Source organism: Bacteroides salyersiae (assembly GCF_031172035.1).
In the GTDB taxonomy this organism is placed as follows: domain Bacteria; phylum Bacteroidota; class Bacteroidia; order Bacteroidales; family Bacteroidaceae; genus Bacteroides; species Bacteroides salyersiae.
This window is the reverse complement of the sequence record NZ_CP133452.1, coordinates 1,672,471-2,133,843: the sequence shown is the minus strand read 5'-3', so window position 1 is coordinate 2,133,843 and position 461,373 is coordinate 1,672,471. Positions and strand designations below refer to the sequence as shown.

The 461,373-nt window shown below is 40.9% G+C and carries 345 protein-coding genes, 6 tRNA genes and 5 pseudogenes (2 of these 356 cut by a window edge); 180 read left to right on the top strand and 176 right to left on the bottom strand.

The genetic code is table 11. The features are described 5' to 3' along the window. The 7 genes from RB604_RS07880 to RB604_RS07850 all read left to right on the top strand — a co-directional run. Positions 1-472: the end of a 3-phosphoshikimate 1-carboxyvinyltransferase gene (locus RB604_RS07880; RefSeq protein ID WP_007478749.1), read on the top strand. 761 nt of this gene lie to the left of the window's left edge; 472 of the gene's 1,233 nt are visible here — the last part of the coding sequence; the start codon falls outside the window, past its left edge; the stop codon is at positions 470-472. Positions 473-574: 102 nt separating this feature from the next. After that, a complete protein-coding gene (locus tag RB604_RS07875) occupies positions 575-997 on the top strand; it encodes a hypothetical protein (protein WP_005925897.1) in 423 nt (140 codons plus the stop codon). A 58-nt stretch (positions 998-1,055) separates the two neighbouring features. After that, on the top strand, positions 1,056-1,847 hold the full coding sequence (locus RB604_RS07870) for a metal ABC transporter permease (RefSeq protein ID WP_005925900.1): 792 nt from the start codon (positions 1,056-1,058) through the stop codon (positions 1,845-1,847). 50 nt (positions 1,848-1,897) lie between these two features. Further along, on the top strand, positions 1,898-4,954 hold the full coding sequence (gene porW, locus RB604_RS07865) for a type IX secretion system periplasmic lipoprotein PorW/SprE (protein WP_443983716.1): 3,057 nt from the start codon (positions 1,898-1,900) through the stop codon (positions 4,952-4,954). Positions 4,955-5,030: 76 nt separating this feature from the next. Further along, complete coding sequence (gene porX / locus RB604_RS07860; RefSeq protein WP_007478751.1) at positions 5,031-6,605, top strand: T9SS response regulator signal transducer PorX; 1,575 nt, start codon at positions 5,031-5,033, stop codon at positions 6,603-6,605. A 139-nt stretch (positions 6,606-6,744) separates the two neighbouring features. After that, positions 6,745-7,158 carry a tRNA (adenosine(37)-N6)-threonylcarbamoyltransferase complex ATPase subunit type 1 TsaE gene (tsaE, locus tag RB604_RS07855; RefSeq protein ID WP_005925909.1) on the top strand — a complete coding sequence of 138 codons (414 nt, stop codon included), beginning with the start codon at positions 6,745-6,747 and terminating at the stop codon, positions 7,156-7,158. Positions 7,159-7,164: 6 nt separating this feature from the next. Further along, positions 7,165-7,392, top strand: a complete 228-nt coding sequence (locus tag RB604_RS07850) for an immunity 17 family protein (protein ID WP_007478752.1) — start codon at positions 7,165-7,167, stop codon at positions 7,390-7,392. A gap of 429 nt (positions 7,393-7,821) precedes the next feature. Here RB604_RS07850 and RB604_RS07845 read toward each other — a convergent pair whose 3' ends face one another. The 6 genes from RB604_RS07845 to RB604_RS07820 all read right to left on the bottom strand — a co-directional run bounded on the left by RB604_RS07845 (position 7,822) and on the right by RB604_RS07820 (position 14,224). Next, positions 7,822-9,132: a DUF58 domain-containing protein gene (locus tag RB604_RS07845; RefSeq protein ID WP_055293502.1), complete on the bottom strand. Its 1,311-nt coding sequence runs from the start codon at positions 9,130-9,132 to the stop codon at positions 7,822-7,824. Between the two features lie 186 nt (positions 9,133-9,318). Continuing rightward, positions 9,319-10,329 carry an AAA family ATPase gene (locus tag RB604_RS07840; protein ID WP_122281997.1) on the bottom strand — a complete coding sequence of 337 codons (1,011 nt, stop codon included), beginning with the start codon at positions 10,327-10,329 and terminating at the stop codon, positions 9,319-9,321. 64 nt (positions 10,330-10,393) lie between these two features. Continuing rightward, a complete protein-coding gene (locus RB604_RS07835) occupies positions 10,394-11,716 on the bottom strand; it encodes a DUF4350 domain-containing protein (protein ID WP_055293499.1) in 1,323 nt (440 codons plus the stop codon). Further along, positions 11,713-12,333 (bottom strand): DUF4129 domain-containing protein, encoded by a 621-nt coding sequence (locus RB604_RS07830; protein ID WP_007478756.1) that lies wholly within the window; start codon positions 12,331-12,333, stop codon positions 11,713-11,715. Before RB604_RS07830 ends, RB604_RS07835 begins: the two co-directional genes overlap by 4 nt. Before the next feature lie 12 nt (positions 12,334-12,345). Beyond that, entirely contained in the window at positions 12,346-13,281 is a 936-nt protein-coding gene (locus RB604_RS07825) for a hypothetical protein (protein ID WP_005925928.1), read from the bottom strand. Further along, positions 13,262-14,224 carry a stage II sporulation protein M gene (locus RB604_RS07820; protein ID WP_055293497.1) on the bottom strand — a complete coding sequence of 321 codons (963 nt, stop codon included), beginning with the start codon at positions 14,222-14,224 and terminating at the stop codon, positions 13,262-13,264. Before RB604_RS07820 ends, RB604_RS07825 begins: the two co-directional genes overlap by 20 nt. 99 nt (positions 14,225-14,323) lie before the next feature. Between RB604_RS07820 and RB604_RS07815 the strand changes: the two genes are divergently transcribed. Beyond that, positions 14,324-15,055 carry an RDD family protein gene (locus RB604_RS07815; RefSeq protein WP_005925933.1) on the top strand — a complete coding sequence of 244 codons (732 nt, stop codon included), beginning with the start codon at positions 14,324-14,326 and terminating at the stop codon, positions 15,053-15,055. A gap of 344 nt (positions 15,056-15,399) precedes the next feature. Here the strand turns inward: RB604_RS07815 and RB604_RS07810 are convergent, their stop codons facing one another. The 3 genes from RB604_RS07810 to dnaE all read right to left on the bottom strand — a co-directional run bounded on the left by RB604_RS07810 (position 15,400) and on the right by dnaE (position 19,952). Beyond that, positions 15,400-15,735, bottom strand: a complete 336-nt coding sequence (locus RB604_RS07810; protein WP_005925937.1) for a hypothetical protein — start codon at positions 15,733-15,735, stop codon at positions 15,400-15,402. Between the two features lie 32 nt (positions 15,736-15,767). Then, complete coding sequence (trxA, locus tag RB604_RS07805; protein WP_005925940.1) at positions 15,768-16,082, bottom strand: thioredoxin; 315 nt, start codon at positions 16,080-16,082, stop codon at positions 15,768-15,770. Positions 16,083-16,157: 75 nt separating this feature from the next. Beyond that, positions 16,158-19,952: a DNA polymerase III subunit alpha gene (gene dnaE / locus RB604_RS07800; protein WP_005925943.1), complete on the bottom strand. Its 3,795-nt coding sequence runs from the start codon at positions 19,950-19,952 to the stop codon at positions 16,158-16,160. 162 nt (positions 19,953-20,114) lie between these two features. Between dnaE and RB604_RS07795 the strand changes: the two genes are divergently transcribed. The 3 genes from RB604_RS07795 (at position 20,115) to RB604_RS07785 (ending at position 21,867) form a co-directional block, all read left to right on the top strand. Continuing rightward, positions 20,115-20,801, top strand: a complete 687-nt coding sequence (locus RB604_RS07795) for a phosphatidylserine decarboxylase family protein (RefSeq protein WP_025818970.1) — start codon at positions 20,115-20,117, stop codon at positions 20,799-20,801. Between the two features lie 11 nt (positions 20,802-20,812). After that, a complete protein-coding gene (gene pssA, locus RB604_RS07790) occupies positions 20,813-21,520 on the top strand; it encodes a CDP-diacylglycerol--serine O-phosphatidyltransferase (protein ID WP_007478757.1) in 708 nt (235 codons plus the stop codon). Positions 21,521-21,582: 62 nt separating this feature from the next. Next, on the top strand, positions 21,583-21,867 hold the full coding sequence (locus RB604_RS07785) for a DUF4834 family protein (protein WP_005925952.1): 285 nt from the start codon (positions 21,583-21,585) through the stop codon (positions 21,865-21,867). Positions 21,868-21,874: 7 nt separating this feature from the next. On the opposite strand, the gene RB604_RS07780 is transcribed toward RB604_RS07785, so the two are convergent. Next, positions 21,875-22,309, bottom strand: a complete 435-nt coding sequence (locus RB604_RS07780; RefSeq protein WP_007478758.1) for a nucleoside deaminase — start codon at positions 22,307-22,309, stop codon at positions 21,875-21,877. A 12-nt stretch (positions 22,310-22,321) separates the two neighbouring features. After that, complete coding sequence (locus RB604_RS07775; protein ID WP_005925957.1) at positions 22,322-22,555, bottom strand: hypothetical protein; 234 nt, start codon at positions 22,553-22,555, stop codon at positions 22,322-22,324. A gap of 143 nt (positions 22,556-22,698) precedes the next feature. Between RB604_RS07775 and RB604_RS07770 the strand changes: the two genes are divergently transcribed. The 3 genes from RB604_RS07770 to RB604_RS07760 are packed head-to-tail and all read left to right on the top strand — an operon-like array spanning position 22,699 to position 24,178. Further along, positions 22,699-23,064, top strand: coding sequence for a YraN family protein (locus tag RB604_RS07770; protein ID WP_005925960.1), 366 nt, complete (start codon positions 22,699-22,701; stop codon positions 23,062-23,064). A 6-nt stretch (positions 23,065-23,070) separates the two neighbouring features. Next, positions 23,071-23,427 carry an MmcQ/YjbR family DNA-binding protein gene (locus tag RB604_RS07765; RefSeq protein WP_005925963.1) on the top strand — a complete coding sequence of 119 codons (357 nt, stop codon included), beginning with the start codon at positions 23,071-23,073 and terminating at the stop codon, positions 23,425-23,427. Then, on the top strand, positions 23,411-24,178 hold the full coding sequence (locus tag RB604_RS07760; protein WP_005925966.1) for a biotin--[acetyl-CoA-carboxylase] ligase: 768 nt from the start codon (positions 23,411-23,413) through the stop codon (positions 24,176-24,178). The genes RB604_RS07765 and RB604_RS07760 overlap by 17 nt, the downstream gene beginning before the upstream one ends. Before the next feature lie 55 nt (positions 24,179-24,233). Here RB604_RS07760 and RB604_RS07755 read toward each other — a convergent pair whose 3' ends face one another. After that, a complete protein-coding gene (locus RB604_RS07755; RefSeq protein WP_007478759.1) occupies positions 24,234-24,914 on the bottom strand; it encodes a tetratricopeptide repeat protein in 681 nt (226 codons plus the stop codon). 139 nt (positions 24,915-25,053) lie between these two features. On the opposite strand from RB604_RS07755, the gene RB604_RS07750 reads away from it, so the two are divergent. Continuing rightward, positions 25,054-26,382 carry an MATE family efflux transporter gene (locus RB604_RS07750; protein WP_007478760.1) on the top strand — a complete coding sequence of 443 codons (1,329 nt, stop codon included), beginning with the start codon at positions 25,054-25,056 and terminating at the stop codon, positions 26,380-26,382. Between the two features lie 266 nt (positions 26,383-26,648). Here the strand turns inward: RB604_RS07750 and RB604_RS07745 are convergent, their stop codons facing one another. Continuing rightward, a complete protein-coding gene (locus RB604_RS07745; protein ID WP_007478761.1) occupies positions 26,649-27,254 on the bottom strand; it encodes a hypothetical protein in 606 nt (201 codons plus the stop codon). 228 nt (positions 27,255-27,482) lie between these two features. Between RB604_RS07745 and pyrH the strand changes: the two genes are divergently transcribed. From pyrH to RB604_RS07665, 16 genes are all read left to right on the top strand, one after another. Continuing rightward, a complete protein-coding gene (gene pyrH / locus RB604_RS07740; RefSeq protein ID WP_005925979.1) occupies positions 27,483-28,193 on the top strand; it encodes a UMP kinase in 711 nt (236 codons plus the stop codon). An 83-nt stretch (positions 28,194-28,276) separates the two neighbouring features. After that, positions 28,277-28,837 carry a ribosome recycling factor gene (frr, locus tag RB604_RS07735; protein WP_005925982.1) on the top strand — a complete coding sequence of 187 codons (561 nt, stop codon included), beginning with the start codon at positions 28,277-28,279 and terminating at the stop codon, positions 28,835-28,837. Between the two features lie 144 nt (positions 28,838-28,981). After that, complete coding sequence (gene rsgA / locus RB604_RS07730; protein WP_005925985.1) at positions 28,982-29,914, top strand: ribosome small subunit-dependent GTPase A; 933 nt, start codon at positions 28,982-28,984, stop codon at positions 29,912-29,914. 128 nt (positions 29,915-30,042) lie between these two features. Continuing rightward, positions 30,043-31,122 carry an efflux RND transporter periplasmic adaptor subunit gene (locus RB604_RS07725; RefSeq protein ID WP_005925988.1) on the top strand — a complete coding sequence of 360 codons (1,080 nt, stop codon included), beginning with the start codon at positions 30,043-30,045 and terminating at the stop codon, positions 31,120-31,122. Between the two features lie 12 nt (positions 31,123-31,134). Continuing rightward, a complete protein-coding gene (locus RB604_RS07720) occupies positions 31,135-34,167 on the top strand; it encodes an efflux RND transporter permease subunit (protein ID WP_055293495.1) in 3,033 nt (1,010 codons plus the stop codon). After that, positions 34,164-35,483 (top strand): TolC family protein, encoded by a 1,320-nt coding sequence (locus RB604_RS07715; RefSeq protein ID WP_005925994.1) that lies wholly within the window; start codon positions 34,164-34,166, stop codon positions 35,481-35,483. Before RB604_RS07720 ends, RB604_RS07715 begins: the two co-directional genes overlap by 4 nt. A 114-nt stretch (positions 35,484-35,597) precedes the next feature. After that, on the top strand, positions 35,598-36,692 hold the full coding sequence (pelA, locus tag RB604_RS07710; protein WP_005925997.1) for a pectate lyase: 1,095 nt from the start codon (positions 35,598-35,600) through the stop codon (positions 36,690-36,692). Positions 36,693-37,060: 368 nt separating this feature from the next. After that, positions 37,061-37,693, top strand: a complete 633-nt coding sequence (locus tag RB604_RS07705) for a hypothetical protein (protein WP_122281987.1) — start codon at positions 37,061-37,063, stop codon at positions 37,691-37,693. Positions 37,694-37,996: 303 nt separating this feature from the next. Next, on the top strand, positions 37,997-38,548 hold the full coding sequence (locus tag RB604_RS07700; RefSeq protein ID WP_005926005.1) for a hypothetical protein: 552 nt from the start codon (positions 37,997-37,999) through the stop codon (positions 38,546-38,548). A 195-nt stretch (positions 38,549-38,743) separates the two neighbouring features. Further along, positions 38,744-40,084 carry a hypothetical protein gene (locus tag RB604_RS07695; protein ID WP_005926007.1) on the top strand — a complete coding sequence of 447 codons (1,341 nt, stop codon included), beginning with the start codon at positions 38,744-38,746 and terminating at the stop codon, positions 40,082-40,084. Positions 40,085-40,106: 22 nt separating this feature from the next. Beyond that, a complete protein-coding gene (locus RB604_RS07690) occupies positions 40,107-41,069 on the top strand; it encodes a hypothetical protein (protein ID WP_182422688.1) in 963 nt (320 codons plus the stop codon). After that, complete coding sequence (locus tag RB604_RS07685; RefSeq protein ID WP_055293493.1) at positions 41,069-41,593, top strand: hypothetical protein; 525 nt, start codon at positions 41,069-41,071, stop codon at positions 41,591-41,593. The genes RB604_RS07690 and RB604_RS07685 overlap by 1 nt, the downstream gene beginning before the upstream one ends. A gap of 83 nt (positions 41,594-41,676) precedes the next feature. Continuing rightward, positions 41,677-42,657 (top strand): JAB-like toxin 1 domain-containing protein, encoded by a 981-nt coding sequence (locus tag RB604_RS07680; RefSeq protein WP_055293491.1) that lies wholly within the window; start codon positions 41,677-41,679, stop codon positions 42,655-42,657. A gap of 3 nt (positions 42,658-42,660) precedes the next feature. Beyond that, positions 42,661-43,182 (top strand): hypothetical protein, encoded by a 522-nt coding sequence (locus RB604_RS07675; RefSeq protein WP_007478770.1) that lies wholly within the window; start codon positions 42,661-42,663, stop codon positions 43,180-43,182. 107 nt (positions 43,183-43,289) lie between these two features. Further along, positions 43,290-43,838, top strand: coding sequence for a cystinosin/MPDU1 family protein (locus RB604_RS07670; RefSeq protein ID WP_007478771.1), 549 nt, complete (start codon positions 43,290-43,292; stop codon positions 43,836-43,838). A 161-nt stretch (positions 43,839-43,999) separates the two neighbouring features. Next, positions 44,000-45,034, top strand: a complete 1,035-nt coding sequence (locus tag RB604_RS07665; protein WP_055293489.1) for a hypothetical protein — start codon at positions 44,000-44,002, stop codon at positions 45,032-45,034. Positions 45,035-45,118: 84 nt separating this feature from the next. On the opposite strand, the gene RB604_RS07660 is transcribed toward RB604_RS07665, so the two are convergent. The 10 genes and pseudogenes from RB604_RS07660 to RB604_RS07615 form a co-directional block, all read right to left on the bottom strand. Continuing rightward, the gene (locus tag RB604_RS07660; protein WP_007478773.1) at positions 45,119-46,276 is read right to left on the bottom strand and encodes an acyltransferase; all 1,158 of its coding nucleotides are present in this window, start codon (positions 46,274-46,276) and stop codon (positions 45,119-45,121) included. Positions 46,277-46,388: 112 nt separating this feature from the next. Next, a complete protein-coding gene (locus tag RB604_RS07655) occupies positions 46,389-48,041 on the bottom strand; it encodes a fumarate hydratase (protein ID WP_021937118.1) in 1,653 nt (550 codons plus the stop codon). A 198-nt stretch (positions 48,042-48,239) separates the two neighbouring features. After that, entirely contained in the window at positions 48,240-48,809 is a 570-nt protein-coding gene (locus RB604_RS07650) for a hypothetical protein (protein ID WP_005926026.1), read from the bottom strand. 337 nt (positions 48,810-49,146) lie between these two features. Beyond that, positions 49,147-51,645, bottom strand: coding sequence for a beta-galactosidase GalB (gene galB / locus RB604_RS07645; RefSeq protein ID WP_021937116.1), 2,499 nt, complete (start codon positions 51,643-51,645; stop codon positions 49,147-49,149). A gap of 6 nt (positions 51,646-51,651) precedes the next feature. Next, a complete protein-coding gene (locus RB604_RS07640) occupies positions 51,652-53,616 on the bottom strand; it encodes a beta-N-acetylhexosaminidase (RefSeq protein WP_055293650.1) in 1,965 nt (654 codons plus the stop codon). A 43-nt stretch (positions 53,617-53,659) separates the two neighbouring features. Continuing rightward, positions 53,660-53,842 (bottom strand): annotated as a pseudogene (locus tag RB604_RS07635) (hypothetical protein); the annotation flags it as partial. Between the two features lie 177 nt (positions 53,843-54,019). Next, positions 54,020-55,927, bottom strand: a complete 1,908-nt coding sequence (locus tag RB604_RS07630) for a RagB/SusD family nutrient uptake outer membrane protein (RefSeq protein WP_005926039.1) — start codon at positions 55,925-55,927, stop codon at positions 54,020-54,022. Between the two features lie 15 nt (positions 55,928-55,942). Beyond that, positions 55,943-59,230, bottom strand: a complete 3,288-nt coding sequence (locus RB604_RS07625; RefSeq protein ID WP_005926043.1) for a SusC/RagA family TonB-linked outer membrane protein — start codon at positions 59,228-59,230, stop codon at positions 55,943-55,945. 11 nt (positions 59,231-59,241) lie between these two features. Then, positions 59,242-61,797, bottom strand: a complete 2,556-nt coding sequence (locus tag RB604_RS07620) for a LamG-like jellyroll fold domain-containing protein (RefSeq protein ID WP_309009416.1) — start codon at positions 61,795-61,797, stop codon at positions 59,242-59,244. Positions 61,798-61,917: 120 nt separating this feature from the next. Next, entirely contained in the window at positions 61,918-62,973 is a 1,056-nt protein-coding gene (locus RB604_RS07615) for a T9SS type A sorting domain-containing protein (RefSeq protein WP_044093560.1), read from the bottom strand. Positions 62,974-64,016: 1,043 nt separating this feature from the next. On the opposite strand from RB604_RS07615, the gene RB604_RS07610 reads away from it, so the two are divergent. Further along, the gene (locus RB604_RS07610; RefSeq protein WP_229103555.1) at positions 64,017-68,018 is read left to right on the top strand and encodes a hybrid sensor histidine kinase/response regulator transcription factor; all 4,002 of its coding nucleotides are present in this window, start codon (positions 64,017-64,019) and stop codon (positions 68,016-68,018) included. A gap of 156 nt (positions 68,019-68,174) precedes the next feature. Here RB604_RS07610 and RB604_RS07605 read toward each other — a convergent pair whose 3' ends face one another. From RB604_RS07605 to RB604_RS07585, 5 genes are all read right to left on the bottom strand, one after another. Then, positions 68,175-70,166, bottom strand: a complete 1,992-nt coding sequence (locus RB604_RS07605) for a DUF4954 family protein (protein WP_007478778.1) — start codon at positions 70,164-70,166, stop codon at positions 68,175-68,177. 123 nt (positions 70,167-70,289) lie between these two features. Then, on the bottom strand, positions 70,290-71,552 hold the full coding sequence (hflX, locus tag RB604_RS07600; protein WP_007478779.1) for a GTPase HflX: 1,263 nt from the start codon (positions 71,550-71,552) through the stop codon (positions 70,290-70,292). Between the two features lie 39 nt (positions 71,553-71,591). Then, positions 71,592-72,128 carry a hypothetical protein gene (locus tag RB604_RS07595; protein ID WP_005926061.1) on the bottom strand — a complete coding sequence of 179 codons (537 nt, stop codon included), beginning with the start codon at positions 72,126-72,128 and terminating at the stop codon, positions 71,592-71,594. Positions 72,129-72,492: 364 nt separating this feature from the next. Next, on the bottom strand, positions 72,493-74,142 hold the full coding sequence (locus RB604_RS07590) for a RagB/SusD family nutrient uptake outer membrane protein (protein ID WP_005926063.1): 1,650 nt from the start codon (positions 74,140-74,142) through the stop codon (positions 72,493-72,495). Between the two features lie 19 nt (positions 74,143-74,161). Beyond that, a complete protein-coding gene (locus RB604_RS07585; protein WP_240050233.1) occupies positions 74,162-77,386 on the bottom strand; it encodes a SusC/RagA family TonB-linked outer membrane protein in 3,225 nt (1,074 codons plus the stop codon). A gap of 451 nt (positions 77,387-77,837) precedes the next feature. Here RB604_RS07585 and RB604_RS07580 point away from each other — a divergent pair, with 451 nt between their 5' ends. From RB604_RS07580 to RB604_RS07540, 9 genes are all read left to right on the top strand, one after another. Further along, positions 77,838-79,019: a site-specific integrase gene (locus tag RB604_RS07580; RefSeq protein WP_007478783.1), complete on the top strand. Its 1,182-nt coding sequence runs from the start codon at positions 77,838-77,840 to the stop codon at positions 79,017-79,019. A gap of 939 nt (positions 79,020-79,958) precedes the next feature. Beyond that, positions 79,959-82,931, top strand: coding sequence for a SusC/RagA family TonB-linked outer membrane protein (locus tag RB604_RS07575; protein WP_259029937.1), 2,973 nt, complete (start codon positions 79,959-79,961; stop codon positions 82,929-82,931). 24 nt (positions 82,932-82,955) lie between these two features. Continuing rightward, the gene (locus RB604_RS07570) at positions 82,956-84,605 is read left to right on the top strand and encodes a RagB/SusD family nutrient uptake outer membrane protein (RefSeq protein WP_005926100.1); all 1,650 of its coding nucleotides are present in this window, start codon (positions 82,956-82,958) and stop codon (positions 84,603-84,605) included. A 30-nt stretch (positions 84,606-84,635) separates the two neighbouring features. After that, a complete protein-coding gene (locus RB604_RS07565) occupies positions 84,636-85,562 on the top strand; it encodes a hypothetical protein (RefSeq protein ID WP_007478781.1) in 927 nt (308 codons plus the stop codon). 115 nt (positions 85,563-85,677) lie between these two features. After that, positions 85,678-87,516: a C10 family peptidase gene (locus RB604_RS07560; protein WP_055293483.1), complete on the top strand. Its 1,839-nt coding sequence runs from the start codon at positions 85,678-85,680 to the stop codon at positions 87,514-87,516. A gap of 396 nt (positions 87,517-87,912) precedes the next feature. Beyond that, positions 87,913-90,819 (top strand): SusC/RagA family TonB-linked outer membrane protein, encoded by a 2,907-nt coding sequence (locus tag RB604_RS07555; protein ID WP_309009407.1) that lies wholly within the window; start codon positions 87,913-87,915, stop codon positions 90,817-90,819. Positions 90,820-90,832: 13 nt separating this feature from the next. Next, on the top strand, positions 90,833-92,311 hold the full coding sequence (locus RB604_RS07550) for a RagB/SusD family nutrient uptake outer membrane protein (protein ID WP_005926113.1): 1,479 nt from the start codon (positions 90,833-90,835) through the stop codon (positions 92,309-92,311). Between the two features lie 43 nt (positions 92,312-92,354). Then, positions 92,355-93,329 carry a hypothetical protein gene (locus RB604_RS07545; RefSeq protein ID WP_005926116.1) on the top strand — a complete coding sequence of 325 codons (975 nt, stop codon included), beginning with the start codon at positions 92,355-92,357 and terminating at the stop codon, positions 93,327-93,329. A 91-nt stretch (positions 93,330-93,420) separates the two neighbouring features. Continuing rightward, the gene (locus tag RB604_RS07540) at positions 93,421-95,643 is read left to right on the top strand and encodes a M6 family metalloprotease domain-containing protein (RefSeq protein ID WP_055293475.1); all 2,223 of its coding nucleotides are present in this window, start codon (positions 93,421-93,423) and stop codon (positions 95,641-95,643) included. A 312-nt stretch (positions 95,644-95,955) separates the two neighbouring features. Here the strand turns inward: RB604_RS07540 and RB604_RS07535 are convergent, their stop codons facing one another. The 5 genes from RB604_RS07535 to RB604_RS07515 are packed head-to-tail and all read right to left on the bottom strand — an operon-like array spanning position 95,956 to position 99,507. Beyond that, complete coding sequence (locus tag RB604_RS07535) at positions 95,956-96,600, bottom strand: MarC family protein (protein WP_005926121.1); 645 nt, start codon at positions 96,598-96,600, stop codon at positions 95,956-95,958. Positions 96,601-96,658: 58 nt separating this feature from the next. Next, positions 96,659-97,351: a YjjG family noncanonical pyrimidine nucleotidase gene (locus RB604_RS07530; RefSeq protein ID WP_005926124.1), complete on the bottom strand. Its 693-nt coding sequence runs from the start codon at positions 97,349-97,351 to the stop codon at positions 96,659-96,661. Further along, positions 97,351-98,208 carry a Cbp1 family collagen-binding glycoprotein adhesin gene (locus RB604_RS07525; protein ID WP_005926127.1) on the bottom strand — a complete coding sequence of 286 codons (858 nt, stop codon included), beginning with the start codon at positions 98,206-98,208 and terminating at the stop codon, positions 97,351-97,353. Before RB604_RS07525 ends, RB604_RS07530 begins: the two co-directional genes overlap by 1 nt. 33 nt (positions 98,209-98,241) lie before the next feature. Continuing rightward, positions 98,242-98,916 carry a 16S rRNA (cytidine(1402)-2'-O)-methyltransferase gene (rsmI, locus tag RB604_RS07520; protein WP_005926130.1) on the bottom strand — a complete coding sequence of 225 codons (675 nt, stop codon included), beginning with the start codon at positions 98,914-98,916 and terminating at the stop codon, positions 98,242-98,244. Positions 98,917-98,934: 18 nt separating this feature from the next. Continuing rightward, positions 98,935-99,507 (bottom strand): DUF8457 domain-containing protein, encoded by a 573-nt coding sequence (locus RB604_RS07515; protein WP_005926133.1) that lies wholly within the window; start codon positions 99,505-99,507, stop codon positions 98,935-98,937. Positions 99,508-99,620: 113 nt separating this feature from the next. On the opposite strand from RB604_RS07515, the gene RB604_RS07510 reads away from it, so the two are divergent. From RB604_RS07510 to RB604_RS07495, 4 genes and pseudogenes are all read left to right on the top strand, one after another. Next, positions 99,621-100,220 (top strand): thymidine kinase, encoded by a 600-nt coding sequence (locus tag RB604_RS07510; protein WP_007478794.1) that lies wholly within the window; start codon positions 99,621-99,623, stop codon positions 100,218-100,220. Positions 100,221-100,234: 14 nt separating this feature from the next. After that, entirely contained in the window at positions 100,235-101,356 is a 1,122-nt protein-coding gene (locus RB604_RS07505) for an AI-2E family transporter (protein ID WP_007478795.1), read from the top strand. A 111-nt stretch (positions 101,357-101,467) separates the two neighbouring features. After that, positions 101,468-101,540, top strand: a tRNA-Lys gene (locus tag RB604_RS07500). A 242-nt stretch (positions 101,541-101,782) separates the two neighbouring features. Then, positions 101,783-102,825, top strand: a pseudogene (locus RB604_RS07495) (phage integrase SAM-like domain-containing protein). Positions 102,826-103,110: 285 nt separating this feature from the next. On the opposite strand, the gene RB604_RS07490 reads toward RB604_RS07495, so the two are convergent. The 4 genes from RB604_RS07490 to RB604_RS07475 all read right to left on the bottom strand — a co-directional run bounded on the left by RB604_RS07490 (position 103,111) and on the right by RB604_RS07475 (position 105,091). After that, positions 103,111-103,404: a helix-turn-helix domain-containing protein gene (locus RB604_RS07490; protein WP_011202095.1), complete on the bottom strand. Its 294-nt coding sequence runs from the start codon at positions 103,402-103,404 to the stop codon at positions 103,111-103,113. Between the two features lie 53 nt (positions 103,405-103,457). Continuing rightward, complete coding sequence (locus RB604_RS07485; protein ID WP_007478799.1) at positions 103,458-103,751, bottom strand: DUF3876 domain-containing protein; 294 nt, start codon at positions 103,749-103,751, stop codon at positions 103,458-103,460. Continuing rightward, entirely contained in the window at positions 103,738-104,052 is a 315-nt protein-coding gene (locus tag RB604_RS07480; RefSeq protein ID WP_007478800.1) for a helix-turn-helix domain-containing protein, read from the bottom strand. The genes RB604_RS07485 and RB604_RS07480 overlap by 14 nt, the downstream gene beginning before the upstream one ends. 196 nt (positions 104,053-104,248) lie before the next feature. Beyond that, on the bottom strand, positions 104,249-105,091 hold the full coding sequence (locus RB604_RS07475) for a helix-turn-helix domain-containing protein (RefSeq protein ID WP_007478801.1): 843 nt from the start codon (positions 105,089-105,091) through the stop codon (positions 104,249-104,251). 109 nt (positions 105,092-105,200) lie between these two features. Here RB604_RS07475 and RB604_RS07470 point away from each other — a divergent pair, with 109 nt between their 5' ends. From RB604_RS07470 to RB604_RS07380, 20 genes are all read left to right on the top strand, one after another. Continuing rightward, a complete protein-coding gene (locus tag RB604_RS07470) occupies positions 105,201-105,710 on the top strand; it encodes a nitroreductase family protein (RefSeq protein ID WP_055293473.1) in 510 nt (169 codons plus the stop codon). Between the two features lie 13 nt (positions 105,711-105,723). Beyond that, the gene (locus RB604_RS07465) at positions 105,724-106,329 is read left to right on the top strand and encodes a sugar O-acetyltransferase (RefSeq protein WP_007478803.1); all 606 of its coding nucleotides are present in this window, start codon (positions 105,724-105,726) and stop codon (positions 106,327-106,329) included. Further along, positions 106,326-106,976 carry an HAD family hydrolase gene (locus RB604_RS07460; protein ID WP_007478804.1) on the top strand — a complete coding sequence of 217 codons (651 nt, stop codon included), beginning with the start codon at positions 106,326-106,328 and terminating at the stop codon, positions 106,974-106,976. Before RB604_RS07465 ends, RB604_RS07460 begins: the two co-directional genes overlap by 4 nt. 66 nt (positions 106,977-107,042) lie before the next feature. After that, positions 107,043-107,324 (top strand): hypothetical protein, encoded by a 282-nt coding sequence (locus tag RB604_RS07455; RefSeq protein WP_007478805.1) that lies wholly within the window; start codon positions 107,043-107,045, stop codon positions 107,322-107,324. Positions 107,325-107,367: 43 nt separating this feature from the next. Next, positions 107,368-107,712 carry an RteC domain-containing protein gene (locus RB604_RS07450; RefSeq protein ID WP_044093563.1) on the top strand — a complete coding sequence of 115 codons (345 nt, stop codon included), beginning with the start codon at positions 107,368-107,370 and terminating at the stop codon, positions 107,710-107,712. A gap of 129 nt (positions 107,713-107,841) precedes the next feature. After that, entirely contained in the window at positions 107,842-108,174 is a 333-nt protein-coding gene (locus RB604_RS07445; protein ID WP_007478806.1) for a helix-turn-helix domain-containing protein, read from the top strand. A 284-nt stretch (positions 108,175-108,458) separates the two neighbouring features. Then, on the top strand, positions 108,459-109,043 hold the full coding sequence (locus tag RB604_RS07440) for a BfmA/BtgA family mobilization protein (protein ID WP_055293471.1): 585 nt from the start codon (positions 108,459-108,461) through the stop codon (positions 109,041-109,043). A 4-nt stretch (positions 109,044-109,047) separates the two neighbouring features. Then, the gene (locus RB604_RS07435) at positions 109,048-109,983 is read left to right on the top strand and encodes a DUF5712 family protein (RefSeq protein ID WP_007478808.1); all 936 of its coding nucleotides are present in this window, start codon (positions 109,048-109,050) and stop codon (positions 109,981-109,983) included. A gap of 321 nt (positions 109,984-110,304) precedes the next feature. Then, positions 110,305-110,724, top strand: coding sequence for a type IV toxin-antitoxin system AbiEi family antitoxin (locus RB604_RS07430; protein WP_007478809.1), 420 nt, complete (start codon positions 110,305-110,307; stop codon positions 110,722-110,724). Positions 110,725-110,878: 154 nt separating this feature from the next. Further along, the gene (locus tag RB604_RS07425) at positions 110,879-111,898 is read left to right on the top strand and encodes a DNA-methyltransferase (RefSeq protein ID WP_007478811.1); all 1,020 of its coding nucleotides are present in this window, start codon (positions 110,879-110,881) and stop codon (positions 111,896-111,898) included. Next, positions 111,876-113,930: an ATP-binding protein gene (locus RB604_RS07420; protein WP_007478812.1), complete on the top strand. Its 2,055-nt coding sequence runs from the start codon at positions 111,876-111,878 to the stop codon at positions 113,928-113,930. Before RB604_RS07425 ends, RB604_RS07420 begins: the two co-directional genes overlap by 23 nt. Before the next feature lie 12 nt (positions 113,931-113,942). After that, on the top strand, positions 113,943-115,367 hold the full coding sequence (locus RB604_RS07415) for a DNA double-strand break repair nuclease NurA (RefSeq protein ID WP_007478813.1): 1,425 nt from the start codon (positions 113,943-113,945) through the stop codon (positions 115,365-115,367). After that, a complete protein-coding gene (locus tag RB604_RS07410; protein WP_055293469.1) occupies positions 115,364-117,493 on the top strand; it encodes an AAA family ATPase in 2,130 nt (709 codons plus the stop codon). Before RB604_RS07415 ends, RB604_RS07410 begins: the two co-directional genes overlap by 4 nt. Beyond that, positions 117,480-118,427: an HNH endonuclease family protein gene (locus RB604_RS07405; protein ID WP_007478815.1), complete on the top strand. Its 948-nt coding sequence runs from the start codon at positions 117,480-117,482 to the stop codon at positions 118,425-118,427. The genes RB604_RS07410 and RB604_RS07405 overlap by 14 nt, the downstream gene beginning before the upstream one ends. Next, positions 118,424-118,777, top strand: a complete 354-nt coding sequence (locus RB604_RS07400) for a hypothetical protein (protein ID WP_007478816.1) — start codon at positions 118,424-118,426, stop codon at positions 118,775-118,777. The genes RB604_RS07405 and RB604_RS07400 overlap by 4 nt, the downstream gene beginning before the upstream one ends. Next, complete coding sequence (locus RB604_RS21430; RefSeq protein WP_081504135.1) at positions 118,707-119,075, top strand: HNH endonuclease; 369 nt, start codon at positions 118,707-118,709, stop codon at positions 119,073-119,075. Before RB604_RS07400 ends, RB604_RS21430 begins: the two co-directional genes overlap by 71 nt. Next, positions 119,048-120,784 (top strand): hypothetical protein, encoded by a 1,737-nt coding sequence (locus tag RB604_RS07395; protein ID WP_007478817.1) that lies wholly within the window; start codon positions 119,048-119,050, stop codon positions 120,782-120,784. Before RB604_RS21430 ends, RB604_RS07395 begins: the two co-directional genes overlap by 28 nt. A gap of 762 nt (positions 120,785-121,546) precedes the next feature. Beyond that, positions 121,547-122,641, top strand: a complete 1,095-nt coding sequence (locus RB604_RS07390) for a PDDEXK nuclease domain-containing protein (protein WP_007478819.1) — start codon at positions 121,547-121,549, stop codon at positions 122,639-122,641. An 11-nt stretch (positions 122,642-122,652) separates the two neighbouring features. Beyond that, complete coding sequence (locus RB604_RS07385) at positions 122,653-123,393, top strand: toll/interleukin-1 receptor domain-containing protein (protein ID WP_007478820.1); 741 nt, start codon at positions 122,653-122,655, stop codon at positions 123,391-123,393. Positions 123,394-124,363: 970 nt separating this feature from the next. Continuing rightward, positions 124,364-126,937: a glycoside hydrolase family 84 protein gene (locus tag RB604_RS07380; RefSeq protein WP_055293467.1), complete on the top strand. Its 2,574-nt coding sequence runs from the start codon at positions 124,364-124,366 to the stop codon at positions 126,935-126,937. A gap of 113 nt (positions 126,938-127,050) precedes the next feature. On the opposite strand, the gene RB604_RS07375 is transcribed toward RB604_RS07380, so the two are convergent. After that, a complete protein-coding gene (locus tag RB604_RS07375) occupies positions 127,051-127,824 on the bottom strand; it encodes a class I SAM-dependent methyltransferase (RefSeq protein WP_007478822.1) in 774 nt (257 codons plus the stop codon). Between the two features lie 614 nt (positions 127,825-128,438). Between RB604_RS07375 and RB604_RS07370 the strand changes: the two genes are divergently transcribed. The 3 genes from RB604_RS07370 (at position 128,439) to RB604_RS07360 (ending at position 131,216) form a co-directional block, all read left to right on the top strand. After that, positions 128,439-129,371 (top strand): lysophospholipid acyltransferase family protein, encoded by a 933-nt coding sequence (locus RB604_RS07370; RefSeq protein WP_005926325.1) that lies wholly within the window; start codon positions 128,439-128,441, stop codon positions 129,369-129,371. Between the two features lie 5 nt (positions 129,372-129,376). Beyond that, a complete protein-coding gene (locus tag RB604_RS07365) occupies positions 129,377-130,738 on the top strand; it encodes an MATE family efflux transporter (protein WP_055293465.1) in 1,362 nt (453 codons plus the stop codon). Positions 130,739-130,976: 238 nt separating this feature from the next. Beyond that, positions 130,977-131,216, top strand: coding sequence for a hypothetical protein (locus tag RB604_RS07360; protein ID WP_005926331.1), 240 nt, complete (start codon positions 130,977-130,979; stop codon positions 131,214-131,216). 125 nt (positions 131,217-131,341) lie between these two features. Here RB604_RS07360 and RB604_RS07355 read toward each other — a convergent pair whose 3' ends face one another. Then, positions 131,342-132,244 (bottom strand): mechanosensitive ion channel family protein, encoded by a 903-nt coding sequence (locus RB604_RS07355; RefSeq protein WP_005926333.1) that lies wholly within the window; start codon positions 132,242-132,244, stop codon positions 131,342-131,344. A gap of 232 nt (positions 132,245-132,476) precedes the next feature. Between RB604_RS07355 and RB604_RS07350 the strand changes: the two genes are divergently transcribed. Genes RB604_RS07350 through RB604_RS07340 form a run of 3 tightly spaced genes read left to right on the top strand, consistent with a single transcriptional unit; the run spans position 132,477 to position 136,000 of the window. After that, positions 132,477-134,750: a TonB-dependent receptor gene (locus RB604_RS07350; protein ID WP_055293462.1), complete on the top strand. Its 2,274-nt coding sequence runs from the start codon at positions 132,477-132,479 to the stop codon at positions 134,748-134,750. A gap of 11 nt (positions 134,751-134,761) precedes the next feature. After that, positions 134,762-135,355 (top strand): nicotinamide riboside transporter PnuC, encoded by a 594-nt coding sequence (gene pnuC / locus RB604_RS07345; protein ID WP_005926339.1) that lies wholly within the window; start codon positions 134,762-134,764, stop codon positions 135,353-135,355. A gap of 30 nt (positions 135,356-135,385) precedes the next feature. Next, positions 135,386-136,000, top strand: a complete 615-nt coding sequence (locus tag RB604_RS07340; RefSeq protein ID WP_005926342.1) for a thiamine diphosphokinase — start codon at positions 135,386-135,388, stop codon at positions 135,998-136,000. 349 nt (positions 136,001-136,349) lie between these two features. Here the strand turns inward: RB604_RS07340 and thrC are convergent, their stop codons facing one another. From thrC to thrA, 3 genes are all read right to left on the bottom strand, one after another. Next, positions 136,350-137,651 (bottom strand): threonine synthase, encoded by a 1,302-nt coding sequence (gene thrC, locus RB604_RS07335; protein WP_055293458.1) that lies wholly within the window; start codon positions 137,649-137,651, stop codon positions 136,350-136,352. A 125-nt stretch (positions 137,652-137,776) separates the two neighbouring features. Then, positions 137,777-138,988 carry a cofactor-independent phosphoglycerate mutase gene (locus RB604_RS07330; protein ID WP_005926348.1) on the bottom strand — a complete coding sequence of 404 codons (1,212 nt, stop codon included), beginning with the start codon at positions 138,986-138,988 and terminating at the stop codon, positions 137,777-137,779. A 163-nt stretch (positions 138,989-139,151) separates the two neighbouring features. Further along, positions 139,152-141,587, bottom strand: a complete 2,436-nt coding sequence (gene thrA, locus RB604_RS07325; RefSeq protein WP_007478827.1) for a bifunctional aspartate kinase/homoserine dehydrogenase I — start codon at positions 141,585-141,587, stop codon at positions 139,152-139,154. 397 nt (positions 141,588-141,984) lie between these two features. On the opposite strand from thrA, the gene RB604_RS07320 reads away from it, so the two are divergent. The 4 genes from RB604_RS07320 (at position 141,985) to RB604_RS07305 (ending at position 146,740) form a co-directional block, all read left to right on the top strand. Beyond that, entirely contained in the window at positions 141,985-143,022 is a 1,038-nt protein-coding gene (locus RB604_RS07320; protein WP_005926352.1) for an asparaginase, read from the top strand. Positions 143,023-143,145: 123 nt separating this feature from the next. Beyond that, positions 143,146-144,513, top strand: a complete 1,368-nt coding sequence (radA, locus tag RB604_RS07315; RefSeq protein WP_007478828.1) for a DNA repair protein RadA — start codon at positions 143,146-143,148, stop codon at positions 144,511-144,513. A 7-nt stretch (positions 144,514-144,520) separates the two neighbouring features. Continuing rightward, entirely contained in the window at positions 144,521-146,140 is a 1,620-nt protein-coding gene (locus tag RB604_RS07310; RefSeq protein WP_005926356.1) for an NAD(P)/FAD-dependent oxidoreductase, read from the top strand. A gap of 6 nt (positions 146,141-146,146) precedes the next feature. Next, positions 146,147-146,740: a response regulator transcription factor gene (locus RB604_RS07305; RefSeq protein WP_005926358.1), complete on the top strand. Its 594-nt coding sequence runs from the start codon at positions 146,147-146,149 to the stop codon at positions 146,738-146,740. On the opposite strand, the gene RB604_RS07300 is transcribed toward RB604_RS07305, so the two are convergent. After that, a complete protein-coding gene (locus RB604_RS07300) occupies positions 146,737-147,504 on the bottom strand; it encodes a phosphatase PAP2 family protein (RefSeq protein WP_005926360.1) in 768 nt (255 codons plus the stop codon). The two genes, RB604_RS07305 and RB604_RS07300, sit on opposite strands and share 4 nt — an antisense overlap. 752 nt (positions 147,505-148,256) lie before the next feature. Between RB604_RS07300 and RB604_RS07295 the strand changes: the two genes are divergently transcribed. Next, a complete protein-coding gene (locus RB604_RS07295) occupies positions 148,257-150,674 on the top strand; it encodes a TonB-dependent receptor (protein WP_044093801.1) in 2,418 nt (805 codons plus the stop codon). Between the two features lie 183 nt (positions 150,675-150,857). Here RB604_RS07295 and RB604_RS07290 read toward each other — a convergent pair whose 3' ends face one another. The 4 genes from RB604_RS07290 to porT form a co-directional block, all read right to left on the bottom strand. Further along, positions 150,858-151,826, bottom strand: a complete 969-nt coding sequence (locus RB604_RS07290; protein ID WP_044093803.1) for a hypothetical protein — start codon at positions 151,824-151,826, stop codon at positions 150,858-150,860. 44 nt (positions 151,827-151,870) lie between these two features. Continuing rightward, the gene (locus tag RB604_RS07285; protein ID WP_007478833.1) at positions 151,871-153,700 is read right to left on the bottom strand and encodes a peptidase U32 family protein; all 1,830 of its coding nucleotides are present in this window, start codon (positions 153,698-153,700) and stop codon (positions 151,871-151,873) included. Beyond that, positions 153,697-154,614, bottom strand: a complete 918-nt coding sequence (gene metA / locus RB604_RS07280) for a homoserine O-acetyltransferase MetA (protein WP_005926374.1) — start codon at positions 154,612-154,614, stop codon at positions 153,697-153,699. The genes RB604_RS07285 and metA overlap by 4 nt, the downstream gene beginning before the upstream one ends. Before the next feature lie 161 nt (positions 154,615-154,775). Further along, on the bottom strand, positions 154,776-155,477 hold the full coding sequence (gene porT / locus RB604_RS07275) for a type IX secretion/gliding motility protein PorT/SprT (protein ID WP_055293456.1): 702 nt from the start codon (positions 155,475-155,477) through the stop codon (positions 154,776-154,778). 153 nt (positions 155,478-155,630) lie between these two features. Between porT and fdxA the strand changes: the two genes are divergently transcribed. Then, positions 155,631-155,801 carry a 4Fe-4S ferredoxin gene (fdxA, locus tag RB604_RS07270; protein WP_002559159.1) on the top strand — a complete coding sequence of 57 codons (171 nt, stop codon included), beginning with the start codon at positions 155,631-155,633 and terminating at the stop codon, positions 155,799-155,801. A gap of 167 nt (positions 155,802-155,968) precedes the next feature. Next, positions 155,969-158,245 (top strand): CotH kinase family protein, encoded by a 2,277-nt coding sequence (locus tag RB604_RS07265; protein WP_007478854.1) that lies wholly within the window; start codon positions 155,969-155,971, stop codon positions 158,243-158,245. Between the two features lie 179 nt (positions 158,246-158,424). Here the strand turns inward: RB604_RS07265 and RB604_RS07260 are convergent, their stop codons facing one another. The 4 genes from RB604_RS07260 to RB604_RS07245 all read right to left on the bottom strand — a co-directional run bounded on the left by RB604_RS07260 (position 158,425) and on the right by RB604_RS07245 (position 163,290). Beyond that, a complete protein-coding gene (locus RB604_RS07260) occupies positions 158,425-159,618 on the bottom strand; it encodes a pyridoxal phosphate-dependent aminotransferase (protein ID WP_005926383.1) in 1,194 nt (397 codons plus the stop codon). Between the two features lie 82 nt (positions 159,619-159,700). Beyond that, positions 159,701-160,915, bottom strand: coding sequence for a bifunctional 3,4-dihydroxy-2-butanone-4-phosphate synthase/GTP cyclohydrolase II (locus tag RB604_RS07255; RefSeq protein ID WP_007478855.1), 1,215 nt, complete (start codon positions 160,913-160,915; stop codon positions 159,701-159,703). A gap of 7 nt (positions 160,916-160,922) precedes the next feature. Further along, positions 160,923-162,824 carry an LptF/LptG family permease gene (locus tag RB604_RS07250; RefSeq protein WP_007478857.1) on the bottom strand — a complete coding sequence of 634 codons (1,902 nt, stop codon included), beginning with the start codon at positions 162,822-162,824 and terminating at the stop codon, positions 160,923-160,925. Positions 162,825-162,903: 79 nt separating this feature from the next. Next, positions 162,904-163,290: an START-like domain-containing protein gene (locus tag RB604_RS07245; protein ID WP_025819194.1), complete on the bottom strand. Its 387-nt coding sequence runs from the start codon at positions 163,288-163,290 to the stop codon at positions 162,904-162,906. A 225-nt stretch (positions 163,291-163,515) separates the two neighbouring features. Between RB604_RS07245 and RB604_RS07240 the strand changes: the two genes are divergently transcribed. Beyond that, positions 163,516-163,592, top strand: a tRNA-Met gene (locus RB604_RS07240). 742 nt (positions 163,593-164,334) lie between these two features. On the opposite strand, the gene RB604_RS07235 is transcribed toward RB604_RS07240, so the two are convergent. The 13 genes from RB604_RS07235 to RB604_RS07175 form a co-directional block, all read right to left on the bottom strand. After that, positions 164,335-166,251 (bottom strand): hypothetical protein, encoded by a 1,917-nt coding sequence (locus RB604_RS07235; RefSeq protein WP_007478858.1) that lies wholly within the window; start codon positions 166,249-166,251, stop codon positions 164,335-164,337. Positions 166,252-166,286: 35 nt separating this feature from the next. Continuing rightward, the gene (locus RB604_RS07230) at positions 166,287-167,288 is read right to left on the bottom strand and encodes a T9SS type A sorting domain-containing protein (protein ID WP_005926397.1); all 1,002 of its coding nucleotides are present in this window, start codon (positions 167,286-167,288) and stop codon (positions 166,287-166,289) included. Beyond that, complete coding sequence (locus RB604_RS07225) at positions 167,288-169,003, bottom strand: T9SS type A sorting domain-containing protein (RefSeq protein ID WP_229103553.1); 1,716 nt, start codon at positions 169,001-169,003, stop codon at positions 167,288-167,290. The genes RB604_RS07230 and RB604_RS07225 overlap by 1 nt, the downstream gene beginning before the upstream one ends. Before the next feature lie 74 nt (positions 169,004-169,077). After that, the gene (locus tag RB604_RS07220; RefSeq protein WP_005926403.1) at positions 169,078-169,440 is read right to left on the bottom strand and encodes a DUF3244 domain-containing protein; all 363 of its coding nucleotides are present in this window, start codon (positions 169,438-169,440) and stop codon (positions 169,078-169,080) included. 138 nt (positions 169,441-169,578) lie between these two features. Next, the gene (locus RB604_RS07215; protein WP_055293454.1) at positions 169,579-171,273 is read right to left on the bottom strand and encodes a tetratricopeptide repeat protein; all 1,695 of its coding nucleotides are present in this window, start codon (positions 171,271-171,273) and stop codon (positions 169,579-169,581) included. A gap of 256 nt (positions 171,274-171,529) precedes the next feature. Further along, positions 171,530-172,969 carry a HAMP domain-containing sensor histidine kinase gene (locus RB604_RS07210; protein WP_005926412.1) on the bottom strand — a complete coding sequence of 480 codons (1,440 nt, stop codon included), beginning with the start codon at positions 172,967-172,969 and terminating at the stop codon, positions 171,530-171,532. 72 nt (positions 172,970-173,041) lie between these two features. Then, entirely contained in the window at positions 173,042-174,169 is a 1,128-nt protein-coding gene (locus RB604_RS07205) for a hypothetical protein (RefSeq protein WP_005926415.1), read from the bottom strand. A gap of 102 nt (positions 174,170-174,271) precedes the next feature. Next, the gene (locus RB604_RS07200; protein ID WP_373133219.1) at positions 174,272-174,973 is read right to left on the bottom strand and encodes a hypothetical protein; all 702 of its coding nucleotides are present in this window, start codon (positions 174,971-174,973) and stop codon (positions 174,272-174,274) included. Positions 174,974-175,041: 68 nt separating this feature from the next. Continuing rightward, positions 175,042-175,614, bottom strand: a complete 573-nt coding sequence (locus RB604_RS07195; RefSeq protein WP_007478863.1) for a K(+)-transporting ATPase subunit C — start codon at positions 175,612-175,614, stop codon at positions 175,042-175,044. A gap of 11 nt (positions 175,615-175,625) precedes the next feature. Further along, the gene (gene kdpB, locus RB604_RS07190; protein WP_005926424.1) at positions 175,626-177,674 is read right to left on the bottom strand and encodes a potassium-transporting ATPase subunit KdpB; all 2,049 of its coding nucleotides are present in this window, start codon (positions 177,672-177,674) and stop codon (positions 175,626-175,628) included. 24 nt (positions 177,675-177,698) lie between these two features. After that, positions 177,699-179,405, bottom strand: a complete 1,707-nt coding sequence (kdpA, locus tag RB604_RS07185) for a potassium-transporting ATPase subunit KdpA (RefSeq protein ID WP_005926428.1) — start codon at positions 179,403-179,405, stop codon at positions 177,699-177,701. Between the two features lie 24 nt (positions 179,406-179,429). Further along, a complete protein-coding gene (gene kdpF / locus RB604_RS07180; protein ID WP_122282111.1) occupies positions 179,430-179,510 on the bottom strand; it encodes a K(+)-transporting ATPase subunit F in 81 nt (26 codons plus the stop codon). Between the two features lie 397 nt (positions 179,511-179,907). Next, on the bottom strand, positions 179,908-181,254 hold the full coding sequence (locus tag RB604_RS07175) for a sigma-54-dependent transcriptional regulator (RefSeq protein WP_005926430.1): 1,347 nt from the start codon (positions 181,252-181,254) through the stop codon (positions 179,908-179,910). A 275-nt stretch (positions 181,255-181,529) separates the two neighbouring features. Here RB604_RS07175 and RB604_RS07170 point away from each other — a divergent pair, with 275 nt between their 5' ends. The 4 genes and pseudogenes from RB604_RS07170 to RB604_RS07160 all read left to right on the top strand — a co-directional run bounded on the left by RB604_RS07170 (position 181,530) and on the right by RB604_RS07160 (position 185,864). Continuing rightward, a complete protein-coding gene (locus RB604_RS07170) occupies positions 181,530-182,858 on the top strand; it encodes an aspartate kinase (protein WP_021936576.1) in 1,329 nt (442 codons plus the stop codon). Positions 182,859-183,030: 172 nt separating this feature from the next. Next, positions 183,031-184,699: pseudogene (locus RB604_RS07165) on the top strand (FAD-dependent oxidoreductase); the annotation flags it as partial. An 83-nt stretch (positions 184,700-184,782) separates the two neighbouring features. Further along, positions 184,783-185,505: pseudogene (locus tag RB604_RS21425) on the top strand (DsrE/DsrF/DrsH-like family protein); the annotation flags it as partial. An 8-nt stretch (positions 185,506-185,513) separates the two neighbouring features. Next, the gene (locus tag RB604_RS07160) at positions 185,514-185,864 is read left to right on the top strand and encodes a MarR family winged helix-turn-helix transcriptional regulator (RefSeq protein WP_007478866.1); all 351 of its coding nucleotides are present in this window, start codon (positions 185,514-185,516) and stop codon (positions 185,862-185,864) included. 231 nt (positions 185,865-186,095) lie between these two features. Here RB604_RS07160 and RB604_RS07155 read toward each other — a convergent pair whose 3' ends face one another. Then, positions 186,096-187,394 (bottom strand): S28 family serine protease, encoded by a 1,299-nt coding sequence (locus tag RB604_RS07155; RefSeq protein WP_055293644.1) that lies wholly within the window; start codon positions 187,392-187,394, stop codon positions 186,096-186,098. A gap of 178 nt (positions 187,395-187,572) precedes the next feature. Between RB604_RS07155 and RB604_RS07150 the strand changes: the two genes are divergently transcribed. Continuing rightward, on the top strand, positions 187,573-188,205 hold the full coding sequence (locus RB604_RS07150) for a DUF4136 domain-containing protein (RefSeq protein ID WP_021936572.1): 633 nt from the start codon (positions 187,573-187,575) through the stop codon (positions 188,203-188,205). A gap of 20 nt (positions 188,206-188,225) precedes the next feature. Further along, positions 188,226-188,855: a porin family protein gene (locus RB604_RS07145; RefSeq protein ID WP_005926448.1), complete on the top strand. Its 630-nt coding sequence runs from the start codon at positions 188,226-188,228 to the stop codon at positions 188,853-188,855. Between the two features lie 135 nt (positions 188,856-188,990). Here RB604_RS07145 and RB604_RS07140 read toward each other — a convergent pair whose 3' ends face one another. Genes RB604_RS07140 through RB604_RS07130 form a run of 3 tightly spaced genes read right to left on the bottom strand, consistent with a single transcriptional unit; the run spans position 188,991 to position 193,676 of the window. Further along, positions 188,991-191,990 carry a serine hydrolase domain-containing protein gene (locus tag RB604_RS07140; RefSeq protein WP_055293449.1) on the bottom strand — a complete coding sequence of 1,000 codons (3,000 nt, stop codon included), beginning with the start codon at positions 191,988-191,990 and terminating at the stop codon, positions 188,991-188,993. A gap of 48 nt (positions 191,991-192,038) precedes the next feature. Beyond that, positions 192,039-192,875, bottom strand: a complete 837-nt coding sequence (locus tag RB604_RS07135; protein ID WP_007478871.1) for a bifunctional metallophosphatase/5'-nucleotidase — start codon at positions 192,873-192,875, stop codon at positions 192,039-192,041. A 33-nt stretch (positions 192,876-192,908) separates the two neighbouring features. Beyond that, a complete protein-coding gene (locus RB604_RS07130) occupies positions 192,909-193,676 on the bottom strand; it encodes a 5'-nucleotidase C-terminal domain-containing protein (protein ID WP_005926457.1) in 768 nt (255 codons plus the stop codon). Between the two features lie 155 nt (positions 193,677-193,831). Between RB604_RS07130 and rplS the strand changes: the two genes are divergently transcribed. Further along, positions 193,832-194,185, top strand: a complete 354-nt coding sequence (gene rplS, locus RB604_RS07125; protein ID WP_005926460.1) for a 50S ribosomal protein L19 — start codon at positions 193,832-193,834, stop codon at positions 194,183-194,185. Between the two features lie 102 nt (positions 194,186-194,287). Here the strand turns inward: rplS and RB604_RS07120 are convergent, their stop codons facing one another. The 4 genes from RB604_RS07120 to RB604_RS07105 all read right to left on the bottom strand — a co-directional run bounded on the left by RB604_RS07120 (position 194,288) and on the right by RB604_RS07105 (position 198,081). Next, complete coding sequence (locus RB604_RS07120) at positions 194,288-195,127, bottom strand: hypothetical protein (RefSeq protein WP_229103552.1); 840 nt, start codon at positions 195,125-195,127, stop codon at positions 194,288-194,290. Positions 195,128-195,344: 217 nt separating this feature from the next. Beyond that, on the bottom strand, positions 195,345-196,160 hold the full coding sequence (locus RB604_RS07115) for a hypothetical protein (protein WP_055293445.1): 816 nt from the start codon (positions 196,158-196,160) through the stop codon (positions 195,345-195,347). Between the two features lie 27 nt (positions 196,161-196,187). Beyond that, positions 196,188-196,811 carry a hypothetical protein gene (locus tag RB604_RS07110; protein WP_055293443.1) on the bottom strand — a complete coding sequence of 208 codons (624 nt, stop codon included), beginning with the start codon at positions 196,809-196,811 and terminating at the stop codon, positions 196,188-196,190. Between the two features lie 292 nt (positions 196,812-197,103). Beyond that, a complete protein-coding gene (locus RB604_RS07105) occupies positions 197,104-198,081 on the bottom strand; it encodes an ROK family protein (protein ID WP_005926469.1) in 978 nt (325 codons plus the stop codon). Between the two features lie 176 nt (positions 198,082-198,257). On the opposite strand from RB604_RS07105, the gene RB604_RS07100 reads away from it, so the two are divergent. The 6 genes from RB604_RS07100 to RB604_RS07075 all read left to right on the top strand — a co-directional run bounded on the left by RB604_RS07100 (position 198,258) and on the right by RB604_RS07075 (position 205,517). After that, a complete protein-coding gene (locus RB604_RS07100; RefSeq protein WP_005926473.1) occupies positions 198,258-198,974 on the top strand; it encodes an ABC transporter ATP-binding protein in 717 nt (238 codons plus the stop codon). A gap of 183 nt (positions 198,975-199,157) precedes the next feature. After that, the gene (locus RB604_RS07095) at positions 199,158-200,417 is read left to right on the top strand and encodes an ABC transporter permease (RefSeq protein WP_007478881.1); all 1,260 of its coding nucleotides are present in this window, start codon (positions 199,158-199,160) and stop codon (positions 200,415-200,417) included. A gap of 155 nt (positions 200,418-200,572) precedes the next feature. Further along, a complete protein-coding gene (locus tag RB604_RS07090; RefSeq protein WP_005926479.1) occupies positions 200,573-201,817 on the top strand; it encodes an ABC transporter permease in 1,245 nt (414 codons plus the stop codon). 63 nt (positions 201,818-201,880) lie between these two features. After that, positions 201,881-202,981 (top strand): efflux RND transporter periplasmic adaptor subunit, encoded by a 1,101-nt coding sequence (locus tag RB604_RS07085; protein ID WP_007478889.1) that lies wholly within the window; start codon positions 201,881-201,883, stop codon positions 202,979-202,981. Positions 202,982-203,002: 21 nt separating this feature from the next. Then, positions 203,003-204,316, top strand: a complete 1,314-nt coding sequence (locus tag RB604_RS07080; protein ID WP_055293441.1) for a TolC family protein — start codon at positions 203,003-203,005, stop codon at positions 204,314-204,316. Positions 204,317-204,377: 61 nt separating this feature from the next. Then, positions 204,378-205,517: an endonuclease/exonuclease/phosphatase family protein gene (locus RB604_RS07075; protein ID WP_229103547.1), complete on the top strand. Its 1,140-nt coding sequence runs from the start codon at positions 204,378-204,380 to the stop codon at positions 205,515-205,517. A gap of 70 nt (positions 205,518-205,587) precedes the next feature. On the opposite strand, the gene RB604_RS07070 is transcribed toward RB604_RS07075, so the two are convergent. Further along, on the bottom strand, positions 205,588-206,088 hold the full coding sequence (locus RB604_RS07070; RefSeq protein WP_005926491.1) for a DUF3836 domain-containing protein: 501 nt from the start codon (positions 206,086-206,088) through the stop codon (positions 205,588-205,590). A gap of 261 nt (positions 206,089-206,349) precedes the next feature. Here RB604_RS07070 and RB604_RS07065 point away from each other — a divergent pair, with 261 nt between their 5' ends. Genes RB604_RS07065 through RB604_RS07055 form a run of 3 tightly spaced genes read left to right on the top strand, consistent with a single transcriptional unit; the run spans position 206,350 to position 209,778 of the window. Further along, a complete protein-coding gene (locus RB604_RS07065; RefSeq protein WP_007478894.1) occupies positions 206,350-207,777 on the top strand; it encodes an O-antigen translocase in 1,428 nt (475 codons plus the stop codon). A 19-nt stretch (positions 207,778-207,796) separates the two neighbouring features. Next, positions 207,797-208,684, top strand: coding sequence for a glycosyltransferase family 2 protein (locus RB604_RS07060; protein ID WP_005926497.1), 888 nt, complete (start codon positions 207,797-207,799; stop codon positions 208,682-208,684). Then, on the top strand, positions 208,681-209,778 hold the full coding sequence (locus RB604_RS07055; protein WP_005926500.1) for a glycosyltransferase family protein: 1,098 nt from the start codon (positions 208,681-208,683) through the stop codon (positions 209,776-209,778). Before RB604_RS07060 ends, RB604_RS07055 begins: the two co-directional genes overlap by 4 nt. Positions 209,779-209,799: 21 nt before the next feature. On the opposite strand, the gene RB604_RS07050 is transcribed toward RB604_RS07055, so the two are convergent. From RB604_RS07050 to RB604_RS07015, 8 genes are all read right to left on the bottom strand, one after another. Further along, on the bottom strand, positions 209,800-210,900 hold the full coding sequence (locus tag RB604_RS07050; protein ID WP_007478896.1) for a DegT/DnrJ/EryC1/StrS family aminotransferase: 1,101 nt from the start codon (positions 210,898-210,900) through the stop codon (positions 209,800-209,802). Beyond that, positions 210,893-211,873, bottom strand: a complete 981-nt coding sequence (locus RB604_RS07045) for a GNAT family N-acetyltransferase (RefSeq protein ID WP_005926505.1) — start codon at positions 211,871-211,873, stop codon at positions 210,893-210,895. The genes RB604_RS07050 and RB604_RS07045 overlap by 8 nt, the downstream gene beginning before the upstream one ends. Then, positions 211,870-212,256: a sugar 3,4-ketoisomerase gene (locus RB604_RS07040; protein ID WP_005926507.1), complete on the bottom strand. Its 387-nt coding sequence runs from the start codon at positions 212,254-212,256 to the stop codon at positions 211,870-211,872. Before RB604_RS07040 ends, RB604_RS07045 begins: the two co-directional genes overlap by 4 nt. A 260-nt stretch (positions 212,257-212,516) precedes the next feature. Further along, complete coding sequence (locus RB604_RS07035) at positions 212,517-213,605, bottom strand: dermokine domain-containing protein (RefSeq protein WP_005926511.1); 1,089 nt, start codon at positions 213,603-213,605, stop codon at positions 212,517-212,519. Between the two features lie 15 nt (positions 213,606-213,620). Next, positions 213,621-214,295, bottom strand: coding sequence for a proline and serine-rich protein 1 family protein (locus RB604_RS07030; protein WP_007478900.1), 675 nt, complete (start codon positions 214,293-214,295; stop codon positions 213,621-213,623). Further along, entirely contained in the window at positions 214,292-214,621 is a 330-nt protein-coding gene (locus RB604_RS07025; protein ID WP_007478901.1) for a hypothetical protein, read from the bottom strand. The genes RB604_RS07030 and RB604_RS07025 overlap by 4 nt, the downstream gene beginning before the upstream one ends. Positions 214,622-214,667: 46 nt before the next feature. Further along, positions 214,668-214,979, bottom strand: coding sequence for an outer membrane protein assembly factor BamE domain-containing protein (bamE, locus tag RB604_RS07020; protein ID WP_007478902.1), 312 nt, complete (start codon positions 214,977-214,979; stop codon positions 214,668-214,670). A 119-nt stretch (positions 214,980-215,098) separates the two neighbouring features. Next, positions 215,099-215,938, bottom strand: a complete 840-nt coding sequence (locus RB604_RS07015) for a CvfB family protein (RefSeq protein WP_007478903.1) — start codon at positions 215,936-215,938, stop codon at positions 215,099-215,101. 412 nt (positions 215,939-216,350) lie between these two features. On the opposite strand from RB604_RS07015, the gene RB604_RS07010 reads away from it, so the two are divergent. Further along, positions 216,351-217,352: a malate dehydrogenase gene (locus RB604_RS07010; protein ID WP_005926525.1), complete on the top strand. Its 1,002-nt coding sequence runs from the start codon at positions 216,351-216,353 to the stop codon at positions 217,350-217,352. 343 nt (positions 217,353-217,695) lie between these two features. Further along, positions 217,696-219,006 (top strand): MATE family efflux transporter, encoded by a 1,311-nt coding sequence (locus tag RB604_RS07005; RefSeq protein WP_007478904.1) that lies wholly within the window; start codon positions 217,696-217,698, stop codon positions 219,004-219,006. Between the two features lie 142 nt (positions 219,007-219,148). Here RB604_RS07005 and RB604_RS07000 read toward each other — a convergent pair whose 3' ends face one another. Both RB604_RS07000 and RB604_RS06995 read right to left on the bottom strand, forming a co-directional pair. After that, positions 219,149-220,063: a DMT family transporter gene (locus RB604_RS07000; protein WP_055293437.1), complete on the bottom strand. Its 915-nt coding sequence runs from the start codon at positions 220,061-220,063 to the stop codon at positions 219,149-219,151. Between the two features lie 141 nt (positions 220,064-220,204). Then, complete coding sequence (locus tag RB604_RS06995) at positions 220,205-221,440, bottom strand: MFS transporter (RefSeq protein WP_005926538.1); 1,236 nt, start codon at positions 221,438-221,440, stop codon at positions 220,205-220,207. Positions 221,441-221,632: 192 nt separating this feature from the next. Here RB604_RS06995 and gad point away from each other — a divergent pair, with 192 nt between their 5' ends. Next, positions 221,633-223,075: a glutamate decarboxylase gene (gene gad / locus RB604_RS06990; protein ID WP_007478907.1), complete on the top strand. Its 1,443-nt coding sequence runs from the start codon at positions 221,633-221,635 to the stop codon at positions 223,073-223,075. 155 nt (positions 223,076-223,230) lie between these two features. Continuing rightward, the gene (glsA, locus tag RB604_RS06985; protein WP_007478908.1) at positions 223,231-224,193 is read left to right on the top strand and encodes a glutaminase A; all 963 of its coding nucleotides are present in this window, start codon (positions 223,231-223,233) and stop codon (positions 224,191-224,193) included. A gap of 737 nt (positions 224,194-224,930) precedes the next feature. On the opposite strand, the gene RB604_RS06980 is transcribed toward glsA, so the two are convergent. Then, on the bottom strand, positions 224,931-225,692 hold the full coding sequence (locus RB604_RS06980; protein ID WP_005926550.1) for a potassium channel family protein: 762 nt from the start codon (positions 225,690-225,692) through the stop codon (positions 224,931-224,933). 186 nt (positions 225,693-225,878) lie between these two features. Here RB604_RS06980 and gadC point away from each other — a divergent pair, with 186 nt between their 5' ends. From gadC to RB604_RS06955, 5 genes are all read left to right on the top strand, one after another. Continuing rightward, a complete protein-coding gene (gene gadC, locus RB604_RS06975) occupies positions 225,879-227,507 on the top strand; it encodes a glutamine/gamma-aminobutyrate antiporter GadC (protein ID WP_122282110.1) in 1,629 nt (542 codons plus the stop codon). A gap of 187 nt (positions 227,508-227,694) precedes the next feature. Further along, positions 227,695-227,767 (top strand) — tRNA-Phe (locus RB604_RS06970). A gap of 251 nt (positions 227,768-228,018) precedes the next feature. Further along, positions 228,019-229,260 (top strand): site-specific integrase, encoded by a 1,242-nt coding sequence (locus tag RB604_RS06965; RefSeq protein WP_309009172.1) that lies wholly within the window; start codon positions 228,019-228,021, stop codon positions 229,258-229,260. 55 nt (positions 229,261-229,315) lie between these two features. Then, complete coding sequence (locus RB604_RS06960) at positions 229,316-229,516, top strand: hypothetical protein (RefSeq protein WP_005645875.1); 201 nt, start codon at positions 229,316-229,318, stop codon at positions 229,514-229,516. Beyond that, a complete protein-coding gene (locus tag RB604_RS06955; RefSeq protein WP_005645877.1) occupies positions 229,492-230,412 on the top strand; it encodes an SDH family Clp fold serine proteinase in 921 nt (306 codons plus the stop codon). The genes RB604_RS06960 and RB604_RS06955 overlap by 25 nt, the downstream gene beginning before the upstream one ends. Positions 230,413-230,550: 138 nt before the next feature. Here the strand turns inward: RB604_RS06955 and RB604_RS06950 are convergent, their stop codons facing one another. Both RB604_RS06950 and RB604_RS06945 read right to left on the bottom strand, forming a co-directional pair. After that, positions 230,551-230,832 carry a helix-turn-helix domain-containing protein gene (locus tag RB604_RS06950; RefSeq protein WP_025866776.1) on the bottom strand — a complete coding sequence of 94 codons (282 nt, stop codon included), beginning with the start codon at positions 230,830-230,832 and terminating at the stop codon, positions 230,551-230,553. A 4-nt stretch (positions 230,833-230,836) separates the two neighbouring features. Continuing rightward, positions 230,837-231,124 (bottom strand): helix-turn-helix domain-containing protein, encoded by a 288-nt coding sequence (locus RB604_RS06945; protein WP_025866775.1) that lies wholly within the window; start codon positions 231,122-231,124, stop codon positions 230,837-230,839. 337 nt (positions 231,125-231,461) lie between these two features. Between RB604_RS06945 and RB604_RS06940 the strand changes: the two genes are divergently transcribed. The 6 genes from RB604_RS06940 (at position 231,462) to RB604_RS06915 (ending at position 236,446) form a co-directional block, all read left to right on the top strand. Next, positions 231,462-231,770, top strand: coding sequence for a helix-turn-helix domain-containing protein (locus RB604_RS06940; protein WP_117887908.1), 309 nt, complete (start codon positions 231,462-231,464; stop codon positions 231,768-231,770). After that, positions 231,751-232,983 carry a virulence-associated E family protein gene (locus RB604_RS06935; protein WP_118429339.1) on the top strand — a complete coding sequence of 411 codons (1,233 nt, stop codon included), beginning with the start codon at positions 231,751-231,753 and terminating at the stop codon, positions 232,981-232,983. The genes RB604_RS06940 and RB604_RS06935 overlap by 20 nt, the downstream gene beginning before the upstream one ends. A 324-nt stretch (positions 232,984-233,307) precedes the next feature. Next, positions 233,308-234,288: a toprim domain-containing protein gene (locus tag RB604_RS06930; protein ID WP_032586345.1), complete on the top strand. Its 981-nt coding sequence runs from the start codon at positions 233,308-233,310 to the stop codon at positions 234,286-234,288. Positions 234,289-234,443: 155 nt separating this feature from the next. Next, positions 234,444-234,827, top strand: a complete 384-nt coding sequence (locus RB604_RS06925; RefSeq protein ID WP_005645888.1) for a MobC family plasmid mobilization relaxosome protein — start codon at positions 234,444-234,446, stop codon at positions 234,825-234,827. Next, positions 234,793-235,716 (top strand): relaxase/mobilization nuclease domain-containing protein, encoded by a 924-nt coding sequence (locus RB604_RS06920; RefSeq protein WP_025866772.1) that lies wholly within the window; start codon positions 234,793-234,795, stop codon positions 235,714-235,716. The genes RB604_RS06925 and RB604_RS06920 overlap by 35 nt, the downstream gene beginning before the upstream one ends. A 4-nt stretch (positions 235,717-235,720) precedes the next feature. Then, entirely contained in the window at positions 235,721-236,446 is a 726-nt protein-coding gene (locus RB604_RS06915) for a hypothetical protein (RefSeq protein WP_118429340.1), read from the top strand. Between the two features lie 42 nt (positions 236,447-236,488). Here the strand turns inward: RB604_RS06915 and RB604_RS06910 are convergent, their stop codons facing one another. From RB604_RS06910 to RB604_RS06890, 5 genes are all read right to left on the bottom strand, one after another. Next, positions 236,489-236,821, bottom strand: a complete 333-nt coding sequence (locus tag RB604_RS06910; protein ID WP_005646002.1) for a helix-turn-helix domain-containing protein — start codon at positions 236,819-236,821, stop codon at positions 236,489-236,491. 130 nt (positions 236,822-236,951) lie between these two features. Further along, positions 236,952-237,371 carry an RteC domain-containing protein gene (locus RB604_RS06905; RefSeq protein ID WP_025866771.1) on the bottom strand — a complete coding sequence of 140 codons (420 nt, stop codon included), beginning with the start codon at positions 237,369-237,371 and terminating at the stop codon, positions 236,952-236,954. After that, positions 237,325-237,564, bottom strand: coding sequence for a hypothetical protein (locus tag RB604_RS06900; protein WP_025866770.1), 240 nt, complete (start codon positions 237,562-237,564; stop codon positions 237,325-237,327). Before RB604_RS06900 ends, RB604_RS06905 begins: the two co-directional genes overlap by 47 nt. 31 nt (positions 237,565-237,595) lie before the next feature. After that, on the bottom strand, positions 237,596-238,528 hold the full coding sequence (locus tag RB604_RS06895) for a helix-turn-helix transcriptional regulator (protein WP_004315355.1): 933 nt from the start codon (positions 238,526-238,528) through the stop codon (positions 237,596-237,598). Further along, positions 238,525-239,151, bottom strand: a complete 627-nt coding sequence (locus RB604_RS06890; protein ID WP_004315354.1) for a Type 1 glutamine amidotransferase-like domain-containing protein — start codon at positions 239,149-239,151, stop codon at positions 238,525-238,527. The genes RB604_RS06895 and RB604_RS06890 overlap by 4 nt, the downstream gene beginning before the upstream one ends. A 600-nt stretch (positions 239,152-239,751) precedes the next feature. Here RB604_RS06890 and RB604_RS06885 point away from each other — a divergent pair. Both RB604_RS06885 and RB604_RS06880 read left to right on the top strand, forming a co-directional pair. Next, positions 239,752-239,824: transfer RNA gene (locus RB604_RS06885), tRNA-Pro, on the top strand. A gap of 265 nt (positions 239,825-240,089) precedes the next feature. Then, positions 240,090-241,373 (top strand): rhamnogalacturonan acetylesterase, encoded by a 1,284-nt coding sequence (locus RB604_RS06880; RefSeq protein ID WP_044093566.1) that lies wholly within the window; start codon positions 240,090-240,092, stop codon positions 241,371-241,373. A 201-nt stretch (positions 241,374-241,574) separates the two neighbouring features. Here the strand turns inward: RB604_RS06880 and RB604_RS06875 are convergent. From RB604_RS06875 to RB604_RS06865, 3 genes and pseudogenes are all read right to left on the bottom strand, one after another. Beyond that, a pseudogene (locus RB604_RS06875) lies at positions 241,575-242,186 on the bottom strand (iron-containing alcohol dehydrogenase). Positions 242,187-242,194: 8 nt separating this feature from the next. Further along, the gene (locus RB604_RS06870; protein ID WP_007478929.1) at positions 242,195-245,458 is read right to left on the bottom strand and encodes a DUF4450 domain-containing protein; all 3,264 of its coding nucleotides are present in this window, start codon (positions 245,456-245,458) and stop codon (positions 242,195-242,197) included. A gap of 166 nt (positions 245,459-245,624) precedes the next feature. Next, positions 245,625-247,736, bottom strand: coding sequence for a hypothetical protein (locus RB604_RS06865; protein ID WP_005926567.1), 2,112 nt, complete (start codon positions 247,734-247,736; stop codon positions 245,625-245,627). Between the two features lie 225 nt (positions 247,737-247,961). Here RB604_RS06865 and RB604_RS06860 point away from each other — a divergent pair, with 225 nt between their 5' ends. After that, positions 247,962-248,882, top strand: a complete 921-nt coding sequence (locus RB604_RS06860) for an AraC family transcriptional regulator (RefSeq protein WP_005926570.1) — start codon at positions 247,962-247,964, stop codon at positions 248,880-248,882. 286 nt (positions 248,883-249,168) lie between these two features. Here the strand turns inward: RB604_RS06860 and RB604_RS06855 are convergent, their stop codons facing one another. The 23 genes from RB604_RS06855 to RB604_RS06745 form a co-directional block, all read right to left on the bottom strand. Beyond that, a complete protein-coding gene (locus RB604_RS06855; RefSeq protein WP_055293434.1) occupies positions 249,169-252,009 on the bottom strand; it encodes an exo-beta-1,4-galactosidase in 2,841 nt (946 codons plus the stop codon). 206 nt (positions 252,010-252,215) lie between these two features. Next, positions 252,216-255,296 carry a rhamnogalacturonan lyase family protein gene (locus RB604_RS06850; RefSeq protein ID WP_007478931.1) on the bottom strand — a complete coding sequence of 1,027 codons (3,081 nt, stop codon included), beginning with the start codon at positions 255,294-255,296 and terminating at the stop codon, positions 252,216-252,218. A gap of 6 nt (positions 255,297-255,302) precedes the next feature. After that, the gene (locus tag RB604_RS06845; protein WP_007478932.1) at positions 255,303-257,015 is read right to left on the bottom strand and encodes a RagB/SusD family nutrient uptake outer membrane protein; all 1,713 of its coding nucleotides are present in this window, start codon (positions 257,013-257,015) and stop codon (positions 255,303-255,305) included. A 17-nt stretch (positions 257,016-257,032) separates the two neighbouring features. Next, positions 257,033-260,170, bottom strand: coding sequence for a SusC/RagA family TonB-linked outer membrane protein (locus RB604_RS06840; protein WP_007478933.1), 3,138 nt, complete (start codon positions 260,168-260,170; stop codon positions 257,033-257,035). Between the two features lie 17 nt (positions 260,171-260,187). Continuing rightward, positions 260,188-261,807, bottom strand: coding sequence for a fasciclin domain-containing protein (locus tag RB604_RS06835; protein WP_007478934.1), 1,620 nt, complete (start codon positions 261,805-261,807; stop codon positions 260,188-260,190). A 5-nt stretch (positions 261,808-261,812) separates the two neighbouring features. Then, positions 261,813-263,366, bottom strand: coding sequence for a fasciclin domain-containing protein (locus tag RB604_RS06830; RefSeq protein WP_055293432.1), 1,554 nt, complete (start codon positions 263,364-263,366; stop codon positions 261,813-261,815). 19 nt (positions 263,367-263,385) lie between these two features. Continuing rightward, positions 263,386-264,870, bottom strand: coding sequence for a RagB/SusD family nutrient uptake outer membrane protein (locus RB604_RS06825; protein WP_007478936.1), 1,485 nt, complete (start codon positions 264,868-264,870; stop codon positions 263,386-263,388). Between the two features lie 14 nt (positions 264,871-264,884). Continuing rightward, the gene (locus RB604_RS06820) at positions 264,885-268,157 is read right to left on the bottom strand and encodes a SusC/RagA family TonB-linked outer membrane protein (RefSeq protein WP_007478937.1); all 3,273 of its coding nucleotides are present in this window, start codon (positions 268,155-268,157) and stop codon (positions 264,885-264,887) included. A 16-nt stretch (positions 268,158-268,173) separates the two neighbouring features. After that, on the bottom strand, positions 268,174-270,432 hold the full coding sequence (locus tag RB604_RS06815) for a fasciclin domain-containing protein (RefSeq protein WP_007478938.1): 2,259 nt from the start codon (positions 270,430-270,432) through the stop codon (positions 268,174-268,176). Between the two features lie 15 nt (positions 270,433-270,447). Continuing rightward, a complete protein-coding gene (locus RB604_RS06810) occupies positions 270,448-273,366 on the bottom strand; it encodes a LamG-like jellyroll fold domain-containing protein (RefSeq protein WP_007478939.1) in 2,919 nt (972 codons plus the stop codon). 152 nt (positions 273,367-273,518) lie between these two features. Next, complete coding sequence (locus RB604_RS06805; protein ID WP_007478940.1) at positions 273,519-275,516, bottom strand: T9SS type A sorting domain-containing protein; 1,998 nt, start codon at positions 275,514-275,516, stop codon at positions 273,519-273,521. A gap of 474 nt (positions 275,517-275,990) precedes the next feature. Beyond that, the gene (locus tag RB604_RS06800; protein WP_007478941.1) at positions 275,991-276,728 is read right to left on the bottom strand and encodes a hypothetical protein; all 738 of its coding nucleotides are present in this window, start codon (positions 276,726-276,728) and stop codon (positions 275,991-275,993) included. Positions 276,729-276,863: 135 nt separating this feature from the next. Continuing rightward, positions 276,864-277,883 carry an alpha-mannosidase gene (locus tag RB604_RS06795; protein WP_007478942.1) on the bottom strand — a complete coding sequence of 340 codons (1,020 nt, stop codon included), beginning with the start codon at positions 277,881-277,883 and terminating at the stop codon, positions 276,864-276,866. Between the two features lie 330 nt (positions 277,884-278,213). After that, positions 278,214-278,540: a hypothetical protein gene (locus RB604_RS06790; protein WP_007478943.1), complete on the bottom strand. Its 327-nt coding sequence runs from the start codon at positions 278,538-278,540 to the stop codon at positions 278,214-278,216. A gap of 311 nt (positions 278,541-278,851) precedes the next feature. Continuing rightward, positions 278,852-280,150 (bottom strand): glycoside hydrolase family 88/105 protein, encoded by a 1,299-nt coding sequence (locus RB604_RS06785; protein ID WP_007478944.1) that lies wholly within the window; start codon positions 280,148-280,150, stop codon positions 278,852-278,854. 23 nt (positions 280,151-280,173) lie between these two features. Next, on the bottom strand, positions 280,174-280,983 hold the full coding sequence (gene rhaD / locus RB604_RS06780) for a rhamnulose-1-phosphate aldolase (RefSeq protein ID WP_005926621.1): 810 nt from the start codon (positions 280,981-280,983) through the stop codon (positions 280,174-280,176). Between the two features lie 236 nt (positions 280,984-281,219). Continuing rightward, the gene (rhaT, locus tag RB604_RS06775; RefSeq protein WP_005926624.1) at positions 281,220-282,251 is read right to left on the bottom strand and encodes an L-rhamnose/proton symporter RhaT; all 1,032 of its coding nucleotides are present in this window, start codon (positions 282,249-282,251) and stop codon (positions 281,220-281,222) included. A 92-nt stretch (positions 282,252-282,343) separates the two neighbouring features. Continuing rightward, a complete protein-coding gene (locus RB604_RS06770; RefSeq protein ID WP_172680657.1) occupies positions 282,344-283,600 on the bottom strand; it encodes an L-rhamnose isomerase in 1,257 nt (418 codons plus the stop codon). Then, positions 283,594-285,054, bottom strand: a complete 1,461-nt coding sequence (gene rhaB / locus RB604_RS06765; protein WP_025819182.1) for a rhamnulokinase — start codon at positions 285,052-285,054, stop codon at positions 283,594-283,596. The genes RB604_RS06770 and rhaB overlap by 7 nt, the downstream gene beginning before the upstream one ends. Positions 285,055-285,152: 98 nt before the next feature. Further along, positions 285,153-286,682, bottom strand: coding sequence for a glycoside hydrolase family 28 protein (locus tag RB604_RS06760; RefSeq protein WP_007478946.1), 1,530 nt, complete (start codon positions 286,680-286,682; stop codon positions 285,153-285,155). 69 nt (positions 286,683-286,751) lie between these two features. Beyond that, positions 286,752-288,587, bottom strand: a complete 1,836-nt coding sequence (locus tag RB604_RS06755; RefSeq protein WP_007478947.1) for a rhamnogalacturonan lyase family protein — start codon at positions 288,585-288,587, stop codon at positions 286,752-286,754. A gap of 9 nt (positions 288,588-288,596) precedes the next feature. After that, positions 288,597-291,341: an alpha-L-rhamnosidase gene (locus RB604_RS06750; RefSeq protein ID WP_172680652.1), complete on the bottom strand. Its 2,745-nt coding sequence runs from the start codon at positions 291,339-291,341 to the stop codon at positions 288,597-288,599. Positions 291,342-291,374: 33 nt separating this feature from the next. Further along, entirely contained in the window at positions 291,375-293,903 is a 2,529-nt protein-coding gene (locus tag RB604_RS06745) for a glycoside hydrolase family 88 protein (RefSeq protein WP_005926642.1), read from the bottom strand. A 365-nt stretch (positions 293,904-294,268) separates the two neighbouring features. Between RB604_RS06745 and RB604_RS06740 the strand changes: the two genes are divergently transcribed. From RB604_RS06740 to RB604_RS06595, 30 genes are all read left to right on the top strand, one after another. Next, positions 294,269-295,513 carry a hypothetical protein gene (locus RB604_RS06740; protein WP_232305894.1) on the top strand — a complete coding sequence of 415 codons (1,245 nt, stop codon included), beginning with the start codon at positions 294,269-294,271 and terminating at the stop codon, positions 295,511-295,513. Between the two features lie 6 nt (positions 295,514-295,519). Next, a complete protein-coding gene (locus tag RB604_RS06735) occupies positions 295,520-296,518 on the top strand; it encodes an RHS repeat-associated core domain-containing protein (protein WP_005926651.1) in 999 nt (332 codons plus the stop codon). A gap of 6 nt (positions 296,519-296,524) precedes the next feature. Beyond that, on the top strand, positions 296,525-296,956 hold the full coding sequence (locus RB604_RS06730; RefSeq protein WP_005926654.1) for a hypothetical protein: 432 nt from the start codon (positions 296,525-296,527) through the stop codon (positions 296,954-296,956). Positions 296,957-296,969: 13 nt separating this feature from the next. Continuing rightward, entirely contained in the window at positions 296,970-297,200 is a 231-nt protein-coding gene (locus RB604_RS06725; protein WP_224203749.1) for a DUF7336 domain-containing protein, read from the top strand. A 657-nt stretch (positions 297,201-297,857) separates the two neighbouring features. Next, positions 297,858-298,358 (top strand): hypothetical protein, encoded by a 501-nt coding sequence (locus tag RB604_RS06720; RefSeq protein ID WP_055293430.1) that lies wholly within the window; start codon positions 297,858-297,860, stop codon positions 298,356-298,358. A gap of 287 nt (positions 298,359-298,645) precedes the next feature. Beyond that, positions 298,646-299,548 (top strand): hypothetical protein, encoded by a 903-nt coding sequence (locus RB604_RS06715; RefSeq protein WP_229103545.1) that lies wholly within the window; start codon positions 298,646-298,648, stop codon positions 299,546-299,548. Positions 299,549-299,570: 22 nt separating this feature from the next. After that, positions 299,571-299,801: a type 2 periplasmic-binding domain-containing protein gene (locus RB604_RS06710; protein WP_005926666.1), complete on the top strand. Its 231-nt coding sequence runs from the start codon at positions 299,571-299,573 to the stop codon at positions 299,799-299,801. Then, the gene (locus RB604_RS06705) at positions 299,788-300,135 is read left to right on the top strand and encodes a hypothetical protein (protein ID WP_224203746.1); all 348 of its coding nucleotides are present in this window, start codon (positions 299,788-299,790) and stop codon (positions 300,133-300,135) included. The genes RB604_RS06710 and RB604_RS06705 overlap by 14 nt, the downstream gene beginning before the upstream one ends. A 68-nt stretch (positions 300,136-300,203) precedes the next feature. Then, on the top strand, positions 300,204-300,563 hold the full coding sequence (locus tag RB604_RS06700; protein WP_005926670.1) for a DUF6984 family protein: 360 nt from the start codon (positions 300,204-300,206) through the stop codon (positions 300,561-300,563). An 84-nt stretch (positions 300,564-300,647) separates the two neighbouring features. Then, positions 300,648-301,115 (top strand): hypothetical protein, encoded by a 468-nt coding sequence (locus RB604_RS06695; RefSeq protein ID WP_005926673.1) that lies wholly within the window; start codon positions 300,648-300,650, stop codon positions 301,113-301,115. Between the two features lie 79 nt (positions 301,116-301,194). Continuing rightward, the gene (locus RB604_RS06690; protein WP_005926676.1) at positions 301,195-301,659 is read left to right on the top strand and encodes a hypothetical protein; all 465 of its coding nucleotides are present in this window, start codon (positions 301,195-301,197) and stop codon (positions 301,657-301,659) included. A 65-nt stretch (positions 301,660-301,724) separates the two neighbouring features. Then, complete coding sequence (locus tag RB604_RS06685; protein WP_055293428.1) at positions 301,725-301,994, top strand: hypothetical protein; 270 nt, start codon at positions 301,725-301,727, stop codon at positions 301,992-301,994. Between the two features lie 94 nt (positions 301,995-302,088). Continuing rightward, the gene (locus tag RB604_RS06680) at positions 302,089-302,997 is read left to right on the top strand and encodes an Rpn family recombination-promoting nuclease/putative transposase (RefSeq protein ID WP_055293642.1); all 909 of its coding nucleotides are present in this window, start codon (positions 302,089-302,091) and stop codon (positions 302,995-302,997) included. Between the two features lie 652 nt (positions 302,998-303,649). Further along, a complete protein-coding gene (argR, locus tag RB604_RS06675) occupies positions 303,650-304,123 on the top strand; it encodes an arginine repressor (protein ID WP_005926699.1) in 474 nt (157 codons plus the stop codon). Between the two features lie 34 nt (positions 304,124-304,157). Then, positions 304,158-304,712 carry a GNAT family N-acetyltransferase gene (locus RB604_RS06670; protein WP_005926702.1) on the top strand — a complete coding sequence of 185 codons (555 nt, stop codon included), beginning with the start codon at positions 304,158-304,160 and terminating at the stop codon, positions 304,710-304,712. A 117-nt stretch (positions 304,713-304,829) separates the two neighbouring features. After that, on the top strand, positions 304,830-306,026 hold the full coding sequence (locus tag RB604_RS06665) for an argininosuccinate synthase (RefSeq protein WP_007478995.1): 1,197 nt from the start codon (positions 304,830-304,832) through the stop codon (positions 306,024-306,026). Between the two features lie 113 nt (positions 306,027-306,139). Beyond that, positions 306,140-307,108 (top strand): N-acetyl-gamma-glutamyl-phosphate reductase, encoded by a 969-nt coding sequence (gene argC / locus RB604_RS06660; RefSeq protein WP_007478996.1) that lies wholly within the window; start codon positions 306,140-306,142, stop codon positions 307,106-307,108. 117 nt (positions 307,109-307,225) lie between these two features. After that, positions 307,226-308,347 carry an aspartate aminotransferase family protein gene (locus tag RB604_RS06655; RefSeq protein ID WP_007478997.1) on the top strand — a complete coding sequence of 374 codons (1,122 nt, stop codon included), beginning with the start codon at positions 307,226-307,228 and terminating at the stop codon, positions 308,345-308,347. Between the two features lie 306 nt (positions 308,348-308,653). Next, on the top strand, positions 308,654-309,427 hold the full coding sequence (gene proC / locus RB604_RS06650) for a pyrroline-5-carboxylate reductase (RefSeq protein WP_005926714.1): 774 nt from the start codon (positions 308,654-308,656) through the stop codon (positions 309,425-309,427). Between the two features lie 102 nt (positions 309,428-309,529). Continuing rightward, a complete protein-coding gene (locus RB604_RS06645; protein ID WP_005926717.1) occupies positions 309,530-310,084 on the top strand; it encodes a helix-turn-helix domain-containing protein in 555 nt (184 codons plus the stop codon). 8 nt (positions 310,085-310,092) lie between these two features. Then, the gene (locus tag RB604_RS06640; protein WP_005926719.1) at positions 310,093-311,748 is read left to right on the top strand and encodes an AMP-binding protein; all 1,656 of its coding nucleotides are present in this window, start codon (positions 310,093-310,095) and stop codon (positions 311,746-311,748) included. 285 nt (positions 311,749-312,033) lie between these two features. Further along, the gene (locus RB604_RS06635) at positions 312,034-312,234 is read left to right on the top strand and encodes a DUF2007-related protein (protein WP_007478998.1); all 201 of its coding nucleotides are present in this window, start codon (positions 312,034-312,036) and stop codon (positions 312,232-312,234) included. Between the two features lie 1,493 nt (positions 312,235-313,727). Beyond that, entirely contained in the window at positions 313,728-315,737 is a 2,010-nt protein-coding gene (locus RB604_RS06630) for a family 10 glycosylhydrolase (protein ID WP_229104186.1), read from the top strand. 22 nt (positions 315,738-315,759) lie between these two features. Continuing rightward, positions 315,760-316,665, top strand: a complete 906-nt coding sequence (locus RB604_RS06625) for a TolB family protein (protein WP_007479000.1) — start codon at positions 315,760-315,762, stop codon at positions 316,663-316,665. 7 nt (positions 316,666-316,672) lie between these two features. Beyond that, positions 316,673-320,335 (top strand): N-acetylmuramoyl-L-alanine amidase, encoded by a 3,663-nt coding sequence (locus RB604_RS06620; RefSeq protein ID WP_007479001.1) that lies wholly within the window; start codon positions 316,673-316,675, stop codon positions 320,333-320,335. A 115-nt stretch (positions 320,336-320,450) separates the two neighbouring features. Beyond that, a complete protein-coding gene (locus RB604_RS06615) occupies positions 320,451-321,968 on the top strand; it encodes an NHL repeat-containing protein (RefSeq protein ID WP_007479002.1) in 1,518 nt (505 codons plus the stop codon). A gap of 27 nt (positions 321,969-321,995) precedes the next feature. After that, positions 321,996-325,313 carry a SusC/RagA family TonB-linked outer membrane protein gene (locus RB604_RS06610; protein WP_007479003.1) on the top strand — a complete coding sequence of 1,106 codons (3,318 nt, stop codon included), beginning with the start codon at positions 321,996-321,998 and terminating at the stop codon, positions 325,311-325,313. Positions 325,314-325,342: 29 nt separating this feature from the next. Further along, on the top strand, positions 325,343-327,118 hold the full coding sequence (locus RB604_RS06605) for a RagB/SusD family nutrient uptake outer membrane protein (RefSeq protein ID WP_007479004.1): 1,776 nt from the start codon (positions 325,343-325,345) through the stop codon (positions 327,116-327,118). Between the two features lie 8 nt (positions 327,119-327,126). After that, positions 327,127-328,809 carry a DUF4623 domain-containing protein gene (locus RB604_RS06600; protein ID WP_007479005.1) on the top strand — a complete coding sequence of 561 codons (1,683 nt, stop codon included), beginning with the start codon at positions 327,127-327,129 and terminating at the stop codon, positions 328,807-328,809. A 106-nt stretch (positions 328,810-328,915) separates the two neighbouring features. Continuing rightward, complete coding sequence (locus RB604_RS06595; RefSeq protein WP_007479006.1) at positions 328,916-331,429, top strand: family 20 glycosylhydrolase; 2,514 nt, start codon at positions 328,916-328,918, stop codon at positions 331,427-331,429. Between the two features lie 311 nt (positions 331,430-331,740). On the opposite strand, the gene RB604_RS06590 is transcribed toward RB604_RS06595, so the two are convergent. The 13 genes from RB604_RS06590 to prmC form a co-directional block, all read right to left on the bottom strand. Beyond that, the gene (locus RB604_RS06590; RefSeq protein WP_055293425.1) at positions 331,741-336,099 is read right to left on the bottom strand and encodes an exo-alpha-sialidase; all 4,359 of its coding nucleotides are present in this window, start codon (positions 336,097-336,099) and stop codon (positions 331,741-331,743) included. Between the two features lie 155 nt (positions 336,100-336,254). Then, positions 336,255-340,001, bottom strand: a complete 3,747-nt coding sequence (locus RB604_RS06585) for an endo-beta-N-acetylglucosaminidase (RefSeq protein WP_122282109.1) — start codon at positions 339,999-340,001, stop codon at positions 336,255-336,257. Between the two features lie 69 nt (positions 340,002-340,070). Then, a complete protein-coding gene (locus tag RB604_RS06580; protein ID WP_005926731.1) occupies positions 340,071-341,924 on the bottom strand; it encodes an Ig-like domain-containing protein in 1,854 nt (617 codons plus the stop codon). Positions 341,925-341,948: 24 nt separating this feature from the next. Beyond that, positions 341,949-343,688, bottom strand: coding sequence for a SusD/RagB family nutrient-binding outer membrane lipoprotein (locus RB604_RS06575; RefSeq protein WP_007479011.1), 1,740 nt, complete (start codon positions 343,686-343,688; stop codon positions 341,949-341,951). Between the two features lie 13 nt (positions 343,689-343,701). Continuing rightward, positions 343,702-347,172: a SusC/RagA family TonB-linked outer membrane protein gene (locus RB604_RS06570; protein ID WP_005926737.1), complete on the bottom strand. Its 3,471-nt coding sequence runs from the start codon at positions 347,170-347,172 to the stop codon at positions 343,702-343,704. Between the two features lie 522 nt (positions 347,173-347,694). Next, positions 347,695-347,778, bottom strand: a tRNA-Leu gene (locus RB604_RS06565). A 14-nt stretch (positions 347,779-347,792) separates the two neighbouring features. Then, a tRNA-Gly gene (locus RB604_RS06560) sits at positions 347,793-347,865 on the bottom strand. Positions 347,866-348,615: 750 nt separating this feature from the next. Continuing rightward, positions 348,616-349,062 (bottom strand): Rieske (2Fe-2S) protein, encoded by a 447-nt coding sequence (locus RB604_RS06555; RefSeq protein ID WP_007479012.1) that lies wholly within the window; start codon positions 349,060-349,062, stop codon positions 348,616-348,618. Between the two features lie 13 nt (positions 349,063-349,075). Further along, positions 349,076-350,419 (bottom strand): argininosuccinate lyase, encoded by a 1,344-nt coding sequence (gene argH, locus RB604_RS06550; RefSeq protein WP_007479013.1) that lies wholly within the window; start codon positions 350,417-350,419, stop codon positions 349,076-349,078. A 118-nt stretch (positions 350,420-350,537) separates the two neighbouring features. Then, positions 350,538-350,948 (bottom strand): SRPBCC family protein, encoded by a 411-nt coding sequence (locus tag RB604_RS06545; RefSeq protein WP_005926745.1) that lies wholly within the window; start codon positions 350,946-350,948, stop codon positions 350,538-350,540. A 108-nt stretch (positions 350,949-351,056) separates the two neighbouring features. Further along, on the bottom strand, positions 351,057-351,695 hold the full coding sequence (gene pyrE, locus RB604_RS06540; protein ID WP_005926748.1) for an orotate phosphoribosyltransferase: 639 nt from the start codon (positions 351,693-351,695) through the stop codon (positions 351,057-351,059). A gap of 80 nt (positions 351,696-351,775) precedes the next feature. Then, positions 351,776-352,255 carry a regulatory protein RecX gene (locus tag RB604_RS06535; protein WP_007479014.1) on the bottom strand — a complete coding sequence of 160 codons (480 nt, stop codon included), beginning with the start codon at positions 352,253-352,255 and terminating at the stop codon, positions 351,776-351,778. Further along, positions 352,252-353,088, bottom strand: coding sequence for a peptide chain release factor N(5)-glutamine methyltransferase (gene prmC, locus RB604_RS06530; protein WP_007479015.1), 837 nt, complete (start codon positions 353,086-353,088; stop codon positions 352,252-352,254). Before prmC ends, RB604_RS06535 begins: the two co-directional genes overlap by 4 nt. Before the next feature lie 56 nt (positions 353,089-353,144). Here prmC and ribD point away from each other — a divergent pair, with 56 nt between their 5' ends. The 8 genes from ribD (at position 353,145) to murI (ending at position 361,978) form a co-directional block, all read left to right on the top strand. Continuing rightward, on the top strand, positions 353,145-354,200 hold the full coding sequence (gene ribD / locus RB604_RS06525; RefSeq protein WP_055293421.1) for a bifunctional diaminohydroxyphosphoribosylaminopyrimidine deaminase/5-amino-6-(5-phosphoribosylamino)uracil reductase RibD: 1,056 nt from the start codon (positions 353,145-353,147) through the stop codon (positions 354,198-354,200). A 124-nt stretch (positions 354,201-354,324) separates the two neighbouring features. After that, entirely contained in the window at positions 354,325-355,704 is a 1,380-nt protein-coding gene (bamI, locus tag RB604_RS06520; RefSeq protein ID WP_005926758.1) for a BamI family beta-barrel-assembly machinery protein, read from the top strand. Positions 355,705-355,769: 65 nt separating this feature from the next. Then, on the top strand, positions 355,770-356,474 hold the full coding sequence (porG, locus tag RB604_RS06515; protein WP_005926761.1) for a type IX secretion system protein PorG: 705 nt from the start codon (positions 355,770-355,772) through the stop codon (positions 356,472-356,474). A gap of 4 nt (positions 356,475-356,478) precedes the next feature. Next, entirely contained in the window at positions 356,479-357,213 is a 735-nt protein-coding gene (locus RB604_RS06510; RefSeq protein ID WP_005926764.1) for an isoprenyl transferase, read from the top strand. A gap of 25 nt (positions 357,214-357,238) precedes the next feature. Then, positions 357,239-359,887 (top strand): BamA/OMP85 family outer membrane protein, encoded by a 2,649-nt coding sequence (locus RB604_RS06505; protein WP_005926767.1) that lies wholly within the window; start codon positions 357,239-357,241, stop codon positions 359,885-359,887. A 25-nt stretch (positions 359,888-359,912) separates the two neighbouring features. Further along, the gene (locus tag RB604_RS06500) at positions 359,913-360,428 is read left to right on the top strand and encodes an OmpH/Skp family outer membrane protein (protein ID WP_005926770.1); all 516 of its coding nucleotides are present in this window, start codon (positions 359,913-359,915) and stop codon (positions 360,426-360,428) included. Between the two features lie 57 nt (positions 360,429-360,485). Beyond that, positions 360,486-361,001, top strand: a complete 516-nt coding sequence (locus RB604_RS06495; protein ID WP_005926773.1) for an OmpH/Skp family outer membrane protein — start codon at positions 360,486-360,488, stop codon at positions 360,999-361,001. Positions 361,002-361,135: 134 nt separating this feature from the next. Continuing rightward, positions 361,136-361,978: a glutamate racemase gene (gene murI, locus RB604_RS06490; RefSeq protein WP_055293419.1), complete on the top strand. Its 843-nt coding sequence runs from the start codon at positions 361,136-361,138 to the stop codon at positions 361,976-361,978. Between the two features lie 150 nt (positions 361,979-362,128). Here the strand turns inward: murI and RB604_RS06485 are convergent, their stop codons facing one another. Together RB604_RS06485 and RB604_RS06480 are read right to left on the bottom strand one after the other, a co-directional pair. Next, the gene (locus tag RB604_RS06485) at positions 362,129-362,914 is read right to left on the bottom strand and encodes a fimbrillin family protein (RefSeq protein ID WP_007479017.1); all 786 of its coding nucleotides are present in this window, start codon (positions 362,912-362,914) and stop codon (positions 362,129-362,131) included. 26 nt (positions 362,915-362,940) lie between these two features. After that, positions 362,941-364,902: a tetratricopeptide repeat-containing sensor histidine kinase gene (locus RB604_RS06480; protein ID WP_005926782.1), complete on the bottom strand. Its 1,962-nt coding sequence runs from the start codon at positions 364,900-364,902 to the stop codon at positions 362,941-362,943. Between the two features lie 331 nt (positions 364,903-365,233). On the opposite strand from RB604_RS06480, the gene RB604_RS06475 reads away from it, so the two are divergent. Continuing rightward, a complete protein-coding gene (locus tag RB604_RS06475; RefSeq protein ID WP_005926785.1) occupies positions 365,234-365,467 on the top strand; it encodes a DUF2007-related protein in 234 nt (77 codons plus the stop codon). Here RB604_RS06475 and RB604_RS06470 read toward each other — a convergent pair. Continuing rightward, the gene (locus tag RB604_RS06470; protein ID WP_007479018.1) at positions 365,433-366,587 is read right to left on the bottom strand and encodes a pyridoxal phosphate-dependent aminotransferase; all 1,155 of its coding nucleotides are present in this window, start codon (positions 366,585-366,587) and stop codon (positions 365,433-365,435) included. The two genes, RB604_RS06475 and RB604_RS06470, sit on opposite strands and share 35 nt — an antisense overlap. 158 nt (positions 366,588-366,745) lie before the next feature. On the opposite strand from RB604_RS06470, the gene proB reads away from it, so the two are divergent. From proB to RB604_RS06455, 3 genes are read left to right on the top strand one after another with little or no spacing between them, the layout of a single operon-like run. Then, positions 366,746-367,828 carry a glutamate 5-kinase gene (gene proB, locus RB604_RS06465; protein WP_055293417.1) on the top strand — a complete coding sequence of 361 codons (1,083 nt, stop codon included), beginning with the start codon at positions 366,746-366,748 and terminating at the stop codon, positions 367,826-367,828. Between the two features lie 21 nt (positions 367,829-367,849). Then, positions 367,850-369,100, top strand: a complete 1,251-nt coding sequence (locus RB604_RS06460; RefSeq protein WP_007479020.1) for a glutamate-5-semialdehyde dehydrogenase — start codon at positions 367,850-367,852, stop codon at positions 369,098-369,100. A gap of 60 nt (positions 369,101-369,160) precedes the next feature. Further along, the gene (locus tag RB604_RS06455; RefSeq protein ID WP_055293414.1) at positions 369,161-370,117 is read left to right on the top strand and encodes a Rossmann-fold NAD(P)-binding domain-containing protein; all 957 of its coding nucleotides are present in this window, start codon (positions 369,161-369,163) and stop codon (positions 370,115-370,117) included. Positions 370,118-370,235: 118 nt separating this feature from the next. On the opposite strand, the gene RB604_RS06450 is transcribed toward RB604_RS06455, so the two are convergent. The 7 genes from RB604_RS06450 to rpmH form a co-directional block, all read right to left on the bottom strand. Further along, positions 370,236-372,428, bottom strand: a complete 2,193-nt coding sequence (locus tag RB604_RS06450; RefSeq protein WP_007479022.1) for a pectate lyase family protein — start codon at positions 372,426-372,428, stop codon at positions 370,236-370,238. 272 nt (positions 372,429-372,700) lie between these two features. Further along, a complete protein-coding gene (locus tag RB604_RS06445; protein ID WP_025819143.1) occupies positions 372,701-373,093 on the bottom strand; it encodes a rhodanese-like domain-containing protein in 393 nt (130 codons plus the stop codon). A 37-nt stretch (positions 373,094-373,130) separates the two neighbouring features. Then, positions 373,131-374,276, bottom strand: a complete 1,146-nt coding sequence (locus RB604_RS06440; protein WP_007479023.1) for a 1-acyl-sn-glycerol-3-phosphate acyltransferase — start codon at positions 374,274-374,276, stop codon at positions 373,131-373,133. 9 nt (positions 374,277-374,285) lie between these two features. Next, positions 374,286-375,260 (bottom strand): D-alanine--D-alanine ligase, encoded by a 975-nt coding sequence (locus RB604_RS06435; RefSeq protein WP_007479024.1) that lies wholly within the window; start codon positions 375,258-375,260, stop codon positions 374,286-374,288. After that, positions 375,257-376,333: an RluA family pseudouridine synthase gene (locus RB604_RS06430; protein ID WP_005926808.1), complete on the bottom strand. Its 1,077-nt coding sequence runs from the start codon at positions 376,331-376,333 to the stop codon at positions 375,257-375,259. The genes RB604_RS06435 and RB604_RS06430 overlap by 4 nt, the downstream gene beginning before the upstream one ends. Before the next feature lie 34 nt (positions 376,334-376,367). Beyond that, positions 376,368-377,006 (bottom strand): PASTA domain-containing protein, encoded by a 639-nt coding sequence (locus RB604_RS06425; RefSeq protein WP_007479025.1) that lies wholly within the window; start codon positions 377,004-377,006, stop codon positions 376,368-376,370. 389 nt (positions 377,007-377,395) lie between these two features. Beyond that, entirely contained in the window at positions 377,396-377,557 is a 162-nt protein-coding gene (gene rpmH, locus RB604_RS06420) for a 50S ribosomal protein L34 (RefSeq protein ID WP_004292199.1), read from the bottom strand. 191 nt (positions 377,558-377,748) lie between these two features. Here rpmH and efp point away from each other — a divergent pair, with 191 nt between their 5' ends. Both efp and RB604_RS06410 read left to right on the top strand, forming a co-directional pair. After that, positions 377,749-378,315 (top strand): elongation factor P, encoded by a 567-nt coding sequence (gene efp / locus RB604_RS06415; protein WP_002558969.1) that lies wholly within the window; start codon positions 377,749-377,751, stop codon positions 378,313-378,315. Between the two features lie 132 nt (positions 378,316-378,447). After that, complete coding sequence (locus RB604_RS06410; protein WP_025819142.1) at positions 378,448-379,845, top strand: alkaline phosphatase; 1,398 nt, start codon at positions 378,448-378,450, stop codon at positions 379,843-379,845. Positions 379,846-379,935: 90 nt separating this feature from the next. Here the strand turns inward: RB604_RS06410 and RB604_RS06405 are convergent, their stop codons facing one another. From RB604_RS06405 to RB604_RS06395, 3 genes are all read right to left on the bottom strand, one after another. Then, complete coding sequence (locus tag RB604_RS06405; protein WP_005926819.1) at positions 379,936-380,178, bottom strand: winged helix-turn-helix domain-containing protein; 243 nt, start codon at positions 380,176-380,178, stop codon at positions 379,936-379,938. Between the two features lie 254 nt (positions 380,179-380,432). Then, positions 380,433-381,197, bottom strand: a complete 765-nt coding sequence (locus tag RB604_RS06400; protein WP_025819141.1) for a UDP-2,3-diacylglucosamine diphosphatase — start codon at positions 381,195-381,197, stop codon at positions 380,433-380,435. Between the two features lie 89 nt (positions 381,198-381,286). Then, positions 381,287-381,598, bottom strand: coding sequence for a metal-sulfur cluster assembly factor (locus RB604_RS06395; protein WP_005926825.1), 312 nt, complete (start codon positions 381,596-381,598; stop codon positions 381,287-381,289). Positions 381,599-382,072: 474 nt separating this feature from the next. Between RB604_RS06395 and RB604_RS06390 the strand changes: the two genes are divergently transcribed. The 5 genes from RB604_RS06390 to RB604_RS06370 all read left to right on the top strand — a co-directional run bounded on the left by RB604_RS06390 (position 382,073) and on the right by RB604_RS06370 (position 387,466). Then, entirely contained in the window at positions 382,073-382,687 is a 615-nt protein-coding gene (locus tag RB604_RS06390) for a hypothetical protein (protein ID WP_007479026.1), read from the top strand. A 225-nt stretch (positions 382,688-382,912) separates the two neighbouring features. Beyond that, the gene (locus tag RB604_RS06385) at positions 382,913-384,607 is read left to right on the top strand and encodes a tetratricopeptide repeat protein (RefSeq protein WP_007479027.1); all 1,695 of its coding nucleotides are present in this window, start codon (positions 382,913-382,915) and stop codon (positions 384,605-384,607) included. Positions 384,608-384,762: 155 nt separating this feature from the next. Continuing rightward, positions 384,763-385,140 (top strand): DUF3244 domain-containing protein, encoded by a 378-nt coding sequence (locus RB604_RS06380; protein WP_007479028.1) that lies wholly within the window; start codon positions 384,763-384,765, stop codon positions 385,138-385,140. Positions 385,141-385,254: 114 nt separating this feature from the next. Further along, positions 385,255-386,856, top strand: a complete 1,602-nt coding sequence (locus RB604_RS06375) for a hypothetical protein (RefSeq protein WP_007479029.1) — start codon at positions 385,255-385,257, stop codon at positions 386,854-386,856. Positions 386,857-387,022: 166 nt separating this feature from the next. Then, positions 387,023-387,466, top strand: coding sequence for a hypothetical protein (locus RB604_RS06370; protein WP_007479030.1), 444 nt, complete (start codon positions 387,023-387,025; stop codon positions 387,464-387,466). Between the two features lie 73 nt (positions 387,467-387,539). Here RB604_RS06370 and radC read toward each other — a convergent pair whose 3' ends face one another. From radC to RB604_RS06335, 7 genes are all read right to left on the bottom strand, one after another. Beyond that, entirely contained in the window at positions 387,540-388,235 is a 696-nt protein-coding gene (radC, locus tag RB604_RS06365) for a RadC family protein (protein ID WP_007479031.1), read from the bottom strand. 22 nt (positions 388,236-388,257) lie between these two features. Next, the gene (locus tag RB604_RS06360) at positions 388,258-389,247 is read right to left on the bottom strand and encodes a glycosyltransferase family 2 protein (protein ID WP_005926833.1); all 990 of its coding nucleotides are present in this window, start codon (positions 389,245-389,247) and stop codon (positions 388,258-388,260) included. A gap of 106 nt (positions 389,248-389,353) precedes the next feature. Then, the gene (locus RB604_RS06355; protein WP_007479032.1) at positions 389,354-390,550 is read right to left on the bottom strand and encodes an acetate kinase; all 1,197 of its coding nucleotides are present in this window, start codon (positions 390,548-390,550) and stop codon (positions 389,354-389,356) included. A 22-nt stretch (positions 390,551-390,572) separates the two neighbouring features. Continuing rightward, positions 390,573-391,592, bottom strand: a complete 1,020-nt coding sequence (gene pta, locus RB604_RS06350; protein WP_007479033.1) for a phosphate acetyltransferase — start codon at positions 391,590-391,592, stop codon at positions 390,573-390,575. A 133-nt stretch (positions 391,593-391,725) separates the two neighbouring features. Further along, positions 391,726-393,228: a hypothetical protein gene (locus RB604_RS06345; RefSeq protein WP_007479034.1), complete on the bottom strand. Its 1,503-nt coding sequence runs from the start codon at positions 393,226-393,228 to the stop codon at positions 391,726-391,728. Between the two features lie 7 nt (positions 393,229-393,235). Continuing rightward, on the bottom strand, positions 393,236-394,036 hold the full coding sequence (locus tag RB604_RS06340) for a DUF4384 domain-containing protein (protein WP_005926841.1): 801 nt from the start codon (positions 394,034-394,036) through the stop codon (positions 393,236-393,238). A 27-nt stretch (positions 394,037-394,063) separates the two neighbouring features. Next, a complete protein-coding gene (locus tag RB604_RS06335) occupies positions 394,064-394,747 on the bottom strand; it encodes a hypothetical protein (protein ID WP_005926843.1) in 684 nt (227 codons plus the stop codon). A 209-nt stretch (positions 394,748-394,956) separates the two neighbouring features. On the opposite strand from RB604_RS06335, the gene RB604_RS06330 reads away from it, so the two are divergent. The 4 genes from RB604_RS06330 to RB604_RS06315 all read left to right on the top strand — a co-directional run bounded on the left by RB604_RS06330 (position 394,957) and on the right by RB604_RS06315 (position 398,044). Next, positions 394,957-395,295, top strand: a complete 339-nt coding sequence (locus tag RB604_RS06330) for a CidA/LrgA family protein (RefSeq protein WP_005926846.1) — start codon at positions 394,957-394,959, stop codon at positions 395,293-395,295. Continuing rightward, positions 395,292-395,987, top strand: coding sequence for an LrgB family protein (locus RB604_RS06325; RefSeq protein WP_005926849.1), 696 nt, complete (start codon positions 395,292-395,294; stop codon positions 395,985-395,987). The genes RB604_RS06330 and RB604_RS06325 overlap by 4 nt, the downstream gene beginning before the upstream one ends. 56 nt (positions 395,988-396,043) lie before the next feature. Next, entirely contained in the window at positions 396,044-396,961 is a 918-nt protein-coding gene (locus RB604_RS06320) for a DUF2156 domain-containing protein (protein WP_007479035.1), read from the top strand. A 72-nt stretch (positions 396,962-397,033) separates the two neighbouring features. Further along, positions 397,034-398,044, top strand: coding sequence for a GNAT family N-acetyltransferase (locus tag RB604_RS06315; protein WP_005926855.1), 1,011 nt, complete (start codon positions 397,034-397,036; stop codon positions 398,042-398,044). Between the two features lie 105 nt (positions 398,045-398,149). On the opposite strand, the gene RB604_RS06310 is transcribed toward RB604_RS06315, so the two are convergent. The 4 genes from RB604_RS06310 to folP all read right to left on the bottom strand — a co-directional run bounded on the left by RB604_RS06310 (position 398,150) and on the right by folP (position 402,778). Beyond that, on the bottom strand, positions 398,150-399,469 hold the full coding sequence (locus RB604_RS06310; RefSeq protein ID WP_025819139.1) for a TldD/PmbA family protein: 1,320 nt from the start codon (positions 399,467-399,469) through the stop codon (positions 398,150-398,152). Between the two features lie 89 nt (positions 399,470-399,558). Continuing rightward, positions 399,559-401,100 (bottom strand): TldD/PmbA family protein, encoded by a 1,542-nt coding sequence (locus RB604_RS06305; protein ID WP_055293640.1) that lies wholly within the window; start codon positions 401,098-401,100, stop codon positions 399,559-399,561. Positions 401,101-401,114: 14 nt separating this feature from the next. Further along, positions 401,115-401,879, bottom strand: a complete 765-nt coding sequence (gene cdaA, locus RB604_RS06300) for a diadenylate cyclase CdaA (protein WP_025819138.1) — start codon at positions 401,877-401,879, stop codon at positions 401,115-401,117. Between the two features lie 44 nt (positions 401,880-401,923). Continuing rightward, on the bottom strand, positions 401,924-402,778 hold the full coding sequence (gene folP, locus RB604_RS06295; protein ID WP_007479038.1) for a dihydropteroate synthase: 855 nt from the start codon (positions 402,776-402,778) through the stop codon (positions 401,924-401,926). 121 nt (positions 402,779-402,899) lie between these two features. On the opposite strand from folP, the gene RB604_RS06290 reads away from it, so the two are divergent. Next, a complete protein-coding gene (locus tag RB604_RS06290; protein WP_021936056.1) occupies positions 402,900-404,915 on the top strand; it encodes a sensor histidine kinase in 2,016 nt (671 codons plus the stop codon). A gap of 401 nt (positions 404,916-405,316) precedes the next feature. On the opposite strand, the gene RB604_RS06285 is transcribed toward RB604_RS06290, so the two are convergent. The 4 genes from RB604_RS06285 to RB604_RS06270 all read right to left on the bottom strand — a co-directional run bounded on the left by RB604_RS06285 (position 405,317) and on the right by RB604_RS06270 (position 409,057). Continuing rightward, complete coding sequence (locus RB604_RS06285; RefSeq protein ID WP_044093821.1) at positions 405,317-405,901, bottom strand: GNAT family N-acetyltransferase; 585 nt, start codon at positions 405,899-405,901, stop codon at positions 405,317-405,319. Between the two features lie 114 nt (positions 405,902-406,015). Beyond that, positions 406,016-407,308 carry a MobV family relaxase gene (mobV, locus tag RB604_RS06280; RefSeq protein ID WP_007479041.1) on the bottom strand — a complete coding sequence of 431 codons (1,293 nt, stop codon included), beginning with the start codon at positions 407,306-407,308 and terminating at the stop codon, positions 406,016-406,018. Between the two features lie 54 nt (positions 407,309-407,362). Continuing rightward, a complete protein-coding gene (locus RB604_RS06275; RefSeq protein WP_007479042.1) occupies positions 407,363-407,773 on the bottom strand; it encodes a hypothetical protein in 411 nt (136 codons plus the stop codon). 90 nt (positions 407,774-407,863) lie between these two features. Then, positions 407,864-409,057, bottom strand: a complete 1,194-nt coding sequence (locus RB604_RS06270) for a primase-helicase family protein (RefSeq protein ID WP_007479043.1) — start codon at positions 409,055-409,057, stop codon at positions 407,864-407,866. Positions 409,058-409,279: 222 nt separating this feature from the next. On the opposite strand from RB604_RS06270, the gene RB604_RS06265 reads away from it, so the two are divergent. Next, positions 409,280-409,738 carry a GNAT family N-acetyltransferase gene (locus RB604_RS06265; protein WP_007479044.1) on the top strand — a complete coding sequence of 153 codons (459 nt, stop codon included), beginning with the start codon at positions 409,280-409,282 and terminating at the stop codon, positions 409,736-409,738. 71 nt (positions 409,739-409,809) lie between these two features. Here the strand turns inward: RB604_RS06265 and RB604_RS06260 are convergent, their stop codons facing one another. Together RB604_RS06260 and RB604_RS06255 are read right to left on the bottom strand one after the other, a co-directional pair. Next, positions 409,810-410,178 carry a virulence RhuM family protein gene (locus tag RB604_RS06260; RefSeq protein WP_007479045.1) on the bottom strand — a complete coding sequence of 123 codons (369 nt, stop codon included), beginning with the start codon at positions 410,176-410,178 and terminating at the stop codon, positions 409,810-409,812. Further along, a complete protein-coding gene (locus RB604_RS06255) occupies positions 410,175-411,392 on the bottom strand; it encodes a site-specific integrase (RefSeq protein ID WP_007479046.1) in 1,218 nt (405 codons plus the stop codon). The genes RB604_RS06260 and RB604_RS06255 overlap by 4 nt, the downstream gene beginning before the upstream one ends. A 153-nt stretch (positions 411,393-411,545) precedes the next feature. Here RB604_RS06255 and RB604_RS06250 point away from each other — a divergent pair, with 153 nt between their 5' ends. Continuing rightward, positions 411,546-412,844, top strand: a complete 1,299-nt coding sequence (locus RB604_RS06250; RefSeq protein WP_021936053.1) for a UDP-N-acetylmuramoyl-tripeptide--D-alanyl-D-alanine ligase — start codon at positions 411,546-411,548, stop codon at positions 412,842-412,844. Between the two features lie 22 nt (positions 412,845-412,866). On the opposite strand, the gene RB604_RS06245 is transcribed toward RB604_RS06250, so the two are convergent. Beyond that, positions 412,867-413,256, bottom strand: a complete 390-nt coding sequence (locus tag RB604_RS06245; protein WP_005926892.1) for a VanZ family protein — start codon at positions 413,254-413,256, stop codon at positions 412,867-412,869. 101 nt (positions 413,257-413,357) lie between these two features. Here RB604_RS06245 and RB604_RS06240 point away from each other — a divergent pair, with 101 nt between their 5' ends. Both RB604_RS06240 and RB604_RS06235 read left to right on the top strand, forming a co-directional pair. Next, on the top strand, positions 413,358-414,725 hold the full coding sequence (locus RB604_RS06240) for a sodium-dependent transporter (protein ID WP_005926894.1): 1,368 nt from the start codon (positions 413,358-413,360) through the stop codon (positions 414,723-414,725). A gap of 1 nt (position 414,726) precedes the next feature. After that, entirely contained in the window at positions 414,727-415,635 is a 909-nt protein-coding gene (locus RB604_RS06235) for a ComEA family DNA-binding protein (RefSeq protein WP_055293408.1), read from the top strand. Between the two features lie 179 nt (positions 415,636-415,814). Here the strand turns inward: RB604_RS06235 and RB604_RS06230 are convergent, their stop codons facing one another. From RB604_RS06230 to RB604_RS06220, 3 genes are all read right to left on the bottom strand, one after another. Beyond that, positions 415,815-416,471 carry an ABC transporter ATP-binding protein gene (locus RB604_RS06230; protein ID WP_005926899.1) on the bottom strand — a complete coding sequence of 219 codons (657 nt, stop codon included), beginning with the start codon at positions 416,469-416,471 and terminating at the stop codon, positions 415,815-415,817. Positions 416,472-416,611: 140 nt separating this feature from the next. Further along, positions 416,612-417,340 carry a tRNA threonylcarbamoyladenosine dehydratase gene (locus RB604_RS06225; protein WP_005926902.1) on the bottom strand — a complete coding sequence of 243 codons (729 nt, stop codon included), beginning with the start codon at positions 417,338-417,340 and terminating at the stop codon, positions 416,612-416,614. Continuing rightward, positions 417,322-419,454 carry a cation:proton antiporter domain-containing protein gene (locus RB604_RS06220; protein WP_005926905.1) on the bottom strand — a complete coding sequence of 711 codons (2,133 nt, stop codon included), beginning with the start codon at positions 419,452-419,454 and terminating at the stop codon, positions 417,322-417,324. Before RB604_RS06220 ends, RB604_RS06225 begins: the two co-directional genes overlap by 19 nt. A 143-nt stretch (positions 419,455-419,597) precedes the next feature. Here RB604_RS06220 and RB604_RS06215 point away from each other — a divergent pair, with 143 nt between their 5' ends. Then, complete coding sequence (locus tag RB604_RS06215) at positions 419,598-420,608, top strand: aspartate-semialdehyde dehydrogenase (protein ID WP_025819137.1); 1,011 nt, start codon at positions 419,598-419,600, stop codon at positions 420,606-420,608. Between the two features lie 269 nt (positions 420,609-420,877). Here RB604_RS06215 and RB604_RS06210 read toward each other — a convergent pair whose 3' ends face one another. The 12 genes from RB604_RS06210 to RB604_RS06155 all read right to left on the bottom strand — a co-directional run bounded on the left by RB604_RS06210 (position 420,878) and on the right by RB604_RS06155 (position 446,040). Next, positions 420,878-423,340, bottom strand: a complete 2,463-nt coding sequence (locus RB604_RS06210; RefSeq protein ID WP_055293638.1) for a phosphodiester glycosidase family protein — start codon at positions 423,338-423,340, stop codon at positions 420,878-420,880. A gap of 69 nt (positions 423,341-423,409) precedes the next feature. Beyond that, the gene (locus tag RB604_RS06205; protein ID WP_055293636.1) at positions 423,410-425,899 is read right to left on the bottom strand and encodes an Ig-like domain-containing protein; all 2,490 of its coding nucleotides are present in this window, start codon (positions 425,897-425,899) and stop codon (positions 423,410-423,412) included. Positions 425,900-425,909: 10 nt separating this feature from the next. Beyond that, on the bottom strand, positions 425,910-426,764 hold the full coding sequence (locus RB604_RS06200; protein WP_055293406.1) for a TolB-like translocation protein: 855 nt from the start codon (positions 426,762-426,764) through the stop codon (positions 425,910-425,912). A gap of 16 nt (positions 426,765-426,780) precedes the next feature. Continuing rightward, positions 426,781-429,267: a phosphodiester glycosidase family protein gene (locus tag RB604_RS06195; RefSeq protein ID WP_224203721.1), complete on the bottom strand. Its 2,487-nt coding sequence runs from the start codon at positions 429,265-429,267 to the stop codon at positions 426,781-426,783. A 31-nt stretch (positions 429,268-429,298) separates the two neighbouring features. After that, a complete protein-coding gene (locus RB604_RS06190; protein ID WP_055293404.1) occupies positions 429,299-431,743 on the bottom strand; it encodes a phosphodiester glycosidase family protein in 2,445 nt (814 codons plus the stop codon). Between the two features lie 73 nt (positions 431,744-431,816). After that, positions 431,817-434,255, bottom strand: coding sequence for a phosphodiester glycosidase family protein (locus RB604_RS06185; protein ID WP_005926923.1), 2,439 nt, complete (start codon positions 434,253-434,255; stop codon positions 431,817-431,819). A 147-nt stretch (positions 434,256-434,402) separates the two neighbouring features. Beyond that, a complete protein-coding gene (locus tag RB604_RS06180) occupies positions 434,403-435,857 on the bottom strand; it encodes a T9SS type A sorting domain-containing protein (protein WP_005926925.1) in 1,455 nt (484 codons plus the stop codon). A 52-nt stretch (positions 435,858-435,909) separates the two neighbouring features. Next, on the bottom strand, positions 435,910-438,729 hold the full coding sequence (locus tag RB604_RS06175) for a family 10 glycosylhydrolase (RefSeq protein WP_227096841.1): 2,820 nt from the start codon (positions 438,727-438,729) through the stop codon (positions 435,910-435,912). Positions 438,730-438,801: 72 nt separating this feature from the next. Then, positions 438,802-440,460: a PKD domain-containing protein gene (locus RB604_RS06170; protein WP_005926930.1), complete on the bottom strand. Its 1,659-nt coding sequence runs from the start codon at positions 440,458-440,460 to the stop codon at positions 438,802-438,804. A 13-nt stretch (positions 440,461-440,473) separates the two neighbouring features. Beyond that, positions 440,474-441,319 carry a hypothetical protein gene (locus RB604_RS06165; protein ID WP_055293402.1) on the bottom strand — a complete coding sequence of 282 codons (846 nt, stop codon included), beginning with the start codon at positions 441,317-441,319 and terminating at the stop codon, positions 440,474-440,476. Positions 441,320-441,346: 27 nt separating this feature from the next. Beyond that, positions 441,347-443,008, bottom strand: a complete 1,662-nt coding sequence (locus RB604_RS06160) for a SusD/RagB family nutrient-binding outer membrane lipoprotein (RefSeq protein ID WP_005926935.1) — start codon at positions 443,006-443,008, stop codon at positions 441,347-441,349. Positions 443,009-443,022: 14 nt separating this feature from the next. Further along, positions 443,023-446,040 (bottom strand): SusC/RagA family TonB-linked outer membrane protein, encoded by a 3,018-nt coding sequence (locus RB604_RS06155; RefSeq protein ID WP_005926938.1) that lies wholly within the window; start codon positions 446,038-446,040, stop codon positions 443,023-443,025. Positions 446,041-446,950: 910 nt separating this feature from the next. Here RB604_RS06155 and RB604_RS06150 point away from each other — a divergent pair. From RB604_RS06150 to RB604_RS06115, 8 genes are all read left to right on the top strand, one after another. After that, on the top strand, positions 446,951-447,799 hold the full coding sequence (locus RB604_RS06150) for a hypothetical protein (RefSeq protein ID WP_005926944.1): 849 nt from the start codon (positions 446,951-446,953) through the stop codon (positions 447,797-447,799). 1,386 nt (positions 447,800-449,185) lie between these two features. After that, on the top strand, positions 449,186-450,112 hold the full coding sequence (locus RB604_RS06145; protein WP_055293400.1) for a TolB-like translocation protein: 927 nt from the start codon (positions 449,186-449,188) through the stop codon (positions 450,110-450,112). A gap of 3 nt (positions 450,113-450,115) precedes the next feature. Next, the gene (locus tag RB604_RS06140; RefSeq protein WP_055293397.1) at positions 450,116-454,000 is read left to right on the top strand and encodes a T9SS type A sorting domain-containing protein; all 3,885 of its coding nucleotides are present in this window, start codon (positions 450,116-450,118) and stop codon (positions 453,998-454,000) included. Positions 454,001-454,461: 461 nt separating this feature from the next. Next, positions 454,462-455,628 (top strand): exo-beta-N-acetylmuramidase NamZ family protein, encoded by a 1,167-nt coding sequence (locus RB604_RS06135; protein WP_021936046.1) that lies wholly within the window; start codon positions 454,462-454,464, stop codon positions 455,626-455,628. Positions 455,629-455,679: 51 nt separating this feature from the next. Further along, positions 455,680-457,128, top strand: a complete 1,449-nt coding sequence (locus RB604_RS06130) for a sodium:solute symporter (RefSeq protein ID WP_005926958.1) — start codon at positions 455,680-455,682, stop codon at positions 457,126-457,128. Between the two features lie 32 nt (positions 457,129-457,160). Further along, positions 457,161-459,029: an outer membrane protein assembly factor BamB family protein gene (locus RB604_RS06125; protein WP_055293395.1), complete on the top strand. Its 1,869-nt coding sequence runs from the start codon at positions 457,161-457,163 to the stop codon at positions 459,027-459,029. A gap of 28 nt (positions 459,030-459,057) precedes the next feature. Further along, complete coding sequence (locus RB604_RS06120; RefSeq protein WP_005926963.1) at positions 459,058-460,524, top strand: glycosyltransferase family 2 protein; 1,467 nt, start codon at positions 459,058-459,060, stop codon at positions 460,522-460,524. A gap of 8 nt (positions 460,525-460,532) precedes the next feature. Further along, positions 460,533-461,373, top strand: the 5' portion of a protein-coding gene (locus RB604_RS06115; protein WP_055293393.1) for a DUF4922 domain-containing protein. The gene runs 98 nt beyond the window's last position; only the first 841 of its 939 coding nucleotides appear in the window; it begins with the start codon at positions 460,533-460,535; its stop codon lies off the right edge, out of view.

Genomic DNA, 461,373 nt, shown 5'->3' with positions numbered 1-461,373 from the left:
GCGCCTGGGTGTAGAAACCGAATTCATCCACGAAGGAGTTCTCCTGAAGAAAAACGGAACACTCCCGGAACGGTTAGACGAAAACTTCATAGATATCCCCGACTTGGCACAAACATTCGCAGTGACCTGTTGTCTTTTAGGCATCCCCTTCCGCTTCACCGGCCTGCAAAGTCTGAAAATAAAAGAGACAGACCGTATTGCTGCATTGGAAAACGAGTTGTATAAACTCGGCTATATCCTTTGCGACAAACAAGACAGTATACTCTGTTGGGAAGGTGAGCGTTGCGAACCGGAAGCCGAGCCGGTGATAAACACCTACGAAGACCACCGTATGGCAATGGCTTTTGCACCGGCAGCCGTCCGTTTCCCGAAGATGCGCATTGCAGATCCGCAAGTGGTGACCAAATCCTATCCGTCTTACTGGGAGAACTTGAAACAAGCAGGATTCAAAATCAGTATAGAACAACCCTGACAGTTCCAACACCACAAAGGCCAGATAATAATCTGTGTTAATCTATATAACCTGTGGTGAATAAATGAGTACCTTTGTCTCCAATTTAAGGATTTCGAGAATATGTGGATATTATTAATAAGCCTGTTATTGCTTGCCATCGTGGCAATGATTGCTGGATACATCCGCAACAGAAGGCTGCAAAAAAAGATAGACGCCGGAGAGTTGGAAAGCTTTCCCGAAGTGAAAGAAGTAGACGCAGAATGTTGCGGACAGCACGAAGTCTGTGAAAAAGACAGCCTGTTGGCTGCTGTAAGTAAAAAGATAGAATATTACGATGACGAGGAACTGGACCGATTCATCGGCCGGGCACCGGAAGCATATACAGGTGACGAAATAGAAATGTTCCGTGACGTATTTTATACCATGCAGGAGACTGACGTAGCCGGATGGGTGCGGAGTCTGCAATTACGCGGTATCAATCTGCCCGATGATATAAAAGACGAAGTTTTTCTCATTATAGGAGAACGGAGAATACATCCCTGAGATTATAATAAGTAACTCCCTTTCTCCGTTATTAATAATTAGTAAGTTAAGCATCTGGATGGATCTGTTACAATATACCTTTTTTCAACATGCCTTGTTAGGTAGCCTGCTGGCCAGTATAGCCTGCGGAATTATCGGCACTTATATAGTGACGCGCCGGCTGGTATTCATCAGCGGAGGAATTACACATGCCTCCTTCGGCGGCATCGGCTTGGGATTGTTTGCAGGAATATCCCCTATCCTTTCGGCGGCCATATTCTCGGTATTATCGGCTTTCGGAGTAGAATGGCTGAGTAAACGGAAAGACATGCGCGAAGACTCTGCCATTGCCGTATTCTGGACATTAGGGATGGCATTGGGCATCATGTTCAGTTTCCTCGCGCCGGGATTCGCACCGGACTTGTCTGCCTATCTGTTTGGCAATATACTTACCATCACCACAGGAGATTTGCTGATGCTCGGTATACTTGCGACATTACTTATCCTATTCTTTTGCCTGTTCATCCATCCGATTATTTATGTGGCATTCGATCGTGAGTTCGCCCGTTCGCAAGGAATCCCCGTAGCAGCATTCGAATATCTTCTGATGATGTTTATTGCCTTAACCATTGTCTCCTGTCTTCGTATGGTAGGCATCGTGTTGGCCATCTCGTTGCTTACCATCCCGCAAATGACGGCAAACCTGTTCACTTACAGCTTCAAACGCATCATCTGGTTATCCATCGGTATCGGATTTTTAGGATGCTTAGGCGGCTTGTTCGTATCCTACCATTGGAAAGTACCCTCCGGGGCTTCTATCATATTCGTATCCATCTTAATCTATGCCGTATGCAAAGTAATAAAAAGATGAGAGGTAATGTGCCAATGTGCCAATGTGCCAATGTGCCAATTAGCTGCGCTGTGAAAAAAGTTAGCAAAGTAATTGGCGCACGGGTACATAAATTCATTGGCACATTGACTCATTTCCGCATTGGCACATTGGCACATTGGCGCATTGGCACATTATTAATCATCCTATTACTTACGGGATGCTCGACTAAAAAGAATACGAAAGGAAGCCGTTTCTATCATGCGATGACTACCCGCTACAATGTATACTTTAACGGGAATGAAGCCTATAAATCGGGATGTAAAGCTATCGAAAAGGGGAATAAGGATAACTACATGGAGATGTTGCCGCTCTATCCTATCGGTAATAAATCGACGGTCGGTACCGGAAGCGGTGACTTTGAACGTGCCATCGAAAAATCGCAAAAGGCCATCGCCGTGCACTCCATCAAGCGAAAACCTCCCCGGAAGCCGGGAAAACGCTATACACCCGAATACAAACAATGGCTGGCACGCCGTGAATTCAATCCGTTCCTGCACAATGCCTGGATGCTGATGGGAAAAGCACAATTCCAGAAAGGAGACTTTCCGGAAGCAGCCGCTACTTTCTCATACATCGCGCGACTCTACGCCGGACAACCCAAAATCACGGCAAATGCCCGTATTTGGCTTGCCCAATGCTACACACAGATGGGGTGGTATTATGATGCGGAAGATGTTTTGCAAAAAGTGAACAATGACAGCCTTCCGGCTACACTGGCTCCGGCATATTCCAGAACATATGGACACTACTTGCTGGGAAGCCAACGTTACCGGGAAGCCATTCCCCACCTGCTTACTACCATCAAAAACGAAAAGAACAAACGGCAAAAATCCCGCGAGTATTTTCTTTTGGGACAACTATACCAATTGTTGCAAGACCCGGCTAAAGCATATCAGGCCTATGGAAAGGTTATCAAACTCAGCCCTCCCTATGAGATGGAATTGAACGCGCGTATCCGCCAGACGGAATGTTTTTCATATGGAGAACTAAGTAATCCCGCACAAGTAAAGAAGGCCACAGACAAATTGTACCGGATGACACGCAGTGATAAAAACAAGGAGTACCTCGATCAGATTCATTATGCATTAGGAAACATCTATCTTTCGGCCAAAGACACTGCCCAAGCTATCAAAGAATATCATCTGGGAGTAGAAAAGAGTACACGCGGAGGGGTGGAAAAGGGAATACTGCAACTCACCTTAGGCAATCTTTGCTGGCAAATGGGCCGCTATGCCGAAGCACAAACGGCCTATGCTGATGCCACCGGGTTGCTGGACAAGACACATCCGGAATATGAAGAGCTCACAAGACGTTCTGAAGTATTGGATGAGTTGGTGCCTTTCGCTACTGCGGTAGAATTGCAAGACAGTCTGCAACATCTGGCGTCATTGGACAGTGCTGCCCGTATGGTGGTAATCGATACATTGATAGCACGGGTTATTCAGAAAGAAGAGGAAGAAAAAAGATTGGCAAAAGAGGCCGAACGGGACGCCATGCGTGAAGCTGTTGCTGCCGAAAATGCTGCCAATGCTCCACAAAGACCGACTACCACACAACCGACTGTCCCTACCGGAGACAATTCCTGGTATTTCTATAATTCACAATTGGTGACACAGGGTAAAGCAGATTTCCAACGTCTGTGGGGACGCCGCAAATTGGAGGATAACTGGCGAAGACGAAATAAAACCGTGGTTTCTCTGGATGACTTCGACCCTGTCAATTACGATGAACCGACAGCAGAAGGAGACTCGATCGGCAATGGAGGTACTCAAGACGAAAACATATCCGGTGACGGCGAGAGCCTGCAACCTGCTGCTCCGGGTTCGGAACTGGCTGCCGACACAACGGCCATCGACGAAAAGAATCCGTTGTTCTACCTGCAACAAATTCCATTGACGGAAGAAGCGATGGCGGCTTCCAACGAAATATTGTCGGATGGATTGTTTAACATGGGAATGATATACAAAGATAAGCTGGAAGATTTCCCACGTGCAGAACATTCGTTCGGACGGTTAATCCATGATTTTCCCGACTTCGCCCAATTGGATGAAGCATACTACAACCTGTTCCTGATGTTGGGACGAATGGAACGCATGGCGGATGCCAATCTTTACAAACAGCAGTTGATCGAGCGTTTCCCGGACAGCAAATATGCCAAGACACTCTCTGATCCGGACTTCGCCTACAACGCCGTTTATGGAAAGCATTTGGAAGACTCGCTCTATGCCGACACGTACAAAAAGTATCAGGCAGGGGAGTATAACCGGGTAGTGACGAATGCGGAGTTATCCGCAAAGAAATATCCGATGGGGCAACACCGCCCGAAATTCATGTTCCTGCATGCCGTAAGCGCCTTGCAAAGAGGAGACCAGAAACAATTCCTCAGCGAACTGAAAGAGCTGGTGCAGCAATATCCGGAAAACGAAATTACCGATCTTGCCGCACATATCCTGAAAGGAGTACAGGAAGGCCGTCTTCTGTCGGAAGGCAGTGTTTCTTTCGGAAGTATATGGTCACGCAGAAATGCCGACATTGCTTCAGACAGCACACGGACAGCCGGAATGGACAGCATTCCGGAATTCAGCGCGGAACGTAACACACCATTCGTGTTCGTCCTTGCGTACGAAGAAGGAAAGGTAAACGAGAATCAGCTTCTTTATGAAGTGGCCCGTTACAACTTCTCCTCATTCATGGTAAAGAACTTCGACCTCGCCTTCTCCCACGACCGGGGTATCGGCCGGTTAGTCATCAGTTCCTTCGCCAATTATGACGAAGCGCAATATTACCAACGCCAGCTCTACGCTGATCCGCATATGAACGAAAGGCTCAGCGGAATGAGAGCGATCCTTATTTCTCAAGCCAATTATGAACTATTGAACCAGTTCTATAGTTTTGATGATTATGACACCTTCTATCAACGCACTTTCAATCCGTTACCGGCCGGTACAGACGAAGACCTGCCGATAGACGGCAGCACGTTGGATGAACCGTTGCAGAACCTGCCACCGGTAGACGAGAACGCCACGGAAGACGAAGATGAAGGCGAAGAGATAGACGATACCGGCGGCTCTTTCTATGTATACTAAAGCGTATCCCTCACGGGTATCGCCATGAAAGCGCAACCAAATAGTAAATAGTAAACTGTAAATAGTAGATATCAAGATGAAGAAAGACCGATTACTTTGGGTAGATGACGAGATAGACCTTCTCCGCCCGCATATTCTTTTCCTCGAGTCGAAAGGCTACGAGGTTCATACTGTAAGTAACGGACAAGACGCTCTTGACCGTTGCCGTGAAACGGACTATGACCTTATCTTCCTTGACGAGAATATGCCCGGTATCAGCGGGCTCGAGACATTGGCACAGATAAAGGACATCTCTCCTACCGTGCCTGTTATCATGATTACCAAGAGTGAGGAAGAGGATATTATGGATATGGCAATCGGCAGTAAAATAGCCGATTATCTGATTAAGCCTGTCAATCCCAACCAGATACTCTTATCTTTAAAGAAAAACCTGCACCGCCGCGACATTGTGTCGGAAGTGGCGCAAACGGCTTATCAACAGAATTTCGGTAAAATAGGCATGCAGATCAATGACTCCCTGACTGCCGACGACTGGATAGAGCTCTATCGCCGTCTCGTCTATTGGGAACTGGAGTTGGAAGCAAGCGACAGCCCCATGAGCGAAATGCTGTCCATGCAAAAGACAGAGGCCAATACCGCCTTTGCCAAATTCATCAAGAGAAACTACCTTGACTGGATGAAAACAATGGATCCCACACGCAAAGGGAATGTTCCGCAGGAGGCCCCAATGATGAGTCCGGACTTGATGAAACGCAGTATTTTTCCTTTGCTCGACCAAGGGGAGAAAGTCTGTTTCCTTGTGCTCGACAACTTCCGTTATGACCAATGGCGTGTTGTAGCCAGCGAGTTGTCGGAACTTTTCACTTTCGAAGAACAACTCTATTTCAGTATTTTGCCTACGGCCACGCAATATGCACGTAATTCGATATTTTCCGGACTCATGCCCGATCAGATAGCGCGTATGTTTCCTGATTTGTGGGTGGACGAGGACGAAGAAGAAAGCAAGAATTTGAATGAAGCTCCACTGATACGAACCTGCTTCGACAGGTATCGCCGTCAGCATACTTTTTCGTATCATAAAATAAACGATGCATCTGCCGGTGAACGCCTTGTCGCCCAGCTTCCGCAACTGATGCAAAATGATCTGAACGTGGTAGTATTCAACTTTATCGATATGCTGAGCCATACCCGCACGGAAAGTAAGATGATCCGCGAACTCGCTTCTACGGAAGCTGCTTATCGTAGCCTTACCCTGTCATGGTTTCGCCATTCACCGGTACGCGACTTGCTGAAAGAACTTGCAGCCCGAAAAGTACGGGTAGTGGTTACCACCGATCACGGCAGTATCCGCGTAGACAATCCTATCAGAGTACAAGCCAACAACGGAGAAATCAACACAAACCTGCGCTACAAACTATCGCGCAATATGTCGTACAATCCGAAACAAGTATTCGAAATAAGCCGCCCGGCAGATGCCCTGTTGCCATCGCCCAATGTAAGCACGAAGTACATCTTCGCCAGTGGACGTGACTTCCTGGCCTATCCTAACAACTTCAATTATTATGTATCTTACTATACTAACACTTTCCAACATGGAGGTATCTCGATGGAAGAAATGATCATTCCGCTTATCACGATGAAGGGAAAATGAGATGATTCGAGATGGGAGAAGGGAGATTTGAGATGGGAAAATGGAGATGGGAGAATTTAGGGGGGTGTTTAGAGAAAAGGGAAGAAAAACATGATGTAATTAATAGTAAACAGTAAATTGTCCAATAGGAAATAAAATTATGGAAATTAAAATTCAATCATTAGACCAGATACACGAAGCCGCACGGGAGTTTATCTCTGCTATGGGTGACAATACGGTCTTTGCCCTTTACGGAAAAATGGGAGCCGGGAAGACTACCTTTGTAAAGGCACTTTGTGAAGAGTTAGGGGTTTCGGATGTTATCACTTCTCCTACGTTCGCTATCGTCAACGAATACCGTTCCGATGAGGGAGGTGAATTGATTTACCACTTCGATTTTTACCGGATCAAAAAGCTCAGCGAAGTATACGATATGGGATATGAAGACTATTTCTATAGTGGTGCTCTCTGTTTCATAGAATGGCCGGAACTGGTGGAAGAACTCCTTCCGGGTAATGCCGTAAAGGTAACCATTGAAGAATTGGAAGACGGAAGCCGGAAAATCACTCTTTAGTAAACGATGACACCGCACTACTTTATTCTGGGTCTGTTCGCCCTTGCCGGAATCATCTCCCTCCTTGCTTCATTATTAAATTGGGGATGGTTCTTCACTGCACACAATGCACAAGCTGTTGTCAGACGAATAGGTCGTACCCGTGCCCGAATTGTTTACGGTATATTGGGATTGTTATTGATTGGGATGGCCTTCTTTTTCCTCCATTCTCTTGGAATTACGATTAGAATGTAGTATATTTGCCAATGTAATCATAAAGTAGATTCAGTTAAACTGTACATAAAGGAGGAGATCGCAAGATTTCCTCCTTTCTTTTATATATACCCGTGAAAGGGGTTCCAAACAGGATATTTAGTATACTTTAGAACAGTGTTTGCCGGAAATATGCCGGCATGTTACGGTTCGTCACACGGCATGTTACGGTTCGTTTCATTACTTCTTACAACGCTTTGCATTATCGGTTGCAGTAGAAAAGGTACTTTTTGCCGGATGACGTTCTTTTTAGTTAAGAATAAGTAAATCTGCTCTTGACAAAAACAGGAGACAATGACAAACCGACATCGATTACAATCCGGAAAATGATAACATATCAATCACTTATCACTAACCATTAACCACTTGTCACTAACCGCTCGTCACTAATCGTTTAACCGCTGCTAACCATCATATCAACTGTCTCGACTTCATCTCCAAATATTTATTGATAACATCGACAGACAAGTTATCGGGAGTAGTCAGGACGGAATAGATGCCGTGTTGTTTTAGCGTATTTACGATAAGCCGTTTCTCATACGCAAACTTCTCGGCAATGACATGACGATAATACCCCTCAGTGTCCACAGGTTTTCCGGCAACATATTCTTTCAGATCGGCATCTTCAAAGAACACCACCAATAAGCGATGCTGGCGAGACAGTTGTTGCAGATAAGGCAGTTGCCGGTTCATACTGTTGAGGTTACTGAAATTGGTATAGAGTATTAACAAACTGCGTTTCCCTATATGTTTGGCCAAGTGCACGCACAGGGCGGAGAAGTCGGTTTCCCCGAAAGTGGTCTCCTGCGCATAAAGACTTTCGAGCAAAGTCTGCATCTGCCCCGTCTGCTTGGAAGCAGGGACAAAGGTATCGAAATGTTCGTTAAAAGTCACCAGCCCCGCTTTATCATCTTTACGTATAGCCACATACGAAAGAACAAGTGAGGCATTGATGGCATAATCCAACAAGGTCATTCCTTTAAAAGCCTGCTGCATGATACGCCCTTTGTCTATCACATTATATATCTGCTGCGAACGTTCGTCCCGATATACATTGACCATTAGCTGATGCCGCCGTGCACTGGCTTTCCAGTTGATCGTACGATAATCATCTCCTTTCACATAATCCTTTATCTGTTCGAACTCCGTCTGATGACCCACTTTCCGGATTTTCTTTATACCTAATTCCGTGAGGTTATCACTCATAGCAAGCAACTCGTAACGGTGTAACATCAAGTAAGAGGGATATACTTTTATCTTTTGTGGCCCGGCATCTGTAAAACGACGTTCAATCAGTCCGATACGCGTAGTAACAAACACACGGATGTATCCGAAACCATACGTCCCCCGCCGGGTGGGATACAGATGATAGGTAATCGTTTTCCCTTCACCGCTTCCGAGAGACAATTTAAAACAGATATCACGCTGCTGGAATATAACAGGCACCTCATCGATAACCGACAACCAGACAGGGAAAGCATAGCTGCTTTCCACGCGCAAATGTACCTCGTTATCATCTCCATTCGAGAAACGGGAAGAACATTGCCGGAAACTCCTGATTCCCTTCGTGCGATAGAGAAGAAAAAAATCCATCGCAACCGCAAAAATTAAAACAGCCAATGCGATCTGCCCCAACAGGAACAGAGTACCCAACATATACCCGCCGCAAAGCAGCAGGATAATGACAAGGATAAACAGATAAAAACGCCGGGACAAATACATGAATTTATTTACGATTTGACGATTTACGATTAAAATAACTCTTTTTTATACTTTATTATTTATAAGCTTCTCATTCTATGAAGTTTTTGTTCCATCAGTTTCCGTTTCAAGGCTTTTAATCGATATTCAATGACAACTTTTCCTTCTCCCATCTCAATTCTCCCGTCTCCCCTCTCAATTCTCCCCTCATTTCGGTACCTCTACTTTGTCGATGAGCCGTTGCGTCACCTTTACCGGAGAATAGCCTTCCATTTCTGCTTCTGCTGTGAGAATAAGGCGGTGCTGGAGTACATAGGGAGCTACGAACTTAATGTCCTCGGGAGTTACGAAATCGCGTCCCTGCAGAAGGGCATACGCCTTGGAGGACTGCAACATAGCCACAGAAGCACGGGGCGAAGCACCCAGATAAACCGCTTTACTGGTACGGGTTTGCTGCACGATAAGAGCAATATACTGCAACAGTGTGCGATCCACGAACACCTTATCCATCAGCTTGCGGAATGCCAGCAATTCGTCACGGGTAATTACGGGATGAACATCTTCCAGCTTCACCAAAGCAGCATTCGTATGATGGCGTTCAAGAATACTCACCTCCTCTTCCAACGACGGATAATCCATCGTTATCTTCATCAGGAAACGGTCGAGCTGAGCTTCAGGAAGTTTATACGTACCCTCCTGTTCCACCGGGTTCTGAGTGGCAAGAATGGTATAAAGTTCTCCCATCCGGTAAGTTGAGCCATCGATACTGGCCTGCCGTTCCTCCATCACTTCAAAAAGGGCGGACTGTGTTTTTGCCGGAGCACGGTTGATCTCGTCCACCAACACCACATCGGCAAATACAGGACCGCGATGGAAATCAAACTCATTGGTCTTCAAATTAAAAACCGTAGTACCCAACACATCACTCGGCATCAGATCGGGTGTAAACTGTACGCGGCTAAACTCAGCGTCGATCAGACGCGCCGTAAGACGGGCAAGCAATGTTTTCGCCACACCGGGCACACCCTCTATCAGCACATGACCGTTGGCAAGAATCGCTGTAAGGACAAGATCTACCGTGCGTTCCTGTCCCACAATGATCGAAGCGATCCGTGCTTTCAGCGCACCGATCTTTTCGGCAAAAAGAGTTAAATCAGTACGTGGAACTTCATTCTGTACCTCTTCCACAGAAGATGCGGAAGGCGTTGCTTCTGCCATGGGTTCATTCATATCATTCATAAGCTATCTATTATATCGGGTTCAATATTTCATTTATTATCATCTACATCCGGCTTAATATTTCATTCATGCCGTCTATATAATCTTTCATCTCCTGTTCCGAAACGTTCCGCTCCCCCTTGATGACAGGCCGCAAGCCGGCAAAGAGCCTTGCAATCTTCTCTTCTTCCATACCCGTTTTGTTGGCTATTTTCCGGTAAAGGGTTCCTTCATCGACCTCCTCTTCCACATCTACCTGTATATTCCGTCGCAAAGCCTCTGCAAAATAAGTAAACTTCTTACGCACCAAATCCGCATGATTCTTCTTCTGAAAGTATAGCGTCCCTATCAGTTCGGTAAATTCCAGTGTCTTGTTCTCCGGTTGGCGGATAACCGGAATCGGTCTCTGCCGCCTACGAGCAGTAAACGCCATGAAGAGCACGAGTGCAATCATCGTCAGATAAAGCCCCCAGCGAAGAGGTGGCTGCGACAGAAAATAACGGAATGGCGAACGTTGTTCATACTCCGATTTATTATAAGCCTCCGTGCGATACAACGGCAAGTCTTTCGCCGGTGAGAGCAAACGGAAGATATAAGCGGCATTATTTTTATCGAGTACACCATAATTGGTAAACAGCAGAGGAGTAGAGATAAGGACAATCTCTCCTTTCCCTACAGGACGCCGCAGAGCAAGCACTCCCGTAGGCAATTCAACAGGAAGTCGTACCGAATCCTGCGACTCGGGCAATGTATCTTTCAACTGGCTTCGTATCAGACTATCTGCAGCTAACGTTATCGAGTCTTTTCGTGACGCGGCTGCCCGGTCTCTCCTCACCAAGGGTACGGAAAGCGAATCATATTTTGTAAAAAAGGCATCACACAGTTGCGGATAAACCTCGAAGATCGCCGCAGGATAAGCACTCGCAGAATCAGCCAACCAATACAGGCTGTCGCGACGATTGACCGCCCCTACATATTTCTTTAACTCCGAAGCACGAAACCATGCATAAGACATATCATACCCTAATGTATCGGACAGCGAAAAACCGGTAGCCGCCAGTATCACCTTATTCCCCCGTTCTGCCAGACGCATAATCGCATTTCTATCGGTTTTCGTAAACTGAAAGCGCTGGGCAACAGCAAGTATGGCAAGAGGTTCGTCCGTCGTATCATTCTCAAAATTATAGAAAGTCCAATCATTCAAATAATAATCTCCCGGCCAGGAATCCGTCAGCACATCATCGAAAATAGCACATCCGAACGGCTGGTAATCATACCGGCTGAAAGTAGGATTCCACACAAACTTCTTCGGCAGGTTATATTCCACCAGAAACATGACAGCCAGAAAGAGCACCATAGCGAGAATAAACCAACGACTGCCTTTCATACCCCACCTCCTTCTACCATTTCCTTCTGAAAGGCTTGCATCTCACGATAAAGGACAACGGTTGCTTCAAAGTTACCATAGCGAACGCGAAGAAAACGATTGGTCAATTCACGGAAAGGAGTTTTCAGGGTGTCAATCTTTATTTCATAAATATACTCGGTCGGCGTCTTATAAGGTTGCCAGTCTATTTTCCCGGCGTCACTCAAAAACTTCAAGGTCTGAAGATAAAGCAGTCTCACTGCTTCCCGGTAATCATTGCGGAAAACGGCCGCGTCTATCTCTTTCTGAAAATCCACGCCATAGATGGTATCCTCCTCCACGCGGTAGGGCAAAGTTCTTTTCGAACGCATAAACAGTTCCGGACGCTTCTTATAGATAAACCAGACAATCAATAATAGCGCAACGACAAACAACGCAACCAAGATCGTTTCCGTATATTTTTCAGCAAATGTGCTACCGAATATTTTCTGCAACAACTTACCCAACCACAAATTAAGCCACGCAATGAGATCGAACTCAGGCGTGATTAATTCACGGTTATAATCATACTCCGGTTGACCTTGCCAATAGGCAACGGTGAGCGAGTCATAAACGATCGTATCGGCTGGTGCAGTCATCCGATCGTACTATCAAAGATTATCGAAATTATCAATGTCTTCTTCTACAGAAACACTGTCCACCACTTCGGAAGCATGTCCGTATTGATAAGCCAGGCCGATAATGGTGAATATGGTAGAAAGATACATTCCGAAAGCCTGTAGAATCCCCATTAAATAGAGGAAGAAATTATAAACGGGAGAGATGGTAACCGCACTTCCACTATCACTCATAGCGAAAAAGTATTTCACAATAGTAGCCACATACCAAGGCAGCATTGTGATACCTTGCAGGATACCGCCAATCAATCCCATTATCAAAGCAATGAGAAAAACACCGCCCCAAGTCGCAAATCCCAAACGGTACGTCTTTTTGAATGCTTCCCAGATACCGATATTTTCAAACAAATAAATCGGCGAAAACAAAGACAGAGGAATCACACAAGCCACCAGCATCGGAAGAGTGAGAATCAAGGTGAAAGGAGTAAGAGCGGCCAACAACCCCATAACCACACATAGGATAATCATTATCAATATACCGAACAAGGTAAGTTTCAACAACCGGCCCACATTTTTAAACAACAGAGATTTCAAAGAAGAAAGGGTAACTCCTTCCAAGCGCTCTTCACGTTCATTGTAGGTCTTGATCAGTGCATAAACCAGTGAGGTAAGGATAACAGAGCCGATGAGGTAACAAATTATAGTCAATCCGTAATTCACCCAGAACATCGTTCCGAAATCTGCCAAAGGATTGGCAGCGCCGGCCTTAACCCCCATCGTAATACCCATAGAGCCATTCATCAGCCCATTCAGGCTCAATGCCTGAATCAGACACAAGGGCAATATCAGATACGTGGCAAACTTGAACAAAGGTTTCCAGTTCTCCTTTATAAAATCAAATGAAGCGTTCATCTTATCCCCGAAAGAACGCTTTACATACATTGCTACTTTAGCTTTTTGTGACTCCATGTTGTTTTCTATTTGGTAAATAAATATAGTAGAAGATAATAAATGCAAGTGAAAGCAGAATGATACCTAACCGGAGTACCGTTGGAAACTCGGTATGACGCGTAAGGAAACCTTCTATAAAACCCGCCATGATAAATACCGGAACGGTTCCCACAACTATTTTCAATCCCCTCTTGGCTCCCCGCCGGAAAGAAGCGGTGCGCGAATAAGTACCCGGAAACAGCCAGCTATTTCCAAGTGCCAGTCCGGCAGCACCTGCCACAATGATCGCCCATATCTCAAGCGTACCGTGCAGCCAGATGGCCAGCATAGATTCGGCCAACAGTCCCTCTCCGTAAAAGAAAGTCTGAAAAGCCCCTACCATGATTCCATTAGAAAGCAACATATACCCTGTTCCGAAACTGGTCAACAATCCCATCGCAAAGCAATTGAAAGATACCATGATATTATTCAGCGTAATGCCCAAGAACATAGGCATCTCCTCCGAACCGTTATATACCGCCATCGGTTCACCGTTAGCTATATTTTCAAGTGTCATATCCACATAGCCATTGCCCAGAATCAACCGGACAAAGTTCGGATCATTCCAAGCCGAAATGATACCTATCACAACACTGGCAGCGAAAATGAGAAAAGATACCAACAATTCCTTACGGGCATCATGCATCGTTTGCGGCACTTCCTGCGTCCAGAAAGTAATAATCCGAGTCCACTTTTCGCGCTTATTGCGATAAATCACATTGTGCAATGCAAAAGCCAGATTGTTGAGATAAATGGTGATACGGGAAGAAGGATAATGGGTCTGTGCAAAAGCTAAATCGGCGGTAAGTTCCGTATATGCGTCGGCCAGACGGTCGGGATTAAACTTATCAGCTTTCTCCACCACCTTCTCTGTCTCTTTCCATTTTTCAATGTTCCGGCGAATAAACGTAACTTCTTTCATCGTTTAAGGGATTCGAATAGAAGTTTTGTCCGAATCCGAAGCAAAAGTAAGAGATTTATGATATATTTGCAACGGAATCACAAAAATGTTTAAAAAGAAATGGCAGAATCCACTATTATTACAGGACAGTTTGTACGTATCAGCCAGACACCAGCAAGTATAGGCGAACGTATGCTGGCTCTGATTATAGACTATTTCTTCCTGTTCATTTATGTAATAGGATTTAGTGTTACTCTGTCTTATCTTAGGATTCACGCTTATTCCGGCTTTTCATTCTTCTTTCTTTTTGTGATTGTTTACCTGCCGGTACTCTGTTATTCGTTGTTGTGCGAAGTCTTCAATCGCGGGCAAAGTCTGGGAAAACGTCTGCTGAATATCCGGGTGGTGAAAGCTGACGGATCCACGCCGAGTCTTAGTTCTTATCTGCTGCGTTGGCTTCTCTTTCCTATCGATTTGCCGATCACAGGCGGATTGGGAGTTATCGTCATTTTATTGACTAAGAATCATCAGCGTTTGGGTGATCTGGCCGCCGGAACAATGGTCATTAAAGAAAAAAATTATCGTAAAATACAAGTCAGTCTCGACGAATACGACTACCTGACCAAAGGTTACCATCCGGTATATCCTCCGGCAGCCGATTTATCACTGGAACAAGTGAATGTAATTAATAAAACGCTCTCTTCTGGAAGTAAAGACCGTGCCCGGCGTATACGGCAACTGGCCGACAAAGTACGTACACTCCTATCCATAAAGCAGACAGAAGGAAGTGACGAGAAATTTCTACAAACGCTGTTGAGGGATTATCAATATTATGCCTTAGAAGAGATATGATAAAAGAGTAGTAAGTAGTTAAGTAGTAAGTAGTTAAGTAGTCAAGTAGTAAGTAGTTAAGTAGTAAGTAGTGAGTAGTTAAGTAGTCAAGTAGTGAGTAGTTAAGTAGTCAAGTAGTGAGTAGTTAAGTAGTCAAGTAGTAAGTAGTTAAGTAGTCAAGTAGTGAGTAGTTAAGTAGTCAAGTAGTAAGTAGTTAAGTGGTAAGTAGATAAGTAGGTAAGTGGTAAGTAGATAAGTAGGTAAGTAAGAGAAATACATTAAGCAAATCATTTCTACTTGACTACTTAACTACTCACTACTTGACTACTTAACTACTTAGCTACAACAGGAATTCCGGAAACGAGTTATTCTACTTGCCCCAGAGAGTTTCCATATTCCATTTCTCCCTGTACCACAAAAAGAATCTCTTCGGGATCAAACTCTCCCATTTCATCTTTCTTGGCCTCCTTAACAATATAGTCCACCACTTGCTCCAGGTCAATGTTGACATAACCTTCTTCATCAGGTTGGGCATCCAAGATACCACTTTCAGAGTAATACTCGTCAATCAAATCCAAGAAATAGTAAAGTTCATCATCAGTGAACTTTTCCTTCAGTTCCTGCGGCAAATAGTTTTTAATGTACTCAATGGTTTTTTCATCATCGGCATCAGCAAGTAAAAAATCGTCTTCCAGTCCCATAGTTCAATGTTATTAAGTTGAAAGCTTATAAATTATAATAAGTTCTTCACTTTTTCCACAAATACAGGTTTGCCAACCGCACCTACCTGCTTATCTACAATCTCTCCGTTCTTAAAAAAAAGAACAGTCGGAATATTACGGATACCATATTCGGCAGCCATATCGCTATTTTCATCTACATCGCATTTACCGATGATAACCTGTCCTTCAAACTCCGTTGCCAATTCCTCGATGATAGGACCTACCATCTTACAAGGCCCGCACCAAGGGGCCCAAAAGTCAACAACAACCGGCTTTCCTTCTGTGAGGATCTCCTTATAGTTGCTGTCTGTAATTTCTAAAGCCATAATTTTAAAAGTTAATAGTTAGAATTAAGCAGCCCGGAAGTTTTATATACCCTCCGTGCTACGTTGCAAATATAATCAATTTATCCGAAACTCAAGTTCGGGACGTTCCTTTAAATAAGAGATCAATTCTCTCCCTACCGACAATTTTACCGGGCGGGATATCAGATCGACCACCATCTTTTCATCCTTATCGGTTACCTTAAAATAAAGCTCGGTATTTCCCGGATGATCTTTGGTCAATGAAGACAGTTCCGCCACAAGAGCAGAGTTCAAAGCAGACAAAGGAATCAGAATTGTAATCTTCTCCACTAATTTCTCTTTTACATCGGGAAGCAACTCCATCGAGGTGATCTTGACATCCAATTCTTCCGGACGCCATTGCTTAGGCTGGCAACGCGCCTTTATAAACAAGAAAGTACCTTCACCCAGATAACCCTGGAAGGTAACCCAATCGTTTCCGAAGAAAGGAAGTTCTGCCGAGCCGGAATAATCTTCTATCTTGGCAATGCCGTAAGGATTACCGTTCTTGCTGATTCCTCTGCGCACACTGGTCACAATACCTCCCATCGTAATCTCCCTACCGGCCAAAGCAGTCTTATCTTCAAGTTCGGCCATATGCGTATTGCAAACATGATCGAGCACAATGGCATATTCGTCCAACGGATGAGCCGACAGATAGATACCTACCAGTTCCCTCTCTTTATTCAGACGTTCCAAATCTCCCCAACGCTCAGCCGGCAGAATCTCCGGTGTTGCAATATCGATCACATTTTCTCCGCCAAACAACGAATTAACTGCAGCCGCCTTGTCGGCTTGGTAACGGTTACCATAACGCATCAGTGTTTCAAGGAAAACTTCTCCTTTCGAATTGACAGCAAAAAACTGTTCACGTTTCAACTCCGGAAAACTATCAAAACCACCCGACAACGCAAGGCATTCCATATTCTTCTTATTACAAGCATTCAAGTTGACCCGCTGTACAAAATCAAAGATACCCTTATACGGACCATTTGCCCGCCGTTCGTCCATGATACTCTGTACTGCAGCCTCTCCTACTCCTTTTACAGCACCAAGGCCAAAGCGAATGTCACCATGCTTGTTTACCGTAAACTTCAAGTTACTTTCATTCACATCCGGCCCCAATACCTGAATACCCATTGCCTTACATTCATCCATCAGCTTCGTGATATCGGTAATGTTCGACAAGCTTCGACTCATAACGGCAGCCATATACTCCGACGGATAATTTGCTTTCAGATAAGCTGTCTGATAAGCCACCCATGAATAACAAGTAGCATGCGATTTATTAAACGCATACGAAGCAAACTTCTCCCAGTCAGTCCATATTTTTTCCAATACTTTCGGATCGTGCCCATTCTTCCGACCACCTTCAATGAACTTTGGTTTCATGTGGTCCAGCTTATCACGCAATTTCTTACCCATCGCCTTACGCAGAGCATCCGACTCTCCACGGGTAAAATCGGCCAACAAACGGGACAGGAGCATTACCTGTTCCTGATATACAGTAATACCGTATGTATCTTTCAGATATTTCTCCATTATGGGAATATCATACTCGATCGGTTTGCGTCCGTGTTTACGATCGATGAAATCGGGAATGTAATCCATCGGTCCCGGACGATAAAGGGCATTCATGGCAATCAAGTCTTCAAAAGTCGTAGGTTGCAACTCCCTCAGGTATTTTTGCATGCCGGCAGACTCAAACTGGAACGTACCGACCGTACGCCCGTCACTATAGAGCTTGTAAGTAGCCGGGTCTTTAATGGAAATCGTATCGATATCCAGCTTTTCTCCTTTACTCAACCGAATATTTTCAACCGCTTCCTTAATGATGGACAAAGTTTTCAATCCCAAAAAGTCCATCTTAATCAATCCCGTATCTTCAATAACCGATCCCTCATACTGGGTAACAAGCATCTTTTCGCCTGTTTCCTTATCATCGGCCGTACTTACCGGCACCCAGTCGGTTATATCATCCCGGCAGATAATGGTACCACAGGCATGTACACCTGTACCACGCACATTACCTTCGAGCATCAAAGCATATTTCAATGTATCACGCACCAACGGATCAGGCGAAGCCTCAGCCGCCTGCAACTCCGGCACATAATCGATGGCATTCCGCAAATTCAGCTTTTTATCAGGTATTTTATCAGGCACCAATTTCGCCAGTCTGTCCGATTCAGAAAGAGGCAGTTTCTGTACACGCGCCACATCTTTGATAGCCAATTTCGTTGCCATCGTACCATATGTAATAATATGAGCCACCTTCTCATGACCATATTTTTCTGTTACCCAACGAAGCACTTCACCGCGTCCGTCATCATCAAAGTCAATATCGATATCAGGCAATGAAATACGATCCGGGTTCAGGAAACGCTCAAACAGCAAGTCATACTGAATCGGGTCGATTTTCGTAATCTGCAAACAATATGCAACAGCCGATCCTGCTGCCGATCCACGTCCCGGCCCGATGGAAACACCCATGTTCCGGCCTGCAGCGATAAAGTCCTGCACAATCAGGAAGTATCCCGGAAAACCCATCGTCTTCATGATATGCAATTCAAAAACAAGCCGTTCCTTTACTTCCGGACTCAAAGGGTCTCCATAAAATTTCTTCGCACCGTCAAAGGTCAGCTTTTTCAGATAATCCGCTTCGAGCTTGATACGATATAATTTATCATAACCACCCAAACGCTTTATCTTATCGTTTGCCGCCTCTTCGCTCAACACTACGTTTCCATTCTCATCTTGTGTAAATTCGTCGAAAAGATCTTTCTCCGTATACTTTTTGCGGTATTCTTCTTCCGTTCCGAAATCTTCGGGAATAGCAAAAGTAGGCATAATGGGCGCATGGTCGATGGAGTAGTACTCTACTTTATCAAGAATTTCGAGTGTATTGCTCAATGCTTCCGGAACATCAGCAAAGAGTTCGTTCATCTCCTCACGAGTCTTCATCCATTCCTGTTTGGTATAAAGCATACGTTTCGGATCGTCCAAATCCTTGCCCGTACTTAGGCAGATAAGACGATCATGCGCCTCAGCATGCTCTTCATTCACGAAATGAACGTCGTTCGAACAGATCAGCTTTACATTATATTTTTTTGAATATTCAATAAGGTGCTTATTCACATTTACCTGCAAAGGATATGCCTCGTGGTTCGCGCGGGGCACAGTAGCCTTATGACGCTGAAGTTCCAGATAATAATCTTCTCCGAACAGATTTTTATACCACTGAATGGCTTCCTCTGCTTCATCCAGCAATCCCTGAGTTATTTTCTTGGGTACTTCCCCTCCCAAACAAGCCGAACACACAATCAGGCCTTCGTGATACTTTTCCAATTCGTTGCGATCTGTACGCGGACGCATATAATATCCTTTCGTCCAAGCCTTAGACACTAACTTTATAAGATTATGGTATCCTTTCTCATTTTTGGCAAGAACAATCAAGTGATAGCCACTTTGGTCGGGTTTCCCTTCTTTCTTATCCAACGTACGGCGGGCTACATACATCTCACAACCTATGATGGGCTTGAATAATTTCGCTTCCGCTTCCGCTATTTTAGCCTTACAAGCGGCTATTTCCGCCTCCTTGTCTTCGCACTCCACTTTTCCGGCTTCAATAGCAGCCAGACGTTTCTTCTGGTCCTTTATCTCGCCTTTCGGCCCACTGTTTTTCTTATTGACATAGTTCGTGAATTCCTTGATACCGAACATATTTCCGTGATCGGTAACCGCAATTCCCTTCATCCCGTTCTTCATCGCTTTATCAACCAGCGCACTGACACTGGCCTGGCCATCCAGAAGCGAATACTGGGTATGGACATGTAAATGAACGAAATCCTGCATATTGATAGGTTGATTATTTTGAGCCATAAAAGTACAATCTATAAGGTTACTAACAAAAATAATGCCCAAAAAGTTATCAACATGTGTATTTCTATCGCTATTTACTTGCTGGATTTTCAAATTAAGTATATTTTTGCAGACAATTATCATTCATTAGCGCACATGGGTCGACTTAAGAAATTAAAAAAGATACGTATTCACCGTGAAGGCACACACATATTATGGGGCAGCTTGCTGTTACTACTACTTATCAATGTCGCCCTTTACTATGGAATAGAATGTAAACTGCCTTTTTATCTGGTGGTTCTGACCAGTATCATCGTTTACGGATTGATGGTTAACTTCTTCCGTTGTCCGAAGCGTCTTTTCGGAGAAGAAACGGAAAAGATAGTCGTAGCACCCGCTGATGGCAAGATTGTAGTTATCGAGGAAGTGGACGAACACGAATATTTTCACGACCGTCGTATTATGGTATCTATCTTTATGAGCATCCTGAATGTACATGCCAATTGGTATCCGGTAGACGGGACAGTGAAAAAGGTATCCCACCACAATGGTAAATTCATGAAAGCCTGGCTGCCCAAAGCCAGCACAGAAAACGAGCGCTCTACAGTAGTCATCGAAACCCCGGAAGGTGTGGAGATTCTGACACGTCAGATTGCCGGAGCAATGGCACGCCGCATCGTCACTTATGCCGAAGTAGGCGAAGAGTGTTACATCGACGAGCACATGGGATTCATCAAATTCGGTTCGCGTGTGGATGTATACCTTCCATTGGGTACAGAGATATGTGTTACAATGGGACAATTAACAACCGGTAATCAAACGGTTATCGCCAAACTGAAATAAAAACTGTCACAATGGCAAACATTTTCACTAAATATATCCCCAACACAGTAACCTGCCTAAATCTTTTTTCCGGTTGCATTGCTTGTGTCATGGCTTTTGAAGCACGCTACGAATTGGCTTTTATTTTTATTATACTAAGTGCGGTTTTTGACTTTTTCGATGGCATGCTGGCACGCTTACTGAATGCTCATTCCCCAATCGGTAAAGATTTGGATTCATTGGCTGACGACATCAGTTTTGGCGCAGCACCTGCATTTATCATCTTCTCCCTATTTAAAGAGATGCACTATCCTGCAAATATCGAATTCATAGCTCCTTATATGCCATATGCAGCTTTTCTTATTGCAGTGTTTTCAGGCCTGCGATTAGCTAAATTCAATAATGACACTCGTCAAACTACTTCTTTCATCGGTCTTCCGGTACCTGCCAATGCACTGTTTTGGGGATCATTGATAGTAGGAGCCCATGATTTTCTCATAACTCCGGCTTGTCATCCCGTCTACATTTTGATATTGGTAATACTTTTTTCATGGCTATTGGTGTCGGAGATTCCAATGTTCTCATTAAAATTTAAAAATTTATCCTGGAAAGACAACAAAGTCAGTTTCATCTTTCTGATCATATGTATTCCACTACTTATTTTATTAGGCATTAGCGGATTTGCAGCAGTAATCGTATGGTATATTATACTTTCACTTTTTACAAGAAAAAATAAATAAACAATCCTTTTGGCACGTTTGTTGTACTATCAGTTTCAAACAACGTATAAAACTAATAGCCCATGCATATCTTAGGATTAATATTCATTTTTATCATAGCTATCTTTATTATCGGCGTCTCAGTCATAGGCGGCATCCTACGAGCTATTTTCGGCTTCGGACGACGTTCACGACCAACTCCGCACACTTATGCAACATCCGGTGAGAGGAGACAACAGCAAAGTTCTCAAAGAAGAGAGGAAGAAGAGGAAGTATGCAATACGGAAGAGAACATCCACCCCCGAAAGCATAAGAAGATCTTCACGAAAGACGAAGGAGAATACGTTGACTTTGAAGAAATTAATTAATAATTATTCATCTTTTCGCTGCAAAAAAGGCTTTCATCAATGCAGCACACTCTTCCGCAAGCACCCCTTTGACAACGATCGTTTTGGGGTGCAATGCCTGAGCGGCATACCGTTGATATCCACGCTTCTCGTCTTCCGCTCCAAATACTAATCTTCCAGTTTGTGCCCAAGCTATAGCCCCGGCACACATTACGCAGGGTTCCACAGTTACATAGAGCGTACATTCATTCAGATATTTTCCACCAAGAACATTAGCGGCAGCAGTGATGGCTTGCATCTCGGCATGGGCAGTCACATCATTCAGTGTTTCCGTCAGATTGTGGGCACGCCCGATAATACGCTCCTTACATACGACCACAGCACCTACGGGAACTTCTCCCCTATCAGCCGCTTTCTGCGCTTCAACAAGCGCTTGCTTCATAAAATAAGTATCATCCAGCATATCATTACATTATCAGCGTCTCATATCGTGCTCACCAAAAAGGGTGGGATAATCTTCTTCCATATTCTTATGAATAAACATAAGAATCGTCTCGCGAAGCCAACGTGATTTATTTGTGATCTTATACTTTTCCAAATAACGATCTACAATCATCTGCTCGTCTTCGCTTAATAAAATGCTCATCCTCCGTTCACGCTTTGTAACTTCGTCGTGCATTCTCAGACACTTTTTCCCTCTCCTTTTCATATATTTTGCAAAATTACTTTTCCTTCTGTAAAAACAAAGAATAAAAAAGAGTATTTTTGCATTCCGACAGCTAAATTATGGTTATTAGCCACTAAGTCCCAGCTGCCAGCTACTAAATTCTAACTACTGACTACTCAAAAAATATGGCCGAGCACAACGAATTAGGAAAAGCCGGAGAAACTGCTGCGGTAGCTTATCTGGAAGCCCGTGGTTATGTGATCCGACACCGAAACTGGCGAAAGGGTCATCTCGAATTGGATATTGTGGCAGCTAAGGATAATGAATTGATCGTTGTAGAGGTCAAAACACGAAGTAGCAATGATGTCATGCAACCGGAAGATGCAGTAACCCACCAAAAGATAAAAAACACGGTGAGAGCCGCAGATACCTATATCAAACTTTTCCAAATTGACGCACCGGTACGCTTTGATATCATCACAGCCATAGGCCGGACCGGCAATTTTAAAATAGAGCATATAAAAGAAGCTTTTTATCCACCCTTATTTTAAAAAGACATGAATGTAGAAAGAGCCAGAGAATACTGTTTAAACAAAAAAGGAACGATTGAATGTCTTCCATTCGATGACGTGTCACTCGTAATAAAAGTAATGGGCAAAATGTTTGCTCTTATCGATCTGGAAAGCGCCAATACCATCGCCTTAAAATGTGATCCTGAGTATGCCCTTGAACTGCGTGAACGTTATACCGCCATAGAGGGTGCCTATCACTTCAATAAGAAATACTGGAATAAAGTCTGCTTTGACCTGGATGCAGACGATCGTCTGATAGAGCAGTTAATAGATCACTCATATGAAGAAGTCATAAAAAAATTCACGAAGAAATTACGCGCCGAATATGATGCACTTCCCTAAAACATTCCCTGTCCCTTTGATTCATTTGGAAGAGACAGATTCGACCAATAAATACCTGAATGAACTCTGTAACAAACAATGTGTAGAAGAGCTGACTACCATAACCGCCGATTTCCAAACTTCGGGCAGAGGTCAACGCGGCAACAGTTGGGAATCGGAAGCCGGACAAAACCTGATGTTCAGCTTTGTCCTCTATCCCACTTTTCTGAAAGCCCGCAGACAATTCCTGCTATCGCAAATCATATCATTGGCCATTAAAGAAGAATTGGAAAGATATGTTTCGAACATTTCTATCAAATGGCCGAACGATATATATTGGAAAGACAAGAAAATTTGCGGCATGCTCATTGAAAACGATCTGACAGGTGTACATATCAGCCGCAGCATCACAGGGATCGGGATCAACGTCAATCAGGAAACGTTCTGTAGTGACGCTCCCAATCCCGTATCTCTGAAACAAATCAACGGTCAGTCCTATGACTGTCCCCAGATACTCGCTTCCGTGATGAAACGGATAAAAACTTACTATAATTTGCTGGCAACCGGAAAAGCCGATATCCAATCTCTTATTGCCGACCGCTATGCCTGCTCCCTTTTTCGCAAGGAAGGTTTTCATCGGTACACCGATGCTAACGGAGATTTTATGGCCCGCTTGTTACGAGTAGAACCAGACGGGCGGTTTATCCTTGAGGACCAAACAGGAACTATACGAAATTATCTATTTAAAGAGGTACAATACATACTTCATTAAAACTTCGCATTGCACAAAAACACAATCAGTCTGCCTTTTCAGATACCTTAAGCAGCTATTTCATTTCCGCTTCCATCTTTTTTATCTTCTCCAGCGTTTTCATTACCTCTGCAGAGGGAAACTGTCGGATCACATTCTGTAAATATTCTTTCGCCTTACCGTAGCCATCTGTCATAAGTTTACTTAATCCGTCTTTATAACGGGCATACTGCATCCGGGTAGGCGAACTGATCTTTTTATAATCACGCATCAGTTGCTGCTTTTCCTGCTCCGCCATCAGATAATAATAGTTTCCGACAAATATATTAGCGGCCAAATGATTTACATCCAGCGAAAGTACCTTCTGATAGGTCAGCAAGGCATCTTTTTCTTTTCCACGACACACTTCTGTTTCCGCGCAGGCAGCAAGCCACTTCACGTCATTAGGATTCTTTTGAAGCACTTCTTTACAGAAGAGGTAAGCTTTGTCATAATTCCGCATAGTTTTGTAATGAAAAGCAAGTTCCTGAGCCATTTTAGTACCCACACTGCTAGCCTTATCAACGCTTGTCCAATAAAACATCTCCGACTTATCAGCATTCAACTGAATAGCCTGGCGGAACAAACTGACCGCTTGCTCCCACTGTTCGGCAGTCATGGCCACCGAAACCTTCTGCAGTACATCTTCGGCGGACTGAGCCGAAAGTGCCAACGGAAAAGAAATTAAAAAAGTAAATAGCAAAGTTAAGGTTTTCATCTCATTAATATTTATTTAGTTAAGCGCTCTGCAAAGATAATGATTTTTATTCTCATTTGTTTATTACGAACTATTTAAATAGCGTTATTGTTCAGTTAAATTTCATGATATATATTTTTTAATATAACTTTGCCTTCAAATGGATAAAAAGAGATCGATCAACACCGGAAACAAACGCATCCTCGAGATAGCAATACCCTCTATTATTTCGAATATAACAGTCCCTCTGCTGGGGCTGATCGACGTCACGATCGTAGGGCATTTAGGTTCCGCCGCCTATATCGGAGCAATTGCCATAGGAGGCATGTTATTCAATATTATTTATTGGATTTTCGGTTTTCTGCGTATGGGAACAAGCGGAATGACCTCGCAAGCCTACGGGCAACGCAATTTGGACGAAGTTACCCGCTTATTGTTACGATCTGTCGGCATAGGATTGCTGATTGCGCTTTGCCTGCTACTACTCCAATATCCCATACAAAAAACAGCTTTTACCCTTATCACTACTACCCGTGAAGTAGAGAATCTGGCAACTCTCTATTTTCGTATCTGTATCTGGGGTGCCCCTGCCGTACTCGGACTTTATGGTTTTGCAGGATGGTTTATCGGGATGCAGAATTCACGTTTTCCCATGTATATCGCGATCACACAGAATATCGTGAATATAATAGCCAGCCTCAGCTTTGTCTACCTACTGAATATGAAAGTAGAAGGAGTCGCCTTAGGCACACTCATAGCCCAATACGCCGGATTCCTGATGGCTCTCCTATTATGGATGCGCCATTACAAACCGCTACGTAAACGTATTGCCATAAAAGGCATTTGGCAAAAGCAGGCTATGTCCCGTTTCTTTTCGGTGAACCGTGATATTTTCTTCCGTACCCTTTGTCTGGTAATCGTCACGATGTTTTTCACATCTGCCGGAGCCGCACAAGGTGAGACCGTACTTGCCGTGAACACTTTGTTAATGCAACTATTCACCCTTTTCTCTTATATTATGGACGGTTTTGCCTATGCCGGCGAAGCTCTGGCCGGTAAGTATATCGGTGCCCGTAACCGGACAGCCTTTCATCAGACTGTCCGGCAACTGTTTGGCTGGGGCATCGGACTTTCTCTATGTTTTACCCTGCTTTACGCTATTGGCGGTAGATCCTTTCTCGGATTACTCACCAATGAAGTCGATGTTATCAACGAAGCAGAAAATTATTTTTATTGGGTGCTTGCTATTCCTCTTGCCGGATTTTCCGCTTTTCTTTGGGACGGTATCTTTATCGGCGCCACAGCTACCCGGCAAATGCTTGTTTCTATGTTTATAGCTTCCACCTGCTTTTTTGCCACTTATTATTCCTTCCATAGCCTGATGGGAAATCACGCCTTATGGATGGCCTTTCTCATCTACCTTTTTCTACGCGGAATCATACAGGCTTTCCTTTCAAGAAAAATCCTGAATATCTTTCCCACTACTTAGAAAGTCCGTTTAGATTCTACTTTTTTTTATACAGATCTCTATTTTGCATAGACCTTTGTGGAGTAAGTTGCCCTACCTTCATTCTGTATATTAGATACCGGCATGGATAAACCCGGTCATAGCCCCCCCTTTCACCCAGCTATTCTCCAATGAACTCATATAGATACAATTCTGATCGACGTTCGCTTTCGAACTGGCTGGAGTACGCTCGAAAGAGATGTGTAAATTCTCGATACCGATATTATGACGGATAGTCGTAATATTATTTATCTTATATAGGCTTGTGCATAAGTCTTATCGAGCGTGTAGTACAACGGCGCATCCAATGTAACGACATTCCCTTCTATCTTCTTGATATATCGGTGATAAGACATGTCTACATCACTCGTTTTCCACTTCATCGATTCATCCGTATTCCGTTTGGAGTTCCCACCATGCCACACAGCCTCCAGCCAAGCCGTCGTCGTGGGATACTTCACGCAAATAAGATACCCCACTTTGTAGGCACCCGCATCTGCCACACTGAAACTATAATCACCCGGCATCACTTTTTCCGTAGTAATATTAGTACGAGCACTTACCTTATTGATGGCAGCCTGAATGTGCGCCGTATTATCCGCAGCAACATCCGGCAGCGGACTGATCGTTTCCGTCCGGTCCGGCATATCTATTATCGGTACCGGTTCTCCATTCCTATATCCAGCCTGACTGAAATCAGGCAAAACAAATCCGTCGGCATTTTGAATATAAGTCAGTGCTCCGTCACCGGCCACCTTTAAGAGTTGCGACTGCCAACTGTCCTGGGCTCGGAGAATCCCTGCACATAATGCAGAAACCACTCCCGTTAAAAGCAATTTAATACTATTCTTCATAATAATTATTTTTTTGACCTCCAAAGAAAGGCAATATCCCTTATACCGCTTTGCAGCATTGTCCCAAATGCTATTACAATTATCTCAATCCGAAGCCGGGCAGACAACCCCTCTTTTCCGTAAATTACAAACAGTCCCCGATTACATATTTCTCACATCCTGTAAGCCAAACAATATGATATTCATTTATATTCCTTATATTTGCACAAACTAAATAATATATATCTTATGACAAAATACAAGAGAATCCTATTAAAGCTCAGTGGTGAAAGCTTGATGGGAGAAAAGAAAAGCGGTATCGACGAGAAAAGACTGGCAGAGTATGCAGCCCAAATCAAAGAAATTCATGAACAAGGAGTACAGATAGGAATCGTAATCGGCGGTGGTAACTTCTTTCGTGGATTGACCGGTGCAGGTAAAGGATACGACCGCGTAAAAGGAGACCAGATGGGGATGTTAGCTACCGTAATGAACAGCCTTGCCCTTAGTTCGGCATTGGTGGCAGCCGGTGTGAAAGCCCGTGTACTGACAGCTATCCGTATGGAACCGATAGGCGAATTCTACAGCAAGTGGAAAGCCATTGAATATATGGAAGCCGGAGAAATCGTAATCATGTCTGCCGGAACCGGAAACCCCTTCTTTACTACTGATACCGGTTCTTCTCTCCGTGGCATCGAAATAGAAGCAGACGTCATGCTGAAAGGCACACGGGTGGATGGCATTTATACGGCCGATCCGGAGAAAGACCCGACTGCTACAAAATTCAATGACATCACCTATGATGAAGTGTTGAAGCGCGGCCTGAAAGTAATGGACCTCACAGCCACGTGCATGTGCAAAGAAAACAATCTGCCGATTGTAGTATTCGATATGGACACCGTGGGAAATCTGAAGAAAGTCATCGAAGGAAAAGAAATCGGTACAGTCGTGCATAATTAACAGTATATTTGCAGATAAGCAAAAAATAATCTACTTTTGTTCTATATTCAGTAAAAATAGCAAAACTATAAAAACTAAAAGATATGATAGACGTTAAGACTTGTATCAACGATTCACAAGAGAAAATGGATATGGCCATCATGTACCTGGAAGAGGCATTGGCTCATATTCGTGCCGGAAAAGCAAGTACGAGACTATTGGACGGAATCCGTGTGGATTCTTACGGAAGTATGGTACCAATCAGCAACGTGGCAGCTGTAACTACGCCGGATGCGCGTAGTATCACGATTAAGCCGTGGGACAAAAGCATGTTCCGGGTTATCGAAAAGGCAATCATTGATTCCGACTTGGGTATCATGCCCGAAAACAATGGAGAAATTATCCGCATCGGTATTCCTCCGTTGACTGAAGAACGCCGTAAACAATTGGCAAAACAATGTAAGGCCGAAGGTGAAACAGCCAAAGTCAGTGTACGCAATGCGCGCCGTGACGGTATAGATACACTGAAAAAAGCAGTTAAAGAAGGTCTTGCAGAAGATGAACAAAAGAATGCCGAAGCCAAACTGCAAAAGATTCATGATAAGTATATCAAGCAGATCGACGACATGCTGGCTGAAAAGGATAAGGAGATAATGACAGTGTAAATTTAGTTGAAAGTTGAGAGTTGAAAGTTGAAAGTTACTATTCAGCGTGATTGCATAAGTAATTTTCCACTTTTAAGTGACGGGTAACTCTCAACTATCTAAGAATTCTCAACTTTCAACTCTCAACTTTCAACTAAATAAAATATGCGTGGATTAGTTATAAAGAATACAGGAAGCTGGTATCAAGTCAGGACAGATGACGGACAATTTATCGAGTGTAAGATAAAGGGGAATTTCCGTCTGAAAGGAATACGGAGCACAAATCCTGTGGCAGTAGGCGACCGGGTGCAAATTATACTGAACCAGGAAGGTACTGCATTCATTAACGAAATAGAAGATAGAAAGAATTATATCATCCGCCGGTCTTCGAATCTTTCCAAGCAATCACATATTCTCGCCGCCAACCTTGACCAATGCATGCTGGTGGTGACAATCAATTACCCCGAAACATCCACCATCTTTATCGATCGTTTTTTAGCTTCGGCGGAAGCTTATCGTATACCTGTCAAACTGGTATTCAATAAAGTCGATGCATATGATGAAGATGAACTTCATTATTTAGACAGTCTCATTAACCTTTATACCCATATCGGCTATCCCTGCTTTAAGATTTCCGCTAAAAGCAAACAAGGAATCGATGCCATTCAAAAAGAATTAAAAGGACGGATTACGCTCTTCTCCGGACATTCGGGAGTAGGAAAATCCACACTTATCAATGCCATACTTCCGGGACAAGAAGTCAAAACGGCAGAAATATCTACTTATCACAACAAAGGAATGCATACCACCACTTTCTCCGAAATGTTTCCCGTTGAAGGAGGAGGGTATATCATCGATACTCCGGGCATCAAAGGGTTCGGAACATTCAACATGGAAGAAGAAGAAATCGGACATTACTTCCCCGAAATATTCAAATTTTCTGCCGACTGTAAATACAACAACTGCACCCATCGTCAAGAGCCTGGTTGTGCAGTAAGACAAGCCGTAGAGCAGCACTATATCAGCGAATCACGCTATACCTCCTACCTCAATATGCTCGAAGATAAAGAGGAAGGAAAATACCGAGCAGCCTATTAATTTATTAACTCTTTTTCACGCTACACATATTAAACTTTCCTGCCATACTCCTGTCTAACCTACAAGATTATCAATTGCTATATTTAACAGGTGCACTGCCACATGTACCTATATAACATAAAACATACATGGACAAGAGAATTAAATGGGGTATTATTATTCTTGTAGGTGCCGGATTAATAGGAGGTGGCATCTACTCTCAAATGCCTAAACAAAATGAAGAATTGGCTGCTGCCGATAAAGTATCCAAAGCTCAGAAAGGGAACAAGAGAATTCTAAATGTAAATGCACGGATTATCAAACCGCAACTGCTTACTGATGAAATCCGGATTAGCGGTAGCCTGCTGCCGGATGAAGAGGTAGACCTTTCATTCGAAACATCCGGAAAGATTGTAGAAATAAACTTTGACGAAGGTAGTACCGTTCAGAAAGGACAGTTACTGGCCAAAGTCAACGACCGACAGTTGCAAGCCCAACTTCAACGTCTCGTTTCCCAACTGAAACTGGCGGAAGACCGCGTATTTCGTCAGAATGCACTTCTTGAAAGAGACGCCGTAAGTAAAGAGGCTTACGAACAGGTAAAAACAGAACTGGCTACCCTGAATGCCGACATAGATATCGTAAAAGCCAATATCGCACTGACGGAACTCCGTGCACCGTTTGACGGAGTGATAGGTTTGCGCCAGGTCAGTGTCGGTGCATATGCCTCTCCCAGCACCATTGTAGCAAAACTCACAAAAATTTCCCCTTTGAAAGTAGAATTTTCCGTTCCGGAACGCTATGCCGGAGAAGTGAAAAGAGGAGCGAACCTGATTTTCAACCTGGAAGGAAAACTGGACGGATTCCCGGCTAAAGTATATGCCACAGAGTCTAAAATCAGTGATATGCACACCCTTACCGTACGCGCACTTTATCCGAACAGCAACGGGAGCATACTCCCTGGCCGATACGTCAGTGTCCATCTGAAAAAAGAAGAGATTCCGAATGCCATTGCAGTACCTTCGGAAGCGATCGTACCGGAAATGGGTAAAGATAAAATATATCTTTATAAAGACGGAAAAGCGCAACCAGTGGAAATATTGACCGGTATCCGTACCGAAGCAGAAGTGCAAGTATTGCGGGGATTGCAAGTAGGCGATACAATCATCACTTCGGGAACCTTGCAACTCCGTACAGGATTACCAGTAACTCTTGATAACATCGATTAAACCTGCCGCCTTATGAATATATCCGAATTAAGTATACGCCGGCCGGTATTATCGACGGTATTAACCCTCATTATCCTTCTCTTCGGATTCATCGGATACAGCTATCTCGGCGTCCGTGAATATCCGTCGGTAGATAATCCTATCATTTCGGTTTCCTGTTCCTATCCCGGTGCAAATGCCGATGTTATCGAGAATCAGATTACCGAACCGTTGGAACAGAACATCAACGGTATTCCCGGTATCCGCTCGCTTTCAAGCGTCAGCCAGCAGGGACAATGCCGCATTACCGTAGAGTTCGAATTGTCCGTCGATCTGGAAACCGCAGCCAATGACGTGCGCGACAAAGTATCGCGTGCACAACGTTATCTTCCCCGCGACTGTGATCCTCCTACGGTATCGAAAGCAGATGCCGACGCTACGCCGATCCTGATGGTAGCTCTCCAAAGCGAACGGCGATCGCTGCTGGAACTGAGTGAAATAGCCGACCTCACTGTAAAAGAGCAACTTCAGACAATATCTGATGTGAGCAGTGTATCCATTTGGGGTGAAAAGCGCTACTCCATGCGTCTGTGGCTCGATCCGATCAAGATGTCCGGTTACGGTATCACTCCCGTAGACGTGAAAAATGCAGTCGACAATGAAAACGTGGAACTTCCCTCAGGCAGCATTGAAGGAAATACGATAGAACTGACGATCCGTACTTTAGGTTTGATGCATACGGCAGATGAGTTTAATGATCTGATCATCAAGGAAGACAACAACCAGATTGTGCGTTTCAGCGATATCGGTCGTGCCGAATTAGGCCCGGCAGATATAAAGAGCTACATGAAGATGAACGGCGTTCCGATGGTAGGTGTGGTAGTCATCCCCCAACCGGGAGCTAACCATATTAAAATAGCCGATGCCGTGTACGACCGTATGGAAAGGATGCAAAAAGACCTTCCCGAAGATGTACATTACAATTACGGATTCGACAATACCAAATTTATCCGTGCTTCTATCGATGAGGTCGAACAGACTGTATACGAAGCATTCATATTGGTCATCATCATTATCTTCCTTTTCTTACGTGACTGGCGCGTAACACTCGTGCCTTGCATCGTGATCCCCGTTTCATTGATCGGTGCATTTTTCGTCATGTATCTGGCAGGATTTTCCATCAATGTGCTTTCCATGCTTGCCGTCGTACTATCGGTGGGACTTGTGGTAGACGATGCCATTGTAATGACAGAGAACATCTATGTGCGTATCGAACAAGGAATGGCACCTAAAGAGGCCGGTATCGAGGGAGCAAAAGAAATTTTCTTTGCCGTTATCTCCACCACCATCACACTGGTAGCCGTATTCTTCCCCATCGTATTCATGGATGGTATGACAGGTAAACTCTTCCGTGAGTTCAGCTTGGTTATTTCAGGATCGGTTATCATTTCCTCTTTCGCCGCATTGACTTTCACACCGATGCTTGCCACCAAGCTATTGATAAAACGTGAAAAGCAGAATTGGTTTTACAGGAAAACAGAACCCTTTTTCGAAGGGATAAACCGCATTTACAGCCGTTCACTGGCAGCTTTCCTGAAAAAGCGCTGGTTGGCACTTCCGGTTATCGCCGTTACCATCGGTATCATTGTCTTTTTGTGGGGATACATTCCGGCAGAAATGGCTCCGCTTGAAGACCGCTCACAAATCAGTATAAATACACGCGGAGCAGAAGGAGTAACCTACGAATATATACGGGATTATACAGAAGATATCAATGATTTGGTAGATTCGATCATTCCCGATGCGGAATCTGTGACAGCCCGCGTTTCGAGCGGTAGCGGAAACGTGCGTATCACATTGAAAGACATGAAAGACCGAGATTACTCTCAGATGGACGTAGCCGAGGAGTTATCAAAAGCCGTACAGAAAAAAACAATGGCGCGTTCTTTCGTGCAGCAGTCCTCATCTTTCGGCGGACGTCGCGGTGGCATGCCGATACAATATGTATTGCAAGCCACCAACCTGGAAAAACTGCAAGAGGTACTGCCGAAATTCATGGCAAAGGTTTATGAAAATCCGGTATTCCAAATGGCCGATGTCGATTTGAAATTCAGCAAGCCCGAAGCCCGTATCAATATCAATCGTGATAAAGCCAGTATCATGGGAGTCAGTACCCGTAACATAGCCCAGACACTCCAATACGGTCTGAGCGGACAACGTATGGGATACTTTTACATGAACGGAAAACAATACGAGATTTTAGGTGAGATCAATCGCCAGCAACGCAATAAACCGGCCGATCTGAAAGCCATCTATGTGCGAAGCGACAAAGGGGATATGGTACAGCTCGACAACCTCATAGAACTGACAAACGGTATCGCCCCTCCGAAACTGTATCGTTACAATCGTTTTGCATCGGCCACGGTTTCCGCAGGATTGGCAGAAGGAAAAACTATCGGTCAGGGGCTGGACGAAATGGATAAGATAGCCAAAGAGACATTGGACGACTCTTTCCGTACCGCACTGACCGGAGACTCCAAAGAGTATCGCGAAAGTTCATCAAGTCTGATGTTTGCTTTCATATTGGCTATTTTCCTGATCTATCTGATCCTCGCTGCTCAGTTCGAAAGCTTCAAAGACCCGTTAATCGTAATGCTGACCGTGCCCCTCGCCATTGCCGGTGCACTGATATTTATGTACTTCGGTGGAATAACGATGAATATCTTCAGCCAGATCGGTATTATCATGCTCATCGGATTGGTGGCTAAAAACGGTATCCTTATCGTGGAGTTCGCCAACCAAAAACAGGAAAGCGGTGAAGATAAAATGAACGCCATCAAAGATGCTTCATTACAGCGTCTGCGCCCTATCCTAATGACGAGTGCATCTACCATATTGGGACTGATACCACTTGCCTTTGCCACCAGTGAAGGCTGCAACCAGCGTATCGCCATGGGAACGGCAGTAGTAGGCGGTATGCTGATCTCCACACTGATGACGATGTACATCGTCCCTGCCATATACAGCTATATTTCAACGAACCGTAATAAGTTAAGAGAATCATGAAACGAATCTTAATGCTCGCTATCGTTTGCAGCCTGCTCCTCACCGGACAGGCTCAGAAACAAGTATATACTTTAAAGTCCTGTCTGGAAGAAGGACTACAGAATAACTATTCGTTGCGCATCACCCATAATGAAGAGCAGGTCAGCAAAAACAATGCAACGTTAGGAAATGCCGGCTATCTGCCTACGCTCGATTTCAGTGCCGGATACAAAGGAACTGTAGACAACACCCGAACGAAAGTCCGTGAAAGCGGAGAAACAATCAAAGAAAACGGTGTATTCGATCAAACAATCGATGTAGGGCTTAATCTCAACTGGACTATTTTCGACGGCTTCAACATTCAGGCCAACTACCAAAAGCTCAAGGAACTGGAGCTACAAGGCGAAACAAATACCCGTATAGCCATCGAAGACTTTGTGGCCAGCCTTGCCGCAGAATACTATAACTTTGTCCAGCAAAAAATACGTCTCGCCAATTTGCACTATGCCGTAAAACTGTCTAAAGAACGGCTCCGCATCGTGGAAGAACGCTATCACATCGGTAACTTCTCCCGTCTCGACTATCAGCAAGCCAAAGTAGACTTTAATGCAGACAGTGCCAAATATATGAAACAGCAGGAGTTGCTGCATACCTCCCGTATCAATCTGAATGAGCTGATGGCAAATGCGGATGTAGACCAGCCGCTCTTCATCGAAGACTCCATCATCAAAGTAAACGCCCATCTGAACTTTGAGGAGCTATGGAATGCCACGCTGCAAACCAATGCGTCTTTACTGAAAGCCGATCAGAATACTACCATTGCCCAACTGGACTATAAAAAAGTAAATTCACGTAATTATCCGTACCTGAAACTGAACACCGGTTACGGATATACTTTCAATAAATACGACATAGCTTCCAACAGTCAACGGGGGAACTTGGGATTCAATGGCGGACTGACCATCGGTTTTAATATATTCGACGGAAACCGCCGGCGTGAAAAACGCAATGCCAGCATTGCCGTAAAAAATTCCCGTCTGCAACGTCAAGAACTGGAACAAGCATTACGGGCAGACATCAGTAACCTGTGGCAAGCTTATCGCAATAACCTGCAATTGCTCAATCTGGAACGCCAAAATCTTATAGCCGCCAAAGAAAACCATGAGATAGCTATGGAACGTTATATGCTCGGTGACCTCGCCGGTATCGAAATGCGTGAAGCTCAAAAGAGCCTACTGGATGCCGAAGAACGAATACTCTCTGCTGAATATGATACAAAGCTGTGCGAGATCTCACTTTTACAGATTAGTGGCAAGGTATTGAAATACATGGAATAGGGATTAGGTATAAGTGATCATTTTTTCTCCCACATAAAACAATATTTACCTCTTCTTCCCCCTGTTTTCCCCTATCTTTGCCACATACAATAAGGTAATAAACAACAGCAAACCATGAAGAAAATTTTATTAATTGCCCTGTCATGCTTCTTTCTGACAGGTCTTTCTGCCCAAACGGACACCAATTACAAAGAGAAACACCCATATAAAGACTGGGTAAAGATTGCACCGAAATTTGACGATGCATTTTTTAAAACGCCGGAAGCCATCCGCATTGCCGACAATGTATTACTGTATCAGCAAATTACCGGAGGATGGCCTAAAAACATTTATATGGCGGCCGAACTGACAGACCAGGAACGTAAAGATGCTCTCAAGATGAAAGAGAACGTGAATTTAAGCACAATCGACAACCGTGCTACCATCACAGAAATGAATTATCTGGCCCGTATCTATCTGGCAACTCAAGATGAAAAATACAAAGATGCCTTCCTCCGTGGACTACAATATCTCTTCGAAGCACAATATGAAAATGGAGGTTGGCCACAATTCTATCCACGTCCCAAAGGGTATTACATCCATATCACATACAATGATGACGCCATGATCAATGTGATGAAGCTTTTGAGAGATATAACCAAAGCGAAAGCTCCCTATACTTTCGTTCCCGATGCGGCACGGCAACAAGCACAGGTAGCTTTGGACAAAGGAGTGGAATGCATTTTGAAAACCCAAGTAAAACAAAATGGCAAACTCACCGTATGGTGTGCACAGCACGACCGCGAAACACTTGCTCCTGCCAAAGCACGCGCCTACGAACTTCCTTCGCTAAGCGGACAAGAATCAGACGATATCGTACTCTTCCTTATGTCCTTATCTAAACCGACTCCGGAAATGATTGCTTCCATCGATGCTGCTATCGAATGGTTTAAGGAATCGGAAATAAAAAATATAAAGAAAGAGTATTTCACCAATGCAGATGGCAAGAAAGACTACAGAATGGTACCTTGTACAGATTGTGAACCACTATGGGCCCGTTTCTACGAATTAGAGACCAACCGCCCTTTCTTCTGTGACCGCGATGGAATTAAGAAATATGATATCTCCGAAATCGGTTATGAACGCCGTAATGGTTATAGTTGGTACAACAATGGAGGTCTGAAAGTATTGGCAAAGTACAAAGAGTGGAAGAAGAAATTAGAGAAGTAATCATCCTCCCCAATATATAAATTATTAAATCCCATTATTTGCAGTTAGTACACCTACTGTAAATAATGGGATTTTTATCATAACACATCAGATAGTTTCTACTTATTGAAACCAATGGTTCCATCGGCATGGAACTGTTGGTTTCGTTCGTATGGAACTCTTCGTTTCATCCGTATGGAACCAATGGTTTCTCCGAAAGAAACCTTTCGTTTCATACGGGGAAACAAAATCAAACACAACATCTACAAAAACAGAGCAAGAAGCTTCATCCTATTGATTTTCATTAATCTTTATGTGTTTTTCCAAATTTCCCTCGATGAATTAATAATAAATTCTTAATATTGCAAATGTTACCATCATCAACTGCTATGAACAAATCGTTAACCATACTCCTCATTACTTTATGTAGTTGCTATTCTTATGCTCAATTACCGGTGATTCCGGTACCTGTTCCTAATGCGATGGATACTTATGGAACAAACATTAATTTCCCGTCTTCTCCCGGACCATCTGCTCCCTTTACCCCAAGTAAACAACAAAATAACATATACGACCCCAATGAACTGATACGCCGGAGACAAAGAGTACAGCAAGAGATAGAGGAAGCAACCGCCATGATGAGAGAAATAGAAGAATGTTACAGTATAGCGAGCTCTCTGACAAAAAATGGCTTTCCATCTCAAGCCAATATCCCCGGCACAGAATATTTCCGTTCCGCTTATCAAGAAATTAGCGACATGTTGCATGACTCCATTACTCTAAATCTGGAACGGGCTATTTTCCTGATAGAAAACGCATTCCTGAACAACCAATTAAACTTTAACGATTTTCAAAAAAGTATCAGTGAAAAGGCAGACTATTGTAAATGGAGAATGAGAGAACTAAAACTCAATCCGCATGACAGACTGGCACAAAATATGGCTATCTTCAGCTTGCTCACCGATACCTTGAATGTCCGGCAACCCGGAAACATTAAAGAAAATATCACCGGAAGCTTATAAACATTATGAACATATGCATAAGCTCTATAAGGAAATCGACAACAGTGGCTATGAGGATATGCCTAAAGAAATCTATGCACGTCGGTTACGCCATGTAGAGAAACTTAAAAAAGAAGAAGACGGACATGACTAACCCGCTATAAGAAAAACAGTGAAATAACAATCTTAAACAAAATATGGACTGGATCGGATAAAAAGCAAGGTCACTCGATCATGGATTTTTATGACCAAATAACCAATCTTCCAGAGGGACGTTATCAATTTATAGATGGAAAGTTTGTTTCATATTAAATTACGTATACAATGAAAGCACTATTTTCTAAAAAGAGTATCATAACGCTGTCGATCTTATTGGTAATTGATATAATTATGATTGGTTGTTGGACGTTGTATAGCCAACCTGATGAAAGTATGACTATCATATTATTATTCATTATTCCTATGGTATTTTTAGCCAATTTAATGATTGCCGGTATATTCTATTTTATCAAAATATATTACACTCCTTTTTTCGTGATTAATGCTTTTTTATCTTCTTTTTTAGTGTACCTTTTTTTTGTACAATATATTGAAATTGATAAACGTATTCGTATGGATAGTTGGAAGTTTTTTATTGGTGGAGTTGAATATACCATATCGTGCGACGACATCAATAAAGATGGTAGTTATTATAGCATACAACATAGTCCTGAACCGGGTTTATCAATTGGTGGTGAGAATGAAAGAGGAATAGTTTTCACTCGAAACGATACTGTATATTTCACTGCCATAGATAGTACAACATATTTCATTTGTAACAATTATTTATATGGATACAAAAATATTGATAAAGTAAAAGTGAAAAAGAAGTATTAGTCGGGGGTTATTGAATTATTAATAGCAATATCATTGTAACATAATTCTCCCATTCCGCTTTCTGATAAATAATAAAAGACAAGAAAAAGATACATTATTAAAGCATTTCACTAATTATCAATCATTTTTTCATACTTTTCTTGATCAAGTAACAATAAATTCTTAACATTGCAAATATTACCATTATCAACTGCTATGAACAAATTGTTAACCATACTCCTCATTACTTTATTATGTAGTTGTTATTCTTATGCTCAATTACCGGGTATTCCGGTACCCGTCCCTAATGCGATGGATACTTATGGAATAAACATTAATTTCCCGTCTTCCCCCGGACCATCTGCTCCCTTTACCCCAAGTAAACAGCAAAACAATATATACGACCCCAATGAACTGATACGCCGGAGACAAAGAGCACAGCAAGAGATAGAGGAGGCAACCGCCATGATGAGAGAAATAGAAGAATGTTACAGTATAGCGAGCTCTCTGACAAAAAATGGCTTCCCATCCCAAGCCGGTATCCCCGGCACAGAATATTTCCGTTCTGCTTATCAAGAAATTAGCGACATGTTGCATGATTCCATTCCTCTAAATCTGGAACGGGCTATTTTTCTGATAGAAAACGCATACCTGAACAACCAATTAAACTTTAACGATTTTCAAAAGAGTATCAGTGAAAAGGCAGACTATTGTAAATGGAGAATGAGAGAACTAAAACTCAATCCGCATGACGGACTGGCACAAAATATGGCTATCTTCAGCTTGCTCACCGATACCTTGAATATCCGGCAACCCGGAACAGAAAAGACGGTCACACATTATCCCCTGAAATACAATTTGGACGATTATGACAGCCAAAAGAATTTTACCAGTCATTTTGTAAATACCCTACTGACAACCAATGTAGGGCAATGTCATTCGATGCCTCTTCTTTATTTGATTTTAGCAGAAAGGTTAGGTGCAAAAGCTTACTTGGCTTTGGCTCCTCAACATTCGTTTGTGAAAATACAGGATGATAATGGAGCCTGGTATAATCTGGAGCTTACTTGCCGCTCCATCTTGAGTGACTATCACTATATGAACAGTAGTTATATCAAAAGTGAAGCCATACGCAATAAACTATATATGAACCCACTAAGCAAGAAAGAAACGGTTGCTTCTCTTCTTACCACGCTGGGGCAATATTATCTCATGAAATATGGTTATGATCCGTTTATTTTGGACTGTTTACATACGGCGGAATCCTATTCACCTCATGATATTTATAATAAAATCATGGAAGCCGACTATGAAACCAGATTAACTTTGGAAATAGCCCGTTTGTTGAATGCCCGCCACCCGGAAACATTAAAGAAAATATCACCGGAAGCTTATAAACATTATGAACGTATGCATGAGCTCTATAAGGAAATTGACAACAGCGGCTATGAGGATATGCCTAAAGAAATCTATGCACGTTGGTTACGCCATGTAGAGAAACTTAAAAAAGAAGAAGACGGACATGCCCAACCCACTATAAGAAAAACAGTGAAATAACAATCTTAAACAAAATATGGATATGAAGAAATTTACGGGACTTATCATGTTGGTAATTGCAACCTGTTTGAAATTACAAGCCCAGCACTCCGAAGGAAATCCATTTGCACGTTTGGGGTATAAAGCCGATGTGTATACTTTCGGAGAGAAAGAAGAATTTCACGATCAAGAAACGATTGTAGAAATCGGGGAGGTACTGTTTAATACGAAGACAAACGAGGTAGTCGGCTTTGTAAACGGTGCAGATTCGTTGATAGAACTAAAACCGGAATTGCAGAGTATGTCGATTGATCCTTTATGTGAAAAATATTATTCAATCAGTCCTTATGTGTATTGCATGAATAATCCGGTAAGATTTATCGACCCGACAGGATTAGCACCTATTTATGACCCAAATGGCAATCTAATAGGAACCGACGATGGCGGATTACAAGGCAAAGCCATTATTATGGACAAAGATAATTTTGTTCAAGGAATGACACACGAAGACGCCATGAATTTCAGTTTAGGATTTCAAGGTTTAAAAAATAAAAATGCAAAAGAAAAATTTTTCAATAGCTACAATGGACTAAAAGATCGTCCCGATTATGACGGTTATTTAACAAAAGAAGAAGCAGATACTTGGTGGAAAGAAAAATCTGGTGAACCACTATACGTTGACCAAAGCAAAATTGATTTACCTGGTATTAACACATTATTATTCAACAATGAAGAAGGTGTTTCTATTTATAAAAATTTTATTTGGGGATTAAGCAACACAGGCAAAGTATATGGTACATTAAAAATGACCTTAGTAAACACAACAACAGGAATCGTACATATTGGTGGAGAGAAATACTTAGATAAATATGACTTTGATATGGATGGTAGACCACTTAGAGATTTTGCTACTTGGTACGGCAGACCTGGCGGAAAAAATGATGGAAAATCTTTCTATATTTATGGCTATAAACAAGCAAAAATTCCAGTAAAAAAGAAAAAATAATGAAAACATACATATATATATTTACAGGTATATTATTGTTATTGATAACAATCTGCCCCATTCTGTATCACATTGAAAACAAAGTCTTCAATCCGCTACAAAGTCAAGAATTAAGAAAAATATTCCTTTCTTATGAAAAAATTAAAAAAAGATGCAGTATCGACAATATTAAACTAAGCAGCCATGGTGAACTTTTTGAAATATATTTATTCAATACCCAGAAAGCAATATTAGATATAAATTACCCAAACTACGCCAATGAATGGGAAAAAGAGAAAATTACAAGCGAAACCATTATTTCGAAATGGAAAAAATGTCCCCTTGACACAACAGCTTACAAGCTGTTCAAATTTGCATTCACCACCAACAATTATAATCAAAGTGAGTGCTTAAAATCTTTCAGCACAGAATTATCTGAGCCGAATAATTTCTATAGTTATGTATATTTCAACGATTTAGAATATTATTTTCTACTATATTGCACTCATAAAGAAGAATTATACTATATTAGAGTAAAATTATAGTTCATAGAAATGGTAACCAGAACAAATTAAAACCCCGCCTTTTTTGTAAAAGAAAACAGTAAAATAACAATCTTAAACAAAATATGGATATAAAGAAATTTACGGGATTTATCATACTGGTAATTGCAGCCTGTTTGAAATTACAAGCCCAGCACTCCGAAGGAAATCCATTTGCACGTTTGGGGTATAAAGCCGATGTGCATACTTTCGGGGAGAAAGAAGAATTTCACGATCTGGAAGAAATTGTAGAAATTGGGGAGGTATTGTTTAATACGAAGACAAACAAGGTAGTCGGCTTTGTAGAGGATGCAGATTCGTTGATAGAACTAAAACCGGAATTACAAAGCATGTCGATTGATCCTTTATGTGAAAAATATTATTCAATCAGTCCTTATGTGTATTGCATGAATAATCCGGTAAGATTTATCGACCCAGATGGAACAGATGTTTGGGAACTGAGATATGATGGGACAGTAGAATGGATTGAAGAAAGTGAAAAACATACAATGTACGCACTTAATCAAGATGGTGAAAGAACGGGTGCTTCAATCAGTATCTCTGATAGAACTATTTTTGACCAACTTGCTGAAGGAAGAAACAGGAGTGATTATGATGGCAGCTATGCCATTACAAATTCTCATGAAGTTGGTGATGTCTACATATTTGCTGCCAATAACACAAAAGTGGAATGGGGATTATCAGGTTATCAAGGGAAAAACGGAAGACAATATGTACTCCATACCCAAAATATTAATAACACTGTGCTGCCAAGAGACAATAGTGAAGAAGGACTAACAATCGCCAATCAATATTTTGATATGCATAGCCATCCTGATCATGACGGTACAGAAGGAGGATCAGGCTATATCATAGGAGGAGGAGACAAGAAATTTGTCACAAACAACTATCAAAAGGCCAAAGAACAAGGGACAACACCACCGACTTACTATGTTTACCATAGACAATCTAAAATTATATATCAGTATACTCCTTGGAAATCTAACATTTATATAAAAAAAGTAACCAATAATACAGGATTACGCTTCATAGTACCTAAAAAATAAAATATGAGAACAATACTATCAACAGCCATAATTACATTGATTAGTTTAAGTTGCACTAATAGCACAAAAACAGAACCAATAGTTCAAACTCGCAATTCATCACTTTATGATACATTAAAACATGAAAATATTGTTTTTAGTACACCAATGATATTAGCAATCGACACCTTTAGACAATACATACAAAGTTTAGACAATATTCTCCCCATTGAAAAGAAAGTCCTCTGTTGTTATTTTTATTCAAAAGAAGGAAAAGAGTATGTAGCAATGCAAGCTGATTTATTTTACCCGAAAGAAAACATTAAAGGATACACCTATATTGGAGAATATGCCTTTGTATATTATGGCGAAGAAAATATTGGAAACAAATATATTGACAAAAGCAAATTATTATCTTATCACGATAGTTTGCCCGGATTTTATAGTTATGATGATCAGTCCGCAACCATTTATGATCCTTATGGGATAGTTTTTCAAATTCGAGATTCCATCAATTTTATTGTAATCAGAAAAGGAATGTTATAAATATCAATATCCCCAATAATAGACACGAATAATTAGCCATTCCTCCAAAATCATTTCTCCATAATTATCAAATAGAATGCATAAGAAAGAAGTATAGGATATAAGCAATGGAAACAAAAAAATCGCTAACCCCAATCTATGAATTAGAATTGTCAGATGGCATTTCTTTGAAAATTCATGTAAAGAAAGCAAAAAAAGGTATACTAAGTATTATTTTATTTTTTGCACTTTCAATCTTTTTTATTCCAATAATAGTCTGTATATATTTAGCTACAACCAGTGAAGGTATTCCTTTTGGTTTCATTATCACTTGTACAGTAGGTTTTCTTTCTTCAGGTTATTTATTGAAATTATATTTATGGAATAAATATGGGACAGAAGTCTTTATTATAAAAAAGAAAAATTTAGTACTATATTATGATTACAAACTATTCAAAGATAACTATAAAAAGATTCCTTTTGAGTCAATTCAAGTTTATTTTGAAGACAACGGTATATTGATGAATGCACCTCAGGGAGTTAATGTTCCTAAGGGGAATACGAATGTAAACAATGTGATTTGCTTTGATTTAGATGGTAAAGAAGTAAAATCTGAAGGTGAAATACCTCTTGAAGTAATTATAAAAATCAGCAAACATTTGCATCAAAATCGCTAATAAGTAGTTCATATATAGTATAATATCAGGAAAGTGCTTATAGAAAATGATATAGTTTTATCTCTCCTAAAGATAAACATGAAAGCATTAATTATTTCAGTAAAGATACTGGTTCCAAAGTTAATTTCAGATGTATCAAAACTAAAGAAAAGAAATATAGGATGAAAAGACTGATAAAAGCAATCGGGTTATTGTACGCATTATTAATCGTAACTGCATACCCTGTATATTCCCAGGCCGCCTACTTCAAAGAGCAATTAACACTTGCCAACATGCTTTCCGGCAAAGATTCTTTGAATCTTCAAAAAGCTGTTTATGCTGTCGAAAACGCTTATTACAACGATAACTTGAACGAAGAGGTTTTCAATCGTCAGATAGAATGGTATGCTAATTTCTGCCGAGGAATTATGCAATCCGGCGACATCCGATACGAAGGACAGGGAGACGAACAAGCTGCCAAAGCACAATGTGCTGTTTTCGTATTCATGACGGATTCTATTCCTATGCAAATAGGAGATACAGTGGTAGCACATCTGCCTTTCGAATACAACTTCGATGATTATGCCGGACGTCAAAATTGGAGCAGCATGTTCGTATCGTATATGATGGAAACAAGAAAGGGAAATTGTCATTCCATGCCACTACTATACAAATTAATCATGGATAAGCTCGGTGAAAAGTGCTGGCTTTCATTGGCACCGAATCATATGTACATAAAAGCATGGAACAAACGTGCCGGATGGTACAATATAGAATTAACCTGTGCGGATTTTCCAACCGACGCTTGGCTGACAGCATCCGGATACATACACCTGGATGCAATAAGAAACGGCATATACATGGATACACTTTCCGTACAGCAATCAGTGGCACTATGCTTGACTGATCTGGCGCAAGGATACATGCATAAATATGGAACCGAAGACGGGCATTTCATTGTACAATGTTGTGACACTGCCTTGAAATATTATCCGGATTACATCAATGCGCTATTACTAAAAGCACAGATCATTGCAGAGCAATATAAACGAAGCCCTTCGGTTACTTCCCAAAAACACATGAATGAATTATATGCCAAAATCCATCGTCTGGGATACCGGAAAATGCCGACCGATATGTATCTGAACTGGCTATATTCATTAAATGAATACAGTAACGAATACCGGATAAAGAAAATAATCAGCTATTCAAAGTAACGCTTAGCAGAGAAATACAAAAGGAGCGTATCAACAGTAATCCTTCTGACACACTCCTTAAAAAGAATTGAGAACATTTTTACTCTATCCCACAATATATTTTGCTTTCTTTCCGCAACAACGGTAGATCACCCAAACGATAAGCCATGATACGGCAAAAGCAATCACTGCCGCTACCGGAATCTGAACCGGGACGGGTACACCGAGGGCACGTACCAACTCTACGCTCGGCCCTGTCAGGAAGTAATGCACCATATAGACGCCAAAACCGCAAAGGGTAAGATTAGCCAAAGCTTTCTGTACTTTCTCCGAACGGATTTGTACTTTCTTCGCCAGCATAAACACGGGAATCGTCATCATCACCACGTTGATGGAGCAATAAGTGAAAAAGAGTTCATACATTTCGTCCGTATATTCCGGCAGTGAAGAAATATAACGGAAACCGAAGAAAGTAATCGCATAACCGACAACAAACATCGGAATACCGATAGCCAAAGTTTTACTCAAAGACCAATCTAATTTTCTCAAATAATGCCCCAACAGCAGATACCCATTGAAACCGGCAAAAGCATAGAACATGCCAAACGCATTCCAGGAACATGTGCCCCACAGATACGAAGCAACAAACTGGTGATAATAAGGCAATAATAAGGTGACTCCCCAAGCTGCAAGAAACCAGAGCTTGGCACGATCGGACGCTTTTTCTACCCAAGCCGAGAAGATCGGCAGATAAAGATAAAGCCCTATCAGCAAGTAGATGTACCACATGTGTACGGCTATCGGAGAAAAATTCAGAGGAATCTGCGATATATACTCCAAAGCCACAGAGAAGGACTGACGCATCACTTCTTCACCGGCATAAGGGAAAAAATTAAGTATAACCTGCGGTTCAAAGCCCAATACTCCCGTTATCCACGGAAAAAGATTGTAAAGCACGGACCAGATGAGGAACGGAAAAAATACACGTGGAATACGTTTCTTATAAAACACGGAGGCATCGCCGCGTACGGGCAAGAGTAAAGCTCCCGTAATCATTACAAACAGTGGAACGCAAGGACGCAGGACTGCTCCGTAAACCGCTCCCCAGAATTTTATTTCATCAATATTGGAGGCTGTGCCTGGATAGAAATTGAACGGATCGGTGCAATGGCAACAGACCACGGTAAACATGGCTATCAGTCGCACGACATCCAGCCAGACAATGTGATTTTTTTGTTGTAGCTCAATCGGTGCTTGTTTCATGATATGTATTAGTGTTTTTATTACAAAAAAGGGCATCTGTACTTAATAAGAAGATACAGATGCCCGGAATTATTTCAGTCGTTACAGGTCGTACAACGACGCAATATGAATATTATTTGCCATCACAACTACCACCTGCACAACGCGGCTTAATCTGTTTGAAGAAGTCATTGCCTTTGTCATCTACCAGGATAAATGCCGGGAAATCCTCCACTTCGATCTTCCAGATAGCTTCCATACCTAATTCGGGATACTCCACGCATTCGATGCTCTTAATGTTATTCTGAGCGAGGATAGCAGCCGGACCACCGATAGAACCGAGGTAGAAACCACCGTATTTCTTGCAAGCATCGGTCACCTGCTGGCTACGGTTACCTTTAGCAAGCATAATCATACTTCCACCGTGACTTTGGAACAGGTCTACATACGGGTCCATACGTCCGGCAGTAGTCGGGCCCATAGAACCGCAAGCCATACCGGCAGGAGTCTTTGCCGGACCGGCATAATAAATAGGATGGTCTTTGATATATTGAGGCAGATCTTCACCACGATCCAAACGTTCTTTCAATTTGGCATGAGCGATGTCACGTCCTACGATGATCGTACCGTTCAGCGACAAACGGGTAGCCACCGGGTACTTAGTCAACTCTTTCAGAATCTCCGGCATCGGACGGTTCAAATCGATCTTCACTACGTTGCCTTCACCGGCATTGCGAAGTTCTTCAGGAATCAAACTGCCCGGATTTTCATCGAGTTTCTCAATCCAGATACCATCCTTGTTGATTTTACATTTGATGTTACGGTCGGCAGAGCAAGAAACTCCCAAACCGACGGGACATGATGCACCGTGACGGGGCAGGCGGATGATACGTACGTCGTGTGCCAGATACTTACCGCCGAACTGTGCACCGAGGCCGATCTTATGAGCTTCCTCGAGTACCTGTTTTTCAAGTTCGATATCACGGAAAGCACGTCCGTACTCATTACCTGTAGTAGGCAATTCATCATAATAATGAGTAGAAGCCAATTTCACAGTCAGCAGGTTTTTCTCGGCAGAAGTACCACCGATTACGAATGCGATGTGATAAGGAGGACAGGCTGCCGTACCAAGGGTTTTCATCTTTTCGACTAAGAACGGAACCAGCGTAGCAGGGTTCAAGATAGCCTTTGTTTCCTGATACAGATAAGTTTTATTGGCAGATCCACCACCTTTTGTTACGCAAAGGAATTTGTATTCCATGCCCTCCGTTGCTTCGATATCAATCTGGGCAGGCAGGTTACACTTGGTATTCACTTCATCGTACATATTCAAAGGAGCATTCTGCGAATAACGCAGATTCTCTTCCGTATAAGTTTTGTAAACGCCCAGCGAAAGGGCTTCTTCGTCGGAATATCCGGTCCATACCTGCTGTCCTTTTTCACCATGAATGATGGCCGTACCGGTGTCCTGGCAGAAAGGAAGTACACCTTTGGATGCCACTTCCGCATTGCGCAGAAAAGTAAGTGCCACATATTTGTCATTCTCGCTTGCTTCGGGATCACTCAGGATCTTCGCTACCTGTTCGTTATGCGAACGGCGAAGCATGAACGACACATCACGGAATGCAGCATTTGCCATAGCTGTCAGACCTTCTTTCGCCACTTTCAGAATCGGATTTCCTTCAAACTCGCTTACCGATACATAGTCTTTCGTAAGCAGATAATACTCAGTCTTATCTTCGCCATGCTCGAACATGGGCTGATACTTAAACGGAGGTGTTGCCATATTTTTACTTTTTATTACGTAATGTTAGTTAGTGTGGCAAAGGTAACAATAGTTTTTCGAAGTACAGAAAATGGAGGGCTAAAAAAGATAAACAGAAGATTATAGACATATTAGGACAAAAAAAGAGCGAAAAAAAGAAAAGGCTGAGCAATTACTGAAATCTTGCCAAAAACAGTCCGGTTGATTTTTATGAACAGTTTAAATATCAATATCATATAAATTAAATAATCGTTCCTTGATCTCATTCTTTTTCTGTTCTACATCTTGGCAACTATTCCGATTAACGATAAGATAAGAACTAACTTCCGGAAACTCATAGTCCTGAAAGATAGAATCACCAAACAAATGTTCAGCAACGTATTTATATAACCTAAAGCGTTGATTATTTGCTTTACTTTCAATTTTATCCGACTTCTTATCTATGGTCTGCGCACCATTGATAACAAACGAAGCAAATGGATGGTCAGACAGTATCAAAGGGACAACACTTGCACAAGTCAGAAAGATACGTAATGTTTGTGAATAGTTATATGCTTGAATAAGACGATTGTATTTGTTATCTAATTTACCATCACGTGCTGCATAGAACTTAATAGCAAATAAATCGCCAATAGCTTCCACCCGTATGATATACTTTAAACTTTGATATTTTACTGTTCTTTCCGTACGGAACTTATAAATATATGAAAAATCAAAAGCGTCACCATTGCTTGTCGGAGACGCTTTTTGGATAAAGTGAATATCGTATGGTTCTATACTGTCTAACATCAGGGAACGAGTTTAACTCTTGTAGAGCGGCATGTTTTTACTACTGGTATACCATCCCCTACAACAGTTCTTAAAGGCACAGGCCTATACCCGGACAAAGATTCCCATCCGAGACGCTCTCCTTTACTCTTCTTCTGGCCTTTAGTTTGGACAGAATTTTCTTTTCTTACATTAAATTGGTTTCCCATGTTGATCTTTGTTGTAATAACATTGTGCAAATATAGTGATTTTATTAAACTTATTACAGAACAGCCATTACATTTTGTATATAATTCACGATTTATACATTTCATCATGCTAAAAGTATACCCTCATATTTTTCCTTTCAGCAACAACCTTATTCCGTTTCAACGGTCAGCAGCGCTTTCTTCAATCCTTTTCCGGTTGCTTCCAGAACGATCTTCCCGGCTTTATCCGAAGATTGCACAATGGCTGTCATCATGCCGTTAAACACGTGCATCTGTGGCAAATGAAACTGTTCCAAGCTGGCCGGATTACCATTAGCACCGGCACGATAACTCCCTTCTCCTTTCACCCTGAATTGAATCAAAGTCTGTGCGTCGGGACAAAGATTCCCATCTTTGTCAACCACTTTGACCGTCACAAACGCCAAATCTTTCCCATCTGCCCGAAGCCGGTTTCTATCGGCAACCAATTCAATGTGATGAGGCTTTCCGGCAGTATGCATTTCTGTTTCGGCAACCGCTTTCCCGGTTTTATCGTAGGCAACGACTTTCACCGTTCCCGGCTCATAGCGTGTATCCATCCACATCAGACGGTAACGTTGCTGACGTTTAAACTCGAATATAGAAGTAGAATCGGCACTGTTATGTACCGTAACGCTAAGGTCTTTCGTACGCCTTCCCTGACTCTTCCCATTAATGAAGAGTTCGGCTGACGGATAGTTGGTATACACGAACACCGGAGTGACCTCTCCTTCGCGTCCTTCCCAATTCCAATGGGGCAAAACATGCAAAGTCTCTTGCTCCTTGTTCCAATGGCTGCGATAGAGAAAATACCGGTCTTTAGGCAATCCTGCCAGATCGACTACACCAAACAGAGAAGAATGGCTGGGCCAATCGGTATAGTATGGAGTCGGTTCTCCCAAATAATCGAATCCGGTCCATACGAATTCGCCGATGCAATAAGGTAAATCCTCGTGCTGGATAAAATCATCTTCCGGCAAATTAGACCATGCACAAGATTCTACGTCATAGGAAGAAGACTGATGATCATCGTATTTCTTCATCCACTGACGAGTTACGGGAAATTTGTATACTCCACGGGAACTGACGGTAGAAGCTGTCTCACTTCCTAAAATGATCTGTTGCGGCAATTTATCGTAAGCAAGCTGATATTTGTGAGGGCGATAATTGAATCCGGGAATATCCAACGTAGCAGCCATATTATTCTTTATAACGGCATCCACGCCATCCATCCCCATTGTAACCGGACGCGTAGGGTCTTCCCGATGACAGATATCCCGCAGGAAACGGGTAATCTTTGCTCCCAATTCTCCGGCTCCCCACTGTTCGCTCACTTCATTCCCGATGCACCACATGACGATACTTGGATGATTGCGATACTGATGCAACAGGTTTACCAGATCCTTTTCCGCCCATTCGTCAAACACTTTATGATAACCGTTCATGCATTTTTCTTTTTTCCATTCATCAAACGATTCGGCCATAACCATCATTCCCATTTCATCACAAGCCTTTATCAGTTCCGGAGCCGGCATGTTATGTGAAGTACGAATGGCATTGCACCCCATATCCTTCAAAATACGAATCTGTCGGCGGATAGCCGCATCATTGACAGCAGCACCTAACGGGCCTAAATCATGATGCATACAAGCACCCTTGAAATAAGTCTTCTTTCCATTCAAGAAAAAACCTTTATCGGGGATGAACTCAAGCGAGCGGATACCAAAGGGGGTGGTATGCTCGTCAATCAACTCCTGCCCGTCATAGACTCTCGAAACAGCAGTATACAGGACAGGAGTTTCAGGCGACCATAATTCCGGTGAACGTACCACAAAACTCTGCTCGAACACATTCCCGTCGCCATAAGCCAGTACCTTGTCACCACTCGCAACCACTTTACCCCACTGATCTTTCAGTTCTGTCACAATCCGATAACCGCTTGCTTCGGGTTGTCCCGTTTCCAAAGCCGTATTCAAATGAACTTTAGCATATTCACTTTTCACAACCGGAGTAGTGAGGTAAGTCCCCCAAACCGGTATATGCACCGGTTTATTCACCCGTAAATGCACATTACGATACAAACCCGCTCCCGGATACCAACGGGAAGACTCGGTCTCATTCTCCAGCCGGACAGCTAACAGGTTACTCTCTCCCGGCTTCATATAAGGAGTGGCATCCAGATAGAAAGAGTTATACCCATAAGGCCAATAGCCAATCTCATGCCCGTTCAGGTAAACTTTAGCATGACTCATCGCTCCATCGAATATCAATGTAGCTTTATCGGAGGAAGTAAACGCAGGTGCTTCAAACCGGAGACGATACCACCCAACTCCGACAAAAGGCAATCCGCCCGTACGTCCGGCATGTTCCAATGCCGCCTTTTGCCCATCCTGCACAATGGCTACTTTTTGCTGATCATTATGAATGCTGAAAGGGCCGTAAATAGCCCAGTCGTGAGGTATTGTCACCGATTGCCAACGGGCATCGTCATACCCGGGTTTCATAAAGTCTGTCCCGTCTTCACGGGTAAATTTCCATCCTTTTTCAAACAGGTACTCCGTACGTACCTGCGCCTTCGTACACAAAGTACACAACACTAAAAATAACAGTACACTCAAATTCTTCATCATACAATTCTATTCCTTACAATAATTATAAACTTTCAGATTCTCAACGCGACTCTTAAAATCACCGGCTTTTTGCAACGGAAAAACAAGTGTGCGGAAATACGGCATGGAATCTTTTCCGCAGTTATAATAAAGTTTCCGGGTATTCAACCGGTCAATCAGCTTTCCATCCACTTTAAGTGTTGTCGAATGAGGCGTACCTTCTATCTGTACATTCACTTTCTCACCTTCACGCACTTTGTATCTAAAGGTATCCAAATAGCCGTCACGTGCAAACCCAACCAATCCTTTCACTGGGTCGGCCAGATAAAAGACAGCTTCCGGAGAACGGAAAAGTATGGTGCCCGGAGTCTCTTCCCTGCCGGCCAAATCAAAGTTCACCATATAATCATACCCGATTTCAGTTAAACCATTTTCACTTCCTGCCGGAACATCCGATTTCTGATAAACTAAAGTCCCCGGCTTCCCGGCTCTACCCAACCGATTCACTCCCGGTGCCTCACTTAATGCGGCACGAGCCTCATCAAACACAGCATAAGGCAACGTCGGATTCTTACCCGTCCACATCTTCACTGCCAATGTCTGTAAGGCAGGAAAAGCCCGGTAATGAATATCTTTCACCGTAATACCATTACCCACATGATCATTCCATAGAGCAAACATTCCTCCGAGAATGGACGGATGCTTTTCTTCAAATACACTTTTTCCGATAACGGCAGGAGTCCACTCATTATACAACTTTTCTTCTTCCAGATAATCGTGATAGTAGGATGCTCCCGGCACAATATATACCGACTGGTCATTCATACTAATCAATTGATATCCTTCCGAAATCATCTCTTGAGGATCGGCAAAACCGGGATTCCATAAATTCATAATTACATTTTCCGACTTCACGGGAGTAGTCCCCTTGGCATGGGTCAATGCTCCCCATACGCAAGCCTGTTTCCCATATCCTTCTACCAGATCGATATAGTGATCCGTAAACTCACGAAACTTCTCCACCAATTCCTGCGTTTCATTCGAGTATTCATCCGTACCGATGTGTACGCGCTTTCCGCAGAATACCGGTTCATCACCTTCCAGATACTCTTTAAAAAGAGCATCGATAAAAGGATATGTTTCGGGAGCAAACAAATCCAGATGATCCATACCATATTTTTTACTGCCTATCCTTGGGTTATACTGCGTGAAAGCCAACGAATGAGCCGGAACATCGATTTCCGGGATAATCTCCACCCCTAACTCCATCGCCTGTTTCTGCAAATCAATAAACTCCTTTTTAGTATAAAACCCATCATAGGCAGCCAATCCCGGATACGTTTCCGACTCCAGACGGAATGCCGAATAAGTCTTACTCCAATCATGCTCGAAATACTGCTTGAAACCATTGTCATTCAAATGAATCTGTAATGTATTCATCTTATAGTAGGACATGATCTTTACCAAATCCTGCAAATAAGATATCGGGATAAACTTCCGACCGCAATCGAGCATAAAGCCACGTAAGGAATAATCGGGATAGTCACGAATTTCTCCTTTGGGCAAACAACCGTTTTCATTTTGTTCAGCCATTTGCAACAAGGTACGGGTTCCCCAGTACACACCTTCTGTCTGGGAAGCCGACAAAAATATTTTATCGGATATTTTAATGGAATATCCCTCTCTACCCAGATGCTTATCCGGCTTCAATGCCAATACGATATCACCGTTTTTTGCCTTGCCGGATACAACCTCCGGCTTCCGCTGAAACAACCTGAAACAATCATCGGCCATCAGTTCGGCTATACGGAGTAACTCCGGCTGCTTCGCGTCATACACAATTCTTGTTCTGCTGCCTAAGGTCATGCTTCCCTGGGCGGGCTTCCACTCTTTCAGTTCCGGAACCACAAATGGTTTTCCGGAAAAAGAAGCCATCAGCTTGGCGTTCATCACCAAACACAATAGCAACAGACTCCATTTTCTACAAATCATACTTTCCATTTTTTAAGGGGCTATCAAATACAAACGACTATAATTATTCGGTCAGAATACCGATCTCTCCTACGGTAACCAATTGTTTTCCATTGATTTCTGTCAGTGGCTCCAATTTCAAATAACGTGCAGATTGTTTCTGCCAACGTACAAACCGAGGCAAAGGATTGTGCATGATATTACTAAATTCTCCACTTACATCACATTTCGTCCATTGTTTGCCATCCCATGTTAGTAGTTGTTGTATAGTCAATCTTCTTATCATAACTTATATTCTCATAAAAGAAACGGTGGACAATATACGATTATTTTATCATTATTGCCCACCACCTCCAAGATTTATTTATAAAAACCTATCAAAAAAATCCACCTTATGGCTTCACTCTATCATCTCTATCTATCCTCATTTACTATATCCCGGATTCTGGTCATTAATAGAAATCATATCATTGGTGGTCAATTCCATTTGTGGAATAGGAATCAACTGATTACGTACCAGATAACTATTCCAATCCTCTTCTCCATCACTCGGATACCAATACTCTCTCCACGGAGCAGCATACCCATTTTCAAGGCCATAATGATAACAAGCAGAAGTTATATGGTGATTATTATTACGTTCAAGCAGTTTCTTGCGCCATTCAATACCTCTCCTTCTTGTGTCCGTAAACCCGTCAAACTCTGCTGCCAATTCGAAAAGACGTTCATGGAAAATATATTCCCTCACTGCCTCTTTCGACAAGCCGGCCGATAAATCTTTCGGATAAGTGGATGCCGGTTTCACCGAAGCACGTGCACGCGACAAAACCCTGTTTACCAAAGACACAGCAGTACCAGTATTCCCCAACTCATTCTCAACATCTGCCATCAGTAAAAGGAAATCAGCAAAACGATATACATATAGATTGTTATTAGCATAACGTCCGGAACAATCGTTAGTCATATACTTCCCAAAATAAGGCCAGTCATTGATGTTCCAATCAGACGGTCCTTTCGTCTTGCAATACGCTTCCTGTAACAAAGAATCCAGTTCTTCCACTTTCGGATTCGTCGGATCCTCATATCCGCCATTGATATAATCGATAGAATCTACCAATTCTCTGTGAGTTGTTACTACCGGCACCTTTATAGGAGGTCTTCCCGGCCTGACAATCGAATCTACCCAAACCGTATCATTAAAAGATTTCATCACATACGGATAAGCAGCCTGCCACTCGTCCGACGGCATTTTATTAACATACTTCACCCATTTAGAAATGAAAGTGACTTTCAAGCGTGGATCATCCTGATAAGTGCCATGCGCCCAGTCATAAAAAGATTTATTAGGTTGCGAACGTCCCCAAGTTTCCCCCTGAGAAGAGTTCTGAGGAGAAAATGTCCAATGTAGTGAATTGTATCCTACATTCTCTGTCGTATTTTTAGTAGCATCGATTACGAAGACAAATTCTTTAGAAAAGCTGAGACGTGTACCATTATATAAAGTATTAAAATCCGGTTCAAGGTCAAAATCACTTTTATCCAACACCAAGTCACCATATTCCTTCGCCTTCTTAAAATAAACAGTACTGGCCTGCATTTCCGGCCATGTTTGTTTCAGAATACCCGTAGCCCAATAGTCACCGTTTTCAGCAGCCCAGGCATTACATCCCATTACCCAATAAAGTTTTGCCAGATAAGCATATGCCGAGTATTTATTAGGAGCAGTAGGCTTATTACTTGCCAAAGAAGAAGTTTCATCCAAATCAACAGCAGCCTCTGTCCAATCCTTTATAATTTGGTCGATTGTCTGTTGCCGGGTAGCACGTGATATCGCCAAACTTTCCCGATCAGACGGTTCTAACCGTAAAGGTACTCCTCCATAAAAAGAATAAAGAACATAGTAACATACTCCCCGCATAAACTTAGCCTGGGCCACCATATTGGCTTTCGTACTCCAATCAGCACTTTCACTGTCTTCACATGCCTTTATAAAAATATTACAGTTCGCAATAGCCTGATAAAGCGCACCCCATACAAGATTATTAAATTCATTTTCAGTAGGAATAGCTCCTGCAGTATACTGGCAACGGTTATCGGAGGTATTATAAGAAGTCCAGCACAAGCCGGAAGCCTCGGTATTAATCTCAGGAAGCAATTGTGCAAAGGATCCTTGTACAGCCATCAGACCATAAATTCCGGTCAGAGCCATTTGTGCTGACTGTTCGTCACTGTATACCACTTTAGAATTTGTAGTATACTTCGGATCCTCGTCCAAACAAGACCCGAAAACAGCCAACATTAAAAACAGATAAATTATATTGATTCTTTTCATAATCAAACCAGAATATTAGAATGAAACATTAAGTCCAAAAATAAACGAACGGGTATGAGGCATAGAACTCGTATCGATACCCGGACGCGTTCCGTCAAAAGCGAAGCTGTTTACTTCAGGATCATAACCGGAGTAATTGGTTATTATAAACGCATTTTTCACTGATGCATAAATCCCAATGCTATTAAACCCAATCTTTGAAACCAGATTTTTCGGCAGATTGTATCCCAATGTAATGTCCGAACAACGCAGATAACTTCCATCCTCCACATATCTGTCCATTATGACCTTAGGAGTGACCGCACTTGGTGAAGGCATTTCATTTCCATGATATTCCCCTATCCACGGATTATCGTTTCTCCACATTTTTTCAAAAGAGCTTTTATAAATCATACTGGTGGAGTTAGACGGCAAGATAGAATAACGTGCATTCGTATTTAAAATATCATTCCCCTGTACACCGGTAAATGCCATAGAAAGTGATAAGTCTTTCCATCTGAAATCAGTCTGGAATCCATAAGTAAAGTCCGGATTCGGATCTCCCAGAATGACCCGATCTTTTTCATTAATAGCGCCGTCACCGTTCTGATCTACAAACTTCAAGTTACCGGCCTTTACCGTTCCTATAGATTTTGTCGCATCTATCTGTTTTATATAAGGATCATTCTCCTGAATAATTCCATCCGTCTGATAGCCATAAAACAAACCGGGAGCTTTTCCGGCAATAAATATATTCGCTTCACCGAAGTGATCACCCAAACTGTTTCCCATATAGGCCTTCCAATTTTGTCCGGTTCCCCATTCTTCCTCCGGTAATCCGAAATCCAGAATTTCAGGCCGATTGAAAGCTATATTACCGGAAAGCGACCAAGTAAAGTCCTTCGTACGAATAATATCTCCATGCAACGAAACCTCCAAACCGTTGTTACGCAAACTTCCCTGATTGATTGTCATTGATTTATAACCTGTTGAAGGTGGCAAGTCACGCTGTATCAGCAAATCTTTCGTCTTTTTGGAATATAAATCAACAGTACCTCCGATACGATCCTGAAAAAAGGAAAAGTCAACTCCGACATTATAAGAAACAGTTCGTTCCCATTTCAGTCCATCATTTTCCATTTTGTCTACTACAAGTCCTATCAATTTATCACCACTACCGGTTGCTCCTTGTGCCGGTTTTTCCGCCCCCTGCGGCGTATTTGTAAATTGCGTACCATAGCTTGAGAATGTGCTGTACGGGTCAATAGATTGAGAACCCGTTTCACCGTAACCGGCACGTAACTTTAATTGATTAATCCATGAATGGTCTTTTATGAACTCTTCCTGTTCCAGACGCCATGCAACTGTTGCGGCAGGGAAGTATGCCCATTGGTTACCTTTTTTAAACTTACTGGAACCATCACCACGAATAGATGCCGTCAGTAAATAGCGCCCTTGCAAAAAGCTCAAATTGGCACGTGCCAGAAAAGACAACAGTTGATAATCCCGTTGAGCCGGTTGTTTATATTCCACATTGCCGGCCATATGCATGCCATTTGAACGGAAACTATAATTATTAAAATCATTTCCGACAGTCAGTGTATTTAGCGAACGGTAGGTATCATACGTAATACCGGCCGTAGCATTAATATCTACAATGCCCTTTACCTCGTGATTAAACTGGAACACGTTCTCTACCGAATAGTTGCTACGGTTAAAATCCGACTGAGTAATATAACCGTTCTGTGCAGAACCGGTATAAAGCGTAATGTTGAACCAACGATCACGGTCTTGAATAGAGATATTACCACCGGCACGTAGGTTATAAGATAAAAACTTGAATATTTTCCAATTCAAATCCAATGATCCACGGAACGTTTTCTCAATAGTAGTGTCGTCATAGTCTTCCACCCATGTCCAAACCGTGGCCCGGTCGGCAAGATTCGGAGTCGTCAGTTCCATTTCTTCCTGTGATTTAACATAAGGCGCACTCGACAGAGCCACATTCGAGATAGAACCTGTAGCACCACCAGTCGTATTACCACCGGACATCATATCATTCTGTTTGATAGACCCATTCACAGAAATTGCCATTGTGATATTCTTGGCAAGCGTAGAATTCAAATTCAAGCGAAAGTCACCTTGTTTCAGGCCAGTGCCTTCCACTAATCCTTCAATATCCTTATAAGAAGCCGAAGCAAAATAAGTTGTTTTCTCAGAACCACCATTTAGTGTAACTGAATAATTCTGTGAGAAAGCAGTACTATATATCTCTTTCTGCCAATCTATCGGATTCAACAGCGTCCACTTCTCTTTCAACTTAGAGTTTTCACCATTTTTCCTGTACACACCGCCATCTTGTAAAAAGAACTGGAAAGCATCGTTCCATTCATTTTCGCCTGTTTCCTTATTTATCTTCCATAAGTTCCAATCCCCGTTGTCATCCTTTTTATAACCTCCACCATATACCAAACGATATTGAGCATATTCCTCAAGACTCATCAAATCCAGCAAATTGGCAGCATTAGCAACCGTAAAGTTAGCCGATACTCCCACAGTCGTCTTTCCCGACTTACCTTTCTTGGTAGTAATCAAGATAACCCCGTTCGCACCACGAGAACCATAAATTGCAGTAGCCGAAGCGTCTTTCAACACTTCGATACTTTCAATATCGGCCGGATTCAAAGAGCTCAATGCATTGGTTGCAATGGTAAAAGTACCGTCATTACCGGAATTTGCAAATTCCCCAGTAGAAGCTTGGGGAATATTATCGATAACATACAAAGGCTGGTTATCTCCACGCAATGAATTGGCACCACGAATCGTTACCGACGAAGCAGCACCCGGAGCATCGATAGAAGCTCCGATCGAAAGCCCGGCAATCTTACCTTGCAGCATGTTATCGATAGAAGCTATTTTACCAACTTCCTTTTCATCGGGACGATAGGAAGAAACGGCACCCGTCAAGTCACTTTTCTTCATAGTACCATAGCCTACCACTACCACCTCATCCAACATCTCACTGTCATCTTTCAGAACAACGTCAATAGTGCGTTGCTTACCCACGGTTATTTCCTGCGTAGACATACCGATGAAACTATAAACCAGTACCGATTTTTCGGATGGAACAGATATGCTGTAGTTACCATCCACATCAGTGATAGTGCCATTTGTAGAACCTTTCAGTAGTACATTGGCTCCCGGCATTCCAAAGCCGTCTTCTGCTTTCACTGTTCCTTTCACCATTATCTGTGAAAAAGCCAAAGCAGGAAGAAATAACAAACAAAACAACGCTAAGATGCGTCCCTGTGTTTTTCTTTCCATAATATTAAGATTTAATTAATATGTATTTTTTGTGTGTAATTTCCATTATGGGTACGTACTTGTATCAAATAAGTCCCCTTTGTCAAAGATAACGGAATTACATTTGTAACGGCATTCAGACACTCCTGCATTACAACCTTACCATCTATTGTACAAATCTCACAGAAAGCATTTCCTGCATCCTCTTCTACGGAAAGAGTTAAAGTTATCTGATTACCGGATGGACTGAGATAAAATGAAAATGTTTCAGTTTGACCTTTCTTTTCCATATTCTGTATTCCTACCGGTCCCAAATCCACATTCGTAATCAATGTATCCACATTGGATGCAAGTACATCATTTTGTGCACATATCAAACTCTTATAATCACTGACAGGTTGATCATTCCCCATATCAAAGTACATTGTTCCACGACAATCTTTTTCTATAATAAACTCTTGCTTACGTTTCGTTTGATTCACCCCATTATAATACTTGACAATACCATCACAATCCCATGAATTCAAAGCCGGATCAAAATTACTATCATTCATTCCGTATTTTTCAAACAGATCTTTATAGCCTTCCTCGCCATTATTAACGAGCAATACTCCATAAGACATCAAAATCTTATCTTTAGGAAATCCGTAATTTATAAACCAATTGTAGGCTTCCGGATAATACTCCCAATAATAAGTCTCTTTATTAGGCCCATAGAGTTGGAAGGTAAAGAAATCAACATCATTTATCATTGCTTTATCAAATCCACTATAAGACACTTTATGCAATGAACAAGAAAATGTTTTTGTATCTCTATGACCTGCCATGACTTCGTCAATCAGACGTTTTACGACGTGGTTATAGATAGTCCAATCAGACGAACTGTACATCCATTCCAAATCAACATCCAAACCATCACAATATGTCAATAGCTTTTTTGCATCATTAATCATATTATCCAGATATTCCTCTTTATTCAAAACACCCCATTTCCATTTTTCTCCATCCGGATAAATAATACCCATACGAATTTTCATACCACGATGTCCGGCATAATAATTACGGATAAATTCGATCATACCAATATAGCTCTGAGAATCCTTACCTATATTTTCAGGGTCATCCCCTTTCCAATAGGCATTTAAGAAAATATTATTCCAACTTCCGATATTCCATTGATAACCGTTTTCAGCATCATTCTTCGCCGATCCGGAACGGTCACTTCCCCAAACCATAACCTCATCCAGTTTTCCATCCAGATTATCTCCTAACGTTATTGTGCTATTTGCAAATACCGGTACCACTTTTATTGTCATATCTTTACCACTAAGTTCTACGGTTTTACTGGAAATCTTATCATGTATTACATAATCAACACTTATAAAAATCGGATTGAATCTACGACCTGTTATTTCTCCTTCGGATGGTTTAAAACAAACACTCAAATAATGCCATTTTCCAACTTCCACTTGATTCTTCAGAGTAGCTATAGTTCCGCAAAAATCAACAACAATCTCTTTATTAGTCTCTTGTCCCAATTTAATAATCATACAATTATCTTCGTCCTGATAATTAGAAAATATTCCAGCACCTTCTACCCATTTATCAATATAAATCCAACCCGAGACAGTGGCAACGTTAGGAGTACCACAACCAAATCGTTCAGTTGGATCAAAAGGTGCACGACCATCTTCTGCTACCATCTTAGACCCTATTCCATGAAAATCCATCACTCCCTTATGTCCCTCAAATTCGTCCAAATAAGATACATTTACAGGAACGGCAGAGTTATCCGGGTATTCTGGAAACAAAGATCCGTCTTGCTGTACTTTAGCAGAAAGCAGAATCAAATCATTGGTCATTAGAAACATATCCCGATTAATATTACCCCGGTCTGTAAAACGCATCAGATTCGTATATCCGGTCACGATACGATAGCGCATCACAGCATTATCTTCAACAACCACGCGCTGTAAATTATTAATAATTCCATGATGAGCAAATTGGTAATCAACTAAATTCTCACATTGTTCCTGATCGCATTTCCAATAAGAGACCAATGTATCATAATTAGGATTAAACTTATTCAACGTATTGTTCCAAAAAAAGTCTTTCTGTTCCAATGCTTTCTTCCAAACACGTATTTCATCTATTTGCCCTTTAAAGTTCTTACCAATATAACAAGTATGCACTGCATCCGGTAAAATTGCCGGTAATGTGCCTGTTGTCTCTTTCAGTTCATTATTTACATATAACTTTACTGTACCATTATCGTATACCATGGTCAATTGCGACCAGGTATTCAGTGCAATTTCCGGAGTACAAGTAACAGAAGAAGTCCCGGCTTTTACAATCAGCGACCGGTTTTCTCCCAATTCCATAATCAGATTACTTTGATTATAAAGCTGAGCACCTTTCACCCATTCTACTGGTTTAATCCATATTTGCACGGTAGCTTCCGCCAGTCCGTTCAACTCATTTATAATGGTTGACGTTTGAACAAAACCAGTGCCATCATTATTTATCGCATAATTGGTTGTTTGCGAAAAAGAGTTTAAAAAGAAGCATCCCAAAATGCATGCTAACATAACTTTTTTTAAAACCATACTAATCAATTTAGATCATTAAATACATGATTAACAAAAAAAGAAACGAATCTTGACCCCTGCTATGAAGTTGTAAAGATTCGCTTCTTAAATTTCTCAAAATTACAACACTATTTTTCTACAACTTTCTCCGATCTTAACAATATAAACTCCCTTTTGAGCTACAGGAATTGTTGTTACACTTGAAATAGGAGATTTGAAGGAAACCAATTTTCCTGAAACTGAATAAACCTGAATAGGAGATTTTGCATCTACCACCGTAATTTCACCGTTAGATGCCCAAACAACAGCGTTCTGGTCAGCTATCTTATAGCTTATTCCGGTTGGAGAATCATTCCACTCCACATCTTCTATTTTCCCCGGAACATACTTATTATCAATTGTTTCTATTTTCTCCAGTTTTATATCACTAAATAATACAATCGCATTTTCAATACCACTACCTAACCACATCTTTATTACCAAAGGCAACTCTTTATAGTTAGGATCTGTATTATCTGCAATAGTTATATCCATGGTAGCAGTACTCCAATAGTCATTAAAGTCAGCATAGAAAGGTAGTTCCAATTCGCGATAAGTCCCGTTAGCCAAATCAGTACCATTATCTATTCCATCATAAGCAGAAGTAGCCAAAGTCAATTTCATTGCATTATTCCCTGAATTTGCAATAACCCGATATCCCATAGAAACACGGTAATTTGCTGCCAAAGGAATATCTGTATTTGAAAGCCAGAACATAGTAGCATTAGGCATTGCCTTGCTATTCTTTACAGCTCTGGGGTCAGACATAGTAGAAGCACTACCTTGATAGCAGAACAAATTGCCTAACTCACCACCATCTACAATCTGACATGCTTTATAAAACTCTTCAAACACAGCTTTATCTGCATCAGTTACATTAGCATACAAATCACTTCCCGGTCCTGTCACATCACCACCCACAGCGCATGCCAACCCGATAGAACCATCTAAGGCGTCTCCTAAACGGAAAGGAGCTTTACAGTTCCAGTTCGTAGAAGCCATTTCTTTAATGAATAATCCTGCTGCGCTACCCTGCTGTTGCTTACTAAATGTCCATGCAGCAGGAGCATAATTCTGAGCTGTTGCACCTAACGAAAAAAGACAAACAGTTGAAACCAAAAGTAAACTTCTTTTCATAATAATAAAATTAAAGTTAATAAATAAAACATTGATGTAACATCAATCAAATTATCATATTATATAATAATTCGATTTTTATTGGTGCAAACATAGATGATTAAATACAAATTAATGTTCAAAAACGGCTGTTTGTTATTCCAAAAATGTACCAAACAACGCATGTATAGGAGTTTTGAACGATTTTTGAAAATATATGATTGATTTTGAAAACAGCCCGGTTTAACAACTCATGATATCAAGACAAATGAATATATACACATATAAAGTAAAGGATATACAGTATCCATTACATATATTTGCAATTATTTATGTAGTATGCTTTCTGTTCGTCTCTTTTGTCTTCAAATGCGTGTTAGAATAATAGGACATCAACGCAAAATCACATAAAATATTCGTTTTTTGAAGCATTATTATATTTAACTTGAATTCGATATAAGATTAAAATTATCTTTCTTAGAAATAAAATTTTGCACAATCTTTCTTTTATATTGATTCGTAATATCCCACTATGTTCATCTACTCCAAGCATCACTTTTGTAACAACAAATCCGTTTCTACCGACTTTAGCGGTCTCTTCTCTGGTAATCCTAAACACCTAGTACTTGAAACAACTTCAAACATAATAAACAATTTTAAACACCGGAGACAATAAAGTACACCGTCTATTTATACTTATTTAAATCACAATTAAAATTACAGAAACTTGGTAATAGAGAATGATTACAATAAAATAAAGCGCTATAACAATACCACCATAACATACTCATATTCAATAATTAAACAAGTAAATTTATTACTATTTCAAAAGTATACACTTAAGCTTGTGTTAATAACGTTTCTTTATACAATAACAGTATATACTTTTGCATGATAAAAGTATATATTATTGTATTCATTAATTTTATAGTTAAAGAAATAGATTAACAATGTTAATAACTACCCCCCGTTATCTTTGCTTCAAAAAGACATTATTTTCCCATACCCTTTGTTTATCTGTCACATTTGTTTTAATTTTGTCTACACTAATCAAAAAAACGATTATGAAAAACTATGGAAACGTACTAACCAGTTTATGCCGGTTTGTCGGATGTGTTCTATTGATGCAATGCTCCGTTTCTTCCTTACACGCTTTTCCTGATTATTATTTCAAACAACTATCCCTACAAGAAGGGCTATCACAGACAACGGTCAACTGCGTACTCAAGGATTACAAAGGAATCATCTGGATTGGTACTCAAATGGGATTGAATCGTTTTGATCAGTATGAACTTAAAAATTACTTTTATGATTCATATTCTCCTAATTCATTACCAGACAATGATATCTGCTTTCTAAAAGAAGACTCCCTGCTCAATCTATGGATAGGTACTCAGGAAGGATTGGCAATTTACAACCGGGGAGAAGATAATTTCACTTTGATCTATCATAACAATGCCCCTGTACAAGCAAAGACCGCTTGTCTGCTGACGGACGGAATATTATTTGCAGGAACAGGACTGTGGATATACAGCTATGCCGATCGCCAATTGCACAGTCTCCCCATTATTAATAAAGGCAAAGCAATTAATGACTATTTTAAATATATCAAACCTTGGAAAAAAAATACGTATGTGGTAGGCACCCAATGGAAAGGTGTTTATCTCTACCACACAGACAGCCACCAATTAACCCCTTTCACCTCTTGCAAAAAACAACATATAAGTTCTTATTTTATTGACAAACAAAAAAACTTATGGTTATCACCTTATGGTGAAGGTATGATATGTTATGATGTAAACGGCCAAGAAATCGCCCGCTATTCCACACAAAATTCCGATTTGTGCAATGACATTATACTTGACATGCTCATTTACAAAGACGAACTGTGGATAGCTACCGACGGAGGTGGCATTGCGCGTTTAAATCTCGCAGACCGTACCTTTCGCACCATCGAACAGCAAAGCGGAAACAACAACTCACTGCCCAGCAATTCAATAAAAAGCCTGTATGTGGATCATTCACAAAACCTATGGGCCGGTACCATCCGAAACGGACTGTTGAATATTCGCGAAGTATACATGCACACCTTTCAAGATGTACCTTTAAACAACCTTTATGGTCTGAGTAATAAAATAACCTTATGCTTGTATGAGGAAGACGGTTTTATGTATATCGGGACAGATGGCGGAGGTATCAACCGGCTAAACCAAATTGAAAATATATTTAAGCATTACCCCTCATGCAGCAAAGAGAAAGTAGTATCGATAGCAGGATATAATTCAGAAGAACTGATCGCCTCCTTTTATGGGAAAGGACTCTATTTCTTCAACAAAAGAACAGGCCTCTGCCGTCCGTGCAACTTTATAAGCCCGAATCTCAGAGAGCAAATCAATTCCATGGGAATAGCTATCAACATATATCAATTTTCTCCCGGAAAATATTACATACTGGCAGAACAAGTATATATTTATGACCTGAAAACAGCCCGGCTTACCCCTGTACAGATGACACAAATACGCAAAGATACAGACACTCCAATCAGTAATCTTAAAGTTATTGCCTCAAACGACTCCATCACCTACCTTTATGGAGTTAAAAATATTTTTTGTCTGAACAACCGCACCCAAACACTGTCACCGATTTATTATTCCGATTTCAATATCACTATCAACTGTGTCTGCTGCGATTCGCAAGGAGATTTCTGGATAGCAACCAATCGCGGGTTACTAAGATACAACCGTCACAATAAATCTGCTGAAAAAATCGAGACGTCTCTGTTCAGTGAAGCCAGAACAACCGTTTATGATCCTACAGACCGAATTTGGATCGGTGCCCGAAACATGCTGTTCGCTTATTCCATATCGGATAAACGATTTACCATCTTTGACGAAAACGACGGGGCTTTAGCCAATGAATATATGTATACCAACGTTCCCATATCACAATCGGGAGACATTTACCAATGCGGAGTAAACGGCTTATTGCGTATTTGCAAAAATTACCCGTTTAAAGACGGTAATATTCCCACCATAAAATTAATGGATATAGAACTGAATGGAGCAACCATCACCAATCAAGTCTCAGCAACAGGCAAATTGACCATTCCCTATCATTACACCTCACTTATCATCAAACTGATAAGAAATGAAGAGGATGTATTTCGACGGAGAATATACCGGTTTCACATTTCCGGTTTGGCACGCGATATCGAATCGTATGCTCCTTCTCTGGCTCTCTATTCACTATCTCCCGGTCATTATGAAGTATCCGTTTCGTGCAGTAACAGAGATGGTAGCTGGACAGAAATGACACCTATATTAAATCTGGAAATCCCCACTCCATGGTGGCAAAGTCCTTATCTGAAACTGGCACTGATTATTCTCTTTATCATTATCTGCATAGGTTATGTGACTTATTACAACCGGAAAAAAGAGCGTAAACTGCAATGGGAGCTGAAAGAACACAAGCAAAATATGAATGAAGAAAAAATACGTTTCCTCATCAATATGAGCCATGAGTTGAGAACACCCCTTATGCTTATATATGCACCGCTCAAACGTCTGCTTAATAAAGAGGCAATAACCGACAATAAACTAAAAGAACAACTGGAAAGTATCTGCCGGCAAGTCAGACGTATGAAAAATCTGATTGAAATGGTACTTGATGTACGTCGCATAGAAATGGGGCAGAAAGTATTACATCTTTCCACTTGTACGTTCAACAATTGGTTGGAAGAAATCGCCGGGAGTTTCACAAATGAATATGCCAACAAGAATGTACGTCTCCTATATAATTTTGACAACCGTATTAAAGAATGGACATTTGATACCAGCAAATGTGAAATGATAGTATCCAATCTATTAGCAAATGCATTAAAATTCACTCCGGAAGGAAATTCCGTGACATTAACAACGCAAAAAGAAAAGGGAAACATACGTATTTCCGTCATCGATGAAGGTATCGGACTGGACGAAGAAGACATAAAACAGCTTTTTGTACGCTTCTATCAGGGAAAAGACTCAAAAGAAGGAAGCGGCATCGGGCTATCCTATGTGAAAGTACTGGTGGAACTGCAAGGAGGAAAGATCGAAGCCTATAATAATGAGAAAACAGGGGCCACTTTCTGCTTCGAATTGCCCGAAAGAGAAGATAAAAAAAATCCTTCTGAACAGTCCGTCAATATATCACTCAACGATGTGCTCCGTTTTTCCGACAGAGAAAGACAAGAACAAAAACCATCCCAAGAGGAAGAGAATTTCGACACACGCAACTATTCAATACTAATAGTAGAAGATAATATTGAACTGTCCAACTTTCTCAAAGAGGCCTTGAAGGAGCACTTCCAAAAAGTATATACAGCCAACAACGGAGAAGATGCATTCAACATTGCCACACAAAAATTACCCGATATCATTGTCAGCGATATCATGATGCAACAAGGCGATGGTCTGGAACTATGTCAACAAATAAAAAGGCAAGAAAAAACCTGTTTCATTCCCGTGGTGCTACTCACTGCGCGAACGGACATGGAAAGTACAGCATCCGGCTATAAATCGGGAGCTGATATCTATCTTACCAAACCTTTTGAAGTAGATGAATTAATAGTTATAGTACGCAATTTATTGAAAAATCGTAAGATATTACAAAAACACTATCGTAACTATGTGAGTAGTATATCCTCCTATCCAAATATAGAAGAAGAACCGAGTAATGCGGACGAAAGATTTCTCTTCAAACTAAATAATATTATCATAGAGAATCTAAGCAACAACCAATTGGATGTAGATTTTATAGCAGACAAAATGGGCATGTCGCGAACCACGCTCTACAACAGAGTAAAAGCAGTAAATTATGTGGGTATCAACGACTGCATCAATAATTTCCGTATAGAAAAAGCCCTTCAAATGCTACGTGAAACAGATTGCAATATGCTCGAAATATCAGAAGCGGTAGGGTTTAGCAGCCAACGTTATTTTAGCACATTCTTCAAAAAAATGGTAGGTTGTACCCCATCTAAATACAGAGAAGAGAATCAGAAACAGGAGTTAGAAGCAGGAAGTTAAAAGTTAGGAGTCGGAAGTTAGGAGTTGGGAGTTAGAATAAGAAAATAGCGAAAGGCATCCTCTACTTACTACTTGACTACTGGCTACTAACTACTATATTCCAACTACTATATTCCAGCTCCTAAATTCTGACTCCTAACTCCCAAATTCCAACTCCTACCCCAACTGTCCGATACGATTTATCAGTTCGTCACCCAATGCATTCTTATCATCGATATGCTCCAGTACGGCAGTTACAAATGGATTACTTTCAAAATCTCCACGAACTTGCTCGAAATCAAGTTTCATCTCATCTTGCGACCCGTCAGCTCCAAAACCAGTCATTGATGACATGGAGAATTCCTTACGTGCATCGTTATACACCATACGATCCAGCCCGATAACAGCTTCTTTCCAGGATTTTACAATACAGATAATGTCTTTGGCGGTAATTGTCTCCGGATCAAGACCATAAAACTCCTGAATCTTATTATAAGCCCATGTCCACTCATAGGTATAGTAATTGTTGTGCATCTCGGCAAAGCGGGCATTTATTTCTTTCAAACGATTGATTTCACCACTTTCTATCCCGGCCATCAGCTTTTCTATTTCACTCTTCGGAGCGATCAATCCGGATATGTCAACCCATTCTCCCAAACCTATCTCCGTATCCGGTTTCAGCCGTTGGCGAATTTCCTCGTTACTCTGGAACTTAATACCTTCAAGACGTTTGATGATAGAATTGCCCAAAAATTTATGAATGGCTATCTCATAATAACGAATACCGCTATTCAGGGAAGAATTCTTAATCTTGGCACTCTGATAAGAATAAGTTTCGGAAGTTTCGCCGGATACACGTTTCAAATCCTTTAAAATAAAACGCCCCTTAAACATTTTCTGAATAGTATATGGGCTCAGCAAATTATAATTAATATAATCGAGCTTGTTCGGATCTTTACGTTTATCGCGTTTCGGCCATTTCTGGGCATCACGAATGGTACCCACACTCCGTAAGTTCACTCCCGGTACAAGGAAAGTGGTATTCTGCTGTTCGATCAGATAAGAAAACGGCAGATTGGATGTATCGGCATGGTTCACATGACGTCCCATTACCAATGAAAATGCACCGACACGGGCCGGCCAGAGGATATAAGAATCCGAAGTGGTCTTCGCTCCACGTTCCAATGTACCTTGGTGAATAGGACCGAGTTTATACATGTGGTTACTCTGATTAGACCCGGAACCGGCATTCATAAACGAAAACATACCGGCAATCAGCAAGGTCGACTTATGATGTGTAACCGTATAAGGGCCGGCGAAAATAGCACAAGCCTCTCCGTTTTCTCCCTGACAATTACTGAAAAATAAGGAATCGGAAGCCGAATAATTATGCCCTAACTGACAAGCTTGTCCCACAAAACAACGAGTCAGCAGCGCACCGTCATCCACGTGTGATCCGGAAGAAATAATGAAATCGTCACAGATCACCCCGTGTCCGATATGAACCGGTGCCACCGCATTACTATTGACACTACCATTCGATAAACGGCATGTACCGCAAATATGACAACAATCGCCTATCCGTACATTTTTAATGGAACCGGTATTAAGTATCATCACATGATTACCGATTGTCCCCACAGTGGAAGCATGCTTATTAGAATAATAATCGGTAATCTTCTTCATACGGTCTATCAGCTCCGGACGATGACGATATAAAGCTAAGATATAAGCCTGATGCGCTGAAAGTTTGTCATTAATCAGCACTTCCCGGCCACCCGTTTCATTTAGAACAGCAACTTCTACTCCATTGCCAAAAGTCGTACGACCATCTACCAAAATGATATCCACATTTTCAATAAATGCATTATCCCCAATTTCATAGTTCGCAATGTAGTTCTGAATATTTTCAATGCAGCAGTTATCCCCTACTGTCACATTGTGCAGTGTCACATGACGTAGGCCGGCATGTTTTTTTATTCCACCCGGCAATGTAAAATCCGACTGAAAAACTCCTAACTTTACTTCACCCGAAAAGCGGGTGTGATGAACGTACTCGGTGGTAAAATCTTCTGCTACAAAGACTTTTCCCCAATCATCCGCCAGACACGACTGACTCTTTAACTGAAGAATTTCGTCTTCAGTCAATCCTCGGTAAATTTTTCCCATAATGTAAGTAATATAATGATGTGCCGATACAACAATGTATCCATACGACAATTGGCCGCACTATATTATTTACTAATACACCGCACGGCAATTGGCACATTGGCGTATTGACACATTAAATAATTATTCCTCCTCTTCTTCGTAAGTCTGATAAAGGAAATCATTATAGGGATACTTCTGTACGTGTAACTCTTTTACGCGTTTATAAACTACACTCTTCAGTTCTTCTATATTGATTCGTTCGCGGGCGGAAATGAACAGGCAATTGTCTTCCATTTTTGCCATCCACGTCTTCATCAGTTCTTCGAGTGTTAAGTTTTCTTTTGTTCTGGGGGTAAGGTCGTCTGCCGCTTTCTCCACGTAGGTATAAGCGTCTATTTTATTAAATATAAGTATCATAGGTTTCCCGGCACCACCGATATCGGCCAGGGTTTTATTCACCACCTCTATCTGTTCCTCAAATCCGGGATGGGAAATATCGACAACATGCAGCAACAAATCCGCTTCACGCACCTCATCGAGAGTAGATTTGAAAGAGTCTACGAGGTCCGTCGGCAATTTACGGATAAAACCGACGGTATCGGACAGCAAAAAAGGCAAATTGTCAATTATTACCTTGCGTACGGTAGTATCGAGAGTTGCAAAGAGCTTATTCTCGGCAAACACTTCACTCTTTGCAAGAAGATTCATCATGGTCGACTTTCCGACATTGGTATATCCCACAAGAGCCACACGAATCATTCTGCCACGATTTTTCCGTTGAGTAGATTTCTGTTTGTCAATTTCTGCTAAACGTTCCTTCAACAACGACATACGGTTCAATATGATACGGCGGTCCATCTCGAGCTGAGTTTCACCGGGACCACGAAGTCCCACTGAGCCACCTTTACCACTACCCGATCCGGAACCACCCCCCTGTCGTTCAAGGTGAGTCCACAAACGCTGCAAGCGGGGGAGCATGTACTTATACTGAGCCAGCTCCACTTGCGTTTTCGCATTGGCAGTCTGTGCACGCATCGCAAATATGTCGAGGATAAGCGAAGTACGGTCCAATATCTTGACTTTCAGTTCCGCTTCGATGTTACGTATCTGTTTAGCCGAAAGTTCATCGTCAAAAATGACCATTCCGACTTCCCGTTCGTTTTCTTCTTCATTCAAGATATATTCTTTTATCTCTTCCAACTTTCCTTTTCCCACATAAGTTACAGAATTGGCGGTCGGCAACTTTTGGGTAAACTTTTTCACAACTTCCGCCCCAGCCGTCTCGGCAAGGAATGCCAGTTCATCGAGATACTCGTTCGTTTTACGCTCATCCTGAGCTTGCGTAATAAGACCGACAAGTATCGCTGTTTCGACCTGAGCTTCGGAGATTACAAATTCTTTCATTCTTTATTTCTCGTATATAATATGTGCGCAAATATATAGTTATTTTTGCAGAAAGCCTTGTTCTATAAGCTTATTTAATTCGGAAACAATATTTTTATAGTCCGCCCGCCGTCCGCATTCATGCCATTCAGTGATAGGGTCTTTATCTCGGATATGTGCTTTCAACTCCTCCATAGAGGGAGCTGAGGACAATCGGCTATACTCTTCATAAGTATAAGAAAGGAAAGCGACATTCCGACCTATTCCCCTGTTGTCCAACCAATAGCCATCGTTCAGAAGAGTCGGCAGGCAGAGTTTTCCTCCAATAAAAAGATCACGCGGATGCGGATAAGAGAGAATTTGTGTACGGGAATCGTCCATCAATACCGGAACCAGATGAGAATAATCGCCTTTAGTCTTATAAACAAACACTCTTGGGGAACTGACAGCCGCAGACCCTCCCCGTACAGGTGTCTCTATAATCATTTGATTTCCCATATTCTGCTCCTCTTTCAATTGTGTAGCCGGAGTACGACAAGCACTCAACATCAGTGCAAAAAACATACAACCGGCCGTGATACAAACAATCTGCTTCATGTAGATAACTTTGTGATTTCAAACAAAAATAGAAATAAAACACAAAACCGGCAAGTTTGAATGCTATTTGTTTCAAACTTACCGGTTACCTTTATTTAATTATATTTACACCTATCCGGATCGTTTCTTAATAAACTTCCCACGATAAATCTTATCCTCAGAATGTAATATAAGAATGTAACCTCTTTTAGTCAGAACGTCTACCGGCAAAGCATAAGTCTCGCCATCGTGTATAGGTGGATATCATTGCCATACAAAAAAAGACCATTCTTTCACAAGAACGGCCTTTCAAAAACACTTTATTTATAATGTAAAGGGACGAAACCCTTTAAACATTTCATTGATTATCAATTCAAGCAGTAGATCACAACCCTTCATTCAAGTCGGTTTCTCCAGTAGGTATCGACCACTTCCAGAATGTCTTGTCACATACTCCGTCTTTGTAACCGAATGTTCCGGAAACAGAAGCATCATAGTTACCGCCTTCTGCAAATGATTTTCTGACAACAGCAATTCCCCAACGTTTGCAATCGAGCCAACTATGTCCTTCACCCCAAAGCTCCAAACGTCTATACTTAGCTATTTCCTCAAAAAGCTGCTCTCCTGTCAAGTCACAAGAATACTCCGGATCACGGCCGGATGTTTTATTCAATTCAATCAGATTATCCCGTGCCGGTTGAGGGTTACCGCTATTCAGGAAATAATTGGCTTCTGCTTCAATTAGCAACATTTCCGAAGACCGGATCAACGGAATGGAACCGATTCCCGGCATACCTTCACAGGCATATTTAAGGCTGGTATAAGCATTATAAGGAGTCTCTGTCATATCTGAGAAATTGGTTTTGATGTATTCTTCTGCATTTGCATATGCTTCATCGCCGTCAGCACCGTCAGCAAACATTCCAACCATACTGGAAGTCTGTGTATCCAAAACTTCTTCTACAGTTTTGCCCTCAGGAAGGAATGTTCCTTTGTGTAAGAATAATCCTTTACGAATATCACTGTCTGATATCTCATCGATAAAATCACGAGCTACACAAACATGATAATGTTGGTTGGTAGCATAATAACCGTTTCGAGCGAAAACGACTAAAAAAGCACCGTAATACAGTGTTTCCTGCGCATCATTAAATGTTCCCCAAATCCATTCGCTGTTGTTCTGGTAGAATCCTGCCTTATAGTCTGATACACTCATCAGAGAGCGACCTTCACGAGCTGCCTTGGCATTGTCGAGTGCAGTCTGGTAGTCGCCTTTGGAAAGAGCCACACGGGCTAAAATAGCTTCGGCAACATTCTGATCGGGATAACAGGCAGCCGACGTTCCATAGAAAGAATCACGAGTAATGTCACCGTTAGCTTTAAACAGGGAAATTGCTTGATTCAGATCCGAATAGATTTGCTCGTAGGTCTGAGCCAAAGTCGATAACGGCATATCACCGGTAGATTCATCTATACGCAGAACGATTCCTTCGGATCCTCCGTTATTGCTTTCTTTCCATGAATCGCAATATATCTGGCTTAAGCGAAAGAAAGAATAGGCACGAAAAGTAAGTGCACCGGCTTTAATATAATCTTTTTCGCTTTGTTCGCCTTCGGCAGCATCGATATTTGCTAAAACCGTATTGGCGTTTCCTATGATGCTATAGTAGTAGTACCATGGATAAGCACAGTAACCGGATGTTACATTCTGTGTAAACTTATTATTAAATATAACAGACCATCCCGGCGACATCAACGGATAATTGAAATCACGCCCCGGATATTCTAAATAGTATTGTATGACAGTACCTTCGCCATTATTTGCAAAGTAATCCCAATATGCTCCGTGTTGCATACTCATCAATTTACATAAGCCATTGATTGCTTTTTTGGCATTTTCTGTCGTACTGAGAACAGCTTCATTCGAAGCCTGATCGGTCGGTTCGGTCTGCAGCCAACTGTCAGAGCAACTGCTACCGAAAATTAATATTCCACTTAAAGCGGAAGCAAGTATATATTTAGTCGAAATTTTCATATTTCTGAATTATTTAGGGTTAAAATTTCAAGTTCAATCCGAATGAGACAACACGTGCGGTCACATAAGTCTGGTCTGCACCTCCACTGTAGCTATACTGTGGATTCATACCTTTACGAGCAGCAATTGTAAATGCATTTTCGACTGAAGCATAGACACGTAAACCATCTATATTCAATTTATTAGTAATTTTAGATGGGAAATCATATCCCAAGTTAATATTCTTCATCACGAAATAAGATGCATTCTGTAACCACCGGGAACTTGATATACCAAAATATTGAGAAGCAGTAGACATGGCTGCACGAGGAATTCCGTTCGGATCGATACGATTCGGAGATGTCTCTGTAATACCTTCGGGAGTACCATTCCATGATTGAAGCATGTCTTCATGTAATGCCGATGCACTATTGGCAGACATTCCCATCAAACTGGCATAATTCGTATCATACACTTTCCCGCCTAAAGAGAATGTTCCCAACATAGATAAAGAAATTCCTTTATAAGTCAACGAAGTATTGATACTGCCGTAAGTTTTTGGCAGAGCAGAGCCATGCCATTCACGAAGGCCGTAACTACCCGGATTATAACAATAATATTGACCATTGATTTCAAAAACATTTCCACTACTGATATTATCGTCCGTCACTTTTTCCGGATCGGCTACATATATGGCCATACCATCCATTTGATCGACACCCGCATAAGTGTAAGTAAAGAACTCATAGATACTCTTACCCTCACTCAACTTCTGCACCCCTTTAGTAATGTCTTTATGATCAGGCAGTTTGACTATTTCATTCTTAAGGAAAGTCAGATTGACACCTAAATTCCAACGCCAATTCTTATTATAGATAATATCAGCATCCAATGCCAAATCCACTCCTTTGTTGGATACAGTACCGATATTTTTAGTTATGATAGAACGTCCGGTAGGATCAACCGTAGTGGTTCCCCAAAGATCCGTAGGACCAGCCGACAACGGGTTATAAACATCGAATAACAGATCTTTGGAACGTTTGTCAAAATAATCGATAGAAAAGTTCAAACGATCAAACAGTCTTCCTTCCAACGCAATGTCAATAGAACTGGACTTTTCCCATTTTAATTCAGGATTGGCAAGCTGGCTCTTGATGTATGCTCCCTGGTGTGCATTGGTATCAGCCAGATATAATGCTTGATAAGCATAATAAGCAGCACTTTGGTCATTACCCACTTCACCATAAGAAGCACGAAGCTTTAAGTTATTAATCCAATTGAGTGATTTCATAAAATTCTCCTCCGAAATGATCCAACTGGCACCGATTGACCAAAAGTTACCCCAAGGATCTCTGAAACGGGATGAACCGTCCCTACGAAATGAGAGATCTGCAAAATAACGCATAGCATAACTGTAACGTGCTCTTCCCAAATAACTTTCCGTAGTATAATTATCCTCATATCCGGTCGCGCTTGTAGTTTCTGCAAAATTGGAACCTTGCGTATTCCCCTCAAGCATCATGTTGGTTTTGGAATACTGATTCAACGAGTAAGTCATTTTATATGCTTCGTGTGCCAACAACACATCTACATGATGAAAATCAAAGTCATGTTTCCAATAAAGTTCCTGACTGAATCGATATTCACGCTGGCGGTCATCATAGTTAAACAATCGTCCGTTATTGGCCGCACCGTCTCCTACATTGGTATTATTAAAACGTACCCGGTTTTGATTATATGTATAAATATCTCCCTTGACCGTCGCTTCAAAATCTTTTAAAAATGAAACAGTACCATAAGTCTGTCCACTGATTGTGGTTCTATTTTTACGGTCAAAGTCATTTTTCATTTCATAAATGATGTGACGGTCATTCAAGTAATCATTGGCACCTCCAATGTGCAGATTATATTCTTTACTTCCTTCTTCGTCAGTCATAATACTACCATCGGCATTATGTTTGTATATCGGGTACACCGGTGCCATCATCATAGTTTGATAAAACGGATTAGCATATGCTGCTCCACCTTCGCTGGCCCCCTCCGAATAATTATTCTTACTGACAGCTCCGTTAAGATTGACACCTGCCTTAAACCATTTCACCGGACGGAAATTAGCATTCAGACGAGCGGAGAAACGTTCAAAATCAGAACTGATAGTATATCCCTGCTCTTTCAAATAACCGAATGATGCAAATACGTCATATTTGTCTTTTGCGACATCACTGCTCATATTGTATTCCTGACGGTGTCCGGTGCGTTCCACTTCTTTGCTCCAATCCAAATCGTCATATCCCGGAAGTACATTAGCGATGAAATTACCGTTACTATCAAATAACTTATCATTTGCCGCATCAAATATATTCGATTTGATAATTCCCATCACATTCTTAGTTGCATATTCTCCCGGTGTCATAGAGCCCAACTTGTCAGCCATGTCTATGGCTGCATATTCAGCTTCCCCTTTCCACATAGTTTCCATCCAATCTTTGATACCCAACCGATCATATTGTGGAAGACCACGCATATACATACCCTGTTTGATGCTAACCCGGAAATTAAGGCGTTCCGATTTACCTCTTTTGGTATTAATAAGTATGACACCATTGGCTGCCTTATTTCCATAAAGAGCAGAAGAAGCAGCATCTTTCAATACCGAGATACTTTCGATATCATCACTGTTAACGTCATTGAGACTACCGCTATAAGGAGTTCCATCGATAACAATCAAAGGAGAGTTCTCACCGTTCACAGAACTAAAGCCTCTGATTCGAATAGACATTTTGTCGCTTCCGGGCTCACCATATGTATTATTGATTTGGATACCCGGTGCCGAACCTTCCAATGAACCGGCGGCATTGGTAACAGGACGCATCTCTATATCTTTTGCATCCAGGGCAGATACAGCACCTGTAATAGACTTTTTACTGGCTGTACCATAAGCCACTACTACCACTTCTTCAAGTGACTGTGCATCAGACTTTAGCACAACCTTTACAGTCGGTTTGATCGCCACTTCCTGTGTCTGCATTCCGATGTAAGAAATCTGCAAAGTCTTTGCAGAACTTGGTACGCTCGACAAAGTAAAATTACCATCTACATCAGTTATAGTACCTAAATTGGTACCTTTTACTAATACAGAGGCCCCAACAACTGGTTGCCCATCTTCTTCAGAAATCACAACACCTGTAACCTTCTGAGTCTGGGCAGTTACTAGACCTATACTTACAAAAAGGCAGGTCAATAACAGCATTAATTTTCTTTTCATAAATTCTCTCTTAAAGTTTAACTTTACATTAATTGTTTCTTTACTCTAACAAAATGCAAATATATTAATAAATATGAAACGAGCAATTATTTTTGCGAAAAAAGCTTGTGTTAATAACAAATTGTTATCAAAATGAGCTTGTTTATGCTCAACAGCATATAATCATAGCTTAAAAAACCTAAACAGAGTATCAAATAATAACATGTTGTATTGACGAAAAGTACGATTTTATCGTTCATTTTCTGTTTTTCACTGCAAATTTTGGCAAAAAGCTCTCCATTTTGACTAATGGAAAAGCTTTATAAACAAAAATTCCGCATTTTTTTTAAAAGAAATTCATTAGTTATAATATATGTTTTTACGCTTTTAGCAGATATTAAAACTTATTCAGTTCTTATATAGGCCATATATACGTCTTATTTGTTTATAGTATTAATTCAAAATTAACCTAATGGAAAAAATTATCTACAATTTAGTATTCAACAGAAAAAAAAGCCTGAATAAAAAAGGCATGGCTTTAGTTCAAATAGAAGCCTATTTGAATAGAAAGAAAAAGTACTTTTCGACTAAGGTCTATTTGAAACCGGAACAGTGGGATGCAAAAAGAAGAAGAGTAAGGAATCATCCGAATGCAGATGCAATAAATCGGATGATTTATGAGTATATGGCTGAGATAGAAAAGAAAGAATTGGGGTTATGGCAGCAAAGGAAAACGGTTACATTGGATGCTTTAAAAGAGGCATTGGTAAGCGTGCAAGAGGAGGAGGAGTCTTTTCTAGCTTTTTTCCGTAAGGAAATCATCAATTCCAGATTGAAGGAGAGTACAAAGCAAAATCATCTTTCAACGCTTGAATTACTGAGGGAGTATAAGAAAGATGTTTCATTTACCGAACTGACTTTTGAGTTCATATCTTCTTTTGATCAATACTTGCAAGCCAAAGGATATCATGTGAATACCATAGCCAAACACATGAAGCACCTGAAACGTCATATAAATACAGCAATAAACAAGGAGTATATGGAAATACAAAAATACGCTTTTAGGAAATATAAAATTAAAAGTGTAGAAAATAACCATACTCACCTTTCGCCGGATGAACTTAATAAAATAGAGAAACTTGATTTGGGAGATAGATATACCAGGCTGGAAAAGACTAAAGATGCTTTTTTGTTTTGCTGTTATGCGGGGTTACGTTATTCAGATTTTGTGAATCTGTCTTCCGAAAATATCGTCAAAATTCAAAAAGACACTTGGTTGATATATAAAACAATAAAAACCAGAATAGAAGTGAGACTCCCTCTCTATCTATTATTTAAAGGAAAAGGTCTTGAAATATTGAATAAATATCAGAATAATCTTTCGGATTTTTTTAATCTCAGAGATAATTCGAATGTGAATAAAGAACTGATTATTATATCAAGGCTTGCAGGAATACATAAAAAAATATCTTTTCATACCGCAAGACATACTAATGCCACCTTATTAATATACAATGGAGTGAACATTACTACTGTACAAAAACTATTGGGACATAAGAGCGTAAAAACAACACAAGTATATACGAATGTTATGGATATGACTATTGTCAGAGATCTGGAAAAAGCTAAAAGTACCAAACGTTCTCCGGTGTAAAATCAGGAAATATCCTTTCCGGGTATCGTGCCCACCGTCCGTATGCCCGGTAATCACCATCCGTATGCTCGGTGCTTACGCCCCGTATGCCCGATACTTTGGGGGGGGATTTATACAGAGACTGGAAAGCAGCAGGACCCCTTCACCCTGTATCGCCGATGAACAAAGCAGTGAAGCAAAAAAGGTAAAGCCGGTGAAAGGGGAAAAAATAGACAGAAAAGATATCCTGAAGAATAAAAACATTCATCAGAAAAAAGATGCTACATCTTTTTTTGAAACCTGCACATCTTTCCGTTGCAACCTGTTACATCTTTTTTTGAGAGATACTACGTCTTTTTTTGAAAGGTGCTATGTCTTTTTGAAAAAGATGTTACGTCTTTTCAAGCAGACAGGAGGTACTGATGTATATGGGTTTGGGTTGACGCTGTCACAACTTATTTTTTGCGATTACTAAGATTATTATATATACTATTGATTTTTTCATTTATTTAATTTATACATAATTCTGTTTATAAAAGGTTGTTATTTCAACATCATCAGATGACCTTTCAATCGACAGATAGTTTGACCGGGAAAATATCAGATACATTCGCTATATTCTTACAGGATTTTGAAATATTGATTCAGCGCAATGGTTTCATAAATTACTATAACTAATTATATTAAATACTATAATAATTATTGACTTTACGATGTGTTAATAACTAAATAGTATCAAAGTGGTATTTCTGTATAATATATATATACATTATTAATTATTGATTATAAGATGATTAAATCTCTATTTAGGCGAAAATAAGGTATACATATTGTACAATAATATTCATATATTTTATATATAATACACTGATTTATAATAAAATAATATATGGATTAATAAATACAGCAAAGTACTGATGTTTTTCTATAAACAACTAATTATAAGCAATTTAAAATAAGATTAGTTCTGCAAAGACTTTGCAAATTTCGTTTATTGGTATGCAGACCCAAGAAGTTGCAATAAAGCCGTCCCTGAAAATATTCCTTAAATCCGATTCTCAGATGATTGATGAGGTGATGGTAGTAGCTTATGGTACTGCCAAGAAATCGTCGTTTACCGGTTCTGCATCGACGGTAAAGGCCGATAAACTGGCCGAGCGTTCTGTTTCCAATGTAACGAATGCATTAGCCGGCCAGGTATCCGGAGTACAAACCATTGCCAACAATGGACAACCGGGTAGCGCTGCTACTGTCCGCATTCGCGGTATCGGCTCCATGAGTGCGAGCAACTCTCCTCTATATGTAGTGGACGGTATTCCTTTTGATGGAAGTATTTCTTCTATCAATCCGCAGGATATTGAAAGTATGACCGTATTGAAAGATGCGGCTGCAAATGCCATTTATGGTGCCCGTGGTGCCAACGGAGTTATCTTGATAACTACTAAAAAGGGAGATTCTAAAGAAGCTGTTATCACTGTAGATGCCAAATGGGGTTCTAATCGTCGTGCAGTGCCTACCTATGATGTAATGACAGATCCGGGTATGTATTATGAAACAATGTATCGTGCATTGTATAACTCAAAAGCATACAATGGTTCCAGTATGACAGAAGCTTATGCTTTTGCCGACGCGGCTTTGCTGGATGATAAAAATGGTGGTGTCGGTTATTTGGTATATACAGTTCCTGAAGGAGAAAAACTGATAGGTACAAACTTCAAACTCAATCCTAATGCTACATTGGGATATTCTGACGGCAAATATTATTATAGACCGGATGATTGGTATGATGAAGCATTTGGTAATTCCAATCTTCGTCAGGAGTATAATGTATCTGTTGCAGGTGCTTCCGATAAAATAAACTACTACATGTCAGCGGGTTATCTGGATGACTCCGGTATTGTTCCCGGTTCGGGTTTTACACGCTTCACCGGACGTGCAAAAGCTGATTATCAAGCAAAAAAATGGTTGAAAGTCGGTGCTAATATAGGATATACCTATTATAATATACAATCCCCGAGCGGACAAACTACATGGGGCTCAAGCGGCAACTTGTTCCAGCTTACCAATATGATTGCTCCGATTTATCCTGTATATGTACGTAATCCAGACGGAAACATTCAAGTGGACGAACGCGGATTGACTGTTTATGATTTTGGTTCTTCTACGAACTTTGTCCGCCCCAGTATGTCGGGTAACCCCCTGGGAACAATGGACTTGGATAAGCAAAATGCTTATACAGATGTAATCAACAGTAAATGGTATGCCATTTTAACTCCGATAGAAGGGTTGTCTATTACAGCCAATATCGGTGCTAATGTACGTAACCAGCGCAGCAATGAGTTATCAAATCCATTTTATGGTTCGAGCGTAAGTAGCGGTGGAGCAGTTTATGTAGCTCATTATCGGGAATTTGCAATCAATCAGCAGTATCTTGCAACTTACAAAAAGACTTTTGCAAATTTACATAATTTTGATGTTTTGGCAGGATACGAATCATATAATTTGAAAATACAGGAATTACAAGGTAGCAATACTAAAATTTATAATCCGACTATCGGTGAATTAAGCAATGCAATTGCATCTCCTCCTAAGGTGGCTTCTTTTACGAATGAATATACTACAATGGGATTCTTGGGCCGTATTCAATATGACTATGATGGTAAATACTTCCTTAGTGCGTCTTATCGTCGCGATGCTTCTTCCCGTTTCCATCCGGACAACCGTTGGGGGAACTTCGGAAGTGTAGGTCTTGCATGGCTCATCAGCCAAGAGAACTTCATGTATAATGCAAAATGGGTAGACATGTTAAAGTTTAAGGCAAGTTATGGTATACAGGGTAATGATAATCTTGGAAACTACTATGCGTACGCCGACCAATATTCAGTAACAGACAGTAACGGTGATTTTGCAGTATCGTTCACTTACAAAGGTAATAAAGATATTACATGGGAAACATCGTATGCATTCAATACCGGTGTCGATTTCGAGTTATTCGGTAGCCGCTTAAATGGTACAATTGAATATTTTAATCGTAAAACGGTGGATTTGCTCTATAACCAACCTGTGCCTATTTCCATGGGATACGCTACTATTCCGATGAATGTAGGTTCAATTGTGAACCAAGGTGTAGAGATCGATTTGAACGGAGTACTTTACAAAAATAACAATATAGAATGGCTTGCTAATGTCAATGCAACTCATTATAAAAATAAGATTACCGATCTTGCAGAATCAGCTAAAAATAACGGCGGTATAAAATACAGCAATGCTATTTACCGTATCGGTGGTTCTTTATATAACTCATACTTGCCGGTATATGCAGGCGTTGACCACGATAACGGTAAAGCATTATATTATGTTGATCCTGACAATGGTGATTATAACACTACTGATGATTATTCAAAAGCAAAACAGTCTGACTTAGGCAGTACTTTGGCAAAAGTATACGGTGGTTTCGGTACACAGTTGAATGCTTACGGTGTCGATCTTTCCGTACAGTTCTCTTATCAACTTGGCGGTAAGTTGTATGATGGTACTTATGAAGCTTTGATGCATCGTGGTGACGGTGCAGGAACCAATTTCCATAAAGATGTTTTGGAAGCATGGACTCCGGAAAATCCGAATTCAAACGTTCCACGTCTCTGTGCTTCGGATGACACTAACCAGAAACAGTCATCCCGATTCCTGGTCAGCTCGGATTATTTGAGCTTGAATAGTGTCATGTTAGGATATACATTCCCGAAACGTTTGACAAATACACTCGGTATCTCAAGTTTACGTCTGTATGTTTCCGGCGAAAACCTGGCCGTTATATCCGGTAAAAAAGGATTGGATCCACGTCAATACTGGGGATTAGGTAGTTCTACCACTTCCGGTAGTTTCCGATATTCGGCACTGAGAACAATTTCCGGTGGTATTACTTTGAAATTCTAATGTTAATAACTAAACGATGAAATTATGAAAATGGCAAATAAATATTTAGTCCTGGTCTTAGGAGGTTCGTTGATCGCATCTTGTGCCGATCTTGATACGATTCCTGAAGGCGGAACATTTACAAATGAACAAAAGCAACAAGTAGTTGAGATGATGCCCGAACGATTACAGGCCGATGTAACCGGTATGTTTTCTCAAATATCGGCATCCTATAAGGTCATATTCACCAGTGCCCGTGATGATGATTTCGGTTATCCGGCAGTGTGCCTTTCTCAGGATTTGAATGGTCCGGATATGGTTTCAACCAACTCTGATTATAACTGGTTCTCTACCTGTAGCGAATTTTCTGATCGTAGCGATACATATGCCAATCCGTATTTACGTTGGGCTTTGTTTTACAACCAGATCAAGCAGGCAAATGACATCTTGAAGTCTATTCCTGCTGATACGGATAATACGACATTGCTTCGTTATAAAGCGCAGGCAAAAGCGGTTCGTGCATTCGATTATTTATGTATAGTTCCTTATTTCCAGTTTAAATACAAAGGGAATGAAGACAAGCCTACCGTTCCTCTTGTAACGCATGATATGGAAGGAGATCCGTCAAGCAATCCACGTGCAACAGCAGAAGCTGCTTATAAATTAATCATGGATGATTTGAATGAGGCGATTGACATATTCAAAGACTTAAACTACACCCGTTCTTCTAAAAACGAAGTGGACTTGAATGTGGCTTATGGACTTCGCGCCCGCGCCAATCTGTATATGGAAAATTGGGCCGAAGCAGCATCCGATGCTCAGGAAGCAATGAAGGGATATGCTCCCTATACTCGTGAAGATGTTTCCAAACCGACATTTATAGATCATAAGGCTGCAAACTGGATATGGGGAGCGATCATAGCAGAAAGCAACATTCAACGTCAGCTTACTACCTGGCCGGCTGCTTATAGCTCTTTCGCCGGTAGAGGATATGCAACCGGACAAGGCTGTTATAAGATGATCAATAACTTGTTATTCCGGAAAATCCCACATACAGACGTACGTAAAGGCTGGTGGGTAGACGAAAATTTACATTCGGACAATCTGGCTGATTTGACTTGGGGAGATGCAATTGGCGATGAAATCGCATCATTATCTATCCCGGATGTAAAAGTTCCGTTTGCGCCTTATACCAATGTAAAATTTGCACAATACGGTGGAGTAGGTAATGATAAAAATGCAGGTGACTGGTGTATGATGCGCTATGAAGAGATGTTGCTGATTGCCGCCGAAGGTACGGCTATGGCAGGGGATCTACCGGGAGGTAAGGCTATTTTGGAGAACTTCATAAAAGCTTATCGTGATGAAAATTACGTATGTACTTCTGCAGATGCAACTTCTTTCCAGAATGAAGTTTGGTTCCAACGCCGTGTAGAACTTTGGGGTGAGGGATTCTCGATGGCAGACATCATGCGTCTCGGCAAAAATATCGTACGTGTAAGCAGTGCGGTAACAACCAATTTTCCTGGTAATTTCGCATTTAATATTGCATCCAATGATGGTTGGTTATTGATGCGTATACCTCAAGATGAGACTAATAGTAATGCCGGTATTCCTTTATCAGCAAATAATAATGGCGGTCGTCAACCTCAACCGGGAGACGGTGCCGGCTTGAAAGATGGTGTAACGGACTAATAATAATCGTTTTAAATAAATATGAAGAATATGAATAAATATATTAAATTTGCAGTATTAGGAGTATTGTCATGGGCTCTTGGTGCTTGCTCTGATGATCTTGAGAGAGACCCCTCTCCAACGGTAAGTCCTGATTGTGTCGGTGTTTATTTCTCTGAATCCAATACCTATAATTATGAACTCGATCCGGCTATCACTTCATTAACTCTAACTGTAGGCCGTGATAAAACGGACGGGGCAGTGACTGTACCTGTAAAAGTGATAAACAATTCTAATAATGTTTTCGTAATTCCGGAGTCGGTATCTTTTGCAGCCGGTGAAGCAGAGACAACTATGGTAGTTACGTTCCCGAATGCAGAAATGGGAGTTGAATATAGTTTTGAGTTGACTTTTGATTCCGATTATGTCAACCCGTATAAAGGAGCAAGTCTGGCCAAAACCAGTATACAACGTATCAAATGGGAAAGTATCGGTATGGGTGTTTATGTAGATGGTACTGTTTCCACTTTCTTCGGAGTTAGTCCGATGGCAGTAGGGATCGAGATTGAAAAAGCTGATTTGGGAAGTTCTATGAAATATCGTTTTAATAACGCTTATGCTCCGGCAGAATATTATATTAGTAGAGATCCTGTAATATATGACGGATATCCCTATAATGAAACATTCCTGGGAGAGCGCCAGTTTGTATTGACATCTACTATTGATGGGGTGACGATGCAGGTCGCAAAAACCGGTCTAAACCTGGGGTATGGTGAGATGATAATTGGTACTGTTTATGGAAACTTGTCAAATGACATTAAAACATATCCATTGGGGACGATTGCAAACGATGTGATAACGTTCCCTGCCAACTCTCTCTTTATTCAGGATAATGATGGCGCAGCTCCCGCCAGCAAAAATCCAACGAAATTATATTTAAGCATTGATGTTTATAAAGCGAGTCTTACAGCTGAATAATAGCTGACTTTGACAAATTGAAATCCCCTTGCTCTTCTCAAAAGTAAGGGGATTTTTATTCTGGAGATTAATAGTTGCCGAGTATCGAACCTTTATTATATAAAAATATATATTTATGAGACGTAATCTGTTTTGGCTTTTTCTTTTTTCATCATCGTTGTTATGGGCAGATAATGTAACCGTGTCGAGAGCGGAGCAATTAGCCCGCACATTCTTCGGAAATCAAGAAACAACCCGTTCCGTTGAAACGAAATATGAATACATATGGAATGGTGAAAGCGCGCAAACGCGTGCTGATGCCATACCGGCCTTTCATGTTTTCAATCGTATTCCTCAAGGAGGATTTGTTATTATTGCCGGTGATGATGTGGCAGTTCCTGTATTGGCATACAGCAATACTGGAAAATTTGAGGTTGAAAACATGCCATCTAATTTACAAAACTGGATGACATACTATCGGGAAGAGATTAATTGGAGCAGAGCACAAAATAGGGTTCCGTCTGCATCAATAACAGCACTGTGGAACAGTTTGGAAAATGGATACTTATCAGACAATGCAGAAGATGAAGTGCTGTTGGAAACCGCTCTATGGAACCAAGGCACTCCTTATAACAAAATGTGTCCGCCGATAGATGGGATTATAGCTCCAACGGGTTGTGTAGCAACTGCATTGGCTATCGTCATGAAATATAACCGTTGGCCGGATAAAGGAAATGGCGCTACATTTTCATATACGACACGAACTTATGAAAGAACCGTTTCTGCAAATTATACGGCAACTTACGATTGGGACAATATGCCGGATATTTATGAAGAAGGTGTTTATACTTCGACGCAAGCCAATCAGGTGGCAAGGTTGATGTATCACTGTGGTGTACTTTCCCAGATGGATTATACGCCTAAAGAAAGTGGAGCTTTCACTTTGATAGCCGCCCGGGGAATGGTAGATTATATGAAGTATGATAAAAGTATGACTGTACTGGAAAAGGAATGGTACACAAGTAACGAGTGGGATGCTCTGTTAAAAGCGGAATTAAATACCGGCCGCCCTGTGATTTATGGTGGAAGTAATAGCCAACGTGAGGGGCATCAATTTGTTTTTGATGGTTACAAAGCCGACAGGTATCATGTAAATTGGGGATGGGGCGGTATAGCTAACGGGTATTATTTATTATCAACGCTGGAACCTGACCAACAAGGTATAGGAGGTAATTCCGGCGGAGGATTTTCTATCGGACAAAATGTAATAGTAGGTATAAAAAAAGCAGAAACCGGTTCAAGCTATCGTGATATGTTGGCCTTTTTTAAAGGAAGTTCAGGTGGAGTTACTTATAGCGGATTATCTACGACAGAAACAAAATTCTTACCTAATACTCAGTTTGATGTAATGGCTGCGTTTATAGCGAATTATGGTCTTCGCAATTTTGCCGGTACCATAGCTTTAGCATTGGTTGGCGAGAATGGGGATGTAAAAGAGTTTATATCCAGAGAACATGCCATTTCTAAATTGGAGGCAATGGATGGTAGTAGTGGAAGTATGCCCGGTAGCGGATATTCGCTCACCTGTACCATTACCAAAACCCCGGAAAGCGGTGATCGGATTTGGTTAATGTATCGTGCAAATGATGTTGAAACATGGAGTCAAGTGCAAGGAGGTCGGGATGTAACTACAGAAATTGTAGTAAAAGCAGGAGGAACAGGTCTGAAAAAAACGGAACAGAATAATATATCGAATGTTATCATCACAAATGATAATAACCGGATTTTTATAAAATCTCCTGTAACAATGACAATGTTGATGATCTATGATATGAAAGGACAATTACAAAAGGAAATCGAATGTCCGGAAAACGTAGAGTTCAATTTTTCATGCGAAGATTATGATTCCGGCATATATATACTAAAGGTAATTACTACCGAAGGAGTTAGTTCCGCTAAATTTATTAAGAATTGATTGCTGATTTAAGGAGGATATAAACGAATAACGTTTATAATATCTTACATAAAAGAAAGGGTAATTATCGCATTTCGATAGTTACTCTTTTTATTGTTCTGCTCATTTATAAAGTAAATTAATTAGTAACGGACATATTATTAGTGACTTAAAAGTATATCTTCAATACGACACAAATAAGATAAGTAATTTATAATCTACTATAATACAGGTGGTTATATTAAAAACAAAGTACTGTAATAGTAGAAATGACTAAAACAAAGTTTTACTACAAAATAGTTAACATTTTTATTTTCAGCAAGTTATATTCTTTTCAATATTCTTTTATTAGTTCTTCTTGCTTTTGTATCTATATGTATATCAGTACAATAACATACTGATAGTTCTGCAAAGACTTTGCAAATTTCTTACATCGGAATGCAGACACAGGAAGTGGCGATCAAACCGACTGTAAAGGTGATATTAAAGTCTGATTCACAAGTAATTGACGAAGTAATGGTAGTAGCTTACGGTACTGCCAAAAAATCTTCATTCACAGGTTCTGCCGGTACTGTGAAAAAAGACAAGATCGAAAAGATGCAAGTTTCCAACCTTTCTAAAGCATTAGAAGGCGCTGTAGCTGGCGTACAGACCACTTCATCTTCGGGTCAGCCCGGATCTTCATCTTCAATTTATGTACGTGGAGTAGGCTCCATATCAGCATCCAAGGCCCCGCTTATCGTAGTAGACGGTGTTCCTTATGAAGGCTCTCTAAACTCCATAAATAATCAGGATATCGAGTCCATGACTGTATTGAAAGATGCAGCAGCAAACTCTATGTATGGTGCTCGTGGTGCCAACGGAGTTATCATTGTCACAACAAAAAAAGGTAATTCTGGTAAAACAAAAATATCATTAGAAGCTAAATGGGGTATTAATTCAAGAGCCGTAAAACCATATAACACTATCAGGGATGAAGGTGAGTATTATGAGATGTTTTGGGAAGCTATCAAGCATGAAGCAATGTACGGAACCTTAGGATTAGAGCCACTCCAAGCTGGTATCTACGCATCAAAAACTCTTATAGATCGTTTAGGATACAATAGTTATAATGTAGCCAATGATATGTTAATAGATCCGGTGACAGGACGTTTGAATCCAAGTGCCCAACTACTATATCATGACGACTGGCAGAAAGATCCATTCAAAAATGGCTTACGCCAAGAGTACAATCTATCACTTAGCGGAGGTAATGAGAAAACAACATTCTTTGCTTCATTAAACTATTTGGATGACGAATCATATCTTCGTAATTCCGATTTCAGACGTTATTCAGGACGTATCAACTTAGACCATCAGGCTAACGACTGGTTAAAAACAGGATTTAATGTAGCTTATGGTCAAACATCAACGAATGCAACTATTGCAAGCTCATACGCTTCAAGCATGTTTTCTTTTGCACAAGGTATTGCACCTATTTATCCGATCTGGGAACGTGATGCGCAGGGAAATATCATGACCAACCCAACGACGGGAGAAAACCTGTTAGACTGGGGTGACGGAGATCGTAAAAGACCGTACAATACAGGTACAAACCCGTATAATACGATGATAAACGATATTCGTGAAACAACTGTAGACAATTTAAGCGCACGTGTATATGGCGAGGTTAAATTCCTCAAAGATTTCAAATTCACAGCCAATTTGAGTATTGATAATTTCACTACTAATAAAATTGTATTCCAAACACCGATTGCAGGTGATGCAAAAGATGTAAACGGACGTTCCACAAAAGAATCTCAAAGATATTTTGTACTCAATACCAATCAATTATTGTCTTGGATTCATAGATTTAACAGCCACAATGTAGACGTGTTGCTGGGACATGAAGTTAAAGCAGATAACGTAAATTATCTTGGAGCCAGAAAAGAACAATTTTATATGCCCGGAAATCCGGAGTTAAACAACGGTGCGGATATAAAATCAGCCTCTTCATATAAAAACGATTATCGTCTGGAAGGTTTCTTCGGTCGCGTTCAATATGACTATAATGATAAATATTATCTAAGTGGAAGTTACCGCCGTGATGGTTCTTCTAAATTTCATCCGGACAATCGTTGGGGAAACTTCTGGTCAGCCGGCGCCTCTTGGAGAATGAAAGAAGAGAGTTGGTTGGCAGATGTGGATTTCCTGACAGATCTGAAATTAAAAGCAAGTTATGGTACACAAGGAAATGATAATATCGGTAATAATACGCCTTATATGGATCAATACGAAGTTGTTGCACAAGATGGAAAACCTGGTGGTGTAAAAGTATGGAGAGGAAATAAAGAAATCACTTGGGAAAAGAGTAACATCTTTAATATCGGCGCAGAATTCGGCTTTTTAGATCGCATTACAGGAAGCGTGGAATTCTTCATCAAAAAAACGACCGATTTGCTTTACGGCAAACCGCTTGCTCCATCAGAAGGTTCTCCTAATGTATTATGGGTGAATGATATGGACATGAAAAACACCGGTGTCGAAGTAGAACTGAATGCTAATATTATCAAGTCAAATAATATAAAATGGGACGTTAACTTAAATCTTACTCATTATAAAAATGAAATTACTAAGTTAGCAACCGGCAAGGATCCCAATGGATATGCAACAGGAAATATCTGGAGAAAAAAAGGAGGTACAATCTATGACTGGTACATGTACAAATATGCAGGTGTGGATTCTAACACAGGTGAAGCATTGTACTATCGTGATGTAACAGACAAAGATGGGAATGTAAGCACTACAACAACAGCCAACCCTAATGATGCAACACGTTACGAAACCGGCAAATCGTCCCTACCCGATGTATACGGCGGTCTATCAACTTCTTTAACAGCCTATGGATTTGACTTGAATATCAACACAGCTTTCTCTATCGGAGGTTATGTATATGATAGCGGCTACTCTTCATTGATGGGCGGTGGACAAGAAGGTTCAAACTGGTCAACTGACATCTTTGGAAGATGGACTCCGGAAAATCCACAAGCAACTGTTCCAAGAGTACAATTGAGTACTCAGAATCTTTCGGCTATGTCCGACCGATTCTTGACAAGAGGTGATTATTTCAATATCAAAAATATATCATTAGGATATAGTTTCCCAAAAATGTATACACAAAAATTGGGAATCGAATCATTAAGACTTTTTGCTGTAGCTGATAACGTTTGGCTTTTATCAAAACGTACAGGGCTTGATCCCAGACAGAATCTGGACGGTACTATTGATTACGGAGTTTATGCAGCAATCCGTACTGTATCTTTTGGCTTCAACATTAACTTTTAAATAAATGCAGGATATGAAGATTATAAAATCATTAATAATAGCCTTATTCGCTGCCACAGTTGTATCTTGTGGAGAGGACTACCTAACAACTAATCCGACGGATGTAGCAACCGGAGATGCAATGAATGAACTGGCGAAAAATAATCCGGATAAATTAGTAACCATAGTAGAACCCTTACTAAAAGGATTATATGCAGACTTTCAAACCAAATCGGGTACAGACGGACAATATCAACATTGTGATTATGGTTTTCAAAGTTTCTTTTTGATGAGCGATATCATGAGCGACGATATGGCTCTGCACGTAAACGGATGGTTTAAATTCGATCACTTGTTCGATTATCGCGACGAACCTTATGTGCGCACATTCGGATATTGGAATTTCTTTTATACGATGGTTAATAATGCCAACGCGATAATTGAAAAAATTCCGGATGAAAGCCTTGATGCGGAATTACATGCGATTAAAGGACAAGCGTTGACATTCAGAGCCTTATCATACAGTTATTTGATTCAGATGTATCAACAGACTTACAAAGGTAATGAAAATCAACCGGGTGTACCCTTGATCATCACTACATCCGAAGGGGAAAGCCGTAGAGGTCGTGTCCCTGTGGCAGACGTGTACGATCAAATAGAGAAAGACTATCTGAAAGCCATCAATTTCTTGGATGGATGGGATAGAGGTACAGATAAAGGAAGGATTGATAAAAGTGTGGCACAAGGTCTACTTTCGCGTACATATTTAGTAATGAATGAATGGCAAAAAGCAATTGATATGGCAAAAGCTGCCAGAAGTGGGTATTCTTTGATGAATACAACTGAAATTGCCACCGACGGTTTTAATGAAATTAATAACAAAGAATGGATGTGGGGAATGGATGTAACAACAGCAAATGACAATATTTTGGGATTTGCATCATTCTCTTCATGGATTTGCACTACTGGTATAGGCTACGGTGGCAAAAGTGGTTATTATATAAAGATGGATGCAAAACTGTATAGTAACTTCTCTTCGACAGATGCCCGTCTGGCTCAATTCGTTAGTCCCGAAGACGCAACGGCAGTATATCCTCCTTATACTAACTTGAAATTTAAATATGCTGCCAGTTGGATGGCCGATAATGTATTTATGCGCGTGTCCGAAATGTATCTTACAGAAGCAGAAGCTCTCGCGCACTTGAATAAAGGAACAGAAGCCGCCATTGTATTGAAAGACTTAATGGTAAACCGTGACCCGTCATGGAATAAAGCATCTGTCACAGTAGACGATGTATATACCCAAAGACGCCTGGAACTTTGGGGCGAAGGCTTTGCGCTATATGACCATTTACGCTTGAAAAAAGGAGTGGACCGTACTTATGCAGGATCTAACTATTTTGATGCAGCCAAGTTAAAAATAGAAGCCGGCGATTGGAAATTCTTATACCAGATTCCATTAAGAGAAATTCAAGAGAACGAATCTATCTCAGAAGCCGATCAAAATCCTTAAATAAGGAAAAATGAGAAAATTGTATAATGATAAAAACAAGATTATGAAAAATAAGATATATAATATATTCTTTTCCTTTGCTTGTGTCTCTATTTTGTTTGCTGCATGTAGCGAAGAAAAGAAAGAAGACTATAATCCGGTTTTCGACTCCAGTAAATTGGCAATAGTTGAAACGGGTGAAGCATTAGGTAACTATGGCACAGCACTAAAGCTGAGTATGAAAACAACGAGTAACAATGCACTGGATACCGTCATACAGCAAGGTATAGTACTGGCCACCTCACAAGATCAGTTAGATTTAATTCATGGAGTAGTTTATCCATCGAATTCACGCAAAGTAGGAGAAACAAACGTGGTAACTATAAAAGAACTGGAAGCACAAAAAGAATACTATTATTGTGCATATGCACAGAACCGTGAAGGGGTAGCTTTTGGAGAAGCTAAGAAACTGACAACAGATAAGGCTTGGGATAGAGCCCCGGTTGTATATGAAAACTTTAGTACTACCAGCTTCCTCCAAAATTTGGCATTTATAAATCTCGGTGCCGATGATGGTTTTCAAGCCGGAAACGTAAGTTCTTGGGAGTTGGGATTAGTTAATGACGCATCTTTTGCAATGCTTCTTTGGTCAATAGATGGCAATACTGGCGCTCTCTTAGCTGCTGATGACTTGATAGAATGTACTGCCGATTTTACAGACGGTGTATTTCCGGAATTTACGTTTTTACCCTATTCGTACGGAGCAATGCCGGTTCAAACGAGTGATATCTATTTTGACTCTTTTGAAATTATCGCATCCGAATCACCTATCGAAACAAAAGAGCAGGCCGATGCAGCTAAAATTTATTATAAAGCTACTCTAAATAAAGATACTGTAAACAAAATGCACACTGTGGACTTATCTGATTTCGAGAATAAAGTATGTTATATCTATATCAGGCATAAAGCTGAAAAAACGGGTTATGCTCTTATGATTTCACATGTAGAAGCCAATGCGTTATTCGCACCGATAGAATAACAATAGTAGAGCTATTCAAATTTAATAATAGGGCAGGCAAAGAGGCCTGCCTTATTTTATTTCCCTAAATCGCAAAACACACCTATTTATTATGAAGAATTTCCGTAATATATTAAATTGGGTTCTTATCTGTTTCCTCATCACACAGGTAGGAAATATCTGGGCAATACCTGCTGATCCGACGCCTTTTAAGCTACAACAACCGGACGGAAAAGAATTTCATGCAAAATTGCATGGAGATGAATTCTTACATTTTATAACAACAACAGATGGATATACAATTATAAAATCTCCAGATGGTTTTTACAAATATGCAGTACAAAATCATGATGAAAATATCCTTCCCGGAAAATATACAGCGAAAGATCCGGCTGAACGTAGCAATGATGAAGTTCTCTTCTTAAATTCCGTCAAACGGTATTTACACTCCAGGCAATCAAAGCCCAAGCTCAGCCATTCTCTGGCAAATTCTTTGATAAGAGAGAACAGTTTAAAACGAATTTCTTCAACACAATTTAAAGGAATTATTATTCTGGCTCAATTTACCGACCGCTCATTCTTGCCCAATAATTCAAGAGAATTATTCGATGCGACCATCAATCAACCCAATTATCGAGAAGATGATTTTACCGGTAGCGTAAGAGATTACTTCTATGATACTTCAAGAGGAATATTCGAACCGCAGTTTGATATTGTGGGTCCTGTAACCTTAGACTATAAACAAACAGATGCATTGGGATCAGACAATGGACAGGCTTTAGTTCGTGATGCTTGCATAAAAGCAGACCAATTTGTAGATTTCTCTAATTATGATTTAAATGATGATGGAGAAGTGGATATGATATATGTAATTTTTGCAGGAGGAGGATCTCATGCAGGAAATAATGCTGATTTCATTTGGCCTCATGCTTATGCTTTAAATTACAGTCGTGTAAAATTGGACGGAGTTTATTGTAATCGCTATGCATGCTCTACAGAACTGGCCGGAAGAGAGAATAATAAGATCAGAGACGGTATAGGCACTATCTGTCATGAGTTTAGCCACGTATTAGGGTTACCGGATTTTTACGATACCGACTATGAAGAAAATGGTTCTGCACCGCATCCGGGCGATTGGTCTTTAATGGCAAGCGGAGGATATCTGAATAATGGAAGAACCCCCTGTAGCTACTCTGCTTTCGAACGTTATGCCATTGGTTGGGCATCGCCTGAATTAATAAAAGAATCGGGAAATTATACTTTACCTCCATTGACTACCTCTAATGAAAGTTTCCGCATAAATTCAGCAGTACCCAAAGAGTTTTTTATTCTGGAAAACAGAATTCAGGAGGGATGGGACAAATACTTGCCAGGAAAAGGTATGTTGGTTTTTCGAGTAGATTCAACTAATCCGAATGTATGGATACAGAATACCATTAACAATAACCCCAATCACGTATATTATGAACTTATAAGAGCCAATAATTCATTGGCAGATGGAGGAGGGAACACTTTTCCCGGAACAACTCAGCGTGAATCATTGACAGATGACACAACCCCTTCCTTAAGAAGCTGGACCGGTACTCCTACGGAAACCTCCCTTTTGAATATTAAAGAAGAAAATAATATAATATCTTTCACTGTCAACAAAACCTCATACAATCGATTGGTAGAAACTTTTGAAAGTATCTCCAAACCTAACTGGAATCAAGAAAACGTAAGCGGAATACTGGGCAGTTGGAACTTCTCAAATGCAATAACTTACGCCACTACAGAAACCAATATGGGAAACGGATTACGGGTAGCTTCTATCAAAAGAGGAAAAATAGAAATGGAATTCAATACTCTTGAAGATATAAAATCCGTTAGCCTCATTGCCGGGAAAAAGACAGCCACTTCCCCCCCGCAAACAATTAAAATAGAGATATCCAAAGACAATGGCAGCAATTGGGTAACATATGGATCAACTATTACCCTGACAGAGAATAAAATGAATACCTATATCATAGATGAAGAAATCACGGCACCTGTCAGATTCAGAATTGTAAACATTGGTACTTCAGAAGCTTTGGTAGATGATTTTACAATAACCGAAAAACGAACATCTACAACGATCACTCGCCAACAAGAAGATTCCATAAAATTCTATACTTCAGAAAGAAACCTCTATGTACAGAGTGATAAAGACAAGCAATTGGTTGAAATCTTCAGTATTGAAGGACGACAAATTTTGAGTATACTCTGTGATAAAGGCTGGAACGAGATTCCAATAAAATCTCCCGGAATATATATAATAAAAATAGATAATCATATTTCTAAACTGATATGTAATTAGATATAAAACGCTGTCTCAAAGTAAAAAAGATAAGACAGCCCTTATATTTTGTAAGTCATAGTATAAAAATCTCCCTGTTCTTGCCTTAATTCATTACAATACAAGACTAAAACAGGGAGATTTTCTCTTCTAAAGTTTCAATTTATAAACTTTTCAACTTTCAAATCCCATTTTGAGACAGTCTCTGAAGTTTTAACATGAACACTACCATATCGGAGGAAGTTAATTCCGCAAAAATTGATCACTTTTTAAATACAGCTTGTTTGAGATAAAATAACACATAAGCTACATCCGATTACAAAGTCTGTTTTATCACATCATCCCCTCTTTTAATATTCCTACCAAAATCGGTTTCAGACCGCTGACAAAACACTCTACGGCAATTACCATCAATATCAATCCCATTAAGCGCATCATCACATTATTACCAGTCTCTCCCAAAATCTTAACCAGACGAGTAGAAGCACGAAGAATAAGAAAAGTTATAAAGTAAATTAATGCAATCATCCCAATCAAAGTACTTTTCATCTCAATTGTATGGGCATCCTGCATTAATACAATAGCATTGGCAATCGCTCCCGGACCGCATAACATAGGAATAGCCAAAGGGGTAATTGAAATATCATCGGCATAGGTTTTAATTTCTTCATCTTTCAACTTCATAGGTGTATATCGAGCCTGCAACATATCAAAGCCAATCTTAAAAATAATAACTCCACCTGCTATACGAAACCCATTAGTGGATATTCCGAAGAACTTAAATAAGAATTGCCCGGCAAAGACAAAAACCATCAAAGTAATAAAAGAAACAATAGTAGCACGCTTAACCACGGATTGCCGCTCTTTGTCTGTCATTCCATGCGTCATCGTAAGAAACACAGGCATGGTACCCAATGGATTTGTCAATGTGAAAAAGGAAGTAAAACAAAGTAAAGCAAAAGGCAATATAGTATCCATAGCAGTGATAACTTTATACGTTATTTTTCACCGCAAAAGTACGACTTATTCACAAATACTACAATATTTGCATCAACTCTTTCAAGTCTTTCAAAAGATAAGTAGGTTTAAAAGGAAATTCGGTGCGACCGGACACATTATAAAAAGCATGATGCATCCCTACTCCATTGGCCCCTACCATATCAGCCTCCCAACTATCGCCTATCATCAATGAATCACGCAGTTCAGATTGAGTAGCCGAAAGAGCAAAATAAAACAATTGCGGAGCAGGTTTCAAAAGTCCGATATCATCCGAAAGAATTACTTTTTTAAAATAGTGATCTATTCCCGCAGAATGCATCTTACGGGACTGGAGTTCATGAAAACCGTTCGACAGAATAAAGAGATTATAACGGGAAACTAAATACTCAAGTACTTCTTTCGCGTGAGGCATCAGCCGGCTCTTGGTGGGAATAACGGAAAAGAAACCCTCCGAATATGCTACCGCCAAAGCAGAATCGCCAGCACCTACTGCCTCAAGAGGATACAGAAAGCGTTGGCGATTGAGTTCCTCTTTTGTGATCCGACCATTACCGTATTCTATCCAAAGTTCCGTATTTCGCTGTTGATAAAGCGAATAGAAATGTTCGAAAGAATCAAAGAAAGCACCCAGTCCGTACTTATCATACATTTCTTCAAATGTATCACGCGCATTCGCTGAAAATGCCCATAATGTATCGTCTAAATCAAAAAAGAGATTTTTATATTTCATTATTTAACCTGGATAACCAAATATTTCGACACACTCCAAAACTCTTTTGGATTTGTAATCTTCAAAGTAAGTTGTCCTTTGTCATCTTTCACTAATTCGTAAGAACCAGCCGGATGAGTAGTCAATAACTCTGCACGTTTTGAATACAATTTAATCTCTTTAGTTGTACGAATATCGATCTGAGTGAAATAGTCCTTATTGAAATCAGCATTCTTCAAGACATCTCCACTCTGAAGAATCTTTTGCGACTTCAATTCTGACTTCGTGCCAAATACGAACCAGGCAGCATTAATAGCCTTATCCTGTTCAGCCACGGTTCTGGCTTTTGCTTCATTTTCTGCTGCAAGAGACTCTTTATCAGCAGACAATCCGCTGACGGCAGCATCCAATTCCTGAATACGAATATTCTTAGATGCAAGTTCGGCTTGCAACTCTTCAATACGTTGTTGTTTGGTAACCAGTTCCTGAGTCAGAGATTCCACCGCTTTTTTCAACTGAGCAGAATTGTTCTTACTACTCTTCAACATAGCCTGCAACTTTGCAATCTGAGCTTTGTTCTCTTCCATTTGTTTGGTAATAAACTCAATATCAGAAGCAATTTGCTGTTTGGCTGATGCCGAATTCTCGGTTATTGTGCCACGCTGTAAGTCTACACGACTCTCAGCATCATTAATTTGACGGAAACCTTCTTGAATTTCATTAAATGTTCCCATCATTTCGTCCAACTCAGCATTACGCTGTGACAATTCTATCAATAAGGAGTCATTTTCAGCCTTAAGATCTTTGCTACCACCTTTAAAGCCATCACACGAAGCCAACATGGCTGCGCATACAATTAAAACTGCTAACTTTTTCATACGTTTACGTTTTACGTTTTTAAATGAAGTTATTTAATCGTCTATTCCTGTAATTACAATCACTATTTCTCCACGGGGTTCCGTTTCGGTAAAGTGTTCTATCAATTCACTTAAACTACCACGAATGGTTTCTTCATGAAGTTTAGATATCTCTCTGGATACGCTTGCCAAACGTTCTGCCCCAAAATATTCGGCAAACTGTGTCAAGGTTTTCAGCAAACGATGGGGAGATTCGTAAAACACCATCGTACGCCGTTCTTCTATCAAAGACTTGAGTTTCGTCATGCGCCCCTTCTTTTGAGGAAGAAATCCTTCGAAACAAAATTTCTCATTAGGCAATCCCGAAGCTACCAATGCAGGAACAAAAGCCGTTGCTCCCGGTAAGCATTGCACTTCAATACCATTGCGCACACACTCGCGTACCACCAAAAAGCCAGGATCCGAAATACCCGGTGTACCGGCATCCGAGATCAAAGCAACCGTTTCACCGGCCTTTATTCTATTAACAACGCTCTCCACCGTTTTATGTTCATTAAATTTATGGTGAGATTGCATTGCATTCTTTATTTCAAAGTGTTTCAGCAAAATTCCGGAAGTACGGGTATCTTCTGCCAAAATAAGATCAACCTCTTTCAAAATTCGGATAGCCCGAAAGGTCATATCTTCCAAATTCCCTACCGGTGTGGGCACTACATATAATTTTCCCATACGACTAATGGTATCAGATTAATTAAAATACTTTTTCAGAATCTCCATAAAGTCTGCCATAGCTTCATTTTCTTCATTGACATCTACTTTGGAGCCAAGAAAAGCAACAGCAGTTTCCAAGGAGCTCATCTCCGATATCTGCTCTATCACCCGATTCATCTGTTCATTATCACCATTAAACAATTCGCGTGAGAAACGAAAAGAATCATTCAAGCTAATCGAACGCCGTAAATCCGCGGCAGGCCTAATACGTTCACCCAAAATCGGGGTAGAAGGTATTTGCACCTTTTCATCTATCTGGATATTCACCGGGGATACAGGGTCCATTTCTGGCAAAACTTCTTCTTCAATATCCATCGGCACCTGCTTCTCCAGAATCTGTTCTTCCAACCGAACCGATTCCACTTTTTCTTCAAAAGACTTCTGTTCCGCATCCAGCTCTAACAACAATTGATCCAGCCGGGCACGCATTTGCAAGATACTCCGTTTCAATACCTCACGTAAGGCAGCATTCGGCTCACGCGAAAAAGCATCCATCAAATACTTCAACTCTTGAATATCCAGTTCTATATTGGTCAATAGTGCTTGCATACTATTCTTATTTTCCTTTTTGTAGATGCCACAAATGTAGAAATAAATAATGAAAAAACATCAGAAAGCGAACAAAAGTGTTATTTTTGCAACCAAATATAACACACTAAATCATGGTATTATTTTCAGAAGATCACATACAGGAAACCAGAAGAAGAGGAAGAATTGAAGTTATTTGCGGTTCCATGTTTTCAGGAAAAACAGAAGAACTGATCCGTCGTTTGAAACGTGCCAAATTTGCCCGTCAACGTGTAGAAATATTCAAGCCGGCTATCGATGTCCGTTACTCCGAAGCAGATGTAGTATCGCATGACAGTAACACAATATCCTCCACTCCTATTGATTCATCAGCCAGTATCTTATTATTCACTTCCGAAATAGATGTAGTAGGTATTGATGAAGCACAATTTTTCGACAGTAGTTTAATCGAAGTATGTAATCAACTGGCAAATAATGGTATAAGAGTGATTATAGCCGGCTTAGATATGGATTTTAAAGGTAATCCATTTGGTCCGATGCCGGGTTTATGTGCCATAGCCGATGAAGTATCAAAAGTGCATGCGATTTGTGTGAAGTGTGGGCAACTTGCTTCTTTTTCCCATCGAACAGTAAAAAATGACAAACAAGTGCTATTGGGAGAAACTGCAGAATACGAACCACTATGCCGGGAATGCTATTTACGGGCATTGGAAGAAGATAAAGAAAAAGGATAAAAACATCTATAAATATGGAAAGAAAGAAAATAACATTCGACAGTTTTATACGTGGTACTATTTGTTGTGTCCTTATAATCGGACTATTAATGCTGGTCGAAAGGCTCAGCGGAGTGTTATTACCTTTCTTTTTGGCATGGCTTATCGCCTATATGATTTATCCGTTAGTTAAATTGTTCCAATATAAACTACGTTTCAAAAGTCGGGTACTTTCCATTTTTTGCGCATTAATATCCATTACCATAATAGGAATCACTGCCTTTTATTTCTTAGTACCACCAATGTTAGAAGAGTTCGGGAAAGTAAAAGACCTCTTGGTGCTGTACTTCACTAATGGCATATCCCACAATTCCAATGTGCCCCAAAGTCTTTCAGATTTTATTCATGAAAACATAGACATGAATACACTGAACCGCATCTTAAGTGAAGAGAATATAATTAACACGATAAAAAATACAGTACCTAAACTATGGATGTTATTATCCGAATCTATAAACTTCCTATTCAGCATTTTAGCATCTTTCATCATTTTATTATATGTCTTTTTCATATTACTGGATTACGAAGCAATAGCAGAAGGATGGATTCATTTATTACCCGCCAAATATCGTACTTTCACAACCAATCTCGTTAAAGATGTGCAAAACGGCATGAATACTTATTTTCGTGGACAAGCACTTGTAGCCCTTTGTGTCGGCATATTATTCAGCATCGGCTTTCTCATTATAGACTTTCCAATGGCCATCGGCTTAGGGCTTTTCATCGGTGCTTTGAATATGGTTCCCTATCTTCAGATCATCGGTTTTCTTCCTACTATCTTGTTGGCTATCCTCAAAGCTGCCGATACGGGACAAAACTTCTGGATTATCATTGCTTCTGCTTTAGCCGTCTTTGCCGTCGTCCAAATCATCCAAGATACGATAATCGTTCCTAAAATCATGGGAAAAATAACCGGTCTGAATCCTGCTATCATCCTCCTATCCCTTTCGGTCTGGGGCTCACTTATGGGAGTATTAGGTATGATTATAGCACTTCCATTAACAACACTGATGCTGTCATACTATCAACGTTTCATTATTAATAGAGAAAAGATAAGCGATTCTGAAACAAAATCCACTGATGATCAATACGATTAGAAAGAAAGCATAAAATAATACGATTTTTTTTACTCACTTTACTTGCAAATAAAAAAAAAGTCACTACCTTTGCACCCGCAATCAGGAAATAACTGATTTGCAATAAGGATTGATTCGCTAGCTCAGCAGGTAGAGCACAACACTTTTAATGTTGGGGTCCTGGGTTCGAGCCCCAGGCGGATCACTGAAAACAAAAGAAAAATCAAGCAAATCCCTGATAATCAGACATTATCAGGGATTTCTTTTTTCCGGCAGGTGGCAGAAAACAGCCGTTTCAAGCATATTATTGGTGGATAAATCGTGGGACTAAAATTTAGTTCAAAAAAGTCCCACGAATTCGCATCTTTCTCACTGATTCATAGCATTTTGCATAGACTTACTTTGGAAGAGAATACATAGTTTTGTAACTTTAAAAACGATGTAAAAATGGCTCGAAAATCATTTTCTGTATTGTTCTTCATCAAGAAAGGCAAATTATTAAAGAACGGAGAAGCACCCGTGTGCATGAGAATCACCGTAAACGGCTGCATGGTAGATATTTCTATCAAAAGAAGCTGTCCCGTAAATCTATGGAATCAGGCAAAAGAAAATTCAAAAGGCAAAGACCGTATGTCGGTGGAACTGAACCACTACTTAGAAATCACACGCTCGCACGTACACCAAATTTATAGAGAACTGGAAACTTCCGGCAAGGTTATCACTGTTGATCTTGTGAGAAAGTTGTTTTATGGTGTGGATGAAGATAACAAAACGCTATTGCAGGTATTCAAGGAGCATAACGAACAAAGCCGTAAGCTGATCGGCAAAGACTTCGTTAGTAAGACCGTTCAACGGTATGAAACCACTACCCGATATTTAGAGGAATTTATTAAGAAAGAATATCAGCTATCGGATATTGCTCTGAACAACTTGGAAGCCAACTTCATTTCTAAGTTCGATGCTTTCTTGAAGATTGAAAAAGGTTGTGCGCAGAACTCTGCTATCACCCGACTAAAGAACTTGAAGAAGATTATCCGCATTGCTTTAGAAAACGACTGGATAAAGAAAGATCCCTTTGCTTACTACCGTTTCAAACTGGAAGAAACTGATCCTGAATTTCTGACAATGGACGAGATTAAAATTATTCTCGCCAAAGAGTTCACCATTAAGCGAGTAGAACAGGTACGGGACGTTTTCATTTTTTGCGTTTTTACTGGTTTGGCGTTCAGCGATGTGAAAGACTTATCACCTGAACACTTGGTAAAAGACAATAAAGGGGAACTTTGGATAAGGAAGAACCGCCAAAAGACTAAAATCATGTGTAACATTCCTGTGCTACCTGTGGCAGTTTCAATACTTGAAAAGTATAAAAATGTGGCAGAATGCACTGGGATACTAGCATAACAAAACACTATGCAAGGGTATTGGATCAGAATATTTTCAAGGATATGCAAAAAGTAAATAGCTGTTTATCAGAATTAACTATATAATAAAGGTAATAGGCAATATAGAAAAAGGATTGGGAAGAATGAATTTCATTTTCTCAACCTTTTTCTTTTAAGGTAAGTTTTCCAAAACTTCAATATGAAGCATTGACAAAGGTAAGTTCCGCATTTAGCCTGTTCAAGTCCGAGCCTTCGGTTTGAATAAAAACCTTCCTCTCCATTTCATTCCGAGCGTATTTTTATCCAAAGACTTGCACAGACTAAATACTTCACTGGAAAAGTCAATGATTCAAATTAAATTCCGAAAAACAATGTTTTTGGCTTGACAGGTTACTCTTTCCAACTTTCAAAGTAGTGCTTTTGGAGCAGTTTATCAATATCACTCTGACGGTAGATGATTTTACCTTTTATCTGGATAAAGGGGATTAGACCTGTATCTCGCCATTCTTGCAGGGTTCGCAAACTGACATTCAGTTTCTTGGAAACTTCATGGTTGGAAAGAAAGCGCTCCCCATTCAGATGGGGCTTGTAATGCTTTACAATGGATTTAATACCGTTCAGCATCGAATCAAGCGAAGAAATAAATTCTTTGACTTGCGGAGTATCTTTATTTATTAGTTCCATGATTGAAAGATTGTTTTATTGAAATATTGATTTCAAGATTGCTATATGGCTGGTTAGTTACGCAGATAGTCACCAAGTGATGAAATGCTAAGTACATCTTTTACCGGATCATAATCTATATAGAGCAGTTTGGATGCTGTGGCAATAAAATACTGGCTACCATCTTGTTGTATCTCATAAGTAGCGGGTGAAGCTTGTTTAGTGGTTTCCGATACATATATAATAGAAAGAAGGTACTCTTTATCGCTCCGATAAATGATTATCGTAGGATTCAGATTAACGCTTTCCCATGTGCCGACAATGGAAAACAGGTTAAAAGACGGATAATCTTTTTTAATTCTTTTCATAAGACGTGGTTTGTTTGGGTGATTGATTCTGTATTTCACTGTCCGCAATAATTCTTTCAATATCGGAAGACTTATAATAAATCTTGCTGCCGATTTGAGAATAAGCCAGCCGTCCACTACTTCGGTAATATTGCAGTGTTCGTTTACTAAAACCTAACAACAGGCACACCTCTTGACTATCCAGCCAGTTTTCTACTTTCTGGGTATGAGTATTGCACAAACTTTCTATTCGTTTGGCAAACTCGGTGAACCGTTCGCAGATATACGAAAAAGTTCTTTTTTCAATGGTTACTACTTCCATACTTTTAATTTTTAATGGTTTATAAAACGTGTTGATTCTATTTTCATCGGCAAATGAAAGAAGAATCAAGAGACGTTTTAAAAACTGTCTGGAAGTGGTGAGATTTGACTATTGCTGGCTTCTTATTGAAATAAGAAAACAGATAAATAGTATATATGTTATCGCTGAAATATATTAGATTAAGAATAGATACGCATCATATTGCCTTATTATTTTTTCTGAAACTTGAAGGACTACAGCCTTTGTTTTTTCTAAAGAATTTACTCAAATGGCTTTCATCGGTAAATCCTAGTTCTTCGGCAATCTCATTTATTCTCATTTGACTATGTAACAATCTGCTTTCGACCAATTTTAGTTTATAGCTTAATATGTATTGCTGCATTGTTTCGTTGGTGTGCTTTTTTATATAACGTCCCAAGTAACTTTCAGATATACCAAAATGCTGACTGATTTCTTTTGCTCTAATTTTACCTGTTTGATAGATATTTGCTTGGATATATTGAAGAATATCGAGAGACTTATCATCTGAACATTCATCGACTTGTTGAGGTAAAAACATAGCTATATTTCTTGCCACAACAATAATTATAGTATTTATCAACTGCGTGATAATCTCTTTACTATACAGATTCCGATTTACATACTCCCGAATAATTGCTTCAATCATTGGTTTCACTAATAACTTATCCACCTTATTTCTAAGGATGCAACCCGGTTGATGATTTGCATGTTGTAAAATAAATTCTAATCTCTGGATGTTCTCTGAACCAAATATGGCTGAATGTATATAGATGTCATTAAACTTGATGTTAATGAATTTTGTAGTTGTGTGAATCTCAAAGGAATGAGAATCATTTGGAGTTATCAAGAACAAGTGTCCATCATGATATGGGAACATACTATTGTTAATCCATTGAATACCTGTTCCTGTTAAGATGTAGACTAGTTCAAAAAAAGTATGCTCATGCTCAGTTAATAACGATTCACTATGCTCGTTAAAGCTGAGCTCAAATGGTTGATGAAGATTTTCTTTTTTCATACCTCAAATATAACACATAAAGCGGAATTATACCAATATAGCGAAAATATATACCCATATTTAGAATAAAATAGGTATAACTTTGCCATAAATCAAAATTAGATTACTTATGAACTTTTTAGAACTATCAAAACAACGTTATTCAGCAAGAAACTATTCTTCTGATATGATTGAGCAAGAAAAACTCGACTACATCTTAGAATGTGCCCGTTTTGCTCCTTCTGCTGTAAACTATCAACCTTGGCACTTTTTTGTCGTAAAAAGTAATAAACCCAAACTACTGATTCAACAATCTTATCCACGTGAATGGTTTACCGAAGCTCCACTCTATATTGTAGTTTGTGCTGACAATTCAATATCTTGGGTGAGAAAATCAGACAATAAGAACCATACAGATATTGATGCAGCAATAGCGACTGAACATATTTGTTTAGCCGCAGCAGAACAAGGATTAGGTAGCTGCTGGGTATGTAATTTCGATCCTGATATGCTAAAGGATAATCTTCATTTATCTCCCAATATGTACCCTGTGGCAATTATTTCATTAGGTTATGTAAAACAACCACCTGAAAAATCATCTAAAAGAAAAGATATAACCGAAATAGTTTCAATCTTATAAAAATGTAACAATTATGAAAACAGAAATGGAAAAATGTCTGGCTGGTGAATGGTATGATTGTCATAACCAAGTTTTCTTGGATTTAAAGACCCGAACATATAAGTTATTAATAAAATATAATTCATTACCTTATGAGGATAAAGAAGAAAAACACAGCTTGCTAAAAAAGATACTAGGTAGTATCGGAATGAAAGTTTCGGTTGCCAGTCCATTTATTTGTGATTATGGCTGCAATATACATATAGGGGATAATGTTACTGTAAATACTGGTTGTACCTTTGTGGATTGTAATAAAATCACTATCGGAAGTAATGTTCTTATTGCCCCTAATGTTCAGCTTTATACAGCAACTCACCCTATTGATTTAGATGAACGGCTAGCGCCTTTTGAAACAGAAGATGGAATAAAACGAGTTCGCCGCACTTACGCTTTGCCTATTACAATTGAGGATGGATGCTGGATTGGTGGAGGTGTAATAATCCTTCCCGGAATAACAATTGGGTACGGTAGTGTAATTGGAGCAGGTAGTGTTGTTACAAAAGATATTCCGGCAAATAGTTTAGCCGTTGGAAATCCATGTAAAGTGATACGTCAAATCAATCAAACTAAGAAACTATGATAAAATTGGTCGCTTTTGATTTGGATGGTACAATTGCCGATACAATCCCAATGTGTATCGAAGCCTTTAAGCAGGCAGTATCTCCCTATGCATCAAAAATATTGTCAGAAGATGATATTGTGAAAACATTCGGACTTAATGAAGAGGGAATGATTAAAGAGGTCGTTTCAGAAGATTGGGAAAAAGCTCTGATTGATTTTTATGTGATATACAAAGAAATGCACACAGTCTACATTCAACCATTTGTGGGGATAAGAGAATTGATAACAGAGTTGAAGGAGAACTCAATTATTGTATCTTTAATAACAGGTAAAGGTCAAAGGAGTTGTGATATTACGCTTCGCCATTTTGAAATGGAAGCTCTTTTTGATAGTATTTCAATCGGATCGCCAGATAGAAACACAAAAGCGGAATCAATGACGGAACTAATGTCAAAATATAATATCCAACCAGCAGAAATGGTATATGTTGGAGATGAATTTTCCGATATTACCGCTTGTAGTAAAGTTGGAATACAATGCTTATCTGCTGCATGGATAGCCTCGCTCTCAAAAATGAAGAAATTAGAAAAGGAAAATCAAGGATATGTGTTTAGTTCTATCAAATCACTTCATTCTTTTCTAAAGAAAGAAGCTCATTTAGTTTAGATTCATATTCGTAGATTGATTTTAGTATTTTCTGGCATAATGGATATTTATTGGTAATATAAAAGCATGAAATCAGACGTTAAGTCTTTCTATATAATACTTACCATTAAAATTATGCTTATGAATGTATTGTTAAACATGAGGATGTTCGGACTATTCTCTGAAACCTCACAAGAAGTAACTAATAATGAAATGCAAGAAGCCTATGGCGAATTTGTTGAACAGATTAGAACTATAAGTAATGGAAATAATTATTCAACTACTTATCGAATTCTTGCAGCTACCCGTATCGAGATAGCTTTACTTGAAACAATACCTCTTTACGGGCAGGGGGAAAAATGCGCTTAAAAAGCTGTTCATACAAAAGGTACAGGCTACTATTACCGCAGAAATGGAACTGCTGAATCTAAAAATTCAGTACCCCAGCCAATTTCAAAATAGAATAAGCAGCCTTCCACCTTCACCACTCTATTTGACCGACAATACCAACCTAGTTGAAATCATGGAGTTGATTAGTGGACTATTCCTATCACAAAGAGTAGTAACCCATGCCGGAACAAAATCACCATTAACAGAAATTGGGAGAGCATTTGAACACCTCTTTAATATCAAATTAGGAGATGTTCACAAGAAACACGAAAGCGTCATAAAGCGCAAGCCATCTAAAGCAACTGAATTTTTAGATACACTTCGCAAAGCTATTGCCGAAGAAAGTAAAAAGAAAGGCTATCTATAAATCAGGAACTTACCAACAATTGTTAGGGGAGTAGATATACTACACCCCTAACTTATTTGCATCCATTTACCGTACTTTGCTTCATCAATCGATTGAAAATAATAATGTTGAACTAAAAAATGAAGCAAAATGTATATAGACAATGAAAACTTCGAGAAGTGGATGGAAAAGCTATCCAAAAAACTCACCGTAATCGGACAAGATTTGAAATCTCTTATCAATACTGATACAGTACTAGATGATAATGAGAAGATTCTTGATAATCAGGATTTAGCTTTTCTCCTGAAAGTATCTTTCCGAACTCTTCAACGCTACAGAGTAAATAATCAACTTCCTTATTTCACTATCGGAAGGAAAACCTATTATCGGGCTGTAGATATTCGAGCTTTTGTTCGTGAACGTGCCGATTCTCAAACCTACAAACGGTTTGAAAAAGACAATCAGTTGACAAATCAGCCCTGATAGCAAAACGCAGTAGAGGGAAGAAGCCTGTGTGCGGGCTATTTCTTTGTGTTGTCACCTCGATTTAACAGAAACTGCTTCACCTAGCGATTCAGCCCGTTTCGCTAAATCGAGCAAGAGGGAACTGGACAAGTCCTGTTCTTCCCTCTTGCCCTGCGGGGCAAAGCCTTCGGCTTTAGCGTGTTACAAGAACACGCTGTAATGACACCTGTAATAAGTATTTTCTTTGTAATGCTTATTATCAGGTATTTATCTATTCATATTTCTATAAAAAAGTAATTACCATGCCAAACAGCAGTCGAAAAACGATATTCACTACCATTTCCATAGATAAGGAAACGGCAGCTTTGGTAGAGAAGATATGCAAACGTTATTTACTGAAAAAGAGTGAAGTTGTAAAATTGGCGTTCGGGTATATAGATAAGGCACATATCAACCCATCCGAAGCCCCTGAATCCGTAAAATCGGAACTGGCGAAAATAAATAAGAGACAGGATGATATTATCCGCTTCATCCGTCACTATGAGGAAGAACAACTGAATCCCATGATACGGGCAACAAATTCTATCGCTTTACGTTTTGATGCTATCGGTAAGACTTTAGAAACTCTTATTCTCTCTCAACTGGAAGCCAGTCAGGAGAAACACACAGCCGTACTCAAAAAGTTAAGTGAACAGTTCTGCAATCATGCCGATGTGATTAACAACCAATCCAAACAGATAAATGTACTCTACCAGATACATCAACGGGATTATAAGAAGCTGCTTCAACTTATACAACTCTATTCGGAGTTGTCCGCTTGTGGTGTGATGGATAGCAAAAGGAAGGAGAACTTGAAGACTGAAATCTGTAATCTAATAAATACATAGGATTATGCACATAGATTTTGCTCTACCATCAAACGGAACATATAACAATGCAGGAAGTAGCCGACAGCTAGCTAATTATTTAGAGCATGAAGATTTAGAACGAATGGAGAAAGGTCTTTATACTGATAGCTTTTTCAATCTGACAGAGAATAATATCTACAAATCAAAAGTAATAAAGGATATAGATAGTAATATCGGACAACTCTTAAAAACAGATGCTAAGTTTTATGCTATTCATGTCAGCCCATCGGAAAAGGAACTTCAAGCAATGGGTAATACAGAACATGAACAAGCCGAATCCATGAAGCGGTATATCCGGGAAGTGTTTATTCCTGAATATGCTAAGAACTTCAACAAAGGACTATCCGAAGCAGATATAAAATTTTACGGAAAGATACATTTTAACCGTAGCCACTCCGATAACGAACTGAATATGCACTGCCATTTGATAGTAAGTCGAAAAGATCAATCTAATAAGAAAAAACTATCCCCACTTACCAACCATAAGAATACTAAGAAAGGACCTATTAAAGGCGGCTTTGATAGAAAGAGCTTATTTCAACAGGCAGAACTGGGATTCGGCAGGTTATTCAACTATGATAAACAACTAACCGAATCTTTTGAATATTATAACACGATGAAGAATGGCAGTATCTCCGACCAACTCAATATGCAGGAACGACAGATTGCCAGTGAAAAAGAAAATAAACAAACAGGCTTGCATGCAGATAAGCAGAACGAACAAGTTGAAAACAAGGTTGCATATAAACAAGGTAATAACATTTTAAACAATACTGAAAATAAGCAAAGTTTCAATCTTCCAGATTTGGGATTATCTTCTGCATTAGGTTTGCTTGCTCCTGAGCCTAACAGTAATGATGAACAACAAATACCCGTGAAAAGAAAAAAGAAGAAGTCCAAACAAGGCTTTAAGTGGTAATAATCCCTTTTATACTTGTGAAACAAGGTATATTCCAAGTCTGAAACGGAAATGCCAAGCCCTTTGGGTTTTAGAAGATTTCTTCTTTTTCGCTTACAAAAAGAGTAAATTTTCTAAAAACATTGCATTATGCAATCTTTCCATAGGAGAAGTGTTCAACAAGAATAAAAATGAAAATATATGCGTTGATATTGGGATCTTCATCTTCCTATGTCTTTCAGTCGTTTACTTGGACGTATTCTTGATAAATTCTATATCTTTCATAATAAATAATTTGCGATTACGAACACATTTCGTACATTTGTGCTAATTATTTATGAATTGGAAAAGAGAAAAAAAAACGAGTATATTGATGATTGTCTGCTTAGTATCCGATCTAAAGGCAGGTTTTCATTTACTTTTGATGAGTTAAAAAACGCTTTTGACTCATCAGAACAGGCTATTCGCAAAAAAAAATCTCGCTTAAAAGCAGATAGCAAAATAGTGACTATCCGAAAAAACTTTTATATAGTACTTCCTCCTGAATACGCAGAAAATGGTACCTTTCCTGTCTATCTATATATCGATGAACTGATGAGGTATTTGAAAAAAGACTACTATATAGGCTTATATTCCACAGTTGCTTTATATGCTGCTAAATACCAACATATGGAATATCAAATTATTGTGCAACAGCCTATTCGAGATTTTGTTGTAGGAAATACAAAAATAGGTTTCTTTCTAATATGGAGGAAAAGATGATAGACAAAGAGTTTTTAGATAATATTTTTATTATTTTGAAACAAGACGTTGAATATGATAATAAGAGAGCGTGGGATAATATAAAAGTGAATTTAGTTGAAAAGATACAGCTAATCTATATAAATTCATTTTTCTGAAAGTAAATAGTGACAAGATGGAAGAACAAAAGAAAATAATAAAAATTTTTGAATCAAAATTAGGTTCCCTAATTCAAGGTAATTCCATAGAATTACTTAAGAGCAAGAAATATTTAAACAAGCTAAAAGGAAAAGTGAATTTAATTGTCACATCTCCCCCTTTCCCCCTTAACAATAAGAAGCAATATGGCAATGAAAAGGGAGATGAATACTTGAAGTGGTTTACTGACCTTGCTCCAATTTTTTCAGATTTGCTGGCTGATGACGGTTCTCTTGTTATAGAAATAGGGAATGCGTGGGAACCTGAAAGACCTGTCCAGTCTCTGTTACATTTAGAATGTTTATTTGGATTAGTAAAGCATCCCACTGCAAACTTAAGGTTAATACAAGAATTTATATGCTATAATCCATCTAAACTACCATCGCCAGCTCAATGGGTAACTGTAAATCGTATAAGAACAGTAGATAGCTATACTCATGTGTGGTGGTTGGCGAAAAATGATTATCCCAAAGCGGATAATACTAAAGTATTACGACCATATAGCAAAAGTATGGAACAACTTTTAAAGAAAGGGAAATACAATGCAGGAAAGCGCCCTTCTGAACATAATATTAGCGAATCAGGTTTTTTGAAAAATCATGGAGGAAGCATTTCTCATAATTTTTTTGAAATGGAATCTATTGATGAAAAAAGAAAAGTCAGACTCCCTCATAGCGTTCTGAGTTTCTCAAATACGAACTCAAATGATTACTTTTTGAAAACTTGCAGAGAAAAAAGTATAACACCTCATCCAGCTCGAATGAATGGTGGGTTAATTAATTTTTTCATTAATTTTCTCACTGATGAGGATGATCTCGTATTGGATCCGTTTTCAGGAAGCAATACAACAGGATATTGCGCTGAGAAACTGAAAAGAAAATGGATATCTTTTGAAATAAAAGAAGATTATATTGAACAAGCCATTCTCAGGTTTAGTGAACAAGAATTAAACTCATCATTAAAAGAAGTTAGCAATGGAAGAAAACATAAAAAATAGACTTGAGAAGATAGCGAAAATAGATATTTTTCAAGTAGCAACTTTAGCAGACAATTTTGTAGGCTATCCATTTTATCTAGACTATAGAAAAGCCCATCTACTTACTTGTGATGATTGGAAGTATAAATCAGGAGGTATTCCTCAAGGATGTCTAATGCTTGCGTTTTACAACAATCCCTTTAACACTGTTCAAAGTGAAGAAGCTATATTATTAAGAGCTACAAATCCATGTGTAATCCCCAGTGATAATGACTTAATAACTTCTAAAATTGAATTTTACAAGGAAGATGTTGATATCACTACTACGAAATCAAAAGGGAATGCATTAGATGATTTTACACGCTTCGAATTTAGCTTTTCTGGCATAGAATGTTCCGTTTTAGGAACTTTCTACAAAAATGAAAGTGGTAAAATTGAATTTGGGGCAGATGTGGAGAACTTTTTTTCTTCTCATTATTATAAAGTTTATAAAATAACAGATGAACATCTGGAATTTGTTGTAAATAAGCCCGATGATGCAACACCACTAAATTCAGATGCAACATTTCCTATTGGCAAAGTGAGATATAGTTCGAGTAAAAGTTTTCAATCGGCTATGGCATTTAATGGTGACGCAAAAGTATACGTTCATACAAATGATATTTTAGGTAAAAGAACCGCACTCTTTGGAATGACTCGTACGGGAAAATCAAATACAGTAAAAAAAATCATAGAAGCGACAGAAAAATTATCTCAAAAAGCTCCACTAAAATTAAAATCAACAAATGATAGTTTTGAAGAAAAACTAAAACCTCTCACAAAAGATGATTTACCTAAATATCCTGTTGGACAAATTATATTTGATATAAATGGTGAATATGCAAATAAGAATCTTCAAGATGGAACTGCTATTTTTGAAAAATACAAAGATAAAACACTAAGATATAGCATACTGCGAAAAGAAGAAGCAGACTTTAAAACCATGAAAGTGAATTTTTATCAAGATATAACAACAGGATTCGAGTATTTATTACAATATCTTGATGATGAAAAAGGAGATTATCTTACTGGATTCAAAGTTGTCAGTTTTGAACGTCCAGAAAAAGATGACTATAGTGGTTGGCGAAAATATAATAAGCACAAATCAATATATTTTTGTTGTTTAGATAAAGCAGGGTTTAAAACGAATCAAAAAATAGAACTAAAAATATCTATAAATGAAGAAATTGAAGATATATTAAAAAAAGAAGAAGCTGAAGAAATATTAAGCAAAGTGGTCAAAACTAGCAATGCAACAAATCTTGAAAAATTGAATATCCAAGAAGCATATTATTTCTGGTCATTGATGTGGAAGAATAAAGATGGAGAGGAGTTTAAAAAAAACAAAAAAAATAATAGTGGCAAAGATTGGTTGACAGAAGAAATTAGATCATTATTAATTATGTTATTTCAGAAGAAAGAATCTGGTCAAATTGTAAGTGGCTATTCTAAGTTTAAATCAGCTTTGGAATTACACGATGGCTCTCTTAAATCTTCATTTCAGGATGATATTTGGGAACATCTAAGAACAGGAGGAATCGTAATTGTTGATTTGTCTCAAGGTAATCCCAAAATTCAAAGAATATTCTCTAACGATATTTGTGATTATATATTTAAGAGATCTATGAATCATTTCACCAAGGCGGAGCCTAATAATTTCATACAATTTTATTTTGAAGAGGCACATAATTTGTTCCCCAAAAAAGAAGATAAAGACTTAAGCCAAATATATAATCGTATTGCTAAAGAAGGAGCAAAACTTAATTTAGGCCTTATTTATGCAACTCAGGAAGTTAGTTCCATAAGCTCTAATATATTAAAAAACACCCAAAATTGGTTTATTGCTCATTTAAATAATGAAGATGAAATCAGAGAGCTCCGTAAGTTCTATGATTTTAGTGATTTTGCAGACTCCCTTATTCGTTTCAGTGCAAAAAATGATAAGGGATTTGTGCGTATGAAAACCTATTCAAACCCATTTGTTGTACCTGTTCAGATAGATCTGTTCGAATAAAATTGATTATTTATGTCATATAGTAAATCATCAGGAAAACCTTTTGAATATGCGAGTAAAATCTCGCATCGACATATAATTGCAGATAACGATATTCAGCAATATATACATGAATGCGTAATTCCCTTTGAAGGAAAGGATATGGAATTAAATCCGAGTCTACTCCATGATATTATTTATCCAACTAAAAATAGAATTCAAAATATAATTGCCATAGACGGAGGTTACACTACTATTGCTATAAAAAAGAAATTTCCATCATCTTTAATCTCTTATTTTCAGTTTGGGACCTTATTAATCGAAAGGAAGTATTTAGAGGGTTTGCACGCAACCCCCTTTATATCACCGAAAGATATGGCTGAACTAAAAAAGCTAATGCCTGACAAGCTTGCATTACCAACCAAAAATCTGCTCTTAAAAGGACAGACAAGTCTTAAATATGCTGTAAGAAAGGTCATTTATGATTTCTTTATGAATAAAGATCGAGATGATGAATCTTTGATGAATACTTTATATTGGTTCCTTTTTAGAAAATATGAATTTTCAGAGCTTGTGAATAATCCTAATGATTGCGCCTGTTCCTTTCATAAAGTAGGCACAGAAGACTATCTATACAAATGCACTTCATGTAATAATAAAGCATATCAACTTTCTCGATGTCCAAATTGTGAAGAACTAGAAATCCTCCTTGATGAAGCTGCTTTAGACAAGAACTCTTATGTATGGAAATGTCCTCATTGTGGAGAAAATATATTCTTAACTGATATTTTTAGATTGTTTGAAACTGTTGACAATGAGCTAGGTGCAGGAGGAATTCTGGGATATATTTTATCAGCTACAGAGAACCTTTTATTGGTTCATATGATAAGAATATTAACTCAAATAAAGCATGGCTTTTTAAATGAATTTCTCTTAGTAAAAGATGGACCACTAAGTTTTGTGGGACAAACAGCAAACATGTATAAACCTATGAGACATTTATTGAATTTTTTGCGAAAGAACAACAATGTAAATATTATTGGAATTGAAAAAAGTGGTGCTTTTGTGGATCATGCAAAGGAAATTGCAGATAAGATGAAACCGGGACAGATATTCCTGATGGACAATGATCACATTTACAAATATATCATGCCAGCCGATGGAAATATGGAGTATGCAAGAACATCGTATTATGGAGGTAAGTTTATATATAAATCAAAAGAAGAGAAGCTTTATGTATTGACTTTACCAGTAGAGACTCATCATTACTATTCGCGACCACAATTAGGCGATTTGAAAAATATAGAAGAGATATTATTAAATATTGACTTGCTGAAATGTGATATTTATCAAGATGCAATAATCCCTATAGCACTTGTTAATAAACTAGTATCACTCTCAAATTATCCAGGCTCTAATATTATTCGTCACTTTACCAAACAGAATATTTCAGAATGATAAAAATAGAAAAAGGGAAAGCACCGGAGTTTTTATCCTCAGAGAAAGTTGAAATTGCCCGTGAAAGAATGAGAACATTCTATGCCTCAAATCGGGAACAAAAAAGATATCTATTTCCTTTTAATAAGGAAATAGATATAAAATTAAAAGAAGATTTACACAAAATATTTTACGGAAAATGCGGTTACTGTGAAACAATAATTGAATCTCCAGAAAAAGGTGTAATTGATAGATATAGACCACATAATGGAGTAAGAGATAAAGATGGATACAATCAAGATCTGTATTGGTGGCTTACTTTTGAATGGGACAATTTAATTTATAGTTGCAAGGAGTGTAATCAATATAAAGCAAATTATTTCCCTATTCAGGGTGTCCGAGCATTAAAAGTAAAAGATAATTTGGATCAAGAAAAGAGACTTCTCTTAAACCCGTGTGTGGATGATCCTCAAGAGCATTTCTATTATAATCATGATGGCCATATCCAAATAAAAACACGTGAAGGGGAACAAACCGTAAATCTATTAAGACTTAATGATAGAACCGACTTAATAGAAGGAAGAAAGAAAGCGAGAAAAGAGATAATAACTATTTTAGAAAAAATAAATAAAAATGGAGTACGGTCTATTGATAAAAATGAGATAAGTTATCTACAACGGATACTTGAGTATGACAATGATTCTACTGCTTTTTTCGGATATAAAAAATGGGTACTATTGAATGAATTAGGAGATAATCTTCTTTTAGATTTAGAGTTTAATATCAAAAATCATGATAGGGAATGGCTTAGCGATAGAGATCAAAATAATAAAAAAGTAATAAAGAATGAAGACAAGAGATATTTGGCGAATGACTATTTCCCCATCGAATACATTCATATCAAAAATTTCAAGTCTATTGAAAATTTGAAAATTGAGTTTAAGGAAGATGAATTAAATAATAAATCATGGTTAATTCTGCTTGGTGAAAATGGAGTAGGAAAAAGTTCTATATTACAAGCAATAGCTGTTGGCTTAAATGCAAATGCAAAAATCATAACTTCCACGCTTATTAAAAGTCTTATAAAGAAACGAAAACAAAAAGCAGAGATTGAGATAAAAGAGAGAAATAGCAGTAATATAATTCGCACTATACTTACAAGAAAAGATAATACAATTAAGCAAGAAGGTTCTTTTAATTCTTATTTAATGGGATATGGTTCACTAAGGCTTTCTGTTGAAGAGGTCGATTCTGAATCTATAAAAATACAAGATACAAATAATGTTAGTTATGAAAATCTATTTCAGCCTATAAAACCGCTTAATGATATTACTAAATGGTTAAAATCAATCTATCGGAAAGATCCAGTGTTTTTTGAAAGAGTAGCATATTCAATAAAGCAACTACTACCACATGATTTTTCATGCAATGAATTGACTATAAAAGATAATGACATAATGTTTAAAAAATCAGAAGAACTGTTTTCTGAACTAAGTGATGGTTTTAAAAGCACGATTATCCTTGCAGTTGATATAATGATGAAATTATCTGATGCACAGTCTGATATGGATAAAATGACAGGTATTATTTTAATAGATGAACTCGGAAACCAACTACATCCTAGATGGCAAATGTCCATAGTCAAGCAATTACGTACAGTATTTCCCAATATTAATTTTATTATATCAACTCATCATCCTCTTTGCTTGAGAGGTGCTAAAAGGGATGAAATCCTTCTTCTTAAGAATATTGAAGGTGAAGTTATAGGAATAAGACAATTACCTGATCCATCGACTTTACGCGTGGATCAAATTTTAGCTTCTGAGTTTTTTGGCTTAAGCAGCTTGGTTGATCCTGAGACAGAAGCTTATTTTAATAGATACTACGAATTATTGGCTAAAGATGAAAAAGCCTCTGTGGAAGATCAAGAAGAAATTACTCGCTTAAGAGATAAACTTAGAGATAAACAGCAATTAGGGATATCTTTGCGGGAAGAGTTGATGTATTCCGTTATTGATAAATTGCTAGCTAAAGAAATTGCATATAATAAAAATCCTTTAGATAGAGAAAATTTGAAGAGAGAAGTTATAAATCGAGTGAAAGATATCTGGACGAATTTAAACCTTGATTATTATGATAACGATTAATAGAATAGATTGTCCAGATATCCTTAAACAAGGTAAAAATCCTAAAAGTAAAGGTGAACTTGAAACGATAGACGCTTTAAAATTCTTTAGTGATCAAAATAATCATACATCTACTTACAGAAAAACTGGGACTACAACGGTCGGATATAAAATATATTCGGACGATAGTGTGAGGAAGGTTCTACTTAATATGTTTAATGGGAAATGTGCATATTGTGAAAGTAAAATAACCAGTATATATAATGGTGATATAGAACATTTCAGACCTAAAGGAGAAATAAAAGAGGCAACTCCGACAAAACCTGGATATTATTGGCTGGCAGCAGAATGGGAAAACTTATTGTTTGCTTGCCCTTTTTGCAATCAAACAAATACCCATACGATAGTTGCTAATGGAATATTGAAAGAAACTGTCTTAGGTAAATTGCATCAATTCCCACTTGTTTCTGAACAATATCGATTAAAATACACTCATGGACAAATTTATTTTTCTGACAGGAATGCTTATCAACAAGCTTTTGAATTGGAAGAAACAGAGAGATTGTTACTTAATCCTTGTAAAGATCTAAATATAGAAAATTATTTTAAATATAAGGATAGCGGTGTTATTATTGTCAATAGTGATTTAACAGAGCAGAGAAATATACTTAGAGCAGAAAAATCCATTCAAGTATATGCATTAAATAGGTTAGCTCTTGTTCAAGCTCGCAGAGAAAAAATTATTCAAATAAAAGCTCAAATAAAACGAACCGAAGAGTCTATTATTAATTATAATAGGTATGCAAAGCAATCTGATGAAGAGAAAATTTGGTTTGAAGGTATTATGAGAAAAGAGATAAAAATTCTCAAGAGATATAAGAACACAAATCAAGAATACTCAGGGCTAGCAAAATATATAATTAGAAAATACTTTGAAGAAATATATTTTATATGACTGGAAAAGATTTAATTAAAATATTAGACATAGAGGCTAAACAAGCACTCTATCGGGAAGACGGGAAGTGGTATCATAATCTCACCAAATTTCCGGGTGTTTTGTTTGATAAGGGAGGTTATGTTATTTTCTCAAATAAAGAAGAATATCATGCCAATTCTAATTTGCAAATAAAGCAAGACTTGCATATTAAAAATGGATTAAGTTCTTTGGTTGAATACATCCACTTTAATAATCTGGACAGATTATATATTGAAGAAATTGTTAGTTTAAAAAAAAATTCCAGAAGAAGCAAGACAAATAAGACGAGAAATAGAGGCAATCCTTCGAAATCAAAAATTAGTAGATGAACTTAAAATAAGATACAATAACGTATGTCAAATTTGTGGTACACAAATAAAGATTGGTGAAAATAAATATTATTCAGAAGTTCATCATATTTGGCCTCTTGGCAAGCCTCACAATGGTAGTGACACTTTAGATAATATGGTTTGTGTATGTCCCAATTGCCATACTCTATTAGACTATAAAGCAATTCACTTAAATAAAGAAATATTTAAGGTGCTTAAGCATAATATAGCGGATGCGAATATCAAATATCACAATACTCTTAATGTAAAATGGAATCAAAAAACGCTGAAAAAATAATTGCGAAATTCATTAAAGATCTAGATATATCCTCGGATGATTATATCACTGTTGCTGAACTTAGTACAACACTTGCTGATGGACTAACTAAAACAATAGACACAAATACAGCTTTAATTTCCGACACATTGATAAGAAAAATTAAATCATCACAGATAAATCCAGTTGTAAATAATTCAAGTGCATATTACGATAAAGATTACAGATACAAACCTTCCTTTTGGTTATACCTTTCAAAATCTTCTGGGTTAAAAAAAGCAGAACCATTAGTTGTTTCTTGGTGTTCAGGAAATCATACCACATTAATGATTGACCAAGGCTTTTTAAGTGCATTCAAATTATCACCACGTTTGCTGAAGGACGAAATTTTATGGGATGACTTAAAGAAACCTGAATATGATGTAGTGAGAAACAAGCTTTTATCCCAATATAAATATCCTACTCATTCTAAAACTTATGTGAGGATCAAAAAAGAATATCTAGAAGCTTATTTGGCTTTCAGAAAGAAAACTGCCATACAGATATTTACGATAAAAAGAGATATTCCAATAGATGAAGAAATCTACATTCTGCTTAAAGATAAGAAACACTTTTTAGAGGATTTCAAACAGTTTGAAGTAAAAATTAGTAGATTGGACCACAAAGAGAATATGGCTCGCTTAGAAATAAATGGATTCAAAGTTTTACTAGAAAATAGTGATCATAATAATGAAGAAAAAACAGTTGTAGGACATTATTGGAAAGGAATTGATGGATTAGTAACAGAGTGGCGAGCAAGACATGAAATACCATTTGAATATGTATATGTTTCCGACAAAGTATTGGCAGTATATGAAGCAGATGAAGATTATGAGGTCCATCCCTTGTCTGGAAGTGTCAATTATAAAAATCAATGGGCTGTAACTCATTGCGAACGTGTAGGCAAAAATGCAATTAAAATTGAAATCAAAAAGCTATATGAAGGCAATAGATATACAATAATTGATTATTGGAATCAATTTTCCATACATCCTTCCGAAATTGTGGAGGGTGAAAATATAGCTTTGAAATCAGAACGTTTAGTAAAGAAATATTTTCTATTCGGAAGAATATTAGCAAGTTTATCTAATCAACTATTTGAATTTACTTATTCATCAAAAGACTTAATTGGTTTAGATGAAGAGCATATTGAATATACTGGATGGTCGGAATTTCCTGAATTTAATGCTATTGCCCAACACATCGATTTAAAATCTTTTTCTAGAGAGCAATTTATATCCCGATGTAAAAAGCTATACATTCTGTTCGGAGAAAATTTGAAAGAAAAACCTATACGAAAAATCGTAGACATGATGGGTTTCCCTGTTTCAGAAACCGAAAAATTCAAAAGTATAAAATTACTTGAACTTATTATAGCTTATCTGAAAATAACAGAAGAAAGTGGTTTACATCCTGTACATAACAAAGAAACCCTTGTAGAGAGAGTTTTAGAAAATAAAAATCTTAATGCTCTATTAGAGTTGTCAGCTGTAAATAGTATTAGGCAGTTAGATGCTCATAAAGCTAATGATTCAAAAACAAGACTTGATAGAGCATTAACGGATTTGGGAGTACAGCCTAACGCTATTTCGAATAACTATGCAAATGCCATCTGGCAAGTCTACGACAGCATTGATGAAATGTTTGCAAATTTGAATATATTTCTTTCAAATGCCCCTAACTTTAAATAATTATCATGAAGAATGGAGATGTGATCCCCAATTATTATTCTTATATATTAAAGACCAATGGAAGGGGTTTGTCCGGTGAACAGAGATGTCACTTTTCTAATCGTATTAATAAAATTTATCACAATAATGACAAGTTCATGTATAGGGGTGATAAAAAGAGAAAGCTTTTTTCTATTTATGGATACTCAATAGAGAGAAGATAATAGTTCTCTTGCTGGTGGTAATTAAAATAAAAATCTTTATTTTGTAAATCAGAAGAAAAGGTTTATCTTTGTTCTCAGTATTCTCCATGAGCAAACTACCGCAAAAGCACGTAGCAAATCAGTGGGTTAAATCATGGGATATGCTTGAAGCTAAAAATATAAAGTTTTATATATCAGCATGGTAACTCCGAAAGGAGAATCCCAGGCGGATCACTGAAAACAAAATTAAGCCTCTGATTTTCAGGGGCTTTTTTCTTACCCTACGGCTTTACTCCCCCATTATATTTATCAAACGATATTCCTAAACATTCATTCGTTTAATAATCCATTCACGTAAAAAGGAATACCCCTCAGTAGTAGTAAATAGAAACAGATACAATTTGCGCAATATTAGCAGGTACAGATTTTCGGAACCAAGCATTAGCATAACACTATTCAATTCAAAGGAATACTTTAGAAGTGTTCTATGAACTTTCACCACTACTAAGCTAAAAGAATGTATTTCAAAAACATACTATCATTATATTTAATTGTCTACCTTTGCAAAAAACAAAAGTACATGAAAGATAATCCTATTATTACAATAGATAGTGAATATATAGAGTGGCTAAAAGCCATCAAACAGCAAATTCGTTCTACTAAAATACGAATGATAAAAACAGCTAATACAGAGTTGATACACTTTTATTGGCGGTTAGGACAAATAATCTCTCTAAAACTGAAAGAACAAAATTGGGGTGATAAGGTAATAAACAAGCTTTCAATAGACTTGCGCAATGAGTTTCCTGATATGCAGGGCTTTTCTCGTCAGAACCTATACTACAGTAAGAATTTTTATGAGTTTTATGCAAGACAAATACATATTTCACCCAATAATTCAATTGTCCCCCAAGTTGAGGGACAATTACAAATAGCTGATAATTATAAGATTATCTTTGATATTCCTTGGGGACACCAAAAGGTGATAATTAGCAAAGCTCAAAATATAGAAGAAGCATTGTTTTATGCACATCAAACTCTATCTAACAGTTGGAGCAGAAGCATTTTAGAAAATCAGTTCAAGCAACAATTCTACGAACATTACAGACAAGGACAAACAAACTTCTCGCACACCTTACCAACCCTAACAGCGGATATGGCACAGGAAGTAGTAAAAGACCCATATTGGTTTGATTTTGTGTCTGTATCTCAAAAAGCACGAGAGCGGGATATAGAAAAACAACTTGTAACTCACATCACCCAGTTTCTTCTTGAATTGGGTAAAGGGTTTGCATTTGTAGGGGAGCAATATTGTTTGAACTTGAACAACAAGGAGTATTTCTGCGACCTCTTGTTCTATCATATACCTTTGAGAGCTTACGTCGTTATAGAGCTTAAAAATGGAAACTTTAAACCTGAACACTTGGGACAGCTAAACTTCTATCAAAACCTTATCAACAACACGCTAAGAGGAGAATATGATAATCCGACCATAGGGATGCTACTCTGTCGAGATAAAGATAGGATTGAAGTAGAATATGCATTACAAAATATATCCTCTCCAATTGGGGTTAGCGAGTTTAATGTAAAGGAACTATTACCTGAAAACTTAAAAAGCAAGCTGCCAACAGTTGAAGAAGTTGAGGAGGAATTGAATAAATTAGTAGAAAACTAATATAATATTTCATGGAAAATAAAAAATGGGATGCTTTTATATCTCATGCATCAGAGGATAAAGATAGTATTGTTAGAGAATTAACAACAGAATTACAAAAATTTCATCTAAAAGTTTGGTATGATGAATTTTCCTTAAATGTAGGGGACAGCCTATCTAAATCTATTGATGAAGGATTAATATATTCAAATTTCGGTATTATTATATCTCCTGATTTTTTAAAAAAGAGATGGACTGATTACGAATACAGATCTCTCCTCTCCAAAGAAATCGATGGACAAAAAATTATACTTCCTATTTGGCACAACATTACAAAAGAAGAAATACGAAAATACTCACTCTATCTATCTGATAAATTTGCATTAGACTCATCTAAAGAATCAACTAGACAGCTCACAATAAAACTATTGAAAGTTATTAGACCTGATATTTATCAAGATTTATGCCGCTACATTTCATTTAAAAAGTTAATAGCAAATAGTGAATCAGTCGTTGTAAATAGAAGTGAACTTAAACATCCCAAAGAAAGAAACAGTATACTATCTAAACAATTACTAGTTCGAGCTAAATCTATATTTTATGGAATCGGACAGAATTTATCCATGTCTCTCAATGAAAGTATATATAACTATGAATTGGATATTAGACCTGAAAGAGAGATACAAACATGGGAAATTATGAACAGTTGCTATCTAGAATTTATCCATAAGCACAACATTAGTGATCTAGTAATAAAAAAAAGAAATAACTAAAGTACTGGTGACCTTCTCTATTGGTAAAATACCTTCAACAACTATCTTGTCAGAAGAACAAATAATAGAAATTACAAAACTGTGGAGTAACAATATTTACGAATATTAATTTTAGGTGCAAGGTGCAAGCATATATATATGTATATATAGCTTGCACCTAAGTTGAAATATTAATAATCAAAGACTTGCGTATTTTAAAAAGAATGTATACTTTTGAACCCAAGATATAAGCAGACAGGCACTGGACAGAAGTGGACAGTTTTTTAGGACCAAAACGTGACAGGTACAAAGCTTATAACTCCAAAGATATTGATTTATAGGAGAATATACCGCAGGGTTCATGAACCAAGCGGATCACTGAAATAAAATTAAGCCTCTGAATTTCAGGGGCTTTTTTCTTACCCTACGGCTTTACTCCCCCATTCCGGATTCTCGTCTTCTCTCCATAATACAAAAACGTTCTGTTTCGATTTCAGATTAAAGTACAGTCAAAGAAAAAGTATAAAAAGAAAGTTTTTTATATTGAAAATACAAGACATACGAAGATCCACACAATCAACTAATTATCAATAAATTATAAAAACCTCCATTTCCTCTACGAGAATCGACTCGATTCTCGTAGACAAACACATCGATTCTCGTAGAGTTCCGAGTCGTTTCTCGTAGAAGAGTGAACTAAATATCCATAAGAGACAACAACCAATGCAAGCAAGAAAAACATATCCGGCCGGAATTTGTAATAAAAACAACTCAGATTTTGATTTAAGACAACTTTTAATAGAGTGAAAATCCGATATATTTGCACATCATCTGCTAATCATAGCATAAATTAAGTGCAAATACTAAAAAAACAAAATTATTATCATATCCCGGAACGCTCAATTGTATTATAATTAAGAGACTTTCAGTTATCCACAGAAAGTTAACGGCAATAAAGCTCAAACGAAATTTGATTTTAAATATATACTACATGAAAATGGTAAATCACAAAAACACACTGTATGCAGGAATTGCATGTATATTGATGTGCGGTAATCTATCGGCGCAAGAGACTAATTTCGATCTGTCTTCCCAACGTTCAGAAAAACAAGATGTTTTGGCAGTGCCCGGGGAAAAAGTAGACCACCGGGGAATAATCATTAATCCTACTCCCCAAAAGCTGGTATTTAACGGAAATAGTAAATTGAATATTTCCCAAGGATTCATATTGAAAGACAAACAGAAAAAATTCACAAAAGATCTGGAGTTTGTTACGCTTAATAAGAAAGGTATAAAGTTGTCTATTGATTTTGGAAAGAAAGTAGCGGCAGCACAAAATGTAAAAGAAGTATCGGGAGCTTATGCCTTAACTATCAGCTCTAAAGGTATCTCCATTATCGGTTATGATGAAAGAGGTGCATTTTATGGTATTCAAACCTTACGGCAATTAGCAGAAAGCCCGGCAACCGTAAACGGACAATTGCCCTACCTGGAAATCAACGATTATCCGGACTTGCCTAATCGTGGAGTAGTAGAAGGATTTTATGGCACTCCATGGTCACACGAAGTACGGATGTCTTTAATAGACTTCTACGGAAAATTCAAGATGAACACTTATCTGTACGGTCCAAAAGACGATCCTTATCACAGTTGCCCTAACTGGCGTCTCCCCTATCCGGAGAAAGAAGCCAAAAACATCCGGCAATTGATTGAGGCCTGTAACCGGAACCGCGTAGATTTCGTGTGGGCCATTCACCCGGGACAGGATATCAAATGGAATGAAGAAGATTATAACAACTTAATCAACAAATTCAATGGGATGTACGATCTCGGCGTACGCCACTTTGCTATTTTTTTCGATGACATCTCAGGGGAAGGAACTAACCCGTTGAAACAGACTGAACTATTAAATAGGTTGACCGATGATTTTGTGAAGGTAAAAGGTGATATCACTCCACTCACGGTATGCCCGACTGATTATTCCAAACTTTGGGCAAATCCGACTCCGGAAGGAAGTCTTGCCATTTACGGTAAAACATTGTATCCGGAAATAAAAGTATTCTGGACAGGCGATGTAGTCTGTAGCGACCTGACAAAAGAGACATTGGAATTTGTAAACTCACGAATCAAGCGTCCTGCATATTTCTGGTGGAACTATCCGGTGACAGATTATGTGCGCAACATTCTCCTGCAAGGTCCGGTTTATGGCCTAAACACCTCATTAACAGAAAAAGATGTTTGTGGAGTCATCAGTAACCCAATGGAACATGGCGAGGCTTCCAAACTGGCACTATATGGTGTAGCTGACTACACTTGGAATATGGCAGCCTACAATGCAATCGACAACTGGGAAAGAGGGTTGAGCGAACTAATACCGCAAGCAAGAGAGGACTACCGGAGATTTGCCATCCACTCAAGTGATACGGAAACCGGTTATCGCCGTGACGAATCTTGGGAAACAAAAACATTCCGACTTACTGATTGGACGGAGGAAACCGCACAAGCCTTAGAAGAAGAATTCAAGAAGATAGAAAACGTACCCGCCAATCTGGAAAAAGGATGTACCAACAAGAAGTTACTGAAAGAATTGCGTCCGTGGTTGACAGAATTCGGCAAATTGGGAACGAGAGGAAAGCGGGCTATAGAACTTGCACGTATCTATCGTTCCAACCAGGATGACGCACTCTTCTGGAGTAAATTCGTACAAAACCTAATGACGAAAGAGGAACGTAAGAACTACGATGCTCATAAGTCGGGCACCATGAAATTACAACCTTTTTACGAAAATACGATGGATGACATGGCACATGGATTCCTGAAAAAACTGAGCGGTGAGATTCCGATGGATTACAAAGGTATCGGTTCGTTCGCAAATTCCGGTACAATCCAGACCAAATTGATGCTTGACAGAGACACCACTACTTATTATACTTCCGGTATGGCTCAAAAAGCCGGAGACTGGATTGGTGTCGATTTAAGAACCATCCGTGATGTATCTGAGATATCCATCCTCCAAGGAAGAAATTCAGTGGATGATGTCGATTATTTCGACCACGCTATATTAGAATATTCAGAAGACGGAAAGATTTGGAAGCCTTTGACAGAAGAGTTAAAACAACAATACATTATCCAATGGCAAGGAGAAGCTGTAAAAGCCCGTTATGTCCGGTTGAGAAGATTGGATTCCAAACGCACAAACTATGCTTCCATCCGCTCGTTTGAGGTAAATCCACTTCGCATAGAGGATTTAAGATTCAAGTTGCAAACAGAAAATCCAGAACAGGCACTTTATGCATTTGATAAGAACTTAGGTACATCATTCAAATCCAAGGACCAAGATTGCCTGGAATTCGAAGTAGCAAAAGGCACGAAAGCATATACTCTGCTAATGAATGAACTTCCGATGCCACTGAAATGTAAACAGTTTGATGTAAAAGGGAAACTCGTGTCAGAAACATCAATCGACTCTCCTTATGCCAAGATTGAGTTATCCGGCAAAGATGTAGCAAAAGTCAGCATAGAGGGAGCGGCAGAAATATTCGAGATTATTGCCGAATCAGAATAATTAAAATAGAAAAAACAATAGAAGATAATCAAAAAAGGGGATGTTTAAAAACTCCCCTTTTAACACACCTTCTTCCTCTAAGAAATCAATTTTAAATACTTCTCCAGTATTGGCTATATCTTCTTCCCAATGTAAAACACATACCCATAAAATTCCTTATATTTATAATACAATTGAGTTTCATACCGCTGATTAGCAATAAAATCTTCAGCAACCTTATTACCAGCGTATCTCCTTAAGAATATTTCTTGTGCTTCCACTTGAGGAGCATAAAAATGTTCTATCCAGCAGTTTTCCGGTAAAATAAAATTAGCAACAGGAACATAACCGGCTTTTTGCATCTGACCGGCCTTATTGGGAATAGTATCAATCTCGGGATAGGCATCCATCCAAAAGTCGTTAATTTCCGCAGGACGCCAGTCGGTAAACCATGAAACTTCCGAAACAGCTACGTAACCACCTTTCTTCAAATATTCCCGCCATTCATTCAGTCCACGCTGAAAACCGATATTGTAGATTGCCCCTTCCGACCAGATTAAGTCCAACGTCTCTTTTTCAAATGGCAGATCGTCCATTGACCCGACAATGCCTTTTATCCGATTTTGCAAATGGTGCAACCCTGCATTGCGATTCAAAATATCAATAAAATCGGGAAACAAATCCAGACCAAAAATCTCTCCCGGAACATGCTCACCCAACAGGATGGTTTGCCAGCCGGTACCACAGCCAAGATCGGCAATACGAGAATGCTCATTCAGATTATCAATAAAGCTAAGAGCCTTGAGAGTCACCTCCCGGCTACCGGGTCCCTGCCGTTCGACACTGGCAAAATATTCACAGATTAAATTAAAGTCGAATTCGTGAATTGATTTATTTTCGTTACTCATGATGTTTTAATTTTATAATTAAAAAAATAAAGGACAATACCCACGTAGGGTTATTGCTGATTAATTGATATATAAATATGAAAATAACTCTGACAAGAACATGTCTGAGTCAAATAACGGATAACCTTAAGCAGAAAGCACAAAGGTTATTTACTTCACGGAATCCTTCTTAAATTTAAACATCCAAACTTTTTTAACTGTCACAAAGATAAGAACCTTTTTTATTCCAGCAAAATCTAACGATAAAAGTAGAAAAATTTAGTTCCTTTAAAAAAGACATTCCGGAATTTGGTTGTCACGAAAACAATGCCCAACTTTGCACCGCAAAAATAAAGACAGACATATAATTCCTCATCGGAGGGCATTATCACAAGAGTCATAGTGCCGGATAAGATGAATGGTGGAAAATCATTCGTCTTATCCGGCATCATTTTTTAGAATAAGACAGAACGGTATAGAGTAAACTGAAAATTAAATATTTAAAGAAATGAAAAAGGTAACCAGTAACAGTACAACACCTGCGAAGCCAAGCTTTGCCTTTGTAAAAGCAATGACTGTCAAGTTCATTCCAAGCTTCTATACGTCCTCATGTATAACGATCTAAATAATGTGCTATGACTATCCTATACTTCGTCGCATACTCCTTTTGCTACATGGTATCCCTACTTCCCTTCTGGGTATTATACCGGATATCAGACCTGTTTTATGTTCTGCTTTATCACATTATTAAATATAAAAGAAAAGTAGTCCGTAACAACCTCCGCATCTCTTTTCCCCAAAAAGGAGAAAATGAGATTCTCGCCATAGAAAAGAAATTCTATGCTTTTTTGTGTGACCAGTTTGTCGAAACAATCAAGCTATGCTCCATCACAGAGAAAGGAATAAACAAACGTATGGCTTTTGAAGGATTGCCCGAAATGGTAAGTGAATTAGAAAATGAAAACAAAAATTTCGCTTTCCTCTACATGGGACATTACGGCAATTGGGAATGGCTGTCACTGTTGGCCACTAAAGTACAAGAACATAACTCAAAAATGGTCAATGGCTATATCTATTATCCACTAAAGAATAAGATTTTTGACAGAATCCTTTTGAAACTACGAAATCGGTTAGGTGGAAAAAGCATCGCTATAAAAGATACGATCCGCCGGATCATCGAGTTGGAAGAGAATTCCCGGAAGGCAATAATCGCCTTTGTATCCGACCAGGCACCCCTGTGGAGTGGAAAATATCATTGGAGCTATTTCTTCCAATGGGAAACACCGGTATTCACCGGTGCCGAGCAGATGGGTAAACATGTGGATGCACTTATCTTTTACGCAGAGATGGAACGTACCCGGAGAGGATACTACCGATGCACAATCAGCCGTATGGTAAATGATATACAACAGCATGCCGATTATGAAGTCACCGACTTATTCATGCGCAAATTGGAATGTACTATCAATAAAGCTCCCTCCTACTGGTTGTGGACACACGACAGATGGATACGGACACGGGAAGAGATCATAGTTTGGTATAGACAATTCACACATAAGAAAGAGTAAGATTGATGAAAGAGTTAAATCTGACACAAGGAAGCGTTCCAAAGGTATTGCTCCAATTTGCAGTACCTTTCTTAGTAGCCAATATCCTCCAGGCACTCTATGGAGGAGCAGACCTTTTTGTTGTAGGACAATATGACGATTCGGCAGGAGTAGCAGCCGTAGCGATCGGCAGCCAGGTGATGCAAACCATTACAGGTATCATCCTCGGCATCACAACAGGTACTACCGTACTGATTGCCATAGCAACCGGTGCCAAAGATAACCGGAAAGTGGCTTCAACCATTGGATCCTCCATCTGGCTGTTTTCAATTACCGGTATCATACTGACCCTGCTCATGATACTTCTTCACAATCAGATAGCGGAATGGATGCATACCCCGACAGAAGCGATGTCCGACACTAAAAGTTATATCTTAGTGTGCTCCACCGGAATACTGTTCATTATAGGATACAATGTGGTATGCGGTATCCTGCGTGGATTGGGCGATTCAAAAACGCCCCTTTACTTCATAGCGTTAGCATGTATCATCAACATCGTTCTCGATTTTATATTAGTCGGGTATTTCCATCTCGGAGCCACCGGAGCAGCAATTGCCACCGTGACGGCACAAGGGGTCAGTTTTGCCACCGCACTCTGTTTCCTTCACCGGAAAGGTTTCCATTTCGAATTTACACGCCGCGACATCCGATTGAACGGTGTCCTATCCAAACGAATCCTGGCGTTAGGTGCCCCTATTGCATTACAAGATGCACTGATCAATGTCTCCTTTCTGATAATCACTGTTATTGTGAACCAGATGGGAGTCATCGCATCGGCTTCTTTGGGTGTTGTCGAGAAAATTATTGTTTTTGCCATGTTGCCCCCAATGGCCATATCCTCTGCCGTAGCCACAATGACGGCACAAAATTATGGTGCCGGACTCATACGGAGAATGAACCAATGCCTTCTTTCCGGCATCGGGCTCGCTCTCATTTTCGGAGTTACGGTCTGCCTGTACTCGCAATTCTTGCCGGAAACACTTACGGCCTTTTTCTCCAAAGACCCTGCGGTAATATCGATGGCAGCAGAATATTTGAAAGGATACAGCATCGACTGTGTCATCGTCAGCTTTGTGTTCTGTATCAATTCTTATTTCAGCGGGCAAGGCAACTCACTGTTTCCAATGATACACAGTTTGATAGCGACTTTCCTGTTTCGTATTCCGCTTTCATACTGGTTCAGCCAAATAGACAGTTCCTCACTGTTTATCATGGGATTTGCACCCCCGCTCTCAACAATCGTATCACTCCTGATATGTATATGGTATTTGAGATACACAAAAGATAAAAGATCAACAACTCATCCTTGTTATTCACAACCCAGTTAACAGGGTTGTGAATAACAAACAAGAAAACCAATAAACAGACAGAATATCAATAAATTAACCTGTTGATAACTTTGTTTAAAGAGAGACTTTACCTTGTAATGATTCAATAAGTAAACCGATCGTTACGAAGTCATAAATGATTTTACAAAAAGTCCGCATATACCCAAAAGCTCCGGAAACTGAACTTTCTCCATACCCGACATGTTATAATAGCATAAACAATAAAAACATTGAGGTTATGGAAAAATATCTAATTCACAGTAATGAGCTGCATCTGATTGATAAAGCTAAAATCCATCAAGCAGTAGAAAAGATGGTAGAGTCTCTCGATATGGCAGCCGGGTCTACCTCTTGTTTCGACCTCTACAAAGTGGTGGAGACTTATTTTACAGACTTGGAAAAAAGAAAAAAGATGAACCAACTTCTGGGCATAACAGATGCGACAGAAGAGATAGAAGAAGAGTTCGGCGTGTGTTAACGTCCTAAAACAGAAAATATAAGTTGTCATAAAGAAGGGCTCCCCCCCTTATTTATTTTCAAAAAGATGGAGCCACGGAGGTTATAGCACCTGCCGTGGCTCCGTCTTTTATATATACAACAAATTTAATTTCCCTGATGAACCGTAAGTTGCGGGAACGGGAAGTTGATACCTTTTTCGTTGAAAGTATTATAAATAGCCTTATTCGTATCAAAATAAACACCCCAGTAATCCCCGGTCTTTACCCATACGCGAACAATCACGTTCACACTGCTTGCATCCAATGCATGAAGGGCAATAAAAGGCTCCGGAGTATTCAATACCCGGCTATCGGCTGCCAAGACTTCACGTATCACACGTTCCACTTTGTCATAATCCTCACCGTAATCCACACCGAATACCCATTCCACACGGCGGGTTTCCTGCGTATTATAATTCGTCACCACACCACTGCTCAATGAACCGTTCGGTACATAAACCAGTTTGTTATCTCCTGTAGTCAGAATAGTATGGAATATTTGTATCTCCCTCACAGTACCCGAGAAACTCTGGCTTTCAATCCAATCGCCCACCTTATAGGGTTTAAACAACAAGATGACCAACCCTCCTGCAAAGTTCTGAAGATTACCCGACAAAGCCATACCGATGGCCACACCGGCAGATGCCAACAATGCAGCAAATGAAGTAGTCTCTACTCCCAATGCACCGACAACCGAAATAATCAGAAGAACTGTCAGCAGGATATTGACAAGGCTTTTGACAAATGTCTTGATACTTATATCCACATGTCGCTTATCCATCATCCGGGCGGTCAGCTTGTTCAACATCGAAACAAGGAAACGACCTACTATGAAAACAAGTATCGCCTTTAAGATACTTGCACCGGCATGCACACCGGCATCGAGCAATTGCTGGGTGATAAGAGACAACTTATCAAGGCCATCCGCATTCGCAATAGCCTGATCCAAATTGTCGGCTGCAACCTGTAAAGAGTCGGCAACAGCCTGAGTAACTTGTAATAGTAGCATAATTTAGTTTATTATTTTAAGTAAATAAATCGTGATTTTAATTCAATCTTAACAAGTTGCAAAGTTACTTTGTTCCAAGCAAATATAAAAGTTTTTTTGCTTTCTTCGTCTGAAAGCACTAATTTTGCCGGCGATTTCACGAGATAGGGGGTGCCTTAACATGACGGGCTGAGAACATACCCATAATACCTGAACCGGGTAATGCCGGCGTAGAGAACGAATAAACTGCAAAATGAAAAAGAATTTATCGGCTGCCGTCTTCCTGTTGGCAGCCAGCGCAAATGCCTTTGCACAGACCAGTGCCAAAGACAGTTTGAGAGTAGTCAACCTGCAAGAGGTGCAGGTAGTATCCACCCGTGCCACTTCTAAAACTCCGGTGGCATACAGCAACATTTCCCAAAAAGAGATTCAGAAACAGAACTTCGGGCTCGACCTTCCGTTTCTACTGACGGCTACCCCCTCGGTACTCACCACATCAGACGCCGGTAGCGGAGTAGGCTATACCAGCATCCGTGTACGCGGAACAGATGCCACACGCATCAACATTACCGCCAACGGGATCCCGATGAATGATGCCGAGAGTCATTCCATTTTTTGGGTAAACACACCGGACTTGGCTTCTTCACTCGAAGACATGCAAATACAACGTGGAGCAGGAACTTCAACCAACGGTGCAGGAGCTTTCGGCGCCAGCATCAATCTGCGTACAGCCGGTATCCCCTCCAAAGCCTATGCCGAAGTTTCCGGTTCTTACGGTTCATTCAATACACATAAAGAGACCGTGCGTGTCGGTTCGGGATTGTTGGGCAATCATTGGGCTTTCGATACCCGCATATCGAATATCCAAAGCGACGGATACCGCGACCGCGCCACATCCGACTTAAAATCCTACTTTCTGCAAGGAGGATATTACGGTGAAAACACCACACTGAAATTGATCGCTTTCGGTGGCAAAGAGAAAACCTATCATGCCTGGGACGGTATCAGCCGGGAACAACTGGAAACAGACCGGACGTATAATCCGAATGGAGCCATCAAAGACGACAACCTGAACAAAGGAAACATTATCGGCTTCTATGACGACCAGACTGACAATTACGAGCAGACGAATTATCAATTGATATTCAACCACTTGTTTTCACCGGAATGGCATCTGAACATCGCTTTGCACTACACCGACGGATTCGGATATTATCAAGAATACAAAAACGGACGTACACTGGAAGAGTACGGATTAAAGCCTTTCTATCTTCCGGAAAATACAGAAGCCCAAACAAAAACCAATCTGGTACGTCAGAAACTGGTGGACAGTGGTTTCGGCGGCGGAGTATTCTCGGTCGATTATAAAGATGAAAAATTAAGCGCTTCTTTAGGAGGAGGATTGAATCATTACAGTAATGACCACTACGGTAAGGTAATATGGGTGAAGAACTACACGGAACCATTGAATCCGGACCACGAATACTATCGTAACAATGGCAGCAAAACAGACGGAAACATCTATGCAAAAGCCAATTACCAAATTACAAAAGGGCTGCATGCCTATGCCGACCTGCAATACCGATACATCAGTTACAAGATAGAAGGAGACAATGACAAATGGGATTGGACGGCCGATCCGGGACACCTGCAATGCCTGAACGTAAACGAAGACTTCAGTTTCTTCAACCCAAAAGCCGGTTTGTTCTGGCAATTCAACCCGAACCACAGCGCCTATGCTTCCTTTGCGGTCGCGCAGAAAGAACCTACCCGCAACAACTATACCGACGGGCTCTTCGACGAGCTTCCCCGTCCGGAGAAAATGCTGGATTACGAACTGGGATATACTTTCCGCAACAGCCGTTTCACAGCCGGTGTAAATCTCTATTATATGGATTATACCGACCAACTGGTGCTGAACGGAAAAGTAAACGACATCGGAGAGGCAATGGCGGAAAACGTAAAAGACAGTTACCGTATGGGTATAGAACTCTCTTTGGGCGCCCGCATCACAGACTGGTTACGCTGGGATCTCAACGGAACATGGAGCAAGAACCGGATCAAGAATTATACCGGCTATATGAGCGACTATAACCAGAACTGGAAAGAACTCTATACACAAACGGCCATCTATGCCGGCGACACTCCGATCTCCTTTTCCCCGTCGTTCATGGGGAACAGCCTGATCAGTTTCAACTACAAAGGCTTTGATGCATCTTTGCAATCACAGTATGTCAGCCGCCAGTATCTCGATAACTTCGGTATAGACGAGAATTCTCTCGATCCCTATTTTGTAAACCATCTCAGTCTGGCGTATAGCTTTAAACTGCCATCCGTGAAACAGATCACCGTAGGTGCCACAATCTATAACCTCTTCAACACCCGATATGAGACGAACGGTTATTCGCAAAATGCCGCCGTCTACGAAGGAGGCGACAAGAATCAGAAAGCGGTCATCTCTTACGACCCTCGTTTCTATCCAATGGCGGGAACCAATGTATTGGCGCACATAACCGTCAGATTCTAAAACCTCCCGGTATGGCAATGAATTATCTTGAAATCATCGGTACCATTATCGGACTGCTCTATCTGTGGTTGGAATACCGGGCAAGCATTTATTTATGGATAGCGGGCATCATTATGCCTGCCATCTATATCTTTGTATATTATAAAGCCGGATTATATGCCGATTTCGGCATCAACATCTACTACCTGCTGGCAGCCGTCTACGGGTGGATAATCTGGAAATACGGCAGCAAGAAACAGGAAAAAGCAGAATTGCCGATCACCCGTATCCCATTGAAATATCTTCCGCCATTAACAGCCGTATTCATAATCGCCCTTTTGGGCATTGTCTGGATACTGATAAACTTTACCGACAGCACTGTTCCCTGGCTCGACTCTTTCACCACAGCATTGAGCATTGTCGGCATGTGGATGCTCGCCCGTAAATATGTAGAACAGTGGTGGGCATGGATACTGGTAGATATCGTTTGCTGCGGACTCTATATCTATAAGGAATTGTATTTCACTTCCGGACTTTACGGACTTTATTCGATTATAGCTATCTTTGGCTACTTGAAATGGAAAAAAATGATGCACGGACAATCATCGCCGACAGAGCCATGTTAAATGTGCATCCGGTATTTCCGCAACCAATCAATGAATATGACAACAGAAGCAGTAATTCTTGGTAATGGCGACTATCCCTCGCATCCTTATCCTCTGAACGTATTGCGGCAAGCTCCCTACGTAGTATGCTGTGACGGTGCAGCCGATGAATACATCCGTCACGGCTTTCTCCCGGATGCAATCATCGGAGACGGTGATTCGCTCTCATCCGAAAACCGGGAAAAGCTTGCGACAATCTTTCATCAGATAAAAGACCAGGAAACGAACGACCAGACCAAAGCCGTCCGCTTTCTGAAAGCACAAGGAAAACGGCAAATAGCCATCATCGGCGGCACAGGCAAACGGGAAGATCATACATTGGGGAATATCAGCCTGCTGATGGATTACATGCAGGAAGGACTGCAAGTACGAATGATAACGGATTACGGCGTATTCATCCCATCTTGTGATACACAAAGATTCGACGCCCACCCCGGACAACAAGTTTCCATTTTCAACTTCGGCGCTACCGGATTACAAGGGGAAGGATTGGCCTATCCGCTAAGCGATTTCAACAATTGGTGGCAAGGAACGTTAAACGAGGCAACAGGAGAGGAATTCTGCATTCATGCCACAGGCAAATACCTCGTATTTATTAATTTCTGAATTCCAAAATAAGAAAGAGCTTCAACAGGGACATATCCGTTTTTTATGAACCGTCCTAAATCCTCCTAAGAACGGTGCTTGGGTGTGCCAAGCACGGTGCATATGAACGGTATGAACGGTCTTGCAGGAACATAGGCATCCTGCTTACGATTATCAACCTTCCGATTGTTTTTTCCCAATGGAACTTCACCCTGTATCGCCCATGAATAAAGGGATTCTTCCAAAAAAGTGAAGAGGATGAAAGGGGTAAAAACAAACGGAATAACAGCAGTTTTACAAAATAAAAAAAGATGTAGCACTTTCTGAGGAAAAATACTACATCTTTGAGAGATAATTCCGGTACCGGATATCAAAGAGAAAGCAGGTATTTCTTAAAATCCGCAAACTCTTTTGTCATCGGCAGACTCTTTTTTTCGCCTTTCATAAATGCCTGCAATTTTGCAGGAATCTCTACTTTATCGCCAATAATACCTTCTACCGTATCGAGGAACTTGGCCGGATGAGCTGTTTCGAGAAATACACCGGTTTCTCCGGGCTGCAATCCCTCTTCAAGTGCCCGATAACCGCAAGCGCCATGCGGATCGAGCAGGTAATGCGTATCTTCGTATGTCTTCTTCACCGTTTCGCGTATCTGTTCGTCGGTATAAGCAGCTCCTGTTATCCCGGCCGAGATAGCAGCATGCGAAGCTCCATAAAGATCGAGCACACGGGCAAAGTTACTCGGATCGCCCACATCCATGGCATTGGCAATCGTAGCAACGGACGGGCGCGGGCTATACTGTCCGGTCTGCAAATACTGATAAAAGATATCGTTCTTATTATTGGCAGCGATAAAACGCTTTACGGGCAATCCCATCTTCTTGCCGAACAGCCCGGCAGTGATATTACCGAAGTTTCCACTGGGAACACAAATAACGGCATTGTCCGCTTTTCCGGCCTTCTTCAACTGGGCATAAGCATAGAAGTAATAAAATGCCTGTGGCAGGAAACGGGCTACATTAATGGAATTGGCACTGGTAAGTTGCAGGTGTTCATTCAAATCTTTGTCCATAAAAGCAGATTTCACAAGCGCCTGGCAATCATCAAAAGTACCCTCTACTTCAAGAGCGGTGATATTCTGTCCCAACGTAGTAAATTGCTTTTCCTGTATTTCGCTCACCTTGCCTTTGGGGTAAAGTACATACACATGAATTCCCTCTACACCGAGAAAACCATTCGCTACGGCACTACCGGTATCGCCGGAAGTGGCCACAAGCACATTTACCTGCCGCTTGCCCTCCTTACGGATAAAGTAACCCAACAGACGTGCCATAAAACGGCCGCCTACATCCTTAAACGCGAGTGTAGGGCCATGAAACAGTTCAAGAGAGTAAATGCAATCTTTCACATGCACCAATGGCACATCAAAATTCAACGTATCGTAAACAATCTGTTTCAAGGTTTCTGCCGGGACATCTTCACCAAAGAAAGCATCAGCCACACGATAAGCAATCTCCTGGAAAGAAAGCGTTTCGATCGTATCATAAAATTCCTGTGGCAACGGTTTGATCGTTTCGGGCATAAAAAGCCCCTTATCGGCAGCAAGGCCCTTCACTACGGCTTCTTCAAGTGTAGCGACAGGTACCTGACGGTTAGTGCTGTAATATTTCATAATTTAAACAATGTGCTCAAATGCCAATACATGAATCAGCAGGGCACTCCTTTTAATTAATTGATTAATCCTCTTATTTACCAACGGATACACCCGTACATTCGGCAAAGTATCGCATCGGCACGTTACTCATTCATAAATGTCTTTATGAATTCATCTTCTTTCATCAGCCCGTAGACGCCATTGCAAGCGGCTACCTCATCATACGTCTGCACCTCGTCCGGTTCGATGCCCGGATACCAGATAAGAAACGGAATCGGTTCATTGGTATGTGTACGAAGTTCACAAGGAGTAGGATGGTCGGGAAGCACGGCAATGGCTACCGGTTCGTCCCAGTCCTTTACCGCCTCATAAATCGGCCCTACGGCACGTTTATCCAGATTCTCTATCGTAAGAAGTTTCAAAGGGATATCTCCTTCGTGTCCGGCCTCATCGCTCGCTTCGATATGCAGATAAACAAAATCATCGGTTTTCAATGCTTCCAATGCGGCAGCCACTTTATTTTCATAATTGGTATCATATAGCCCTGTCGCCCCCTCTACTGCAATCCGGCGCAACCCGGCATAGTAACCGATACCGTTTATCAGATCGACGGCAGAGATAACAGCCCCCTTTTTTACTTGCGGGAAAGTATCAGAAAAGGTTTCCATCTGCGGACGATATCCCGGACTCCAAGGCCAGATGCTATTGGCAGGGTCCTTACCTTCGGCTATACGCTTCAAGTTCAACGGATGATTCTTCAGTAAATCCTGTGATCTTAAAATCAGGTCATTGATAAGAGCAGCCGTCTCTTCCGCCTCCGGAACCAACGGTTTTACCATCAACGGCCGGAAAGGTTTCAATGGGACATCATGGGGAGGAGTGCAATCCAATTGCTTGTTTCCTCCTTTGATAACCAGCAGATGCCGGTATTGAACACCGGTGTGGAAACGTACCCGGTCAGAGCCCAAATGCTCCTGCAAATATTGAATCAGGACATCAGCCTCTTCAGTTGAAATATGCCCGGCAGAATGATTCTTTATATGATCTCCCTCCATACAAATAATATTGCAACGCATCGCCATCTCTCCCGGTTGCAAGTCTACCCCGATGCTTGCCGCTTCGAGCGGGCCACGCCCTTCGTACACTTTCGGAAGATCGTATCCGAGTACTGACATGTTTGCCACCTCACTACCGGGATGAAAACCGACGGCAACTGTCTTCAGCCTGCCATTACGCCCCATGCGGGCCAATTTATCCATATAAGGCGTTTTCGCATATTGCAGGAGCGTCTTGTCCCCCAATGATTTTACCGGCCAATCGGCCATTCCATCACCTAATATAATAATATGCTTCATAATAGTTGAAAGTTGAGAGTTGAAAGTTGAAAGTTCTATTCAGTTGAAAGCTTTATTTAGTTGAGAGTTGAAAGTTGAGAGTTATAAGCTAAAACCAGAAAGAGCAAGTATAGCCACCACTGCGCAGCAACTTTCAACTTTCAACTCTCAACTTTCAACTAAATCAAACGTTTGCTATACTCATTATGTCCGCAAAGACCCCGGCAGCAGTTACACCCGCTCCGGCACCGTATCCCTGAATCATCATCGGATATTCTTTGTAACGTTCTGTTGTCAAAAGGATAATATTATTACTTCCCTCCAAACCGTAGAACGGATGATTGGCCCCTACCTCCTGCAGGCCGACAGAGGCTTTCCCGTTTTCCAGTTTGGCAACAAAACGCCAATGCTTATTCTCCTTTTCCAATATCTGCCGACGGGCTTCGAAGTCCGCATCCAGACTCGGTACGCGTTTCCAAAAATCATCCAGTGAACCCTCAAAGAAATCATTCGGCACAAAAAGATTCTTTTCCACATCTTCCTGCTCCAAAGTATATCCCGCTTCACGTGCCAGAATAACAAGTTTACGGATTACATCTTTCCCGCTCAGGTCGATACGCGGATCAGGCTCGGAATACCGTTCCTCCTGCGCCATCTTTATCGTGCGGCTAAACGGAATATCGGCACTGATTTTGTTGAAGATATAATTCAATGTACCGCTTAAGACAGCCTCTATTTTCAGAATCTTATCACCACTATGAATCAAATCATTTATGGTATTGATAATAGGAAGTCCCGCTCCCACATTCGTTTCAAACAAGTATTTTACACCCCGTTGACGGGCTATCTGCTTCAGTTCACGATAATTTTCATACTTGGAAGAGGCGGCTATCTTATTGGCAGCCACCACGGACACATTGTGCAGCAACAGATCTTTATAAAGAGAAGCCACCCCCTCGCTCGCCGTACAATCCACAAAAACGGAATTAAAGATATTCATGCCGATAATCTCGTCACGCAATGATTCGAGAGTACTCTCTGTTCCTTTTTCTTCCAGTTCCTGACGGTAGTTTGCCAAGTCGAAACCGTCACGGCTGAACATGGCTTTCGTAGCATCGGCAATACCCACCACATGAAGTTTCAATCCGTTTTCCACTTTCAGTTTCTCTTGCTGACAACGAATCTGTTCGATCAGGCTACCTCCTACCGTACCGATACCGCAAATAAAAAGATTCAATACTTGATACTCCGACAGGAAGAAGGAATCGTGAATAACGTTCAACGACTTGCGCAGTGATTTGGAATCGACAACAAACGAAATATTCGTTTCCGATGCTCCCTGTGCACAAGCTATTACATTTATACCGTTACGCCCTAACGTACCGAACAGTTTACCGGCTATTCCCGGGGTATGCTTCATATTCTCACCGACAATGGCTACGGTAGCCAAGTTCTTCTCCGCTTGAATAGGAGAAATCTCACCCATCTCTATCTCTTTCACAAACTCCTCGTTCAGCACCTCGCAAGCCAAGTCGGCGTCGGCATTACGCACACCGATAGAAGTACTGTTTTCCGAAGAGGCCTGCGACACAAGAAATACACTGATACCATTCTTTGCCAAAGCTTTGAAGATGCGGTAGTTCACACCGATCACCCCCACCATTCCAAGCCCCTGAACGGTAATCAGGCTGGTGTCATTGATGGAAGAGATACCTTTAATGGCTTTCGTACGCGGATCGGACACTTCTTGCTTGATCACCGTTCCCGTACCTTCCGGATTGAAAGTATTCTTTATTAATATAGGTATATTCTTGTGGCAAACCGGATAGATGGTAGGCGGATAAACTACTTTGGCGCCGAAATTACAGAGTTCGGTTGCCTCCACATAACTCAGTTCGTTGATGGTATAAGCAGTAGAAATAACCCGTGGATCGGCAGTCATAAAGCCATCCACATCAGTCCATATCTCCAGGCTGGCAGCATCGAGGGCTGCAGCAATCACAGCCGCCGTATAATCCGAGCCGCCACGACCAAGATTCGTAACGTCTCCTGTCAGCTTATCCGATGAAATGAATCCCGGCACCAACGATACTTTCGGAATCTCCCGGAATGCCTCTTTCACCAACCGGTGGGTCAGTTCCGTGTCGAGAGTATGTTTGGAATGTTTCCGTTCCGTCTTTATAAAAGTACGCGAATCAAACCATTGGGCTCCTTCAATCAACTCAGCCACAATAATGGAAGACAGCCGTTCACCATAGCTCACAATGGTATCCGATGTTTTCGGGGAAAGGTCTTTAATCAGATAAATTCCCTGGAAGATGTCTTTCAACTCATTAAGCAGTTCCCCTACCCGACGCTGCAAAGAAGCTTGTCTTTCACCCGCCGGGATCACCTCTTTGATCATCTCTACATGACGATAAACAATCTCACGGAATTCTCCCTCATAAGCCGCATCGCCTATGGCAGCCATCTTCGAGGTGTTAATCAACTTATCGGTAATGCCGCCTAATGCGGAAACTACTACAATAACCGGTTCACCGGCCGACTCTACTATTCTCTTTACGCTTAAAATGCTGTTCACGGAACCTACGGATGTTCCGCCGAATTTCATTACTTTCATGCAGATACTTTATATTTAGCAATGCTCCCTTTCACGGAAAGCAATGGTTTATTTACAACTAAAATAATTAAAATTGAATTTGCTTACTTCCTGCAAGCGTGATTCACGTAGAAACACAAATACTATCCCTCAACCCCTAAGGGTCATGGTGCACATGGATGTGACTGTATGCGGATAGTACTTCATCATAGTCATTGTTTCTCGTTACTGTTTGATAAGATGTCGCAAAAGTAACAATAAAAACGTTCAATCTATCACTTTTTACGATTATTTTCTAATAAAAAGATTTTCAGTTATCCGAACCCGTCGAGAGTCAGCCATCAGTTTTCTGACATTTTGTTAGAATATATAAGATATATAATTATCTTTGCAGTAAATAATCGCACAAGAAACGCTTATGACCCCTTCAAATACTTCCGTATTGCTAATTTACACCGGTGGTACGATTGGAATGATAGAAAATACAGAAACCGGAGCGCTTGAAAACTTCAACTTCGAGCAGTTACAAAAACATGTCCCCGAATTACGGAAATCTAACTGCACGATCGACTCTTATCAGTTTGATCCTCCCATGGACTCATCAGACATGGAACCGGAGGCATGGCGCAAACTGGTAAAGATCATTTGTGATAATTACGACAGGTTCAACGGCTTTGTTATCCTTCACGGTACGGACACAATGGCATATACCGCCTCGGCACTGAGCTTTATGCTTGAAGGACTGGACAAACCGGTCATCCTCACCGGCTCGCAACTCCCCATCGGTGTGCTGCGCACAGACGGCAAAGAAAACCTGATGACAAGCATTGAGATAGCATCCGCCCAGGATGCCGACGGAAAACCGCTCGTACCCGAAGTATGCATCTTTTTCGAAAACCATCTGATGCGTGGCAATCGAACCACCAAAATGAATGCAGAAAACTTCAACGCTTTTCGCTCTTTCAACTATCCTGTGCTGGCGGAAGCAGGCATACACATCAAATATAACCATTCGCTGATTCATCACACCCGTGAAAAACAGGAATTAAAACCTCACTACCTGTTGGATACCAATATAGCCGTATTGAAACTCTTTCCCGGTATACACGAAAATGTAGTGGCAGCTACACTCTCCATAGACGGATTGCGTGCGGTGGTGCTGGAAACCTACGGTTCGGGCAATGCCCCCCGTAAACAATGGTTTCTTCGCCTGCTGCGCGAAGCAAGCGCACGGGGCATCGTGATCGTCAATGTCACCCAATGTAGCGCCGGAACAGTGGAAATGGAACGGTACGAAACCGGCTATCACTTATTACAATCCGGCATTGTCAGCGGATATGACAGTACGACGGAATCAGCAGTCACCAAATTAATGTTCCTGTTGGGACACGGCTACACCCCTGAAGAAATCCGCGAAAGGATGAGTCGTCCGATAGCCGGAGAAATCACTTTATAATCCGATAAGATTGTACAGATCGGCACAGATTATGCTTTTTAAGAAAATAATCTGTGCCGATCTGTATAATCTGTGCTGTAATATCCTTATTTTTGCCCATCTTATAAAAGAAGGACAAAGAGAATGGCAAAAGAGAAGACCGTATATGTGTGCAGTAACTGCGGACAAGAATCCCCAAAATGGGTAGGAAAGTGTCCGTCGTGTGGCGAATGGAATACGTATGTAGAAGAAATAATACGTAAAGAACCTGCCAACCGGAGACCGGTATCAGGCATTGAAACGGCTAAAGCCAAACCGGTCACTTTAAGTGAAATAGAAGCGGATGACGAGCCGCGCATCGACATGCACGACGAAGAGTTGAACCGGGTGTTAGGCGGTGGGCTTGTGCCGGGTTCTTTGGTCCTGATAGGCGGCGAACCGGGCATCGGAAAATCGACCCTTGTACTCCAAACCGTACTACGTATGCCCGAAAGACGAGTTCTGTATATTTCCGGTGAAGAAAGTGCCCGGCAATTAAAGTTACGCGCCGACCGCCTGACAAGTGCATCCAGCGATTGCCTTATCGTTTGCGAAACTTCTCTGGAACAGATTTATGTTCATATCAAAAATACCCGTCCCGATTTAGTCATCATCGATTCCGTACAAACCATTTCTACGGAAAACATCGAATCGTCTCCCGGTAGCATCGCCCAAGTGCGTGAGTGCTCGGCCTCCATCCTCCGCTTCGCCAAAGAGACACATACCCCGGTATTACTGATCGGACATATAAACAAAGAAGGCAGTATCGCCGGTCCTAAAGTACTGGAACACATCGTAGACACCGTGCTCCAGTTTGAAGGTGACCAGCATTACATGTACCGCATCCTGCGAAGCATCAAGAACCGTTTTGGAAGTACTGCCGAATTGGGTATTTACGAAATGCGCCAAGACGGACTCCGACAGGTCAGTAACCCGTCGGAACTATTGCTTTCACAAGATCACGAAGGCATGAGTGGCGTAGCCATTGCATCTGCCATCGAAGGGGTACGTCCGTTTCTCATCGAAACCCAGGCACTGGTAAGTTCTGCCGTATACGGCAATCCGCAACGCTCGGCCACAGGTTTCGATATCCGACGGATGAACATGTTGCTGGCAGTACTCGAAAAGCGGGTAGGGTTCAAATTAGCACAGAAAGATGTATTTCTCAATATAGCCGGAGGGTTGAAAGTCAATGATCCGGCCATCGACCTCGCCGTAATTAGCTCCATCCTCTCATCTAATATGGATGCCGCTATCGAGCCGGAAGTTTGCATGGCAGGAGAAATCGGCTTATCCGGAGAAATACGCCCGGTGAACAGAATCGAACAACGCATCGGGGAAGCCGAAAAGTTGGGCTTCAAACGTTTCCTATTGCCCAAATATAATTTGCAGGGAATCGAAACAAAGAAATTAAAAATAGAGTTAGTGCCGGTACGAAAGGTGGAAGAAGCGTTCCGCGCACTATTCGGATAATCATATTATGACAGAAGAGTATCAACTGAGAGTATTGCCGGAAATTGCCGCCAGCGAGCAACGATTGAAAGAATACTTATCAAAGGAAAAAGGTCTTACCTTACAGAGCATTACCGCAACGCGTATTCTGAAACGAAGTATTGATGCGCGGCAGCGTACTGTCTTCATTAATCTGAAAGTACGGGTGTACATCAATGAAATACCGACAGACAACGGGTATGAAGAGACCATATATAATAATGTGGAAGGTAAACCGCAAGTGATTGTAGTAGGTGCGGGTCCCGGAGGATTATTTGCCGCCTTGAAATTGATAGAATTAGGGTTTCGCCCTGTCATCGTAGAACGTGGTAAAAATGTACGTGAACGCAAAAAAGACCTTGCACAGATCAGCAGGGAACATACCGTCGACCCGGAATCGAATTACAGCTTCGGCGAAGGCGGTGCAGGCGCTTATTCAGACGGTAAACTCTATACCAGAAGTAAAAAACGCGGCAATGTAGATAAAATCTTAAATGTATTCTGCCAGCATGGAGCATCTGAGGCCATTCTTGCCGATGCCCACCCGCATATCGGTACGGATAAATTGCCACGGGTAATCGAGAACATGCGGAATACCATTATCGATTGTGGTGGAGAAGTTCATTTTCGTACCCGGATGGATGCCCTGATTATCGAAAATGAAGAAGTCAAAGGAATCGAAACCAATACGGGACGGACATTCCTTGGCCCCGTGATACTGGCAACAGGACATTCGGCACGGGATGTATATCGCTGGTTAGCAGCAAACAACGTAACGATCGAAGCAAAAGGAATTGCCGTTGGCGTTCGTCTGGAACATCCGGCCGAATGGATAGACCAGATACAATACCATTCCAAAAACGGTCGGGGAAAATACCTGCCGGCTGCCGAATATAGTTTTGTCACTCAAGTAGAGGGCCGTGGCGTATACAGTTTCTGCATGTGCCCCGGAGGATTCATCGTTCCTGCTGCCAGTGGACCGGAACAAGTGGTAGTCAACGGAATGTCTCCCTCCAATCGCGGATCACGATGGAGCAACTCGGGGATGGTAGTAGAAATACAACCGGAGGACTTACTTTGCGGACAATGGGGAATGAACAACGGACAACAGGCAACATCCTCCAATGACTCCCGCTTTTCCTCTTCCAATTCCCGGCTTTTGCAAGTTATGCATTTCCAAGAAGAACTGGAACGGCAATGCTGGTTGCAAGGCGGCATGAAACAGACAGCACCGGCGCAACGTATGGCGGACTTTACACGAAAAAAACTCAGTTATGACTTGCCGGAGTCTTCTTATAGTCCGGGATTGGTGTCTTCTCCCCTACACTTCTGGATGCCGGAATTTATCAGCAAACGTCTGTCACAGGCATTTTTACAATTCGGGCGAATGAGCCACGGCTTTTTGACCAATGAGGCGGTTATGATCGGGGTAGAAACCCGGACTTCTTCTCCCGTTCGTATTGTCCGCGACAAGGAGACCCTTCAACATATTACCATACGCGGGCTGTTTCCTTGCGGTGAAGGAGCCGGCTATGCCGGTGGTATCGTTTCGGCAGGGGTGGATGGAGAACGATGTGCCGAAGCAGTAGCAAACTATTTAAATCGATAGCAGATCATGAACCAAAAACCAGAAATTGCCATTATCGAACCGAACACCCTTACTGCTCTCGGTTTGAAAAGCATATTAGAGAAGATCATCCCGATGGCAGTCATTCGTACATTTCACAACTTCGGCGAATTAGTGGATGACACACCCGATATGTACGCCCACTATTTTATAGCTGCTCAGATATATGTAGAGCATAATACTTTCTTCCTGCCCAGAAAGAAAAAGACAATCGTTCTGGCAGGAGAAAGCCAACCGTTCCAGTTATCTGCCGTACGGACACTGAACATTTACCAACCGGAAGAATCATTGGTCAAAGATATTCTGAAACTCCACCAACATGCCCATCACGACGGATATCCGGTGGAAGTCGCACCTCCGGTGCCAACCGTCGAACACGAATTATCCGCACGAGAAATTGAAGTACTTGTCTTGATCACCAAAGGACTCATCAACAAGGAAATAGCCGATAAGTTAAATATCAGCCTGACTACCGTTATCACCCACCGGAAAAACATTACGGAAAAATTAGGTATAAAATCAGTTTCCGGGCTTACCATTTATGCCGTAATGAACGGATACATAGAGGCCGACCGAATTTAAAAACAGACAAAAACCCTTCCACCATATGTTTTTGAAAAGTGATCATAAAAAGGAGAAGCTACCAGATTTACAGTACTCTTCTTATCCAATCCCAATAATTTTCTTTCGTAAGGTAAAAGCCAATACCCAATTCGTGCGCTGAGTATACCTATACCTGCACCGGCCAAAATATCATTGCACCAATGCCGTTCGTTATAGAGCCGTAAAAAAGCAACTCCACAAGCTATAGTATATGCACCTATACCATAAAGCCGAGAAGTATCTTTATATTCCATTCTCACTAACTCGGCTCCCATAAAAACCGTAGCCGTATGTCCTGACGGAAAAGAGTTAAAAGCTGTTCCATCCGGACGTTGTTCATCAACTATCCACTTCACCCCGTTGACCATAATTCCCATAGCAGCATAAGAAGTAGCGGTAATCAGAACACGGTCCACATAACTGTGCCGGGCTTTTGCTCCTAATAAACTCAAGCCGAAATTAGCAATTACCGGTACGTATTGTATATAATCATCTGCATGAAAATAACGTCCGTCACGCCATTCCGCCAATCCATCACGTACTTCTCTATTTAAAGACCTAAACCAGGGAGTGGAAACGCCCACTGCGCCGACAGCGATAAGAGATGCAGGAAGTATTAATTGGGTAGTACGGAAACCATGACTCCGTTTCATGATTTCAAGAGAATCTGCAGAAGCATTTTGTGCCCGGAAATGGAACGGACACAGCAATAATATAAGAAGAAAAAATAATCTGATTTTCATCTTTCATTGTTGTAAATAAGTTGAATACTGAATGTTATCTTAACTGTGCATTTCTGTATCAGAGACGCAACAGGTACACATCCAATTCCAACTTTCACAACAATCCGGAAAGAAAGCAAAAACAAGATCTGCCCCATTGCATTCCTCCGGTCATATAAAAATATTTTGGTCGTTTTTTCTATAAGAGAAATGCAAATGAGTTATTTCTAACTGCGATATGTCACTTAATCTGATTTATACCATAGGCTATATTATTTAAAGGGTGATTAATAAAAAAAGTGTGTTCCCGACAATATCCAGACTATAGTTAGGTACGACCAAGAACCTATGACCGACTGAATATATCGATGGAACACACCCTGTTTCAGGGCGCATTCACAAAGCATATTCTTTCGGTCAGTTAAAATTGGTCGTTTTACTATAGAAAGAATGACAATGTAAACACTCTGTATCTTGTTTTCTTAATTCAAATAAAGCCGCTACTTTTATTTCATGTCTATTTGAAAGACAAAAATAAGAATATCTTTCTTCATAGACAAACTTTATTTTGCATTATCTTATAAACCGGACACAAGAATAAATTCGCCCTAACTCTGGTTATAAATAAACAAACAGAAGTTATATCTCTATATTTAATAAGGAATAAACACAGAATATGTTTAGAATCCGGCTGCATTTTACCATAATCCTAATAAATGAGGATTGTGTAACCGAGAAGTTTGCCGTTCCTTTGCAAGCAAAATAATAATATGATGAAAAGAAACTGCATTCTCATGGCCTTAACCTTTTTAACAACGGGTAATATTTGGGGCGAAGAGATTCCTAAAGACACGATCAAGGTAGTAGACGTAGAAGAAATTCTCATTATTGCTTCACCGAAAGAAAATCGTAAATTACGCGAACTCCCGACAGCCAGCACTCTCTTGTCACAACAGGACATGCAGGCAAACCAAGTGACTAACTTAAAAGGACTGAGTACATTAGTCCCCAATATATTCATTCCTGATTACGGTTCCAAACTGACATCGGCTATTTACATCCGTGGTATCGGTTCGCGCATCAATACACCATCGGTAGGATTATATGTCGATAATGTTCCCTATATAGACAAGTCCGCTTTTGACTTCAATTATTCCGATATCGAACGTATCGACGTGCTTCGCGGACCACAAGGTACCTTATATGGACGTAATACAATGGGAGGCCTCATCAAAGTACATACAAAATCACCTTTCAGCTATCAGGGCACCGATTTACGTTTAAGCGCAGGAACGTACGGAAATTACAATGCATCGGTTACCCATTATCATCGGATGTCGGAACAATTCGCTTTTTCTGCCGGAGGTTTCTATGAACATGCAGACGGATTTTTCAAGAATGCAGCCAAAAACAATCAAAAGACCGACCGTATCAATGCCGGCGGCGGGCGTATCCGTGCCATCTATCTGCCAACAGAGAATCTAAAACTCGATTTTAACGTGAACTATGAGTACAGTGATCAAGGTGGATATCCCTATTTCTATACCGGAAAAGTCAATGAAGAAGAAAAAAAGAACGATCCACGGCAAGATAAAATAGGTCTGATCTCCTATAATGATGAAAGCAGTTATTATCGCAGTCTGCTGAATGCCAGCGCTAATATCGAATATCAAACACAACATTTCACGCTGAGTGCCGTAACCGGTTATCAACATTTAAAAGATCGTATGCTACTCGATCAGGATTTCACGGAGAAAGATATATTTACTCTTAATCAACAGCAGAGACTGAATACCTTATCTGAAGAGATCGTAATGAAGTCGAAGCCCGGAGGAAATTGGCAGTGGGCCAACGGCATATTCGGATTCTACCAATGGCTGAACACGGATGGTCCGGTTGAATTCAAAAAAGATGGAGTAACAGAAGTCATTGAAAATAATGCCAACAACAATTTCCCAAATTCTCCTGCCGCGCCAACCATGAAGCTGACTATCAACAACCCGACATTGAATGTGAGCGGCAATTTCGACACCCCGACATTCAGTGCTGCCATCTATCATCAATCAACTTACAATAATTTCCTGATAGACGGATTATCCATAACGGCAGGGCTACGTCTCGATTATGAAAAAATGTCGATGAACTACAATTCGGCCTCCACTCCGATGGACTTCAATTTTAAATTTTACATGCAGATGCCCCCCCCAAGACCGACTATCGATCTTGAAAGTAAAAACATGATAGCTCCGGCCGGCATCAACGGCAAATTATCAAATGATTATCTGCAATTACTCCCCAAATTTGCTATTCAGTACGAATGGAAAAAGGGGAACAATGTATATGCCACCGTTTCACGCGGTTATCGTTCGGGAGGATATAATGTCCAGATGTTTTCTGATCTGATACAGTCGGAATTGAAAAATTCGATGAAGGCTGCCATGATAGCAAATAAAGATTTTGCATCCATAGCGAATATGATTGAAATGATGATGCCGGAAGAAGACATTGACATAAAAGCCTCTACCACTTACAAACCCGAATATTCATGGAACTACGAGATCGGTTCACATCTCACTTTGTGGGAAGGCCGTTTATGGGCCGACCTTGCTGCATATTACATGGATACCAAAGACCAACAGATTTCCCAGTTTGCCGAGAGTGGCTTAGGACGTATCACCGTCAATGCCGGAAAGAGCCGCAGCTATGGAGCGGAGGCTGCCTTACGCGCCAGCATCACCGATGCATTCAGTATGAATGCATCCTATGGATACACCTATGCCACATTTACCGATTATGTTGTGAAACAAAAAGATAAAGACGGAAACTTACAGGATAAAGAAAATTATAACGGCAACTATGTTCCTTTCGTCCCCAAACATACACTCAATGTAGGAGCACAATATATTTTCCGAATCGCCCCCCGTCACTGGTTCGACCGCATCCAAGTAAATGCTAACTTCAATGCCGCCGGACGCATCTATTGGACAGAAGCGAATAATGTCAGCCAGGCATTTTACGGTACACTGAACGGGCGTGTCAGCTTAGAAAAAGGGAATGGTGCTATTGCCTTCTGGATACGCAACGCGCTGGATAAAGAATATCAGGCATTCTATTTCGAAACAATGGGCAACGGATTTATGCAGAAAGGACGGCCCATGCAATTAGGAGTGGACGTACGCTGTCGATTTTAAGCAAAAATGCAACTATAACAAGCTGATAATCAAAGCATAAAAGAGTATATACTTTTGTCATACAAGAGTATATACTCTTACTATATAAAAGTATACATTCTTACCAGACAAAGGTTTATAGTTTAACTTTACAGTTTCTTTCAACTGCACGACTAAGACACAAGGTATCCATTAACAAGCCAATCATTCATTGATCGCCCCGCAATGAGGACAGATACCTTTATCGTGCAACTTTTCTCCACAATACCCGCAACGATACTTATAACCGCTTCCTTTACGAAGTTTCTTTAAAAATAAAACAACAAAACAAAGCAGAAAGAGATAGCCTATATAAAATTGTGTAGTAAGGATGAAAAAGAAGTAACAGAAAATACAGCAGGAAGTCAATCCGAGCAGATAGAAAACAGCCGCCGCCGGCGTAAGTTGCCGGAACAGATCATCGAGTACTGCCAGAAAAACAATAAGAAACACCCAGATACTCAACAAAAATACCGACAAGACAAACGGTACCTTGAAAGGTGAAAGCGTAGGATTAAAATAAAAATGCTGCCAGGTATCCGGAAAAAACACCTGCATCGATTCATAGATAGTGGCACTAAAAGCCATCAACAGACAAAGGAACAACGGATAAACACTATCGATGTCATTAAAATAGACCATCTGCAACTGCTTACGACGGAAAGCCCGAAACAGATAAGCACCCATAAACAGGGCAAAGACAATGACAAAATACGAAGCATGCGTATCGCTGAATAAATAAATAAACTGCGAAATGCTATCCGTAGGAACAAACGAATGAATCAGATCCTTTTCACGTATCCAACCTTGTGCCTCCTGTGAATGGGCTAGTTTCACCCAAACACTGTCTACGCTATCTGCCGGATGAATAGCAAACTCAGCCACAACTACCCGATCCCCACGGTAAAGACTGATAAAAGAATCTTTAACCGGAAGCCGCTCTAAAACAACAGAATCCGCTTGTACTTCAAAATTTGTATTATAAGTATAATGCCGCTCGGCAAGATAGGTTAACGAATCCTTCACCTGATCGCTCATCCCTTCTTTCTGAAGATCCGGCCGGGGATAGTGACAAGCAGTAAACAGCAGAAGACAAACCACAGAATAGCACAAAACACCCCAGAGCCGTTTCATATCCGGCTCCATCACGCATCGCATCACTCTATGGTAAAACGTTCTCATTGTGCGGCACTCACTTTCATCTGGCAATTTTTACAATCAAATGACAAACGGAACTTCTTTCCATCCGTCCCTACCAAATAATAAGGTTCCTTATAAGGTGAACGCTCGCGCTGGTGAATAGGACACCACCCCATACTGTAGCGCAGACAGTGCTTACAAAACATCAGTACGGCAGCTTCCACCGGTTGCTTTTCGTAAGCCGGTTCCACCTCTTTCACTCCATGATCCTGATAAAAAGAGGCGGCACGGGTATTCATTACATTACCTAAATAAGAAAGTGTTTGCTGCGGAAAAGTATGAGTAGTAGGTTTCCATACAGCCAATTCACGACGATAATTCACTTTACGGGCTATGATCAGCTGTTCAACGAGTTGCCGCCGTAATTCAGAAAGTACGGAAGCCGGAATAAACCAATTCTCCGAGAAGTCAATATCGATCCGTTCCGCTTCAAAAGGAGTGTTTCCCAACTTCGCAAGTTGATTTTTGAGATTATCCGCTTGCGGAGTGCGGGCCGGTTCCCGGTCTCGGGGTAAAGTTAGTGTCACACTGTTGTCATCTTCATCCGTCATAGTAAGTGAAAAGCCGAAATTATTCTCCGCCAACAAGATACATACTGCTATTTTTCTTTCGGATGACTTACGGGCAAGAATTCGTTCAAACTCCTGGTCGAAATTCCGATACAGCATCGTGCGGGGTTTGATACGAGGCATTTCCTGCGGATAAAGTTTATTTCCATCCACACGGTTGATTCGGAATCCCTGCAAACGTCCTTGTTCGTCAAGATAGCAAACACCGTCACCGTTACTAAACGACTTCACACCAGCCACCGTCAAGTAGTTTCCCCGGCTCTCTTTCATCGTCCCCATCTCTTCTCCCAACGATTTCGGAGTGTCAAAAGAGAAAATATCTTTGCTCCTTCCGTGCAGAAAATAATGGGTAAAGCCACGACTGAAACTCTTATCCAACTGCGGTTTAAAATCAAAACGACATTTTCCGGAAGAAGCACGGGTATACTCTTTACGCCGCGCAAAAATAGCATCGAGCTTCTGTCGGTAGGCAGCCGTAACATTCTTGACGTAAGAAACATCTTTCAACCGTCCCTCGATCTTCAAAGAGGAAGCCCCCGCATCCAATAACGCTTCCAACTCCTCACTCTGATTAAGGTCCTTCAGTGAGAGCAGATGTTTGTCTTTCGCTATCATTTTCCCTTCCGCATCTACCAGACTGAACGGCAGGCGACAGAACTGCGCGCATTCTCCACGATTGGCGCTGCGCCCGAAACAGGCCTGACTGACATAACATTGCCCGCTATAACTGACACACAAAGCTCCATGCACAAAAACTTCAAGCGGAATATCGGGACATGCCTCATGTATTTTGCCAATCTCCCGCAACGACAGTTCACGCGCCAATACCACTTGCCGAAAACCCGCATCACGGAGAAATCTCACTTTATCTACAGTCCGGTTATCCATTTGCGTACTTGCATGAAGCGGTATAGGAGGTAATTCCAGTTTCGCAATGGCCATATCCTGCACAATCAATGCATCCACCCCTATTCGATACAATTCCCGGATCATCTCCTCCGTCTCTTTCAGCTCCTCTTCTTTCAGGATGGTATTGACAGTGACATAAATGCGTACATTGTATAAATGTGCATATTCCACCAGAGCCGCAATATCCTCCAACGAATTAACGGCGGCAGCACGGGCTCCAAACTTCGGAGCACCGATGTATACCGCATCTGCCCCATGATTGATCGCTTCGATACCACACTCCAAATTCCTGGCCGGAGCCAGAAGTTCTATTTTACGCTGCTTTATCATTTAATGTCGTCGATATTGTAAGGAGTTTCCTGATAAACAAAATAATTCAGCCAATTGGAAAACAACAGGTTGGCATGACCCCGCCAACGAACAAGCGGCCCTTTTTCCGGATCATTATCAACATAATAATTACGCGGCATTTCAATCGGAAGACCTTTTGCCAAATCCCGTCGATACTCCGTATCGAGCGTTAAGGGAGAGTATTCCGAATGACCGGTAACAAAAAATTCACGCCCGCCACGAGCCATCACCATATAGACCCCCGACTCCTCCGATTCAGAAAGCAACGTTAATTCCGGAACTTTCAGAATATCTTCTTTCCGCACCTCCGTATGGCGGCTATGGGGTACATAAAACACATCATCAAACCCTCTGAAAATAGAATGAAGCGGATCGAGCGTGCGATGCTCGAAAATTCCGAACATCTTTTTATCCAACGCATATTTAGGCACTCCATAATGATGATACAATCCGGCTTGAGCAGCCCAACAGATATATAGCGTCGAAGTGACATGCGTACGCGCCCAATCGAATATCTCCATGATTTCACTCCAATAACTTACTTCTTCAAAATCCATCTGTTCCACAGGAGCACCGGTGATAATCATACCGTCGTATTTCTCACCGCGCATCTTATCGAAATCAGTATAAAAAGCCTTCATATGCTCGACCGGCGTATTTTTGGAAGTGTGGCTTTTTATCTTCATGAATGAAATCTCTACCTGAAGAGGAGTGTTAGACAACAACCGGACCAAATCCGTCTCCGTAGTAATCTTCAACGGCATCAAATTCAGAATCACAATCCTCAACGGACGGATATCCTGTTGGGTAGCACGCGAGTTATCGATCACAAAGATATTTTCCTCTTTCAGCAGTTCTATCGCAGGTAATCTATCAGGTAAATTTAATGGCATGGGGATATTTACTATTTAACGATTTACAAATTATGATTTGCCATCCGGCAAATTCTTTGCAAAAATAACGATTTCGCCACAGAGTAGCACAGGGTTTCACAGAGTTTTATCTCTTTTGAACATATTTCCCCGTGAATTTCAAGATTATGTGTATGATCAGCCTATTCAAAGTAGAAAGTCAATACAATCATACGAGACTTCACCTTGTCCAAAGATTCGGTAAATTTCATCAACGACTTATCGGTAAGATCGTTACGGTTTTTGTCTAACAGATTCGCTAACCCAAAACAAAACTTCAGTTCCGGTATCAGCTTAAAGAAAGGAAGATAAAAGTCACAACCCAACCCCACTTCTATGTAGCAGTCGAAAGGTTTGACCAAGAGTGGACGAGATTTTTTCACACTTAAATCATAAGTAGGGCTTAAACCGACCATTGCATAAGGACGATAATTATTGAATCGCTCCGCACTGAATTTCAAATCGACAGGAAAAGACAGATAGGCGGATTTCACATTCTGCGATTCGGTTTCTCCACTCGTCTGCTCACGAAAAATAACTTTTTTGTCTCCAAAGTGAAGCGTAGGCACCAAGCGGAGAGACATATACTTGTTTAAGTACAATTCTCCCAACACGCCTACCGAAAAACCCGGAGAATACTCGGGCACATCGGCAAACCAGACTTGACCGTCCTCCGTGACATACCCATTATTGACAAACTTGAGATCCTGCATGTGAATACCAGCCAAAAAGCCATAGTGCCAGATCCGCTGATCGATATACGGGCGGTTCTGCACCTTACGCGTCTGGCCGGAAGCACCGGCAACCAGCAGCGAAACAATGAGAAGTAACACAAAGCGTTTCACATCAATAAAAACGATTTTATAGTTAAATTATTGTTTCTCTTATTTAGAAGGGATACAAATTAAAGGAATTTAATCAAGAATAAGTGCAACTAATGAATAAAACATGTATTTTTGTCCAAGAAATTAGTACTAATAATTTAAATATTAAAGAAAATGGCTTACGTAATTAGTGACGATTGTATTGCTTGCGGAACTTGTATCGACGAGTGTCCGGTAGAAGCTATCTCTGAAGGTGATATCTATTCTATCAACCCGGATGTATGTACTGACTGCGGTACTTGCGCAGATGTTTGTCCTTCTGAAGCAATTCACCCGGCTGAATAATACAATCAAGAAAGAAAAATCCAAAAAGGCTGCTTCCATCGATGAGGCAGCCTTTTTTCATTTGTAACCTTTATTACCCTTAAAAAAGAATACTCCGGCTAAGTGTTTTTTCCCCTGTCACTGTTTTACTAACAAAGACCTTTTATTTACTTAATAAAACATACTTTATGAGAAACTTATTTTTATCTCTTTTTTTGATTTCGTCTGTTGTCTGTTCCGCTCAGGACACGGATATCAATAATTTCAAACCGGATAACCAGAAAGTCAAATTCACAGAAACAAATCTCCCGATCGTTTTCATCGATACCCAACACCAAGTGATCGAACGTGAAAACCGCATCACCGCCAAAATGAAAATTATCGATAATGGAGAAGGGCAATTGAACCATATGGATACCCTCTTGTATCCGAATCAAACAGTAGACTATAGCGGCTATATCGACTTGAAATACCGGGGCAACTCTTCTTTTACCAATTCCGACAAAAAACCATATGCCATTCGTGCACTGGACAAACCTCTGGAAGAAGGAGGTAAGAAACAAAAAGTATCCCTATTGGGAATGGGCAAAGACAACGATTGGGCATTGCTGGCTCCTTATGCGGACAAAAGTATGATCAGAGACGTATTTGCGTTTACTCTGGCCAGACCCTTCTTCGAATACGTACCCACAGGAAAATATTGTGAAATGATCATGGACGGCACCTATTACGGTGTCTTTATCCTTTCCGAAAGAGTTAGAAAAGGCAAGAACCGCCTGGACTTACCGGATCCGGGAGACAGTGGCGATGCATTGACAGGAGGTTACCATCTGGAAGTGGACAGAGACGATGAACCGGTTTATTACTCCAAACACTCACCCGTAGATTCAAAAGGTAACCCCATCCGTAATAAAAAAATATCTTTCCAATATAAGAACATGGACCAGGATGAATTTTCCAAAACCCAACTGGATTATATACACGGATACATCGATGCATTCGAAGATAACTTAGCCTCCGCAGATTACAAGAACCCGGAAACAGGATACAGAAAGTACATCGACGTCACCTCTTTCATCGACTATATGCTCTCAACAGAATTCTGCCATAATGTAGACGGTTATCGCCTAAGTACTAATTTATATAAGTATAGAGACAGCAAAGATCCCAGATTCAAAACATCCTTATGGGATATGAATTTAGGTTTCGGCAACGCTGATTATAATAATGGTTGGAGAACAGACACTTGGGCATACAACTTTAATGACATAGCATCCGGTGATAACCAGTTGGTTCCTTTCTGGTGGTATAAGTTGCTTAAAGACGATGCATTTATGAAAGAAGTGAAAGAGCGTTGGGAACTATATCGTGAAACAAGTTACTCGGACAAGAACATAGAACTTACCATTGACTCGTTAACTACCTTATTAAATGCTAAGGGAGCACAAGAACGCAACTCACAGGCTTGGCCAAGATGGGGAAGATACGTATGGCCCAATCAATACGTGGCCCAATCTTATGATGATGAAATTTCTTATTTAAAGAGTTGGATCAAAGAACGGTTGATTTTCATGGACAGGGCCTTACTCGATAAAGAGCCCGAACCGGTAGAGTATACCCAACTGACCGTCACATCAGGATTTAATGAAGATGTCATAGCCGAGCAACGTCCTGCCGTCAACTATTCTACAGCTTCCCTCGATAACCAAGGTTGGATTTATTATACATCAGGAGTACAAGAACAAGGCTCTCTGCCAACCGATAGAAATATCACTTCCAGCACCGGCGTTCAATATCGCCTTGCCGCATATGACAAGCCCAATGCAGCAACTCTGATCAAAGAAAATGCAGCTACCCTGCAATTCGACGGTTCTCACCAAACGGAAGCCCTTTATTTGCTTTCGACCTGTACCGATGGTAGTTCCACAGTAGATGTAACCGTATATTATGCCGATGAAACCAGTTCTACTCCTAAAAGCATAACAATAGGCGACTGGTATAGCGAAGTTTCTACAGGAAAAGCGGTACATGGACTAAGCAGGATCACACGGTCGAACGACCAAATGGACGGACGATACAATTTCTGCCTGTATGAACATAAAATAAATACCGATAAAAATAAAGTAATTGCATCGATAAAGATAGAAAACACAGGAAAGGGACACCCGGCCATATTTGCTGTCACCAAAGAAGGAAAAGAATCCGGCGTAGGTGTAGAAAACGTCAGCAACGAAAAACAGACCAAGGTTTATCCCCGTCTCATTGCAAATGGAGAGGTATTGACCGTTGAGTCTCCTGCCAACTCCACTATCCGGTTAATGACAATGCAAGGCAGTGTTATAATGCAACAGGAAACAACAAACAGTTTTACCCGATTACCGATCAACGGATTATCCCAAGGCATCTATTTGTTGACAGTAGTCAATGCAAGTAACCAACAGACATTTAAGGTTATTGTAAAATAGCCCTTTACAACCCAAAGCCTGCTTTAATTTTACTCAGTATTATTTTGAGAGGACAATTAATTAAAGCAGGCTCTAAATCAACCCTAATAAAAAAACCTGTATCGATACAAATCAAAACGATCTGTCCGATACAGGTTTATTTTTTACATCCGCCATTGCCCGGCAGACACAAACTATCTTTATTTCAGTTTCGCCAATGCTTCCTTAATCCGGCGGATAGCTTCAACAATGTTCTCATCACTGGTAGCATAACTCATACGAATACATTCAGGCGCACCAAAAGAAGCACCACCCACACAAGCCACATGAGCCACTTCCAACAGATACATAGCCAGATCATCCGAATCCGCAATCTTACGGTCGCCTGCTGATTTTCCAAAGAAAGAACTACATTTAGGGAACAAATAGAAAGCGCCTTCAGGAACATTCACCTCAAAGCCTGGGACTTCTTTTGCCAACTTCACAATCAGGTCGCGGCGACGCTCGAACGCCTTACGCATTTCTTCTACCGGAGCTTGAGAACCCGTATAGGCGGCTTCAGCAGCCTTCTGAGAAACAGAGCAAGGCCCCGACGTATATTGTCCCTGCAATTTATTGCAAGCTTTCACAATCCATTCCGGTCCGGCAATAAAACCGATTCTCCATCCGGTCATCGCATAGGCTTTCGACACACCGTTTACGATCACTGTCCGTTCTTTCATTTCCGGGAACTGTGCAATGCTCTGATGTTTACCTATATAATTGATATGCTCATAAATCTCATCTGCAATTACCACTACCTGCGGATATTTCGCCAACACGGCAGCTAAACCGGCTAACTCCTCCTTACTATAAACCGAACCAGTAGGATTCGACGGAGAACAGAGTATCAATGCCTTTGTTTTCGGGGTAATGGCGGCTTCCAACTGTGCGGGAGTAATCTTAAAATCCTGTTCGATCCCGGCAGTTACAATCACCGGAGTACCTTCTGCCAGTTTCACCATTTCCGGATAACTTACCCAATACGGTGCAGGCACGATCACTTCATCACCCGGATTAACCAATACCATGATTGCATTACATACAGATTGCTTCGCACCATTGGCACATGAAATCTGAGCGGCTGTATATTCCAGACCATTCTCTTTTTTCAGTTTCTCTACGATGGCGTTGCGCAATGCCGGATACCCGGGAACGGGAGAATAACGCGAAAAGTTGTCATCGATAGCTTTCTTTGCAGCTTCTTTGATGTGGTCGGGAGTATTAAAGTCGGGTTCTCCCACACTCAGATTAATAACATCAACGCCCTGTGCTTTGAGTTCATTACTCTTCTGCGACATAGCAAGTGTCGCCGATGGCGACAAGCTGTTCAAACGGTCTGATAACTGATTCATTTTGTATCTACTTTATTGTCGTTTAGTGAAATTAGTTGCAAAATAAGCTATAATATTTGATATATGAAAGTAAAAGCGGATTTTACTTGTTAAAATGTAGCGTATGTCCCATTCGTTCTTTCTTGGTCTTTAAGTAACGTTCATTGTAAGAATTAGGGGTAATCTCGATACCTACATTTTCTGTTATTTCCAAACCATATGCTTCCAGACCGATACGCTTCACAGGGTTATTGGTCATCAACTTCATTTTTGCCACTCCTACCTCACGCAAAATCTGCGCACCGACTCCATAATCACGTTCATCGGCATCGAAACCCAGATGCAGATTCGCATCTACCGTATCATATCCTTCTTCCTGAAGTTTGTATGCGGCAATCTTATTCATCAGTCCGATGCCACGTCCTTCCTGGTTCATATATACAATGACCCCCTTTCCGGCAGCCTCGATCATCTCCATCGCCTTATGAAGCTGTTCTCCACACTCACAACGACAAGAGCCGAAAATATCACCCGTCATACATGAAGAATGCACACGTACCAAAATCGGCTCATCTTTATCCCAGCTACCTTTAATCAATGCAATATGCTCCATTCCATTTGATTTCTGACGGAACGGAATCAGACGAAAATGTCCGTATTGGGTAGGCATATCCACCTCTACTCCTTTCTCCACAATCGACTCTAATTGCACACGATAAGCAATCAAGTCCTTAATCGAGATTATTTTAAGCCCAAAACGTTTGGCCACTTCCACCAATTGAGGCAAACGTGCCATAGTCCCGTCTTCATTAATAATTTCGATCAGAGCAGCAGCCGGGTATAGTCCGGCCAGTTTTGCCAAATCCACACTCGCTTCCGTATGACCGGCACGACGGAGTACTCCACGCGAACGGGCACGCAACGGATTCACATGTCCCGGACGCCCGAGATCAGCCGGTTTCGTTTTAGGATCGGCCAAAGCACGGATAGTCGCTGCACGATCGTGCATAGATACTCCGGTAGTACAACCTTCAAGGAGATCGACAGTCACAGTAAACGGTGTCTCATAAATAGAAGTATTTGCAGTAACCTGCATATCCAGTTCCAATTCGGCGCAACGCTCCTCCGTAATAGGAGCACACAACACACCCCGTCCGTGTGTCATCATAAAATTCACTTTCTCAGGAGTTATTTTTTCAGCCGCAATAATAAAATCACCTTCGTTCTCGCGATCTTCATCGTCCACTACAATTACGAAATTCCCTTCTCTGAAATCGGCAATAGCCTCATCGATTGTATTCAGTCTGATCTCTTCCATACTTATTCTATAAATTATGATTCTCTTTTATTATGAATTGAATATCTTCGTTGGTCTTTATAACCTTCTCTATATCCCGTACAAGTCGTATACGGAATATCCAGATACGGAAATAAAAGAACAATCCTATCGGCACAATGGCTCCCGCCAACAGGTTCAACCAATATACATGAAACGGCCGCACATGAGCAGCCACAGGTATAATGGGATAGTTATTCAAAGTTGTCAGCAAAGTAAACGATCTTGAATTCGATAACTCTTCAATCAACGTTTCCAGACGCTCATTGATCGCTTTCACTTCATCATCTTCGCCGGTAGACATCCAAAGTTTAAAATAATTGGGTGCTTTCTTCAGTTGGTGTTTACTTATATATGCGCGACATTCTGTAGTGAGAGCAGTAAGTTCCGCAGAAATCTTCGAATAATCCGGATCATGGATAATAACCTCTTTCTTAAACAAATGGCGCACACCACGGATACCTATCACCCGTTTGATCCAGGAAGTATAAGCATCCGCATTCAGCACCACCGAATCATTATTGGATTTATAAGTAAGAAATGCCCCCAACGGCGCCAGGATGGCAGAACTGAGCCACATCCCCATCCATACAATCCATTTACCGTCTCGTGCCATCTTGTATCCACTATTATCTATCACATAATAAACAATAAACACAAGCACAGATACTATCACAGGCATCCCCAATCCGCCTTTACGGATAATGCCGCCGAGCGGCGCTCCAATAAAAAAGAAAAGCAGACAGGAAAGAGAAATCGTTATCTTCTTGTGCCATTCCGTTCCATGCCGGCGGATCTGATAATCATTTTCTCTCATGTTGTAAATCTTAAAGCCATAATCTCCTTGCAGACTTTCGGCACGGTTTGCAGCAGAAGAGAGAATCTTTTGTTTCTGCATCAGCGTTGCGGCTTCGAAAAGACTGTCTACATTGTAAGATCCGATATCGGCCTGTGTAATCTTTATCGTATCTTCTTTTGACAATCCACCGGGATTGCTATATACCCCGCCAATGGCCTCTTTATAATACTGGCGTCCGATACTGTCTCCCACATGTTCCATCGAGTCGATGGAAACCTGTAACGTCTGCATACTTTTCGTAGTGGCCTGATTGCTCATTATACTCGCATCGGCCATATTAAAGTCCGAATTAAACTCGATAATAGTATGTTTCTCCTTGAAAGATTCCCGCCGATACGGCACATTTTGCGCCTTCACATTCTGGCTCTTCAAATTTTCGAACAGCTCACCGCTATACAGATGCAGATACAAGTGTTGTTTATCCGCCGTCATCTCCATACGTCCGGAATCGGCATAAATAATATGCGCATTTTCCGCCCCGTCTTTAAAATTATAGATCAACACATCGTATAGCATACCGGTCTTACGATCTTTCTTCCGCACTTTAAGGTTATAATCGGGAATTTCCGAATAGAACACCCCTTCCGGTATATCCACCTCCGGAGATTTCTGTTTCATAGAAATCAGCAACGTTCCCAATTTTCCTTGCGCTATGGGACCGATCACGTTCTGAAAATAAAAGGAAATTCCACAAATGATACAGACAAGTATGATGAGAGGACGCATGATTTTAAGCAAAGAAATGCCCGCCGCTTTCATGGCGAGCAATTCATAACGTTCTCCAAAATTTCCAAAAGTAATAAGGGATGCCAACAATACGGCCAGCGGAAGTGACAAAGGCACCAGACTCAATGCCGAATAAAAGAAGAACTGAGCCATCACACTCATCTCCAATCCCTTTCCGACCAGTTCGTCCACATATCTCCACAAAAACTGCATCATGAAGATGAAGAGACAAATGAAGAATGTACCAATAAAGAGCAGTAAAAAACTCTTTACTATAAATATATCTAATCTTTTTATGCGTAGCATCTTATAATACGTTTCGTGCGATTGAGATGCAAAATTAGCACAAAAAAAGGAGTGCAGAAAGTTTTTAGTTGAAAGTTAACTAAAAACCACAAGTTCTTCTCAACTTATTAACCTGAGAGTCCCACAATTCTTTCATGTCGTCTACTTCATCCGGCTCTGCGAAATCAGTAATTTCCAACACAAAATCACCTGTAAGTTCATTATAATTCATTTTAATTTCAAAATAGTCTCTTTCGTTCTCATCGTCCAGCCAACGGAAACGGATAAAAGAATAAGCGCGTATGGCCGTAATTTCGGCATCACGTTGCTCCGTTTTCCCCCAATGAAATTCCACTATTTTATCATTCGACACGACTTTATCTGCAAACCAGTCCTCCAAACCGGTCGGTGTGCTGATTGCTGACCAAAGAATGTTTTTAGAGGTCGCATTCAGAAGATACTCCAAACGTATTTTCTCTCTTTTCATAGCTATATTCACCTTAAATTGTGTGTGCCAAGATAAATACTTTTTTCTAATTACGCAGTATAAATCATGCACTTTATTTTCTTTCTTTTTTTATTTTCCACTCTCAATGTATCTATTTATGATAACTCAAAGAGCCGATCCTTAAATAAAAAACAGAAAAAAACGACAAATGTTTTGGAGAATAAAAAAAAGTATCTATCTTTGCACCCGCAATCGAGAAACGATGGCGGGATAGCTCAGCTGGTTAGAGCGCATGATTCATAATCATGAGGTCCCCGGTTCAATCCCGGGTCCCGCTACCAAAAGAAAATTAGCGTTTGGGAGGCTTCCACTCTTAGGCGCTTTTTTATTCCCCAAAACTGATCGATTTCTGTAGTACTGTAAGAAAGGATCAACGTGAAAAAACGATTAAAGATATTTCAATGATTCAGAATCGCAAGCACTCTCCTTATCCACTTAAATAATATCAATTATTCACACCGTTATTAACAGGGTTATTAACAAGTATACACAAAGTTATTAACAAGATAACCCACCGGTCATTAAAAGATATCAAATACAGAAAGGAAAGTCGAGAAGAGTAACCTCGGATAAAGAATAATCCTCACGACTATTTTCAATGATCAGAAAGCCTGTATCTATCTACAAGATATTATCAACATCGTTATCAACAGGGTTATCAACAGATAATCACCTTAGTCATCAACAGTATAACTCAATGATTTACAATCAATTGATTAATTTATTCACTTAATATATTTAATTGTTTTATAACAGACACCTTTGTTATCGTACAATTGAAGTATATAAATATCCGATACAAGACTTCCCAATTCATTTATATCCTCAATCTACATTATATATTTCTCAGTTTTACTATACACTTTTATAGCGAAAGCATCAGATAATTCAAATATCGAAATTAACCGTGATTTATAAGGTCGGCTATTTTGAAAAAACAGAAAAAGAAGGTATGTCAATTTTTCTATTCTGACACACCTTCCTGGTATTCACTTCAATTCCCCCTTAGAAAATCCATGAAACTTATCTTACAAACTTTGTATCATAAGATCGCCCTTCCGTATCCGAGACCTGTAAACCATACATACCTTTCTCCAATGAACTTATATCAATGATATTATTGTCAACCTTGCCTTCTCTTACTATCATTGAATGATTCAAGTCTAACACTCTATAATCTATTAACGCCCTGTCATCCAAGCTTCTTTTACGGCCTTTCTCTAATTTCAAGGACAAAAGGTCACCATTTACTTGTGAATTTAGAGTGTATGTTGCCGGCACTAATGGAGCAACAATTAATTGTTCACTAACAGTTTCTCCATATTTATTCATGGCACGCAATTTAAAAGTAGTACTATACTCCTTATCCACCGAAGCTATAAAATAGCCATCTCGCACATCCTCAACATAATAAGTAAAAGGAACAGGAGATCCTTCTTCTAATTGTTCAACCAAAATTTTTTCTGTTCCTTCCACATTCTTAAATCCTATTTTCACATCCGCATAGTAATCGTCCGCAACAGTCCTCGTCTGTGGCATTACTTTAGAAAAAGCCATCTCCGGTTTTTGAGGGAGGTAATCTAAAAGAAAATAGCGAGCCAATCTATTTACTTCTACAGGATAACTTGTATAATTAACCCGACAACGTAAATATCCATCACTGGAACGTGCATATTGATCTGCCTTATTCACATCAATAGAAGATGGCATAAATGAAACCTCACTTTCATTCCACGAAGAAGTAGATGGTATAATTTCCCAAGTACCGTCTTTACGTAAAACACTGACCACCCATCCATACAGTATGTCACCATCATCATCTAACGCATAAGAACTATGTTGCCATATATACTTATCCACATCATCTTTATCAACAACTTCCTCATTTCTTAAAGCGACATTATAATTCAAACTTTTTTGAGGATTAGAGAAAGTGCACACTTCATCATACCTTTTAGCCTTATCTGTAGAAGTAGAAGTTACAGTAGGCTCTCCACCACCGCCACCACCAACAGCTGTATAGTGGACCCAATCAATTGCCTTTAAGAAGCCTTTAAACCATCCACCGATATTGCGTATAGAAGTACCACGAGGTAAATCGGGTTGCATCAGCCTCGTTTCATTATCCGTCTCATCCGGTTTAAAAAAGCATAAAGAACGTCCATACTCAAATATAGTAGGAGAATATAAATCATATGGCCCAAAACCGCCAACCGACAAGGTTGCTTTATTTGATGTAGCATAACTATATGCCTTAAAAGGATCAAGCACTTGGTTTCCTAAAACAACCAAATCAAAAGGAAATAAAGAATTTCTATCAAATTCAATTACCTTTGTTGTATTATCTCCCCGAGCACTAAAATAAAATCCCATTATTTTGCAAAGTTCACGCAATGCTACCGTTACAAAATCATACTTGTCTTCTTGGACATCATTTAGTGAAAACGAATATATATCATCACTATTAAAAATTATCTCGCCATCAGGTTTATCAAAAAAGCTCATCCCAACTTTAGCATTTCCAAGCCCTAAATCTTTAAATTTCCACTTTATCGTAGATCGCCAAGCTCTGGAAAGATCGTCACGCGGATCCATTTTGCAAGAATCCGTATGAAGAGTTGTTTTAGCAATTACATTACTTCCCCTCAACTTTCCAAACTTAACTTTCACCTTAATGGGTAAAGCGGTAGGCAACTGCTCTTCAAAAATACGGCAGGCATGTTCAAAAGCATTCTTCCTATCTAAATTTTGTTCCCACTCATTACCCTCATATATTACTTGAATAATTGTTCCGCCAACAACTTCTCGTACTATTGGTTTGGGAATACTCTCCTTACGAAAGAAGTCTCTCCCCAGACTAATCACCTCAGTTCCGTCCTCTTGAGCATAAGAGAATCCCACACATCCCAAAAACAAGAATAATAGTAATAATTTTCTCATGATTTATCCTTTCTTTTATAATGGTTAGTACAGCTCTATTCTTTCATCATCTTAAAGATCGCTTCTCCTTGAGAAGATTTATTTCTATATAAAACAAAATATACACCTTGTATAAGGTTCGAAACATCAATCTCACTCATCGGAACTCCCACATATTTCACAAGCCGTCCTCTGGAATCGTATATAGATAAAGGAAAAATATCACTCATACCATCTTGCACAAACAAAATATTTTCTACCGGATTCGGATAGAATGGCGCATTCTCCATTTTAACAGAGGGAGGGATAGATGTAGCCACTTTCGCAGTGTATAAAGTGTCTTCACACTCAACTGTTCCACTAAAATTATAGGAAAAAAAGCGAAAACAACGATCCCCATCATAAAAAGGCAAAAGACCAATTCCTTTGTCCGCATCAACGTCAGCCGTAAAGAACGAAGACACTGCATGGCCTGTAAAAGACACATCTTGCTCCAAACAATAAATATTTTCCATTCTATCAGAAGTAATCTGTATCGTCATGTATGCGTCATCATATATATTCCATTGGGCATCGTAGTTACTCCAGGTTACATCCAACACTCTAACCTTCGGTAAAGAGGGAAGTAAATTTATATAAAAGTCTCTATCAAGTTGTATTTTTCGTCCTTGATACTCTCCCGAAAAGGTTACTTTCCCTTTAAAATAAACTGAGCTATCATTTTCTATCGTGTATCTTCGATACTTGGGATCAGAATATCCATATCCTGCCAATGAATTTATCACAATCCCATAATCCAATGAAGCTGCATCTTTCACTTTTACGTAATTTCCCTGCTCTACTTCGACCCCAAAACCCCATTCGCAAACATTCGGAATTATGATCTTCCCCCAATTATCTACAACATGAAAAGCACAACTATCATCCAGTAATAAAGCTCCGTACTCATCTAAAGAGATATCACTCGATTTTATTACAGTTCCAGAAAGAGTATAATTATTTTGCGTATAGACACTCAAAGAACAAGTAACAATCAATATAAAAACCAAACATTTCATCACTGACACATTTTTCGGGTTACTGTTTTGCCATTCGTATATGTAAGTGTTACGATGTATATTCCTTTTGACAAACAACTAACAGATTCATAATTATCTGTTCGAAGAACTATTCTCCCCTGTATATCCCTTACTTCTATTTGTGCAATTTCTGAGTTTATAACCTCTTCTTGTATTAAAGTAGAATGATTTAAGAGTTCCATCTGATTTGGAATTTCTACAGTATAATATACTTTTCCCTCATTATTACTTAATTCCATATCAACCCAAGACATTCCTATCATAAAAATACGTTTAAACCTGAGATGAGCAATATAAGGTTCATAATAAAAGTGCGTATTGACTATATCTCCAAATTCTTCAGACTGTTCTACATAAAGATAATCAGCCCCATCATATATCACAGTGATATCAAGATTATAATATCTTGTTCCAGAAATTGGAGTTATAGAATCCACTTTCACAGAGATAAAGGTTGGTTTAGTACTAAGATACACATGAAATACTTTAGACACCTCCTTACCACCAACAATAGCATTCAAGCTTATTTTACCCTTAATATCACCGTTTACATTTTTCCTATATTTAGCTAATTCATCCACTTTATCTATTGCAAACTCAGAAGATTCTCCCTTTTTTATGAGAACATAATCCATCTCGTTATTCAACAATTCATATTTCCACGAATACTTTATTATATTTCCGGAAGGAATCTCCGCACGAAAACTATAACCTCGCGTCGCAGAAGCCATCCCCGTATTATCAATACCATCTGCTACAATTTTCAACCCTTTTTCCGGTTCTTTCCAACCAATTGTCTCAAGAACTTCCTGTGTTTTTCTATCTACTTGCTGATTCTTGTCTCCAATTCTCATATTGTATGACATCAAATCCCCTGTTGTATCAAAATAACTTAGATAATTATAGCCCTGAAATTCCGGTGAAGCATATAATTTAAGATTCTCATTATTAGTAGTTTTATAATAAACATTGTTTCCTGTTACAAATGAAACAAGTTCCTGACTCGTACGTCCATTATTAGGCATTTCATTTAAACACACGTTATTGGAATTTATAACAAAATCATCAAAAGGAGAAAAGCATCTTCTTACAAAAAAAGTAATACCTTTCGTAGAATTATCAATGACAGATGATCCAAATCCTAATGACATCGCAATAGCACGTAACATTGCCGTTGTAAGATTCTTCTTATTTATTGTTTCTCCACTAAAGCTATAATCCCAATCCACATCGTCATTTATTTTAATTATAGCATCCTCTACATTTCTTTTATCATCTGACAAAAAGTTCATAAAATAGCTCTGAGAATACATTTTAGTAGTACCTAACAAAGACGTATATCGTACCTGAGCCTCAAAATCCTCTGCTCCCACCCCCATTTTCTCTTTCTCAAATTTTAGAACAACTTTCTTAGGGATATACAACTTTTCTTCCCACAATTGTGCAGCAACTTTTATACAGCATTGCATTTCTTCGCTCATTCCCGCTTCACATTGTACTTCAATAATCCCTCCAAAATCACTATTAGAACGTTCTGTTCGTAACAAGCAAGGCTTTATGGTTTGCAAAGCTGTTGAAGCAGTATCAAGACGCCCTTTAAAAACCAAAATCGTATCTTGTTGAGCTATCAACAAACCGATGCTCTGTGCCATCAATAGAACGATTAATATCGGCAAATGCTTCTTCATCATCATATTATTATTAAAAGGTAGTACACTAAAATTAAAAAGAACTATTTCAATTCAAACCATCCATAGATATATCCACCTTATGAATTTGAAAGTTCCAATAAATAAACTCCGGGAGTATAAGCATCAATAGGAATACAATATTTCCCAGGAATATCGATCAAAAGGGAATGAGAAAGAAGTATTTGATTCTTGCCGACAATGGTCACTGTAATATCACTACCCACTTCCATAAATTCTAATATGAGAATGTCTTTTTCAAGAGAAGCAATGACAGGTATATAAGGAATAGAACGATGGTCACCTTCATCTCCAAAATCATCGCCTTTCCAATGACCATCTAAATTGATTTTCCCAAACGATGTAATAACAGGATTATTCCTTTGTGCAAAAGCCGTACAGTTAAGACAAATCAATAATAATAGAATAGCACGTGTTTTCATTTCTTCAGTGTTTTTTAATTATGCTACAAAGCTAAGTAATTAATCTGTACCTATCGCAAACACAGAGGTAGACAGGTTATAATACTATAAATCAAAACATTGTGTCCAATAAATACATATTTAGTGGACAATTTCAATTTAGCTTTCTTGCATTTTTTGAAGAAATTCATTTAAAGATTCCTCTTTCTTTAGCCTCAAGCGCTCTTTCAGCCGGGATTTTGCTTTGAAAATAGTACGAATATCCTTACTATCAAAAACGACCATCAACTCTTTAGAGGTAAATCCTAATAATATAAACGCCAAAAGTTCAATATCATGTTTTGTCAATTGATTATGTTCTTCTTTCAATTTAACGAGAAGATCTGCATGTAAGCAATTTGCCAAATTAAATATTTTATCCCATTCTTTAGAAGTCAGCTTTTCGGCTATGACGGTTCCATTCTTCAATATCTTCATAAGTTCGCTCACATCTACTTTACTACGAAGTTCTACATTTTCCTGAGCGAGTCGGTTTATTTGATAGGTCAGGTCTCTGACTTTGGAACCCGTCTCCTTTGTTTTTTCATCGTCCTGTTGTTTATACCTGTTTATTTCATTCAAAAACACAGCAATCTGCCTGTTGTTTTTCTCCAATGATTTTTCGATCTGTTTTATTTGTAATTTCGCTCGCCAATACCTATTATAAAAATAATACGTTACACCCAAAAATAAAATGGATACCACTATAGATCCCAATTGCAATATCCTGTTTTCCAATTTAATCTGTAGCTTTTCTTTTTCTAATCTTTCTCTCTGATATCCTGTTTGAAGACGCATCAGGTCTTCCCTTTTTTTCTCATTTTCAGCAATATATAATAGTGAATCGGACTTTTCTTTCAAAGTTAAAGCTTGTTCATAGTCATGTCTGGTTTTGGCTAACCCCGCCAAACAGGCATAAGCGTCAGAACGGGTAAACAAACTGCGGCTATCCAGACAGCATTTTAAATATTCTTCCGCCAACTCTTTCTGCCCCATCAGTTGATATAAACGCCCCAAAGACATATAGTGCATTGTAAGTCTATCTTCGCGAGGTTCTTCATCAATTATTTTTAGAAAAATTTCTTCGGCTTTAAGATATTCTTTTTGAAAGCTATACATCATTCCCAACATTTTAGAAGCCCCTATTCTCAACAAGACGGGATTATCCGAAAGTAGTTGCAAACTCTTTGTCGCGCACTGATAGACACTATCCATCTCCTGTTTTAGAAAAAAAGAACTTCCCATCGTCTGATAGGTATAAGCAACCCCCAATGTATCTTTTGCCCGATAATAGTAAACAATAGCCAGCCTGCAGGTATTGATAGCCTCATCATAAAGCGATTGTTCACGATTTAAAATCGATATATCTGTAAGCAGTAATCCCATGATTTTGTATTCCTCCGTTTTTTCCAAAATGTGCCGGGCATCCAAAATAGTTTTCATTGCCCGTGACGTTTCCCGCTTTCCTTGAAGCACCCGCCCGTAATAATACAACGCTTTGCCGTACTTTCGTTTATTACCGTTTTTCTTGAAATAATCAACAGCAAAAGTGATGGAAGAATCGACAGACATATCCATATAATTTTTATCACGTGCCTGTGTCAACAACAACACATAATCTGCCCGTTTTTTGTCAGACAAATCATCAGGATCGGATATTCCACTCAACAAATGCCAAGCACTGTCCGGATACATCTCCATACACGATTCTGCCCGTTGAAGAGTCGTCACAATCTCATCCGGCCTGGAGACACACGACCAGAAAGCTACAATAAAAAGAGATAAAAGGGTAATGGTGCTTCCGTTCTGTTTCATTTGTGCATTGCATTAATTATTCCAACACTACAAAAATATAAAAAACGGAACAAACCTCCTCCTTTATCTCCAATTTATCTCAATATATGTATGACAATGATTATAGATTATAAAAGAACAAACAGCATTTTTTCACCAGACAAAAGAAAGTTTATATTCAAAGAAAAGGAGGTTTCCCCTTGATGCCTTGTAGAAACCTGTTAGTGTAGTCCGATACCCGGCACTTAAGGCGAAACGACATAGGAATAGTCCCGAATCATGCCTTTAACCGGATTACAAATCGGCTTCCTTTCCCCAGCTCACTCTGTACAGTCAGAGTTCCGCCATGCGCTTCTACAAAATCTTTAGAAATAGACAGTCCTAATCCACTCCCTTGTACCTTTGTTCCGGGCACACGGAAATAACGGTCGAAAATACTTTGATGATAACGCGGATCGATACCTTTACCAAAATCCTGTACATAAAGTTCCACATAATTTCCATCCTGTTGTGCACCGATAACGACACGGCCATTTTCTTTAGAATAACGGATGGCATTGCTCAGCAAATTGGTAAGCACCCAAGCTATCTTCTCACTATCTACGAACAGTTTACTAATTTTCTCTTCCGGATATTCCACCTCAATCTGTATATTAAATTTATCAGCTTGCACCTGATTTGCCTTGATTGCATATTCTATCAGTTCAATAGGCTTAGTGATTTTAGGCATCATTTGCAATTTTCCGGCTTCCACTTGCGTCATATTCAGCAACTCTCCGGTGATTTCAAGCAGACGCTGGCTATTTTCTTTAATGCTTTTAGATAATTGCCCCTGTTCTTCATTCAAAACTCCCACACGTTTGTCCTCCAACAACTGAAGACTCATCATGATAGCGGAAATAGGAGTTTTCAATTCATGGGAGATCGTAGAAATAAAGGTGGTTTTAGCAGAATCCAATTCTTTGAATTCCGTAATATTCTTCAAAAGAATGACATCCCCCAACCTATGAGGTTCACCTTGCCCAACACCGGTATTATTAATAGGAATATAGGAAGCCTTGAAATAACTTTCTTTATTGTCGGCATATATCTTTAATGGTTCTTCCTTATTTCCGGGAGTTACCAGTTCACGAATCAAACGGCGGAGCAGGTCATTCTTCAATGATAATTCCTCTGCCGACTTACGAATGACATTTTCCCTTTTCAAGTTAAGAACATTCAATGCTTCATTATTGATGAAAAGAATCTCGCGTTCGGTATTCAAACCGATGATCGGTTCATTGATACTATTTACAATAGCTTCCAAGAACTTTTTGGCTGCAAGAATATCGGCCAAAGTGCTGGCCCGGTATTCAGTCAAACGTTCCGCCATGCGATTGAAACTGTCGGCTACTTCACGAAATTCTTCATTTCCTTTCATCTCGAGCCGTTTCTCATAATTATGGTTGGCTATCTCAAGAATTCCCTGTTTAAGTTCTTTTATAGGCCGACTGATGGAGCGAGGAAGCCAAAACAACAAAAAAAGTCCCGTCAGGATGCAAATTCCTCCCGTGACAGAAACCCACAGCAAAGCGCGTTCCAGCCCGGGCATAGCTGCCGGACTATCGGGCTCGGTAGCTGTCAATATCTGCAAATTAACAACAGAAAGCGTCACCAGCAGGATAATCATGCCTGCCAACATTCCAATACCCAAAAGTAATTTCGTTTTTATATTCATAATAAATAATTTAGTAATGTGTCAAATATGCCAATGTGCCAATTAAAGAAATCGGGTACATCTGCACATTATCTATTCCACTGCAAGTATAATCAAATCTACGTTCGCTTGTGCTAAATCAGCCAAAAACTTTTTATAACCGAATACGGTAGAAAAGACTTTCGGTATACGGAGATTCGGGCTCCCCATACAAATTGTGGTAATCTGCTTTTCACGGCAAACATCGACAATACTTTTCAATATGTCTTTCGATTGTACCTGCACAACCTCGCCTCCCAATTCCGCCACCAATTTAAAATGATTCAACAGATATCGTTGGCTTGCTAAATCAATTCGATCCATACTCTCACGCGGAGTCTGCACATAAAGTGCAATGAAAGAGGTATTATAACGGGTAGCGAGCCGCGCCACCTTACGAATGATCCGTCTCGGACTTTTTTCATGGCTACTGATGCAAGCCATAAAACGTTCATGCCGTATCCCGACGCTGGCTACCACCTCATTTTCCACTTTCTTCTCGACACGCAATGCTACCTCTTTTAATGCCAACTCCCGAAGCTGAAGAATGTTCTCGGTTTTAAAGAAATTATTCAAGGCCATCTCTATTTTTTCCGGACGATAGATTTTTCCGGCCTTCAAACGGGTTATCAGCTCTTCGGCAGTAAGGTCGATGTTCACCACTTCATCCGCTTCTTGCAACACACTATCGGGCACCCGTTCTTTCACCTCAATGCCACAAATATCCTGCACTTCTTCATTTACACTTTCAATATGCTGAATGTTAATAGCAGAAATCACATTTATGCCTTCGTCAAGCAGAGTCATTACATCCTGCCAACGTTTTTCATTTAAACTCCCTTCCACATTAGTGTGGGCGAGTTCATCCACAACAACAATCTCCGGGTGGATACGAATGATGGTTTCCAAATCCATCTCTTCCAGTTCTTTACCCTTATAAAAGATTTTCCTCCGGGAAATCACCGGTAGACCTTCCAACATTGCCTCCGTACCGGCACGCCCATGTGTCTCCACATAACCAATCCGCACATCCACACCATTATCAAGCAGTTCACGCGCTTCTTGCAACATTCGATAAGTTTTACCTACCCCGGCAATCATTCCGATGTAAATTTTAAACTTCCCCCGGCGCGACTTCTTTATCAGGTCCAGAAAATGTTGTACACTTTCTTCTCTCTCCATCCTATATCTATTTAAGAATGACATAGCCCGTAACAATAATCACTATTGCTACGAGCCCTACAACTAATTCATGAGATTCTCAAAAAAATGTTGAAATCACAATCAAGGTCTCAACGTTATCCCAAATACCAAATGGGCATCCTCCATGCGGGGATTCCAGATGGCCTGCGCAAAAACAGGTAATGAGAATTTATCCGTAAGCCGAATGGCCGTAGTTCCTTTCAATGCTACATTAGTTACAGCAAAACCATTACAATTATATTGTCGAGCCGCCTTGTAAGGAACAATACCACAAGTTACATTCAAATCTACTGATTTTAAAGAAAACGGATAATTGAATTCGACATAAGAGGAGTAATTCTGCTTTTCCTCACCTTTGTCGTTCAGTTTCTTGTCCATACCAGCAAACATGGTATACCATGCAATAGATAAAGGAAACTTTTCGACCGGTAACGTGTAAGCTAACCCAGCCTCAAAATGGTGAGCCGTTTCATGACTTTTAAAGTTAAAATACTTTCCACGTCCTTGACCTGCCCACCAAAGATCGGCAACCGAGAGAGTAAGACCACTTTCACCAAATGTATAAGCAGCTGTCAGATCAATCTCTTTATTTGCCATCCCTTCGGTGGATGCATACCCGTCAAAATCAGTAGATCCCCAAGCTGTCAGCGAAAATCCCCCGACACTGAATGCCAAGGTCGGTTGAAAACTCGCTCCTGTCTGATACATACCACGCCAAACATAAGAACTGACAAGATCTCCCTGAACTGTAAATTCCTGTGCATTCGCATTTGTTATCCCCATGAAACCAGATACTGTAACAGTTAATAAACTAACAACTAATTCTTTACTAAAAATCTTCATACCTTAAACTATTTTTTTGCTTCTTCCAAAGCTACATTCAACTTTAATACATTTACTTTCTCTGTCCCAAAAAGCCCCAACAAAGGTTTTTCCACGGATTTATCTACAATCGCCCTTACCGCTTCTTCGCTTAAGCCACGTGCCTGGGCCACTCTTTTTACTTGTACGTAGGCACAAGCCGGAGTAATATTGGGGTCCAAACCCGAACCACTGGCCGTCACCATCTCAGCAGGCACCTCACTACGCTTCAAATAGGGATGATGAATCAGGAAAGAATCGATACGTGCCTCTACTTCGGCCAAATACTCAGGATTAGTAGGCCCCTTGTTGCTACCGCCGGAACTGGCAGCGTCATAACCATCGCCGGCACACGAAGGACGGCTCCAAAAATAAATATCTTTTGTAAAAGCCTGCCCTACATTAGCAGCTCCGACAACTTCACCATTTAATGTTACAACTTCCGCATTACCGTTGTTAGGGCCGGCAAATTGTGCAAACAGCCACAAGACAAAAATGTAAAACACAGAAAAAAATATACAGAAGGCAAGAGTTATTTTTAATGATTTCAATAAAGTTTTCATTACTACACGATTTAGAAGAATATACTAACCACCATATCTATTAATTTAATACCCACAAAAGGTACGATCACGCCACCCAAACCATATATAAGCAGGTTACGGCGAAGTAACGCACTGGCGCCTATCGGTTTGTATTGTACTCCTTTCAAAGCCAACGGAATCAAAATCGGAATAATAATCGCATTAAATATGACAGCCGAAAGAATGGCGCTTTCAGGACTGTGCAATCCCATAATATTCAATGCAGCCAATTCAGGGATGGCCACCATAAACAATGCAGGAACAATTGCAAAGTATTTGGCAACATCATTGGCAATGGAGAAAGTAGTCAGCGTACCCCGAGTCATCAACAACTGTTTTCCGATTTCCACGATTTCGATCAATTTAGTAGGATCATTATCAAGGTCAACCATATTTCCAGCCTCTTTTGCTGCCTGTGTACCGCTATTCATTGCCACTCCCACATTGGCTTGTGCCAAAGCAGGAGCATCGTTCGTTCCGTCTCCCATCATTGCTACCAATTTACCGGATTGCTGCTCTTTTTTAATATATTCCATCTTGTCTTCCGGTTTGGCTTCTGCTATAAAATCATCTACTCCGGCTTTCTCTGCAATGTATTTAGCAGTCAAAGGGTTGTCACCTGTCACCATTACAGTCTTCACTCCCATTTTACGCAGACGTTCAAAACGTTCCTGAATACCCGGTTTAATAATATCCTGCAATTCGATGACACCATTCACTTTCTGGTCTACACAAACCACTAACGGCGTACCACCATTACCGGAAATAGATGCAATTACCTCTTCCACTTCTTTCGGAAATTTATTTCCGGCTTTCTCTACCATCTGACGAATCGCATCAAAAGCCCCCTTACGGATCTGAGTCCCATCGGCCAGATTAACACCCGAACATTTGGTCTCGGCTGTAAATTTAATCATATGAGCACCCGTCGTATTCAGATTTCTCATTCGGAGTCCGGATTCGCGCCCCAACTCTACGATGGATTTTCCCTCCGGAGTCTCATCGGATAAGGATGCCAATAAACAAACTTCAATAAAGCTACGCTCATTGATACCGGGAGCTGCGTGAAATCTGGTCGCTTTCCGGTTACCTATGGTAATTGTCCCGGTTTTGTCGAGCAGCAAGGTATCGATATCCCCTGCCGTCTCAACAGCTTTACCCGACTTCGTAATCACATTTGCCCGCAAAGCACGATCCATCCCGGCAATACCGATAGCGGACAATAAACCGCCAATAGTAGTGGGAATCAAACAAACGAACAAAGAAATGATTGCGGCAATGGAAATCGTTGTGCCCGGATGGTCGACATTCGTATAATCGGCAAAAGGGATCAAGGTTATACAGACAATTACGAAAACCAATGTAAAACCTGCCAATAAAATAGTCAATGCAATTTCATTCGGCGTTTTCTGACGGGTAGCACCTTCTACCAATGCAATCATTTTATCTAAAAAGCTCTCTCCGGGTTGTTGTGTAACCAACACTTTAATGTTATCAGAAAGCACTTTCGTACCACCGGTTACAGAACTTTTATCACCTCCGGCCTCTCTGATTACCGGTGCCGATTCTCCAGTGATCGCACTCTCATCGATAGAAGCCAACCCATCGATTATTTCACCATCGGCAGGAATCGTATCCCCTGCCTCACAAATGAAAATATCACCTTTCTTCAATTTCGAACTGCTTACTGTCTGTACTTTATCTCCTACGAGTACCTTTGCGGGAGTCTCTTCACGGGTCTTACGCAAACTATCGGCTTGCGCCTTTCCTCTCGCTTCGGCAATAGCCTCGGCAAAATTGGCAAACAATAAGGTAATGAACAGTATCACAAACACGACAAAATTGTATCCGAAAGTACCGTATTCTGTTGTTCCCAATGAAAGGATCGTGACAGCGAGCATAATGGCAGTCACTATCTCCACGGTAAACATAATCGGATTCTTTATCATCATCCGTGGGTTCAATTTCACGAACGACTGCTTCAAGCTTTCCATAACTTGCTCCTTTTGAAATAAAGAAGCGGATTTATTATTTTTCATACTTTTCTTTCTCCTTTTTACTTTTTATAAGCTAAAATGTTCGGCAATCGTGCTCAATGCGTGTACCGGGAAGAATGACAAAGCAGCCACAATGAAAATAACAGCAAAAGTCATAACACCAAAAGTTGCCGTATCCGTTTTCAAAGTACCTGCACTCTCCGGAATGAATTTCTTTTGAGCCAGTAACCCGGCGATGGCCACCTGACCTACAATCGGAATAAAACGACTCAGAATAAGTACTATACCGCATGAGTAATTCCAAAAATAAGTATTATCTCCCAGCCCTTCGAAACCGGAACCATTGTTGGCCGCAGAAGAAGTATACTCGTAAAGCTGTTCGCTCAATCCATGAAAACTTGGGTTGTTCAACCAGCCGCCTTCACTCGTCACGAACTCCGGATGATGTGCGTACAGGTAGCTGGATAAAGCCGTGCCTACCAAAATCACAAACGGATGAAGCAATGCCACAATGGTCGCTATTTTCATTTCGCGGGCCTCTACTTTCTTTCCTAAAAATTCCGGTGTACGCCCTACCATTAATCCACTGATAAACACTGCTATAATAATAAAAGTGTAATAATTCATCCAACCTACACCGACACCACCAAACCAAGTATTGATCTGCATATTCAACATCTCGATCATACCACTGAGCGGCATGGTAGAATCATGCATACTGTTGACAGAACCATTGGATGTGACCGTAGTCGTTACACTCCAAAGTGCACCGGAAGCCGCACCGATACGTACCTCCTTGCCTTCCATCGCTCCGCCGGCCTGAGAAATTCCCATCTCATCGATACGGGGATTTCCTCCCATTTCCTGACTTACATTAATAAAGACTCCGATTAAATATGCAACCAGCATTACACCAAATATGCTATACGCTAACTTTTTCCGTTTTACGTAGAATCCAAAAGCAAACACCATTGCCATCGGGATAATCAGAATAGACCAACACTCCACTGCATTTGTGAGGAAAGTCGGATTTTCCAAGGGATGTGAAGAGTTGACGCCAAAATAGCCACCCCCATTCGTTCCTAATTGCTTGATAGGTATAATAGCAGCCGCAGGACCTTGTGAAACCATCTGTTCCTGACCTTCCAAAGTAGTAACTTTCATCTTTCCGTCAAATCCCATCGGAGTTCCTTGTAGAATAAGAATGAAACCTACAATTAAAGAAAGTGGCAGTAAAATACGGGTACAACTCACCACAAGAAATTGCCAGAAATTACCGATAGTCTTGGTCGTTTTAGCAGCCATCGCTTTCATCATACCCGCCATGGCCGCCATACCGGTTGCCGCCGTAATAAACTGGAAGAGCATGATAACGAATAGTTGTGTGAAGTACGTCAATCCGCTTTCGCCACTATAGTGCTGCAAATTACAGTTCACCATAAAGCTGATGCAAGTATTGAATGCCTGATCAGGAGTTTGCGGACCGTTTCCATCGGGATTCAACGGTAACCATCCCTGACTGACCAAAAGAACCATCCCCCAGAAAAACCAGAAAGCATTCAAAATCAATAATGCCTTTAAAAACTGTTTCCAGTTCATTTCCTCCTTCGGATCGATGCCGCATACCTTATAAATTAATTTCTCCACGGGAGCCATAAAGTCCGACCACGTCTTCTCTCCCTTATAAACCCTGGCAATGTATTTTCCCAATGGATAGGCCAATACCACCATCAGGACAATTTGCAAAGCCACACCTAATATTTCTGTATTCATTGCTTTAATACGATAAAAAGTAGTTTAAAACTTTTCGGGTCTGATGAGCACATACATCAGATAACCGAAGATTGCGATACCTATTACAAATAGTATTGTATACATAATTCTAATTCTCCTCTTTCTAAATATTCTCAAACCAATCTACGCATTTCCAAAATAGCCAGAAGCAAGCAAAGCCGCTAAACAGGCAGAAAATGAATGATAATGTTATTCCCATGTTTTTACCTTGTTTTTAAATTGTTATTAATTGTTTTTACCAGACTTGCTATATGCCAAATATATGCCAAAAGAGAAGATTATATCACAATCAATTATATATCAATAAATTAGGTTCAACGATAGGCACACACAAAAATAGTGTAACCCTTCCATTTTGAAAAGGATTACACTATTTTGAAAAGCCCCGGCACACTTGTACCATATCGACTTTTCCTAACGGATATATATCGGATTAATTAAAAAGGTATAACAGTATCACACCCTATCAATGCATCATTCATCAAAGTTTATATTCTTCAATTTTACGGTATAATGTGGTAAGCCCGATCTTCAATAAACGGGCAGTTTCGGTTTTATTTCCCTTGGTATACTCCAATACACGGGCAATATGCCGCCGTTCCATCGCTGCCAGTTCGAAACTTCCCGGAGCGGCCGCTTCATCCGACCGTTCATAATGACTGTTTTGTATTTCAAGAGGCAGATCGCATACATCCAAGCATTCTCCGTCACATACTATCAAACTACGTTCAATCACATTCCGTAATTCACGAATATTTCCTTTCCAGCATTGTTGGCTAAGCGCAACAAGAAATTCCGGAGACATTTTCGTCACCGAATAAGAAAGTTTCTCTGAGAATTTACGGACAAATGCCTCCGCCAAGATTTTAATATCGCCACTACGTTCACGCAATGGTGGAAGATGTATCTCAAAAACAGAAAGACGATAGAATAAATCCTCCCTAAAACGTCCGGCTACTATTTCTTCCGGCAGATTACGATTAGTAGCGGCAATAATACGCACATCCACCCGAGTCGGTTTGGTATCTCCTATCTTTATATATTCACCGGTTTCAAGAATACGGAGTAATTTCGCCTGCAATTCAAAAGCCATTTCTCCAATCTCATCCAGAAAAATAGTACCATTATTGGCTTCTTCAAAAAGCCCTTTCTTATCTTTCAATGCCCCGGTAAAAGAACCGGCTCTATGACCGAACATTTCACTCTCCAGCAGTTCCTTACTAAATGAGGAACAATTGACAGCTACAAAATTCTGTTTTCCACGTTTACTATTATAATGAATAGCTTGTGCAAACACCTCCTTACCGGTCCCCGTCTCACCGGTCAATAACACCGGGACATCAGTCACAGATACCTTTTGAGCCAACTGTACAGCCGCTTTCAACGCCTTAGAATCGCCCAAAATAGAATCAAACGAATACATCTGTCCCACCTTCTTTTCCAGTTTCTCAAGACGTACATTCATCCGTGCCTTCTCTACAGCGCGGCTGATTAAAGGGATGATTTTATTATTGTCATCCCCTTTTGTGATATAATCAAAAGCACCGTTTTTAATAGCCTGTACCCCATCCGGAATATTGCCATGGGCTGTGAGAAGAATAACCTCCACATTGGGAGCCGTTTTTTTAATGGCCAACACTAAATCAACGCCGTTTCCATCCGGAAGAAATACATCACACAAAGCCACATCGGGAGAATGAAGTTCCAATTGTTTCAATGCCGATTTACAATCACCGGCCTGACACACCTCATATCCTTCCAGCTCCATCATTCGTGCTAACAAGCTACGAATCTGGGCTTCATCATCGATAATAAGAATTTTACTCATGATTCAAAAGAGCGGTAAAAACAGGATTCGCAAATATACGTCTTTTCATCTTATCACCCAAACCTTTGGCATGCCATTTGATTTTTTATAGCTGAGATGTCACAGCAAAGAAGAGTCTACTAATTGTATAATCCGCTTTATAACAGCATTTTTCGATTATAGTTCGAAAATAAGAAACATCTCTCCCTCCTTTTCATTTTGATAAAAACGAACTGAAATGAAAAGGTGGTTATGAAAATAAAAACAAGAATAACCGTATTAAAAAACAAGAAACAATGAAAGTCTGTAAATTTGGTGGAACCTCTGTCGGTTCTGTAGAAAGAATGAAGAATGTAGCAAATCTGATTAGTGATGATCATCCTAAAATAGTTGTACTCTCCGCCACAGCAGGCACCACAGACCATCTGGAGAAAATAGTTTCGTACATCTTCAACAGAGAAATAGACGAGGCTCACAACGAAATCACTAAGCTTGAATTCTATTTTGTGGATTTTGCCAACAAATTATTAAAAGATGATTGTATAAAGCGACAAGCCATAGATCATATTCTGGATCGCTTTCGCTTACTTTGGAATTTCACCCGCAACTCATTTACAGTTGCCGATGAAAAAGAAATAGTTGCACAAGGCGAACTCATCAGTACAGCATTAATGAGCTTTTATTTGAAAGAACAAAAAAAAAGCAATGTACTCCTTTCCGCTTTCGACTTTATGCGTATAGGCCCCGATGGTGAACCGGATATGGAATACATTGAAAAACATTTGTCGGAACTAATAAAGAAATACAAAGGAATTCCACTATTTATCACCCAAGGGTTCATCTGTAAAAACGCCTACAACGAAACAGATAACCTCAAACGGGGTGGAAGCGACTACACCGCTTCACTCATCGGAGCAGCTATCAATGCTGAAGAAATTCAAATATGGACTGATATAGACGGTATGCACAATAACGACCCGCGTATCGTAAAAAATACCACTCCCATAAAGAAACTGAGTTTTGAAGAAGCTGAACGTCTGGCATACTTCGGAGCAAAAATCCTCCATCCTTTTTGTATTGCACCGGCCCGTCAAAAAGACATTCCGGTACGATTGCTCAGTTCGATAGAACCTCAAGCCGAAGGCACACTTATTTCCAAAAGCCAAGACGATCGTATTATAAAAGCCATTGCCGCAAAGGACTCAATATTCTATCTTAAATTCGAATCCAATCATGCCTTGCGCCCTTATCTGTTCACCAGTAAGGTTTTCGACACATTTGCCAGATACCAGACATCATTGTGTCTGCTCACCTCCTCCAGTACCGATATTTCTATTGCGACGGACAACAACGAAGCATTGCCACGCATCATCCGCGAATTATCGAAATATGCAAACGTCACAGTAGAAGATCATATGTCCATCATCTCCGTCGTAGGTAACATGAAATGGCAATATACCGGATTCGAAGCAAAAATTATGGAAGCATTGAAAGACATCCCGCTACGCATGATCTCTTATGGGAGTACCAACAACGACGTATCCGTTGTTGTGAAAACCAGTGATAAGAAAAAAGCGCTACAAGCTCTCAGCAATTCTTTATTTGAGGATAAAATGCTTGTGTAGTTGGAAGTTGAAAATTGAGAGTTGGAAGTTAAGTGTTGGGAATTGAAAGCCGAGAACCTAAAAATTAGGGATCGAGAGCTGAAAGCTGAAAGTATTTTCCGTAGTTCATGAACTTTTTATATTTATTGAACGTTATTATTTCCAAAGGAAACTATTTACAATTAAAATAAATATGAAAATTATCATCATTGGAGGTGTAGCAGGTGGAGCAACCACTGCCGCCCGAATCAGAAGAATGGACGAAACATCGGAAATCATTCTCCTTGAAAAAGGTAAGTATATTTCTTACGCTAACTGTGGATTACCTTATTATATCGGAGATGTGATAACCGATCGTGAAAAATTATTCGTACAGACTCCCGAAGCTTTTTCCGTACGTTTTCGTGTGGATGTACGTACAGAAAATGAAGTTATCTTTATCGACCGCAAGAAAAAAACAGTGACCGTACGTCTCAACAGTGAGGATACATACGAAGAAAGTTACGACAAATTATTGATCTCTACCGGTGCAATACCGGTCAGACCACCTCTGCCGGGGATCGATTCCGACGGCATCTTTACACTAAGAAATGTCTATGATACGGACCGGATAAAAAAATATATCCATGAACACCCTGTTCGTAAAGCAGTGGTTATCGGGGCCGGATTTATCGGTCTGGAAATGGCAGAAAACTTACATGCGTTGGGAGCTAAGGTCTCGATCGTAGAGATGGCCAATCAGGTAATGACTCCCATCGATTTCTCGATGGCTTCCCTCGTACATCAGCATCTGATGGATAAAGGAGTGAATTTATATCTGGAACAAGCGGTCGCCTCCTTTGAGAGAACAGGAAAAGAACTGAAAGTAATATTCAAAAACGGGCAATCGATTCAGGCGGATATCGTCATACTCTCCATCGGCGTACGTCCGGAAACGACATTGGCACGTGCTGCCGGACTGACAATCGGAGAAGCCGGCGGTATTGCCGTAAATGACTTCCTGCAAACCTCAGATGAAGCGATCTATGCAATCGGCGATGCCATTGAATACCGCCATCCGATCACGGGAAAACCCTGGTTGAACTACCTCGCAGGCCCTGCCAACAGGCAAAGCCGTATCGTTGCCGACAATCTTTTAGGAGCAAAAATCAAATATGAAGGAGCTATCGGTACTTCCATTGCCAAAGTATTCGACCTCACCGTAGCGACCACCGGATTGCCCGGTAAACGCCTGCGACAAGCAGAAATAGCCTACGTCTCATCAACCACTCATTCTTCTTCACATGCCGGTTATTATCCGGATGCTACCCAGATGAGTATCAAAATCACGTTTGATAAAGAAAGCGGTAAACTATACGGTGCACAGATTGTCGGCTACGACGGAGTTGACAAGCGTATCGATGAATTTGCACTTATTATCAAACATCAAGGCACCATCTACGACCTGACGCAAGTGGAACAGGCATATGCACCTCCGTTCTCATCGGCCAAAGATCCGGTAGCCATTGCAGGTTACGTGGCCGAAGATATCATTGCAGAAAAAGTGAAGCTTGTTTATTGGCGCGATCTGCGCGATATCCGGCTGGAACACGAATTTCTATTGGACGTACGGACACCCGATGAATTCTCTTTAGGATCATTGCCAGGCGCAGTCAACATACCATTGGATGAAATACGTGACCGCATTGACGAAATTCCCAAAGACAAACCCGTATACGTGTTCTGTGCCGTCGGCCTAAGAGGATATTTAGCCTACCGTATACTTTCTCAGCATGGATACGATAAAGTGCGTAACCTTTCCGGCGGATTAAAAATTTATAAGGCGGCTACCGCACCCATTGTTCTGAACGAAGAAAATGACATTCAACACACTGATAATAAGGTAACTCCTACTACCGTCACCCCTTCTCCGCAGCCGTCAGCAAACACCGATTCATCAGCACGTGTCATTCGGGTGGATGCCTGTGGTATGCAGTGTCCCGGACCTATCCTGAAAATGAAAAAAACAATGGATACACTCACTCCCGGCGAACGGGTAGAGGTCATTTCCACTGATCCCGGTTTTGCGCGTGATGCGTCTGCATGGTGTAATTCCACTGGGAACAAGCTGATTTCTAAAGAAAGTTCAGGTGGAAAATCGGTGGTGATTATTGAAAAAGAGGAACCGAAAGCCTGTAATCTGGTGACTTCCTGCGAAGGTAAAGGCAAAACTTTTATCATGTTTAGCGATGATCTTGATAAAGCATTAGCTACCTTTGTGCTGGCAAACGGTGCAGCAGCAACCGGGCAAAAGGTAACTATCTTCTTCACCTTTTGGGGACTGAACGTTATAAAACGGCTTAGTAAACCCAAAGTAAAAAAGGATATTTTTGGAAAAATGTTCGGTATGATGTTACCTTCCAGTTCACTAAAGTTGAAATTATCCAAAATGAGTATGGGAGGCATAGGAGGAAAAATGATGCGGTCCATAATGAAGCACAAAGGCATAGACTCACTGGAATCTCTGCGCCGGCAAGCATTGGAGAATGGTGTGGAATTTATTGCTTGTCAAATGTCTATGGACGTAATGGGAGTGAAAAAAGAAGAATTATTGGATGAAATAACCATTGGCGGAGTAGCTACGTATATGGAACGCGCCGACAATGCGAACATTAACCTGTTTATATAAAAAGATAAATGAAAACAATATGCATAATGCGCGATATTTACAAAGCCCTCGCGGGCTTTGAAGCGCAGTTTGAAGAAGTATACGGTTTATCACTTAATGAAGCGATGATACTGTGTGCCCTGCAGGAAGCCCAAAAGGAGATGACATCCACAGATTTGTCTGCCCGTACCGAAATGGGAACTTCCCACACTTCTAAAGTCATCAGAACCGTGGAAGAAAAGGGATTGATAAAAAGAGCCTTAGGGGAAACGGATAAAAGACAAATGTATTTCAGTTTGACCCCGAAAGGGGAGAAACAATTGGAAGCCATTAACCTCGAAAAAGTGGAAGTGCCGGAAATGCTCAAACCTCTTCTATAAATAATTTAAACTGGCTCTGAAAGCATGAGTGTAAACAGTAAAAATAGCACACATTCCATCATTTTTATAAGTCATTGTATATCAATATACTAAGACACGTCTTCTTTTTCTCTACGAGGAACTTACCGTTCCTCGTAGAGTTTCCCTTCGTTTTTCGTAGAGGAACAACGCCTTCCTCGTAGAGGAACACGACAAAGACTCATAAAATACAACAAAACGAACAAAAAACATCTATTCGTCCAGCCACTTTTGTATCTGCGAAATCACATGCATTCTCATGCTCTCCGGTAATGTGCTGATCCGTGCCAAATGGCTTCCACCGGGTTGAACAAACACCGACACATTTTTCTTCCCTTTTAGCCAAGTCACACCGGCGGCTGTCCAAGGATCATTTTGCCCGTAGATAAATATCATCTTCGGATCATTGTCCTTCAGAAAGTTCACTATTTTCCGACCAAGCTTTTTATGAAATTTCATATGCCGTAATTCTTTCGGAAGCATCAACCTCCGCAAATAATGCTTGCTGCTTTTAATAGAAAGATATTCTCTGAACGGTTCGATATCATAACCGTAGTATCCCAATTCACGGGCCGCTTGTACAAAGAAAGAAACATTCGGACTATCGCAAGTAAAATAAGACGGGTCACTGACATCCAACAAATGCCGGAATATCTCTTCGTCCGATGCCGTAGAGGAAGGGATATTACTCACTTCCGTCCCCCATTGCCAGAGTGCAAACGAATACTCCAGCACACAAAAATCATAAATTTCATCTAACGGAGCACGAAAGACATACTTCTTTTCAGTGCAATAGGTTTCGAAACGGGGTAATAACCTGCTTTTTCGTTTCAACACTTCCAACTGGAAATCTTCGACCTTTTTCCGCTCTTCGGCCGTAGAAACCTGCTGCAGAAACGGCTCATGCCTGCCGTCTTCCACGCCATAACAAAGCGGTGCTACATAAGGAACCGAAATATCCACATCGTCCGGAAAAAAAGCACGATACAATAAGGAAGTCTGCCCTCCTTTGCTAATACCCGTGCTTATCCATTTCCCCGGATACATCGTCTTAAATGCAGCAGTCACGGCATGCAGGTCTTTGGCAGAATTTTCGGCAGTCAGATACTTCCAGTCTCTCGGTTCCGGAGTAGACTCCAGAAAAAAGCGATGTTCTACAAATATCATATTTGCATTAAACAAGCGTGATAACTCCTCACGATAGCCCGGACGCATGGCATAAGCGGCTCCATATCCCTCGGTAACGATCACCGTAGGACGGTCGAATCCGACGTGTGCCACAATAACACGTTGATGAAACGAACCTTTTTTCGGATGACGATGATCCAGAGGTTGAGAGAAATAAATAACGTATTTCTCTACAAATTCAGTTGTTTCCAACGGTTTCACACGATCGACAAGAGCCATATTTTCCACTTTTTCCAGTAAACCGGCCTGTGCCGATAAACGGGCGGACAGAAGCAAAAGTGAAAAAGCCCAAAGTACTGCATAGCAGCGAGGTAACTGTTTCATACGTATCCGATTTTTAATTTCGTACAAAGATAACCCCTTTCCGGAGATAATCCGGCCCATACTTTAACATTTTAACATTCACCTCTGCGAACCTTTTATAACAGAAGTTGTTGTTTCTATCAAAAGCCTAAGGTACCAGGGCAGGATTTTTTTATTTAACCTAAACATTATAAAAGATATGAAGAGATTAATTCCTATTTTATTGGCGGTCTTTGCGTTCGCTGCTTGCGAAAAAGACCCCGACATGGACAAATTGGACAATGATTATTTGGTGTATACCAATTACGACAAGAAGGCTAACTTCAAAGAGTTCACCACTTACTACTTGCCGGACAAAATTCTCGTGATCAGCGATAAAGAAGAACCGGAATATCTGGAAGGAGAAGCTGCACAAGAAATTCTCGCCGCTTATAAAAGCAATATGGATCAAAGAGGTTACACAATGGCGGCTTCTAAAGAAGAGGCTCAATTGGGTATACAAGTAAGTTACATCAAAAGCACCTATTTCTTCACCGATTACGGACAACCGGAATGGTGGTGGGGCTATCCCGGATACTGGGGCTCAGGCTACTGGGGCAACTGGGGTGGCGGATGGTATTATCCATACGCAGTGAACTATAGTTATAGCACCAACTCATTCATCACGGAAATTGTAAATCTGGATGCACCGGAAGGACCAAAGGAAAAACTGCCTATCTTATGGACAAGTTACATGACCGGCTTGGTTTATTCCAGCAATATGAACAAAGCACTCGCTGTGAAAGGTGTTAACCAGGCATTTACACAATCACCTTATCTTACTAACAAATAACAACTAACATTAGAAACGTTATGAAGACAATAAAATATATTTCCGTCAGAGTGTTGGCCATCGCAGCCCTCGCTCTCGTCTTTGCCATGCCGGCAAAGGCACAATTATCAGATAATGGATATGCGAATATCGACTGGCAATTTAATGTACCGTTAAGCAATGGATTTGCAGATGATGCAAGTGGCTGGGGTATGAACTTCGAAGGTGGTTATTTCGTAACCCCCAACCTGGGATTAGGCCTCTTCCTAAACTATCACACCAACCATGAATATGTAGGCCGTGAAACCTTTTCGGTAAATGGCGGTAGCATGACCAGTGACCAGCAACACACCATCTTTCAGTTGCCTTTCGGTGCAGCAGCACGTTATCAGTTCAACCGTGGTGGAGCATGGCAACCTTATGCCGGTGTAAAACTCGGTACAGAATATGCCAAAGTCCGCTCTAACTATAACATCTTTGAATCCAGAAACGAAAACTGGGGTTTCTACGTATCACCGGAAGTCGGTTTGAATGTTTACCCATGGGCTTATGGTCCGGGATTGCATCTGGCCCTGTATTATAGCTATAGCACCAACAAAGCCGACAACGTATTGACTTACAATGTGGACAAACTGAACAACTTCGGTTTCCGTATCGGATTGTCGTTCTAAATAGTGATAAATGATTAGTAATTAGTGATAAGTGATTAGTACCCTGCAGCATCATCGCGCAGCCCACTAATCACTTATCACTTTATCACTAATTGCTTATCACTAATCTCTTATCACGAACCACCACTTATTTGTCTACTTCATCGCCTTATAAAGTACTTCCTGTATTCGAGGACGAATATCCAACTCCATTAATTTGCGGTTTGTTGCATCAGGATAGGTACGATTACTTAAAAAAACATAGATCAGTTCATTATCCGGATCGACCCAGGCACAAGTACCTGTAAAACCGGTATGCCCATATACAGAGGCCGGTGCAGATTTTGTACAAGGACTTTTATCAGGAGTTTTCATATCCGGCTTATCAAAACCAAGCCCGCGACGGCTGATTTTAGAGACCTCGGTAGTAAACAACTTACAAGTTTCGCGGCTCAAATAACGATGCCCATCCAATTCTCCTTCATTCAAAAGCATCTGATAAATACGAGCTATTTCACGGGCATTAGAAAATAATCCGGCATTACCGCCGACTCCTCCCTGAAATGCGGCACACTCATCATGAACAAACCCCTGCAGTACACTTTTTCGCAAAAACCGGTCATTGGCCGAGGGAATAATCTCTGACTTCGGAAGACGGCGCAAAGGAAGATACAACGTACGTTCCAATCCCATTGGCGCATAAAACTCTTTCGCTAAATATTCATCCATCGGCATATCCGCCAACCGGTCCACCAAAAAACGCAAAAGGATAAAGCCGATATCACTGTAACGGTATTGTTTGGTTTTCAACGGTATCTCCGATATCTTTTCCTGTAAAACCTGTACGAAAGACTTACTAAGCCATAAGCTGTCACTAATCTGCAAACTGCATTCGGAAGTACGAACTTTGGAAGTCATTCCCTGCAAAAAACGGAAATTAGGATTCGCCCATGTAGTAACCCCCAAGCGCAATGGATGCAGTGCATCCCGCCGTGCAGAAAACAGACGTCCTTTATAACTCTCTTTATCAATAGCTTCGGGATAAAGAACGATTCCGGCAGGTAATCCGGATTGGTGCAAGAGTATTTCACGAATAGTTATGTCCTTTTTATCGGTTCCCTGTAACCACGGTAAATAATCGGAGAGCTTATCCGATAAATTAAAACGTCCCTTATCATAGAGCTTCATCAAAGCTAACAATGTTCCGGTTGTTTTTGAAAGTGAAGCAATGTCATACACATCGGCCGAATGTACCGGCGCACTACCTTTTCCTGCATGAGTACCAAAACAGCGGTCATACAAAATCTGCCCCTCTTTCATCACCACAATCTGACAACCGGGATAAGCTCCTGCTTTTATTCCCATCCGGGCAATGGAATCAATACGATCGAGCATTACAGAAGACATGCCGTATTCTTCCGGTTTAAAATGAGGAGGGGTATGCGGAGTAATCGTCACCCCGGCTCCCGTAGCAAATAATCCGCCAAGACTGGCAGAAAGCCGGCCGTCTGCCGAAGCACGGGCAAAAAGGATATCGGCTACCTGCCGTTGTACATCCTGCCCCGTAGAATGTGCCAATACAACGGCTTGTGCCGTCGAAACAGCACGATATATCTGCAACATCATCTTTCCGGGAGTAAAGAAAAGATAAACCGTCGGAGGAATTTTTTTATCAGTAGCCAATCCGGCAAAAAAGTTCTGAAAAGGAGCCAGCCGTTGTTCGCTTACCGCAACAATAACACGGCGATAACCGGAAAGCGAGTCTCTCAAAACCCTTTCCTGTGCTTCTGTCATCCCTTTACGAAGACGGAAACGCACCAGTGACGTATATTTTCCCAACCTGCCGGCAAGTGCATCCGTCTCTCCGGCATCGCCCACTTCCAGCAGAGCCATAGGCGGCATTTCTTTATCAGCATGAAGCGGCAGGATGTGTTCTTTATTATTCAAAACAGTTATGGCAGCCAGATTCAAGCGGCGGATCAGATCACGCGTCTGAGGTGTGTTGATCCGGGTTCCCAAACCGGAAAGCTGTATATTCGGTTTTCGGCTAAGTCCAAGGGCATATTTATAAGTAAGTACTTTCCGGCATTTACGATCCAATTCCTCACGCGAAAATTCACCACGCTCTACCGCTCCGATCACGGCCGGTACTTCTGCTTTCAAGTTTCTCGGAGCGAGAACCATATCATTCCCTGCCTTCAAAGCCTGCAAACAAAGATCGGCATTACCCGAAACGCCTTTCATTGCAAGCGCATCTGTAAAAATCAACCCTCTAAAGGCTAATTCTTCCGTCAATAAGCCATATACCACATTACGCGAAAGGGATGAAGGCAACCCACTCAAAGGCTCGATAACAGGCACTTGGAGATGCCCTACCATCATACCGCTCAACCCGGCCCGTATCGCTTCTTTAAACGGATACAGTTCCACGCTATCCAAGCGTTCACGCGTAAAAGGCAAGACAGGCAATGCCTTATGAGAATCCACATCCGTATCTCCATGTCCCGGAAAATGCTTACAAACAGAAAGAACACGTCCACTTTCCAAACCACTGGCATAAGCAATCACTTTATCCGACACACGCACAGGGTCCTCACCAAAAGAACGATTATTGATAACCGGATTTTGCGGATTGATATTCACATCCGCCACAGGGGCAAAATTGACCTGTACACCAAGCTCACGGCATTGACGAGCCATTTCACGGCCATACTCATAAATCAACTGATTATCCTGTATACATCCCAATACCATATTGCGCGGAAAAAGCGGAGTACCGCGAAGGCGCATCGACAATCCCCATTCCCCGTCAAAAGTAATCATCAACGGAAGACGTGCCATACGTTGCGCCTGATTGGTGAGGATAGCTTGTGTTTGCATTTTTCCACCGGAAAATAAAAGACCGCCTACTTTATAAGTATCCACCGCTTCGCGCAACAGTGCCTGATTGGCCTTGGTATCTACCGGAGCAATGGTATAAATAAACAGTTGCCCTACCTTCTCTTTCAAGCTGAGCCGGTTCATCACCGAATCCACCCATTGCCGGCAATGCGGATCTTGTTCTGCTTTATAAAGAAGAAGAGGATGTACATTTGTCTGACCGTACAAAAACTCACCGAAGCAAAAAAGCAGTAGAGGTATCAGGTATTTCTTCATCTCATCTAAATATATGATTGGCAAATTATCAGTTTAGCATCCGTTCCCTTACTCCCGTTCAAATGTCAAATCTATTTTCCCGACAAAAATGCCATTCTTACCCGTATGCGATACAGGGATTGATTCACCGTCCAGATTTTGGAAAAAGACCGGCTCCTGCATAAAAGTATGGGAATGGCCGCCAAGTACGACATCGATATTTCGTGTTTGATGTACCAGCATCTCATCTTCTTTTATTCCAAGATGCGACAAACAAACTACAGCATCACACCCTTCCACGTCTTTCAACTTCGCAGCCACCTCATTCGCCACCGGTACGGGATCTTTGAACACTACGCCTTCGCACTTATCGGCCTGTACGAGCCCCTCCATTTTTGCACCAAGCCCGAATACTCCTATTTTCAACCCGTCACGTTCCAATATAACGTACGGCTTCACAAGACCTTCGAGCACAGTACCCTCCATGCCATAATTGGCACAAACGATTGGAAAATCAGCCATCTTAAACAAACGCGCCATGTTTTCCAAACCAAAATCGAACTCATGATTACCGATAGTGGCTGCATCGTACTTCATCAGATTCAACATTTTAATTTCCACCTCTCCCTTAAAAAGGTTATAATAGGGTGTACCTTGCGAGAAGTCTCCGCAGTCGAACACTAAAACATCGGGGTTATTTTCACGGAACTGATCCAACAGGGCAGCCCGACGCACAAAACCACCCATGCCGGCATATTTGTCGGCAGCGTGTACATCGATCGGCTCGATGCGGCTATGGGTATCACTGGTTTGCAACAATGTAAGTGTTTTTGTCTGCTGTGCAAATCCCGGAAGAAGCGCACATAGCAGAAAGAATATGGTTATTGATAATTGATACCTTTTCATTATCTGGTTATTTTGTAAATTCGTTATTCATGATCATTTTACTGTAATTCTTCCTTCCATACGAGAAGTAATCTTCTTTCCGGCCTTTGTCTGCTGCTCCACATAATCCATGAACAGTCCACGTAAAGTAGCTCCGGGAGGACACTCTCTGTTCTCGGCTTTCACCAATGGGTTCATTCCGTCATTTCCATCGGCCAAGTAATCGATGGTAGCTATCGTGTACAGCTTGTTATCATCCACCGGTTTTCCTCCGATAGTACCGTTCAACAGTTCACCGTCTTTAGTAATATCCAGGCGAACCCCACTTACTCCCTCACCTCGGCAGGCAGCAATGGATGCAAACAGTTCCTTCAAGACACTCCCTTTCACTGTCACGACACAAAGGGAGTTTTCGAAAGGCAATATTTCATAAATGTTTCCACAAGTGATTTCACCTTCCGAAAGTATATTACGTAACCCGCCCATATTCATCAATCCCATATCGGCAGGCTTACCCAATACCTGTACGGCAGCTTCTCTCAACACATCCGCCACCAGATTGGATAACAAACTTTCCGGCGCCCCTTTGTCCATCGTCATCTCACTCGTACCTACCACCCGGTACATCACGCTATCTACCGAAGCCTTATACGGAGCCAACAACGCCACAGCGTCCGTATCCGGATGTACGTCCCATATTGAATCAATTGTAATCATGCTTCCATCAATTCTTGCCAGTTTATAAGGTGACTGGCAGGAAGCAAGCATCAGAAGCCCCGTTAGGGCCACTCCCGAAAAGAGCTTTGCATAAGTTTGTTTCATATACTGTTTTTTTAATCGTTCTACAAATATAGATAAAAATGTTGGTAGTGTGCCAAAAAATTCGTTACTTTGCACCGCTTTCGCGCAATCGCTGTTAGGAGAGAGTTGCCTGATATGTTGCGTTGTAACGATAAAACAATTTAATAATAACAACAATGGATTTAATTAAAATTGCAGAAGAAGCATTTGCTACCGGTAAACAGCATCCGAACTTCAAAGCAGGTGACACAGTAACCGTAGCATATCGTATCATCGAGGGTAACAAAGAACGTGTACAGTTGTACCGTGGTGTTGTTATCAAAATTGCTGGTCACGGTGACAAGAAGCGTTTTACAGTACGCAAAATGTCTGGGACAGTAGGTGTAGAAAGAATTTTCCCGATCGAATCACCGGCTATCGACAGCATCGAAGTGAACAAGGTAGGTAAAGTTCGTCGCGCTAAATTGTATTATTTGCGTGCACTTACCGGTAAGAAAGCCAGAATCAAAGAAAAAAGAGTTAACGGTTAATTCCGATAATCTCCAATTCGAGATAAAAAAGAGAAAGTTCCGTAAGGAATTTTCTCTTTTTTATTTTCCAATATTACAAGATAATGAATGTTAGTATTACAATTATGGCTTCATGGTTATTGTTCCAGTTGCGAAGTCCAATTCCAATGTCACAACAGGTACAGATACCTCTCTCAGTTTTAGGCCTAAGGTATCGCCTTGCCAATGCACGAACAAAGTTTCAAAAGCAGGAATATAATACTGTATATCCGCTACGCTCGAGTTCCATTCGCGTTGGGTTTCCCATGCTTTCTCTAAAACATCCAACTCCTCTTCCAAATCACCGGAAATAGTATATTTAAAATGATCTGTTCCCTCCAAATTATAGAAATTGCCGATCATCTTATCTCTGTTTTTAAGTAGGAAAGTCAGCACGCAGCCTTGCCTCACTGTATTAAGCGTTATTGTCTTTTTACTATCAACCACAACACCATCCATATAAGCTACACCAAAAGCATTATAAACACCTACATTTTCCACACATATAACTGAGAATCCTTTAGTCTGAGTATCAAATGCCAACCAATTAAATTCTTTATCTCCCCTCACAAAATCACTCACAACTACAACCCTATATTCTCCCGGATCCAATTCTCCGGTGGTATAAGAGGCTACATCTTTTACGTTAGAAACATAACGAGTATCCTTCGCAACAATAGAAACTTCTTCTTCACCTTGCTTCAAGACCAAATAAGTAAAGCGAAGTTGAAGCCCATCTGTCAACTCACCTGTAAAAAACAGATTCCCATCCACACTTTTCAAACCTTTCACAACATCATAAGCCGATGTATTAACAGTCAGCTTGATCGCGTTATCCTCCTCATCCTCACAAGACACCAAGGAGATGCACACGCATAGACATAGAAACAAATAAAATAATCCTTTCATTTTTCTTTTTTTCATTGTATTAGATATATTAGTTCTACATAAAAAATTGTTATCTAAAGACGCCCGGGCAGCCGCTCTTTCAAAGCAGACTAACGCACCATTGAGTTAAAAAACACCTCATATTTATAAACAATAAAAGGATCCATTTATTGTTATGGGTACAAATAAAATCCCCGGACAAACAAACAGTTCACCCGGGGCTTTAGCTATATGATATTGAATAATAACCCGCTTATTTTGAAGTTACCTTGCCGGTTGCAAAATCCAATTCAAGAACCACATCTTTTCCATTGCCCAATTTTATTTTATAAGTATCGCCTTGCCAACCCAACGTCATGGGGTCTATTACCGCTCCGGTAGCAGCACAATAATGCTGAACAGCTGGCATGCCGGCAGTCCACTTGTGTTGCATCGCTTCTGTTCTGTAGCTAAAATCGTCACCAAATTTCCCATAAGCCGTATAAGTAAACTTTTCCATAGTCAAAGTATATGAATCATCGGTCATCTTGTCCGTATTTTTAAGCAGGAAAGTAACCAAACCGCCTTTTCGCACTGTATTAAGCGTTATTTCTTTTTTGCTATCCATCACGATATCACTCATATAAGCTGTACCGAAAGCATTATAGACTCCTGCACTTTGCAGACACTCAACCGACAGGCCCTTATACTGTTTGTTGATCGAGACCTGGTTATATTCAATATTTCCCTTTACAAAATCACTCGTAACGATCACACTATAATCACCCGGTTCCAATTCTTCTGTCGTATACGAAGCAATAGCACTTATATTAGAGAGATAACGGCTATCGTTCGCAACAATAGAGACGTCATTGCCTGCCTGCTTCACAACCAGAAAAGAAACACGAATCCGGAGACCGTCGGACAACTCATCCGTGAAATACAGATCGCCTTTCGCATCTTTCAAATCTTTCACTACATCGTATACCGATGTGTTGATTGTCAGCTTGATCGCATTATCCTCTTCTTCACACGAAACCAATGATACACAAGCATATACAAGCGCAAACAAATAAAACAACTTTTTCATTTTTACTTCTTTATAATGTTAATAATATTACTTCGCCATATAATCCAGCACTGTGTAAGGCTTCCATTTGCCCTCTTTATCCTTTATCAGTTCCATGGTTTCATTTTCTATCACTATATCTCCCTCTTTAAAATTTTCCAAGATTTTGCCAAACGGAGTGATGTTGGTGAGAACAACTGTATAGTGAGCATATCCTTTATTTTCCCCGACATACTCCTTGCTAATCACCTTGCCCACCTTCTCATTGGCTCCTCTCATCGCAACAAACGCCACGCTTCCCTGCTTTAAAGGTGTGCCTTTCAGGTATTTTTCACCTTCTGGAGTCAAGCCGACAATGATACGATAAATCGCTCCTACCCGTTCCCTCTGCTCCACAGTAATCAAACCCGCTTCCTGCAAAGCTAAAAACTGTTCCATTTTCAGATTGCGCTCTCCCACAGATCCGTATTTAATGGTAGCCGATTCATCGAAAGTTACATCCCCTATCGGAAGATAGGCTGCTTTATACGCGGCTTGATCCGGTGCGGTACCTCCCAAAGTTAAAAGTGCATTTCCAGTATCTTCTATTACCCGATCAGATACTTTACCATCTCCACAAGATACCAGTAGGTAGAAACCTGCCAGCATCAACAAATAATTAACTGCTTTCATAATTTACAATTATCAGATTAAACAAAGATCTTATCAAGCTCTAAACAAATGCTTTATATCCTATTGAAGCATTGATAATATCATTAATTTATTTTAAAATAGGATATTGCAAAGATAGTATATAAGCAAACACTGACCTGTCACCCCAAAGGGTGTTTTTATTACCTAAAAAGACAAATACATCATAAAGTCCATACATACAAAATGGCAACATGCAAAAGCCCCGGACAAACAAATGTTCGCCCGGGGCTTTATTACCTTTATATAATAATGAAGTAGACTCTTAAAAAGATTACAAGTCTTTCAACTCCCAAGCCAATGCACTGGCACCCAGCACAGCAGCATCAGAATCTTTTAATTCGGAAACCAATAGCTTGGTTTTACCTTTATAGATATTAAGCAAATTATCTTCCATTGCTTTATGGATCGGTTTCATGATATAATCACCCGATTTTGCAAGACCACCGAACAACACAATTGCCTCCGGACTGGAGAATGCAATGAAATCTGCCAAAGCCTCACCAAGTATAGTACCTGTGAACTCAAAAATTTCCTGTGCCAATTTATCACCCTGCACTGCTGCATCATATACATCTTTTGAAGTAATGTTTTCTGCAGGAATATTACGCAAAAGGCTGGCATCCGTGCGTGCAGCCAAGAATTCACGAGCCGTACGGGCTACACCTGTAGCCGAGCAATACGTCTCCAGACAACCTTTACGTCCGCAACCGCACATACGTCCCGTACCGCGACGAACAATCACATGGCCCAACTCACCGGCAAAACCATCGTGACCATAAACCATCTGTCCGTTAATAACAATACCGCTACCGACACCTGTGCCCAATGTAATCATGATAAAATCCTTCATACCACGCGCAGCTCCATAGGTCATTTCACCTACACCGGCCGCATTGGCATCATTAGTCAAAGCCGTAGGAATGCCAAGACGTTCTTCAAACATGGCAGCCAAAGGAATAATACCTTTCCAAGGCAAGTTAGGAGCGAATTCGATTGTTCCGCTATAATAGTTTCCGTTAGGAGCACCGATACCGATACCTTTTATTTTTTCAACGCCACCTTGTGAGATGATAAGAGGAAGAAGATTTTTACATACTTCATCTACATATTCTTCTACTGTTTCATAAGCCTGAGTTTTTACAGAGCCGCTTGCAATAATAGTACCGCGTGCATCTACAATACCAAAGACAGAGTTTGTTCCGCCTATGTCAATACCTACTACGTAGGGTTTTTCCATGTTTGAATTCATGATAGTTCGTTTAAAAGGGTTAGTTTATTAATAATTTATTGCACACAAATTACGTAAAGAAGATTGAGTCTACAAAATGTTTTTTTAAAAAACTTCACTCTGTTTGCAACTTTTCGTATCTTTCGTGCGTCTAATAGGAGAAATTATAAGAAAAGCCAAACTAAATAAAAGAAATTGTGATACACCTCAAAGACATTAACAAGACTTACTACAATGGAGCTCCCCTCCATGTGCTCAAAGGTATCAACCTCGACATAAAACGTGGAGAGTTCGTTTCTATCATGGGAGCATCAGGATCGGGAAAGTCCACCTTACTAAACATACTGGGCATTCTTGACAACTATGATACCGGTGACTATTACCTGAATAACGTACTGATAAAAGACCTCAGCGAAACCAAAGCTGCAGAATACAGAAACCGGATGATAGGATTTATCTTCCAGTCCTTCAACTTGATTTCTTTTAAGAATGCTGTGGAGAATGTAGCCCTGCCACTATTCTACCAAGGGGTAAGCCGCAAAAAAAGGAATGCCCTGGCATTGGAGTATCTGGATAAGTTGGGGTTGAAAGATTGGGCGCATCACATGCCAAACGAGATGAGTGGCGGACAAAAACAACGCGTTGCCATTGCACGCGCATTGATCACCCAACCCCAAATTATCTTGGCTGACGAACCGACCGGTGCGCTGGACAGCAAGACTTCCGTCGAGGTAATGCAAATATTAAAAGACCTCCACAAAACGGGAATGACCATCGTAGTAGTGACACATGAAAGCGGTGTAGCCAATCAAACGGATAAAATTATTCATATCAAGGACGGAATCATCGAACGGATTGAGGAGAACCTCGATCATGATGCATCTCCTTTCGGCCAACACGGAATAATGAAATAAGAAAAAAGAAAGGATTTACGATTAGACAATTGGCAATTTCCGATTAAAAATAGTCTTTGTTTGTTCATCTCTTTCCCATCTCAAAATATAAACCGATAATATCAATCGTAAATCGTAAACGTACCTATGGACTCAAAGATTAAACAATGGTCATGACCATAGGGAATAAATCTAAATAAAATCATGTTTGACATTTGGCAAGAAATATATGGTACCATCAAACGGAACAAATTGCGCACATTCCTCACAGGATTTGCCGTAGCATGGGGCATCTTTATGCTTATCGTACTGTTAGGGGCAGGCAACGGACTGATCCACGCGTTCGAACAATCGTCTTCGGAACGGGCCTTGAATTCTATCAAGATATTTCCCGGGTGGACTACCAAATCGTATGAAGGGCTGAAAGAAGGACGAAGGGTTAAGCTAGATAACAAGGACTTAGATATAACCAAAGAACAGTTCCAAGAAAATGTAATCGAAGTCGGTGCAACCTTATATCAAAATAGTACCAATCTAAATTTTGGTAAAGAATATGTCAACCTAAGACTAACAGGAGTATTCCCGAATTTCCCGGAAGTAGAAACGGTAAAACTATCCAAAGGACGGTTCATTAATGAGATAGACATACGACAATGCAGGAAGGTGATTGTTCTCAATACCAAAACAGCCGAAATCCTTTTCGATAAAACTCATACAGAACCTATCGGACAAAACGTAAAAACAGGGGGGATTATCTATCAGGTAGTAGGGCTGTATAAAGACCAGGGAGACAACAGTTCAAGTGATGCATATATTCCTTTTACAACTCTACAACTCATTTATAATGAAGGAAATAAAGTAAACAATATCATTTTCACCACCAAAAATCTGAAGTCAATAGAAGACAACAAGGCTTTTGAAACTCAATACCGCAAAGTATTAGGAGCCCACCACCGCTTCGATCCTACTGACGAAAGTGCCATCTGGATATGGAACCGGTTTACCAATTACCTGCGCAACATGGGAGCCATGAATATGCTTCGGATAGCTATTTGGGTGATAGGTATCTTCACACTGCTGAGCGGAATTGTAGGAGTCTCGAATATCATGCTGATTACCGTAAAAGAACGAACCCGGGAATTCGGCATCCGCAAAGCATTGGGAGCAAAACCACGGTCTATCTTATGGCTCATTATCGTAGAGAGCGTTGCAATCACTACTTTTTTCGGATATATAGGAATGGTCAGCGGCATTGCAGTAACCGAATGGATGAACAGCGCTTTCGGAAACCAGCAAATGGATAACGGTATGTGGTCGGAAACCGTATTCTCTAATCCGACGGTAGATTTGGGAATTGCCATACAAGCCACTCTGACATTAGTCATAGCAGGCACTTTAGCCGGGTTCTTCCCTGCCCGGAAAGCAGTAACCATCAGCCCGATAGAAGCGCTCAGAGCAGACTAATAATGTGCCAATTATTCAATGTGCCAATATGCCAATGGAAAAAATTGGGAAATTAGGAAATTGAATAATTGAATAACAAATTAAATAACTAAGTAATTAACCGTGCACAGCCAATTGACACATTGGCAAATTAGCACATTGGCAAATTATTCAAGATGCGAATAGACATAGACACGTGTGAGGAAATCCTTATCACGATAACAAGAAACAAAACCCGGAGCCTGCTTACGGCATTCGGAGTATTCTGGGGTATTTTCATGCTCGTGGCACTCATTGGAGGCGGACAAGGTATGCAAAATGCCATGCAGGTGCAGTTTGAAGGATTCGCCACAAACTCCGGTTTTGCATGGCCGCAGAAAACAGGCGAGGCCTACAAAGGATTCCGTAAAGGACGCTGGTGGAGCTTAAATATCGATGACATCGAACGTATACGCAAAAATGTAGACGGGATCGAGCTTATCACCCCTTCCATTGCCCGTTGGGGCTCTAAATCGGTATATGAAGACAAAAAATTCGATTGTATCGTGAAAGGACTACATCCCGAATATGAAAATATCGAAGCACAAGATATTTCCCTCGGGAGATTTATAAATGATGTGGATATACGCGAAGCGCGCAAAGTATGTGTCATCGGGAAACGTGTGTATGAAAGCCTGTTTACACCGGGCACCGATCCTTTGGGAAAATACATTCGCGTAGACGGAATTTACTATCGTGTCATCGGATTATCGGTGGCAGAAGGAAATATCAGCATCCAAGGGCAATCATCCGAATCTGTTATATTGCCTTTTACAACCATGCAACGGGCTTATAACCTGGGACGTAACATAGAGTTGGCCTGCTTTACTGTCAAACCGGGTTTGAAAGTGACAGATATACAGCCGGAAGTAGAACGTATTATCAAAGAAGCACACTTCATATCACCGGATGACAAACAAGCCATCATGGTATTAAACACAGAGGCTATGTTTTCAATGATGGATAACCTATTCACAGGTATACGCATTCTTATCTGGATGGTAGGATTGGGTACTCTGTTAGCAGGAGCCATCGGGGTATCAAACATCATGATGGTAACAGTGCGCGAACGTACTACCGAAATCGGTATTCGCCGTGCGATCGGTGCCCGTCCCAAGGATATACTCCAACAAATTCTTTCTGAAAGCATGGTACTTACCACAATAGCCGGAATGATGGGAATCTCATTTGCCGTATTAGTACTTCAAGTGATGGATATGACCATCACCAGTGACAGTGGGAGGTCTTTCGGCTTCCAGGTTACATTCGGTTTGGCTGTGGGCACTTGTGCATTATTAATCACATTGGGCATGCTGGCAGGACTGGCACCCGCCTACCGGGCAATGGCCATTAAACCGATTGAAGCCATCCGTGACGAATAATCACAATTGGCAAATCAAAGAGAGATAAAAAAGAAAAATATAAAATCAAAAAATAAGACTAAGATGAAAAAGTTTCTGAAAATCACATTGCTGGTAGTCCTAACAGCCGGTATCATAGGGACATTTGTATTCCTGTGGATGAAATCAAGACCGAAAGTTGTTGTATACGAAACAGTAAACGCCGAGATCACCGATCTACAAAAAACAACAGTGGCCACGGGTAAAGTAGAGCCTCGCGATGAAATCCTCATCAAGCCTCAAATCTCGGGTATCATTGACGAAGTATACAAAGAAGCCGGACAGAGCATCCGCAAAGGTGAAGTGATTGCCAAAGTAAAGGTAATCCCGGAGTTAGGACAGGTAAACTCTGCCGAAAGCCGTGTACGCCTGGCGGAAATTAATGAGAAACAGGCACAGACGGATTTTGACCGCGTAGAGAAGTTATTCAAAGACAAACTCATCAGCCGCGAAGACTTCGAAAAAAGCGAAGTGGCACTGAAACAGGCGCGTGTAGAAGTACAGACGGCTAAAGATGCACTTGAAATTATCAAAGAAGGGATTACTAAAAACAGCGCTTCACTCTCCAGTACTTTAATCCGTTCGACAATAGACGGGCTGATATTGGATGTCCCGGTAAAAGCCGGTAACTCCGTAATTATGAGTAATACGTTCAATGACGGAACAACCATCGCTACGGTGGCCAATATGAATGATTTGATTTTTAAAGGTAAGATAGACGAAACGGAAGTCGGACGTATTCACGAAGGAATGCCTGTAAAACTAACCATCGGCGCATTACAAAATCTGACATTCGATGCCAAACTGGAATATATTTCTCCTAAAGGGGTGGAGGAAAACGGCGCTAACCAATTTGAGATAAAAGCAGCAGTATCCGTGCCCGACAGCGTACAAATCCGTTCAGGCTATTCGGCAAATGCAGAAATTGTGCTTCAACGCGCCCAACAGACCTTAGCAGTACCTGAAAGTGTTATTGAGTTCAGTGGCGACTCCACTTTTGTCTATGTGATGACAGATTCGGTACCGGAACAAAAATTCCAACGCAAACCAGTAACTGCCGGCATGAGCGATGGTATCAAGATAGAGATAAAAAGCGGCGTGACAGCGAAAGATAAAATCCGTGGAGCGGAGAAGAAAGATAAATAATAAAATCAATAACAGGAAATTATGAAAAAAGGACTTATTATATTCTCTCTTGCCACACTCTGCGTCACCAGCCAGGCGCAGGAAGGATGGACGCTACGCCAATGTATCGACTATGCCATCGAACACAATATCGAAATCCAGCAGACAGCCAATGAAGCTGAACAAAATGCCATAGAAGTAAATACGGCAAAATGGGCAAGGCTGCCGAATCTGAGCGGTTCGGCAGGGCAAAATTGGAGCTGGGGACGTTCACAGTCACCCAAAGACAATACATACAGTGATGTAAACAGTGGCAGTACACAATTCGGACTTAATACCAATGTTCCGTTGTTCACCGGACTGCAACTGCCCAATCAGTATGCACTTTCCAAACTGAACCTTAAAGCGGCAATCGAAGACCTGAACAAGGCTAAGGAGGACATTGCTATCAATGTAACTTCCTCTTATCTACAGGTTTTGTTCAATATGGAACTCAGTAAGGTAGCAGCCAGCCAGACGGAACTCAGTAAAGAACAATGCAAACGTATCATCCGCCTTGCCGAAGTAGGAAAGGCTTCGTCTGCCGAAGTAGCCGAAGCTAAAGCCCGTGTGGCACAAGACGAAATGAGCCTGGTACAAGCTGAAAACAATTACCAGCTGGCTCTGCTGGATCTAAGTCAGTTATTGGAACTGCCTACCCCCGAAGGATTTACACTCGCACAACCTGATACTGTAGTAAACTTCGCTCCGTTGACAGCACCGGACGATATATATACGGAGGCATTGAGCAATAAACCCGGTATCCGAGCTGCGCAATTCCGCTTGGAAGGAAGCGAAAAAAGCATACGCATAGCTCAAAGTAATTATTATCCACAACTTTCTTTCGGAGCAAGTATAGGAACAAATTTCTATACATTGAACGGTTCTGCCGAACACAGCTTCGGTTCTCAATTGAAAAATAATCTGAATAAAGGCATCGGATTCAATCTGAGTGTGCCATTATTCAACCGCTTGGCTACCCGTAACCGTGTTCGCAGTGCCCGGTTGCAGCAAACCAACCTTGCCCTGCAACTGAACAACACCAAGAAGGTGCTTTACAAAGAGATTCAACAGGCATGGTACAACGCTGTAGCTGCCGAAAGTAAGTTCAATAGCAGTATGGCAGCCGTTACTGCCAATGAAGAATCTTTCCGTCTGATGAGTGAGAAATTCGATAACGGGAAAGCCACTTTTGTGGAATACAATGAAGCCAAACAAAATCTAACAAAATCATTATCAGACAAAATACAAGCAAAATATGACTACCTGTTCCGCACCAAGATTCTCGACTTCTACAAAGGAAAAGCAATCGAATAATCAATAATATCAGTTATCTTTGCTTCATAAACTAAAAAAGACAAGTATATGAAGCAAAGATTTGAAAATAGCCAGTTTCAACTTAAACTTTTATATATCGGACAGCTCCTTATGGAATTCCCAATATGGTGCAGCCAATCAAGCCGAGTTCACAAGGCAACGTACAAAAATCCTTGCCGCCCTTAAAGCCATGAATGCAGATATATATGCTCTTTGCGAGGTTGGTGAAGGAAGAACGGCCGTACAAGATATAGTAAACGGACTAAATGAAGCAGAGGGAACGGATAAATATGCTTATATAGATAGCGGAGATAGCCACGAAAGTACCTACACTAAAAATGTATTTGTTTACAATACAACCAAAGTAACACCCTACAAAGAATTCCGTACCATCGGCTCGTACCTTAAACTCCGCCATGTGGCACAAGCTTTTGATCTGAAAGAGAATCAGGAAAGATTGATAATCTCATTAAATCACTTCAAATCAAAGTCAAGCGGTAACGGAAGCAATGCCGATCAATACGACGGGCAAGGAAGCTCAAATATTCAACGGCAATCCGAGACTCGTACACTCATCAATGAATTGAATGCCCTGATCAGCTATTACGAGGATCCGGATATATTGATATTGGGTGATTTAAACGCATACTCCAAAGAAGACCCCATCCGAATATTAACAAACGCTTCTTTGACAAATCTGCTCGAACAATTCTCTCCCCTGGATTATAGCTATGTTTATAACGGAGCTACCGGTTATCTGGATCATTCAATTGCTTCTATCAGCATGAGTAAACAAGTAACAGATGCATTCCCCTGGCATATTAACGCAGATGAACAAAGTAAATTCGGTTATAAATATGCTGCAGATTATTCTCCGGACCCATACCGTTGTTCCGACCATGATCCGATCATCACAACTTTGATGTTAGGACAAACAACAGGAAACGGTCATCAGGAAGTCACCGCCAAAAACAGAATTCAAATCTTCGGTAATCCCCGCGACGGTTACTTAACCTTGAAAGGAGAAAATATAAATAAGGTAGAAGTTCTTTCTGTCAACGGACAAATCATTGTCACGAATACGGTTCACCCATCCGAAAGTTATTTTATTCTGCCAACAGATGTTTTAGCTGAAGGATTCTATTTAATACGTGTATATAATGGAGGATCGTGTACCACGCTTAAAATTATAATTCCATAATAAAAGGCTTCGTATAACCTTTCGGAAATACGAAGCCTGACATTTCTTTCTATTTTTATTACAATATAGTTTAATAAGCAATGGCTATCAGTTCAAAATCATTGTCGCATTTATTCAAAGTATTCAAACTCCAGTCTTTCCCTGCTTCATTCCACTTGTAATTTACATATGCCACCGGCATATTATCCGCATTAAGCTCATAAACACTTTTCTCTACCGAATCAATGTAAGCTTTATGACGTTCATTCCAGCGGGCGTATTCCATAGTTATTTCATTGCCGCCATATAAATAAGTTATCTTAAAATAAGGCACCCATTTATCACGACTTCCATCCCATTTAAATGCTTCTTTAGCAGTCATTCTCTTCTGGTTATCATAAGAAAAATCGTATTTCATATGTCTGTAAAGAGAACCATCCATTCTATAAATCACTTTTGAAGTAACAAGATCACCATCTTTAATTTCATTAGTTACGAAGTTTTCTTCCTGAGCTTTCAACTCTGCATTTGTAATGCCTATAACTGCCATAGCTGCCAAAACAATCATTCTGAAAAATACTGTTGCTTTCATAATCGTATCTATTTATTTAGTTAAACTTTTTCCCATTTATACATTAGACGTATCTATTCATTCAAAGGTTGCATCATTTTCTGTTTTTTTTCTACTCTTTTTTGATGCTTGTCTTCATGTGTATGAATGCAAGTAATATGCCAAAGCAATAACGCACTGGTTATCAGTAATTAATCAAAAATCTAATATGTACGAAAATGAACACATGTACGCTTATATGCGGACAGTATACTATTTTTAATTATCTTTGTCTCCCGCTTTATGGAACAACAAAAAGAATATAGAAGTATCGTAAAAACCACTGCCCTCTTTGGGGGAGTGCAAGCTTTTCAAGTTCTGCTAACTTTGGTACGTACCAAAGTGGTAGCATTGCTTCTTGGAGTAGACGGTGTAGGATTATTAGGACTGTTGAATAATACCATAAGCATGGTGCAAAGCATTACAGGATTGGGGATTAATCAAGGTGGAGTAAAAAGTATATCTGCCGCAGGCAATCCCCAGAAGGCGGCACAAACAGCTTCTTTGGTGAGACAAATGAGTTTGTATGCCGGACTATTCGGTTCAGCAGTGATATTAACTCTTTCCCCATGGTTATCACAGTGGAGCTTCGGTAACCGGGATTTTACAGGAGCTTATATGTGGTTAGCCTGCACATTACTATTTGATACGCTAACGAAAGGCGAATTGGCCATCTTCCAAGGCTTCCGGCGTCTCCGGATTCTGGCACAAGCCAATTTAATCGGTGCATCCGCAGGCCTGTTAATCTCCCTACCTATATATTACATATGGAGAACAGATGGCATTGTAGCCGCCATTATCCTTTCCTCTATCTGCGGTTATTTCGCTACTTTACTATTTCGTGACAAGCAAAAGACTCCTCCCCTCCCCATCTACCAAGAAGGTAAAAGCATCATTACCATCGGAGCGATACTCACAATCAGCGGTTTTGCCAGTACATTAGTCAGTTATTTATTTAATATTTACCTCAGAAGTCATGGTGGTCTGCAAGATGTAGGTATCTATCAATCCGGGTTCGGGTTAATTGATAAGTATGTAGGTCTTATTTTTGTGGCAATGAGTACAGACTATTATCCGCGTCTGGCAGCAGTCCACACCCAAAACACGAAATTAAGTTCCATCATGAATCAACAGACAGTAGTATCATTATTGATATTATGCCCGGTAATTGCCATCTTTCTGCCTACCGCTCCTTTAATCGTACAGTTACTCCTTACAAAGTCTTTCTTACCAGTCATTCCCTTTCTGTCATGGGCTATATTGGGAATGATTTTCAAAGTAACTTCAACCTGTTTAGGATATATACTTATCGTTAAAGGAGCACATCGTTTATTTCTCGGTACCGAACTATTATCTTCAATAATCATTTTAAGTAGCAATATTATAGGATATACTTTAGCTGGAATCAAAGGTATTGGCATTGCTTTCCTTATTAGTTATATTTGTTATTTTATTGTAGTAGGCAGCATTTGCCGCTACAAATTTAACATTAAATTCAACAAAGAAGTTATTAGATTGTTTTTTTTCACAATGACAACTTCAATAGTCAGTTTTATTACAATCTATTATGGGATACCAATAAATCCATGGGCAGGATATACATTCTGCAGTTTATTAATATTAATAAACTGTGTTTTTTCTCTTAGAAGACTATGGCTACATATTAAATAAAACAATTATATTTGTATTCATGAATCCTCAATTAAGCATCATTATCCCATTCTATGGAAAAGCTGACAAGACTTTGTTGCAGTACTGTATCGATTCCATTAACAATCAAGCTATACCATTAGAAAAATATGAACTGATTATTGCAGATGGTAATGGAAAAAATTTAGGTGCAGGTGCAGCCCGTAATAATGGTATTCTTCAAGCTAATGGAGAATATATTCTTTTCGTAGATGCAGACGACTATTTATTTCCTAATTCTTTACTTCATTGTCTCGATTTCTTAGAAAAAGAACATCCTGATGTCTTATCTTTTAAGTTCCAAAAAGTAATACAAGCCAATCAATCTCAAAAAAAGAAAAAGTGTCGACATACAATATACACATCAGGAGCAGAATTTATGGCTAAATGCAATTTTATGGGAGCTGCCTGTATCCATTTTGTGCGAAAGGAACTATTAATAAAACATCAACTTTTTTTCCCAGAAAATACATATCATGAAGATGAAGCTTTTGTTGCTTTGCTATATTTTTATGCTCAAAAAACGATTATTACCAATTGGCATATATATGCATATTTTCAACACCCTCAATCTATTACTTATCAAAGAGACGAGGAACAAGGGCTAAAGCACGTAAAAGATTTCTACAATATTTTATCCTATTTACGTAGCTTTTTAGAAACAGAGTACAAGGTGACTCCGCTTCAGCAAAAAGCTCTACAACGAAGAATACATTTTTTAACAATAGACTATATACAGCAACTTATACTTAACCGGCGTTCACTCTCTTTTATTCTGTCTGAAACAAAGAAACTTGCAGTAGACAAATATATTCCACTTCCAGCGAATAAATATTCTTGGAAATACACCATTGCTCAAACAATTATTAATTTATTAACGCATTTATGAAAATACTACTTCTCGGAGAATTCAGTAATTTGCATTGGACACTAGCGGAAGGACTTCGTAAGTTAGGACACGAAGTATGTGTTGTCTCCAACGGAGACCGTTGGAGAAATTATCAACGTGATATTTCTCTCACAAGACAATCTGATAGTATATTAGACGGCATACAATATGTACTACAATTACTTCGTGTTCTTCCTCTATTAAAAGGATACGATGTGGTGCAATTAATCAATCCATGTTTCCTACATCTAAAAGCTCAAAAATGTTTGTATATCTACCAATACCTGCGTAAGCACAATAAAAAAGTTTTTTTGGGTGCTTTTGGAAATGACTTTTATTGGACCAGTTTATGTATGAAAACAAATGCCCTTCGCTATTCAGAATTCAAAATCGGAGATAAAGAACGCTATACTGCAAACAATCACAATATCCTTCAAGAATGCCTTTATGGGAATACAGCTTATACAACAAAAGAAATTGCCCAAACCTGTAACGGCATTATAGCTTGCCTATGGGAATACTATGTAGCCTATATTCCCTATTTTCCCGATAAAACGACTTTTATTCCCCTCCCTATCGATTACTCCAATATTACGAGCCGTGTACGGACAGAGCCTGAGAAAGTAAACTTTTTCATTGGCATCCAGTCTGCACGGAGCGATATAAAAGGAACGGATATTATGTATCCCGTCTTAAAAGAGATACAAAAAAAATACCCGGACCAATGTCGTATCACAGAAGCGATCGATGCTCCGTACGCGATTTATCAAAAATTAATGGATGATGCTGATGTACAATTAGACCAGCTCTACTCATACACTCCTTCCATGAATTCATTATTAGCCATGGCAAAAGGAGTGATTGTGCTGGGCGGCGGAGAAGAAGAAAATTATGAAATAATAAATGAAAAAGAGCTACGTCCCATTATCAATGTATATCCCTCCGAAGAAGATATCTTCCAAAAATTAGAATACATCGTATTAAACAAGGAACGTATTCCGGAATTATCAGCGCAAAGTATCGAATATGTAAGAAAACATCATAACTATGTAAAGGTGGCACAGCAATATGTTGATTTTTGGGAAGCACATTAAAAAACTGTACTCTCCTTTTTCTTACACAAACCGGTTCAGTGCGGCAATTACCGCATCGGCCTCTTCATCCGTCATCAGCGGAGACATCGGCAGACTGAGTTCTTCCCGATGTATTCGTTCAGTCACCGGCAATGACAGAGAGCTATATTCGGTAAAGGCTTCCTGTTTATGCGGAGGTATCGGATAGTGTATCTGTGCCTGTATTCCCTCCGCTGCAAGAAAGGCTTGCAATCTGTCACGACAAGAAGAAAAAACCGGAAAAATGTGAAATACATGTTGTTTCCAGTCATCGACAGACGGTAAAGTCAACAGAGGATTTTTAATTCCATCAAGATATCGGCAGGCAATATTTCGGCGTCGCTCATTATCGACATCCAGACGAGCCAATTTAAGCCGAAGCACAGCAGCCTGCAGCTCGTCAAGGCGACTGTTAATTCCCTTGCAAAGATGAACATACTTGGCAGAAGAACCATAATTGGCAATAGAACGTATCATCGCAGCAAGCTGTTGGTCATTCGTTGTCACTGCACCGCCATCTCCCAAAGCTCCAAGATTTTTTGCCGGATAGAAACTGAATCCGGCCGCATCTCCAAGATTACCGGTACGTTTTCCATGATAAACCGCCCCATGCGATTGTGCAGCATCCTCCACAACTTTCAGACGATAAGATGCCGCTATATTCAATATAGGTTGCATATCAGCACATCTTCCATATAAATGTACGGGAAGTATCGCTTTAGTCCGGGAATTAATCAAAGTTTCTATCGCTTCGGGCGCTATATTACAGGAATCAAAAGAAGGCTCGCAAAACACGGGTTTCAGCCCGGCACGAACCACTGACAAAATAGAAGCAATATATGTATTGGCAGGAACAATCACTTCATCTCCCGGCTGCATCTCTCCCAACTCGCGATAAGCCATAAAAATAAGGGTCAAGGCATCCAAACCATTTCCTACACCAATACAATATCGGGTTCCGCAATATCCGGCAAAAACCTCTTCAAAAGCACGGGTCTCTTCTCCTTGAAGATACCAACCGGAACGGGTTACACGAACCACCGTTTCCGATAGCTCCGGTTCAAAAGATTCACTAATACGCTGTAAATCAAAATACTTAATCATTTAGTACAGATTTTAAAGAAAGTTCATACGTATCATACATCACCGCACGTCCGCCAAATCCCTCTTTCTGAAAGATCAACCCTTCATTCAAGTAACGGCCTCCATCCTCCACAGAGACCCCGAAATCAAAATACTTCCTATCGGTATAAATTTGATGAATCAAATAATCAAATAAGATATCGAGTGCCCCCATTTCCCGGCCTTGTCCGGTAGAAGCAATATACTGAACATGAGCTACTTCTCCGGTAAGATACATTACACATCCTCCTACAGTCTCTTCACCGTCCAACACCCGGTAAAGTTTTATTTCTTCCGGGAAAAGACGACTCAAACAGACCATTTCTTTCAAAGAATGAACAGGCAATCTGTCGTGACGTTGTTGGAGATTTTGTTCCAAAACCGGCCAAAAAGCATCAAAATTTTCATCCTGGCAGACTTTCAGTCCATGATTACGAGCCTGTTTCAACTTACGGCGACGGAGAGTACTGAATGGGTATCCTTTTTCCGGTATTACCACAGAAGATATTTTCCGCTCTGTCAAACGGGCATTCAACCGAAAAAGGGCATACAAATCCTCTTCCGACGGATAATTATGATAAATAAATGGAATGGTACGATAAACGATCCTACCAACTCCGGCAGTCCCCTTTAAATAGCGGCATAAGAGGTAAAACGCCTCCAACACTACCGTTGCAGTGGCATGATAAGAAAGAATAAACCCGCCGTATGTCAGCCCGCCATGCGAATAATAAGTATCATCACTCTCATTACCGGGCAATAAAGCTATCAACCGCCCTCCTTTGTAAAACATCAGAGAATGATCAGCAAAACGATCTGCATGATAATCCATATAATCACGCATAAACAAAAACGTACCGTTTTTAGAGGTAGCAACAAAACTATCCCAAACAGTCTTTTGCTCCGCTGTATAACGAACTATATTCAACTGCAAGTCTTGGGTAGCGGGTATCATTTCTTTATATATTCCAGAAAATCGTCGTATGAATTAATATAATTGTCCAGGCAATAAGGATGAGAAGCTAAAACCAGCACAACAGCGTCCGATGAAAAATTACTCATTACTTTCCACATTCCCGGAGGAATCAACAAGCCTTCGGAAGGAGAAGACAAATGATAATATTTACGCCCCGTTTCATCCTCCGTCCAGATATCGAAACTACCACTTACAGCCACAAGATACTCGGATAATTCCGTATTAGCATGTTGTCCCCGTTCTTGTCCTTCAGGTACATTATGTATCCAGAATACACGTGCCACTTCAAAAGGTATATCCTGACCTACTTCAAGAAGAGTCAGACTTCCTCGTTTATCTGTAAATGTCTTTAAACGTTCCATAACTTTATAGAATAACGATATTTAGCTGATATTATTATACGAATGACCGTTTATAGTTGCCTATACACTCGGAAGATTAGGATCCGGATTAGTTTCAACATATTGAAACCACTTGCTTCATCCAGATGAAACACATTGTTCCAACCGGATGGAACACATTGTGCCAATAAGATGAAACCCATCGTTTCTTCCTATTGAAACGATGGGCTCCTTTACCTAAACGGGCACTTAGGTCCGTACACATATATTATTAGTATTAGTTATCTTCTTGACGAACTGCTTCCCCGTTCGGAAGAATTTGAAGAAGAACTTCTCCGGCTGCTACTGCCGGAAGAAGAACTTGAAGCAGAAGAACCGCGACTGGATTGTCCGTTGGATACCGAACTGCTACGAGTACTGCTACGCGTAGTACTACGGTTGGAGTTTGAGCTACTACTGCTTGGAGATGTAGTTGTCCGGCTTGTTGAAGAACTGCTACTGCGCCTGCTACTCCCAGAATTTGTGTTATTATTTACCGGTGTACTGCTGCCCGAACTGTTATTTTCCCTTCGGCTACTTGACGAATTCTCCCGGCTCGATGATGACGAAGAGGTATTACTCGGGCGGGTAGTAGTCGTACTCGGACGAGTTGTAGTACTCGGACGGGTACTCGCGCCCGTGCTCGGACGGGTTGTACCGGTACTCGGGCGAGTAGACACACTGGGACGAGTGGTTGTTGTACCCGGTCTCGAACTCGGTCTTGTGCTTGTATTCGGACGAATATTTACCGAGCCGAAATCGGAGCGGCGATTCGTATGATATACCCGATCATTTCTCACACTATAATCTCCTCTATAATAACTATGGTTATACCTTCCGCGATAATAGCTTACATTGTGAAAATGCGTCCGGTAGTGTCCTCCCGAATAGCTACGATAATGGTAGGGTTTCGGAAAATAGAAATAGTTACGATTGGTATAAGTAATGTAGACACGGAAATTCCATCCGCCACCACTTGCATAGATCGGACGATAGAAATAATCGGCTTGCAGAAAACGTCGATACTGCGCATCGCTCAATACCCAACGCAAGTCGTCGTTACGTACATCCAGATAATTATAATAATCATCCAACGCCCATTCGTATCCACGTATCACGTCATCCATCAGATAGCGGATGGAATAGATAAAATCGAAATTGATCTCGTAGACATCATTATACTGGGCAGTATTCAGGTTCAGTTCATACGCCATCTTATCTGTCAGGAAACGCGTCTCCTTACGAACTCTGCTATTGCTCATAGCGGCCATACTCACACTGCTCATGGCAGTTATCCCGATGGCAAATAATATTAAAATAATTCGTTTCATAATCAGTAAGTCTTTTTAGTTATTATTCTCATGATATACCTTTATAAACTGATTTACCTCCTCCTTATCCGAACTAAAGGTCAGTTTATCCAATGCCCGGAAGAAATTCGCCTTATCGGCAATCCTCGGATATATTTTCTTAAGGAACGGTTTCTTTTCACTGTCAAATGTATAAAATTCCAGTAACCGTATACATTGGTCGGTAGTAAAATACGAACTTATCAATGCATTGTCAAGTAAAGCGTTACGGTCGGATTCAAAAGGCTGCTTTTTCAATGAGCTCATGAACTGATTGAAAGAGCTGTCGCTCATCACCGGCTCCCTGGAATTGAAACCATCCGGCCGGTGTCCGGGTTTATCCGGCCTGCCCGGTCTGTGCTCCGGTCTGTCCGGACCATCGATGACGATCTCCTTCACCTCCCTACCCGAACAATAAACACGCTCATCAAACAATAAGTTCTCTCTTTCAAAGCGGTTTCCACGACGGGCGGCATATACCTCCACCCGATAACTGCCACCATGCAGGTTAGCGATAAAACAACTATATGTAGGCCGGCACACCTGCTTCCCATCAATAAATACCACCACCTGTTCTCTTGGGCTTTCAACAGAGAGGCCCTCCAAAGAGAAAGCACTTGCCGGAAACATTGCCAGCAGAAAACAAAAACCGAGTATCAATTTGCGTATCATATCTTTTCTATTTTATTATTTTCCGTTCTGGTATGGCAATCTTTGTCTCTCTCCAAATAAGATTTCATCTCCGTCACTTTACTATCCACAAAGCGTACCCGGACAACCGACCATCCGGAGAGTACCATTACACGGAATTCCCACTCTTCGCCTTTATCATCAAAACTCCTGTAAGCAGGCGCTCCGAGTACCTCCTTAACCTGTTCCAGTGTCATCCCCCTATGGATACCGGCCAATTGTTCATTCGTAAACCCGACACCGGCAGTGACACAGCCGACAAGCATCATCATCAACAACAGAATGCCAAAAGTATGTATCTTTTTCATAACCTATATCTTAAAAGTGAAACTTTTTTAGGAAAACATCCCATTTTTAATGTATACAAGGTGCCGGCAGCAGAGGATGTTCTTGGAAATCCCGCGTCGTAAATGTATCCATACCCGAAACCCTTCCATCCTCAAACGTTATCACCACCACTTTATACTCTCCCGAAATAAGAGACAGGCTTCGATATTCCCACTCTTCCATTCCTCTGTCAAAACGGCGGTATTCCGGTGTCCCGAAAATCTTTGAGATCTCCTGTCTGCTCATACCCTCCTGCACTTTCATCAACCGGTTTACAGAAACACAACTTGTGCTCAACACCAGAAACAATAACATCCATAAAACATGTATCTTTTTCATATCCTATATACATTTAAGTAATTCAACTTCCGTGTTTTCTTATACCACAAAAATAGGGTGAGGAAACTCCCCACCCTAATGATTATCTATATTCGTATATAGGGATTTCCCTATTGCAGTTAGGAGGATGCCAACCAGATACCGTCTTCCTGTAGCACAACCAAATGTTTTTTATACAAATCGCCCACCGCTTTCTTGAATGTCTTTTTACTTACACCGAAAGCAGCGTATATATCATCTGCAGGACTTTTATCATTCAGAGGTGTATACCCGTCGTGCTCACGGATATATTCCAGCAGAGTCTTCGAGAAATCGTCCACCTTTTCAAATCCCAGTTTCTGAAGCACCAAGTCTATCTTGCCATCCTCACGTATTTGCTTTACATATGCTTTCAGCACCATACCGGTATGCAAAGGCTGAAAGATCTCACTATCATAAAGCAATCCGCCGAACTTGTTTTCTATAATAGCCTTAAAGCCTAAATCCGTCTTCTGCCAAATCAGAATATTCACCTCTTCACCCGGCTGATACTCTGCCTTTTCTTTCGAAAGATAACGATCCACCTTGGCGGAAGCCACAATACGGTAACTTTCATCATCCAGATGGGCATGAACGATATATTTCTTACCAACCTGCATTTTCATCTTCTGCTCGCTAAAGGGCACAAACAAATCCTTCATCAACCCCCAGTTGAGAAAGGCTCCAAACTGATTGACCCATGCCACCTCCAAACAAGCAAATTCACCGACCTGTACGAGAGGGGTCAATGTGGTGGCAATCAATCTCTCTTCATTATCAAGATAAAGAAACACATTCAATATATCTCCTATCTGGCAACCTTCGGGTACATAACGGGCAGGTAACAGGATTTCCCCTTCGTCACCCCCATCCAGATACATTCCAAAATCAACCTCTTTCACAACCTCAAGACGGTTGAACTTTCCTAATTCAATGGACATAATTATTCAGCAGTAATTTGTTAGTAGTAATTTGTTAGTAGTAAGTAGTCAGTAGTTAAGTAGTAAGTAGATGGTAGTCAGAAACAGGTTATCAGTAGTTAGAAACAATGCAACATATCGGCGTTGTTATACTGAAAAGGTCTCCAACCACCAGCTACTTACAACTTCACGATTTAGCTACTTACTACTTAACTACTATCTACTTACTACTACTTACTAACTATCTACTTACTACTAAAACAAACTTCTAAATCACTGCAAAGATAGTTTATTTCAATCATATCTCCCCTCTCGATATAACTTTTCATTATCAGCCAAAACTTTTTTCAATGAACAATCTGGCTGATAAGTCGTTATCTTTGTATCGTCAATAGAGAAACAGTATATTCATTTACAAAAAACAGATAAGATTATGGAATTCTTAACCAACGAGAAATTAACGATTGTAGGAGCCGCCGGAATGATTGGCTCAAATATGGCACAAACCGCCATGATGATGAAATTAACTCCCAACATCTGCTTGTATGACCCATACGCTCCGGCACTGGAAGGTGTAGCCGAAGAGTTATACCACTGCGGATTCGAAGGGGTCAATCTCACCTATACCTCCGATATCAAGGAGGCGCTGACCGGTGCAGCTTATATCGTATCGTCCGGTGGTGCAGCCCGTAAAGCCGGTATGACGCGTGAAGATCTGCTGAAAGGCAATGCCGAGATTGCCGCCCAGTTCGGTAAAGACATCCGCCAATACTGCCCGGACGTGAAACACGTAGTGGTAGTATTCAACCCGGCCGACATTACCGGCCTGATCACCTTGCTTTATTCAGGATTGAAGCCTTCACAAGTCTCTACACTTGCAGCATTGGACAGTACCCGTCTGCAAAATGAGTTAGCGAAGTTCTTCAAAATACCTGCTTCCAAAATACAAAACTGTCGCACATACGGCGGACACGGAGAGCAAATGGCCGTATTTGCTTCAACAACTACAGTCGATGGCGATACGTTGATCAACTGGATCGGTACTACCCGCCTGCCGCAAACCGAATGGGATGCTATCAAGCAACGTGTTATTCAAGGCGGAAAACACATTATCGACCTGCGCGGACGTTCCTCTTTCCAAAGTCCGGCCTATCTTTCTATCGAAATGATCGCTGCTGCTATGGGCGGTGCACCTTTCCGGTGGCCTGCCGGAACCTATGTTTCCGATGGAAAATTCAACCACATCATGATGGCGATGGAAACCTCCATCACTAAAAACGGCATCAGCTACAAGCAGGTGGAAGGCACCCCTATCGAAGAAGAAGAACTGGAAAACAGTTACAAACACCTCTGCAAATTACGTGATGAGGTTATCGAGATGGGTATCATTCCTGCTATCGAAGACTGGCACACCTTAAACCCGAATATCAAATAATCAGCGCTCCGAAGCTGAATGTGTTCCTCACAGGAAAAAGCAAAAAGCTATTTTTGCACATATTACCGCACCCGTCACGGAAAGAACGATTCCTGTCGGGTGCGTTCATGATACTCCTGTGTTTTTGCCGACAGTAAGGGAAACCATGTCGGATTGTACGCCGATAAATAAGTTTTTCGTATCTTTGCCACATCATCTGATCTATAAATACCCGATTGTTCAACACATGAAATGGCAAATTTGCAGATAGCTACGCTCAGAATGAAATAATAGAGAGTTTATTTATTCATTCTGTGGGGATGACTGAAAAGGTCATTCTCCTAACGTTATTTGCAATTAAACCATGAATTTTACTTATAAACAAATCTGGCTCATCAACTTTCCGGTGATGATGAGCCTGTTGATGGAACAACTCATCAACCTCACCGATACCGTTTTCTTAGGACATGTAGGCGAAATAGAATTAGGCGCTTCGGCCTTGGCAGGAATGTATTACATCGCTATTTATATGCTTGGCTTCGGCTTCAGCTTAGGATTACAGGTAGTCGTTGCCCGGAGAAACGGAGAAGGAAACTTAGCCCAAACGGGAGAAATTTTCTGGCAAGGACTGCTTTTTCTTGTTTCATTGTCGATATTGACTTTCACTTTATCTAAAGTAGCCTCCCCACTCATTTTGCGGAAAGTAATATCATCCGGAGAGATCTATCAGGCAGTGATGAAATATATCGACTGGCGGGATTACAGTTTCTTGTTTGTATTTCCGATACTGGCATACAGGGCGTTCTTCGTCGGAATAACCCAAACCAAGGTACTGACGGCAAACTCCATCCTGTTAGTGACCACCAACGCGGCTTTAAACTACCTGCTCATTTTCGGAGTATGCGGTTTCCCGCGCTTGGGCATAGCAGGAGCGGCCATTGCCTCCTCTTTGGCTGAAATAGCAGCCCTGATACACATCGTAATTTACACCCACTTAAAGATAGATAAAAAGAAATACGGCTGGCGGCCGACAGTCAATCTTCCACTGCTCGGTCAATTATTCCGGATTTCCAGTTGGACAATGATACGTTCTTTTTTCTGTATCGCCCCCTGGTTCCTGTTTTTCATTGCCATAGAGCATTTGGGAGAGAGACAACTGGCAGCAGGTAATGTAGTGAGAAGCGTATCCGTGATGCTGTTTGTAATCGTCAACTCGTTTGCAACGACCGGTATATCTCTGGTTAGTAATTTAATCGGGGCCCAACAGGTAAACAATGTGTTACCCATATGTTGGAAAACCGTCAAGCTGAGTTACGCGGTAGGTACTCCTTTCGTATTGGCGGCAGCACTCCTTTCCAAACCCATCTTAGGGATCTATACCAACAGCAGCGAAGTAATCGAAACAGCCTATGCTCCTTTTTTACTGATGCTATCCACTTTTTTTCTGGCTGCTCCTGCCTATACCTATTGCAATGCAATTATCGGGACAGGAAAAACCAAAACGGCATTCGTATTTCAAATAATCACAATCATCGTCTATCTGGTGTATTTGTACGGGCTATCCATCCGCGAACAGTTACCATTAATCATGTACTGGACGGCAGAGCAGCTTTATGCTTTATTGCTTCTGGGTTTATCTCTTTATTATCTGAAAAGAGGGAATTGGAAAGAGTAAAGAGAAAAGTCCATGGGGATCTGTCCTAAAACTCCCCTTTCAACGAAATCACCCACGTCACCAAAGGTGAATCGCCCCAAAAGTTGGATGGGTTTAAATAGTACCCGATTATAGGAAGAGTCCGGTATTGCGCCGGGCTCTCTCATTTTGGTATGGCCTTATCTTTACTCTCCGCCACTTCTACCAGATAAACCCCGACACAAATAAAAAGAATAGCAAAGGTCTGCGTCCAACTGAACCGGTCTTGCCCCAAAATCAAGGAAACTATGGTAGCCACGATCAATATCAGATAACCATAAATGGCAACCACTGTCGTCTTCAAATATTTCAACCCGACCGGCAACAGCATATAACTGAGGGTCGTAGGGAAAATAAGTACAAACATCAATACCGCAAAAGGAAGCCAATGGAAAGGCATTGAAAGCACCGGAGCATCAAATCCGGTAATCAATGAAACAATTATACCGGAAAAGGCCGCACCACTAAAAGTATATTTCAGCATCGTGACAGGCCCTACCGCCGAAAGAATACGCTGGCTTGCCACCAAATAAACGGCATAGACCACCGAACTGAAAAGGCACAACATATTTCCCGTAAAAGCATCTGAGGCCAGATCATCACTCTGCTGAGTCAAAATACAGACAAGGGCACCCACCAAAGCAATAGATATACCGATAATTTTCGGAGCAGTAGCCTTCTCATGGAAGAAAAAGATCATGATAAGAAACACCCAGATCGGTTGTAAACTCGTAAAAATAGAACTCGATACAGGAGTAGTCTTACTAAGACCTACCAGATAAAGAAACATAAAGCCATAAAGCCCCACTACTCCCAAAAGAAACAACAGCCACTTATCCTTCCGACTTGTTTTTTCTTCCGGTGCGGAGAACCACCCGATTACCCAAAAAGCAACTGCTGCAAAAGTACAACGAATCGTAGCTCCCGTCAATGGACTCATCCAAAGAGGAAGCAGAAATTTAAGGGCATTCATATTCAACCCGCTGAATACTTTCGATATAGCCATGCTAAGATTAGCTTCCAATTTTTTATTCTTCATACTTATTAATTTTAATAAATTGCTAATTTAATAATGTGCCAATTTGCCAATATGCCAATGTGCCAATTGGCTGCGCTATCATGCCGCATGGTAATTGGCACATTGGCACATTGGCATATTGGCACATTGGCAAATTATTCATTATTCCTTAAACAAGAAAGTGTTCCGTTTGCAATAAGCCCATATCAAAGCTACCAATGTGATACAAAGATTGAACACAAAAGCGAACTGTTGAGACTTGATGTGGAATACCGTCGATTGGAAGAAATCGATAATAAACGGACAGAGTAAAATGGCTAAATAATTCATCATCATCACAAAAGCCAACGCCAGCGTCGCTTTCTTCGGAACAGCCGTATGGGTGGTCTTATCGTATATGACAGGTTGTATCACCCCATACCCCAATCCCACAAGAATACATCCCGGAGCTATCACCCACTCTTTCGGAGATATCCAGATCAGTGCCAGCCCGACAGCAATACACAGCAAACTATAAAACTTTGTTTTCTCACGAAAAAGCCCCACAATACGGTTCAAGAAAAGACCGGGAGCCATAATAGCGAGAAAAAAGAGCGAAATCATAACACCGGAATCACCACTCGAAAAGTGATATTCTTCCATTAAAAAAGGAAGATTGAAAGTTACGATAAGCGCCAGATAAGTAGACAACCCGTAGAACATCATAACCTGCAAAAGATGTTTGATATTCACTCCGTATTTGGACTTCCCGACTTCCGGATCGATCGGTGGCACACCAGTCTCCTCCTTTTCGTCATTCGCAATCGAAGCACTCCCTTCCTCACTGATCATGCTGCGCCGGAGATAAACCGACAGTACCAGCGATACCAAAGGAAACAAATAAACCACAAACGGTAAATGCCAGTTTACCTCAGCCAGATACCCGGTAACGGCAGTAGCTACCACCAATGTTATGTTCGTAATGGCAGAACTGAACCCGAACTGTTTCACCCGGTACGGACCGACAAAGTATTTGGAAATAAGTCCGGTAGAGAGTGGTATAATCATCCCCGAACCAACACCGAGCATGGCACTGATAGCGATAAGTTGCCACATCTTACCGGCAAACAAATAAAGAATACCGCTTAAAGCAAAAATAGCGAGCCCCACCTGTAACAGGCGGATAAAGTTCACTTTCTCCGTCAATTTTCCCGCCAGAATGATAAACGGGATAATCAAAAGAGAGGGTAAGGATGAAAGCATCTGCACATCCAGTTCGGTAGAATGAGGAAAGATGACAGATAGTTTCCCGAGGATAGGCGTAACGGCTAAACCGGGCAAAGCATTAAGAGCCGAAATGGACCAAATGCCGATAAGCGTTATAAGAGGAATCGTTCCCCTTCCTGTTTGTATTCTCATATTCGCTTCTATATTTGAGGTTTGGATTTGAAAAGAACAACGTGATGCCCGGAATGTTCAACTCCGCACGGGAAGTACAATAAACGCAAAATAATGCAAAACGGCTAAACTTTAAAAAACCGGTGCTGTTGTTGTGGGAAATTCGACGGGGAAAATCCCCATCGCCTAAACCTAACTAAAAACAATAGTAAAATGGAAGATTTAAATTTTAGAAACGGTGATGCCAAGACTGATGTATTTGGTTCAAACAGAATGTTGCAACCCTCTCCGGTAGAAAAAATACCTGACGGGCCGACCACTCCGGAAATCGCCTACCAAATGGTAAAAGATGAAACATTCGCACAGACTCAGCCCCGACTGAACCTGGCTACTTTCGTCACCACTTACATGGACGAATATGCCACCAAACTGATGAATGAAGCCATCAATATCAACTACATCGATGAAACAGAATATCCCCGTATCGCTGTAATGAACGGTAAATGCATCAACATCATGGCCAACCTGTGGAATACTCCGGAAAAAGACGACTGGAAAACCGGTGCATTAGCTATCGGTTCTTCAGAAGCTTGTATGTTGGGTGGTGTCGCTGCATGGTTACGCTGGCGCAAAAAACGTCAGGCTCAGGGTAAACCCGTAGACAAACCGAATTTTGTTATTTCTACCGGCTTCCAGGTAGTATGGGAAAAATTTGCCCAACTGTGGCAGATCGAAATGCGCGAAGTGCCTTTGACACTGGAAAAGACAACCCTTGATCCGGAAGAAGCATTGAAGATGTGTGATGAAAACACCATCTGTATTGTTCCTATCCAGGGCGTTACATGGACAGGATTGAATGACGACGTAGAAGCACTCGACAAAGCGCTCGATGCTTACAATGCCAAAACCGGCTACGACATTCCTATCCACGTAGATGCTGCAAGTGGCGGTTTTATCCTTCCGTTCCTGTATCCGGAAATCAAATGGGACTTCCGTTTGAAATGGGTACTCTCCATCAGTACCTCCGGTCATAAGTTCGGCTTGGTTTATCCGGGTCTCGGTTGGGTTTGCTGGAAAGGCAAAGAATATCTTCCCGAAGAAATGTCATTCAGCGTCAATTACTTAGGTGCCAACATCACACAGGTAGGCCTGAACTTCTCTCGTCCGGCTGCCCAGATTTTGGGACAATACTATCAATTTATCCGTTTGGGATTCCAGGGATATAAAGAAGTACAGTACAACTCATTGATGATCGCCAAGTATCTCCACGGTGAGATTGCCAAGATGACTCCGTTCGTCAACTACTCAGAAGACGTAGTGAACCCATTGTTTATCTGGTACATGAAACCGGAATATGCCAAGGATGCCAAATGGACTTTGTATGATTTGCAAGACAAACTGGCTCAGAGCGGATGGATGGTTCCGGCTTATACCTTGCCGTCCAAATTAGAAGATTATGTAGTGATGCGTATCGTTGTCCGTCAAGGATTCAGCCGTGATATGGCAGATATGCTGTTAGGTGACATCAAGAACGCCATTACCGAATTGGAAAAACTGGAATATCCTACTACCACACGTATCGCCCAAGATAAGAATCTGCCGGTAGCCACAAAGGTATTCAACCATACAGGTAAGCCACAAGCGACTAAAAAATAAAATTATTTACAATTAGACAATTGACGATTTACGATTGGAGTATCTCTAAAGTGAAGTGATTTACGATTGGAGTATCTCTGTAGAATCATTTCAAGGAGTGCTTTCAACCGTAAATCGTCAATCGTCCAATCGTAAATCCAAAAATGTTTTATCTTATGAAAAAGATTTCTATATCTCAAATAAAAGAGGTGGCACAACAGGCTTATGAGCAGGTGAAGGGCAACACGGACGGAAAGAATGCCGACTACATCCCCTACCTTGCCAATATCGACAAGAACCTGTTCGGTATTAGTATCTGCCTGCTGAATGGCCAGAAAATCACAATAGGTGATTACAATTACCGTTTCGGCATAGAATCGGTATCCAAAGTCCATACGGCCATTCTGGTTCTCCGTCAATACGGTGCTCAGAAGATATTGGATATGATCGGTGCCGATGCCACCGGATTACCCTTCAACTCTATCATCGCTATCCTTCTGGAAAACGATCATCCCTCTACACCGTTGGTCAATGCGGGAGCGATTTCCGCTTGCTCTATGGTGCAACCGGTCGGTGAAGCTACCCAAAAATGGAATGCAATCGTAGAGAATATTACGGATCTTTGCGGCGATGCTCCGCAATTGATTGACGAACTGTACAAATCCGAATCTGCCACCAACTTCAACAACCGGTCGATAGCCTGGTTATTGAAGAACTACAATCGAATTTACGATGATCCGGATATGTCGCTCGATCTGTACACGCGTCAGTGTTCACTGGGCGTTACAGCAGAAATGTTGTCCGTAGCTGCCGGTACGATAGCAAATCACGGGGTAAATCCTGTGACAAACAAACAGGTTTTCGAAACCGAACTGACTCCGAAGATTACGTCGATGATTGCCTCCGTGGGCTTCTATGAACATACGGGCGACTGGATGTATACCTCCGGTATTCCGGCTAAAACCGGTGTAGGCGGCGGTGTAATGGGTGTATTGCCGGGCGTAATGGGAATTTCCGCTTTTGCACCTCCACTGGATGGTTCGGGCAACTCCGTAAAGGCTCAATTGGCAATCAAATTTATTATGAATAAGCTGGGGTTGAATATATTCAACGGCGAGCAAGTTACTGTAGTTGAATAAAAGTTCTGTCCTTTTTTTGTAGAGGTTACTGCCCGATAAGGGCAGTAGCCTCTTTTTAGTATCATTCTTCCTATACAGAGCTATCCCCTATATGCTTCCCACTTACAAATTGTCAAAATGGTATTCCTATCCCTGCAGAATCCATTCATCAGGAACAATATAAGCAGACCTTTCAAAAACGACCGCCATTTCCATCTTCACTCATTCAGATTGCACGAAATACAATCAATAATACAACAGATAGCTCCCCATCATCTACAACAGCTATACTATTTATTACAAATTCAGGTTTATACCCTACTTTTTCACATTCGGTTACAAGCAAGACTCCGTAACCAACCAGCGTAAAAAAGCGTTCTTTATGAAGGAATTTACTTTTCCCGTAGAGCTTCTTATGGTTTCCCGTAGAGTTTCGGACCGTTCCTCGTAGAGGAACCGAGCCTAACATACCGGGATAATCGAGTTAACACACCGGGACAAATCGCATATTTATCCGGATAAGGTCAAAAATATACAAGAAAGAACAACTATTATTCATTTTGTTATGCAGTTTATTCTCCAGTTACAATTATACCCGCAAAGTACCCGTCACAAAACGCCGTAATACACCAGCAAAAAGACAGATTAGTCACGCATTTAATATCTTTTCCTCAAATCCGCTTTTCATCCCCGGATACATCGGCGCATCGACACATCAACGAATTGGCACATTGGCATATTAGCTTATTGGCATATGATTATTTATCAGCTACCGGCTGTTGTTGCTGTTGCTGCTGTTGTTTTTCACTCGCCAACTGTTCGTAATACTCATCCTTCTCTTTATTCTTCTTCTGAATCAAGCTGGTGACATAAACTGTGAATATCGGAAACATCATCATTCCCAATGCAGCCAACAGTACAGACAAAACCCGTCCGGTAGCAGTCACCGCAATAATATTGGAACCGACCGTCGTCACATCCATAAACGCCCACCAAAGAGCATCCCCATAACCCACTACCAACGGATTCACTTTATGCTCCATCACGAAGAATGCCAGACTGGCAAAATAAACCGTAGCCAATAGCATCGTCAGATAAGAAATAAACAGGCTGGATGCTTTGTTATACGTCAGCCATCCCACTACGATTGCCATTGCATATCCTCCCCGCACCAAGGGAATGAACCGGAGCATGTAGGTAATCTCCGGCGAAAATGTCCAACCCATATAAGCTATAATATTCTGATACGGGATAGCTACCAATAGAAAAAGAAAATGTGTGCCGAAATAACGCAGTTTGTCCTTCGACAAAAAAAGTTCGAGAATAAAGTCGAACAGGAACAGGATACAAATCCATAACTGTACCTTCATGTACAGAGACTGTGTGTAAAACGGGATACCTTTGAATGTATCCACAGAAATGCTGATAACCAAGAAGAGGGACAGTAACAGTATGATGACATGCAAAATGCCATATATCCCCCTCTTTTGCAGCGCAAAATCAGTAAGGGCAGTTTTCATAAACTTACTTATTTAGTAATTATACATCTTATTCTTGCAATGCAGAAGAAACAACTATATGCCCGCTTTGTTTAGAGCTTACCTTATGTTAATTAACCAAGTTTGACGCTATCCTCCAAAAACATCTCTTGCCTAATGTTGTTATAAAGCAGACTTAAAAATATTTTTCACTTAAAACCTTAACTTATGGCAAATATTAAACAAGTAGCAAAATTAGGGGTATTCACCCTGGCTATCATGAATGTAACGGCAGTAGTATCCCTACGCGGACTTCCTGCCGAGGCCGTGTACGGTATGAGTTCGGCCTTCTACTATCTTTTCGCAGCCATTGTCTTTTTGATACCGACTTCGCTCGTTGCAGCGGAACTGGCTGCCATGTTTCAAGACAAGCAAGGCGGTGTATTCCGCTGGGTAGGTGAAGCCTACGGCAAAAAGTTCGGTTTCCTGGCTATCTGGGTGCAATGGATCGAAAGTACCATCTGGTATCCTACCGTTCTGACATTCGGTGCCGTTTCCATCGCCTTCATCGGAATGAATGACGCTCACGACATGTCACTGGCAAGTAATAAATACTATACGCTGGCTGTCGTACTGATCATCTACTGGCTTGCCACTTTCATCTCTCTTAAAGGTATGGGATGGGTAGGTAAAGTTGCAAAAATCGGCGGTATGGTCGGTACCATCATCCCGGCAGCCCTGCTAATTATTCTCGGCATCGTCTATCTGGCTACCGGTGGACACTCCAACCTGGACTTCCACAGCAGTTTCTTCCCCGACTTCACGAAATTCGACAATGTAGTTCTTGCAGCAAGTATCTTCCTTTTTTATGCCGGTATGGAAATGGGCGGTATCCACGTAAAAGATGTGGAAAACCCTACTAAGAACTATCCGAAAGCCGTATTTATCGGTGCTTTGATTACAGTAGTCATCTTCGTATTGGGAACTTTCGCATTAGGTATCATCATCCCCGCCAATGACATCAGTCTGACACAAAGTTTGCTGGTCGGTTTTGATAACTATTTCAAATACATCCACGCTTCCTGGTTGTCACCGATCATCGCCATCGCATTGGCATTCGGTGTGTTGGCCGGTGTATTGACATGGGTTGCCGGTCCGTCAAAAGGTATCTTTGCCGTAGGTAAGGCCGGTTATATGCCTCCGTTCTTCCAGAAGACCAACAAGGTAGGCGTACAGAAAAACATTCTTTTCGTACAAGGTATTGCCGTAACCGTATTGAGTCTTCTTTTCGTCGTCATGCCTTCCGTACAGAGCTTTTACCAGATTCTGTCACAGTTGACAGTAATCCTTTATCTGGTCATGTACCTGCTCATGTTCTCCGGCGCCATCTATCTGCGTTATAACATGAAGAAGACAGATCGTCCGTTCCGTATCGGTAAGAAAGGCAACGGCCTGATGTGGCTTATCGGCGGTCTCGGTTTCTGCGGTTCATTACTCGCATTCATATTGAGCTTTATTCCGCCCAGCCAGATTTCCACAGGTAGCAACACCGTATGGTTCACCGTTCTTATTGTCGGCGCAATTGTCGTAGTGATAGCTCCGTTTATCATCTACGCTTCCAAAAAGCCGTCATGGGTAGATCCGAACAGCAACTTCGAACCTTTCCATTGGGAAGAACAAGCTCAAGTTCAATCACAAGCAGCCACAGCAACGGTAGCCGCCGCTACTGCAACTGCTACCACGGCTAAAGCAGCTCCGGCAACCAGTGCAGCAACCGATGCACCGGCAGCATCGTCCACCTCTACAAACAACGTTGGAAACAATGCTGCAAGCAAGGATAATACTCCCAAAACATAAACTTACTATTTGGCATGAAGAAAAAGGAGGTATACCTGAGTTAGTTTAGGTATACCTCCTTTTCTTATTGGATATGAAAAATACCGATAGCTCTTAAAAAGATTATATAACCAAAATATTACATTTTTTCCCTCCAGATATTGCAGTATTAAAAAATATACCTATCTTTGCACCCGCAAACAAGAAAGGTGCCATAGCTCAGTTGGTAGAGCAAAGGACTGAAAATCCTTGTGTCCCCGGTTCGATTCCTGGTGGCACCACTTTTTAAGAAGGCAAAACGATGTAAATCCCTGAATTTCAAAGAAGTTCAGGGATTTTTCTTTTCCAAGAATAGGCAAAATTAGTGAGATTGAAGCAAACCATACGTCCTTATTCAAGGGACTGTTTTTAAAAGCCCGAAATGTTCCACTGCGAGGTATTTACTTCATTCTTTTACAGCACGTTGCACTATTTTACATAACAGGGTTCTCGGTTCGATTTCCTAACTTTGTATCATTAAAAATTGAGCCGTATGGTAAGAAAAAGATTCAGCGTGTTGTTCTTCATCAAGCGTAGCAAACTGTTAAAAAACGGGGAAGCACCCGTGCGTGTGCGTGTCACTTATGACCGCCTATACGTGGAACTTCAACTAAAGCGGAGTGTAAAAGTCCCACTTTGGTCGCAGGAAAAAGAGAAATCGACAGGCAAAGACCGAAACTCCGTAGAACTTAACCATTACATTGACGCCCTGCGTGTGAAATTCTATCAGATTTACCAAGACTTGGAACTGGAGGGAAAGATTATCTCCGCACGTGCCATAGTGAACCGCTATCAGGGAAAGGACGAAACTTTCAAGACATTGTATAATGTATTCAAGGAACATAATGACAACTGCCGGAAGCTAATCGGGACAGACTATGCCGACATCACCGTAAGACGTTACGACAATTGCCTTAAATACCTCATGGAACTGGTTAAACGGGATTACAAGGTAGATGATATGTTACTGCGTGAGGTAAACGGGGAACTGGTACGCAAATTCGATTTATACCTAAAGACGGAGAAGCATTGCGCACAGAATACCGTTATCCGGTACATGAAATGTTTTAAGAAAGTGATAAACCTTGCCATTGCCAACGAGTGGCTGACAAAGAACCCGTTTGCAGGAATCAAGTTTCACGAGGTGGAGGTAAACAAACAGTTCCTAAGCCAAGCCGAGATAAACCGGATATGGCAGAAAGAGTTCAGGATTGAACGGCTGGAACTGGTACGGGATGTTTTTATCTTCTGCGTATATACCGGGCTGGCATTCATAGACGTGTATAACTTACGCCCCGAACACGTTTCAGAGGACAGCAACGGCAACCTGTGGATAGTGAAACCCCGTGAAAAGACAAACAACCTCTGTAACATCCCGCTTTTGAGCATTCCCAAACAGATACTTGAAAAGTATAAGGATAACCCCTACTGCATGGATAAAGGAACTTTGTTGCCCGTTCCCTGCAATCAGAAGATGAACAGCTACCTGAAAGAGATTGCCGACCTTTGCGGTATTAAAAAGAACCTGACCACGCACACAGCCCGGCACAGTTTTGCTTCGGTTATTGCGCTGGCTAACAACGTGTCACTGCCGAACGTGGCTAAAATGCTGGGGCATTCATCCACCCGAATGACGCAGCACTACGCAAAGGTATTAGACCAAACGATACTAAGGGATATGCAATACGTAGAGAGAAAAATATCATTTTTCAGCAACTTTAATGCTGAATTGTAAACTTTTAAAAGGAAAAAGGCCTATATTTGCATTTAAAGTAATCGTTATAACAGCCATGAACAGAATCATAGAAAACTTAAAAGTAAATAATCCTGCGATATATCAAATATTGCAAGAGCAAGAAAAACAAAAATGGGAAATAACTAGTGGAACTCGTTATAAAACCGTCAGTGACACTGTTTCTGCAAATTCTTCAATTGAATATAACATTAAATCTAAACCGAATCAATTATGCCAACATGGAGTGAAATATTAACAGAATTAAAAGTCGAAAGTGCCCAAGGGAATTCTGCTCCTTTTGATTTTATTCGACGCAAATACCTTTCTGAACTATCTAAATATACAAACAGAAATATTATTTTGTACGCAACTGCTTTTACCCAAAAAGGTGGAGCTCCCGAATTACTTTCGGTAACAGAGGAAGATGTGCAAGGAATGATGGAAGTTTCATACGGACTTGAAAAAAAGCCTGTAGATTTAATTATACACAGTCCGGGAGGTTCTCCCGAAGCAGCAGAAGGTATTGTCGAATATTTGCATGCTCAATTTCCTGAAGTAAGAGTTATTATTCCCCAAATAGCAATGTCTGCTGCCACAATGATTGCATGTTCAGGAGCTAGTATTGTCATGGGAAAACATTCTAATATAGGTCCCGTAGACCCACAGTTGATTATTAATAGTCCTAACGGTCCCACAAGTAATCCTGCAAAAGCAATAATTGACCAATTCTATAAAGCATTACAAGAAGTAAACGAACCCAATAAACAAGCATGGGCTATATTACTTAATCAATATGGTCCTTCTGTCATTACACAATGTGAAAATTATATCAAAATGTCTGAAAACTTAATTAGAGATTGGCTTAATAGATTCATGTTCAAAACAGAAGCTCCAGATGTCAAAGCTCCTATTATAGAGAATATAGCATCTTTTTTGGCTAATCACGATAACTTTAAAAGTCATGGTCGCCATATATCCCGTGAAAAAGCAGAATCAAAAGGGTTAAAAATAGAATATCTTGAAAAAGACTCTCAATTACAAGATTTAGTTCTGTCTGTGTTTCATGCTACAACTCATACATTTTCATCAACACCTGCAATGAAAATTATAGAGAATCAAAATGGGAAAGCATTCATAAAAATTCAAAATTAACAAGATATTGAAAAGACTATCCGCATAAACATGAAGAAGCCAGCAACACAGTTTTCAAGAAACCATGATTGCTGGCTTTTAATTAATCAAACAATAAATCAATAAATACAGAAAACAAGATTTCACGTTTTCAAGATTTCATTTTCTGTAATACCTTTCCAGCAGGTCTAAAATCTCGCTTTCCCGGTAGATGATTTTTCCCGGAAGCTGCACATATCCCAGCAGTCCCGTGTCCCTGTAATCCTGCAACGTCCGTTTGCTGATGCAAAGCCGCTCGCACACTTCCTCGCCTGTCAAGTAGTGTTCACCGTTCAATACCGGGCGATAGTTCATTACCACGTACTCCACGTGTTCCAGCACCCTGTCAAGGGAGGAAAACAGTACCAGCGTGGTTTCGGAATCTTTCGTTATCAAATCCATACGCCTACTTTTTAGAATTGTCCCTTACTTGGCTAAGCAGAAATGTTTCCACGTCCGAAGCCTTATAGTAAATCTTATTGTTAATCTGCGAATAAGGCAGTTTCCCCGTATCACGGTAGGTCTGCATCGTCCGGGCTGAAACATTCAGCAAACGGCAGGTCTCGCAGTTATCCAGCCACTTGTCACGCTTCCTGCGTAAAGGCACACAGAGCGCATCCACACGCCCCACAAAATTTTCAAACCTCTGTTTCCAAAGTTCAAAGGTTCTCTTTTCAATCGTCACTATTTCCATAACCGATATATTTATTATTATCAATACTCCGTTTTTCTTCACTGGTGCAAATATATAAGACTGAATGACAGGTTGTTTCTTTCTGTCCGCAAATGACCTTGCGTGTCCAAAAATGTCCACCACCAACCCAAACGAGCAGGAAAGAAACAATAAGAGAACAGAAACCCCGGTTTCCCCCACTTACTAAATAAGTAAGGTAATGAACACAAAGCCGTTTTCTATTTACCGACATTAATTTGGTGCAGAGCGCAGCAAAGCGATTCCAAACGGCTGACGCTTTGTTTTTTACCGATTTTTCTTATTTTATTTGTGGTGCTAATTCAAAAAACAAGCACCTATGAATAATCCTTTCGAAGAAATTTTCAAACGGCTGGAGAACATCGAAAAGATGATTGCCCCGGTCGTGGGCGCACAGCCCGAAGAACGGCAGGACGGAAAAGAGCCTGTGTTAGTCAAAATATCCGTTGCCAGCGGCATAACCGGGTATTCGGTCAATTACCTGTATCATTTAGCCAGCAAGGGACTGATACCCTGCGTCAAGCGTGGGCGTACCCTGCGTTTCGACATGGAGGAACTCAAAAAGTGGATGCAGCAGCAGTATGTCCCGGCTTCTAACAGACTTCTCGATGAAAAAGAAAAGAGATGATGAAACACGGCATATCGAGGGCTGGCAGTCGAAGAACGAGCGCATCGAAAGCCTGTTGAACGTCCTGTACGATTTCCGGTTCAACACCGTAAAGAGCCGGACGGAATACCGGGCTGCGGGTTCTTCGGACTTGTACCAGCCCGTTACGAAATTTGTCCTGAACTCGTTCAGGCGCAGGCTGGACGCAACCGCTGGTATTGTCACCTCTGCCGAGAACATCCGTACCATACTGGAAAGCGACTTCGCAAGAAAGGTACATCCCATACGGGAATACTTTAACGCCCTGCCGCTTCTCAATCCTGCCGAACATGGGCATATCGGCAGGCTTCTGAACACGGTACAGGTAGCCAATCCCGGCAAATGGGAGGAATATTTCACGAAATGGCTTATCGGTGTGGTAGCCAACGCAATGAACGACACGGGGTGTCAGAATCATACCTGTCTAGTGCTAACCGGGGACAAGCAGGGACAGTTCAAATCGTGGTGGCTGGACAACCTTTGCCCGACACCGCTTAAGAACTACCTGTTCACCGGAAAGATAGACCCGCAGGGCAAAGACATCCTGACACTGATAGCCGAATACCTGTTCATCAACATTGACGACCAGCTAAAGGAACTCAACAAGCAGAACGAGAACGCCTTGAAGAACCTTATCACCACCCCGGCAGTGAAATACCGCAGACCGTATGATGTTTACATAGAGGAATACCCCCACCTCGCCAGCTTCATGGCTTCGGTGAACGGCAACGAGTTCCTGACCGACCCGACAGGCAGCAGGCGTTTTTTGCCGTTCGAGGTACTGCACATAGACAAGCCCACGGCAGAAAGTATTCACATGGATAACGTCTATTCCGAAATCATGTACCTGTACCGTCAGGGCGTGCGCTACTGGTTCAATGATATGGAGATTAGAGAATTGCATTTAGCAAATGCAGGATTTGAGGTGCAGACGGTCGAGTTTGAAATGCTGACACAATATTTTGAGAAGCCGACAGAGGAGGAAGAACCCTTGTTCTTTATGACAACGGCACAAATACTGACACGTTTACGGGATATATGCGCCATGCAGCTATCTGAAAAACGGCTGGGGGAAGCGTTGCGCAAAGCCGGGTTCAAACGAGTGCAGAAACGTATCAACAAACAGAATTATTCGGTATATGGGTACAGAATAAAGCCTATTCCTGCATCCTATACAAATGACGATTACGGATAGGTAGCCGTGCAGTAATTACTGCAAAAGTATCACATAATCACTCAAACTGTTAAAAATCAGCCTATTATACAATACACAATAAGCAGTAAGATAAAATCCAAAACTTTTTGGAAAACCGGAAAAAAGAAAAACAAGAAAAGAGCAAGCAGGAATATAAGGCTGTATTTCTATTTCCTTTTGAAGAAATAACTTACTTATCTTACTGCATAAGAGATAATCCACTGAAAAAAAAAGAATTATGCGCAGAAACATGGTGACTTTTCTTCTTACTGACTTCTTACTGTGCTACTGCAATTTATCAATGAATATCAAAAAATAAAAATTATGACCTACAAGGAAGCCAACAATATCAGTATCAAAGATTACCTGAACTCTTTGGGAATCCAGCCAGCCAAGGAAAAGGGAAGCTACGGGATGTACCGCAGCCCCTTACGGGAGGACAACACGCCAAGTTTCAAGGTGGATTATAACGCCAATCTATGGTGTGACTACGGAACTGGTGAGGGCGGGACGCTCATCGACCTTGTAATGAAGCAACACCAGTGCAACGCCTACGGTGCTATCTGCCGACTGGAACAGGGCGACACCGCCTCTTTTTCCTTTCACGGGAAAGAACTGCCCGAAAGGGAGACGAAAAGGCAAGCAGCCAGCCCGATAGAGATACACAGAATACAGCCGTTACAGAATCCGGCACTCATACGCTATTTGCAGGAAAGGGGGATTTCTCCCGGAACGGCATCCCCTTACGTGCAGGAAATGTATTACCGCATCGGTGGCAAGCCTTATTTTGCGCTGGCGTTTAGGAATGATTCAGGAGGTTACGAGCTTCGCAATCCCCGTTTCAAGGGCAGCACATCGAAAGACATCACCCATATACGGCAGCAGGGAGAGCCGAGAGATACCTGTTTCGTGTTCGAGGGCTTTTTGGATTTCCTCTCATTCCTCACTATCCGGCAACAGAAAAGTCCGGATATACCCTGCACCGACTGGCAGGACTACGTTATTCTAAACTCCACCGCCAACACGGATAAAGCCTTATATCCGTTGGCTGATTACGGGCATATACATTGTATGCTTGACAATGACGAAGCCGGGAGGAAAGCGGTTGAAGCCATAAGGCAGGAATACAAATGGCGTGTACGTGACGTATCACACCTGTACAGCGGTCACAATGACCTGAACGACTATTTGCGTAGCCTTAAAGTGAAACAATCCCAAGACTTGACAGTTACCGACAAGCCCCAGCCGGAGCAGGATAACAGACAAAATCCGGGTGAAAAAAGAAAGAGAGGGCTAAGGATGTGACCTGCAAGACTGGCGGCATGAACAGACGGCAGGCTGTGTGATTAGGGAGAGCAAGGTTATGTTTCGGTCTACCGAAACACCTTGCTTTGCTAAACGCAAAGAAAATTTCTCCCATTGGTCGCAATTTTTAAGATACCACCTAAAAGCAAAAACGTATGACAGGGATAAGGAACAAACCGGGAGGTCGCCCGGCAAAAAGCCGGATAGACAAGCAGAACCGGGTAGTCAGCACGAAACTGACCGAGTTACAGTTCTACGCAATCAGGAAGCGAGCCACCGAAGCCGGGCTGCGTGTCAGCGAGTACGTCCGGCAGGCTGTCGTTTCGGCAGAGGTGACGCCCCGACTGAACAGGCAGGATGCGGACACTATCCGCAAGCTGGCAGGGGAAGCCAACAACATCAACCAGCTGGCGCACCGGGCGAATGCCGGAGGGTTCGCACTGGTAGCGGTGGAACTGGTGAAACTCAAAAACAGGATTGTTGAAATCATAAACCAACTGTCGGATGATTGGAAAAATAAAAAAGGGAAGCGGATTTAAAGGCTGCGTGAACTATGTACTCGGCAAGGAACAGGCTACCTTACTTCATGCGGAGGGAGTGTTAGCCGAAAGCAACCGGGACATCATACGCAGTTTCATACTGCAAGCCGGGATGAACCCCGACCTGAAAAAGCCTGTCGGACATATTGCGCTAAGCTATTCCCCAGTGGACGCACCCAAGCTGACAGACGGGAAAATGATACAGCTTGCGCAGGAGTATATGCGTGAAATGAGAATCACCGATACGCAGTACATCATCGTGCGCCACCAAGACCGGGAACATCCGCACGTGCATATCGTGTTCAACCGTATAGACAACAACGGCAAGACCATTTCGGACAGGAACGACATGTACCGCAACGAGCAGGTATGCAAGAAGCTGAAAGCCAAACACGGGCTTTACTTCGCTAAAGGCAAGGAGCATGTAAAGCAGCACCGTTTGAGAGAACCGGACAAATCCAAATACGAGATTTACAATGCCGTAAAGGATGAAATCGGGAAATCAAGGAACTGGCAGCAGTTACAAACCCGACTGGCAGAAAAGGGTATCGGGATTCATTTCAAGTACAGGGGACAGACTGGCGAAGTGCAGGGCATATCTTTTTCCAAAGGTGAATACACGTTCAAGGGTTCGGAGATAGACCGCAGTTTCAGTTTCTCCAAGCTGGATAAATGTTTCGGGGATGCGGAACTGAACACTGCCGGAAGCAACCGACAGACGGTTTCCGTCCCTGTTCAAGAACCGACACGGACACCGTTTAAAGCAGACAGTCCGTTACTGGCAGGCTTGGGCGGTCTATTCTCCGCCCCGTCCTCTCCGGCTGATGAAACACCCGACAATCCCGGTGAAAGGAAAAAGAGAAAAAAGAAACGACACTTAAAATTATAGGGACATGGAAGATAATTTAATTTTGGAGGGGCTTCTCTCCATGGTTACGGAACTGAAAGAACGGCAGGAGAAGCAGGTAATGCCAGCCAGCCGGGAGGAAACGATTAACAGGCTGGACGTTATCGAACAGCGCATTTCGGAAATGCAAAGTAAATCCGGCATTACTGAAAACATGGTGCAGGAGATTCTAAACCAAATCGGCAGTATCGGAAAAGGGCAGTCCGAGAATCAAAAACAAGACCTTGAAGATATAAAGGGGCTTATCGTGACCTCGCACCGATATTTCAAGGAGCGGTTAAAGGTGTTGTTCCCGGCTGATGATACACCGACCGGGGAAACAACGCCCGTTTCATGGCATGAAAAACTGATATACCGGGTAACTCCCTGCCTGAAACCCAAGTTCTTTCTTCTTTCAGCAGGGATAATCATTTGTCTTGTGTCGCTTGTGTTGAATGTACGTTTTATACAAAAAATGCAGTGGTTACAGGACAATGATATAAAATACCGCTATATCCTGATGAAAGGAAAGGCAGACGGCAGCAGCCTTGATTTGCTGGAAACGAAGTTCAACAGGGAACGGGACAACGCTTTCATCCGAAGCCTGACCGATTCGGTGAAAGGCTTTGAATACCGCAGCAGGAAACAGGCGGAAACGTTGGAACGGGCAAGGCTGTTGAACGAACAAGCCGAGCAGCTAAGGGAGAAAGCCGACAAATTAGGCAAGCCATAAAACAAAAGCAAAGCCGGAGCAGAACCGCCCCGGCTTTTTAATTCACTTCTTTTTCTTCGTGCAGTGTTCTTTCTCGAACTGGCGTAGCGTGGTGACGCTGAACCGCTCCTTAATGAACTCCCGGACATCGGAAGCCTTGTAGTACACTTTTCCGCTGATTGTGAAGTACGGCAGCGCACCGATAGCCCGGTAGCGTTGCAGGGTCTTGATACTTACTTTGAACAACAGGCACAAATCCTGATTATCCAGCAGGTTGTCATCTTCGGGCAGCACCCTGTCGGCATTGCGCAGTACCCGTACATCCTTGCAGAGTTCTTCCAGTTTGGCGTACAGCTTCTGCATCCATACGCTGAAATCGTCATTCTCTATATACATGATTGCTTCATTTTTCTGATTATACATTATGGTCTGTCAATCGATTGATGAAGCAAAGTTCAGAAAACAGGTGCAAAGAAATTATAGGGGGACTAATGGAATCCCCTATAAATAAGTCATAAACAGCTGGTTATCTGTACCCTTTCTTTTCATGTTCCTTGCGAATAAGCTCTGCCAGTCCATTAAGAAACTCTGTCAGCTTGCCCGGCTTTCGTTTTATCACGTCCTCATGCTTTTGGTAACAGTCACCTATCTTGATATTGAAAAGCCATTCAAAGGCTTTCGTCAAGTCCACTAAATAAACAGGCTTGCCATTTTGATACACAATCTTTTGGGAAAGGAACAACCCGCTAACTATTTCCATGATATTGATAAGAGTGGTTCTGTCAGCGAGATAGAGAGGGGAAAGGGCTTGTTTGTTGGTGCGTTGCTGCAACTGTTCCGGGTACTTGATACGCCATTCGATTAGGCGTATTTCGGTATTCAATAGCCCTATCGCTTCATCAATTAGATACAAATAGGATATTTTTTTCCTGCTCAAACCATACACGGTATGATTTAAGACGATACAAACCAAAAGAGAAATAGCGGAGTAAAATGCTATAATCTTGTTCTGTAATACTGAAATCGGCTACATGGGTCGCCAATTCTTCGATAGCTTCTGCAAATTCAGATGCAGACACTTTACGTTGTGAGCATTCCGACAATAAGCGGAAAAATCTTTGGTCGAATATTTTTTTCATTTAGTCGATTAAAAATACTATTTGACAGCAATCAAATAGAAATGTTATTGATAATATTTTTAACTTCATATTTTAAAGAATCTGGTCTTATTATAGTTGCACTATCTGCAAAAGACAGATACCAATGTGCAAACTTACTGATTGAAAATGTTAGAAAATGAAGCTCAAACATATCCCCTATCTCTTTCTCAGATGTTAATCCGTAATAATATTTATCATCATTCATTATGGAGGTTTTATTCTTTTCTATTCTTATAACGATTTCATGTAATTTTTCTTTATCATAAAACTCGCGTATGAATTTTTCCAAAGGAGGATGTTCCCGTGATTGTAATTCATTAAGAATGTGCATTTTTTGAATTCTATCTATCCGAAATGTAAGATAGATTTCTTTGGGAAGATAAAAGCCTATTAGATACCAGTTAGTTCTCGAAAAGAAAATTCCAACAGCTTCAATCTTTCGTTCTGAAACACTTAACGCATTACTTCCCAAATAAGATATTTCAATAATTCTTTTTTGGTATATACTTTGTAAAATAAGTAAAAGAATATCAGGTTTATAGGTAGATGATTTATAAGTATCCAATACAGACATGCACTTTTCCATTGTTTCTAACATATTTTTGTCTGCAAAACGCATGACAGACCTAATCTTTTCTATTCCAGACTTATAATGTTCGTTGCTATTTGAATCAGTTAGTTCATGTACTAATTTCTCTGCAATCAAAAAGGACAAAGCCTCTTTTTGAGTAAACATTAGAGGAGATAATTTGAATCCTTCTGCAAGTGAATAACCAATACCGGGATTTCCTATGATAGGAATGCCTGCCTCTTCCAATGTTCTTATATCTCGATATACAGTACGAATGCTTATATTAAAACGTTCTGAAATTTGCTGTGCTTTCACTAACGAGTGCGATTGTAACTGAATCAATATAGCAGAAATACGGTCTATTCTATTCATTTTGCATCTTTAATTTGAATATTTGAATCTTCAATAATAACAGCTTGTTTATTACTTATAGGAATAAGCTGCAACTTCTCATTATATAGTTGAACTATCTTTTCACCTTTTTTCTTGAATGGAAAATTTCCATAATGGGGAATCGTATAAAAATCGACCAAATCTAAAGAAGTACAGTCTTTCAATTCAGGAGCCTTTTCTATTGGATCAAAATTCACACTTCTCATATATTCTGCATCGGGAGAGGCTATTATTGCTCCGGCAGATTCCCCAATATACAGTTTACCCAATTTCACTTGTTTAGATATAATTTTATCAACACCTTTTCTTTTTAACTCTTGCAAAAGGAAAAATGTATTTCCACCTGTTATGTAGATATAATCGCATTTATGCAATATAGAAGATATTTCCTCTTTGGGCAGTTGGGTAATCTCGACTTCTTCAACAATCATTCCTGCTTCTTCTAAAGCCTTTTTCCCCTTTTTTACATAGAATCGTATTGGTTCTGTAAGGCTTGCAGTTGGTATAAAAGCTATAATTTTCCCTTGCAAATCTTCTTTGGCACAATCGACAAATAGATTAGCAACATCAGCAAATGATGAGCATAAAAATAATCTTTTCATATTCTATAATATTAAGTTGAATACTTTTTGATACAAAGATAGCGTCTTCTATGACAGCCCTATGTCAGTAAGTCTAATATTGAAGAGTTTTTTTCATCAAAACAATCCATTATTGAAATTTACCCTATTTGTAATGTAGCTGCACGTTTCGAAACCAGTGGGGTTTATGTAGTTATACATATTGCTCGACAAAAATACTCCTTTACGATTCAATCTATTGGGAAAATTGATACCTGACATTTCGACTAAAGTTCTTTCTATATACTTCATGGATATTGAAAACCTTCCGTCACATAGCCTGCAATTCTTCTTAATGATACAGAGAAAAATCCTCAAAACAACTCCTAAAAGAATGCTGAACAAAATTCAAACAGACTCTTAGTAGTAAATACAAAAAAAAGTTCTTGGAAATATTGATAATTCCAAATAAATATCTACCTTTGCACGCAGAAATCGAACCTAAGACACAAACTTGTGTTGAACGGTGCAAAGTTGTGAAAACCTTATTCAAGGGACTAACATCGTAATAAAGATATAACTTATTGAGAAATAGTGCTATATAAACCGATTTTCGGTTACTGGTGGCACCACTTTCAAGAGCGGAATGTAGCGCAGTTGGTAGCGCACTACGTTCGGGACGTAGGGGTCGGGCGTTCGAGTCGCCTCATTCCGACAGAAAACGACAAACGAGCAAAATCGTTTGTCGTTTTTCTTTTTTTACTGTGTTCTGAGTGCGTTGATTCCGGATCAACGTAAAAAGCATCAGCTCAGTTTGAAAATCCCTGCATTGAAAAAGCACATTAAATACTTTTTCCATCATATAGAATAGTACAATATTCGAAACTTATTTTTTACAGCAATTCAGTATTCCTTTTAACAATAAAATATTGTAAATTAGCACTTTCATTACAGAAAGTCTTTTTCAATATTATATTATCATGAGAATACATAAAAACATTTCTATTTTGACAGTTGGATTGTTCACTGTCTTAACAAGTACGGCACAAAACTATAAATTCGATTTCAGGCAAGAAAAAAGCACAAAAGAAGGTTACATTAAAGTTACCCCTACCGATCTCTTTTCGGAAAGTAAAGGATACGGCTATGACTTGCAGCCAGTATCGACCTCCTCAGATACAGCTCCTTTTTTCTTTTCCGTACAAATTCCCGATGGAAATTATAGAATAACAGTACTGTTAGGATCCGGTAAGAAGAGAGGAGAAACTACCATAAGAGGCGAATCGCGTCGTTTGTTCTTTGAGAACATTAAAAGCGAGAAAGGAGAAATGATACCTTGCATATTTACCATCAATAAGCGAAACACCCGTATTTCGGACACCGAGCAAGTACGCATCAAACCTCGTGAAAAACGCAAACTGAACTGGGACGATAAGCTGACATTAGAATTTAATGGAAAATCACCTTGCGTATCGGAATTAACGATAGAGAGAACGGACAATGTCCCCACTGTCTTTTTATGCGGAAATTCTACAGTAGTAGACCAGGATAATGAGCCTTGGGGAAGTTGGGGACAAATGATTCCACGTTTTTTCAATGAAAATATCTGCTTTGCCAATTATGCCGAATCCGGAGAAAGCGCCAATACATTCATTGCAGCCAAACGCTTGAAAAAGGCACTAACCCAAATGAAGCCCGGAGACTATGTATTCATGGAGTTCGGCCATAATGACCAAAAGCAGAAAGGACCCGGGAAAGGAGCATTCTATTCTTATATGACCAGCCTGAAAACCTTTATAGACGAAACCCGTGCACACGGGGCACATCCCGTATTGGTCACCCCGACCCAACGTCGCAGTTTCGGAGCAGACGGTAAAATACAAGACACACACGAGGATTATCCGGATGCCATGCGTTGGCTGGCCGCCAAAGAGAACGTTCCTTTAATAGACTTGAACGAAATGACCCGCACCCTATACGAAGCCATGGGAGTAGAAGCCTCAAAGAAAGCTTTCGTACACTATCCGGCAGGTACTTATCCGGGACAAGATAAAGCTTTGGAAGACAATACCCATTTCAACCCCTATGGTGCATATCAGATTGCCAAATGTGTGATCGAAGGGATGAAGAAAGCAGAAATTGACCTTATTCAATACCTGAGGGAAGATTACCAGCCTTACGATCCGGCACATCCGGACGCTGTGGAAAACTTTCATTGGAATGACAGTCCGTTTACAGAAATAGAAAAACCGGACGGCAACTAAAACCGTGAAACTTCACAAAAACAGGAACTAAGAAAATGCCCCTTTCAATAGAATCACCCATGCCACAGTCAAATAGAACTGCACTCCTAAAGTTTTATATCCAACTTTTACAGCGCAGTTAAAACTGTGGTATGGGTGATTTTAAATTTAATAGAGATGTTGGTTACACTCTTTTTAAGCGGAATACCGGTACCCGGAACTTTAAAAAGCCTTCCGATAAATAGCTTCAATATCTTCTATAGAGGTGGAACGCGGATTACCTCCGGTACACACATCATTAAAAGCAGCTACGGCCAATGCCGGAATATCTTCTTCTTTGACATTGATTTCATGCAGTTTCTGAGGAATATCGATGCTTACCGAAAGGGTTCTCACTGCATCGATAGCTGCCTGCACCCTTCTGCCTCCGTCATGCCATCCGTATTTACTCCCATCGCCCCGGCAATCCGGATGTATTTCGAAGCAGCCGGAGATTCCGCGTTATACTCCATGACATACGGTAACAGCAAAGCATTGGATAGAAGAACCTCCACCTAACGCTACAATAAAATCGGCACCCGACGCCTTGTAGGCAGCTACTCCGTTCTGCACATTGGCAATGGTCGGATTGGCTTTCACATCACTGTAAAGCTCATAGGGGATATTATTAGCTTCGAATACTTTCATTACTTCGGCAGCTACGCCAAACCTGATGAGATCTTTGTCGGTCACAAAGAAAGCTTTCTTGAATCCACAACGGGCGGCTTCCACAGCGATCACGCTACGGCAGCCAGCACCGAAATAGGATGTTTCGTTTAATACAATGCGGTTCATTCATTCTTTTATTTTTGTAAGGTAATTCCCATTAAGCCGATAACGACATCATTGGATACGGTCTCCAAGGTTATACGCTTCAAATCCTTATCCGGATTCAATGGCATATCGAGCAGTATCCCCGCACCCCCATCGATCGGGCGTCCGTATACTCCAGTTATATTCAAATCTTTTTCAAGATTATTACTGACCAATCCTGATTTAAGATGTAGACGATACGGACGAGGAGATTGGAGCCGGAAAGCCATACCATCGACATAAAAGTCCTGTTCGATCGGACACCAGTTTTCCGGATTGACAAGTTCTAAAGTCTCTGCGGTTCCATCTGCATAATGCACACGAACGACCCCATTGACAATATGACATTGCATATGGTTCGTACTACCGGCCATCAACAGATAGGCACGGGAGGCTCTGCCCGTAAGAGGTATCGACAGACTATCCGGATAATTATCCCACAAGGAGGTGAAAGCGATGTTATTTCCTTTTTCCGGTGTACGGAACGATACTCCTAAATTAGTAGACAGCAGCCCGTCACGTACCAATGCTCTCATGCCGGAATCATCGATATCCGCCGTCAACGTGGGATGACACCATTCTCCAATTCCCTGTTTCGGAAGTTGCAAAGTAGTGTAAGGCGAACGGGGAGAAAGATACTCATTACGATAGATATCGGTAACCGAAGCATTGAATGCCGAAGTGATATCGATTGGTTCGCACGAATCCGCCTTTACATGGGTGAACGGGAGAACGGCCGGCATCATCTCCTGCTTTATATTTACATTCACCGGTTGCCACCATTTCATTTCCTCTTGTTCTACCAATACAAAAAAAGTATGATGCCCCGTTTGACCGGAAATCCGAGCCGCTAACCGTTTTTTATCTACAGTAGGATCAACAAGTATCCCTTGAGGATCATAAAATTTATCATAAACAGTGCCTTCCAAAGCCGTCAAGGAAAAGTCTTGTCCGGGATGTACTTCCAACGGCTCCTGAGAAAGCCTCCGAAGGGAAGCACCGCTCCAAATAATTTCAACAACCGTCTCCCCGGCAGCAGGTGCCGTGACAGCCATCACCGGACAGCCCGAAGCGGATTCTACAAATGCCCATTTGGCAGAAACGCCGTTTACCTTCACCGACTCGATTCTCTCTTTAAAAGCATTTATCTGTAAACTCAGCTCCATCGGATTGGCAAAATGCTGTTTGACCGTATAAATATCCCGCATTCCCTCACGACGGAAACGGTAAGATAAATCGGGAGTGGCAAGAGACGCTTTATCCCATTCTGCCGGAAACCCGGGACGAATCACCAACTTGTCATTCAGAGCATCGGGCAGAATCCCGAATAATCCCTGAATCAGAAGCCGGGAAGCAACCCCTACCGGATCACCGAAATCACGATAACACTCCCCACGGGCGGCATCATAAAAACTAATCTGACCGAAATTGCCCGGACTATCACCGATGTACATACCGTCGAGGACAGAACTCTTCATCAGCTTATATCCGGCTTCCGGACGCCCTGCCTGGAAATAGGCCAGTGCCGTATGCATCACCTCTGCAAAAGCTACATTATTGACGCTCCATGAGTAAGGCAACCAGTTGGTCGTAGCAATGGTGGCATACCCTTTTTCTTCCAAGCCGTTGGCACGAACAGGGATATGAGGAATTTCCGTATCGACATAACGGGTGGCCTGATAGGCTTGAAAAGGGTCGGCCACTTCACTATCGAGGGCATGATAGATGGTCCACACTCCGGCAGACTCATGCAAACGGCGATGCCCCATATAATCCTGATATTCGGCCCAATGTCCCCTATCAGACAACCATAAACGTGCATTAAGGGCCCGTAATATCTTCCCGGCTTCTTCCCGGTAAGGCGTAGGGTCTTCACCGATTTTTTCGGCAATAACAGCCGCCATCTTATTGGCGCGGTAATTATAGGCAGAAGAATGAGTGACGGCACCACTGTTGTAATAAAGGGCATCACTGGCCCAGATACATGCATAAGCATCATAAAGCCCGTCATTATCGGGATCGTAATTCAACTTCTCCCATGCCAGATGGCGGACGAGCACCGGCCACATCTGGCGGGCATACTCCAAATCTCCCGTCCAGTTGAAATGCCAAAGCAGTTCGTCTATATAGCAAAGATTCATGTCGTAATGATGCATCTGGGTATTGTTGCGGGGATTACGGCAAATATACCCATTACTGTATTGGGGAGTTCCCCACCGCTTTTCCGAACGGGCCAGATTAAGGACGGAATCCTGTGCCGGATGAGGTATCGTGTTGGGAACCTCTGTGACTTGGCTGGCCGCATAGGCATCAAAATGCGTACGGGCCCGATCGTGCCAGCCTAAAGCATCCCCTGTATAAGCAGCGCGCCAGCCACTTAGCGGCATACGCCAACCTACCGCACCATGCAACCAGACTTGCCCATCCCAAATTCCATCGGCAGCAAGGGCAAGAGCCCCTCCCAGCGTATTCAAATAAGCATCCGGCGTTTCTATCCGGATACGGGAAGCCAATTCCGCACGGGCCTTTTCCGCCTTTTCATACAAGCGGCTTCCCTCTTTCTTGCCAAGCATTTTAATAGAGAAATCCCGGAACACCAGATAAGCAACCCCATTTTTCAGACGCATATCACAAGTCTCCACTTGCTGCGGATTCTCCGGTGCTTCGAAGCTATCGGCCGGATCGGCACCCATATCGCCATTACGATTCAGACGGTGTGCCTTGATCTCCGACATAACGGCCGTAAGCACCGACTGAGAAGAGAAACCGACCGGTTCCAGCTTCCAGATAGCCCCATCAACATCCGGCAATGCCAAAGCAGAGATACGAAGTTCTCCTTTTCCCCAAGCCGGGTCAGTGAGATGATAACTCCGGCGCCCGGGCGTATAGCGGGCTTCACAATAACCTACAGAATCGAGCATGGCCGAGTAACCACCGGGCATGGAAATCCTGAAACGGATATTCTTACTGTTCCGTTTATCATAAGTGGCAAATACAGGCCGGTCACTCGTTTCCAACCGGAAAGGAGACCAACTGCCATATAAAGCACGTGTATAACGATTCTTACCATTGACACAAACAAAATCATCCCCCTCCGGATAATATTGCAAACTGCGGGATGCTCCCCGTTTATGATCATTATAAGAAGTGGATTCTATAAAATCTCCGATTCGCTTTACCGGCTTCTGCGCACACACGCATCCGGCCGACAAACCGAAACAACTTAATAAAAAGAAAGATAAATAACGATTCATGATTAATAATTATTCAATAGGAACGAAGCCTCTCCCCAACCCTCTCCGTAGGAGAGGGAGCTAAGTTAGTTTTGCAACTGATTAATAGACAAAAGTATCCAATTAATAGACAAGAGTATCTGTACCCCCTCTCCCCCGGAGAGGGTTGGGGAGAGGCTTCATTATTTTACGGCATCGGTTTCAGTCCCTCCCAGCGTACATTCCAAGTTCCGTCTTTCGGGAAGCCGGGGTTCTCAACCTGGCAACCGTCCCATCCGGCACACATCATGGCGATGGCAGTCAACAAGCCACCGTTACCGGGCAGGTATACGCGCAGACGGCCATCCTGGTAATTGTGTCCGTTCACCAGATAAGTATTGGTGCGTTTGTCCATCAGCAGGGCACCGACAGCCTTTTCCGGTTCACCCAAACGGGCGGCATTCATAGCTGTCATCGGATAATCCCATCCCCAGGTTTTACCCCAGTTCCAGTTGTCCCAAATCCAATGCAGGGTATTTTTCATATAATCATCGCGAATCAGTTTATTCATCGGAAGGATACCGACTGAACCCAACACGGCCATATGATCGGAGGTGAAACGAATGTCCTTATAAGTATCCGTAGCTGTTTCGGCAGCCAGATACAGTTTATCTTCATTATAGGCCAACGGAGAGAGTTTATCAATCATCTCATCCCATTCCAAATTCCGCTTTTCACCGGCACGCTCGCGCCATTTCTGTGCTGTCTCCATAGCGAAATGCCAGTACGAGAGCTCGAAAGGAGGGTTTACTGTTTCAGAAGCACGAAGCGTTTCTTGCGCGGGAATAGCACCTTTCAACACAAAACGCCCTTCCAATTCATCATAAGTAGCAAAGGAATACATAAAGTCGGCGGTTTCCTGTACCAGCCGGTTGTATTTCCTGATTATTTCATCCGAAGGATTGTTGCGATACACCAGTTCTGCCAGATAGATGAAATGCGGCTGTTGCCAGATCAGGAAACTGCCTACTTTAGAAGGCGCCTCCGTGCCGCTCGGATCGGTCATCTTCATCCATCGTATTCCATCAAAACCTTGTCTGCCGGCTATTTCACGGGCAACGGGCTCTACAGTTTCGTACCATCCTAAAGTGCGGTCAAGCAGATCGGCACGATTCCACAAAGCAAATTGCGCCTGATGCCACCAGATCATTTCCAAATGGAATTTGCCGAACCAGGAATTATAAGTCAGTCCGGTTTCTTGTGGCGGAGTAGTTCCGGCACACTGGATGGCGAGCAGATATTGGCTCAATACGACACGACGTTCCAATTCTCCGGCACGTTCATCCGTACAGGCAGAAAAGTCAACAGCAGCGCCATTTTTCCAGAAAGCGGTCCAGTATTGGGCGGCAGCCTGCCGGGTCTGTTCGGAAGTAGACATTTCCGGAGAAGAATTTTCCGGAGTAAAGGCACAAGTAAATGCCAGGATATCCTCTTCGGGGGTAAGCACAAAATAGTTTTTCTCTTTTTCTCCGAACGTTGCTTTGCCCTCCCAACGAATCGTTACATAATAGGTAGTGGCATCCAAGGTACGTTTCAATACAACCTGTTGTTCATCCTGACTGACAATGGCCGTAGAGTGCTTATCATTCGAAGTCCAGTTGCAAGCATCATCACAATGGCCACCTGTAGGATACGGGAAACGGAAATTGACGCCGGCATGCGCTTCCGATCGAATGGTGGCAGCCACCATATCGGCTTTCGGATGACAGGCGGTCTGTACCTCAAACGGTTTGCCATCCAATTTAAAGCTACTATTGATGACACCTTCCCAAAGGTTCAGTTTTTGTTTTATATCCGTCACCTGCGCCACGGCAAGAGGATCACGTCCAAATTCAAAGCCCACCATACCGAGGTGCAGGCGATGGGGATTGACACGGAACCAGTTGGCAGCCTCTTTCTGCCGGCCGTCTTCATTGAACTGCACCGAATAAGGTTCCATACGTCCGCGACCAAAATCATAATCTTTCAGTGTTTCCTCGTGCCTGTACCCTTTGGGGTTTGTAAATTCATGCCAGCCCCATTGGCTTTGTGTTCCCAACGGCACCCCCTTCGTATACATTTCGGGGAATGTCTGCAAACCGGTAGCATCTACCGTAAAGGCAAACTCGCCATTGCCTACAGAAAGGGAAGCTAAAGAATCAAAAGCAGTTACTTGAGGAGAATTACGATCGACAAGTGCTTCGCGATCGATGGGCGCTTGTTGTTTTTCGCCACAAGCCATCAACGCCAGAACCACAAACGGGTAAAGTAGTTTTTTCATGGTATTGTTCTGTAATTATATAAATGAATAGATGCTACAAAGATAGGCGATTGCCGGCAAAGGGTATCTATACATAGTGACTGAAATGCTGTGTAATTTGTCAGTAGCGAAAACCTTTCCACATTTGCCGAAAATCAATTGCAAAACGTTGTTTTTGTGAGAGATATGTTGGATTTAAAAAAATATTATTTATTTTTGTAGCTATGAATATTATGGAGGACACGTATGAACAGCTATAATGACTTAGGAGTAGAATTCAAGTATTTGATTGTAAACGACATGGACCGCAAATTCGGACTTTGGATAAACACCGTAGGCTTTCAATCCATCCAACCTAATTCACCCTACCCTTTGAAAGACCATCCATCCGGCTATTTCTTTAACGCACAAAAAGGACGTACCCTCCGCGAATATCAAATTCTGTATATCACCAAAGGAAGGGGACTTTTTACTTCGGATTCAACAGACGAAAGACAAGTGTGCAAAGGGCGCGTCATTATTCTGTTTCCCGGACAATGGCATACCTATCAACCGATGCAACAGACAGGGTGGAATGAATATTACATCGGTTTTGAAGGACCGATTATCGATGACATAATCAAAAGCTCTTTCTTGTCCAAAGACAACCAAATACTGGAAGTCGGTCTGAATGAAGAGCTGGTCGCACTATTCTCCCGTGCACTGGAAGTGGCAGAAGCCGATAAAATATCGGCACAGCAATACCTGTCGGGAATAGTACTGCACATTATCGGAATGATCCTGTCCATATCGAAAAACAAAATATTCGAAATAGGAGACGTAGACCAAAAGATCGAACAGGCAAAGATTATCATGAATGAAAATGTCTTCAAAAACATAGACCCGGAAGAATTAGCATTAAAACTCAACATCAGCTATTCCTGGTTCCGCAAGGTATTCAAAGACTATACCGGATATGCCCCGGCCAAATATTTCCAGGAACTCAAACTCCGCAAAGCGAAACAACTACTGATAGGCACCTCTCAGTCCGTCAAGGAGATCTCTTTCATGCTCGACTATAAATCGACCGAACACTTCTTCTCACTTTTCAAGAAACGCACGGGATTCACCCCACTGGAATACCGGAGCTTCGGCCGTGAGACGAGTGATGAACTGGAAGAAGATTAAACAAATACATATGCTAAACGGGGATAAATTCTTCACAGATTTTATCCCCGTTATCCATAGAATAAACACAAAGCAACTTATTAAACTAATAAATAAACAGTTGCACGAGAAACTTAACAGTGCAGAATTGCATTTTACTTCACTAACTTAAAAACCCTTTAAACTAACACTCAACCGTAATAAAGCTTCTCCTTTTGTTATGTCTTAATCGATAAGACAAAGATACTCCATGACCTGCACGAATAGAATGCACTATTTGATGCTTGCAATGATCATTATGATAATATTAACGAAAATCGAATAACAAACGGATACGCAGCCCTTCATCTCCTTTCTTTATACGCACAATCCCGGGTTGGCTATGAGGACCATGTTGCGATATAGGCTTGAAACAACGGATAGCCGGAATATCCAACAGAAACGAGATATCCCCGGACGGGAAATCAGGCATCGTATTCACCCCATTCTGCCGGCCGGCCGGTTCTTCCGGAGTAAACAGACGGAAGAAAAGCCCGTCGGTGGCTGTGTATACCGTAAAAGGAGCCATCCGGTGCTGCACCGTAGCCCAATAAAGATTCGCATGATAGCCTTTGAACTCCGGATAAACAAGATTCCCGAAACTTTCTCCGGTGACCGTGTTATTGTAATCTTTCTGCCAAACGGCATAATTCGTTCCCTTCACCCGGTTCTTCCATACACGATAAGGGCCCCGTCCCAACCAGCGCATGCCGGTACACTCCTGCTCGGGATAAGAAAAAGTAAACCCCAAGTTAAGTACCGCCTCATCCATGAACGCATCATCAAACCCACCTCCACCGGACGCCCGGTTCAGCAAAACAGCATCCATCGACAACAGGCCGGAAGGGGACATACACCATTGGATAGAATCGACCCCACCCCGATAATGGGCACAGAAAACAGCATCTTCCCCATCCATCCGGACCGTATAGCGGGTAAACTCCATTTTCATACCCACCGGCAGAGGGCCATCTGTCAGAGGGACTTCCACTCCTTCTTTTCCCTTTTGGACACGGGCAATCGTTGCATCTGCCTTACGAAAAGCGACAGTAATATCATTGGCCGAAAGCGTCACCAACGAATCGTGATCCTGAAGCACGGACGCCCTCTCCTGTTTCGGAACGGAACGGGGTATTTCACGCTTCAGGTAATCACCGGCATAGCGTACGGGCCACGTCCAATTACAAATACTTTTTCCATCCGGCCCGAAAGCTTCAAGTTCCAAAACATCGGCTTCCCAAAAACAGGAAGGCATCTGCATACGTGCATATCCCGTTTCACCGGGACACAAAGACGGCAGACGAACTTCGCCGGAATCGATACAGCAAGATAACGCTTCTTCCCGTAGAGGTGAAGGATACCGGTAGAGACGGTAGTTCATCCGGCAATCCCGCAAATTGGTATACAAATACGTGTTGGTCAGAGCAAACTCTCCCCGAAAAGAAGGGGTAATATAAAGTTGACGGAACTGTATGGGAGCCCATACCTCACGTACCGTATAAACACTTCCTTCGCGCTCACGATAAGGGCCTACAATTCCATCGGGGGCATTGAACTTATCGGAGTCCAACTGCCCGTTACGATCGGAACGGCGTACTGCCTCATCAGAGAAAGCCCACATAAAACCACCGGCAAAGAGAGGATGCGAGGTGTAGTTCGCCCAGAAATCTTCCAGTCCGGCACCATGTCCCTGATCATATTGCCCATGCATGAACTCGGTGGGCATAAACACATTATAGCCGTTTGTAAAACGCCCCACACCGGTGAGATAGGCCGGATAATGATGCGTATCCAGTCCGTTAAAGTCTGCCCACGGATGAATCACGTGACGTTGCTGGGGATCATAGCAGGAAAAATACTTGTCGAGTGCCGTATTCCACCCTCCTTCATTGCCATTGCTCCAAAGCACAATAGAAGGATGATTGACGTCCCGGACTACCATCTCTTCCAAAAGCCGCCTTCCCACTGTTGAGTCATAAGCATTTTGCCAACCGGCCAACTCGTCGATCACAAAAAGTCCCAACGAATCGCAAGCTTCCAGAAAATGAGTATCCGGCGGATAATGGGAACGGACTGCGTTCATGTTCATTTCTTTGATCAGCAGTACATCTTGAATGCTGATTTCTTTGTTTGTGGTACGCCCGCCGTCAGGATGAAATGAATGACGGTTGATGCCTTTCATCACAATCTTCACTCCATTGACATAAAGCCCGTCTTTAGGACGGAATTCTACCGTACGGAATCCGATACGCTCTTGATGCTGATGAAGGATACGGCCTTCTGCATCGAGCAGTTTCATGGTAAGGAGGTAGAGATTCGGAGTCTCCGGTGTCCAGGTACGGACCTCTTTCCACTGAGTATTTATCCGATACATGGAAGCGGTATCTGCAAGTGTGAAGAACCGTTCTTCGGTCTTATTGCTACCATCTGGAAAAGCGATTGCAGCAGACAACCGGTAACCCGGACGGGCACCGGTCAAATAAACATCCGCTTGCAGTTCTCCATCGGCAGAAGCGTTGACCGCAATCCTTCCGATATGTTCTTTGGGCTTTATCTCGAGCCACACCGGACGATAAATCCCCCCAAACAGCCACCAGTCGGCCTTGCGCTCGGCGGCATTGACGGATTTATTTGCCGAATGTTTATTGACGCGTACTTCCAGCTTGTTCTTTCCACCCACATTCAGCAGGTCGGTGATATCATACGAGAAACGATAAAATCCGCCTTGATGAACCGGGCCGGCCGGAAAACCGTTGACAAATACTTCCGTATCCGTCATCACCCCGTCAAAGACAATCCGTACCGTATGATCCTTATACGTTTTCGGCACCTTGAACGAATGCCGGTAAATTCCGGTTTCCATACTGGGATTCTTCACTCCTTTCTCCTTATACCAACGCCCGTAAGTATACGTTCCGAAGCCCTGCAACTCCCATTGTGAAGGCACTTCGATTTTGCTCCACCGCTGACTGTTATTCCCATCGGAACAATAAAAGTCCCATGTCACCGTGTGATTCAACCCCTCACCGGAAAGGTATTGCCGATGGGTGGACTGGGCAGATGCAGTCAGAAAAAGAAAAGCGAACAGGAAAGACAAGATAAGTTTCATGATGAATAATGAGTTATATTTGATGCATGTTTTATTATCGCTTCACATCCATGAGACGAACGTCTCTCAATTATGAAACGCACATCTCTCAGTTGTGAGACACGCGTCTCACAACTGAGAGACGATTTAAACGATTACTTGTTTCAACTCCGATTACCGGTTATCCACACGTTAATCCGGCTGTTTCCGGTAACGGATTGATTCTGTTATTTCAATAGTTTCTTCACAAACTTCGTTGTTCCTACTTCTACTACAACCATATAGGCACCCTTCGGCAAGCCTTCCAGCCCACTGATGTACAGTATTGCTCCTCCGTCCACCATATAGGCAGTCTGATACACAAGCGTACCCGCAGCAGAATACATCGAAACCATAGCACGTCCTGACACCTCCACCGGGAACTCGATTGTGATTTCATCCGTAAAGTAAAGCGGATAAACATTCACATCGGGACGGAGAGTTCTTTCCGTCGAAATACCCGTCGGTTTATTGGCTTCATAACGTTCCTTTGCTTTAGCAGCACTCATCGCTCCTTCATAAATCTGAAGTTCATCGATTGCACCGGTAAACGGGGTATTGAAGTTTACATTGCAGTTACCGATCACAAACATCTCCGATTCCGAGATATCACCGGTCTTATCAGTCACTTCGCCTTGGAACACACCGTTGATATACATCTTCAATGTCTTGGTTTCGCCATCACGAACACAAACCACATGATTCCATTCGCCATTGAAATACTGGGTAGCAGGAATGTCCAGATTGGATTTCGTAACATCGTCATCGATGCCGAATGTCAGATTTCCATTCTTATACTGCAATCCCATCCACTTTCCGGTAGCACCGGTCGAAGCATTCTTTGTGTGACTGCCTTTATGGAACAGATACCAGTCGACACCGGTACCGCCGTCGGAACGGAACCACAACTCAACACTGAAATCCTTAGTTCCCAATTGCAGGTCATCATAAGAGGCTTGTTCCATTCTGCGGTTGGCAGGAGTTGCAGGCAACTCCAATGCTTGTTGGCGAACACCGCTTATCCATGTAGGAGTGAAATTAACCGCTTCGGCCCTTCCATATACCGAATTGACAGCCGATGTACCGGCAGTCTCATCAAACGGGAAATAAGCCAGTTCGTTCAATACCACCGGAGCTTTCACCTTAATCGTTCCGGAAAGGGTTGCCACGGTAAGCCCGCCGACACTCTCTATAGTATATGCATAAGTACCTGTTGCTCCCGGAGTTCCCTCAATTGTAAAGAGACACTCTTCCTTATCCACCGTAACGGTAAGCCCTTCCGGCAACCCGGTAATTTTTACATCTTCGGCATTCTTCCAGGAATATGAAATAGGAGAAATCGCTTCGCCCAATTCTACCGACTGATTCAAAAAGCCGATTCCTTTCTTTGCAAATGAAGCATTTTCCGTGTCCCAATCTCCTAAGTAATAGCCTAAATGAGGAGGTTGATTGTAAGCAACATTCTGCCAGGCAACTCCCATACGATAAACGTGATCGTGCATCAGAGTCGTTATTTTATATTCAGTAGGTATCACCGTTGTGAAAACCAACAGGTCGGAACACGTCTTCGAATCCCACAGAATGACCTCTTCGCGCCAGTCGCCAAAGATATCGGCACTCAGGTTGGGAGTGGCTTTGGTAGAATTGCAAGAAGCGGCATTGCTATAATCGGACAGAGTAATCATACGATTCACTTTCGTACCGTTCCACTTGTCTATCTTCACCCCATCCAGCAATTCATCCTGCAAATCACCGTCCCAATATACTCTGAAGTTCACTGAAGGACGATTCTTAGTCGCGATTATATTTCCTTTGCAATCGTACACATTTCCATTGGCCGTAGACCACATTTCAAACCCACGATAGTTCGGATCGATATCCGCAGCAATGCCACGTCCCACATCCGTTCCGGTCTTCTCGCCGAAGATGACTTCACCCGTTCCGGCGGAATGCATCTCATATCCATAAGCAGCCGTTTTTTCTTCATGAGGTGAAAATACTTCCAGTCCTTCCAAATCGGGATCCAGATCGGAAAGATGAATGGCATCTCCATGCCCTAACCCGGTGCGATAGAGTGTTTTTCCATCATGATCGATGACACAGGCACCATAAACGATCTCATCACATCCATCACCGTCCACATCGGCTACCGACAAGTTATGGTTTCCCTGTCCGAAAGCACCCGAACCGGATACTTTGGAGTCATGTGCCCATCTCATCGTCAGTTTCGTTCCGTCAAAGTCATATGCAGTCAGTGAGGTACGTGCATAATATCCACGACACATCACCAGACTCGGTTTTACTCCATCAAGGTAAGCGACACATGCCAGATAACGTTCCGAACGGTTCCCGTATCCATCGCCCCAATCGTTGATATTTCCGCGAAGAGGACTATAGGCAATTGTTGAAATCTCTGCTCCCGTCTGCCCGTTAAAAACAGTCAGATATTCGGGGCCGTCCACTACAATCCCGGCCTTGCTTCCGGAAGAGCGGTAATCGGCATTAGGATCATCACTGCCCATAATTACAAATTTGCCCTGACCATCGATTGTTCCCGGTGCCGTCTTACAAGCAATTTCGGCCTTGCCGTCACCGTCCAGATCGTATACCATAAACTGAGTATAGTGGGCACCGGCGCGGATGTTCTTTCCGAGATCAATTCTCCACATAAAAGTACCGTCCAATTTATAACAGTCCAGATATACATTTCCCGTATATCCATAGAAAGAGTTATCACGCGAATTGGTAGGATCCCATTTCACTATAATTTCATATTCTCCGTCTCCATCCACATCGCCTACGCTGCAATCATTCGGAGTATATGTGTACTCCTGCCCGTCGGGATACGTTTCACGGGTTTTATCTTTATCTGTCTGAACCACATCATAGGGCAGAGTCACTCCGCCTTCCGGACGTTTCAGAGGAATTTTCTTAAATTGCTCTGCCCATACGGTCACTTCTTTCGTTGTCTCGGTCGTTGTACCATCCAATATTCCTTTAAGGACATAACGGGAATCGACCGTACCGTCTTTATCGACATAATTAGTAGTGGTTACTACCGGAGCAGCCGTAATCTTCACGCCATCCCGGTAGATATCGAAACCTAATTTTCTTGTATCCGTGGCCAGACTGCGCCAAGACAGGAACACACCGTCGGAAGACTTCACGGCAACAACGCCTCTCCCCAACTTTTCCTGGGCCTGCCCCCAAAGAGGCATCATCATGCCTCCAAGGAGCAAAAACCATAATACTATGCTTAATTTCTTCATTCGATCTTACTTATTCAACTTCAAATCATATTTTATAAACCAGTTCTCCTCAGTTGCTTCCAGATTGCTGCCTACAGAAGTCGCAGTAGTATATTTCTCAGCAACCTTATCCGCCCATATCTTACGTGCCTTGTCGCCCCAGCGTCTTGCCGAACGCAACATCGTGTAATAAGTACGTGCTTCACCGGCAGACTCCAATCTCGATTCTTCTACAAGCAGCGAGTCTACCATCCAATGGGCATATTCGGGTTCAACAATCACATCGTTGGTGGTTTCGTCTTCTCCCAATATCCATTCTCCCACAGCCGGTACATTCACACGACCACGAACGCCCTGACAATTCAACTGACTTTCTTTGCCTACACACTGATAAAGGCAAATAGGATAGTCAGAGAATGGAGGATCGAACATATTAGCATTCTTATTATAGAGCGAGCCGAAATTCTGTCGGGCAGAAGACTGACCGTTAAGGAATTGCAGTGCTTCGCGATAACGTCCCAATCCGGCGCAGGCTTCGGCCAGCCATAAGTGAATATCAGCAGCTTTATAGTAACACAAGGGTACGTCATTACGATAAATATAATCACTGGTAGTATGAGCCCCCAGGAATTTATAAAAAATCAATCCTTCCGTACTTTCTTTATAAGACTTATTGATACCCCGATATTTCTGGTCATTAGCTCCGCTCTTTTCCCAACGGGTTACGGCAGCCGCAGCCGGACGCAGATAATATTTATTGGGATAAGTATTAGAGAAATACTCAATTACATGGTTCGTCTGCTTTTTGCTATAATCATAGAAAGCAACGGAGATATGGTCCTGACGATTATACGAGGTCGTTGAAAACAACTGACTCCATGATCCCTCATACTTTGACTTATTCAAAGTAAAACTGGCCTCTTGAGTTCCCCCTGTACGAATGATACTCACACAGTTATCCCATACCTTCTGATAATAAACAGCGTTCTCCTCATCAGTATTCTCTTTTTTAGTCTTATACAAATACAATTCTGCCAACAAACACTCGGGAGTGGGACAAATACGGTTCCATTCCAATGATTCGGGAGAGTCGCCTTGACCCGGATATAAAGTATTAGACCAACGGATATCCCCTTTCCCATTGACACCATTCATACCCGTTTCAATCAGATCGATGCATTTATCGATAATTCCATCAAACTTAAGCACCGGATATTGAGACAAATCCTGATAAGTGGCCAAAGGATCATCCAGATAAACCGCTTCTCCATAAATTTTAGCAAGCATCAGATATGCCCAGGCTTTGTATCTCAATGCTCCACCTATAATACCATTATAATCACTTGTCGACAATACAGTAGGATACTTCTCTTTATATTCAAATACATGCTCCAGATAGTCATTACTATTCAATATCACGGCATAAAACCCTTTAGGATCGGCCAATGCATTATCAGAGAACGGCTGTTGCAAATCCTTGTAATTATAAACGTCCCACATTTCTACCGGAGCATTAGTAGTAGGTTCCAGCAGGTCGCCACGAAGGCCTTCCAAGAACATTGCCTGATCTACTACATCCTGCACACAGGCAGCCAACCCCATATATCCGGTATACAACTCATAAGAAGTACCGATATAATCTTTTTCCAGCAATGTATCATCCGTATTAGGTGCAAAGAAATCATCGCACCCGGACAACAGGGGAAATAACAAAGCCAGGAAATATATTTTCTTTTTCATAATCTTCACCTTTAATATTAGAATTGAACTTTAAAACCTAACTTCACAGTGCGTGGAGAAGCTATCTTACCGTAATCAAAGCCACGCATAGAGCTATCATAAGAGTACATTGTTTCCGGATCCATACCCAGATATTTGGTAGCAGTAAATAAGTTCTCGGCAGCAACAAACACGGTAGTCCCGGCAAACAGATTAAACTTATAACTTACCATCAACTCTTTCAGTTTCAAATAAGAAGCATCCTCTATCCAGCGATCAGAAAAGCGACTGTTTTCCATCGGGTCACCATATACGGCACGAGGAATATCCGTTATCTGGCCTTCATACATCCACCGCCGCGTTACGGAAGTCAACTGATTGGAAAAATCAGACATGGATTCCATGGTACGTCTTACGGCATTATACATTTTATTTCCTTTGCTATAACCAAATACGGCTGATACTGCCAGCCCCTTGTATTGGAAATTAGTATAGAAAGTTCCATAAAAGTCTGGAAGGGCGTTACCCAAATTCACGCGATCCTCCTTATCTATCTTACCATCACCGTTCTGATCGACAAAACGCATATCACCGGCGGCAAAAGCAACCCCGATAGCATTAGTCAATGCCTGTCCGTCTTTTCCGGCAGCAACAACAGCGTCATCCGTTGCAAACACACCATCCGTCTGATAGCCATAGAAAGAGTACAACGGTTGTCCCACTTCAGAAATAACGGCAGAGCCATCACTCATGGAAAGAATCATCGAATTCTCTCCGCCCAAACTCTTCACTTCATTCTTATTGGTAGAAATCGTACCACCTACATACCATTTGAAATCGCGATTCTGAATCAAAGCAAGCTGTGCACCAAATTCGATACCTTTATTAGAAACTTCGCCTAAATTACGGTACATGCAATCCGTTCCATATACCGAAGAAATCGTTACAGGCATAATCAAGTCTTTGCTTCTGCTGTCGAAATAATCCAAAGAGAACGTCAAACGGTTATTAAACATAGCCACATCCAAGCCTAAATTCCAGGTATTTGTTCTTTCAGGGGTAATTTTCACACTGGGTATCCCTGCGCGTACCAATCCGGAAAGCCCTTTAAATACTCTGTTCAAATAGTAATATTCGCCGATAGAAGATGCAAAGCGGCTATTACCGGTCATCACATATTCCGTACGTAAATTCACATCGTTCAAGAAAGTAACATTCTTAAACAATGTATTGCGGATGTTCCAAGCTGCATTGACAGCCGGGTAAAGATAAATACGAGCCGCGTCAGCCCCCACTGCAGATGAACCGTCTGCTGCCAGATTGGCGCCAGCAAAGAATTGATTATTATAATTATACTTCACAGAAGCATTATAATTCATCCAATTCCATTTATTTATATATCCAAAATAGTTACGTCCGATAGATTGCACATTGTTCAGTGTCTTATAATAGTCATTTGCGGTGTTGTATCCACTTCCTGCATTATAATCAATGCTATTCATTGCAATTTGTCCACCCAAAGAGGCGGCAATTGTATGTATATGGGCAATCTTTTTAAGATAAGATAAATTCAAAGCATAATATGTGTTCAATGTCGTTCCTTCTGCCGAACGTACTGTGTTTTTGGCTAACTGATTATCCAAAGGCATGATTGTCATAGAACTCATCCCGGGAACAAATGCATCTTCCTGTTTCAAATTATAATTTAATCCGAAGGTGGCTTTCAGTTTCCAATTCTCATTGATGCGGTATTGCAACCCGGCATCAAGAAGCACATCATAAGCGTGCTCTTTCATTTCGACATCGTTAACGACTGCCAACGGATTACTTACACTATTGTTCACAATCAATGCTCCGTCTTCGTCACGAATGGATGCAAAATCGGGCAAAAGGTTATTCTTGTCATCTTTGTTATAAGGCGAAAATAACGGACCTTTGCGTAAAGCAGTCAGAAGAGGATTGGTTTCAAGCACCATTCCCTGCTCGGCCACCCGATTATTAGTATAAGCAAACGAAATGGTCGAGAACAAAGAAACGTTTTTACTCAATGTCACATCCGCATTCATACGGGCATAATATTTCGACGAATTCGTCTCTTCCACTGTTCCTTGTTTATTTTTTACTCCAATAGAAAAATCATATTTAGCAATAGCATCACCACCCTTAATTTTCAATACATTATCCGTAACAAAAGCATTCCGATAAATCAAATCCTGCCAATCGGTATTGTTATTATACAGATACTTGTAATAAAATTCAGGATCATCTTTCAAATACGGAAAAGCATTCAACGCATCAGACATATCTTCATATTTCGTCAAAGCCACATTTCCCATCAAGCTTTTATAATCGTCTACGCCCAATACCGGCAATGTAGAAGTATTCCAGGATAATCCGTATTGGCCTATAAACTCTACTTTAGTATCCAAATCGGCTGCTTTATCCGTTTCAATCATTATTACTCCATTGGAACCTAAAGAACCATACATGGCAGCATCTGTACCTTTCAAAACCGTTATGTTTTCTATGTCCTGAACATTCAGAATATTAAAAATATCCTTGGAGTATCCACCGATAATACCCGATTCATTCATATCAGGCATATAAGGTACTCCATTAACCACGATCAACGGAGTAGAATTGGCAATCATCGTATTCACACCACGGATACTAAAGAAACTGCCTTCCTGGCTTTGTCCGCTTTTTGATATCAATTGAAGCCCCGGAATGTTTCTAAACCCCTCCTCAACGTCTGTCAAGTTTAAGTTCAACCCATTCTTACTTACCGAACTCAAGTTGGTCGACTTATTCTTCTGAACGACCATTCCGCGAAACGGTAACGTCACTTTCTCGGAATACCCCTTCATGTCTTCGGGTATCATCACAATCTGTACCTGTTCACGATTAGCAACCGGTTCTTCTTTGGTATAGAAACCGGGACACCATACCGAAATTGTGGCTTTTGCCGGTACGCCATCTACAGAGAAACGCCCAAGACTGTCACACTCCACAGTTTTGTCCACACCCGATATGGTAATTATTGCATCAGGCAAGGGCCGGTTAGCATAGGAACTAACCACTTTACCCGAAACTTTTATTCCACCTTTCTGTGCCATTAAATTTGAAAGGCTCAGGATGGAAAAGAATATTATCAATATAATTTTATACTTATTCATTGCTCTAATGCTTAAGATTAATAATTATTAGCCGAAGGCTTCAATGCCCAGTGATAAATGCGTAACTTTTTACTATCACCTTTATAGAACTCTACACGAATTCGGAAAGAGCTCATACCATCACCTTTGACAGTTACAGTACCTACCGGTCCACCCAATCCGTCCCACTTCACAATTTTATCACCATACAGGTCGGCCGTTGTCTCATTTACACGGTCAAAATTCCACGGAGTAGATGATACGATAGAAAGATTAGAACCTATTAATTGCATATTAGCATCCGGTGAAGAAGTCGTTCCATCCGTATCACCGTCAAAATAAACATTGACATACGGGTGACCGCTACTATGGAATCCCATATATAAATCGTATTCACCACAAGGAACTTGCATAATTCGTGCCCGATAAGGATCCGTATCTTTATCTCTATATCGTTCCAACGGAGGAAATTCCACCCAGAAATCAGAAGCTTCTTCATCTCCATTCAAATCCAAAATGTAATAGTTCGACAAAATCTCCGGTTTCGGAGTCGCAGAATCCTCAAAAATAGAAATCTTAGTCGTATTCATGAAAGTATAATACTGTTGCTGTTCCGCTTCAGTCAGATATTCATAATAATGTACCAACGATTTAATACGAGTCAAAATATAATTAGTAGGAATCTTTACCTCTGTCATCTTATACAAAATACCATTACTTAATTCTTCCATACTACTTTGATCAATCTCTTGAATCCCAGGCCGCCATATCCTTCCAAAAGCAGAAGAAATATCAGCATCAGTGAAGGTTTTCAATTCTCCGGTGTAGAAAGCCGCTTCTTTTATCCAAGTCATAGCATTAGCCGAATCTACTGCCGTAACCGTTTTTCCCATTGCTTTATACTGTGTGTTTAACTTTGTAAAGCAATCTTTCAACACCTCATTATCCGGAAGAAATAAAGTAAACTGCTTAAACTCTGAATTGAACTGTGCTTTCTCAAACAAGGGATTATAAACATAGAACACAGAATCGTATTCCGTATTACCGGTTATATCTACTCCTGTTGGAATTGAGTTGGCTTTATCAAAAAGCATCTCATTATTTTTCATTATAGAATCACGGAACATAGAATATTCATCCGGTAATGATTTAATGTAATCAAACATATTTATTTTTGATTTCATCAATTCACTGATTACATGCACTACGCCATTCTTCAAACGGTAGGAAGACTCCACCTTCGAACGGTTTACGTACACTTCTTCTCCTTGTCTGGTTATTTGCAGATAAATATTGTTCAAAGTAGGAATGCGAAGCCCGTCCTTTAAATCACTTTGCAGAAAAGGCAGATAATTCATGTGGTATTTCATACGCAAAGTATCATCCTTGTCTATACCCGAAGCCGCCATAGCATCGTCATTTACTACCCAAAGGGTTAATTGTTGATCTTTTGTCAGTTCTTCATCAAGACCGCACAACTCCAGTTCTTTGTAAAATGCATTATACTCACTGTGTTCTGCAAAAAACTCCTGAAGGGTCTGATCCAATTCTTCTTCCTTGGATCCGTCATTGCCATTATAATATTCATCCCATTTATCTCCGCAGGAAATGAATACCATTGCAAACAGCATACATAAATATATGATTGACTTATTCATAACTTTTATTCTTTAACAGGTTCGAAGATTAAACAATCCAAATAAGACGTTTCGGTACTTCCCGAAAGGAAACGTACTGTATGCGTCACAGATTCTGCGAATTCCACTTCACCGACCTTTACAGTAGAATAGGAACTTTTAGAGGTAGACTCACCGGTAGTAGTTACCTGTCCGCCCACATATTCACCATCAATGATAACAGCCCATTTTCCACCTTTCTCTTTGGCAGCGACATTATAATGCGCTAAAGAAACAGTGTATTTACCTGCAATAATCATCGGAGTACGCATTTGTATCCATCCATATTTGGAGAAACGGAAACGCAGGCAATCATGATTCACACATTTATAAGCTACCTCATTCTTATTGGCCAGATAATAGTCAAAATAAGAAGAAGAGTACGTATAACATGAAGGATAGTCAAATCCCAAATAAGTGTAAAGGTAAGTCGCTGATAAATTGGCCAACTGGAACTTCTCACAGATGGCTCCTAACTCTTCATAGTCCGTCAAATCCCATTTCACGGTAGTAGCTTTCGGAACAACTTCTTCCAACAGCCCGTCTACTACATGAATTACACCATTCTTACAATTGATATTCTTCTCTGTAACAGTAATCCCTTTCTGCGTCCCTTTATCATAGTTCAAATAAAAAGCATCATTCACCAAATTACAGCTCATCAATGAATTCGAAGCAGCCATTGTGATATTTTTAGAGGTATTGTTATCAATATCCGCATTCAAGTCAGCATATGAATAAGCCGTAGTAGCAATGTGATAAGCGACATAACGGGACACAAGGTTTTGTTCCTCATCGTAATTTGTATCGGTCTCTCCTAAATATGCAGCTAACGAAGCAACATTTAATTCAATTCCAGCTTCTGTAAATACGGCATTAGGGACAGCAAACAGCGTATAACGTCTTTTCACGTCATTCACATACAGAGTTGACAGCATATCCTTATATCCGGTCACTTCCAACAAATTCTTCATGAACGAAAACTCTTCTCCCAAATTATCCACAATCATACCTGTAACAGGGGTCAGCACCGACTCTAACGTATGGATTACCGCGTTGGTCGTCATCGTATTTAATCTCTTAATCCGGGCTTCGTTGTTAATATACATCGCTTCAAGTCCACCGTCGCGCATATCCAAGCTTAGATAATCACCACTGGCTGTAGAATCAGGAAACATCCCGTCAGAGAAGTCTGAAGAGGTATACTGATGAGATGCGATAGTATGATAGCGCACCAAATTTGCAGCCTCTTCCTTGTTCAATCCCTGAACCGATGAAATTCCTTTCTTTTGTAGAAAAGCGCTCATTGCGTCATTGTCGGGAACAAAACAAGTATAATCCATTTTCAAATTGACTGTATTAAACAGTCCTGTATAGTTCAATAGATCGACCCACAAAGAATAAGTCGAACTGTTAGCTTCCATATAACTGGCTGCCGGCATCTTATCTGTTTCTCGGAAGGCCTGGTTCTCGAATGGATCGGAACATCCCCCCCATATCAACGAGAATACTGCAGCAAATAAAATCATTATGCGTTTCATATCGCTATTTTATATTATATTAGTTACTAATACTCTGATAATAATCACTCTGCTCCAATAAAGGATTTTTGCTCAACTCATCCTCCGAATAAGGTAAATACCAAGAGCCCGAGTTTGCTAAAGTAGCACGTCCTAACGACTGTCGAGAAGCACCCACTGCCTTTAAAGCTTGTTCGACAAAAAGCGTCTTATATTGGGTATCATTCAATTGTTCACTTCTTAATCCGATACGCAATAAGTCAAACCAGTTTTTACCTTCACCAAAAAACTCTTTCTGACGTTCTACTAATAAAGTCTCCAGCATTACCATACGATCATCACTTAGGGTTGTCTCTCCCAAACCTGCACGTTCGCGAGTACGATCTATCAAATCGGCAGCATCTTCGTTGTGTCCTTGCATGATAAGTGCTTCCGCTTTCATCAACAACACATCCGCCAAACGATAGATGATATAATTCTGATCATTTTCGGAAGCTGCCCGTGCAGTCGTTTTATCCACACCCAGATATTTCCAGATATATCCGTCCGCATTATAAGTGTAATTTAATCCACGAATATCATTGGACTCCATATCGAACAGTCCGTTCACATACTCTGTTATTTTATAATAGCCGTCACTTGAACTTTTAAACCAAGTTTGAAAACTATTGGTCTGGCTTTTCGGATTGCTGTATTGTATCTCAAAAATACCTTCATTACTATTGCCCGGGAAAAAGTTCATAAATCCGTTATTAATCAAACCGACTCTACCGGAACTAATGACAGAATTACAATGTGAAATACAATTATCATAATCACCCATCCACAAATACATATCGGCCAGCAATGCATGAATACCCCACTGCGTAGCACGTCCTTTGGTATTAATCGGATCATCATTATCCACTTCCGGAAAAAATTCTTTTGCATTAGGCAAGTACGTTTCCAAATCACTGATACATGATTTCAGAATGGTAGTGCCATCGGTCTTACCCATCACATACGGTGCACTGTCATCTACATAAGGTTCGACAACAAACGGAGTATCCTTAAAGGTGCGTACCAAATAAAAGTATGCCAATGAACGTTGGAAGAAAGCTTCCGCCATAAATGAGCGACACATATTCCTATCAAAAGAAGGGTCTTTCTCTACAACGTCCGATGCATATTTAATAACGGCATTCGCCATTGCAATTGCAGCATACGGTTTACTATAATCACATAATTTGTTATCAGGCAAAATATCGAAGTCACGGAGTTTACGACCTGCTTTTTGCAAATCTGAACCGGATGTTGACAGATAATCCAAACCATTGCCACGGGCTTCGCCCCACAATAAAAACGTTTCGACACAACTTCTAAGATTCACATACCCGGCAGCAAGTACCGCCTCCACGTCTTCTTTTGTTTCCCAATACTCAAAGCTACTTTGATTGTTTTCCGGAAGCACCGTCAGATAATCCTCACACGATGAAACGGAACATGTAACTAAAAGTCCTAAAATATAATATTTAATCTTTTTCATCACTTCTTCCCTATTTAGAAATTCAAATTTAAGCCGAACGCAATCTTAAATGGTTTTGGTGTATTATTTGAGTCAATAGCCACCTGCGCTACTGTACCGTCATTGGCAGCCTTTAAGTTAACCTCCGGGTCCTGTCCTTTATATTTTGTCCAAACAAACATATCATAACCGGTTGCATAGAGTTCCAACTTATTCACTCCTATCGCTTTCATCCATTTGGCCGGCATTTGGTATTTCAAAGTCACAGTCTTCAAACGTAAAAAAGAAGCGTCTTCAACAAAACGGTCTGAACCTAAATAGTTATAGCCTTTGTCATACAAAGCTCTTGGAATATCTGTATCATCCCCCTCACTTCTCCAACGTCTCAATACAGCTACACTCTGATTATTCTTTCCACGCATATTTTCCATATCCATACGGGCCTGGTTGATAACCTTCTGCCCGGCACGCCCATGGAAAGCAGCTACTAAACTGACTTTTTTATAACGAAGAGTAAAATTAAGACCGCCGGTCAACGTCGGATTACTATTACCCAAATACACAATATCGTTTTCATCGATCACACCGTCACCATTCACATCTTCATATCGTGCATCACCCGGATAAACTTTCTGGTCACCATTCTTCATCACCACCGGATTACCATCAATATCCAAAATACGCTGTCCACTGGTATTTACAGCATAGGTTTCTTCTACATTCTGGTATACACCTTTATATCTATATCCATAGAAAGAACCCAGCGGGTCACCCATCATTACACTGTATGCATAGTTTTTATTTCCGAATGTATATAGTTCATCATTTTTATTTTCGGGTAGTTCCAGAATTTCATTCTTATTTTGTGATATATTAAATCCAAAATTAAAACTCCAATCTTTCGTTTTAACAGCTGCAATGTCAATATTAAACTCCCAACCTTTATTCTGAATCTTACCGGAGTTATACCAAGCAACAGTGGAAAGTCCTGTTGAGCTGGGCACTTTCATTTTTTTCTGCAACAAATCATCCGTGACTTTCTTATATAATTCAAATGTAAAGTTCACTTTATCAGAAAATAAGCCAAAGTCCACACCGATATTGTTAGAAGTAATCGTCTCGTACTTCAGATGAGTTAAATCCGGACTTGCCGGTTTTACAGCATTCATATCGCCATAACCGGGAGTCACCGCTTCGAATGTTCCGATATACGGAGATGTTCCGGAAGGTGCATTACCAGACTGTCCCCAACTATAACGTATTTTGATTAAAGAAATAAATCCTAAACGCTTGATAAACTCTTCTTCACCCAAATGCCAAGCTACGCCGAATGTCGGAAATCCTTTCCAACGGCTACTTGCATCCATAGCAGAACTGGCCTCCATACGATAACCACCGTTAAACATATACTTCCCTTGCAGAATATATTGTGCATTCAGCGTACCTCCCATATCGCGATTTACCGTACGTCCGGAACCACCTTTCAAGATAGTACTACCTGCAATGGGCGATGTTATCCCCGAAGAAGCTGTATTGGCAGCCTTACTACTATAAGTACTGGTCGTTTTATCTCCTGTCTGGAAAATAGCACTCACCAAGAATTTATGATCATCGCTTACTGTCTTATTATACACTAAACGGTTTTCAGTAGTTAAGTATAAAACATCTTTACCGATATCATAATTCAGTGCAGAAGAACTGTGCTCAAACGCAACTCCCGTTACACTTTGAGGTAAGAAACGATTAATTTTCGAAAACTGTCCATTGAAACCTACCGTCCCAAAATAATCCAGATCTTTAAATAATTTTGCATGCAAAACGAAAGTCATACGACTGTTTGTTGCAATTGTACGATTAGTGGCCTCATTAACCATCGCTACCGGATTATATACTTTATCATTAGCAAAAGTCATACCGAATGATTCATAAGGAGTGAAATATTCACCGGTACGCTGTCCGTCTGCACCAATCACATAAGGACTCATATTGGGCATTTTCGTCAAAGCATGTCCACGTACAGATGCTTTTTTCAATTGATCGGTGTCATCTGTATAAGCTGCATCTGTCACTCCGCGTGAGAAGCTATATTGCAAAGAAATATCCAACTTGTCAGAAAAACGGTAATCCGTATTGAATGACGTACTAAAACGCTCGAAAGCAGTACCGATTGTCGTACCTTCCTGATTTAAATATCCCAATGAAAGACGATAATTTGCTTTATCACCACCACCGGATACAGAAAAAGTATTATCTGTAGTATAGCCGTTTTGAGTTATTTCATCCAACCAGTTAACATCTTGATTGTATTCATTAAAATATTGCCATGCAGGATCAAAACCGATTTCTTTTGTATTGTATAAAAGTTTCAGATACTCTTGTGACTTAGAAGACTGAGCTCCTAAATCGGATACTGTATTATAAATAGCATCCTGAATCATCGAAATGTACTGATTTGCATTCAGCATCTTCACTCCGGTACGCTCCTTGCTAAATTCATATTTTGTATTGAAGTTAAACTGCAAACGTCCTTTACTACCTCTCTTCGTTTTAATCAGTAAAACACCATTAGCACCTTTAGACCCCCATACCGCAGTTGCAGCAGCATCTTTCAACACCTCAATAGACTCTATATCTGCCGGAGATATATTCAGTAACGAACCGTAATCTTCGGAGTTGGCCGAAGCAAAACTAAAATCATCGTCTACATCTACAGGCAAAGGTACACCATCTACCACAAACAAAGGTTGACTGGAAGCATTCAATGAAGAAGTACCGCGAATACGGATTGAACTACCGGAACCCGGATCAGCACCAGTCAAAATATCCACATTCGCCATTGCTCCTTGTAAAGCTTCGGTTACAGAAGTTACCGGAGCCGTATCCAAACTACCCAAACTTAGTTTTTGCGTAGCCGATATCATTTCACGGGCAGACTGTCCCATTGAATTTCGTTCTATCTTCTTTGCTGTAATTTCTACAGCATCCAAAGACATACCTTCTTCATCCAAAGTTACATTAAGCTCTTTCTGCCCGGTATATTTAATCGTTTGTGTTTTATATCCTATAAAAGAGAATACAATAGACAACCCTTTCTGATCAGGGATAGACAATCTGTATTTACCATTGATATCAACGATGCAACCACCCAAAGAACGGTTCGAAGCATTCGTGACATATACATTGGCCCCCATCAACGGTTCATTAAAAACTTTATCCATTACTGTACCCGTCAACACTTGTTGCGCCCATATCGATTGTACGCAAGCCAACAGTAGCAATGTCAAGATTATATTTCGATTCCTTTTCATTTTTCTCTATTCTATATTAATTCAATAAATCCAATACACCATCTATCACGTAAGCTGCACCGTCAGCATAGATATAAGGGAAATAGGAAGTTACATTCACTTCATTGCCTTTCGCATCCCTCAACTTCATACTGCCATCTGCTTCATTGATTAGTGTAACTGTAATGCTTTCTTTCTTCCCATTTACAGTTTTGGTTCCAAATGTCGTAAGTACTTTTTCTGTCCGCTTACCTGTAACAGGGAAAGGATAATCTACTAATCCACTGGAAGAAACATCAATAAAAAGACTGGTCACATACATATTTCTTTGATCCATAGAGCCAGTTACAGGAAATCGTTTGGGACCGGTAGTCATATCTGCCATTACTGCTTCATTGGTTGGGATAAAAATGATAAAGCGGTTACCTTGTATAAAACTAAACGCATTATCTCCTTTTCCAACGTTTGATGCATTCAAATACACATTGATCCCTTTATAATCATTCATGTTTTTGTCTTGCATGACACGATCTTTAAAGTTCGCCTGTTCCGGCAATAAGGCAACCGTCGTATTATCTCCTTCCAAAGCATAGGATGCCCCGAATTCTCCGTAATCTTTTATCAGCTTCGCAGTGGGTACAGATACTTCATTACCTAATGCTTTTGAATTCCATGTAGCCGAAGAATAGATTTCATCATTAACTCTATACAGATATTCGAAATCATTATAAGAGCTATAAATTATCTCTGTACCACCATTACGAGTAGAAAGCACATTATCCATTACATGTGCACCTGCTATTTCCTGTGCCTGAGTAGTATTCAGATTACCCAATGTCCCGTCTTCAGCATTAGCAACTTGTATTTGTTCATCATTAATTATATAAGGATTTCCTTTCAAGTATTGGATGAAGTCACCATTATACTCGGTTCTTTTCAACATGTCGTCACTCGGAAAAAATATATTAAATTGAGTCTCGTTTATCGATTGGATCTTACTTATAAGACCACCCCTATGAGCTATTAAAGCAAAAATATTATAATCCTTATTACAAAGAGCCGGAGCCATCGGAGATTCAAAAGGCTCAGGAGTGATCACATTGCCCTTCATTCCCCCCAAAATACCATTTGTACAAACTTTCACATAGTCAGGTTCTGTTATTGTAGTGCCGTCATAACGATCCTCCATATTAATAATCGCAGACAGAGCAGTCGATGTCATCATTTTACCCCTATACTCTCCGGCATGCGCACTCATAAAATAATATAAAGGAACATAATTAACCTCCTCCAATGAAGAAAAAGAATTTGCCCAATATTTTCGATAGAATTCATCAATTGCTGCATTATCAGGGGCCAACACTGTAAAAGAAATAGAAGACAAATAATTTAGCTGAGCATAATCAGGAATAGAATATTCTGACAAATTCGTCCATTCACATGCTATGGAAGGTAAAGAATAATGAGAATGTACAAATAAAGAATCACCATTACCATAATCAGCTGTAGCATCTTCATCGTATTCATATTTCACAAAGCGATCATACATAGCAGCGAACTTGGTGTATTCCGAACCTTCGTGGCTCATTTCCGTATACAAAGTTTCAAGAGGTTCAAGTACCTGATCGACTACATATAAATAACCGTTATCCGTTACTATTTCATCACCGACAATGCCGGCATTAGAAATATTAAAATTATTCGTTCCACCGCCATAAGTCGATCCCGGGAACATTTTCTCATACTCATCTTTAGGCGAGCTACTCCAACCGGACAATGAATAATTTGAAATGACAGGAATAAAGCGATCCTTATGCATAATCTTACGAATAACACCGCCGTTCGCATAATCCTTCACTGTAGAGATAGCATCGCGACTTTTAGTTCTAAACTTAAAATAAGTCCCCGGATTTTCCAATTCGGCATCTATCCCATTCGGATTATAAAACATAAAGTTTTGTTTCGTATATGAATAGTAAATCAAATGATACCCTATCAACTTATCCAGTTCTGTTTGAGAAATATCCTCTACTGAACCATAATTATGTTTAGTCAAATAAGCACTAAAAGCATCATCGGTAGGCGCCATTACGGTAACAATACCTTTCCCTTTTACCAGGCTTGCATAACTACTCCGATCCACCGCTTTCATGAAAATAGAGAAATTACCTCTATCTTCCATCACTTCATAAGCATTTCCTTTCAACCAATCCGGAATCTCATAATACTTATCGATTTCTCTCTGGCAAGAGACCAGAGAGAAAAAGAAAAGACCCATTAGAAAATATTTCTTCATCTTATCGCTATTTATTTATTTCACAATTTTACCAACCCATGTCTTACCATCCAGTTGCAACATGTAGATATAGTATCCAGCCGGGAGTTTACCCACATCCTTCACGTGAGCCATTCCGCCCTGAACCATTACCTCTACTTGGTGAACAACCTGCCCGGAAGCATTCATTACCGTTATTTGAGCAGGCATATCTTCTACATTAATCACAGGAATATAAAACTCGTCAGCAAACGGCATTGGATAAGCCAATCCCGCTGCAGGAGTATCCATTCTATTAGAGTGTATGCCCGTACCCGTGTTATAGTGATCTGCAATTTCCTCTGCAGTCAATACTTCATTATAGATAGAAAGCTCATCCATCAATCCTTGGAAACCATTTTCGTAAGCTGTATTACAGTTTCCAATCGCCATTCTTTCTACCGTACCGATATTACCGGTTTTATCTGCGCCGGATGCAACTAAGGAACCATTTGCATACATTCTCAACTCCTTGGCATCAACATTGCGTACACAAACCAGATGTACCCATTCGTCATTGAAGAATTTAGCTGTAGCCCCAGTTACATTTACATCCGTCTTAGTTACATTATCATCGATAGCCCAAGTCAAACGGTCATTTTTTGAATTCTTTTGATACTGTATACCGAACCATCTGCCTGTTGCACCTTCATAACTATTATCCGCATGACTACCTTTGTGTAACAAATACCAATCGACAGAACCACCTGCCGACTTAAACCAGCATTCAATACTAAAAGACTCGTTTCCTAACTCCAATGCATCATAATGCTCTTGCACAAACGATGCATTCACAGTATTAAAGTTCACAGCATTATTCCGAACACCTGTCACCCATTCCGGAGTAAAGTTCTTGGCAACTGCTGCTGTTCCGAATTCGTTATTCAAAGAGGCACCTTCCGTTTCATCAAACGAATAATAAGCTACCTTTCCACGTTCAGGTTTTGTACCCGTAGTAAAACTCCATACATCTCCTTCATTCGCTCCTAATGCATTTTTGGCATCAATGCGCCAATAATAGGTAGTCGCAGGCTCTACATTTACAGTCGCTACCATCTGGGTAGTAGCGTCTACCACCTTCTCCATTGTAGTAGCCGATTTTCCAAGATAAACAGAATAAGATACCGTACCAGCCCATACTCCCGTTTTATTTTCCCACGAAAGACGTACCGTACTGTAATCTGAAATGGTAGAAGCATTTTCCGGAACAGGATTGATAGAAGCGACCGGCGGAATAGGAACTCCACGTGTAGTTACTTCCAATACGGAAGAGTATAATGACTCTAATTCTCCATTAACTGTTTTGAGACGAATGTAATAAGTCGTATTAGGAGTTAGTGATTCTAATTTATAAGTAGTTACATCTGTATTCAGCACAACCGGAGTAAAGGTTTTATTATCTGCAGAATATTCCAAGATAAGAGCAGTTGATTCCGATGCGTTATTCTGCCATTTAATAGAAACATTATCAGTTCCTAAACTGGATAATTGTACATTTGTAGGATATTTTACATAATCCATTACCGGACCATCAATACTATTTATGTAATTTTCAATATTCAAATATCCATTAGCGGCCATTTTTACCGCATCAGTAGGATCATTTTTATCCAACCCGTTAGCTTCTTCCCAAGCATCAGGTATTCCATCATTATCAGTATCCAGAGGACGGTTTCCTGCAAAAATATTCCCTACACCATTTGTCAATCCAACTTCCGATTCCGAATTTAACAAAGCTCCTTTAGTTCCTAAAGAAAGTAGTTCATCGACCATATAGCCATCTACTTCGTCGCGTGTCGGCAAAGAAGCTCCTGCATTTTCCACAATCCAATTATAAGCTTCTACGGCAGTAGTTTCTCCCATAATAACCGGATGCTTCTCCGCATCAGTCGACACCACTATTTTCTGATCTCCTTCCAGCTTTCGTCTGGAATAATTAGAAAAATCAAAATCTTCAGGAGATTTTACGAAAGTAACATTCAAACTCGTAGGATCACTCCCATCTCTGAGAAAATCCTCCTCCGTTGCCTCATAACCATTTAAGACTCCGTCAACATTATAATCAATCATATTGCCTTTCTGATAAACTTGAAAAGCAGGTTTAGCCCTTACAAAAGCTTTTGTTCCGGCTACCGGACCTTTTATAAAATAATTATTAGTAATTACTCCCCAAGAAGAAGCATCTGTATCACCCAGGATATAACATCCTCCATCACCCCAGTTATACACTACATTATTAACAAACTGGTTTAATCCCTTTACTTTCGGATTGCGAGTTTTATTGTCAATATATAGATTTCTATACAAACTGATTCCACCATTAGACTGTATCAATCCACCGCAAGCATGTGGCATAATTCCTTGGCCGATTATAGAGTTTTGAATCGTTATATTATAAGGTTCATACCCTTTGTCGTCCCAGTTTATAGAGAAATTCTCATCCAATCCCCATGCTGCCGAAATATGATCAAATATCATATTACTACCATTAGCAATACCTGCTGCATCTTTTCCGGAATCACCTTTCAATCCCATACGCATACGTAAATGACGAACAATGATATTATCAGACGCAGAAAAAGAGACCCCGTTTCCATATATCGTAATACCATCACCCGGTGCTGTTTGTCCGGCAATCGTTAGATTTTTAGAAAACACAAGGCGGGATTTAATATTAATAATTCCCGAAACATCAAATATAATAACACGGTTGGGCTTACTGATTGCATCACGTAAGGAACCTTCTCCGGAATCATTCAGATTAGTCACATGGTAAATTTCCGGAGATTCACTGGCTCTTGCACCTTTTGCAAAACGTCCATAACCTTCAGCGCCAGGAAAAGCCAACTGTTGTGCATACAATCCTCCTCCCATACAAAGCGGAAAGAGCAATGCGGTAACAAATCTCTTATACATAAATTTAATCATAATTTTGTGATACGCAGGAAAGAGAAGAAGATGTAGTTTCTCATCAGTACGTAATATAAGAATTAAAAAGGAAAACAAATATACGAATCAAAAGAAAGGCGGACTGAATAGATACCGCCTCTCCTTTTTTATTAGTTGTCTTACAAAATCACTTTCTTCGTTACAATACCGGCTATTGTTTTTACTTTTACAATATACATACCCTGTACTGTATTCATTGGAATTATCGAAGCATTAGTGTTAGCCACTACCTGTCCCTGAGTATTCATTACTATCACATTTTCTACACCAGCACCTTTTACTACAATGCTTCCATTCTGTGCATAGACAGCCAATTCATCAGCAACATTAAAATCTTCAAGACCCGTACCGGAACCACTACCTTTAGCTGTAATTACTATCTTATATCCCATCACCGGGACTTCTGTAGCAGTTTCTCCTTCACCCTCGGTTTTAGTTCCTGATTGATAGCTCTCCTCTGTAGCAGCCAATGTCAAACTAGCAGGGAATCCTTGAAACTCAACCTCATAAGTATCGCCTTCCGGCTTAATAGCAGCATCCAAAATAGTAAAAGAGTCACCATCTTTAATATCAAATGTTTCAGCAGCCTTTACAATAATCTTATTGCCATTAAACGTAGCAGTATTATTAGAAGTCAACTTATCATAACTTGTAGCATTTGCAAGTTCAAATTCCACCGTACCTCCATTTTTTACAGTTAACGGTGATTTTAAGCTCTGTCCCTCAATATCATCCAAAATTAATTGACCGATACCTTGACAACCAACTTCCAATGTTCCACCATCTACGATTACTTCACTTGTTATACGTCCATTACCACCACCAATAGCACCTTCATAAATAGCCATTGCAGTTTTTTCACTTCTACACAATGCAGTAATTGTCGGATCATCAACCGGAGTATTGATATAAGCACGACCTTTTTTTACATGTAAGCCCAAGAATACCTTACCCGTATCAGAGTTTTTAGTACCTGTGAAAATATAAGTACCTGTACCTTCTTTTATTACTCCAAATGCATTTTTATTTGCTTTCGTATTATCTCTCAACCAGAGAGGAAGACTTGTTACATTTGTATTTGAATTACCTATTGACCACCAAATTACCGGATTAGAACTTCCGGAACCATAACCAGAGAGGAAACCACCCTCTTCTGCATTTAACTCACCTATAGCAAAACAACGCGTACCACTAACCCCTGTTAAACCGGCATCTTCTTTCAACGTTACTTTTGTATTAACCAAAGTAGAGTCTATCCCTTCCATATCTGCTACTCCAGTAAATGTTTTTGTAGTATTGAATTGTAATCCGAAGAAAGCCGGAGCTTTACCTTCTGCATACTCAACAGTCTTATTAGCAGCAACTACAAGATCCCCTTCAAAATCATCCCAACAAGTCATGTCTTTCTTACCGGCCTTGTCATCAGTAATATATGTACGTTCACCACCGGCATAAATAACTAATGTTCCTTTTCCATAAAATTTATTAGTGAACTGAAGATAGCGACCTGCCCAAATAGAGCCCACTTTTCCTTCAGGGATACCAACAGGAACAGTAAATTGGCATGCAGGAGTAGAGATTTCACTCATAGCTACACCAATAGACCCGTTATCGAGCACAATTGTATCTCCAAAAACATTGGGAGAATCTTTTTTATCAGAATTTACTTGACCACCCCTTACAATTGTACCACCTTTCAGTTGATTGAGAACATTTAATGTTAACGTACCTGTACCTTCCTTTATCAAAGTTCCGTCTCCTACTATTTTATCCGTAGCTTTATCTGAACTATATGAAATGGAATAATTCTTATCACTATCAAATTTAATACCGCCTACTTGCATTTCACCGCTCACTTTGATTGATTCTACCGTTTTAGCATTACCATCAGTATCAGCAAACGCACCACCACCATTGAAAACTGCCATACAGCCTTCTTGCCAACCTGTAGGCAAGTAAAACCCACCTAAATCTTCTCCCCATTCAGAGTCCATTATACTCCAAATTCCAGTATTACTACCATTCTGCCAGAACAACTCCTTCGGGGCTTCTTGAGCATTAACTACAGACACAGACGCTGCTAAAAGCGCTACACTAAGAAAAGTATTCTTTCTCATAGTTTTTAAATTATTAGTTTAACAACAGTTATTTATTAGTTAAATTGATTATGATGCAAAAATACGCAGTTATCGAACACGGGGCCATATAAATTTTGGCTGAATTGATACAAAAATTGATTTTTATGATTTCATATTAAAGGAAAGGAGGGGCATACAAATCTTTTATCTTTCTATCATAGCAAAGTGTATAAACTCATTTTAGAACGTAAACCAAACATAGGAATTCAAAGAAATATAATAAAAATGACCTCAAATATCCCGGTTTTCTAACTGAGAAATATACATTCAATTATTCCTTCTTCAGATTCTAACAAACTAATCCTAACACATAAACCTCGCGTTAACAATTCACAGTTTCAAAGATTCAAGAAAGATATTGTAAAACAGCATCACCCTAATACTCAATTGCCCAATATACGTTGAAACCCAAATCAGCTCAAATATTCAAAATTTCTCCCCTCCCTTTATCTTTTAAAACTCCAATTTCAACGTAACCTGTCCATAAGGTTTCATTACCAACTCTTCACCAATCTTTTCACTATTAACCTCTCCCGGTCTACAAAGAGAGATTCTCTTAGAATTCTTATGTGGAAATAATAATTTCACATTTTCTTCTCCGTCAGATAAAGAACGAAGACGAACAATCAATACACGATCTTTGTCCAAAGATTTAAGTATTGTCGGATAAACCTTCGGATTATCAATTGCAAGCAGAGGTTGCACACATGGATCTTTATCCGCTGTTACATAAACTAAAGGTTGAGATTGTTCCAAGCCAAAACGGTTTGCTTTTACTACATCATATTCTTCATGAGATAAAATACGATATCTAAACGTTACAGGACCATCTTGAGTTAATGGAAAATTCGTATGCCAATGGTTGTTCGTCACCCACGAATAGATCGTAGAACTGGGTTCCAACTTAGTTACCCAATTACCTTGTCCACCCCACCCCATCGAAATATTGGCATGCCTGTCACCATATTCAAACAGAGGGGCATCCAAAGAACACCAAGTAACACCGTGTGTTTCATTGGAAATATCCAACCATCGTTGTAGCACAAGCCAATTTCTGTTTCCTTGTACCCATTGATCTTTTTCCACTTCCATAATTCCCCAAGGAATGTCGACACGGGTTTTAGAACCGGGAATATTAAAGTTAAAACCAAAATGTATACCGTCTTTTTCGGTCAAAGGTAGTTTATCCACTACATTATGTTATCTCTGCCCATGGCTGGTTAGCCAATAATCGAACAGAACGAGAGATGTTACGGCATCCTTTAGCCTTGGAGACCACACGTAATTCTACGGCTAACGGTCCTTTTTCTATTACTGAAATATTTGTTACCATATCTGCCAAGGGTTGGTTTTCATTCGCAGGAAGCCAAGTGAAAGTATCAGCTCCATCATTGCCCACATAATCATAACCGTTTTTTTATCAACGAAACCAATTATATTACCTGTCTTTGAATCAATGTGAAGCTTTAAAAATTCATTCTCTAAACTCCCACTATCTACTTTGCAATCTCCTGTAAGTAAACAATCACCTTCAACCACCCGGTAATGACAAGAACTTAGAGCCGGAACACCTGTTGCAAGAAATAGCAACTCACCTGTCGACAAGCGTTGGGAAAGTACCTCTTCACCATTGGAATCCAACACTTTATTTCCTTTCAGGTTCTCTGCCTTCGACAAAGCGATAATTCCATCATGCATCCAAGTATGCGTATTAATAACTGCAATGCCGCCATTAGAAGGACCCTCTTTAGGCCCCAATGCACCATCCGATTTATCAGTAATGGGGGCCAATGACTCTGCCATCATATCCTGAGACCTGTTCTCGGCTTCGTGAAAATAGGATTGTTTGACTTTCCAGATCGCATCTTGAAAATAGGGTTCAGTAGGATTCTCAAAACACCATGTATGTTCAGAACCTAAAAGTATATATCTCCAACCTTCGTCAAAATCAAATCGAGAAGCCTTCTTGCCATCCGCCAACAACGACCAAACAGTTTCTGCTTGCACCAGTCGTTCTTTTGCTGTCCTATTCTTTGATGTTAGTCCGGCAGCCGTCCCGATGCCATCTGTCCAATACTCCGTATAATCTCCGGTCACTACCGGTAACTGTTTCCCATATTTTTCTTCTATCATCGACATAATTTCATGCCCACCACTAATAATTACTTTAGGATAAGCATATTTTTCATTCCAAGCTTTTACAGCAAAAGGCACATCGGCATCCAGTGGACTATTATCCCACAAAGTCCAGGAAAGTACAGTAAAGTCATAAGGATAGTCACTATTTTCAAGTTCAACCAACTTATTCGTAAAATCAACATTGGCATTTCCTGTCTTAATAGTCAAAGGTACCTTCTCCGGATCACGCTGTCCAAACCAAGGTCGTCCGGTCGTCCAACCCTTCTGAACAATTCTTCATCTGAGCAAATACTTGTATTTAAATTCAGATAACTGGCATCTATACTTAGTTGTCCTTTTTTAATTGCATCAATAAGACCTTCCCTCTTTTCCGGATTAGATTCCCATAAACGTTCAAGTGGCCAACTAACTTCCGGATTCCACACAAACCGTGCTCCCGATAGAAAATCCTTTGTTTTTTCTGCCAACTTGATCCCTTCTATTATGTTATTTTTATGAAGCCGTTCTGCATTTTTATGCGTATTCGTATAACCAATATCACATAGGATCAATGGTTAATTTTCTCTTGTACTTTTCACCCGTATAAGTAAATGTAAAAGCAACTTCCGCTTTTTTCCCCACAGGAAGTTCTGAAGGTAATAAAAGTTCGATACGAGTAGAATCTTTCGCATCCAATACAAAATTACTCTTTTCCCTGTAACCTTTTGCAGCAACATCAACCAGACAGTTACCTTTCAGACACTCACCCTTCAAATTTATCACAACAACACGTCCGGGTGTTCCATCCGCTCTGTATCCATAAACCGATTGGACCTTGCAATCAATATCAATCAAATTCCCGGCCCAAATAGATGATGAGAACATATAATATAGTAATAAACGGAGGCAATTTATAAAAAAATTCCGCATAGCAAAGCCGATGGGCTAAAATATTTTTACACCCCAAAAAACAAACACCATTATCATTCAATATCATATTACTAAAACAACAGACAAACAGAGAAATACTTTCCCCAAAAAACAAATAAGAAAAACCTATGCGATAACTAACTCCATTTTACAACTGCATAAAATATCTTTAAAACTCAAAATGGGCAATCGGAAATATTTTTCCAACCACCCATCTTTATCCAAAATAAAATTAACGAAAAAACAGTAAAGTTTCTCCTATTCCATCATTTCTTCAACACAATCTTATCGTATTGCTCTTCAGCTTTTATTTCCGTATACTTAGGCGCATCTATCATCTCTATTAATGCACGGAGGACAGGACCTTCTCCCATCGGGTCATTTTCTTGAGTAGGACGATTATAATAATAAGCCACAGAAGGCATAATACCGGTACCAACACAAATAGCAGTAACATCACCATTATCGGTAATCTTCTTCATCATACCCTTCAAACCTTGTTCCGCTACATAAATAAAATCAGGATGCAACCAACCTTCTTTAACTCCACGAGCAATACCGAAAACAAACATGGCTGTTCCGGTAATTTCCTCATAAGAATCTTCTTTATCCAACAGTTGGTGCCACAAGCCATTTTTTCCCTGATATCGGGCTACTCCACTCGCCTGACGACGAAAATTTTCAATCACCGCATCACGCATCGGATGATCCTCAGGCATTACACTTAATAAATCGGCTTGTGCCATAAACACCCAACCGTTCGCACGACTCCAGTGAGCCACCCCATGTTCTTTTGTATCGGTGTGATAGCAATGATAATAGATATTCTTTTCCGGACACCACAAGTAACGGGTATAATTCAATACCTGATTGGCGGCATCATTAAAATATTTCTCATCACCGGTCATCTTCCCCATACGAGCAAGGAAAGAGATAGCCATAAAAGCATCATCCGCCCAAATTGTATTGACATGTGGCCAAAGCCGGGCAATCGTTCCATCCACCAGACGGGGCTCGGCATAATTCAAATGGTCGGCAGTTTCATTTACATAGCTCAAAAATGCTTCATTAGGATGCCGCATCTGTAGTTCTATCAAACTGGCCCCCATCGGTCCATTGTCATCCAGACGCTTACCACGAAAAATCATATGCCAGCTAAGTTTACGAACCGCATTCCAGCCATCATCCTTAAATGCCTGATCGTATTGGCGACGAAAGAAATCAAGGTTACCTTCATTAAACACGAAGTTCATGTTCTTCAGGACATACTTGTCATACTTCTTATCACCTACCTTATCAGCCAATTCCATCAATGCAATGTTGGTTACCCCATTTGTGTAATGCCAGTTGTTATACTTACAAGCCACTTTCACATCCATTGACAGAGGAAGTTTTTTCACCGATTTATAAACTTCTCCAGTCTTGGTGTTCTTGAATTCGTATGTAGTACTATCTAATATTCGGTCGGCAATTTTCAACGCAGCCTCTTTTGCCGTCATTTTAGTCTGAGCGGAAAGAGAAATAGTACACAAGAAAAGAGCACAAGATATAAAGATTCGTTTCATGGATTAATAGATTCTTTTTATGATTATTTAGGCAGATTAAAAGCGACTGTCATTTCATGCATTTGTTCTTGAGACATACCATCCGGAATGAAACCCATATTACGCGCATTGATATAAATCTGTGCAGATTTGCTCAACACATCAATCTGGTCGAAAGCATCCATGATATCTTCACCAACAGCACAAGCACCATGTTTTTCCCACATAACCACATCATAATCATTGAGTTCTTTAATGGTGGCTTCCGCCAATGCTACAGAACTGGGCAATGCATAAGGAATAATCCCCAAACCACGCGGACAAAAGGCCTTCGTTTCGGGTATCATACTCCAAAGCAGATTAGTCAATACATCTTTTTCCAAAAAAGGTTTGTGATGCGTCATAGCGATCAATTCAATGGGATGTGTGTGCAAAGATGCTTTATAGGTAGAGCCCTTACTAATAAGATAATTGTGCATACACAAATGCGACGGTAACTCGGAAGTAGGCAATACCGGGTGGTCGGCAATGATAACGTAATTTGCACAATCATCGAGAATACGAATAATGGAACCATGTTCCATCGGCCAACGCGCCAAATCACGCATACGTTTATTAGTTCCCTTGCAATAGAAATAACAACCTTTCAGATAAGGTAATACGGTACCAATAGATTTTACTTCACTAATAGGAGCCAAATTGCGTATTTCATCATCTACAAACTCTGTAATATTCACAACGATATTGCCACCATTACGTTCGGCCCAGCCTTTTTGCCAAAGATATCCGGCTACTTCGGCAGCCTTATTTACTTCATTAGTAAGAGCCGGACGATTTTCCAAAATTGATTTCATCTTTTTATCTACGATTTATTCCCTGTGGTCATGACCATTATTTGATCTTTATGCCATAAGTACGTTAACGATTTTCTATTTACGATTAAAATAAGAGCCTGCTTAAAATATTTTCCTCCTTAAAGTTTCTACCTGCTCAATTAAAGATTGTTTTTATATACAGACCAAAGAACAACTACTAACCGGTATTTTCAATTATAAACGGTCAGAAATCGTCCAATTGTCTAATTTATTATTTATGCTTGTGCCATCGCCACTACTATAATGGAAGAAATAAGAACAATTAACCCGAGAATCAAAACACCGATTGTCGAATTGCTTACCCCTTTCCATTCTTTCAAAAGAATACCCCAAACATTACTGAAAGTAACATTCAGCGACATCAGAATACTCCATGAAAACGCCAATAGAACAGGGCTTTCCGTCAGGAAACTTTTCCCCATTTCCAAGCCGAAGAACTGTGAATACCAAAGTACCCCGGCAAGGGCACAAAACAGCAGATTATTAACCAGTTGCCCACTCTTAACAGAAAAATATTCCTTACCGGTCTTATTCTTAATATTCTGTTGTATACAATACACTGCATTGGTGAAAAATCCCCCCAAAGTTACTAAAAATATAACCGGAAGACCAGCATACAAAGCCTCTACTCCGTTAGCAAGAGCTGCTTCCTTAATAGGTGTACCGGCATCCAACCCAAGAGCAAAACAAGCACTCATCACACCTGCCAACAAAGCAACCAGTAATCCTTTTGTCAATGCAAAATCTTTAACAGCCGCTTTCTTCTCCTCCTCAGTCATATTTTTGGAACGCAAACTTCCGGCATAACCGATAATCGCAATGCCAGCTAAAGTGATACACACACCGATAAGCAACATCAAACCATCACCATGAAACAAATCTTTTCCGGCAAAGATAGCAGGAAAGAGCGTACCGAAACCGGCACAGGTACCCAAAGCAATACTTTGTCCTAAAGCTACGCCAAGATAGCGCATACTGAGTCCGAACGTTAGCCCTCCGACTCCCCATAGTACTCCATATACCATAGCAGGTACAGCACCACCGGAGCTCCACAAATCCATCAGGCTACTCTCGGCCGGTACAGCCAACAAAGCACCCAACAAAGGAAACACGAGCCATGCAAAAATCCCTTGTACCAACCAAAAACTTTCCCATGACCAGTTTTTTACTTTATTAATAGGTACATATGAGCTACTCTGCCCAAAACTGCCAATGGCTATAATAATAAGGCCTATCAGTGTATTCATGTATTTAGTGATAAGTGATTAGTGATAAATGATTAGCGACAGGTGATGAAAGTAGTGATTGGAAATGCTACTTTCATCACTAACCACTATTCTTATTCTCTTTTCGAAGTTACCTCTGTTTCGTATTTTTCTATCTCTGCAATAAATTCCTCGCCAACCGGAACATTATTCTTCAAACAGAACATATCCCACACAGCATTCCACGGAAGCGATTTAGCCTCTTCGAGCAGAGCCAGGCGTTCGAACAACTGATCATTGGCTTCATATTCACGCAACTTGGCAATCGGTTCCAGTAATCCTTGCAAGAAACATTTCTGTGTAGCACGGCTACCAATCACATAAGCACCGATACGGTTAATGCTGGCATCAAAATAATCCAAACCGATATGTACACGGTCGAGAGCATTACAACGCACTACTTCTTTTGCCAGATCCAGCGTTTCATCATTCATGATAGTCACATGGTCACTATCCCAACGGATCGGGCGGCTAACGTGCAACATGATTTCCGGAGTATAAAGCAACAGCGAAGATATCTTATCAGCTACACTTTCGGTAGGATGGAAATGGCCGGTATCGAGTGTCACTATTTTATTACGGCTTGCACCATAGCCAATATAGAAATCATTTGAGCCTACCGTATAACTTTCCAGACCGATACCGAACACTTTCGATTCGATACAATCTTTCATATTCTTATATTCAACAGCAAAGATCTGATCCAAAGAATCTTTCAGCAGTTCGCGATAAAGCAGACGATTCACCGTGATATCCTTGCTTCCGTCGTGTACCCATAAATTCATGATACAAGGATCGCCCTGGCGCTTACCCATCTCTTCGGCAATTGCACGACACCGCTTGGTATGCTCGATCCAAAAATCACGAATACCTTTATCCGGATTCGACAATGAAAGGTTTCCACTTTTCGGATGAGAGAAAGAAGTAGAATTAAAGTCCAACTTCATACCATGTTCCGCTCCCCATTGTATCCAACTCTCAAAATGTTTCGGTTCTACCTGGTCACGATCGACAAACTGACCACCGAAATCACCATAAATTTCATGCAGGTTCAAACGGTGAGTTCCGGGAATATAAGAAGCAGCTTTCAATATATCCTGTCTCAATTCTTCTATATTACGAGCTTTTCCCGGATAATTACCGGTAGCCTGAATTCCTCCGGTCAGCGAACCACTCGATTCGAATCCCGTTACATCATCTGCTTGCCAACAATGCAAAGATAGAGAAATCTTTTGCAAATCTTCCAATGCCTTATTAGCATCGACACCTACAGCCGCATAACGTTCAACCGCTATCTCGTAAGCCTTCTTAATCAGTTCTTCTTTCATGATACTATATTTTTAAAGTGTATATAAGCTTGTCCCCAATTTTCCATATTTTGGGGTTGGTAAGTTTTCAAAGGAATAGAATTATGAATGAGCTTTCTCATTCCCGGCACATCGGCAGCTTCACCTATCGCCATAGCCTGCATCATGACGTTGCCGAGAGCAGTCGCTTCTGACGGTCCGGCTACTACCGGAATACCTACCGCATTCGCCGTAAACTGATTAAGCAATTCATTGCGGCTTCCCCCGCCTATCACATGAAGTGTTTCTATCGGCTGAGAAGCTAATCCGCGCAGATCATCCAATACTTGGCGATAACGCAGTGCCAGACTTTCAAAAATACAACGTACAATCTGCCCACGAGTTTCCGGAACCGGCTGATTCGTATCCATACAATATTTACGGATGGCATTTTCCATATCATCGGGATTCGCAAAAAGTGCATTATCCGGATTGATAAGGCTACGGAAAGGCTCCGCCGTTTCGGCTTCAGCGATCAATTCCGGATACGAAGTCTCTCCCCATCCGGCACGGCAGCGTTCCAGCAACCACATTCCACAAATATTTTTCAGCAAACGGATCGTTCCGGCCACTCCTCCTTCATTCGTAAAATTCAACTTCTCCGTTTCTTCGGTAATAGCCGGCGCATCGGTTTCTATCCCCATCAACGACCATGTCCCACTACTTAAATAAGCAAAATTCGGATTTAATGCCGGGACGGCAGCCACTGCCGATCCGGTATCATGTCCGGCTACAGCAATTACAGGAACAGCTCCCAATCCGGTTATTTTTTGTATTTCTTTTGTCAATGTTCCGACTTTCTCTCCCGGATACACAAAACGTCCGAAATGCTCTTCCGTCAAACCGACCGCTTTCAATAATTCCGGTTCCAATTTGCGGGTTTGTGCATTTACCAATTGTGCCGTACTGGCAATCGTATATTCCGTTACCATCTCTCCTGTCAGCATATAGCTCAAAGCATCCGGAATAAACAAAATTTTATCTACCGCAGCCAGCGCACTGTCATTATTGCGTCGCAAGGTATCCAACTGGAACAACGAATTAAAATTCATTATCTGAATGCCCGTTAACTTATACACCTTACTACGGGGAATGCGCGAAAATAGCGCTTCCGGCGCCCCGTTTGTTTGGGGATCGCGATAAGCATACGGCTGGCGCAACAAATGCCCATCCTTTCCGACACAAACAAAATCGACTCCCCAAGTATCGATACCGATAGAAACGATCTTCACATCTTGCTTGCCCGCAACCAACTTCAACCCATCTATAACATACTGATAAAGTGCATAAATATCCCAATAAAAGTGTCCTCCAACCTCTATGAGGTGGTTGGGAAAACGATTCACTTCTTCCAATTCTAATCCGCCCTCAGAGAAAGAGCCTAATATCGTACGGCCACTGGTAGCTCCCAAATCAACCGCAAAAAAACAATTTCTTATCATGTCCTATATAATGTTGAGCCTATTCTTTCTATAATGACGCAAAAATAAAGGATTTGTACCCTATTCACGCTGTACGTTTTGACACAAAGGATGTCTTATTTGACAATTTGATTCACTCCTTCACAAAAGCGGGTTATCAACTTTTCTCCCTTTTCATGGTGAATCGTCACATTCTTCAATGTTATATTCCGGCTATATACGAATTCGGCTCCTATTTGGGAAGTAATATCCAAGTTCTCAAGCGTAATGCCATCGATCGGCATTTCCGGGATGCCATTGAAGAAAAGCGCCCTCCGGGCATTAGAACATACCAGATTCGAAATATGGATATTCCGGAAACAAGGAGTCGTTTCATCCACTGGCAGAGGATCTACCTTCAACGGTACTTTCTCACCACTTTCCAACACTTCAACAGCCGACTTACCTCCATAATACAAGTTGAAAGTAACAGGTTCCGTAGGAATATCCATCATGGAAACGTTGCGTACCCAGATGTTTTCAACAATTCCACCCCGTCCACGCTTACTCTTGAAACGAAGCCCTACATCAGTACCTAAAAACTGGCAATTACTCACAGACACATTACGTACTCCGCCACTCATCTCACTGCCTACCACGAATCCGCCATGTCCTTTAAACACCGTGCATCCGTCTACCACCACATTTTCACAAGAGCGGGCACGACGGCGTCCATCCTCATCCTTTCCACTCTTCAAGCAAATCCCGTCATCCCCCACATCGAAAGTAGAGTTTACAATCAAGGCATTCTTACAAGATTCCAAATCCAAGCCGTCACCATTTTGCGCATAGCTCGGATTACGCACCTGCACTTCTTCAATCAGTACATTTTCACACATCAACGGATGCAGATTCCACGCCGGAGAATTCTGAAAGATAACCCCCTGCAGCCATACATTCTTACACTCTATCAAGCTCACCATCACCGGCCGAAGAAAATGACGCACGCTCTGCCATTCTTCCTCCGTCGTCAAGTTCTGAGGTACATTCATATTGCTGATCGTATCTCCTTTCAGTGTCTGCGGATAAGGGAACCAATAAGTGGGCCGTTTGTATACTCCCCCTCGGGCTATCGTCTGTTTCCAAACACTTTCCGTTACTTTTTCCCGTTTCAAAGGACGCCAAAAGTGTCCATTCCCGTCAATGGCCCCTTGTCCGGTGATAGCTACATTCGTCAGGTTACGTCCCGAAACAGGAGATTGACACCTGCGGGTATCCAATCCTTCAAAAACAGTTTCGACCAACGGATAAAGCTCCACATCCGGCGAGAAAAGCACTACGGCCCCTTTCTCTATGTGAAGATCGATATTACTTTTCAGCACAATAGGACCGGTCAGCCAGATACCTGCCGGCACAATCAAGTGTCCGCCTCCGCGAGACGATAATGTTTCGATAGCCTTTTCAAAAGCTTCGGTACAGAGCTCCACTCCATTGCCGACAGCACCAAAATCCGGCAGCGACACCTTCAAATCGGGAAATCGGGGTGCTTCCACCTTTGGCATTGCAAAGGGGAGATTCGTGTATATTTCTTCATATTTATAAGTTTGCGCCCAAGACGACAATACCGCCCACACACAAAGAAACAAAACAATTGAAATTCTCTTCATTCGACTTTTTTATATTATGTGACTTAGAAACAATTTTGATCTTATAAAATTGCCCTTAGGGGCTCTCAATCATTCTCCAAGATAATAAGAAGGTACCGGCGATTGCGGATACCCCATGCTCCGATGTGTAATATAACTCCGATAAAGTGCGTCCTGCATCAATGTTACCCGACGGTCTTTTGCCGGAATACAAGTATGATAAATACGCAATTCTCCGGGAAGCGCAGTTATCAACTCCTCCCGCCAATCGCCCTCCATGTCGGCTATCATCAAAATGTCCCCTTCAATCCCTTCTGTCAGCGTCTCTCCTTTCCATTTCCAGATACTTTGTTTTCTGCCGTTCGAAGAAGAACCGGCTCCCCAACGGTTATTATCCCCCCGGAATGTTTCACGGAGCAGATCGGCATCCCACCAAATCCAATTCCGGCATCCCGGCACTTCCGCATTCGTTGTATTCAATTTCTTTCCATCCGAAGTTAACAGATATTTATCCATACTTCCACCTTTACGGTCTTCACTGGCAAAACATTCCAGACCGGGATGTTCCGGATCAAAATCCGCCACCATGCCATCCCCCACATGATAGGTAGCATGTCCGATTCCCCATATCAGCTGTCCGGTACGAGCATTCACCACAGATACTCCGCGACCGTCTTCTTTCTTGGGTTCGCTCACCATAAACACCTGTAAGTCTTCCTCATCAGGACGTAGCTTACACAAATAAGCCTTATCGCTATGTCCCAACCCGGACGACCATAACAAAGTCCCGTTATCATCAAGCATACAAGACCCCAACAATATCTCGTCCCGACCATCGCCGTCCACATCTCCGGTCACCATGCTATGTGCCCCCATACTACGTACTACGGGATTTTCTTCATCACCATCCCAACGCCACATCCGTTGCAGTTTCCCCTCTTTCAACTGCCAGGCATCCACCACCATCAGTTTATAAGTGCCACGAGCTGCAAGAATACAAGGTGTTTTCCCATCCAGATAAGCTATTCCCATCTGATTCCTATTCTGACGAATAAGATTTCCGTACCGGTCATTCCGTTCCGGCCAGTCCACCCGGTCTATCTCTTTCCCCGTCATCCCATCCAATACGGACAAGTATTCACTTCCACCACAAACACGACCCTTTTCGTTCTTCACATAATCATCACCGGCAGTTTTCACCGCAACTTCCGCCTTGCCATCCCCATTGAAATCATAAACGATAAAAGGCGAATACCAAATACCCGGCTCGATGCCCGGTCCCATATCATACGTCCAAAGCCATGTACCGTCGCTCAAATAAGCCGAAATTTTATATGTCTTACCGGTAGTATCTCCCGGCATGCCCGGATCTACATTGGTTTCGGGAGTACGGATGATATAATCGTAAATGCCATCACCATTCAAGTCGGCCAAAGCAATCTTACCTGCTTTGGCATTATCTTTCAAGCGAATGGAAGTATAGTTCTTACTCTTCCCGGCTTCTACTTCAAGTTTTTCGGATGCGGCGGGTTTCTGCCCTTTCAACACAGGCACTACCCAATAGGAAGCTATTCCCTTCACAGGTGCGTTGTCTACAAAATCACAAGTATGCAGTATGGGCTTATTCGTCAAACGGCGAGTTTTACCATTTGCTTCACGATATACATGAAAAGCAGTAGCAGGCGCATCCGTATTCAGCAACCGCCAACTCAGGTAAACACCCTTCCCGTCCTGAGAAGGCACTGCATACAATCCACGATTCAACCGTTCCGTAACCCGTTCTGTGGCAAACCCTTCCACCAATGGTTTGGCTTCATGCCGGGGATCCAGTATCTCGTACATATATTGTCTTTCGCGAGGATCTTGCGCAAAAAGAGTAGCCACTGCAAAAGAAATGCAGAGCACAAAAGCAATTCGTCTGTTCATGATAAAATATTAAAAACGTACTTCTTTCATCGGAATCAATTTTACCGGACCTAACAACCCGCTCGGCACGGGCTGCCAATTCTCATACCCGGACTTCTTATACTGAAGACTGACTATGTTGGCATCCTTAAAAATGCGCCAAGGTATCTGCCTCCTATCCATATCGGCAATACGATTGGCCGGTAAATTAGTAACTTCCACTTCCAATATATTTTCACCCGGATGCAAATATCTGCCAATCAGGCAACGGTAAGGAACCGACCACAAAACAGCAGCCTCTTTCCCATTGACGCGGATACGGGCACTTTCACGCACATCCCCCAAATCGAGCATCCATTCGGAAATCGCAGAATCGTCAAGATGAAATTTAAGGGAATAACATGCAGTTCCCATTGTGTTTTTCACTTCATTTGCCGACAGTTCCGTCCACGAATCCAATTCTACAGAATCGGGAACAGCGGTCACAACCGGCGTACTTTCCACAAAGCGGAATCCCCATCGATCCGGTACTTTTTTTCCTTCGGATGCCGGATGCCAGTAATTCCATGCAGAAGCTTGTATATCACTCCCGGCAAAAGTCTTCAAAAGCAAAGACTCTCCCGAAGCCAGTTGCAAATACACCTCCGTACGCCCGTCGGCCTGACGAACAGCCGCCTTGCCACTTTCACCATTCACCGGATTATAAATCATAACAGACTCCGCCTGCACCCCTAAAGGAATCCATCCTTCCGTATCCTCCGCTTTCAATGCAGAAATAAAATAATGGTTACCTCCTTCATTGGCACGCCGAATACAGCTTAATCCGTTTTCCGTTTTCATCGCTTCCGGAAAAACTCCTGTTTCTGCCAATGTACGCTCATAATCCGTACCGAATATAATACGTCCTTTACGCACCTTATCTTTTTGTCCCATCAACTTCCGGAAAGCTGCACGGCGTGTCTCCAACCGGGCATATCCGGGCACATCCTGCGGGAATTGCTCCAAAAACACAATCGTTGCCCCTTCATCTGCCAGACTCCATAGTTTAGCAAGTACATCGTCCGGCATTAAACGGGCACCGGGAATAAGCAACGCGCGATAAGCCGCTCCCCCAGAAGTGACCAGCTTTCCATTGACACAAGTAAGGCTGCGTATAAAATTATCGGAAATATAATCCAAATCATATCCCGCATCATTGATCCGATGCACCGCATCGATAAAACGGGGAGCACGCTTCGCCATCTTATGAATGTCAAACATCAGCAGACGTCCGTCCTGCTCCTGCCACATATCATAAACAGGCAGATAGATCAGAAAATCATTATCCGGTTTTCCCATCTGCAAAAAGCTCTGGCAACGGGCTATGTAATCAAAAAATGCCGGTGCATCCCGCCAAATACTATTCGTAGGGCTCATATCAACAGCAGCATAGAATTTCCATCCCGGCCATGCAGCCTCAGCAGGCGAATAAGTGGTGCCATGAAAATACGTATGATTCACGCCCGAGATAAACATTAGGTCGATATCCGGCTTACACTGCGAAAGTGAAGTCCGGAAATGCTCCGTCAGCCAAGTAAAGGTTTCGGAAGTCGTATAGGGCTTGCCGGCTATATGAGCAGCCGAAGATGCATATTTCAACATGGACAGATCCGAATCGTTGGGGCGTGTCAATGAATCCTTGCGCAATCCCCGGATATTAAAATCGGAAAGCCCGAACCCTTCACATTCGGGAACATCCACCGTGGCATATAGATCAATCAGATTACCGGGCGATCCATGTGCCTGATTACGGGTTTTAGAGCCATGTAAATGCGCCCACTCCGTCCATTGCCGGGTAAAATTCTCCAATAACAATTCCGCCATCGTTTCCCGGTAATCAGAGATGATACGGGCAACCGTATCCGTCCGTTTCTCTGACAGGAATTCCGGAAGATGTTCTTCCAATTTATAGCCGCGACGAATGGCGAACTCATCAAAAAGATTCTCCGTCCAATCCGCCTTATATACCTCATAAGAATCATTGAAGAAATTATGCGGATAGGGCGTTTTCGACGACTCGAAAGCACGCTCGAAACGCTCCAGATAATTCTTCACGGCACGGGCGGACAAATGATCCATCACGTATCCCTCACCACCGGGGGCCGCCCGTTTCACTTTCTGGAAAGTTTTCCCACAAAAAGCAGCAATCAGTTTCCAATCACCCTTCGGTGCTTTCCATTGCAGTCTGCCGTCTTTTGTCACCTTATCCGTCACATCAATACACCGGCCTTTATCAGAATAAGCCATAAGCCGGCTCAACTTTGCATAAGGCAGTTGTTTGGAATCGGCAACCACTATTTTTTCCTTAAACGGCTCCCCGCCCTTCCATTCATATTCAGTGATGAAAAGCTTACCGGCAGCATCTTCTATCCCGACTTCCGGGCCTCCAAAAGGCCATCCGGTCCCAGTGTTCATATCAATCTGCATCCCCAGGCGGGCAGCTTCACTCTCCGTATATTGCAACATCTCCATCCAAGGGGACGAAAGAAATGGAATCTCATTTGCCTCATTCCCCTTGACCCCATAAATAGGGGTGATCTCCATCGTTCCCATCCCTGCTTTCGCATAGGCATCCAGATTACGGGTTAAGTTTTCTTTATCTACGGCGCTTCCCATCCACCACCAGCGTGCGGCAGGTTTTGCTTCTGTCTGTATTTCCGGCCAGTCCACCTGTTGTGCCCCCATCGAAGCGCACATCAGCAATCCTCCCAATAAGATCGTTATCTTTCTGTTCATTATTTTATTTTTATCCGTCATCCAAGTGCGGTACTATTTATTCAATTCAATGCATCCCATGATGAAAGGGCCGGTAGCCTTTGCATCATTATCACGCATTTTCTCTCCGATATAATATTCGAAACTACCGTCACGATACGGATGTCCGCCCAAGCCGCCTACCTGGCAACAACGGGTCAACGTCAGTGTACCATCCGCATTTTCTACCAGCAGTTTATCTTTCAATCCTTTAAAGGCCTTCTCTGCAACTGCTTTGTATTTTGCATCGATATATCCTTTATTCACAGCTTTTGCATAGGCATACATGCATTGTGAAGTAACGGATGCTTCCGGAAAGTTCCCTTCACGCTTAGGCTGGTCAATCACCTGATACCACAAACCGGCCTTATCCTGATATTTAGGGAGAGTATCCGCCAAGCCTTGTATCCAGCTTATCATATCGGAACGTCCGGGATGTTCTTCCGGAATATAATCCAACGCATCGACCAATGCCATAAACCACCAACCGATACTACGCCCCCAGAAATTAGGAGAATGTCCGGTTTCCGGATTGGCCCAACGCTGGCTTTTGCTCTCGTCCCAAGCATGGTGATACAAGCCGGTTCCGGCATCATAAGTATGTTTATGGCAAAGCGCGAACTGCTTCACCGCCTCATCGATCCACTCCGGACGATTGAACTCCGCACCATACTGTGCCATGAAAGGAGAAGCCATATACAAACCATCCAGCCACATCTGGTGCTGGTAAATCAATTTGTGCCAATATCCTCCCTCCAGTGTGCGCGGATGTCTTTTCAATTGTTTTATCAGCTCGTCCATTGCCTTTTTATATTTATCGTTTCCCGTCTCGCGGTAAACATCGAAAAGTACTTTTCCCGAATTGATGAAGTCCAGATTATAAGTAGACATATCATATAAATGGATTTCTCCTTTTTCATTGATCAATGAATCGACCCAAGCTTCCACATAATCAAAATAATGCCGTTCACCCGTTTGTCTCCACATCCGGAGCATGGCACAACAGCCCACTCCCTGTGCATATCCGAAAAACAGACGTCTCCCATGATCCAGTTGATACGCCTTCGGAAAACGACGCATCTCCGAATCGGCAAACCAGCGTGCATAAGTATCGGGAGCAAAATGATCGGTACGGAAAGGGACTGCCGGAAGTCCCGCCTTATTATAAAGATTCACCCGGAAGAAATTTCCATAGCCATAACGTACTGCTACCGGCTGGGGAACCTCCGGTGCTGACAATTCCAGTTTACTGCCTTGAATGGCAGCCGTAGCAGGATAAAAGCGGGCATCGGCTCCGGAGATAAAGAATCCTCTTACCGGAGCATTTTCCGGAGTTTGCAATCCGCCTTCCGCATAATCAAAAGTCAACGTTACTTTTCCGTCTTTCACTTTCATACTCTTATAAAGCGGCCCCGAATAAGCTGTTTTTTTACCATATTGTTTCGCCAAAGCCCAGGCAGCCAAGCGTTCACCTGTCACCCGCTTGTTGCGCGGATGAATATCCGTAGAATCACCGGCATCTGTTATTACTACCATACCTATATTCTTCAAACCGCTTTGCCAGGTTTTCAATTGTGCTTCACGAATGCCTGCTGGTTGTTTGTAGTGCGGTGCAATCTGTACGAAATAAAAGGGCATATCAGCCTGCCCCCATTCCTGCCGCCAACTGTTTATCAGATTAGTGAACACCTTCTGATATTTTTCATGACGGATTGAATTGGACTCTCCCTGATACCAGATATTTCCCTTAATGGTATATCCTTTGATCGGGGCAATCATACCGTTCCACAACGTGGCCGGTACTTTGCATTTGTCTTTCTCACGCTTCACGTTCTGCGGGGCAAACTCTTCCATGACATCGGCATACAAAGGATTGTCTTTCATCACCCTCCTCTCTGTCCACGATTCGGCATGGGTACCTCCCCAAGTGGACTGAATCAGTCCGACCGGCATCTGCAATTCTTTATAAAGTTTACGACCGAATATAAAGCCGACAGCCGAAAATTCTTTCACATTTTCCGGAGTACAAACCAGCCATCGGCCGATGCAATCCTCTTTTTCTCCCTCAGGAGCCAGTTGATGCTCCACATGGAAAAGCCGGATGGAAGGATAATCGGCATCCTTCATCTCCTCCGTTTCATTCAGTATACCTGTCTTCCATTTTACATTCGGATCACGAGCTACCGGAAATTCCATATTCGACTGTCCGGTGCAAAGCCATACTTCACCTATTAATATATTATGTATTGTGATTGTGTTCTCTCCCTTTACGGTCAGCGTCTGATTATCCATCACACCGGGAGTCTTGATTTTCACCTCCCAATGTCCGTCAGTGGGTGTCTGCACCGTATAAATGTTTTTATCCCAAGAGGTAGAAACCGTAACTTTCTCACCCGGACGCGCTTTTCCCCAAAAACGAACTTGAGCCTTTTGTTGCAATACCATATTGTCCGATAAGATAGCGGGAAGTGTAATCTTGCCTTGTACAGGCAATGTACCGATATAGAAAAGTAAAAATATAAAATACCAAAACTGCTTTTTCATGTGTTTTTGATAGTTTAAAAGATTAATGGAATTATTGATGACGCAAAAATAGGCAGAATCGACCGAAGTATCGGTTTGTTTTTTGATTGTAATCTTATTCTTTTTGTCGTTTCATATCAAAAAAACAATTACCCTTAGAATGCTCTACTACATAGAGCATATTCATTTTTCTATAAATCAACCGATAGACTTTATTTAAAATACAAAAAAAGTTAACGGCCATCAGGAGTTTAAGTAAATAAAGTTACCTTTGAAAAATCCTTAAAACAAATGCTATGATTAAGGTAGTTTTACATAAAATAATTTATTGGAGCATAATATTAATCACAATACTCCGAGCAAGTTCTTTGTTTTCCCAAGTTCCAGTGATATCAATTCCTCAACCGGCAGAAATAGGTCGTTTCGATAACTTCCGCCAAACTTCTCCCCAAAAGCCATCTGGCATATCATCTTCCCGTGACGCCTTGATTCAAAGGCAAAATGAGGCCATCATGCGTGAGGTAAAAGAAAACGAACGTAGAAGAGCAGCCATCAACCGCCAATATGCTATTCAGAAATACATGAAATCCAACTCAATCCCTTTACCGGATTTTTCCCCAACTCCCGGTTCAGAATGTTTTCAAAGTGCCCGTGAAGAGATACTTGAAATGCTTGAAGGCAAAAAGGAGATGAGTCTAAAAAGAGCCGTATTCGTGACGGAAAACGCTTTTTTCGGGAATAAAATGAAATATGAAGAGTTTGATGCAGCCATTCAGAATCTAAAACACATTTGTCTGCTGAAAATGCAGGAAGAAAAATTAGATAAGAATGACGGGTTAGCAAAGTTAATGATGATCTTTCGTATTCTGTCGGAAGTTATTGAAGTCAAAGAGCCCGGTAGTGAAAAAACAATCATTCATCACCCGATGAAATATGATTTTGAAGATTATCGCGCAGATATTAACACCAGTAATTATATGGTATCAAAGCTTTTAGCCAAGAATACAGGACAGTGCCATTCCATGCCTCTATTGTTTTTGATTCTTGCCGAAGAGTTGGAAACAGAAGCTTTCTGGTGTTTTTCACCGAGCCACTCTTTTATAAAATTCCAAGACAAGCAAAACCGTTGGTATAATATAGAGCTAACTCAAGGTGCTGTTGTCACAGATAATTTCTATATGAATAGCGGTTTCATTAAATCCAAAGCTATCCAGACAGGTATTTATCTGAATCCACGGACTATGAAACAGACCATTGCCCATATGCTCAATGACTTGTCTGCTTATTATATTTCCCGTTATGGCTATGATCATTTTATAGAAGAAAACAGCAATTTAGTTTTGCGTTATTCTCCTTCTGATTTAACGGCTTATCAACATTACGCAAACATCTGCACTGTACAAGCTCAATATGTAATTGATGCTTGCGGCAGACCTCCCAAAGAACAGCTTCCGGAATATCCACAGGCACACCGTTTATTTAAAAAGATGCTTCAATCCTATGAGAAAATAGACAGTCTGGGCTATGAAGAAATGCCGGCCGAGATATATCATAATTGGTTAAAGCAAGTTGATAAAGCCAAAACATTGCCGGAAAACCAACCTTCACCAATTATCCAAATCAAAAAATAGATGTGTATGAAACGAATTAGCACCTTACTACTGTTCCTGCTCACGCTACTGACAGGATATGCACAAAACCCTTTTGCCACTTACGGCTACAAGCCGAAAATGGCCACTTTAAGTAATGGACGTTTTGATGAATTTCACGATAAGGATCGGATCATAGAAATTGGTTCTGTCAAGTTTGATACAAAAACAAATAAAATAGTAGGACCGGCTGAATCTGATACTTTAGATACCGTTATGGATATTCAAACGGTCAGCCGGTTTATTTCGATTGATCCTCATGCAGAAAGGTATTATTCGATTAGCCCGTACGCATATTGCAATAATAATCCTATTAGATTTATTGATCCGAATGGTCAAGATGGTTGGGATGTTGTTGTTGGTTACGGAATAGGCCTTGTCACAAACATTATTCCCGGTAGTGGTACTTTAAGAGATACTTATACTCCCAATGACCCTTCCGACTATAATGATGCACTACAAGGAATAGATAATGCATCCATATTAATTGGAGAAGGAATGATAAAAGCCGGTGGCACAGGTATGGCTGTCGGAACTGGGGCAGTAGCAGTCGGAGTTACCGCTACTGTTGGTAGTGGTGGTAGTTTAGCGATTGGTGGGGTACCCGTAGCTAGTGCTGGTGCCGTATTGATTAAAGCAGGTGCAACCACTGCAGGAACAGGTGTCGTTTTAATGGCTAATGGAAAACAAAATCAAGATGCAGGATATAATAGAGGGAAAAAAAGTATCAGCGAAACGAAAGCCGCTTTAAAAAAAGCAAAGGAAATAATAGGTTTATCTCCAGAAGAAAGTTTACCCAAAAGTGAAGGAAAATTTGGTAGCCCGCAAAGAGGAGATAGTAAAAAAGGGTATCGTTTAGATCCAGCTCATCCTAATGCCCAAGAAGGCACCCCAGAATCCCAACCCCATATCAATTACTGGGATTACACTAAAGGAAAAAGAGGAAATGGAGGAATAGAAGGTGCTATACCAATAATTATAAAATGACATATTATGGATTCTTTTAAAATAAAATTATACGAACAGGAATATAATAAACCATTTCCTTCTTTTAAACATTTAACTATTAGAGAATGCGAAGTCATAAAAAAGAAATTCTTTTTTGATTTTCAAGTAGACAACGATTTAAAATTAGTTAACGAGATAAGAAGAAATGAAATTTACATCAACAATTTCGATGCAAATAACGAACAAGATTTTAATATAAAAAAAATATTTCAACACTTAGATAAAGATGTCACTTTTAAAGTATATATTAATTGGTTTCGTTTTGATAACATAGATCAAATGAAATTTAATGACTTTTCCACTTATTTTTATGATATTTGGTTTCCTAGTGTTGATGATATAGATCTATTTGATGAAAGTTATTCTTGGATTGTTTCTATTAGACATGATGGCATGATATATGTTTGGAACCAATGATTATTTTCATATTATGAAAAAAGTATATTATGCCTTGTATCATGTTTATGAAGATGAGCAAGCAAATAAAGATGAAGAAAAGTTCATAGGATTATTTTCCACAGCAAGGAAAGCCAGACAAGTTATTGAGGAATTGAGGTATCTTCCAGGATTTAATAAATTTCCTAAAAAGAATTTTGAATTATATCATGTAGAAATAGATTTCTCTAATTGGAAAGAAGGATTTACAACAATATATTACTAATGGACAAGTTTTACAAATTAGATTATAGGCATCCGACCCGTGTAGGATATGAAGAATTGTCTATCGTTTTTTTTTCTTCATTAGATAAAGTGAGAGAGATAATAAATGACCGAATGTTACAACCGGGATTCAAAGAATATTCGTGCGATTGTTTCATTGTAACTGAGATATTTGCAGATGAATATAGATGGAAAAAAGGGTTCGAAAGTACAAAGGGACGGGATATTGAATTATAATATTGCCAATATTTACTAAAAATTATAGAGTGCGACAATATCTTTTATGGATAAAGTTTCGGAAGACATAAATCGTATTTTAGCAAAATGAGACCCTATTGAAATCGATGACAAAGATCATTTCCATTATACCGGTTAGAATAGAGAAGTCCTACTGTTAGATTCACTGAGCATTTAAATTCAAACACTGCAAGAGCAACATTGAATTATCAAGTGGTTTCAGGAGCTACTAATTTAACTCAAATTCAAGCAAGGATTTGGGAACAAACTTTAATAAATCAATATGGTTTAGGAAAAAATGGAGGATTGCTTTTCAATAAAATCAATTCCATAGCGCCTAAATATTGGGGACAATATGGGATCAAATAAAATTATTTCCAAATAAAAGATTTAGTATATTTCTATAAAAACGGTCAAAACTATGGTAAGAATATATACAAAAATAGGAGATGTTTTCTCTGCAAAAACAGACGAGAAAACTAAAAAATATTTTCAATTAATAGCTTATGATTTAACACAACTAAATAGTGATGTTATTAGAGTATTTAAGGAACGATATCCAATAAATTCAAATCCTGACTTATCAAAAATAGTAAGCGGTGAAATAGATTTTTATATACATTGTACAACAAAAGCAGGTATAAAGATGAACCTTTGGAACAAAATTGGTAATAACAAGAATTTTGGAGAAACCAATCATATATTATTCAGAAGCACAAACGATTATGGAGTAAAACCTGGCGAAAAGCCTATAACAGTCTCTACAGAATGGTGGGTGTGGCGAATTAATGAAAAACAGAAATATGTAGGAAAATTAGAAAAAGAATATCAAAAATCATATATTGGATTGATAGTAAGTCCATTCGTTCTTTTAGAACTGATAAAAGATTATAGATATTCCATAAATTATCCCTCGTTTTGAAAAGGGATAATTTACAACCAAACATTACAATCGGAATTCAAAGAATATTCGCGCGATTGTTTCATTGTAACTGAGATATTTGCAGATGAATACAGATGGGAAAAAGGGTTCAAAAGTATAAAGGAACGGGATATTGAGTTACAATATAGCCAATATTTATGAGAATTTATTAAAAACAAACTTTAATGACAAAAACAGGATTTTTAATATGCTTTTTATTTATTGTTAATAAAGCATTTGCACAAGTTGACAATTTCTATTATACCAGCTATAATAAGATAGACTCAATGTTAACAGGCAAAAAAGAGTTGAATTTGAAAGAAGCTATATTTACAACTGAAAATGCCTACTTTGACGGTAATCTAAGCCACTATAGATTCGAGAATAGTTTACAGCAATTCACATCTTTTATCAAGTCACTCTCTACAAATAAGTTAATCAGTTATAATCATACTGATTTTCATTCAGTTAACACTCATGCTGCTATCTTTCGGATGATGACAGATACAATTCCGGTACACGTTTCCGACACTACCTTATTATACCATTTACCTTTCCAATATAATTTTGATGATTATGCAGGCAAAAAAGAATGGAGCAACATGTTTGTCTCTACTTTAATGGTTACACGTAAAGGGAATTGTCACTCATTACCCCTATTCTACAAACTGCTGACCGAAGAATTGGGTGAGAAATCGTGGTTGGCATTAGCGCCCAATCACGCTTACATCAAACTACACAACCAAGCCGACGGTTGGTATAATGTGGAACTGACTTCGGGACAATTTCCTACTGACGTATGGATAAAAGCTTCCGGATATATCCATACCGACGCTATTCGAAACGGTATTTATATGGATACACTTTCTTTGAAAGCTACAGTTGCTATTTGTATGACGGATCTGGCTGAAGGTTATAAGCATAAGTTCACTTCTACCTACGAACCGGAATTCATACTGCAATGCTGCAATCGTACCTTGGAAGCATTTCCTAATTATATTAACGCTTTATTACTTAAAGCAGAAACATTATTCGAGATGTTTACGAAAACAAAAAATGAAAATTATTATCGGAAAGCAGAAAATATTTATTCACATATCCATCAGTTAGGTTATCGCAAAATGCCCGAAAAGATGTATCTGAAATGGTTACAATCGATAAAGGAACATCCCGGCACACACCATCAATAAAAATCAAGAAAACATCCCATATATGTCCCTAATCAACCAATTTAACAAAATTGAAAATATGAAAGCTATTTATAATCACATGAAATTTATAATCAAAAATGATTTTCCAGAAATAGGGGTATATTTATATGTTTTTCAAAAAGGCAAATGCATTGCGGATTACTTACAGGACGACAGCTCCTTGTGTAAAGAAGTTGCACTGGAGGAATATGGAGTTCCTATGGATATTTGGCAAGAAAGTGAAGATAATTAAAATCCAAGGTATTTTTTTTATAGAGATAAGTAAAGAATTACCAGAAGCATCAACTCACACAATAAATAACTTTAAGAAGCAAAAAATGAGAATTAGATTGAATCAAAATCAGATGAACTATTTATATGATAATTTCATAAAAGGCAATACCTGTTTAATGCTAAAATTGAGAATCGATAAAAAAGAGAATGTCTATTTGATTGAAGTTAATGATGATATAGCTGATCAAATAAGAGATTGGGCAAATTTGCAATTACAAAGAAAAGGATTTGACAGGCATTACAAATTGACAAAAGAAGGTGAAATCTTAGACATGTTGATTGACGCTTTTTAGACAAAAAAATATTAGCTTATACAGTAAATCAAGATATAATATAAAACAAATTCGTAATATCAAACCATATGAGAGAATTAAACCTGCAAGAAGAAAAACTTTTGGAAGAGTTGATTTCGCGTTCAAATATAAAGATTCCTTCTAATTGGAAAAATGATTTATTAGTATCTCCTTTACATGATGGAAAAATGGGGAGTTTAACACTGTTCCCACACAATACGCTCAACAAAGAACGCCATTTTGGGGTGCAAGTTAGCGAATGCCAATTTAAAGATATTGATGGAGTGCCAGTAATAGCCTCTTTATATTTAGATAAAGATAACGAACTTTTCGAATTAGATATATGGAAAGTTGATTTTAGTAAATTGGAGATGATTCCTTCTCATTTTGAGGATGTTGAATATTCAAACCAAATACCGAAAAAATAAAGCGAGAAGTAGGCGGTTTCGATAAAAGACACTCGCTACTGATGAATTTTTATTCTCAATTGCTCATTTAAATAATCAATACCCATGAATGCCAACGAAATAATCAAATCTTTTTCCGATTTCTTAAATGCAAGTTGGAACTATGTTATTCCATTGTTATCGGAAAGAACTTATACATCAAATGAAGATTCAATAAATGATTGGATGCAGGCAAATTGGGAATTATTGGTTGAGAGAAAAATTCTGCCATTAAACGAATACCTGGAAGTTTATGGAGATGGAGCAGATTTTAATGGTATAAGCAGTAGAATAACCGATATCAATATAGCCGCAACTCACTATCTTTCAGTATTCATTCATCACGGAACAGATCTATTAACAAATGAAAAAATTAATAATTCCATCTTTTCATTTGAAAAGTTTGTAGGATTTAGAGCAGGTTTTTACACTGTAGCACCTCCGTTTAAATATGTTCTTGTGTTGGACAATAACAATATGGAAAGAGTTTTCCGTATTGAAAATACACATTTCGAACTACATAAGATTATATAATACCAACTCCTCATGCTTATATTAAAGAAAAGATGTATACCCAATACCACCCAAAACGGATTATCTAAAAAAGAAAGCTATGTGTGAATATCTAGATTTCAAAGAATTGAATTTACATGACTGTAAAGTCTATGCTTGGGGAATCCTTTCTGAAAGCCACAAATTATTGATGGATGTAGATTGGATCGTTTCATGGAAGCTACAAAATGGAACATATCGTTTACATATATCCCCATGCACTTTTGTATTTTCCAATGTATGGGATGTAAATATAGACATCGTCATGAATACGACTTTAATCATTGATAGTATGGAAATAATTTCAGAACAAGTACCTCACAATATATCAGTTTTGTCCAAAGGTACTAAAGAATACGCTTGTAGAATTAATTTTTTAGAAGGAAGTTTTTCTTTTAGGACTATTGATTTTACTATCATTCAACGAACCAAAGAGATAGAATCTACCATTGCCAATCTTTCTGAGAATGAGAGAGAAGGAATCTCCTTATCAATGGATGGAACTAAATATCGAGTGAATTTATAACATATCTACAATTGTACCTAAGCCTGCATAATAGTTAAGCAATTTATAGAATGTGAAAATAGCTTATGGATAAAGTTTCGGAAGACATAAATCATATTTTAGCAAAATGGGATCCTATTAGAGTTGGCGAAAACATAGCAACGGACGAATACAAAGGATACATCCCTATGATTCTCCATTTGCTTCCAAATCGGCAAGAATTGATGGAATATTTGGAAAATGTTCTTATGAATGAAATGGGTCTTGATTATAATTCAAACAATAAAAATCACCTTTATGACTTACAAAAAATTTGTAATAGCCTGATTGAAATCTATCAAAATCATAAGAAGTAAAAATTATAATACCCACACAGAAACATTTCACACGAACTTCTGCGTTACTTCGAATAGAAAAACCTATCTTTGTGATACATAAAAAACGATGATTATGGAAACAATGGACCGCTATATCCGATTTGACTGGGCAATTAAACGACTGTTGCGCCAGAAAGCCAATTTTGGGGTACTCGAAGGGCTGCTGACGGTACTGCTGAATGAAGAGGTGAAAATAGTGGAAATCCTCGAAAGTGAAAACAATCAACTGACTGCTGATGACAAGTTCAACCGTGCAGACATCAAGGCGAAGAACAGCAAAGGAGAAATCATCATTGTGGAAATACAAAACACTCGTGAATTGTATTATCTCGAACGCATCCTTTATGGAGTGGCGAAAGCAATTACCGAGCATATCTCACTCGGAGAACGCTATTATGAAGTGAAGAAGATATATTCCGTCAGCATTCTCTATTTTGATATTGGCAGGGGAGAAGATTACCTGTATCATGGGCAAAACACGTTTTTAGGTGTACATACCGGTGATCAGCTATTGGTCACCACCAAAGAGAGGGATGCCATAGTGACCAAGTTACCCGCCGAAGTATTTCCCGAATATTTTCTAATTCGCGTAAACGAATTCGACAAAGCCGCTGTCACCCCACTCGAAGAATGGATAAAATACTTGAAAACCGGAAGAATACGGCCGGACACCGTAGCACCGGGACTTGCAGAAGCCAGACAGAAACTCATTTATTATAATATGACCGCGGAAGAACGGCATGCCTATGACGAACATCTGAATGCTATCATGATTCAGAATGATGTGCTGGACGGAGCTAAACTGGAAGGATTGCAGGAAGGACGTGCGGAAGGACATGCGGAAGGATTGCAGGAAGGATTGCAGGAAGGCAAAAAGCTAAGCCAGATCGAAGTAGCCCGTAACTTAAAAAAGATGGGACTTTCCACAGAAATGATTGTCCAGGGAACCGGATTATCCGTAGAAGAAATAGAGAATTTATAAGACCAGTGTAGCCCGCTCTATCATAGACGTGTTAGCAAAAAGAGGTTTTTTCTTTTTGCTAACACGTTTCATTTTTCATTACAACTAATAAATGTTTTTATTATTATACCTTTATTAGTTGTCACATCTTATGAATATTCTATTTGCTTCTCAGTAAGAAACACTCCGTTGCTCGTAGAGAAACGAGGCATTCATCGTAGAGGAACGAGCCGATTCTCTACGGATAAATTTTGCCCCACATAACATACTTACAACCAACACTTTAACAGCACACATAAATGTTATATTTTTTCACTTCTTAAACAATTCCCTTATCCCCCTTTTCCAACTACCATACATATCTGAAATCACAACAAAACCCGAATTATTTCACACAAAACACCTGTCATATAGTTGTTGTCCGTAAATCAAATGTAATAACACAGCCATTATATCTACAATACAAACACAGAGACTAATAAAAAACTTATTAGACATTATGTATCTATTTATGCTGTCATGCCAATCCGCCACCTTCATCCCCTCCTTTATTAAAACCATTCTTGAATAAATTCCGCTTTTATGTATAAAAAGAATAAAAAAGTTTGGTTTTATGCATCATTTCTCCGATTTATTGCATACTTTTGCGCCATTCTTAGAATAATTATACAAGATGAAGAAGAAAGCAAACCGATTAGACGCTATCAAAATGATTATCTCAAGCAAAGAGGTAGGTTCACAGGAAGAGTTGTTGCAGGCTCTTGCAGCCGAAGGTTTTGAACTGACGCAAGCCACTCTTTCACGTGATTTGAAGCAATTGAAAGTAGCCAAAGCAGCCAGCATGAACGGTAAATATGTATACGTATTGCCTAATGACATCATGTACAAACGTGTTGGTGACCAAAGTGCCACCGAAATGTTAATGAACAATGGCTTCGTCTCCCTGCAGTTTTCCGGCAACATAGCTGTAATCAAAACACGTCCCGGATACGCCAGCAGTATGGCTTATGATATCGACAATCGTGAGTTCGGCGATATATTAGGAACCATTGCCGGCGATGACACCATCATGCTTGTATTGCGTGAAGGTGCCGAGCCTAAAATGGTACGAAACTTCCTGTCACTTATTATTCCGAATATACAATAAACAGATAACTATATACTCGACACTTATTAAAGAAATGGAGACTCAAAAAATAGATGTGATGGTAGCCGACGCCTCACATGAGGTTTACGTTGACACTATTTTGGAGACAATCAGAAATGCAGCGAAAGTACGCGGGACAGGAATTGCAGAACGTACACACGAATATGTTGCAACCAAGATGAAAGAAGGGAAAGCCATTATCGCCCTGGAGGGAGATAAATTTGCAGGCTTCACTTATATAGAATCGTGGGGTAATAAACAATATGTAGCGACATCGGGATTGATCGTACACCCCGACTATCGCGGTTTGGGACTGGCTAAACGTATCAAACAAGCTTCTTTCAAACTCGCCCGCCTACGCTGGCCATGGGCCAAAATATTCAGTCTGACCAGTGGTGCCGCCGTTATGAAAATGAATACGGAACTCGGTTATGTACCCGTCACGTTCAACGAACTGACGGATGACGAAGCATTCTGGCGCGGCTGCGAAGGTTGTATCAACCATGATATATTGGTAGCCAAAAACCGGAAATTCTGTATTTGTACGGCAATGCTTTACGATCCGGAGAAACATAAAGAAGAAGAATAATGTGCCGATTGGTCAATGTGCCAATATGCCAATTAATAGAGAAAGAAAAGAATTAAAATAATATAATGTACCGCATCGTCAATAGAACAATCGGGGCATTAACTAATTATTAAGATCATGGAACAGAAAAAGAAAGTGGTAGTTGCATTCAGCGGGGGATTAGATACCTCGTTTACCGTAATGTATCTGGCTAAGGAGAAAGGCTATGAGGTGTATGCGGCTTGTGCCAACACGGGTGGTTTCAGCGATGAACAGTTGAAACAGAATGAAGAAAACGCATACAAGTTAGGAGCTGTGAAATACGTTACACTGGACGTGACCCAGGAATACTACGAGAAAAGCTTGAAATACATGATATTCGGAAACGTACTGCGTAACGGTACTTATCCTATTTCCGTCAGTTCGGAACGTATATTCCAGGCATTGGCTATCGCACGTTATGCCAACGAAATCGGTGCGGATGCCATCGCCCATGGTTCCACCGGTGCCGGCAACGATCAGATTCGTTTTGACATGACTTTCCTTGTACTGGCTCCGGGTGTGGAAATCATCACATTGACCCGTGACATGGCATTGAGCCGTCAGGAAGAAATAGACTACTTGAATAAAAACGGTTTCAGTGCAGACTTTACCAAGCTGAAATATTCCTATAATGTCGGATTGTGGGGTACTTCCATCTGTGGCGGCGAAATTCTCGACTCGGCACAAGGGCTACCCGAAACAGCCTACTTGAAACAGGTGCAGAAGGAAGGAAGCGAACAGTTACGCCTTGAATTTAAACAGGGAGAACTTCATGCCGTAAACGGAGAAGTTTTTGAAGACAAAATTGCCGCCATCCAGAAAGTAGAAGAGATTGGCGCTCCTTACGGTATTGGGCGCGACATGCATGTGGGCGATACAATCATCGGTATTAAAGGTCGCGTAGGTTTTGAAGCAGCCGCTCCGATGTTGATTATCGGTGCACACCGCTTCCTCGAAAAATATACGCTGAGCAAATGGCAACAATACTGGAAAGATCAAGTAGCCAACTGGTATGGTATGTTCCTCCACGAAAGCCAGTACCTGGAACCTGTAATGCGCGACATCGAAGCCATGCTGCGGGAGTCGCAGCGCAATGTAAACGGTACGGCAATTCTTGAACTCCGCCCATTGTCTTTCTCTACCATAGGCGTAGAATCGGAAGATGATTTAGTAAAAACTAAATTTGGCGAATATGGCGAAATGCAGAAAGGCTGGACTGCGGAAGACGCGAAAGGATTTATCAAAGTAACTTCCACTCCGCTACGCGTTTATTATGCAAACCATGAAATTTAGTTGAAAGTTGAGAGTTGAAAGTTACTATGCAGTTCAATAGTGCAAGCCAGCTTTCAACTCCCAATTTTCAATTCTCAACTTTCAACTTTCAACTAAATAAGCTTTCAACTATTATGATAAAAGCAGGAATTATTGGTGGAGCAGGATATACGGCGGGTGAACTTATCCGCCTGCTTATCAACCACCCCGAGACAGAAATAGTATTTATCAACAGCAGCAGTAATGCCGGTAATAAGATTACCGATGTACACGAAGGACTCTACGGAGAATGTGATCTGACTTTTACCGATGAACTTCCTCTGGAAGATATCGACGTACTTTTCTTTTGTACCGCCCACGGCGATACAAAGAAATTTATCGAAAGCCATAATATACCGGAAGATCTGAAAATTATCGATCTTTCAATGGATTACCGTATCGCATCACCGGATCATGACTTCATCTACGGATTGCCAGAATTGAACCGCCGTGCCACCTGTACGGCCAAGCATGTAGCCAATCCGGGATGTTTTGCAACCTGCATCCAATTAGGACTTCTTCCATTGGCCAAACACTTGATGCTGAATGACGACATCATGGTAAATGCTATCACAGGAAGCACGGGAGCGGGAGTAAAACCTGGTGCCACCAGTCATTTCAGTTGGCGTAATAACAACATGAGTGTGTACAAAGCCTTTGACCACCAACATGTACCCGAAATCAAACAATCGCTGAAACAACTTCAAAACAGTTTCGACTCTGAGATTGATTTTATCCCTTACCGGGGTGATTTTCCACGGGGTATCTTTGCCACATTAGTGGTAAAAACCAAAGTAGCATTGGAAGAAATCGTACGCATGTATGAGGAATATTACGCAAAAGACTCATTTGTACACATCGTAGACAAAAACATCGATCTCAAACAAGTGGTCAACACCAACAAATGCCTGATACATCTGGAGAAACACGGAGATAAGCTGCTTATTATCTCATGCATCGACAACCTGTTGAAAGGTGCCAGCGGACAGGCAGTACACAATATGAACCTGATGTTCAATCTGGAAGAGACGGTAGGTCTCCGGTTAAAGCCATCGGCTTTTTAGATTGACGATTGGACGATTTACAATTAGACGATTGGAGTTACTTCAATTGTAAATCGTAAAATTAATAGTAGTAACTCCAATCGTCTAATTGTAAATCATAAAATCGTAAATATCATCATGAACCTATTCGATGTATATCCTTTATTCGACATAAACATAGTAAAAGGAAAAGGTTGCCATGTATGGGATGAAAACGGAACAGAATATCTCGACCTCTACGGAGGCCATGCCGTTATCTCCATCGGACATGCCCATCCACACTATGTAGAGATGATTAGCAGCCAAGTGGCACAACTCGGCTTTTATTCCAACTCGGTTATCAACAAGCTGCAACAGGAAGTGGCTGCACGCTTGGGAAAGATTTCCGGTTATGACGATTACTCACTGTTCTTGATCAACAGTGGTGCGGAAGCAAACGAAAATGCCTTGAAACTGGCCTCTTTCCATACCGGACGGACCAAAGTGATTTCTTTCTCCAAAGCTTTCCACGGACGTACTTCACTGGCTGTAGAAGCAACCGATAATCCTAAAATCATCGCTCCCATCAATGCGAACGGGCATATCACTTATCTTCCTCTGAACGATACGGAAGCAATGAAAGCTGAATTGGCCAAAGGGGATACCTGTGCTGTTATCATCGAAGGTATTCAGGGAGTAGGAGGTATTAAAATACCGACTGCAGAATTCCTGCAAGAGCTACGTAAGGCATGTACAGAGAATGGGACCGTACTTATCCTTGATGAAATTCAGAGCGGTTACGGACGTAGTGGTAGATTTTTTGCGCACCAATATGCAGGGATCAAACCCGACATTATCACAGTAGCCAAAGGTATCGCCAATGGTTTTCCAATGGCCGGTGTACTCATCAGCCCGATGTTCAAACCGGTTTACGGTATGTTAGGAACGACTTTCGGAGGAAATCACTTGGCCTGTGCTGCGGCATTAGCAGTTATGGACGTCATTGAGCAAGATCGTCTGGTCGAAAATGCAGCCAACATCGGTGCTTACTTATTGGAAGAGTTGAAAAAATTCCCACAAATCAAAGAAGTACGTGGATGCGGACTTATGATTGGCATGGAGTTCGAACAGCCGGTAAAAGAAATTCGCAGCCGTCTCATCCATGAACAGAAAGTATTCACCGGAGCCAGTGGAACAAATGTTATCCGACTATTGCCCCCTCTCTGCCTCAGCAAAGCAGAAGCGGATGAATTCCTCATCAGATTCAAGAAAGTACTTTAACAATAAAAATGCCGGTATATCGTCTTCTATTCAGAGATTATACCGGCATTTATTTTATATCCGGAAAAACAACCTTCCTACTGTCCTTTCAAACGAAACGACCTCTCAAAATAAAGTATAGACTCTTATGTAGGAAAAGCATACACTCTTATCTTATAAGTCACTGGTATTCCTATAATTACCGAACAAAATTAGCATATAAATTCATAAAATCAATTTTCCACAAGAAAAATACCTGCCACAATTATTCGAATTTTCACTTTTTACATTTACCTTTGTCTCCAACGTACTAAATAACATCAAATTATGAAAGTAGCTATCATTGGTGCAGGAAATATGGGCTCTGCCATTGCACGCGGTTTAGCCCAGGGATATTTGGTTCAAGGACATGAAATTGTTGTGTCCAACCCAACGAATGGGAAATTGGAGAAACTAAAAGCCGACTTTCCCAACATTAAAACAACGAACAACAATATGGATGCAGCAAGCAATGCCGACATTGTAATCGCTGCTGTAAAACCTTGGTTAATAGAGGAGGTACTCGAACCACTCCGTTTGAAACGCACACAGATACTCGTGTCTTTAGCCGCCGGTATTTGTTTCGACGATTTAGCGCATTTTTGTGGTGAGCCGGAAATGCCGATTTTCCGTGTTATTCCCAATACCGCCATTGCCGAACGTGCCAGCATGACTCTTATAGCCGCTCGCAATGCTTCAGATAAACAAAAGAAATTATTAACTGATATGTTCGACGAGATGGGACTGACCATGATGATATCGGAAAGTAAAATAGCAGCAGCAACTGCGCTGACTTCATGTGGTATTGCCTATGTGCTGAAATATGTACAGGCCGCCATGCAGGCAGGTATCGAAATGGGAATCGCACCTAAGGACGGTATGAAAATGGTTGCACAAACACTAATAGGCGGGGCTGAATTGTTGTTAAACAAAGATACGCATCCTAGTGTTGAGATCGACAAAGTGACAACACCCGGTGGAATCACAATTAAAGGTATCAACGAATTGGAACATGCCGGATTTACCTCGGCAATAATAAAAGCAATGAAGGCCTCTAAATAATGCCAAGAATAAAAATGAGAACTCAAACTCCATTAAGAATTATTACGAGCATGAAAACACCCCAACAAACTATTAACATTTACACATTAATTCATTAAATACATGGATGATAAAATTAAGCAAATAGCCGAACGACTACGCGGATTGCGTGATGTACTGGAACTTACAGCAGAAGACATTGCCCGCGATTGTGATATCTCTGCCGAAGAATACCGTTTGGCAGAAACAGGAGAATATGATATTTCAGTAAGTATGCTGCAAAAGATAGCACGTAAGTATGGTATCGCCCTGGATGCACTCATGTTTGGTGAAGAGCCCAAAATGAGCAGTTATTTTTTAACCCGCGCCGGGAAAGGAACAAGTATCGAACGTACCAGAGCATACAAATACCAATCATTAGCAGCAGGATTTATCAATCGGAGCGCTGATCCGTTCATCGTAACCGTTGAACCGAAACCGGATAACGAACCGATACATTACAACAGCCATACCGGCCAAGAATTCAACTTGGTACTTGAAGGACGTATGCTGATTAATATCGAAGGCAAAGAACTGATACTGAACGAAGGTGACAGTCTTTATTTCAACTCAAAACTCCCACACGGCATGAAAGCACTCGATGGAAAAACAGTACGTTTCCTTGCCGTCATCATGTAATATTAATTATGGTAGAAAGATTCTTATCACAAACAACATTCTCCTCACAGGAGGATTTTATCAAAAATCTTAAGATTAACGTACCCGAAAACTTTAACTTCGGATATGATATAGTAGATGCTTGGGCTGCCGAAGAGCCAAATAAGTCTGCATTACTGTGGACGAACGATAAAGGCGAGCATGTGCAGTTCACATTTGCCGATATGAAGCATTATACAGACATAACGGCCTCTTATTTCCAGTCATTGGGAATTGGACGCGGCGATATGGTAATGTTGATTCTAAAACGCCGGTATGAATTTTGGTTCAGTATCATAGCGTTACACAAACTGGGAGCTACGGTAATCCCCGCAACTCACCTATTAACTAAAAAAGATATCGTATATCGCTGCAATGCCGCAGATATTAAAATGATCGTTGCCGCCGGCGAAGAAGTGATCACCAAACATATCATCGAAGCTATGCCCGATTGCCCGACTGTACATAAACTTGTCAGCGTAGGGCCCGAGATCCCTGAAGGATTTGAAGATTTCCATAAAGGTATCCAAGGAGCAGCCCCGTTCGTAAAACCTGAACATCCGAATACGAACGATGACATTTCACTGATGTATTTCACTTCCGGCACTACCGGCGAGCCTAAAATGGTAGCACATGATTTTACTTATCCGTTAGGCCATATCGTTACAGGTAGTTTCTGGCACAACCTTACCCCAAAAAGTCTCCACCTCACCATAGCCGATACAGGTTGGGGGAAAGCCGTATGGGGAAAGTTATATGGACAATGGATTGCCGGAGCTAACATATTTGTATACGATCATGAAAAATTCACCCCGGGTGACATCCTAACAAAGATACAAGATTACCACGTCACGTCTCTCTGTGCACCACCTACCATCTTCCGCTTTCTTATTCATGAAGATCTGACCAAATACGATCTTTCTTCATTGCAATATTGTACAATTGCCGGTGAAGCACTGAATCCCGCCGTATTCGACACTTTCAAGAAGCTGACAGGCATCAAACTAATGGAAGGATTCGGACAGACAGAAACAACACTGACCGTAGCTACTTTTCCTTGGATGGAACCGAAACCGGGAAGCATGGGAGTCCCTAACCCGCAATATGATGTGGATCTGATCGACCACGACGGACGTTCGGTAGAAGCCGGCGAGCAAGGGCAAATCGTTATCCGTACAAACAGAGGAAAGCCATTAGGACTTTTCAAGGAGTATTATCGTGACGCTGCCCGTACCCATGAAGCGTGGAACAACGGTATTTATTATACCGGTGATGTGGCCTGGAAAGACGAGGACGGTTATCTATGGTTTGTAGGCCGTGCCGACGATGTCATTAAAAGTTCCGGCTATCGCATCGGTCCGTTCGAAGTGGAAAGTGCGTTAATGACCCATCCGGCTGTTGTGGAGTGTGCCATTACCGGAGTACCCGACGAAATTCGTGGACAAGTAGTAAAAGCCACCATCGTTTTGTCCAAGGAATATAAAGCACAAGCAGGGGAAGGCCTAATAAAGGAACTTCAAAACCATGTGAAAAAAGTGACCGCACCATACAAATATCCACGTGTCATTGAATTCGTTGATGAACTTCCGAAAACAATCAGTGGTAAAATACGTCGTGTGGAAATCCGGAAAAACGATGAAAAATAAAAGTATACCTTAAACTTCACTTTTCAAATATCAGGAAACCGGTTGCAAGAATGACATGCGCTTTGAATCAATGAAAATCGCTACATTTCTGCAACCGGTTCCTTTTTAAGGATATTTGTTTTCTCATAATATCAACAGTCACCGAAAAAGACAAATTTGGAGCAATTCATATCCTAAATTGCTAACGTTTGCAACAATTCTTCTAAAGATTGAACGAATATTCGTCATTGGACTTGAAAACATGCTCTATATTTGCAAACAGAATACAACAAAAACCAGAAACAGATGATCACAAGTAGAAAAATTTCCCAAGTAGACGTTTTCACCGGTAGTCCGTGGGAAGCAACCAGCGTAAAAAACCTTCTCAATGCAGCCTACATTGAAGTTTCAATGAAAGACAAAGGAACTAACAGTATTTTATTATCCGTACCCTGCGAATTTTATACCGCAGCTATGCGCGTCATAAACAACAGAAAAAGTTCATAAACTCACAAGCACTAAAATTAAACTTTAAATCAGATTGAAGCCGGCCCGATACGAAATCGAAGTCGGCCTTTTTTATATGAGCATGTAATCAAAGCGCATAGTAGAACCGATAGCACTTAATTAGCGTGGGTTCGGGATAAGGAATTAGAAAAACATCACCTATTTATACCGTTAATATATAATCCAAAACTTAGATTTCAATAGTTACTTCTTCCTAAAACAAGTGTCGATCCATAGAAAGAAAAATAATCTTCAATGAAAGAAAAACTATAACCGCAAGTTCTGATTTTAAAAACAAAAGTTCTGTTTTTAAAATCAGAACTTGCGGTTATAAAACCAAAACTTTAAATTATAGATTAGAAAAGAGGATAGAAAAGTTTACTACCCGACAATAGAAAGTTTATACCGCATGATAAGGAATTTTTCTTCCAATATCTTATCCGCAATTTTATTTCTTTCTATACCACAGGCATGAATCACGTTATGGAATACTTATCGGAGGGGGTACTTCTATTTACTAAAAATTATTTATTGACCTCAACTCTATACAAGAATGATGTTATATAACGTCTCTCCTTTCGGGAAGGAAAGCTCCCCTTTAGGAGACAGTGGTAGGTTAAACAATGATTTTTCCACTTAGAGAGATTGGAATATCTCTCACTTATACCCATCCATCCCGTCCTCCAGTACCCCTCCTTCTTGGTAAAAATAAACAAAAAACACCGATTTGTATTCAAATCGAAAATATAAAAATGTAAGATTGTTATAAAAGAGAAGTCTCACACATTAGAAATCACGAATTATGGTAATTAAAAAAAAGTCTAATAACTAAATTAACCAGATTTCATTTTATGAGCAGAAATATTCTAAATATTAGTATCAAAATACATATTTATATTAAATACACTTCTTAAGTTTATCATCACAGCTAATTCATTTACACTTTAATTTGCAAATTAATGATCATAATTCAAAATTATTGCAAATAAAAATCTCTAATACATAAAAGATTCTTATATTTGTTTCAGAATACTCTAAAAAGGAGTTCCTCTTATCATTATTCAATATTGATTTTGTCATCTATAGTACAAATAACAAATTGATATATTGATAATTATAAGAGAAAACATAAGTTCTCTACGAGAACTTACCAATTACTTTTGAAAACAATAACCCTTTGTAAACGTTGAATAAACCTGAAAATTGAATTACTTAATAAAGGAGTCATTTTATCCGGTCTCATTTTGAGAAGTCTCGCTTATGAATATGTTTCATTCATGAAGAAAGGATAAAAATTTACCCAAAAAAAGAAATCAAAAATAGTTTATAAAGATACTGATAACTTAAAAAAGGGAAATCAAACAGTCCTTAAATATATAGGGGACTGTATTTATTAATATTATAACAATACTATGTACACTAAAAAACATTACCTGCTTCTCGTATTTTTATATGCTTTCATAAGCATGGAAGCTCAGCCTCCTAAACGAGAAATGCGAGCAACTTGGATTGCTACAGTAGGCGGCATTGACTGGCCCAAAACCACAGGAGCCACCTCACAAAAAGCAGAGATGCTCAAAATGCTTGATTCGATTCAAACATTAAACCTCAACACCGTATTTTTCCAAGTACGCTCACGTTGTGACGCGATGTATAAATCGTCTTATGAGCCATGGTCAAGCGATTTAAAAATATCGCGAGGATCCGATCCGGGATATGACCCGTTATCCTTCGTTATAGAAGAATGTCATAAACGAGGGCTTGAGTGTCATGCATGGCTCAACCCATATCGCTATAACAAAACCGGTGACGGATGGACAGGTGCCAATAACTGGCCATCAAACTATGAACGCACGCACCCGGAATGGTTACTTTGGTATCCAGACAACGTGATCTTAGATCCTGCTATCCCCGAAGTACGATTACAGATTACAAATATAGTAAAAGAAATAACCACAAACTATGATATAGACGGCATTATTTTTGATGACTATTTTTATCCATACGGAGGTACCGCCAATCAAGATGCAAAATCACAATCCCAATATTTCGAAGCATGGTCAGACGCCCATCCCGATAAAACGGTACACGACTGGCGGCGTGACAATGTAAACCGAATGATTGCCGATGTTTATCATACTATTCAAGCAACCAAACCTTACGTAGCATTTGGAGTTTCTCCATTTGGCATTTGGACCACCAACACCAATGTGGCAGAAGAAGAAGGCATTCCATTACCCTCAGGTATATCAGGAGGGAATATGTATCAAGAAATTTATTGTGACCCAGTGGCATGGCTTAAAGAAGGTACAGTTGACTACCTTTCTCCGCAATTGTATTGGAAGATAGGTGGTGCGCAAGACTATAATAAGCTTTGTGCCTGGTGGACAGACTTAGCCAACCGTTTTGGAAAACAGTTCTATTCAAGTATGGCTCTCTATCGTTATGCGGAAAATAATTCAAGTAACACAGGTTATTACAAAAATACCGATGAGTTTAAGAATCAAACCTTGAAGAATCGTAGCGCAAACTATGACAATGCACCTGGAAATGTATTTTACAACACTTTAGCATGGGTTTATGATATGCCTTTCCGTAATAAATTCAAAACAGACGTTTTTCAGTACCCGGCGTTAACACCTGCTATCCACTGGAAACCGGCACCGGAACAAGAACCTATTTCATTTACAGGCCCGCCACAAGGCAGCATTATCTCATGGATACACAATTCCGATGAAAATGTACGTTACGCTGTTTATGCCGTACCGATTGCTAAAAGGAATGAAGCAGGCGCCTTTTCCAAATCGGAAAATTTAGTTGCCATCACCTACGATAAACAATTTCGCATGAAAAAAGGCATATCGACTTCTACGCACAAAATTGCCGTATCAGTTATTGACCGTTATGGTAATGAATACGCTCCACGTGTATTTGGCGAATCACCGGCCGCACCAGTCACTGCGGTACTGACTTATCCGGATAATAATGCCAACATTTCCAAAGCCACTTTATTCCAATGGCAAGGAGCCCCAGATGTCGATTGTTATATCTGGCAATTATCCCGCAATAGCCAATTTACCGATTTAGTGGCTTCAATGGAAACCACAGATACCAAATATAACTCCGGATTAGTAGGTAGCATAAAAGAGAACGCAACATATTGGTGGCGTGTAAAGACACGGAAAGCCAATACATTAGACACATGGTCAGAAGTACGCCAGTTCACAATAGGAACAGTAAGTAGCATAAATACACCTGCCATAACCGATTCACAAATTTACACATACAACGAATATGGAACTTCGTATTTATTTATATATGCAGATAGAACCTCAAATGCAATGCTTGAGGTCTATTCCACGTTGGGGCATTACACGTCTTCCCAAAGAATCGGTCTATTGGAAGGTGAAAATAGAATTCCGCTATCACTGCCTAACAAAGATATGTATATCGTAAAACTGAAAATAGAAGAAAAGCAATTGACACTAAAAATAATCAACTAATCTTTCTTAAAAAGAAGAAGCCATGAAAAAGCTATTATTATTGTCGCTCATTGTGATTGGGCAACTTTCTTATGCACAGCGAATCGACGTCAAGTCTATCAAGCTGTTGAATGGGACAGAGCAGGGAGGATATTTTCATCCGATTTTTAGTCCCCAAGGTACTTATTTACTCACAACTGCAGAAAATTATGCAGGTCTGAACCGCCATGTTATAGCAACCAATAAAATCGAAAGACTGGTAACAGACGCAGGCGCAGGCTATGGCGTACAAATCAGCGCCGACGAAAACACTATCTTATTTAAAAAGACAGAAATACAAAACAGCCTACGTTTTTCTTCGCTACAGAGCTATTCTCTAAACAATAAAAGACAAGAAAAACTGATTGATGCCACACATGAGAAAATCAGTCCTGTATTTGTAGGAAATGCCCCGGCAGTAGTCAAAGCCGGAGTCTTGAAAAAAATGAAAAACACAACCTCTAATGTCAATTCATACATTAACATTGAAGACCGCAAGATGGTTTTATACACTGGAAATACCCGCAAAGTTCTTACCCCGAATGGAGAAAACAAAAGCTACTTTTGGGCCAGTATATCCCCTGACGGTAAACACATTGTTTATACCGTGGCAGCCTATGGTACTTTTGTTTGTGACATCAACGGAGAAAATCCTGTTTCATTGAAAAAATTGAATGCTCCCACCTGGCTAAACAATGAGTGGGTAATCGGAATGAATGACAAAGACGATGGCGACCAAGTCATTACTTCAGAAATCATAGCAGTAACCATTAACGGAAAAATCCGACAGACTCTCACTACTCCTTTTGCGAAAATTGCCATGTATCCGGCAGCCTCTGCCGATGGTAAACAAATTGCATTTAATTCCGAAAAGGGTCAAATTTATATTATGAACATTGAATTAAAATAACTCAATTATGAAACGAATAGCATTACTTATAGTTTCTTTTTTGACGATATTTACGGCTCAGGCAATCGATTTGACCGGCGTCAAAATTTATATAAACCCGGGACACGGCGGATACGATAGTAACGACCGAAGTGTCTGGACCATTCCTGTTCCCGAAGTATGGAAGAATCCAGAGGGCTATTGGGAATCAAAATCGAATCTGGTAAAAGGATTAGCATTGAAAGAGATGCTTGAAGCGGCAGGTGCCACCGTTATTATCTCACGTACAGATAACACAAGCGGCATTCGTGACGGTGAGCAATTTGCCGGTGGCGGCGATCGTGATCTATCAGAAATTGCCGAAGAAGCCAACGCCAATAACGTAGACCATTTTTTATCGATCCATAGTAATTCCCTAAATACAACGACTAATTATCTCCTGTTATTGTACCATGGATACAATGACCAGCCAACTGTAGCGCAGAGTCTACCAATGGCACAATCCTCAGGACCTATTCAGATCAACAATCCCTTGACAGTATGGACAAGTCCTACTCCGATGTTACGCGGTGATTTTACATTCTATGGCGATAATCTCGGATTAGGAGTTTTACGCCCATTAACCGTACCTGGATTCCTTTCCGAAGGTTCGTTTCACGATTATCCACCAGAAACCCATCGTTTAATGAATAACGATTTCTGCAAACTCGAAGCCATACGTTTCTTTCAGCACTTTCACAACTACTTCAAACGCGACATGCCGGCAACCGGCACAATTGCAGGTTTTGTGAAAAGCGGGAACGAATTAGTCGATATCCTAAAACAGCCGAAGTTCACTTATAGAGCCGGTAGTGATGACCAATGGTTACCTCTCAATGAAGCAACTGTAAAACTACTTAATGCAGACGGTTCGCAAGTACTGAAAACTTACACCACTGATAATTGGTATAACGGAATATTTGCCTTTTATGACTTACAACCAGGTAATTACAAATTATCATTCTCACTGACAAATTATGAAAGCAAAACAGTAGACGTTACTGTCACCGCATCCGAAATCGCATATACAAAAGCCTTTTTGAAAAACATCAATATTATTGTTCCTGATTATCCTGCGCCCGAACAGGGTGATGGTGCAACAGCATTGAATCAATACGATTTTGTACCGGATGGTAATGTAGAAAACCCGACTTGGCTAAGCAGTTCGTCAATCAGACGCATACTTCAACGCAACGGAAAACTATACGTTCTGACCAATGATCCTAAAATTATAGTAGCGAATGCCGAGACGCAAGAGGTTATCAAAGAATTAGACTTAACTGGTATCACAGGTGGAAGTTCCATTCTTAGTGACATTGCTTTCAGCGCCGACGATGTTTTATTGGCCTGCAACAAACTAACAAATGCCCATGCGGACGCAATGTTTAAAATATACAAATGGGAAAGCGACAATGCAACTCCGACTGTTTTACTCACGACTCCCAAACAAGCCAATACAACAAATGCCGAAATCGGAGAGACCTTTACGGTGGCCGGTGCCATTTCAAACTTATATATCTACTATACAGTTAAGTCCGGTACAAACTACCGCATTGCCGGCTTAAACTACAAAAATGAGACTCAAAATGTTACGGATAAATATATGGGAACCGATAGTAATTATCCGGTTTCGGCATGGGGAGAACATGTCAAGTTTGTCATATCCCCTTCTGGCTACGATCACATTATTGTCGATAGTGATGTCATGCCTGCCACTGAATACAAATTCGATTGGTTAGCCACCGACGGTACCGCTTTGTTGAAAAAAGGCGAGCTATCTATTGCCGAAATCCCGGTAGCCTCCTATGGAAATACCTTTGCCCGGTATGCCGGACATGTATTTATGGCCGCCCCAATATGTAATACTGATGCTACCAAAGCAGGCATAGCTCTCTTCGATATTACGAATGGTTTGGATAATGCCATTAAAATTTCAGACAAATATCCCGAAGCAGGTTTAGGAACAACACGCGCCGGTTATCTGGCATCATCTATTGTAGTAGATAATTATGATATCAAAATCGGAATTTGGGCACAAGGACAAGGTGCAGCCACCTACAAGACCGAAATCCAGCCGGTAGCCAACATCTACGCCTCCGAACTTTCAATCAACCAAGCAAATGAATTCAGATTCACACTAAATGAAAACGCTTCATCTGTATTCATCACAATCTATAAAGAAGGCGAGGCACTAACTAATCACAACGCAGGAGCACTCGCTAAAGGAATACAAACTATAGCCAATCCCTTCGGGCCAATCGATTATGACGCATGGAGCGTTACAGCAAGCTCGCGTCCGGTAGCATACCCTGTCAAAATAAGCGACGACACTCCTATATTCCAATTCTACTCGGGACGTGCCGTTGCAGTAGACAATAATCCTGAAAGTCCATTCTTCGGCCGGGTATATGTATCAGAATCCGCCGGTGGCCTCATCTCGGAAGGGACACCTGTAAACCCACGAACAACGCAAAAAGGCATTTATATCTTAGATGCAGCCTTAACGGATGTCACCAATCAAGGGGCTGACAGTTATGCCGGTAATATAACATGGGGAGCCAACGTAAATGCTAATTATCAATATGCTCCAAGAGGAATTGCAACGGATGCCTCCGGTAAAGTATATATTTCGGACAGTTCATTTGGCAACTCAGGAATTTATATTATGGACGCAGCTCATCCGGCATCAGACTTTTCTCCATTATTTGGAGGAACACTGGATACCTCCAATGGTCGAGTAACCTCAAGTGGTACTTTTATTCACGATCCGATAGAAGATATAAAAATCATAGGAAGTAGTGCGGACACAAAACTGTTCACCTACAATCGTCCGGCTTCTCCGGTAGCAGGCGGCATCTATCGCTATGATATTGGTACAGCCACATTGCCTTGGATATCAGCTCCCAGTGCCACTATTTATGACGACATGCAAAACGGCAATCTCCTCCAGAATGCCTATGGACAAATCGCTTCGGATACCCATGGTGGATGGTGGATGTGCCAATATCGTGCAGGCACAGGTGGAGCAAGTGTTCCGGCTCTAATACACGCCACCAACGGCAAACTGGACTATAATTGCAGTTCATCACTCCCGAGTTCATATCAGGGTGCCATGGCAGTGAATACAAACGGTTCCATATTGGCAATGGGTACAAAGCCCGGTAAAGTAGAAGTATTCGATGTAGCTTACGATGCAAGCAACAAGCCGACTCTTACTGCCAAATGTAGTATCGACTGGGGGGAAGCTACCGATTATTTGCAAAACTTGGCTTTTGATGCCGCTGATAATCTCTACCTGATCTCTAACTATAATGAGCGTCTGATGGTGTATTCTCTTCCTAAGTCCGACAATACGTATACCACACATGCTTCTACAAAACAGAGTACAGGTATTATCCCTCATACCAATACGAGTTTAAGCGATTGCATTTACGTATCGAACCCCGTAAAAGATGAAATTATCATCAATGTCACCGAAGGCACCAATGCAGAAGAGTATATACTTTATGACATCAAAGGTATAGCGGTCAAGAATGGAAAAATAGATGCTGCGCAAACTTGTGTCAACGTACAAACTCTAAATTCGGGTATCTATGCCTTATTAATCAAGACATCCGATGGTGTTGTCAATAAACGTATTATAAAACAGTAACACATTTGGGGCAATCACAAGGATTGCCCCAAAAAACAACAGAGTTATTACTCTGCATCCATATTGTTTACAAAATCATTACACATATTTATTATTCACCCAAAATTTAACTACTATGAGACGATTTTTTACTATTGTAGCTGCCATGTCTCTGGCGATAACAGTGCTGTATGCACAAGAACCGAACATTTATGCTTCCGGACTGAGTGCAAATACTGTTGATAACACGAATCAGGAAGTACAAATTTCCTACACGCTGAATGCTCCGGCTTCATCGTTGGCAATTATCCTTCAGAACGAGACGAATCCCCCTTACGAAATTCAGATAACCGAATCAGAAGCATTGACAAAGGGAACTCATACAAATATTGCAGTCTCTTTGAGTACAATCCCCACTGGAAATTATACATGGAAATTAAAAGCAGTCGGAAAAGAAACAGTCAGCGAACCGACCCTGATCGATAACACAACCGGAATACTTACCACACCCCGAGGGGTAGCTATCAACAATAATTTCGAAAGCCCCTATTTCGGACACATGTACGTCACGGATTCTAAAAACAAAACGACTGACGGAGGTATCTATGTTTTCGATGCTGCTTTTACTGACATTACAAATCAAGGAGAAAACGCCTGGTCCAAAAACTTCTCAAACAGCCCTGCAAGCCCGTTACGCCTAACTATAGCTCCTGATGACAAAATCTACATCACAGATTGGAGTGATAACGAAACCAGTGGTGTACATGTCTGGGATCCTGCCACTCCCACTACAGATGCTATTTCCGTATTTGGAGGTACGGTTACCGGCGGAAATGCAAAGGAAGGTGACATCTTCATCCACGGTTCTGTTTCACATTGCTACGTAATAGGAACCGGAACAGATACCAAACTTTATACTTACGATGAAGATCTCCCCCAAAAAATCAATTTATATGAAATTGGCGATCTGGAGACTCCTTGGGTCAATGCCCCCACCCCTATTACGTATCCCGAAAATATAGCCAACGGGAATGGTATGATTTTCCCTGACAACAAAGGAGGTTGGTGGATTGCACAGCATAGAGCGACCGATCCTATCGACGGAACTTACCCCGGATTAATCCATATGAATTCTTCAGGTGAAGCAGATTATAGCTCTATGGGGGCATTAGGAAGCAATACCCGGGGAGTAGTAGGTCTAAATATGGACCAAAGTTTAGTAGCTACCGCAGGCACTATCAGCGAGAAGAACACTCAGGGTCAAATACTCATTTTCGATGTTACTTGGGACAATAATAACATCCCGACCTTATCATCTAAATACACCATCAATACTCCTTTTACAAACACCTGTTATACTGTTGTATTTGACGTTGCCGGCAATGTATATGCCACCGGTGACAACCATATATTAGGCGGATGGGCGCTTCCCAAAGCAGAAAACTCATTTACCACTCCTGCTCCCTCAACTTCCATGCTGGAAATAACCAATGCAGTAGGCATCCACACCAAGACTAACGGCAAGGTTGTAGAATCCGTTTCATATAACACACCGACAGGCATTACAGTTCCTGCTGATGCCAAAGGTTTATTATTGAAAAAAACAACGTATACCGACGGTTCCACGAAAGTAGAAAAAATTATAAACAAGTAATTAATAAATTCACAAAACAAAAGTTCTATGGATAATATGAAATTAAACATGCAATATACCGGTTATACCAGGCATATGTGGAACAGAATATTCCTATTTGCTTGTCTGGTAGCAATATCGGTATGTGCAATTGCACAAGAGAAAGGCAAAAGTGTAACGGGTACTGTCACCGATGCCAATGGAGAATCATTAATTGGCGTATCAGTCAAAGTGGCAGGTGCTCCTATCGGTTCCGTTACCGATATCGACGGTAGATATAAAATAACTGTGCCATCGACTACATCCGTCCTGCAATTCTCTTATATAGGCTATGTATCTGTACAAGAAACAGTAGGTTCCCGCAGTATCATCAATATTAAAATGAAAGAAGACTCCAAGGTTATTGATGAGGTAGTTGTGGTAGGTTATGCAACCCAACGCCGAGCCAACCTGACCGGAGCAGTAGGAACGGTAGATGTGGCAAAACAATTGGAAAGCCGTTCGCTGACAGATGTAGGCCGTGGCTTGCAAGGTTCTACTCCGGGATTAACCGTCACTACTACTTCAGGACGTATCGGCACGACGCCTAAAATCCGTATTCGCGGTGACCAAGGAACTCTATTGAATGAAGACAGTGGCGCATCACAACCACTCATCTTAGTAGATGGTGTCGAAGTGACCGATTTGAATATGGTCAATCCTGATGACATTGAAAACATTTCAATCCTCAAAGATGCCGCCTCATCTTCTATTTACGGTTCACGCGCTGCCTTCGGGGTAGTACTGATCACCACCAAATCAGGACAGAACAGTGACAAATTTACAGCCACTTACTCTAACAACTTTGCATGGACCTCACCTATCGGTTTACCTAAAATGGCCAAATCGTACGAGTCGGCTTCCATGGCACTGGAAGCATGGCAACGTAATAATCCCAATGATTCGGAATTTGTCGGTGACGCCGGAATGAAATGGGACAAGGATGCCATTGAGCGAATGAAAGAATGGGAACGCAATTTCGGCGGCATGAATCTTAGCCCTGAAATGGTAGCCGGACGCGATTTTGAAATTACGGACAAAGGACTACGCTTCTATCGTTCATGGGATCCGTTCGACATGTACATTCAGAATGGTTTTATTCAAAATCACAATTTATCGGTAACTGGCAAATCCGGTAAAACAAGTTATCACCTGTCTTTAGGCTATATGGGTAACGAAGGTGTTCTGAAAGTGAACAACGACCAATACGACCGCTACAATGTCACTTTCAAAACTGAAACAGAAATAGCCAAATGGTTGAAAGTACGTTCGCAATTAATGTTTTCACGTACAGAACTGGAAACTCCGTTTACTTACTCCAGTGCCACCTATGATCCCCTGTATTACATATATCGCTGGCCGGTAATATATCCATACGGAACATACAATGGACAACCATTCCGCAGTGCCCTTACCGAGACTACACAAGCTAATAGAAACAGTGATGCCACAAATAACATGCGCTTTACATTAGGAGCGACAGTGAAGTTTACAAAAAATTTGTCATTAGAAGCAGACTATTCATATATTACCAATAGCCGTCTTCGTCAGTTACGTGGCGGCAAAGTAACCGCCATCGATTTTTGGTCGGGTGACATCAACAATTTGACAACTTATACTGCATCGTCCTACGATAAATATGATCAGTATAACTATTTAACCAATCACCATACCGCCAATGCGGTTCTGCGTTATAATAAAGAATTTGCCGGTAAACATAATCTAAGCGCTTTTGCTGGTTTCAATCTTGAATATGAAGATTACAACTATTTAAATGGCGAAGCTCGCGAATTATTAGACCCGAGTAAACATACCATTTCGACAACCTCCAATAATGAGGGTACACGATTTGTTTATGGTTCACAAAGTGACTGGGCCTCCGTAGGTTTCTTTGCACGTATCAACTATTCGTTCAAAGATCGTTATCTGTTAGAATTGAACGGGCGCTATGACGGTTCATCCAATTTCCCACTCGACCAATTATGGGGATTTTTCCCATCCGGTTCAATCGGATGGATTCTCAGTGAAGAATCATTTATGCACTCTTTACAGCCTGTATTGAGCTTTGCAAAACTACGTGCTTCTATCGGTAGCATAGGTAATCCCAATATCGGTGCCGACCGTTTTAGAGCGATAATGTCATCAGTTTCTTCCGGTTGGAGCATCAACAATGTCAATATGACCACTTTCGGGCTTCCGCAAACTTTAGCAAAAGGCTTCACCTGGGAAAATATCGTAACAAGTGATTTAGGGGTAGACTTGCGTTTCTTAAACGGTCAACTCGGTGCTTCGTTCGACGTTTATAAACGTGTAAACGACGGAATGGTAGTACAAGGAAATGAAATGCCTTCTGTTTTCGGTGCTTCAGCTCCCTATAAAAATATTGGTGAATTGACTACTAAAGGTTGGGAATTAGCATTAGATTTTAACCATACATTCGCCAATCAATTAAAACTACGTGTTAATGCCAATATTTCGGATGCCCGCACCGTAATAACCAAACATCCAAACAGAACTAAATCTCTCAATGGAAGCAATTACGAAGGTCGGGTACTCGGTGAAATCTGGGGATTTGAGACCGATCGTTTCTTTACAGCAGATGATTTCAATCCGGATGGAACTTTAAAAGCCAATATTCCCGATCAAAGCCGCTTCTTAGAATATAGTGGAACAAGCGGTATCGCGAGTTATCTACCCGGTGATATCAAATATAAAGATTTGGACGGCAATGGAGTGATTGACCGTGGTGATTTTACAGCCGACAATCATGGTGACTTGAAAGTAATTGGAAACTCAACTCCACGTTATGAATACAGTGGTCGTATTGGGCTGGACTACAAAGGCTTTGATTTGGATATATTCTTCCAAGGAGTAGGAAGCCGCCAAATCTGGGCGAGTGGAAACTTAATCATCCCTGGATTCCAATTTGGAGACGGAGTATATTATGCACATCAAACCGATTATTGGACACCCGAAAATCCGGATGCTTTTTATGCACGTTTGTCTAAAATGAACCAACCGTCCCGTTATGCCGAAAGCGGAGGTAACTATATGCCACAGAGCAAATATCTACTCAACATGTCGTATTGCCGTCTGAAAAGTTTGACCCTCGGATATTCATTACCAACAAATCTTATCCGGAAAGTTTATTTAAACAAAGTCCGTGTATATGTCAGTGGTGAAAACCTATTCACTATCGACAAATTGGGAGACATCCCTCTTGACCCCGAAACCAACACTACTTCCGGCGACGGTGGTACACAAGGATTCGGTCGTATTTATCCGTACGTAAGGACATGGTCATTCGGACTTCAAGTATCATTCTAATAAATCACCAATTAAAAATATTATAGTATATGAAAACATACAAATTATTATTACTATTAGGATGCACGTTATTCGTTTCTTGCAACGATTTCCTCGATCGTCCTCCTGTTGACAAATTCACCGACGAGGAGTTTTGGCAGACCGAAACACAAGCACGACTCTTTTTATACAGCATTTATCCTACTCTGTTCGGAGGATTCGGAACAGCTCAAAACCCATCGTGGCTGGAAGATGTCGGCGATGATGCTATATCCGCCCCCATACAGAATCCCTATGCTCCCAATATCATACCCGAAACTGACGGTAGTTGGGGATTTACCAATATTCGGAAAGCCAATTATGTAATAGCCAGTGCTCCGCGTCTGAATGAACCGGAAGCCACCATTAACCATTGGTTAGGTATCGGTCATTTTTTAAGAGGTTATTTCTATAGTAGCCTGACTTTCCAATATGGCGACGTACCATGGTTCGACAGAGTCATGCAGCAAAGCGATGAGAAAGAAGATATGGACTACCTATACAAAGACCGTGATCCCCGCAACTTTGTAGTAGAAAAAAACATAGAAGATTTCAAATTTGCATTGAATAATACAGTACGGGTAAACGACGGTAAGTTACAAATCAACCGATATGTGGTAGCAGCACTCGTTTCCAGACTTATGTTACGCGAAGGTACTTTTCAGAAATACTACCTTCAAAATCCGGAAATGGCAGAGAAATGTCTTGAGTTAGCAAAAACCGCTTCTGAAATAGTAATGGCAGGGCCCTATCAGTTAGCCCCCAACTATAAATCACTATTTACTTCCGATGATTTATCCGATAATCCAGAAATAATCATGTATCGTGAATATTCTGATAAAACCGTGAAACACTACATGGTAAACCAATGTTATGACATAGAACAGAACGGTGCAAGCAAATCCCTGCTTGAAAGTTTTTCGCGCAGTGACGGATTCCCGGTTTATTACAATAACGAATACTGGTTTGCTCCCACCGCAACCGACTTCTTTACGAATCGCGACCCACGATTATCATACAATTTCCGTCCCAAATACTATCCTGTAGGAGGAAGTAATGCTCCTTATGGTTATTCACGTTCAGGATACTCTTTACGGAAATTCACAGATGACGAATGGGAAACCAGTAACCCCAATCTCAAAAATCGCGGGCAAAACATTACCGATGCGCCCTGTCTTCGCTTGGGTGAAGTATTGTTGAATTACGCTGAGATTTGTTACGAGCTGGAAGCAATCACCGGAAAGGACCTATTCAATCAGGAGGTATTGAATTCAACCATCAATAAATTACGTGCACGTGTCAATATGCCCAATTTAGAAGAAATCGGCGGCGCACCAGCGATTAACGGTGTAGTTTACGACGACCCGGCACGCACTAAATGGGAACCGACCAACGATGTACCATCCATGCTATGGGAAATTCGTCGCGAACGTCGCGTAGAGCTTTGTTACGAAAACGGTTTGCGTTCGGCAGATTTAAAACGTTGGAAAAAGCTCGATTACTTGTGCAATCAGCACAATCCCGATTATCGTTATGGTGCCTACATCGTGTTGGACGATTTCCCTTCTGCCGTAAAAGACGGTATCGTTCTTACAGGAGTCATCAGCCCCGATGCACAACAAGATGCAAGCTTGTCCGAGGGGTATATATTGCGAAATACGGGAACAGCGCGCAACTTACCACAACCGAAAAACTATGTTAAACCGGTTCCTAATAGCCAAATTAGTTTATACAAAAGCTATGGCTACACACTTTCTCAAACTAAAGAATGGCAATCTGAAAATTAAATATACGTATGAAAGGAATAAAATATATATTATTACTGTTATTGCCTGCATTGGGCATAACAGCATGCAAGGATGACGACTCGATTATAGAGAATCCTTCTGGAGAAACCTTGATTTATAACCTGTATATCGCCAATGGCGGGTTATCCGGAGGTATACGTTATAACGCAGTCTATAACGATGCAACCCGTACACTTACATTTAATGACGTAGCAGCAGAAACTGATGTTCAACATATTAAGTTCGGAGGTAAAATTTCATTAGGAGCTCATTTTGATGCAGATTCTTATAATTTTTACAACCCGGATGCCCCCAATGAAAAAACATTAAAGGGAGGTATTACCCTTACCAGTGGCGAGAACATAACCGATTACAACGTTATTATCAACCTGTCCGATCCCGCTTCGGCACCGTTAGTCAGTAAAATAGAAGTGGAAACGTCTACAGGAAGTGTAATTAGCGGACTGATTGACCCGGTAGACAAAATGATTTACCTCAATACGCCAAACGAAGAACAGGTTACTTTGAAAAGCATTCTGCTCGTCCCGACACGTACATCTTATACTCTTACAACGGCAGAGGGTAACCTCATCAGCAAAGACAATCCGGGTACCATAGAGCTAAATTTCTTAGGAATGACCGATACATACGAAATCAGCTTCAGCAAATTATTACCGGGCATTAATTTCTCCGCACCTATCGTTCACGACTTCACAACAAACTCTACCGTTTGGCCGGACTTCATCGCAGAAGATACCCGAAGTGCAGATTTCGACGGAGAGCATGTCTTAATTGTTTCCCGTTCAGGAGGGCTCAATCCTAAATTACTCAAAGCAAGTGATATCCTATCGGATGGAGTGGTCGCACCTATTGCATTAAATACAGATGGCATGGCCGGTGGAACTTACGTCATTTCTTCAGGACGTTTATCTCAAGGACACATCTATATTTGTAACCTTACGACCGGCTTAGCAGATACCGATGCCGGAAAATTAAAACTCTACCATTATGCTGATGCCTCTTCAAGCCCGGAACTCATTTTGGACTTTAACGGCATAATTGATGAATCCATCAAGGCTACAGGACGTTTTGGAGATAACATGTCCCTCGATTTAGATGAAAACGGTAATGGATATGTCTATTTTATAAACCATACAGGAGCGGGTGTCTTACGATTCACAATAACGAACTTCCAGACAGTAGGCGAAGCGAAATTTATTTCAGACATTGCAAGTGCAACCTATTATGCCTGCTATAATAAGGTAGACAATGAAGATGCCTACTTGTTCACAAGTACTACAATGACCCCGATTCAGTTACGTGATAAAGATGGCGGATTATTGGCTTCGATTGATAAGTTAGGAGATGCAGGACATGGAACAGACGCCCACGTTGTAAATTACAACAATGGACGTTATCTGATGTTCACCTCCGGTCGTCAACAAAGTTCCTGGTCTTTCCCGACATTGTATGTTTACGACATTTCGGAAGGATTCAGTACAGTACCTGCTTTCAACGCCTACAATGAAAAACGTCCAGATCCGGTATACACCTATAAATTAGGAGAAGCTACGCAAGCAGCTTGTTCGGGTATCACCGCATGGGCCACAGTAGAAAGCAAACTCGTTATCTTAACAGCCGGTCCTAAAGCAGGTTTTGCTTTAATTGAATTCCCGAAGAACGAAGAATAACCATTCTTTGCAACAAAAATAGATACAGAACACGGACAAATAAATCCGTGTTCTGTCGATAATGGAGCCCTGATCCCCACTTTTAAACATTAAGATAAATATATATATGAAAAATCTGTTTTTAATAATACTGATATGCCCGATATTAATTTCTTGTGCCAACAAGAACACGACTGCACCTCCAATTTCTCTAATCTGGGAAATGGGACAAAATGGAATTGAACCGGGCTACTTTGAAAGCACCTTTTACATTAAAAACACCGGTAAAGAAACCTTAACCGGTAATTGGACCATATATTACACCCAAATATCGGTACCTCCTCCCCTTGTTCAGGAAGATTCGCCGATCATGATCAAACAAATATCCGCAAGCTATAATCAACTGATACCAACGAAGCATTTCCAGCCTTTAGCCCCCGGAGAAACTTTAACATTTACATATCGCCAAAAAGGTTCAATCATCCGCGAAACAGGAGCCCCTCAAGGAGCTTATATCGTGATGACAGACAAAAACGGTAAAGAGCAGAAGCCACAAGATATCCCTCTTGAAGCATTACCTTTTAACCAAGAGTACCAATACAAACGTCCCGGAAAGAACTATCCATATGCTGATGGCACGTATATGTATAAACAAAATGCTTATTTCAACAAAAACACAGAGTTGGAATTGACTGACATTTTCCCTTCTGTCAAACAGTTAGAGAAAAAAACAGGTGAGTCTAACTTTACACCGGATGTAAATTTAAGATGGGAACCGGAATTCAAAAATGAAGCCACATTATTGAAAAACGATCTAAGTGCAGACTTTAATTGTACCTTTTCAGATACTGGTAAAACGATTATAGAATTAACCCAACTGACAGACAGAAACAAAGATTATCCGGATGAATATTATGAAATAACAGTTCAAGATAATCGTTTTATTCTCTCTTCACACTCAGCCCATGGCCTCTTCAATGCTTGCCAGACGTTACTCAACATGCTTGGAAATGCTTCTCAATTACCCGTAACATTTTCCAACATACAAATAGCTGATTACCCCGATACCGACTACAGGGGACTGATGCTGGATGTAGCTCGAAATTTCACTAAAAAAGGAAACATATTGAAATTGATAGATTATCTGGCCTCATATAAAATAAGCGTATTACACCTGCACCTCACCGACGACGAAGCATGGAGAATTGAAATCCCGGGATTAGAAGAATTAACTGAAGTGGCTTCTCGTAGGGGGCATACGACGGATGAATCAGAATGCCTATTTCCAGCTTATGCCTGGGGTTGTGATGCCACCGATACAACAAGTCTCGCAAATGGCTATTACACACGGAACGACTTTATCGATATACTACAATATGCACAGAAACGACATATAAAAATAATTCCTGAGGTGGACATTCCAGGACATTCACGAGCAGCTATCAAAGCCATGAATGCACGTTATAAAAAGTATATCGACATAGACAAAACCAAAGCCGAAGAATTCCTTTTAACAGATTTTTCCGACACATCCCGCTATATTTCGGCCCAACATTATACCGACAATGTGGTGAATGTAGCCATGCCTTCCACTTACAGGTTTGTAGAGAAAGTGATCGATGAATTCGATAAAATATATCAGGATGCAGGATTGAAACTGACCGTTCTTCATATTGGAGGCGATGAAGTTGCGCGTGGTGCCTGGACGGGTTCTACAATTTGCCATGACCTTATGCAAGAAAAAGGAATGACTGAAATACGAGAGCTGAAAGATTATTTTCTGGAGCAAGTCATATCTATGCTATCTAAACGTAATATTCAGCCGGCAGGTTGGGAAGAAGTAGCCATGAAGCCCGATAATAAAGCCAACGAACATTTCAAAAACGACAACATATTGAGTTATTGTTGGAATACCGTTCCCGAATGGAAAGGTGATGAAGTTCCCTACATATTGGCTAACGCTGGTTATCCGGTTATACTTTGTAATGTAACTAACCTTTATATGGATATGGCCTACTGTAATCACCAGCAGGAAAACGGATTAAGCTGGGGTGGTTATGTAAATGAGTACAACTCATTCGACATGCTTCCTTACGACATTTACAGTTCTGTCAAGCAAACACTTAAAGGAGAACCGGTGAATCCCCGTACAGTTTCTATGCATAAAACTCCGTTAAGAAAAGAAGCTCGTGCTCAGATAAAAGGTATACAAGGTCAAGTATGGGGCGAGACTATCCGGAGCTTTGAACAAGTAGAATATTATCTGTTTCCTAAAATGTTCGGTCTAATAGAACGAGCATGGAACATACAACCTACCTGGTCGCAGCAAAAGGGAGAACAAGCATACGAAACCGCTAAGCAGAAATATAACGCACAGATTGTTTACCACGAATTACCTCGTTTAGCCAAAAGAGGAGTAAATTTCAGAATAGCCGCTCCCGGTATCGTACTACAAGACGGTTTATTATATGCCAATACTACCATTCCTAATGCAATAATACGCTATACCACCGATGGTAGTGAACCTACCGAGAATTCTCCGGAATGGACAACTCCTATTACTTGCAATGCCAAACAGATAAAAGCCAAAGCTTTCTATCTTGGAAAATCAAGTACCACTATTTCATTAAATACCAATTGACTATACAGGGAATTCTATTTATCATAGGTAATAGAAAAACTTCATAAACTCACAAATATATTCTTAAACCAAGAGGGTGTGTCAAAACTAAAATGACCACTCTAAAAAGTTACAGATTGTAACTAACAATTATAAAAGAGCCATATCATTACTCAAAAACAGAGTTTGATATGGCTCTTTTCATCATTGATTTAGGGAGTCAAGTTTCAGATTAAAAGTTGTCTTTTCATCAAATTACGTTTTGACACACCCTCTTATTCATATAAGCAAGAAAAACATTATCTTGCACATGTATAAAATAAAAAGAACACTTACATATTACCTATTTTTTTTACAATACAATCTGCTCCATCAACAATCTTGACCAGATATAAAGAGGATGTTGTTCCCAGTTGAACTGTTTCTAACGCATTCTCAATGATGAAAGATTTCACAACCTGACCTAAAACATCATAGACAAATACTTCACAACCAACTTTTCCATCTTTAACAATTAATTTTCCATCTTTTGTATAGACCGTCGTATTAGCTATTTCCGTATTAGTAATAGAAACCGTACCACTGAATACTGCACGAAGAGCAACATTTGCGAATACTTGATAAGAAAATTCTTTACTATCACCTAATTCTTCCAGCAGCCCAGCCTCAATTAAATCATATTCATCATCTTCACCTTCTTTTATCCATAATTCGGCCAATTCACAACCCTCTTCAGGCAACCAAGCAATAAGCAATTCCTCATCATAAATAATTTCACTCTGATCCTCCAATTCGATGTCGTCACTTAGTCTTTTAACCATTAGTTTACCTTTCTTTGGCGTATCGTTTGCCAAAGTCAAGGAATATTTCTCGGCTTCATATACCACTTGAACAGTAGTCTCTTTTGTAATATTCAGTGAGAATGATTTATTAGTTAATATCTCATCCATCTTTTCTTCACCATCAATCATTACACTTGCAACATAACATCTAACAGCCGGTTGAAGTGTAAATGTCACCTTTTCATTATAAGGTATTAAGTCTCCGGAAATTACATCATCTCCATTCGATTTTTGCACAATCATCTTTCCAAACTCTTCATTACAAGAATAATTCAATGAATAAGAATCAATTGCAAATTTCGCAATAATATCCAAATGCTCATTTACTACCAAAGAATAGCCAACATCAGATACACATTCCTCTGTCTTGTCATCACCATTTATCAAAACGCTCTCTACATGATAATTCTCATCCGGAGTCACTTTTATTACTACAACCGACCCTTTGTACACAATTGCTCCACTCGCAATCTCATTTGATGAATTATCTGATACAGAAAGTATTCCATTTCCTTCCACCTGATAATTTACAAGTTTACCTTTTATAATATCCAATGAAACAGTGGCATCTTCTGCCAACACAAATGTATTGCTTTCAAGTTCTTCACCATTCACCAAAATTGCACGTATTATATAATCATCAGAAGTTACTTCAGCATTCACTGAAAGGACTGTACCTAAAGGCAAACGAGTACCATTAGTAACTTCCTCTTCTCCATTCATTATTTGCAATGTGGCTCCTTCTGTTTGTTCAAAAGAAACAACCCCCATCACAGCCTCATGAATATTAATGGTGAAGTCACAGATTGTACCTCTATTACTAGCCAAACTTGCATCTCCACATGGATCCAAACTGTTCCAATCGGCTTTAAATCTAATACGCGTTTCCCCTAATTTAGCATTATCGGGTATTATAAAACTGGGAAGATCTCTCTGTACTTTTCCTGCATCAACAACATCTCCTTTACTATCATGATAAGTCCCATCATCTTCACTATAATGTGTATACGACACCACCTCGTTCGATTCAAAAACACCATTCTGATTATAATCCACATACACGTAATAATGTGTCCAATATAGATTAAAATCAGCAACCGTTAAGAACAGTTCATTACCGATAGTGGCATTTAAAACATCTGCCGTATTATCAAAATTTATTTTACTTTGAGTTTTAGCACCTATTCCGGCCACTACTGTAGTAAAATCTTGAGCTATGCCACCCTGTGAAGCCCCACTTACACTCAATGACTGAACAACACGATCCGTATTTGTTCTTGGATAAGCATCTTCATCCCAGATACAATACTCTCCCGGATGAGTAATAGTATATGTAGCGGTTGCAATCTCACTGTTAGCCAAACCATCTTTTACTGCAATTGCTTTCACAGTAGTTGTCTCTTCAATCGTAATCAATCCTTCATACAAAATAGATCGTTCGTTTGGAGTGTTCCCATCTAATGTATAATAGATAGATGCTCCATCAGTAGCAGTAGTCAATTCAATCGCTACAGAATTTTCATATTCCCCTTCCGGAGCCGAAAAAGTAGGAGACTTAACAACTTCCGTTTCTCCAGCTGCATAATAAATATCTGCGCCGTCAGTCAACCAGTCTAAAGAAAAATTATTGAAATAGAGAGACATATTATCTGTATCATAATTTTCTTCTACATACGCTCCAATAGTACCGTCAGGAAGAATTGTCAATGAAGAATATGCCGATCCGGTAGGACAAATTGACTTCTTAACCGGCCAAGTTTGCCCTTCATCATAACTCACAAAAACTGAGACATTCCGTCTGTTAGCAGCGTCATTGGGTATACTGTGTAATAAACGATTCTTCTCATAGCCATCATTAACAGAAGTATATCGAATTATATCACCATTGCAATTCGGTTCAAGCATTTCAGTCCACTCAGATACTTCTCCCCATGTAATACCTCCATCAGTCGATTTCGTATAGTAACGGGGACCTTTACTCTGACGACGAATACTCATTAGGATTGTACCATCACTTAACTCTACAACTTTAGATTCGTCACCGCCTAATTTAGCTCGTTTGGAAACATTCCACGTCTCTCCATTATCATCTGAATAGTAAACAAAATTAGACAAAGTGCTTGCTGAATTCTCACGGACAGCAGCTACAAACATAATCCGTCCATTTTTTGTCAATAATCCATTTCCCGAAGCACAGAAAGAAGCATACCACCCCTGTCTCTCGGTAACAGTACATGCCGTTCCATAAAGCTGCTCAGTGATATCACGAGGTGCGCTCCAAGTTTTACCATTATCCGTACTTTTACAAACATAAGTACGAGTAGGATTCGAAGGAGATGAATTATTAAAAATACCTTCACCACCTACAAAAATACAAAGAAGGCCATTTTCTTCCGTCGTATGTACTAAACCGGCATCGCCAAATCCTCTACGTGCTCCTGTTCCTTCAGCAATAGTTTGCGGTTCGGACCATGTGATACCTCCATCCTCACTTCTTCTTATAACCACGTCAATATCTTCAGGCAAGTCACCTTGATTATTTTTACGCTTGTCTGTTGCAACAACCAAAGAACCATCTGCAGCAGTAATAATCGCTGGAATTCTATAGTTCTTTGAACCGGCATCCCCAGGTGCAAATAACAGTTTACGCTTCAATAAGATAGTACGTTCCCCTTCAACTGAACCTTCCGTAAAAGCATATGTTTCATCTGCAGTAGTGATAGAAACTATATTTGCATCAACTTTGTTCCCTTCTGTTGCATTATCAGCTATATCATATGTAATCCATAAATAATTGGTTCCCGAAGTCAATTCACCTGTAAGTTCACAATTTATCTTTCCGGAAGCAGGCTTACAACTGCCTAATAAAGTAGCGGTAACAGCAGCATAGCGAGCATCAAAACTATTTATATTTCCAGTAGAATACACCTTAATGCTTTTCACATCCTGTACATTTGTAGTTCCATCCATGTTCAAGGTAAGTTTATTGCACTGAACCGGATCCGTTCCTTCCATATCCAACACCGCCTTTAGCACCACTTCATCCTCATTACCACGCCCAGTAAAATTAGAATCCTGCACAACAGAAGCTGAAGCTACTTTACAAGGACCATCAACCGGATAATTCACAAGTACTCCGTTGTGCCCGTTTCCACTGACATCCGGAACAGTCAATCCGTCAATATTTTCAAAATCATAGGCAGCGACCAATCCTTCCGATGCAGGCATTTCATCTACCTTATCTGCATTGATTTCCTCCAATGACAACGCTCTTTTCCAAAAACGGAGATTATCAATTTCACCTTTCAAATAATATGCATATTCCATTGCAGAAGCTCGTCCGGTTCCTACAGTAACATCATAGTCATTTTCCACATACCACGGGCCAATATCTTTTATACCGGAATTTCCAACCTGCTTTCCGTTATGATATAGATACATTTTTCCATTTACTCTATCCACTACAAAAGCAACATGCGCCCAAGTATCCAAACTGCCAAATTCTGTAGACCATACACTCATAGAATTATCATGATTCCCAGCAGTATTTGGAGCATTATTCGCATAAAATTTACTTGAACTTTGTCCACCCCATAATTCATATCCACTTTTGGGAGTACCGGTCATACTCCGTTTTGCAACGAACCGTTGACCATCTAACCACCGATTTACCTTGACCCAACACGCAACGGTAAAACTCTCCTCTGCCGAGACGTTAAAGTCATCATGAGAAGCGATTTTCATTAATTGATCCGTACCATTCAGTACCAATGATTGTCCCGATTGTCCCCAAAGCGGTAGAATACTCATCAGAACCAAAATAGAAATCAAAGAAATGTAATGTTTCATTTTCAATAATAGATTTTTTAGTTTAACAAAAAAATTATACGTTTAGAAAACGATAAAACAAAAGGAGCTGCTATATGTTATTATTTACATTATATAACAATAACAGCTCCCCTTCTATCAAAATATAGATATAATATTGAGGTTAATACCTAATATTACTTCTTTATTACTTTCAATGCTTTTAGAATCTTAGTATCCTGTTTTATATTAATAAAATAAATACCAGCAGCACCATTTACACTTAAATGGATATTTTCGCCATCGGCTACCGTAGTTTCTTTTGCATCAATCATTTTTCCTGCAGCATCAAATACTTCAATAGCGTATGTACCCTCGTTTGCAAAACGAATATTCAATTCATCTACAAACGGATTCGGGTAAGCATTATAAGCAATTTCCAATTCGTTATCAGCAAAACCGACTCCACCATCTGTCACTGTTACCGAACGATAAGTTTTGGATACTGATCCCCAACCGTTCTCCAATGTCAAAATAGCGTTGAATTCACCTTCTGAAGGATAAGCTGCTACTACACTACCGGCTTCACCCGTTCCTGTAATATCACCTTGAATTTGAGCCTCTTCTAATTTCCAAGATGGTTTAGTTTCAACTTTAAAGATACTACCAGAAATAAATGGTGCACCTGTTCCATAAGTGATATCTACCGGAACATATTGGTTCACACCCTGGGAAACTGTCTTAATTTCGGTCATATAACCTTTTAAAGTCTTATTACTTCCTGTACTGAGAATTTCATTATTCTCATTCGGTTCAGTTTCAAAATCCCAGTAGCCAATCAACGACTCCGGTATTACAGTTTGATGCTCCATTGACTTTTTCACTTCTTCAGCAGTCAGCCCTTTATTATATAATTGGAATTCATCTAAATATCCATCAAAGCCTGCTCTATTGGCAGCAATACCACCTACCATAATCGTATAAGAATTCTTCCAGTCCTTTACATTCGTTATACCACCTCCGGAATTAATCAGCTTACCATTAACATATAACGATACATTACGTCCATTTTGATAATCAACAACAACTGCCAAATGATACCATTGATTAGGAACAAAAGTAAAGTCCTCTGCTATAATTTTAGTTTCCGAACCTGCTCCAGATTCTTTTTTCTTCAAATTAAACGATAACTTATTATCCGAAGCTTGGATATGAGTCCAAAGCCATCCCCAATCGCTATCGGGCCAACGATCTTCAGCAGCACGTATATTTAAAAGATGCGTACCATCGCTTATGTGATTAAATACAGCCGGTTTGAACCAAAAAGCAATGGTAAAAGGAGACTGGCTATTAAAATTCAATTGATCGGCTGGAACTCCAAAAGCAATTTCATTTAATCTTAAGCCACGCGAAACATATCCATCTGCATTACGTCCGATATATTTATATGTTACCTTATCACCCTTTTCTATTGAAATGGGACTATCGCTGTCATTGGCCGTCAGCGTTTTTATTTCCGGCATAGCCCCTACTTCTTCAGAAGAAATCTGAATCAAGGCTTGATGTAATTCTATGTTTTCCCCAGAAGTAATACGAAGATCATAAATACCAATTTCACTAAGAGCTGTTTCAAGTGATACAGAACTCGGGAAGTCTTTTACAACAACACCTGTCTGCGCATTCAGAATTTCCCACTTATCAGCCGGTGCATGAGTCGGATCAATATATTTAATCGCAAATGTCTCACCACTCTTAATCACCGGTTTATCGATTTCAATACCTTCTACAGTTGAATTATCCGGTGTATCCAACCATCCTGTCCATGCAATTTCTGATTCACTCTTACCGTCCAAAGCAACAGCCGATACTCCTAACTTAACCTTTTTATCACCATTTACATCAAACGGAGCACTCACTACATAAGCAGCCCATGAAGTAGTAGCCGTACACATAACAGGTTCACCACCTTCTTGTTGGATATAAATCTTATAATACCAAGTATTGACATCTTCATTATAAATAGGATCTTCCGGATGAGCAGCATCACGATCTTTCATCTTAAAGAACACTTTGAAATCCAATCCCTTATAATTGGCAGCCAACAACTTCTGATTGGTAATTATCGGCTGATTCGGAGTTAGAGCATCAGAACGTGTTAATGAAATTTCTCCAATCAACACTTTAAAATCCGCAGATGTCTTTTCAAATCTTAAACCGAGCATAGCAAGCGTCTCTTTGTTCAATCTCAAAGTACCGGGAAGCGTACCTACTTTAATTGTCTTTGCAACCCATTCCTTGCTTGAAGTAATATTATTTCCAACAGTAGCCGAAACTTCTGTACCTTCCTTACCTTCTGCAGAACATGCAACAGCTACAGAACCTGTACCGCTGACAACTTTATAACGAATAGTCAGCACATCACCACTTTTCAGCGAATATTGTGTTTTAAACAGATGAAGATATTCTCTATCTGTTTGGCCTGCTATAGAAAGACAAGAACCACCAAACCAAGCATCGTCCCAAGTAAATTCTGCTTTCAAACCTTTGCTCGGCACATCTGTCACATCTCTTCCCATAAAATTGGCAGTAAACCACCATCTCCATGTAGGTAAATAATCCTGCATACCAATATTGTACCATTCATTTTTGAATGTTGTTTCACCTTTCACATTAAAGAAAGTACCGTTACCCAAATTAAAATAAGTAACAAAAGGCTCTGCAGCCAAATCATCGGAAGCTAATACACTACGTGCCGTAATGAATTTAGAGAATCCATGGAAATCTGTAGCAGTGGTAGAATGTCTCAATATATTTTGGATTTTCAAATCATTTACGGGATTATAAGTAGACCCTGTAAATACATTCTCACTAATCAACTGATACGTTTTTTGTTTAGTCAACGGACTAGATCCCAACTCACCTCTTCCTTCAAAAATCATATTCATATTGTGTGCTCCCCAAATACCTACAGATATTTCAGCATTCTTCAAAGCAACCCAATCGGCCACAGATCTGCCTTGAAAGTCCATACCACCATATACATCATAAGAGGAACGTCCCGCAAAACTTTTTGCTGTACTCTGAGAAGTAGACAAACCACTTGCACCCCAGTTATAATTCATAAAATATGCATCGGATGTAGGATTTCCATTCCAGTGGAACCAATCTTGATTTGAAGAACTAAGGGCATCACCTCCCCCTACGGTTCCCCCGCTCGTCATCAAAGAGTACCATGCATTCGTAAAATACGGCCACTTTGCTGCTTCACGCTTGGCAAAACACTGAGACAACAATGTCTTCAATCCATCAGCACTTAAACCACTACCAATACTAAACTCTGAATTATAACCTATTCCATCAATACCATAATAACGCAGAAATTTCAATAATTTATCTGCACCACCATCGATCATAGCTTTCATTGTTTGTCCATGGCCACCATCAGTAGCGGTAACTGTTGAAGCCCAAGGCACGGAAGCCAGCGTCGATGTTCTTACGCCATTCTTATGGCAAATATCAGTAAAAGCACCGGCCATACGAATCATAGGAGCAGTCCAATTACCATAAATATCCACATAGCTCCACATACTAAACACTTCGGAATCAAAAAAGTAAGAAGGAAGTGATTTCCACCCCCCACCATCAGCAGTACCGATTGGACACCACCAGATCAGTTTTCTATCCGGAGTCATTTCCGGATCAACTTGTGTAGCCGAATTGATGAAACGTTCTTTAGGCTTCACACGAGAAATAAAGAATTCTTCATCTTCAGCTGCTGTATCTGAAAATAAAGGAGTTCCCGGTTGCCAATTAGAATAAGCTTCATAAAAAGGCACACTCTTACTACTTTCGTTCACATACATCGAATGCGATGGAACTTGGGCGAATGCCGCACTACTCACTAACAGGCAGGCCCCTACATAATAATGTCTGATTTTTCCCATAAATATAAATTAATTAGATTATATTCCGGAGTACTTCTACTCCGGAACTAAACAGAAAATATAAACGCTCTACAAGTTAACAGTACCATTAATGGTAGCCTGTTTCCCAGCAATTCCAACTTTCAAATTAAAGACCAGTTTCCCATTTTCCACTTTCAATGTACCACTCAATAAACTTACAGTTTCATCATTCAAACTATACGTGACTTGACCTGACAAATCTGCACCTATGGTATAGGTATGTGCATCTTCCAAATTAACATCCTGATCAAAATTGAAAATTAAATAATTTGTGAAATCTCCTTGATCAAGTTCTTCTGGAATAAAAATCAAAAGTTCTTTTGTTGTTTGCCGTTCCCAGCTGAATCTATCATCGAATGTTACATCATAAATTTCAATAATACCGGCGTCTTTCACTGTTATTTCCTTTTCCGCCTTCACTGTATTACCTTTATCATCCTTTATTGAAACTGCTATAGCAGTCTTTCCTGCAGCAATAGTAGTTACAACTCCTTCATTATCCACCGTAGCGACTTGTTCATTAGAAGAAGTCCAAGTATAGCGATCTTCTGGAATATTTTTCACATTAGCCTTTACTTCAGTAGCTAATTTGAAAGATTCACCCGCATAATAAGAAGCAGTTCCATCTACAAAACTAATAGAAGTAACCTTCAATAAAACAATAAAATGGCATTTATCACTCTTATCTCTTGACGTAGCAATAATATCCACTTCCCCTGGTGAGCGGAATACAACTAATCCTTCACTGCCTACCGTTGCTATATTTTCATCAGAAGAAGACCACTTTATAGGCCAGTAATCTGTAATGCCAAAGGGTGCTACATCAACTTCCGGAAACAAATTATAGAAAAGAACATCTTCTATTGTATATTGTGAATTAAGCATTGTCACAGATTCAACATAATAGTCGTTCTTATCATAAATCTCACAACTTGCTGTTACTTTTCGCCCTTCCGCTTCCACTGTCACAACTGCATTCCCCGGCACTCCTCCGGAAGTAACTACAATAAAATATTCTCCAGGAGCCTCTTCACTAAGTCCACGTTTATTCACGACCAACCCTTCACCTGAAGTCGTTACTTTAAAATCAATGCTATTAATAGTCGTCTGGTCATCCGGATATGCTTTATAATATACTACAATCGTGTCTTTCCCCTTATCATCATTATTAATAGTAAATTTATAACTGCTCTGTTCAATCTCTGTAATATCAGCTCCTGTAAAAGACATTAACGATAAATACAATTTTACTTTTACATATACTTCACATTCTATTTCTGCTCCCCCTAACTTAGCCGTTATCTTTATAGGTTCTTCTTGTTGCACATTTTGTGGATGAATACCTATTTTATAGGTACCCTCTTGAGTAGTTTCTTGCAATTTGCTTGCATCATCCACTAACAGAACCGCCTCATCAGAAGATATAAATTCTAATGGATAGAGTTTCAATAAATCCGGATCAATAGTTAGAACCAATGAATCTGAAATAGTACTCGGATTAATATAATATTTACTTTGTTCAAACGAGAAAGTCGGGTCAGTTGGACCAATACGTTCTGCTACTGTCACAATCGCCAGCAAATAACGCCCATCCTGAAGCGTTGCCTTTACAACAGCCTGCCCATAATTAACTCCCGTTACTTTACCAGCCTCATCTATCGTCAAGACATTTCCTTGTATGCCCTCTTCTGGTGTTTCATCTTTTATTGACCAGACAACGGTCCCCGGAAATAAATCTTCTCCTTCAGCAAGTACCTGAAATTGATAAGATTCATTTGGATATACTGTCACTGCGGTTTTAGACATCTTAACATATTCCACATCATCATCTTTACAACCCACCAAACTTAGACAGGCAGTAAATAATGTCAAGATAAAATATACATATTTCTTAGTTATCATATTTTTTTTATTAATAGTTAGCTATTAAAAATTCTTTGGAATGATACGATTATTTTCATCGCGTCCTTCTGTCGGTACATCCCACCAAACACGAGTACCAGCGGTATTATCTCCTCCAAGCGCAACTTCAATATTAGGAATATTCACTTGCTCATTCGAAGTGCTTTCACCAAACGGGATACGGCGTATCTGCAATTCATTATCAAATGATTTATCCGGCCAATTCCTGGGCACTCCGTTCACTTCTTCTACAACAGGAAACAGTCTGGGATATCCTGTACGACGGAATGTAGTCCATGCCTCAGCTGACTGTGGGAAATTAGCAATATACTTTTGAGTGACAATCTTCTCTAATTTCACTTCGTCAGAGTCCCCCTCATCCCATTTTACCCCAACTTGCACACCACGGGTTTGATCCGTTTCACTAAATTCAGGCTGATAATAATCTTTATAAACTATTTTCGTATTAGCAGCCGTCTGTTTCAAATAAGCATCAGCCGCACCAGATAACCCATTCTCTTCAAAAACCTTTCTGATACCTTGCTCATAAAAATCCTTAGCACTGGTACCCCCGACATTCCAATTTCTCAATTTAGCTTCAGAAAGAAGAAAAAGGACCTCAGTCACTTTAAAGAAATTACGCGGCATATATTTCACTTGAAATTTAGAGAATGCCTTGTAACCGTTCTCTGCCGGACTCGGGTCAACAGAGCATCCTTGACGCATACCGACACACTCTTTTGCAACATCCAGTGTTTTTTTACCAGATGTTTTAGAATTAATAACCGCTCCATTTTTAGAAAACCACACTTCAAGCAACGGATTATTATAACGTTTCATGATGTTTTCTAAAGAAGCTCCTAAACGAGAATCCTCCCACTCGGCACTAATTTTATGAAGAGGATGTTGATAAGTACTACCATTATCCGTAGGCAATCCAAAATCTTCAGTAAGCAACCCTATTTCATCATTAGCAGCACTTTCCGCAATAGTCTGTGCGTCTCCCGGATTCACTTTTACCATATTCAATGCCATTCTCAGCCGTATAGAATTGGCAAACCTCACCCAATTCTTCCAATCACCTTTTGAATACCCTTCTTTTTCACCTTCTACCCGTTTCAACATTTCAGCAGACGGTTTTTTTTCTTTCAAAGTAGCAATCGCCTCTTCCAAGTCAGTAAAGATTGCCTTATATGTATCCTCACAAGACAAATATTCAAGTGGATTGGTCTCTTTCAATTTTCGATAGTCATTATAAGGAATCACACCAAAGAAATCAACTAATTCATGCATACTGTAAGCATACAAAATTTGAGCGATTGCTTTCCATTCTGGATTTCCATGACTTTCTGCAAAAAAATAAGCGTGATAAAGTTGCGGAAATAATTTCTGACTCTCACCAAGAGGACCACCATAATACCCATTCGGATAATCATACGTATGATATAGAGGTTGGCCAAAGTCGAATTTACTTTTTGAAACAGTGCAATATCCTGCAAATACATCTATATTGGTATTACGCTGATATTGATATTTATGTTCTCTAAAATCAATCACATATTCCATTGCTTGGCGTAGTTCTCCTTCCAATACCTCATCAGAAACATCTCCCATATCAATTCCATCACCTCCTGAAGTATCACTCTGCTTATCATCAATAATTTGCCAATCCGGATAATCAAACGCATCCCCACAACTTCCCATTATTAAAGAGGTGGTAGCCAATAAGCCATAAAAGAATATTGATTTATATATTTTTTTCATCTTCAAAAATCAATTAATAGGTTAATTTTATATTAAAACCGAAACTACGGGTAGTCGGTAGTGTAAACGAATCGACTCCGCCAAAAGCATTAGCAGCAGTAGCAGATATATCCGGATCTACTGGTGAATCCTTATACAAGAATCCGATATTACGTGCAATCAAAGACAATGTTAAATGTTTGGAAGGGCCTAATAAATCATAGAATGTATATCCTAAAGAGATTTCACGAAGTCGCACATTTGTCCCCTTATAAATGCAATCCAGATGAGCACCACCTACAGTTTCATAATAGTTACGGGCTGTAATTTGTTGTCCATCAGGCAAAGTTACCATGCCATTATTTGTTAAACGTGCTTCTGCACTTCGCTCTGATAATCCTGCAAAATCCATTTCCGCCTGCGTTAGTGAAATTACTTTTCCACCTATCTTTCCATCAACCAAAAAATAAAGAGAGAAATCTTTGTAACTAAAAGTATTATTCCATCCGAAATTAAATTTAGCATTTGTATTACCTAAATAACGACTGTATTCACTTGTCAACACGGGTTTTCCGTCTTGAATCTTAATTTTACCATCATCGCCATATACAAAATCCTTTCCGTACAAGTCGCCATAAGATCCACCTTTAATAAATTTAGTCTGAATTTCCACACCGCTTGCACTCATAATACAATCATCAGTTGTTCCATCCGGTGCAGTATATGTATCCATAATTTTATTATCATTATAAGATAAATTCAAACCAGTACTCCATCTAAAATCTTTTGTAGAAATGACATTATAGTTGGTAGTAAACTCAATACCGCGATTTCTAATTTTACCTGAATTTATTGGCTTTGTTTGGCCGGTAGCTGTAGTTATTCTCATAAACTGATTTTCCATAGTACTCTGATATATAGTTACGTCTAAATTCAGTTTATTATTAAATAATGTCGCATCCAATCCAACCTCGAACGCCCGAGTTGTTTCAGGTTTCGGATTATCAAAAGTCGGATTTCTTGCTCCGATAGTTCCTGTTAACGGATTTGCAAACTGCGCAGCATAAAATTCCGCAGGGATAGAGTTACCAACCACACTATAAGATGCCCTCAGCTTCATCGCGTCAAGTTTGGGCATATTAAAAGGTAACAATTCTTTTAATAAAAGATTACCTCCTACTGAATAGTATGGAAAACTTTTATACTTACCATGAGTAGCGAACTGCTGAAATGCCTTTGACCAGTCATTACGGAAACTGACATCAATGTAACCTTTATCCCAAAATCCTACTTGTGCCGTTGCAAAAACAGCTGTTTCCCAATTTGTAGTAGGGGTCAGGTCTTGTCCAGTTAATAAAGTACCTTTATACCCCTCTTTGTTAGAGCCCAAGGCTCCTGGTATAGGATAAGGTATATTTGGAGAAACATATGTATTATCATTCGTCTTAGTCATATAAATAGAATGATCTTTAATGCGTTTAAAACTGGTACCTACTGTAGCATTAAATGAAATTTTCTCTTTAAATTTCTCCGTATATGTCAACAAATAATCCGAATAAATTTCACGATGGGAAGCTCTTGATCCCCAGTACGTAGCACCTAAGGTTTGATTTTTAGCCACACGAATAGTAGCTAATTCAAGCACTGTATTTTCATCATGAGTCTTATCCAAACTCACACGGGCTTGAGCTGACAAGCTTTTTAAAATCTGATACTTAGCAGTAAAAGAAGCCATAATACGATCACGTAAAGCTTCATCATTGATCGCATCTAACATAAAATAAGGATTATTGATATATGGGTTATTTACCCACGGGAAATTTTGTACTGCCACTCCTTCCAAATTAGGATTCACAATATCATTTTCCACATTCGGATCCAGTGCCGGATTATATACTAATGGATCATCTTTATCTGCAATATAAGTTCTATTTTTATCAAAATAACGTAAATCTACGGCAGAAGGAGTAAGGTATAATCCCGGAAGTGAACCTTTAGCTTTACCAATAACAGGACGATTTATTGTTTTCTGAGTTACATAATTCAATGATAAGTCTAGCTTTAGCTTATCATTAAACAGATTATAGCTTTGTTTGAAAAGAAGATTATGTCTCACAAATTTATTTTTGTCCATCAACCCTTTCTGCGTTGTATTTCCATAAGAAAAATAAGTACTGGAATATTCTGTTCCACCATTCAAAGAAATGGAATTGTTGTAAGTTTGCCCCGTTTTAAAAAAATCTGTTACATTATTTCTGGGATTTTTTGTTAAATAAGGAAACATAGCTAATTGATCATCAGTTATATCAGAGATCTTATTTCCCCAAGCATTATAACGCACCTCACCACCAACGATTTCAGGAGCAAAAGTTTTCTGCTGTTCTGGATAAACCAAAGGTGTTTCTAAAGTTATATTACTGGAAAAATCAATTTTGACTTTCCCCTCACGTCCACTCTTTGTAGTAATGATAATAACACCATTGTTGGCCGCACTACCATATAAAGCAGCAGCATTAGGACCTTTTAATATAGATATATTGGCGATATCATCTGGATTAATAGTAGACAACAAATCACCACCGTCACGAGAAGCCGCCATCAGAATTTCTTGAGATTGTCCCGACATTCCATTTGACATCGGAATACCATCTAAGACTATTAACGGCTGATTATTACCCAAAATAGAACTTTGCCCACGAAGCGTTATTTTAGAAGAACCGCCACCAGCTCCTGAAGAGTTAGGAGTAATCGTCAAACCGGCACTCTTTCCTTGCAATGAATTTACAAAATTTACATCTTTCGCACGAGTCAATTCCTTTCCACCAATCTGTTGAGTAGCATAAGTCAAAGATTCCGCTTTTCTTTCAATACCCATTGCAGTAATTACAACTTCTCCCAATTGCTGTGAATCTTCTTTCATTATAATATTAAAAGAAGTCGCTCCTACCACCGGCAACACAATCGTTTTATATCCAATATAGGAAAACACCAATACGTCTTTATCACCTGCTACTTCAATTGTATAATTACCGTCCAAATCCGTAATAGTCCCCATACCGGTTCCTTGTATTTTGATACTCACGCCCATAAGAGGTTCACCAAACTCATCAGATATTACACCTTTAATAATACGCTTATCTTGTTGTTGTCGTTGCTGTACATTTTCTATATTTCTTTTTTCTTTAGAGGAAAAAAGAACAAGACAATCATCTTTCAGCGTATAAGCCACATTGGTGTTTTTCAACAAATTAACCATAACAGAAGCTAATCTTTCTTGATTAACTTTTACAGAAACAATCTTATCAGGATTAACATCTTTCGTATTGTAAATAATACGAAGCGAAGTTTGTTTGCCAATCTCATTCAAAACTTGGCTTAGTGGAACATTTGCAAAATCCAAACTGATTCTTTTCTCTTCTTGTGCTGTAGCACTCAAAAAAAATGGAATAAATAGGAATAAGAAAAATAGTAAGATTTTAATCTCACACTTTAATTTTTTTTTCATTTAGTATCATTTTTAACATTAACAAAATACTGGTTATTTTCATTCAGATACATGCATTCCGCATCAAAGTCACTGTTACATTAATTACCTTTATCCATGTTTTTCACCTCTTAAATTTTTTAAAACATTTAATTTATATATTATATATACAATCTATTGGAATAGGTTACTAAAAAGAATTCAGAAAAAAACATTTTGCATCATTCTTTTAACAAATCAATATAAGAATCTGAGAGATTAAATTAAAAAAGTATCTTTATCACATGAACATATAATTGCCGTATTAATGAGAAGTTGTTCTACATCACATTTTTTTGTAGTACAATATACAGACTGTAACACAACACATTAATAGTAACTTTCATACACTTTTCGGTTTAACTCTTGGTTTACATGAACCGCATAATTCGTAGGAAATGTTACTTAATTTAAAGCCCGAGGACAGTTTATCTTAAGAAAATACAGAAAAGCAAAAAGCTCCATAAATCAATGATTTACAGAGCTTTATCTAAAGAATACTCGTACTCGAAGCGGGACTTGAACCCGCACAGCCGCAATGGCCAAAGGATTTTAAGTCCTTCGTGTCTACCATTCCACCATTCGAGCATCCTTTCAAAGAGAGCGGAAAACGAGACTCGAACTCGCGACCCTAACCTTGGCAAGGTTATGCTCTACCAACTGAGCTATTTCCGCATTTTTTCAACGGGTGCAAAGATAAAGAGTTTTGTTGTTTCTGCCAAATTTTTTAAAAGGAAAGTTTTGAAAAGAAAGACAAACAAAGTCACCATACAAAGATGCGTCCAATCCCATCTATAGCTTGAAAGCCCTTATTCACCTCATAATCAACTGTACAACAACACATTTACACCTATAACAGACCACCATTGTTTTCATATTTCCAGACATTTAGTAATGATACAAAAAAAAGCACCCTATATTTCCTGCCATAATATCAATCGGACATAAGTCATTCACCAGTCAAAGTCCAAGATATGATTAAAATAACTATTAATCTTAACAAACAAATAATAGTTGCTTCACCAAGTTGCTTTATTAATAACATAATCAATGAAATCACATAAATAAACGAATAATTCTTTGCATACAAACGGAATGATTTATGCCATAAATCCCCATACCCTTACCACTCCTCTTATTGCCCTTTTGTAAATTTTCCATCTATGAAATTCCAGCGATCTGCTTGTTTTTCATTGACTCGTGAATGACCGTGAACCACTTAAACAGGATACATTCTTTAAAAATATCAAAGAAAGAGACTATATGCAAATAAGGGCCATATGGGGAAACACTCTTTGAAATCATATTTCTCAATAAGATACAACTGATAATAAAAGTAAAAAGCCCACCATTGACACGAACTTTGTCAATGACGGGCTATTAAGATTATTCCAATATTATATCGAGCGTACATTATAATAAAAATCAGTTGCGAACCAACAATGTACTTCCATTAACAGTTACATTATAACGCTTTAAATATTCCGTTCCCTCACCTTCGGGTACTCCTCCCGAACTTAAAGCATATTTCGTTCCACATGACGGACAGACAGCATTTCCAAAACCATCTTCCTGTACATTAATGGAAACGCTACGACTGGCTTCAACAGGACAAGCAGCATCAAAAGCAATATAATTATTATCTCCAAATTGCGAGAATACAGACTTACCAAGAATAATACCGGCATATCCCACTGGAATACCATGCGTATTCTTCTCAACTTTAACAAAATAACCAGGCTGTGTTATTGATGGGAAAACAGCAACATTGTAACTCAATTCAAATGCAACATCCGGAATACTCGATTTATAGGCATCATCACAAGCAACGACACTTATAAATAATAATAGAGTCAAAAACAATTTACGCATGAGCATATCACTTTTATGAACGTTCCAATATTTTTTTCTCCGCTTCCTCCATTCCCCGGAAGTTGAACCCTTCTATCACCTTTTGCATCAAGGCAGAGATTTCATCATTACAAAGATTGCCGATACTCCCCTCATGAGTATGATGAACTTGCTTACTATGCGAGAAATTTCCGGCCTCAATATCAAGCCCTACTTTCTTATAAGCATCACGAAAAGGCATACCTTCGCGCGCCAGACGATTCACCTCTTCTACACTAAAAATGAGCAGATACTTATCATCATCCAAGATATGTTCGTTTACTTTTATCTCATTCATAATATAAGTCGTCATCTGCAGACAATCTTTCAATTCCTGAAAAGCAGGTAAGAATACCTCTTTTATTATCTGCAAATCACGAAAATATCCCGATGGCAGATTATTGGCTATCATCATTATCTGCTGTGGAAGCGATTGCAATTTGTTGCATTTAGCACGCGTCAGCTCAAAAACATCCGGATTCTTCTTATGCGGCATAATACTGGAACCGGTAGTGCAATCATCAGGCAGTTTCACAAAACCGAAATTCTGACTATTGAACATACAAGCATCAAACGCAAGTTTAGAAATGGTCCCGGCAATAGTGGCAAGTGCAAAAGCTACATTACGCTCCATTTTGCCACGCCCCATCTGGGCGTATACCACATTATAATTCAGAGAATCAAAACCAAGCAAACGAGTCGTCATCGTACGGTCCAATGGAAAAGAGGAGCCATAACCGGCAGCTGACCCTAACGGATTACGGTTACACATCTTGAAGGCAGCCTGCAAAAAGAACATATCATCCACCAAACTTTCGGCATAAGCACCAAACCACAATCCGAAAGATGAGGGCATCGCTATCTGCAAATGAGTATATCCGGGCATCAATACATTCTTATATCGTTCACTTTGAAGAATCAGCACATGAAACAACTGTTCTACCGCCTCAGCCACCTCTTTCAATTGGGTACGAGTGAACAGCTTCAAATCAAGAAGTACCTGATCATTACGCGAACGACCACTATGTATTTTTTTACCCACATCACCCAATCGACGGGTCAACATCAACTCTACCTGCGAATGCACATCTTCTACTCCATCTTCAATCACAAACTCTCCCCGTTCTGCTTCTGCATAGATATTCTTTAATTCAGCCAACAGCAGAGAAAGCTCTTCTTCCGTCAATAACCCGATACTTTGGAGCATAGTAATATGGGCCATAGATCCCATTACATCATGCTTCGCAAGATAAAGATCCATTTCACGGTCACGACCGACAGTAAAGCGATCTATCTCTTTATTCACCTGAACTGATTTTTCCCAAAGTTTCTGTGCCATAATATTTAGTAGTTAGTAGTTAGTAGCCAGTAGTAAGTAATAGATACTGTGACTATTTCTATCAGAAATAATAATAAAGGTTACTCTATCACTCACTATTTGATCACTTACCGCTTGGTTAATATTGAATCATCGCCAGCATATCCGCCATTTTCTCCAATCCTTCCTGAAGAGGTTTCTGAACCATTGCCTTCATAAAAGGATTCAATTCCATGCCAATAGTCACTTTCAGTTTACATTCTTCATCCCCAGTTGCAACAAGCTGAATCCACATATTAAATGGAAGAGGTGAATTAGTCGTTTCAAGTTTAATGCACTTATTAGGTTCACGCTCAACTATCTTCAACGTCAACTGTCCCACAGGAGACACGGTGAAACTAAGACTGTCCGAATCAAAGCTTATATCTTTCACTTTGTCTTCCGGCAAACGATCTTTTATAGCTTCGAGATTACTGAGATCCGACAATTTCCCGTAAACACGTTCCTGACTGAAAGGTATTACTTTTACCGGACTTTCAAATTTAGTCATCTTATTTTTATTCTTAATAAATTAAAGACAAAAAAAGAACTATCCGAACAATATCTGCCCGAATGGCTCTTCTTTATCTACGTATTAAATATAGTCAAATATCTTTTATTACTTTGCTGCGTCCCAATGTGCCGGGTCTTTGCGCCATTCGTTCAAAGTTGCAACATCCGTATCTTCAATATAACCGGTACGAAGTGCTGCGTCAAGCACTGCTTCGTAATTTGTCAACGTAACCAAAGGTACTTTAGCATCTTTAAATGCTTTCTCAGCTACCGGGAAACCATACGTATAGGCAGCTACCATACCGATCACTTCACAGCCGTCACGACGAATCGCTTCTACAGCTTTCAAACTACTACCACCGGTAGATATCAAATCCTCTACCACCACTACTTTCATTCCGGGTCGGAGCTCTCCTTCGATAAGGTTCTCTAATCCATGATCTTTCGGGGTAGAACGAACATACACGAACGGAAGATTCAATGCATCGGCCACCAACGCCCCCTGAGGAATAGCTCCTGTAGCAACGCCTGCAATAGCATCCACCTGTCCGAATCGTTCCAATATCAGACGTGTAATTTCAATCTTCACAAAATTACGAAGAGACGGATAAGAAAGTGTTTTACGGTTATCACAGTAAAACGGTGATTTCCATCCGGAAGCCCATGTAAAAGGATTAGCCGGTTGAAGCTTAATCGCTTTAATCTTCAGTAACTTCTCAGCAAATAATCTCTCTAAGTTTTTCATAACTAAACTAACTTGATAATTATAGATTGCAAAAATACAGAAATAGAACGAAACGAGAAAGAAGATTCCCGTTATTTTTTTTAATCAGCACATGCTTCTTCCTCCGAAACCTCTATACAACACTTAATATCTTTCATTTCAAAGCCGCGACTCATCGCAAAACGGATCAACTTCCCATTGAGTTCGTATTCATCTTTTCCACGAACACTCTTCCGCTTAGAAGCAAGCAAATCACGCAGAATAGCAAGATATTCTTCCTGATCGATTTCATTCAGATAACGCCACGCTACATCAGAGGGAATTTTTTTCATATACAATCCTTGTCCTATTTTCATTTTCCCCCATTTGGCAAAGCGATATTTATCATTTATAAATGCACGGCAGTAGCGTTCATCATCAATATACTTTTCTGCTTCAAGCCGGGCAAGAATACGTTCTATCGCTTCGTAAGCTATTCCCCACTTTTGCAATTTCTCACTCACTTCTGCCCGGCAATGTTCGGCAGCAGAACAATAGGCGGCAACACGATTCAACGCCTCATCTTCAGTTATCGTATTCATTTATATGCAGTTACTATTCTATCATTACCAGAAATATCTTTTATCACACGGGGATTACAATACCCCAAATCAGCCAACATAGAAACGATCTGTGCACCATACAGACGATTTATTTCAAAATAGAGCTTTCCACCCGGGCTTAAAAGTTTTCGCCCCAAAGCTGCAATCCGGCGATAAAAACACAACGGATCATTATCCGGCACAAACAAAGCCAGTCCCGGCTCCCAATCGAGTACATTCGATTCCATTGCCCTTTTCTCGGACTCTGTCACATACGGTGGATTGCTGACAACAATATCAAACTTTTTTTGCTGTTCTACATCAGCAAACACATTTCTTTTCTCAAAGGACACAGTAGCATTCAACGCTTCATTATTACGACGAGCTATATCGAGCGCTTCATCCGAAACGTCCCAAGCGGTAACCTGAGCATGCAGAATATCAAGAGATAAAGAAACAGCGATACATCCGCTTCCGGTACCGATGTCTAAGATTCGAGGAGTATCAAACTGATTTTCACTAATAATAAGCTCTACCAGTTCTTCAGTTTCCGGACGTGGAATCAACACACCGGGCGCAACATAAAAAGGGCGGCTGAGAAAATTTGCAAACCCACGAATATATTGTACCGGCTCGTTTTTCCGCAAACGTTGCAGAATGTTTTCAAGTTCATGCAGTTTGCTTTCTGATAAATTAATATCTTTGCCCAAATAAATATCGAGTGCATCCATGCCAAGCAGATCACACCAAATCATCATCGTCAGGCTCTTAAGTTCCTGAGGAGGATAAATATCACACAGCGATTGACGGATGTAAGTCGAGACCCGATTCATAAATTCATCTGTTTTGGGGTGCAAAAGTACAAATATTATTAATAAAAGACGGAAAAATGGAAGAAGAAAAATACATGCAGCGTTGCATCGAACTGGCACGAAACGGTTTATGCAATGTATCCCCTAATCCGATGGTAGGAGCCGTCATCGTGCACAATGGACGCATCATCGGCGAAGGATACCATATCCGTTGCGGACAAGCCCACGCAGAAGTTAATGCCATCCGCTCGGTTAAAGATCAAACCTTATTAAAACATTCCACCATCTACGTCAGCTTGGAGCCCTGTTCTCATTATGGCAAAACACCCCCTTGTGCTGACCTGATTATCGAAAAGCAAATACCACGTATCGTCATCGGTTGCCAGGATCCATTTTCAGAAGTGGCCGGACGAGGCATACAGAAGCTGCGCAATGCAGGAAGAGAAGTGATTGTAGGTGTACTCGAAAAAGAATGCCGTGACTTAATACGACGCTTTATCACATTCAATACCCTCCGGCGTCCTTACATTATATTAAAATGGGCCGAATCATCAGATGGCTTTATTGACATCAACCGCTCGGAGGGACATCCGGTAATGCTCTCTACCTCACTGACCTCAATGTTGGTACATAAAAAGAGAAGTGAATCAGACGCCATCATGGTAGGAAGCCGAACGGCGTTGTTAGACAATCCGTCATTAACAGTACGAAATTGGTACGGCAAAAATCCGGTACGAATCGCATTGGACAAAGATCTGTCACTGCCATCCACTTTACATCTTCTCAGTGACAACATTCCAACACTTATTTTTACATCCTTAATACACCCCCAAGAAAAGCATATAGAATATATCACCTTAAATTACCAAAAAGACTTATTACCGCAGATCATGGAAGAACTTTATCACCGTGGATTACAATCCCTGCTGGTAGAAGGAGGAGCACAATTGCTTCAGTCGTTCATCAATGCAGAATTATGGGATGAAGCATTTATTGAGAGAGCCGAAATCAGGCTGCAATCCGGTGTTAAAGCACCTGAAATAAGAAATAAAATTAGTTATTCCACTGAAAAACATTTTGGAGTAGAAATAACACATTACACAAATAAAAGCAGGTTAAACAACCCTATATAGAGGGGTTTCCATCGATAAAAAGCCTGTGATTATCTATAATTTTATATAAAACTTCTCCACAATGTTCAATATCGGAAAAAATGTTCCTATTTTTGCAACTTGTAAATAAACACAATCGTTCAAAATGAGAATTAAGTTTTTATCAGTAATTGTGAGTTTCTTATTTGTATCATTTGCCATGAGTTCCTGCCTTGGCGACGACGATCCAATCGAATATAGCCCAAATGCGTTAGTGCAGGCATTTGAACTCGACAATATATTGGGAGTGAATTATGCTTTCACGATAGATCAGCTTTCAGGAAGAATATACAATCAAGATTCATTGCCAGTTGGTTCGGATACCATTATCGACAGAATCCTAATCAAAACACTTTCGACGGCAGGATATGTCGTTGCGGTAGACGCTGCCGGTAAAGACTCGCTTTTCAACATAGAAGATTCTGTCAATTTAGTCAATACAATGGAAATACTTCCGGACGGAACATCTGGAAAACCTTTCAAATTCAGAGTATACGCCCCCGATTTAGAACACAAGAAAGAATACTCCCTCTCTGTGCGTGTACATCAACAGCAGCCGGATTCCCTGAACTGGGGCGACGGTCCGATAGCCCAGCCTTTTGCACCCGCAATTACCGGCAAACAAAAAGCAATCATTTTTGATAATAACATATTGGTTTATTCACCGGAAGCAACTGCTGTGTACTCCACCGCATTGTCCGATGGAAAGCATTGGGCCGAGAGCCCGATCAGTGGATTGCCATCAACAGACCTCACTTCAATAGTCACCTTTAAAGAAATGCTGTATGCTACAGTAAACGGTTACAGTAAAGTTTATAGTTCAAGTGACGGTAAAAGTTGGACAGATGCTCCGGCATTCGGCGAAGATGTGGTCACACTTATCGCACCGATCAGCAATATTCTTACAGGAATTAAAACCCTTAAAGAAACAAACGAAAAGAACGAAACCGAGGATGTGGAAAGGTTCTTCACGACCGATGGTAGTGAATGGAAAGTAGAAGGAATTGTCCCTCAAAATTTCCCACGCAACAATATCTCGGCAACGACTTTCAACAATGCAATCGGCGTACCTAATATAATGGTCGTAGGTAATATCGTTGAGCCGACGGAAAACGATACGGCAACTATAGCGTGGGGATATATGGAAGGCCAGGAATGGGCGGCCCTTTCAACCGAATCGTCCTATACTTGTCCCATGCTACAAGATCCGTCTATCATGTACTACGGAGATGCATTCTATATTTTCGGAAAAGATTTCAAGACTTTCTACAAGTCTGTAAACGGCATTGTATGGAATGCAGTAGAAAGTATGTTCATGTTCCCGGAGCAGGCTGCCTCAGAATCTTCTGCCACCGGAGGTTTCCGAGGTTGGGAATCTGATTATTCAATGGTAGTGGATAAAAATAATTTTATCTGGATAATGCGAAGTCAGCCCAATGAAGTTTGGCGGGGACGTTTAAACCGGTTAGGCTTTGACAGACAGTAGCCTATATACAATTTTAAAGTTAATCAGCCGTTCTATTAATGGAATAACCAAGTAATAAAACGATTATGGCATTTATCAAAAGAACGCTGATATCATGTATATGGATGCTCACTTTACCGCTTTTCAGTCTGCATGCGCAGGATGACGAAGAATATAGAATGGAATTGGGGGGCGGATTAGGAGGCAGTTTTTACATGGGTGATGCCAATTACACCACCCCATTCAAAAATATAGGAGTAGCCGGAGGATTTATGGCCAGGTTTATCATGAATCCACGAATGTCCATAAAAACCAATTTAATGGCAGGAAGAATATCCGGCAACACGAAAAATTTTAAAAACAAATACCCCGACAACGGAGAAGTTGGTTTTAAACGTACACTCTTCGACCTCGGGGCACAATTTGAATATAACTTTCTGGCATACGGTACCGGAATAGGATATAACGGAGGGCATCGTTTTACTCCTTATATATTAGGGGGAATGGGATTTACCTTCGCACCGGCACCGGCAGAAGGAGTATTTACAGTAAACTTTCCGATAGGGGTGGGAGTGAAATATAAAATAGCCCACCGCATCAATATCGGTTGCGAGTTTACCATGCGGTTCAGCTTAAGTGATAAATTAGATGTCACCAATAAAGAAGGACTGCAATTGAATGATCCGTATCGGATTAAAAGTCAGGGATGGAAGAACAAAGACAGTTATTCATATACCGTCTTTTTTGTGACATATGACCTTTTTTCCAGATGTAAAGAATGTAACAACTAAAAAGATGTCCTATACAGAGCAAATAGATTTTAGCCGGATACCTCAACATGTAGCAATTATCATGGATGGTAACGGAAGATGGGCCAAACAGCGCGGACGTGAACGCAGTTTTGGACATCAGACCGGTGCGGAAACGGTGCATGTCATTGCAGAAGAAGCAGCCCGAATGGGCATCAAGTATCTGACATTATATACTTTCTCTACAGAAAATTGGAATCGTCCGTCTGATGAAGTGGCAGCGTTGATGAGTCTTCTTTTCGATTCCATCGAAGAAGAGACCTTTATGAAGAATAACATCAGCTTTCGTATTATAGGTGATATAGAAAAGTTGCCGGAGAATGTATTGACACGCCTGAATACTTGTGTAGAACACACTTCGCACAACACCGGTATGTGTCTGGTATTAGCACTCAGCTATTCTTCACGATGGGAAATAACAGAAGCAGCCAAACAAATTGCAATACGGGTACAAAAAGGAGAAATTACTCCCGAAGAAATTACCTGCGACTGCATAGAATCACATCTGACCACTCATTTTATGCCCAATCCGGATTTGTTGATCCGAACAGGAGGTGAGATACGGTTAAGCAACTATCTTTTATGGCAGTGTGCTTATTCCGAACTCTATTTCTGTGACACTTTCTGGCCCGATTTCAGGGAAGAAGAATTGAGAAAAGCCATCTGTGATTATCAGAAACGGGAACGTCGCTTCGGCAAAACCAGTGAACAAATCAGTTAACTCAAAACTTATAATTATAACATAAATGCATTATCGTATTTCCTTCATATTCGTAACGTTTATCTGCCTGTTTGGGTTTGTATTGGCAGGCAGGGCACAAGATGCTAACACAGACGAATCTTCAAAGCCTGTTATTTTATATTCAGGAACACCCAAAAAATATGAAATAGCCGATATAAAGGTCGAAGGTGTTAAAAACTACGAGGACTATGTACTCATCGGGCTGTCCGGATTATCGGTAGGACAAACGATCTCAGTGCCGGGCGATGAAATAACAAGTGCTATCAAGCGTTATTGGCGTCATGGACTATTCTCGAATGTACAGATTACAGCCGAAAAGATAGAAGGTAACAAAATTTGGTTAAAAATCAGTCTGACCCAACGCCCGCGTATTTCGGAAATACGTTATCATGGTGTTAAAAAGTCAGAAAGGCAGGATTTGGAAACACGTTTAGGATTGGTAAAAGGCAGCCAGATTACCCCGAACTTGGTAGATCGTGCAAAAACCCTTATTAAACGTTATTTTGACGACAAAGGTTTCAAAAATGCAGAAATCATTATCTCACAAAAAGACGATGTTTCCAATGAAAACCAAGTCATTGTCGATGTAAATATTGATAAAAAAGAAAAGGTAAAAGTGCATGAAATTACGATCGTCGGCAACAAGGCCATCAAAACGTCCAAGCTGAAACGCGTAATGAAGAAAACAAATGAAAAAGGTAAACTGAAAAACCTGTTCCGTACCAAGAAATTCATCAATGAAAAATACGAAGAAGACAAACAGTTGATTATCGATAAGTATAATGAATTAGGTTACCGTGATGCGGTGATCGTTGTGGACAGTGTATCACCTTACGATGAAAAGACCGTCAATGTATATATCGAAATAGAAGAAGGAGACAAGTACTATCTTCGTAATGTAACATGGGTAGGTAACACTTTATATCCTTCCGAACAACTGAATTACCTTCTCCGCATGAAAAAGGGAGATGTCTATAATCAGAAATTATTGAATGAACGCCTTTCTACGGATGAGGATGCTATCGGTAACTTATACTATAACAACGGCTACCTGTTCTATAACCTCGACCCGGTTGAAATCAATATCGATGGAGATTCTATCGACCTTGAAATGAGAATTTACGAAGGCAGACAAGCCACCATCAATAAAATCAAGATCAACGGTAACGACCGTTTGTATGAAAATGTAGTTCGCCGTGAACTTCGTACCCGTCCCGGGCAACTGTTCAGTCGTGACGACCTCATGCGTTCTATGCGTGAAATCCAGCAAATGGGACATTTCGACCCGGAAAATATCCAACCGGATATTCAACCGGACCCGATGAACGGTACGGTTGATATCGCCTACAATCTGGTATCCAAAGCCAATGACCAGGTTGAATTCTCCGCAGGTTGGGGACAGACAGGTGTAATCGGTAAATTGAGTTTGAAGTTTACCAACTTCTCACTGGCCAATCTGCTACACCCGGGAGATAACTATCGCGGTATACTTCCGCAAGGTGACGGCCAGACATTGACCGTCAGCGGGCAAACCAATGCAAGATACTATCAATCATACAGTATCTCATTCTTCGATCCGTGGTTTGGAGGCAAACGTCCGAACTCATTCTCAGTTTCGGCTTTCTACTCCAGACAAACCGATATCAGTAGCCGCTATTACAACGACAGCTATTATAATAACTATTACAACAGTATTTATAGTGGTTATGGCGGATATGGCATGTACAACTACGGAAACTACAACAACTACGAGAACTACTATGACCCTGACAAATCGATCCAGATGTGGGGACTTTCAATCGGTTGGGGTAAACGTCTAAAATGGCCGGATGACTATTTTACGCTTTCAGCAGAATTGGCATACCAACGTTATATATTGAAAGACTGGCAGTATTTCCCTGTTACAGACGGTAAATGCAACAACATTAGTCTGAACCTGACATTGGCCCGTAGTTCTATAGACAATCCGTTGTTCCCGCGCCAAGGCTCCGAATTCTCATTGTCGGCACAGATTACACCACCGTATTCTCTGTTTGACGGAAGAGATTACAAAGGATACTATAATTCCAATGGTAGCATTACTCAAGACAATAGAAACAAGCTATACAATTGGATTGAGTACCATAAATGGAAATTCAAAGCAAAAACTTATACAGCTTTGATGGACTATACCACTCATCCTAAATCTTTGGTACTGATGAGTCGTGTTGAATTCGGTTTATTGGGACACTACAATAAATACAAGAAGTCTCCATTCGAAACATTTGATGTAGGTGGCGACGGTATGACGGGATACTCGAGCTATGCTACGGAAAGTATTGCATTACGTGGATACGAAAACAGTTCGTTGACACCTTACGGTAGCGAAGGTTATGCATACACCCGTTTGGGCATCGAATTAAGATATCCGTTAATGCTGGAAACAAGTACTAACATTTATGTGTTAGGTTTCTTAGAAGCCGGTAATGCATGGAACGATATCAATAAATTCAATCCGTTCGACTTGAAACGTTCTGCCGGTGTCGGTGTACGTATCTTCCTTCCGATGATTGGTATGATGGGTATCGACTGGGCTTACGGTTTCGATAAAGTATTCGGTAGCAGCAGTGCCGGTGGCAGTCATTTCCACTTCGTACTGGGTCAAGAATTCTAATTGTTTCATTAAAAAACTAAACATTATGAGAAAGTCTGTTCTATTTATCATGATGCTGTTTGCTGTCAGTCTGACAGCCAGCGCACAGAAATTTGCTCTGATTGATATGGAATATATCCTAAAGAATATTCCCGCTTACGAGCGTGCTAACGAACAGTTGAACCAATCCTCCAAGAAATGGCAAAGTGAAGTAGAAACGCTTGCCAAAGAGGCTCAAACACTGTATAAGAATTATCAATCGGAAACAGTATTTCTTTCTGAAGAACAAAAGACCAAGAAAGAAGAAGAGATTGTAGCAAAGGAGAAAGAAGCTGCAGAGTTGAAACGTAAATATTTCGGTCCGGAAGGCGAACTCTTCAAGAAAAGAGAAAGTTTGATGAAGCCTATTCAGGATGAAATATACAACGCTGTAAAAGAACTGGCGGAACAGAAAAGTTACTCTGTTGTAGTAGACAGAGCATCAGCAGCAAGTATCATTTTTGCATCTCCGCGCATTGATATAAGTAATGAAGTGCTGGCAAAGTTAGGATATTCAAATTAATTTCATACATTTGCAAGCGATAACCGGAAAGTAATCATTAAAATAAATAATAAAACTATGCTAAAGAAAATTGCACTATTAATTATGTTAGTACTCCCGATGGGTGTATTTGCACAATCAACACTTAAGTTCGGTCACATGAATTCGACTGATATTATTCCTACAATGCCCGAATATACAAAAGCCATTTCGGAATTGCAGGCTTTGGAAAAAAACTACACAGATGAAATTCAACGGACTCAAGCAGAATTCACAAAAAAATATCAGGAATTCCAGCAAGCAATAGCAAAAGATTCTCTACCGCAAAACATTGCAGAAAGAAGACAGAAAGAATTGCAGGATATGGCTGAAAGACAAGAACAATTCCAGCAGGAAGCACAACAGGGAATGCAAAAAGCACAGCAAGAGAAAATGGCTCCTGTATATCAGAAGTTAGACAATGCGATCAAAGCTGTAGGTGAAGCAGAAGGTGTTATCTATGTTTTCGACCTTGCGCGTACGCAAATACCTTATATCGGTGCTCAAAGTATCGATCTTACCACTAAAGTAAAAGCTCAGCTCGGAATTAAATAAAAGAACGACAGCTTAAGTTTTTTATAAGCAACAAATAACAGACAAAGCGAGCTACAAGCAACAAGTTACCGGCAATTTCGACTTAAAATGCCATTTGTAACTTGTAGCTTGTAGCTCGTAACTTTTCCATCATCATGAAACCAAACCTCTCACAAGCCCCCGGCCCTATCGGAGTATTCGATTCGGGTTATGGCGGACTGACCATTTTAAGTAAAATCAGGGAAGCCCTGCCTCAATATGATTACATCTATTTGGGAGACAACGCCCGTGCCCCTTATGGCACACGTTCCTTTGAGATTGTTTATGAATTTACCCTCCAAGCTGTAAATAAATTATTTGAAATGGGATGTCATCTGGTAATTCTGGCATGCAACACAGCTTCGGCAAAAGCGCTGCGTACTATACAAATGAATGATTTACCGGATATAGATCCCCAACGGAGAGTGCTCGGAGTGATCCGCCCTACAGTAGAATGTATAGGCGACATGACTCACAACCGCCACGTAGGGGTATTTGCCACGGCGGGTACCATCAAATCAGAGTCATATCCTCTGGAGATACATAAATTATTTCCGGACATTCATGTCAGTGGAGAAGCTTGCCCGATGTGGGTGTCATTGGTAGAAAACAATGAAGCCAACGACCCCGGAGCCGATTATTTTATTAAAAAGTACACGAACATTCTGTTAGAAAAAGATCCTCTGATCGATGCGATCATATTAGGATGCACACACTATCCGTTATTACTACCTAAAATAAGGCAGTTTGTACCCAGCAATATCAAGGTCGTTTCTCAAGGCGAATATGTTGCTGCAAGCCTGAAAGATTACCTTTATCGCCATCCGGAAATGGCAGTCAAATGCACAGAAGGCGGAGAATGCACGTTTTATACGACAGAAGCAGAAGAAAAATTCACCGAATCCGCATCTACTTTTTTGAATGAGAGAATAAGTGTCAAACGGATAACACTTGAATAAACCGATTGAGTAATCCGTACGCTCTCCATATAATATAAGCCCTCTCTGTATCTTGTTTATACAAAGAGGGCTTTATCTTTATCATATGTTTCATTAACACGATTTCATTAATCTAACGTGAGCTCGATATAACTCACGTTAACCTAACACTTATAAGGGAATAGATCCATCAAAGATTGTAATGGTCACCTTGTCACCTTTCACAACCGCCTTATAATTTTCTCCTGATTTCAACAGTACGGTTTCGGCTACTGTAGCAGTATAAGCCCTACCGTCACTCAACTGCACTTGAAAAGGAGTTCCTTTTTCAATTTTTTGTGGCAGAAGGTTAATAGCAATAATCGCTTTTACACCTCTTGTCGTGCTATTCGCTACACATTCAAATTTAGTATATTCCTTTTCGTCAAGAGTAGTAACAGAACCATCTTTCAAGTTCTGAACACCTTTATTCTTTAACAAAGCACCGACCTCAATACTGCCCGGATAAGGATTGCCATCCTCCTCAAGAACTTCTACTGCCAAAGGGACCATCACGCGTTTAAACTGAAGACATACCTGCTGCTGACCGTTGACCGCTTTCGCCTGCCCGAACAAATAATCATCCGTTCCTCCTTTCAATACACGAGTCTCCGCACCGGATACATCTTCCGGCAAACGCGGGTAATGGGCATAAAAGAGAACCTCATCCGCCTTTCCGAATTCTTCCCATGAACGAGTATCTTCTCTGAGGTTAAACACTGTAAACGCATCATCCAATTCGGTACGCATTGAAATCACATCAATGGAAGTACCACCGGCCCGTGATAGAACTTCATCACCAATCACAACACTGGTGAAGTTAATCGTTCGAGCGGTTATCAACTCTTCCGATTCATTTTGCTGACAGCTCCAAAGGCAACTCAACGCCAGACTCATAAGAAATACTTTTGTTTTCATTTGTTAGGGTATTAAATATATAAAAACTAAGAATATGGTATTATAAATACAAAACGACACCCTTTCGTGTACTTAGAATCAAGAGTCAGACTCCCTCCCAACTTATCTGCAATTCCCCGACAGATCGAGAGTCCCAGTCCGGTACCCTGCGAATAACTGTCAAGTTTGGCAAATCTGGAGAAAACCGCCTCCTGCTTTTCCAAAGGAATGCCAGGCCCTGTGTCGGTTATAGTAAAACAGATCCGCTGTCCCTCCTTCATTATATTATATGCCAATGTTATATCACCCGACGGAGTGAATTTTGCAGCATTATGCAGCAAGTTCACCAACACCTGCATGATACGCTCCGGATTACTTTTCACGATAAATTCTTCACGGGCCGGCTGGAAATGCAATTCCACTCCCTCTTGCACATCTTTACGAATATTATCCACACTCAACTTACAACAGTCATTTATATTGGTCATGATATCAGCCGGCATCTTTCCGGTCTTATCCAGATCAGACAACTCGAGCACATCTGTTATCAGCCGAAGGAGGTTATTACTGTTCTCCTCTATAATAGAAGCATATACCTTAGTATCCGGATCATCCTGATAGCGGTCTCCCAATATTTGAGAGAATCCCACAATCGAATTTAACGGTGTACGAATTTCGTGCGACATACTTTGTATAAACAACGTTTTCATCTGGCTGGCGGTCTCTGCCGCATTTTTTGCTTTCCGTAATTCTTCCTCCGAATGGAGAAGCCGTTTATTCAAGCGATTCTCACGATACAAAAATATAAATACGAAAACCAGTAAGGTAACCAGCGAAATTATGAGAAGTTGCTTATTATGCAATTCTTTTTTCTGTGCCTGAAGCACTAACTCTTTTTTCTCGGCATTCAATCTTTCCATATTGACCAGAGTGGCAAATCCACTGATGGATTGTTCTTCATTACTTTGTCTTATGGAATCTTCCAGCAAAATATATTTGGCCAAAAAATCCGTTGCAAGATCCTTTCGCCCCATCGCCCGATATATTTCACCTTTCATACGATAATGGCTGCCTTGCAACGCATGTTCGTTAAGCCGCAGTTCTTCCTCTATTTGTTTATCGGCAGCCACCAAAGCTTTCTGATATTGTTTGGTTTGCTTGTAATAGAAGACTTCATTCTCGTAGTAAAGCTTCTTATAAATATCCAGTTTTTTATCCTCTTCGACCAGCACTTTGGCCTCCTGCAATCTATTCCAAGCCTCGCCCGGATTATCTATGGCAAGATAATAGTGTACATATCCCAATTTTGCAGAAAAAACATGCGTACTTGCATTGGCCGTAGATTCCGCTTTTTTCAGCATTTCGAGAGCTTTAGAAATATCCCCCTGGTTGATATAGTATTTGGCTACCTCCGTATAAGAAGTTGAAATATTATAATTATCAACATGATAAGTTTCAGTCAGTTCGATTCCTTTCAGGCAATATTCAATAGCCAGACTCTTCAAATCTTTGATTTCATAAATCTGATACAGACTGTTATAACAATAAAGCAATCCGATTTTACTATCTCTTTTTTGTGCATCCTTAAGCATTTCCTGAGCCTCATACAAGGCAATATTACTTTTTCCTGTTTTGAGATAATATAAAATCAAACGGTTGTTCCAAACGAAATAATAGTATTTAGGCTGATTGGTTTTCTCCGCAAACTCCTTAACCACCTTCGTATAATGAATGATACTGTCTTCTTCATCTCCCTTAAAATAATAATGGTCTAATTTCAGAGTCAATGCTACAGCTTGCATGCGCTGATCTCCTTTTTTTTCAGACATCCAATATAATGTATCCGCCATGTGAAGAACTTTCGAATCACCGACATTCTCCTGACAACGCTGAAAGTAAGAATAAAGTTCACTATCTACATTAAACTCTTTTTCTTCTTGCGCACAGACTGTACAACAAAGAATAAGAGAAATGACAAATAATATTCTCCGAGAGGGGATCGTTCTCATATTTCTGCAAGATTAATGGCGTGGTTGTGTTTCGCAAATATACATCTATTTTTGACGTTTAGGCAATAAATTGATTAATTTATTCACTTTATTGTGTATTTTGCTCACACTATTAAGAAAAGCAGAAACAAAGAGTTCTCTTTTTGTGCCCGTCCACAGTTACTATCCAAAGCGTTTCAAACAGTGTGTAAAGGATACGAAACATACATAGAGTGCTGTATTATCGAAAATAAACAAAATAGTCTCTTACTTTTTCATCTCCCGATGCCATTTTTCTGAAATTATCGTGTACATTTGTAGAAGTATAAACACCTTAATACCCCAAAAAATTATGAAAGAAGAAGATAATAGCCGTTTAGTTGAAGTGTTTTCCGGTTCGAGATGGGAAGCAGAACTCATCAAAGGTCTGCTTGAAAGCAATGAAATAGCAGCCGCCTTGAAAGACGGCCTCATCACAACGATAGCTCCCTATATCAGCCCTACCGTATCTGTAATGGTGACAGAGGACTGTTATGAACCTGCAATGGAAATTATAAGAAACCGCGAGAAAGCAGAAAACGATTAAGACGATCGAGCGCCTCGCGGATATTCTCTAACGAGTTGGCATACGAAAAACGAACGTATCCCTCTCCTCCTGTACCGAAGTCGATTCCCGGTGTAATTCCAACATGTGCCTGCTCCAATACTTCGAAAGCAAATTTATAAGAATCCTTTGTAAATTTGCGGGCATCGGCAAAAATATAAAAAGCCCCTTTAGGTTCGACCTGGATACCGAATCCCATTTCGCGAAGGCGCCCGATCATGTATCGACGGCGCTCGTCATAGGTAGCACGCATTCTTTCCACATCAGGGGCAGCATACCGAAGCGCAGCAATACCGGCTTGCTGAGCTATACTGGGAGCACAGATAAAAAGATTCTGCTGTAATTTCTGTAAAGCCCGCATGCAAGTTTTAGGCGCTATCACATAGCCGAGCCGCAATCCGGTCATGGCAAAACGTTTTGAAAAACCATTCAGAACAAATGCCTGATCCGTAAATTCCAGAATACTACGGGCACGTCCTTCATAAACCAATCCATGATAAATCTCATCCGAAATCACAGGAACTCCAAGCCCGGCAATCTCTTTCAAAAAACGATCTTCCAATAAAAGTCCGGTAGGATTCATCGGAGAATTGATGAAAATAGCTGCCGTACGGGTCGTGATAAACTTTTTGATATCTTCTATATTGTATTGTAACCCGTTTTCCGGACGAAGCGGAACCAACACAGGTTTTGCCTGTGCGGCCAGCACAAAATTGCGATAACAGGCATAACCGGGATTGGAAAGAATCACCTCGCTGTCCGGACGGCAAAGCAGCAACAAAACCAGCAGGATAGCCGGCGAAGAACCGGAAGTCACCACAATACAATCGGGGTCTACCGTCACCCCGTATTCCTGCTGATGAAAAGCAGCAATTTCCTTCCTCAATTCAGGATCCCCCAAAGAGTGAGTGTAATGAGTCAAATGAGAATCATACGCTTTCTTGGCTGCTTCGGCAACACAGACAGGAACATCAAAATCGGGTTCACCTACTTCCAGATGAATAATATCGATACCTTGTTTCTGCAATTCATTGGCACGTTCCAATACGTCCATAACGATGAACGAGGTCATTTGTTCCACCTGAGGGTTAGTCTGCTTCATGGGTCTACTTGTTTTTTCGGGGTACAAAGATACGCATTTTTCAACCTAAATAATGCCGGGACAGGTCTTTTCATTCATGAGATTAAGTTGATTTCACACCCGCCTAACTTTCATTACGATAAAAAGTCCTATATTTGTGCTTTCAAATCGTTAGCAAAATGAAACAAGAGTTTACAAGAATTGCCGTAAAGGTAGGAAGTAATGTACTGACACGCCGGGATGGGACATTGGATGTAACCCGCATGTCAGCCCTTGTCGACCAGATAGCCGAACTGCACAAGGCGGGCGTAGAAGTAATCCTCATCTCTTCGGGTGCCGTAGCCTCCGGCCGTAGCGAAATACGGACTCTAAAGAAGCTGGACAGCATAGACCAGCGTCAACTCTTCTCGGCCGTAGGCCAAGCAAAACTAATCAACCGGTATTATGAATTATTCCGCGATCATGGTATCCCGGTGGGACAAGTGCTGACTACCAAAGAGAGTTTCGGCACACGACGCCATTACCTGAACCAAAAAAACTGCATGACAGTCATGCTGGAAAACGGAGTAATTCCTATAGTAAACGAAAACGATACCATCTCGGTCACCGAACTGATGTTCACCGACAATGACGAACTATCCGGTCTCATCGCTTCGATGATGGACACGCAGGCACTTATCATTTTAAGCAACATAGATGGTATTTACAATGGTTCTCCCAACGACCCGTCTTCTTCCGTCATCCGGGAAATCGGCCACGGCAAAGACCTGTCGAGCTATATACAAACCAGTAAGTCGAGTTTTGGCAGAGGCGGCATGCTGACAAAGACCAACATCGCACGCAAAGTAGCCGACGAAGGCATTACCGTCATCATTGCCAATGGAAAACGGGATAATATCCTGGTCGACATTCTGCAAAAGCCGGAAGAAACTCTTTGCACCCGCTTCACCCCGTCGCAGGAACCGGTATCCAGTATAAAAAAATGGATTGCACACAGTGAAGGCTTTGCCAAAGGTGAAATACATATGAACGAATGCGCCACGGAAGTTTTGAATTCGGACAAGGCCGTGAGCATATTACCGGTCGGCATCACCCGTATTGAAGGTGATTTCGAAAAAGATGACATTGTGCGCATCATTGACTTTCGCGGGAATGCAGTAGGAGTAGGTAAAGCAAACTGCGACTCCGCACAGGCCCGTGAAGCAATGGGGAAGCATGGCAAAAGACCTGTAGTGCACTATGATTATCTGTATATAGAATAATAGATTTTAGAGCCCAAAGATATGAACCTCAAAGAAACATTTACCACCGTACAGGCAGCCAGCCGGAAACTGGCTCTACTGGACGATCAAACAATCAACCGGATACTGAATGCGGTAGCAGATGCCGCCATCGCCGAAACTCCGTTCATCTTAAGCGAGAATGCAAAAGATCTCGCACGAATGGAACAGAGCAATCCGAAATACGACCGGTTGAAGTTGACGGAAGCACGGCTAAAAGGAATTGCAGCCGATACTCGCAACGTGGCTACCCTCCCCTCGCCATTGGGACGGGTATTGAAAGAAACCGTCCGCCCCAATGGAATGAAACTGACAAAGGTCTCTGTCCCGTTCGGTGTCATCGGCATCATTTATGAAGCGCGCCCCAACGTCAGTTTCGATGTATTTTCCCTTTGTCTCAAAAGCGGCAACGCCTGTATCCTGAAAGGAGGAAGTGATGCCGACTGCTCCAACCGGGCCATAGTCAGCGTTATCCACGATGTGTTAAAGCGTTTCGGCGTAGATACACATATCGTAGAACTCCTGCCGGCCGACCGGGAAGCCACGGCGGAACTCCTGCATGCCGTAGGATATGTAGATCTCATCATTCCGCGCGGCAGCAGTAATCTGATAAATTTTGTACGCGAGAATGCAACGATCCCTGTCATTGAAACAGGGGCGGGTATCTGCCATACTTATTTCGACGAATATGGAGATACAGCCAAAGGAGCCGCCATCATCAATAATGCAAAAACACGCCGCGTCAGTGTATGCAACGCACTGGATTGCGTTCTCATCCACGAGAAGCGACTGAACGACTTGCCGGAAATCTGCAAAAAATTACAAGACAGCAACGTCATTATCTTTGCCGATCCCCAAGCCTATCACAGTCTGGAAGGGCATTATCCGCCGGCACTCTTGAAACCGGCTACCCCGGAAAGCTTCGGCACAGAATTTCTGGACTATAAGATGGCAATCAAAACCGTGAAAAGTATTGAAGACGCCTTGGGGCATATTGCAGAATACAGTTCCAAGCACAGCGAAAGCATCATCACAGAAAATAAGGAATGCGCCGCCCTATTCAGCAAAATTGTAGATGCCGCTTGTGTATATACCAATGTATCCACGGCCTTTACCGACGGAGCACAATTCGGATTGGGAGCCGAAATCGGTATCAGTACGCAAAAATTGCATGCTCGCGGTCCGATGGCACTCGAAGAAATAACCTCCTACAAATGGATCATTGAAGGAGACGGACAAACGAGGGAGAGTTGAGAAGAGATGAGAGAGGGGAGAATGGAGATGGGAGAAGTATAATTAAAAAAATAGAGAGATATGAAGAAATTTACTTGTGTACAGGACATAGGCGATTTAAAAATCGCCTTGGCCGAAGCATTTGAGATTAAAAAAGACCGTTTTAAATATGTAGAGTTGGGAAGAAATAAGACTTTGATGATGATCTTCTTCAATTCCAGCCTGCGTACACGCCTGAGTACCCAAAAGGCGGCACTCAATTTAGGGATGAATGTTATTGTTCTCGACATTAATCAGGGGGCATGGAAACTGGAAACCGAACGGGGAGTTATCATGGACGGCGACAAACCGGAACATCTGCTGGAAGCCATTCCGGTGATGGGGTGTTATTGCGACATCATAGGCGTACGCTCTTTTGCACGTTTCGAGAATCGTGATTATGACTATGAAGAAGTAATCATTAACCAGTTCATCAAATACTCCGGTCGTCCGGTGTTCTCGATGGAAGCAGCCACGCGCCATCCGTTACAGAGTTTTGCCGACCTTATCACCATTGAAGAATACAAAAAAACCGCTCGGCCGAAAGTGGTCATGACTTGGGCACCCCATCCCCGTCCATTGCCACAAGCCGTACCGAATTCGTTTGCCGAATGGATGAATGCAACCGATTACGATTTTGTAATTACCCACCCCGAAGGTTATGAACTCGATCCGAAGTTTGTAGGCCGTGCAAAGGTGGAATACGACCAAATGAAAGCTTTCGAAGAAGCCGACTTTATCTATGCCAAGAATTGGGCTGCCTATACAGGTGACAATTACGGACAGATCTTAAGCAAAGACCGCGAGTGGACGGTAAGTGACCGCCAGATGGCAGTGACCAACCATGCTTATTTCATGCACTGTCTGCCTGTACGCCGTAATATGATCGTAACGGACGATGTCATCGAAAGCCCGCAGTCTATCGTCATACCGGAAGCTGCCAATCGTGAAATATCGGCCACAGTCGTATTGAAAAGACTACTGGAAGGATTGCAATAAGCAGCCTCAACACAGCATATCACAACAACAAAAGCTCCGGTTATCCGGCGGGAATACCGCAGACAACCGGAGCTTTTTCACTAAAACCATATTCAGCCTTCAACAGGCTATCCCAACACTACTGAAAGAATATCTTCTTCCCGTTTCTTATATAAATACCTCTCTGAGGATTCTGAACCACTCTACCGGACAAATCATAGATAATGCCATCTTCATCGGCAGCCTCACTAACCGTCTCCTCGATACCGGTCGAACTTGAAGCAGGTGTCAGATTTATATAGAAAAGATTATGCGAATCCGCCTTTGTCAATTCGTGCGAGCCGGCAGCTAATTTATAGGTAAGGATACCGTCTGAATCGCTTGCAACTTTCGTCCCGTCAATTTTAATATTAGGTGTTTTATCAGCTTTTCCAAAAACCAAAGTCAGCGTCATTTCCTCCTCTATTGTGAATTTTACAGAAGTGGCACTTTCCATTTTCAAACACCAATCATACTCCGTCCCGTTTACAGTTACCGAACCTTTATCTTTAGAATAGTTGCCTGTTACCGTATAAAAATCATTGGACGGTTTCTTATCAGCCGTGAAATAACAGGAATAATCGCCGTCCACCGGCGGCACAGGTTTATCATCACCGTCGCCATCGCCATCACCGTCACCATCACCGTCACCACCGGAAGTATCGCCGAAAACACCAACCAATTGAGAAGTATAATTAGTGATTGCAGACTTCAACGCAGTATTTACAGCAGACGAAGCGTCGTCAACCGCATTGTCAAAAGACCATTTAAAATCACCGTGCTGCATACGCCCGGCACCATATTGTCCGGAAACAATTCCCGGAATATCCGTTGCCACATCAACAGCGTATGTATACATCTTGCTCTTATCCGTATCAAAATTATTATAAGACGTACCTCCGGAAAGAGTCACATAAGAAGCCGGTACAACTTCATCACGTGTTTCCGCCTCATAACAATCAAAACTTGTAGCTGATTGCTTGTGTGTCACAAGCTTAAAATTGGAGGATTTCTCCGCGTAAACATTCCCATATGCTTTGATCATCCCACCGGTCTCTCCGCTAAAAGTTGCATTTTTCTCTCCATTTACAATATCTGTACCCTGCAAAGAAATCATCATCGGCTTATTTGTATTACGGAAATAGTTACTTTCTACAAATACGTTCGAACCGGTAGTAGCTCCCACCCCATATTTTGAGATACCGTCAAAATAATTATTGTATACATGTACGGTCATTGTACGCACACGAGGATGGCGCGAATCCGAGTGATCGAACCAATTATGATGATAGCTGATAAAATTCTCTCCCGTTTCGGATGTCATACCACAAAGAGCCATCTTACCCGAATCCCAAAAACGGTTGTAAGAGAAAGTCATATATTTGGAATCTGCCTTACAATCCAAAGAACCGTCACCTTTAGCCTGGTCCGAAGCACTACCGGTTTTACCATAAAAGAAATCAATATTATGCACCCAGCAATTACTATTATCCGTATCCAACGAGATACAATCATCCATACAGAGCATAACCGCAAAGTTTCTAATTTCAACACTCTTGCAATTTCTCAGCAAAATGCCGAATCCCCGGATTGTAGCATCATTTCCCACTCCCTCAAGGGTGATGTTCATCTCGCTGTTCGCATTCTTTCCTTTAATCTGTAATCCCTCCGCACTACTGGAAAAATGGTCCATGTCATTTGCTTCAATCAGGCCGATGATACGAATTACCAAAGGTGTCGTATCATACCCTTTCTGACGTGCATCGATAATGGTTTGAAGTCCAGTGAAGGTTTCAACCTTGCCCTTATTGTCTGTGACAACAGGACAGGTCACCGTTTTAGCGGTCTTAGAGGTAACATAAAGCACTTTAGCATTATCCTTCAATGTTCCGTCATCCTTATATGCACCTACACCCGAATAATTGAAATGAGCAAATCCCGCACGATCGTGCGCTTTCACTTCAAATGTAGAAGACTCAACAGCCTGACCGGTCATTTCCGTTCCCTCTTCATCCACCGGTACTATTTTAAATTGATAAGTTCCGGCTTTGACACCTATCACATCCGCACGCCCGTAATCTCCATAATTACGTACCAGTTCCGCATCCAATTTGGAATAAGAGCCGTCAACCGACTTACAATAAACGCTATAGGTAGAAGCCCCTTCTACCAGATTCCAAGTGACATAGCCCGATTCGAACCAGCCTCCCACCTCTTTGATGGAAGTAGCAGCCGATAAAGCCATCGGCATTAATAAGGCAAAGGCAAACAAAAGTAAAGTTTTGAATTTCATAGTCTCCAATTTTATTAATTATATATTCAATGAAAAAAATCGCGGGTTTGACGACTGCAAGATTACGGAGAACTACGAAAACCCATGTGTAATAATAAGCCTTTTATGTAGAAAAAACGGTTTGCCGGGCTTTATCACCCAACAAACCGCTTTATAGTAAGCCTCTCCCCGCCCTCTCCGTGGGAGAGGGAGTAAGAAATGACTCGCAAACAATTGATTAGCAGTACTAACTTTGGCTCCCTCTCCCACGGAGAGGGTTGGGGAGAGGCTGTTTACTGTTCAATTGTCTTTCCTGCCTGCTGCCAAGCATTAAATCCTTTATCCAATTCAAAAACCTGATATCCCCGTTCACTCAAAATATCAGCCGCCTTCTTACTACGCTTTCCACTGCGACAATAAACCGCCACCGGCCTGTCTTTCTGAAGAGTAGAATCGGCAATGGCAGCAAACGAATCATCAAGTACGTTGATATTGATCGAAGCAGGGATACGTCCTTCCGAATATTCGGCCAAAGTACGAACATCCAGACGTTGCACATCGGAAGCTTCTATCAGAGACTCAAAGTCATTCACCGACAGCGACTTAAACTCGCCCTTCTGCTGGCAAGAGAAAAGCGTAGAGAAAAACAGGAAAACTCCTGTAAACAATTTATTCATCTTTGATATTTTTTATCGGGTTAGTATTAAGTTCGTTTCAGCCAGATTATTTAGCAGCCAAATAATTAGTCAACGGATTCGCATACATCAGCAACATCTTTTCGCGCAGAAACGGAATATCTTTATTCGGGATATCGATCTTGCCCAGTTGCTGCTCTATATAGTTTTCAAAATGAGCCTTTTCTTCCGGAGTATAGTAACCGGTAAATTCATCGGTCCCCGTCCGTAAATCATGAGCGATGTAATTACCCGGATACAAACGGTAACTGGCATGAATACGTCGGTCTATCAATGAAGAAATGTGCGCAAACAGCTCCGTCTTCGGCAAGCTGCGATCCATCTTTTCAAGAACATCATTTATGCAGGGAGCGGCCTGGAAATGTACTTTTCCCTTATAGCCGAACAGCCCCGTTTCCATATTACGCAAATCATCCTGCGTCGTTTTCTTATATCCCTCGATATCCCTTTTCAACTGAAACTCCTGCGCCTTGAGAAAATCGCAAGGGTCATATTCATACGAGATCGCCATCGGAGCTATGTTTATCTCCATCAGACGGTCTATAAGATCCCCTTCACCACCCATAGCCAACATCTTGAGCACGCTGTCCTGCGTACGGTCATTGGAGTCCTTGGCACGTCCTTCGCGCTGTGCAATCCAGACGGATTGATTCTTCTCCAGGATTGTGTAATGGATGTATCGTGACATGCGGGCAGAAGATTCCAGCATCTGACGCATGGTCAGCGCACGCTGCACAATAAACGACTTATTGACACGGACAAACTTCTTGATCCACGGATAGATCAGCAGATTGTCTCCGATCGCAATTTCTACTGTATCCATGCCCTGGTCCACAAGCAAAATCGAAAGGAAGCCCGAATCAAGAATGATATCCCGATGGTTGGTTATATACACATACGCCTTCTTTTTATCCGGTAGTGCCGTATGATCGAGAGTCAGGCCATTCGTATGCCTTTCGGACAGTTTCCAAAGGATATCATAGCAGAAGGTCTTCTGGAAATCCAGCTTTGTTTTGCAAGCACGTATTTTCTGGGCCAGAATCTCAAAAGGCACATTCGGTATCACAGTACAAGCGGCTTTCTGAAATGCCGGATCGGCAATTAATTCCTCGAATATACGGGGAAGTTCTTCGTCGTGATAAGGACGGATTTCATCAAACTCTGTTGTATTCATAACGCGTCACTAAAATTTATTCTCTATTATATCAGTCATTACATCCTTTATATCCAATCCGGCAGCACGCACTTGTTGTGGAATAAAACTGGTAGCTGTCATTCCGGGAGTCGTATTTACTTCAAGCAGGTTTATCTTATCACCGGCCGTAATGATGTAATCGACACGGATAATTCCCGAGCATCCCAAGATGTCATAAATGGCAGAAGTCAACGTTTGTACACGGCGTGTCAACTCATCGGAAATACGGGCCGGAGTAATCTCATCCACTTGTCCGTTGTATTTGGCATCGTAATCGAAAAATTCATTGTCGGTTACCACCTCCGTTATAGGAAACACTACTGATTTCTGTTTTGTTTTGTAGCAACCGCAAGTTATTTCAGTACCATCCATGAACGCTTCTACCAGCACTTCCTGCGCTTCACTGAATGCTTTCAGAATGGCGGGCTGTATTTGTTCACGGGTTTTCACTTTCGTCACTCCGAAGCTGGAACCTCCTAAACTCGGCTTGATAAAGCAGGGCAGACCGATTTTCTCTATCACGTCTTCATCCGAAACAGTTTGCCCCTGGCGAAGCAGTAACGACTCGGATATCCGAATACCGAAAGCCTTGAGATACTGGTTACAGATAAACTTATCATAAGTCATGGCAGCCGCCAATACTCCACAGCAGGAATAAGGGATACGCATCATATCGAAATACCCCTGAAGACGCCCGTCTTCACCCGGAGTGCCGTGAATAGTGATATAGGCGAAATCAAACTTCACCTTTTCCGCCCCTTTCATGAAGCTAAAATCATTGCGGTCTACCGGCGCCTTGCGTCCATCAGGCAGTTGCACTTCCCAACGGAGCCCTTCCATCTCGACGATATACAAATCATACTTCTCCTTGTCTATAAAAGAGCATATCCCCTGTGCACTACGCAGGGATACATGAAATTCGGAGGTATCACCTCCTGCCACGATAGCAATTGTGCGTTTCATTCTATTTCTCTGTTACTTATATAGCTTCTCCACTTCTCTATCAACCGGCTCATATCATCGGGCATTTCCGAGGTGAAATACATCTCCTCTCCCGTAACAGGATGTACGAACCCCAATGTCATGGCATGCAAAGCCTGCCGTGGACAAGTGTCAAAGCAGTTATTTACGAATTGTTTGTATTTACTAAAATGAGTCCCTTTCAGAATCTCATGTCCGCCATACCGTTCGTCATTGAACAATACATGGCCGATATGCTTCATGTGGACCCTGATCTGATGCGTACGCCCTGTCTCCAGAATACACTCCACCAACGTCACATAGCCCAAACGTTCGAGCACACGATAGTGCGTCACGGCATGTTTGCCGACAGTAGGATCGGACATGACCGCCATCTGCATCCTGTCCTTCGGGTTACGGGCGATATTGCCGACGATCGTCCCTTCGTCCTGCTCCACATTTCCCCATACCAATGCACGATAACGCCGTTTCGTCGTTTTATTAAAAAACTGGATTCCGAGATTCGTTTTCGCATCCGGTGTTTTTGCAATGACCAGCAATCCGGAAGTATCCTTGTCGATACGGTGTACCAAACCTACGTGGGGATCGTTGGCATCATAGTCAGGATTGTCCTTCATATGCCATGCCAGCGCATTGACCAGTGTACCGTGATAATTTCCATGCCCCGGATGTACCACCAGACCGGGCGGCTTATTCACCACCATTACATATTTATCTTCATATACGATGTCGAGGGGAATGTCTTCCGGAATAATTTCATTCTCATAACGCGGACGGTCCATCATCACCGTAATCACATCCAACGGCTTCACCTTATAGCTACTTTTCACCGGTTTCCCGTTGGCCCTTACCAAACCGTCTTCGGCAGCTTTCTGGATACGGTTGCGCGAAGCATTGACAATACGCTCGAACAAATATTTGTCGACTCTCATCATCGCCTGCCCTTTATCCACAACCACCCGAAAGTGTTCGTACAACTGGGCATCCGCTTCCTCTCCGACAGGTTCTATATCATCAATATCATTCTCTATATCGTCCGGCAATTCCTCTATCATACAGTTTTCTTTCTAAATCTTGACAGGTATCCACTTAAAACCACGAATCATCAACCGGTGATTCATGACTATCCATTATGCTGTCTGCATTTTGAATGGAATCATTATCCACAGGCAACTCCTCTCCATCTCCCACCAACAGCGTCAGAGTGGCTCCTACGGGAACCTTATCCCCCATCTCCAATTGCCGGCCCATATACTTCACTCCATACACCCAGTCCTTTTCTCCGGGAATCATTTCATTCTCAGACAGTTTAAATCCCGCAGCCAATATTTTAGCCTGTGCCTGGCGCATCGAACTATTGTCCGCTACATCCGGCACGGGACGCAAAGGAATATTCAATGTATTGATAGTCAGATAAATTATTCTTCCCTCTTTTACTTTTTGCCCCACCGACGGGGTTACATCCAAAATACTTCCGGCCGGCTTATTCTTCACATAACTGGAATCCGATACAACACAAACCAACCCATGATTACGGAAAAGCATTTCCGCTTCATCAATTGTCATGCCTTTGACATTCGGCACTACGACAGCCTCGCCGTGACGGGTATAACTATCCAGCCATTTCAATACTCCGAAAAACAACAGGCAAACCACTGCCACCATTGCCATCAGATTTAACCAAAAGTATTTATTGGCCTTGAACGAAAAAAATTCCTTTATTGTCATAAATCTTAGCTGTTAATCCGCGTCAAAGATACAATTTTAACTACACAGTAGCATAGAGTTTGCATAGTTTTTCATTTCCGGAGACAGGGCGAGATACGTTAAGTTCGTTTCATACTATTGAAACGAACGGTTCCTCTTTATTGAAACCAACAGTTTCAATAGCATGGAACGAATGGTTTCATCCGTATGGAACGAATGGTTTCATTAAGTGAAACGAATGGTTCCACACCGAGAAACCCGGCCTGACATGCCGGGATACCCCGGATACCCTAACACAGTACGAATGGTCACCTCCGAAACGACAGGTCACCTGCCGGCATAAAAAAAGAAGCAAAGACAATGTCTTTACTTCTTCAATTTCGTTTTTTACAACTCTGCAGAATAATTCCTTATGCTTTCACTCCGTTGTATTCGTCAGAAACAGTCAGCTTCTTACGACCTTTAGCACGACGTGCAGCCAATACTCTACGGCCGTTAGCAGTTGCCATTCTCTCACGGAAACCGTGTTTGTTTTTTCTCTTTCTGTTAGAGGGTTGAAATGTTCTTTTCATTACTGTATCTTGTTTTTATTGTTATTATTCTACGTAATCGGGCTGCAAAAATAGGCACTTTTTTTAAATAAACCAAGAGATAACTCATTTTTAGTCAAAAGATTTTGTATTTTTTGCCGATTTAGATTACTTTTGCACCCGGAAAGTCCAGTAGATAACTCAATAACATTAAATAATAAAAGATATCAAGTATGATTAATGCTCAAGACATCAAGAACGGAACCTGTATCCGTATGGACGGAAAGCTTTATTTCTGTATCGAATTTCTTCATGTAAAGCCAGGTAAAGGTAACACATTCATGCGCACCAAGCTGAAAGACGTAGTAAGCGGTTATGTTCTTGAACGCCGTTTCAATATCGGTGAAAAACTGGAAGATGTACGCGTAGAACGTCGTCCTTACCAGTTCCTATATAAAGAAGGTGAAGATTATATCTTCATGAACCAGGAAACTTTCGACCAGCACCCGATCGCTCACGACCTGATCAACGGAGTAGATTTCCTTCTTGAAGGAGCCGTGCTCGACGTTGTTTCCGATGCTTCTACAGAAACCGTACTCTACGCCGACATGCCTATCAAAGTTCAGATGAAAGTTACTTATACCGAACCGGGAATGAAAGGTGATACAGCTACCAACACACTGAAGCCGGCAACCGTAGAATCCGGTGCAACCGTACGTGTTCCGTTGTTCATCAACGAAGGCGAAACCATCGAAATCGATACTCGTGACGGTTCTTACGTAGGACGCGTGAAAGCATAACAACAGTATTTCATTCATATTACAAAACGGTAAACCGATTGCAATAGACCTGCAATTTGTTTACCGTTTTTTTCGTTTATCCCCTGTGTAATCCGTATATTTGCCTGTCAAAATCAAAAACCTCTTAATATAATGAAGCGATTAATGTATGTATTATGCTTTGTACTGATATCCGTTGTAGCACACGGACAGGCGAAGTATGTCTTCTATTTCATCGGTGATGGAATGGGAGTAAACCAAGTGAATGGCACAGAAATGTATCGTGCCGAATTACAAAACGGACGTATAGGAGTGGAACCGTTGCTCTTCACACAGTTCCCCGTAGGCACCATGGCAAGCACTTTCTCGGCCACCAATTCAGTAACAGATTCATCGGCAGCAGGTACCGCCCTCTCCACTGGGGTAAAGACTTACAATGGAGCCATTGGAATGGACGACCGGAAAGAACCCCTGCAAACAATCGCTGAAAAAGCTAAAAAAGCCGGTAAGAAAGTGGGTGTTGCCACCAGCGTAAGTGTAGACCATGCCACTCCCGCCGCGTTTTATGCCCACCAACCCGACCGTAACATGTATTATGAGATCGCAACTGATCTTCCCAAAGCTAATTTTGATTTCTATGCCGGAGCAGGCTTTCTAAAACCCACCACCACAGCAGACAAAAAAGAAGCACCAAGCATCTTCCCCATGTTCGAAGAAGCCGGCTATACTCTGGCCCGTGGTTACAACGATTTTAAGGCAAAAGCCCCGCAAGCTCAAAAAATGATTCTCATCCAGGAAGAAGGCGCCAATGCATCTTGCCTGCCATATGCCATCGACCGCAAAAAAGACGATCTGACCTTGGCACAGATTACCGAGAGCGCAATCGAATTTCTTACCAAAGAAAAAAACAAAGGCTTCTTCCTAATGGTAGAAGGCGGCAAGATAGACTGGGCTTGCCATTCGAACGATGCCGCTACCGTATTCAATGAAGTAGCGGATATGGACGAAGCCATAAAAGTAGCCTATGAATTTTACAAAAAACATCCCAAAGAGACGCTGATCGTAGTCACTGCCGATCATGAGACCGGTGGTATAGCATTGGGAACAGGCAAGTACGCACTGAACCTGAAGGTTCTTCAGCATCAGAAAAACTCCGCCGATATCCTCTCTGCCCGGATCAGCGAACTGAGAAAAGCTAAAAACAATAAGGTTTCGTGGGAAGACATGAAATCTTTATTGGCAGACAATATGGGGTTCTGGAAAGAAATTCCTATCTCTTGGGAGCAGGAGAAGAAACTACGCGATGAATACGAGAAATCGTTCGTAAAAGATAAAGTAGTTTTCGAAGAAAGCCTGTATTCGAAGAGTGAGCCGATGGCTGCACGTGCCAAAGAGGTAATGGATGAAATCGCTATGATCAGTTGGGCCAGTGGAAGTCATTCGGCCGGATATGTTCCGGTTTTCGCCATTGGAGCAGGTTCACAGCTTTTCGGAGGAAAGATAGACAACATCGAAATCCCGCAACGAATTGCCAAAGCGGCAAAATACTAAAGTACATTAAAACAACAAAAGTCCTCTCATCAAACAGAGGACTTTTATTTTTTATACATCACCCAAGCATAACACATGGTACCGGTTTTCTTATCCGAAGGCAAATTCATACTTGCTACTTTGATTGGTTACTACCAAGTTGTCTCCTCTGAATTCAAGGTTGATATTTCTCTCTTTCGCCAACCATCCCAAAATAAAGGCCAAATTCTCTCTGTCGATTCTCAAGTGAGTGGAAGACAGTTTAACAATCAAGTCTTTTGCACTAATTTCACTGGTTTCCCTCAAAATACGTCTGATTTTCAGCAACGCATTATTAAATTCTTGCTCGTTCATAGTTCTCCGTTTAAAAGTTAGACATTATATTAACATATCGCAGAATCCATAAATAGCAGATAAATCGCTTCCGATCTATAAGGGGGGCATAAGATGGCAATTCACTATCAAAAGCAAATATAGCAATTTATATTATAAATACAAATAATACGTCCCTATTTTTATTTAAACTATAAGCTAAAAGATGACTTAATTAAGAATATATCACATTCCTTTATCATTGGGGTAATAATCGAAAGAGGGTATACGGCCTACTACAACTGTGTTTCTCCTTCTATATAATTCTCTAGGAATAAATTCTCACCGTCAAACACGACATATGAAAAGTAATTGATCCAATCTCCCAAGATCAGTACCCGTGCAGTAGTGCTCAACATCAAATCAAGCTCTATATGGCGGTGTCCGTAAATAAAGTAATTTATATTCGGATGATTCTTCAGATATTCTTTGGTATAGAGCACCAGATATTCTTTATCTTCACCCATATAATCAGGCTCTTTCCCGTCTTCACGTTTCATGCGGCTATGCTTTGCCCATGTCAAACCTAAATCGATGCTCCATCGGGGATGAATCATTGAAAACAAAGTCTGCAGCGTTTTGCTATGAAACATCGAACGCAAAAACTTGAATTTCTTGTCCGGATCTCCCAAACCGTCACCGTGAGCCAAATAAAATTCCCTGCCATAGATTTCAGTAGTAAGAGGTTTGCGATGAATAATTACGCCACACTCTTTTGACAGGTAATCCCCACACCAGATATCATGATTGCCGATAAAGAAATGCACTTCTACTCCCATGTCCGTCAACTCGGAGAGCTTTCCCAAAAAGCGTGTATACCCTTTAGGAACCACCAATTTAAACTCATACCAGAAGTCGAACATATCTCCCAGTAAATAAATAGCCCCGGCTTTATGTTTGATGCTATCCAAGAAATTCACCAACCGCCGTTCTTGTGTACGACCGTGCTCAATAGCACGGGAACCCAAATGAGCATCGGAAAGGAAATAGATGTTTTTCATTTTTATTCCATTGAAAGTTTTACAATTCACTATTGACAGTGAAGCGGACAGTGTGGCATTGTACTGCCACACTATCAATTATTTGTTAATTAAAGAAAGCCCAACTCCAGTTTTGCCTCTTCACTCATCATATCCTTGTCCCATTCCGGCTCGAAAACCAAATTAATGGCAGCCGACGGCACTCCGTCTATGGACTCTACCTTCTGGCGAACGTCCTCCATGATGAAATCGGCAGCCGGACAGTTAGGAGCTGTCAGCGTCATATCGATAGCCACCTCTCCGTTATCAGCAACTTCTATTTTATAAATAAGCCCCAAATCGTATATATTGACCGGAATTTCCGGATCATATACAGTTTTCAGCATATCTACAATCTTCTCTTCTATTTCAAACTTTGTCATAATCGTGAACTTTATTGATTACATAGACAAAAATAATGCTTTTCTGCATAGAAAGGTTTATCAGTTCCCTCTTTTTATGCACTTTTGTAAAATTATACAAGAATCAAAAACAGTTTCATTATTTAGACTCCTGTTTCTACCGCATAATTGCGGGGGTTATTGTAGCCTAAAAAAGCTTCTCAAATTTAGAGCCTGCTCATTTTCCATCACATACAATATTAGTTTCAGTACATAGCTCTCTATTAGAACAAATACTACAACAATTTGATTTTCATACCCTTACATACCATCAACGTCCATTTGTTACCATTTTGTTACCAACGACAAAAGATTTAAACGGATATTATTACACAATTGTTACTTAATAAATATCGTAATAATAAAAAAACAGTGTTCTTTGCAGCAGATAATCCCCAATATTGAAATCATCAAATTGTCCTTTTTAAACAGACTCTAATTTTATATAGCAAAAATATGATAACGAAGAAAAACTTATTAACAGCACTATTGTTCCTGTTCGTATCTTGTCCTATGTGGTCACAGATTTTAAAGAGTTCCGGTATTATTGTGAAAGCGGGTAAAGGTGAAATCGCCTACAACACGCCCACCCACATTGATAACATGGATACAGATATAAAAAATTCTTATATAAAAGGAAAAACAGCCCTTGAATTCGGTTATCGTTTCAGATTACAGCCGAATAAATCACGTTTTTTCTATGACATAGATGCATCCGGCGGATATAGCAAATATGAATATGCCATGAATTTTCTACCTAAAGAAAACACTCAATACACAGGTTCTTCTGGCTCTAACGTTTTATTATCATTCTCTTTAACCGGTATGGCCAATTACAATATTTTCAAAGGCTTGAACATCGGTTTGGGTGTACAGCCAACCGTTTATATATGGGAGAAAAAATTCTTTGACATTCCTCTACTCGCCAAAGTGAGCTATGACTTAAAATACGTGGAATTAGGATTTTCTTATAAATATGGATTGACCCGAAATTATAAAGTTCCCCTTTTCAAAGACAATCGATTATCGCAATGGCAATTCTCAATCTATATTCCATTATGGAAAAAATAAAACCGGCAAATCGGCTACAACGAAAACTAAGTTAGCTATTTTATTTCCTGGAAGAATTTGATCGGTCTTTTCAACTAATTTGATAATTAGTTGAAAAGACCTAAAATATATCATAGATTCATGATACAGACAAAACAATGAATAATACTTAATTAAGAAAGCAAATCAATTTTTCTTGAATCAAAAGAGCTACAAGTTCTTCGATATTATTGCTATATTTGTAGGATGATGAAATACACACAAATTACATTCCAGCTCATCGGCAAACTATTTCTTTTTATCGTCTTGGCTGGATGCCAACAAAACGATAAGTACACCGCCTTGCTATTACAAGCAGATTCTATCATGAATGTTCGTCCGGACAGTGCATTGGCATTACTCAATTTGATACAGTTCCCCCAAGAAATGAAAACTGCCGACAGAGCATTGTATTCTCTCCTCTTCACACAGGCCGAACAGAAAAATCGGATATCACACACCAACGACTCTCTGATCCGGATAGCAGTAGACTATTACAAAGATAAAGACGATAAAGAACAGGAGACCAAAGCTTATTATTATTTGGGATGCGTATATCAGGACATAGGCGATATAGTGGGTGCAACTGATGCTTTTTTGAAAGCATTGAATATAAATCCTCAAGTGATAAATGATACAGAAAGACTTACCATGATATACGAAAATTTGGCAGAATGCTATCAAAGCCAAGGGTTTTATGACAAGGCAATGGAAATGTATCGCATTTCTTACAAAACAAACATCAACCACAATGAAGAAAAAAATATACTTTTTTCTTTGCAAGGAATCGGAGAAGTATTTATGTATCAACATCAATGGGATAGCGCAGCCTATTATTACAATGAAATCATAGAAAAATCACGTGCAATTGGTGACTCATCCTGGATATCTATTGGAATCAGTAACCTTGCACATGTTTATTATAATCAGAAGAAATACCCAGAAGCTTATCACACTGCTCTAAAATCTATTCATAATAATAATGAAGATAAAGAGAATGAAATAACCAGCAAGTACATTTTACTTGGCGATATCTTAATCCAACTGGGGCAATATGATTCAGCTCGTTACTATCTATCACTTAACAGTATTAAAGAAGATCCTTTTTTACGAGCTTCCAGACACTTTTCATTATATGAACTTGAAAAAAAATGTGGAAAATATAAAGAAGCAACACAATACATTGATACATACACAACCTTATATGATTCCCTTCGAGAAGAAAAGAACAAAGAAGAAATCGCAAAGTTAATAAACAGCTATACAATAGAAAGATACAAAAGAGAAATCTCCGAAAAGCAGAAACATCAAACCAGAATCTCTATTTCCTTTTCTATTCTCATAATTATTTCAATTTTATTCATTTTCTTGATGATCGATAGGCATCGGAAACAAGAATATATTGGCCTACATAAATCTTTAATGAAAAAAAGAGGAGAGATAATGAAGATGCAGGAGGAACTGAACAGCATGGACATGAACCATTCACCAAACTCTATACAAGAGAAAGAGAACAAACAAAATATTCTAAAACAATTACAAAAAGAGAAATTTTATTATAGTATTCAATTATTTCAAAAAACTTCCTATTACAAAACCATACAAGAACTAAAACAAAAAAGAAGAATTGAGGAAAAAGTTTTCACCTCAGGAGAACGCGGACTTTTATGGGATTGCATTTATCAGATTTTCTCAGATACAATGTCATATCTGAAAGCGCAATGTCCAGAATTGACTAGAGAAGATTTATTATATTGCATCTTCTATCTATTAGGATATTCCAATTCAATCATTATTATTTGCACAGGAAGCAATGCAAATGCCTTAAAGTCAAGAAAAAATCGGTTAAAAAACAAAATGACAAAAGAGCTATACTCATTTATCTTTAGCACCTACAAATAGCTGATATACTACAAATTAAGTATAACTTAACGCTTCACATTGTCTTAAAACATTCGTGAATTAGGATAATTATTACCTAATTATTACCTAAATCATAATGCTTTTTCATCTAAAAACCAGTCCTTTATAAAAAATTAATCCCAAAATACAAAATTATGAAAACCAATTTTTTATTATTACTCTTCATCACCCTGACTATCTCAGAAGTGACATTAGCAGAAACTTTAAACAAGGGAACAAAGATCGAGTTAAAGTATCATCTAAGAAAAGATCATCGTTCTGTTATTGAACAACCATTTCAAGTCTTCTTAAACGCATCTTTTATTACTATAGAACAAGATGTTTCTTCATCAGATGTCTCATTCTATACTATAACAATCAAAGATGCTAACACAGGAAAAGTTACAGAGACATTGACTACTACTGGAACTATTTATATCGATATAAGTAACTTTCTTTCGGCAGAATACGATATAGAGATTGATATGGAATCGATGCTACTATATGGAAGCTTTACAATACAAGATAATTGACATATATGAATAATAGTCCAAAACACACTACAGCTCTTTATGATCTATTTTCAGACACCATCTTGAATACAAAAATTTAATCCATACAGTATTTATTCAATAAAAAAGTAAATTATGACAAACATCTTAAAAAAATTAACAGCACCGTTAATATTACTAATGATTGTATCATGTTACAATGATAAATTTGATACAATTGATAATCTATCATTAGTCGAAGACAATAATATTGAACTCAAACAAGAAAGCAATCTAAAAAGTGAATTCTCATTAGCTTTAGCTAAGGTTTTTGCTGAAAATAAAGATGTGAGAAAACTTATAAAAAGAGAAGCTCTAAAACAGTTTGATTATGACTATGATGTTTTATACATGTTAGTTAAGGATAAAAAAATGGAAAATAATAAAACATTAGAAGAACTTTTATTAAAGTACATGAGTAAAGATGATCTCCTTACTCTGACACAAAAAATACCCACTTTGACAATATTCGTACCTTCTCTCCCTGGAGAATCTTTTTCTGCAGAAAAATGGGATATTGAACAAGAAATTCCTCTTGTTGCATATAAAAATGAAGAAAACTCAATATTATATGTAAATAGTGAAGGAATAGTTAACGCTTTTGAGGAAAATGAGATTCCTGTATTCGCCATTGTAGCAATTAAGCCGTCAGAAAGAGTTATTGTAGAGAATACATCTACTCGAAACTCTAATTCGTCAACAGTACTACAAGCTGAAAATGGAATGAATTTTGTCTTTGAATTCGATGAATTTAATAATATTACTTCTTCCACGATTAAAACCAGAACATCTGCAACTGTTATTCCTGATCTCTTCAAAAAAATTTATGATGCAAAAAAGTATTCTGATAAAAACGGAGTTTGGCAAAGGGATTATATTTATTATAATATTTCGACTAAAGATGGTGAGGGTGTATTTCAAAAAAACGTTTCCGAATGCATTTATTCTCTTGAATTATTAGGAGATCCCAATACTATGTTTAGAATGTTAGCAGACCAAGACTCTGATCCTCAATATTACAAAGAAAAACCGTCAGGTCCAAGACCAGGATCAGGCCGAGGTACAAGAAGTGAATATCATAGAGCACAAGGAGAATTTTGGTATGGAGGAAATTTTGAGTTTCTAGTAAAGGTTTATATTAGCAATAAGCAACTAAGCTCAAATGAAATTATCAAAGCAATATCCGTTAATCCATTTCATTTATTTGAACTAGACATACAACAAAATGGCCGGAGGCCTGCACAGGTAATGGGAGTTAAAAAGATAAAGAAATACTACTTACCTACTCCGCTTCCCCTTTTTGATTGGGATATAGAAAATTATTCTGCTTCTGTTAAAATATCTATTGAAGAAAAAGATGATCAACAGACATCTCAGAAAACATCAGAGACAACAAGTACATTTGCTACAAATTTTGAATTCAATGCAAGCTTGGGAGAAATTACAAAAAAGGGAGCTAAAATGGGAGTTTCTGCATCTACGACATATAAAACGTCCACTGTAATAACAACATACTTAAATAGTGACCAATTAGGAGATGTTATAATTAACTTTGGAGATGATGTCATAATAAAAGACGAAATGGAAATAATTGATTCTGAAAGTGAAAGCGAGCAAAATATTTACAGGCCTGTAGTGAATCCCAAATATAACTCCGGATATTATAAAATAGGAATACTTCCTTTACCACAGTATTAACTCAAATCATTTCCCCAAAGTATTATTTCCTCCACATACTTTGGGGGAATAGATATTTACGCTTACCTTTCACCACTAAAAGAAGAAAGGTAGTATATGATTACAAAAAAACAAAGGAATACCATTATATATTTATATACATCTATTCACTATAAAGTAGGTTATTATGAGAACAGCAATACAACAATTAAGTTACATCCTAATTCTACTAACAATCTTTTCATCATGCAATAAGGATAATGAAAAAGAGATTATAGAAGAAAGCTATGAAATGAATATCAAAGTGGAATATACCAAATGGTCAGAGTCATATCCGGATGAAGGTTCTAAAATATATATATACTTCAATCGCCAAATGGAAGATTTCACAGCTATGAAGTATGAGGCAGATGGTGTATATTATTCAGTCGATAAAATCATCAGACCGGATCAAACGGATATAGCAGACAAAAACGGATTAGCCATTATTGATTTTAGAGATCATTTAAATATAAAATTCTCATTGATGGTTGAAAGTAGATATACAGGATTAAGAGCATTTATGTATTTTGAAAAGTATGTTTTCGCAAAAGAACATTCCTTTAGTTTTCTCAAGTCAAATCCTGAATAGTGACAAAGATCTAATGTACAAGAGGTTTAGGATATAAAAGAAGGAAATCTATTTATCCCCATACATATACTTTTTATACAAGCCCTTCATCTGCAAAACTGTAGTACTTGCCATCACAAACGATAACGTGGTCTACCAATTTAATATCCATAGTCCCGGCAGCATTAAATATTCGCTGTGTCAATGCCTCATCTTCACGGCTAGGATGATTGTTGCCCGACGGATGATTATGAACAACAGCCATCTGGGCAGCACGCTGCAACAAAGCTTCCCGCAGTACAGAACGCACATCTACCAATGTGCCGGAAATACCGCCCGTACTGATCCGGACCCGGTCTATCACCTTATTCGCCTGATTCATCAGCAATACCCAAAACTCTTCCAGTTCAAGATCGCACATCAACGGATGAAACAGTTCGTAAATATCCTTAGAACAACTGATAACAGCCCGCTCCTTCACTTCCTGCAATTTACGACGCTTTCCCAATTCCAAAGCAGCCATAATGGCAATGCTTTTCGCCGGGCCGAAGCCTTTAAAACAAGAAAAGTCACGGACTCCCCAATGAGCCAGTTCGTTCAAATCATTATGACAGGAGACAAGTATCCGTCGCATCAGCTCTACCGCGCTCTCTTCGGTATTGCCGGAGCCGATCAGAATAGCCAACAACTCGGCATCGCTCAGGGCGCCCGAACCTTTCAACATCATTTTCTCTCTCGGACGATCCTCTTCCGCCCATTGGCAAATAGTCAGTTTGTGTGTATCTTTCATTGGTATGTGTATATATGTACCTTCATTTATAAAAGTTCTTTTGAAAAGCTTCGAACTCACCTCGCTTCAAAATGCAACGTTGCCACCAAGCTCTCCAGAAACCGGTTCCATAACCGATCAGTTGTATAAAAGAAGCAGCAATAGAGTAAACTCCTATACGCAAACTGTGATTACAACAAGCGGAATCTACGCAAACCAACAAAGCATAAAACAGAATCGGAAGAAGGCTATACGGACAGAACAAACCACCGACGAGCAACAAAGCCACCCCTAAAGTAAAAGCAGCAGGAAGCAGGTGCACCAGCTTTAATGACTCCGGATATTTTTTATAAAGATTGATACGGGCAATACCGGAATTATGCACTTGCTTAAAGAACTTCTTCAAATCGGTGCGCCGCTTATGATACACCCATGCACCGGGAAACAAACGGCATTTGTATCCTCCCTTAAAAATCCGGATACTAAAATCGATATCCTCTCCAAAACGCATCTTGGAAAAACCTCCCAATGCCTGATATACCTCCCGTCTCACCCCCATATTAAAACTACGCGGATAGAATTTATCCATTTTCTTTTTACCACCACGAATGCCGCCGGTCGTAAAGAATGAGGTCATGGAATAATTAATCGCTTTCTGAATGTCTGTAAAAGAATCATGCGCACAGTCGGGACCACCGAATGCATCGGCAGGAGCCGTTTCCAATTCCGCCTCTACTTCATCGAAATAGCTTTCCGGAAGGATGCAATCAGAATCCAATATGATCAGAAAATCCCCCTGACTCCGCTCAGCTCCATAATTGCGGCTTTGCCCCGGCCCGGAATTAGATTTCTGATAATATTTCAAGTCAAGCACCGCCTTGTACTTTTCCGTAACAGCCAGACAAGGAACAGAAGAACCGTCCTCGACTACAATCACTTCAAAATCTTTAAAATGCTGCTTTACGAGGCTTTGCAACAATTCGTCCACCTCGTCGGGACGGTTATACACAGGTATGATGACGGAATATCTCATATTCGTTGGTTTTATCTACCGGCAAAGATACATCATTATTTTAATAAAAAACGGGACTATCCTTATTAGGATAGCCCCGCCTTGCGTATTAATCATTTTTTCGGAATTATTTTCCTACAATATCCATTGTGTCAGAAGCGATCAACAGTTCCTCATCTGTAGGAATAACCACTACTTTTACTTTTGAATCAGCAGCAGAAATGATAGCTTCTTCACCGCGGACTTTGTTCTTTTCGGCATCCAGCTTCACGCCCATAAATTCGAGCCCCTTGCATACACCTGCACGACAGCTTGCTTGGTTCTCACCGACACCACCGGTAAAGAGAATCACATCTACGCCACCCAAAGCAGCAGCATAAGCACCAATGTATTTTTTGATACGATAGAAATACATCTTTTCTGCCAGAATTGCTTTCGGATTACCCTCTGCCACAGCAGCTTCCAACTCACGCATATCGCTCGATACGCCGGAAACTCCAAGAACACCGCTTTTCTTGTTCAGCAGATTGGAAATACCGGTTGTATTAAGTCCTTCCTTGTCCATGATGAAAGTTACGGCACCGGCATCGATATCACCGCTACGTGTACCCATCATCAATCCTTCCAACGGAGTAAGTCCCATAGTCGTATCGATACATTTACCATCTTTGATAGCAGCGATAGAGCCGCCGTTACCAATGTGGCAGGTTATCAGCTTCAACCCTTCGGGTTTAACACCCAAGTACTCACATACGCGTTGAGATACATAACGATGAGAAGTTCCGTGGAAACCATAACGGCGCACACCGTATTTTTCATACAGTTCGTAAGGAACAGCATATAAATATGCATAGTCAGGCATTGTCTGATGGAAAGCCGTATCAAACACTCCAACCTGTGGAATATTGGGGAGAATGGCCGAAATGGCATCCACTCCCTTCAGGTTTGCAGGGTTATGCAACGGTGCCAGATCGTTGCAAGCGGTAAACGCTTCCAATACTTCCTTATCGAGCAATACGGATTTGCTGAAACGTTCACCTCCATGTACCATACGATGACCCACAGCATTGATTTCATCCAATGACTTGATAGCTCCGTATTCCGGATCAGTCAATGTATGAAGGATAAATTCCACTCCGACAGTATGTTCCGGAATGTCCTTTTCCAATATTTTCTTTTCTCCGTTAGGTAAAGTAAATTTCAAGAAAGAGCCTTTCAAACCGATCTTTTCAATACCGCCTTGGGCAATCACTTCTTTACTGTCCATATCGAACAGTTTATATTTGATAGACGAACTTCCACAGTTCAATACTAATATCTTCATTTCTGATTATCGTTTTATTAAATTATTTGTTTTTCTTGGCTGCGATAGCTTGATTGGCTGTAATAGCAATCATTCTATACACATCTTCAATAGAACAACCACGTGAAAGGTCGTTTACCGGACGGGCAATACCTTGCAGAATCGGACCGACAGCATCGGCGTGTCCCAAACGTTGCACTAATTTATAAGAAATATTACCGACTTCAAGACTCGGAACAATCAATACGTTGGCCGCACCTGCAATAGCTGACCCCGGCGCTTTGCTCGCACCAACCTCCGGAACCAAAGCTGCATCTGCCTGCAATTCACCGTCAATAGCCAATGTAGGAGCCATTTCTTTGGCAATCTTCAATGCTTCAACCACTTTATCTACCACTTCGTGTTTAGCCGACCCTTTCGTTGAGAAGCTGAGCAATGCTACTTTAGGTTCCTCTATTCCGGCAACAGCCTTAGCAGTACCAGCCGTACAGATCGCAATCTGAGCCAACTGAGCAGCATCCGGAACCGGAGTCACGGCAACATCCCCCATCACAAGAATACCGTTCTTACCATATTCGGGAGCATGTGTCAACAACAACATAGCACCGGACACGGTAGTAATTCCCGGAATAGTCTTGATAATCTGAAGCGCAGGACGCAATACATCACCGGTCGTATTGCGGGCACCGGCCAACTGTCCATCGGCATCCCCGTTCTTAATGATGAGACAACCCAGATACAACGGGTTAAGCACCAGCTTACGGGCCTCTTCGATAGTCATGCCTTTCTTTTTGCGAAGCTCGCACAATAACTGTGCATACTCTTCTTGTTTCGAATGATTCTCCGGGTCAATAATGGTAGCCTTACCGATATTTCCCAGTCCCCATTTTGTAGCAGCCTCATGAATCTCATCAGGGTTACCCAAAAGAATAAGGTCAGCAACTTCATCTGTCAAAATCTGATTGGCAGCTTTCAAAGTACGTTCTTCGGTTCCTTCCGGAAGAACAATGCGTTGGCGATCCGCTTTCGCACGCGCAACAATAGAGTTAATTAAATTGAGCATAGATATTTAAAATATGTATAAATTCGGTAGTAAGGTGTTATTCACGCCGCAAAAGTACACAATTTTGTAATATCTACATTGCAAAACGGGGCGTTTTTACGCCCCGAATCTACAATTATTATAATATTTAACACTAACGAATGATTTGTGGAGAGACTTTCTTGAATTGCTCCATACACATCCCGATAGATGCACCGATATAGGTAGGATCGCAGATCAAATATTTGGCACCATCATCCAATATGACATAATCGCCCGGTATCTCTTCCGTGAATCGAACAGCCGAAGCGATATGATTGGGGTAGTCGAGCAAAACGGCATCCAGTCCCAATAGATCTTTTACCAAAGTAGAATACAAAATAGCACGGTCTTCACAATCGCATGCCGGATAAAAGAAGTTTTCATCCAAAAAGAAAGGCTTTTCATAACCGAACTGATCTCCATCAGTCTGATACTCAAAACCGGTCTGAACAAATTCTATCAGAATATTGGCAGCCTCCTGTTGAGATTTTCCCTTAATAGCTTCTTGCAAAGGAGGATAAAGAGTCGCTTTCAACTCTTCACTCATCGGAGTGTGATAATAAACCGACACGTCGCATTGCGGATAACTCTTATAAAACTCCATCAGGTTCTTGTTCACTACTGTTTCCACTTTAACCGAACCGGATTCAGGAGATACGGATTCAGTGTGCTCAGCCATATCGAACTTCGGAACAGCGTCGATGGAAAGGGAAACATAGTTCTTCGCATTGGGAAAATCTTGTTTATAGGTATAAACTCCCATCGGCCCGTTTGTCTTCTCGGCATCAAATACATAATATTTCGTACCGTCTAATAATATATAAGGTATGCCATACAACACACCGGCCGGTGCTACCATCAATTTCAGCTTCTCATTGATCTTCGAAAGACGGACTTTATATCCCGATTTGTTCAAAATAAACATCTGCAAAAAAGCAATATCATCTTTTTGCTGCTCACCGTAAAGCTGCTCACCTATTTTCTTGGTAAACAATAAATAAGCCCAGTCGCTCATTTTTTTCTCTTCACGCAAAGTCATGCAATCCTTTATCAACTGCTCATGGTCTGCTTTGCAAAGCTGGCTCCATGCATCAGCGACGTCCGCTTCACGATTGCCGGCCAATGCCAGGTTTTCTATGGCATCGGTCGCTATTTCAAAAGCAGAGCCATAATAATTGACAGGAGTACGGTGTATCGGACGCCCTGTAACAGGCACCACCGGAACATCTATTTTCACAGACAGATAAGGCTGTCCCGGTACATATATCCCCGGAACCGGTTTGTCTGTAATAGCCGACAAAGAAGGTTTACCAATATCAACCGGTTTAATCTCCACGGGAGCCTGAGGCCGTTTTCCATCAAAAACAGGTTGTTTTTCCGGTTCCGGACGCACCGGAGCTTTCAAAGGATCAAACGCTTCAAACTTAACCCATGTTTCTCTGAGAAAAGTTTCAAAATCCGCATCGGCCTTATTCTTAAAGTCGTTAAACTCTTTCTGCTGCTGTTTCTGAAAATCATCGAATTCCTTCTCAAAATCCACTTCCTGAGCTTCCATTACAGTAGCAGAGAGGAGCCCTCCAAATACGAAAAGAAAAAAACACCTTATCTTGTTCATCTGTCTATCATTTTATCAATACCATCTCATAAAAAGCACAACGCTGATTGGCAGGCATCGAATAAACCCATTTCAATACACTCTGATAAGTAACCGCCTCCGTAAAAGGGACATTACTTTTCGTTGCAACCATCATAATATTGATTTTTTCATTGCCTTTGCCCGAATGTTTTTCCATAAGATAATCTACCGCATTACTAAAAGGAACCTTATATTCATGCCCGGCTTTCAACAGATTATTCGGTTCGTACGCATTGGGATAGAGCAACGCTCCACCCGTGCTGTCAAACCAGAAAAACTTCAGATAAGAGTCAGTTCCATGTACAGTCAACCGGCATGTAAACACATCCCCTTCTTTATACAGAGTCTCCACGCCTTTCACTTCAAGCGCATACGAACGATCCGGTTTATCGTCTTTTTGTACAGTGGCATCGATCGTTACTACTTTATAGAGGCTACGGCTATCCACATCCCACAATTCTTCTACTTTTTTATTGGTCACATTGACCATTCCTCCGATAGCAAGCACACTCATCTGTGAATATGCTTCATGGAATTCCGCCCCGTCATTTTGAGTGATCTGGCCAAAAACCGACCAGACACTCTCCATAACGCCCGCTTTTTGCAAGGCAGCTTTCTTCGCTTCCATGAAAGCACGTTCTTCGGCTTGCTTCAGAGTTATCTCATCACTAACCTGCCATCGTCCCTGAACACCTTTCACCTTTACAGTATTCTGTGCACAAAGAGTTCCGACAGGTATCAACAACAAAAAAGCTGTTATAAACCCCAGTAGCCTGATTATTTTCATTCAGTTTTCTAATTTTATAATTTGTCTTTAGTAACCGAGCTTATCCAGCTCCTTAGCCAAATCTTCCGATTTTTTCGCCAATTCTGCACGTACGGCACTGATAGCCGCCTTATTGGCCGCTTCCATACTGTATCCTAATGTCACCATCACTTCCACATTCTTGTTGTCCAATGTTCTGTACACTTCGACCAATGGCACTACACGACCCAATGTAGCAGAAATCACACTTTTGCTGGCACCGACCACACTCGAAAGACTGGCAGCTTCCTCCTGTCCCATATCATCGTTTGCCACTTTTGCTTCTATCAATTGAGATACTTTAGTCTGGATCTGCCCGGCCAGATCTATTTTGGCAGCATTCGTAGCCTGTAAAACTGCAGAAGACTGATTCCCCCCGATTGCTCTTGAAGAGGCAACATACCAGAACGGGGTTCCGTCCGGAGTCATCTCCGCCTGCTTCTGCCATGCGTTTTCAATCTGCTTGTCCAAAGGTAACTTACCGACCGGAGTTTTAAAGCCTTCCTTAGTCAATTTTTTAGCCTCTTTCCGTGCTTCCTTAATCGCTTTCTTCTGTAAATCCTTATTCAAAACTTTTTCCTGTTTTGCAATTTCTTTGTAATCTTCCTTGGTTGCTTTTTCCTGTGCAAATGAATTCACTGAAACCATCATAGCCAAAGCAGCAAAAACGCTGACTAATAAACTCTTTTTCATATTCGTCTTGTTTTTTAATTATTAATGTTCATACTTGAATTATGCGTTGTATTTATGCAAAAATAAATATATTTCCCTTTCTTTTTCTTTTTTCTCCTGTTTTTTTTCACAAAAAGAGCGGTAAAAGAAAATTCTTCACGGAAAGCAGTGACAACTCTATCAGTAATTTCATAACTTTGCCGCGTTTTCAAATTCAATAGGTAAAAAATATGATACGTCAGTGTGCCATTTTATTTGGCTGTTTGGCTTTGGGTGAATTGATTGTTTTTCTTACAGGGATCAAGCTCCCGTCCAGCATCATAGGAATGTTGCTGCTTACCCTCTTTCTGAAATTAGGTTGGATTAAATTGCAATGGGTGCAAGGCATGTCCGACTTTCTGGTTGCCAATCTCGGTTTCTTCTTTATCCCGCCGGGAGTGGCGCTTATGCTTTATTTTGATATTATTGCGGCACAATTCTGGCCGATAGTGATTGCAACCCTTATCAGTACCATCCTTGTGCTTATCGTTACCGGATGGGTTCATCAATTAGCACGGAAAATCAAATGAGTTATTTAGAAAATGAGTTTTTCTTGTTGGCGATTACCTTCGGGATTTATTTCTTCGCCAAATTACTGCAAAAGAAAACCGGATTTCTTTTGCTAAATCCTATTTTATTGACCATTGCCGTCCTGATCGTCTTTCTGAAAATGACGCATATCAGTTATGAAACATATAATAAAGGCGGGCATCTGATCGAGTTTTGGTTGAAACCGGCAGTTGTGGCGTTAGGAGTCCCGTTATACCTTCAATTGGAAACAATCAAAAAGCAGTTGCTACCTATCTTGCTGTCGCAACTGGCCGGTTGCTTTATCGGTGTTGTTTCCGTGGTATTGATAGCCAAATTAATGGGAGCATCTCAAGAGGTTATTCTGTCATTAGCTCCTAAATCGGTTACCACACCTATTGCCATGGAAGTAACTAAAACATTAGGAGGCATTCCCTCACTGACAGCCGCCGTAGTAGTTTGCGTAGGGTTGCTCGGTGCTATCCTCGGATTCAAGACAATGAAACTGATGCATGTAGGCAGCCCGATAGCCCAAGGTCTCTCCATGGGAACGGCCGCTCATGCAGTAGGAACTTCCACTGCTATGGATATCAGCAGCAAATACGGAGCATATGCCAGTTTGGGGTTAACTCTCAACGGCATATTTACCGCATTGTTAACACCGACTATTCTCCGATTATTGGGTATGTTATAACAAAAATGACTTATATTTGTTATATAATTATACACTAAAAAAGAAAACGACTTTATATGATAGATTTCAAAGATATCACACTTCAAGATAAAGATACCATCACGGGATATACAATGAACAGTTGTCGCCGCAATTGCGACCTTTCTTTCTCCAACCTCTGTAGTTGGAGATTCCTGTATCATACCAAATTTGCGATCGTCGACGATTGGCTGGTTTTTAAATTCTGGGCCGGTGAAAAGCTGGCGTATATGATGCCCGTAGGACAAGGAGACTTAAAAAAAGTGTTGGAAGCGCTTATTGAAAATGCCCGGCAGGAAGGGCAACCATTCTGCATGCTCGGTGTCTGTTCGTGTATGAGGGAAGAACTCGAAAACATCATGCCCGGACAATTCACATTTACAGCAGACAGAGACTATGCCGACTACATCTATCTCCGCACGGATCTCGCCACCCTGAAAGGGAAGAAATTTCAAGCAAAGCGAAACCATATCAATAAATTCCGTAACACATACGGTAATTACGAATATACCCCTATCACCCCCAATCGCATTCAGGAATGCCTTGATCTGGAAGCCGAATGGTGCAAAGTAAACAACTGCGACCAACAGGAAGGAACCGGTAATGAGCGCCGTGCCTTGATTTATGCATTGCACAATTTCGAAGCATTAGGACTGACAGGTGGAATTTTACATGTAGACGGTACAATTGTTGCTTTCACTTTCGGCATGCCGATCAACAAAGAGACTTTCGGCGTACATGTAGAAAAAGCCGACACAAATATCGACGGCGCTTATGCGATGATTAATTATGAATTTGCCAACCACATCCCAGAACAGTACATTTACATCAACCGAGAAGAAGATTTGGGAATTGAAGGATTACGCAAAGCCAAGTTATCTTATCAACCCGTAACTATTCTCGAAAAGTACATGGCGTGCCTGAAAGAGCAACCACAAAATATGATTAAATGGTAGAACAAACATCCATTTGACTCCTGCATAAAAAAATTCAAGTACACATCAAACACCCAAAGACATAAAAAGAAAATGATAAAGGAAAAAGTAAAGGCATTATGGAAACTTTGCTTTGAAGATAGCGAAGCGTTCATAGAAATGTATTTCCGGCTGCGTTACAACAATGAAGTAAACATCGCCATAGAAAGCGGTGATGAGGTTATTTCCGCACTTCAGATGCTTCCCTATCCTATGACTTTTTGTGGCAAACAGATCCAGACATCATATATCTCCGGCGCCTGTACCCACCCCGACTACCGGGGTAAGGGTGTAATGAAGGAACTATTATCACAGGCTTTAACGAAGATGCTGCACAACAATGTTATCTTAAGTACATTGATCCCGGCCGAACCCTGGTTATTCGATTATTATGCCCATATGGGATATGCACCGGTATTTTGCTATTCAGAAAACGATATTCCAGATCAAGATCGCTCTTCCACCGGTGTCTCCGTAAAGAGATTGACCGATGAACAGGAAGAGGTATATCAATACCTCAATCAAAAGATGAAAGAACGCCCCTGCTGTATCCAACACACTCAAACGGACTTTAAAGTTATTCTTGCCGATCTCGAAATAAGTAGAGGGAAAATGTATATAGCCATTTATGAAAAAAAGATAAGCGGAGTAGCAATTGTGTACCAACAAGAAAACAGATTACAAATAAGTGAATTGTTCGCAGAAAACAAAGAAATAGAAAAAGCTTTGCTCTACCATATCCAACAGGACAAAAAAAACGGTAAAGTCACACTCCTCACTCCTCCCGCGGTAAATGGCAAACCGTTCGTTTTGGGCATGGCACGTATCGTTGACGCGAAAACATTTCTCCAGATCTATGCGGCTTCCTATCCCAATATAGAAATGAACATTGAGCTCACAGACAAAGTATTGACGACAAACAACGGTTACTACTATCTCTGCAAGGGAAAATGCATGTTCAGTAAAGAACGCCTACCGGGAAGTCACTCACAATTGACCATTGGAGAATTATGCGAAAAAATTCTCCTCCCATTGAAGCCTTATATGAGTTTAATGCTCAATTAAAATACGTCATACAAAAACATCCTGTATATCCACTCCGAACAAGAATCCGGAAAACAGACATACAGGATGTTGTGGCATTCCAAAGAAAAAACTATATAAGATTAATCAGAGTCCGCTAAAATCCACTCCCTCAAATACCAATGACGGTATGCGCCAGGAAGAGGAAAGACGGGGATCATTTCCCGTTTCTACCAAAGAAGACCAGAGAGCCAGCATATTACCGGTCACATTCATTTCGGAAACCGGTTGAGTCAATTTTCCATTTTCAATGAGGAAACCCTCGATACCATAAGAGAAGTCTCCCGTAGAACTGTTGCAATTACCACCGTTAAAACCGGTGATCAGAATGCCTTTATCCACTTCTGCAACTAACCCGTCCAAATCGTTTTTGCCTGTTTGCAATACCAGAATAGACGGAGAATTTACCGTAGAAGCTGTTCCCATCTTCTTCGCATTATAAGTATCGATGAAATAAGTATTCAATATACCATTCTTAAAAACAGCCCGACGTTCAGTCGCAACTCCTTCACTGTCGAAATAACGGGCACCGGATGCCTGTACCAGATGAGGTTCATCCATCAAGGTCATTTTATCGGCAACCACTTTTTCATTCAGTTTATTCAGCAAGAAAGAATTTCTCTGCTGCAGGGCAGAACCATATAGCGCGCTTATCAACGGACCCAACAATTGACCGGCATTCAATGGGTCTACTACCATCGTATACTTACCGGACTTAACCTTCTTTTGTCCCACTTTACGCAAAGCACGTTCCAAAGCTTTACGCCCGATATCCCCCTTAACCAGCTTATCAAAATAAAGCGAAGACTCATACCAACCGGCAGAAGGACGTGCCTCTCCTTCTCCTTTTATTGCCACTTCGGCAGAAAGGGAATACCAACTACTCTTTGTTTCCCCTTCAAAGCCATTGCTGGTAAGTCTGTAACCAAAATTCTCTCCATCACTATAGGAGGAACCAACGGAAATAATACGTTCATCCCGTCCCAGTGCTTCCTCGGCAACAGCTTTAGCCAACGCAATTTTATCATCCGGCTGAATAGAAGAGAATTTAGGATCCAGAAGTTTCAAATCCGGTTTTCCCCCTTTATAATAGCGGGAAGCATCCGGCAATACACGAGCCTCGTCTTTTGCTAAATAACGCGTAGATTCGATACCGTTCGTTATAAATGTTTCCAGTTCTTTCTTGTCCAGACGATTGGTAGAATAAGTTCCATAGCGTCCGTCTACATATAAGAAGATAGTCAATCCGTTCTCTGAGGCTTGCTGCAAACGATCCATTTTGGCGTCGCGCAGTTCAAAAGAAGTGTTAGAACCGGAATAAAGGTTCACTTTTGCTTCCTGGCAACCGTTCTTTAAGGCATAATCCATTGCCCATTGAGCCAGTTTTTTATTGTTGTCTGATATCATAAGAGTTGAAAGTTGAGAGTTGAAAGTTGAAAGTTAGACAGAACTTCTGTCCGATGCTTCGACTTACAACTTTTGTTTCTTTTTATGTTTTAGTTTTCTCCTCCAACGGTCAGTTTACTAACCAATGCCGAAGGCATTCCACAGGTTACGGGACAAGACTGTCCGTCTTTGCCACAAGTCCAGGTACCATTATCAATCTTATCATTATCAGCCACCATTGTGATGTCTGCCAATGCTTTCGGACCGTTACCGATAATGTTAATATCCTTAATAGGTTGTGTCAGCTTTCCGTTTTCAATCAGATATCCCGATTTTACAAAGAAAGTAAAGTCACCCGCACCGATTTGCACCTGTCCGTTTGTAAACTGATCGACGAAGATTCCCTGTTTCACAGAAGCAATAATATCCTCTTCTTTCATATTTCCCGGTTCCATATACGTAGCACGCATACGCGGAATAGGTACATTACGGAATGTTTCCCGACGTCCGTTACCGGTAGGTGCAATGCCATAATGCCTGGCACTGATACGGTCGTGCATATAGCTTGTCAAAACCCCTTCCTTCACCAGATAGGTTTTCTGCCCGTCCACTCCCTCGTCATCGAAGTTTACAGAACCGCGATTAAACGGAATCGTACCGTCATCAATTACAGAGATGTGCGCATTGCATACTTTCTTATTCAACTGATCAGAGAAAATAGAAACATTTTTACGATTAAAATCAGCTTCAAATGCATGCCCGATAGCCTCATGCAACAAAATACCGGAACCGCCTGCACCCATTACCACAGGCATCTCACCCCCTTTAGGTTTTATAGCCTTAAATAAAATGGCAGTATTATCCACCGCTTCACGTGCCAGTATTTCTACCAGATCATCCGAAAGGAATTCAAAACCTTTGCGATAAGCACGGGCGGCATAACTATTTTCCATTCTACCATTCTCTTCCATAATACAAACAGCACCCAGTGTCACCATCAGACGATAATCATAATACATCACCCCTTCACTATTACAGAAAAGAATATGAGAGGTCGTATCACTTTGGTTCGCCATTACTTTGGACACCCGTTTATCCAATGAGAATATCTTATCATTCAGTTTCTGCAAATAAGGCATCTTATCTTTCAAACTGACTTCTTCCCAAGAAGTAGTTACGGAATAATAATTTTTCTTCAAAGTCTTTGCCTTCAAGCCTACCGGCCCCGCCTTTTTGTTTCCGGAAGCAATCCGGGCCGCCGTACGTGCGGCATTCAGCATATCATCAAGCGTCACATTTTCCACATAAGCATATCCGCTCTGGTCACCGGCAAGAACACGAACTCCCATACCGAAATCGATATACGAATTGCAACTGTTCACCGCTCCGTCTTTCAAGCCGATAACATTAGTAAAGGTATGTTCAAAGAAAAGATCAGCATAGTCTCCTCCCTTTTCAAGAGCGGCAGCCAATACCTTTCTCATATTTTCTTCACTCACTCCAAAATGGTTCATAGCCGATGAAAGAGCAGCTTTCTGATCGCCTCCCCCCATGGCTCCTTTTGCCGACGAAGGCATGGCAAGCACCGAACCGGCTGCCAGTGAGCCGAGTAATGCCATTCCTCCTGTTCTCAAGAAATTTCGTCTGTCCATATTGTTTTTATTAATCAAGATTTTTTAGTCAACAAGCTTTCCAATTCTTCGGCATTGAGACGAAGATAAAATTGGCCGCGATAAGCCACAGAAATAGCGCCGGTTTCTTCAGACACAATAATGGCATGTGCATCCGACTCCTGAGAAATTCCCATCGCAGCCCGATGGCGCAGTCCCAATTCCTTGGGAATATCCAAATTGTGCGAAACAGGCAATATACAGCCTGCCGCTTTTATACGCTTTTTACTGATTACCATTGCCCCATCATGCAACGGGCTGTTTTTAAAAAAGATATTTTCTATCAAACGCTGGTTTACATTGGCATTTATCAATTCACCGGTGCGGACAATATTATCCAAAGGCACATTATGTTCAATCACAATCAAAGCACCCACTTTCTGTTTCCCCATACTGATACATGCCATTACCACAGGCATAATATCTTCATGTTCCAAAGATTCTTTCTTATTTCCGGTGAAGAAACGGGCCAGAGCGCTGACATGCTGATGTGAACCCAATGTAAACAAGAAACGCCGTATTTCATCCTGAAACAATACAATCAAGGCCAACACACCCACATTCATCAATGTATTGAAAATAGAACCCAAAAGCTTCATTTCCAATACCTGAGTCACCACCAGCCATATCAAAATAAAAACCAGAATACCAGTAAAAACTTTGATAGAACCGGAAGCCTTCATCAACTTATAGACGTAATACAGCAGGAAAGCAACCAACAGAATATCAATGAAATCTTTTATACCGAATTCAAAAAACATCCCCGCAGCCATAGCTATTATTTGATATTCTCCCATAAACGCATTCAGAATTTATAACCGACTATTTTCTCTACCATCTTTACAGCCTCCACAGCTTCGCGCACATCATGCACCCGGATAATATCAGCCCCTTTCATCAAGGCTATCGTATCCAATACGGTAGTCCCATTCAACGCTTCCTGAGGAGTACTTCCAAACAGACGATAGATCATTGACTTTCTGGATATCCCAACCAATAAAGGCAGTTCGAACACTTTAAACTCCTCGAGATGTGCCATCAGTTCATAATTATGCTCCAATGTTTTCCCAAATCCGAAACCGGGGTCAAGAACAATGTCTTTCACTCCCAAATCACGCAATTGCTGTATTTTCTTTGCAAAATACATAAATATCTCTTTCAGAAGATTATCGTAATGTGGCTCCGCCTGCATGCTCTGTGGTGTGCCTTGCATATGCATCATGATGTAGGGTACCCCCAGACGAGCTACGGTTTCAAACATTTCCGAATCCATTTCACCGGCAGCAATATCATTAATAATGGCAACACCATACTCTTCCACACACCACTCTGCCACATCGGCCCGGAAAGTATCTACCGAAATGATGGCATCCGGATGATTCCGTTTCAGAACCTCCAAGCCCATCCGTAAACGATGCATTTCCTCTTCCGAAGAAATATTCTCCGCATTCGGCCGGGAAGAGTAAGCACCAATATCGATTATAGAAGCACCTTCGCTCAATATTTGTTGCGCACGCTGCGCAATATCCGCTTCAGTCTGCATCCGGCTGCCGGCATAAAAAGAGTCTGGAGTAACATTCAGAATTCCCATCACTTGAGGGACAGAGAGATCGAGCAACTGCCCGTTAACATTCAAATATCTATGTACTAATGAGTTCATTAATCTCTTTGTTTCTGTTAGATTTATTGCAAATGTAGAGAAAAAAAGCAAGTTACCATGCATCATTGCAAGAAATAAACGTATATTTGCACACACCCCCAACTAAATAAAGACTATTGAGATGAAAGATCTTCCATATATAACAATAGGCAGATTTTCTGTACTATTCATTATACTGCTGCTAAGTACTACCACAATCGCCCAGAACAGGGAAATGAAAGAGTACAACGTAGATAGTACACTTTATGTATACTACCAGCAATGTAAGGCAAATATCCAATCACCGATCGTTTTGCCCATGTCCGATACCTTGTTTACGATGGCCCAAACCAAATCCGACCCAAGGATGCAAGCCGTTGCACTCTCTACAAAGCTCGATTATTATTACTTCAAAGGACAGGAAGACAGTATTATTGCATGGGTAGAGCGCGTAAAAAAATTCGCACAAGAGACAGAGCAATCCAAATATTATTATTTCGCTTGGGGAAAACGATTAATTCTATTTTATATCAAAAACGGAAAATTCAATACAGCTCTTTATGAAGCTCAAAATATGCTGAGAGAAGCACAGCAAGAAGATAATAAAGAAGGAATTGCCTATTGTTATGATTGTATCGGTGATATATACATTCTGAAAAGACTCAGACAGCAAGCAATCGACGCCAAACTAAAGGCTATCGAAATAATAGAAACATACCATTTGAACGCCTATAATCTACATAGTAAATACATGTCGGTAGCTAAGTTGTACAATGACATGCTACAACCGCAAAAAGCTAACGACATAATAAAAAAAGCGGAAAAGCTCGTACATAACAACAACCAGGCATTCGAACAAAAATTACAGTATGTAGCCTACTATTTAAGGGTTAACCAATTGGAAAAAGCTCAAAAAGCCCTTGAAGAAGCGGAAGAACTCTTTAAGCATGACAAAACACTAATCAACAGGCAAAAGAATTTAATAGTTTCCCGAGAAAGTTATTACAAACAAACCAAACAGTATCAAAAAGCACTGCAAGCTTTAGAAGAACAGGAAAAACTTGCGGCCGAGATGGGAGAAACACAACTGGGTCTGGAAGTTAAAATGAGAAAAGGGCAAACCTATTATTGGATGAGACAAAAGGATCTGGCAGCCGATTATCTGTATGACTATATCAATCTGGCAGACTCAATAAATAATATAAACGAGCAGGCGGCCATTACTGAATTTTCTTCACTTCTAAATTTTGAAAAGATTAAAATCGAAAAAAAAGAACTGGAGCTAAAAGCGAAAGAAGCCGAATTAAAACACAACCGCAGCTTCATCCTACTATTGGTGAGTACTCTTTTCATCGTGTTTATTCTGTTCTATAGAGAATTCTACTTGAACAAAAAATTGAAACACTCCAAAAAGTTGCTTCTTATCAAAAACCAAGAGTTGACAGAATCAGAAAACAATCTGCGCAAAGCACGGGATAAGGCAGAAAAAGCCAGCAATATGAAAACCTCGTTCATCCGCAACATGACACATGAAATACGAACTCCGCTCAACTCTATCGTAGGGTTCTCCCAAGTTATTTCCAGCCAGTTCAAGAAGGACGATGAAACACATGAGTTTGCCAATCTGATAGAAAAAAACAGTGACAAACTATTAAAATTGATAGATGATGTATTAGAACTATCAGATTTAGAATCGAGCGAAGACATGGAGCTTGAGAGCACCAATATTCATATTTGTTGTGAACAAGCTCTTTCCAAAATCCAACCTTATATATCAAAGGATGTCAGCCTTGAATTCCATCCGGGGAACAGCGAACTCTTTATCCATACGAATAAAGAAGCCGTATCCAAAATACTCTTCAATTTACTACATAACGCCGCCAAATTCACAGAGAAAGGAAAGATCACACTTGCGTACTCTTTATCGGAAGCAAAAGATCAGATTTCCATCAGCGTTACGGATACAGGCATAGGCATACCTGCCGATAAACAAGAAATAATATTCGAGCGCTTCACTAAAGTGAGCAATTTCTCACAAGGGTGCGGACTCGGACTCGCACTCAGCAAACTATTAGCCCAAAAGTTAGGGGGAAATCTCGTAATAGACAAAACAAACAAAACAGGAAGCCGTTTCGTTTTAACTCTTCCCGTGCAATAATATTATTTTCAAGTTTATCGAATGACATTAAATATAAAATTCCTGGTGATATGGATTATAATCCAACGATAAAAAGCCCGATCTGTTTTATTTCTTCATCAACTTCATATCATAATCAAAGTTTTTTACGTAAATCTGTATATGACTTATAACCTCTTATAATAAAGAAGATTAGAAAGATTACCTCTTTATTGGGTAATGATTTAGCAACTGTCCGTATTGCTGCGGTTTGCTCTACTTTACTTGTTCAAGTAACTCTTACAGATGCAAATGTATAAAAAAGAGAGCAGATAAGAAGAATAAATCATATCTTTCTTTCCGTCCACTTTCTTTTCATTGGCATATCAACATACAAACAGCAATCGTCTGTCCTGCTGGAGCAACACACCTTGTATCTGGAGTTACAATTCTTCTATGAAATGCTTGTCGGATTCATCCCAATATTTCCTGTACACGAAGTCCTTGTCGCCGTTTAGGTTCAACTGATACATCCTGAATATCACGGGGAAGTTCTTGGGCTGCCATAGTTCTTCATAGGAATAGCGATACACCATGCCGACTTTGCGCATCACATTTCCGCTTCTTGGATTGTCCCTGTCGTGCGTAGCCGTGATGTAGGGCAGACCGTCTTTTCGCACTTGCTCGATAACGGCTTCGCCTGCTTCGGTCGCTATTCCCCTATGCCAAAACTCCCTGCGAAGTCCGTAACCGAAATCGTGGTGTTCTTCCATATCGACTTTTATATAGCCTATCGGGAAATCATCACTTTTCAGGCAGATGGCGTAGGCGTATGCCTGCGGCTGTCCGTATTTTGCCGCATACCTTTCCTCATAGAAACGCTCGGTTTCGCCAATGTCTTTCACAGGATACCAAGGCAGAAACTTGTTTGTTTCTTCATCCTTTAGTATCAGAAAGAGAGCTTCAATATCTTTTTTCGTGAATTTCCTTAAAATCAGACGCTCTGTCTTTAATGTCGGTGTATTCATTCTTATATTGATTATATCCATACATTGTTTTTTGTTTAATACAAAAATACTTGTTTTTGATGATAATTCATTATCAGCGGATAATTTTCTTTGTACTGTTTTTTTGAGCACATCCTATATATTCAGCCCTTTATCCTGTTTTGTAGGGGAAATGCCCAAACCGTTTCTCCATTCATTCGCTTTCTGCCTGAACCATTGCACAAGCGGAATGTCATTCACATATATGTGGTAGTGTCCTTTTCTGTTCTTGTCCTCTCCAAACGAAAAAGCCGCATTCTCGTCACGGAACTTTCTGTTGAACTCTGGAGAATAGAAATCCCCTTTCAAACTAACTTTCTTCAACTTGCACAACTCTTGGACTACCCTTTCAGAGAAATTCAAAGTATTTCGGCAAAAGTCTATCAGTGGTAATAACTTCTCCACATAAGGGAAGTACCGCTGTATCTTGTCCATATACTCGTTGAACTTGGCGCGTTCTTCCCTATGTTTACGCTCCATTGTTTCTATATGCCGTACCAATTCTTCGTTCTGATTTTCAAGTGCTGATATGTGTTGTTGCAATTCCTCCCTTTCCACTTTCAACTTATTGCTGCCGAAAAGAGAACCCACCTTTGCCACGAGTGCGGTCTTGGCTTCCGTCTTGGCGGCTTCCAGCTTCTCCGACTTGATTTCTTTCCTCACATCATCAAGCTGTTGCTCTGCCTGCCGTTGTTCCGTCTGCAACTGCTGCACGTTGGCTTCCAGTTCCCCTGTCCGGCGTTTCAGGTCACGGTAGTATTGGGCAGTGGTGACGTGGCGTGCCTCCGAACCACGTATGCCACGCTGCAAACCGTATTTCGCCATAGCCTTTGCATAGCTGTCGTGATAGGAAACGAGTTTCTCACGTGTCAGCACGTCATCGGCGCACAGGCGCACGGTGTCGGCTTTCTTTCGGTATTGGCGTTTGCTATCCGCTCGCTTCTTCCTTGCCTTTCTGCGTTCGCCCGTCACAATCGGCACGACTGTGGCGTGGATGTGCGGCGTGTGTTCGTCCATGTGAAGCACTGCCGATACGGTGTTCTCCCGTCCGAAAATGCGGTACAGCCATTGCAGGTTGTCGGCGCACCACTCGTCCAGCCTGCCTTCTTCCTGCACTCGCATCAGGTCTTCGTGCGTACCCGAAAGCACGATGCGGATTGCTCTTACTTGGTCGGCGGTAATCTTGCGTCTGATGCCTGCCGTGCGTATGCGGTGGCTTATCGCTTCGGTGCGGTCGGTCACACCGTCGGGGAACTCCACCAGTTCTCGGTTGAGGTGGGTGCGTGTGGGGTCGGCATTCTTGGGGACGGTCTTGCGTTCGATGTGGTCGGATGCGCCCGTGTCCGCCGAGCCTTTCGCCTTGTTGATTTGGATGCTTATATATCCCATGCTTGTTCTGTTTTTTAGGTTTGCAAATCGGTTGTCATTGTCTGCCTGCTGCGCTCATGCCGCATGGCAAGCGGGGGTGTCCAGAGGGGTGCAACCCCGTTGGCTTATTGGGGCATTTTTAGCGGTGCATGGCACTGCGTGAAGAAAATGCCCTAATAAGCTATGGCTTTTCTGTTCCTTAAAAGCCTGCGGAAGTGTCGGTAGGTTATCGGCGGTCTCTTTCTTTGCTCCGATGCAATGTGCTTTTCCTTGCAGGTCGGACATCCGACCGTCCGGCCTGCGGATAGTGATTTTCACCTCCGCTACTTTTCCGGCAGGCTTATTAGTGGATAAAAATCCGATGAATTGATGATTGGTGTATGCAATATATTTATTACCAACGCAATAGGCATTCATCATCGTTTCATCAAACCGCTCGCCAAAAGAGAAATGATGCAAGATGCGGTGCGTCCTTTCTCTTTTCATCAGCCATATCCTTTTGTTGAAAGGTTGATGAAGGTGTAAGTTGCTGTTTTTCTTGTTGTTTATATATACTTTCATCATTTCATCAAAATATCATAGAGTTTCCAACTGTGCTTTGCTTACCGTGTAGTAGCGTCCAATCTTCCTGACGGGCGAGTAATGACATTCACGGTTGTAGTCGTACTGGTAGGTAGTATAGGAAAGCGAGTTGGATGCAGGTGTCAGCTTCCATATTTCCTGTACCACTTTCCGAACTTGCGGTTTCTCCGCCTTGACTTGCGAGCAGACGAGCAACGGGACAATATCATTCAGACAGAACGAGACAGACCCGACACCCATGCTTGCCATGATGTCAAGCAACAGTTCCGCCATTTCTATCTCCAAACGGTTGCGGTTGCTGCGGATTATCTTCCGCAAGGCTTCCGTGTGCAGCAACTTCGGATTGAACCACATGCGGCTTTCCTTTTCGGTGGAAAGCGTCCGATGTGCAAGGAAGTGCAGGAAAGCGGGGATTTCGGCTTTCAACTTATGCAGGAAGTCGGTATCGTCATTCTGTAACGGCACAATCTTCCGCACCCAATAGCGTGTCTCGCCTGCATCGATGATAACGGGCAGGTGTTCGTTGTTGGAGCACAGCACGAACTTGGCGAAGAAGCCTATCTCGTCACGGTCTTTGCCTTTGGCCTCCACCTTGTAGGAAAGCGTGGTGCTCAGGTTCTTCAACCGCTCGCTGTCCTCACGGCGGTTGAGCAGCACCTCGTCCACCATGATGAGCAGCTTGCCAGCCCAGTCGGAATTGAACTGGCTTCGGAAGTCCTCGTTGGTGTTGAATGTCACATTGTTTTGGAAGATGGATTTCAGGAAGTTCAGGAACGTGCTTTTGCCCGTGTTGCGTTCTTCCGACACGAGAAGCAGGATGGGTAACTTCTGAACAGGGTAAAGGTAGAGCAACTGCAAGTAGTCCATTCCCAACTCGTATTGCTCGCCGAAGATATGTTCCACCAATGAACGGATGCAGGGGAAATCACCCTGCACGGGAACATGGCTTATCGGCTCGTACAGGTTAAGGAACTTGCCGATTACGGGCTTATAGTCCACATGGGCAGGTACGGTGCAGAAACCGTCATACTTCGGCACGGTCGCCATGTAGTCCTTGCCGTAGTCCTGCCGCAAGGTTTCGGCATTCCATGCAATACGTTTCTTCACACAACCGCCGTCCATTCGGGGCTGGTTCACAATCTTGTAGAGGGTAGTCCCCACACGGATGAATTCTTCTTTTTCTGCCATAGGCTTTGCTGGGTTTTATGCCGCCGACAAACAATCTCGGCAACAGGTTTAACATCGGGGCAAAGCTACGGCATAAAGATTAAAACACTGATACGCAAATCTATGCAGAACGAAGCAATCGAAACGGAGGGATAAGAAAATGCAGATTATGTAGGTTCTTATGTTTTTGTTGCCGAGAAAAATAAATACCTTTGCTTCCATATAAACCCAAAAAAGTCATACATGGATAGCCATATTATAATTCGGGAATATTGTCCGACTGACAGGAATGACGTAATGAATTTGATAAGATTAAACATTCCGAAGTATTTCGCCGTGAAAGAAGAAGCAGATTTAGGCAGGTATTTAGATGAAGAAGTAGAGCTTTACTATGTCCTGCTATTTGCTGGAATGATTGTAGGTTGTGGAGGAATAAATTTTGCGGATAACATGACGACAGGAAAAATAAGTTGGGATATTGTTCATCCTGCTTATCAAGGAAAATCGTTGGGGACAAAATTGCTCAACCATAGGATAGAAAAACTTAGAAATATCAGTAGCATAAAGAAAATAATAGTACGCACATCGCAATTGGTTTATAAGTTTTACGAAAAACAGGGGTTTGTTCTGCTTGAGGTTAAAAAAGATTATTGGGCGGACGGCTTGGATATGTATAAGATGGAATACAAAGGTATTCTATAGCCAGCCCGAAAAAGGTTTTCCCGTTTTCGGGCTGACGTAAGTGCATCAGTTAGTCTATACATCAATACGCACTAACATTCATAAGCACTACCACGTATGAATGTCCATAGGAGTTGCTTTTCTTTTCGCAAGCACAACCTCTCCAGCAGGGCATTGCGTACTCTTTCGGCATTAGGCGTGCCGATACGGAAAGCGAGTGCCACGACCATTGGCAGAGCGTACACGTCCACGCCGTAACCGTTGGGCTGCTTAATACATCTTTCCACCTCGCAAGATTGCAACACTCCGCTTTTATATACGGCTTTGACAGTGGTACGGAGTGTCGGGGCGATTACCCCGAACAACTCCAACAGTTCCGCTTCGCTCATCCATAGGTTGGCGGTATCGGACGGTACGGTTACTTTACCGTATTCATCCATTATAATCGTTTCACGCTTCATAGTCCTGCCATTTTTACGTTTCCGAAAGACTTGCTCAGTTTGTCGCCCAGCATTGTAAGGTCGTTGTCAAGTTTCTGAACGGTTATCTTCGCATAGATTTGGGTGGTTTCTATGTTCGTATGCCCCAAAATGCGGCTCACGCTTTCAATCGGCATACCCTTGCAGAGAGCCAGAGTTGCAAACCCGTGTCTTGCGCAATGGAAACTGATTTTCTTCGTTATGCCACATTCCTTTATCATCTTGCCCATCCGTTTACAGACAGACCAATAATTGAGGTTAGGAAATATAAGGTTGTTTTCTTGGAAAGGCTTGTAGCGTTCGATTATCTGCAAGGGAATGTCCAACAGCTTTACTTGGAACGGCACACCCGTCTTGTGTCGCTTGGAGATAATCCATTTCTCTCCGTTTACCTCCACAATTTGGTCGTTGCTCAGTTCCTTGATGTCCACGAACGACAAGGCAGTAAAGCTGGCAAAAACAAAAATATCACGGAGGTAGGAGTTCTTGGGGTCTTTGAACTGAAATTCCATCAGTGTTTTCAACTCATCTTCTGTCAGGTATTCACGTTCCTTTGTGTTAGGGCTTATGTGGAACTGGGCAAACGGATTTCTCGGTATGTGTCCGTTGAAGTGCGCCCGCATCACCACACCTTTCAGCCACATGCAGTTTTCCCATATCGAACCGTTGTGTAATCCTGCTTCATTGGAAAGAAAGATAGCGAACTCCTTGATGAAGTCGGGGGTCAGCTCCTGCATGGACATATCGTTCCGCTTATAGCGCGACTTGATGAATGCCGCCACATGGTTTCTTGCCCGTACCCTTGCCATATAGGTAGCCCTTACCCTGTCTTTCCCGACACGTTTCTTGAACACCTCGTTTTCCTTGTCGAAAGCACCGAGTAGCGTTTCATACTCACCACCCAAGCCTTGATAGGCATTGCGTACCATTTCAGCCGTGACATAAGCCTCACGGTCGGATATGCGCTGGTAGTACTTGATGATTTGAGCCTTGATGTTGTCGAGCGCAAGGTTGGTGTCCCTCGCTTCCACGCTCTTGCCTTTCGCCTTGTTGCCTTTGGCGTCCCATAGCTCTTTGCGGATAGTCCGCTTGCAACTGAACTGCGCCACCGTCCCGTTAATCGTTACCCGTCCCATGATAGGGACAAATCCGCATTTCCATCGGGTAATGATTTGAAAACCATTCTTTCGCTGCAATCCGCTTTAAGACGGTTTCATGCACTTTGCCCAGTTTCCGCAATTTGCTTTTAACTTCTTAATATTCAAATTCTACTGCGCTAATTTGCGCCTTTTACGAGGTTATTCCGGAGAATTTGTGTAAGTTTGCCCGCGTCTTTCAATTATAAAAACATGGAAATTTCTACCCTTTATCAAATATTTCTAAACTGTGGTACAGTAACCACCGACAGTAGAAACTGTCCGAAAGGTTCTTTATTCATTGCGCTCAAAGGTGACTCATTTAATGGCAATGCTTTCGCTGCACAAGCCTTAAATGATGGCTGTGCATATGCAGTCATTGACGAAACAGGCCATAATCCAAAAGATGACGAACGTTATATTCTGGTGGACAACTGTTTGGAAACGTTACAACAGCTTGCTAATTATCACCGTCGCCAATTGGGCACACGCATCATAGGAATTACCGGAACGAATGGTAAAACAACCACCAAAGAATTAATATCCGCAGTATTGTCACAATCCTATCATGTACTTTATACCTTGGGAAACCTGAATAACCACATCGGGGTTCCCACCACTTTGCTACGCTTAAAGGCAGAACACGATCTGGCGGTCATCGAAATGGGTGCCAACCACCCGGGAGAAATTAAATTCTTATCTAATATTGCGGAACCGGATTACGGTATCATTACCAATGTAGGTAAAGCCCATCTGGAAGGATTCGGCTCATTTGAGGGGGTTATAAAAACGAAAGGAGAACTTTATGACTTCTTGCGTAAAAAAGAAAATTCCACTATCTTCATTCATCACGATAATCCCTATCTCATGAATATAGCTTCCGGGCTTAACAAGATTTTTTATGGAAGCGAAGAAAACCTCTATATTAATGGCCGTGTGACCGGAAACTCTCCTTATCTCACTTTTGAATGGAAAGCAGGAAAAGACGGTGAGAAACATGAAGTGCAAACACAGCTTATCGGAGAATACAACTTTCCCAATGCATTAGCCGCCATTACCATCGGGACATTCTTTGGAGTAGAAGCGGATAAAATCAATGAAGCACTTTCTAATTATACCCCTCAAAACAATCGTTCGCAACTTAAGAAGACAGCCGATAATACGCTGATTATCGATGCCTATAATGCAAATCCAACAAGCATGATGGCCGCATTGGAGAACTTCAACCGGATGAAAGTCAAACACAAAATGCTCATATTAGGAGACATGCGTGAGTTAGGTGCAGAAAGCGCAGCAGAACATCAAAAAATAGTAGATTTCATCAAAGAATGCGAATTTGAAAAAGTAATATTGGTCGGCAATCAGTTTACGGCAGCCCGCCATTCTTATCAAACATATGCCAATACCCAAGAACTTATACAAGCACTACAGAATAACACACCCAAAGACCATACTATCCTGATAAAAGGTTCCAATGGAATAAGACTGAGTTCAATAGTAGATTATCTGTAATCTACTATTGAATCTTTATCGATTACCGCTTCAGTATACGGGGGCGCACTACATAATAAGCCACCAGACTTGCCAAGACCGCCCCTGTAGCATTCGCAGCAAAATCCAGCCAATCTCCACCACGATAAGTGGTACAATACTCCTGCAATAGCTCTACACATCCGCTAAACAGCACCGGACAGAAAAACGCCCCTATCCATGCATGCCACATCGGAGCCGGTACTTTTCTATGAGTACGTAAAAACTCGAGCCATAGCATACCGGACATTCCAAAATACATACAAAGATGAACAATCTTATCAATGTTCGGTATCTTGCTCAGTTCAGTTGAAGGCGGTTTAAAAAACGATAAATAGATAACCGTCAGAATAATTATTATAGAAACAGGATATTTCTTAATATAGTAAAGCATATCTAAATAAATTACAGATGAGTGGCAAATATAAGGAACATTTTCTATATTTGCATGTTTTAGATAAAAAACATATCGAATTGTAAGATAAAAAAGCTTTTATGACGAAAAATGACAGGGCGAATTTTGGTAGTAAGTTAGGTGTAATACTTGCCTCTGCAGGCTCAGCCGTAGGATTAGGTAACATCTGGAGATTTCCATATGAAACCGGCAATCATGGCGGCGCCGCCTTTATCATTATTTATCTGGGATGTATCCTTTTATTGGGTATGCCTATCATGGTATCCGAATTCCTTATCGGCCGGCATTCACGTGCCAATACGGCAAGAGCTTATCAGAAGTTAGCTCCGGGCACTCATTGGCGTTGGGTGGGCCGGATGGGTGTACTGGCGGGATTTCTTATTCTCAGTTACTATTCGGTAGTAGCCGGCTGGACACTTGAATACATTATCGAAGCGGTAACCAATCGTTTTGCAGGAAAAACGCCCGATGAGTTCATTTCTTCTTTCCAAGCTTTTTCAAGTAGCCCTTGGCGACCGATACTGTGGTTGACCCTATTTCTATTAGGAACTCATTTCATCATAGTGAAAGGCGTCGAGAAAGGAATTGAAAAATCATCTAAAATAATGATGCCCCTACTATTTATCATTATTCTTATTCTGGTAGTATGTTCGGTTTCTTTGCCGGGTGCAAACAAAGGGATCGAGTTTCTGCTAAAACCGGATTTCAGCAAAGTAAACGGGAATGTATTCCTAAGCGCCATGGGGCAAGCTTTCTTCTCCCTTAGTCTGGGCATGGGGTGTCTCTGTACTTATGCTTCCTATTTCAACAAAGAGACCAATCTGACAAAAACAGCTTTCAGTGTAGGAATCATCGATACGCTGGTGGCAATCCTGGCCGGCTTTATTATTTTCCCAGCAGCTTTTTCTGTAGGCATACAGCCTGATGCCGGGCCAAGTCTCATCTTTATTACTCTGCCCAATGTGTTCCAACAGGCATTTAGCGGCATCCCGATATTAGCATATATCTTTTCAGTGATGTTTTATGTATTGCTCGCCGTAGCAGCACTTACATCGACCATTTCCATGCACGAGGTAGTTACCGCTTATTTGCATGAAGAGTTTAAATTCACGAGAAAGCGTGCAGCACAACTGGTTACAGGCGGATGTATTTTCTTAGGTATATTTTGCTCGCTCTCACTCGGAGTGACTAAAAACATCACCGTATTCGGATTGGGTATGTTCGACTTATTCGACTTTGTCACTGCCAAAATCATGTTGCCTCTCGGCGGGTTATGCGTTTCCATATTCACCGGATGGTATCTCGACAAGAAAATCGTATGGAGCGAGATAACCAATAACGGTTCGCTCAAAATACCGGTTTATAAACTTATCATTTTTATATTGAAATATATTGCACCTATAGCAATTTCCTGTATCTTTATCAACGAACTGGGATTGCTTAAATAACATGTGGAAAGATTTCTTTTATTTTTCTCGTACCGAACGGCAAGGTATTTTAATACTTACCATACTGATCACTTTAGTTTGTACCATCTCGTGGTTCATGCCGGCGAGGGACACCGAAATAAAAGACAATCCGGAATCCGAAAAAGAATATGAAACATTCATTACATCCATAAAAAAACGGGAGCACTCCCCCAAAAGTGACAACGCTGATCACTTTTCCCAAAAGCATAAAATCGTATTGACTTCTTTCGATCCCAACACTGCCGATTCCAGTACATTTCTAAGTCTCGGGCTCCCTTCATGGATGGCCGGCAATATCCTCCGTTACCGGGCAAAAGGAGGGAATTTCCGTAAGCCGGAAGATCTTCGCAAAATATACGGACTGACAGAAAAACAGTATAAGACTCTTTTACCTTATATTTCTATATCCACAGCAGAAAAACATAGAGTCAAGGATACCATCCGGTTATTAACCCACAAAAAAGCACAGGATTCTCTGCAATATTACAAATACCCGACAGGAACCGTAATCGACTTAAATCAATCCGATACCATCGAATTTAAAAAGATACCCGGTATAGGCAGTGCTATCGCCCGTATGATCGTAGGATACAGAAAACAGTTGGGAGGCTTCTATAAAGTAGAACAGTTACAGGATATACATTTGCCCGTGGACAAGCTATGCACTTGGTTCTCTGTAGAGGAAGGAGGCACTCTCCGGATGAACCTCAACAAAACCGAGATAGAACGTCTGAAAGCCCACCCTTATATCAACTTTTACCAGGCAAAAGCCATCGTCGAGTATCGCAGGAAGAAAGGAAAAATACAAAATCTGGATCAGCTGAAGCTCTATGAAGAATTCTCCGAAAAAGATCTGGAACGAATATCGCCTTATGTCTGTTTTGAATAAAAAAAGATGCATCCTTATCACACTAGATAAGAATGCATCACACACAAACAAAACAAACACTCTACGTACCATCTTCACAGACTTCTGTAGAGAAGCGATATAAAGATACGGCTAATTAGTTAATAATGAACTATACATTAGCCGTTTGGTATCTTTTTTTCAGAATTTCGTTCAACTTATTAACAGTTATTAATTATTCCATCTATTATATGGACTGTCCGATCGGTTATCCGAGCCAAACTCTCATCGTGTGTCACAATAACAAATGTCTGCCCTAACTGGTCACGAAGTTTAAAAAACAATTGGTGCAACTCCTCTTTATTATGTGTATCCAAACTACCGGAAGGTTCATCCGCCAATATCACTGCCGGATTATTGATAAGGGCACGGGACACGGCCACCCGTTGTTTTTCTCCACCGGAGAGTTCATTCGGTTTATGTGAAGCCCGCTCTGCAAGTCCCATAAAGCTCAATATCTCCAATGCACGAGCAGTAGCTTCCTTGGATGAAGTGCCGGCAATCAAAGCTGGAATCATTACATTTTCCAACGCAGTAAACTCCGGAAGTAATTGATGAAATTGAAAAACGAAACCGACGTGCTTGTTTCTAAAGGCAGAAAGTTCTTTTTCTTTCATTTTACTGACTTTGGTTCCATCTATATAGACATTACCGTTATCCGGTTCATCGAGCGTACCCATAATTTGCAACAAGGTAGTTTTACCAGCTCCACTCGGCCCGACAATGCTGACAACCTCCCCTTTATTTATTTCCAAATCAATACCTTTCAAGACTTGCAATGATCCGAAATTCTTTGTGATTCCCTCTAATCTTATCATAAGAATAATGTAATTAATAATAATGTGCCAATGAATAATGTGCCAATGTGCCAATTACCATGCGGCATGTTTGCCATAGCGCAGCCAATTGGCACATTGGCATATTGGCACATTGGCACATTATTCATTGGCACATTATTCTACAATCGTTTTATAACATATTCTGCTAAATAACAGCCAAATACAGCAGGCATATAGCTCACTGTACCACAAGTAGACTTCTTATTCATTTCATCATCAGTCAATAATACAGCTTTCGGATCGGCTTGTTCCGTACTGAATACTACCGGTACTTTCCGTTTTACCCCCATCTTCTGTAAACGCTTGCGCACGGCCTTACTCAATCCGCAATGGTATGTATCCCAAAGATCGGCGAAACGAACTTGGGTTATATCGCTCTTCGCACCGGCTCCCATGCTCGACACTATTTTAATACGTCTTTGCAAAGCATGATAGATAAGATAACATTTCGGACTTAAAGTATCTATTGCATCAACAATAAAATCATATTCATCAGCGTCCAGCAAATCCGGAATATTCTCATCCTTCAAAAAGACAGGTAATACCTTCAACTCCAGATCCGGATTGATATCCTTAAATCTCGCTTCCAAAACATCAGCCTTAAACATTCCCAAGGTAGAATGCATCGCAGGCAACTGCCGGTTTAAATTGGTAATTTGCACCGTATCTGCATCGACAATGGTCATCCGTCCCACACCGGCACGGCAAATCATTTCGGCAGCATAGGCGCCGACTCCGCCCAAACCGACCACAAGTACATGAGCAGATTGTAAACGAGCCATTTTATCTTCACCCAACAAAAGCTCCGTTCTTTGTTTCCAATTTATCATTAACTCTTCTTTAACCATTTATAGAACCATTTACCCACTTTCTCATAATGCTGCGACTCATTGCTTCCACGCGGATTGGAAAAAGAGAGTGCCTCCTGAGGTTCACCCAACTGATCCGGGTATAAAATAATAAGACTATTATTGGAGAAATATTTTCCAAGTTGTGCCGGCAGTTTCTCGAAAGCCGTATCATAAGAGATTGAACCACGCCGTGCGCTGATTATAACCAGCAGATGATCGTAGTTCACTTGTCCTGTGAGCAATAACAAATCGTCCCAATCATCCAAATGAGAAAAGTCGGTCATCGTCAACCCATATTTATTCTTTACCAACTGCTGTAAATATCCCAAGGTCTGTTCGTTCGCAAAAAAATGTGCCCGGCACCCTAAAATACTTGCCATACGGCAGAAGTGACCGACCCATTTCTGAAAGCCGGCCTCATACTCCGCTTTAGGGGGAACAGCTATGATAATACGTCGCAAAGTATTTACCGGCATGAGGAATTTCGCTATCATTACCTCCCGATGCAAACCTTTCAATAAGCTGTCTGCCAGATTTCCAAAAAAAGAATCTACAATGTTAACCTTACGGTGCAATCCGATAATCACATCTGTCACCTCATATTCCTTGGCAGTATGAATAATACCGGAAGCAATATTCAAATCATACCTGCTAATCTGCGTCAAAGAAACATCTGCCGACGCCGCTATCATGGCCGCGCGTTCCAGATTCCTCTTCCCTCTCGACTCCAACTGCTCGGAACTACTGTTATCATTGATAACATTCAGTGCCATCAGGTTGTTCCTTTGTTTAGAATCACGAATGACCAGAGACAGATTTATCAATTCTTCGATTGTTTCCGGATTTGCCACCGGTATCAAAATCTTCTCCGGAATATTTTTCTTATCCTCCGCATCCAGTTGTGCTTCATTCATTGCCAATTTACGCGCCGCTCTTTCCGTTGCAAACGAACTGATGATACAAGTGAACAAAATCAGGACTATCGTACCGTTCAGCACATCTTCATTCAACAATCGCTCTCCACTGGGAAGAATAATATTATACCCCACCAATACGGCTGCCAAAGTTGCGGCCGCCTGGGCATTACTTAGACCGAACATCAGTTCACGTTCGATCGCTTTCATCTTGTATATTTTTTGGGTAAGCCACGAAGCGATCCACTTGCTGGCCAAAGCTACCGTAGTCATCACCACAGCCACCTTTAACGCATCTCCGTGTCCGAAAAGTATCTTAATATCGATCAACATTCCCACCCCGATCAAGAAATAAGGAATAAACAAAGCATTCCCTACAAACTCAAGGTGATTCATCAACGGTGAGACATGCGGTATGAGACGGTTCAAGACCAATCCGGCAAGGAACGCCCCCAAAATGCCTTCCATCCCGACAAATTCCATCAATCCTGCTCCAAGAAATACCATGGCAAGAACGAAAATAAACTGCATCACGTTGTCGTCATATTTACGGAAGAACCAACGACCAATACGCGGAAAGAAGAAAATGATCAGGAAACCTAAGAAAATGACTTTCACCACCAGCCACAGCCAGAACATCTCCGAAGACTCTCCCTTAAACAGGCCGCCGATTACAGCCAGTACCAGCAGGGTCAGGGTATCCGTTACCGCCGTACCTCCCACTGCAATGCTGACACTGCGATGGCGTGACACTCCATACCGGATCACGATGGGATAAGCAACCAGCGTATGAGAAGCGTACATACTGGCCAGCAGAACCGACGTGATAAAACCATATTTCAATACGGTCATATTGGTAATGAACCCCAATGCCATAGGAATGACAAAAGCCAATAATCCCAACACCACAGCTTTCCCCCGGTTTTTCTTGAAGTCGCCCATGTTCATTTCCAGCCCGGCAAGAAACATGATATAGTAGAGTCCGACTTTACCAAACAGTTCAAAACTACTGTCACGTGCCAAAATATTGAACCCATGCTCTCCAATCACCACTCCAGCCAGAATCATACCGATAATATGAGGAATGCGGAGCCGTCCCAACACCATAGGAGCAAACAAGATAATAAGAAGTACAAGGAGAAATATCCATGTAGGATCTGTTATAGGTAGGTTAAAATCAAAATCAAGCCACTCCATATATCCAAGTTTTTACGTTTTCTCTGCAAAATAACAAAAAAGTTATCAATTATATGCCAGAATGTTATAATTTTGCAGCCAATTATTTACTATTCGGAAGAATAGAAAAGAAAATCAATATTCAATTAAAACAAAAGAAAAAGATGAAAGTAGCTATTGTTGGCGTAAGCGGAGCCGTAGGACAAGAGTTCCTGCGCGTGCTCGATGAGAGAAATTTTCCGTTGGACGAGTTAGTTTTGTTCGGCTCTAAACGCAGTGCCGGAAGCCAATATACCTTCCGCGGTAAACAGATCGAGGTCAAACTCTTACAACACAACGATGACTTTAAAGGGGTAGATATTGCTTTCACATCCGCTGGTGCAGGTACATCTAAGGAATTTGCAGAAACCATCACCAAATATGGTGCTGTGATGATTGATAATTCCAGCGCTTTCCGTATGGACAACGACGTACCTTTGGTGGTGCCCGAAGTGAATGCAGCCGATGCCAAGGACCGCCCGCGCGGTATCATCGCTAACCCCAACTGTACAACTATCCAAATGGTAGTTGCATTGAAAGCCATCGAACAACTTTCACATATAAAAACCGTGCATGTATCTACTTATCAGGCAGCCAGCGGGGCAGGTGCAGCAGCAATGGACGAACTTTACGAGCAATACCGCCAGGTACTCGCAAACGAACCCGTCACGGTAGAAAAGTTTGCATATCAATTGGCTTTCAATCTGATTCCTCAAATTGATGTATTCACCGAAAACGGATATACCAAGGAAGAGATGAAAATGTACAATGAAACCCGTAAAATCATGCACTCGGACATCAAGGTCAGTGCTACCTGTGTACGTGTCCCGGCATTGAGAGCACACTCCGAAAGCATCTGGGTGGAAACCGAACGTCCTATCTCGGTGGAAGAAGCCCGCGAAGCCTTTGCCAAAGGCGACGGTCTCGTTCTTCAGGACAATCCCGCCGAAAAAGATTACCCGATGCCGCTGTTCCTTGCCGGTAAGGATCCTGTATACGTAGGCCGCATCCGCAAAGACTTGACAAATGATTGCGGACTGACTTTCTGGATTGTGGGCGACCAAATAAAGAAAGGCGCCGCACTGAATGCCGTACAGATTGCAGAATATCTGATTAAAGAAAAAAATGTAGGATAAAAACACCGTCTAAAGGTATTATGAAAGAAAAGGCGCCCGATCATTGATTGTTCGGACGCCTTTTTCACATTCACATATATTCACCTAACACCCATGACAAGTAAAGTGACCTACAGTTTCACCTATTGAAACGAAAAGTTTCTTTCGGAGGAACCATTCGTTTCATACGGATGAAACGATTGGTTCCATACAGTGGAAACCGTTAGTTTCAATAAAAAGAAACCGTTCGTTTCAATAATATGAAACAGACTCGATGTACCTCTTCCGATCTATTTTCTCACCATTAGCTTGTGTGTATCCCTCCTGCCATCTATCAATACAGACAAGAAGTATACCCCACTGTCCAATGAATGAAGGGGTACATTATATGTATATTTTCCGGCAAGCAAACGATTCGTAAGATGGCTCATAAGATTTCGCCCATCGGCTGTCCACAATGAAATAGAAGCCGTTCCCGCTTTTAATAAAGAATAATGTAAAATCGCCTCTCCACCAGAATAATTCAACCACGAAACAGCATCATCGACAAGAGTTTCAGAAACCCCTACCCCTTGAGATAACGGATAATGGGCCGTAAGGTCTTTAAAAGAGATTCTTGTATCGGTAAAGGTCATCCCCGGCTTAAGATAAAACTTCATACCGGTCAGGGTCAACGGATATTCTATAAGGTCTAATGGGATTCCGTTATCCATAAAAGATATGGAATACACAGAGTCAATCCCCCAGGCAGGTTCCAACCTCACCTTTTCAAAACTGACTTTTGTGTTCGAAGCAAAATCCAAGTAAAGTTCTTTAACCAGATCGTCTTTCACAAACATCCGAAAAGAAATAGAATCGGGCAAGCTATAAAAAGTCACAGGTTTGGTAAATTCAATATATGCCGAACGGCCGGTTTTAACATCAAATACCATATTGACCCCATTATCCCATCCTACCGGTAACCCGTAATTTTCAAACCTCAGATTAGAGAATGTACCAGTCGTTTTCATCGGCCATGACGCCATATCTGCAAAAGTCTCCTGTATCCTGTCTTCATCGGCGATTTCAACTTTTACCTTCACACACACACTCAAATCCTCCAAAGTACCTTGCAACTCTGTTTCGCCATTGGCCACTCCTTTTATTATTCCGGCTTCTACCCGGCAGCAATCCGGATTCGAAGAAGTCCAGATAAAAGCACTTGGGTCCAACTGATAAACCTTATTTCCCGATGTTGCATCAATCCTTATCGGAAATTCGCGATGACCGTCTATCAATAGACTTTGAGGATATGCCTGTACATCCGAAACCGGAGATACAAAAACATTCAGAATGGCTTCTTTCCCATCTTTTGATGCGATAATACGCCCTCCTGTAGTATTTAAAGCAGCATGAAATACCCCATCTGCATCCACGTATCCCATATCTTCCGGTATACACCGGTAAGTAAATCCCTGTCCGCCTTTCTCCAAAACTTTACCATATTCATTAAAAGATAAAAGAGTCAACGGATTCAATGACACAGCCGTTGTATACAGGTTAGGAACTACAAAAGAGTAAGAAGCAACGGTCTCTGATTCCGGTTCAGTAGATACGACCAATAAAGCATCGGCTACCGGACGAATTTCTCCTCCACGCATCGGATAATTCAACATTTCATGATCAACTGCTATCGTTGCAGAACCGCCACTGTCAAAGTTGACAACATTCCAGGAGCCATGAGCTAACATCCAATTTGCAATGTCAATACAATTTACTCCAGGACTTTCTTTTGTCCCTCCTTCCACAGTCACGATATACACCGTTTTTCCATCTTGAGACATGCCTGCCATTACCCGCGCAGAAACTTCGAACTCACGGCCATTCTCAAAATCATTGTATTCCCCATCGTGTAATTTCCCTTCGTAGGCAATGCTCGGATAACCATGAAAACCGGCAACAATATCCTTCAAAGGTTCACCGAATTTTCCTTTTACAAACATCTGGGAAACAGCTATAACATCTCCTGCCTTAATTTTATTTTCAAAGCTTTGCACACTTTCATTTCTGGCATAGATTACATATTCGGTAGCCGATGTCTGTATCGGTGTATCAGAGACCTCCTGAACCTCGCATCGGATGTCATTACCGTTCACCGTCCAGGTATCCAACGGTTTTATCTTAATATACAAACCGGGGTCTGTCAGTATCCTGGAATTCATACGATTGAATAGAATACAATTACCTACCAGAGCCGTAGCACTCGAGTTATAATAATCTATATTTACTTCACTACCATCCTTCAAAAGAATTTTCGAGATCAAAGACGGATAAAACACACCGGCAGTCTTTTCTTGTGAGATTGCAAAAATAGAGCGTCCGCTTCCGGAAGCAAAGGGTATCTCGCCATTGCTAATATTAACACCGATACACACCCCGGATTCATACACAAAGAAATCATGGTTGAATGCCGCACAAACGCGATGTCCCGGGTATGTATTGCTTCTTGACATACTCATCACGGTTTCCCGAGAGACATCGGGTACTTTATTGTGTGATTGCACTTGTTCTATTTGCGTATAAGGATTAGTAAGATCAATAGTAGTAACCCACATTAACACAGGCTTATCCCGATAAGCAATCTTTGTGTATTGTACACCGGCTCCCAACGTATAATGTTCCAATGTATCCGGAGTTCCCCATAAAGGTTCCTGAGCTCTCAAAGTCGTAGCAGAAATCAACAATGCCACATACAACAAAAATATATTCTTCATTTCCATCCTATTATTATAGATGAAGTGACGGCCGGCATACGCCTGCCGGTCGTCACCATAAAATCAACATCAATTTCCCACGAATATCTTTTGTGAAACAGTTCCCCCTGAGCTAAAACCGGCTTCCATTATACAAATGCCCTTTGGCAATCCGCCAAGACTCATTCGAGACGTATCCACATACCGCAGTAACTTGCCCGATAAAGAATACAATTTCATACATACGATTTCTTCACTATTCGCCACGACTTCATTGGTCTCGGCAATATAACTGAAAGAGAAAGTCGAAACCGTTTCAGACGTTATCGATGTCAATGTATTGTCGTAAACCAAGACATTATCTATATAAATAGTTCCGGTATTCGTCAAAGGCCGTTCTTTCTGCCTAATTTTCAAACCTGTAAATGTGTATGTCTTCCCCGCAGGCAAAGCATCTAAAGAGACCTCCACAAAACTCCAATCGCAAAAGGTGAGATCGGTCAGTTTGAGTTCCTGCACATCTCCGTCGGCAGAAGATAATTGTAGCCAAACTTCATTTCCCGTCAAATCACCCAAAATATGCATACCGATTGCCCGGGTTGCATCGACTGGGAATCCGGCCGTTGTCTGATAAGCAACCACCCCATTTGCCTCATCGGCCGCAAAGGTATATTTCAGCAGACAAGAAGCCGCCCCGAACAGCACTTTGGACGTATTCCGGGAGGTACTTGCAGAAGCCACTTCCACACTATTTCCCGAAGAGTAGGTAAAGGCACCCGTAGCCTCCATGTCCATTCCCACAGTTCGATCCGTAACTCTTATATCTACCGCCTTAAACGTATAATCCATCGGTTCTACAATATCGATACCGTTCACATCTACCATATTGCGATCGATAACGACCCTATACGTTTCATTCTCAATCAATCCGCCCGAAAGCGTAAATGCCAAAGAACCGTAAGGAGCACTAACCGAATTTACCTTAATAGAACGAGGAACCTTAGATATCTCTTCTCCTTTAGAATCATAGATTTTAACAGCATCTCTTGCCAAAGTAGAATTCAACTTATTATCAAATCTGAATTCAAAAGGTGCACTCGTACCATAATTGACATATTCCATTCCAGGAGTCGGGTAACAGCCTAAAAGTTCCAGTTGATTGCGATTATTGGTGAAGAACTGAAAACTAAAGTCATTTTCCATCGACAGTTCGCCCGGATGTTTCAGACTTTTATCCAGTTTAACCGTATACAACGTCGAAATCTCATAAGGTTTATCCGGAGAAAAAATCATCCGATGCTGACTATCTTCAAACACAATGGAACCTTTCACCTCGGGAGTAATTGAAAATGCCGCTATGGCCGACTCTACATCCACATCCCAATTAAACTCAAATATGATTTTCGTATTACACTCCACCACTTCGTCTTCCCCGACCTGCGGAGAATAGTTGATCACCTCCGGGGGAGTCAAACGTTGCATATCCAGGCGTGCGTCCAAATAAGATGTCTCACCTGCCTTCACCTCCAGTTCATACGTCTTATCAAAATACTGATCAGCCGCCACATTTACCGTATATTTTCCGGGAGCCAGTTGCTTAAACACAAATACTCCATTATCTATATCATCTGTTGTATACGTCAGGTTTCCCGGATTCACGGTAACGACAGCATTGTTCAACGCCAACAGTTCATCTTTCGAATTTCTGATCTTGACATGACTTCCCATATCTTTATTCCTACTATCATGTACACTCCCTGCAATATTTCCCGTCGGAATGGTACCGGCATTAAATATTTCACAAAAAGACTTGTAGAAATGCCATGCTTCCAGCCACTTATATTCCATATTCATCAGGCGGCGGGTCTCAGGAATATAATCATGCATCGAGCCCTCTGATATACATCCGGGTACAGTCAACCCTCTCAACACACCGTATCCATTACTCCACCCCATAACGGTACGCCCAAATGTTTTATCGCCACGGACCGTATATTCGGATGCCCAACTATTCACCTCGTTTTCATAAAGATTCTTTGCAATCACCGTACTGATTTCTCTACTACGGTCCGAAAAAGGAGTGGCAGTAGGATATACATGAGTATCCCCAGGATCTACACCTGCGTATAGTTGTAATACATAATTCGTGACCCCGGCATTACTATGAATCGACAGCATATAATCCGCTTCGGCTTCGTTAGCCATCCGGACAATCTGTGTCAATGGAGTGTCGTCCGTATAGATAATAATCGGGTCCCCATCCTCATCCGTTACAATGTTGCCGGCCTCATCCGTCTTATAAACGGTGGGGTTATTTGACAAACGAGACATCACCACAGTAGCTCCCGCATTTTCAAGAAGCTCACGCAACTGTATTCCTTTATCAAAGTTACTCTGAGACTCCCAAAAACCATTCTGATCGCCCGGTTTGAATTTTCCAAATGGTATATTCCGGTCATCACTGTCAAATCCTCCATGCCCGGGGTTTACCAATATTGTTACTCCGGACAAATCTTGGGAATAGCCCTTATTTGCATTCAACAGAAAGAGAGCTATAATTAGATAACATATATGTTTCATAATACTCATATTACTTTTCCAATTCTAATACAATTATATCACCCTCCAACGTATTATAGGCTATTCTTCCACTCGACCTATTCACAGCAGGATACATCGCTTTCTCCGTAGATGGTACCAGTATCTGCCGTTGCTTGCCATCAGCAGAAACCATCACAACAGAAGATGAAGTTATATAATCTCCATTATCCTTATCTACCATTCCAACGATTCGATCCCTATCATACCATACCGGTGCATTCAGATATCCGATCTCTGCAAGTACTTTTCCTTTTAAATCACACACATACGTTCCTTTACCTACGGCAGTAAAGAGTATTCTGTTTCCATCCGGAGACAAACTCCCCCACAAATATCTATCCGTTTTTTCCAACGGATGTAATACGTTTTTCAATCCATTCGTTTCAACGATCAGGCATAGTTTATCCGTATAAGCCGTCAGTGTATTGCCCATCGGGCTTCCTAAACGCTGCGCCGACAACGGACGCGCAGTCGCTGCATCTGCACAACGCACATTTTTTTCTTCTTTCCGCTGATAACACATCCATGTGTTCTGCTGACGCATATTCACTTTCTCCGTGGCCCGATAGTAAACTTGTTCGCCATTCCGGTCAAAGGCCGGATTATATCCTGCACCGTCCACTTCGGTTATCACATCAGAGGTTTTACTCTTCAGGTCGTACAGGAATAGTCCCTTATAATTTTCGGAGGTATACAACAATTCCTTCCCGTCATTACTAAAAACAGGATAAAAGCCCGGTGTCTCTTTATTTATTTTATAACTCCGCTCTACCTTTACTAATTGGGCTTGAGCAAGAAAGACATTACAGGACAGTAATATCCACAAACAATAATTTTTCTTCATAAACCTATTTTTTAGATTAACGTTTCATGCATTTGAAAACAGCCGTTTCAGTCCCTTTATAAACTTTCAACAGATACATTCCCCTTTCGAGGCCACCATCATTCAATTTAAACTCACCTGTCTGACAAATACCCAGATTTTCCATTCTAAGCTTTCTTCCGGCAATCGAATAGATTTCATAGATTACCGGAACACCCTCATCCATAGCCAAATATAGATAAACACCGTCTGTACCATTCCATATTTTCATTTCATTGCTACCGGCTTCATCAGGCATCAACCCGACTCCCTGATCATCATAAATCAAAGTAAACTCTTTCAATTCAAATGTATATTCGGTACCCACACTATGTCCGGAAGCGTTCAGAGTAAATTTCAACGAATTAAATTGGAGAGGCCAGATAGCCATATCATTAGGATCCGTCACTATATCAGACACAGGCAAATAGATTTCATTATCCTCATTCGCCTTTATATCCGAGAATTCTTTAATGACAGCATAAGACTGATTATTCGGCAGGAGATCCAGTACGATTTTATTTAAAGGCAGTTCGTGAGGATTAAATACAATCTTCAATGCCTTAGGCAAACTATACAGGTTTATCTTCTTCGTCAATTGAAAATACGGAGAACGGGTTGTTGCATAGGTATAATTTATGTTCAGTCTATCATTTCCGCTCATCGAAATACCTTTCAAATTGGAAGTCAACTTCAACAAAGGATCGGTAAAGTCAATTGCCGGTAACGAACCTGCCTGTGGTATCTCGACATTCACCTTTAAAGAACCTTGAAAATCATTCATCGTACCGACTACTGTAGAAGTACCATTTGCAACTGCAGTCAATATGCCTTTCTCTATTTTACATACATTTTCATCGGCTACCACCCAATTCAAAGCATTATGATCAATCAATACCTTATTTCCCTCCAGTGTGGTTTGTACTTCGATCGGATAGGCTGTTCTTGCATCCAGAAGTACCGAATCCAGACGAATAGCCAAATCTGCAGCTTCTTTTACCGTGACTTCTTGAGCAACCTCCAAGTCACCGTAATGAGCTGTCAGAATACCGGAAGAAGCCGTTCCCGAAACAACAAAATTACCGGCATCATCAATATGCCCAAGTTCCGGAGAACAGGAGAATGTCACTTCCTCCAGATTTTCCTCCAAAAGGCGGTCATACCGGTTATATCCCATCACGACGGGTTTTATAATTCCATGTCTGGGCAACTCGAATTTATAATCCAAAAAACGTAAACGCTCAATCTCCGGAGATTCCTGAGACAAATCTACCACCAACCAGCCATTGCCTACGGCGCGTTCTTTTCCATCCGAAGGGCGATTGGCTACTTTGTTGTTTACTATTATTTCTGAAGAACCTCCTCCATCGAGTCCTATGGCATCTGCCGCACCCCAATGTTTCAAGATATCACATACCTCTGTTGTGGTCAAGCCTCTGGAAGTGGAAGTTTTCCCATCTGCCACCAAAAGATATACCCAGCGTTTATCTTTAGATGCTCCTACGGCCGTACGCGGATATGGAACAGCATTGTAACTTTCAGTCGTATTACGTTCGGTCAATACACCATCATACATCAATGCCGTATTTCCTCCTATCATTTGTTCTATTTCCGGGTACGTACCAAAGTTCACACAACGTATTCCCATATGAATGGAAATTTCCTGCCCTTCAGTCAAATTACGCAAAAAGGCCCTGGACTTTTCACTTGTTCCCGAGAGCACACACTCATCGGCGGCAATCGGATTGCCCCCTTTGTTTTCAAGCCTCCGCCCGACTATACATTGAACAGGACTATTTACTTTCCATTTTTCCCCTGCGGCCAATTTCAAGTATACTTCCGTACGTTCTACCCCATACATCTCACTGAAGTTTTCATCCTGTCTGGTTCTCTCTCCTGCATAACGATTGAAGAAAGTCAAATCACAAGCATCACAATCGGCACGGGGGATGTTGACGTGCTGGAATTTATAAACTCCGGCATCCCCGGCATTCACTGTCCCCTCAAATTCCATATGGTCGAATACCGGAATATTATCGGCATCTATCGTAGCAAATCCCCACCAAGCATCCCGTGGTTCACGTTGTATCTCCCCATCTCTGATACTCCCCCCACGAGGAGCTCCTAATGGAAATTCCTTATGATCCGTTACGTTAAAGAAATCACCATTGATTCCACAATAAGCCTTATGCCCTTCATACGTCAGACGCTCACAGGCACGAGTCACCAATTCCGTCCCCGGTATGCTGTCATTAGCCAAAAATGTTTCGATTTTATTGTATGGATTTTGCATATCCAATTTCAAGATATAGGCATAAACCGGCATATCCGGAATATAAAGGGAGGTATAGACTGCTCCGGGGCCCACGACTTTATGTTCAAGGGTATCCACGTAATACGGTTTATCGGTAATCGTTATATATCCTCCGGCATAAACCCACTGTGCGCCGCAAAGCAACAGTAATCCCCCTAATATTTTTTTCATCTTCATACTATTAATGTTTAATATCTCTTTATTAATGATGAATAATAAGTTTGATAGTCTCTGTTTCACCATCCACTGTGATTTTCACCAAATAAGTACCATTATCCAGCCCGTTTGTCGGCAAAGCAAGATTTCTTCCATCGCATATTCCATAATTCCTGTAAGCAACCTGCCTCCCGGAAGTCGTATAGATTCTTAAATTTACACTCGACCGCCGATCCGTCTGTATATTTAAGAACGCCTCCCCTTTGGCCGGATTCGGATATACGGAAAAACGTTCCGCCTTTTCCTGCCGATCGAAGCCTACCGTCATATAATCATATACCATCATCATCTCTTTAATCTGTATCTTATTGGGCCCAACCGGATTATCAGATGTAAAAGCAAACCTCATTGAACGGAAATGTATAGGATATCCGGCCAAATCATCCACATCCGATAAAATATCAGAAATTTGTATACTGATCTCTTTATCTTCATTCTTGGGTATTTCCTCAAATTCATAAGGAGTATAAACCGACTTATCATTTGAACGCAGAGACAAAACGACCTTGTTTAAACCGGCATTTCCAGCATTTAATACCAATCGGATGGAAGTAGGCAGACTATATAGGCAAAAATCATTCGTCAACTCTATATATGGAGACCGGCCGGTACTATAAGTATACTCAACTCCATCCGGCACCAGTACTATATTCTTCAGATTCGAAGTACTTTTAACCGTCCATGAAGGTGTGCCCAACACAGGCATAGCCAATGTAGATTCAACCGGAATTTCAACCTTTACTTTCAATGTACATGAAAAATCGCCCAACGAACCATGAATATAAGTTACACCGTTTGACAGTCCTTTCAGTACCCCATTCGAAACCGAACACACAGAGGGAGCATCAATCTCCCATTGCAATAATTCCGAAGCAATCTGCTGTGTTTTACCTTCCACCTGAGCTAACAATTCGATGTGATACTCTGACTGATGATTCAGCAAAACAGAATCCAACCGCAATTTATAAACAGATTCGACCAAAGAAACCGGTACCGAAGTTTTCACTCCATTGTATTCCGCCGTCAATGTTCCGGTTCCGGCAACCTCTGACCCTACAAAATTTCCTTCGTCGGTAATGTGACCGATCTCCGGACTACAGGAAAACGAAACACCTCGCAAATCCTTATCCAAGAGATCGCCATATTTATTGTAAGCATAAACAACAGGCTTCAAAAAGCCACACGTCGGTAATGCATAAGATACCGGTGCAAAAGCCAATGAAGCAACTTCCCGATCAGCAGGAGCATTTGAGACAACCAACATGCCATTACCGACAGGACGCACAGCACCATCCGAAGGAGAGTTCTTGACTTCTCCGTTTACAATCATGACAGAAGACCCACCTCCATCCATATTGACCGCATTCCAAGCACCGATACCTTTGAATATATCACCAAACTCAAAAAGTGTAACTCCCCTTGAAATACTTTGCCGCCCGTCTACTTCGACTAAATAAACTTTCGTACTGTCTTTGGAGAATCCAATCCCGGTACGGGGATTGGCCGATTCATCACCTTCATAACGTTCTCCGTCTCTTAATAGAATATGGTCGCTCCCTCCCATCAACTCCTTAAAGTCGGATAAATCCCCCGGGTTATTTCTCAAATCAGTCTTAAGATTTATAACCAGTTCGTCGCCCGTTCGCAAAGTTTTCAAGAAATCAGAAGAAACCCCTCGCCCATGCAACACGGCCTTTCCTTCCGGAATCAGACTGAAACCTTTATTTTCCGTAACTTCTTCCACAATACAAGTTATCTCCTTGTTCGCAGAAAAGAAAAAAGTTTCTCCCTTCCGGGGAGCTATAACGACTTTCGTACCCTCTTTTATCCCGCTGGTATGTGTTCCATAAGCATTGGTGTAGAGTGTAAGCAAATCCGTCACTTCCGGCTCCCATTCCAAACGCTGCATATTGACCGTGTGTAACCGGGTCGTCTGATTTTTACTCTTCACTGTTCCCGAAAAATCAATCCGATCGATATAAGGACGGTTATCTTTATCCAGAACAAAAGCAGCCCGGCCCACAGGATTAGTTATACATTCATTAGCCGTAAATTGCCCGCTACGTGGTATACCGATCTCTACCGGATCAATAAAAAAATAGAAATCACCATTGGTCGCCGCAAAAACGCTATGTCCTTCGGTCGATTTACGTAAAGCCATACTGGTAGGGCGTTCGGTTGCCACAGCACTGTCTCCGCCCAGGCATGTCTCCAACATTACATTCGGATTCTTCAAATCAATCTCGAGTACATGAATTTTTAAGGGAAATTCCGGTAAATCAACATAAACATACTCCGTACCGGGCCCTACCCGATGTTTATAAATTAATGTGTCGATACGATAAGGCTTATCGTTTATCGTTATGTACTCCTGGGCAATCAGGCAAGGGCCTAAAAGTAATAAAAACAATATAAGTAGTATATTCTTCATTCCAATTATACTTATCGGTTAAAACAAGGTGATTTCTCCCATTTTACCACAATAAAATGGGAGAAAAAGAAACTCATCTTACAATCAATTTCAGAGTTTCACACTCACCGTTATCCATACAAACTTTTACCAAATAGAATCCTGATGCCAAATTAGCAACCGGAATTTCCAACACACCTCCTTTTATATTATCAGCAGGAACAACATTTTGCAGTTGTCCTTCCGAATTAAATACTGAAACATCCGTTATACTCAACTCGTCCGTTTTCAATGCCACATAAGCCCGCCCATCGACAACCGGATTAGGATAGACCACTAACGAAGAGAGTAACTTTAAAGAAGAAACACCTACAGATACCTGCTCATAAACCAACTCCATATTTTTAATCTGAATCACATTCTCCCCGATCGGATTTCCAGATGCGACAAACGGAAATTTTATAGAATTAAAATGTACAGGGAATAATGCATGCTCTACTGTCTCTTTCGAAAACCATTCTTTCATTGACAATAAAATCTCCGTATCTGCATTCTTAGACAACTCATTGTTATATTCATAGATAGAACTGGAGGTTGCCAAATTCTCCTTACCGGAAACAACTACTTTCGAAATAGCAGCATTCCCCGGATTAATAACGAAACGAATCGCCTCGGGCAGGCTATAAAACTCAAAAGCATTTATCAATTCGATATAAGGAGAACGTCCCGAAGAGTATGTATACTTTATACCATTATCAAGCAATTGGATATCCTTTATATTTGAGCTTGATTTTACGCTCCAGGAATCTTCTTTCAAAGGTAAAAGTGTAGCTGTATGCGCCTCAGGAATCTGAACTCGTACTTTCAAACTACATTTCAGGTCATCCAAAGTGCCGTGAATCAACGTTTCACCGTTTGAAAGGCCGTTGAGCACTCCGTTATCTACCGTACAAATAGCAGGATCATCTGCCGTCCATGTCAATGCATAAGGAGCTAAAGGATATTTCTTATCGCCGATAAATGCATTCAGTTCAATCGGATAACCGGCAAAACCGTCAACGATTACAGAATCCAGTCGAAGTGCGATCGATTCCTCTTTCAAATATTTAATACGTATAAATGTTTCCAATTGATTCCACTTCACCTTTATCAATCCATTCTGGCTACCATCGGCAAAGAAAGTCCCGTCATCTTTTATAGTCCCCACTTCCGAATCGCACTCATAAATTACATTCTCCACATTCAGATCGATCAACGTACCATATTTATTATAGCCATAGATAACCGGAGTAAATGAACCGTATTTAGGTAGTGCTACCACCTGCTCAAAAGGTAATATCTCCGCAACCTGATTATCGGTTTCTGCAAGGTTAACAGCAAAGATTCCATTCGAAACAGCACGTTCGCGACTATCGCTCGGCTGGTTCATCAAACCGAATTTTTCTACATAAAGGCCACTCGACCCACCACCGTCCAGATTTAAGGCAGTAGCAGCACCGGCACTCTTCATTATATCTGCCAGATGCTTGGTAGTCACTCCGCTCGAAATGGAAGAACGGCCGTCTACTACACAAAAATAAATTTTATTACCATCAGCCGAATAACCGACAGACGTACGCGGATGACGTTCCGCCCAATCATTTTCCTGCACAATACCATCTTTCAAAATAATCCGGTCGCCTCCCACCATAGCCGTAATCTGGGAAGCCCTTCCTCCCGTCTTATCCACACCGATAAAAAGAGTGATTTCATCACCTTCTGATAAAGTTCTCAATGGTTCGGCGGCAGTACCGTGCCCGGACAAGACAGCATGTTGCGGCAAAATATACATATTGCCTTTACCCTCAACAACACTCACCACTTTTGCTTTCAAAGTTTTATTAATGCCCCATTCCGTACCCGGTTGTAATTCCACCAGTACCTCCACGCCATATGCATTAGTATGTGTATAGTTTCCGTTTAATGTATTATATAGTATTAACTGATTTTCTTTTCTACCTGTATTCATCCCGTTTATCGGATAATCTTTTCCATCTATCGAACAAACACTGTTAGTAAAAAGCATGTTATCGATCAAAACTTCTTTTCCGGAAAAAGCCAGATGCGGAGTCTGCGCCGGAGTCCGTCCCATTTGTCCTTCAACAATACTCCCATGAACCGGATAACCGATGTCTCCGGATGTTGCAAAAAAATCCGCATTTGTCCCTCCAAAATAGACTTTTCCCTCCTTGCTCTTTCGTTGGGCCATCGAGGTTATCCCTTCACAAGTTATCAAAGAGTCTTTTCCATGTACAGCTTCAAAAGTTATGTAGGGATTCGTCGCATCTACCTCCAGAAAAAAAGTCCGGAGTCTGACACTGGAAGTATAATAATGCAGAGCAGTATAATAAGAGCCGGGACCTACCTTAAAGTGGCTCAAAGTATCAACTTGATATTCTGTCCCTCCAATCATGATAGTAGTCTGAGCACGACCGGCATTATCATAATTCAGAAATAGAAAGAAAAATAATAGCAGTACTGATAGTTTTTTCATAATTTTATTTTTCAAGCTAAAAGAAAAAGAGATAAAAAAAGAGCTGCATCAAGTAATTACATACCTGTCTTCAACAGTATATTTTTACAGATACAGCTCAATGTTTCAAAGGATCTCATTGGGGGATGAGATGCTACGAAGGGTCATTTATTCAACAACAACCTTAGTATTCAAGACATTTCCGGCATTCTCAGCCTTCACGATATAAAGTCCCGGAAGAACTTTAACAAAGGTAGTATTTGCCTTTTCTACAATCTTCCGTCCTAACAGATCATACACCTCGATATCCGCATTTTCAGTCAGTACAATCTCTCCCTTGGTTGAAGTCACCCGCAAAGTAGGCACTTTATTGCCTTGCAAACCGACCGGTACACGATCCGGGTGAAGCTTATCCAATACTGAAGCCAGACCAAAATCATAAGCTACCGCACCGCCACGATTACAATAAATCACAATACGTGCAATACCGGCGGCTTCATCTACTATCACGCGAGGAAGAACCGTACGTTCAGGATTTGAAATATTACCCATACCCTGTGCCGGCAGATTATAAACCAATTTCATAGATGAAAATTCCATTGCATCATTCAAAGACACCAGACGCAATCCTGTCTGAATAGCATCCAATTGGTTAGAAATGCTATAAACAGCATAATTGACTCCACCCAATGAGAACTCCGCTACACCATTATTTCCGGCACTCATCGGCTGGATAGCATTTCTGGTTGCCTCGTCTGCGATACTGGCAAAACTATCGGCAATAGTACCATCCATATTATAAAGAGTGGCAAAAGAAGAAAAAGCATCCATATAAAACAGATCTTCATTAACCGGACAAACACGTGTTCCGTAACTATTGGAAACAGCGCTGGACGGATAGTAGGCCGTAATAAAAATCTGATCCGATTCATCCTGTGGCTGAAGTACACCGCCGACATAACGCCATCTCAAAACCGTCTTACCATATAATTCATCACCATTGGATGTTGCAGAGAGAAGGTATCCATCGCCATTTACCACATCGCCGTATACCCCGAAATAGTCAAAACGTCCCTCAAGTCCTTCAACTGTAGCACTCAATATATTCTTCACACTACCGTCTTCCAGATTTACAGCCCAACATTCGGCCGGAGACACGCCAATATTCGTACTCATTCTCCACAGCAACACATTACCGGCAGCATCCACCTGAATGTCATTGGCCTCATTATCACGAAGGATCGGATCCCCCTTATCGTCATTGCCATGATTCCAGATATCATCACTCACCTTTACTACTTTCTCCTTCTCACCGGTCAATGCACTATACACAATAATTTCGATTGTCGAACTGACAAGTTTATCATCCACCTTTACGTCAGTTCTGTTAGGAATCAACATTTTTGTTCCATCGGCAGTAATAGCCATTCCACGAGAGTTTGCACCAATCGTTCCATAACTTTGATTACCCATAGCGGTATACCATCCCCACAAAGGGTAAATACCATATTCCTCAACATTCGGATACAAACTAAGATCTTCCTGACCCACTTTCGGGCCATCTTGAGCATTCACTGTAATAGCTCCTAACATAAAAGCAGCTCCAAGTAATAACTTTTTCATAATACCATTTTTTTTAATTAAACATTAAGTGAAAATATTCCAGTTCCAAGAATTAATTCAATAATTTCAAGGTCCATAATTGTCCGTTCAGAACAACTCTCAATAGATAAATACCTTTGGGAAAATCACCCAAATTCAAGGCGATTTCTGTTTGTTCGTCAACAGACCGATTAAGGCAATAGGTTCTTCGTTCATTTCCCACAACGTCAAAGAGAGAAACAGAAAGAGTATTTTCGCCGGTTACAACATTTACTTTCAATAACTGATGGACACCGCTTCCCAGAACCAATACCTCTTGAACTGCCTGTTCCGTAATAACCGATGTAGTACCCAACCAATTAAATTTAACTACCGGCGACCAATCCGTCTGACCGTCTTTATAATTCGCTCTTACTTTCACATAATAGGTTCCGGTAGCCAGATTTCCATAATCTACTTCATATTTAAAAGCAGCAGAACTTCTGGAGGTAGTTCCGCGAATCGGGAAACCCGGATCTTTAGACAAATGTGCCTGAAAACCGGTAGCATAAATATTCTCGGCCCACTTTATCAAAACCGTATTCCCCGACAAATCTCCTTCGTCTACCGGCGAAACAATTACAGGTACATCAGGATAAACCATTTTCGTGGTGAAGCTCACAGCGCGGGTTTCCACCTCCTTTTCATTCAATATGGCTTTTACTTTCACATAGTAGGTGGCCATTGGTAATAAAACTCCTTCCGGAACAGCCGCCGTCCCCCTATCAATCAATTCCTCCGAATAAAGTATCACTTTATCATCAAAAGTATATTCGGAAGCTACCAAAACGATGTACTTCGTATGAGTGCTATCAAAAGTTCTCCACTCGATCACAGGAGCCACCTCTGTATCTACACTTCCCATTTCCGGAGAAGTAACGGCAAACATGACTGGAATAAAAGGTTTACTTGAGGATACCGCATCCTTATATCCCGCCTTATGAGTAACCACCCGCCAATAGTAAGTTTTGCCTGATTCGAAATCTGGTATCAGATTCGTAGACAGTTCATTTCCATCTATATTTTTACGACTATGTATGATTGTGAAATTTTCATCTTCAGCTATTTCCAGCGTATACCAATCGGCAGCAACAGCTTCCCATGTGAAATCAAACGGAGTCATAACCGACTTACCATCCACCGGATAAGTAAGAGTAGCGGGAATTCCATCTTCCTGTTCTTCCTTATTCATAACCACAGGTGTATATTCATTTCCGTATCTATCAAAAACCGCTACGGCAAATGTTACCGAACTCATATCCACTGATTCAGGAATTACAAAGGAATTCGTATACGAAGTTCCCAATAAATAACGTGAAGATTTAAATACATCCGGTTCCGAAATTTTATCTGTTGGAATGCCATATATCGTATAGCGCACATTTTCATTCGATGAAACCCAATGAAGTACCCCCCTGTTTAAAGTAATCGAAGAAACAGGAGTCACTTCCGGAGCCACCTTCCAATCAATGGCTGGTACCAAGGCTTTTTCCGCATACCAATATTTCTGTAAATAAGGAATCACTCCCTGTACGTTTATGATATACTGGGTAGAATAAAAAGCACTTCCCGGCGCCCCGTCATTCGAACTCTTCCGGTTACAATCAATTTGCAATCCCAGTTCCTCGGGAGAAATGGAGGCACGGGTTTTCACAGAAAGCTTTTGGTTTTGATTCCAAATCATACTCTCTATATTTGAAAGTCCTGTGGGCATTTCCGCATCATCGCCATCCTCTAAAAGAGACCGTGTATAAGAAGAAGGTTGAATACCACTTACACTATGACTGCTATAAAAATGTCTTTTAAAGCTAAATGCCAAATCAGACCACCACGGACAAAGTACTCTATAGTCTTGTTTCGGATAAGTAGTAGGCCAATACAATTGCGGAGATATATAATCTACCGTACCTTCCTTCAGCCATGCCACCGGATCACAATATATTTCATCGTACATATTTCCACCGCTTATTCCCGGAGGTAACACAATACCTTCTTTTTTAGCAGCTTCCGAATCGGTAGTCCATATGCCGAACGGAGAGATCCCAAAAGTAACATAAGGTTTGGTTTCCTGAATCATATGATATACCGAAGCCACCATCTTTGCAATATTTTCTCTTCGCCAATCGGCTAAAGATTGGTTTTCCGGTTTATATTTTTCTTGGGAATCCAAATCCAAATCTTCGGGTGTCCCGCCATAAGCATAGAAATAATCATCAAAAACAATCCCGTCCACATCATAATTAGAAACCACCTCCTTCACAATATCTGTAATACGCTGACGAACTTCCGGTACAGCAGGATCCATAATTGCATTATATACCCATTTCCCATCCGAATTCAGATAGGGAGGATATGTCAATATCCAGTCAGGGTTCGTCTTTCTATAATCTCCCGCTTCTCCGTCCCAATAAGTAGAAGCAGTAGAAAAGCGATAAGGATTCATCCAGGCATGTACCTCAATACCACGTTTGTGCCCCTCTTCTATGACAAACTCCAACGGGTCATATCCCGGATCCATACCACGGGTTGCCACCAAATCTGAAGACCACGGTTCATAAGACGACTTATACATGGCATCGCATCTCCCTCTTATCTGAAAAAAGACGGTATTGATATTGGCAGACTCTAACTTATCCAGCATATCAGTCATCAGTTTTTTCTGTGCATCAATCTGGGCTTTATCACCAGTTTTTGTTATTCTTATCGTAGTAGCAGGAGTGGTAGAAAAATCTTTCGGCCAATCCAAAGACCAGACTGTAGCCAACCAAGTGGCACGCATTTCCCTTTTAGGAGCCTGCGCACTTATCGCCGTAACAAAGCAACAGAAAAATAATATTGAGTATAGATATTTCATATATATCATTTTAAGTAGTCATTAAAAGATGCACCGGTTATACTGGTATGATAACCGGTACACTTTTATTCATTAAAATAATTTTGATTTTTTATTATTGATTGCTACACCATATATTTCAACACCTTCCAGCACAGTTTCCACTTTGTAGGCAGATGTTTCCGAATCATAAAAACAACGCATCAAACCAGATCTTACAGAGGAAGAAGGATCTGCACGGAATCCAAAATAAACAGAGCCGTCTTCCGGATCCAAAACCATCTGACAAATGTCGACATACTCACTGGTGCTACCTTCGCTATCAGAGACAAGCTCCTGTACGAGATAGTCCTTGATTTTATTTTGTAGTGGAGCTTCCCCCGCCGATTCATTAGGAATATCCGCCATCGGTATAGCATAAATGCCACTGGTTGCCCCTTCACGAACAGCAAAAAATACCATTTGGCGTTGTTCGTCGATAGCCAATGACTTAATAAATAATCCACCAGCCGTTATTCCACTTGCAGGAATATCAGAACCTCCTATATCCGAGTCTTTAAAACGGAATATTCCCAAGTTGTTATAGGTTTTAGGCCACCACCAGGTTCCATCGTTTAGTCGTGTGAACGAAGTATTCATAGCTCCCCAACCAAATCCCTTATCATAGTATCCTAATGAAGTGTTCTGTACAAAATAAGCATACTTATCATTGGTTATATCCATTTGCAGGTTTCGTTCAGTCAAAGCCAAACGGCGAATACCTGTATTTCTATCAGAATAATACAACATTTGCTGGCTTTCATTTATATACCCGAAATGTGGGTCATTAAAAGCTGTTCCCTGATTATTCGTCATCATCGTTTCTACAGTACTGCCATCTCTCGATATTACAGAGATTTTACCATCACCCAAATTTTCATCTACATCATCTATATAGCCGATTTGTTTTCCCGCATCCAGGACATAAAGCAGCGAATCTGAAAATAAAATATTAAAAGGATGTTGCCCGGATTTCACTCCCAGATCAAACGGATATACTTTTATATTCTCCGGAACATCTCGTATCAGCTTCAATGCATGTAAATTACCTTTTTTCACCGCATAATAAAGTGTTTTAACCTCCTCGGTATATCCTACAGGAATCTTAATCACTCCTTCCTGTAGGGCACGTCCACCCAGTCTCACCTTCAATACGACTTTTTGTGAACCTACATTCAAGAATTTCATTTTACCCGGATTTTCCTTATTGGAGGTGCTCAAAGGATTCATATTTTCATCAACTGTTCCTTCTGGAAACACCCACTCATATTCCACAGTCTTATTATCCGGATTCGGTAAGTCCACTGAAAGTTCCACAAAAGTTTTATTAACCTCACATATTCCGTCTATCTCACCCATCGATACTGTCGGAAATATATCGCTGATAAAAATTTTGTTCACCCTTTTCCCACCATTTTCAACGGTGAGAGATACATTATAATTTCCCGCCACTTCGTATTTATGGATTGGATTTTCTTCATTGGAAACAGGAGTGCCATCACCAAAATCCCAAGTACAGGCGCCTTTTACAACCGACGTGTTTGTAAACTGAATCTGAGATCCTACCAAATAATCAATTTTATAATCACCGATAACCTCGTACTTAAAATTCACATCGTCACTCGGAAATGTTTCAATATCCGGATCATTCTCTACACAAGCATAACATATAAATGAAAATGCCAATATCAATATATATTTAAGATGTCTCATAGCTCAATCAATATTAAATAAGGTCTATTTCTTTTTTTTCTGAAACTCCTATATTACCAGCCTTATCAAAAACCTTATAAGCCGCATTCAGTTTATACGCTTTCAGATACTCCAATTTATAAATCATGTTACTCTTATCAAAAGTCAGTTCCTCAAAAGGTATTGCAAAATACTTCCCCTTTACATACTCTTTGGAATCATCTTTTATAAAATATTCCATCTGCTGACTATTTTCATCAAAAACCGAATCTGTACAGTTTCTAAACTCATCGGTAGTCATGACTTCTAAATCCACCATCAACTTTCTGAAATCAGAATATTTTTCTTGCTTTTCCAATTCAACATACAAATCACGCTGAAATACAGTTGCAAAAGTATCCGGAAACAACGTGGCATATTTTTCGGCATCGAACTCCGTTATTTCCGACCATTCTATCGGCTTCAAAGTGTTACTGGAAGGAAAAGAGGCCGTAGTCACATAGGCCCTTTTATCCGAATTCCAGAACTCTTCTTTAAACTCATAAGAAGCGATCTTTTGGAATTCACGAATCAAAGAAGTCACATCCACACTTTTGGTATACGTGAATGTCACACTCGGACAAGTTGCTTCAAGGGTTATATGTTCATTAACATCATACCATACCTCCATATGATCAATATCAATGTTTTCACTGCTGTAAAATTGCGCTGTAAAGGCTACATTACTACCCGCAGATACCGTACTTGAAGGGATTTCCCAATAAGTAGTCGGGGTCACATGACCTATACTTGCCCAATCATCTACCGGATCATTCTTCTCACAGCTACAAATAACCATAGCCAAAAGAGGAAGTAATATCAATATTTCTTTCTTCTTCATTTCTGTATAATTTTATTATCCCAATTTCTATTTATGACTCCCGTTATTAATAGCCCAAATCATAGGTTTCTTCAACCACTCCGGATTTTTATAAGCACCTAAACGCTCCAGTTCTGCTCTATTATACTTTTCTTCTGTTTCCGGATCATAATTCAAACGCTGTATCCAGACATCAGCCAAAGTCCCATCCGGATTATAATCAATACACCAATACGGTTCATACAAATTATAGGGACGTTTAAGAGTCGGATAAATAGTAATGCCATCGTAAGTAATGCCATTCTTGTCATTGCTATAATTGTAGCGACGCATATCCGTCCAGATTTCCGGTTGTAAATACATACATACATATTTCTGACGCATAATATGTCCGATATTGAAATCCGTCTCCGGTAAATAAGCTACATCTTTCAGATAATTTCCTGTATACTTAGGATTACAATTAAAACGTTCGAAACTTTTTTCCACAGCTTTTACAGTCCATTCTCTGGAACCTGTTTTATCACCCTTCCAATACAACGCTTCTGCTTTTATCAACATCAATTCTTCCGTTAAGAATAAAGGTATATATCCGTCATTTTTGGTATAAGGATTTACTGTTTCATCAGTGGTATTCAATGGAGAAGCACAGTATAAATCCGGATAATGACTTTCTTTTGCAGAAGCATCCATACCTATATTGCATTCCAGATAGCGAAACGCCGTTCTTCCGTCAGCTCCTTTCCGAGGTTTCATCAAAGCCTCCATACGCGGATCTTTCGCATATCCGGTTCTGGGATTTACCGAAGCAAAAATTCCGAACATATCGTCCATCAAATACTTCGAAGGAATGGTTTTATCCAAATCATTCGAACGACTTTCCCAACCGCCAATCTTGGGTTTTGCAGGTCCCCATGGAGAATTTGCCTCTCCGACTCCTCCATCAAACTTATAAATCGGTTCTTCCCAATCTTCCGTTAAAGCAGCGTCTACAGCAGCAATAATTTTTTCACAAGCAGCCTGATTATTATCCCAATTAGGCAATTTACGAAGTAAAATACGCGCTTTTAATGCATATGTAAATTGTCTCCATTTCTTCAAATCACCCGAATAAATACGGTCCATCTGTCGAGTTATCGCAATATTGGCCGGATTCCCCGTAACAGCAGCATTGTTGTATTGGGCCAATAAATCGTCCACCTCTGTTAACATCCACTGATAAATAAATTCCTGCGTATCATACTTTGAAGCAGTTGCCTGATAAGCTTCCGTCAATGGCATATCACCAAAGGCATCTGTAGTCAGTTGAGTAGACATTAAACGAATGGTACGCCCTATCAAAGGAAAATTCGTATACCCTGCTTCTTCGGCAGAAGCAATCATTTCGTTAAAATTCACACCTATATCATAATAATGTCTGCGCCATTGAGGATGACGATTCATAGAAAGAAACTCCCATCCACCTTTATATGCCGTTGAATTGACCTGACTCCTGCCACCCGTGGTAAATGCCTGAGCCAAATACATATTATATTCTGCATGATCGTAGTTTGTCTGAGCAGCATAAAAAGTCAAAACAGGCAATATTAAATCGGCAGAGACACCAGACACCGTATCGTCACTCCTATTAACATCCAAGTAATCATCACAAGATGTGAATAAGATAGAAGTACACAAAAATGCATATATCAAATTACTAATTTTTTTCATAATTCCTATACAGTTTAAAAAGTTGCATTTATTGAGAAGTTAAAACTGCGGGTACTAGGCACAGCAAAATTATCAATACCCATACGACCCGTTCCACCACTTTTTCCCGCACTAATCTGAGGATCACATCCAGTATATTTAGTCATCAAGAAAAGGTTTCTGCCTGTTATAGAGAAACGCAATCCTTTTATTGCCGTATTTCTTAATAAAGGAGTAAAATCATATCCCAATGTCACATAACTCAAACGCAGATACGAACCGTCTTCAATAAAATTGGAACTTACTGCATAGAAATATGTATTCATTGTTGTCTGATCCAAAATGATAGGTTTGGTATTCTTTATGTAAGTACCATCCGACTGTTGGACAACCCCATTGACCACAACTTCTCGATTACGGTATTTTTCTGCGAAAGAGCTTTGCCCACTTGATAACAACGAGCGGGAGGTTACATTTACCACATCCCCTCCTTTACGACTATCCAAAAGGAAAGAAAGAGTAAAGTTTTTCCAACTGATATTGGAAGAAAGCCCCAACAAAAAATCCGGTTCGCGATCCCCAATAAGATTGCCTTTTACCGGGCTAATTATCGGATACCCGTCTGCCGTACAAACAACCTGGCCGTCAGGACTACGCATATAATCTTTTCCGGATATAGCTGTTGTAGAACCGTTTAAATAAGCAGTCGGAAATATATCGCCATATTGAGTTCCTTGTATTTCCACAATATCATCCGGTAGATTAGTAACTTTACCACGATTAAAACCAAAATTCAGATTCGCATACCATTGAAAATCACGGTTTCGCATTATTTCCTGGTTCCACTGGAGTTCTACCCCCTTATTTTGAATAGCCCCCTCATTACGTGTCTGCAAGATATTTCCTTGTGTCGGAGAAACCCGCACTGTCACAATCTGATTATCTACCTTTGTCTGATAATAAGCTAAATCAAATTTTGTCTTATCATTAAAAAAGCGTAAGTCCAGACCCACCTCCCAAGAACTGGCTAATTCAGGATCTAACCATTGTGCACGGCTTTTTGTCGGATCCACTCCGAACCCTTGATCCGGAAAAGAACCTTTAATAACAAATCTTTTATCAAAAGCATAAGGATTAGTGTCCTTACCGACTTGAGCCCAGTTTCCACGCAATTTTCCATAAGTAAAAAACTCATTGGAGATATGAAATAGTTCAGAGAAAATAACACCGGCAGTTACTGACGGATAAAAATAAGATTTTTCACTTAATGTCGAAGAATAATCATTTCTGGCAGTCCCACTGATATGTGCTATCCCTTTATAATCTAAACGGATTTCTCCAAAATACCCCAAATTACGCTTCAACGAATGATACAGCGTAGTATTTTTACCTATTTCTAACGGATCAAGATTAGATATACTTTCAAATCCAGAAACGATAAACCCGTCTCCCCCCGTCGCTAATTCAACAGATTTCCTTTCTTTCAATTCATAACCAGCCAGAAAATTAAGATTAAAATCTTTCGATAAATCCCATCTATATGTAGCCAAAGCTTGTACAGTTAATAATTGGCTACGGCTTTGAGAATAATCATACTCTCCAAAATAGGACAAAGGCACATTTTCTGAGTTTTCAAAATCTGTTTTTTTGAAACGGGCCGCTGTTTGAGATTCAGAGCTTGAATGGTTTTCATCAAAACTTACCCTACCACTCAATTCCAATCCTTTTATCGGAGTCCAGTTCACACTTCCCATCAATATATTACGCGTAGCATTACTTTCTCCATTATCTCTATACCGGCTCCATAACGGGCTTAATGCCACCGCCTGCTTTTCCGTATCAGTCAAACCTTCCATCGGATACAGCCATCTCGGAGTTCCATTTGGATTTTGATAAATACGAATATCATCATTAATCGGCCAATTATATACAGTAGACAATACATCTCCTGCTCCTCTCGATTTAGTTTTCATGATATTAGCCGACATATTAACCTTTAGATTTTTAGATATTTCATATGTACCTTTCAATAAAAAATTCATCCTGTCCTGATAATCATTCGGTACTACCCCTTCTGCCATTGAATAACTGGCAGAGGCATAAGCTGAAAACTTATCAGTTCCTCCGGAAACACTTACATCATATTTATGAGTAAGTCCTGTCTGAAAGAAATTCGACACATTATCATATATTTTTTCACCCGGTTGTATCATCGGCCCCCAGCCGCCAGTCGGTGTACCGGCCGACATTATGCCACGTCCACCAGGCACATAGGTTGTCTGTAATTTAGGTAATCGGAAAACATCCTCAAATTGCACGCTGGCATTAGCATTGACAGTAATTTTTCCTTCTTTCCCACTTTTGGTGGTAATCATAATAACGCCATTGGCTGCTTCCTGCCCATACAAAGCCGATGCAGCAGAACCTTTCAGCACTGTCATGTTCTCAATATCGGCCGGATTGATCTGTGATGCAACTCCTGCTCCAGAAACAGCTACACCATCAATAATCAATAATGGTTCATTAGACTGTCCGGCATTAATTGATGAAATACCACGAATCGTTATCTGCGAAGAAGCATTTGGAGAACCTCCTGAAGTGCTAACGCTCAAACCGGAAATCTTACCCTGCAAAGTATTTACAAAATTAGTATTAGCTCCTCCCATTATTTCCTCAGAATCCAAACTTTGCACAGCATAATTAAGTTTTTTCTTTTCAGCCTTAACCCCCATCGCCGTAACAACAACCTCATCCACCATTATTGAAGACGGTTTCATCACAACATTTACCACAGACTGTTTGCCAATTTTTACCTCATGTGTCTCCATACCTACATATGAAAATACTAAAGTTGAATTGTCAGGCGCTTTAATAGAATATTTTCCATCAATATCGGTAATTGTACCCAGGTTAGCATCTCCTTTCACCACTACAGAAGCCCCAATTACAGGCATCCCGTCCTCTGAAGAAGTCACTACCCCTGTAATCGTGTGCTGTGAATATGTAACCACAGCCGAAAAGAGAAAGAGTAGAACTAATAACTGTTTTTTCATAATATAATTAATTAATAATTTCATCTATGTCTATTCAATGTAACCAGATAAAATAAGCATCGGAAATAATTTCCCCCGCCCAGGTCGATGAGAGAGATATCCCTTTCATCATTTTCAGAAAGAGATATTTTTACTACTTCTTTATATCTGTCTTTATCTACCATAAAAGACTACGATTTAATAAGTTCTTAATTTACCGATTCCTCTAAACAAGGATTATAATAGAGAACGCCAATTAAGTATTATCTCTAAGGTTATTTATTATCAGACAGAGACCTTTTTTCATAAACTCCTCATTTCACTATTACCTCCATTTTCCAAGTTCTATCAGAACTAAAGACTTCTTTTATTTTTGAATCAATTGAATACTATTGTTGTAAAAATATACCTGATCAACAGTTCTCAACTTGTTTTATATGTCAAGAATACCGATTGAATATTATAAAATTGCACAGCGCTATTTTTCAATCTTTATCAGAATAATATATGTATATTTAATGTTTACACCAGAACGTGAGGTTATATCCAATCGATCAACCCCGTCTTTGCAAATATTTTCATAACACGCAATAACATCCTCATTATAAGTATCTTATTTATATATTATTTATAATAATGTATTGTGATATAAAACAAAGAATACATAAGTAATGATAGGTGCGATTCTGGTTGGCTACTCTGACGGTATAGTATAAAAAACTTTAGGAAAGAGATTATCTGAAATAACAGTAGACACATTTTTTCATGGATACACCTCATTCTTATGGAGGAAATCCAAATGATATATAGCTTCTTTCAAGAATAGCTAAAAGGCCTTAAGAGACTTTACAGACATTTTCTTTCGGAAGAACAAGGGGTGTTGCAAAAAAAATTATATATTTGTATCCAAATCAAAAAAAAAGAACAGGAAATGAAACTTATCGCGGAAAGTGGTTCTACAAGAACGGAGTGGGCTCTGGTTGAAGATAATCGTCTCGTACAGAGGGTTTTCACAGAGGGTTTGAATCCTTTTTTTCAGACCAGAAGAGAAATAAGCAGGAGCGTTAGACTCGGCCTTCCTGAATCTTTCTTCAAAAGAAAGTTGGAACAAGTTTATTATTATGGTGCAGGATGTACCTCTTATGAAAAAAAGAATGTTTTGGGTGCTTCATTGGTAGCGCAATTTAAAACCCCTATCCAAGTTGAAAGCGATTTATTGGCGGCAGCACGCGGATTGTTTAAATGTGATGCCGGAATTGCTTGCATTTTGGGAACAGGTTCTAACTCTTGTTTTTATGACGGCAAAATCATTGTTAAAAATGTAAAGGCTGCTGGTTATATTTTAGGTGATGAAGGAAGCGGAGCTGTTTTAGGCAAACTATTTCTTTCTGATGTATTGAAAGGGTTAGCCCCTAAAGATATTACGACCGACTTTTATGAAAAATTCCGTATTACAGCTAATGATGCCATGGAATCAGTTTATAATTTACCATTTCCCAATCGTTTTTTAGCTACTATTTCCTATTTTCTTGCAGACTATTTAGATAATGAATATGTCTATGAGTTATTAGTGAATAACCTAAAGAACTTTTTCATCCGTAGCGTATGTCAATATGACTATAAAAATTATCCTATTCGTTTTATCGGTTCAGTTGCCTACAGCTATTCCGAAATTCTAAGAGAAGTAGCCAGAGACTTTGGAGTAGAATTAGATATTATAGAAGAAACGCCAATGGACGGATTAATAGAATTTCATTCTATGAATATTGAAGAACCATAAAGAGATAAATGGATAAAAATTTAATTTATAACTTTATAAATATGTTAACCTAAAACTACTATTCATCAAAATGTAACAAGGAGATCAATGATCGTGTGAATTAATAGATATAAATCTAAATAAAATCAAATTTATGTTCCTGATATTAAAACAATTCTTATCTTTGCTTTGAAGTTATTTCAAAAGAGTTCTTTTAAGCCTTTGTTTGATGAAAACTTACCTCCAATTAATAGCCAACTATGTTGACCAATTCCTGGCTAATAGATAAAAAGCAAAGTTCTGATAGAACTTGGTAAACAGTCAATATCATTTCTTTTTGATACCACAAAGAATTGCAACACAAACAAAAGATTATTTTATAAAAACAGCAAAAAATATAAAAAAGAAATCACTCTATTTAACAAAAGCTAAATTAAAGTAATTGACATAGATAATTTAAAGATATAAGCAGAATAATCATGCTATACACCCTTCAAAAGTCTTTAATCATTTTCTGCAAATCACATACTACATTCACATATAACACATTAAGTTCATAAACAAATAATGATAGCAGAAAACAGTTATTAATCCCACCATTTCAACAAAGAAAAATTTATCAAAAACTATAATATCAATTACAGAGGAAATTTTTGGTAAAATATAAAAAACAGAAAATAATTTTCGATTAAGCAATCAAAATATATCACCATTACAACAATACAGACTAATTTATTTTTTTATTTACATAATATTTAAACGGATTTCTTAATAGAAACACAGAAGGACAATAAATAAATGTAAATATTTAAAAACAAACAAATCACTACAAACAAAAAGGTATGCACGCAGCATTAGGTAATTATAGCATACAGAAAATAGGAGATGTAACAAATTGATAATCAGCACGCAGATATCATCACTATTTTCCTCGTAGACAAACCGCCCGTTCCTCGTAGACAAACCATCCATTCCTCTACGATGAACGGGCGGTTTGTCTACGAGGAAAGCACTTATTATTTATAATAATACACAATAAACAGAGAGATGAAAACAATACCTTCATACTACATGTAAACTTATTGAAACGAAAACGAGAATCAGAAAAAGAGCAAAAACAACGTTTTTTACAAAGTTTCAAAAAATCATTTTCCGATACAAAATAAGTAAAAAAGAATCATAATATGCTAAAAACATTCACTAATAGTATAAAACACGTTAATTAAATTCCTAAAAATTTGTTTCTAATAATAAATTAATGAATATTTGAGAAGCAAGATGAGTAAAAGTAGCCTAAACATCCTTTGAAATAAACGGATGTATCTATTCCTCAACACCTATTTCGTCAAAAAGCATTAAGCTTAATATATAAAATACCATTTATTAACCTTTTAATTCTTTTAGATCATGAGAAAGTTTTTTCTATTGTTGCTACTTTACTTAGTCCAACAAGTTCATGCACAAGAAATCAGTGTAGTATCCGTGAAACAATTACCGAAATCAAGCATCGGTAAAAGCTATCATCCCAAATTCAGCCCTAATGGAGAATACCTACTTCTAACCTCTGATAATTATTCAGGGCTTAAAAAATTTGATTTGAAAAATGAGCAAGTATCCATTATCACCGAAGCTCCCAATGCAGGATACAACGTACAAATAAGTGCGGACGGGAATAACATTATCTATCGAGAGCAGTCATTCAACAAGCGAAACATGAGGGAGACCGCCCTGAAGAAGATAGACTTAACTAACAAAAAGGAAAACCAACTTATCTCTCCTACCCGAGACCTTCAATTACATAAGACCATAAATGGGAACCTTGTATATGTAAAAAACAATAAGTTATCAACCAAAAGAATATATGGAGAAAAAATAAAAACAGTACCGGATATTGTCAATATCGAAAATCGGCAATTGGTCTTATATCGGAACGGTGAACGTAAAGAGATCTCTCCCAACGGAAAAGACTGTAGCTATCTATGGCCTTCCATCTCGCCCGATGGAACAAAGTTATTATATAAAGTTGCCGGCAAAGGTACATTCATCTCCAATATCGACGGCAGCAGCCCGATTCGAATAGCTAATTTAAACGCCCCTGTCTGGCTCGGGAATGAATGGATTATAGGGATGAATGATAAAGATAACGGAGAACGAATCCTCTCTTCATCCATTGAAGCCGTTTCGATAGACGGACAAAAACATCAAACCCTCAGCGATCCTTCCACGATAGCCATGTTTCCGGCTGTCTCAACCGATAACTCATCTATCGCTTTCAATAGTGACAACGGAGATATTTACCTCATGAAAATCAATATCAAACAAAAAGCCAAATAAGATATGAAAACACTAAAGTCAATTATAATAGCCTGCTTATACATAATAATATGTACAGATGTAACTGCGAAAGATCTTACAGGGGTGAGAATCTATATCAATCCGGGACACGGAGGTTTCGATGCAGCCAACGACCGAAACGTAGTAACCATCCCTTATGCCGCCAATGATATAAACGGTTTTTGGGAATCTTCTTGCAGCCTGACAAAAGGATTAGCTCTCAGAGATATGCTGGAGGCTCACGGAGCAACCGTCATGATGTCACGTACAGAAAACAGAGATGAAGACGACCGGAATCTGACCGAGATTGCAGAAGAAGCCTCAGCAAACAGCATGGATGCATTTTTATCCATTCACAGCAATGCTGTAGGCGTAAACCAGGGCACTAATTACCTCTTGTTACTGTATCGCGGAACCGACGACGAACCGGATCCGGCATTAAGCAAACCAATGGCACAGGCGTGTTGGTCCAGGATGTATGACAACCCGCTCACCAACTGGACATATTATAGTGCAACTAATATGAATGTACGTGGCGACTACTCGTTCTATGGCTACCATTTAGGCGTATTAAGAAACAATACCGTACCGGGCTTTCTTTCAGAAGGAGAATTTCACGACTACCTGCCGGAAACGCACCGACTGCTCAATGAAGATTATCGCAAATTAGAATCTGCACGTTTTTTCCGTTATTTCTGTGACTATTTTGAAGCAGATCAAGCATCAAAAGGAATACTTGCCGGTCTCGTAAAGAGTTCAAACGAACGTATCAATAATCCACTATATCTTTATAAAACAGGCACAAATGACCAATGGCTTCCCGTGAATAAAGCTAAAGTAGAACTATTCGACAACAACGGTACACTCATCGACTCTTACGTAACCGACGAGTGTTACAACGGGTTTTATAGTTTCTTTGACTTAGAGCCAGGAAAATACAAACTAAAAATAACAGCAGAAAACTATGCAGCAGCAGATATAGAAACTGAAGTAAAAGCCGGAGAGACTACATCTTTAATAACGCAAATTGAAAACAAAAACGTAGTCACCGAAAAAGAAGTGCCAGCAGATTATCCGGAGCCGGATCAAGAAGCAGGAACCGTAGCCATGCCTTTCTACAAAACTCAGGAAATTTCAAAAAATACCTTCGAATGGCTTCAAGACAAAAATATCCGAAAAAGCCTGTTACACAACAAGAAGCTATATATCCTTACCACTGAACCCAAAATCTATATAGCCGATCCAAATACCGGTGATTTGATTTCCGAGCTAAAACTTACCGGCATCGAAGGAGGGATTCTACCAATAAGCGATATCGCATTTTCTGCCGACGGATACCTGATGGCTTGTAATAAAAACATCGTTACTCTACCGGCAGACGGAGAGAAGTTTAAAGTTTACACATGGAATGACGACGAGTCAGATCCTATACTCTTCTTCGAAACCACTCAGCAAGGAAACTTCTCAGCCTCTACCATTGGAGAAACCTTTGCCATCAGCGGTCCACGTTGGAAATGTAACATATACACGCCGGCCATCACCACAGGCACCTCAAAACAAATCCGTATAGTAGGCTATCAGATAGACGAGGAACTGCCGAACATAATTGGTTATAAATACATGATGGATACCACCAAATACACAGAAGCTCTTTGGGGAGAAACGTTCACTTTCACGATCTCGCCTCTCGGAACAGACCGTCTCATCATAGATAGTGAAAAATTAATGCCAACAGAATTCGGATTTGACTGGACGGCTGCCGACCGTAGTCCCTTAACCGAACACGGCGCAATAAACGAAGGAATCCTTTCCCCTCAAGCCAAAGGTGCTAATTTCTTCCAATATGCACGGCATTCTTTCATGATATCACCCGATTGTAGTGCCGACCACAGCCACGTAAGTGCGATTCTATTTGACATAACCGATGGGCTGGACAAGGCTGTTAAAATATCAGAAAAGATGCCAGATGACGGTTTAAGTGAAAATGCCGTACCCTACATGATGGCAGCAGGAATTGTTAACGGATACGATATCGATCTTTATCTTTATGCACAAAACGCAGGCATAGCCCGTTATCAAACTATCACCACCACCGCTACGGCCAACATCTATGCTTCCGGACTTCAATTGGAAAGCACCGGACAAGAATATAAATTCAGTTTCATCCTTAACGAAAATGCGAATGAAGTATTTATTGAATTTGTCAGTGGCGAAAAGATATTAAAATCATATAGCGCAGGTACTCTATCCAAAGGTAACCATACGGTTTCAATGACAAAAGCGGAAATTCCTGCCGGCAAAGATATGCATTGGCAGATTAAAGCGACCGCCGAAAGTGTTGCCCGTCCGGTAAAAATGACTGGAGATGAAGAAACTCTTAAATTCTATAATGCATATGGAGTTGCCATAGACAACAATCCGGAAAGCCCTTACTTCGGCCGTATATACGTGGCAAGTAGTAAAGGAGGCACTTCAGCCGGGCGAACCACCGACCAAGGTATCTACATAATGGATCCGTTGTTCGGAGACATCACAAATCAATCCAACAAAGCTTATGACGGCGGAATAACCTGGAGTAGCAGCAATAGCCCGTTCCGTCTGGCCATAGCACCGGATGGCAGGGTATTTATGTGCGATTTCAGTGACGGTAATTCCGGTATCTATGTTATGGATCCGTCTAAGCCGAATGAAAAATTCATCAGCCTGTTCGAAGGGCTTACCAGAGATACGAACGGACTTGCCAGCAATACAAACAACGAACCCGTACACGGCTCTTCCTCCTCTTGCTACGTGACGGGAAGCGGCGAAAACACAATATTATATACTTTTGATGAAGATTATAAGGTGGATGGTAAAGCAGGAAATATACTACAATACAACATTGGAACAACTACCCACTGGACAGAAGCACCCAGCATCGCATTCAACAATGCGGCTACCGGCGGATATCAAGCTAATATGAATTCAACGATTCTCCCCGACGGACGCGGTGGTTGGTGGATCTCTCAATACCGGGCAGCCGATGAAGCAGCCGTTCCTTCTCTGATCCACTATAACGGCACCCAAGTAGATTTTGTATCTGGTAAAACAGATCCTACGATCATCGAGAATTCCCGGAATGGCGGTATGGCTATCAGCCTTGACGGAACCCGCATCGCCATGGGATGCAACAACGAAATAAAAATACTGGGTATCAGTTATAACGAAGAAGGAATACCTTCCATCAAACGCCTCCACTCCATAAAACCAGGAATCGGAGCTAACTCCAATAGCCTGGCATTCGACTGGGGAGGCAATGTATATCTAATCTCCAATTCCGGAGAACGCTTGGGAATGTGGGCCTTACCTAAAGCAGACAACACTTCTGTCACACCCGCACCATCTTCTCAAACTATCTCTAAAGAGATAGGTACCGTTGTAAATCTCGAAGCTACCGCCGCACCCGAAGGTATATCCTTATCATGGGAAGAGCCCGAAGGTTCTGTAGGAACTCCGGAATACAATATATACCGTGGTTCAGAATTAATAACCACAGTAACCGGAACCACTTACACAGACGAAATCTCGGAAGATGGTGAATACTCATACAGTGTAACTGCCGTATATGGAACTTACGAAACAGAAAAAGCAACCGTTTCTATCAAAATAACCGGAATAGAAGAATCGACGATGGCCACTTCCATCTATCCTAATCCGACAGACGGACCGGTAAACATCGAATCAGAAGAAACCATTCATTCTATCCAGGTATTCGACATAAACGGGCGAACCATTCTGAATATGAACAATTTGAATACAAATAAAGAAACAATCAACCTTTACGAACAGTCCGGCGGAGTTTATATCATCAAAATAAACGGCATGACTTACCGAATCATTCGTAAATAAAAGCATGCGAAACCGATAAACGAGTCATTGCAAATTAATAATAAGCTGACAAGAGACCATAAAGAAAATATTACCGGTCCCTTGTCAGCTCACAAAACAAAGTATCGAACAATGGAGTACACAGCTATTTTCCTATTGCCATCAGGTGAAGTATAAGTATATACTTTACATATACAAAAGTGTATACTCTTACATCATAAAAGTATATACTCTTGGCACACAAAAGTACATACTCTTATAATCACCTATTAATCAAATGAATATAGAAGTAAAATAGGACATTCAAGTCCCATGTATTCAGCCGGATATATATTTACACCTGTTTACCACACACCTTTAAACGTGTAAATACAAGTTTGCAAATTATTGATTATAATTCTAAAAATAAAAAAATATATGTTTCTAATATTAAATCATATATTATCTTTGCAGATAAAGAACTTCCCCTTATATAATACATTATGAAAAAAATTCTACTTATAGTCATTTTAACATGCATCACTTTCTATTGTCAGGCAAATCAGAACCGGGTGATTGTAGGTGCAGAGCAAACAAACGTTTATCTCCCCTTATTGAAAAATAAGCGAATAGCTATTTTTTCCAATCATACCGGTATGATCGGAAATAAGCACTTACTGGACGTGTTGTTGGAGAATAAGATAAATGTAGTAGCCATATTCTCTCCCGAACACGGGTTTCGTGGTAACGCAGATGCCGGAGAACACGTTTCAAGCTCGGTGGATTCGAAAACCGGCGTGCCCATTCTCTCGTTATACGATGGTAAATTAGGTAGGCCCAGTGAAGAATCGATGCGGAAATTCGACCTGCTGATAGTCGACATACAAGATGTAGGATTAAGATTTTATACCTACTATGCATCCATGGTCCGCTTGATGGATGCATGTGCAGAGTATAACCGCAAAATGTTGATACTGGATCGTCCTAATCCGAACGGTCACTATGTAGACGGCCCCATCTTAGACATGAAATACAAATCAAGCGTCGGATGGCTTCCCATTCCGATAGTACACGGCATGACATTAGGAGAACTGGCATTAATGGTTAATGGCGAACGGTGGTTACCGGCTTCACGCATTTGTGATATAACAGTCATAAAATGCAAGAACTATACACACCAGACAATGTATGAATTGCCGATCCCTCCTTCCCCTAACCTGCCGAATATGAAAGCTGTGTACCTTTATCCTTCTACCTGCTACTTCGAGGCAACTCCCGTCAGTCTGGGTAGGGGGACACAGCTTCCTTTTCAAATATACGGACACCCTAATATGTTAGGATATGATTACACCTTCACACCACAAAGTATACCGGGTGCAAAAAATCCTCCCCAACTCAACAGAATTTGCCACGGTGTGAATTTAAGTGAACTGAGCAATGAAGAAATATGGAAAAAAGGAGTAGATTTGAGTTATCTTATCGATGCCTACCGGAATCTGAATATGGACGATTACTTTTTCCGGCCGTTTTTCGAGCTGTTGACAGGTAGAGATTATGTACGAAAAATGATAAAACAAGGTAAAAATGCGGATGAGATCAAAGCGATGTGGAAAGAAGATGTAGAGAAATTCAAGATACAACGCAAGCCTTACCTTATATATGAAGAATGACCGGTTCTTTCCTGTTGATGAATTACAAATTATTAAATTATAAATGACCGCATGACTCCAGTTTCTATTTTAATCACAATCGTGGCGTATTTCATTATCCTGTTTACGGTTTCATACATCGCAGGCAGAAAGGCCGATAATGAAGGTTTTTTCGTTGGGAACCGTAAATCGGCCTGGTATGTAGTGGCTTTTGCCATGATCGGCTCCAGTATATCCGGAGTGACATTCGTTTCCGTTCCGGGTATGGTAGCGGCAAGCGGATTCTCCTATTTGCAGATGGTACTCGGTTTCGTCGCAGGGCAAATCATTATCGCCTTTGTTTTGATACCGCTTTTCTACCGGATGAATTTAGTATCCATTTATGAGTATCTGGAGAACCGGTTCGGTCTGTCTTCTTACAAGACCGGTGCATGGTTCTTTTTCATCTCAAAAATGTTAGGAGCAGCCGTGCGGTTATTCCTTGTTTGCCTTACACTACAACTGTTGGTATTCGAGCCTTTCCACCTGCCGTTTATTCTTAATGTCATCATTACCGTAGCCCTTGTCTGGCTATACACTTTCCGTGGCGGTGTAAAATCACTGATATGGACCGATTCCCTGAAAACGTTCTGTCTGGTAGTATCCGTAGTTCTATGTATCTATTATATCGCTTCCGATCTTAAGTTAGGTTTCGGAAGTATGATAGCCACCATCTCCGAGAATGATTTTTCCCGCATGTTCTTTTTCGATGATGTGAATGATAAGCGCTACTTCTTCAAGCAATTCCTGGCGGGAGTGTTCACAATGATCGCTATGACCGGACTGGATCAGGACATGATGCAACGCAATTTAAGCTGTAAAAATTTTAAGGATTCACAGAAGAATATGATTACCAGCGGTATTTCCCAATTCTTCGTCATCCTGTTATTTCTCATGTTAGGAGTGTTATTATACACATTTACCGCACAACACGGAATTGAAAACCCCGAGAAAAGCGACGAATTATTCCCGATGATAGCTACCGGTGATTATTTCCCGGCCATAGTGGGCGTACTGTTTATTATCGGACTGATTTCATCTGCTTATTCGGCAGCCGGTTCGGCTCTGACCGCCTTGACAACTTCTTTTACAGTAGACATATTAGGAGCAAAAAACAAAGCAGAAAATGAATTGGTAAAGATACGCAAACGTGTACATATCGGCATGGCCATCATCATGGGCATTGTCATCTTCGTGTTCAATCAATTGAATAACACCAGCGTAATCGATGCTGTCTACATCTTGGCCAGTTACACCTACGGACCTATTTTAGGACTTTTTGCTTTTGGCATTTTCACAAAAAAACAGGTACGCGATAAATATATCCCCATAGTAGCCATTGTTTCTCCCATCCTCTGCTTTATCCTGCAAGAAAATTCGGAGAAGTGGTTTAACGGATATCAGTTCAGTTATGAGTTACTGATATTCAATGCATTGTTCACTTTTATAGGTCTTTGCCTGCTTATTAAAAAGAAAAAATAATTTTTTAATCAGATAATCAAGTATCACGCCGTATGAATAAGAAAATATATACCGGTATTCTATTTTTGTTCGCTGTATTAACCGGCATCCGGGCGCAGATCGGGGAGCACTTTCGTTTTGCTCTCCTGACAGACATTCATGTCACCCAAAAAGGAACCGCCTTTGACGATCTCCAAAACTCCATTCACCAAGTGAACAGAACGCAAGATATCGACTTCGTACTGGTAACGGGTGACATCACAGAAGAGGGTGACCGTGCTTCCATGCAAAGAGTGAAAGCAGCTCTCGGCCAATTAAAAGTCAAATATTATATCATTCCCGGAAATCATGAAACAAAATGGAGCGAAAGCGGAGTGACGGATTTCGGGCATGTTTTTGGCGGAGAACGTTTCAAATTCGAACATAAAGGCTTTCTCTTTTTAGGATTCAATTCCGGACCATTAATGCGTATGGCCGATGGTCATGTCGTTCCGCAAGACATCACCTGGCTTAAGAAAGAATTGAAAGAGGCCGGAAAAGAGAAACCCGTATTTCTGGTCACTCACTATCCGATGCTAAAAGGCGATGTGGATAATTGGTACGACGTAACAGACGCTGTGCGCCCTTATAACATCCGCGCTTTTCTGGGCGGGCATTACCATCTCAACAAATTCTTCTCATACGATGGTATTCCCGGAATCATCAACCGTTCCAATCTGCGTGGAAAAGAAGCAATTGGTGGGTACAACATTTATGAAATCACCTCGGATTCCCTTCTTGTCTATGAACAGAAAATTGGTAAGGAGCCTCAAAAGTGGTGCTCGTTCTCATTAGTCCACTCATATTATGACAAAAAAGGAGCAACAGACAAATATCCCGATTACTCCGTAAACAAAGAGTATCCACAAGTAAAAGAAAAATGGTTAGTACAAACCGGTATCGGTATTTATTGCTCACCGGCAATAGCCGATAAGCAAGTTTTTGTAGGTGATGATATGGGCTTTCTGACCTCCTATAGCCTTCAAAAAGGGAAAAAACAATGGAGTTTCCATTCCGGCAACCGTATAGTAGGAACACCGGCGGTAGCCGACGGCATAGTCGTATTCGGCTCAGCCGATAAGAAGATTTACGCGTTGAACGCAAACAATGGAGAATTACGCTGGGAAGTAGAAGCCCAAGAACCAGTCCTGGGTGCTGTGACCATTGATAACGGAATAGTTTATATAGGGGCCAGCGATCATACATTCCGCGCTATCGATCTCTATACCGGAAAAATCAAATGGACATACACAGGTGTAAAAGGTTATATAGAAACCCGCCCTCTGATTGAAGAAGACAAGGTGATTTTTGGAGCATGGGATAACACACTCTACGCCCTCAACAAGAATACCGGAGAAGAACTGTGGAAATGGACAGGCGGATTAACCCGTATGCATTTCTCTCCTGCAGCAGTATGGCCGGTAGCCGCTAATGGCAAAGTATTCATTACTGACCCGCAACGTGCCATGACTGCCATCGATTTGGCAACAGGAGAAACCATATGGCGTACTTACCAGTCTACCGTACGCGAAACAATCGGATTGTCTGCCGATAAAAAACGGGTATACAGTAAGACAATGAATGACAGCATCGTCTGCTACTCTACCCAAGGAGACAAGCCACACCAGTTATGGAGCTCCAATGTCGGCTTTGGTTATGAGCATGCTCCTTCCATGCAAGTCGAAAAAGACGGAGTAATGTTCGGCAGTACGAAAGGAGGGCTTATCTTTGCACTGGAGCCATTAACAGGCAAAGTTCTATGGAAGTACAAAATCGGTAACTCTCTGATTAATACCGTCGTCCCTATCAATCGCCATCAGGTATTATTCACGGCTACCAGTGGAGAAACCGGACTGTTAGAGTGGAAAGAACCAAAAGAATAAGAAAAATAAAAATATATAAAACTGAAATATGAAAACTACAATTAATTGCTTCATCCCTTTTGCAGATGCAGCACAGGCCGAAAAGACAATACAGGGTTTGAAATCGTCAAACCTGGTAAAAGATATATATTTGTTAGTAACGGAAGACACGGAAGTTCCTCTCCAGGGATGCCGGATTCTGCACGTGCCGGCACTCAATTCCACTGCAACCATGCGCATAATAGCTGCCCACTCCGATGCCGACTACACACTGTTTTATACTAAGTACACTACACTAAAACTGGGCATGTTTGCCCTCGAACGCATGACCCGCATTGCAGAAGACAGTGTTGCCGGCATGGTATACGCCGACCATTACCAAGTATCAGAAGGGATTCAAAAAAATGCTCCTGTAATAGATTACCAGTTTGGCAGTCTTCGCGATGATTTCAACTTCGGATCGGTTTTGCTATACAAGGCAAGTGCCCTGCAAGAAGCCGTCACCCGAATGAAAACCGACTATCAATTTGCCGGCCTGTATGACCTGCGGCTTAAACTCTCGCAAAAGGAATCGCTGGTTCACATCAACGAGTATCTCTATTCGGAAATAGAAAACGATACCCGAAAAAGCGGTGAAAAAATATTCGATTATGTAGACCCCAAAAATCGAGGAGTACAAATAGAGATGGAACAAGCTTGCACAGAACATCTGAAAGAGATAGGCGGCTATCTGGCTCCTACCTTCAAAAAGATCGAATTCGATGCCACCGATTTTGAATATGAAGCTTCTGTCATTATTCCGGTACGCAATCGCATCCGTACCATCAAGGATGCCATCCGTTCGGTATTAAACCAAAAAACGGATTTCAAATTCAACCTCATCGTCATCGACAACCACTCTACTGACGGTACAACAGATGCGATCCGTGAATTTGCATCCGACGACCGTCTCATTCACATCCTGCCCGAACGCAATGACTTAGGTATTGGCGGGTGTTGGAATCTCGGAGTGCATCATGATAAATGTGGAAAATTCGCCGTACAATTGGATAGTGACGATGTATACAAGGACGAAAACACCCTAAAAACAATGGTTAATGCGTTCTATGAACAAAACTGTGCAATGGTGGTAGGTACCTATATGATGACGGATTTCCACATGAATATGATTGCTCCGGGCATCATCGACCATAAAGAATGGACTCCCGAAAACGGACGCAACAATGCCCTGCGTATCAATGGGCTGGGTGCTCCACGTGCTTTTTACACACCGGTATTACGAGAAATCAAAGTCCCCAACACCAGCTATGGAGAAGATTATGCTCTCGGACTCAATTTCTCCCGCCGGTACCAGATAGGCCGTGTTTACGAGGTAGTATATTTATGCCGCCGTTGGGACGATAATTCCGACGCTTCATTGGACATTATAAAAATGAACGGACACAACCTGTATAAAGACCGTATCCGCACTTGGGAATTACAGGCCCGCATTGCCATGAACCGTCATCAAATGTAAGGACAAAGATGGATACAAAACAGAAAATAGAACGGTTGCTAACCGACCAGCTTTCTGCATGGGAGTTGGCCGGAAACAATTATGCAGCATTAGCCCGGATTAAAGTCAAAGACCTAAATGTAAACGGGATGCACTATAAAGTACAATTTAATCCTGCACGCATTGTCTCTTCGGCAGCCAAAGTAGATGCCCAATCCATACAAGAACGGAAATGTTTTCTTTGCCCCGCCAACCTCCCTGCCATGCAGAGAGGGATTCCATTCAAAGATAATTATCAGATACTGATTAACCCGTTTCCGATTTTCCCGAAGCACCTTACTGTTCCGGCATTAGAACACGTGGACCAACGTATAAAAAAACGTTTTGGAGACATGCTCGATCTGGCGGCTATTGCCGAAGATTACATCGTTTTTTATAACGGTCCGAAATGTGGTGCTTCCGCTCCCGACCATGCTCATTTTCAAGCTGGCAATAAAGGTTTTCTCCCTCTTGAACAAGAATGGAGGAATAAGAAAGCCGGAAAGATTGTCACCTACAGGACAGCGTCTCTTTCTTATCTGGATGATGCTCCACGAACCACTCTGGTTATAGAAACCGGAAACCGGGAAGACGCCATCGCACTATTCAACCTTGTATACAACGCAATGGAACTCAAACCGGGAGAAGACGAACCCATGATGAACATTCTTGCATGGACAGAAAACAGCCAATGGATTGTTTGCATTTTTCCACGCGCCAAGCACCGCCCGTCCTGCTATGCGGCAGCAGGAGACGCCAATATCCTCATCAGTCCGGCATCCGTAGATATGGGAGGCGTATTCATCACCCCGCAGGAAAAAGACTTTGAAA

What these genes read in the sequence shown, in the direction of transcription:
- RB604_RS07875 (WP_005925897.1), top strand. Translation starts at nt 575, where the DNA reads ATGTGGATATTATTAATAAGCCTGTTATTGCTTGCCATCGTGGCAATG.
- RB604_RS07870 (WP_005925900.1), top strand. Translation starts at nt 1,056, where the DNA reads ATGGATCTGTTACAATATACCTTTTTTCAACATGCCTTGTTAGGTAGC.
- porX (WP_007478751.1), top strand. Translation starts at nt 5,031, where the DNA reads ATGAAGAAAGACCGATTACTTTGGGTAGATGACGAGATAGACCTTCTC.
- tsaE (WP_005925909.1), top strand. Translation starts at nt 6,745, where the DNA reads ATGGAAATTAAAATTCAATCATTAGACCAGATACACGAAGCCGCACGG.
- RB604_RS07850 (WP_007478752.1), top strand. Translation starts at nt 7,165, where the DNA reads ATGACACCGCACTACTTTATTCTGGGTCTGTTCGCCCTTGCCGGAATC.
- RB604_RS07845 (WP_055293502.1), bottom strand. Translation starts at nt 9,132, where the DNA reads ATGTATTTGTCCCGGCGTTTTTATCTGTTTATCCTTGTCATTATCCTG.
- RB604_RS07840 (WP_122281997.1), bottom strand. Translation starts at nt 10,329, where the DNA reads ATGGCAGAAGCAACGCCTTCCGCATCTTCTGTGGAAGAGGTACAGAAT.
- RB604_RS07835 (WP_055293499.1), bottom strand. Translation starts at nt 11,716, where the DNA reads ATGAAAGGCAGTCGTTGGTTTATTCTCGCTATGGTGCTCTTTCTGGCT.
- RB604_RS07830 (WP_007478756.1), bottom strand. Translation starts at nt 12,333, where the DNA reads ATGACTGCACCAGCCGATACGATCGTTTATGACTCGCTCACCGTTGCC.
- RB604_RS07825 (WP_005925928.1), bottom strand. Translation starts at nt 13,281, where the DNA reads ATGGAGTCACAAAAAGCTAAAGTAGCAATGTATGTAAAGCGTTCTTTC.
- RB604_RS07820 (WP_055293497.1), bottom strand. Translation starts at nt 14,224, where the DNA reads ATGAAAGAAGTTACGTTTATTCGCCGGAACATTGAAAAATGGAAAGAG.
- RB604_RS07815 (WP_005925933.1), top strand. Translation starts at nt 14,324, where the DNA reads ATGGCAGAATCCACTATTATTACAGGACAGTTTGTACGTATCAGCCAG.
- RB604_RS07810 (WP_005925937.1), bottom strand. Translation starts at nt 15,735, where the DNA reads ATGGGACTGGAAGACGATTTTTTACTTGCTGATGCCGATGATGAAAAA.
- trxA (WP_005925940.1), bottom strand. Translation starts at nt 16,082, where the DNA reads ATGGCTTTAGAAATTACAGACAGCAACTATAAGGAGATCCTCACAGAA.
- dnaE (WP_005925943.1), bottom strand. Translation starts at nt 19,952, where the DNA reads ATGCAGGATTTCGTTCATTTACATGTCCATACCCAGTATTCGCTTCTG.
- RB604_RS07795 (WP_025818970.1), top strand. Translation starts at nt 20,115, where the DNA reads ATGGGTCGACTTAAGAAATTAAAAAAGATACGTATTCACCGTGAAGGC.
- pssA (WP_007478757.1), top strand. Translation starts at nt 20,813, where the DNA reads ATGGCAAACATTTTCACTAAATATATCCCCAACACAGTAACCTGCCTA.
- RB604_RS07785 (WP_005925952.1), top strand. Translation starts at nt 21,583, where the DNA reads ATGCATATCTTAGGATTAATATTCATTTTTATCATAGCTATCTTTATT.
- RB604_RS07780 (WP_007478758.1), bottom strand. Translation starts at nt 22,309, where the DNA reads ATGCTGGATGATACTTATTTTATGAAGCAAGCGCTTGTTGAAGCGCAG.
- RB604_RS07775 (WP_005925957.1), bottom strand. Translation starts at nt 22,555, where the DNA reads ATGAAAAGGAGAGGGAAAAAGTGTCTGAGAATGCACGACGAAGTTACA.
- RB604_RS07770 (WP_005925960.1), top strand. Translation starts at nt 22,699, where the DNA reads ATGGCCGAGCACAACGAATTAGGAAAAGCCGGAGAAACTGCTGCGGTA.
- RB604_RS07765 (WP_005925963.1), top strand. Translation starts at nt 23,071, where the DNA reads ATGAATGTAGAAAGAGCCAGAGAATACTGTTTAAACAAAAAAGGAACG.
- RB604_RS07760 (WP_005925966.1), top strand. Translation starts at nt 23,411, where the DNA reads ATGATGCACTTCCCTAAAACATTCCCTGTCCCTTTGATTCATTTGGAA.
- RB604_RS07755 (WP_007478759.1), bottom strand. Translation starts at nt 24,914, where the DNA reads ATGAAAACCTTAACTTTGCTATTTACTTTTTTAATTTCTTTTCCGTTG.
- RB604_RS07750 (WP_007478760.1), top strand. Translation starts at nt 25,054, where the DNA reads ATGGATAAAAAGAGATCGATCAACACCGGAAACAAACGCATCCTCGAG.
- RB604_RS07745 (WP_007478761.1), bottom strand. Translation starts at nt 27,254, where the DNA reads ATGAAGAATAGTATTAAATTGCTTTTAACGGGAGTGGTTTCTGCATTA.
- pyrH (WP_005925979.1), top strand. Translation starts at nt 27,483, where the DNA reads ATGACAAAATACAAGAGAATCCTATTAAAGCTCAGTGGTGAAAGCTTG.
- frr (WP_005925982.1), top strand. Translation starts at nt 28,277, where the DNA reads ATGATAGACGTTAAGACTTGTATCAACGATTCACAAGAGAAAATGGAT.
- rsgA (WP_005925985.1), top strand. Translation starts at nt 28,982, where the DNA reads ATGCGTGGATTAGTTATAAAGAATACAGGAAGCTGGTATCAAGTCAGG.
- RB604_RS07725 (WP_005925988.1), top strand. Translation starts at nt 30,043, where the DNA reads ATGGACAAGAGAATTAAATGGGGTATTATTATTCTTGTAGGTGCCGGA.
- RB604_RS07720 (WP_055293495.1), top strand. Translation starts at nt 31,135, where the DNA reads ATGAATATATCCGAATTAAGTATACGCCGGCCGGTATTATCGACGGTA.
- RB604_RS07715 (WP_005925994.1), top strand. Translation starts at nt 34,164, where the DNA reads ATGAAACGAATCTTAATGCTCGCTATCGTTTGCAGCCTGCTCCTCACC.
- pelA (WP_005925997.1), top strand. Translation starts at nt 35,598, where the DNA reads ATGAAGAAAATTTTATTAATTGCCCTGTCATGCTTCTTTCTGACAGGT.
- RB604_RS07705 (WP_122281987.1), top strand. Translation starts at nt 37,061, where the DNA reads ATGAACAAATCGTTAACCATACTCCTCATTACTTTATGTAGTTGCTAT.
- RB604_RS07700 (WP_005926005.1), top strand. Translation starts at nt 37,997, where the DNA reads ATGAAAGCACTATTTTCTAAAAAGAGTATCATAACGCTGTCGATCTTA.
- RB604_RS07695 (WP_005926007.1), top strand. Translation starts at nt 38,744, where the DNA reads ATGAACAAATTGTTAACCATACTCCTCATTACTTTATTATGTAGTTGT.
- RB604_RS07690 (WP_182422688.1), top strand. Translation starts at nt 40,107, where the DNA reads ATGAAGAAATTTACGGGACTTATCATGTTGGTAATTGCAACCTGTTTG.
- RB604_RS07685 (WP_055293493.1), top strand. Translation starts at nt 41,069, where the DNA reads ATGAAAACATACATATATATATTTACAGGTATATTATTGTTATTGATA.
- RB604_RS07680 (WP_055293491.1), top strand. Translation starts at nt 41,677, where the DNA reads ATGGATATAAAGAAATTTACGGGATTTATCATACTGGTAATTGCAGCC.
- RB604_RS07675 (WP_007478770.1), top strand. Translation starts at nt 42,661, where the DNA reads ATGAGAACAATACTATCAACAGCCATAATTACATTGATTAGTTTAAGT.
- RB604_RS07670 (WP_007478771.1), top strand. Translation starts at nt 43,290, where the DNA reads ATGGAAACAAAAAAATCGCTAACCCCAATCTATGAATTAGAATTGTCA.
- RB604_RS07665 (WP_055293489.1), top strand. Translation starts at nt 44,000, where the DNA reads ATGAAAAGACTGATAAAAGCAATCGGGTTATTGTACGCATTATTAATC.
- RB604_RS07660 (WP_007478773.1), bottom strand. Translation starts at nt 46,276, where the DNA reads ATGAAACAAGCACCGATTGAGCTACAACAAAAAAATCACATTGTCTGG.
- RB604_RS07655 (WP_021937118.1), bottom strand. Translation starts at nt 48,041, where the DNA reads ATGGCAACACCTCCGTTTAAGTATCAGCCCATGTTCGAGCATGGCGAA.
- RB604_RS07650 (WP_005926026.1), bottom strand. Translation starts at nt 48,809, where the DNA reads ATGTTAGACAGTATAGAACCATACGATATTCACTTTATCCAAAAAGCG.
- galB (WP_021937116.1), bottom strand. Translation starts at nt 51,645, where the DNA reads ATGATGAAGAATTTGAGTGTACTGTTATTTTTAGTGTTGTGTACTTTG.
- RB604_RS07640 (WP_055293650.1), bottom strand. Translation starts at nt 53,616, where the DNA reads ATGATTTGTAGAAAATGGAGTCTGTTGCTATTGTGTTTGGTGATGAAC.
- RB604_RS07630 (WP_005926039.1), bottom strand. Translation starts at nt 55,927, where the DNA reads ATGAAAAGAATCAATATAATTTATCTGTTTTTAATGTTGGCTGTTTTC.
- RB604_RS07625 (WP_005926043.1), bottom strand. Translation starts at nt 59,230, where the DNA reads ATGGAAAGAAAAACACAGGGACGCATCTTAGCGTTGTTTTGTTTGTTA.
- RB604_RS07620 (WP_309009416.1), bottom strand. Translation starts at nt 61,797, where the DNA reads ATGTTAGCATGCATTTTGGGATGCTTCTTTTTAAACTCTTTTTCGCAA.
- RB604_RS07615 (WP_044093560.1), bottom strand. Translation starts at nt 62,973, where the DNA reads ATGAAAAGAAGTTTACTTTTGGTTTCAACTGTTTGTCTTTTTTCGTTA.
- RB604_RS07610 (WP_229103555.1), top strand. Translation starts at nt 64,017, where the DNA reads ATGAAAAACTATGGAAACGTACTAACCAGTTTATGCCGGTTTGTCGGA.
- RB604_RS07605 (WP_007478778.1), bottom strand. Translation starts at nt 70,166, where the DNA reads ATGGGAAAAATTTACCGAGGATTGACTGAAGACGAAATTCTTCAGTTA.
- hflX (WP_007478779.1), bottom strand. Translation starts at nt 71,552, where the DNA reads ATGAAAGAATTTGTAATCTCCGAAGCTCAGGTCGAAACAGCGATACTT.
- RB604_RS07595 (WP_005926061.1), bottom strand. Translation starts at nt 72,128, where the DNA reads ATGAAGCAGATTGTTTGTATCACGGCCGGTTGTATGTTTTTTGCACTG.
- RB604_RS07590 (WP_005926063.1), bottom strand. Translation starts at nt 74,142, where the DNA reads ATGAAAATTTCGACTAAATATATACTTGCTTCCGCTTTAAGTGGAATA.
- RB604_RS07585 (WP_240050233.1), bottom strand. Translation starts at nt 77,386, where the DNA reads ATGAAAAGAAAATTAATGCTGTTATTGACCTGCCTTTTTGTAAGTATA.
- RB604_RS07580 (WP_007478783.1), top strand. Translation starts at nt 77,838, where the DNA reads ATGGAAAAAATTATCTACAATTTAGTATTCAACAGAAAAAAAAGCCTG.
- RB604_RS07570 (WP_005926100.1), top strand. Translation starts at nt 82,956, where the DNA reads ATGAAAATGGCAAATAAATATTTAGTCCTGGTCTTAGGAGGTTCGTTG.
- RB604_RS07565 (WP_007478781.1), top strand. Translation starts at nt 84,636, where the DNA reads ATGAATAAATATATTAAATTTGCAGTATTAGGAGTATTGTCATGGGCT.
- RB604_RS07560 (WP_055293483.1), top strand. Translation starts at nt 85,678, where the DNA reads ATGAGACGTAATCTGTTTTGGCTTTTTCTTTTTTCATCATCGTTGTTA.
- RB604_RS07550 (WP_005926113.1), top strand. Translation starts at nt 90,833, where the DNA reads ATGAAGATTATAAAATCATTAATAATAGCCTTATTCGCTGCCACAGTT.
- RB604_RS07545 (WP_005926116.1), top strand. Translation starts at nt 92,355, where the DNA reads ATGAAAAATAAGATATATAATATATTCTTTTCCTTTGCTTGTGTCTCT.
- RB604_RS07540 (WP_055293475.1), top strand. Translation starts at nt 93,421, where the DNA reads ATGAAGAATTTCCGTAATATATTAAATTGGGTTCTTATCTGTTTCCTC.
- RB604_RS07535 (WP_005926121.1), bottom strand. Translation starts at nt 96,600, where the DNA reads ATGGATACTATATTGCCTTTTGCTTTACTTTGTTTTACTTCCTTTTTC.
- RB604_RS07530 (WP_005926124.1), bottom strand. Translation starts at nt 97,351, where the DNA reads ATGAAATATAAAAATCTCTTTTTTGATTTAGACGATACATTATGGGCA.
- RB604_RS07525 (WP_005926127.1), bottom strand. Translation starts at nt 98,208, where the DNA reads ATGAAAAAGTTAGCAGTTTTAATTGTATGCGCAGCCATGTTGGCTTCG.
- rsmI (WP_005926130.1), bottom strand. Translation starts at nt 98,916, where the DNA reads ATGGGAAAATTATATGTAGTGCCCACACCGGTAGGGAATTTGGAAGAT.
- RB604_RS07515 (WP_005926133.1), bottom strand. Translation starts at nt 99,507, where the DNA reads ATGCAAGCACTATTGACCAATATAGAACTGGATATTCAAGAGTTGAAG.
- RB604_RS07510 (WP_007478794.1), top strand. Translation starts at nt 99,621, where the DNA reads ATGGTATTATTTTCAGAAGATCACATACAGGAAACCAGAAGAAGAGGA.
- RB604_RS07505 (WP_007478795.1), top strand. Translation starts at nt 100,235, where the DNA reads ATGGAAAGAAAGAAAATAACATTCGACAGTTTTATACGTGGTACTATT.
- RB604_RS07490 (WP_011202095.1), bottom strand. Translation starts at nt 103,404, where the DNA reads ATGGAACTAATAAATAAAGATACTCCGCAAGTCAAAGAATTTATTTCT.
- RB604_RS07485 (WP_007478799.1), bottom strand. Translation starts at nt 103,751, where the DNA reads ATGAAAAGAATTAAAAAAGATTATCCGTCTTTTAACCTGTTTTCCATT.
- RB604_RS07480 (WP_007478800.1), bottom strand. Translation starts at nt 104,052, where the DNA reads ATGGAAGTAGTAACCATTGAAAAAAGAACTTTTTCGTATATCTGCGAA.
- RB604_RS07475 (WP_007478801.1), bottom strand. Translation starts at nt 105,091, where the DNA reads ATGAAAAAAGAAAATCTTCATCAACCATTTGAGCTCAGCTTTAACGAG.
- RB604_RS07470 (WP_055293473.1), top strand. Translation starts at nt 105,201, where the DNA reads ATGAACTTTTTAGAACTATCAAAACAACGTTATTCAGCAAGAAACTAT.
- RB604_RS07465 (WP_007478803.1), top strand. Translation starts at nt 105,724, where the DNA reads ATGAAAACAGAAATGGAAAAATGTCTGGCTGGTGAATGGTATGATTGT.
- RB604_RS07460 (WP_007478804.1), top strand. Translation starts at nt 106,326, where the DNA reads ATGATAAAATTGGTCGCTTTTGATTTGGATGGTACAATTGCCGATACA.
- RB604_RS07455 (WP_007478805.1), top strand. Translation starts at nt 107,043, where the DNA reads ATGAAATCAGACGTTAAGTCTTTCTATATAATACTTACCATTAAAATT.
- RB604_RS07450 (WP_044093563.1), top strand. Translation starts at nt 107,368, where the DNA reads ATGGAACTGCTGAATCTAAAAATTCAGTACCCCAGCCAATTTCAAAAT.
- RB604_RS07445 (WP_007478806.1), top strand. Translation starts at nt 107,842, where the DNA reads ATGTATATAGACAATGAAAACTTCGAGAAGTGGATGGAAAAGCTATCC.
- RB604_RS07440 (WP_055293471.1), top strand. Translation starts at nt 108,459, where the DNA reads ATGCCAAACAGCAGTCGAAAAACGATATTCACTACCATTTCCATAGAT.
- RB604_RS07435 (WP_007478808.1), top strand. Translation starts at nt 109,048, where the DNA reads ATGCACATAGATTTTGCTCTACCATCAAACGGAACATATAACAATGCA.
- RB604_RS07425 (WP_007478811.1), top strand. Translation starts at nt 110,879, where the DNA reads ATGGAAGAACAAAAGAAAATAATAAAAATTTTTGAATCAAAATTAGGT.
- RB604_RS07420 (WP_007478812.1), top strand. Translation starts at nt 111,876, where the DNA reads ATGGAAGAAAACATAAAAAATAGACTTGAGAAGATAGCGAAAATAGAT.
- RB604_RS07415 (WP_007478813.1), top strand. Translation starts at nt 113,943, where the DNA reads ATGTCATATAGTAAATCATCAGGAAAACCTTTTGAATATGCGAGTAAA.
- RB604_RS07410 (WP_055293469.1), top strand. Translation starts at nt 115,364, where the DNA reads ATGATAAAAATAGAAAAAGGGAAAGCACCGGAGTTTTTATCCTCAGAG.
- RB604_RS07405 (WP_007478815.1), top strand. Translation starts at nt 117,480, where the DNA reads ATGATAACGATTAATAGAATAGATTGTCCAGATATCCTTAAACAAGGT.
- RB604_RS07400 (WP_007478816.1), top strand. Translation starts at nt 118,424, where the DNA reads ATGACTGGAAAAGATTTAATTAAAATATTAGACATAGAGGCTAAACAA.
- RB604_RS07395 (WP_007478817.1), top strand. Translation starts at nt 119,048, where the DNA reads ATGGAATCAAAAAACGCTGAAAAAATAATTGCGAAATTCATTAAAGAT.
- RB604_RS07390 (WP_007478819.1), top strand. Translation starts at nt 121,547, where the DNA reads ATGAAAGATAATCCTATTATTACAATAGATAGTGAATATATAGAGTGG.
- RB604_RS07385 (WP_007478820.1), top strand. Translation starts at nt 122,653, where the DNA reads ATGGAAAATAAAAAATGGGATGCTTTTATATCTCATGCATCAGAGGAT.
- RB604_RS07380 (WP_055293467.1), top strand. Translation starts at nt 124,364, where the DNA reads ATGAAAATGGTAAATCACAAAAACACACTGTATGCAGGAATTGCATGT.
- RB604_RS07375 (WP_007478822.1), bottom strand. Translation starts at nt 127,824, where the DNA reads ATGAGTAACGAAAATAAATCAATTCACGAATTCGACTTTAATTTAATC.
- RB604_RS07370 (WP_005926325.1), top strand. Translation starts at nt 128,439, where the DNA reads ATGACTATCCTATACTTCGTCGCATACTCCTTTTGCTACATGGTATCC.
- RB604_RS07365 (WP_055293465.1), top strand. Translation starts at nt 129,377, where the DNA reads ATGAAAGAGTTAAATCTGACACAAGGAAGCGTTCCAAAGGTATTGCTC.
- RB604_RS07360 (WP_005926331.1), top strand. Translation starts at nt 130,977, where the DNA reads ATGGAAAAATATCTAATTCACAGTAATGAGCTGCATCTGATTGATAAA.
- RB604_RS07355 (WP_005926333.1), bottom strand. Translation starts at nt 132,244, where the DNA reads ATGCTACTATTACAAGTTACTCAGGCTGTTGCCGACTCTTTACAGGTT.
- RB604_RS07350 (WP_055293462.1), top strand. Translation starts at nt 132,477, where the DNA reads ATGAAAAAGAATTTATCGGCTGCCGTCTTCCTGTTGGCAGCCAGCGCA.
- pnuC (WP_005926339.1), top strand. Translation starts at nt 134,762, where the DNA reads ATGGCAATGAATTATCTTGAAATCATCGGTACCATTATCGGACTGCTC.
- RB604_RS07340 (WP_005926342.1), top strand. Translation starts at nt 135,386, where the DNA reads ATGAATATGACAACAGAAGCAGTAATTCTTGGTAATGGCGACTATCCC.
- thrC (WP_055293458.1), bottom strand. Translation starts at nt 137,651, where the DNA reads ATGAAATATTACAGCACTAACCGTCAGGTACCTGTCGCTACACTTGAA.
- RB604_RS07330 (WP_005926348.1), bottom strand. Translation starts at nt 138,988, where the DNA reads ATGAAGCATATTATTATATTAGGTGATGGAATGGCCGATTGGCCGGTA.
- thrA (WP_007478827.1), bottom strand. Translation starts at nt 141,587, where the DNA reads ATGAAAGTAATGAAATTCGGCGGAACATCCGTAGGTTCCGTGAACAGC.
- RB604_RS07320 (WP_005926352.1), top strand. Translation starts at nt 141,985, where the DNA reads ATGACCCCTTCAAATACTTCCGTATTGCTAATTTACACCGGTGGTACG.
- radA (WP_007478828.1), top strand. Translation starts at nt 143,146, where the DNA reads ATGGCAAAAGAGAAGACCGTATATGTGTGCAGTAACTGCGGACAAGAA.
- RB604_RS07310 (WP_005926356.1), top strand. Translation starts at nt 144,521, where the DNA reads ATGACAGAAGAGTATCAACTGAGAGTATTGCCGGAAATTGCCGCCAGC.
- RB604_RS07305 (WP_005926358.1), top strand. Translation starts at nt 146,147, where the DNA reads ATGAACCAAAAACCAGAAATTGCCATTATCGAACCGAACACCCTTACT.
- RB604_RS07300 (WP_005926360.1), bottom strand. Translation starts at nt 147,504, where the DNA reads ATGAAAATCAGATTATTTTTTCTTCTTATATTATTGCTGTGTCCGTTC.
- RB604_RS07295 (WP_044093801.1), top strand. Translation starts at nt 148,257, where the DNA reads ATGAAAAGAAACTGCATTCTCATGGCCTTAACCTTTTTAACAACGGGT.
- RB604_RS07290 (WP_044093803.1), bottom strand. Translation starts at nt 151,826, where the DNA reads ATGAAACGGCTCTGGGGTGTTTTGTGCTATTCTGTGGTTTGTCTTCTG.
- RB604_RS07285 (WP_007478833.1), bottom strand. Translation starts at nt 153,700, where the DNA reads ATGATAAAGCAGCGTAAAATAGAACTTCTGGCTCCGGCCAGGAATTTG.
- metA (WP_005926374.1), bottom strand. Translation starts at nt 154,614, where the DNA reads ATGCCATTAAATTTACCTGATAGATTACCTGCGATAGAACTGCTGAAA.
- fdxA (WP_002559159.1), top strand. Translation starts at nt 155,631, where the DNA reads ATGGCTTACGTAATTAGTGACGATTGTATTGCTTGCGGAACTTGTATC.
- RB604_RS07265 (WP_007478854.1), top strand. Translation starts at nt 155,969, where the DNA reads ATGAGAAACTTATTTTTATCTCTTTTTTTGATTTCGTCTGTTGTCTGT.
- RB604_RS07260 (WP_005926383.1), bottom strand. Translation starts at nt 159,618, where the DNA reads ATGAATCAGTTATCAGACCGTTTGAACAGCTTGTCGCCATCGGCGACA.
- RB604_RS07255 (WP_007478855.1), bottom strand. Translation starts at nt 160,915, where the DNA reads ATGGAAGAGATCAGACTGAATACAATCGATGAGGCTATTGCCGATTTC.
- RB604_RS07250 (WP_007478857.1), bottom strand. Translation starts at nt 162,824, where the DNA reads ATGCTACGCATAAAAAGATTAGATATATTTATAGTAAAGAGTTTTTTA.
- RB604_RS07245 (WP_025819194.1), bottom strand. Translation starts at nt 163,290, where the DNA reads ATGAAAAGAGAGAAAATACGTTTGGAGTATCTTCTGAATGCGACCTCT.
- RB604_RS07235 (WP_007478858.1), bottom strand. Translation starts at nt 166,251, where the DNA reads ATGAGAAAATTATTACTATTATTCTTGTTTTTGGGATGTGTGGGATTC.
- RB604_RS07230 (WP_005926397.1), bottom strand. Translation starts at nt 167,288, where the DNA reads ATGAAATGTTTGGTTTTTATATTGATTGTTACTTGTTCTTTGAGTGTC.
- RB604_RS07225 (WP_229103553.1), bottom strand. Translation starts at nt 169,003, where the DNA reads ATGATGATGAAGAAGCATTTGCCGATATTAATCGTTCTATTGATGGCA.
- RB604_RS07220 (WP_005926403.1), bottom strand. Translation starts at nt 169,440, where the DNA reads ATGAAAACACGTGCTATTCTATTATTATTGATTTGTCTTAACTGTACG.
- RB604_RS07215 (WP_055293454.1), bottom strand. Translation starts at nt 171,273, where the DNA reads ATGAAACAGAACGGAAGCACCATTACCCTTTTATCTCTTTTTATTGTA.
- RB604_RS07210 (WP_005926412.1), bottom strand. Translation starts at nt 172,969, where the DNA reads ATGAATATAAAAACGAAATTACTTTTGGGTATTGGAATGTTGGCAGGC.
- RB604_RS07205 (WP_005926415.1), bottom strand. Translation starts at nt 174,169, where the DNA reads ATGGAGAGAGAAGAAAGTGTACAACATTTTCTGGACCTGATAAAGAAG.
- RB604_RS07200 (WP_373133219.1), bottom strand. Translation starts at nt 174,973, where the DNA reads ATGGGGATAACAAATGCGAATGCACAGGAATTTACAGTTCAGGGAGAT.
- RB604_RS07195 (WP_007478863.1), bottom strand. Translation starts at nt 175,614, where the DNA reads ATGAAAACTTTATTGAAATCATTAAAAATAACTCTTGCCTTCTGTATA.
- kdpB (WP_005926424.1), bottom strand. Translation starts at nt 177,674, where the DNA reads ATGAAAAATAATAAATCCGCTTCTTTATTTCAAAAGGAGCAAGTTATG.
- kdpA (WP_005926428.1), bottom strand. Translation starts at nt 179,405, where the DNA reads ATGAATACAGAAATATTAGGTGTGGCTTTGCAAATTGTCCTGATGGTG.
- kdpF (WP_122282111.1), bottom strand. Translation starts at nt 179,510, where the DNA reads ATGTATACAATACTATTTGTAATAGGTATCGCAATCTTCGGTTATCTG.
- RB604_RS07175 (WP_005926430.1), bottom strand. Translation starts at nt 181,254, where the DNA reads ATGAGTAAAATTCTTATTATCGATGATGAAGCCCAGATTCGTAGCTTG.
- RB604_RS07170 (WP_021936576.1), top strand. Translation starts at nt 181,530, where the DNA reads ATGAAAGTCTGTAAATTTGGTGGAACCTCTGTCGGTTCTGTAGAAAGA.
- RB604_RS07160 (WP_007478866.1), top strand. Translation starts at nt 185,514, where the DNA reads ATGAAAACAATATGCATAATGCGCGATATTTACAAAGCCCTCGCGGGC.
- RB604_RS07155 (WP_055293644.1), bottom strand. Translation starts at nt 187,394, where the DNA reads ATGAAACAGTTACCTCGCTGCTATGCAGTACTTTGGGCTTTTTCACTT.
- RB604_RS07150 (WP_021936572.1), top strand. Translation starts at nt 187,573, where the DNA reads ATGAAGAGATTAATTCCTATTTTATTGGCGGTCTTTGCGTTCGCTGCT.
- RB604_RS07145 (WP_005926448.1), top strand. Translation starts at nt 188,226, where the DNA reads ATGAAGACAATAAAATATATTTCCGTCAGAGTGTTGGCCATCGCAGCC.
- RB604_RS07140 (WP_055293449.1), bottom strand. Translation starts at nt 191,990, where the DNA reads ATGAAGAAATACCTGATACCTCTACTGCTTTTTTGCTTCGGTGAGTTT.
- RB604_RS07135 (WP_007478871.1), bottom strand. Translation starts at nt 192,875, where the DNA reads ATGAAAAGGTATCAATTATCAATAACCATATTCTTTCTGCTATGTGCG.
- RB604_RS07130 (WP_005926457.1), bottom strand. Translation starts at nt 193,676, where the DNA reads ATGAAACAAACTTATGCAAAGCTCTTTTCGGGAGTGGCCCTAACGGGG.
- rplS (WP_005926460.1), top strand. Translation starts at nt 193,832, where the DNA reads ATGGATTTAATTAAAATTGCAGAAGAAGCATTTGCTACCGGTAAACAG.
- RB604_RS07120 (WP_229103552.1), bottom strand. Translation starts at nt 195,127, where the DNA reads ATGAAAAAAAGAAAAATGAAAGGATTATTTTATTTGTTTCTATGTCTA.
- RB604_RS07115 (WP_055293445.1), bottom strand. Translation starts at nt 196,160, where the DNA reads ATGAAAAAGTTGTTTTATTTGTTTGCGCTTGTATATGCTTGTGTATCA.
- RB604_RS07110 (WP_055293443.1), bottom strand. Translation starts at nt 196,811, where the DNA reads ATGAAAGCAGTTAATTATTTGTTGATGCTGGCAGGTTTCTACCTACTG.
- RB604_RS07105 (WP_005926469.1), bottom strand. Translation starts at nt 198,081, where the DNA reads ATGAATTCAAACATGGAAAAACCCTACGTAGTAGGTATTGACATAGGC.
- RB604_RS07095 (WP_007478881.1), top strand. Translation starts at nt 199,158, where the DNA reads ATGTTTGACATTTGGCAAGAAATATATGGTACCATCAAACGGAACAAA.
- RB604_RS07090 (WP_005926479.1), top strand. Translation starts at nt 200,573, where the DNA reads ATGCGAATAGACATAGACACGTGTGAGGAAATCCTTATCACGATAACA.
- RB604_RS07085 (WP_007478889.1), top strand. Translation starts at nt 201,881, where the DNA reads ATGAAAAAGTTTCTGAAAATCACATTGCTGGTAGTCCTAACAGCCGGT.
- RB604_RS07080 (WP_055293441.1), top strand. Translation starts at nt 203,003, where the DNA reads ATGAAAAAAGGACTTATTATATTCTCTCTTGCCACACTCTGCGTCACC.
- RB604_RS07070 (WP_005926491.1), bottom strand. Translation starts at nt 206,088, where the DNA reads ATGAAAGCAACAGTATTTTTCAGAATGATTGTTTTGGCAGCTATGGCA.
- RB604_RS07065 (WP_007478894.1), top strand. Translation starts at nt 206,350, where the DNA reads ATGGAACAACAAAAAGAATATAGAAGTATCGTAAAAACCACTGCCCTC.
- RB604_RS07060 (WP_005926497.1), top strand. Translation starts at nt 207,797, where the DNA reads ATGAATCCTCAATTAAGCATCATTATCCCATTCTATGGAAAAGCTGAC.
- RB604_RS07055 (WP_005926500.1), top strand. Translation starts at nt 208,681, where the DNA reads ATGAAAATACTACTTCTCGGAGAATTCAGTAATTTGCATTGGACACTA.
- RB604_RS07050 (WP_007478896.1), bottom strand. Translation starts at nt 210,900, where the DNA reads ATGATTAAGTATTTTGATTTACAGCGTATTAGTGAATCTTTTGAACCG.
- RB604_RS07045 (WP_005926505.1), bottom strand. Translation starts at nt 211,873, where the DNA reads ATGATACCCGCTACCCAAGACTTGCAGTTGAATATAGTTCGTTATACA.
- RB604_RS07040 (WP_005926507.1), bottom strand. Translation starts at nt 212,256, where the DNA reads ATGGAACGTTTAAAGACATTTACAGATAAACGAGGAAGTCTGACTCTT.
- RB604_RS07035 (WP_005926511.1), bottom strand. Translation starts at nt 213,605, where the DNA reads ATGAAACGAATTATTTTAATATTATTTGCCATCGGGATAACTGCCATG.
- RB604_RS07030 (WP_007478900.1), bottom strand. Translation starts at nt 214,295, where the DNA reads ATGATACGCAAATTGATACTCGGTTTTTGTTTTCTGCTGGCAATGTTT.
- RB604_RS07025 (WP_007478901.1), bottom strand. Translation starts at nt 214,621, where the DNA reads ATGAAAAAGATACATACTTTTGGCATTCTGTTGTTGATGATGATGCTT.
- bamE (WP_007478902.1), bottom strand. Translation starts at nt 214,979, where the DNA reads ATGAAAAAGATACATGTTTTATGGATGTTATTGTTTCTGGTGTTGAGC.
- RB604_RS07015 (WP_007478903.1), bottom strand. Translation starts at nt 215,938, where the DNA reads ATGTCCATTGAATTAGGAAAGTTCAACCGTCTTGAGGTTGTGAAAGAG.
- RB604_RS07010 (WP_005926525.1), top strand. Translation starts at nt 216,351, where the DNA reads ATGGAATTCTTAACCAACGAGAAATTAACGATTGTAGGAGCCGCCGGA.
- RB604_RS07005 (WP_007478904.1), top strand. Translation starts at nt 217,696, where the DNA reads ATGAATTTTACTTATAAACAAATCTGGCTCATCAACTTTCCGGTGATG.
- RB604_RS07000 (WP_055293437.1), bottom strand. Translation starts at nt 220,063, where the DNA reads ATGAAGAATAAAAAATTGGAAGCTAATCTTAGCATGGCTATATCGAAA.
- RB604_RS06995 (WP_005926538.1), bottom strand. Translation starts at nt 221,440, where the DNA reads ATGAGAATACAAACAGGAAGGGGAACGATTCCTCTTATAACGCTTATC.
- gad (WP_007478907.1), top strand. Translation starts at nt 221,633, where the DNA reads ATGGAAGATTTAAATTTTAGAAACGGTGATGCCAAGACTGATGTATTT.
- glsA (WP_007478908.1), top strand. Translation starts at nt 223,231, where the DNA reads ATGAAAAAGATTTCTATATCTCAAATAAAAGAGGTGGCACAACAGGCT.
- RB604_RS06980 (WP_005926550.1), bottom strand. Translation starts at nt 225,692, where the DNA reads ATGAAAACTGCCCTTACTGATTTTGCGCTGCAAAAGAGGGGGATATAT.
- gadC (WP_122282110.1), top strand. Translation starts at nt 225,879, where the DNA reads ATGGCAAATATTAAACAAGTAGCAAAATTAGGGGTATTCACCCTGGCT.
- RB604_RS06965 (WP_309009172.1), top strand. Translation starts at nt 228,019, where the DNA reads ATGGTAAGAAAAAGATTCAGCGTGTTGTTCTTCATCAAGCGTAGCAAA.
- RB604_RS06960 (WP_005645875.1), top strand. Translation starts at nt 229,316, where the DNA reads ATGAACAGAATCATAGAAAACTTAAAAGTAAATAATCCTGCGATATAT.
- RB604_RS06955 (WP_005645877.1), top strand. Translation starts at nt 229,492, where the DNA reads ATGCCAACATGGAGTGAAATATTAACAGAATTAAAAGTCGAAAGTGCC.
- RB604_RS06950 (WP_025866776.1), bottom strand. Translation starts at nt 230,832, where the DNA reads ATGGATTTGATAACGAAAGATTCCGAAACCACGCTGGTACTGTTTTCC.
- RB604_RS06945 (WP_025866775.1), bottom strand. Translation starts at nt 231,124, where the DNA reads ATGGAAATAGTGACGATTGAAAAGAGAACCTTTGAACTTTGGAAACAG.
- RB604_RS06940 (WP_117887908.1), top strand. Translation starts at nt 231,462, where the DNA reads ATGAATAATCCTTTCGAAGAAATTTTCAAACGGCTGGAGAACATCGAA.
- RB604_RS06935 (WP_118429339.1), top strand. Translation starts at nt 231,751, where the DNA reads ATGAAAAAGAAAAGAGATGATGAAACACGGCATATCGAGGGCTGGCAG.
- RB604_RS06930 (WP_032586345.1), top strand. Translation starts at nt 233,308, where the DNA reads ATGACCTACAAGGAAGCCAACAATATCAGTATCAAAGATTACCTGAAC.
- RB604_RS06925 (WP_005645888.1), top strand. Translation starts at nt 234,444, where the DNA reads ATGACAGGGATAAGGAACAAACCGGGAGGTCGCCCGGCAAAAAGCCGG.
- RB604_RS06920 (WP_025866772.1), top strand. Translation starts at nt 234,793, where the DNA reads ATGATTGGAAAAATAAAAAAGGGAAGCGGATTTAAAGGCTGCGTGAAC.
- RB604_RS06915 (WP_118429340.1), top strand. Translation starts at nt 235,721, where the DNA reads ATGGAAGATAATTTAATTTTGGAGGGGCTTCTCTCCATGGTTACGGAA.
- RB604_RS06910 (WP_005646002.1), bottom strand. Translation starts at nt 236,821, where the DNA reads ATGTATATAGAGAATGACGATTTCAGCGTATGGATGCAGAAGCTGTAC.
- RB604_RS06900 (WP_025866770.1), bottom strand. Translation starts at nt 237,564, where the DNA reads ATGAAAAAAATATTCGACCAAAGATTTTTCCGCTTATTGTCGGAATGC.
- RB604_RS06895 (WP_004315355.1), bottom strand. Translation starts at nt 238,528, where the DNA reads ATGAATAGAATAGACCGTATTTCTGCTATATTGATTCAGTTACAATCG.
- RB604_RS06890 (WP_004315354.1), bottom strand. Translation starts at nt 239,151, where the DNA reads ATGAAAAGATTATTTTTATGCTCATCATTTGCTGATGTTGCTAATCTA.
- RB604_RS06880 (WP_044093566.1), top strand. Translation starts at nt 240,090, where the DNA reads ATGAGAATACATAAAAACATTTCTATTTTGACAGTTGGATTGTTCACT.
- RB604_RS06870 (WP_007478929.1), bottom strand. Translation starts at nt 245,458, where the DNA reads ATGAATCGTTATTTATCTTTCTTTTTATTAAGTTGTTTCGGTTTGTCG.
- RB604_RS06865 (WP_005926567.1), bottom strand. Translation starts at nt 247,736, where the DNA reads ATGAAAAAACTACTTTACCCGTTTGTGGTTCTGGCGTTGATGGCTTGT.
- RB604_RS06860 (WP_005926570.1), top strand. Translation starts at nt 247,962, where the DNA reads ATGAACAGCTATAATGACTTAGGAGTAGAATTCAAGTATTTGATTGTA.
- RB604_RS06855 (WP_055293434.1), bottom strand. Translation starts at nt 252,009, where the DNA reads ATGAAACTTATCTTGTCTTTCCTGTTCGCTTTTCTTTTTCTGACTGCA.
- RB604_RS06850 (WP_007478931.1), bottom strand. Translation starts at nt 255,296, where the DNA reads ATGAAGAAATTAAGCATAGTATTATGGTTTTTGCTCCTTGGAGGCATG.
- RB604_RS06845 (WP_007478932.1), bottom strand. Translation starts at nt 257,015, where the DNA reads ATGAAAAAGAAAATATATTTCCTGGCTTTGTTATTTCCCCTGTTGTCC.
- RB604_RS06840 (WP_007478933.1), bottom strand. Translation starts at nt 260,170, where the DNA reads ATGAATAAGTATAAAATTATATTGATAATATTCTTTTCCATCCTGAGC.
- RB604_RS06835 (WP_007478934.1), bottom strand. Translation starts at nt 261,807, where the DNA reads ATGAATAAGTCAATCATATATTTATGTATGCTGTTTGCAATGGTATTC.
- RB604_RS06830 (WP_055293432.1), bottom strand. Translation starts at nt 263,366, where the DNA reads ATGAAACGCATAATGATTTTATTTGCTGCAGTATTCTCGTTGATATGG.
- RB604_RS06825 (WP_007478936.1), bottom strand. Translation starts at nt 264,870, where the DNA reads ATGAAAAAGATTAAATATTATATTTTAGGACTTTTAGTTACATGTTCC.
- RB604_RS06820 (WP_007478937.1), bottom strand. Translation starts at nt 268,157, where the DNA reads ATGAAAAGGAATCGAAATATAATCTTGACATTGCTACTGTTGGCTTGC.
- RB604_RS06815 (WP_007478938.1), bottom strand. Translation starts at nt 270,432, where the DNA reads ATGAAGAAATATTTTCTAATGGGTCTTTTCTTTTTCTCTCTGGTCTCT.
- RB604_RS06810 (WP_007478939.1), bottom strand. Translation starts at nt 273,366, where the DNA reads ATGTATAAGAGATTTGTTACCGCATTGCTCTTTCCGCTTTGTATGGGA.
- RB604_RS06805 (WP_007478940.1), bottom strand. Translation starts at nt 275,516, where the DNA reads ATGAGAAAGAATACTTTTCTTAGTGTAGCGCTTTTAGCAGCGTCTGTG.
- RB604_RS06790 (WP_007478943.1), bottom strand. Translation starts at nt 278,540, where the DNA reads ATGTTCTCATCATCTATTTGGGCCGGGAATTTGATTGATATTGATTGC.
- RB604_RS06785 (WP_007478944.1), bottom strand. Translation starts at nt 280,150, where the DNA reads ATGAAACGAATCTTTATATCTTGTGCTCTTTTCTTGTGTACTATTTCT.
- rhaD (WP_005926621.1), bottom strand. Translation starts at nt 280,983, where the DNA reads ATGAAATCAATTTTGGAAAATCGTCCGGCTCTTACTAATGAAGTAAAT.
- rhaT (WP_005926624.1), bottom strand. Translation starts at nt 282,251, where the DNA reads ATGAATACACTGATAGGCCTTATTATTATAGCCATTGGCAGTTTTGGG.
- RB604_RS06760 (WP_007478946.1), bottom strand. Translation starts at nt 286,682, where the DNA reads ATGAAGAGAATTTCAATTGTTTTGTTTCTTTGTGTGTGGGCGGTATTG.
- RB604_RS06755 (WP_007478947.1), bottom strand. Translation starts at nt 288,587, where the DNA reads ATGAACAGACGAATTGCTTTTGTGCTCTGCATTTCTTTTGCAGTGGCT.
- RB604_RS06750 (WP_172680652.1), bottom strand. Translation starts at nt 291,341, where the DNA reads ATGAACAGAAAGATAACGATCTTATTGGGAGGATTGCTGATGTGCGCT.
- RB604_RS06745 (WP_005926642.1), bottom strand. Translation starts at nt 293,903, where the DNA reads ATGAAAAAGCAGTTTTGGTATTTTATATTTTTACTTTTCTATATCGGT.
- RB604_RS06735 (WP_005926651.1), top strand. Translation starts at nt 295,520, where the DNA reads ATGAAACGAATTAGCACCTTACTACTGTTCCTGCTCACGCTACTGACA.
- RB604_RS06730 (WP_005926654.1), top strand. Translation starts at nt 296,525, where the DNA reads ATGGATTCTTTTAAAATAAAATTATACGAACAGGAATATAATAAACCA.
- RB604_RS06725 (WP_224203749.1), top strand. Translation starts at nt 296,970, where the DNA reads ATGAAAAAAGTATATTATGCCTTGTATCATGTTTATGAAGATGAGCAA.
- RB604_RS06720 (WP_055293430.1), top strand. Translation starts at nt 297,858, where the DNA reads ATGGTAAGAATATATACAAAAATAGGAGATGTTTTCTCTGCAAAAACA.
- RB604_RS06715 (WP_229103545.1), top strand. Translation starts at nt 298,646, where the DNA reads ATGTTAACAGGCAAAAAAGAGTTGAATTTGAAAGAAGCTATATTTACA.
- RB604_RS06710 (WP_005926666.1), top strand. Translation starts at nt 299,571, where the DNA reads ATGTCCCTAATCAACCAATTTAACAAAATTGAAAATATGAAAGCTATT.
- RB604_RS06700 (WP_005926670.1), top strand. Translation starts at nt 300,204, where the DNA reads ATGAGAGAATTAAACCTGCAAGAAGAAAAACTTTTGGAAGAGTTGATT.
- RB604_RS06695 (WP_005926673.1), top strand. Translation starts at nt 300,648, where the DNA reads ATGAATGCCAACGAAATAATCAAATCTTTTTCCGATTTCTTAAATGCA.
- RB604_RS06690 (WP_005926676.1), top strand. Translation starts at nt 301,195, where the DNA reads ATGTGTGAATATCTAGATTTCAAAGAATTGAATTTACATGACTGTAAA.
- RB604_RS06685 (WP_055293428.1), top strand. Translation starts at nt 301,725, where the DNA reads ATGGATAAAGTTTCGGAAGACATAAATCATATTTTAGCAAAATGGGAT.
- RB604_RS06680 (WP_055293642.1), top strand. Translation starts at nt 302,089, where the DNA reads ATGGAAACAATGGACCGCTATATCCGATTTGACTGGGCAATTAAACGA.
- argR (WP_005926699.1), top strand. Translation starts at nt 303,650, where the DNA reads ATGAAGAAGAAAGCAAACCGATTAGACGCTATCAAAATGATTATCTCA.
- RB604_RS06670 (WP_005926702.1), top strand. Translation starts at nt 304,158, where the DNA reads ATGGAGACTCAAAAAATAGATGTGATGGTAGCCGACGCCTCACATGAG.
- RB604_RS06665 (WP_007478995.1), top strand. Translation starts at nt 304,830, where the DNA reads ATGGAACAGAAAAAGAAAGTGGTAGTTGCATTCAGCGGGGGATTAGAT.
- argC (WP_007478996.1), top strand. Translation starts at nt 306,140, where the DNA reads ATGATAAAAGCAGGAATTATTGGTGGAGCAGGATATACGGCGGGTGAA.
- RB604_RS06655 (WP_007478997.1), top strand. Translation starts at nt 307,226, where the DNA reads ATGAACCTATTCGATGTATATCCTTTATTCGACATAAACATAGTAAAA.
- proC (WP_005926714.1), top strand. Translation starts at nt 308,654, where the DNA reads ATGAAAGTAGCTATCATTGGTGCAGGAAATATGGGCTCTGCCATTGCA.
- RB604_RS06645 (WP_005926717.1), top strand. Translation starts at nt 309,530, where the DNA reads ATGGATGATAAAATTAAGCAAATAGCCGAACGACTACGCGGATTGCGT.
- RB604_RS06640 (WP_005926719.1), top strand. Translation starts at nt 310,093, where the DNA reads ATGGTAGAAAGATTCTTATCACAAACAACATTCTCCTCACAGGAGGAT.
- RB604_RS06635 (WP_007478998.1), top strand. Translation starts at nt 312,034, where the DNA reads ATGATCACAAGTAGAAAAATTTCCCAAGTAGACGTTTTCACCGGTAGT.
- RB604_RS06630 (WP_229104186.1), top strand. Translation starts at nt 313,728, where the DNA reads ATGCGAGCAACTTGGATTGCTACAGTAGGCGGCATTGACTGGCCCAAA.
- RB604_RS06625 (WP_007479000.1), top strand. Translation starts at nt 315,760, where the DNA reads ATGAAAAAGCTATTATTATTGTCGCTCATTGTGATTGGGCAACTTTCT.
- RB604_RS06620 (WP_007479001.1), top strand. Translation starts at nt 316,673, where the DNA reads ATGAAACGAATAGCATTACTTATAGTTTCTTTTTTGACGATATTTACG.
- RB604_RS06615 (WP_007479002.1), top strand. Translation starts at nt 320,451, where the DNA reads ATGAGACGATTTTTTACTATTGTAGCTGCCATGTCTCTGGCGATAACA.
- RB604_RS06610 (WP_007479003.1), top strand. Translation starts at nt 321,996, where the DNA reads ATGGATAATATGAAATTAAACATGCAATATACCGGTTATACCAGGCAT.
- RB604_RS06605 (WP_007479004.1), top strand. Translation starts at nt 325,343, where the DNA reads ATGAAAACATACAAATTATTATTACTATTAGGATGCACGTTATTCGTT.
- RB604_RS06600 (WP_007479005.1), top strand. Translation starts at nt 327,127, where the DNA reads ATGAAAGGAATAAAATATATATTATTACTGTTATTGCCTGCATTGGGC.
- RB604_RS06595 (WP_007479006.1), top strand. Translation starts at nt 328,916, where the DNA reads ATGAAAAATCTGTTTTTAATAATACTGATATGCCCGATATTAATTTCT.
- RB604_RS06590 (WP_055293425.1), bottom strand. Translation starts at nt 336,099, where the DNA reads ATGAAACATTACATTTCTTTGATTTCTATTTTGGTTCTGATGAGTATT.
- RB604_RS06585 (WP_122282109.1), bottom strand. Translation starts at nt 340,001, where the DNA reads ATGGGAAAAATCAGACATTATTATGTAGGGGCCTGCCTGTTAGTGAGT.
- RB604_RS06580 (WP_005926731.1), bottom strand. Translation starts at nt 341,924, where the DNA reads ATGATAACTAAGAAATATGTATATTTTATCTTGACATTATTTACTGCC.
- RB604_RS06575 (WP_007479011.1), bottom strand. Translation starts at nt 343,688, where the DNA reads ATGAAAAAAATATATAAATCAATATTCTTTTATGGCTTATTGGCTACC.
- RB604_RS06570 (WP_005926737.1), bottom strand. Translation starts at nt 347,172, where the DNA reads ATGAAAAAAAAATTAAAGTGTGAGATTAAAATCTTACTATTTTTCTTA.
- RB604_RS06555 (WP_007479012.1), bottom strand. Translation starts at nt 349,062, where the DNA reads ATGCGTAAATTGTTTTTGACTCTATTATTATTTATAAGTGTCGTTGCT.
- argH (WP_007479013.1), bottom strand. Translation starts at nt 350,419, where the DNA reads ATGGCACAGAAACTTTGGGAAAAATCAGTTCAGGTGAATAAAGAGATA.
- RB604_RS06545 (WP_005926745.1), bottom strand. Translation starts at nt 350,948, where the DNA reads ATGACTAAATTTGAAAGTCCGGTAAAAGTAATACCTTTCAGTCAGGAA.
- pyrE (WP_005926748.1), bottom strand. Translation starts at nt 351,695, where the DNA reads ATGAAAAACTTAGAGAGATTATTTGCTGAGAAGTTACTGAAGATTAAA.
- RB604_RS06535 (WP_007479014.1), bottom strand. Translation starts at nt 352,255, where the DNA reads ATGAATACGATAACTGAAGATGAGGCGTTGAATCGTGTTGCCGCCTAT.
- prmC (WP_007479015.1), bottom strand. Translation starts at nt 353,088, where the DNA reads ATGAATCGGGTCTCGACTTACATCCGTCAATCGCTGTGTGATATTTAT.
- ribD (WP_055293421.1), top strand. Translation starts at nt 353,145, where the DNA reads ATGGAAGAAGAAAAATACATGCAGCGTTGCATCGAACTGGCACGAAAC.
- bamI (WP_005926758.1), top strand. Translation starts at nt 354,325, where the DNA reads ATGAGAATTAAGTTTTTATCAGTAATTGTGAGTTTCTTATTTGTATCA.
- porG (WP_005926761.1), top strand. Translation starts at nt 355,770, where the DNA reads ATGGCATTTATCAAAAGAACGCTGATATCATGTATATGGATGCTCACT.
- RB604_RS06510 (WP_005926764.1), top strand. Translation starts at nt 356,479, where the DNA reads ATGTCCTATACAGAGCAAATAGATTTTAGCCGGATACCTCAACATGTA.
- RB604_RS06505 (WP_005926767.1), top strand. Translation starts at nt 357,239, where the DNA reads ATGCATTATCGTATTTCCTTCATATTCGTAACGTTTATCTGCCTGTTT.
- RB604_RS06500 (WP_005926770.1), top strand. Translation starts at nt 359,913, where the DNA reads ATGAGAAAGTCTGTTCTATTTATCATGATGCTGTTTGCTGTCAGTCTG.
- RB604_RS06495 (WP_005926773.1), top strand. Translation starts at nt 360,486, where the DNA reads ATGCTAAAGAAAATTGCACTATTAATTATGTTAGTACTCCCGATGGGT.
- murI (WP_055293419.1), top strand. Translation starts at nt 361,136, where the DNA reads ATGAAACCAAACCTCTCACAAGCCCCCGGCCCTATCGGAGTATTCGAT.
- RB604_RS06485 (WP_007479017.1), bottom strand. Translation starts at nt 362,914, where the DNA reads ATGAAAACAAAAGTATTTCTTATGAGTCTGGCGTTGAGTTGCCTTTGG.
- RB604_RS06480 (WP_005926782.1), bottom strand. Translation starts at nt 364,902, where the DNA reads ATGAGAACGATCCCCTCTCGGAGAATATTATTTGTCATTTCTCTTATT.
- RB604_RS06475 (WP_005926785.1), top strand. Translation starts at nt 365,234, where the DNA reads ATGAAAGAAGAAGATAATAGCCGTTTAGTTGAAGTGTTTTCCGGTTCG.
- RB604_RS06470 (WP_007479018.1), bottom strand. Translation starts at nt 366,587, where the DNA reads ATGAAGCAGACTAACCCTCAGGTGGAACAAATGACCTCGTTCATCGTT.
- proB (WP_055293417.1), top strand. Translation starts at nt 366,746, where the DNA reads ATGAAACAAGAGTTTACAAGAATTGCCGTAAAGGTAGGAAGTAATGTA.
- RB604_RS06460 (WP_007479020.1), top strand. Translation starts at nt 367,850, where the DNA reads ATGAACCTCAAAGAAACATTTACCACCGTACAGGCAGCCAGCCGGAAA.
- RB604_RS06455 (WP_055293414.1), top strand. Translation starts at nt 369,161, where the DNA reads ATGAAGAAATTTACTTGTGTACAGGACATAGGCGATTTAAAAATCGCC.
- RB604_RS06450 (WP_007479022.1), bottom strand. Translation starts at nt 372,428, where the DNA reads ATGAAATTCAAAACTTTACTTTTGTTTGCCTTTGCCTTATTAATGCCG.
- RB604_RS06440 (WP_007479023.1), bottom strand. Translation starts at nt 374,276, where the DNA reads ATGAATACAACAGAGTTTGATGAAATCCGTCCTTATCACGACGAAGAA.
- RB604_RS06435 (WP_007479024.1), bottom strand. Translation starts at nt 375,260, where the DNA reads ATGAAACGCACAATTGCTATCGTGGCAGGAGGTGATACCTCCGAATTT.
- RB604_RS06430 (WP_005926808.1), bottom strand. Translation starts at nt 376,333, where the DNA reads ATGATAGAGGAATTGCCGGACGATATAGAGAATGATATTGATGATATA.
- RB604_RS06425 (WP_007479025.1), bottom strand. Translation starts at nt 377,006, where the DNA reads ATGACAATAAAGGAATTTTTTTCGTTCAAGGCCAATAAATACTTTTGG.
- rpmH (WP_004292199.1), bottom strand. Translation starts at nt 377,557, where the DNA reads ATGAAAAGAACATTTCAACCCTCTAACAGAAAGAGAAAAAACAAACAC.
- efp (WP_002558969.1), top strand. Translation starts at nt 377,749, where the DNA reads ATGATTAATGCTCAAGACATCAAGAACGGAACCTGTATCCGTATGGAC.
- RB604_RS06410 (WP_025819142.1), top strand. Translation starts at nt 378,448, where the DNA reads ATGAAGCGATTAATGTATGTATTATGCTTTGTACTGATATCCGTTGTA.
- RB604_RS06405 (WP_005926819.1), bottom strand. Translation starts at nt 380,178, where the DNA reads ATGAACGAGCAAGAATTTAATAATGCGTTGCTGAAAATCAGACGTATT.
- RB604_RS06400 (WP_025819141.1), bottom strand. Translation starts at nt 381,197, where the DNA reads ATGAAAAACATCTATTTCCTTTCCGATGCTCATTTGGGTTCCCGTGCT.
- RB604_RS06395 (WP_005926825.1), bottom strand. Translation starts at nt 381,598, where the DNA reads ATGACAAAGTTTGAAATAGAAGAGAAGATTGTAGATATGCTGAAAACT.
- RB604_RS06390 (WP_007479026.1), top strand. Translation starts at nt 382,073, where the DNA reads ATGATAACGAAGAAAAACTTATTAACAGCACTATTGTTCCTGTTCGTA.
- RB604_RS06385 (WP_007479027.1), top strand. Translation starts at nt 382,913, where the DNA reads ATGATGAAATACACACAAATTACATTCCAGCTCATCGGCAAACTATTT.
- RB604_RS06380 (WP_007479028.1), top strand. Translation starts at nt 384,763, where the DNA reads ATGAAAACCAATTTTTTATTATTACTCTTCATCACCCTGACTATCTCA.
- RB604_RS06375 (WP_007479029.1), top strand. Translation starts at nt 385,255, where the DNA reads ATGACAAACATCTTAAAAAAATTAACAGCACCGTTAATATTACTAATG.
- RB604_RS06370 (WP_007479030.1), top strand. Translation starts at nt 387,023, where the DNA reads ATGAGAACAGCAATACAACAATTAAGTTACATCCTAATTCTACTAACA.
- radC (WP_007479031.1), bottom strand. Translation starts at nt 388,235, where the DNA reads ATGAAAGATACACACAAACTGACTATTTGCCAATGGGCGGAAGAGGAT.
- RB604_RS06360 (WP_005926833.1), bottom strand. Translation starts at nt 389,247, where the DNA reads ATGAGATATTCCGTCATCATACCTGTGTATAACCGTCCCGACGAGGTG.
- RB604_RS06355 (WP_007479032.1), bottom strand. Translation starts at nt 390,550, where the DNA reads ATGAAGATATTAGTATTGAACTGTGGAAGTTCGTCTATCAAATATAAA.
- pta (WP_007479033.1), bottom strand. Translation starts at nt 391,592, where the DNA reads ATGCTCAATTTAATTAACTCTATTGTTGCGCGTGCGAAAGCGGATCGC.
- RB604_RS06345 (WP_007479034.1), bottom strand. Translation starts at nt 393,228, where the DNA reads ATGAACAAGATAAGGTGTTTTTTTCTTTTCGTATTTGGAGGGCTCCTC.
- RB604_RS06340 (WP_005926841.1), bottom strand. Translation starts at nt 394,036, where the DNA reads ATGAAAATAATCAGGCTACTGGGGTTTATAACAGCTTTTTTGTTGTTG.
- RB604_RS06335 (WP_005926843.1), bottom strand. Translation starts at nt 394,747, where the DNA reads ATGAAAAAGAGTTTATTAGTCAGCGTTTTTGCTGCTTTGGCTATGATG.
- RB604_RS06330 (WP_005926846.1), top strand. Translation starts at nt 394,957, where the DNA reads ATGATACGTCAGTGTGCCATTTTATTTGGCTGTTTGGCTTTGGGTGAA.
- RB604_RS06325 (WP_005926849.1), top strand. Translation starts at nt 395,292, where the DNA reads ATGAGTTATTTAGAAAATGAGTTTTTCTTGTTGGCGATTACCTTCGGG.
- RB604_RS06320 (WP_007479035.1), top strand. Translation starts at nt 396,044, where the DNA reads ATGATAGATTTCAAAGATATCACACTTCAAGATAAAGATACCATCACG.
- RB604_RS06315 (WP_005926855.1), top strand. Translation starts at nt 397,034, where the DNA reads ATGATAAAGGAAAAAGTAAAGGCATTATGGAAACTTTGCTTTGAAGAT.
- RB604_RS06310 (WP_025819139.1), bottom strand. Translation starts at nt 399,469, where the DNA reads ATGATATCAGACAACAATAAAAAACTGGCTCAATGGGCAATGGATTAT.
- RB604_RS06305 (WP_055293640.1), bottom strand. Translation starts at nt 401,100, where the DNA reads ATGGACAGACGAAATTTCTTGAGAACAGGAGGAATGGCATTACTCGGC.
- cdaA (WP_025819138.1), bottom strand. Translation starts at nt 401,879, where the DNA reads ATGTTTTTTGAATTCGGTATAAAAGATTTCATTGATATTCTGTTGGTT.
- folP (WP_007479038.1), bottom strand. Translation starts at nt 402,778, where the DNA reads ATGAACTCATTAGTACATAGATATTTGAATGTTAACGGGCAGTTGCTC.
- RB604_RS06290 (WP_021936056.1), top strand. Translation starts at nt 402,900, where the DNA reads ATGAAAGATCTTCCATATATAACAATAGGCAGATTTTCTGTACTATTC.
- RB604_RS06285 (WP_044093821.1), bottom strand. Translation starts at nt 405,901, where the DNA reads ATGAATACACCGACATTAAAGACAGAGCGTCTGATTTTAAGGAAATTC.
- mobV (WP_007479041.1), bottom strand. Translation starts at nt 407,308, where the DNA reads ATGGGATATATAAGCATCCAAATCAACAAGGCGAAAGGCTCGGCGGAC.
- RB604_RS06275 (WP_007479042.1), bottom strand. Translation starts at nt 407,773, where the DNA reads ATGAAAAGAGAAAGGACGCACCGCATCTTGCATCATTTCTCTTTTGGC.
- RB604_RS06270 (WP_007479043.1), bottom strand. Translation starts at nt 409,057, where the DNA reads ATGGCAGAAAAAGAAGAATTCATCCGTGTGGGGACTACCCTCTACAAG.
- RB604_RS06265 (WP_007479044.1), top strand. Translation starts at nt 409,280, where the DNA reads ATGGATAGCCATATTATAATTCGGGAATATTGTCCGACTGACAGGAAT.
- RB604_RS06260 (WP_007479045.1), bottom strand. Translation starts at nt 410,178, where the DNA reads ATGAAGCGTGAAACGATTATAATGGATGAATACGGTAAAGTAACCGTA.
- RB604_RS06250 (WP_021936053.1), top strand. Translation starts at nt 411,546, where the DNA reads ATGGAAATTTCTACCCTTTATCAAATATTTCTAAACTGTGGTACAGTA.
- RB604_RS06245 (WP_005926892.1), bottom strand. Translation starts at nt 413,256, where the DNA reads ATGCTTTACTATATTAAGAAATATCCTGTTTCTATAATAATTATTCTG.
- RB604_RS06240 (WP_005926894.1), top strand. Translation starts at nt 413,358, where the DNA reads ATGACGAAAAATGACAGGGCGAATTTTGGTAGTAAGTTAGGTGTAATA.
- RB604_RS06235 (WP_055293408.1), top strand. Translation starts at nt 414,727, where the DNA reads ATGTGGAAAGATTTCTTTTATTTTTCTCGTACCGAACGGCAAGGTATT.
- RB604_RS06230 (WP_005926899.1), bottom strand. Translation starts at nt 416,471, where the DNA reads ATGATAAGATTAGAGGGAATCACAAAGAATTTCGGATCATTGCAAGTC.
- RB604_RS06225 (WP_005926902.1), bottom strand. Translation starts at nt 417,340, where the DNA reads ATGGTTAAAGAAGAGTTAATGATAAATTGGAAACAAAGAACGGAGCTT.
- RB604_RS06220 (WP_005926905.1), bottom strand. Translation starts at nt 419,454, where the DNA reads ATGGAGTGGCTTGATTTTGATTTTAACCTACCTATAACAGATCCTACA.
- RB604_RS06215 (WP_025819137.1), top strand. Translation starts at nt 419,598, where the DNA reads ATGAAAGTAGCTATTGTTGGCGTAAGCGGAGCCGTAGGACAAGAGTTC.
- RB604_RS06210 (WP_055293638.1), bottom strand. Translation starts at nt 423,340, where the DNA reads ATGAAGAATATATTTTTGTTGTATGTGGCATTGTTGATTTCTGCTACG.
- RB604_RS06205 (WP_055293636.1), bottom strand. Translation starts at nt 425,899, where the DNA reads ATGAAACATATATGTTATCTAATTATAGCTCTCTTTCTGTTGAATGCA.
- RB604_RS06200 (WP_055293406.1), bottom strand. Translation starts at nt 426,764, where the DNA reads ATGAAGAAAAATTATTGTTTGTGGATATTACTGTCCTGTAATGTCTTT.
- RB604_RS06195 (WP_224203721.1), bottom strand. Translation starts at nt 429,267, where the DNA reads ATGAAAAAAATATTAGGGGGATTACTGTTGCTTTGCGGCGCACAGTGG.
- RB604_RS06190 (WP_055293404.1), bottom strand. Translation starts at nt 431,743, where the DNA reads ATGAAGAATATACTACTTATATTGTTTTTATTACTTTTAGGCCCTTGC.
- RB604_RS06185 (WP_005926923.1), bottom strand. Translation starts at nt 434,255, where the DNA reads ATGAAAAAACTATCAGTACTGCTATTATTTTTCTTTCTATTTCTGAAT.
- RB604_RS06180 (WP_005926925.1), bottom strand. Translation starts at nt 435,857, where the DNA reads ATGAAAAAGTTATTACTTGGAGCTGCTTTTATGTTAGGAGCTATTACA.
- RB604_RS06175 (WP_227096841.1), bottom strand. Translation starts at nt 438,729, where the DNA reads ATGAAATATCTATACTCAATATTATTTTTCTGTTGCTTTGTTACGGCG.
- RB604_RS06170 (WP_005926930.1), bottom strand. Translation starts at nt 440,460, where the DNA reads ATGAGACATCTTAAATATATATTGATATTGGCATTTTCATTTATATGT.
- RB604_RS06165 (WP_055293402.1), bottom strand. Translation starts at nt 441,319, where the DNA reads ATGAAGAAGAAAGAAATATTGATATTACTTCCTCTTTTGGCTATGGTT.
- RB604_RS06160 (WP_005926935.1), bottom strand. Translation starts at nt 443,008, where the DNA reads ATGAAAAAAATTAGTAATTTGATATATGCATTTTTGTGTACTTCTATC.
- RB604_RS06155 (WP_005926938.1), bottom strand. Translation starts at nt 446,040, where the DNA reads ATGAAAAAACAGTTATTAGTTCTACTCTTTCTCTTTTCGGCTGTGGTT.
- RB604_RS06150 (WP_005926944.1), top strand. Translation starts at nt 446,951, where the DNA reads ATGAAACTTATCGCGGAAAGTGGTTCTACAAGAACGGAGTGGGCTCTG.
- RB604_RS06145 (WP_055293400.1), top strand. Translation starts at nt 449,186, where the DNA reads ATGAGAAAGTTTTTTCTATTGTTGCTACTTTACTTAGTCCAACAAGTT.
- RB604_RS06140 (WP_055293397.1), top strand. Translation starts at nt 450,116, where the DNA reads ATGAAAACACTAAAGTCAATTATAATAGCCTGCTTATACATAATAATA.
- RB604_RS06135 (WP_021936046.1), top strand. Translation starts at nt 454,462, where the DNA reads ATGAAAAAAATTCTACTTATAGTCATTTTAACATGCATCACTTTCTAT.
- RB604_RS06130 (WP_005926958.1), top strand. Translation starts at nt 455,680, where the DNA reads ATGACTCCAGTTTCTATTTTAATCACAATCGTGGCGTATTTCATTATC.
- RB604_RS06125 (WP_055293395.1), top strand. Translation starts at nt 457,161, where the DNA reads ATGAATAAGAAAATATATACCGGTATTCTATTTTTGTTCGCTGTATTA.
- RB604_RS06120 (WP_005926963.1), top strand. Translation starts at nt 459,058, where the DNA reads ATGAAAACTACAATTAATTGCTTCATCCCTTTTGCAGATGCAGCACAG.